Below are 454,792 nucleotides of genomic sequence, written 5' to 3'. Positions count from 1 at the left end.
TTACCCAGCCTGAACGGTCCGCATCGGGCATGTCGGCGCGATTGGTCGGCGTATCAATGATCGTCGGCAGCACAGCGTTGACCCTGATCGAGCGGGACTTGAGTTCGTCGGCGAAGCTTTCGGTGAACGCCTTGATCCCCGCCTTCGACGCTGCATAGGGCGCCATGCCCATAGCCGCATTTCCGGCCGCGGCAGCCCCGATGTTCACGATCGCGCCGCCCGCCTTCATATGGGCTGCTGCTGCCCGCGAAGAGATCACCGCCGTGCGCAGGTTCATGCGATACATGCGGTCCCAGCTGTCGAGGCTGCCATCGGTCACCGTTTCCCACAGGAAGCCGCCGGCGACGTTGACCAGCCCGTCGATCCCGCCCAGCTGCCCGGCGATATCGTCATAGGCCGCCTTCACCGCCACCTCGTCGCCCAGATCGACACCGCCGAGGACCAGCCGTCCTTGCAAGTCGCCGGAGGGGGTCGCCACGTCGACGACAGCAATGTCATGGCCGCGCCCCGCAAGCTCGGCCACCACGGCCCGACCCAGAGCCCCCAGTCCTCCCGTAACGATGATCTTCATGCGAACGCGGTCCTCTCCCATGCCATGCGCGCCGACGCTTCGGCCTGCCCGGTGCTATCATCCTGATGCCGCCGTGCAAGACGGCTATGGGCATCGACGGCCCGGCGCCACGGCATTGCTGGCCACGCGATGCCGGAGGGATCACCTGATGAACCCTGCCGCGCGGGCCATAAGCCATTCTCCGGTGCTTTTGTGGTCGGGCCGGGGGTACGGATCGTTCAGGCTCCGGACAGGTTATCGCGAATCACCCACAGGCTTTTTGGGCGCCTGATCGCGTCCTATGGCGCCCCGTAAAGTTACGGTAGCGACCCGAATATCGCGGCGCAGCGCCGTTTTTCGGGCTTTTCCTGACAAGGTTGAAAGTGGCGCCGGCGGTTGAAGAACCTGCCACGGAACGGTAATAAACGAAGCATAAACACCGCGCCACTGGAGCACGGCCGGTGACGGATCGCGGTAGAACCGCCCGTAATGCTTGTGCGCCGCACAAATGCCATTTCGTGGCATCCAAAGGGGACATTTGGAATGCGTAATTTCTCGCTCGGCTGCGCGGTGGGCGCGCTTGCCATTGCCATGGTCGCGTCCGCGCCGGCCCATGCGCAGGAAACCACCTCCTCGATCTCGGGCACGGTGACGTCGAACGGAGCTCCCGTCGCGGGCGCGACGGTGACCATCCTGCACGTACCGTCGGGCACGAAGTCGACGTTGACCACCGATGCGTCGGGCAATTTCAACGCGAACGGCCTGCGCATCGGCGGTCCTTTCAGCGTGTCGGTGTCGGCCAGCGGCTTCACCAATGCGCAGGTTACCGACATCAACACCTTCATCGGCCAGCCCTACACGCTGCCGATCGAGCTGACTGAAGTCGGCGGGCAGGAAATCGTCGTCACCGCCAGCAGCATCAAGAATGCGCGCACCGTCTCGCAGGGCCCGGCAACCGTCCTGACCGCGACCGACGTCGCCAAAGTCGCGACGATCAACCGCGACATCCGGGACCTGATGCGCCGCGACCCGTTCGCCCGCCTCGACGATACTCCGTCGGGCGGCCGCGCGGTCTCCTTCGCTGGTCAGAATGCGCGCTTCAACCGCTTCACCGTCGACGGCGTGCCGATCACCGACAATTTCGGCCTGAACCCGGACGGCCTTCCCAGCCGCCGTTCGCCGATCCCGCTGGACGCCGTCGGCCAGTTCCAGACCAAGGTCGCGCCTTATGACGTGCGCGAAGGCAATTTCCAGGGCGGTGTGATCAACATCGTCCTGCGCTCGGGCACCAATGATTTCCAGGGCACCGCGTTCTACGCCCACTCCTCCGACGAGTTGAGCGGCAAGAAGACCAAGGCCGGCCCGGGCGTTCCGACTGGCCGCGTGACGCTGCCGAACTTCAAGTACAAGAACTACGGCGCCGAGCTTTCGGGTCCGATCATCAAGGACAAGCTGTTCTTCATGATCGCCGGCGAGCGCATCCGCGCACCGCGCCCGATTGCCGAAGGCTCGCTCGAGAACAACGCCGGCACCGCGATCCCCAACCTGACCCAGGCGCTGGTGGATCAGGTCGTTTCGACCGCGAAGAGCCGCTACAATTATGATGCGGGCGGTGTCGTCGACACCAATGGCGACAAGGACGATCGTCTCGTCGCCAAGATCGACGCCAACCTGTCCGAGACGCAGCGTCTGTCCTTCACCTACGCTTATGCGAAGGACGAGATCGTTCTCACCAACAACACCAACAGCGGCAACGTCCAGCCGGCGCTGGGTCTGTCGTCCAACGCCTATGTCCAGGGCAACAAGCTCCAGACCGGCGTAGTCCAGATCAACTCCGACTGGACGGACGACTTCTCGACCGAAGCGCGTGGCTTCTACAAGAAATATGTCCGCCTGCAGGATCCGCTGCTCGGTCGCGGCTTCGCCCAGTTCCGTGTCTGCACCGCGCCGACCTCGGATCGCGGCACCGGAACCGGAACCGGCACGACCGAAGCGACCAACTGCCCCAATGGCGTTCCGATCGTCTCAATCGGTCCGGACAATTCCCGCCAGTCCAACGCGCTCAACACGCGGACCTATGGTGGGTCGTTCCTCGCTCGTCTCAATCGCGGCGATCATGACATCCGCGCCTTCGTCGACTTCTCCGATGTGAAGGTGTTCAACCTGTTCCTGCAGAACACTGCCGGTAACTATTATTTCGACTCGCTCGCCGACTTCTCGGCCGGAAACGCGCAGCAGCTGATCTATCAGAACGCCATTCCGTCGCTCGACCCGAACGATGCAGCTGCACGGTTCCGTTATCAGTCCTACGCCTTCGGCCTGCAGGATACGTGGCGTCCGGATCCCACCTTCAGCCTGTCCTACGGCCTGCGCTACGACCTCTATGGCGGCAGCAGCCGTCCGACGGTCAACCCGAACTTCGTCGCGCGCTACGGCTTCAACAACGCGGCCTATCTGAGCGGCCGCGGCCTGCTCCAGCCGCGCCTCGGCTTCGACTGGAAGCCCAGCTCGCGCCTGTCAGTTCGTGGCGGCGGCGGCATCTTCGGCGGCGGCGCGCCGGACGTCTATTTCTCGAACAGCTTCTCCAACACCGGCGTGCTGTCGAACAACCAGACGATCCGCATGCTGAACAATGGCGGCTTCAGCGTCCCCGGCCTGACCGGTGCTGCGGCCACCGCAGTCGGCACGGCTGCGCTGATCAACGTAGCGGGCAATTCCATCCCCGGCGCGGTGAACCAGTATATCGCCAATGGCAGCATCGTCGCGAACTCGACCACCAATGCGGTCGATCCTTCGTTCAAGATCCCTTCTCAGTGGCGCGCGACGCTGTCGACCGACTATCGCGCTGACCTCGGCTTCCTGGGTGACGACTGGCAGTTCGGGGTGGACTTCCTCTACTCGAAGGTCCGCAATCAGGTGTTCTTCACCGACATCCGCTCGGTGCCGATCGTCGGATCGCTGACCCCGGACGGTCGCCAGCGCTACACCAGCATCACCTCGCTGGGTTTCGCCGACAACAATTCCGACCTCTTCCTGACCAACACCAAGAAGGGCCGCAGCTACGTCGCGGTCGCGCGTGTCGACAAGTCGTGGGACTTCGGCCTGTCGGCCGGCCTGCGTTTCACCTGGCAGGACATCAAGGATCAGGCGCCGGCCACCTCGTCGACCGCTTCGTCCAACTATGGCAATGGCGGCTTCTTCGATGCCAATGGCGCAGCCTATGGCATCTCGAACGACCAGGTGAAGTACAACATCAAGTATAATCTGGCGTTCGAGCGCGAGTTCTTCGGCGACAACAAGACCACCATCGCGCTGTTCGGCGAGACCCGCATCGGTCGCCCGTACAGCTACACGATGTTCGATCCGGCGTCGGGCCGCAGCCCGGTGTTCGGCACGACCGGCAGCGGTTCGCGCTACCTGCTCTATGTTCCGACGATCGGCGGCGACCCGCGCGTTTCCTATGACTCGGCAGCGACGCAGGCTGCGTTCGAGAACTTCATCCGCAACTCGGGCCTGAACAAATATCAGGGCAAGGTCGCACCGCGGAACGGCTTCAATTCGAAGTGGTTCACGCGCTTCGATCTTCACCTCTCGCAGGAGGTTCCGACCGGCCTGGGTGACTCGAAGGTCACCTTCTTCGCCGACATCGAGAACTTCACCAACCTGATCAACAAGAAGTGGGGCCAGATCCGGGAGTATATCTTCCCGTACAATGTCTCACCGGTTCGCGTCGCCTGTCTGACGACCCCGGGCAACGCCAACGGTCAGGGAACGAAGGCCACCAGCTCTTCGCAGCCCTGCGCTCAGTATCAGTACTCGCAGTTCACCAACCCGACCGACACGATCTATTCGAGCCAGTCGCTCTATGCGATCCGCGTCGGCGTCCGCTTCTCCTTCTGATCCGAAGGACAATCTGGCAATCGAAGGGCTCCGCGTTGCGGGGCCCTTCTTTTTTGTGCGCGGGCTGGTCCGAATCCCGTTTTTCCGCCACGGATAAGGGCATGATGTTCGTGCGCTTTTTCCGTACCGCCATTATGGCCTGCCTCGCCCTGTTCGGCGCGAGCATCGCACAGGCCACCGGGCCTATCACCCTGTGCGAGGGTGTCTGGGTCGATGCCAGCCGCGAGCGGCCGATCCCAGTTCGCATCCGCATGCCCGCCGGCATCGACAAGGTCGGGGTCATCCTTTTCAGCCACGGGCTCGGCGGCTCGCTCGACGCAGGGACGATCTGGGCCAATGCCTGGGCCGAGGCCGGCTATGCCGTCATCAACATCCAGCATCGCGGCAGCGACAGCGCAATCTTCGGCAAACCGGGATTCCGCGCCGCACTCGGCAGCCAGCAGCTGATCGTCCGGGCGCGCGACATGCGCTTCGTGATCCGCGAGCTGGGCATCAGGCGCGAAGAGGGCATCTGCGACCTCCGCCGGATCGACCAGCGCCGCATCGGCATCGCCGGGCACAGCTTCGGCGCGCAGACCGTGCAGGCGGTGTCGGGGCAGATATTCCCCTTCCCCATCCAGCCGCCGCTGGTCGACCTCAAGGTCCGCGCAGCGCTGGCGCTGAGTCCTTCGCCCCCGCTGGTCGGGTCGCCGCAGATCGCCTTTTCGCGCATTCACATCCCCTTCCTGTCGATCACGGGGACCGAGGATGCGGTGCCGATGGTCATCCCTATCACGGCCGAACAGCGCCAGGAACCGTTTCGGCTGATGCCGGCCGGAGACAAATTCCTGCTCGTCCTGAAAGGGGCCACGCACGAGATGTTCGCCGGCCAGACCTTCGCCTCGATGCTCAACGGCGAGCCGCCCGCCCATGTCCGCAACACGGTGATCGCCACCAGCATCGCCTTCTGGCGCGCCACGCTCGACGGCGACGTTCAGGCGATCGAGTGGCTCTACAGCGTGGACGGCCTGCGCGCCGGCCTCAGGGAAGGCGACTTCTTCGAGAGCCGCTGAGCCGGTTTCAGGCTCAGCGTGCTGCGCGTACGGGCCGTAGCGACACGATCGCCTCCGGCTCGAACCGGCGGTTCAGCATGACAGCACCCAGCGCCAGCAGCGCCAGCAGAAGCATGCTGCCGGCATAGGCGCGATTGTCATAGGGCGTCGCATGGGTCAGCCAGCGCATCGCGGCCAGCGACCAGACACCGGTGATCACGCCCAGCGACAATGTTAGCTGCTGGACGGTCGAATAGAAGCCGGTCGCCGCCGCCATACGCTCCGCCGGCACTTCGACATAGGCTGCCGGACCGATCACAAGCATCGCCAGTGCCAGACCGAAGCCCTGCCCGAAGATCAGCAGATAGAAGAGTGGCAGCGGCAGGTCCGCACGCAGAAAGGCGGTGCCGAACAGGGACAGAGCGAAGACGATCCCGCCGCCCACGGAGACGCTGCGCGGATGCGAGCGGGCGATGAGCGGACCGCCGACGAGCCGGCTGACCAGCACCCCGACCGTGCCCGCCGCGAGCATCACGCCCGTCTTTGCGGCCTCGAATCCCATGGCGAGCTGGAACCACAAAGGCAGCAGGAACGCATGCGCCCCGAACAGGCAACGGATCAGGGTGCCGGACAGCATCGAAAGGCGAAAACTGGGGATCGCCCAGAGGGTCAGGTCGATGATCGGGGCCTCGGTACGCCGATGATGGCGCAGATAGAGCAGCGCCGTTGCGAGCGCGACGAGGAGCGTCGCGATCGTGATCGCAGGCGCGACCTGGCCGGTGACGCCGCTCAGGCCGATGACGAGCGAGACGATCAGAATGGCGACGATCACCGTCCCGCGCGCATCGAAGACTTCGCCCTCCTCGTCGCGCCGGTCGGGTACGAGCCACAGGCTCATCACCACGCCGAGCAGCGCCATCGGCAGGTTGACGAGGAAGATCATGTGCCAGGAGGCATAGCTGACCAGGAAGCCGCCGAGCGCCGGGCCGATCAGCGGACCGACGATGCCGGGAATGACGAGCCAGTTCATCGCGCTGATCAGTTCGTGCCGTTCGGCCGAGCGCAGGACGAGCAGCCGCGACACGGGGATCATGATCGCGCCGCCCACGCCCTGCACCGCCCGCGCCGCGACGAGCGTCCCCAAGGACCAGGCCATGGCGCTGGCGACCGCGCCCAGCATGAACAGCAGCAGCGAAGCGATGAAGGCGTTGCGCGCACCGATACGGTTGGCGAGCACGCCGCCAAGCGGGATGAACACGACGAGGGCCAGCTGATAGGCCAGGATCGCGACGTTCAGGTCGATCGGGGCAACCCGGAGATCGGCGGCGATCGCCGGCAGCGCGGTGTTGATCGCGGTCGCGTCGAGATATTGCATGAACACAGGGATCGATGCGGTCAGTGCGATGGCCCGATAGCCGCTCATTCGTCCCCCTTTGCGGTCGCAGGGCGTCGCTCTGCCAAAGCAGCCCGACCTCGCAAAGTGGTAAGTGGCGCGGTCCGCCTGCCTTGCCGAAATGCGATGGATCAGTGGAAGTCGCGCGAGCGCGGCAGGATGCGGACGTCGCGTGGATGGCGGCCGCGCGGAACATTGTGGCGCGGCATCTGCGGATGCTCGAACACGTCGGCGCGCGACAGCTCGATCTCGGTGCGATGATCCTCGGACAGGCGATCGAGCTCGGCGCTGCGATCATGGACGATCGCGCCCATCAGGTGGACGACGCCTTCGGGACTGCGCTGGATCTCGCCCTCGACCAGCATCAGCCGCGATGCCATCACCTGCCGCCGCTGCACCTCGAAGGTCCGCGCCCAGAGCAGGACATTGGTGACGCCGGTCTCGTCCTCCAGCGTGACGAAGATCGCCTTGCCCTCGCCCGGCCGCTGGCGGACCAGCACGACGCCCGCGACCTTCGCCCGCGATCCGTTGCGCGCCGCCGATGCCTCCGCGCAGCTGAGCACCCCTTCGCGTCGGAACAGGTCGCGCAGGAACTGCATCGGGTGCCCCTTCAGCGACAGGCGGGTGAGCTGATAATCGGCCGCGACATGCTCGGACAGCGGCATGGCGGGCAATTGCGCATCGGGCTCCTCGCCCAGTTCGCGGGCGCGCGCCGCCGCAAACAGCGGCAGTTCGCCATCGGGGGTCCGGCGCGCCTCCCACAGCGCCGCGCGCCGGTCGAGTCCGATCGAGCGGAAGGCGTCGGCATCGGCCAGAAGGCGCAGCGCGCGGCGCGGCAGATCGGCCCGGCGCGCCAGATCCTCGATGCTGTCGAAGGGCCCCTGACCGCGCGCCGCGACGATCGCCTCGGCCCACGCCTCGCGAAAGCCATCGACCTGGCGCAGGCCGATGCGGAGCGCCAGCCGGTCGGGCGGCCCTTCGAGGCTGTTGTCCCAGAGGCTGCGATTGACGTCGATCGACCGGACCTCGACGCCATGCTCGCGCGCATCGCGGACGATCTGTGCGGGCGCGTAGAAACCCATCGGCTGCGAATTGAGCAAGGCACAGGCGAACACCGCCGGATAGCGGCATTTGAGATAGGAGGAAGCATAGACCAGCAGCGCGAAGGACTGGGCATGGCTTTCGGGAAAGCCATAGCTGCCGAAGCCCTTGATCTGTTCGAAGCAGCGTTCGGCGAAATCGCGCGGATAGCCGCGATCGACCATGCCCTCGACCATCTTGCGCTCGAAGGTCGGCATGGTGCCGACATTGCGGAAAGTCGCCATCGCCCGGCGCAGCCGGTTCGCCTCGGCATCGCTGAACCCGGCCGCGACGATCGCCAGCTTCATCGCCTGTTCCTGGAACAGCGGCACCCCCAGCGTCTTGCCGAGCACCTCGCGCAGTTCATCGGGATCATGGGGCGGTGCCGGCGAGGGGAAGACGACCGCCTCCAGCTTCTGCCGCCGCCGCAGATAGGGGTGGACCATGCCGCCCTGGATCGGCCCCGGCCGGACGATCGCGACCTGGATGACGAGGTCGTACAATTCACGCGGACGCAGGCGCGGCAGCATGTTGATCTGCGCGCGGCTCTCCACCTGGAAGACGCCGATGCTGTCGCCCGTGCAGAGCATGTCATAGACGTCGGGCTGGTCGGGCGGGATCGTCGCCAGCGTATATTGGCGCCCGATATGGGTCTCGATCAGCGCGAAGGCCTTGCGGATACAGGTCAGCATGCCAAGCGCGAGGATATCGACCTTCATCAGCTTCAGCGCGTCGATGTCGTCCTTGTCCCATTCGATGAAGGTGCGGTCGTCCATCGCCGCATTGTGGATCGGAACGGTCTCGTCGAGCCGGTCCTCGGTCAGGATGAAGCCGCCGACATGCTGCGACAGATGGCGCGGAAAGGTCAGCAGTTGCGCAACCAGCATGTTGAGCCGCCCGATCTCCACATTGGCCGGGTCGAAGCCGGTCTCGTGAAAGCGCTTCTCCTCCATGCTGGACGAAAAACTGCCCCAGATGGTCGAGGTCAGGCGGGCGGCGATATCCTCGCTGAGGCCCAGCACCTTGGCGATCTCGCGCACCGCGCTGCGCGGCCGGTAATGAATGACGGTCGCGGCGATGCCGGCGCGGTCGCGGCCATAGCGACCATAGATATATTGCATCACCTCCTCGCGCCGCTCATGCTCGAAGTCGACGTCGATGTCGGGAGGTTCCTTGCGGTCCTCGGAGATGAAGCGCGAGAAGAGGAGCTTGTTCGCGACCGGGTCGACCTCGGTGATGCCGAGCACGTAGCAGATCACCGAATTGGCCGCCGATCCGCGCCCCTGGCACAGGATCTTCCGCTCGCGCGCAAAGCGGACGATGTCGTGCACCGTCAGGAAATAATAGGCATATTGCTCCTTCCGGACGAGCTTCAGCTCGGTCTCGACGAGGTCGAGCACCTTGCGGTCGGGCGCCTCGCCATAGCGCCAGCGCACGCCGTCGGCGACGAGCTTCTCGAGCCATGCTTGCGGGGTCCAGCCCTCCGGCACCGGCTCGTGCGGATAGACATAGCTGAGCTGTTCGAGATCGAAGCCGACCCGATCGAGCAGGCGCGCGCCTTCGCCCACCGCCTGCGGATAGTCCGCAAAGAGCCGCGCCATCTCGTGTCCGGGTTTCAGATGGCGCTCGGCATTGGCCGCGAGCCGCGTCCCCGCCTCCTCGATCTTCACGCCCAGCCGGATGCAGGTGACGACGTCATGGAGCTGGCGCTGCGCCGGGGTGGCATAGAGCGCGTCGTTGGTCGCGAGCAGCGGAACCGACAGATCCTTGGCGAGCCGCGCCAGCTTCGCGATCCGGCGACGGTCGCGCCCCGCATAGCGCATGGTGACGCCCAGCCAGACGCGATCGGGAGCCGCCCGGTTCAGCAGGTCCAGAACGCGTCGCAGCATGTCCTGCGGCCCCTCCGGCGAAGGCGGCGGCGAAGCGGAGAGACGAACCCCGTCGACCGTCGCCAGCGACAAGGCAGGCCGCTCCTCGTCGCTCTCGCCCGAGGGGTGCCTGTTTACCCCAGGAGCGGGGGGCTGCCAGCTCGGATGCGGCCGGGCGCCCTCCTCTCCCAGCACCAGCCCCTCGCCATCGGGGATCACCACCAGCAGCAGATCGTCGAGATGATCGAGCAGATCGTCGAGGAACAGGATGCAGTCGCCCTTGATCGCGCGCCGGTTGCCGACCGTCAGCAGGCGGGTCAGCCGCCCCCAGCCATGGCGCGTCGCGGGATAGGCGACGATGTCGGGCGTCCCGTCGGCAAAGACGAGGCGTGCTCCGCTAGCGAGCTTGAACGGGAAATCGGGCAGCCCCTCCTCCGCCGCCTTCTCGCGCGCATCGCGCAGCGCCTTCCACGCGCGGACCACGCCGGCGACGCTGTTGCGGTCGGCGATGCCCAGTCCGACATGGCCGGCTGCAAGCGCGGCTGCGACCATCTCCTCGGCGGGCGAGGCCCCGCGCAGGAAGCTGTAATTGGTCGCCGCCACCATTTCGGCAAAGATCATGCGAACAGGCCGTGGATATACCAAGCCGGGCTGCTCGCCTCGCTGCCATAGAGTCCCAGCCGGAACAACCAGAAGCGCCGCCCCTTGCGGTCCTCCACGCGATAATAGTCGCGGCTGAGCCCGGCATTGTCGGCGCGCTTCCACCAGAGCGAACCGATCCGCTCGGGCCCTTCGGCCAGCGTCACCTCGTGCAGTTCGCGCCGCCAGCGAAAGCGCTGGGGCGGACCGTCGGGCACGCCCGCCACCACCTCGATCGGCTGGGGCGGGTCGAACAAATAAGTCGGACGCAGCGGCGGCTCGCCCCGCTCGGGCTCGGGCCAGGGGCCGGTGGGTCCGGCCTCGATCGCGGGAAAGGCGAAGGCCGCCTGCTCGGGAACATGGCTGTCGCGCGGGGCCAGCCGCCGGACCCGGTTGCGACCGAGCCGCGTGGACAGGCGGTCGAGCAGCTGCGCCAGTTCGCCCTCGGCCAGCGCGCCGCCCTCGAGCGGCAGCTGGACCGGCGCCATCGTCTCGAACAGCGGCACGGCCAGACGTACAAGGTCGAAGCCGAAGCCCGGATCGACCGGATCGGACAGCGCGGCGAGACGCTCGTCGAACAGGCGCATGACGGTTGCGGGATCGCGCACGGGCAGGCCGGTTTCGACACGCAGCCGCCGCACGAGGCCATCGGTTCGATAGAGCTGCGCCTCGAAGCGGCGCCCGCCACGATGCGCCTCCTCCATCCGCCGCGCGGCCCCCGCCATGAGCTCGCCGATCGCAGCGAGCGCCGCCTCAGTGCGGCCGATCGGCTCGGCGAAGCGGCGTTCGAGCAGCAGGGCCGGTTCAGGGCGTCGCGGGGTGATGCGCAGGTCGCGCCCCCCGGCGACGCGGGCCAGCCGGTCGGCGGCGGCCTCGCCGAAGCGTGCGGACAACAGTTGCGAGGGTCGCGCGCGCAGGTCGCCGATCCGCTTGAGCCCGGCGCGGCGCAGGGCGACTGACTCTTCTCCGCCCAGCTCGAGCGCTTCGACCGGGAGGCTGTCGAGCTGGGCATCCGCAGACCGCGCATGACGCGCCAGCGCATGGGCGGCATCGGGGGTGTCCGCTAGCGCGCTGCGCGTCGTCAGCCCCAGCCGCTCCAGCCGTGCGCGCATATCGGCTAGCAAAGCCTCCTCGCCGCCGAACAGATGGGCGCAGCCGCTGATGTCGAGCAGGATGCCGTCGGGCGGATCGATCGCTACCATCGGGGTGTAGCGGTCGCAGCCGTCGGCGATCGCCTCGATCAGGCGCGCATCCTCGGCCGGATCGGCATCGACGACGCCCAGATCGGGATGGCGCGCGCGCGCATCGGCGAGTGAGAGCCCGGGTACAAGCCCCAGCTCAAGCGCGGCCCGGCTCGACGCGGCGAGCCGGATCGCGCCTTTCTGCTTTTCGACGAGGACGAAGGGCGCCTCAGGCGGAAAGCCGGGCCGCGCCTGTCCGCTCCGGATCGCCCGCGCGACCCGCTCGCTCGCCAGCAACGGGAAGACCAGCGCCAGATAGCGGCGCTTCGCGGAAATGGTGTTCGTCACGATTCCACTCCAGCAACATGCGCATGCCTTCCAGCCCTCCGCGATGGCGCAACAATTCGATTTCGATGGCGGGATGACCGGGCGCCCCCGCCTCCAGCGGCGCCGAGGCCGAGGAGCGGACCCGCCAGCGGCTATAGGCCGCGCTCGGCACCGGCTCCCCTTCCGCCCGCAACAGCAGCACGGTAACTCCCGATTTCTCCGCCGCGACCGCCAGTCGCCGGGTGGCGGTCAGGTCGAGTCCCCGCGCCGCCTTCCAGGGCTCGATCAGCAGGACCGATAGCGGCGCGCAGCGGACCGCATCCCCCGCCGCCCGCAGCAAGGCCGCCTCGTCGGGCGCGACGATCTCGATCAGGCGCGCCGGATCGAAGCCCAGTTCCGCAAGGCCAGGCCCATAGAGACATCCCCCCGCCCGCACCGAACCGTCCTGCCGCAGCCATAGCAGCGGCCCTCTCCCCACGCGCATCGCGAGCATCAGCCCCGCCCCGGCCAGCGCCGCCCGATCATCCGGTTCGGCCGCGAACAGTTCGTGCAACCGACCCTTCGGCAAGCCACCGCCCAGCTGCGCGTCGAGCAAGGCGCTGCCCAGCGGGAAAAGCACGCTTTCGACAGGCTTCGGGCCCTCGATCGCGGCAATGCGCGCCCGAAGGTCGGCCAGGAAGGGGGACGACTCGTTCATGACATTTGTTCTTGTTATGTTCTTATCTTCCTTCTGCCTGCTCCGAGTCAAGCCGGTCCGAAGGATCAGGCGGCAGGCACGATCGCAAAGGCCAGCAACAGCGCATCCGCCAGCGCGAGAAGGCCGAGAATACTCCGGGCGGCGATCAGTTCGAGGGTCGGCATCGGACATACTCCTGAAGGGACACCCCCCCCTCCTGACACGCCAGTCGTTCCCCGCTTCGTCAGCCCCGAAATATTCTGAAACCGCGTGAAAAAATCCGCCGCTTCAATCCCCGAACGCCGCCAGTATCGGGCAAGGCCCCGCCTCTCCGGCCGCGCATTCGCCGGCCAGCCGGCGCAAGCCTGACCGTGCTTTCTCCAGCCGCGCGATTTCGACATCGATGGCGGCGGCGCGTTCCTCGGCCATCGCACGCGCCCGGTCCCGGTCACCCTCGGCATCGAGGGTCAGCAGTTCTGCGATCTGCGACAGGGTGAAGCCCGCGGCCTGCGCCGAGCGGATGAAGCGCAACCGGCGGACGTCGTCAGAGCCATAGCGACGGATGCCGCCTTCGATGCCACCGCCAGCGGGCCGGGGCGGCTCGGGCAACAGGCCGCGCCTCTGATAATAGCGGATCGTCTCCACCCCCACGCCACCGGCGCGCGCGAGGCCCGAAATGGTCAGCATCGATGACCCCTTGCAACCGTAGCATGGTACGGACCCCAGATGGGCGGCAGGCGTTGCAGAGACAAGAGGAAGCCCATGACGAAGACCGCCACCATCCACCGCATGGTCATGCCCGGCCATATCTGCCCCTATGGGCTGAAGGCGCTCCACCTACTGAAGGGCCGGGGCTTCGCGGTCGAGGACCGCTGGCTGCGCAGCCGCGAGGAAACCGACGCCTTCAAGGCCGCGCACGGCGTGAAGACGACGCCGCAAATCTTCATCGATGGCCAGAGGATCGGCGGACATGACGATCTGCGCCGCTATCTCGGTCTCCATGTCCCGGATCCCGATGTCACCAGCTATCGCCCTGTCGCCGCCCTGTTCGGGATGACCGCTGCGATGGCCCTAGCGCTGAGCGTAGCGATTCACGGCACGCCCTTCCACGGGGCGGTGATCCCCTGGTTCATCGCGCTCAGCATGTGCGTCCTGGCCCTACTCAAACTGCAAGATGTCGGCCGCTTCTCGACAATGTTCCTGAACTACGACCTGCTCGCCCGCCGCTGGGTTCCCTATGCGACCCTCTATCCCTTCGCCGAAGGTCTGGCGGGCGTGCTGATGTTGTCGGGCAGGCTCACCTGGCTTTCCGCGCCGCTGGCGCTGTTCATCGGATCGATCGGGGCGCTCTCGGTCTTCAAGGCGGTCTATGTCGAGAAACGCTCGCTCAAATGCGCTTGTGTCGGCGGCGCGAGCAATGTGCCGCTGGGCTTCGTCTCGCTCGTCGAAAATCTTATGATGGTCGCGATGGCCGTCTGGATGCTGGTCGCGGCCCATTAAAAAAGGGGGACGGTCGCCCGCCCCCCCTTCGTCATTCGAGCCTCAGGCGGCGACCTCGTCGCGCAGCGACTGCATGTCGATCACGAAGCGATATTTGACGTCGCTCCGGACCATGCGATCATAGGCCTTGTCGATCGCCTGCATCGGGATCGTCTCGATATCGGCGGTAATCCCGTGGTCGCGGCAGAAATCGAGCATCTCCTGCGTCTCGGCAATGCCGCCGATCAGCGAGCCCGCCAGCGCGCGGCGGCGGAAGATCAGGCCACCGACCGACGGCGAGGGATGCGCCTCCTCGGGCACGCCGACGAGCACCATCGTGCCGTCGCGCTTGAGCGCGTTCAGGAAGGGATCGAGATTGTGCGAGGCCGCGACCGTGTTGAGGATGAAGTCGAACCGGCCCGCCTGCGCCGCCATCGCCTCCGCATCGCGCGACACGACAACGTCCTTCGCGCCGAGCGCCAGCGCCGCCTCGCGCTTGTCGGGCGAGGTTGTGAAGACGGTCACCTCGGCCCCCATCGCCGCCGCGATCTTGACGCCCATATGGCCGAGGCCGCCGAGCCCGACCACGCCGACCTGCTGCCCCGGCCCCACCTTCCAGTGGCGCAGCGGCGAATAGGTGGTGATGCCGGCGCACAGCAGCGGGGCAACTGCGGCAAGGTCCTTCTCGTCATGATCGACGCGCAGGACGAAGCCCTGATCGACGACGATATGCGCCGAATAGCCCCCGAAGGTGTGTCCGCCGAGATGTTTGTCATGGCCGTTATAGGTGCCGATGAAACCTCCCTCGCCGGTGCAATATTGCTCCTCGCCGTCCTGACAGGACGGGCAATGGCCGCAGCTGTCGACCATGCAGCCGACACCGACGGTCTGGCCGACCGAGAAAAGGCTGACGTCCGAGCCGACGGCGGTCACGCGGCCGACGATCTCGTGACCGGGAACGCAGGGGTAGAGTGTCCCGCCCCACTCGCCGCGCGCGGTGTGCAGGTCCGAATGGCAGACGCCGCAAAAGAGGATGTCGATCGCGACGTCGGTCGGGCCGGGTTCGCGGCGATCGAAGCTGAAGGGCGCCAGAGGCGTGTCGGCGGAGTGCGCCGCATATCCATGGGTCTGCATGTCGTCTTCCTGAAAGATAGAAGGGGGCCGTCGGGCGGATACCCGTCGCATCAGACATATAGTGCAGCTGCATCTATTCTTTTAGGAGACGGATTCTGAATGGAGTCATGCTGGAGATTCATAAATGCAGCGCGAGGATCTGAGCGATCTCTTCGCCTTCCGGCAGGTCGCGCGCGAACGCAGCTTCACCCGCGCCGCGGCGGTGCTCGGCACGTCGCAATCGGCGCTGAGCCACCTGGTCCGCCGGCTGGAAAGCCGTCTTGGCGTGCGGCTGCTAACCCGCAGCACGCGGAGCGTCGCGCTGACCGAGGCGGGCGAGAAGCTGCTGGGCGTGATCGACCCGGCCATGGCCGACATCGACGCGGGCCTCAACGCGCTCAGCGAATGGCGAGACAAGCCGGCCGGCACGGTTCGTATCACCGCGAGCGAACTGCCCGCCGAGACGATATTGTGGCCGGCGCTGTCGCCGCTGCTCAAGGCCTATCCCGACATCCATGTCGAGATCGACGTCAACGACACGCTCAAGGACATCGTCGCGCATCGCTATGATGCGGGCGTGCGCTTCGGCGACCAGGTGGCGCAGGACATGGTCTCGGTCCGGATCGGGCCGGATTCGCGCTTCGTGGTGATCGGCGCGCCGACCTATTTCGCCGCGCACGGTATCCCCGAAGCGCCGCAGGACCTCGGCCGGCACCAGTGCATAAACCTGCGCCTGCCGACTTTCGGCAATCTCTATGCTTGGGAGATGGAGCGCGACGGACGGGCGATCAACATGCGGGTCGAGGGCCGCCTCGTGTTCAACAAACTGTCGCTGGCGATCGACGCCGCGCTGGACGGCTTTGGCCTCGCTTTCGTGCCGCTCGACCTGGTCGAAACCCATATCGCGGAGGGCCGGCTGGAGACGGCGCTCGACGCGTGGAACCCGCCCTTCACCGGCTATCATCTCTATTATCCAAGCCGGCGCCAGCAATCGCCAGCCTTCGCGCTGGTCGTGCAGGCGCTGCGCTATCCCAGGTCGGGGAAGGTACCGGAATGGCCGCTTTAGGGGGCGGCCTTACGCCGTAGAAGCATCGGCCACAGCATATTGATCGCCAGCCCCCCGATCACCAGCGCGGCGGCGCCGATCTTCCAGCCGGGCAGAGCCTCGCCCAGCACCAGCGCGGATGTGCCCATGCCGAAGATCGGAACGAGCAGCGCGGTCGGCGAGATGCTCGCCGCCGGGTGACGCGACAGCAGCCAGCCCCAGGCGGCATAGCCGAACAGCGTGTTGCCGACAGACTGCCACAGAACCGCAGCCCAGGCGCCGCTGCCGGCATGGGCGACCGCCTGCGTCATGGCGGGCCAGCCCTCCATCACCAGCGACGCAGCGAACAGCGGCGGGATCGAGAAGAGGCTCGCCCAGACGACGAAGCCGAGCATGTCGCTCGTCCCGCTCGCCTTGGCGATATGGTTGCCGCAGCCCCAGCTGAGCGAGGCGATGAGCGTCAGCAACAGGCCGAGCGGGGTCGCGCTGGCATCGCCATGGAGGATGATCAGCGCGATGCCGCTGGTCGCGATCAGCAGCGCGAGGCCCTGATAGGCGCGCATCCGCTCGCGGTTGACCAGCATCGCCAGACCGATGGTGAAGAAGACCTGGCTCTGCACGACGAGCGACGCCAGCCCCGGTGAGATATGTCCGCGCATCGCGATATAGAGCATACCGAACTGGCCGAAACCGATCAGCACGCCATAGGCCGCCAGCGACCGCCAGCGCACCGCCGGGCGGCGGATGAAGAAAGCCGCAGGCAGGAAGGCGAAGGTAAAGCGCAGCGTCGCGAACAGCAGCGGCGGCAGCTCGTCAAGCGCCAGCCGGATCACCACGAAATTGGTGCCCCAGACGGCGACGATCGCCAGCGCGAGCAGCAAATGCGAAGCGGGAAGATGGTGGCCGGTGCGATCCATGGGACCGTTGTCTAGGCCCCAGAATCGCGCCCGAACATCCAGACAATCCGACTATATTGTCACGGCAGCGATGCCGCCCGCCCCGTTCGGGCGGACGGCACGCCGATCGTCATTCGGGCAGGAAGTCGGGCACCGACAGATAGCGCTCACCGGTGTCGTAGTTGAAACCGAGCACGCGCTTGCCCGGAAACTCCTTCAGCTTCTGCGCGATCGCCGCGAGCGTCGCGCCCGAGCTGATGCCGACGAGCATGCCTTCCTCGCGCGCCGAGCGGCGCGCATAGTCCTTCGCATCGGCAGGATCGACCTGCACCACGCCGTCGAGCAGCTGGGTATGGAGGTTGGCCGGCACGAAACCCGCGCCGATCCCCTGGATCGGGTGCGGCCCGGGCTGACCGCCCGAGATCACCGGCGACAGGGTCGGTTCCACCGCGAACACCTTGAGGTCGGGCCACCGCGCCTTCAGCACCTGCGCCGCGCCGGTGATGTGGCCGCCTGTGCCCACGCCCGTGATCATGACGTCGATCGGCTCGTCCTTGAAATCGGCGTAGATTTCCTCGGCGGTGGTGCGGACGTGGACCTCGATATTGGCGGGGTTCTCGAACTGTTGCGGAATCCAGGCTCCGGGGGTCTGCGCCTGCAGCTCAAGTGCGCGCTCGATCGCGCCCTTCATGCCCTTCTCGCGCGGGGTCAGGTCGAAGCTGGCGCCATAGGCCAGCATCAGCCGGCGGCGTTCGAGCGACATGCTCTCCGGCATGACGAGGACGAGCTTATAGCCCTTCACCGCCGCGACGAGCGCGAGACCGATGCCGGTGTTGCCGCTCGTCGGCTCGATGATCGTGCCGCCGGGGGTCAGCTTGCCGCTGCGCTCGGCATCCTCGATCATCGCCAGCGCGATGCGGTCCTTGATCGAGCCGCCGGGGTTGCTCCGCTCGGACTTGATCCACACCTCGGCATCGCCGAACAGGCGGTTGATGCGGACGTGCGGGGTTCCGCCGATGGTTTCCAAGATCGATGCAAATCTGGTCATGCTGCCTTCTCCTGGCTTGGAACATCATCTAACGATGCGGGCGCATCGAGGGTCCTTGCCCGCAATATCTCGGGAAAGAGGCGCGCCCACAAGGCCGCCACCATGATCGTGCCGATCCCGCCCGCCACGACCGCGGCAACCGGCCCCACCAGCGCGGCGAGGAAGCCCGATTCCGCCTCGCCCAGCTCGTTCGAACCGGAAATGAACAGCGTCGAGACCGCGCCCACCCGCCCTCGCATCGCGTCGGGTGTGTAGAGCTGGATCAACGACTGGCGGACATAGACCGACACCATGTCGGCCGCGCCGAGCAGCGCGAGACAGGTGAGCGCGACGGCCATGGGATCGGCCGTGCGATAGGACAGGCCGAAGGCGATCGTACCTACGCCGAACACGGCCACCGCGATCAGCAGCTTGAGGCCGACATTGCTGCGCAGCGGGAAACGCCCGAGACAGAAAGCGGTGAGCGCGGCTCCCACCGCTGGCGCCGCGCGCAAATGGCCGAGGCCCGAGGAACCGACATGCAATATGTCGCGTGCGTAGATCGGCAGCATCGCGGTGGCGCCACCGAGCAGCACCGCGAACAGGTCGAGCGAGATCGCACCCAGCACCAGCCGGTTGCGCCGCAGATAGGAGAAGCCCTCGAGCATCTGCGCCCATGGCTTTGCCCCCCGATCGAGCACCGTCCGCGGAACCGGGCCGATCAGGAATAGCATCAGCGTAGCAAAGGCGAGCAGGCCGGCCGCCACCGCATAAGCGAGCGGCGGATCGATCGCGTAGAGATAGCCGCCCACCGGCGGACCTGCGATGGCGCCGACCTGCCAGGCAAAGGAGCTCATCGCGATCGCCTGGGGCAGCAGCGCCCTGGGCACCAGATTGGGCGACAGCGCCTGCAGCGCGGGGGCGGCAAAAGCCCTTGCGACGCCGAGCAGCGCCGCGATCGTGAACAGCGCGGGAAGACTGATCCGGTCGGTCCAGGTCAGATAGCCGAGCGCCAGCGCGCACCCCAGTTCGAGCGCGGTCGTCGCCCGCGCGATCCAGCGGCGATCGAAGCGGTCGGCAGCAAGCCCGGTAACCAGCGTCAGCAGCATCAGCGGCAGAAATTGCGCGATACCGATCAGACCGAGCTGGAGCGCCGCCTCGCGCGGCGCCATCGTCCGCCGGGCGACGTCATAGACCTGCCAGCCGATGATCACGACCATGCCGTTGAGCGCGATGGTCGATGTGAACCGGGCCAGCCAATAATGGCGATAGGCCGGTATGGAGAAGGGGGACTCGCGCGTGGCCATAGCTCTCTCTAGGCGCTGGGACGGATCGATCGCAACCGGCTGGGGCTGCGGCGCACTCAATTTCTACTGATACGCTAGAAATAATTTATCAGGCAGGGGAAACGAAGCTGTCCAGCACGCGCTTGCGCCCCGAATGTTCGAAATCGATCTCGAGCTTATTGCCCTCGATCTCGACCACGGCGCCATAGCCGAACTTGGTGTGGAACACGCGCTGGCCAAGCGCGATGTCCTTGCGCGCCGGCTGGGCGAAGCTGACCGCCGAGGCGCGCGCCTCGACCACGCGGGCGCCCGTTTGCGGCGCACCGAGCCCGCCAGCCGCCGTTGCCCTCTGCCAGCCCGGCCCCCGGCCCTGCCCCCGGCTGACATGGGCAAAGGGGTCGGCATGTTCGGACCATTGTGCGCGCCACAACGACTCTCCGCCGGACATCGTCGTTTCGGATTCGACATGCGCCTGCGGAAGCTCGGCAATGAAGCGCGAGGGGATGGATGAGGTCCACTGCCCATAGATACGCCGGTTGGCCGCATGGAGGATCGTACAGCGTCGGCGGGCCCGGGTGATCGCGACATAGCCGAGCCGCCGCTCCTCCTCGAGACTGGCCAGCCCCCCTTCGTCCAGCGAGCGCTGGGACGGGAATACGCCTTCCTCCCAGCCCGGCAGGAACACCGTGTCGAACTCCAGCCCCTTCGCGGCATGGATCGTCATCACGGTGACCTTGGCGCTGTCGGCATCGGCATCATTGTCCATGACGAGGCTGACATGCTCGAGGAAGTCACCGAGCGTCTCATAGTCCTCCATTGCGCGGGTGAGCTCGCTCAGATTTTCAAGGCGGCCCTCGGCTTCAGTCGACTTCTCGTTCTGCAGCATCGCCACATAGCCGGACTCTTCCAGCACCTGGCGGGTCAGCTCTGCATGGGGCAATTGCGACAGCAGGTCGCGCCAGCGCGCAATGTCGCCGACGAGATTGCCCAGCGCGCGCCGTGCCTGCGGCGTGAGCTCGTCCGTACCCAGGATGCGCGCAGCCGCCGACGTCATCGGGATGCCCTCGATCCGCGCCAGCTGGTGAATCTTGGTGACGGCCTTGTCGCCCAACCCGCGTTTCGGCGTGTTGACGATCCGCTCGAAGGCGAGATCGTCGGCCGGCTGGCTGATCACACGCAGATAGGCGAGCGCATCCCGGATTTCGGCGCGCTCGTAGAAGCGGAAGCCGCCGACGATGCGATAGGGCAGGCCGATCGCGATGAAGCGGTCCTCGAACTCGCGTGTCTGGAACTGGGCACGCACGAGAATGGCGACATCGTCGAGCCCCCTGCCCGACCGCTCATGCGCCTCGATCTCCTCGCCGACGCGGCGCGCCTCTTCGGGGCCGTCCCAGATGCCGACGACGCGGACTTTCTCGCCATCGGCCTCCTCCGTCCAAAGGGTTTTGCCAAGGCGCCCGCCATTATGGGCGATGAGGCCGCTGGCCGCCGCCAGGATATGCGGCGTCGATCGATAATTCTGCTCGAGGCGGATGACCGCCGCCCCCGGAAAATCCCGGTCGAAGCGCAGAATGTTCGCGACCTCGGCCCCGCGCCAGGAATAGATGGACTGGTCGTCGTCGCCAACGCAGCAGATATTCTTGCGCTCCTGCGCCAGCAGCCGGAGCCAGAGATATTGGGAGCTGTTGGTGTCCTGATATTCGTCCACCATCACATAGCGGAACCGGTCCTGATAGAAGGCCAGCACGTCGCGGTGGGTCTTCAATATGGTCAGCATGTGGAGCAGCAGATCGCCGAAGTCGCAGGCGTTCACCGCGCGCAACCGCTCCTGATATTGCTCGTACAGCTCGCCGCCACGCCCATTCGCGAACTGCTCGGCCTCGCCCGCGTCAATGTCGGCCGGCGTCAGACCGCGATTCTTCCAGCGGTCGATCAGGCCCGCAAGCTGTCGGGCGGGCCAGCGCTTCTCTTCGAGATCCGCCGCGACGAGAAGCTGCTTGAGCAGGCGCAACTGGTCATCGGTGTCGAGAATGGTGAAGCTGGAGGTCAGGCCCACAAGTTCCGCATGGCGGCGCAGCATCCGCGCCGCGACCGCATGGAAGGTTCCGAGCCAGGGCATACCCTCGACCGCCTCGCCCAGCATGCGCCCGACGCGTTCGCGCATCTCCCGCGCGGCCTTGTTGGTGAAGGTGACCGCCAGGATTTCGGACGGGAAAGCGCGCCGCGTGGCGACGAGATGCGCAAGGCGGGCGGTCAGCGCGGCCGTCTTGCCGGTGCCGGCTCCGGCCAGGACCAGAACGGGTCCCTCGGTGGTGAGTACCGCCTGCCGCTGCGGTTCGTTGAGACCGCGCAGATAGGGCGGCTCCAATGCGGGGGAATCCTGGGTCACTTGCGAACAGTTAGGGAACGAAAAGCGGAGGGGCAAGGCCCCTCCGCCTCCGGTCGTACCGCTGCCCCGGGTTTCCCCGGCCGGCAGATACGCACCGGCCGGGGCAGCGGAAGCTCAAAAATCAGAAAGGCTCAGGACGCCTTCATGTTGTTGCTGACATTGGTGAAGGTCGTGGTCAGCTGGTTGCCGAGCGCCGACATCGCGGTGATCGCCGCGACCGCGATGAGGGCCGCGATGAGACCATATTCGATAGCCGTGGCGCCCCGGCCGTCGCGAGCAAGCATAATCAACTTCCGCATCCGAAATCCCCTTTCAACCCGATCGTCGACAGGGATAGCGGCAAAGCGATTAAACCCGCGTAACGGCCTAGGGTTAAGCCGCCGAAAACCACAGTAAGCCGGAACGGGGGGAGACGGACAGGATCGGCTTCGAACCCTCGATATGTGCAAGGGCGGCCGAATTCGATTGCGGAAACCACGAAGGCACCGCCCGTCAGGGCGACGGGGGATGGGCTTCCTGGCGCCCGGCTGATGTCTGTGTGAGTGAGCGACCCGAGAGATAGGTGACAGACTGTACCGGAGACATGGGTGACACATCTCCCCTGCGATCGCAGGGGAGATGTGTCGATGCCGTGGAAGGAAGTCTCCGTGATGGACGAACGTCTGCGCTTCGTGGCCCGCATATTGGAGGGCGAGCCGATGACCGATGTGTGTCGGGAGTTCGGCATATCTCGCAAGACCGGCTACAAGATCGTCAGTCGGTACCGCGAGGATGGGCCGGTCGCGCTGTGTGACCGCTCCCGCCGTCCGGTTCGATACGCCAATCAGCTGCCCGACCAGATCGTACAACTGCTGATCGCGACCAAGAAGGATAAGCCGGGATGGGGTGCCCGCAAGATCCGGGAGTTGTTGGTGCGCAAGCTCGACGGGGATTATCGCGTACCGTCCGTCAGCACGGTTCACGCCGTGCTCGATCGCCATGGACTTGTTACCCGCGCCAGAAAGCGGCGAGGCAAGGCGTCCGGAACATCCTTGTCGCCCGGCCTCGCGCCGAACGAGCTCTGGTGCACCGACTTCAAGGGCGAGTTCAAACTCGGAAGCGGTCGATATTGCTACCCGCTCACGGTCACCGACCATGCGTCGCGCTTCCTGCTCGCCTGCGAGGCGCTGGAATCGACACGCGAAATGCCCGTCATCGAGAGCTTCGAGAGGCTGTTCAGGGAAAGAGGTCTCCCGGCCGCCATCCGCTCCGACAATGGCGTTCCCTTCGCCAGTCCCAACGGCCTCTACAACCTGTCCAAACTGTCCGTCTGGTGGCTCCGCCTGGGCATCGCCATCGAACGGATCAAGCCGGGCCGTCCCCAGCAGAACGGCCGGCACGAACGCATGCATCGTACGCTCAAAGCCGAGGCGACACGCCCGGCGCGCATGAACTTCCTACAGCAGCAGGACCGGTTCGACAGCTTCGTCACCGAGTTCAACCAAGAGCGCCCGCATGAAGCGCTCGGCATGAAATATCCCGCCGAACTCTACACGCCCTCGACGAAACCTTATCAGGGCCTGCCCCCGGTCGAGTACCCGTTCCACGACCGCGACGTGCTCGTCACCGCCTGCGGGCGAATCTGCATGCACCGGAAAAGGGTCAACATCTCGACCGTTCTCGCCGGCCAGAAACTCGGCATCAAGGAAGTCGACGACGGAATATGGCTCGTCTCATTCCTCGACTACGATCTCGGATATATCGACTTGGAACAGAAAACCCTGCAAACCATCGACAACCCGTTCGGCACGAGGTTGTTACCCATGTGACCGGAACAATCCGTCACCCATGTCTCGGGTATGTACAGAGAGATATCTGGTGGGTCCGCCGGGATTCGAACCCGGGACCTCTCGATTAAAAGTCGCTTGCTCTACCGACTGAGCTACGGACCCACCGATGGCGCCTCCCTATGAGCCGCGCGCGTCCGGGTCAACCCGAACGTCGGCGAAGGCGGTGGCGCGCATGGCGGACGCTGCGGGCGGAACGGCCGATGCGCCAAGATGGCGCCACCTGCTCCAGCGGCCGCAGCACGAAGTCCCGTCGCTCCATTTCGCGATGCGGCACGTGCAGCGCCGGACCGCGCGTTCGGTGCCAGCATCCGCCCGACCACAGCAATATATCCAGGTCGAGCACCCGGCTTCCCCAGCGACGTCCGCGTCGGCGGCCGAAGCCGACTTCGATCCGTTTGAGCAGATCGAGCAGGGCCGACGGATCGAGCGCCGTGCGGACGACGATCGCGGCATTGGCAAAGCGGCGCGCCGAGGGTCCGAGCGGCGCGGTCGCGATGATCGCGGAATGGGCCTCTATCGCCAGTCCGGCCGCAGCGAGTTCGGCGACCGCCCCGCGCAGGACAGCTGCCGGCGAGCCGAACCGTCCGTGCCGCCGGTTCGAGCCGAGCCCGATCGCGTAGAGATGTGACGCCATGACCGCTGCTATAGCTGCGGCGCACGCGCCATTCCATCGGCGGCCTCGGGGTGGGGCTATCGCCTGCGAAACGAAACCGCCGGATGCGCACCGACGACCAAAAACACCACCTGTCGTAGCAAAGGCGGTGGAGCGCATAAAAACCCACCATATGTTGTAGGTCGCATCCGAAATGATGCAGCGGAGGCGGTGGCTCGCACAACATATCGCGGCGAAATTCGCTATGGAATCAGGGCGAAACGACACGAAAAGGGCTTGATCCGCAGACTCATAGGTGATTCTGTCTTCGGATGAATCGCGCCCCTCTCTTCCAGGCTGCACGCAGCGCCGCATTGCCGGCGGTGGCGATTCTCATCATCGGCTATTTCGCCGGTTCGGCTCTGGTCGGCCCGAACGGGCTGCTGGCCCTGGGCGGCTATCGGTCGGAACTCGCGCGCAAGTCGCAGGAGCTGCACAGGATGGAGGCCGTCCGCGCACGGCTGAGCCACCATGCCCGGCTCCTCGATCCGTCCCGGGTCGATCCCGATTTCGGCGAGGAACTGGTGCGCAAATCGACTGGCCAGGTTCGCCCCGACGAGATCATCATACCCCGCAATTAAGCGCGGGAATGGACCCGGACGGGCGGGCTCGCCGGGTAATTTGATTGCGTGTCCTGATATTATTTTAATGTGGCTGGCGTTCGATTGCGTTGAAATCGTCGCGCGCGCGGGCCTATATGCTTGCTGCCACCCCTCCCCGGGACACCAAGGAGCCATAAGCTTGGCGAAACCAGCACAGCCCCGCGCCGCCGCGAAGAAGACGACGGCGCGCGCCCCCGCATCCTCCACCGCGAAGGCCGCAGCCGCCGTGCCGCCGGTGCCCAATCGCGAACGGCCCGCCGAGCCGCAGCGCTATGAGGCGACCAAGGAAGAGATGCTCGAATTCTACCGGCAGATGCTTCTCATCCGCCGCTTCGAGGAGAAGGCCGGCCAGCTCTATGGCCTCGGACTGATCGGCGGTTTCTGCCACCTCTATATCGGCCAGGAAGCGGTCGCCGTCGGGCTCCAGTCCGCGCTCGAGGTCGGCAAGGATTCGGTGATCACCGGTTATCGCGATCATGGCCATATGCTGGCCTATGGCATCGATCCGAAGGTTATCATGGCGGAGCTCACCGGTCGCGCCGCCGGCATCAGCCGCGGCAAGGGCGGCTCGATGCATATGTTTTCGGTCGAGCACCGTTTCTACGGCGGCCATGGCATCGTCGGCGCGCAGGTCAGCCTCGGCGCGGGCCTCGCCTTCAAGCATAAATATTCGGGCGATGGCGGCGTCGCCATGGCCTATTTCGGGGACGGTGCCGCCAACCAGGGGCAGGTCTACGAAAGCTTCAACATGGCCGAGCTGTGGAAGCTCCCGATCATCTTCGTGATCGAGAACAACCAATATGCCATGGGCACCAGCGTCAACCGCGCCTCTTCGGAAGACCAGCTCTACCGCCGTGGCGAGAGCTTCCGCATTCCCGGCATCCAGGTCGACGGCATGGATGTGCTCGCCGTGCGCGGCGCCGCCGAGGAAGCGGTGAAGTGGGTCCGCGAGGGCAAGGGTCCGATCCTGCTCGAGCTCAAGACCTATCGCTATCGCGGCCATTCGATGTCCGACCCGGCGAAATATCGCTCACGCGAGGAAGTCCAGTCCGTGCGCGACAAGTCCGACCCGATCGACCATCTCAAGAAGGAGCTGGAGGCGCTGGGGGTCAGCGAGGACGATCTGCGCAAGCTGGAGAAGGATATCCGGGCGATCGTAACCGAGGCGGCGGACTTCGCCGAACAGTCGCCCGAACCCGAGCTCGACGAGCTCCATACCGACGTGCTGGTGGGACAATATTGATGGTCGACCTTAAGATGCCCGCGCTTTCCCCGACGATGGAGGAAGGCACCCTCGCCAAATGGATGGTGAAGGAGGGCGATGTCGTCAAATCGGGCGACATCCTGGCCGAAATCGAGACCGACAAGGCGACGATGGAGTTCGAGGCAGTCGACGAAGGCACCGTTGCCGAGATCGTCGTTCCTGCGGGGACCGAAGGCGTCAAGGTCGGCACCGTGATCGCGCGGATCGCTGGCGAGGACGAGGAGGCCGCACCGCCGGCCAAGACCGCCGACACCTCCGCTCCCAAACCCACCGAAGCTCCTGCCGCCGAGCCCAAGGCCGAGAAGCCGAAGACCGAAACCGGTACAGCCCAGCTCGTGACCGCGGCCGCCCCCGCAGTCGCCGACCCCGATGTGCCGGAAGGCACCGAGATGGTGAAGACCACGGTCCGCGAAGCGCTCCGCGATGCCATGGCCGAGGAAATGCGCGCCGACGGCGACGTCTTCGTGATGGGCGAGGAAGTCGCGCAATATCAGGGCGCCTATAAGGTCACCCAGGGTCTGCTCGACGAGTTCGGCGACAAGCGCGTGATCGATACGCCGATCACCGAATATGGCTTCGCCGGTATCGGCACGGGCGCGGCGATGGGCGGGTTGAAGCCGATCGTGGAGTTCATGACGTTCAACTTCGCGATGCAGGCGATCGACCACATCATCAACTCGGCCGCCAAGACCAACTATATGTCCGGCGGCCAGATGCGCTGTCCGGTCGTGTTCCGTGGCCCGAATGGCGCCGCCGCCCGCGTGGCCGCCCAGCACAGCCAGAATTTCGCGCCCTGGTATGCGTCGGTCCCCGGCCTGATCGTCATCTCGCCTTATTCGGCGGCGGACGCCAAGGGCCTGCTCAAGGCCGCCATCCGCAGCCCGGACCCGGTCGTTTTCCTGGAGAATGAGCTTCTCTACGGGCAGAGCTTCGACGTGCCCAAGCTGGACGACTATGTCCTCCCGATCGGCAAGGCGCGCATTGCTCGCCCCGGCAAGGATGTGACGATCGTCAGCTACTCGATCGGCGTCGGCGTCGCGCTCGAAGCGGCAGCGAAGCTGGAAGCCGAAGGGATCGATGCCGAAGTCATCGACCTGCGCACGCTCCGCCCGCTCGACAAGGCGACGGTGCTCGAAAGCCTGAAGAAGACCAATCGGATGGTCGTGGTCGAGGAAGGCTGGCCGACATGCTCGATCGCCTCGGAGATCTGCACGATCGCCATGGAGGAAGCCTTTGACGATCTCGACGCGCCCGTGCGCCGGGTGACCAATGTCGATGTGCCGATGCCCTATGCCGCCAGCCTTGAAAAAGCGGCGCTGCTGAAAGCATCCGACGTCGTGGATGCCGTCAAGGCCGTGACCTATCGCGCCTGACTGCCCCAAAAGGCATGACGCTCCGTCATATTGCGGAGCGGACCTCAGCAAGCATGTGTTACACTGCTCCCGAGTCGCGTGCTCGGGAGCGGTCACATGTCCGATGGCCACAAGTACAAGGCAGAGGATCTACCCCTGATCTTGCGGGACGGCACTCACTCGCCGCGCCTTCTCTATGTCGAGGACATGGTGGAGATCGCCGAGGTAACCTGTCTGATGCTCGAAGACCTCGGGCTCGACATCACGGTGGTCAATTCCGCCGAGGAAGCGCTGGCGCTTGCCGAACCGGAATCGGCGCATTTCGACATCGTCCTCACCGACGTCGTGCTGCCGGGGCTGAGCGGCATTCATCTGGCGCGGCGGCTCAATCGGCGCTGGCCCAATCTCCCGATCATCCTCGTCAGCGGCTATAGCGAGGAACTGGCGCTCGGCTATGCCAAGCAATATGAGCTCATCCGCAAGCCGTTCAGCCGGGGTACCTTGATCGATGCGCTCCAGCGCCATCTCGACGGCAGCGTCCACCACCACGTCTGAACCGCCCTTGCTCGCCGATCCCGAAAGAATGCTGGCGCTCAGCTATGCCGCCGCCGCGCGGAAGCCCGCACTCGCTGCCCTATGGCAGCTGGATGAGCGCATGGGCGCGATCGTGGCAGCCGCACGCGATCCGCTGATCGGGTCGATGCGTCTTGTCTGGTGGCGCGACGCGCTCGCCGATCTCGACGACCGGTCGGCGCGCGTGCCGGCCGAACCCTTGCTGCAGGCACTTTCGGCCGCGACGCTGACCGCCGGCGTGACCGGGAGCGACTTGGCCGCGCTCGAAGAGGGATGGTCGGTCCTGCTCGACGAAGACACGCCCAATGTTGCGCAGATCGAAACCCATGGCACCGGGCGTGGCGCCCCCCTGTTCCGCATGGCGGCGACGCTGCTCGGGCAGGTCCCAGACGACATCGAAGCTGCCGGCGCCGGCTGGGCACTTGCCGATCTCGGCCATCGCCTCCAGTCGCCCGAGGCGCGCCGGACAGCGCGGGCCGCGGCCAGCCGACATCTCGCCCAGGTCGACCTCCGCGCTTGGCCCCGCAGCCTGCGCCCGCTCGGCCTGCTCACGCTGCTGGCGCGCGCGGACGCGGCCCTGCCGGCGGACCGGCTCAGACGGCAGGGTTCTCCAAAACGGTTGTTTCGCAGTCTCGCCTACGGGCTGCTCGGACGATAGACTGGTCCCGGGCAAAGGTACCGGGGAGACCGACCGATGTGGCGCTATTTGGCAATTGCGGCAGCAGGCTTGATGTTGGCGGGAGGCGGACTCCTGCTCTGGCAAAGCGACGCCGCCGGCCCCTCCCTGCCCTCGCCGGCGCTGGCTGCGGATGCGCAGGACGCCCCCCTCGGTGCGCCGCCCGCCGCCAGCGAGAAGACCCGCGAGGAAAAACGCTTCGGCCGCTACGACAAGGACAAGGACGGCAAGATCAGCCGCGAGGAATATCTGGCGAGCCGCAGGAAGGCCTATGCAAAGCTCGACGCCAACGGCGATGGCCGGCTCAGCTTCGAGGAATGGTCGGCCAAGACCAGCGAGCGTTTCGCCAAGGCCGACGCCGACAACAGCACCGTCCTCACCCCCGAAGAATTCGCGACGACGAAGGTTCAGCGCAAGACCGTCCGCCCCGCCCCCTGCGTGCCCGAGACCGAAGGGTGATGGGGAGACATCGCCGCGTCATGCTGTAAGGCAAGCGGATGCCACGGGCGATCGAGGAACCATGACCACAGCTGCCGAACTTGCCATCCGGGTGCGCCGCGCCGCGTTCAACCGCGCTATCGCAGAGGGCGACCTTGCCGCCATCCAGCCGCTGCTTGCGCCCGACGTCGTCATGGTGACAGGCAGCGACAGCGCGGTAATCGCCGGCCGGAAAGCGCAACTCTCGATTTGGAAGCGCGAATTCGCCCGGCAGGGGCGCGAGATCTATGTCCGCACGCCGGACAGCATCGTCATATCCGCCGTCGAACCGCTCGCGCTGGAGACAGGCCAATGGGAGTCGGTCGCTGCCGGCGGCGGAACGCCGTCCTGTGGCGGAAGCTACAGCGCAAAATGGCGAGAAATGGGCGAACATTGGGTGCTCGAAGCGGAGATCTTCGTCACCCTCCGCTAATTTGGGAATAGCCGGCGCCACGCCGAATGGCCGGGTTTCGGGGTGAAGGCTGCGGTTGAAAGGAAATCTGCCGTCGTCCTTTGTGGCGGTGGCGATAGACAAAGGTCGTACCCACGGCCCAGAAAAAATTTCCCTCTGAAATTCAATATTTTATTTCACATCAGAAATTGCCTTCACGCAGTTTCCGCAGCTGATGAGCCCCTCCGGGTAACGCGATTTTCACCCCCTTCTGATGGAATGGCCGTCGCTGCCAACCGACCGGAAAGGGTGAAGCATGAAAGCCGATCAGGGCCCTTCGACCTGGCCTCAACGGACAGACTGTCCGTCCTCCGATCCAGCGAATTGCTCGGGGGCGATCTTCGCCTAACCGGCGCCGACAGATCCAGCGCGTCCGGTGGACGCCATCACAACAGGGTGAACCTCATGCTGCTTCGAAGGTCTTCGAAGAGCGGCATCGACTGCCGTCATTCAAGATCCGCGCTGTGCTCGTTTCTGGTCGCTGCGATCGCCTGGTCCGCACCTTCGGCGGCCGTGCTGCTGGCGGGCGGATCACAGTCAGGCCGGTTCAACTGGTCGAACGAACTCGCAACACGGTTCGACACGGTCGGTGAGATTCAATGCCATGATCCAGCCAACCCCAGCGTCGCCAAGACGGCGACGGGCTGGATCGTAGGCAGTACCGACACCGTCGTGACCGCCGCTCACCTGTTTTTCCAGCGATCACGGGCCGGCGCGAGGGATAAGACCACCTTGTCGCCCACCCAATGCACCTTCCGCCTTTATGATGGCCAGGGCGCGTTGCGCGACGTCATCGGCTTTCGGTACGGACTGTCGGAATGGGCGGATATACGCCGCCGCTATGACAGCTCCTATGATGTGGCGGTTCTGAAACTCGACCGGCGGGCTGCAGTCAGATCGGTACCGGCCGTCAAAATTCTGAGCCACCTCTCCACCCCGACGGTCAAACTGGCCGCGTTCCATGGCGGCAGCCTGAGGAGCAGCCACCCTTGGCTCACAAGCGGCCAGACGAAGCTGTTCCCCAGCAATGTCGTCGTCGATCATTTCGACGACATGCGGATCAGCGACACCCGCCGGATGTTGGCAGCGTCGGCGGATTCAACGCCGGGTTCGTCTGGCGGCATGTATTTCGATCCAGCAAGGAATGCAGCAATCGGCATTCATGTCGGATCTCTCTGCGCTGAGAGCCAAGCCGGTTATGATGGCGCGAACTGCTTCAATTATGGCCTTCGCTTTGACGCGAAGCTGCTCGGAATGATCGACAGCGTCGTGTCCGACAGACCGTTGCTCGCGCAACTGATCCGAACGCGCTGAGATCCTACGGCATCGACTGGTTCATACGCCTGTAAAGCCCGCAGCGGGTGGCCAGGACGGAGACACCAGCGCGATTGCGCGGAACAGAGTGCCCATCTCTTCGTCCGCCGTCAGCCGGTGCAGCGCGATCCCGATCTCGTCGGTCCGCTCCGGATGAGCGCGGGCAAGCGTCGCCGCGCGGGCGGTAATGCCCAGCGTATTCAGGAAGAAGCTCTGCGAGACGGGCCCCTGCACCCGCGCTCCGCCCAGCTTGCCGACGCGCGCCATGGCGGTGAAGTCGACATGGGCCGTCAGATCGTTGGCCCCGGGATTGCTGAACACGTCGGCATAGGCATGAGCGTTGAGCGCCTGAAGCGTGTCGCCGGCATTGTAATTCTCATGACCATAATCGATAGCCAGCACCGCCCCGCCCTGGCGCGCCACCTGCCCCGCGAGCGCCCGTGCCACTGCCAGTCCGTCGGGCGACGTCTCATAGATGCTGCCGGCAACGGCATCGTGCAGATGCTCGGGCACCTTCTTCTCCGCGGGCTTGTCGCCGGGAACCGCGCGAAAGCCGTCATCGTCGAGCGTGACCATGCGTTCGCGCCAGCCAGAATAGGTCTTGATATATTGCCGATAGGGCAGCGCGTCGAAGAACTCGTTGGCGATCACCAGCATCGGGGCGTCGGTGGGCAGCGTTTCTATCGCGCTGTGCCAGATCGCGTTCGGAACGCGCTGCCGCTGCTGTTCCCGCAGCACCGGGCTGGTCTCGACGAAATGCACATGCGGGTGACGACGCTGCGAGGCCAAGGCGCGAAGCGCATCGGCCGCGAGCGTCCCCCGCCCCGGCCCCAGCTCGACATAATGAACGATCTCGGCCCCCGAACGGGCCCAGAGGTCGGCGCACCACAGGCCGATCATCTCGCCGAACATCTGGCTGACCTCGGGCGAAGTGATGAAATCGCCCTGCGCGCCGAGCGGATCGTGCGAGGCATAATAATGCGCGTTGCACGCCCCCATATAGTCGGCGACGCTGATCTTGCCCCGCTCCCTGATCCGCTGACTCAGCGCGTGGGCGAAGTCCTCGTTACTCTCCATCAGCCTGCTTCTGCGCTGTTCAAATCGCAGCACCATAATATATCATGGTTAGCAAATGCTTACCCACGGGCGTCGATCGACCGGCGACGCGATGCGGTGGCGATCAGATAGACTCCGCCGACGATCATCGGCAAAGTCAGCGTCTGGCCCATGGTCAGCCCCCAGCTCAGCGTGCCGAGCTGGATGTCCGGCTCGCGGAAATACTCGACGAAGAAGCGGCTCAGGCCATAGCCGAGCAGGAAGATGCCCACGAGCTTGCCCGGCTGGTTACGCGCGTTGGTCCGCCAGAAGAAAAAGGCGAGAACCAGCCCCAGCAGCAGCCCCTCGAGACCAGCCTCGTAAAGCTGGCTGGGATGGCGGGGCAGGCCGTCAGGTGCGGCCGGGAAGATGACGGCCCAGGGAACATCGGTCGGCCGTCCCCACAGCTCTCCGTTCACGAAATTGGCGAGCCTGCCGAAGAACAGTCCGAACGGCGTGCAGCAGGCGATATAGTCGTGGATACGCAGCCAGCTGAGCCCGTCGCGCCGCGCCATATAGAATATGCCCACCGAAACGCCCAGCGCGCCCCCGTGGAAGGACATGCCGCCCTCCCACAGCTTGAATATGTCGAGCGGGTGCATGAGGATTTCGGGCTGGTAGAAGAAGACATAGGCGAGGCGCCCGCCGATCAATATGCCCAGGGTCGCGTAGAAGACGAAGTCGTCGGCATGCCGCCGCTCCATCGGCGGATTGGGCTGCGCGATCAGCCGCGTAAGATAATACCAGCCGAGCAGGATGCCGGTGATGTAGGCCAGCGAATACCAGTGAATCTGAAGGATACCGAGATCGAGAGCGATCGGATCCAGGCCCAGATCGCTGAAATGTATGGCCGCGGCGGCGGCGGTAGCGGACAGTTGCAACGTCATTTCCCCGTCAGCGGATAAGCGCCTGCCATAGCCCCTGACCCCGGGCAGCGAAAGGCCCGCCGCAAGAGCGTCGTAACATAACGGCGCGTCGGACCGACCGTCACGCCGCGCGCAGGCGCAGGCGCAGTTCGTTCCATCCGTCCGCCCGCCGATAGTCGACGATCTCCGCCCAGTTTCGGACGAGCTCCAGGCCAGCGCCACCGCCGCGCTCGGGATTGGGGCCACCCGTGGCTTGCAGCCGGGGATCGAACGGACGGCCGGGATCGCGCAAGGTCAGACAGGGCGCCCCCTGCTCCACACCCAGAGCGAGTTCTATCCGGTCGGCATCGGACACACCGCCATGTTCGCGTGCGTTCGTCACCAGTTCCTCGACGAGGATCGCCAGCCGGGCGGCGGTCGGCGGCGCGAGGCCCACATCGCCGGCGAAAGATCTTGCCGCGGCGGTGAGCACCGCAACGGCCGTGGCGCCATTGCAACCTATGGTTACCTGCGCCGATTTCGAGTCCCGGTCAGCCATTAATGCGCTATGTCACGAGTTGCTGGTCATGGGGATGGCGAGAATCATGAAACGGGCTTTGCTTATCCTTTCGGGCGTGCTGCTGGCGGCCCAACCTGCCTGGGCCGAGATCGCCCGCATCAAGCGCGCGACCGGCGTCACGTCCATCGAACGTGGCGCCGGGCGACTGACCCCCTCGCCGGGGTTTCAGCTGCAGCCCGGCGATGTTCTGGTGACCGGCAAGGACGGGCAGCTCAGCCTGACCTTCATCGACGACACCCGCTTCTCGGTAGGACCGAACAGCCGCATCGCGGTCGACCAGTTCGATTATAACCGCACCACCCAGGCCGGCGCCTTCGTGACGCGGGTCGATCGAGGATCGCTTGCGGTCGTCTCGGGCCAGATCGCCAAGTCGAAGCGCGATGCGATGAAAGTACGGACCCCGACGTCGCTTCTGGGCGTTCGGGGTACCCGCTTCATCGTGGAGGTACCCAAATGATCCGCCGGACCATCGCGTCCCTCCTGCTGGTCTCCTGTCTGAGCGCCTGCGCGACCGGACCGACCCTGACCCTTCTTCCCAGCGAAGAGGGGAAGCAGGGCGCGGTCGCCGTGCTCGAGGAAAATGGCAAGCCGGTCGACTATGTCGTGACAGAGCTCAACAGCAGCACCAATCTTTCGGGCCGGCCGAAGACCCGTGCGATCAACCCGGACAAGCTCAATGCGCGACGCCTGGCGCTTCTTCAGGCGCTGCCGCCACCGCCGGTCCGGTTGCGGCTCTATTTCCAGCAGGGAACGACCAGACTGACCCCGGAATCGCAGCCCGGCCTCGACTTCCTGAAGAAGGAGGTTGCGGAGCGGCCCGGTGCGGAAGTGCAGGTCACCGGTCACACCGACACGGTCGGCAAGGTGGAAGACAATGACGTGCTGTCGGAGCGGCGCGCGGAGGAAGTGGTCAAGGCCCTGGCCGACCTGGGCATCGAACCGGCCCTGCTGACGGCAGTCGGGCGCGGCGAGCGCGAGCCGCTTGAGGACAAGGGCGATAATTATGCTTCGCCGGCCAACCGACGCGTCGAGGTCATCGTTCGATAGCGCCCGCGCTTCCAGCCTGCGGGCCGAGATAGCGCAGGGCGAGAATGGTAAGGTCGTCGCTCGGGTCGCAGCCCCTCTCGAACAGCCTCACCGCGTCGCGCAGTCCGTCGACCATAGCCGTCGCGCCGGAGAGGCCGCCGAGGACCCCCGTCAGCCGATCGTGGCCAAACAGGGTGCCGGCCTGATCCTGCGCTTCGCTCACCCCGTCGGAGATCAGCACCAGCGCTTCACCCGGCCGAAGCACGAGCCGTTCCTCGGGATAGGGAAAGTCGACGATGCAGAAAGGCGGCCCCCCGTCGAGCCGGTGTACCGCCACCTGTCCGGCGAGGTCGACGTGGAGCGGGTCTTCATGACCGGCATTCACCAGCCGGACCTCCCCGTTCGTCAGGTCGATCACGCCGATGACCATCGTGACGTTCATCGCCTCGCCATTGTCGCGCATCAGTTCTTCATTGAGCACGAACGCCACCTCGGCGAGGTCGGGCAGCCCGCGCAAAGCGACGCTTTTGGCGAGCGCCTTGGACAACGCCATGAACAAGGCGGCGGGAACCCCCTTGCCGGTCACATCGCCCAGAATGAAGGCGACCCGGTCCGCGTCGAGCCGGATGACGTCGTAGAGATCGCCACCGATCGACCTGGCCGGCTCGAGCACAGCATCGACGTCGAGCCTCGGATCGGTCCGTGCCAGCTCCGCGCGCGGCGGCAGCATGCCGATCTGGATCGATCGCGCAGCCTGCAACTCGCCCTCGGTGGCGGCGGCGGCCAGTCGTTCCTGGAGCAGCGTCTCGCGCAGCCGCTCCCGCTCGCGCCGTGCCTCGACGAACAGCCCGGTCGCGCTCCCCAACGCCGCGCCAGCTGCGAGCATGACCGGGCGGATCGGATCGAGCAGCAGAGAAAACTGGTCGAACGACACCCAGCACGCTGCGGCAACCGCGACGCAGCCGAGCAGCGGGGCCCAGCGCCAGCGGGATCGGACCGGCAACAGGCCGATGCACAACAAGGCGAGCACCAGTCCTGCTCCCCACTCGACCGCTGCCGCCCCGGCCGGTCGGCCGAGCCATCCCTTCCGCAATATCGCATCGACCGCCTGCGCCTGGACGAGCGTGCCGAAACCTTCAGCCGCCATCGGCGTGGCGACGATGTCGGCGGTCCCTTCCGCCGAAAGCCCGACCAGAACGATGCGCCCCGCAAAGGCATCGGCCGGGAAGCCCTGCCGCAGGACGTCCGCCGCCGAGACGATGTGAGAGTGAGGGATATGGCCGAAGCGCAGCGCCATTGCGCCGCGCATGTCGACGGGGATGCGGCGATCGCCCAGCGCCACCTGTCCGGGCGCCACGGCGAACCCGTCTTCTCCAGCGGCGACGCGGGCGACCTCGACAGCGAAGCCGGGCATGGGCCGTGCGCCGACGCGCATCAGCAGGGGAACGGAGCGGACGGTGCCGTCCCGATCGGGCGGGCCGTTGAGAAGGCCATGGCCGAGCGCCGCCTGCTCCAGCGGCCCAATGTTCGCGACCGCGCGCGGCTGCGCCGCGAGATCGGCGGGGGGGTCGCCCTTGATGACCGGGTCCACCACCAGGCCGGCCGGATCGCTGCCGGCGGCAGGCGTCGCTGCCCGGCCGAGTATGACCGGCGCGTGGGCGACCACCTGACCGAACAGGCCATCCATCGACGGGAGAGCAAGGACCTCGGCGCGGGCAGGCCCGCCGAGTTCGGGGTAGAAGGCCGCGAAGATGTCGGGCCGGATGCGGTCCGGCTCAGGAAAGAGCATGTCGAGACCGATCGCAGCCGGCTTGCGAGCCGCGATCTCCTCGACAAGCCGGGCGATGTGATAGCGGGGCCACGGCCAGGGACCGATCGCCTCAAGGCTTTCCGAATCGATCATCACGACCCGCACCGGCGAGGCGGAAAGGTCGCGCGGAGACAGGCGCTGCCACAGGTCGAACAGCGAAGTGCGCAGTTCCGGGCCCGCGAGGGCGGTTGTGAAGACCGCGAAGATCAGTCCGGCAAGACCCGCCAGCCAGACCCGACGGCGGGGTGAGGCGGTCAGAGCTTCACCTCGAGCCCGTCATAGGCGCACAGCACCTCGAGCGGCTGGTCGCGGCGGGTCAATTCCTCATAGCGGATGCTCTCTTTGTGCATCCGCTCGATGTCCGCATCGCTGTAGACGGGCTCGTGGTGGAAGAGCGCAAGGCGTCGCGCGGCTGCCTGATGGCAGATGTCGATCGCAACGATATTGGAGCTGTGGCCCCAGTCCTCTTTCATCGAGACCGCATCGGCCAGCGAGTACATCGTGTCGCAGATCACGAGATCGGCCTCGCGGAAGAAGCGGGCGACCTCTTCCTCATCCTCCATGGCCTCGATCTTGTGCTCGCTGTCGGTGGAGAAGATGGCCGTCTTTCCAGCGGCGTCGGTGAAGCGATAACCGAAGCTCCTGTGGCTGTGATTCTGCTCCATCATCTCGACCTGTACGCCGCCGATCGCATAGGTCTCGCCCGGCACCAGCGTACGGAACTCGATCTTCGCGCGCAGCCAGTCGAAGGCGACCGGAAAGCTGATCTCCTCCTGCTGCCGGCGGAAGGCCTGCTCGGCATCGGGATGGCCCGAGTGAATCACGATGCGCGAAGCGGGGTCGAAGGCTGGTCCGAAGAAGGGAAAGCCGCCGATATGGTCCCAATGGAGATGGGACATGAAGATGTTGAACTCGCGCTTGTGGCCCGCAGCCATGCGCCCGAACGCGTTTATCCCGAACTCCCGCGCGCCGGTCCCGAAGTCGCACAGGAGAAAGGAACCGTCGCCGGCATCGGTCTCGATCTCGATGCAGGTGGTGGCGCCGCCATAGGTCGCGCCCGCCGCGAAATCGAGTTCGCCCTCCACGAAGGCCAGCGCTTCCGCCTTGTCGGCAAAGCGCCTGCCCTGCGCGGCGACGAGCGCGCCGGCAATCTTGTCGCGGATCGAGGTCGCGGTCTGCGCGACCGCCAGAGAGCCTCGTGTCCCCCAGAAACGAACCAGCATCGCATCCCCCCGGATGACAGGTCAGGCGGTCAGCGCGGCCTCGACCGTGTCGGTGACTCCGAATAACTTATCGTAGCGGCTGATCGCCAATATCTCGCGCACGATCTCGTTCGGCCGTGCCAGCAGGATGCGGACCCCTGCCCCGTCCGCCTTGCGCTTGGCGAGGGTGAGCGCACGCAAGCCGCGCGACGACATATAGTCGATACCATGGCAGTCGAGCACCAGCCTGGCGCTGCTGCCGGCGCAGCGCTCGACCGCCTGTTCCAGCTGCGCACCGAACAGCGCAGCAGTCGACTCGTCCACCTTGCCGGCAGGGACGGCAATGATCGCACCGTCCTGCACTTCTTCGGACCATTCCATCTGCACACTCCCCCGGAAGACCATCAATCTATCCGTGAAGCCGCGCAGTGGGAAGTTAGGCAAATGTTACATATCTATACGCGCCAGCCAGTCCGCGATCATGCGACGGCCGGCCTCTACCGCCCGGCTTCCATGCCGGCCATGATCATCCCGCAGCGCCTCGACGCTGGTCCCCGCCGCATGGATATAGGGCTCGTCTTCCAGCCATGCGTCGAAGCGGGGATCCTCGCCCATCTCCGGATGGCATTGCAGGGCAAGGATGTTCTGCCCCCGGCGGAAGGCCTGGTGTGCATATTTGTCCGACGAGGCAAGCAACTCCGCCCCCTCTGGAAGGTCGAACGTGTCGCCATGCCAGTGCAGTACGGGCACATCCGCGATATGCCGCAGCGGAGAGGAAAGCCCCGTATCGGTTATCGCGACCGGGGCGAAGCCCACTTCCTTGACCGGCCCCGCATAGACGCGGGCGCCCATGGCGGCGGCGATCATCTGGCTGCCCAGGCAGACGCCCAGTGTCGGCCGGTCGAGCATGATGCGCCGCGCCAGACGCGCGATTTCGCAGCCGATCCAGGGATGGCGGTCGGTCTCATACACGCCCATCGGTCCACCCATCATCACGACCAGATCCGGACTGTCGAAATCGACATTCGGGAATTCCGGATCGGTGACGTCGATGCGGTCGATCACGAAGCCCGCCGCTTCGACGGGCGCACGAAAGCCGGCTATGCCTTCATAGGGAACATGGCGGATGACGAGGGCTGTCTTCATGCCGCGACCTTATCCGGATCGCCGACGATTCGAAGCCCAGCCATTCTTAGGCGGCGGAAAGTTTATCTCTACCCACCAGGTCGAGTAATCGCCGGGTGACCGCGCCTGCGCCCACCCGGCAGCAGCCTCAGTCGCCGGTCAGGATGCGGTCGACCAGCTGCTTCACGGTCGGCACGAAACCGTTCGAGTAGAAGGGGTCCTGTTTGAACTTATAGGCGGCATGACCTGCGAACATCAGATTCTGATCGACAGGGCCGCCATGGGCGATGTCCTGAAGCGTTTTCTGGATGCAGAAGCTGCGCGGATCGGCGAGGCGGCCGGTCGAATTATTCTCATTATCCGCCCAGGACGAGAAAGCGCACTGGCTGAGGCAGCCCATGCAGTCGGCCTGATCCTTGCGGATCGTCTTCATCTCCTCGGTGGTAACGAAGACGAGCGTGTTGTCCGGTGTCTTCAGCGCATTGGTGAAGCCAAGGCCATACCATTCGCGCGCGCGTTGGAGATCGCCGAGCGTCACCCAGAAGCTCTTGCCCTTCACGCCCACGTCGAGCTGATATTGATGGTCACCGGCAGCTTCCATGGAGAAGGCGATCTGCCGCTCGGAGCGGGCCTCGAGATTGCGCAGGAAGGGATTGCGCACCGCCGAAGAATAGAAACCCGTCGGCGAGAAGCGATGGAGCAGCACGTCGCCCGGCTCCAGCTTGGTGAGCTCGTCCTTCCACCCCTGGGGAATGGGGCTTTCCTTGGTCAGCAACGGGCGCGTCCCGAACTGGAAGGCGATCTGGCCGAGTTCGGGATTGTCGATCCAGTCGTTCCAGTCGCGCAGATACCAGACGCCGCCGGCCATCACGATCGGCACATCGTCGGAAATGCCGCCCTGCCGCATCGTGTCGCGCAGTGCCTTCACCCGCGGATAGGGGTCCTGCGGCTGGCGCGGATCTTCCGCATTGGACAGGCCGTTATGGCCGCCGGCGAGCCAGGGATCCTCATAGACAACCGCGGCGAGCCATTCGGCCGCCTTGGAATAAGCGCGCTTCCACAGCGCGCTGAAGGCGCGCCCCGAGGAGACGATCGGCAGATAATGCACGCCGTAGGAGGCCGCGATCTCGCTGAGCTTGTACGGCATGCCCGCACCGCAGGTTACGCCGGCCACCATGCCCCGGGTGCGTTCGAGCACGCCGTGCAGCACGCGCTGGGCGCCACCCATTTCCCACAGGACGTTGATGTTGATGGCACCCTTGCCGCCGGAAATCTCGAATGCTCGCTTGACCTGCTCGACCGCGCCGTCGATCGCATAGGAGACCAGTTCTTCGTGCCGGTCACGCCGGGTGAGCGCGCGGTAGACCTGCGGAATGATCTTGCCTTCGGCATCATAGCTGTCCGCATTGACGGCAGACACCGTCCCGACACCGCCCGCTGCGGCCCACGCTCCCGAACTCGCATGATTGGTCGCCGCGACACCCTTGCCACCTTCGATAAGGGGCCAGACTTCGCGCCCACCATAGACGATCGGCCGCAGACCTTTGAACAACGAGACCTCCAAAAAACCACGAACAGGACGATTGGGAATTCGCGCCCTATAGTGCGAACGCCAAAAAAATGCGCGCAAAATCTGGGGAGAGGTAATTGCCGCGCCCTATGCGACCGGCTCCCGCCCCATCGCTCCCCAATAGAGGGCACGATAGCGCCCGATCATTACCTGCTCCTCGAAAGCGGCCAGTGCGACGTTGCGATTGGCCATGCCGACATCGCGGCGCAGCTGGGCATTTCCCAAAAGCGTTCGCAACGCGGCTGCAAGCGCGCCTTCGTCTGCGCAAGGGGTGACGAAAGCCCGATTCTCCGGCGCGACCATATGGGCGATATCGCCGACATCCGTCGTCACCGCCGGGAGGGCGCAGGCCATCGCCTCGATCAGCGAGATCGGGAATTGCTCGCTGTCGGACGATAGCGCGAACACATCGAAAGCCGACATGTAGCGCACGGGATCGCGCACGAAACCCGGCAGAATAACGCGATCGGAAACCGAAAGTCGCGCCACCTCCTTGAGGATAGTATCCCGTTCGGGCCCATCTCCCAGGATCACGAGGCGGGCATTAGCGGGCGCGCCCGCGGCAAAGGCCCTGACCAGCCGGGGCAGATTCTTGACCGGGCGCAGGCCCGCCACCGTGCCGACGATCGGCCCCTCCACGGGCGGACAGCCCGGCAAGGACAGCGGCGCGGCCAGATCGGCTTCGGACGGCAGACCTATGCCATTGGGTATCCGCACGACACGGTCGGCGGGCTGCCACCATATGGCGCGCGCGATGCTCTCCAGGCGATGCGATGGCACGACCAGGCGATGCGCGGCATGCAGCATCAGGCGCCGGAACCAGATGCGGGCGGGCTTCTGTCCTGCTGCCTCGTCTTCGTTGAACCCATCCTCATGATGGATCAACGGCGGCAGGCCCCGGCCCGCAAAGAGGCGGCGGGCGCCGACGATGTCCATCGCACCCCAATTATAGCTCAGCACGAGATCGAAATCCGCCATGTAGCGCGCCAGTGCCGCATAACGACCGACGCCCGGCAAGCCCTGCAAGGACGGCGCATCGTCTCCGGGAAAGGCGACGCTGATCGCGGGATCGAGCGCCTCGCGTGCCGCCAGAGCGCCTGGGACCGCCGTCAACACGACATGCTCAGCCTTGTCACCGAACGCGTTCATCAGGCGAACGGCCCGCGCCTCCTTGCCCCCCAGCATGAAGGTCGAATGGCAATGAAGGATGCGTGCGGGGCGGGGCACCGGATCAGGCCGTCGCGGCTTCCGCCGCCTCTATGCGCGCAAGCAGACGATCGATCGCCGCGACGCAGTCCGGTTCGAACAGCGTCGGCGCATGGCCCACACGCGGGATGTCGAGCCGCTCGAGCTGTGGCAGCTGGGCCGCCATCCGGGCCGCCGTCTCCGCCGACAAAATGTCCGAAATCTCGCCGCGCACCAGCAGCGCGGGGATCGGCTTCATGGCATCCGCGAGTGGCCAGAGGTCGCCCGGCGCCTCATTGCCCGGGACGCGAAAGGGTTCGGCAATTCCGGCATCATAGTCGGCCACGATCCGCCCGGCGCTGGTCAGCCGGAACAGCCTTTTCGCCATGCCGATCCAGTCGTCGAGGCCATAATCCGGATATGCCTGCTGATGCACCTCGGCCAGCCCGCGCGCCGCATGCAACCAGGTCGGATAGCTGCTGCCCTTGCCGACATAGCCGCGAATCCGCACGAGGCCTGCCGGATCGATTGCAGGACCGATGTCGTTGAGCAGGAGACCTGCCACCTTGCCGGGTTGCGTCGCGGTGATCAGCATCGACAATATTCCGCCCAGCGAGGTGCCGAACAGGACGAAGCGTTCGAGCCCCGCCTGTTCGATCAGCGCTGTCAGATCCTCGAGATAGGTGGCCGGAACATAGGTCATCGGGTCCTTGGCCCGCTCGCTCTCTCCCCGTCCGCGGAGCTCGACGCAGATCAGCCGCCAGCGATCGGCAAGCCGTTCCGCGACGGGTGCGAAGTCACGGGCGTTGCGCGTCAGGCCCGGGATGCAGAGGATCGGAGGGCGTTTCACCCCGTCCGACGGGCGCCCCTCCGCCGGTCCATAGTCACGATAGTGGAGCCGCAGGCCATCTTTCGACACCCAGTGACCGTCCGTCCAATCCGCCATGCTTGCACCTCACCCTATCGAGCCCCCATATTGCCGTATGACCATTGCCCCGCAAGCCGCAGCCTATCGGCCCGATCCGCAAATCGCGAAGATCGCCGACAGACTGGCCGTTCCCGTCAGCGCAGCCGACTTCCCGAATACCATCCTGCGCTTCCGGAACCGGCGCTGGGACGGCGCCGTCGGACTGGACGGGCTGAGCGACGAACAATGGGTACGGCATTTCGGACGTTTCGAGCCGCTGCCCGACAATCTGCCGCAGCCGCTGGCGCTGCGCTATCACGGGCACCAGTTTCGCCATTATAATCCCGACATCGGCGACGGTCGCGGCTTCCTGTTCGCCCAGTTGCGCGACGGATCGACCGAGTATCCCGGCGGGCGCCTGCTCGACCTCGGCACCAAGGGATCGGGACAGACCCCCTATAGCCGGTTCGGCGACGGCCGGCTGACCCTCAAGGGCGGTGTGCGGGAAATCCTGGCGACGGAGATGCTCGAGGCGCTGGGTGTCGAAACCTCGAAGACCTTCTCGCTGATCGAGACCGGCGAGGCGCTGCAACGCAATGACGAGCCCTCCCCCACCCGGTCGGCGGTTCTGGTCCGTATGAGCCACGGCCATATCCGCATCGGTACCTTCCAGCGGCTGGCGACGCTCGACGAGCCGGAGACGATGCGCGACCTGATCGACTATACGCTGGTCAACCTGTTCGGCCAACAGCCGGGGAATGCGGCCGCCGGACAGCTTCTGGACCTGGCCTGCCGCAGGACCGCGCGTCTGGCCGCCAGCTACATGGCGGCGGGTTTCGTCCATGGCGTCCTCAACAGCGATAATATCAACGTCACCGGCGAAAGCTTCGACTATGGACCCTGGCGGTTCAACCCGAACTGGAACCCGGCCTTCACCGCAGCCTATTTCGACCAACAGGGCCTGTACGCCTTCGGACGGCAGGCGCACGCGATCCACTGGGACGTCGTGCAACTCGCCAAGTCGCTGCGGCTGGTCGCCGAGGCCGAGGAATTGGCGCCCGCGCTGGACATGTGGCCGCAGCTGTACGAGGGCGAGGTGGCCGCCGCGCTCTGCCGCCGGCTCGGCATCGCACCACGTGGCGAACAGCCCGACCTCGCGTTGATCCAGTCGATGGACGTCGCCCTGCAGAAGAGCGAAGTCTCGATCGACCGCTTCTTCTTCGACTGGCGCGGCGGAAAGCGGCGCGCGGCCTCTCCCGCCGATCCGCTCTACGATGGCGACGATTTCGCGCCGTTCCGCGAGGCGATCGGCGCCTATGAGGGCGTGGTCTCGCTCGATCATCCCTATTGGTCGGATGCAGAACCCTGCGCGATGCTGATCGACGAGGTGGAGGCGATCTGGTCGGAAATCGACCGCGACGACGATTGGTCGCGCCTTCACGCCAAGGTCGAGGCGATCCGTCGCATGGGTGAGGCGTTACGCAGTTAGAGCCTGTCGCATCGAGGAAAGAAGGGCCTTGAGCGGCTCCTGGGAGACCTGGATTGTTCCGCTGACCGACCGCTCCAGATCGAAGATCATGGTCAGGGCCAGAGCGAGCAGCAGAAGCAGCAGCAACGCCGCCGGCCGGTGGCGCGTGCCCGATGCCCCGCCCGATGCCGCGATAGAGTAGCCGAGCATCAGCGCCGCAAGAACGGCGCTGAGGCACAATATCTCCAGCACGGCACCGGGAATATGCGCGCCGCGCGCCGCCGCCCGGCTGGCTGCCAGATCGAAGCTCTCGTTGACCGCATCCATGAGCCCGCGAGTGAGCTGCGGCGAGGGGTCGGTCCTGATCGCCCGGCCGACCTCGGACCAGATTTGCGACTGCAGCGACGCCATCCGGGGGTCGTCCTGCCCCGCCTCGGCCCGTTCGGACCAGTCGACCCGCAGCTGGGCATAGCGATATAAAGAGCTTTCCAAGGCTTTGCTTGACACCGGTTCAAGCAGTTGCGCACGCAGGAAGGCGGTGCCCAGCGCATTGGCTTCGGCCACGACCAGCGCGCGCCGGTCCTCATATCGGTTGAGCGCCAGCGAGAAGGTAAACCCCAGCAAGAGCGCGAGCAGACCCAGCATAGCCGTGAACAGATGGTCCGGAACGGGGGCAAGCTTTGTCGGCTTCGCTCCGCCCCTCGCCCCGAGACGCTGCCACCGCAGACCGATTTCCATGGCGATCACGAGCAGGAAAAATATACCCAGCCCGATCGCAATCAGTGGCACGACAGCCATTCGCTCCCCCAAGCGCCCGGCAAAGGTCGATCGACCCATAGCGATCACAGTGCCTGCCGAACACACCGCGCAGATTAACAGTAAATGAACGACTATCCAGAGACTAGTTGCTCTCTATGGAAAGTTATTGCTGGAAACTATCAACAGTCAACTGACCGATCAATTGTTTCGTTTCATCGCCATCAGCGAACCCGATACCGTTGCGGACACGTTTATTCGTTCATGAGGTACGCAATCACCCCCCACCGCCCCGGCCTCGCCGCGATTGCCGCTGTGCTGGCCCTGTCCGCAACCCCGTCATTTGCGCAGGAGACTGTCGAGGCCGCGCCTCCAACGCCCCCTGCTGCAGCCACCCCGGTAGCGCCCGTGGCGCCGCCCGCGCTCGACTCCGGCGCGGCGACCACGCCAACCGAGTCCACCACGTCCGCGTCGACGGTGCCCCCTGTCACGACCGATACAGGCATGACCTCGCAGGCGCCCACAATTGCTCGCAGCACGCCTGTGCTCGCAATCCCCGCTCCCGCCGTGCTTGTCGACACGCCTCCCGCTCCCACTGCGCCGACCCCGCGCAGCCCGACGCAGGCCAGTTCCAGGACCGCCTCGCGGGCGCTGCCTGCGCCTGCCGCTCCCGCGCTGAGTGAGCCGGCTGCGGCCCCCATCCCGGCGCCGGTTTCGGCCGATCGCACCGTCGCCGCGCCTTCCACGCTTGGCGCCTCTGCCGAAGCGCGTCCTGCCGCAGTACCGCCCGCGGGCGAGTCTGCGACGGATAGCGACATGCTTCCCATCGCAGGGGCTGCGGGCGCCGCCCTGCTGCTCTTGGGAGGCGGGCTATTCGCCGCGACACGGCGCCGTCGCCCGGACGAGGCGCGCGAGGATGTGGCCTTTGTCGCAGCGGCACCGCGCGCCGCGGTCGATCCGGAGCCTGTACGTCCGCTGACCCCGGCCATTCCCACACCGGCCGCGATGGCGGCATCGCCCGCAGCGGCCGCCGCACTGCCCTCTGGGTTCAACCTGTCGAGGTTCGGCCGGCACACCCAGGCCGCCTATCGCGGGCCGACCCCGGATAACCCGTTCCTGTCGCTGCGCCGCAGGCTGAAGCGGGCTAGCTTCCTGGATGCGCGCGAGCGAATGGCGTCGTCTTCGCCCCCCGCCGCGCCACGCGAAGCCGCGGCGGCTCCGGTCGCGGCTGCGCCTGCGGCCCGGCCTGCCGGCCTCGTGACGACAAAGGTTCGGGCTCCGTCCCGACCCGGCTTCCGGCCCGCCTTCCAGGGCTGATCGCCTGCTCGCCGATAGACGAATCCCGCCGCAGCCTTCCCCGTTGCGGCGGGACTATCCTTTTATCTGTCGAAGGATGGCAGCGGACAGGGCCTCTAGATGATCAGGGAAAAGGCATTCCCGAAATTGTGGAGCAGGACCGGAAGCACCAGACTTCCCGTACGCAGGCGAAGCCAGACCGCGAGGAAGGATGGAATCGCCGTCAGCGCAAAGGTCGCAGGATCGAAGCCGAAACCGCCATGCGAAAAACCGAAGGCATGGGCCATTCCAAAGAGAAGGCAGGAGAGAACGGCACCCCAGCCCCAATCTACGCCGAAAAATCGAGTCCGACCGGCAAAGGCCCGATCAAGCGCACATAACAGCAGGCCCCGATAGAAGAGCTCTTCCTCCAGGCCCGGCATCGTTAACTGAAAGGCAACATCCTCGCCGTTCGACGGATCGGCCGGAAAGATCATGGCGATGATCACGAAGAAGGCGCAGTAAAATGCGGCCACCGGCAGCGCGGCCCTGAGGCTGCCGGGCTCCTGCGATAGGGTGAAACCCGCGCGGCGCCAGCCGAACGCCGGCGTCGTAACGATCGCCGATGTAACGATCGCCGCCATCAGCTTGCCTTGCCAATTCCACGCTCCGCCGATCAGGTCGGGCAGTAGACCATAAAGGTTGGTGAGCAGCGCGTCGTTGACGGCCACCAGTAGGGCCGCGACCAGCAACCACCGCAGCGAGAAAGCCCGATGGTCCGCCGATCCTGCCAACATTCCCAAAGCGAGGAAGATCGCAAGCGTCCCTCCAAGGCCAATCAGTCCGTTCATGCGCCCTCCTTTCCATGTGCAGGGAGCGCATGCTAGCTCGGCCCCGGCCATCGGCCTCCTCAGAAGGCGCCTTTTCCTTCCTCAAAAGCCGGCATCGTCCTGATTCTGTCGGACGATGGCTCCCGCCGGATCGCGATGCGGTACTCGCTGGGGGTACGTCCCTCGACCATGCGGAAGACACGATTGAAGCTGGCCAGCGACGCGAATCCGCTGTCCAGCGCAATAGCGATCAGTTTGTCACCATCGCCTCGCTCAGCCAGCAATCGACGTGCTTCCTCGACGCGATACTGGTTGAGGAAACCGCGGAAATGGTCGTGACCCAGTTCTTGATGGATGAACCGCCGCACCACGCGTTCCGGCGCGCCCATACGCTCGGCGAAGCTGGCAAATGTCAGTTCGGGATCAAGGAAAATGCGCTCACTCTTCATCAGACGAGAAAGGTGTCGGTGCAGCATTTCGTCTCGTGCCGTCCGATACTCCGCCGGCTCTCCCGGTGCGGGGGGATCGCCCGCGACGATGCCGAACCGCAGCACATCGGCACGCACAGTCAACAGCCTGCCGGCCAGCCATAATCCAAATGCCAGGATCATTGCGTTCTGGGTCATGGCAAACCAGAGCGGTCGCCACGTGAAGCCGAGCAGTCCGTCGGCCGCGAGATCGATGAACAGCATCCCGCCGAGCAGGATCGTGACCAGTATCCGGGCATCGTGGCGCCGTTCGATCAGATCGTCCCGACGCTCCGCGAGCAACCGCCAGACCAGGTGGCCGACAATGGCAAGCCCGAGAAATACGAGCAGGCGCGACAGCCCCGCGTCGGCCAATGCCGCACCGCCCAACCCACGGTCGAGTGCGGCCAGCGCGGCCCAGACCAGACCAACGCCCAGAACGCCTCCCCGCAGCCTGAAACGGCTGTCGAAGCAGGACAGGCAGAACCACCAGAGGAAGATCACCGTGAATCCGCTGAGCATGTGGGCAAGGGCGCCAGCAGGTCCGCCCGGGACCATCGCCCTCGTCGGCGTATTGCCGATCACGAAACCGGCAACGCAAAGAGACAGCGGAAGGAAGAGGGCGGCGGGCAATCCGATTGCCCGGCGCTGGACCAGCAGACGCCAGGCCAGCATCAGCATTGTCGCCACGGCTCCCGCCCGGATCGCGACGTCACATTGATCGACGAACATATAGCCGGGATAGCGGAGGGTGCGGCTTCAGGCCACTTGATCCCGCCTAGCCGCCCCCCATCAATGCCGATCAGACGTGGCAACGCCGTTCCCGCCTCAATCGGTCAGGTCTTCCCACATTCCCTTGATCCGCGAAAAGAACCCGCTCGATTGCGGCGACTCCTCACCGGTCTCGGTCGCCCGGAACTCCTCGAGCAATTCCTTCTGGCGGGCGGTCAGCTTGGTCGGCGTCTCGACATCGATCTGGATCACCAGATCGCCATGGCCGCGCCCGTTGAGGACGGGCATGCCCGCGCCGCGCTGGCGAATCTGCTTGCCGGACTGGATGCCCGCAGGAATGCGGATCTCATGCCTTTGCTTGTCGAGGCCGGGAACTTCGATGCTGCCGCCCAGCGCTGCGGTCGTGAAGCTGATCGGCGCGCGAGCGAAAAGCGTCGTCCCGTCGCGCTGGAATATCCGATGCTCGGCCAGATGGATGAAGATGTAGAGGTCGCCCGCCGGGCCTCCGCGCGCTCCGGCCTCGCCTTCGCCCGTCAGCCGGATTCGGGTACCTTCGTCGACGCCCGCCGGTATGCCCACGTCGAGGGTCTTGGTCTTCTCGATCCGACCCTCGCCATGGCAATCGGGACAGGGGTCCGAGATGACCTCGCCCGCGCCGTGACAGGCTGGGCAGGTCCGTTCGACCACGAAGAAGCCCTGCTGCGCGCGCACCTTGCCGTGACCGCCACAGGTCTTGCAATGCTGCGTTCCGGTGCCCGGCTTGGCGCCCCGGCCGTCGCAGGTGTCGCACTGCGCCGCCACATCGACCGTGATGCTGGCCTGCTTTCCGGCATAGGCATCCTCGAGCGTTATCTCGAGATCATAACGCAGGTCGGCCCCGCGCCGGACGCTCGATCGCTGTCCGCCGCCCCGGCCACCGCCCATGAACTCGCCGAAGATATTGTCGAAGATATCCGAGAAGCCCTCGAAACCACCGCCGCCACCAAAGCCGCCGCCGGGTCCGCCATTTTGGAAGGCCGCCTTGCCGAACCGGTCATAGGCAGCCCGCTTCTGCGGGTCCTTCAGGCAATCATAGGCTTCGTTAATGGCCCGGAACTTGGCTTCCGCCTCGTTGTCGCCGGGATTACGATCAGGGTGATACTGCATGGCAAGGCGACGAAAGGCCGTCTTGATGACCTTGTCGTCGGCAGTACGCTCGACCTGCAGAAGTTCGTAATAGTCCGTTTCCGTGCTCATCGCACCCCGCAACCCAGCTTGCTGTCCGCCGCCTGCTACGGCTCCCGGCGAGAAATATCGGCCAATCCATGGCAGACATTACACGGCCCCGCCAGCATGGACGGGGCCGGTAACGTCTCGCTTCCGTGGAAGCTTACTTCTTACTGTCGTCGACTTCCGAAAACTCGGCGTCGACCACATCGTCATTCTTCGGCGCCTCGTCGGAAGTCGCACCGGTCGAAGCCTGCTCCTTCTCGTAGATCGCCTGTCCCAGCTTCATCGCCACCTGGGCGAGGGCCTGGGCCTTTTCGGTCATCGCCTCGGGCTCGCCGCCCTCGACTGCGGTCTTCGCCTCGGCGATCGCCGCCTCGATCTCGGACTTGAGCGCGCCGTCGACCTTGTCGCCATGCTCCTGCAGCTGACGCTCGGTCGTATGGATCAGGCTTTCGGCGTTGTTCTTCGCCTCGGCCGCCGCACGACGCTTCTTATCCTCGTCGGCGAACTTCTCGGCATCCCTCACCATGGCGTCGATGTCGGAGTCGGACAGACCGCCCGATGCCTGGATCTTGATCTGCTGCTCCTTGCCGGTGCCCTTGTCCTTGGCCGACACGTTGACGATGCCGTTAGCGTCGATGTCGAAGGTGACCTCGATCTGCGGCACGCCCCGCGGCGCCGGCGGGATGCCGATCAGATCGAACTGACCGAGCAGCTTGTTATCCGCCGCCATCTCGCGCTCACCCTGGAAAACCCGGATGGTGACCGCATTCTGGTTGTCATCCGCGGTCGAATAGACCTGCGACTTACGCGTCGGAATGGTCGTGTTGCGGTCGATCATGCGGGTGAAAACGCCACCCAGCGTCTCGATGCCCAGCGACAGCGGCGTGACGTCGAGCAGCAGGACGTCCTTGACGTCGCCCTGAAGCACGCCCGCCTGGATGGCAGCGCCCATCGCGACGACCTCGTCGGGGTTCACGCCCGTGTGCGGTTCCTTGCCGAAGTAGCTTTTGACCACTTCGCGGACCTTGGGCATCCGGGTCATACCGCCGACCAGCACGACCTCGTCGATGTCGGAGGCCTTCATGCCGGCATCCGCCAGCGCCTTCTTGACCGGATCGATCGAGCGCTGGATCAGGGGCTCGACGAGGCGCTCGAGATCAGCGCGGGTGATCGACTTGACCAGATGCTTCGGGCCGGTCGCATCGGCCGTAATGAACGGCAGGTTGACTTCCGTCGTCTGTGCCGAGGACAGCTCGATCTTCGCCTTCTCAGCGGCTTCCTTCAAACGCTGCAGCGCAAGGCGATCCTTGGTCAGGTCGATCCCTTCGGCCTTCTGGAAATCGCTTGCGAGATATTCGACGAGCTTGGCGTCGAAATCTTCGCCGCCCAGGAAGGTGTCGCCGTTGGTCGACTTCACTTCGAACACGCCGTCGCCGATCTCGAGGATCGAGATGTCGAAGGTGCCGCCGCCGAGGTCATAGACCGCGATCGTCTTGCCGTCGTTCTTCTCGAGACCATAGGCCAGCGCCGCCGCCGTCGGCTCGTTGATGATGCGAAGCACCTCGAGCCCGGCGATCTTGCCGGCGTCCTTGGTCGCCTGGCGCTGAGCGTCGTTGAAATAGGCCGGGACGGTGATCACCGCCTGCGTGACGCTCTCGCCCAGATAGCTCTCGGCGGTTTCCTTCATCTTCTGCAGGGTGAAAGCCGAAATCTGCGACGGCGAATAATCCTCGCCGCCCGCCTTGACCCAGGCGTCGCCGTTCGGGCCCTTGACGATATGATAAGGCACCAGCTCGGTGTCCTTGCGCGTCACGGGATCGTCGAAGCGGCGGCCGATCAGGCGCTTGACCGCGAAGATCGTATTCTCGGGATTCGTGACGGCCTGGCGCTTGGCCGGCTGCCCGATAAGACGCTCGCCATCCTTGGAGAAGGCGACGATCGAAGGCGTGGTGCGTGCGCCTTCCGCATTTTCGATGACCTTGGGCTTGCCGCCTTCCATTACTGCAACGCAGCTGTTGGTCGTGCCGAGGTCGATACCGATTACCTTTGCCATTCCAGTCCTTTCAAACCCCCACAGCGCGATCCCGGCAGGCCCCCAGAAAACGAGGCGAGCATGCGGCCGATCGCAGTGAACGGGGGCGATATAGGTGGGGATTTGATTGCTGCAAGTCGCGAGACCGCCTAATTGCCGAGGATGTTGGAGGAGTATCGGATGCGTCGCCTGTCTATCGCCCTTCTCGCCTGCGCCGCCCTGGCCGCCTGCAGCCCCGGCGGCGGCGACCGCCCCTTGGTCGAGGATGCGCGGGTCCGGCTGTCCGCTGTCTCGGACGCGCCGTCGGCCGGCTATTTCACGCTGAAGGGCGGAAAGTCCGACGATCGCCTGCTGCGCATCGACAGCGCCGTGGTCGAGAAGATAGAGATGCACGAGTCGGCCATGGACGGGGGCATGATGACGATGCGGCCATTGAAGGAACTGGCGGTTCCCGCAGGCGCCACGGTCACGTTCGCTCCGGCCGGGAGCCATGCGATGCTGTTCGGAATCGACAATCGCATTACCCCCGGCACCGGGATCCCCATGCTGTTCACCTTCGCGAGCGGCGCCAAGATACAGGTCGAAGCCAAGACGATGGCGCCCGGCACACATGACATGGGCAGCATGGAGCACTGATGGCCACCGCGCCACTTCCACCGCCGACCCTGCTTGTCGCGTCGCCACATTCGGGCACGCGCGCCTTGCGCTCCGTCCTCTCGCAACATCCCGGAATAAACATCGCGCCCGAGTTCGACTTTCTCGTCGACGCGATCACGCCCGATGGCCGCCTGATGAAACGCGACGCCTTCCTGCGCTCGGTCGAGTATAATGCGCGGTTCAAGCGGCTCGGGCTGTCCGTGCCCGCGGGCGAGCCCTTCGCGGGAATCGCGCGAGCCTTTTACGAGCAGGTCGTCGCCGCACGCCCCGCCGCGACGGTCCACGGCTTCACGCTGCAGCAGGATTTCGACCGTATCCTGTGGCTCTGGCCGGACGCCCGCTTCATCCATCTGGTTCGCGACGGGCGCGACGCCGCGGTCGGACAGATGCGCGCAGGGCAGGCCAGCAATTTGTGGCACGGCATCGAGGACTGGGCGACGGCCGAGGCGCTGTGGGACCGCATGTCGCACAAGCTGCCGCCCGACCGCCAGTTCAGCCTGCGCTTCGAGATGCTCGTCAACGAACCCGATTTCGAACTGCAACGGCTGTGCGAATTTCTGCAGCTGCCCCTGGTTCCCGCGATGCTGCAGCAATCCGGCGTCTTCGCGCAGGAACCGCAGGGCCTATGGCGCAGGGCCGAAGCGAAGGAGGTCTCTGCCGCCGAGCATCGCGCTGCCCGATGGCTGCTTCAGAACAGCTATTTCCTGAGTGGCACGGTCCGGGGGCCATCGATCATCCGCCGGATCCGGTTCAATCTCGGCAACCGCCTCGCGCTGATCAACCGGGAGCGACGGATGTTGGGCACCGGGCTCTGGCTCAAGAGCTTTTTCATCGGCAAGCTCGGGTCGAGAAAGGCCAAAGCTCGCATCAAGCGCCGGCGTTTCGACATAGAGAGCCGGCAGGAGATGTGACGACCGCCGCGCCGCAACGACGCGGCACGGCGGATCATCCGATCAGGCGTCGGGCGCCTTGGCCACGCCAACCAGCGCCGGCCGCAGCAGGCGATCCTTGATCATGTAGCCGCCCTGCATCTCCTGCACGACCGTACCGGGCTCCGCGTCGGCGGAGGGAATTTCCAGCATCGCCTGGTGGCGGTTCGGATCCAGCCTGGCGCCGATTGCCTCGATCTTGGTGATGCCGTTCCGCTGGAACACATTGTCCAGTTCCTTGGCGGTCATGTCGATCCCGGTCAGCAGCGACTTGATCCGCTCGTCCTCGCGAAGATCCGCAGGGATCGCCGCCAGGGCTCGCGCCAGATTGTCCGCCACCGACAGCATGTCGCGGGCGAAGCCGGTCGCCGCATAGGCCGACGCATCGGCCTTTTCCTTCTCGAGGCGACGACGGACGTTCTGGGTCTCGGCCTGGGCGTACAACACCTCGTTGCGCAGCTTTTCGATCTCACCCTGCAATTGCGCGGCCTGGCTTTCGGCCTCGGCCTCCGGCTGCTCCGCCGGGAAGGGAGTCTCCACCTCGTTCGCGTCGATCTTTTCTTCGCTCATGCCTACTTCCGGTTATTTGACGCGGGCGCCGCCCGCTCTCGTTCCGAGCGCTGATATAGTGGAACGATGGGGCACGACCAGTGCCATGCTCGATTTTCATGCCCAAAGGTTCAGGATTGTCGTGCGACGGCGGCGGCGGGAACGAAGGTCGGGCGCCGTACAATCGCGTTTTTCGGCGCTGTACGCGCATCCGGTCGAGGCGCGTGCCCACGACCGCCCGGGAAGCGATGCGACACCGGGCGTGAGCAAAGCGCTTCCACCGTCGAGGATCAGGCTATAGGGGCGCTGACATGTCCATCCTCGATTCCCATCGGGAGGCACTGACCCTCTTGGCGCGGCGGTCCCGCACGCGCCGCCTGCTGCCGCGGGCCGGTCTCGATTTTGCGTCCAACGACTATCTGGGCCTCTCCGCATCGGCCGAATTGCGGGCGGCGGTTGCAGACGCGCTCGCTCGCGGCGTCTCGATCGGCGCTGGCGGATCGCGTCTATTGCGGGGCAACGACCCCGAGCATGAGGCGCTGGAGTCCGAGGCCGCACAGTTCTTCGGCAGCGAGGCCAGCCTCTTCTTCTCGTCGGGCTTTGCCGCCAACAGTGCGATTTTCTCGACGCTTCCCGCCGGCCGCGACCTGATCGTCCACGATGCGCTGATCCACGCAAGCGCGCACGAAGGCATGCGTCTCGGGCGTGCGGCGGTCGTGGCGGCCGAGCATAACGACCCGAACGCCATCGCCGACCGGATCAAGGCCTGGCGCGCCGCGGGCAACAGCGGGCGCGTCTGGATCGCAGTGGAAAGCGTCTACAGCATGGACGGGGATGTCGCCCCGCTTGCCGATCTGGCGGATCTGGCCGACCGCGAGGACGCGTTTCTGGTCATCGACGAGGCGCATGGCACCGGGGTGTTCGGCCGGGACGGGCGCGGCCTGGCCGATGGCCTCGACGGGCGCGACAATGTGATCAGCCTGCGCACCTGCGGCAAGGCGCTGGGCTGTGAGGGCGCGCTCGTCTGCGCGCCCCGCACGCTGATCGACCTGCTCGTCAACAAGGCGCGCGGCTTCATCTATTCCACGGCTCCCTCGCCATTGGCGGCGGCCTCCGTCAGGGCGAGCCTCGGCCTGCTGCGCGCGCAACCGCACCGGCGCGAGGCGCTTCACGCCTTGATCGCCTCGGCACGATCACGCCTGCCCGTGCAGGGGTCGCAGATCGTACCCTACATCATCGGCCCGGACGAACGCACCATGGCGGTCGCCGAAGCGCTTCAGCAGATGGGGTTCGACGTGCGTGGCATTCGTCCACCGACCGTGCCGAGGGGCACGTCGCGCCTGCGGATTTCCCTGACCCTTAACGTCGACGAGACCGCGGTGCAGGCGCTCGCCGACGCCATCGAGGAGTTGATGCAATGAGCGATGCCATCGTCGTCACCGCGACCGACACCGACGTCGGCAAGACGATCTTCTCGTCCGCGCTCGTCGGAGCGCTCGACGGTATCTACTGGAAGCCGGTCCAGGCCGGAATCGAGGGTGGGACCGACAGCGAGACCGTGCGGCGGCTGTCGGGCCTGCCCGCGGACCGCGTATTGCCGGAGGCCTACCGGCTGAACACGCCCGCCTCGCCCCATTTGGCGGCGGCGATCGACGGGGTCAGGGTCGACCCCGATCGACTGACGCCGCCTGCCGTGAACCGCACGCTGGTGATCGAGGGCGCCGGGGGCCTGCTCGTGCCGCTGACGCCCGACTATCTGATCGCCGATCTGTTCGCGCGCTGGAAATTGCCGACCGTCGTCGTGTGCCGCACCGCGCTCGGCACGATCAACCACAGCCTGCTCACCCTCGAAGCGCTGCGCGCCCGCGGCATTCCGATCCTGGGCGTCGCCTTCGTCGGCGACGCGCATGACGAGAATGAACGCATCATTCCCGCGCTGGGCAAGGTCCGCCGGCTCGGTCGCCTGCCCCGCCTCGATCCGCTCGACGCACCGACCCTCGCGCAGGCCTTCGCAGAAGCGTTCGATCTCGGAGATTTTCGCGGATGAGTTCGCCCGTCTGGCATCCGTTCACGCAGCACGGCCTCAACGAGCCCATCCCCGAGGTCGTCCGCATGGAGGGGGCGAGCATCCACACGGCCGATGGCCGGCGCTATGTCGATGCGATTTCCTCCTGGTGGGTGACCACGCACGGCCATTGCCACCCGCGCATCATGGCCGCGATCCGCGCACAGACAGAGACGCTGGACCAGCTGATCTTCGCGGGCTGGACGCATGATCCCGCCGAGCGGCTGGCGCGGGGGTTGATCGAGATCGCCCCGGCCCCGCTCGCCCATGTCTTCTTCTCGGATAGCGGATCGACCAGTGTCGAGGTCGCGCTGAAGATGGCGCTGGGCTATTGGCTCAACCGCGGCGAGCCGCGCCATCGCATCATCGTGATGGAGCACAGCTATCATGGCGACACGATCGGAGCGATGTCGGTGGGCGAGCGGGGCGTCTATAACCGCGCCTATCAGCCGCTGCTGTTCGACGTAGATACCCTGCCCTTCCCGACCGACGACGGCGCGAAGACGCTCGAAGCGCTGGAGACTTTGTGCCGGCAGGGCCCGCCCCCCGCCGCGCTGATCGTCGAGCCGCTGATCCTGGGCGCCGGCGGCATGCTGATCTACCCCGCCCATGTCCTCGCCGCGATGCGCGAGATCTGCCGCGCCCACGGCGTGCTCTTCATCGCCGACGAGGTGATGACGGGCTGGGGCCGCACCGGCATGCTGTTCGCCTGCCAGCATGCGGGCGTCGCGCCGGATATCATGTGCCTGTCCAAGGGCCTCACCGGCGGGGCGGTGCCGCTGGCGGTCACGCTTGCCACGGCTGAGATATTCGATGCCCATCTGTCGGAGGACAGGGGCCGGATGTTCTTCCATTCGTCGAGCTACACCGCCAACCCGATCGCCTGCGCCGCCGCAAACGCGAATCTCGACATCTGGCGCGAGGAGCCGGTGATGGACCGGATCACGGGCCTCGCCCGGCGCCAGGCGGAACGGCTGGACCGGCTGGATAGCCCCCAGATCGTCCAGCGGCGCCAGCTCGGCACGATCACGGCGATGGAGTTCGTCGACCCCTATGGCGATTATCTGTCGGCGCTCGGCCCGCTGCTGAACCGCTTCTTCCGTTCACGCGACCTGCTGCTGCGCCCGATGGGCAACACCGTCTATGTCATGCCGCCTTATTGCATCGACGATCAGGATCTCGACCGCATCTATGATGCGATTGCCGAAGCTGCGGCGGAGATTGCCCGGTGAAGCGGGAGATCATCGCCCTTCTCCTGCTGTCGCTTCTGCTGCTGCCGATGTTCGCGGGCGTACGCCGGCTCAAATCCTTGCCTAAGCAGCGCGATGACAGGGGCGAGAATGCACCGCCGCTATCGGCAGGCACGGACGAAAGCGATGTGGAGGAAGAGCGTCGATAGCAGGGCGCCCACAATCGCCGACCACCCCATCCCGATCGCACCGAAGCGCGGCACAAGCAGCAGGATGACGCAGAGATAGCAGCCGGTCGCCAGCGCCCTTGCACCGAGCGCGGCCCCGGGGCGGCCGGCCGCGACGAGAGTCGGCTCCATGCCGAATCCGGCGAGTGTAACGACCGATGCTGCGGTCAGCAGGACAAGCACGGGATAGGCCGCCGCATAGGCGGGACCTCCGACCAGTTCGAGCGCACGTCTTCCGGCCAGCACTACGACGATCAGCGCGAACAGCCCGAAGCCAGCCGTGCCGCCGACGATCTGCGCAAGCATCGGACGGAGCGCCGCCGGCGAGCCGCCTTTCACCGCAATGACGAGTTCCGGAAACACGGCTCGCGCCAGGGCGGTCACAGGCTTGGTGAGCGCCAGGCCAAGCTGCGACGCCAGCCGATAGATGCCCGCTCCCGCAGGTCCGCTGAAGAGGCCGACGGCCAGCGTCGGCAATTGCTGCCAAGCCAGACCCAGCGACGAGGCCGCGCTGGTCGCCAGCAGAAAGCGGCAGATGCCTGGATTTTCCCGCAGGACTCCCGCTTCGCTCGGTTGAGCCGTCGACGCCGCCGGCAACCAGCGAAAGGCGTACAGCGCGGCGCCCCAGAGCATGAGGCTGCAACCCAGCTCCGCTACCGCCCAGGCGAGCAGAAAGGCGCCTATGCCGCCGCCTGCGAGATAAGCGACGGCCGCCCCAACAAGCCGGAACAGCGGCAGCGATGCTTCGGCCAGCGCCGCATGGTCGAACCGCCCCGCCAGTCTCAGCATGCCGAGCGCAGATCCGCGTTGAGAGATCAGGAGCGACAGGAGGAACAGGCCCGCCAGCCGGCATTCTGCATCTTGCCATCCCAGCGCCGGACCGACCAGCGCAAGTCCACCAAGTGCGGCGATCGCGCCCGCGATAGCGGCCAGCATATCGACCATGGCGGTGAACCGCAGCAGCCGCTCGAAGCTGGCATAACGATGCGCGGAGAGATGCTCCACGCCATAGCGCACAACCGCCTGCCATGACTGGAAGCTCGCGAGATTGGCGAAGGCCTGCCCATAAGCGAGGATGGTCGCGAAGGTCCCGAACCCGACCAGGCCCAGGCCTCGCGCGGCCAGCGCGAGATAACCGAGACTGAGCAACCCTCCGGCGCCCTTGCCGCCCAGCAACCAGCCGGCATTTTTGAGGGCGCGGGCAACCGACGGCGTCTCGTCGATCGTAAAGCTGGGATGAGCGGGCATGTTCCAGCAATGAAGCCGCCATGTCGCGGGCGTGTTTCAACCGCTGAAACAATGGCGCTACGCGACGAAATGCGCGGGTTACGAGGCGGTTTCAGCATGGGCTCTCCGCCTCGGGAGACGCTCAAATGCTGCACGACAGTTCCCCATTCGCCGACAGGTCGAAACCGCTGGGTTCCGGCGGCGGGCTCAAGATCTGCTTCCTGCTCAACGCTCAGTTGCATCAGGCGCTGCACGCGCTTCCGATCGCCATGGAACTGGCGCGCTATCCCGATCTCGCGGTCGACGTAGTCGCGGCCAGCAAGGCGCATCTCCAGCTCGCCAGTCGCCTTTCGGCGGCGGCGGCGACAGGCCCGATCGGCCATCGTCTTTCGGCGGGGCCGTTTCTGTCGGCACTGGCGCGCGCGGGCGGGTCGACCATCCCGCCCAAGCTGCTGACGCTGTGCGCACAGGCACGCTTTCTCGATCGCTACGACGCGATCGTCATGCCCGAGAGGACATCCCTGCTGCTGCGGCGCCTCGGCGTCAGACGTCCGCTGTTCATCCATAGCGCCCATGGCGCCGGTGATCGTGCGGTCGGCTATGACCCACGCATCGCCCGCTTCGACTTTGCCCTCGTCGCCGGCGTCAAGCAGCGCGAACGGCTCCGGGCAGCTGGCCTCATCCGGCCCGGCGCCCATGAGGTCGTCGGCTATCCGAAGTTCGACGCGGTACGCTGGCTATCGCCCGAAGCCCCCCACATCTTCCCCGAGCGCCGCCCCGTCGTTCTGTACAATCCACACTGCGATCGAGGGCTTTCGTCCTGGGACCATTTCGGCGAGCCGCTGCTGAGGCGCTTTGCGGCGGACAAGCGGTACAACCTGATCGTCGCCCCGCACATCAAGCTGTTCGACCGCCGCCAGCGGAAACGGGTCGAGGAGAAACTCGCCCCCTTCGCCGACCTGCCGCATATCCATGTCGATCTCGGCAGCATGCAGTCCTGCGACATGAGTTACACGCGGATTGCGGACCTCTACATCGGCGACGTCAGCAGCCAGATCTACGAATATATTGCACGCCCCCGGCCCTGCCTGCTTCTGGACAGCCACGGCCCCGCCTGGCGCGACGATCCGTCCTATCGATGCTGGCATTATGGTCCGGTCGAACGCAGCCCCGAAAGGCTGATGGACGCGGTCGATGCCGCATTTGCGAGCCATGGCCGCTATCTGCCGGCACAATTGGCCGGCCTGCGCGACACCTTTGCGGAGCATGGCGAGCCAGCATCCGTCCGCGCCGCACGGGTGATCCGCACCTTCGCGCGGGAAAGGGCCCGTCATGGCTGAAGGCGGCATGATCTGGGTGGTATCGAGGGTGTTCTCCCCGGACGAGGGCGGCGTGCAGACCTATGCCGAACGGATCGCCGAAGCCTATCGCGCAAATGGACATTGCGTCCGCGCCTTCGTGAAATCCTCTGCGGGTCCGCGTCGCATGACCCAGGGTCCGCTCCAGATCGTCGATGTCGGCCCGGGGCCGCGGTTGATGGTCTATTTCCGGCTCCTGCGGGCGATGCGCCAGGCCTGGCGCGAAGGACACAGGCCGGTGGCGATACATGCCTGCACATGGCGGGCGGCCCTGGCAGCCCTTCCTTTCCGGGTTCCGCTGATCGTGACGGTGCATGGGCGCGAGATCGGCAGGCCGCGCGCGGCTGCGCTCCGCCTCATGACATGGGTTCTGTCGCGCGCGCAGCGGATTGTGGCCGTCAGCGAGACGTCACGAAACATCCTGCTTCAGCGGCTGCCGCAGCTCGCGGAACGATGCGTGACCGCCTGGAACGGGACGACGATGCGGAGCGACCAGCCACAGGGCTGCCGCCCGGAAGATATAGCCGGACACCCGCGCATTCTGACTGTCTGCCGCCTGGTTCCGCGGAAGAACGTCGCCGGCGCGATTGCCGCTGCGGCGTCGCTCCTGAAGCTCGGCTACCGCTTCGAATATCGGATTGCCGGCCGGGGCGAAGACCTGCTGGAGCTTCAGGCGTTGATCGACGGCTTCGGCGTAGGACGCTCGATCCGGCTGCTCGGCTATGTGCCCGAGCGGGAGCTGCGGCAGCTCTACGGATCGTCAGATATCTTTCTCCACCCCCAGATCTCGCTCGAAGACGGGGCCGAGTTCGAAGGCTTCGGAATAAGCGTGGCAGATGCCATGGCGCATGGTCTCGCCTGCATCGTCGGCCGGGAAGGAGGTCCGGCGGAACTGGTGCGCGACAACGACACCGGCCTGATCGTCGACGGCCGCTCGATCGATGATGTTGCGGCCGCTCTCGAAACGCTGCTGCGGGATGTCGAGCTGCGCCTCTCGATCGGCCTGCGGGCAATGGACTGGGCGGCGAAAGCGCTCGACTGGCAGCGCCACTGCCGGCTTGCCCTTGGCGCCCCTCTCCAGGGCGGAGGCTCAACCGAAAGGATCATATCCGAACCCTTGGTGCAGCGATGAACGCTCCGCTTTTTCACATCGGCTACCACAAGACGGCCACCAGCTGGTTTCAGCAGGTCTTCTATCCCCGGGTCCGAAACCGCCGCTATGTTCCGCAGGTAAAGGTCCGCAGCGCATTTCTTGCACCACACGCGCTGCACTTCGACCCCGCCCAGGCCCGCCATGTCATCGGCGAACGATATGAAGGCCTGATCTGCTGCGAGGAGAATCTGACGGGCGGGCTCCACAGCGGCGGGCTCGCAGGTTGCCAGTCGAAGGACATGGCTCTCCGGATCCGGGCCGCCTATCCGGACGCGCATATCGTCATCTTCATTCGCGATCAGCTCGAGGCCATTGCTTCGGCCTATGTTCAATATGTGAAGGGCGGCGGAACGCACGCCATCGATCGCTATCTCTTCGGCGGCGAGAGGCTCGGCCCCCGGGCGCCCGAGCGCGACGAGATTCCCCGGTTTCGCTTCGAGCATTTCGCCTATGACCGGCTGATCGCGCATTACGACACGCTGTTCGGGGAAGAGAGGGTGCACGTCTATCGTTATGAGGACTTTCGCGCCGACAGGCGCGCCTTCCTGACGCGCTATGCGCGCCGGCACGGGCTTGACGTCGCCATCGACGAAATCGAGCTGAACATCGTCAATCCGGGCCTCGGTCTTGCCGCGCTTCTGGCGATGCGAATGGCCAATTTCCTGACCCGAAGAGCGGTTGCCGACAAGAGCTGCCTGCTGCACGTGCCGGGATGGTACAAGATCAGCAGACGGGCCATGCGCCGCCTCGCTGCCTCGGGTTGGTCCGGCCGCCCGGCGCGCGCGGACGAGATCATGCCCGCCACGCTCATTCAGGCAATTGGGCACCGCTTCCGCGAGAGCAATCTGCGGCTGGAGGAGCGCTTGCGCCGACAGCAAAGTCGGTGTCGCGAAGCGGCCGAGCCCGCGACCATCCCGACGCCTGCCTTATCGACCTATGTCTTAGAGGCGCGATAAGCTTTCGTTAACCATCCTGGGCGACAATTAAGGGATGTTAACGGGACGCCGTCCATGACCTGGCCGACCATCGGCAGCCGCACGACGCGTGACGTCAACGCCGTGCGCGACGCGATCGGACGCGCGGCCCAGCGCGTGGGCGTCGACTTCACCTATCTGCTCAACCAGGCGAAATCGGAAAGCGGCCTGAACCCCCAGGCCAAGGCACAATCGAGTTCGGCCGGCGGCCTGTTTCAGTTCATCGACCAGAGCTGGCTCGGCGCGGTCAAGACATACGGCGCGAAACACGGCCTGGGCTGGGCGGCGGAGGCGATCCGCCGACGGTCCGACGGTAGCTGGACAGTCGATGCCGACATACGCCAGCAGGTCATGGGCCTGAGGAACGATCCCGACGCATCGTCGCTGATGGCGGCCGAGTTCGCGAGCGACAATGCGCAGGGCCTAGAGAACGCCCTCGGCCGCCAACCGCGCTCTGCCGATCTCTATTTCGCCCATTTCCTCGGCCTCGAAGGCGCGACGCGCTTTCTAAAGGCGGCCGATGCCCAACCCGGCACCTCTGCCGCCGCTCTGTTTCCGCGCGAAGCGCGCGCCAATCACTCGATCTTCTACGACGGCGGCGGGCAGGCCCGCTCGCTCTCGGAAGTCTATGCGCTGATGGCACGCAAGATCGACGACCGGGGGGCGCCGCTGACGACCAGCCCTGCCGGTCCGGGCTCGGCGGAATCGCTGCGCCTGGCTTATGCCAGCGAAGTCTTCGAAGGCGACGGCATGGCGGTTCCCGCCACCGACACGGCCGAGATGCTCGCCATGATGGAGCAGGGCCAGCGCATGAACCTGCTCAAGCCCAATCCGTCGAACGCCCGGCTCGCCTATCTCATGCTCGCCTCGGGCGGCGACGCGACCATCTACGACAGCAGCCGCGACGCCTGACGCTCGGACTGACCGAACGGGCCTGTCGTCAGCGCGGAGCCTTCGCCGCCAGTTGCGCCTTTGCGGCGGCGGGCATCGCCGTGGGGTCGCTTGGGCCGCTGCCCGCCATCAGATCAACCGGCGTTTCCACGGCGGGGGCGTCCCCGAAGCCGGGCTGCATATCCGACCATGCCAGCGTGATCGACATGCGGCGATTGCGCGGATCATAGGGATCTTCGGCAGTATAGGGCTCGCGGTCGGCAACGCCCTCGATCCGCAGGAAGCGGCTATCCGCCACGCCGAAACCGGACAGGGCCTTGCGCGTGGACTCCGCCCGTGCGGCAGACAATGTCCAGTTGTTGACGGTGCGCCCCTTGGAATAGGGCATCGCGTCGGTATGGCCACGGACGATGACGGAATTGTCCGCGAAGTTGGTAACCTCTGCGACCTGCTTCATCAGTTCGAGCGCTTTGGCCGACAACTGATCGGTGCCCGACTTGAACATCGCGAAATCGGCCTGATCGACGAGATCGATCCGGAGCCCCTCGCGCGTCTCGACCATCCGCACGGCCTTGGCGAGCCCGCCCATGCCGGGCGTCTTCGCCATTTTCTCCTCGAGCATCTGCTTGAGCTTCTGGAAGGCCGCGCGGTCGCGCGAACGCATCGATCCGCTGCCCTCCGAATCGCCACCGGTGGCGTCCTTCGGGATCGTGATGGACTTGGACCCCGTCTGCGCCGCGCGGTGCGGGTAATTGTCGCGGTCGACTATCGACTCGCCACCGAAGAGGCCGTTGGCGCCCGCGCTCTTTTCCTTGAGCTGGACCAGCGTCGGCGTGAAATAGTCGGCGATGCCCTTGCGCTGCTTCTCGGTCGTCGCGCCGAGGATCCACATCAGCAGGAAGAAGGCCATCATCGCCGTCACGAAGTCGGCATAGGCCACCTTCCAGGCGCCGCCATGATGGCCGCCATGCCCGTCCGCGATGATCTTCTTGATGATGATCGGTCTGGGTTCGGGCTCGTTCTTGCCCCGCTTGGAAGGCGACTGCGCCATGGATCAGGATATCCTTAGAGAGGCGAGGCTCAACGCCCGCGCATGCCGTCGAAGACGTCGGCGAAGGCGGGCTGGTTCTCATGCGAGATGCCCGACCGGGCGGCCTCGATCACCAGCGGCAGCGGATGACCGTGCAGCGAGGCGATGATGATCTGCTTGACCACGCCGTAGATGGCGGCGTCGGCCTCGATCACCTGGCGGCAGCGGCCTGCGAAGGGCGCGACGATGCCGTAGGCGAGAAGAATGCCGAGAAAGGTACCGACAAGTGCCGAGCCGATCATCGCGCCGAGGATCGCCGGCGGCTTGTCGATCGATCCCATCGTCTTCACGACGCCCAGAACCGCCGCGACGATGCCCAGTGCCGGCAGCGAGTCCGCCAGGTTCTGCATCATGTCGGCGGGCTTGATCGCGTCGTGGTGGTGTGTCTTCAGCGCATTGTCCATCACGTCCTCGACCGCCATCGGGTCGAGCGTTCCGGACGAGATCACCACCAGGCGCAACGTGTCGGTGATCATGTGGATCAGGGTGCTGTCCTTCAACAGCTTCGGATATTCGGCGAACAGGGTCGACGCCTTGGGGTCCTCGATGTGGGGCTCGAGTGCGACCGGCCCCTCGGTGCGCAGCTTCTTCATCAGCGTCGAGACGAGGAAGATGACGTCGAGATAGTCCTTCTTGTTGTAGGTCGGGCCCTTGAAGACCTTGCCGAAGCCGCCGCCGAAGGCCTTGAGCTCCTTCATCGAATTGCCGGCGATGATCGCGCCGACGGCGGCGCCGCCGATGATCAGCATTTCGTGCGGGATCGCGTGCATCACGGGCCCCAGGTCACCCCCGGTGATGGCGAAACCACCAAACACCATGGCCATGAGGACGACGAGACCAATAGCTGCGAACATGCGCGTTCACTCCCACGCGAAATCTTCTGATGCGGCGCCCGCCGGCGCCTGCTTCCCGAATATCGTTAACGGCCGGCTAAGCCTGTTCTTTACCGGCCGTGATTTCGAATTTAGCGGAGATAGTCGAACAAAGTGTTACTGTTGACCTTGGCAAAGGCCATTTGCGCGGCCTGCAGGCTGAGAGTTCGGGCATTCAGCTTCATGACCGTCGCCGCCACGTCGGTATCCTCGAGCGAGCTGCGTTCCTCGGACAACTGCGTTGCCGCCGCCTCTACGGTATCGGCCGCCGTGTCCAACTGCGCCATGCGAACGCCCTGCGCGGCGCGCTGATTGGTGACATGGTTGATGGCAGTGTCGATGTCGGTCAGGCTGGCATTGGCCAGCGTACGTCGGGTGGCGACATCGTCGGTGGAAATCGCATCGATCGCGGACCCGATCGCCCAGTCGAGCGAGGCGACACCGTGCGTGTAGCTGAGCCCATCGAACATGGTCGATCGTTGTGTCGTCGCGGGAAGGCGCTGGGTGGCCGATGTCGACACCAGCAGCGGCGCGTCGACCGGGAACAGATCCTGTCCGGTTGGGGTCGTCTCGATCTGGAGATTGGAAAGCTGGGTGCGCAGCGAACTCAACTCCTGCACCATCGCCTGCCGATCGATCGAGGAAACCGATTCACTGGCGCCCGCCAGCGTCAGCTCCTTGACCCGATTGAAGATATCATAGGCGGTACCCATCGCCGTATCGACCTGCGCGGCAACCGATTTGGCGGTCTGGATATTGCGCGACCAGACGGTCTGGTCCGCCTGTGCACGCCGGATCTCCGCGACGCGAGCGGCCGCGATGGGATCGTCCGACGGCTTGTCGATGCGTTTGCCGGTAGAGATGGCCGCCTGCGCCTTGGCGATCTCCTCGCCCAGCTGCGACTGCCGGTTGATCTCGACCTGAGCGCGGTAGCGTGTTGCGGTGATCACCGATGTCTTCCCTTAGAACAGACCCAGAATGTCCTGCAGCATTTCCTTCGCGACCTGGATGATCCGCGCGGAGCCGCTATAAGCTTGTTGGTATCGCAGCAGCTGGGCCGCCTCGACGTCGAGGTCGATGCCGGTGACCTCGTCGAGCGCCTGCATCGCTCCGTCCCTGTAAGTGGCCGCAGCTGTCTTCTCGGCATTGGCGGAAGACACAGCCTGCGAGTGGATCGACACCAGCAGCGACCATTTCGCCTCTGGCCCGTTCGAATTGCGCGTTGTCTTGAGATCGAGGGCGTTGCCATTGGCCACGCCGGAGGTCGAGGCCGCGGCGATCTTCGACAGGTCGCTCGTGGCGACACTCAGATCGGCGGCGTTCGTGCCACTTAAGAGCGCCGCGCCGGCAGCGCCGTTCCGGTCGATGCCCGCCTGGTTCCAGCTGTTGAGCGTGCTCGCGAAACTGACCGCGATGGCGTCGACCGCCTCGCGTCGGGACGCGATCGCCGACGCCGCCTCGACGAGCCCGCTCAGGGAACCCGATTGCGCGGTGATGCTGACCTGGGTCTGGAGACCCGAAGCGACCAGTGACAAGCGCCCGTCGCTGGCCCGCACGACGCCGACCAGGCCCGGATAGGGTTCGCTGGAATCGACCAGCTTGATCACGCTGTTGCCGAGCAGCCTGACGTCGGCCCGGCCGTCGTCTTCGAAACGGACCTCGACGCCGATGGCATCCGAGATGCTCTTGAGCGTCGCGTCGCGCTGGTCGAGAAGCAACGCCTGCCCCGCCGATCCCGGTGAAGCGCGCAGCAGGCCGACGTTGATCTTGACCAGATTGGCCATGTCGGAATTGAGCTTCTGGACGGAGGAGTCGGCCACCGAGCCAAGGCCGTCGGAGACGGACTTGAGCGAGCTCGCCGTATTATTGAACTGGTTCGTCACTTCGGTGAGCGCCGTCAGCATGGTGCGACGGTTGGTGTCGCTCGACACGTCGGTGCTGAGTTCCTCTGCGGCAGTGAAGACCGAGGCCATCTTGACGCCAAGACCGACATCCGAATCGTCGAGCGCGCCTTCCGCCGTGTTCAGCCAGGTGGCTTTCGCTTCCGCCTTGGCGGCTTCCGAATTGGCGAGACGCGCATAGGAGCTGCGATAATTGTCGTAGACGCGCTGCACGGCCGCGACGCTCACGCCGCCGAAAACCGCCGACGAGCGATACTGATAGTTGTTCGACGTCGCGACGGCGGATTCGCCCAGCCGGACGGTGCGGCGGGTATAGCCCTCGGTCTCCGCATTGGAGACGTTTTCGCCGACAGTCGACAGCGCCGCCCGATAGGCGACGATACCGGACCGGCCAATGGCGAGAAGGTCGCTCACTCACCCCCTCCCGGCGATGTGGTCGAGGGGGCAATCTTGGTGGCAGTCGTCATGGTCACGGCGCCATCGGCGGCCGGTGCCTTCTTCGACACACGGGCCTCGAACTGCTTCACGAGCATCTCCGCGATACCGAGCGCGCCCTTGTCGGCGAGGTCGGTCGCAAAGTTCGAATCCTGCATCTCGCGAAACTGGTCGGTCGCCTCGCTCCCGAAGAGATCGTCCTCGTTGAGCTTCGCCTCGCGCATCGACTTGAGCATCTGACGCGTAAAGATCGCCTCGAACTGCTTCGACGCGGCCTTGAGCTTGTCGAGCTCGCTCGCCTTGGCGTCGCCGAGCGCGCCCGAGCGGATGGAAACGCCGTCGATCATAGGACCACCAGCTCCGCCTTCATCGCGCCAGCCTGCTTGAGGGCCTCCAATATGGCGACCAGATCGGCCGGCGACGCGCCGATCGCATTGACCGCCTTGACGATCTCGGCGAGCGAGGCGCCCGGCTGGAACTCGAACATCGGCCGCGCCTCTTCCTGCACGTTGATCGCGCTCGACTGCTGGACGGCAGTCTCGCCCTTGGAGAAGGGTGCCGGCTGGATCACCTGCGGCTTCTCGTCGACCTGGACCGTCATCTTTCCATGCGTCACCGCGACCGGCGCGATCCGGACGGCGCCGTTGATGACGACGGTTCCGGTGCGGGCGTTGACGACGACACGGGCGGGCGCGTCGGCGGTATCGACTTCGAGATTCTCGATGCGGCTCATAAGAGCGGTGCGCAGTTCGGCGCCCGGCGCGGCCTCGATGGTGATGGTCGTCGCGTCGATGGAGCGCGCGACCGGCTGGCCGAGGGCAGCGTTGATACGGGCAGCGACGCGCTGCGATGTCGTCAGATCGCCTTCCGCCAGATCGAAGCGCAGCTGTGGCGACGTCGCAAAGCCGGCATCGACGCTGCGTTCCACCGTCGCCCCGCCGGGAATCCGGCCGGCCGTCGGTACGTTGATCGTCAGCTTCGATCCATCGGCCGCATCGATGCCGAGACCGCCGACCGCGAGATTACCCTGCGCCATGGCATAGATCTGTCCGTCGGCGCCCATCAGAGGGGCCATGATCAGCGTACCGCCGCGCAGCGACTTGGCCTTGCCCAGCGCGGAGATCGTCACGTCGAGCCGCTGGCCGGGCTTGGCGAAGGCCGCCAGTTCGGCCGTCAGCATGACTGCCGCAGCATTTTTGAGCGCGGGGTTCACGCCCGCAGGCAGCTGCAGTCCGAAGCGGGAGGCCACGCCCTTCATGCCGAGCGTCGCATAGTCCAGGCTGTCGTCACCCGTCCCCGCCAGACCGACGACAATGCCGTAGCCGGTCAGCTGGTTGGCGCGGAGGCCGGCGAAGGCGCCGATGTCCTTGATCCGCTCCGCCTGCGCGGGAAGCGCCGGTGCGAGGCCGGCGATGCAGAGCAGGGCGATGAGCAGCGAGCGGAACATTAACGGCAGATCCTCAGAATTCTTGAATCAGAATGGACTCAAGATGGAAAAGAAACGGTTAAGCCATCCCTGCCGCGAGCCCCGCGCGATCTCGCCCTTGCCCGAATAGACGATCTTGGCATCGGCCACGCGCGTCGAGGGCACCCGGTTGTCCGGACCGATGTCCGCCGCGCGAATGAAGCCGACGATGCCGATGTTCTCGTCACCCCGGTTGAGGGTGAGGAACTTCTCGCCGCGCACCATCATCGTCCCATTGGGATAGACGCGGGCGATGGTCACGCTGATCTCGCCGTTCAGCTGGTTCGACTGCGCAGCATTGCCTTTGCCCGCGAATGTGCCGCCACCACTTATGGCGGCGTCGGTCGCACCGAACAGCGACAGCGGACCGGTGGTCGGCGGCGTAAGACCCACATTGCCCGACCGATCGGTCGATGCACTGTTCGATTTCACGGCCTGTGTCCGCTCGACCAGCGTGATCGTGACGATGTCGCCGACCATAGCCGCGCGAGCGCCGTTGGTCAGCGCCGAATAGCCGTTGGCCGATTGGAAGATGGCACCATTGGCCTCGGGCGGTCGCGGCTCGACGGCGAAGCTCGGCATATAGTCCGGATCACGGAACTTCTGCTTCGCCTCTGCCCGATCGAACGCCGCGCTGCCCAGGAGCAGAGCGACCATGGCGAGGGCACCGATCCCCTTCATGTCGCTATCAGACGTTCTGGTTGACATATTGCAGCATCTGGTCGGTCGACTGGATCATCTTGCTGTTCACCTCATAGGCGCGCTGCGTCTCGATCATATCGACCAGTTCCTGGACGATGTTGACGTTGGAGGATTCCAGCGCTCCCTGACGGACGCTACCGCGGCCATCGATCGCGCCGGGCCCGACCTGCGGCTGGCCCGAGGCCGACGTCTCGGTCAGGACGTTGTTGCCTTCGGCCTGCAAGCCGGCGGGGTTGGTGAAGCGGGCGATCTCGATCGTGCCGACTTGGGAGGCTTCGGTCTGGCCCTGCAGCGTGACGCTGACCGCGCCATTGGCCGCGATGGTGATGTTGGCCGCCCCGTCGGGGATCTGGATCTGCGGCAGCACCTGATAGCCGTCGCTGTTGACCATGGTCCCCTCGGCCGACAGGTGGAAGCTGCCGTCGCGGGTGTACCCTATGCGGCCGTCAGGCAGCTGGATCTGGAAGAAACCCGAACCTTCGACCGCGAGGTCGAGCGCATTGTCGGTTGTCTGCAACGAACCCTGCGTGTCGACCTTGGCGGTGCCGTTGATCTGGACGCCCGAGCCGAGATTGGTGCCGGTGGCGAAGCGGGTCGATTCCGACGAGGCCGCGCCGGGGGCAGTCATCGCCTGATAGGCGAGCGTCTCGAAGCTGGCCCGGTCGCGCTTGAAGCCGGTGGTGTTCACGTTCGCCAAATTGTTGGCGATCACCTGCATGCGCATATTCTGCGCATCGAGGCCCGTCCGGGCGACGTGCAATGCTGCATTGGTCATCGTGACTTCTCCGTTCTATTTCAGTCGAAGCGCATCAGTTCGCTGGACGCCTTGTCGATGTCCTGCGCCGCGCTCATCATCTTCACCTGCATGTCCCAGCCGCGGCTGGCCTCGATCATGTCGATCAACGTGGAGGACACGTTGACGTTGGATCCTTCGAGGGCGCCCTGTCGAACCTTGGCGTCGGGATCAGTAGGCAGCGTTCCGCCATTCCTGGGCCTGAACAGGCCGTCCAATCCCTTTGCGATCTGCATCCCGCTGGTCCCGGCCAGCTTGAGCCGGTCGACCGTCTGCATCTGCGACGGATCGCCGCCCTGCGGCACGATCGAAATCGTACCGTCGGCCGCGATCGTAAGCTTGTCGAAGGGCGGCAGCGTGATCGGGCCGGCATCGCCGAGGACGGGCAGGCCGTCGCCGGTGGTCAGCAGTCCGCTGTCGCTCAGCTGCAGGTCGCCACGGCGAGTGTAGGCCTCGTCGCCCTCGCGGCTCTGCACGGCCAAGAGCGCATCCTTGGTATCGAGCGCTACGTCGAGCATCCGGCCAGTCTCGCTGATCGTCCCTGCCGTCATGTCGGCCGAAGCCACTTCGCCCGAATTGGCGACGCGGCTTTCAAAGCCCTCGCCCTTCAGCCAAAGCGCTGCGCTTGAGCTCATCTCGGCGCGGAACCCCGATGTGTTCGCGTTAGCGAGATCATTGGCGGTCATCGTCTGACGCGCCATCGCCGACCGCATTGCCGACAGCGAGCTATAGATCAGCTTGTCCATCGCGGGGCTCCGTCAACCGTCGTCAGGATCAGGCGCGCAGGTTCACGATGGTCTGGGTCATCGTGTTCGCCGCCTCGATCGCCTTGGCATTGGCCGAGAAGTTGCGCTGCGCCTGGATCAGCGCGACCAGCTCCTCGGTGATGTCGACATTGGCCTGCTCGAGCGCGCCCGACTGGATCAGGCCCGTACCGTTGGCGTTCGCCTCGCTGATCATCGGCTCGCCCGAAATACCGGTCGATCCCCATTTGCTGTCGCCGAGCTGACGCAGGCCTTCCGGGTTGGAGAAGGTCGCGAGGATGATCTTGCCCAGCGCCTGGCTGTCGCCGTTCGAGAAGGTGGCGACGACGAGGCCCTGCGCATCGACCGAGACGTTGTCCAGCTGGCCTGCAGCATAGCCGTCCTGAGTGAAGCTGGTCAGCGTGAATGGCGCCGAAGCCTGGCGGGTGTTGGAGCCATAAGTGAGCGCGAAGCCGATCGGACCGGTTGCACCCGAAGGGCTGACCTGATTGGTGGTCAGCGTCCCCGGCGAGGCGCCGTTGATCGTGCTCAGAGTGCCGAAGCTGTCGAAGACGAGCGTGACAGGCGTCGCCGGCGAGCTCACCGCAGGATCCATGCTGATCTCCTGGTCGCCGATGAAGGTCCGAGCGGTCCAGGTCGTCGTGGTCGTGGTCGCGTTGGGAACGTTTTCGCGGATATAATAGGTCGTCATCGGGAAGGAGGTTCCCGACGCATCATAGACCGTCGTCGTGGTCGATTGATTGTAGCTGTTCGCGTCGAACCGGTCGAAGGCGTACGGATTCTGGGTCGTGTAGACCGAACGGTTCGACGGCACGTCGGCGTCGGCGGGGAAGGTGATCGACAGATCGACCGTCTGGGTGGCGCTCGACGTACCCGAGGTCAGCGGCAGCTGCAGCGACCGGGTCGAGCTCAGGCCGGTTGCCGTCAGCGTACCGCGCGAGTCGGTCGGCAGCACCTGCAGATAGGCGCCCGAGCTGTCGACCACATAGCGCTGGGAGTCGACGCGGAACGAGCCGTTGCGGGTGTATGACACCTGCGAGTTGGAGGTGGTCGACCGCGTCACGAAGAAGCCCTGGCCCGAAACGGCGAGATCGAGCGACCGTTCGGAATTCTCGAAGCCGCCCTGGGTGAACTGCTGGGCGATCCCGCGCAGGCGGGTGCCCTGACCCGCCGTGGTCGAGCTTTGCAGCGGTGCTGAGGAAACGATGTCGCCGAATTCGGCCGCGCTCTTCTTGAAGCCGGTGGTGCCGACATTGGCGACGTTGTTGGAGATGACCGCGAGTTCGGTCTGCGAAGCCTTGAGGCCGGAAAGAGCGGTATAGAAGGACATGGTCTAGAGAACTCCGTTACCGAAAGTCAGGAAATCTGAAGGGCCGCAGCCGGATCGATCGACCCGAGCGGCGTTACGAGTTTGGTGGCCCCACTCGCCGGCGAGCGGACGCCGGACACGGTCGTCCAGCTGCTTGTGGTCGCGGCGAGTTGCTGGGCAGAGGTATCCTTGGCGTTGACCGAGATCGTCAGCGGGCCTTCGACGGCCTTGCCTTCGCTGTCCTTGCCATCCCAGTAGAAGGGGATGTCGCCCGCCTTCACGTCGGCGGCGCTGCCGGTATAGACGACCTTGCCGGTCGCATCGACAAGGTTGATGTCGACCCGCGACGCATCCTTCTCGATCGTCACATTACCCGCATAGGCGCCATCGGACAGCGCGGTCGCCGACTTGGATTCGACGAGTACCGCCTTGCCGATCCAGCTCGCAGCGTCGCCGACACGCGAAGAGGACAGCGTCTCGGCAATGCCCTTCAGCGACTGGTTCATCTCGGCGATACCAGTCGTCGAAGAGAACTGCGCCATCTGGGCGACCATCTGGGTGTTGTCGACGGGATTGAACGGGTCTTGGGTCTGCATCTGCGTGGTGAGCAGCTTGAGGAATGCCGCCTGATCGAGCGTGCCGTTCGACTTCTTCGTCGTGGTCGACGACGACGTGCTCGTGCCGCCCAGACTGTCGAGATAGCTATTGCCGGTGGATATCGTCATTTGCCGAGCCTCAGCGTGTCGAGGGTGAGTGTCTTCGCGGTCTGCATGACCTGGACATTGTTCTGATACTGACGGGCGGTCTCCATCATCTCGACCAGCTCCTGCGCCTGATCGACCCCCGCCTCCCAGACATTGCCGTCCTTGTCGGCTTTGGGGTGGTTGGGGTCATAGCGCTTGGTCGGCTCGATGTTGGACGCCACCACCTGATCGACCTTGACCGTCGCCACGCCGGGAGCGTCGGTTACCGACGAGAAGACGGGCTTGATCGCGCGGAAGGCCTCGGCCTTGCTGCTCGCGACCGAACCGGCATTGGCGAGGTTGGAAGCGGACGTATTGAGGCGCACCATCTGCGCCGACATCGCCCTGCCCGCTATGTCGAAAACGGAGAGATTGCCGGCCATCGTCATTCGCCCTTCAGCGCTTGCATGATGGTGCCGACGCGGCCTTCGAGGAAGGACAGCGTCGCCTTGTACTGCAGCGCGTTCTCGGCGAACTGGTTCTGCTCGGTCGAAAGCTCGACCGTGTTGCCGTCGAGCGAGGTTTCGAGAGGAACGCGGTAACCAAGATTGCGATCGGCCGCCTGCCCAGCGGAAAGTCCGCCGGTCGCGTCCGAAAGCGCCTTCTGGAAGTCGATGTCGCGCGCCTTGTAGTTCGGCGTGGCGGCGTTCGCGATGTTCGAGGCAAGCAGGGACAGGCGCTGCGATCGCAGTTCCAGCGCCTTGCCGTGGATCCCGAAGAGCGGATCAGCCATTTTTCGCTCTACCTTCTAAAAGTGCTGGCAATCCGGTCGTTAACCCTGATGGGACATGTTCGCGGACGCCTTCGGTACCGCCGATGCAACTGCCGTGCCAAACGTGGTTAATGGGCTCTTCAACCCGATAATCCCGGGCAAATGGCGGTGAAGCGGCAATATCCTGCCGGAGGCGGCAAAGTTTTGCCGGTCCCCCTTGCCGCGCGCGTTAGCCATCTTCGGCAACGCTCCGTTGACCGGTCGGGGAGATAAGGGGGACATGATGATCGCGCTCGAAAGCATTGCCCGATACATCGACCCACTGGCGCTGGTGATCGTCTTTGGCGGTACGCTCCTCGTCACCATCTTCCGTTCACCGGTTCGGGACATCGGTAATGCGATTAGGGCCCTGGGCCTGTTCGGAACGGCCGATCCTGCGGCCGATGCCGCTGCAGCGCGGGTCTGCGTCAGCCGCATTCGCGAACTGGCCGAGCTGCGCAGCCTGTCCTGCGTCGACCGGGTGGAGACGGCACAACGCTTTCTTCTGAGGGCGGCACGCACCTTGTCGGACGCGCGGAGCTCGGCCGACTTCGCACGCTGGGCCGAAGGCGAGATCGACGCCCGCCGGCAACGCCATCAGGCCGCCATCGCAGTCTGGCGGGGCATTGCGGAAGCCGCGCCCGCGATGGGCATGATCGGCACCATCATCGGACTGGTCCAGATGTTCGCGCGCATGGACGACCCATCCCAGCTCGGTCCCGCCATGGCTGTCGCGATGCTGACGACACTGTACGGCGTGCTCCTGTCCTCCGGGATCGCCGCGCCCATCGCGGCCAGGCTCGAAACTCTGTCCGATGCCGAGCTGGCCTGGCAATCGAGCGCCTGCCGCCAACTCGAACTCATCGCCCGCGAAGAACTCGACCGTGCGCCACCCCCGGCGCCCGTCGCTAGACCGCGGCTGCGGACCGTTCCGTGAGGCGCGACATTTCGCAGCGGTGGGTGCTGAGCTTCGCCGACCTGGCGCTGCTGCTGCTGTCCTTCTTCGTGCTCATGCAAGCGCAGGTTGCGGACCGGATGAGGCTGGCCGCAGGACTGCGCGAAGCGTTCGGGGGCGGCAACTCCGCGCGCGGCAGCGACGCCCGCGACATCGGCGCCACGCTTTCGGCCGGATCGCTGTTCGAGCCGGGGGAAGCCGTCTTCCGCCCGGGACAGTCGGACCGGCTCCGACGGATCGGCGCCGCTGCCGCCCGCGAAGGCAAGCGCGTGCTGGTCGCAAGCGAGGGGCGCGAGGGCGCCAGTGCGCGGCTGGATGCCTGGGAACTTTCGGCAGCCCGGACTACGGCGGTCGCCCGCGCCGTACGCGGCGGCGGCCTGCCCGACGCGATGATCGACATCGCCATTCCCCCAACGCGACGCAATGATCCGGCGACCGGCCAGAAGATCGCCGTTCGCCTTCTCCCCGGGCGGGTGTAAGGCGCGCGGCGGCGAAAAAAGGCAAAGACGGCGTTAACCAAATCTTTGCGATCGCCGCTCTATCGTTGCGTCATGAACCGGAAACCGACCGCTTCCCGATCGCTTCGCACGCTGGGCAACGCCATGGCCCTTGCCGTCGCGCCGGTTGCTGCCAGCGCGCAGACGGCGCTTCCGCCGGCCCAGAATCTCGACACGCTCGAGCGGATGGTGGTGGCAGCCCTGGGTGCGGATATCGGTCAGGTCGGTGGACCGCTGGCCCCGCTCGATCGGCGCATGCGGCTCGCCGATTGCGGCTCGGGCGTGCAGATCGACCCGCCGAGCATCGGCGCGGTCACGGTGCGCTGCCCGGCTACCGGCTGGCGGCTGCGCGTCCCGCTGGCACGCTCCGCGACAAGTTTCTCTCCCCGCCCCGGCACGCAGGCGCCACAGACCGCAGCCATGCCGGCCAGCGCGGTGCGCCGTGGCGATCCGGTCAAACTCCTTGCCGTGGGCGACCGCTATTCGATCAGTATCGACGCGACCGCGATGGAGGATGCCGATATAGGCGGCCGGGTCCGCGTCTCGACCACGGCCAAGGGGTCGACCTTGTTCGCCGAAGTGATCGATGTCGGCCGCGTCCGCTTGCTCGGATTTAAATAATTTGGAAACCTGTCGTTACCATGGACAGAGGTGAAATCGCGGGCCTCGCGCCCTGAGTGAAAGGACAAGTCATGATCAATGGGGTAGGACCGGCCAGCCCGACCCGCATCGGTCAGGTCAAGGACGACAAGGTCACATCGGTATCGCCGACCCAGCCGACAGCGCCCGTCGCCAGCACGCCCGATACGGCGCCATCGCTGGTAAAGGCGCTTGCGGAGGCCGGCCCGCCGGTCAACAGCGAGAAGATCGAAGCCATTCGTCAGGCCATTGCCGCCGGTCAATATCCGATCGACGCAAAGGCGATCGCTGCCAAGATGATTGCGCTCGACCTGCCCAAAGGCGTGGCGTGAGCCAGACCATCGTCGATGCTCTTGCCGCATCGAGCGCCGCACTGGTTGTGGCGCTCGATGCGCAGGATGTCGACGCCATCGAAAAAGCCCTGCCAGACCTCTCGGCCCGCGTGGCGCAGATGAAGGCCCAGGGCGTTTGGGCCCCTTCGCCCCGCCTGAAGGCGAGCCTGCTTGCAGCGATGGGATCGGTCGATGCCGCCCGGCTGCGGCTACGCTATCTCGCCGACCGCAACCAACAGCATATCGACATGCTGGCGGAAGCCGCCGGCCGCTTCGACTGCACCCCCGCCACCTACGGCCGCCAGCCGCGCTGAGCGCGCGATCGAGGATTCAGGCAGCGCGACCGGTCCCCGGATAGGTTCCGGCAAGAACCGTCTCGAAATGCCGCTCCACCAGACTGTTACACAGGCAGGCCATCCCTTCCAGCCTGGTGGGGTCGATCACCTTTATGACGCCACGCCGCACGGTGATCAGGCCCATCTCCTTGAACCGTCCGACGATCCTGCTGACATAGCTGCGGCCGACACCCATGATCGACGCCAGCTGCTCCTGCTTCATCGTGATCTCGTTGCGGCCAGTCCTCGCCACGGCCGCACACAGCCATTTCGCCGCGCGCTGCTCGATCGTATGGTTCGCGTTGCAGGCGACCGACTGAAATACCTGCGCGAGCAGGCAATCCGCATAGCGAGCGAACAGCCGCCCGATCGATGGCGAGCGCTCCTTGATCTGCTCCAGGTCGCTCGTCGCGATCGAGTAAAATGGCCCGCCATGCAGAATGCCCGTGCGCGCGAAGGCCGGCAATTGGCCGTTGCTAACGATGCCGCCCACCGCGCCCTCACGGCCGATCATCGCCGTTTCGACAGCATTGCCATTCTCCAGCATGACCATGAACGACGCGACCGATGGCCCGCAGGGGAAATAGCAGCGGTTTATGACATCGCCCGGTTCGTAGAGAATCTGTCCCGTCTGCAGGGTGCATTCATTCAAGCTGTCCGCGAGCATCTGCCGATCAGCATCCTGCAGGTTCATCAACAAGTTACTTGCGCCAAGCAGCATATCACCTCGTTACGCCACACTAATGTACTTTTCGCCGGAACCGCCGACCGTGGAGGAAAGTTCCTGCTATGTGCACTAGTGGGCAGACAGATTTGTGAGAGATGCTATGCTATCATCCGAGACATGCTGCCTTGGGCATCAACCTCGTAGTCTGCGCAGGGCGGCATCCGGATGTTCCGTAAAGTAATTTTGTGAAAAATTCTCCTGTCCGCGTTGGGCCGGACCAGGCCCAAGGGCTTCGTGATTATTTGCGGGATGGCACCCGGAATGCTCATGAAGCAGTCGATGCGACGTTCGGCACGTTGGACCTGTCCCTACGGAGCGATTACGAGCGGTTTCTCACGGCGCATTTCATGGCCGTGGCTCCTCTCCAGCCTCTGTTCGCCGGCTTCACGAAGCGGCATCTGGGCGTGAGTGTGCCGGATTATCCGGCTTTGCTGCGCGACGACCTTACTGCCATCGGCATTGCGCCGGACCTGCTCCCACAGCTCGACGTGGACGGGATCGACGAGCGTGCGGCCGGCTATGTCGTGGCCGGCTCCCGTCTGGGCATGTCGATGATCCGGCGGCGGGGCTATTGGCACGCCGAGCCGGCAGGGCGCTCGTCCTATATGGACGACGACCAAGGCATCGTTGTTTGGCGGCATCTTCTCAAATGGTTCGCAGAGCAACGTGCGGACCAGGCGGAAGCAGAAATCATATGCGAGGCGGCGCGACGCTGCTTCGATCTGTTCAAGAAAGCCTTCGCGATGAGCGAAGGCGCGAAGGGCTGACCTGATGGCGACGGCGATTTCTTCCCAGGACCTGGATCTTGCATATTGCGACCGTGAGCCGATCCACCATATCGGCCGAATTCAGAGCTTCGGCTGGCTTCTTGCCTTCTCCAGCGACTGGATCATCACCCATGCTTCGGCGAACTGCCGCATCCTGACGGGAGCGGAGGCGCTGGACATGATCGGGCGGCCTGCCAGCGAGTATATCGATGCGAACGCGCTTCACGATCTTCGGGGACGGCTGCAGATATTGGCCACCGCCGAATCGATCGACCGCTTGTTCGAAATCGATCTGGTGGGCGATGGACGGACATTCGATGTCGCGGTCTATCGCTCCGATCGGTCGTTCGTCCTGGAGGTGGAACCCAGCGAATCCGGAAGGCTGCGCGATCTTGTCAGCTATGTTCGACCGATGGTGGCGCGGATGCGCCAGTCACGCTCGCTCCAGGAGCTCTGCCAGTCGGGTGCGCGTCACCTGCGTGCGCTGACCGGCTTCGACCGGGTCAAGGTCTACCGCTTCGACCAGAACAAGAGTGGCCAGGTGGTGGCCGAGTGGCGCGCCCCGGGCGTCGACAGCTATATGGGGCTGCACTTTCCCGCGACCGACATCCCGGCGCAGGCACGGGCGCTCTACACGAAGAACATGCTGCGCATCATCGTCGACGTCGACGATCAGACGACCACGATCCTCCCTGCCACCGATCCCAACGGCCAGCCCCTGGACCTTACGATGAGCGGCATCAGGGCGGTCTCGCCGATCCATATCGAATATCTCAGAAACATGGGCGTGAAGGCGTCGATGTCGGTATCGATCATGAAGCGCGGAGAACTGTGGGGGCTGTTCGCGTGCCACCACCATAAGCCGCTGCGCCTACCCTATTCGGTGAGGACCGCAGCCGAGCTGTTCGGCGAGTTCTTCTCCTACATCCTCGAGCAGAGCGAAGGCGACGCCGCACTGGCCCGGCAGTCTCGCGCGCGCCTGCTGCATGACGAGATCATGGCCCGCGTCGCACGCGGCAACTCGCTCGGCGACACGCTGAATGATTTTGCCGCCACGATTGCCGAAGTCATCCCCTATGACGGCATGGCGGCCTGGATCGACGGCGAATATCGCACCGTCGGCATAGCCCCGACGCGCGAGGAGTTCGAGCCGCTCTCGCGCTTCCTGAACACGGCCGCGTCGAGTGCGATCTGGGCGACCGACAAGCTCTCGACCGCCTTCCCACCCGCAGCCGCCTATGTGGATCGCTGCTCCGGCCTGCTGGCTCTGCCTGTCTCGCGCGTACCGCGCGATTACATCGTCCTGTTCAGGCGCGAGCATGTCCATGAGGTCAACTGGGCGGGCAATCCCGATAAGCCGGCAGAGATCGTCGAGGGCGACAGCCGCATTCATCCGCGCAAAAGCTTCGAGCTTTGGAAGCAGGAGCGGCGCGGATACTCCCGGCCTTGGGAAGAGGACGAGATCGCGATTGCGCAGAGCCTTCGCGTAACCTTGCTGGAGGTCGTGCTCCAGCTTGCGGATGCTGCTCATCGCGACCGGGCACAGGCGCACAAGCGCCAGGAATTCCTGATCGCGGAGCTCAACCACCGTGTCAGGAACATCCTGAACCTGGTGCGCGGTCTGGTCAGCCAGAGCGCGTCGGGAAGCGAGTCGATCGAGGATTTCGCCGAGATCGTGGGCAAGCGTATCTATGCGCTCGCCCGCGCGCACGATCAGGTCACGCAGGCAAACTGGTCGCCGGCGTCGCTCTATACGCTCATCCGAACCGAATGTCGGGCCTATGCCGAGGGCGAGGAGGAGCGCGTCTTCATGCGTGGCCCTGACGCGATGCTGACACCCGCCGCCTTTACGTCGCTCGCTCTGGTCATTCACGAGTTGATGACCAACAGCTCCAAATATGGCGCGTTGAGCGATCCCCGCGGCCGCGTCGAGATAGCGATGTCGCGCGACGCCGAGGACGGGCTGAACATCAGCTGGACGGAAGTTGACGGCCCCCCCGTCGCCCCGCCCCGGCGGTCAGGTTTCGGGTCGACCATCATCGCCCATACCGTTCCGCACGAGCTCGGCGGGACGGCCAGCGTCGACTTCCGGCCGGAGGGTCTGGTGGCGCACTTCTCCCTCCCCGCATCCGCCATTGCAGGCTTCGCCCACCCGCAGATTGCTCCGCCAACCGCCAGCGTCACTCCGCTCCGGCCCAAGGGCACGGTCGATGGCCAGCCTCTGGGCCATGCAATGGTGGTCGAGGATAACGTTGTCATCGCACTGGAAGCAGAGCAGCTTCTGCTCGATCTGGGCTTTGCGGCGGTCCATGTGTGCGGGTCGACCGGAGACGCCCTGGCGGCGCTCGACCGCGGAGAGGTGGCCTTCGCCCTGCTCGATGTGCATCTCGGCGAAGGCGAGACCAGCGAGCCCATTGCCCGCGCTCTGTCGTCCCGCCGCATTCCTTACGCGATCGTCAGCGGCCTTGGCGAGCGGTCCGCGATCGCCGATGGGTTCGCGGGTGCACCGCTCGTGACCAAGCCCTATCTGCGATCGGATATCGAACGGCTGCTGGCAAGCTTGGGAATGCGCTGATCGAGCGGGATCAGGCCGCCCGCCTCACCGCAAAAGGCTGAGCAGCTGCGAAACCGGTCGCAGCGTCGCCGACGCGATAGCGCGCCACATTGTCGGCCAGTATCGCCGTGGATTCGCGAAGCCGCCGAACCGAAGCGTCGCACTCCTCGGCCATGCCGGCATTGCGCTGGGTGCCCGACGAAAGCTGTTCGACCGACGCCGTCATCGCCCGGAGGTCGCTCGACTGTTTGTCGGTCGCCTCGACGATCTCGCTCATCAGCGCTGAGACGCCCGCCGTCGCCCCCGCAAGATGATCGAGCAGCGCAGCGGATCCGCCGACATGCTCCATGCCGACTGCGAGGCGCCCCCGGGCAGCTTCGGTCAACGCGCGAACGTCGCGCGCGGCCGTTGCCGTGCGTTCCGACAGGGCGCGAACCTCGTGCGCCACGACCGCGAAACCATGGCCGGCGTCGCCCGCGCGCGCGGCTTCCACACCCGCGTTGAGCGCGAGCAGGTTGGTCTGGAAGGCGATCTGCTCGATCACGCCGACGATCGTTGCGATCTCGTCGGTCGATTCGACCACCTCGTGCATCGCGCTGCGCATCGAGCCGGCGATGTCGCGGCCGCGTGCGGCATCCTGTTCCATCCCGCCGATCTGCTGGGCGGACACGCGCGCGCGATCGACGATCGCACGAACGGCCGCACCCAGTCCTTCCAGCGCGTTCGTCACCTGCTCGACGGACATCGCCTGCCGCTCGGCGAGCGATGCCACCTCCGAGGAAGCTTCGGCGATTGATCCGGTCTCGGTCTCGACGTCGGTGGCGATCGCAACGACCGAGCCCAGCGTCTCGGCAAGGCTGGCCATGCTGCGGTTGAAATCCTCCTCGATCCGCCGATATTCGGCCGGCAGCCCCTGAAGGCGGCGCGAAACGTCCCCCTCGGCAATCGCTGCCAGCGCCTGCTGAAGCTGCGCAGCCATGCGCTGCTGCGATTCGATCGTCGCCATCTGCTCGGCGGCGCGTGCCTCTTCGGCGGCGCGTCGCGCGGCTTCCGCTTCGATCACCTGCCGGGTCTGCTCGGCAATCGCCTCGATCAGCGAAGCCAGCCGCAGCGAAAAGACCAGGAGGACGCCCGACTCCACCAGAAGGATGGCCGCATGCAGGATGACGCGGTCGAACCCGCTCGAACGGTCGAAGACGAAATGCGGGACAAGCACCGACAGGATCAGGTGATGGGCGGCGGTGACGAGCGTAGCGGCGAGAATCGGGCGCCAGTCGGTGAGCATCATCAGCGCGGCAAGCCCGGCGAAGAACAGCATGTGCATGTCCATCTGCCACGGCTGCCCGCGCATCACGAACAGCATCAGCGCCGGCAGGATTGGCATGGCCACGCCGAAGCTCGTCCGGGTGACGGCGTCGCTGCGCCCCTGGAGCGCCATTGCGACCGGAAACAGAACCGCAGCGGCGGCGCAAGCGAGCACGATCCAAAGATCGGCAGGCGACCAGATCGCTGCGCCGATGACCACCAGACAGGCGGCGACGGACAGGCCGATGGCCGAAATCCGCACTCCTATCAGGCGAAGGTGGTCGAGCGAGGTTGTGGACATGAGCTCTTCTTTCCGGACTATCTGCGTGACTCGCAAAGATCCGGCAGGGCAGGCAGCAGTATCGCGCCGTGGCGCAAGGCCACGGGCAGCAGCCTGTCCCGTTCCCCCAAGACCATGATCGATCCCGCGAACCGGCCAAGGCCGGCAATGCGGATATCGTCGCGATGGGCCAACCAGATCATGGGCGACGCACTGCCCAGTGGCACCACGAGCATCGGGCCACGCGCCGGGGGCGTCAGTGCCAGCACTGCCACCCCGGTCACGACCGCCATGCATTGCAGTATCAGAGCGACGACCGAAAGGTCGCTCCGTCTGATCGAGTCGGACATCGGGTCCTCGGATTTTGCCCGACCCGTATCGGCCTAAAGCTTTGTAATTGCGTTAACGGGCGGCTGAAAGGCCCGGCTATCGCCCGTTCGGCACCCTCACGCTTGCGGACAACACCTGCCTGCACCGGAAAGCGACCGGGCGAAAACGTCCCTAACGCTAAATTAACCACAATGGCCGCACTGATCGCCCTGCATTCACGCGAAGGCGAATGAGAGTCCGATGGCGAACAGATGGAATTCCGCCGATTATCACCCCACCGGGCGCAGTTTCTGCGCCGCGGGGTGCTGAGTCATGGCGGCCGCCACTCCCATGACCCGGAAGCTCTGGGCCATCACGGGTCGCAACGCGATTCTGCCTATGGCGACGCTCATGCTCGTCGGGCTGATGGTCATCCCGGTTCCCGCTTTCGTGCTCGACGTGGGCTTCATCGCCAACATCATGATCTCGCTCGCGGTTCTGATGGTCTCGCTGAACGCGGCGAAGCCCCTCGATTTCTCGGCCTTTCCGACCGTGCTGCTGTTCGCCACCCTGTTTCGCCTGTCGCTGAACGTGGCCTCCACCCGCGTGGTCCTCGTCGACGGGCATAATGGGCCGGCGGCAGCGGGCCATGTCATCGAAAGCTTCGGCAATTTCCTGATCGGCGGCGACTATGCCGTCGGCCTGTTCGTCTTCGGCATCCTGATGGTGATCAACCTGGTCGTCATCACCAAGGGCGCCGGGCGTGTGTCCGAAGTGTCGGCACGCTTCACCCTCGACGCGATGCCCGGCAAGCAGATGGCGATCGACGCCGATCTCAATGCCGGCCTCCTCACTCCCGAGGAAGCCAAGGCCCGTCGCCAGGAAGTCGCCACCGAGGCCGATTTCTACGGCTCGATGGACGGTGCCTCGAAGTTCGTGAAGGGCGACGCCGTCGCCGGCGTGCTGATCCTCGTCATCAATATCCTCGGCGGCCTGATCCTCGGCACGCTGAGCCACGGCCTGTCGCTGTCGGACGCTGCTTCGACCTATATCATCCTGGCGATCGGCGACGCGCTGGTGGCCCAGGTCCCGGCGCTGCTGCTCTCGATTGCCGCCGCCGCGATCGTGACGCGCGTGTCCTCGCCGCTCGACCTGTCGGGCCAGATCACCAGCCAGTTCGGCTCGGCACGCGCCTGGGCGCCGGTCGCGGCGATCCTGACCATTTTGGGTGTCGTCCCCGGCATGCCGCATTTCATGCTGCTCGCTGCGGCCGGCCTGGCAGGCTTCGTCGCCTGGAAGCTGTCCAAGGCGAAGAAGGTCCAGGAAGCCCGCGAGACTGCGGTTGCGGAAGCGGCGAAGGCCCCCGCCCCGCTTGCGCCCAACAGCATCGACTGGAGCGAGATTTCGGACGGCTCCGCGCTCGGTCTCGAAATGGGCTATGGCCTCGTCGGCCTGGTCGACGAGCGCAAGGGCGCGCCGCTGATGAGCCGGATCACCGGCATCCGCCGCCAGCTGTCGCGTGAACTCGGCTTCGTGGTGCCGCTGGTCCGCGTCCGCGACAATCTCAACCTGCCGCCGAACACCTACCGCATCACCGTCGCGGGCGTGATCGTCGGCGAGGACGAATGCTATCCGGACCAGCTGCTCGCGCTCGACAGCGGCGACCTCGACGGTCGCGTGGATGGCCGCGAATGCCGCGATCCGAGCTTTGGTCTCGAAGCGGTCTGGATCTCCCCGGACAAGCGCAGCGAGGCGATCGTCGCGGGTTACACCGTCGTCGATCCGGCCACCGTCATCGCCACCCATCTCAATCAGATGATCATGGCGACCTGTGCCGACCTCTTCGGCATGGACGAAGCGCAGCAGCTGCTCGACACGCTCAAGGATTCGGCGCCGCAGCTGGTCGCGGGTCTCACGCCGCAGCCGCTCTCCCTTTCCCAGATCGCTGCGGCCTGCCGCGCGCTGCTGGCGGAGGGCGTGCCGCTGCGCGACTTCCGCCGGATCGCAGAAGCCATGGTGGACGCCGCCGGCCAGTCGAACGACGGGATCGCGCTTGTCGAGAATATCCGCTCGCGGATCGGCGCCCTGATCGTCCAGACGCTCGTGCCGGTGAAGATGCCGCTGCCGGTGATCACGCTCGACGCCGGACTGGAATCGCTCCTCGCCCAAGCGGTGCGCACCTCGCCGGGCGCGACCCATCCGTTCGAACCGGCGCTCGCCAATCGCATCGTCGGTGCGGTGTCGGATGCCGCACAACCCCTCGTCAACGGCGCCATCCGCTTCGCCATCGTCACCTCACCTATCGCGCGGCGCGCGCTGGCGAGGCTTCTGAAACCCCATCTGCCGGAGACCCCCGTCATGTCCTTCCTGGAAATTCCGGACGGCAAAGCGGTGGAAGTCGCCGCGGTGGTCGGCGGCGGACCCGCCAATAACAGCAGCGCCGGCGCCCTCAGCGCGCGGCCCATGGAGACGGCAGAATGAGCTTCACCTGGCCCCGAGTGTCGGACCTTCCCGGTTCCGCCGCGCATGCGCGCAGCGCCCGGGTGATCAGCATCGCTTGCGGTCGCAGCGGTGTCGGCAAGACGACCATCGCCGCCAACCTCGCGTTGTCGCTGTCCAAGATGCACCGCCGCGCGATGCTGGTCGATTGCGACCCCGGCCCAACGGACGCCACCCGCACCATGGGCTTCAACCCGCGCGAATCGATCAACGACGTGATCGGCGGCCGGCTGACGATCGACGAGATCGTCGTCGATGGCCCCGAGGCGCTGTTCGTCGTGCCCGCCGGACCGACCGACCAGGCCGGCCGCGTCGACCTCGCGGCGCGCCTGAAGCTCGCCGACGCCTTCCGCCCGCACCGCCGCTCGCTCGACTTCGTGATCGTCGACACGCCCGGAAGCGCCGATCCCGACACGCTCGACATGATCGCCTCGGCCGACCTGCCGATCGTCGTCCTCGCGCCGGACTCCGACCGGTTCATGGACGCCTATGGCACAGTCAAGCTGCTGGCTCTCGACCATGACGTGCGCGACATCGCCATCGTCACCAACCGCATCGCCGACGAAGCGATGGGCCGCGAGCTCTTCCGCCGCTTCCGCGAGGTCGCGGGCCGCTTCCTCAAGCACACCACGCTCAGCTATCTCGGCGGGATTCCCACCGACGAGCGCGTGCTGACGGCCGCCGCACGTCGGCGCCTCGTCGTGGATCAATATCCACACGCCCGCGCGTCGCAGGCGATCGGTCACCTGTCGCGGACGATCGACACGCTCGACATTCCTGCCATGGCCGGCGGCGACAGCTTTTTCGGGATGGAGGCCGTTCTTCGTGGGGGCTGAACCTGCCAGCAGCGAGATGCACGTCTACGGACGCGCGCCGAAGAAGGCGAGCCAGGAGGACCTCGTCCGGTCCCACATGCAGCTCGTTCGCAAGATCGCCTGGCATGTCCATGGGCGGGTCTCCTCGGCGATCGACGTCGAGGATCTGATCCAGATCGGGATGATCGCCCTGGTCGAGGCCGCCAATGGCTATGAGGATCGCGGCCACGCCTTTTCGACCTATGCGTCGATGCGCGTACGCGGCGCGATGATCGACCATCTTCGTCGTCACGCGGCGATCAGCCGGTCGGCGATGGTCAAGCGGCGCGAGATGCTGAAGGCCAAGTCGGATTTCGAGAAGACCTACGGCCGCAGCCCGAGCGAATCCGAACTGGCGCAAGCCATGGGCCTTGACGGCGCATCCCTGCGGACGCTGATCGACGAAACCGCAGCGAATTATCACGAGACGATCGACGAGGTCTATTCGGACCAGTCGATGTGGTTCGCCGACGTCGAGGAACGGGTCGACCAGACGATCGAGCGGGAAGAACTGGCGAGCGCCCTGGCGGAGCACATCGCCTCGCTGCCCGAGCGCGAGGCGCGCGTCCTGCAGCTCTATTTCGTGGAGGAGATGAACCTCGAGGAAATCGGCCAGACGCTCGGCATCGGCGCGGCACGCGTCTGCCAGATCAAGAAGGCCGCGCTCGACAAGCTGCGAACCTCGCTGAAGGACTGGCGCTGACCGTCAACGCTGCGCGCTGAGCCCGGCTGCCTCGATTCCTGCCAGCGCGGCAATTTCGTCATTGTCCGAGCTGTCGCCGGTTACGCCCACCGCACCGATGGGGTGCCCAGTCTCGTCCACCACGATCACGCCCCCGGCTGCAGGAACGATCCCCTGCGGGGCCAGCGACGCCAGGCTCGCCACGAACGTCGGGCGTTCGGCCGCCATGGTCCCCACGACGCGGGACGAAACGCCCAGCGCCAGCGCGCCTCCGGCCTTCCCGATCGCGATCTGAGCCCGCATGTTCGAGGCGCCATCGGCACGGGCGAAGCTGATAAGGTGACCGCCGGCATCGAGCACGGCGATGCTCAGCGGCTTCAGGCCGAGCTCCCTGCCCTTCGCCATCGCGCCCGCAATGATCCGGCTGGCGCTTTCGAGAGGGATCCGGCTCATCAGGCAACTCCGTCAGGGTTTATTCCCGGGGCCGGATAGCCCTCCCTTTCATAGGCGTCCAGCCGCGGGTCAATGTTCCCGACGCCCGACCAGCGCTTCGAGGCGTTCGAGCTTCATGCCCACTTCCTGGAAGCGGCTGTTCGTCGCCGTCTGGCTGGCGCGCACCGCTTCGACGAAGTCGCGCACCGGATCGCGCTGGATCAGCCCGGCCTGCAGCGCCTCGATACGGTGCTGCAGTTCGTCGCTGGTGACGGGGGCACTGGCAAGTTGGGCCTGCTGCGCCTTCAACAGCTCGATCTGCTTGTCGCGGACAAGCTGAAGGTCGGCAATCAGCTTGTTCGCCTTCTCCAGTTGTTGCTGCCGTTCGCGGGCGTCCGCCACGACCAGCTGCGCGGACACCACCACGCGCTCGGCGATGATGAGGCCGGCGGCCGACACGACGCTCGAGAGGAGCCCGAGTCCGATCGCGACCTTGGTCCAGAGCCCCGCCCGCGCGCCCGACGTGGCGGGCCGCGCTGGCTCCGCCTCTGCGGATGCTGTGACGGCCGGCGGCGTCGGATCGGGGATCGGCGGAAGCTGCGTGACCAGCGCATCGATGTCCGGCAGAGCATCGACCGCCATTGCGGGCGCCCTGTCTTCCTCTTCGGAAATGGCGGACACGACCAGCGCGGGCGTGACGAAGCTAGGGAGCGGCTCAGCTTCAGGAGCGGGTGCCGCGACCGGCGCCGGACGCGGCGGGGTCGGCTCTGCAGCCGCCGCCGCAGAGGCCATGCTCTCCGCGACCAGCTGATCGAGATCGATTCCGCCGATATCCGCAGGCGCCGCCACGGCGCCGCCATCCTCCTGGTTCTGGCTGATGCTGGTTTCGAGATCCTCGAGCGCCTTGAGCGCAGCGTCGAAGCCGTTGTCGCCGGGAGAGGAAGTCGCATCCATCGTTCGATATCCTGTCGGAACTGCGGGTCGGGACAAGGAAAGAAGAAGGCCCCCGGCGCGGGGAAATATGCGCCGGGGGCCCGCTGAGACGGCCAGAGGTGTTTAGGCCGTCCCGAACTTAGCGCAGGAGGCTCAGAACGCTCTGGCCGCTCTGGTTCGCCTGGGCGAGCATCGCGGTCGATGCCTGCTGCAGGATCTGCGACTTGGCGAGTGCTGCCGATTCCGTCGAGAAGTCGGTGTCCTCGATCCGCGAACGGGCTTCGGACATGTTGTTGACGTTCGCGGTCAGCACATTGACTGCAGCGTCGAGACGGCTCTGGATCGCACCGATGCCGGCACGGACCGTGTTGACCTGGGTCAGCGCATCGTCGGCCTTCGTGATCGCCGCCGACGCATTCGTCGCAGTGTCGACCTTGACCGTGCTGACATAGGCAGCAGCCACCTTGTCGAGACCGCCGATCGAGATCGACGTGGTGTCGCCCGAGTTCACGCCGGTCTGGATCGAGAAGCTGGACGCCGTGGAAGTGGCCGAGAACAGCGTGTTGCCGTTGAACTTGGTCTTGGTGACGACATCGGTGATCTGCGACTGGAGTGCGGCGACTTCGGTCTGCAGATTGTCGCGGTCGCTCGACTGGTAGGTGCCGTTCGACGCCTGGACAGACAGTTCGCGGACGCGCTGCAGCATGTTGCTGACTTCGCCGAGAGCGCCTTCCGCAGTCTGCGCCAGCGAGATGCCGTCATTGGCGTTGCGGATCGCGACGGACATGCCGCGGATCGTCGAGGTCATCGACGAAGCGATTGCCATGCCGGCAGCATCGTCCCGGGCGGTGTTGATGCGCTTGCCGCTCGACAGGCGATCCATGGCGGTAGCCTGCTGCTGCTGCGCAAGGCGCCCGGCGTTCTGCGCCCGCAGAGACGAAGAGTTGGTGTTGATGACAGCCATTGAGTTAATCCTTCCGCTACTACTCGGCGTGCCGGTTTACTTCACCGTCCTCGCCACGACCGGAGTAACGACCCACCGAAACCATGCTTAAGGAACAAAGATGGTTAAGGCACATTAACCCTAATTTTTCTGATTAAGCTGCAGTTATTCAGACCTGCCGAGATCTCTATATTCGATAGATAGGATAAAACTTCGAAATCGTACCTAATTTTCTACATCTTCAATACCGAGATCCGCCACGGAACAGGATAATTAAGCCGGGATTAGCCGAGATGCGCGACAGATAGCGGGCGCGCGAACAGCAGCAGTGAATAGCTTGTCCGAGCGCTGTACGACGAGGCGAAGGCGGCGCGGGAAGAGACAGTTGCGGCCGCATCAGATCAGATTGTGCTGGGTAAGATAGCTACCCCGGCCGGCGGCGCTACCTTGGAGTTCAGGGCATTCCCCGATAGTCAGGCATTGCTCCCATGCACCGCTAGCCAGCTGGAGCCAATGGTCGGCCGCGTGCACAGGGTCTGCGAGAGCCCGATCCAGGAGCATATAATCCAGCACGAAGAAGTCCGGAGGGTCCGGTCAGGCATCGATTTCCGCCTTGCGAGAGCAAGCGCCTGGTCCAGACACTTGGCCTTTGAAAGAAGGGTGATGGCCTGCAACATCAGTTCATGGCGCCATATAGCCCTAGAGGGCGTGAGATGCAGCGCCTCTCAATATCCGTCGCAGGCGTGCATCGTATCGCCACGCTCTCGGCGTCACTACCAAGCTGGTACAGAATATCGGGATCGCTCGGTCGATCGGCCGCATCATGCAGCAATCGTTAGTGATTGAGGCCCCGCTTTCTATCGAGCTGCTGATCCGGATAACCGTCTTGGGCTAGCTGGACCTGGATCGGCTCACGGCGCAGATTTGAAACAACCGCCCTTCCTATCGCGTATCGCGGGGAAGCAGACGCGTGATCCAGCTGCGGGCTGACGCGGACTACCCAGCTCGAGGTCGATTGGACGAGCCGCAAAGCATTTCGATCACCTGAATGCCAAAGCGCCCCCCGCTGCTTTCGCAACGGGGGGCACCTCGGCCAGCAACTGATATGAAGCTGTTACTTGAGCAAGCTGAGGACGTTCTGCTGGCTCTGATTGGCCTGGGCAAGCATTGCCGTCGAAGCCTGCGAGAGGATCTGCGACTTCGCAAGGGCCGCGGATTCCACCGAGAAGTCCGTATCCTCGATCCGCGAGCGGGCTTCCGACAGGTTGTTCACGTTCGCAGTCAGCACGTTGACGCTCGCCTCCAGTCGGTTCTGGCTCGCACCCAGGCTTGCCCGGACCGTGTTGATCTGCGCCAGCGCATCATCGGCCTTCGTGATCGTCGTACCGGCATTCGCCGCAGTATCGACCTTGACCGTGCTGACATAGGCAGCAGCCACCTTGTCGAGGCCGCCGACCGAGATCGACGTGGTGTCGCCCGAGTTCACACCGGTCTGGATCGCGAAGCTGGTTGCCGTCGACGTCGCCGAGAACAGCGTGTTGCCGTTGAACTTGGTCTTGGTGACGACGTCGGTGATCTGCGACTGCAGTGCGGAGACCTCGGTCTGGATGTTGTCGCGGTCGCCCGACTGGTAGGTGCCGTTCGCGGCCTGCACCGCCAGTTCGCGGATACGCTGCAGCATGTTGTTGACCTCGCCGAGCGCACCTTCGGCGGTCTGCGCCAGAGAGATGCCATCGTTGGCGTTGCGGATGGCGACGCTCATGCCGCGGATCGAGGAGGTCATCGAGGAAGCAATGGCGAGACCGGCTGCGTCGTCCTTGGCCGAGTTGATGCGCTTGCCGCTCGACAGCCGCTCCATCGCGGTAGCCTGCATCTGAGCGGCCATACGGCCGGCGTTCTGAGCACGAAGCGAAGAGATGTTGGTGTTGATGACGGTCATTGGATCAGTCCTTATCCTGGTCAAAGGGGCGATGATCCGGTGCTGGCCGTTCTCGCCTCGATCCCATTAACGGCCGTGCTTACCCCCACTTTAACCAGGAAAGTTCACCACACTCCGTTTTTGCAGGAATTTTAACATATCCCGTTGATTTTTAACGATATATTTTTCATCATTTCTGGATAAATCCGTCGTCAGCTGCGGTTGCACGCGGCGGAGAGCCGCCGGCGCAGGGTAAACCGGGCGGCAGCGGGGCGGCAATTTTCTGCCGCACTAGACCAAAGGCTTATGCCGCCCCGGGCTCCAGTTTTTCTTTAATTTTTTCAGTCGCTTGAGAAGCTCCCTACGCATGTGCGCTTGCGGGTGCGGGCAACCGCGCGCCGGCCCGTACGCGGGTGCGCGCAGTCTATTAAGACTTTCGTAGTTAATTCAGCGGTAATCATCGTCCTCAAGGAACTGGTGTGGCTGGCACGCTAGATCCGACGAAGGACGGCGACGATGAACATCGGCATCTCCGACAAGGCCCAGGGCTCTCATCCGACGCTGACGGCGTGGCTTGCCGGCGCGGGCATCGACAGCATGCTGATCGACCCGGCCGACGCGACGATCCGCCAGACGCAGCGCATTCTGCACGTGACCGAGATCGGTCTCGCCCGCCAGCACGACATTCTCATCGACTTTGCGGACGGACCGCCGGTCCTCCGCCGCGCCAAGATCGGCCGCCCGACTACGCTGGTCTTCGGTTTCGAGGACATGGCCTTCGGTCACGCGCTGATCGCGGAACTGATCCGCCCTGCGGTGATGCCGGCCTGCGGCGAACCCGACAGCGCCAAATTCCTCCAGCTGGCCGCCCGCATCGCACGCAGCGAGGCCAGCGTCTTGCTGCTCGGCCAAACCGGCACCGGCAAGGAGGGCGTTGCCCGCTTCATCCATGCCGCATCGAGCCGCGCCGAACGGCCCTTCGTCGCCGTCAACTGCGCCGCGCTGCCGGAGACGATGCTCGAGGCGATGCTGTTCGGCCACCAGAAGGGCGCTTTCACCGGCGCCAACATGTCGAGCGAAGGCCTGTTCCGCGCTGCCGACGGCGGCACGCTTCTGCTCGACGAAGTGGCGGAACTGCCGCTCTCGCTTCAGCCGAAGCTGCTCCGCGCCCTTCAGGAGCGCGAAGTGCTCCCGGTCGGCGCGACCACGCCGGTTCCGGTCGACGTTCGCATCCTCGCCGCCGGCAATCGCGACCTCGCCGCCGAAGTCGAGGCCGGCCGCTTCCGTGCCGACCTTTACTGGCGCCTCAACGTCATGCCGCTCGCACTGAAGCCGCTCGCCGAGCGGCGCCAGGATATCCGCGCGATCTCCGCCGCCCTGCTGCTGCGGCACGCCGGCCTGAACGACGACCTTCCCTGGCCGACCGCAGCCGCGCTTGATCGCCTGATGGCACATGACTGGCCCGGCAATGTGCGCGAGCTCGAGAACGTCCTCCAGCGCGCAATGCTGATGCGCGAGGGCAGCCGGATCGACACGGGCGACCTCATCATCGATCGCGCGCCTGGGCTGCCGGTTGCGGAACGGACTGTCGCCGCGCCGCAGGACGACGCTGCGCTCAGCCTGGCCGAAGCCAAGCGCCTGAGCCAGGCCCGCGCGATCGAGGAAGCGCTTGCCGCGACCGGCGGCCATCGTCTTCGCGCCGCCCAGAGGCTGGGCATCTCCGAACGCACGCTTCGCTATCGGCTCGCCGATATGCGGGCAGCGGCCTGAGGAGGGTTGAATGACCACGATCAACACCAGCAACATCCTCGCGATGCGGCAGGCGATCCTGCAGCAGAACAGCGCTTTGCAGAAGGCTGCGGCCACCCCGGCGCAGAACCCGCTCGCGGGCGTTCAGCAGGTCGGCAATGCGACCAGCGCGCCGGAAGGCAGCTTCGCCTCGACGCTGCGCGGAGCGCTGACCGAGGTCAACGGCCTTCAGGCCAAGGCGAGCGCCGCGACCGAGAGCTACGAGCGCGGCGAAACCACCGACATCGCAGCCGTGATGCTTCAGCGCGAGCAAGCCAGCGTCGGCTTTCAGGCCACCTTGCAGGTCCGCAACAAACTCCTGTCCGCCTACAAGGACATCATGAGCATGCCGGTATAATCCATGGCTGACATCGTCCCCTCCACCGCGCCGGCCGCTTCGGCCCTGGCCACCACCTCGTCGGCATCGGTCGGCACGTCGGCGGTGCTCGAGCGCATACGCGATTTCGCGAGCCAGCCCGCCATCCAGCGCAGCCTGCCGATGATGGGCCTGATCGGCCTGCTCGGCGCAGCCGCGCTGCTGTGGGCGACCATGTCCGGCGCGCCGCAGCGCGACCTGTTCGCCGGCATGAGCGATGGCGACAAGGCCGCCGTGGCCGACGCGCTCAAGGCCGCCAACATTCCCTACGAGATCAGCCGCGACACCGGCGCCATCACGGTTCCGGAGACCGCCTTCTACCAAGCGAAGATGCTGCTTGCCCAGCAAGGCCTGCCCAAGGCCGCGCCAGACGGCGACGCGATGATCTCGTCGCTGCCGCTCGGCGCGAGCCGCGCGGTCGAAGGCGAGAAGCTCCGCTCGGCCCGCGAGATGGACCTCGCCCGCACGATCGAGGCGATCGACGCGGTCGACACCGCCAAGGTCCACATCGCTGTCGGCCAGCCGAGCGTATTCCTCCGTGACGAGAGCAAGCCGCAGGCGTCGGTCATGCTGCGCCTGCGCGCCGGCCGGACCCTGTCGGACTCGCAGGTTCAGGCGATCGTCCATCTCGTCGCCTCGTCGGTGCCCGACCTGTCTCCCGACGGCGTCTCGGTGGTCGATCAGGCGGGCCGGCTGCTGTCGAGCTCGGGCAGCGACCCGCTCAGCCAGGCCTCGACGCGCCAGGTCGACATCCAGACCAAGATGGAACAGCGCTATCTCGAGGCGTTGACCAAGATCCTGACGCCGATCGTGGGCGCCGGCAATTTCACGGCCGAAGTCCATGCCGACGTCGATTTCACCGAGACCCAGGCGACGCGCGAAAGCTATCCCAAGGATACTGCCGTCGTTCGCCAGGAGCAGGGCAGCTGGACCGGCGACAAGCCCGGCGAGGCCGGCGGCATCCCCGGCGCACTGTCGAACCAGCCGCCTGCGGCCAGCCAGGTCGCCGCTGCACCGAACCAGACACTGCCCGTTCCGCCCGCGGCCGGTACGACCGCCGCCGCCAATGCCGGCAAGACCTCGGAGAATTACAACCGCACCTATGAGCTGGGCCGCGAAGTTTCGGTCACCCGCGCTCCGATCGGCACCGTGAAGCGCCTCTCCGTGGCGGTGGCGCTGCGCGAAGGGGCCCGCAAGTTCAGCCGCGCCGAACTGGCCTCGATCGAGACCCTGATCCGCGGAGCCGTCGGGGCCGATGCCAATCGCGGCGACGTGGTCGCCCTCTCCGCCCGCAGCTTCGCCGTGGCCGAAGAGGCCGAGGTAAAGCCGAACTGGTGGGAGGCCGCCTGGGTTTCCACCCTCGCCCGCAACGTCTCGGCCCTGCTTGTGGTCGCGCTTCTGGTCTTCGGCGTCGCCAAGCCGCTGCTGAAGCGGCGCGCGACGCTGGCCGAAGAGAAGCAGGCCGTGTCGATGGCGATGGCCGATCCCGCCGCCCGCCTGCCCGACGGCACCAACCCGGCGATCCGCTCGGAGATCGCAACCGCGCTCGCCCAGCAAGCCCTTCAGGACCCGAGCAAACCCGTGACCCTGGACATGATCGAGGCCACCCCCGGCTATGCGAACCGGGCGGAACTGATCCGCAACTTCGTGCGGCAGGACCCGGACCGCGCCGCCCTGGTGGTCCGCGATCTCCTCCGCGCCGACATGCCGAAGGGCGAATGATCGATGGCTGACGAGACCCCTATCGACACCGACGACGCCAACCCGCTTCCGGATGGAAGCCAGGCAGCGGCCATCCTGATGATGCTGCTCGGCGAGGAAGAGGCGGCGACCGTGCTCAGCCGCCTCGATCCGGAGGAGGTCCAGCAGCTTGGCGGCGCGATGTTCAACGTCGCCAACATCTCCGAAAAGGAGATCGATGGGGTCTTCGACGTGTTCGTCGACCGCGCCAAGGCCCGCACCACTCTGGGCTTCGGCGTCGAGCGCCAGATCAAGGGGATCATGCACAAGGCGCTGGGCCAGGAAAAGGCCGACCAGGTCCTGCAGCGCATCACGCCGGTTCAGCACACCACCGCGCTCGAAAATCTTAAGTGGATGGACGCGCGCCAGATCGCCAATCTGATCGAGTTCGAACATCCGCAGATCGCAGCGATCGTCCTCGCCTTTCTCGAGGCACAGCGCGCCGCGGACGTCCTCGCGCTGCTGCCGGAAGAGATGCAGGCCGACCTCGTCTATCGCGTCGCTACCCTCGGTCCGGTGACGGAGGCTGCACTCGTCGAGCTGGACGATCTCCTGAACCGGCCGGTTGCCGGGCGCAGCAACGGAGCGATCACGCGCCGCGGCGGAGCCGGCGAAGCCGCCAAGATCGTCAACTCCTCGCGCAAAGCCGCCGAACAGCGCATCATCAAGGCGCTGCAGAAGCTCGACAAATCGGTCGCCCGCAACGTCGAGGAAGAGATGTTCATCTTCGACAATCTCATGGCGCTGTCCGAAAAGGACCTCGGCACCCTGTTGCGCGCGGTCGACAACGACATCCTCGTGGTCTCGCTCAAGGGCGCGGACGAGAAGCTCCGCGGCAAGATCTTCGGTTGCATGTCGAGCCGCGCCGCGCAGTCGGTGCAGGACGAAATCGCAGATCGCGGCCCGATGCGCCTCGCCGACGTGCAGGAAGCGCAGAAGGCGATGCTGGCGATCGCACGCAAGCTGGCTGCGGAAGGCACGATCAGCCTCGGCGGAAAGGGCGACGACTTTGTCTGAGCTCTGGACCAGCGAGATCGGCGGAACCGCGACCCGTGTCGATGCCTGGGCGCGTCCGGCCTCCAGCCCGCAATTCACGCCCTGGGGAGATGGCCAGCCGCGCCGGCGGGCTAGCGACTTCGCCCCGCGCCAGCAGACTCAGCCGCAGCAGACGGCAGAAGCCGCGCAGCTCGACGCCGAGGCGATCCGGAACGAGGCCTTCGCGGCCGGGTTCGAGCAGGGCCGCCAGAGCGCGATCCTAGAATTCGCCCGCGAGCGCGAGGCACTGGCGCGCCTCATCGCCTCCGCCGGCGCCCTTCAGCCCGAGCCGCATGGGCCGCTGGCGGCGGTGCTCGCCGAAGCGGTCACGCGCATGGTCCGGCAGATCGTCGGCGAAGTGCGGATCGACCCGGCCCTGCTCGAGGAACGCGCTACCGCCATCGCCGAACTCGTCACCGCCGAATGCGGCCCGGCGCGCCTGCGCATGCATCCCGACGACATCGCCATGCTCGAAGGCGTCGACTTCGCCCTTCCGCTCGCGCCCGACCACCACCTGGCCTCCGGCACGATCGTCCTGGAGACGGGCGAAGGCTGGATCGAGGACGGCCCTCAGGTCCGCCTTGCCCGCCTCCGGGCGCAACTCGACTCCATGGGGATGCCGCGATGAGCCTCGCAAACCTGGCCGGCACGATGCTCGACCGCGTCGAAGTCGATCATGGCGGCCCGCGCCGCATCGGCCGGCTCGCCTCCTATGACGGGCTGATGCTCGAAGCGACCGGCTTCCCTATGCCGGTCGGCTCCAACGCCCGCGTCATCGATGCGGACGGCCATGCCGCGCTGGCCGAAGTGGTCGGCTTTCGCGGCAACCGCACGCTGCTGATGGCGCTCGATGCCGATGCGCCGCACAGCGCCGGTGCCCGGGTCGAGCCCGACCGCCGCGGCGGATCTGTCGACGTCGGCGAAACGCTGCTCGGCCGCGTGATGGACGCGCTGGGCAATCCGATCGATGGGCTCGGCCCGATCGCCACCGCCGAACGCTGGCCCCTCGCCGGCCGCCGCGGCAATCCGCTCGACCGGGCCCGCGTCACCGAACCCTTCGACATGGGCGTCCGCGCGATCAACGCGATGCTGACCGCAGGCGTCGGCCAGCGCATCGCGATCGCGGCAGGCTCGGGCGTGGGCAAGTCGGTGCTGATGGGCCAGATGATCGCGGGCGCCGATGCCGACGTGATCGTCGTCGGGCTGGTGGGAGAGCGGAGCCGCGAAGTCTCCGACTTCCTCGCCACGAAGCTGTCTGGCGCGGTGCGCCAGAAGAGCGTCGTCGTCGCCGTCCCAGCCGATCACCCGCCCGTCCTGCGGCTGCGCGCCGCGATGCGGGCGACCGCGATCGCCGAATATTTCCGTGCGCAGGGCAAGCGCGTCCTGCTGCTGATCGACAGCCTGACCCGCGTCGCCCATGCGCAGCGCGAGATCGGCCTTTCGCTCGGCGAGCCGCCGACCATGAAGGGCTATCCCCCGTCGGCGCTCGGCCTGATTCCCCGGCTGATCGAACGCGCGGGCGTCGACGCCCACTCGGGCGGCTCGATCACCGCGCTCTACACCGTGCTGGCGGATGGCGACGACACCGACGATCCCATCGTGGATACCGCGCGGGCGATCGTCGACGGCCATATCATCCTCTCGCGCAGCCTCGCCGAGCAGGGCGTCTTTCCCGCGATCGACATGGGCAAGTCGCTCAGCCGCGTCATGAGCGACATCGTCTCGCCCGAACATCTGCGCGCCTCGCAGATCTTCCGCCGCCTCTGGGCGGTCTATGAAGAGAATCGCGACCTCATCCTGATGGGTGCCTATCGCCAGGGCAGCGATCCGATCGTCGACATCGCGATCGCGCGGCATGACGACATTCTCGGCTTCATCAGCCAGGGCCAGAAAGAGCGCGTGGACTATGCACAGTCGGCCCAGGCCCTGATTGAGGCGTTCGGCGGATGAAGTCGCTCGTCGCAAAACGCGCCAGGATCACGCGGGTCAGGAGCGTGCAGCACCTGTTGGCGGCCTCGGCCGCCGCGCAGGCGGAGGCGCAGCTCGACACGCTCGAGAGCAACCAGGCGAAGCTCGCCATGCTGCGCGACAGCCTGTCCGTTCCGGCGGGAACGACGACCGGTGCCGTGCTCCAGAACCGCGGCCAGCTCGCCCAGCGCCTCGATTCCGCGCGCAGCGGCCTCGCCGATGCGATCGTAGCCGCAAAGGCGCAGGTCGAAGCAAAGGGCGCCGAGCGCCTGGAGGCCCGCCAGCGCCAGGAAAGCGCGGCAAAGCTCGACCAGCGGGCTGCCCAAGCCCTTGCCGAATGGACCGAAGCCCGCCTGTCGGCGTCTTTCCGTCCCCGTTTTACCCGATCATCCGAGCAGAAGGATAATTGACATGGCGGTAGCCGCGCTCTCGAATGCAGCGCTTGCCCTGACGGGAAATGTCTCGCCACAGCCGGCAAGCCCCCCGCCAGCCGCAGGGTCTTCTCCGGAATCGGCCCAGAATTTCGCGAAGCTCGTGTCACGTCAGTCCGAACAGAAAAATGCTTCGGACGGCGAGCAGGCGCAGCCGGACACCAAGCTTCCCGCCGATACCACGGTCGCGTCAACCGACGAACCGACGGCGTCGACCGATAGCGACCTGTCGGCCGATAGCGAAACGGGCGAAAAGCCCGACACGCTCCTCGCCGATATCGAAGCGATGGTTGCCGCAGCCGCGCAACTGGGCACCGGCCAGCCGATCATACCCGTCCTCGTGGCGCAGCCCGTCCCGACCACGCCGGTGACCGATGCGACCGCCACCTCGGCGGTGATCGATCAGGCCGCGATCATCGGGACCGGCACCGTGACCGAGAACCAAGGGACGGAGACGGGAACCCCGGGAACGACCAGGACGCAGACGGGCCTTCCTGGCTTCGGCGCGATCCTTCCCACATCGACCGGTCCGTCGGGGCCGGTCCAGACCAGCAGCCAGCGCGCGCCTGAGGCAGTGAGCACCGTCGAGACGGCCGAGCCCGTCGCCGTTCTGCCGGCGGCACCCGCTACCGCACCGACCGGGAGCTCCGCTGCGCAACAGCAGGCCACGCCGGAGCTCACCCATATCGCCAGCCTGATCGCATCGCTGCGCCAGGCCTTCGCCCCGGCTACCCAGACCCCGGCGGGCAGCACGCTCAAGAGCGACGCGGGCGCCGCCCCGATCGTCTCCATGCCCCAGGCGGTGCCGACGACGGTCGTCGAGGCCGCCGCCGCAACCGTGGCGCCGCTTGTCACCGCCCCCTCGCCCGTCGCCACCGAAGCCGAGGGCGAAGACGGCAAGAGCATCGACCCGACCATTACCGGCAGCAGCGAGCTCGTCGACGCCCCGGTCGTTCCCACCACCAGCGCGGCGAAGAAGGAGGTGGCAGAGGCCGTCCTGCCCACGCGGCTTGCCCCGCAGGTCGCGGGCGACGAACCGACGTCAGGCCTGTCGACCGATGATGGCGCCCCCGTCCTCGTCGACGATGCTCCGGCGTCTGCCACGACAGATACGACCGCGCAGTTGATCGAGCCGACGGCCGCCGACACCAGCGGTGCGTCGACGGTTTCTGTGCCGGTGCCCACGCCCGCCGCACCGACGAGCAGCACGGCCACAGATTCCGGCGCGGTTCAGGCCGACGCGGCCGTTGCCGACGCCAACGCATCGCAGCAGCAGACCATCGACCGCCATCTCGACCTTGCCCGCGATACCCAGTGGCTCGATCGCCTCGCCCGTGACATCAGCCGCGCCGCCGACCATCAGGGCCATCTCAAATTCCAGCTGAACCCCGAGCATCTGGGGGCCCTTACCGTCGAGATCGTCAACAGCGCGGCCGGCACCGCCATTCGCATGAGCGCCGACACGGACCAGGCGCGCCAGATCATCGCCGACGCGCAGCCTCGACTGATCGCGGAGGTGCGCGCCCAGGGCCTGCGCGTCGCGGAATCGCATGTCGACCTGAACAACCAGCAGGGCGGCAGCAGCGGGACGGGATCGACCGGTGCCCAGGCACAGCAAGGCCAGCAGGGGCAATCCCGGCAGCCGTCAGAAGATAATAAACCTTTTTCACCTAATCAGTCTGCCGTTCGCGACGATGCCGCCGATTCGGCGGACCGTGACGACCGCGACCTGTACGCATGATCGATGGGATTTGACCGATGAGCAGTGCCGCCGCCGCTCCTGCGCCTGACGCCCCCGCCCCCAAGAAGAAGGGGAAGATGAAGGGCATCCTCGTGATGCTCGTCGTCGCCCTGCTGTTCGCCGGCATCGGCGTCGGCGCGGGGCTCTACGCTGCCGGCTCCGGCTTGGTCGGCGGAAAGCACAAGGAAGAGGAGGTGCCGGAGGATCCGAACGCGCCCAAGCTCGTCAAGAAGGAAGGCGCGGAAGACGGCCATGGGGCCGAGAAGCAGACGCTTCCGGTCGGCCTGGAGACCGACAAGTCTCCCGATCCGACCAAGTACAAGGCATCCTATTACGCGTTCGAACAGCCGTTCACCGCCAATCTGCGCGATTCCGACGGCTTTGCCCAGATCGGTCTGGGCGTATCCACCTTCTACGACCAGAAGGTCCTCGACAACCTGAAGGACAATGACATGCCGATCCGGTCGGCAATCCTGATGGTGCTGTCGCAGCAGGACAGCTTCTCGATCGCCACCCCGGACGGCAAGCTGAAGCTGCAGAAGGAACTGAAAGACGCGGTCAACACCGTCCTCAAGCAGCGGACTGGCTTCGGCGGCATCGACAACGTCTACTTCACCAGCCTAGTCGTCCAGTAAAAGCCGGGGTGCCGGGGGCTGGGGCTCCCACTTCCCCGATGGCGGGGTTGGTCTTTCGGCGATCGTCGCTAAATGGTCGACATGACCGAGAAAAACCGCCGCCGTTTCTTGCGGGATGCTGCCCTCACCGGATCGGCCGCTGCGTTCGCGCAATGGTTCCCGGCCTGGGCTGCAGCGCCGTCCCCGCAGGGACAGGCCGTTCTGCACGGGCCTGATATCGCGCTGACCATCGATCACCTGACGATGACGGTCGATGGCCGGACCACCCACGCGGTCGGCGTCAACGGCACCGCCCCCGGCCCTTTGATCCGTCTTCGCGAAGGAGAGACCGCACGCATCTCGGTTACGAACAGGTTGCACGAGGATAGCTCGATCCACTGGCACGGCATCCTCCTGCCCTTCCAGATGGACGGCGTTCCGGGGATCAGCTTTCCAGGCATCCGGCCCGGCGAAACCTTCGTCTACGAATTCCCGGTGCTGCAGAACGGTACTTACTGGTATCACAGCCACAGCAACCTGCAGGAGCAGATGGGCCATTATGGTCCGCTGGTCGTCGACCCTGCCGATGGAGCGGCGCCCAGCCATGACCGCGACCATGTGATCCTGCTGTCCGACCACGCCCGACTGCACCCCCACGAGATATTCCGCCGCCTGAAGGTCGATCCCGGCGGGTTCAACCGGCAGCGCCAGACACTTGCCGGGCTGCTGTCGGGCAGGGACCAGCCGCAGAAGGACCGTCTCGAATGGGCGGCGATGCGGATGGATCCGACCGACGTCTCGGACGCTACCGGCAATATCTACACCTATCTGGTCAACGGCCATGGGCCAGCGGACAATTGGACCGCCCTGTTCCAGCCTGGCGAACGGGTGCGGCTCCGCGTCATCAACGCCTCGGCGATGACCAATTTCAACGTCCGCATTCCCGGCCTGTCGCTGGAGATCGTCGCGGCGGACGGGCTGCCCGTGCGTCCGGTGACGGTCGACGAGTTCCAGATCGCTGTCGCAGAGACCTACGACGTCATCGTCCGCCCCGGCGATGGTGCCTATTCTCTCGTCGGCGAAGCGATCGACCGGTCGGGCATGGCCCGGGCGACGCTGGCCCCGCGCATGGGCATGACCGCCCCCGTCCCTCCCCTGCGTCGCCGTCCGATCGTCACCATGCGCGATATGGGCATGGACATGGGCGGCATGGACCATGGCGCGCATGACATGGACATGAGCATGCGCAACGGCGCCAATGCCCCGCAGGTCAGGCTGGGGCCGGGCGTGCAGACCATCTCTCCCATGCCGGTCGACCGGACCGCCGAACCGCCCCAGGGGCTGGACGATGTCGGGCATCGCGTTCTCGTCTACCGCGACCTCGTCGCCGCCGAGCGCAACCCTGACACGCGCGCGCCGTCACGCAGCCTGGAACTCCACCTGACCGGCAATATGGAACGCTATATGTGGTCGTTCGACGGGGTGAAGATGAGCGACGTCAAGGCGCCGATCCCCTTCACCAAGGGCGAGCGCGTGCGCGTCACGCTCGTCAACGACACGATGATGAACCACCCGATCCACCTGCACGGCCATTACTTCGAGCTGGTGACGGGTCATGGCGACCACGCGCCGCGCAAGCATACGGTCAACGTCGCGCCGGGAGGCAAGGTGACCTTCGACCTCACTGCCGATGCCGAAGGCGACTGGGCCTTTCACTGCCACATGCTCTATCACATGCATGCGGGCATGTTCGAGATCGTCACGGTGCGACCGGCATGAAGCGCTTGATCCTCGCCGGCCTGCTTCTCGCCGGCTCCGCCCAGGCGCAGAACACGGCCCCGACCGATCCGCATGCGGGCCACAGCATGCCGGCGGCCGACCCTCATGCCGGCCATTCGATGCCAGCGGCCGATCCCCATTCAGGGCATGGCATGCCCATGGACGACCCCCACGCCGGGCACGGCGCGGCAATGGCCAATCCGCATGCGGGGCACGAAATGCCTGCGGCCGATCCGCACGCCGGGCATCAGATGCCTGCTGACCCCCATGCCGCACACAGCATGCCGGCATCCGATCTCCATGCGGACCACGGCACTCGGCCCGGCACGGTCGAGGTCGGCAACGCTCCAGCGCCGCCACCGCCTACCGACCGCGCGGCGGACCGTTTCTTCCCGCCCGCGACGATGGCCGCCGCGCGCGAGGCACTCGTCCGCGAACATGGCGGCATGACCGTCAGCCAGTTGATGATCGATATCGCCGAAGCCCGTCCCGGCAAGGGTGCCGATAGCTATGCCTGGAACGGCGAAGCCTGGATCGGCGGCGACATCGATCGACTGGCGATCAAGAGCGAGGGCGAAGGCAGCGAACGGCTCGGCCAGGCGGAGGTTCAGGCGCTGTGGAGCCACGCGCTCGATGCCTATTGGAACCTGCAGCTGGGCGTCCGGCAGGACATCCGCCCGCGCCCGGGGCGCAGCTATGCCGTTGTCGGCTTCGAAGGGCTCGCGCCCTATTGGTTCGAAGTCGACGCCAATCTCTTCCTGTCGAACAAGGGCGACCTGTCCGCGCGGATCGAGGCCTATTACGACCAGCGGCTGACCCAGCGGCTGATCCTGCAGCCGCGCATCGAGATCGAATATGCCTTCACCGCCGACCAGCGCATCGGGGTGGGCAGCGGGCTCGGGACGACCGAAGCCGGGCTTCGGTTGCGCTACGAGTTCAGCCGGCGTTTCGCCCCCTATGTCGGCATCGTCCACGAGCGGCGCTTCGGCGAGACCGGGCGGCTCGCGGTCGCCATGGGCGATTCCCGCCGCGAGACGCGGGCAGTCCTGGGGGTCAGGGCCTGGTTCTGACGACCGGCAGGACGCTCGCGAGCAAATGAAAAAGGCCACCCCGCACCGTTCGCGGGATGGCCTTTTTCCTGTCGCAAGGATGGGATCGATCAGATGTGGATCGGCTTGCCCGTCACCGCCATCGCGGCTTCCTTCAACGCTTCCGAATGGGTCGGATGCGCGTGGCAGGTATAGGCGATGTCCTCGCTCGTGGCGCCGAACTCCATCGCCTGCGCGGCCTGCGCGATCATCGTGCCGCCGACCGAAGCGATGATGTGGACGCCCAGCACCTTGTCGGTCTTGGCATCTGCGATCACCTTCACGAAGCCGTCCGGCTCATGATTGGTCTTGGCGCGCGAATTGGCGAGCATCGGGAATTTGCCGACCTTGATCTCGCCCCGCGCCTTCGCCTCTTCCTCGGTCAGGCCGACGCCGGCAAATTCGGGCATCGTGTAGACCACGCCCGGGATGACGTCGTGATTCACGATACCGGTCAGACCGGCGATGTTCTCGGCCACGGCGATACCCTCGTCCTCGGCCTTGTGGGCGAGCATCGGGCCAGGAACGACGTCGCCGATCGCCCAGATGCCGGGCACGCCGGTCCCGAACTCATGGTCGATCTCGATCTGCCCGCGCTTGTTGGTGGTCAGGCCGACACGCTCCAGCGCAAGGCCTTCGGTGTTCGGACGCCGCCCGATCGACACCAGCACGACATCGGCCTCGAGCGTCTCGGCTGCCCCGCCGGCTGCCGGCTCGACCGTCACGGTCGCCTTGTCGCCGCTCACGGCAACGCCGGTCACCTTGGTGGAAAGCTTGAACTCCATGCCCTGCTTCTTGAAGATCTTCGCGGCTTCCTTGCGGATATCGCCGTCCATGCCGGGCAGCAGCTGATCGAGATATTCGACCACGGTGACCTTCGCGCCCAAGCGCTTCCAGACCGACCCGAGTTCGAGCCCGATCACGCCGCCGCCGATCACGACCATATGGTCGGGAACCTTGGACAGCTCGAGTGCGCCGGTGGAGGACACCACGATCTTCTCGTCGATCTCCACGCCCGGCAGCGGCGTGACGCTGGAGCCGGTCGCGATCACGATATTCTTTGCACGATAGGTCTTGCCGGCGATCTCGACGCTGTCCTTGCTCGCAAAGGACGCCCGGCCCTTCAGCCATTCGACCTTGTTCTTCTTGAACAGATATTCGATGCCGCCGGTAAGGCTCTTCACGGCATCGCGGCGCTGGGCGTGCATCGTGTCGAGATCGAGTTCGACTTGGGTCTTGATGCCGAGCTTGGCCAGCTTGCCGCTCGCCGCTTCCTCATACAGCTCGGAGGCGTGCAGCATCGCCTTCGACGGGATGCACCCGACGTTGAGGCAGGTGCCGCCGAGCGTCTCGCGGCTTTCCGCGCAGGCCGTCTTGAGGCCGAGCTGGGCCGCACGGATCGCCGCCACATAGCCGCCGGGGCCGGCGCCAATGACGATCACGTCGAAATCATAATCGGACATGGTATCTTCCTTCTCCGTCGCGCACGCCCCGCTCCCGCCCACCGGACAGAACGAGGCCCCGGCCTTTCGGCCGGGGCGACGATGACGCTTAGAGGTCGATCAGCAGACGAGTCGGATCCTCGATCGCGTTCTTGAGCGCAACGAGGAAGGTGACCGCTTCGCGACCGTCGATCAGGCGATGGTCATAGCTGAGCGCGAGATACATCATCGGGCGCGCGACGATCTGGCCGTCGCGGACGACCGGGCGATCCTCGATCCGGTGCAGGCCGAGCACGCCCGACTGCGGCGGGTTGATGATCGGGGTCGACATCAGCGAACCGAAGACACCACCGTTCGAGATGGTGAAGGTACCACCCTTCATTTCCTCGAGCTTCAGCGTGCCAGCCTTGGCGCGGGTGCCGAAGTCGCCGATCGTCTTTTCGATCTCGGCCACCGACAGGGTCTGTGCGTCGCGGATCACCGGAACGACCAGGCCGTTCGGCGCCGACACGGCGACCGAGACGTCGACATAGTCGCGATAGACGATTTCGTCGCCCTCGATCGAAGCGTTGACCGCGGGAACGTCGCGCAGCGCCATACAGGCGGCCTTCACGAAAAAGCCCATGAAGCCCAGGCGGACGCCATGCTTCTTCTCGAACAGATCCTTATACTTGGCGCGCGCCTCGATCACCGCCGTCATGTCGACGTCGTTGAAGGTGGTCAGCATCGCCGCGGTGTTCTGCGCTTCCTTCAAGCGGCTCGCGACCGTCTGGCGGAGGCGCGTCATGCGGACGCGTTCTTCCTTGCGGCCACCGCCCGAAGCGGCCGGAACAGCCGCGACGGGTGCGGTTGCCGGAGCGACAGGCGCCGGCTTGGGCTGGGTCTTCGCGGCGGCGACGACGTCGTCCTTGGTCAGGCGACCGTCCTTACCGGTGCCTTTGATCTTGGTCGGGTCGACGCCATATTCGAGCACGGCGCGGCGGACGGATGGCGACAGCGTCACCGGATCGCCCGATTCCTCATCGGCGGGGGCAGCCGCAGGCTCGGCCGGGGCAGCAGCTTCGGCCTTGCCGACCGCCGTTTGATCCTCGACCGCCGGGGTCGCGGCGGTCGCGGCACTGGCGCCTTCCTCGATCCGCGCGATGACCGCACCCACATTGACCGTATCACCCTCGGCGACGACCAGCTCGCCCATCACGCCGGCAACCGGCGAAGGGACCTCGACCGCGACCTTGTCGGTCTCGAGGCTTGCAATCGGTTCGTCGGCCTTCACCGCCTCGCCCGGCTTCTTGAGCCACTGGCCCAGCGTCGCCTCGGTGATCGATTCACCGAGCGTCGGAACAACCACATCGGTAGCCATCTTACTTACCCTTCGATTCGTGGCCGAGCGCGTCGGCGATCAGTGCCGCCTGCTGGACGGCATGGTTGCGGGCGAGGCCGGTCGCCGTCGCAGCGGCAGCCTTGCGGCCCGCATAGACGGGACGCTTCGGTACGCCCCCATTTTCGATGAGAACCTTCTCGATATAATGCTCGACGAAGGTCCAGGCGCCCTGGTTCTTCGGCTCTTCCTGTGCCCACACCACGGTTTCGAGGTTGGGCATCCGGCTGAAGAAGCTGATCAGCGCATCCGCCGGGAACGGATAGAGCTGCTCGAGGCGCAGGATCATCGTATTCTTGTCGCCCGCTGCATCGCGCGCCTCGGCCAGCTCATAATAGAGCTTGCCCGACACCAGCACGACCCGACGCACGTCGGCATCCGCCGGCGGGTTGGTGTCGCGCAGGACGCGCTGGAAGCGGCTCTCGCCCATCATTTCCTCAGCCGTCGACACTGCCGACTTGTGGCGGAGCAGCGACTTGGGCGTCATGATGATCAGCGGCTTGCGGAACTTGCGGACCATCTGCCGGCGCAGGATGTGAAAATAATTGGCCGGCGTGGTGCAGTTGGCGACCTGCATATTGTCTTCAGCGCACAGCTGCAGATAGCGCTCGAGACGTGCGGAGCTGTGCTCCGGCCCCTGCCCTTCATAACCATGCGGCAGCAGCATCACGAGGCCGTTCACGCGCAGCCACTTCGCCTCGCCGGACGAGATGAACTGATCGATGATGACCTGTGCGCCATTGGCGAAGTCGCCGAACTGCGCTTCCCACATGACCAGCGTGTTCGGCGCCGCCGATGCATAACCATATTCGAAGCCCAGCACGCCGAACTCGGACAGCGGACTGTCGAGCACCTGGAAACGGCGGTCCATCGCCGAGAGCGGGATGTACTTGTGACCGTCCTTCTGGTCGACCCAGACCGCGTGGCGGTGGCTGAACGTACCGCGACCCGAATCCTGGCCCGACAGTCGCACGGCATAGCCATCTTGCAGAAGCGAACCGAAAGCCAGCGCCTCGGCGGTCGCCCAGTCGAAGCCCTTGCCGGACTCGAACATCTCCTTCTTGGCGTCGAGGATGCGCGAGAGCGTCTTGTGGATCGACAGGCCTTCGGGAACTGTGGTCAATTGCTTGCCGAGATCGCCGATCATGTCGGCGCTGATGCCGGTAACCGCAGCACGGCGCTCGGTGATCGCCTCGCGCGGTTCCGCGAAGCCGGTCCAGTCGCCTTCGAACCAGTCGGCCTTGTTAACCTTATAGGACTTGCCCGCTTCGAACTCGGCTTCGAGCTGCGCGACGAACTCGGCCTCGGTCTGCGGGGTCCAGTCCGCGTCGATCACGCCTTCCTCAACCAGGCGCGCGCTGTAGAGCGAGCTGACTGGCGGATGCTTGCGGATCTCTTCGTACATCAGCGGCTGGGTGAAGCCCGGCTCGTCGCCTTCATTGTGGCCGAAGCGGCGATAGCACCACATGTCGATGACGACGTCGCGCTTGAAGGTCTGGCGGAACTCGGTCGCGACCTTGCAGGCCCAGGTCACGGCTTCGGGATCGTCGCCATTGACGTGCAGGATCGGCGCCTGGACCATCTTGGCGATGTCCGAGGGATAGGGCGACGAGCGCGCGAACTGCGGCGAGGTGGTGAAGCCCACCTGGTTGTTGATCACGAAATGGATCGTGCCGCCGGTGTTGTAGCCGCGCAGGCCGGAGAAGCCGAAGCACTCCATGATGATGCCCTGTCCCGCAAAGGCTGCGTCGCCATGCAGCAGGATCGGCAGGACGCGCGAACGCTCCAGATCGTCGACCTTGGTCTGCTTGGCGCGCGCCTTGCCGAGCACGACCGGATTGACGCACTCGAGGTGCGACGGGTTCGGCGCCAGGCTCAGGTGAACCTTGTTGCCGTCGAACTCGCGGTCGGTGGAGGTGCCGAGGTGATATTTGACGTCGCCGGAGCCACCGACGTCCGCCGGGTTGGAGGAGCCACCGGCGAACTCGTTGAAGATCGCGCGATAAGGCTTCTCCATGACGTTGGAGAGCACGTTCAGGCGGCCGCGATGGGCCATGCCGATCACGACCTCGTTCACGCCATAGGCGCCGGCATATTTGATCACCGCTTCGAGCGCGGGGATCATCGATTCGCCGCCGTCGAGACCGAAGCGCTTCGTGCCGACATATTTGCGGCCGAGGAACTTCTCCCACTGTTCGGCGTGGATCACCTTGTTGAGGATCGCCTTCTTGCCTTCGGGCGTGAAGCTGATCTCGGCGTCCTTGCCCTCGATGCGGGCCTGCAGGAAGCGACGCTCTTCGACGTCGCTGATGTGCATATATTCGATGCCGACATTGCCGCAGTAATTCTTGCGGAGGGTCGCGAGGATCTCGCGGACGGTCGCGCGTTCGAGCCCCAGGAAGCCGGCGATGTAGACCTCACGGTCCATGTCGGCTTCGGTGAAGCCGTGCCAGGCCGGGCTCAGATCCTCGGTCTCCTCGCGTTGCGACAGGCCGAGCGGATCGAGATTGGCGAGCAGATGGCCGCGCACGCGATAGGTGCGGATCAGCATGATGGCGCGGATCGAATCGAGCGCACGCTGCTCGATCTCGGCCTGGCTGAGGCCCGACGACGCCGGCACGGCGACCGGAGCCGGCGCGCCCTTGGCGGGCTTCGGCGGCACGGTCATCTGGGTCGGATCGAGCGCGGCGGTCAGCGCGTCGGTCGTCGACGGCGGCCAGTTGGACCGGGCCCAGCTGGGGCCCGAAACATCGGCTTCCACAGTCGCGAAATAAGCCTGCCAGTCAGGCTGCACACTTGCCTTGTCGGCGCGATACTGCCGATAGAGCGATTCTACGAAGGAAGCACTGACTCCCTCCGGTCCGTCGAACCCGACGCCTTCGATACCCATCTCACCATCCTTGTCTGCACCCACCCCGGGACTTAGGCCCGAAGCACAGCAATGTGGGTTGATACTGTCGTTAAATGAACGAGGCGTGAAACGCCTCCCCCGCCCGAAGGCGGGGGCAGTCCTATATTAGCCCTTGAGCACTTCCGCCAGGGTCGTGCCCAGTTCGGACGGGCTGGCCGCGACCTTGATCCCGGCCGCTTCCATGGCCGCGATCTTGTCCTCGGCGCCGCCCTGGCCGCCCGAGACGATCGCACCGGCATGGCCCATGCGACGGCCCGGAGGCGCGGTACGGCCCGCGATGAAGCCGGCCATCGGCTTCTTACGGCCGCGCTTGGCCTCGTCGCGCAGGAACTGCGCGGCTTCTTCTTCGGCGGAACCGCCGATTTCGCCGATCATGATGATCGACTTGGTTTCGTCGTCGGCCAGGAAGAGCTCCAGGACGTCGATGAAATTGGTGCCGTTGACGGGGTCACCGCCGATGCCGACCGCGGTCGTCTGGCCAAGGCCGATCGCCGAGGTCTGGAACACCGCCTCATAAGTCAGCGTACCCGAGCGCGACACGACGCCGACGGAGCCCTTCTTGAAGATCGAGCCCGGCATGATGCCAATCTTGCACTCTTCCGGGGTCAGGACGCCGGGGCAGTTCGGGCCGATCAGACGCGACTTGGAACCCTGCAGGGCACGCTTCACCCGGATCATGTCGATCACGGGAATGCCCTCGGTGATGCAGACGATCAGCGGAACTTCCGCATCGATCGCTTCCAGGATCGAGTCGGCCGCGAAGGGCGGCGGCACGTAGATGACGCTGGCATCGGCGCCGGTCGCCGCGACCGCTTCATGCACGGTGTCGAAGTTCGGCAGGCCGATATGGGTGGTGCCGCCCTTGCCCGGCGTCACGCCGCCGACCATCTGCGTACCATAGGCCAGCGCCTGTTCGGTGTGGAACGTGCCGGTGTTGCCGGTCATGCCCTGCGTAATGACCTTGGTGTTCTTGTTGACCAGGATACTCATGTGCCTGTCGAACCTTCCTTATGCCTTGGGGAGGCGTGTCCCTGAAATCGATTAGGCGAGCGAGCTGTCGATGCCCTTGCAGGCGACCAGCAGTTCCTTCACCGCGTCGACCGAGACCTGCAGATTGGCCTTCGCCTCGTCCGACAGATCGATCTCGACGATCTTCTCGACGCCATTCGCGCCGATGATGACCGGCACGCCGACATAGAGATCGTCGACGCCATATTGGCCGGTGAGATAGGCGGCGCACGGCAGGACGCGCTTCTTGTCCTTCAGATAGCTCTCGGCCATCGCGATCGCCGAGGTGGCGGGCGCATAGAAAGCCGAACCGGTCTTCAGCAGGGCGACGATCTCACCACCGCCGCTGCGGGTGCGCTGGACGATCGCGTCGATGCGCTCCTTGGTCGACCAACCCATCTTGATGAGGTCGGGGATCGGGATGCCGGCGACGGTCGAATATTCGACGACCGGAACCATCGTGTCGCCATGGCCGCCGAGCACGAAGGTCGTGACGTCCTGGACCGAGACGTCGAACTCTTCGGCGAGGAAATGCGCGAAGCGCGCCGAGTCGAGCACGCCGGCCATGCCGACGACCTTGTTGTGCGGCAGGCCGGAGAATTCGCGCAGCGCCCACACCATCGCGTCGAGCGGGTTGGTGATGCAGATGACGAAAGCGTCGGGTGCGTTGGCCTTGATGCCTTCACCGACGGCCTTCATGACCTTCAGGTTGATGCCGAGCAGGTCGTCGCGGCTCATGCCCGGCTTGCGGGCGACACCGGCGGTGACGATGATGACGTCGGCGCCGGCGATGTCGGCATAGTCGTTGGTGCCCTTGAGCTTCGCATCGAAGCCTTCGACCGGGGCGCACTGCGACAGATCGAGTGCCTTGCCCTGGGGAACGCCTTCGACCACGTCGAACAGAACGACGTCGCCGAGTTCCTTGGAAGCGGCGAGGTGGGCCAGCGTACCGCCGATATTGCCAGCACCGATCAACGCAATTTTAGTACGAGCCATCCGACTCCTCCGACATGAAGATCGCTTAGGGAGGCGGCCACGCGCACGCGGACGCCCGAAGTGCGACGCCCGCTTAGCTCCGTGATCCCGAAGGGGCAACTATTGCATGGGCATGGCGGGCAAGTTTTTTGGGGAAGCGGCAAAGCTGAGTTTGGGCGCTCCGCTCCGCCCCTTGCCCGGGCGCCGCTTCCACGATCGCTGCCAGCCCCGCACTCGCCTTCGCGGCGCGGCTGTGAGGATGGCATAGCGGGGAGACTCATCCAGCGAATTGAAGTAGATATCCCTTGGGGAACGGGGGAGTGGACGATGCGCAAGCACGGGCTGCTGACGGCGGCTGCAACGATGTCGATTCTTTGTTTCGGGCAGGCTGGGAGACCGACCGAAGCCGCCGCGCCTGTCTTCGTCAGTCCGACCGTCGCGCAAAAGGCCAAGCTCGAGCGCATGAAGAAGGCGGCCGACGACCTCGACGAGGGGGCAAATCCGGCGGCTTATCGCAAGGCTTGGGAAGAGGTCCTGGCCTATGGAGCCACGCTCTACCCGCCCGGCCACCCCGAACTGGCCTGGATCGAGGGCGAACTGGTCACGGCCGATTATCTGCAGGGCGACATCAGGGGCGCCCTCGCCCGCACCGAGCGCCTGGGGCGGCTGCTGGACGCAGCGGGCCCGGCCTATCGCGACCGGCGGATGGAGATCGCCAATGGGCAGGTCGTCATCCTGATGACGCTCAGCGAGCATGACAAGGCGCGCAAGCTGGCCGCCGAAGTGCTGGAGTGGCGCATCGCGACGAGCGGTGGTGAGCCTAGCAGCAATGTCGCCGCCGCTTATTCCAACCTGGCCAATGCCGAGTTCGAATTCGGCAATTTCGACAAGGCGATCGACCTGGTCCGCAGGGCCAATGCCGAAGACCGGCGCCACGCGAAGATTCCCGTCAACGCGGCGCCGCGCTTCTCCAACCTGCCCACTTATCTTCTCCAGTCGGGGCGCCTCGAAGAGGCCGTCGAGCAGGCGCGCATCACCCAGGAGACGCTCGAAGCGATCCTCCCGGCAGGCCACCCCTTTCTCGCGATCAACCTCAATACGCTCGCCCGCATCCTGCTGACCCTAGGCCGGCCCGCCGAAGCCGAGGAGGTCGCGCGCAAGGCGGTGGACATTGCCGTTGCCCGCTTCGGGCAGAGCCAGCAGGCGGTCAGCTATATGGCGATGGTCTCGCAGGCACTGACGGCCCAGGGCAAGACACGGGAAGCGATCGAACTGGCCCGGCAGGCGAGCGGCATCCTGACCAAGGCGCTGGGCCCCGATGCCCAGCGGACCCTGGTCGCGCGTGAGGGCGAGGCCGATGCGGTCGCCGCGTCGGGCGACGTGCGGGCGGCGATCGGGATCCAGCAAGAGGTGGTCGCCGCGCGCGATGCCAAGTTGCCTCCCTTCCACCGCGACCGGATTACCGGCCGCGACCGGCTGGCGACCCTGTTCTTCCGGCAAGGAGAGATGGCAGCGGCAGCGAGCGTCCAGCGCGAGGCGCAACAGCTGCGCGGCGCGACCTTCCCTGCCGACGATATCGCGACGCTGACGGGAGAGGCGCGGCTCGCGACGATCGAGATACGCAGTGGCGACCGTGCGGGCGGGCTGCGCCGGGTCGAGGCGGCTGGGCAGATGCTCGACGAACGGCTAGCCCGCCTGCGCGCGACCGGCGCGCGGCGTTCGGGACTCGAGATCGAGATCCGTGCGGCCTATGGCTGGGCGCTCGACGCGGCAGTGGCGGCAGGCGACGAGGGGCTGGCTTTTCGCTTCGCCCAGCGGCTTCTCGACAGTTCGGCGGGGGGCGCGGTGCGCGACGAGATGGCCCGGTCGGCGGCGGGCGACCCGCGCATGGGCGAATTGCTGCGCCAGCGCCAGGATGCCGCGATCGAATTGGAGGCGCTGCTCGACCGTCAGCTCCGGCTCGCCGGGCGGGGCGCCGACAAGGCCCCGATCGAGGAGGTGGCGCTTCAGCGCAAGGTGGCTGCCGCAAGGCTGGCGCAGAGCAGCGCAGCGCTCGCGGCCCAGGCCCCGGAGCTCGCAACGTCCACCAGCGCGACAGCGCTTGCGCTTGAGCAGGCGCGCGGGGCTCTGCAACGGGACGAGGCGTTGCTGCTCGCAGCGGCGGGCGAACGCGGGCTGACCCTGCTCGCAATCAGCAGCGACGATGTGGCGATGACGACATCTCCCGCAACCTCGCAAGAGATCGCCGGCCTCGTGGCCCGCCTGCGCGCCGGATTGGGCGGCCCTGCTGCGGCGGTTCGATCCTCGTCTCCACAAGCGGCGCTGACCCGGGCGGCGCTGGCCGACAGTCGACCGAACACGAGCTTCGACTTCGACGCGTCCGCGCGTCTCCACGACTTGCTGCTTCCCCCGGCGATCCGGAAGGTCGTCGCCGGCAAGCCCCGCCTGCTGATCGCCAGCAACGCCAGCCTGACCACCCTGCCCTTCGCGCTGCTCGCGCCGCGCGAGGATGCCCCCTCGCCGAAGCGCACCCGCTGGCTGATCCGCGATCATGTGCTGGTCACGCTGCCCTCGGTGCAGAGCCTGGCGTCGTCGCGACCGGCCAGAGGCCCGCGCGAACTGCGCGGCTTCGTCGCGATCGGGGCGCCCGATCTGGCGCCCAGCGGGACCGCCTTGGCCTTCCGCTCGGCCGATATGGCGCGCCGGGTGCGCGACCTGCCCTCGCTGCCGGCGACCGAACCCGAATTGCGCCGGGTCGCGCAAGCGCTCGCCGCGCCGGAACAGGCGATCCTGACCGGGCCGCTCGCCACCGAGGCGGCGGTTCGCGGGGCCGACCTGACCCGCGCCAGCGTGCTCGCCTTCGCCACCCATGGACTGATGGCCGGCGATCTCGACGGGCTCGACGAACCCGCACTGGTGATGACACCAGCCGCGCCCGACGACGGGCTGCTGACCGCGAGCGAGATCATGCGCCTGCGCATCGCCGCCGACTGGGTGATCCTGTCGGCGTGCAACACGGCGGCGGGCGGCGGCAGCGACGACAGCGGCCTCGCCGGGATTGCGCGCGCCTTTCTCTATGCCGGCGGACGCAACCTGCTCGCCTCGCACTGGGCGGTCCGCGACGATGCGGCGGCCTATCTGTCGGTCGAGACCGTCAGGCGTTACGGACGGGGCGCCGACCCAGCCGCCGCGCTGCGCAAGGCGATGTTGCGGATGATAGACGGCAAGCCGTTCGAGGGCGCCGACCAGCCGGTCAACTGGGCACCCTTCGTCTTCGTCGGACGCTAAGCGCCGGCCTGCTCGTCGAGGCCGTGGCCGGCGGCGAGATAGTCCTCGCTCTGCATCTCCATCAGCCGCGAGACGGTCCGCTCGAACTCGAAGGCGCCGTCGCCGTCGGGATAGAGCGAGTCCGGCTCGGCCGCCGCAGTCGCGAGCAGCTTCACCTTATGCTCGTACAGCGCGTCGATCAGCACCTTGAAGCGCGCCGCCTCATTGCGGTTCTCCGGGGTCATCAGCGGGATGCCGACGATGATCACCGTATGATAATTGCGCGCGATCGCCAGATAGTCGGCGGCCCCGCGCGCTTCGGCGCAGAGCCGCTTGAACGAGAAGACGGCGACGCCCTTCAGGCTCTTCGGCACATGCAGCGTCCGCCCGCCATGGACGGCGATGTCGGCGGTCGGGACGTGCGCCTTGTCCTCGGGCGGATAGTCGGTCAGGCGGAAGAAGGCGTCGGACACCGCCCTGGTCGATTCCGGCCCGATCGGCGCATACCAGACCGGAAAGCCGCCCAGCCGTTCGAGCCGATAGTCGGTCGGCCCGTTGAGCGGCAATATGTCGAGCCGCTCCTGGATCAGGTCGATGAAGGGCAGGAACAGCTGCCGGTTGAGCCCGTCCTTGTAGAGGTCGACCGGGGGGCGGTTCGAGGTCGTGACCACGGTGACGCCCGCATCGACGATCAGACCGGTGAACAGCCGGCTGAGGATCGCCGCGTCGGCCATGTTGTTGACGACCATCTCGTCGAAGGCGAGCAGCTTCGCCTCGGCGGCGATCGCTTCGACCACCGGCGGGATCGGGTCGCCCTTCTCCTTCGCGCGCTCGACCCGCAGCCGATCATGCACCTCGAGCATGAACTCGTGGAAATGGACGCGGCGCTTGGAGTCGACCCGGACGCAGTCGAAAAACAGGTCCATCATCATAGACTTGCCGCGCCCGACCCCGCCCCACATGTAGAGGCCGCGCACCGGCGCCGGCGCCTTGCGCAGCATCCGCCAAAGCACGCTACCTTTGCTCGGCCGTTCCTCCAGCGCCTGGGCGAGCGCATCGAGCCGGACGATCGTCGCGCGCTGGTCGGGGTCGGCGCGCAGTTCGCCCGCCGCCAGCATCTCCTCATAGCGCGCAAGAACCGAGCTCATCGCGCCTTGCGCACCGTGGCGATGAAGCTGGCGATCATGTCATCGCCCTGTTCGACGACCCCGCGCAGAAACTTCATCCGGCCGGTCTCGCGCACCGTTTCGAGCAGCAGCTCGATCGGGCGGATCAGGTCTGCGCCGCCTGCGAACTGGGTCGACAGATCGATCGTTACCCCGCCCAGCGCCTTGTCGTCGCCGCAGGCGAGCGGCCCGACGAACAGGGCGACGTCAATGAAGGTCAGCAGCGCCCCGCCATGCAGCCCGCCGATCATGTTCGACAGCTGCTGCTGCGGCTGCATGCGCAGGCGGACCCGCCCTTCGCCTTCGCAGCGCACGGCGAGCTCGCCCAGCAATGTGTTAAAGCGGACAGCATCATGGCTGCGCCACAGATGCCACCCGTCCAGTTCGGGATGCGGCCGGACGCTGAAGGCGCTTGTTTCGTTCACCATCAGCGTGCGGCGATCCCGTCCGTCGTCGTCAGAGCTGGCGCTCGACGACCATCTTCTTGATCTCGCCGATCGCCTTGGCCGGGCTCAGGCCCTTGGGGCAGACATTGGCGCAGTTCATGATCGTGTGGCAGCGATAGAGACGGAACGGATCCTCGAGCTCGTCGAGGCGCTCGCCGGTCATCTCGTCGCGGCTGTCGGCCAGCCAGCGATAGGCCTGAAGCAGGATCGCCGGGCCCAGGAACTTGTCGCTGTTCCACCAGTAGCTGGGGCAGGACGTCGAGCAGCAGGCGCACAGGATGCACTCATAGAGGCCGTCGAGCTTCGCACGGTCTTCCGGCGACTGCAGCCGCTCCTTGCCCGACGGATTCGGCGTGACGGTCTTCAGCCAGGGCTGGATCGACGCGTACTGCGCATAGAAATGGGTGAAGTCGGGGACGAGATCCTTGATCACGTCCATGTGCGGCAGCGGGGTGATGCGGACCTCGCCCTTGCAATCCTCGATCGCGGTCGTGCAGGCCAGGCCGTTCTTGCCGTTGATGTTCATCGAGCAGGACCCGCAAATGCCTTCGCGGCACGAGCGGCGGAAGGTGAGCGAGGGATCCTGCTCGCTCTTCATCTTGATCAGCGCGTCGAGCACCATCGGGCCGCATTCGTCCAGATCGATCTCGAACGTGTCGTAGCGCGGATTTTCGCCGCTCTCCGGATCGTAGCGATAGACCTTGAACGCTTTGACGTCCTTGGCATCGGGGGCAGCCTTGTGGACGGTGCCGCTCTTCTTGATCTTGCTGTTCTTCGGGAGAGAGAACTCAGCCATGACTCGAAACCCCTGCCTTGATTGGGTTGCGCGATAGCGAATTGATCCGCGCGGCTCAACGCCCAAAGCTAAACAAATATGACCGAATACCGCCATCTTCCCCTTGGGGCGGGTGCGGCATGGGCCTGCCGCACGGCGGCAAAGCCCCGTTAACCCGGCCTTGAACGGGCTTGGCGAACCGCTACAAGCCCGCAATGTCCACCAGCGCCGCGCCCGACGATCTGCCCCCCGGCTCCCGCCAGGTCGCCAAGGGCGCCGGCACCGCCCTGCTCGCCCGCGCGGGCGGCGTGGTCGAGATCATTTCGCAGCCGCTCTATGTCTGGCTGTTCGGCCTGCCCACCTATGGCCTCTACATGGTGCTGTGGTCGGCGGTGAACCTGGTCGAGAATTTTGCCGACCTGGGCATGACCAGCGCATTGCAGCGCGTCGTGCCACAGGCGAAGGATGATGCCGAACGCGCGGGCCTGCTGCGCAAGGCGATGCTGCTGGGGCTGATCCCCTGCCTGCTGATCGCGTTGGGCGCCAGCCTGGGCGCGCATCACATCGCCGAGTTGATGAACGTCGCCGCCAAGGACCGCGACAAGCTGGCGACGGGCATCGCCCTGTTCGCCTGGGCGCTGCCGCTCTGGGCCTATCTGGAGATCGCCACCTCGGCCCTGCGCGCGCGGAAGGCCTTCGGGCCGGAAATCCGCCTGCGCGTGATGTGGGAACAGGTGATGCGGATGGTCGCCGCCGTTGCCTTCTGCCTGCTCGGCGCCGACACGCTGGGCCTGCTGATGGCGCATCTCTGCTCGCTGGCGCTGACCTGCATCTTCTCGACCCGGCTGCTCGCGCGCTATTACCGGCTCGACCTCGTCGTGAAGGGCAGCGGGCAACGCGACCCGGAAATGACGCTGCGGACCCTGCTCGCGGGTCTGGCCGTGCTGCCCAGCAATATCGTCAGCCGCCTGTTCGCCGATGCCCCGCCGCTGATCCTCAACGCGATCATCCCCGGCGCGGGCGGGGCGAGCGCCGCCGGCCTGTTCGCGATCGCGCGCAAACTGGCGAGCGGCGTCCAGCTGATCCGCCAGGCCTTTTCCTATGTGATGGCCCCGCTCGCCTCGGAGGCCGCCCGGCATGACCGCCGCCACATCCTCGAGATTTACGGCTTCGCCACCCGCCTGACGATTGCGGTGGCGACCCCGGTCGTCTGCACCATCGCCGGCGGCGGCCGCGCGCTGCTGGCGCTGTTCGGCTCGGCCGCCCAGCCCGCCTTCTTCGCGCTGGCCCTCCTCACCTTCACCCGCCTGATCGAGGCCGTCGCCGGACAGGCCGCCGCGATCCAGTCGGTGATCAGCCGCTACCACCATCCCCTGATCGGCAGCGCGATCGGCCTCGCCGCCGCCCTCGCCGTCGGCGCGCTGCTGCTGCCGCAGGGCGGGATGGACGGCATGGCGATCGCGGTGTCGACCGGCATCGCCATCTCGGTGCTGGCCCCCATGGCCCAGCTCTGGATCCACGACCGCCTCCACCCCTTCGCCCCCCCTTTCCTGCGGACGGCGGGCGTCTCGATCCTGGTCGGCACGGGGATATTGGCCCTCTCGCAGGCCCTGACGCCGTTCCACCATTTGGTGCGGATCGGGGTTGGCGTGCTGATGTTGGCCGGCGGGATATGGCTGTCGGGGAGGTTCGGGCTGGGCCGCGAGGACAAGCTGGCGCTGGGGAAGACGGCGGAGCGGTTGCGGTTGGTGTGATGGGAGGATGTTCATCTTGACGGTGAACTCATTGCTCAAAATGATTAGTGAATTCGCGCCGTAGCTGCCACGGTTCAGTGTCCGATCGTGGCTGTCGAAAGCTGGCATGGGTCGCACGGTCAAGCTAAGTGCAGGGCCCATCGGTGCGCGTACTGACCAAAAGGGCACTGGAAGAGGCAGGCCGTTAATTGGGGAGATTGATGCCAACCGCTAACCGGACCAAGTGGCTTGTCGCAATGTCAGGCGCTATAAGGCGGGTGTCGAGGACCGCGCTGGACGCCTACTTTGAAAGCCTGGCAACCGGAAATCACGCGGTCGAATCTGGCACCAAGGAAAAGCTGCTCCTTGAGTTGAACAACATCAAGGCGCTTCTGCCAGAGGATCTCCCACCGTCTGCGTTGGCGAACCTAGCAAGACATATCCGGAGTGGTCAGTCCGGTGACTTGCGTAACATCGCGATGCACGACGGTCCGACATTGCTCGAGAAAGTGGAGCAATTGGTGCTCGCGGCAGATGACGAGCACGCGGCAGAGTTCGATATCCGTAATCTCGTCGACGAGGTCTTTAGACGGAAGTTGATCTCGACGATCGATTCCGAAGAGCAGGATTATCATGCGCTCGTGCTGAACTGCTCAGTTCTGCTCGCCGACCGCTTCAAAGCGCGTACGGGGATGGCTGACGAAATGGGGGCTATTGGCAAAGCGTTCAGCCTCAAGGAGCCGACGCTGCTTTTGCCTCCTGACCTCGACAGCGAGACAAACAGGAATTGGCAACAAGGCGCTATGTTGCTCTTCCAAGGCTTCCGCGCATTCTTTAGAAACACTCATGCGCACGGCGTCACGGACACGGACCGGGATACGGCATTCCAAGCACTCATGCTGTTCTCGCTGCTGCTGAATATTCTGATGGATGCCAAGCTGACGGCGGAGCTCACAACGCGATAGATGTGACGCAGCTCACCCTGCCTCTCGATGGGGCCTGGCCGATGCCGCGCCGATGAATGACGCCACCGATTTCGCTCCAATATGGAGCCAGTTGCAATTTCTACGGCCGGTTACCGCAGATAGGACCGACACATCGCCCTATCGGAGGGCAAGCAGGGATCGGCCGCGTCCGTCGAGCGCGCCCGCAAGAGGTGTCGAATGGCGAATTTCACCGGAACGAACGGCGCGGACAGCTTCAGCGGGACCGACGGTTACGACAGCATCACGGGTGGCGGGGGCAATGACTCCCTCGCCGGCAATGGCGACATAGACGTGGTGATCGGCAATGCGGGAGCCGACACGCTGGATGGCGGAGACGGAAACGACCTTTTATTCTCCGCTGATACCACAGACTTCGCGACCTCCGGCGATCGGCCGATGCTCGAAACCGGTACAGACCGAGATGTCCTGCGGGGCGGAAACGGCGACGACCGGTTTTTCGCCGGGGTCGGCGACGACGTAGACGGCGGCGCTGGGGACGATGGGCTCTACATCAGCTTCCGTAGCGCTGCCGCGGGCGTGACTCTGGACTTCGCGCTGGCCAGCCAGACCGTAGCCGGGGGAACGATCAGCAGCATCGAACATGTCCACTGGGTTCAGGGCAGCAGCTTCGACGATGAGATAGTCCTGAACCCTGCCTTTCCACCGCGTGGCTCGGGGTTGGGTGTGCATGGGCACGTCTTTGGCGGCGCGGGGAATGACCGGCTCGTTGCCGGTTACTACACCAAGGCGATGTTCGGCGAGGACGGCAACGACATCCTCGATGGCCGGCCGGCCGCCTATGGCCCTGTGCTCGATGGCGGGGCCGGGAATGACACTCTTTACGCATTAACCGGGCCCGCAAATGGCGGCAGCGGCAACGACGTTATTTTCACCCAGGCCCAGGCCGATGGCGGCAGTGGAAACGACCGCATCGAGCTGGAAAGCAATGTTTATGCGCGCAGGGCTGACGGTGGCGACGGCGACGATCTGATTACCATGACCAACCCGTACAACCAGCCCGCGACGTTCAGCCACGTCGCGCTGGTCGGCGGGAATGGCGCCGATACGATTACCGGCGGCGACATGGGGGAATATCTTTTTTCCGGAGACGCCGACGATTACGGGATCGAAGCAGTACCCGATATGGGCTCCGAGCGCGACATATTGGCCGGTGGTGGCGGGCAGGATGTTGTGTCGGGCGGCTATGGCGACGATCTCGACGGGGGGGACGGCGAGGATCGGTTGAGGCTGTCGCTCGGCGGCATGACCTCCGGGGCCACGATCAATCTTGGCAGCATTGTCGGCGCTGGCCCCTTTATATTCGGCGGCGGCACCATCAGGAATTTCGAGCAACTCGAACTGCTCACCGGGACCGCCTTTTCCGATGTGATCACCGTCGGCACCCAACCAGCCACAACGACCATAGATGCCGGTAGTGGCGATGACCGGATTACCGCCGGCAGCAGCGCAGTCGCCCTGAACGGCCAGGCTGGCGCAGACACTCTCAATGGTGGCGCGGCAAACGATACGATCGACGGCGGCAACGGTGCTGACAGCATGGCCGGCGGCGGTGGAGACGACGTCTATTATGTCGATAACTCTGCCGATCGCGTCGTCGAAGCGAGCGGCGGGGGCAGTGATACGGTTTTCACCAGTGTCTCGTGGACACTCGCGGCCGGCATGGCGGTGGAGACGGTCGAGTGGAATGGCAATACTCAAGTCACCATCACCGGCAACGAACTGAACAACGCCCTTACGGGATTTGGCTCCCTTCTCGGGATGGCCGGGGCTGACACGCTGACCGGAAGTTATGGCGACGATACGCTCGATGGCGGGAGCGGCGTTGATCACCTGATCGGAGGAAGCGGCGACGACCTGTACATAATCGATAGCTCGTCGGACGTGATCGAAGAGCAATATAATGGTGGTTTTTCAGACACCGTAATGGCGAGCTTCAACTACACGCTGGGCAACGAGCTGGAGCATCTGATCCTGACGGGCAACGCCGTCAGCGGCACCGGCAATAGCGACAACAACAGGATCACGGGCAATACACAAAAGAATGAGCTTTTTGGAGGTCAAGGGGCCGACACGCTCGATGGCGGCGCAGGAGCCGACACCATGTCTGGCGGACAGGATAATGATTCCTATTACGTCGACGACATCGGTGATCGGATCGTCGAGGCAGCCGACGGGGGCGTGGACATGGTCATTGCGAGCCTGTCATGGTCGCTTGCCGACACCCCGGAGCTCGAAGGATTGACCGCTTCGGGGTCGGCCGCCATCGACCTGACGGGCAATGACAGCATCAACAATTTCATGTCAGGCAACGACGCGGCGAACATTCTTCGCGGCCTTGGCGGGCATGATCATCTTTATGGTTTCGGCGGCAACGACACGCTTGAGGGCGGCGTGGGGGCCGATGTGTTGTATGGAGGCGCTGGCCATGACAACGTCGTCGGTGGCGAAGGCAACGATGGGATTTCGGGCGGCGAAGGCAACGACCATCTGTTCGGTCAGTCTGCAAATGGCGGAAACGACGGCGCAGATCTGATCGATGGCGAGAGCGGGTCCGATTACATCCAGGGCAATGCCGGCAACGACACTCTCTATGGAGGAAGCGGGTCGGACCGGATCAATGGCGGCGCGGATGACGATCAGATTTACGGCGGCTTCGACGATGGCAACGATACGGTCAACGGCAACCGAGGCGCGGACAGCATCTTGGGCGAGGGAGGCAATGACTCTCTCAGGGGTGGCCAGGGTAATGACACCATCGACGGCGGCGATGGCGAAGACATCATCGCAGGCGATCTTGGCGTTGACCGCCTGACGGGAGGCGCGGGCGTCGACATCTTCCGGTTCGAAGGTAGCGCGGCCCTCTTCGCCGGTGCGTCCCCCGACGTGGTGACCGATTTCCAGGACGGCATCGACCGCATTCAGGTGGGATATGTCGTCCAGTCGGTCCTGACCGCAGGCGCGCAGACGACCTTCACAGATGCCGCCGCACAAGCACAACTCTTGTTCAACAGCCATGCGGGCACTGGAGAAGTTGCCACGGTTCAGGTCGGCAGCCACACCTACCTCTTCTATTCGAGCAGCAACGGACCTAATGCGGATTCCGCCATAGAGCTTCAGAACGTCAGCGCCGGGGCAATTTCGGTCGCAGATTTCGGCTGATGCTGACGGACTGAGCGCCCCCTCACCTCGCCCTTAAAATCCCCTCCGCCATCGCGTGGTCGGAGACCTTGTCCACATCGATGCACGCCTCCGCCTGCGGCAGCAGCACCGCCGTCGCGCGCAGCCCGAAACGCTTGCCGACGCGGGTGATCGCCTGGCCGAGCGTCAGAATGCGCAGCGCGATCAGGAGGGCGAGGCCGGGGCCGAAGGCGCCGAGGATCGCGCGGGCCTTCTTGCGTTGCTGTTCGACGTGGCGCCACACGGCGAGGAGCGACAGCGCCTTCGCGCTGCCCAGCCAGAACAGGTTCGTCCCCGAATAGGCGCCGCCGCGAAAGGGAAGCCAGGTGCGGCGGTTGCCGGGATAGGCGGCCTCCAAAGTGCGGCGCTCGACCAGACCCACCGCCATGTCGCTGCCCGCCGCGCCCACCAGAAAGCGGTCGAGGATCGCGTCGGTCAGCAGGACATTGTCGGCGGTGGTGACGAGGAAGGGATAGCCGCGCGGCATCGCCTCAATCGTCGCGGTGATCGCCTCGGCGATCGAGGCGCCGGCCTCGCGCGTCACCACTTTCGCCTCGTCGCGCAGCCAGCGCGTCGCCGGATGATCGAGCAGCGCGTCGGCCTGTTGCGCGACGACCACGACGCGGCCGATGTCGGCGCGCGCCACCAGCACACTCGCCACCCAGGCGAGCATCGGCTGGCCCGCAATATCGATCAACGCCTTGAACGGTTCGCCGAAATGCTCCGCCAGGGGGTCGACACCGGGCCGCTGCCCTGCGAGGAGAATTACGGTATATACCAATTTGGTCATGTTCCCGCCTTGCCAGCCATAAGGGCGATGGGCAAGGAACTGACCGCTCCAATCCGTTTTATGGAAGACATGATCAGCCACGCGCCGCTTAGCGTCCGTTCGATAGGAACGAATCCCACCCGGATCTGGGGAATGACCAGCGACGAGCGCCTGCGCCGCATCGCCCGGGCACAGAAACTCTCCACCCGTCCGCGCGACGGGGGCCCGGTGCTGCTGGTCGCGGCCAGCCATGTGTTCGAGCCGGCCTGGCTCAAGTTCATGGCCGACCGCCCCGGACAGGTGCTGACCCTGAACGGCGAGAAGGTGATCGCGCATGTACCCGGCGATGGGGCGGCCGCGGATGGCGACGCCTTCCCAGCAGGGCTGGAGGAGGTCCGCGCCGAGGATCACCGCGTCTTCTACAATGTCGTGTTGCGCAAGCGCGAGGAGCCGGTGATCGAGAAGCTGACGCGCGACAGCGTGAAGCGGATCGAGCGGGCGACCTATTTCGGCGCCTATAAGGGCGTTACCGACGTCCTCACCAAATATCTGTGGCCTGAATGGGCGCTGGTGCTGACGCGGATCGCGGCGCGGATCGGCATGTCGCCCAATATGGTCACGACGATCGGCGCGATCCTGTGCGTCGTGGCGACCTATTATTTCTGGCATGGCCAGTACTGGACCGGCATGGCGCTGGGCCTGGTCTTCATGGTGCTGGATACGGTCGACGGGAAGCTCGCCCGCTGCACGATCACATCGAGCAAATGGGGCGACATTTTCGACCATGGCATAGACCTGGTCCACCCGCCCTTCTGGTGGTGGGCCTGGGCCGTCGGGCTGGCGAGTTGGGGGCTGGCCTTCACCCATCTCGAATTCGCGCTGGTGATGATCGCGATCGTCGCGGGCTATGTCGTCCAGCGGCTGATCGAGGGCGCCTTCATCCAGCGCTTCAACGGCATGCACATCCATGTGTGGGAAAAGATCGACAGCGATTTCCGCCTGATCACCGCGCGGCGCAACCCGAACATGGTGATCCTGTTCGCGGCGACGATCTTCAACCGCCCCGATATCGGCCTGATCGCTGTCGCGGTGTGGACCGTGCTCAGCTGCGTCTTCCACGCGGTGCGGCTGGTGCAGGCGTTGCGCCGCCGCAAGAAGGGGATCAAGATCCGCAGCTGGCTGCAGGTCTGAGACAGGCACGGGGACAACGAACCGAATGACGGACGCCACCAACGCGACGATCGAGAAGTTCGGCTTTCCCGCGACCCTGGTCCATGACTATCGCCACTGGGTGGTGCTGCTGCGCCCCGCCCAGCCGACGCTGGGATCGCTGGTGGTTGCAGCGAAGTCCGACGCGACCGCCTTCGGCGACCTGCCGGCCAGGGCCCATGCCGAACTGGCGGCGGTGACCCGCGACCTCGAACATGCGCTGCGCGCCGCGGTCGCGTTCGAGAAGGTCAACTATCTGATGTTGATGATGGTCGACCCCCACGTCCATTTCCACGTCATCCCCCGCTATGAAGGCGAGCGCGAATGGGCCGGCGTCTCGGTCACCGACGCGGGCTGGCCGGGACAGCCGGTGCTCGGCCAGGCCGTGACGCTGACGGCGGAGCAGGTCGAGGCGCTGAGCGGCTGGATGAAGGCGCTCTGGCCGGTGTGAGGGGAACTCGGTCCCAATGACGGCGGTCGATCTTCAGCCAGTGCTGTCCGATGGCGATATCCGCTTGCGCCCGTTGCAGGCGGAGGACTGGCCGGCGGTCTATGCGGTCGCGTCGGACCCACTGATCTGGGCCGTCCATCCGGCGCACGATCGCTGGCAGGAGCCCGTCTTCCGGGCCTTCTTCGACGACGCGATGCGGAGCGGCGGCGCGCTGGCCATAACGCGGACGGCGACAGGCGAGATCATCGGCTCCTCCCGCTTCGACCGGGCCCGGGCCGGTGACGGCGAAGTCGAGATCGGCTGGACCTTTCTGACGCGCTCGGAATGGGGCGGCACCACCAACTTCACGATCAAGCGGCTGATGGTAGGCCACGCGCTCCGCTTCTTCGAGCGGGTGATCTTCGTCATCGGAAAGGACAATGTCCGTTCGCGCAGGGCGGTGGAGAAGATCGGCGCCCGGCTGACCGAGCGCACGCTGGACGTGCCGATGGCCGGCGCCATGGCGTCGCATGTGCTCTATGCCATCGATCGGGACGATTTCGCTTCAGGCCCGCTCAGCGCCTGAAGCGGATGCAGCCGGAGCCTAGCCGCTAGGCGGCCCACCCCTCGGTCAACGCCCGCGCAATCGGCAGGTCTTCGGGGAAATCGACCTCGGCCCAGCGCAGGCCCTCGATCGATACCGTGCCGACGACACCCGACGGCGCCAGCGCGTGGATCGCCTTCAGATACCAGTTGAGCACGCCTTCGGGCGTCCGCATCATCGCCTCGACCTGGCGGCGGAAGATCGCCGGGCCCTCCCCCCTGAAGGCGAGCATCCCGATCGATTCCGCGTTGGTTTCGGCCGGCTCGAGCCGCTTGCCGATCTGCAGCAGGCGATCGCCGTCGCGCTGCACCTTCATATCGTCGAGGTCGTAACTGTCCTTGACGTCGATCGTCACCGTGATCGGCGCAGTGGCGCCCGCGATCAGCCGGCCGACGATCTCGGGCGAAACCAGCGTGTCACCGTTGAGGATGATGAAATCCCGGTCCATCTCCTCGCGCGCGATCCAGCAGGAGCCGAGATTGTCGGCCACCTTGTAGAAGGGGTTGAAGCGCGTGCGGATCGTGACCCCGGGCAGCGCCAGCGCGGCGAGCGCAGCCTCCAGTTTGTCGTCGCGGAAGCCAGTGACGACGACGATTTCCTCGATCCCGTTCGCGGCGAGCGCCGAAATCTGCCAGGCGATCAGGCTGCGGCCCGAAAAGTCGATCAGGCATTTGGGCTGGTCGGCGGTCAGCGGCAGCAGGCGCGATCCCTGACCAGCGGAAAGAATGATGGCTTTCTTCATGGGGGCGCGTGCCTAAGCGGCAAATGCGGCAGGATGATGAAGCGGTCGGGGCAGGGTCACCCTGCCCCGTCGCCTTCGGCTTACCGATCCTCGACCAGCAGATCGCGGAAGCGGCGGGGCTGGCTGCGCAGATATTGCGGCGGCACCTTCACCTGCGCGCCGAAATGGGCGGCGGCGTGCCAGGGCCAGCGCGGATCATAGAGCATGGTGCGCGCGAGCCCGATCAGGTCGGCATCGCCGGTCGCCAGGATCGCCTCGGCTTGTTCGAACTCAATGATCAGGCCGACCGCGACGACCGGGATCGACACCGCCTGACGGACGGCGCGCGCGAGCGGCACCTGGTAATTGGGGCCGACCGGGATCGCCTGACGCGGGTCGAGCCCGCCGCTCGACACATGGATCGCAGCAGCACCGCGCGCCTCTAGCGCCTTGGCGAAGGCGATCGTCTGCCCGATGTCCCAGCCGCCATCGACCCAGTCGGTGCCCGAGACACGGACACTGACCGGACGATCGGCCGGAAAGGCGGCGCGGACGGCATCGAAGACCTCGAGCGGGAAGCGCATCCGGTTCTCCAGGCTGCCGCCATACTCATCCTCGCGGCGGTTGGAGAGCGGCGAGAGGAATTCGTGGAGCAGATAGCCATGCGCGCCATGGATCTGGATCGCGTCGAGGCCGAGCCGGGCGGAACGGCGCGCCGCATCGGCGAAGGCGTCGCGGATACGATCGAGCCCGACCTTGTCGAGCGCGGTGGGGGCGTTTTCGGACGCCTCGAACGGCAGCGCCGAGGGGGCGACGGTCTGCCAGCCATTCTGGTGGTCCGGCGCCAGTTGCGCCCCGCCCCGCCAGGGCAGGTCGGTCGACGCCTTACGGCCGGCATGGGCCAGCTGGATCGCGATCGGCATCGTCGAATGGCGGCGCACCGCCTCCAGCACGCGGGCCATGGCGGCTTCGGTGCGGTCGTCCCACAGGCCGACATCGGCGAAGCTGATCCGCCCCTCGGGCTCGACGGCGGTCGCCTCGATCGTCAGCAGCCCGGCGCCGGACGCCGCCAGCTGGCCGAGATGCTGGATATGCCAGTCGGTCATGGCGCCGTCCTCGGCCGAATATTGGCACATGGGGGCAATGACGATGCGGTTGTCGAGGGTCAGGCCGCCGACGGTGAGCGGCTGGAAAAGCTTGGCAGCGGGCACGAATATCTCCTGATCGTCTTGATCGGTACGGAGCCGAGATAGGCATTGCGCCGCATAAACGCCTCAAAGCATCTCGCGGGTCATCCATAAATTATGTTATGTATAGACAATGCAGTTGCAGCAGCTCCGCACCTTCGTAGAGGTCTATCGTCGCCGCTCGATCAGCGAGGCCGCGCGGGTTCTGGGCCTGACCCAGCCGGCGGTGTCGCAGCATGTCGCCTCGCTCGAAAGCCAGCTCGGCCGGCCCCTGTTCGAACGCCATGCGCGCGGGGTGCGCCCGACCGCGATCGCCGACGATCTGGCCGCCAGCCTCGGCACCTCGCTCGACAGCGCCGAAGCCGCGCTGGCCTCGATGCGCGCACGCTCGTCCCAGCTGGGCGGCGTCGTCCACATCGCCGGCCCGTCCGACTATATGGCGGAAAGCGTCGCGCCCCGGCTCGATCCGTTGTTGCAGGCGGGGCTGGAGCTTCGCCTCCACGTCGGCGGGCGCGATCAGCTGTTCGAAATGCTGCTCAACGGCCGCACCGATCTCGCCTTCATCGTCTCGCGCCCGGACGACGCCCGGCTCGCCTTCGAGGCGCTGGGCACCGAAAAACTCCACGCCTGCGCCTCGCCGGCCGTGGCGGAAGCGATCATGGGTAGCGCCGATCTCGCGGCCGCCCTCGCCGATACGCCGCACCTGGCCTATGACCTCGACCGACCGGTCGTACGGACATGGTTGCAGGCCAATCAGCTCCCGCTGCCCTCGAAGATGCCGGTGGTGACCGCGCCCGACCTGCGCGTCCTGCGGATGATGCTGTGCAATGGGACGGGATGGACGGTGTTGCCCGACTATCTCTGCGCCGCCTCGGTGTCGCGCGGCACGCTGGCGATCATTCCGCCGCCGGTGACCACGCCCGAGAACCGCTTTCACCTCGCCTGGACGCCCAGCGCGCTGCGACAGCCGCGCGTCGCCTTCGCGCGCAACCTTCTGATCGAGGCGTTGAGGCGCGCCGAACCGGCCGACGGTCTCCGCCGTTAGCCTTGCCTTAACCATATAAGTCTACGCCGGACGCCGACATTTCCAGCATCGGATGCCCAGCATGATCCCAGCGCGCTTCATCGAACCCGACCTGAGCCTCGCCGAACTGGCGGAGCCCAACGAGAAGCTGGGCTGCCCGGTCTTCTCCGGCGGACGCGCGATCCAGGCGGGCGAGAGCCTGCTCGGTCGAAACCGGATCTTCGACGAGATCTGGCAGCGCTGGAACGAGACCCCGCTCGCCTGCGAGGACCAATGCTCGGCGCGCTATTATTTCGACCTCGTCCAGACGCTGCGCGATTTCAACGGCGAGTTCGACCATGTCGTCGAGGTGGGCTGCTATATGGGCGGCGCGACCTCAATCCTCGCCGGTTGCATGGACCGGTTCGACTTCACCCTCGACATCGTCGACCTGAGCGCCAGCTATCTGCGCTATGCCTACGAGCGGGCCCGGCGCATGTATCCCGAGGCGGCGGGCCGCATCCGCCTGTTCCATGGCGACCTCCCCGCCTATGTCCGCCACGTCATGCTGACCGAGGCGCCGCGCCGCACGGTCGTCCACCATGACGGCGCCCATCATTTCGAAATCGTGGTCAAGGACCTCGCCGCGCTGTCCTTCGCGCGCGAACAATTGCACGCGATCATCGCGCAGGACACCCATCTGCGCGGCACCGCCAAATATATGAACTTCGTCGACATGGCGCTCTACGCCGTCTTCGGTACCGATCTCAGCTATGCGCCGATAGGGTCGGTCTATGACGAATATGATCCGGTGACGCAGCCCAACATGTATCAGGGCAATTATTTCACGCCCGGCGCCGCCGAAGGCTTCGTCCTGCCGATGAACTGCAACGAGTTCCGCTACCCGCACCCGTTGCTGTCGATCGACGAATTCCTGCCCGCCCCCCACGAGGACGCATCCCCGCTCGACCAGGCAGCCTGACCCTCGCCGTCGCGACACGGGGACAAAAAAGGGGGCCGCGAGGCCCCCTTTCCTGTTCAGAAACAGTCGGCTGCGCTCAGTAAACGCGTGCCTTCGGCTTGATATACTCGACCTCGTCGGTGAGCGTGTAATCGTGCACCGGACGGTAATCGATGCTCACCTTGCCCTGGTCGAACCAGGAAATGGTGTGCTTCATGAAATTCTCGTCGTCGCGGTTCGGGAAATCCTCGTGCATGTGCGCGCCGCGGCTTTCCTTGCGATTTTCCGCCGAGTGCATCGTGACGACGGCCTGCGGGAGCATGTTGTCCAGCTCCAGCGTCTCGATCAGGTCGGTGTTGAAGATCAGCGACCGGTCGGTGATGCCGACATCGGCGATCGTCTTGTAGACGTCGTCGATCAGCGTCAGGCCTTCGCTCAGCAACTCGCTGTCGCGGAACACCGCACAATGCTTCTGCATCGTACGCTGCATCTTCAGGCGGATCTGCGCCGTCGGCGTGCCGCCCTTGGCGTTGCGATAATGATCGAGGCGGCCGAGCGCCTTGTCGTCGGCCTCCTTGTTGATCGTGCCGTGCTTGCTGTTCGGCTTGATCAGCTCCGCCAGGCGGAAGCCGGTCGCGCGACCGAACACGACAAGGTCGATCAGCGAGTTGGAGCCGAGGCGGTTCGCGCCATGGACCGACACGCAGGCCGCTTCGCCGACCGCGAACAGGCCGGGGACGACCGCATCCGGGTTGCCGTCCTTCAGCGTGACGACCTCGCCATGATAATTACAGGGGATGCCGCCCATATTGTAGTGGACGGTCGGCGTCACCGGCAGCGGCTGGCGCGTCAGGTCGACACCGGCGAAAATCTTGCCGGTCTCGGTAATGCCGGGCAGGCGCTCCGCCAGCACCTTCGGATCGATATGATCGAGGTGCAGGTAGATATAGTCGCCATTCTTGCCGACGCCGCGTCCCTCGCGGATCTCCATCGCCATCGAGCGCGACACGACATCGCGGCTGGCGAGATCCTTGGCCGACGGTGCGTAGCGCTCCATGAAGCGCTCGCCCTGCGAGTTGGTCAGATAGCCGCCCTCACCGCGCGCGCCTTCGGTGATCAGCACGCCCGCGCCATAAATGCCGGTCGGGTGGAACTGCACGAACTCCATGTCCTGCAGCGGCAGACCGGCGCGCAGCACCATGCCGCCGCCGTCACCCGTGCAGGTGTGCGCCGAGGTGGCCGAGAAATAGGTGCGGCCCGATCCGCCCGTCGCCAGCACGACCGCATGGCTGCGGAAACGGTGGATGGAGCCGTCTTCCATGCAGAGCGCGATGACGCCCTTGCACTCGCCATTCTCCATGATCAGGTCGAGCGCGAAATATTCGATGTAGAAGTCGGCGTCGTACTTCAGGCTCTGCTGATACAGCGCGTGCAGCATCGCGTGACCGGTACGGTCGGCCGCGGCGCAGGTGCGCTGCACGGGCGGACCAGCACCCATATTCTGCATGTGGCCGCCGAACGGGCGCTGGTAGATCTTGCCCTCTTCGGTACGGCTGAACGGGACGCCGGCATGCTCAAGCTCGATCACTGCGGCCGGCGCTTCGCGCACCATATATTCGATTGCGTCCTGGTCGCCCAGCCAGTCCGACCCCTTGACGGTGTCGTACATATGCCACGTCCAGTGATCCGGGCCCATATTGCCGAGCGAGGCGGCGATGCCGCCCTGCGCCGCGACGGTATGGCTGCGGGTCGGGAAGACCTTGGTGATGCAGGCCGTCTTCAGACCGGCACCGGCCGCGCCCATGGTGGCGCGCAGACCGGAGCCGCCGGCACCGACGACGACCGCGTCGTACAGATGGTCGACGATCTTATAGGCCTCGGACATCAGGCAGACACTCCCGCGAAGGCGATCTTGAGGATCGAGAAGATCGCGAGAGCCGCGCCCCCGACCGCATAGAAGTTGAGAAGCAGCACGAAGAAGACCTTGCCGGCTTCCTCATGCACATAGTCTTCGACCACGACCTGGAGGCCCAGGCGCAAATGGTAGAAGACCGAAATGGTCAGCAGCACCAGCGGCACCGCGACGAGCGGCGAACCGATCCACTGCACAACAGCCTCATGCGAAAGGCTGGGCAGACGGAACATCGAGACGACGAACCAGGTCGCGAGCAGAAGATTGCTGACCGCCGTGACGCGCTGGCGCCACCAGTGCATCGAGCCATGCTTGGCCGAGCCGAGACCGCGGACGCGGCCGATACCGGTTCCGCTACCCATTATTGTGCTCCCTTGCTGGCGGCGCGCAGAAGGATTGGCGCCCAGATCGCGAAGGTAACGAGCAGCGAACCTGCCATCGTCAGGAGCGAACCCGTGCGGTTGACCTTCAGCTCGTAACCGGCGCCGATATCGAGCACGAAATGGCGCAGGCCGGAAAACATGTGCTGGAAAAAAGCCCAGGTCAGCCCGATGGCGACCAGATAGCCGAACCACGAAGTGGCCACCGCCAGGAAGGTCGCATAAGCTTCAGGACCGGTCGCGGCGGCCACCAGCCACCAGACAAAGCCGATGCCGGCCGCCAAGGCCATGCCTACGCCAGTGGCACGATGCAGGATCGACACAAGCATGTGCGGTCCCCATCTCCAAATGGTCAGGTGCGGCGAAAGCGGACGCCCTGGATTTCGCGACATTAATGCCCTCCTGCTGTCGTGGCGCCGTTCTTAGACGAGTCGCCGCGCCGTGCAAGGTGCAAGGAAGGGAAGTCGCTGGGAAATCCGCCCTATCTAAAGGACCTGTTTACCATCTCCGCTTAGTTCTCCTCGCATCTCGGAATCAAACGATATGGTGCAGGAGCCCAAGATGAACGGTCTGAGCGTTGAGACGATCGGCCTCACGGATCAGGAAATCCGCCGCAAGCTGGCGATCTACGATCGTAGTGGCGACCTGAACGGTCGGTTGCGCGCGATCTGGGACCGCGCCGGGGAAGACCTGCTCGCAAAGCTGCGCGACGTTTATGTATCCGGTTTCGAGCGGCGCGCGGTCGAATATCCGGTGCACGGCGAATCGCGACCGGGCGAGTCTACGATGGACCAGGGGATCCGGCTGTGGCGCGAACTGCTTCGCGACGGAGCGCATGTCGGGGAAATCCGCGCATTTGCGGAAACGACCCTCGCCAATGTCGCGGCGGGAGGCGATCACAGCATGATCGCAGAGCAGACCGCCGCCGGCATCGCCGCGCTGAGCAGCCTCATCATCCGGATGTTTCCCGAGGATAGCGCCTTCGTCAGCGAGAGCTGCGAGGCGCTGATGACGATCAACGCGATCTATTTCGATGTCACCTTCACCATCGTCGGCGCGCAGCATCGCGCGGCCGAGCATCGCGGGTTAAGCGACAAGAGCCAGGCCTTCCGCACCAACATCTCCGAGGCGCTGACCCGCGCGCTCGACGACTCGCGTGGCCTGCGCGAGAAGACGGGCCAAACCTCGCATGCCGCGCGCGGCATGCTGGGCAAGACCTCCGAGGTCGCCGCCGCCGCCGAGCAATCCGCGCTGGCTATGCGCGAAGCGGCGCACACCGCAGCGGGCCTCATCCGCGCGATCGAGGAAAGCCGGGCCGAGGTCGAGGTCGCGGCGCAGATCGCCACCCGCGCCGCCGAGCGTTCGGGCCATGCCGTCGCCATTTCCGAAGTGCTGTCCGATCATGCGCAGGCGATCGAATCGATTCTCGGCCTGATCCGCGACATTGCCGGACAGACCAACCTCCTCGCGCTCAATGCGACGATCGAGGCGGCCCGGGCGGGCGATGCCGGGCGCGGTTTCGCGGTCGTCGCGCAGGAGGTGAAGAGCCTTGCCAGCCAGACCGCCCGCGCGACCGACGATATCGCGGCCAAGATCGCCGCGATCCAGGCCGCGACGCGCCAGACGGTCGACGCCAACGGATCGATCCGCGACATCGTCGGAGAGGTTCAGACCTCGGCGGAGCGAATCCGCTCGACCATGGAAGCACAAGCCCAGACCGTCACGATGATAACGGCCGCCGTGGACGAGACGGCGCTCGCCGCCGACTCCATGTCCACTACCATCTCCGCAATCCGCTCGGACACCGAGAATGTCGCCGGCGAGATCGATCACCTCGAGGCAGGCTTCCGCCGGGTCGACAGCGAATTGTCGCGGCTCGAGACGATCACCGGGGAATTCGTCAAGCGCATCGCCGCCTGAAGTCCCGCTAGCAACGACGGGCGGCGCTGCCTCCGGTTTCCGGGGTGGAAAGGAGACACGGCAGCGCTTGAGGCCGGGGCGCAAACCCCCTATCCCGCGCCGCATGGCCATTCACATATTCGCGACCGGCACCAGCCGGGGTATCGGCAAGGCTATCCTCGATCGCTTTTCGCGCGAGGATGTCAGGATCATCGGGCATCGATCGGCGGCGGTCGAAGGCGACGGCAGCGTCGTTGCCGACCTTTCGGACGGCGGCGCCCCAAGACGTGCCTGGGATGCCGCGCTGGAGGCATTGGACGGGCGCATCGACGTGCTCGTCAATAATGCCGGCATCTTCGAAGCCGTCTCGGTCGACGCACCCGACGCCGCGTGGAGCGACGCCTGGTCGCGCACGCTGCAGATCAACCTGCAGGCGTCCGCCGATCTGTGTCGCCTTGCCATATTGCACTTCCGCCGGAATGGCGGCGGGCGCATCGTCAACGTCGCAAGCCGCGCCGCCTATCGCGGCGACAGCCCGGCGCACTGGCATTATGCTGCGTCCAAGGCCGGTATGGTCGGCATGACCAAGTCGATCGCGCGTGGCTATGCCGCCGAGAATATCCTTGCCTTCGCAATCTGCCCGGGTTTCACGATGACGGGAATGGCGGACGATTATCTGGCCAGCCGGGGCGGCGACAAGCTGCTGGCGGACATCCCGCTCGGGCGCGTGGCCCAGCCTGAGGAAGTCGCCGAAACCGTCCGCTTCCTCGCCCTCCACGCGCCGCCCTCGATGACCGGGGCCGTGCTCGACGTCAACGGAGCCTCCTATGTCCGCTAAGCGTCGTGCAGAACCCAAGGGCGACGGCATCACCGGCTTTCCCTTCGACGCTCCACGGCAGGGCAGCTGGAAGATCACCCTCCCCTGTACCAAGGAGGAGGGGCAGATTCTCGACGAGGATCTCGGCGAACTGCTCATGCTCGATCCGCCGCCCACGGTGATGACGAGCGAGCCCGATCCCGCCCGGCCCGACGACTGGCAGCTCGACGTCTATGTCGAAGCCAAGCCCAGCAAGGCGCTGCTCGCCCAGATCGTGGCGCTGGTGCCGAGCGCCCGCAAGGTCAAGCCCGTCGTCACGCATATCCCCGAAGAGGATTGGGTGACCCTGTCGCAGTCGGGGCTTGAGCCGATCCGGGCTGGCCGCTTTTTCGTCCACACCCCCCATAATGCCGATCACGCCCCGGCCGGCATGACCGGGTTCGTCATCGACGCCGGGCGCGCCTTCGGTACGGGCCACCACGAGACGACGACGGGCTGCCTGCTGATGCTCGACCGGCTGCGGCGGTCGGGGCTGCGCTTCGACGATATTGCCGACATCGGCACCGGCACGGGCCTGCTCGCCTTCGCGGCACGCTCGCTCTGGCCGGCGGCGAAGGTGATCGCATCGGATATCGACCCCGTTTCGATCGAGGTAACCGCCGAGAATGCCGCGATCAACGCGATCCCCGTCGGGCGTGCCCGAGGACAGGTCGAACTGGTCGTCGCCCCCGGGCTGGCCCACCGCCGGCTGAAGGGCCGCCTGCCCTATGACCTGCTGATCGCCAACATCCTGGCCGGCCCGCTGATCGAGCTGGCGCCGGTGTTCGGCAACGCCGTTTTGCCGGGTGGATCGCTGATCCTGGCGGGACTGCTCGACACGCAGGCGGACGCAGTCGCCCAGGCCTATCGCCGGCAGGGCTTCTATCTTGCCGAAACGATCCAGCGGGGAGACTGGCCAACGCTGCGCCTGGTCAAGCGCAGACGCCATTTCTGATCGCTCGCCGGCAACAGCCATCCGATCGTTGCGCCGCCCGACCTGACGGATGCTTCTTCCCTGTCATCGGGGGGATATTCTGATAAGGTCACGAGCAGATTTATTTCGGGGCGGCAACAGCTTGAAGCGGATATCGGGGCGGCAATCCCTGGTTTGGCGAATCCTTCTGGCGGCTATGGCCGGGGCAGCCTTTGCTTCCCTCGCTACGGCAGCCGGACCCGAAGACGCGCGCTGGTCGCAGCTGGTCACGACGATCTTCCATAATTATGGGCGGGACAACGGCCTGCCCCATCCGGTGCCGACGGCACTGGCCCAGGACCAGGACGGTTTCATCTGGATCGGGACCCAGGGCGGGCTCGCGCGGTGGGACGGCTATCGTTTTCGCACCTACCGCGCCGATCCCGAACGCCCCGGCAGCCTGCACGACGACTGGATCGAGGCGCTGCACGTCGACGCGCGCGGCCGGCTATGGGTCGGAGGCGGTGCCGGCGGACTCGCTTATTATGATGCCATGCGCGACCGCTTCGTTCGCGTGCGCGTCGAACCGACGACCGGCCGGGTTCACATCGCCAAGATCGTCGATGACGGACGATCGGGCCTGTGGATCGCCACCGACACCGGCCTTCACCATATCAGCCCCTATGGCCGCGGCGCTTTTCGTTTCCCCCCGGCCCTGGTCGAAAGGCGCCCGGTCCGTGCCCTGCTGCGCCAGCGGGACGGAACGCTGTGGATCGGCACGACCGAAGGCCTGTTCCGTTCGTCCGCCAGTCTGACGACGCGCTCTGCGGTGCCCTTGCCCGGCGTGTCGGCATCGATCAGCGCGCTGTTCGAGGACGAGCGTGGCCAGGTCTGGATCGGCACAGCGCGAAACGGCCTGTTCGTGGTTGACGCGGGAACCACGGCTGCCCGGCGCGTCAACGACATGCCGGTACTGAGGACGAGTTGGGTGTCGTCGATCATTCCGGCAGGTCCCGACGAGATATGGGTCGCCCTGCGTGGCACGGGCATTGCGGCCATCGATGGCCGGACGCGAAAGGCGCGGATGATCACCCATGACCGCGCCGTTCCCGGCAGCCTGGCGCACAACGACGTCTGGGCGCTCCTGCGCGACAAGGCCGGCTCGCTGTGGGCCGGCAGCACGGGCGGTCTCAGTTACCGGCCACAGACCGCCGGGCTGATCTCGACGATCGTCAGTTCGCCCGAAAATCCCAAGGGGCTGAGCGCGCCCGATGCCTTCTCGATACTGGCGGCGCGAAACGGCCGCATCTGGATGGGCTATGTCGACGGCGGAGTGGACGTCATCGATCCGGTCGAAGGACGCGTCGCGGCAATCCGGCCCAGCCGTTCCGGCTCGCGCGAAATGCTCCCCCCCGACGTGGTATTCGGTCTTGCAGAAGCGGCAACGGGCCGGGTCTATGTGGGCACGCGACGAGGCCTCTATTTCATCGAGCCGGGCAGTTGGCGGGTTCGGCATGTCCAAGTGCCGGGCGAAAGCCCCGAACTGTCGATCAACGCGGTTCGCTTCGACGGCAAGCTTCTATGGATCGGCACCGACGAACGCGGCCTGATCGGCTTCGTCCCCGACCCGAGCGGTACCCAAGGTCGCGTCGTCTTCGGGGGCAGCGGTACTGCGCGACTGGCCGATGGCGGCATCAACGCCATATTGCGCGGCGCCGGCACCGCACTTTGGGTCGGCGCGCGCAACGGTCTCTATCGGATCGACGTCCGCAGCCATGCAATCGAGCATATCATGGCCGACCCCAATGATCCGAACGGCTTGCCCGCGCGCTTCGTCGTGACCCTGCTGACCGATCGCAAGGGGCGGTTGTGGGTCGGCACCTTCGGCGGCGGGCTGGCGATGGTCACCGGGCGCGATGCTGCCGGCAAGCTGCGTTTCAGGCGGATCGGCGTATCGCAGGGGCTGCCCCACGTTAACGTCGACACGTTGCAGATGGACGGCGACGGCACGATCTGGGCGGGCACCGACGACGGACTGGCCCGGATCGACGCCGCCAGCTTCACCGCACGCTCGTTGCGGCAGGCCGACGGATCGTCGCTGATCGACTATTTTGCCAGCGCAGGCGCCACCACGCCGCAGGGCGAAGCCCTGTTCGGGGCCAAGGGCGGGATGACCATCGTCCGTCCCGGCGATCTGCCGCCCTGGACGCTGCAGCCGGCCCTGGTTGTCACCGATCTCCGCGTCGGCGGGATTCCGCTCCCGATCGCACGCGTCAACGCACCGGGACAGAAGGACGCGATCACCATCGCACCCGACGCGAACAGCATCGCGGTCGAATTCGCAGCGCTCGATTTCTCCGCGCCCGAGCGCAACCGCTATGCCTATCGGCTCGAGGGTTTCGACCAGCGCTGGACCGAGACCGACGCGGAGCGCCGGCTCGCCATCTACACCAACTTGCCGCCGGGCAACTTCGTGCTGCGCATCAGAGGCACGAACCGCGCAGGCCTGTGGAGCGAGCATGAGCTAGCGCTGCCGATCCGCGTCCTGCCGACCTGGTATCAACGCTGGTGGGCCAGGCTGGGGGCCGCCCTGCTCCTCATCGGGCTGCTCGGCATGACGGTCCGCTGGCGCACGCGCTATCTGCAGAAGCGGCAGATTGCCCTCGAACGGCAGATTGCCGAACGCACCGCCGATCTCAGCGCGGCCAATGAGAGCCTGGCGCGTATGGCGATGACCGACCCGCTCACCGGCTGCGCCAATCGCCGGCACTTCATGGCAGTGGCAGAAGACTATGTCGACAGCGCCCGGCGGGAGGGCATGCCGCTCAGTCTTCTCGTCATCGACCTCGACGAGTTCAAGGCGCTGAACGACCGGCTCGGCCACCCCGGCGGCGACGCCGTCCTGGGCACCATCGGCGCATTGCTGCTGCGGCAGATGCAGCCGGGCGACGTGGCAGGCCGGATCGGCGGGGAGGAGTTCGCCATCCTGCTCCCCAACTGCCCCGCGGACGAGGCGGCCCGGCGGGCCGAGACGATCAGAACCGCGATCCGCGAGGCCGTGACGCCCTTCGGCACCTCCGAAATCCGGATCACCGCCAGCCTAGGGGTCAGCAGCTTCGGCGCTGGCGACGACTTCTCGTCGATGTACATGAAAGCCGACGCCGCGCTCTATGCCGCCAAGGGCGGCGGGCGCGACCGGGTGCGCCAGGACGAACGGATCGATTGAATCTCAGAGCTGATCCGCCAGCGCTTCAAGCTGGCTGAGGCAGGTGCCCCAGCCGTCGAAGAAGCCCATTTCTTCGTGCGAGCGGCAGTCCGCGTCGGATTTGTGCCGCACCAGCGCCCGGTAGCGGGTGCCGCCGTCGACTGCCTCCATCGTGATGTCGGCGGTCATGAAGCTCTGGGCATTCGGACGGAACTCCGGGCCGAGGGCATCGGTCCAGACCAGGCGCTTCTCGGGCTCGGCAAGGAGAATGCACCCTGGCGTTTCCTCCATTTCCACGCCTTCCGGCGAGGCCATGACGACGGAGAAGATACCGCCAGCGCGTGGGTCGATCGCGACGCGCGCGACGGTCCAGGGCTTCGGCGCGAACCATTGCTTGAGCAGCTCGGGCTCGGTCCAGGCGCGCCAGAGCTGGGCCGGGCTGGCCCGCACCACCCGTTCGAGCAGAAGATCGAGTTCGGGATCAGGCGTCATCAGTCTCTCCTATATCGTTGAGTGTCTCGAGAAAGCTGTCGAGGCGGTCGAGGCGCGCCTCCCACAGGGATCGTTGTCGGCCCAGCCAGTCCTCGGCAGCCTTCGCTGCCTCGGGCCGGAGGCGGCAGGTGCGGATGCGACCCGCCTTGCCGGATTCGATCCAGCCGCCCGCTTCGAGCACCTTGAGATGCTTGAGGAAGCTGGGCAGCGCCATCCGGTGCGGGGCGGCCAGTTCGGAAACGGCGGCCGGCCCCCGCGCCAGCTGCGCGATCACCGCGCGGCGGGTCGGATCGGCCAGTCCATGGAAGATCGAATCAAGATTAGCCATATAACTAACAATAGGGGTGATCCTGATTGCGTCAAGATACTTAGCCGGATGGCTTACTATAAATGCCTGCGACGGCGGACTCCACCGGCGAGGAAGCCGCCGCTCGACCGTAAGCGATCAGCCCTGCTGGTCGGCGAGGCGCAGGATCGTCGACCACTCTCCGTCGGTGACGGGGGAGACCGACAGGCGGCTCTGGCGGAGCATCGCCATGCCGGCCAAGGCAGGCTCGGCCTTCATCTCGGCAAGTGTCACGGGCCGCGCAAGCGCGCGCACGGGCTCGATCTCGACTGCGACGAACCGGCCGGCGGCGTCGCTGGGATCGGGATAGGCCTCGCGCGCAACCCGGGCGATGCCGACCACAGCCAGCCCTTCCTGGCTGTGATAGACGAACAACTTGTCGCCGACGCGCATTGCCTTGAGGTGCAGCGCCGCCGCATTGTTGCGGACCCCGTCCCAGATGGTATGTCCGTCGCGCTGAAGATCGGCGAAGGAATAGCTGTTCGGTTCCGACTTCACGAGCCAATGCGGCATGGCATCTATCCTGCGATCACGGCACTCCTGAGACCACACTCTATTCGACGCGATGCGGCAAGGAAAGAAGCGCGCCAGCCAGACGAGATCGGCGCACCGGCCGGCAAGCCCGCAGGCACCGCCGGGACGAGCGGCCTGGCGCCCGTCCCGGATTGTGGTCAGTCTCAAGCCGTCGGACCGATCGCCTCCGCGAGCATGTCGCGGTAAGACCGGGTCGGCCGACCCAGAATCCGGGACAGGTCGGCGCTTTGCGTGAACAACAGGCCTTGCGCGGCCCTGGCATCGGCATCGGCCAGAACCGCCGCGACCGGCGCAGGCAGGCCGGCCTGCACCATGCCGTCCGCCAGCGCCTCCTGCGGAATATTGACGAAGCGCACGGGTTTGCCACTCAGCGCCGACACGGTCTCAGCGAACTCGTCCATGGTAAAGGACTCGTCGCCCCCCAATTCGAGGGTTTGCCTGTCATGGCCGCCCTTGAGAATGACGGCAGCGGCAGCGGCATAGTCGGCACGCGCGGCCGGCGAAAAGCGGCCTTCGCCCGATGCGCCGAAGATCTGGCCGGTCGCCAGGGCCTGCGGAAGGCTGATCATCAGATTCTCGCTGTACCAGCCATTGCGGACCAGCGTGTGCGCAATGCCGCTATCCGCCAGCATGGTTTCGGTCGCCACATGCTCCTGTCCGATCAGCATCTCCCTGGCCGCTGCACCCAGCAGCGACGTATAGGCGATGAAGCCGACGCCGGTTGCCTTGGCCGCCTCGACGACATTGGCGTGCTGTGAGATGCGGCTGCCGATGGCCGACGAGGAGATGAACAGCAGGCGATCGACCCCGGCAAAGGCGGCGACCAGAGACGCGCGATCCTCATAATCGCCGCGCCGGGTGGCGATGCCCTGGGCCGCATAGTCCGCTTCCGCTGCCGCCGACCGCACGAGCGCGATGATCTGCGCGGGATCCACGATCGTTGCGAGATGGGCGACGGCCTGGCGGCCCAATTGGCCGGAGGCCCCGGTCACAAGATAGCTGGTCATGGAAATTCCTTGTCTTGGCGAGATAGCAGGTCTCAAATAGGAACCTTCCAATTCCGCTGTAAGGAGGCAGTTTATCGTGACAAGGTCACATCAGGGGAACCTTGGCACGGGCTCCCGCCCCGCCCGGCTTGCCGCCTGGCAGGCCGAGGGATTCGATCCGCACAATTGCCCGGTCCGGACCATATTGGATCAGGTGACCGCCAAGTGGACGGTCCTCATTCTGCTCGAGGTGCAGGAAGAGCCCAAGCGCTTCAACATGCTGCTGCGCGCCTTGCCCGATATTTCGCGGCGGATGCTGACCCAGGGACTGCGCGATCTCGAGCGGCACGGACTGCTGCAAAGGACCGTCTTCGACACCCGGCCGCCCGGCGTCGAATATGCGCTGACCGATCTGGGCCGCGCCCTGATGGAGCCCCTGCTGGCGCTCGTCGACTGGGTCGGCGCCCACAGCAAAACCATCTTCGCCGCGCGCGAGCGATTTGACGGGACGGCTTCAGGCTGACTCGCCGACAGCGAAAACGCTTCGGCGAGCTGAGCAACGGCGTTTCGGTCAGCCTTCGAATGCCAGACGCAAGTCGAAGGACGGCATGATCGAGGTGGTTGGTTCAGGCAGCATCTCATTATGGTACAGCCTCGCTTCGGCCGCCGCCGTGTCCCAGAAGATGCTGACACGTCCCAAGTGGTCGCCGTCGGCTTCGAGAACGACACCATAGTTCTGGGGGTAGGACGGGTCCGCTCCCCGCATCAGCACGACAGAGGCGCGGTGATCGGTGCAGGCGATCCGCGACCAGCCCACGCCGCCTTCCAGCACCGCGCGCAGGCGCTCGACCTCGAACGGCGATACGCCGGACAGCGGGGTCGTGCCGGCGACGGCCAATGTGCAATTCGTTCCGGCGAGCAAGGCTGTCGCTGGCCAATCCCCAACCGACACGGCTGCCAACCAGGCGTCCGCCAGATCAGCCATGACCTGTCTGCTGCTTGCGCCCGACAGTGCATCTCCGACACCGAAGGGTGTTCGAGGCTGCGTCCGAGCTATGCGCAGCCGATTGCCGGCCACGGCCTGCTCGAACATGACGGTGTCGAACAGTTCGACGATTTCCTGGATCAAGCCGTCGGCCATCCGAAAAATCTGGAGATAATATTGGTCGTAGCGTCCCCCGCTCCGGTTCGGCAGCCCGCCATGAAAGATCACCGCGACACGATCGCCTGCCTCGGCAACCACGCGGACAGCCTTCACATAGTCCTCCGCCTGCGTGTCGAGCGGCCCGAGAACATGATGCGTCATATGCGCGAACAGCTCGGTACGGCCCTGGAACCGGCCAGAGACGATGCTCTGGCCGGACATCCAGACGACCACTTCGGGCGCGTGCAGTGCGGTGACGACGTCATAATCACCGACTGCGATCGCACGGTGATAACGGTCGATTACCGCGCGACCCGCCATCGCTTCTGCCGACATCCTGCCTCCCCGATCAGAATTTGAATCCCAACTGCACCATTACCTCGCGCGGGCGATCAATATAGCCGATGATGTCAGCGGGGACGCCGTTAGCGGTGCCGCTGCCCGAGCCCGAGCCGGGGCGGTCGCTGCCACCGGTCACCACATATTTGTCGAAGATATTCTTGGCGATCAGAGCCAACGACCAGCGCTCGTCGTCGCGATAGAGGCGGACCGCTGCATTGAGTTTGAAGAAACCCTTCTGCAGCGTGCCAGGTCCCTCAGTCTCGCTGAAATAATATTTGGAGGTTCCGACGAGGTCGCTGCTGAGGCCGAGGCGCATCGCATTGCCCAGTTCATGGTCGTAGGTGACGCCGACGCTGCCGCTCCAGTCCGGCGCGCGCACGGTCGGCGCGCCGCTGAGATCCTGGCGGGTGAAGGCGCCGGTGGCATCGGGCTGGAGATTGCAGCCCTGGGCGACGGTCTGGCCACCATAGCAGGCCGACAGATAGTCGGTGTAACGCGTGTGGTTATAGCCGAGCGCCACCCGGACGGCGAGATCGCTGGTCACCGCATAGCGGGCGTCGACCTCCGCGCCGTACGACCGCGCAGCGCCGGCGTTGAAGATCTGGTAGGTGATCTTGGTGCCGTCGAAAATGTCGACCTGCAGTCCCTTGTAATCATAGAGATAGGCAGCGCTGTTCAGCGTCAGGCGCCCGCCGAGGAACTGCCCCTTGGCGCCGATCTCGCCGCCCTTCACCTTCTCGGGCTTGAACGAATAGTCGGACGGCTGGGTGCCGGCGCTGAGGATAGCGGGAACGCCGAAGCCACCCGCCTTGTAGCCGGTCTTGAACGCCGCATAGAGCGTCGTCTGGCTGGTCGGATGCCAGGTCAGCGTAGCCTCGGGCGACCAGTTGTTGCTCTTGTACCGGCCGGGAAAATTCACGCCGACCGGAAAGGCGGCCTGGAGCAGCGTCGCGACATAGATATTCTGCTGCTCGACGCTCTTCTCGTCCCGGCTCCAGCGAATACCAGCCGCCAGTTCGAGATCGGGCAGGATCTTGTAGGTTGCCTGCCCGAACGCCGAATAGGTTTTGCTGTCGATAGTACCGATCTTTCCGATGCTGTAATAAAAACCCGACACCGCGTCTGGCGGAAGATTGGCGATGCGGAACGCCTGTTCGTTGTCGAGCTTCGAATCCTCATAATAAGCGCCGAACATGAAGTTCAGCGGAGATTCGAAGGTCGTCAGCAAACGCAGTTCCTGAGTGAATTGCTTATAGGTTTCCCGCTGCGAGCCCATGTTCCCGCCATAGATGGTCTTGGCAAAGTTGCTCTGAAAATAGTCCAGCCGGTACCGATAATAGCCCGTGACGGAGGTCAGCTTGAACCGGTCCGCGGTCCAGTTGGTGGTCAGCGATGAGATGATGGGCTTGTAGCGAGAAAAAGACTTGCCGTCATTGCCGTTGAGCATACCGACGACAAGCTCCGGGGGCAGATTTGCGGCCGACACGGTCCGGTTCTTCTTGCAGTCGCTATAGGGGTCGGTCTGGCCCGAACTGCCGTCGACGACCTTTGTGCTGGCGCCGCAGAAGACGATCTCGCCGTTGGTGCCTTCGCCATTGTCCTTGGAAATGCCGGTGGCGAACTTGAAATTTGCGGAGAAGCTGCTGCTCGGATCCCAGGCCAGGGTCAGGCGGCCCATGATGTCGCGCTCCTTCGGCCCCCATGCGTCCGCCGCGCGCAGCGGCAGGCCCGACGCAGGCTCGACGTCGCCGTTCAGCTGCGCCGCCGAGTTCTTCATCCACCCGCGCGACCTGTCCCCGGTGACGGCGACGCGAATGCCCAGGGTCGGCGTGATCGGCCCGGAAACATAGGCTTCGCCCTGAACCCCGTTGGCGACGAAGTCATAGCCGATCCGCGCTCCCGCCGAGAATTCCCGCGTCGGGTTGGCCGAGGTGATCGCGATCACCCCCGCCGGGCTGTTCTTCCCGAAGAACAGCGCCTGCGGCCCCTTCAATATCTCGACCTGGCCGATGTCGAAGAAGCTCTGCTGGAGCGAGCGACCCCGGCTGTTCTGCACGCCGTCGACATTGATCGCCACCGACTGGTCGAACCCCGAGTCCAGCGTCGAGGAACCGATACCACGGATGACGAAGGACGAGCCGCTGCCCGACGCCTGCTTGGCGATGGTCACCTGCGGTGCCATTTGTGCGATGTCCTGCAGGGTGGTTGCATTGTACCGGCCGATGTCCTTGGCGCTGAGCGCCGTCACCGCGACGGGCACGTCGATCAACCGCTCACTGCGCTGCCGCGCGGTCACGACAATCTCGCCGAGATTGGCTTCAGTCCCGGCCCCCTCGGAGCCGGACGCCTGCTGCGCCCAGGCGGGCGAACAGATGATCAGTGCTGCGGCGGACAGAAAAAGGGCGCGATTCGACAGACGGCTCATGATGGACCTCCCCAGTGCATTGATTTTTGCCCCCTCGTGCTAGCCGGCCACGCAATGCGCAAAACTACCTATACGGGCGGGTGGGTAGCGGCCGCGCGGCGCCCACCTACCCGTACCGATCTGCGGACCCGAGCGGGCGCGAACGCGAACTGCATCGCCTCCCAAGCGAATGGTGAAGAGACGGGGCGAATGCCGATGCGCCGGACCACAGGCGTGGACCGGCGTGTCTAATGGAGGAGGAATGGCGGTCCGGGCCGCGAGGTCAGTAGGTCAGCGGCTTCGCCACCGGGCCACGGGGCTGCCGCAGCGGATTGTCGAACAGGGCTCGTTCGGCGAGCGCGGTATCGAAAAAGGCGTGCATCTCGATGATCTTGCCGTCCTCGAATCTGAAAATCTCGCAATAGGTCTGGTCATAGCGATCCCCGGCGCGGGTCGGGCCGCCGCCCTCCATGATCGCCACCACCCGCTCGTCATCGGCACACATCACCTTCCAGCGGCGTGCGAACTGCATCTCCTCGGGCACCATCGCGGCATGGACCTGCGCCGCGACCAGCTCGTCGGTCATGGCAGCCTTGCCCTCGATCCGTCCGGATGCAGGCGTGGTTCCCGCCATGTGGTTGACGATGTCGTCATGGTACATCGCCTCGACCGTGGCCCAGTCATTGTCGTGCATCGCCTGGAAATAGCGGTTCACGAGATCGATATTCTGCTGTCGGCTCATGCCACTCCCCTCACCATGTCGTCAGCGACCGCTCACGCCCGCGTCACCCAGTCGAGCGAGCGCCGCAACACCGCCCGAAATCCATCGGTTTCCCAGGGTCCGCGCGACGCCGGCCCTTCGTCCATCAGCGGCAGGAAGTCGTAGCGACCGCTGCTGTGGCCGAGGTTGAGATAGAGGACTTCTCCCCGGCCCTGTCCGCGCAGATACATCTGCGGATAGTCCGCCTCCGGCCAGTCCGAGAGGACATAGCCCGGATTTCTGCCGCCGAAACGCGCGGTGAGCAAAACCTCCGCCGGCCCGGTCAGTTCGACCACATAGGGCTCGTCGACGACGTCGAAGGCGGCCAAGCCGGAGAGCAGGCCACTACCCGTCTCCGTCACCTCGACATGCATCGGCCCCAGCAGAAGATGCGCGAGGAAGCGGCTGCCGAGAAGCCGGGTGAAGCGCGGGTTGGTGTCGGTCGTGTCGACCTGCCCCGGTATTTCGATGCCTTGGGCGATGATGGGTGGCCCGTCTGTGAAACGGATCAGCGCATTGGTCGCGTGCATCGCGAACAGGCGCCCGCCCCCTTCGACGAACTCTTCCAGCGCATCGAGCTGCGCATCGTCGGGCGAGACATTGCAGCTATAGACAACCAGCGCCTGCGCCGCCGCGATCTTGCCCACATCCGAAAAATCGTCGCCGATCGTGACGCAGACATGTGGGTTCTCATGCAGCGCCTTGAGCAGTTCCAGCCGCACATAGTTGGTGTCGTGCGTCGGCGCGCCGACGATCAGGTGGACCCGTATCGGTCCACCCTTCGAGCCCTCTCCGGACATCAGACGCCGCTATGCGCGTCGGGCTCGACCGCATAGCGCTTGATTAGGTCCGCTATGGATTGGCCCTGGATCAATTCGTCGATCATCCGGTGGAAATGGTCGATCCGCCGCTCGTCGAGACCGAGAATGCCTTCCTCGAAGCTTTGCGACCGCTGGCCGCGCTGGACGAACTCGACCAGCCCGACATCCTCGTCGAGCACCTGATTGACGATAGGATGGTTGCGCTTGCCCCATTGCAGCACGTCGGCGACCCGCTCGGTACCTCCGCGCACCACCCGGTGCTCATAGAGCGGCACGGTTTCGCCCTCCTCTAGCGCCGCGCACATGATGAAGTCGAAGAACATCTTCTCGGGATCGCCGCTGGGATGCGGGCGATAGCGCAAGGTGACATAGAATTCGGGGAAGAGATTGAAGTGGGTGCTGGGAAACAGCATGTAGTGATAGGCGTCGGTCAGCTGACTGTCGTTCAGCGTCGCATAGGGGTAGGTGGCGTCGCCCATCGCCTGCCGCGCGCGCTTGACATCCCGTATCGCCCCCCGCACATCGCCGGCTTTTCCTGGGAAGGTCGCGGGATCGATCCCATTGGCCTGCAGCAGCACCTGCAGCGACGGGTTCACGCTCTCCTGATCGGCATACATCCGCGACGGACGGCCATATTCGTTGACCATATAGCTGTGGATGCCGAGCAGGGTGATCGGGGCATCTTCATTGCCCCAGCTCAGGATGTCCGAGTGCAGCGTCTGAAAGTGGTAGCTCTCGTTGAAGGCGTCGAAGACGGTCTTCCAGTTGGCGGCGAATTCGAAGGTCTTGTAGTCGACGATATGGGCCTTCTCGAGCTGATAGGCTGCGAGCCGCGGCGCGATCGGGCCGAGATAGGAGGCAAGGTCGGGCGCCTGATCGTCGAGCGTGAACCAGTACCAGCCGGCGAATTGCTCGACGCGGAAACGGGCCAGGGCCGTCCGGGTCTCGTCGGCGAGAAGCGCAGGATCGAAGCGCTCGCGATAAGGAACGTCGCCGAGCTTGCCAGACAGGTCGAAGCACCACCCATGGAACGCACATTTGAACTGGGTCGCATAGGCCGGCCCGTCCTCGCTGAGCAGCAGGCGGTTGCCGCGATGGCGACAGACGTTGAACAGGCCGCGGACCTCACCGTCATCGTCATGGACGAACAACAGGCTCTCGCGACCGAAGCTGTGAACATAGACGTCGCCCGGCTCAGCGACCTCCTCGACCCGCGGCCCCATGTGCCAGAGCTTCGACCAGACATGCTCCCATTCCAGATCGGCCCGCTCCCTCGACCAGTACCAATCGGGGTCGATCCGAAAGCCATCACGCGCCTGGTTCATGCCTGTCTCGTTCCTCTCTGTCGCAGGCACTCACTCCCGTCCCGCAGGCAGAACGCTAGCCGGTCGGCGGCGGCGCGAAACCACCCGGTTGGCGGGTGGCCGCGCGGGTAGGGCTGCGGATGAGGTCGGCAGCGCCAGGCCCGCCAGCTCGGTTCGCTTCCTGACGCTGACCTTTTCGAACACATTTTTCAGATGCCATTTGATCGTGTTCTCGCTGACCTGCATCCGCTCGGCAATCTGGCGGTTCGTCAGGCCGGCCTTGACCAGCCGGATCAGCTCCAGCTCGCGCGTGGTGAGCGCGTCGCGACTGTCTGCGGGCTCGACCTCGGCCGCGTCAGTCTCGGCGAGGCTCGGATCGAAGGCCTCGCGGAGCCTCCGCAAATGGGTCTGCTTGCGGCGATCCATGACCGCCGACGCTTCCGCCAGCCGATCGAGCAGGCGGGCGGCGTCGGGGCCACCGTCGAGAAAGCTGCTCACGATGCCGGCACGCGCGGCATGGCCGACCAGCCGACCCATGAGCCGGACGGCATCGTCCTCCCTTCCGGATCGGGACAAGACGACCGCCAGCAGCACTGCCCAGGTGAAAGCACGCAGCTTCCATCCGCCGTTCAAGTCGAGCCGGATCGCCTGGCGGAGCATCGCCATTGCCTCGCTCCAGCCGCCCAGCGCGATGTGGAGGCGCGCCCGGGAACCAGCGAGAGACGCCTCGACGTAGCGCGCGATGACGGGGTCGTCGGCGCCGCGCAGCTGTTCGGCGAGTGCCGCAATATAGGTGTTGACCATGCGCAGATCGTGCTGGGCGAGCGCGATGTGTATCTTCTCTACCAGAACGTCGGCGTGGAGCCGCAGCAGCCGGACTGCAGGGCCGGAGTCGAGAACCTGCTCGAGCGTCGAGATCGCCGCGCGATATTGGTGGCGGCGCAGCTGGCCGCGGGCAATCGCCCGATAGGCCTGGAATCGCGCATCGGTGAACAGATGGCCGTGCATCCACCAGGCATAGCCGCCGAGCAGGCGCTGCGAGCCCGCCATGTCGTTGCGCTCATAGCGGACGCCGGCGAGAAGCCCCGCCGACATGACCGCCCCGGTCGAATTGCCGCCGGCATCCGTCTCCGCCGCCTTCAGCGCCCAGGCGAAATTCGCCTCGGCACGCCGCACCTGTCCGTCGCGCAGGTCGATCAGGCCGAGGATGCAGCGGCTGTAGATGGCGGCATAGGGCCCTCGCGCGTAGAAATTGGGAAGATAAGCGCGCTCCAGCACCAGCCGCGCTTCGTTGACCTGGCCCACATGGGCCAGCGCAAAGCTCAGCGAATTGTCGACGACATAGGTCGACCAGTCCTCGCGACGCCCGAACCGCGCGATCCAGACCCGCGCGGACTCGACCGATCCCGCCATGTCGTCGCGCATCGAGCGGTGCATGACCTTCAGCGCCGCGACACTCGCTTCCAGCGTCTCGTCATCGGCGACAGCGAGATCCTCCTCGACCGCCGCGATCAACGGCAGCGCATCGTCGAGGCGATAGAGAAGCGACAATGCCCATGCGACCGAGAGCAGAGCCCAAGGCCGCTTCCGCAGCCGCTCGATCGGCAGATGCGTCATCCACCCCTGCAACGCCGTGATATGACCCTCGGCGATCATCGCCATACCGCAGCGATCGATCAGTTGAACTGCCCGATCCAGATCGCCTGCGTCCACCGCATGGGCGGCGGCGGCCTGCGGCTCGCCGTGCAGCTCGAACCATGAAGAACAGTGACGATGCAGGCGAAGCGCTTCGTGCTCCCCGATCCGTCGGAGCTGCCGTACCACCAGCGGCAGCAGCGGCGCAGGATGATAGGTAGTGCCCCCCTGACCATGAACCGCTTCCAGCAGGCAATGGTCCTGCAATTCCCGCAGATGCGGCGTGAAATCGGCGTCGCCGGCCAGTTCGAAGATCAGGCTTTCCCTCATCAGGTGCGGCGTCAGGATCAGATCCAGTGCATTCCGCGCCCCTGAGGACAGGCCCGCCAGCACCTCCTCTCCGAAATAGTCGAGCATCGATGCGGTCAGGACGATACCGCGTCCTTTGCTCCGGCGGTCGGGATCGCGCCTTGTCAGCAATAACAATCCCCCTACCCAACCCGATGTCTGTTCGGACAGGGTGCGGAGTTCGGCGAGATCCGGGGTCGGGCGGCCGAGGCTCGCGAGGAGATCCGCGATCTGACCGGAGTCGAGCTGCAGGTCCCGCGTTTCCAGCTTCAGCAGCGTGCCGTCGTTGATCAGACGCGACAGCTTCAGCGGGACGGCACGGCGCGACGCCATCACGACCCGCAGATTGTCGGGGGCCTGCTCGATGAGCTGCTGCACCATCGCCCAGGCGCCCTCATCATCGAGCGTACCGAGATCGTCGAGGAAAAGGACCACTTCGCCGGCGAAGGTGGCCACCTCGTTGAGGCACATCGTGAGCAGCAAGGAGGCCGGCACACTGCCCGGCGCCATCAGCATCGCTGCCGTCGCACTGCGCTCCCCAAGCAGCGAACGCACCAGCGTGGTCGCGATTCCGGTGACGATATCCGCGCCGCTGCCGGACGTGCATCTCAACCAGGCCGTGATGTCGAGTGCGGCCTGCGCCTCGCTGGCCAATCGCGTCATGAAATGCGACTTGCCGCTGCCCGGCAGCGCGGTGATCAGCACCACCCGATGCGCTCGCAACATCGCCAGCCCCTGACGCAGGGCCGGGGGCTCGATCCACGGGTTACGAAATTTCGGTGCCGCCAGCCCCGTCACCGGCATGACGCGGCGCTCCGCCGTTCCATCGCTCATATATCCCCTCCACAGGGATAGTAGCATGAAGGAAACAGGCTTCTGCTATCGAATAGGATGGCGACCTCTACTGATGGTTTATCTCGATACGCCGGTGATCGTCGCGGCGCTTTCGAACGAGGCGATGACGCGGCGCGTTCAGGGCTGGCTGGCCGAACAGGATCCCAGCGACCTGATGATCAGCGACTGGACCATCACCGAAATGTCGTCCGCGATCGCAATCAAGCTCCGTACGGGGCACATGGATATCGAACAGCGCGCCACCATGCTCGCCCTGTTCAACAGGCTTGTAGCGGAGAGCTTCGTCGTCCTGCCTGTGACGAGTGCCCAGTTCCGGACGGCGGCAAGATATGCCGACCAGCATGGCTTGGGCCTCGGCGCCGGTGATGCTCTCCATCTCGCAATAGCGGGGGATCATGGAGCAGCGGTTCAGACGCTCGACCGGCAAATGGCCGAAGCTGGCCCCATGCTCGGAATTCCGACGCGGCTCTTCGCGTTAATGTCAGTGTTCCGAGGGCGAAACTGCTGATCCGCCTTGGGCTAGACCATCATTCCGATACTGCCACGATCCGCCCGCCCCGCCGCGCGTGGAGCTGCGGCGACAGCAGGTTGAAATCCTCTTCGATCGTGACCTCGATCAGGCGGCGCGCCCCGGTCGCATGTTTGGGATCGTCGGCGAAGAGGAAGAGCTGGTCTTTCCGGGGGAGCGCGATGAGCACGTCACCGGGGAAGCGGGCAGCGATCGATTCCCAGAATTCGTCGAGGAGCAGCAGGCTCGGCGACAACATGGGATTGTCGTCGACATAATAGAGCATTCCGAAGCCGAGGCCGTCGTCCTCGACCAGCTTCGGAAGCGATTTTCTCAGATTAGCCAGGGCCGTCTTCCGGACGTCCTCCAACGCCCTGCCCGGCAGATCCTTGACGCCGATCGGCGCCATGGAGTCGGGCCTGTCGGCCATATAGACGACAACCAGATCGGCACCGATCGGCTCATGGAGCAGTTCCTGCCCACGCCGGGCCGCGTCCTGCACATAGTCGCGGGTGCGAATGACCGGCACGATGATGTCGTCGCTGATCGCCCTGCTCAGGCTCTCGGCCATCGACCGCACGAAGCGCGCGATCGCCTCGTCGGCATTCTCGTCCGGGTTTGCCGACAGATAGCCGAACAGGTTGGTCACGTCCGAAGTGACCGTCTCTTCACCGATCGTGGAGGTGAACTGCGCCGCATTGTCCGGATCGGCTACGACCTTGGTGACGCCCGGCGCAGCCCGCGCCGCCGCCATCACGGACTCACGCAATTCGCCTATATCGCCGAAGGTTCTGGCCGTAGCGCGTGTCGAGGCGAACCACGCGGCTATGGAGCCAATGATCCCCGCTACGATAAGCTGCCGCCGGCCCAGGAATCGCATGCGCCCCTCTCCCAATTTAGCGGGAGGGAGCTTAGCTCACTCCCACTCGATCGTGCCAGGCGGTTTCGAGGTGTAGTCGTAGACCACCCGGTTGATGCCCTGGACCTCGTTCACGATCCGCGTCGCGACGCGGCTGAGGAAGGCGCTGTCGAACGGATAGACGTCGGCGGTCATGCCGTCGGTCGAGGTAACCGCGCGCAGGGCGCAGACCGAGTCATAGGTGCGGCCGTCGCCCATCACGCCGACGGTGCGGACCGGCAGCAGCACCGCGAAGGCCTGCCAGATCGCGTCGTAGAGGCCCGCACGGCGGATCTCGTCGAGATAGACGGCATCGGCCTTGCGCAGGATGTCGCACTTTTCCTTGGTCACCTCGCCGGGGATGCGGATCGCGAGGCCCGGTCCCGGGAAGGGGTGCCGGCCGACGAAGATCTCGGGCAGGCCCAGTTCGCGACCGAGCGCGCGGACCTCGTCCTTGAACAGTTCGCGCAGCGGTTCGACGAGCTTCATGTTCATGCGCTCGGGCAGACCGCCGACATTGTGGTGGCTCTTGATCGTCACCGAAGGGCCGCCGGTGAAGCTGACGCTTTCGATCACGTCGGGATAGAGCGTCCCCTGTGCGAGGAAGGCGGCGCCGCCGATCTTCTTCGCCTCGGCCTCGAACACGTCGATGAAGGTCTTGCCGATGAACTTGCGCTTCGCCTCGGGGTCGGAGACGCCCTTCAGGCCGTTGAGGAACAGCGTCTCGGCGTTCACATGGACGAGCGGGATGCCATAATGTTCGCGGAACAGGCTGACCACCTGATCGGCCTCGCCCATCCGCATCAGCCCGTGGTCGACGAACACGCAGGTCAGCTGGTCGCCGATCGCCTCGTGGATCAGGACGGCCGCCACCGCGCTGTCGACGCCGCCCGACAGGCCGCAGATGACTTTGCCGTCGCCCACCTGCGCGCGGATCTCGGCGATCTTGGTCGCGCGGAACTCGGCCATCGTCCAGTCGCCGGCAAGGCCGCAGACATGGCGCGCGAAATTGGCGATCAGCTTGCCGCCGTCGGGCGTGTGTACGACCTCGGGGTGGAATTGGACGCCGTAGAAGCGGCGCTTCTCGTCCGAGGTCACGGCGAAGGGTGCGCCTTCCGACACGGCCACCGGCGAGAAGCCGGGCGGGAGCGCGTCGACCTTGTCGCCATGGCTCATCCACACCTGATGCTGCTCGCCTTCCTTCCACAGGCCGTCGAACAGCGCAGAGCGGCTCTTTACCTCGATGAAGGCGCGGCCGAATTCGCGGCTGTCATGGCTGGGGGTGACCGACCCCCCGAGCTGCTGGCACATCGTCTGCTGCCCATAGCAGATGCCCAGGATGGGGATGCCGGCCTCGAAGAAGCGCTGCGGCGCCCGGGGGCTGCCCATGTCCGCGACCGAGGCGGGGCCGCCCGACAGGATGATGCCCTTCGGCTTCAGCCGGTCGAAGGCGGCGTCGGCGCTGCTGAAGGGAGCGATCTCGCTGTAGACGCCCGCCTCGCGCACGCGCCGCGCGATGAGCTGGGTCACCTGGCTGCCGAAGTCGACGATCAGGATCGACTCGGAAGGCTGCGAGCCGATGCCATGGGCGGATGCGGTGGGAAGCTGGGCTGTCATGGGGAGCCGATAATGGCAGGCGGCGCGGCTGTCCAGCCGGCTTGACCGCCCTGCCCCTTATCGGCCGTACGTCTGCCGCCTCAGCGCGCGGCCAGGCGCTCGCGCAGCTGGATATTCTCGACCATGCCGTCGCGCACGTCGCACAGGAACTCGCGGTCTCCGCGCTCGCCGCGCACCACACCATCGACGCGCCAGCCATCGGGGCCGTCACGGCCGACCGAGTCGACCGACGAGACGGGGCCGCGCGCCATGCTCTCGACGGCTTCGGTGCAGATCGACGAGACCTCGCGCGCATCGTCACCGTCGCGGCGCAGATCATCACGCTGGTCGTCGCCGCTGCGCGAAGGGACCGACTTGTTCTTCTTCGAGGCGGAAGAGGCGACCGCGAAGATTCCGCCGCCGATGATCGCACCGAGCAGGATGTTGCCGAAGGTGTCGCCGCCGCCACCGCGATGATGGCGCGGCCCCCAATAGGGCCGGGCCTGCGCGGCCGGGGCGATCACGCCCGCGAGGAGCGCCGCTGCGGCCGCCGATGCGATGAACTTCCTGATCATGAAAAGGCCCCGCCCAATCGAGTGACTATCGTTCACTGCGATTAGGCGGGGCGAGATTGCGGCAAGCTGAATGACCGGGCCCCAGCCAGATCATCCCGCGCCGATCACTTCGACGGCGCGAACACCATCAGCAGATTGCCGGGCATGTGCGCATACATGCCATAGCCCGAATTGATCACGACATGCCCGTCGACGACCAGCGCGCCGGGGCCGCTCATCGACCCGCCATGGCCTTCCGCTCCGGTAATGGTCTTGACCGTCTTCGTCGTATCGGTTTCCCAGAGCAGCTTGCCCGTTGGCCCGTCATAGGCGCGGAACATGCCGTCGAGATGGCCTGCGAAGACGACGCCCGGAATAGCGGTGACCGCCGCCGAAACGCCCGGATCGCAGAATTTACGGTCCTTGCAGTCGGTCGCTGCCTTGGCGTTCCACAGCAGCTTGCCCGTGGCCGCATCGATCGCGTGCAGCCCCGCGCCCCGGATCGACGCGTCATAGACGCGCGCGTCGCCGGTATCGGCCATGTCGTTGATCGGCACGTAGACGCGGGTGCCTTCGGCCGCCATGCCGAAATGGACCCCGCCCTGGGTACCGCCATGGCCGAGGCGTTCCTGCCAGACGATCTTGCCGCTGTCCGGATCGATGCCCCAGGCCTCGCCCGACTTCTGCCCGACGACCAGGATGTTGCGCCCCCCATCGATCGGGATCAGCAGCGGCGAGGCGGCGACGTCATGGTCGGGGCCGTCCTCCTTCGGGCAGCTGTCATTGCCCAGCATGCAGCCGACATTCCAGGCATCGCCCTTGGTCAGCTGGGTGTGCCACAGCCGCTTGCCGGTGACGGCATCGACCGCGAACACCGCATCGCTGTTGTCGTCGGCGGGCGACGAATAATTCTCGCCCGATCCGAAATAGATGCGCTTGTTGCGCGCATCATAGGTCGGGCTGTTCCACACCGGCGCGCCCGACGGGCCGATGACCGGAGTGCCGACCTTGGTCTTGCCATGCTCGACCGGCTCCTCGACCACGGTATAAGCACGCCACTGCGGCTTGCCCGTCGCCGGATCGAGCGCGACGACCGATCCGCGGAAGGTGCAGCACGGATATTTCGGATCGCCGGCCTGCGCGACCTCGAGCGAGGACACCGGCACATAGAGCATCCCACCGCCCAGCGTCGGCGTGCCGGTAATCGTCGCATCGGGATGATCGTCGAGCTTCTCCTGCCACAGGATCTTGCCCGTCTTCGCATCGAGCGCATAGGCGCGGCCGAGCAGGTCGCCGAAATAGAGGCGCTTGTTCGCTGCATCGGGCACGATCGCGGTGCGTACCTCGGCGGAGACGCGCTGGGTCCACTTGGTGCAGCCGCTGTCGAGATCGAAGGCATAGATGGTGCCGTCCTGGCTGCCGACGAACATCGTGCCCCAGGCATAGGCCGGCTGCGACCGGGCGCGCAGCGCGGCCGGAAAGGCGAAGGCCCATTTGAGCTTGAGATTTCCGACAGCCTCGGGCGACAGCTTCGCCATGTCGGCCGGGATGAAGCGGCGATTGTCCTGGCCCCAGCCCACCGGGCGCGGCGCGTCGTTCATGTCGAGCGCCAGCTTCGGCCCCTTGCAAACGGGCGGCGGCACCGGCTTCGCATCGGCGGTCAGCTTGCGCTTGGTGATATATTCGGCGACCTCGACGCGCTGCTGCGGGGTCAGTGCTGACCCTTGCGCCTTCATCACGCCGCTGGTCAACGCGGTGACGATCGCATCGCCGGGAAGCAGCGTCAGGAAGGTCGGCGACGGCGCGCGCGGCACCCCGCCCTCATGGCAGGCGGCGCAATTGTCGGCGTAGATCTTGCGGCCCGGCGCGGTCGCGGGGTCGATCGCGTTGCGGTCCTTGCTCTGCAGCTCGTCCTGCGAGCGGATCCGCTTCTTCTCCATCGCCTGGCTTTCACTGACCGGCTGCCCGGTCACGCTGGCGGCACCCGCCACCATCAGCGCCAACGCTGCCCCGACGGCAGCCACCTTCCGCTTGTTCACCCGCATTCCTCTCCCTCCGCACGCATCGCGACCGCCGAGTTCGACTCGTTCGCATCAGGCGCGCGCCGCTAGAAACAGCAGGAGGGGCGAGGCTGGCAAGAAAAAACAATCATGCCTGCATGTTTGTGTAGGGTGGCTGGTGTTGGCACGTGATGACCGATCAGCGGCAACTGCAGCTTGCGTGACAGAGGCTGTGAGCTGACGCCGCAGTTCGTCCCTGCCTGGCCGCTTAGCCGCGAGCCATAGAAGCCCTGCTGCATCGACATTCGGGTGAGCACTCTGCGCGGCCGCATGACTGAAATGGGGTGGTTAGCTGCCGCTCCCTAATCCTCGCACCACGCACCATCTGCGGTTACCTTGCCGCCTTCGATAGTTACGAAGCATCCGGGATTGTATCGCGCAGCGTCACAGGTGCCGGTCGCTGCTTGCCCCTGTTTCGGGAGGGGCGCATTCGGCCTACCATCCACGCTCAATAAGCACCGTCCCTGACAGTCGGCACGACCCGTGCAAGCCTTGCCCCCATCTGAATAATGTATTTGGCATATCGGATAGCCGAATGCGCTGCGGCTTTCATATCCAGCTTCGGCGGTACACTTAGCCCGCTCCACACTGCTAAGTTTCTTAGGCGGTGTAGCACAGCTTCCGACAAGCAAACCGGCGAGGATAGTAACTATTGGGAGTGCTCGGAACGTCGCCATCAGCTCACTTTGCTACGGTCTGGCACCGGCAACAATGGGGCGGGAGCAGGAATCCTGCTTTCGGCCAAAAAACTAGGATCGCAGCCAGTCAGCTGTTGGCGCTAGCGCCAGCAGACCGTGATGACCGAGATGGAGTGGTTAGCTGCCATCTCAGCTCACGTTGAACGGCTCGATAGAAACAGAAATATCCACCGCCGCGATCTCACCATCCACGCCATAGATCTCCGGCAGTTCAAGGACGTAACCACCATCCGTCTGGCCAGCCCAAAGCGAGGAAAGGACGTTTTGGTGGTTCCATCCTGCAAGCTTCAATGACCTGATGCCTTTAATGGTGAATGTCACAAGGGCATGGCGGTCGCACCGAAAATAGCCTTGGTCGGTCACGTCTCTATTTCTTCGCCAAGCGTGCACACGCACTTTGGACTCTTCGGGATCACGCCGGAGGTCGATCGATATGACCTCCGCGTCATGAAAGTTGGGGGAATAGCCGAACCAATCAATCACGGCCGCCCAGCCAGGAAGGTTGCTCGTCTCCGACATTTGAGACGGGTAAACCCGCACTCAGTTGCGAGCAAGGCGTGTCCGCTATCGGGCGAGAGCCGCCGCGCGATCCGATCTCATCTGGAAAGACGAGGATGGGATGGAAAGCTGACGCGAAACTGGGCATGCTCTCCGAATAGCGAGTTGGAGGTCATCGTGAGAGAGTTTCGGGCGTTTCTGCTCTCCCCAATCTCATCAGCAATTCTCGGCGCGTTCCTGCCTTGGATGCCCGAAGCAGTGAGGAACACCGTTGAGCGATAGTTTCATATGCTCGATTTGCGGAGAAGAGCACGAAGGTCTCATAACGGATTGGGCATACAAGCTGCCCGATGTTGTATGGGAGATTCCCGAGGAGGAGCGCACCGAGAAGGCAAGGTTCAATGACGATCTGTGCCAGCTTGGCGAACGCTATTTCATTCGGTGCGTCCTGTATGTCCCGATTGCTGGTGCGCCGGAGAGCTTCGGTTGGGGAGCTTGGGCCGAGGTCGATTTGCGGACTTTCGAGCGCTATTTGGAGATTTACGACGAGGACGGTTCCTACGAACCGAAGCGTCCCGGAACACTCGCTAACGAACTCCGCCCCTATCCGGGCTCGCTTGGCGCTCCGGTCGTTATCGAGTTTCGAGACCCCACGAAACGTCCCTCCCTCCATCTCAAGCCAGACAACGGGACTTTATTGGCAGGAGAACAGCGTTTCGGCATCGACGAAGGCCGCTTCCATGAAATCCTTCATGTCATCAGGCGATAGCGAGAGGTTTGGAAGCGGTTGGTGATTTCAGACGGATGATCGAATGACGCGGGGATCAGCACTTGTACTTTTTATTCGCGCGCTACGGCTTGGTCTCAATCGCGTAGACAACCATCTCATGACCGCCAACGTCAAAGGAGGTTCTCCACAAATGGGTGCGGTTCGATACCGCGCTCCACTGGCAAATATACGCCTCGCGAACCAAGTCGTTGCGCAAAGCTGGCGTAAGGCCCGGTAGCGCTCCGTCAGGCAGCTTTCCAAGCAGGCCGGGTGCAAATCCCGTGTAGTTACTAAAGCGACCTTGCTCGGCGTGGATCGCGCCACGATAGCTAGCGACATACGTGTATAGCGGCATTCAGGATTGATCGCGCATCGGCCGAACGTCCGCAAGGGCGTCGCTTTCTGATTGGCAGCTTTTGGCCAGAGCTCTAGCCGTAAAGCTCGGGCGATCTACCGACGCCTAGGAATCAAGGGAGAATCCCATCAAGTCGATACAGCGGATTGCCTGCGCAGCGCTGGCGAGCAGCGTTCTGTGCACTGCTGGCTTGCTGGGGTTGGTCACCGCCCGTGATATTGCACTTGTGGGACCTTCTTGCCCCAAACCGCTGCCTCACTGGGACACGCCCGCAGTCGGACGAACAGTGCGACCATGGGAATTCTGGGTCGAGGTCCGAGGGAAAAGCATTTTCTGGAATGGTAGCCCAATCTCCTACTACCAGCTTGGGCAATATGTCCGCATCTCAAGACACCTGCTCCCGGATCCATATATGATGCTAGACGTGTCAAAAGCGGCCAATTGCGGCGTAGCGGCCCGCGTACAGGCGGTCATAGCGGACAATTTTCCCTGCTCGGAGGCAAACTGCTGGCAAGGAAGCCGGGAAGAGTTTCGTACCGCGCCACTCAACGAAAAACCGGTTCTTCCTTGGTAGGAGCCGGGACTGGTTAGCCCGAACTCCCACGCTCATCACTCTGCCGACGATTTCTCCATAGAAGCGGCTTTCTTCCGTGTGGCGGTATTGGCAGCAACGAAGATACGGCCTTCATCTTTTGGAGTGAGGGGAACGATTGATCGCGCAATCTGAGCGTCCGCTTAGGCGTCGACAGGGGAAGTCCTGCTTTCGGCCGAAAGGGTGAGATGGCTGCCTGTCAGCTGTCGGCGCTATCGCTAGCAGCCCGCAATGACCGGAATGGGGTGGTTTCCAGACTTCAGGCAGCGCTGGCTTCGTCCAGACTTTTCCTGTGCAGATAAGTCTCGGTCGAAATGTCACCTGGCTTTAGCTTCCCATACTCCGCGGCGATCGCAGTAAGGATTGACCAACGAGCCGCTGGTCTGCCGCCGAACTCCTTAACCAGCTTTGAGTTAAGCGGGACTGCGCGATGAACGAGATCACCCAGTGTTTGGATTCCGTTTGGAAAGCAGCCTGGATCACGACACACCAGTATGAGACCGATGATCGCTCCGCAGGCCGAAGCGCCAGCAAACAGCCAATGCGCATTGAATGCGGCGACAACAGAAAGGACGATCCCAGCAAGCAAACTGACCGCACCAGTGTTACCGAGCCCGGTAAGTGTGTGCACAGGAAGGCGGAGCCCACTTCGCTTGGCAAGCCCATCCATTAGCTTGCTTGGGCTAGGTCCCAAATGAGCGAGAGGGGTGCTTGGAGTTATCGACCGTTTGTCCTTAAAGCGCAGCGCCCTTCGCAATCGATAGAACACCATCGATGATCCGCAGAGACCTTCCTGATCGTCCCATCCAGCGGTGTGTGCGCAAACCACGTCATAGACATCGCCCACGGTGCAGCAGCGTTCTGCCTCTTCATCTTTTATCTTGAACCCGAACGTGGCTTCGAGTTCTTCGATCAGGTCGATTGCACCCCATTCGGGGTCGAGGTCCAACGTGTCCGCCATGCTCGAAATATGCAGCGCATCAATTTGGCGCGCAACGCCCGCTATGGGGTCGCTTCAGGACGATCCGCTTCACAACAACCCTACTCCGGCAGCTTCAGCCCCGTCCAATGGCCGAGAAACGCCCACAGATCGGCATATTCGTCGATCACCTTGTCGGTCGGCTTGCCCGAGCCATGGCCGGCGCGGGTTTCGATGCGGATCAGGTGGGGGCGGGGGCCGATCGAGGCCGACTGCAGCGCGGCCGCATATTTGAAGCTGTGGCCGGGGACGACGCGATCATCGGTGTCGGCGGTCGTCACGAGGATGGCGGGATAGTCCACGCCGTCGCGGATATTGTGATAGGGCGAGTAGCCGCGCAGGACGTGGAAATCCTCTTCCTTGGCCGGATCGCCATAGTCGTCGATCCAGTAGCGGCCGGCGGTGAATTTGGTGAAGCGGAGCATGTCCATCACGCCCACCGCCGGATTGGCGGCGGCGAACAGGTCGGGGCGCTGGTTGACAACCGCGCCGACGAGCAGCCCGCCATTGGAGCGGCCCATCGCCGCCAGCTTGCCCTTGGCGCTGATCCCGCTGGCGATCAGATATTCGCCCGCCGCGATGAAGTCGTCGAACACATTCTGCTTGCGGTCGAGCCGCCCGGCATCGTGCCACGCCTTGCCATATTCGCCCCCGCCACGAAGATTGGCGACGGCATAAACCCCGCCCATCTCCATCCAGTCGAGCACAGCCGGTGAAAAGGTCGGCGTCATCGCCACGTTGAAGCCGCCATAGCCGTAAAGCAGCGCTGGAGCGCCCGGCGGGGTCGACTTCTTACGGGCGACGAACATCGGCACCTCGGTGCCGTCGCGCGAGCGGAAGAATTTCTGGTCGACGTCGAACTCGTCGGGATCGAAGCTGAGCCTCGGCTTGATGAACGGCTCCATCTTTCCGGTCGACGTGTCGAAGCGGTAGATGGTCGAGGGGGTGGCGAAGCTGGAGAAGCTGAAGAAGGTCTCCGGATCCCCTGCCCGCCCGCCAAAGCCCGCGCCGGTGCCGATGTCGGGGAGCTTGATCGGCCCGACCGGGCGGCCGTCGAGTTCGTACAGCACCGCCTCGGTCTTCGCATCACCGAGATAAGCGAGGATCAGCCGGCTGCCGACGAGCGACGCCCCGACCAGCGTGTCGGTGCCCTGCGGCACGACCTCGACCGGGCGCGGGCGCGTCTGTGAGACGTCGAGCATCACCAGGCGCTGGCGCGCCGCCTGAAAATTCGTCCGAAAATAGAGCCTGTCGCCGATGCTGCCCGCCAGCGCCCATTCATCGGTGAAGCCGCGCACGAGGCGGCGGGGCTTGAGCTCCGGGTCGGAGAGGTCGAACAGCGTCAGTGCGTAACGCTCGTCGGTCCCCTCGCTCGAGGTGATCAGCAGATAGCGGCCGTCCTGCGTCGTCTCGGCATGATGGTTCAGGCGCGGACGGCTGCGCGTGGCGTAGATCAGCCGGTCTTCGGACTGCGGCGTGCCGAGGCGATGATAATAGATTTGGTGGTGCAGGTTGAGCTGCTGGAAGGCGGCAGCCAGCTTCGGCTCGGGAAAGCGCGAATAGAAGAAGCCTTCGGCACGACCATCCCAGGCGAGCGTCGAGAATTTCACCCAGCGTATCTCGTCGGGCAGGACCCGCCCGCTCGTCGCATCGATCACGCGCAGCGTGCGCCAGTCGCTGCCGCCGTCCTGCACCGAATAGAGGACGAAGCGCCCGTCATTGGAAGGCCGCCATTCGTCGAGCGCGGTGGCGCCGTCCTTCGACCAGCCATTGGGATCGAGCAACAGCCTGGGGCTGGCCTTCAGATCGTCGCGCACCATCAGCACCGACTGGTTCTGCAGGCCGCTATTATAGGTGTGGAAATAGCGGCCGCCGCGCTTGCGGGGCACGCCGCTGCGTTCATAGTCCCACAGCTGCTTCAGCCGGGCGCGCAGCGCATCGCGCCCCTTCAGCGAGCCGAGATAGCGCTGCGTGGTCGCGTTCTGCGCCTCCACCCAGTCGGCCACTTCGGAATCGGTGCGGACGTCGCGCTCGAGCCAGCGATAGGGGTCGGCGATCCGTTCGCCGAACATCTCCTCGACGATCGGCTGGCTGCGCGTTTCGGGATAGGTCACGCTGGGCTCCGCAGCGGCGAGACGGGCTGGTCCGGACAGGCAGAGAAGGAGCCCCGCTGCACCCAGCGACGCCCGCACGATCCTCGACACCATCCGGAAACGCCCTCTCCGCACACAAAGAAAAAGAGCCGCGAGCGTAACGCCCGCGGCTCTCTTTTCAATGCGATATGTTCGGCTTCCCGGGGGAAACCGCCCAGGATCAGGCCGCGTCGGCCATGTCGTCGTCGCCGACAACCGGACCGGAGTCCTGGCCCTTGGCGGAAACGTCACGATCGACGAACTCGATGATCGCCATCGGGGCCGCGTCCGAAGCACGGATGCCGGCCTTGATGATGCGGGTATAGCCGCCGTTGCGCGACGCATAACGCTCGGCCAGAACGTCGAACAGCTTCTTCAGCTGCGCGTCGTCCTGAAGACGGGCATGGGCGAGACGACGGTTGGCGAGGCCACCCTTCTTCGCCAGCGTGACCAGCTTCTCGACATAGGGGCGAAGCTCCTTCGCCTTGGCGAGGGTGGTCATGATCTGCTCATGCTTGATCAGGGCCGCCGACTGGTTGCGGAACAGGGCGAGACGATGCGATCCGGTCCGCTGAAGCTTACGACCGCCTACGCGATGGCGCATGATATTTTCCTTCGTTTGTCAGGGGGCCGTTCAAGGTACCCCAAGCCAGGCGGCAATTTCCAAGGGCGCCGCCCCTCACCCCTTCATGACGAAATGGGGAGGTCTCCCTCCCCAAAGCGTCAGAATTCCTGTTCGAGCTTCTTGGCCATTTCCTCGATATTCTCAGGCGGCCAGCCCGGGATTTCCATGCCCAGGCGGAGCCCCATCGACGCGAGGACTTCCTTGATCTCGTTGAGCGACTTGCGGCCGAAATTCGGCGTGCGCAGCATCTCGGCCTCGGTCTTCTGGACCAGATCGCCGATGTAGATGATGTTGTCGTTCTTGAGGCAGTTGGCCGAACGGACGCTGAGCTCGAGCTCGTCCACCTTCTTGAGAAGGTAACGGTTGAGCTGGTTCGCGTCGCCCTCGGGCTCGCCCGCGGTGCTGCCGGCGGTGCTGCCGCCGGTTGCCGGAGCGGTGATCGCCATGCCGTCGTCGAAGTGGACGAACAGCTGCAGCTGGTCCTGGAGGATGCGTGCCGAATAGGCCAGCGCGTCTTCCGGGGTCACGGTGCCGTCGGTCTCGATGGTCAGCGTAAGCTTGTCATAGTCCAGCTCCTGCCCGACGCGGGTGTTCTCGACCTTGTACGCCACCTGGCGGACCGGCGAGTAGAGCGCGTCGACCGGGATCAGGCCAATCGGGGCGTCGACCGGACGGTTCGCCGCCGCAGTGACATAGCCCTTACCGATGTCGGCGGTCAGCTCCATGTTGAGCGTGGCGCCGTCGTCGAGATGGCAGATGACCAGCTCGGGGTTCATCACCTCGATGTCGCCCGGGGTCGCGATCATCCCCGCCGTCACTTCGGCCGGGCCGGTCGCGGAGAGCTGGAGGCGGCGGGCGCCGTCACCCTGCATCCGCAGCGCGATCTGCTTGACGTTGAGAACGATGTCGGTGACGTCCTCGCGAACGCCAGCCAGGCTCGAGAACTCGTGCAGCACGTTCTCGATCTTGATCGACGTAACCGCTGCGCCCTGGAGCGAAGACAGCAGCACGCGACGCAGCGAGTTGCCAAGCGTCAGGCCAAAGCCACGCTCCAGCGGCTCGGCAACGAAGGTCGCCTTACGCTTGCCGTCGCCGCCCGACTTCTTTTCGAGGCCGTTCGGCTTCTTGAGTTCCTGCCAGTTCTTTGCGTTGACAGCCACTGTGTTCCCCTCGGGGTATGGCAGGCGACGGAAGGCAGCCTGCCGGAAAAGACGGAGAGCGGAGGCCGAAGCCTCCGCGCCGGATCAGACGCGGCGGCGCTTCGACGGACGAACGCCGTTGTGCGGGATCGGCGTAACGTCGCGGATCGACGTGATGTGGAAACCCACCGCCTGAAGAGCGCGGAGCGCCGACTCACGGCCCGAACCCGGGCCCTTGACCTCAACCTCGAGCGTACGGACGCCGTGCTCGGCAGCCTTCTTGCCCGCGTCTTCCGCTGCGACCTGCGCGGCGTAAGGGGTCGACTTGCGGCTGCCCTTGAAGCCCATCATGCCCGCCGACGACCAGGCAATCGCATTGCCCTGTGCATCGGTGATGGTGATCATCGTGTTGTTGAAGCTGGCGTTCACATGCGCGACGCCGGCGGTGATGTTCTTGCGCTCGCGACGGCGAATGCGCTGAGGTTCACGTGCCATGTTATCCGTTTCCTACATGAAGGAGCGAGCGCCGTAGCCAGATGGCCCGGCACTCAAGCCCATTACTTCTTCTTGCCAGCGATCGGCTTGGCCTTGCCCTTGCGGGTGCGCGCATTGGTATGCGTGCGCTGGCCGCGGACCGGAAGACCCTTGCGGTGACGGAGGCCGCGATAGCAGGCCAGGTCCATCAGACGCTTGATGTTCATCGCCACCTGGCGACGAAGATCGCCTTCCACGGTGTAGCTGGCGTCGATCGCTTCACGGATCTGCAGCACTTCCTGATCGCTCAGGTCCTGCACGCGACGCTGCGGCTCGATGCCGAGCTTGGCGGTGATTTCCTTGGCTTTGGCCGGACCAATGCCGTGAATGTAGGTCAGCGCGATTTCGACGCGCTTGTTGGTCGGGATATTGACACCCGCAATACGTGCCACTGTGCTATTCTCCTGCTCCACGGGGCGGCTGGCAATCCGCCCCATCTCGACGCTCTCCCCGTCGGACCGGGGCCGCCTCCCACAACGCAGAACGCACGGCACACGCGCGAAGCGGTACCGGGCGGAACGGTCTGGGAGCGAGCGTCACTAAAGACGAGTCTTCGGCCTGTCAACCGGGCGATGCCGATTCTACAAGAGCAGTAGCTTGAGCCGTGCATCCCCTTACGATGCCCGGCAAGGGCAGGCGGCGGCTTACGCGGGGGACCGTTCGGAACGATGGACAAGATGTTGATACCATCGTCGGAAGATGCGCTCGACCGGAACAACTTCGACGCGATCCGCCTCGCCATGGCGTTTCTCGTCCTGTTCTCGCACAGCTACGCGCTACGCTTCGGCAGCGAAGATGGCGAGCCGCTGTCGCGCCTCACCAACGGCCATTACAATGCCGGCAACCTCGGGGTCTGGGCGTTCTTCGTCATCAGCGGCTTTCTGGTCGCGCGAAGCTTCGACAAGGCCTCTTCGCTTCGCCGCTTCGCGTCCCGGCGCATCCGGCGCATCTATCCGGCCTATCTCGTGGCGACCTCGATCTGCGCCTTTCTGGTCACCCCGATCTTCGCACCGGCAGGCTTTGCGCTGACGGCGGCGGACGTGTGGAACACACTCTGGGGCAATCTGCTGCTGGGCAACCATTTCCCGCTGCCGGAGCTGTTCCGGGACAATCCCGTCGCGCAGATCAACGGATCGCTGTGGAGCATCCGTTTCGAAGCGCTCTGCTATGTCGGCCTGGCGCTGCTCACCCTGTCGTTACGGCGATATCTGCGGCCGGCCCTGCCGCTGATCTACCTTGCGGTCGTGATCCTCTGGTGCTGGGCCGATCTCACGGGGCGCAAGCCCGGCGGCCCTCCGTCGATCGCCGCGCTCATCGGCTGGCCCTATCTCTGGCTGAAGGTGCTACCCAATTTCCTGGCCGGGATGATCGCCTATCATTTCCGCGACCGGCTGCTCCGGTCGGGCTTGCTGCTCTCGGGCCTGGCCGGCGCCAGCCTGCTGTGCTTCCATCTTGGTGGCCACGGCCCCTGGGGCATCGTCGGATCCCACCTGCTCGGAACCCCTACGCTGGCCTATGGCCTGTTCTGGCTGGCTTATCACCCGCATATTCGGCTTGGTGGCGCCGCCCGCTTCGGCGACTTCTCCTATGGCGTCTATCTCTATGCCTTCGTCATTCAGCAGATGCTGATCGCCAGGACCGCGCTCCCCTTCCCGCTCTTCATGCTGGCATCAGCGCTGCTCTCGCTCGCTGCGGGGGTTGCGAGCTGGTGGCTGGTCGAGCGCCATTTCGTGTGCCGTGGGCGGCGCGCCCGGATCCGGACCGCGAACGAAGAAGGGCGCCCGCTCGCCACCGAGCAGGCGCCCTCCCCGACCGAATGCGAAAGGACTCAGACGACGCCGTAGGCAAGCATCGCGTCGGCGACCTTCTTGAAGCCGGCGATATTGGCGCCCTTGACGTAGTCGATATGGTCGCTGCCTGCGGTACCGCCATATTCGACGCAGCGCGAATGGATGCCCTGCATGATGTCGAGCAGCAGCCGCTGCAGTTCGTCTTCCTTCCAGGAGATACGGGCCGAATTCTGGCTCATCTCGAGGCCGGACACCGCGACACCGCCGGCATTGGCTGCCTTGCCCGGCGCGAACAGCGTCTTCGCCTTCTTGAAGACATGCGTGCCTTCGAGCGTGGTCGGCATGTTGGCGCCTTCCGACACGGCGAAGCAGCCGTTGCGAACCAGCGTCTCGGCCTCCGTCTCGTTCAGCTCATTCTGCGTCGCGCAGGGAATGGCCACGTCGCAGGGAACGCTCCACGGCCGCGCGCCGTCGCCGAAGAACTGCGCGCCCTTGAACTCCTTCACATATTCGGAGATGCGACCGCGCCGCTTGTTCTTGAGCTCCTTGATCCAGTTGACCTTGTCCTGGGTGATGCCCTCGGGATCGTAGATATAGCCCTCGGAGTCTGACAGGGTCAGCACCTTGCCACCCAGCTGGTTGACCTTCTCGGCGGCATGGGTCGCGACATTGCCCGAGCCGGAGATCACCGCATTAAGCCCGACCAGATCCTTGCCCTTGGTCTTCAGCATCTCGTGCAGGAAATAGACCGCGCCATAGCCGGTGGCTTCGGTGCGGATCAGCGAACCGCCATATTCGAGCCCCTTGCCGGTCAGAACGCCGGTGAACTCGTTGGTCAGGCGCTTATACTGGCCGAACATGTAGCCGATCTCGCGCGCGCCGACACCGATGTCGCCGGCCGGAACGTCCACATCGGCGCCGATGTGACGATAGAGCTCGTTCATGAAGCTCTGGCAGAAGCGCATCACCTCATTCGCGCTCTTGCCCCGCGGATTGAAATTGGCGCCGCCCTTGCCGCCGCCCATGGGCAGGCCGGTCAGCGCATTCTTGAAGGTCTGCTCGAAGGCGAGAAACTTCAGAACGCTCTCGGTGACCGACGGGTGGAAGCGGATGCCGCCCTTGTACGGCCCGATCGAATTGTTGTTCTGGACGCGCCACCCACGCTGCACGCGGATATTGCCGTTGTCGTCCTCCCAGCACACGCGGAAGCTGATCACCCGATCCGGCTCGGCGATGCGGCGAAGGATCTGATATTTGTGATATTCTTCCTTGTCCTCGATGAACTCATAGATGTCCTGTGCCACCTCGGTCACCGCCTGGACAAACTCGGGTTGTCCGGGATTACGCTTCTTCACCCCCTCGATGAACGTCGAGAGATCGACATGGTCCGAAACCGCCATAAGATTTTCCCCTGCTCCCCGGGCCCGAGCAGCATCCCTCGTGACTCGGCGCCCGCAGCGCTAGGCATCCCGCGAATCCCGACGACGGGCAAGGACTTTCCGTTGCGGAAGGGAGCCGTGCAAAGTCTGCGCGGCCGGCGGGCTACCAGTGGCCCCAGACGCCCATGAGCTTCTCGAACGGCATGAAAGGCGCGCCGAGCCCGAGAATCAGGATGACCGAGATGACGAACAGCAGCAAGGCCCAGTGATAGGCGCGATTGAGCAGGCCGCCGAAATAGGTCAGCCATGCGACGAACTCGTTCCGCGCCCTCGTGGAGCGCCGTCGCCTTCTTCTGCGCCTGACGGGTTGCTGTTCCATCCGTTGAGAACATGCACCATTTGATCGGCCGGCCATAGTCGGGAATTGCCCCGCCGGGTCCGTAACGAAAAAAGCCGACCCGACTGTATCGGATCGGCCACGCCTTTAGCCCGTGAAGACGGGATGCGGGGGATCGCTCCCCCGCCTCCTCCAAAGGCTTACGCGTCCAAGATGGCCGCGATCTGCGCGGACACGGTGGACATGTCCGCCATGCCGTCGACCCGCCGGACCAGGCCGCGCGCTTCGTAGAGCGGCAGGATAGGTGCCGTCTTGGCCCGATATTCGGCCATGCGCGTCCGCACGGTTTCTTCATTGTCGTCCGGACGGCGCTTGAACTCGCTGCTGCCGCAGACGTCGCAGCTGTCCGCGACCTTCGGCTGCTTGAAGACGTCATGATAGCCTTCGCCGCATTGGGCGCAGGTGAAGCGACCGGTGATGCGTTCGACCAGTGCGTCCTCGTTCACCTCGAGCTCGATCACCCGATCAAGCTTGCGACCACGGCTCGCGAGGATCTCGTCCAGCGAATGGGCCTGCGCCTCGGTGCGGGGATAGCCGTCGAAGATGGCGCCTTCATCGGCACCCATCGAGTCCAGCTTCTCTCCGATCAGGCCGGAGACGATCTCATCGGAGACGAGCTCGCCGGCTTCCATGACGGCCTTCGCCTTCAGGCCGATCGGCGTACCCGCCTTGACCGCCGCCCGGAGCATGTCGCCGGTGGACAGCTGGACCATGCCGCGATCGGCGACCAGCTTGGACGCCTGCGTCCCCTTCCCCGCTCCCGGCGGTCCCAACAGGATGATGTTCAACGGCGGTATCCCCCCTTGAGTTTGGCTTTCTTGATCAGGTCGCCATATTGATGGGCGAGCAGATGGCTTTGGATCTGGGTGACGGTATCGATCGTCACGTTGACCACGATCAGCAGGCTGGTCCCGCCCAGCGCCACGCCCAGACCATATTGCGCGGTGACATATTCGGGCACCAGGCAGATGAAGGTCAGATAGGCGGCACCGATCACGGTGATGCGGGTCAGCACATAGTCGAGATAGTCGGCCGTGTTCTTGCCAGGACGGATGCCCGGGATGAAGCCGCCATGCCGCTTCAGATTGTCGGCCGTCTCTTCCGGATTGAACACGACTGCTGTGTAGAAGAAGCAGAAGAAGATGATGCCCAGCGCATAAAGCGCCATGTAGAGCGGCGTGCCGTGATGCAGATATTGGTTCAGGCCGATCACGAAATCGCCCCACATGCTCTCACCGGCGGTCTTCTGGCCCGCGAACTGGCTGATCGTCAGCGGCATGAGCAGCAGCGAGGAAGCGAAGATCGGCGGAATCACGTTCGCCGTGTTGATCTTCAGCGGCAGGTGGCTCTTGTCCGCCTGCATCACGCCGCGCTGGGTCTGACGCTTCGGATACTGGATCAGGACGCGGCGCTGCGCACGCTCCATGAAGACGATACCGGCGACCAGCAGGATCACCCCGCCGACGGCCGCCAGAATGAAGATCGGCGACACCGAGCCGGTGCGACCGCCCTCGAAGAGATTGGCGAGTGCGGTCGGCAGCTGCGACACGATACCTGCCATGATGATCAGCGAAATGCCGTTACCGATGCCGCGGCTCGTGATCTGCTCACCCAGCCACATCAGGAACATCGTCCCGCCGATCAGCGATACGACCGTCGTCACCCGGAAGAGATAGGGGTCGATCACCACCGCTTCGGAACCCGCACTGGCGCCCCAGCTCTCGAGACCGACCGCGATGAAATAGCCCTGGATCGCGGTCAGCAGGACCGTTCCGTAACGGGTGAACTGGTTGAGCTTCTTGCGTCCGCTTTCGCCTTCCTTCTTGAGCGCGCCGAGCGAAGGCGACAGCGAGGTTGCGAGCTGCACGACGATCGAGGCGGTGATGTACGGCATCACGCCGAGCGCGATCAGCGACATGCGGGTGAGCGCACCGCCCGAAAAGGCGTTGAAGAAATCAAGGACGCCGCCCCGGGTCGTGTCGAACAGCGTCTGCAGGGCGCGCGGATCGAGGCCGGGCAGCGGCACGTGGCTCAGCAACCGGAAAATGATCAACGCACCGAGGGTGAACCACAGGCGCTTCTTGAGCTCGGTGGCTTTGGCGAACTGGCCAAGATTGATGTTGGCGGCCATCTGTTCGGCTGCGGATGCCATGTGCTTTACGGACCCCGGAAATGGAAACGGCGGCAGACCGAATTGGTCCCGCCGCCGTCTCATATAATGTGTGCCTCGGACTTGTCAGCCCGAAAGCGTCAGGACGACGGGCTGAGCCGCGATCAGGCCTTCTTCTTGGCGGCCCGCGTGGTGCCCTTCTTCGCGGCAGCCTTCTCGGCAGCCGGGACGACCTCGATCACCTCGACCGAACCGCCGGCCTTCTCGATCGCCGCCTTGGCACCGGCAGAAACGCCAGCGACCTTGAGCGACAGCTTGGCCGAGAGCTCGCCCTTGCCGAGGATGCGAACGCCATCCTTGCCGCCACGAGCGACGCCGGCTGCCTTCAGCGCGGCATGGTCGATCAGGCTGCCCGCATCGAGCTGCTTGGCGTCGATCAGCTTCTGGATCGCGCCGATGTTCACCTCGGCATAATCCTTGGCGAAGATGTTGTTGAAGCCACGCTTCGGCAGACGCATGTGAAGCGGCATCTGACCGCCTTCGAAACCATGGATCGACACGCCCGAGCGGCTCTTCTGGCCCTTCTGGCCGCGGCCGCCGGTCTTGCCGACGCCCGAGCCGATACCACGGCCGACGCGGACGCGACCCTTGCGGGCGCCAGGATTGTCGCGGAGTTCGTTGAGCTTCATGATATGCACTCGCTTTCGCTATGTTCGCGCTGAAAATAGAGGAAGGGGGCCTTAGCCCCCTTCAACCCGTTTGACCAGCCCGAAAGCCGGTCATCGAAGATGTCGGACTCAGTCCTCGACCTTCACCATATGCTGCACCTTGCGGATCATGCCGCGAACTTCCGGAGTATCCTGAAGCTCACGCGACCGGTGCATTTTGTTCAGGCCCAGACCGATCAGCGTGGCACGCTGGTCGGCCGTGCGGCGGATCGGCGAACCGATCTGCGTAACCTTGAGGGTCTTGCCAGCCATGATCGATTACTCCGTGATCGCGGCCGCATCGGCTTCCGCGACCGGGGCCGAAATACCGCTGCGACCCAGGAGGTCCGCGATCTTCTTGCCACGACGCTGCGAAACCGACTTCGGCGACGTCTGATCCTTGAGCGCTTCGAAGGTCGCCCGGATCATGTTGTAGGGGTTCGAGGTGCCGACCGACTTGGTCACCACGTCGGCGACGCCGAGGCTCTCGAAGATCGCGCGCATCGGACCGCCGGCGATGATGCCGGTACCCGGAGGCGCCGTGCGGACCGTCACGCGGCCGGCGCCAAAGTGGCCCTTGCCGTCATGATGGAGGGTACGACCTTCGCGGAGCGGAACGCGGACCATCGCCTTCTTGGCAGCGGCAGTCGCCTTCGAGATGGCTTCCGGCACTTCGCGCGCCTTGCCATGACCAAAGCCTGCACGGCCCTTGCCATCACCGACCACGACCAGCGCCGCGAAGCCGAAGCGCTTACCGCCCTTCACCGTCTTCGAAACGCGGTTGATGTGGACGAGCTTCTCGATCAGCTCCTCGCCCTGCTCCTCGGAGCCCTTGCGGTCGTCGCGACGGCCACGGCCATCACGGCCACGGCCACCACCACGGTCATTTCCGCCGCGGCCACGGCCACCACGGCCGCGACGCTCGCCCTGGGCTGCTTCCGCCTCGGGGGCGACAGCCTGGATTTCGGTTTCGTCAGCCATTTAGAACTCCAATCCGCCTTCGCGGGCCGCATCGGCCAGCGCCTTGACGCGACCATGGAAGATGAAGCCTCCGCGATCGAACACCACCTTGGTGATGCCCGCCGCCTTGGCACGCTCGGCAACCGCCTTGCCGACCGACGCTGCTGCGTCGGTAGTCGCGCCGGTCTTGTCCTTCAGATCCTTGTCGAGGCTCGAAGCGGCCGCCAGCGTACGGCCGGCCTCGTCGTCGATGACCTGGGCATAGATGTGCCGGCCCGAACGATGCACCGACAGACGCGGACGCATGCCGCCACGCGCACGAAGCGCGGTACGGACGCGCCGACGACGGCGCTCGAAGAGAGAGAGACCCTTGCTCATTACTTCTTCTTCCCTTCCTTGCGGAAGATATACTCGCCGGCGTACTTGATGCCCTTGCCCTTATAGGGCTCCGGCTTACGCCAGCGGCGGATTTCAGCGGCGACCTGACCGACCTTCTGCTTGTCGATGCCCGAGATATGGACAGTCGTCTGATCCGGCGTCGCGATCGTGATGCCTTCCGGGATCGCGAAATCGACGTCGTGGCTGTAGCCGAGCTGCAGCTTCAGGTTCTGACCCTGGACGTTGGCACGATAGCCGACGCCCGTGATCTGCAGCGTCTTGGTGTAGCCTTCGGTCACACCGACGATCAGGTTCTGCACCATCGTCCGCTGCATGCCCCAGAAGGAGCGCGAGCGCTTCGAGTCGTTGACGGGCTGGACCGAGATATGCCCTTCCTCGACGGCGTAGGTGACCTCGTCGGCGAGCGACATGGTCAGCGTGCCCTTGGGGCCCTTGACCGAAAGCGTCTTGCCCTCGAGCGAGGCCGTAACGCCTGCCGGCACGGAGACCGGCCTTTTACCGATGCGGCTCATCAGAAGACCTCCGCGAGAACCTCGCCGCCGACATTCTGCTCGCGCGCTTCCGCGTCGGACAGAACACCCTTGGGCGTCGAGACGATGGTGATGCCCAGGCCGTTACGGACGCGCGGCAGTTCCTTCGAACCGGAATAGACGCGGCGGCCAGGCTTGGAGACGCGGGCGACGTGCTGGATCGCCGGCTGTCCTTCGAAATATTTCAGCTCGATGCGCAGGCCGTTGTGGCCGGCAACCTCTTCCTCGCTATAGCCACGGATGTAGCCTTCGCGCTGAAGAACGTCGAGAACACGGGCACGCAGCTTGGACGCGGGAGAAACCACGCTGTCCTTGCGGGCGCGCTGCCCATTGCGGATGCGGGTGAGCAGATCACCCAGGGGATCGGTCAGAGCCATCTTGTCGGTTCCTTACCAGCTCGACTTGGTGACGCCGGGGATCAGGCCCTTGTTGGCCAGCTCCCGGAGCTGCACGCGGCAAAGCCGGAACTTGCGATAATAAGCGCGGGGACGACCCGTCACTTCGCAGCGGTTGCGCACGCGGGTGGGGTTCGCGTTGCGCGGGATCTCGGCAAGCTTCAGACGCGCGATCAGGCGCTCCGTCTCTTCCTTGCTGTCATCGTTCGCGATCGCCTTCAAACGCGCATATTTGCCGGCATAAGCCTTCACCAGCTTCTTGCGACGCTCGTTCTTGTTGATCGAACTCAGTTTCGCCATGACTTAAGTTCTTCCTTATCCAGCAGGCCGCTCAGGCGGCCTGCTTCTGATCCTGATTTTCCGCCGGGAAGGGGAAACCGAAAAGGCGCAGCAGCTCGCGTGCTTCCTCGTCGGTGTTCGCCGTCGTCGCGACGATCACGTCCATGCCGCGGATCTTGTCGACCCGGTCATAGCTGATCTCCGGAAAGATCAGCTGTTCCTTGATGCCGGTGGCATAGTTGCCACGGCCATCGAACGACTTCGGGTTGAGGCCACGAAAGTCGCGGACGCGCGGCAGCGCGACAGTGACGAAGCGATCGAGGAACTCGTACATGCGCTCACGGCGAAGGGTGACCTTCGCGCCGATCGGCATGCCTTCGCGCAGCTTGAACTGCGCGATCGACTTCTTCGCCCGGGTGATCACGGCCTTCTGGCCGGCGATCAGGGTCATCTCGGCCGCAGCCTGCTCGACCTTCTTCTTGTCCTGAGTTGCTTCACCGACGCCCATGTTAAGGACGATCTTGGTGATCTTCGGGACCTGCATCGGATTGGTGTATCCGAACTTCTCGGTCATCGCCTGGACGATCTTCTCGTCGTACAGCTTCCGAAAGCGTGGGACGTAGCTATCAGCCATTGATGGTCTCCCCGGTCTTGACCGCGACGCGGACCTTCTTGCCGTCCTTTACCTCGAAGCGAACGCGGGTCGGCTTGCCGTCCGCAGTCGCGATCGCGACCTTGGAAACGTGCATCGGAGCCTCGACGCGCTCCAGGCCACCCTGCGGGTTGACCTGGCTCGGCTTGCGGTGACGGGTCGAGACGTTGACGCCCGACACGATGACCTTGCCGTCCTTCGGGAAGGTCTTGGTGACTTCACCGGTCTTGCCCTTGTCCTTGCCGGACAGGACCACGACGCGGTCACCCTTCTTGATCTTCAGCGCGGACATCACAGCACCTCAGGCGCGAGCGAGATGATCTTCATGTGGTTCTTGGCACGGAGCTCGCGAACCACCGGACCGAAGATACGGGTGCCGATCGGCTCGCCGCTGTTCTTGTTGATCAGAACGGCGGCGTTGCCGTCGAAACGGATCGTCGAACCGTCCGGACGATGAATGTCCTTCGCAGTGCGCACGATGACCGCACGATGCACGTCACCCTTCTTCACCTTGCCGCGCGGAGCCGCTTCCTTGATCGAGACGACGATGACGTCGCCAACGGTCGCGAAACGGCGCTTGGAACCGCCCAGCACCTTGATGCACTGCACCCTCTTGGCACCGCTGTTGTCAGCGACGTCGAGGTTCGTCTGCATCTGGATCATTGTTCAGACCCTTCCACTAATCAGGCGTGGTTCGGCGTCGCGTGGGTATCAACCCGCTCGATCACCTTCCACGTCTTGAGCTTCGAAATCGGTGCGGTCTCTTCGATACGCACCGTCTCACCCTCGCGATACTCATTCGTCTCGTCGTGGGCATGATACTTCTTAGACCGCTTGATGATCTTGCCGTACAGCGCGTGCTTCACGCGACGTTCGACTTTAACAACCACGGTCTTGTCGGTCTTGTCGGAGACCACCGTTCCGGTCAGCACGCGCTTCGGCATGGCTGGTCGCTCCTTACTTGGCAGCCGCAGCGGCGCGCTGCGTCTGCAGGGTCTTGATCTGCGCAATAGACCGACGGACTTCCTTCACCCGGCTCGGCTTTTCGAGCTGGTTGGTCGCCGCCTGGAAGCGCAGGTTGAACTGCTCGCGCTTCAGTTCGGTCAGCTGCTGTGCGAGCTGATCGTCGGTCTTGGCAGTGAGATCGGCAATCTTCGCCATCTTACTTGTCCTCGTAGATCGACTCGCCGAAGCGAGCGACAACCTTGGTCTTGATCGGCAGCTTTTCCATTGCGCGCTCGAAAGCGACGCGGGCCAGCGGGCCGGGAACGCCGTCGAGTTCGAACAGGATGCGACCGGGCTTGACGCGGGCCGCCCAGAATTCGGGCGAACCCTTACCGGAGCCCATGCGGACTTCGGCCGGCTTCGACGACACCGGAACGTCCGGGAAGATGCGGATCCACAAGCGCCCCTGGCGCTTGATGTGACGCGTGATCGCGCGGCGAGCCGCTTCGATCTGGCGCGCGGTGATCCGGTCCGGCTCGAGGGCCTTGAGGCCGAACGCGCCGAAGTTCAGCGACGCGCCACCCGGAGCGTTGCCATGGATGCGGCCCTTGTGGGCCTTGCGGAATTTGGTGCGCTTTGGTTGCAGCATTTTCTATCGCCTTCTGACACCGATTGTCCGGTCGATCAGGCGACGCTGATAAGGGAAACCCTTATCGCGCCGGCCGGACCCCCGACGTCTGAGCTTCCATCATAAGCCGGTCCTGGGCCATCGGATCATGGCCGAGGATCTCACCCTTGAAGATCCAGACCTTGATACCGCACACGCCATAGGCAGTGTGAGCTTCGGCTTCGGCATAATCGACATTCGCGCGGAGCGTGTGCAGCGGCACCCGGCCCTCGCGATACCATTCGGTGCGCGCGATCTCAGCGCCGCCCAGACGGCCGGCGCAGGTGATGCGGATGCCCTCGGCGCCAAGACGCAGAGCCGACTGAACCGCACGCTTCATCGCACGACGGAAGGCGATACGACGCTCGAGCTGATCGGCGACGCCCTGTGCGACGAGCTTGGAGTCGATCTCCGGCTTGCGGATCTCGACGATGTTCAGCGAGACGTCCGACGAGGTCATCTTGCCGAGCGCGCGGCGGAGCTTCTCGATGTCCGCGCCCTTCTTGCCGATGATGACGCCCGGACGGGCGGCATAAACGGAAATCCGGCACAGCTTGGCAGGGCGCTCGATGACGACCTTGGAGATCGCCGCCTGCGGGATGGTCTTCAGGATGTACTTCCGGATCTTCAGATCCTCGAGCAGCAGCCGACCATAGTCCTGGCCGTCGGCATACCAACGGCTGTCCCAGGTGCGGTTGATCTGCAACCGCATGCCGATCGGGTTCGACTTCTGACCCATATTATTCAGCCTCTTCCTGCTGCTCGCGCACGACGACCCGGAGGCGCGCGAACGGCTTGATGATGCGGGTCGACTTGCCGCGACCGCGCGTGGCGAAGCGCTTCATGACGATCGACTTGCCGACCGAGGCTTCCTTCACGACGAGCGCGTCGACGTCGAGGTTGTGGTTGTTCTCGGCGTTCGCAATGGCGCTCTGGAGCACCTTGCGGACGTCGACCGCCATGGCCTTCTTCGAGAAGGCCAGGATGTTCAGCGCGTCACCAGCCGACTTGCCGCGGATGAGACCGGCGACGAGATTGAGCTTGTACGGGCTGCCGCGAACGGTGGTGGCGACCGCAAGGGCCTCCTTCTCACCGACGCGACGCGGAGCGGCGGGCTTCGACATCAGCGCTTACCCTTCTTGTCAGCGTGGCCGGGGAAGTAGCGCGTCGGCGCGAATTCACCCAGCTTGTGACCAACCATTTCCTCGGAGACCGAGACCGGCACGAACTTGCGGCCGTTGTAGACGCTGAACGTCAGACCAACGAACTGCGGCAAGATGGTCGAGCGACGCGACCAGGTCTTGATCGGAGCGCGCGCGCCACCGTCCTGAGCGGCCTCCGCCTTCCGGAGAAGGTGAAGATCGACGAACGGACCTTTCCAGACGGAACGGGCCATGGATTACCTCTTCTTCTTCGCGTGGCGCGAACGGATGATGAACTTGTCGGTCGCCTTGTTGTGGCGGGTCCGCGCACCCTTGGTGGGCTTACCCCACGGGGTGACCGGGTGACGACCACCCGAAGTCCGGCCTTCACCACCACCATGCGGGTGGTCGACCGGGTTCTTCGCGACGCCGCGGGTCAGCGGGCGCTTGCCCAGCCAGCGGTTCCGACCAGCCTTCGCCAGGTTCTGGTTGGCGTTGTCCGGGTTCGACACGGCACCGACGGTGCACATGCAATCCGAGCGGATGTAGCGCTGCTCGCCCGAGTTGAGGCGAACCATCACCATGCCCTTATCGCGACCGACGATCTGCACATAGGTGCCTGCCGCACGGGCGATCTGACCACCCTTGCCCGGCTTCATCTCCACATTGTGGACGATGGTGCCGACCGGAGCCTGGCCGATTTCCATCGCGTTGCCCGGCTTGGTGTCGGTCTTCTTGGCAGCGACGATGACGTCACCCGCCGCGAGACGCTGCGGAGCGAGGATGTAGGCGAGCTCGCCGTCCTCATACTTGACGAGGGCGATGAACGCCGAGCGGTTGGGGTCATATTCCAGACGCTCGACGGTCGCGGGCTGGTCCCACTTCCGACGCTTGAAATCGACGATGCGATACTTCTGCTTGTGACCGCCCGCGATGCCGCGCGCCGTGGCGTGGCCCATGTTGTTGCGGCCACCCGACTTGCGCTTGCCTTCGGTCAGCGCCTTAACGGGCTTGCCCTTGTGCAGCGACGACTTGTCGACGAGGATCAGGCCGCGGCGGGCCGGGCTCGTCGGGTTGTAATGCTTCAGCGCCATGGCGTCAGATTCCCGTCGTCACGTCGATGGACTGGCCTTCGGCCAGCGTCACGATCGCCTTCTTCACGTCGGAGCGCTTGTAGGGAGCACCCTTCCAGCGCTTCGTCTTGCCCTTTGCGACGATCGTGTTCACGCCAGTGACCTTGACGTTGAACAGCGCCTCGACAGCAGCCTTGATCTCCGGCTTGGTCGCGTCATTGGCGACCTGGAAAACCACGGCATTGTGCTCGGAAAGCAGCGTCGTCTTTTCGGTGATGTGGGGCTTACGCACCACGTCATAGTGGCGGTTGTCCACCACGGTGTCGTTCTTAGCCATTGAAGCGCGCCTCCAGCTTCTCGACAGCCGCGCGCGTCAGCACCAGCGTCTCATGCTTCAGAATGTCATAGACGTTCGCGCCCATCGCCGGCAGCACGTTGACCGACCGGATGTTCGACGCGGCGAGCTGAAAGCCGTTGTCGACCGCATCGCCGTCGATCACCAGCGCGGTGGCACCGAAGCCCAGCTTGCCGATCTTCTCGATCAGCGCCTTGGTCTTCGCATCCTTGAGCTCGAGCGTATCGAGCACGAGGAGCTTGCCGTCCTTGGCCTTGCTCGACAGCGCCATCTTAAGGCCGAGCGCGCGAACCTTCTTATTGAGGCTGCTCTCGAACACACGAGCGCGGGGACCATGCGCCTTGCCGCCGCCGATGAAGATCGGAGCGCGGCGATCGCCGTGACGAGCCGTACCGCCGCCCTTCTGGCGACCGAACTTCTTGCCCGTGCGGGCCACGTCGCTGCGCTCACGGGCCGCACGAGCCGGAGCACGACGGTTGTGGAGCTGCCAGGTGACGACGCGATGCAGGATGTCGGCACGCGGCTCGACGGCGAAGATCTCGTCGTTGAGCTCGATGTCGCCCGACGCCGCGGCGTCGAGGGTCTGGACCTTGATCTTCATCTATCAGCCCTCCTGGCCATCGGTGGCCGCAGGAGCCGCGGTGTCTTCCGCAGGCGTCTCGGCAGGCGCGCCGTTGCTGTTGGCAGCGACCTTCAGGCCGGCCGGATAAGGCAGGTCCTTGTGGGCCGGAACCTTGACCGCATCCTTCACGAGGAGCCATCCACCCTTCGAGCCGGGCACCGAGCCCTTCACGAAGAGCAGGCCGCGCTCAGCGTCGGTCTGCACGATTTCGAGGTTCTGCTGGGTGCGCTGCTTGTCACCCATGTGACCGGCCATCTTCTTGTTCTTGAAGACCTTGCCGGGATCCTGGCGCTGACCGGTCGAGCCGAGCGAACGGTGCGAGACCGACACGCCGTGCGTCGCGCGCAGACCACCGAAGCCCCAGCGCTTCATACCGCCGGCGAAACCCTTACCCTGGGTCTTGCCGGAGATGTCGACGAGCTGACCGGGGACGAAATGGTCGGCCGAAATCTCGGCGCCGACGTCCAGCAGGCCGTCTTCCGACACGCGGAACTCGGCGAGGATCGCCTTCGGCTCCACTTCGGCCTTGCCGAAATGACCGCGCTCCGGCTTCGAGAGATTCTTCGGCTTCGCAGAGCCGGCACCGAGCTGCACCGCGACATAACCGTCACGATCCATCTCGCGGCGAGCGACAACCTGAACATTTTCCAGTGCCAGAACCGTAACCGGAACGTGCCGGCCGTCTTCCTGGAACAGGCGGGTCATACCCATCTTCTTAACGATCACGCCTGTGCGCATGATCCGTTCCTTCCACAACAGAGGCTCGCGTTAGCGGCGAGCGTGCCCACGAAAAAAGCCCCGGCGTCAACCGGAGCCTCCAGCCCAAATCAGACATAGCCCCCGCCAGGGCCAGAGTTCCGCATTGCTGCGAATGGCGGGGACCTGGGCACCGGATCCAGAAGGATCGCGGTCGGTATCCCTGTCAGTTCGTCATCCAGGCCGCCTGGCCAGAAAAACGAGAAGCGCGGGAGCGATTCGACTCCCGCGCGCTGCAGGCCCTTTAGGCCAGTTTGATCTCGACATCAACACCTGCCGCGAGGTCGAGCTTCATTAGTGCGTCGACGGTCTGCGGGGTCGGCTGGACGATGTCCAGGAGACGCTTGTAGGTGCGCACCTCGAACTGCTCACGCGACTTCTTGTCGATGTGAGGACCGCGGTTCACGGTGAACTTCTCGATGCGGGTGGGCAACGGGATCGGACCACGGATGAGCGCGCCGGTACGGCGGGCGGTGTCTGCGATGTCGCCAGTGGCCTGATCGAGCACACGATGATCGAAAGCCTTGAGGCGAATACGGATATTCTGCGTTTCCATGTCCTGCACCGATGCGAAAGAGCCGTGCGGCGAAAGTGCCGCCTTCTAACCTATGACAAAAGCGAACCGGCCGACCCCCGAGGGGGCCGGCCGGCCCGTTTCGACTGCGTCTATATTACTTCGAGATCGAGCTGACAACCCCGGCGCCGACGGTGCGGCCGCCTTCACGGATCGAGAAGCGAAGACCTTCTTCCATCGCGATCGGCGCGATGAGCTTGACGCCAAGCTTCACGTTGTCGCCGGGCATGACCATCTCGGTGCCCTCGGGCAGCTCGACGGTGCCGGTGACGTCCGTGGTGCGGAAGTAGAACTGCGGGCGATAGTTGGCGAAGAACGGCGTGTGACGGCCACCCTCTTCCTTCGACAGCACGTAGACTTCCGACGAGAACTCGGTGTGCGGGGTGATCGAGCCCGGCTTGGCCAGAACCTGGCCACGCTCGACTTCCTCACGGCCGACGCCGCGGAGCAGCGCGCCGATGTTGTCGCCGGCCTGGCCGCTGTCGAGCAGCTTGCGGAACATCTCGACGCCCGTGACGGTGGTCTTGCGGGTGTCCTTGATGCCGACGATCTCGACTTCCTCGCCGACCTTGACCATGCCGGTCTCGACGCGGCCGGTGACGACAGTGCCGCGACCCGAGATCGAGAACACGTCTTCGATCGGCATCAGGAACGGACGATCGAGCGGACGCTCCGGCTGCGGGATATACTCGTCGACGGCGCGCATCAGCTGGAGAACGGCGTCATGGCCGATCTCGGGCTTCTTGCCTTCGAGAGCGCAGAGAGCCGAACCCTTGATGACGGGGATGTCGTCGCCCGGGAACTCGTAGGACGACAGGAGCTCACGAACCTCGAGCTCGACGAGCTCCAGGATCTCTTCGTCGTCGACCATGTCGACCTTGTTCATGAACACGACGAGAGCCGGAACGCCGACCTGACGGGCGAGCAGGATGTGCTCGCGGGTCTGCGGCATCGGGCCGTCGGTGGCCGAGACGACGAGGATGCCGCCGTCCATCTGAGCGGCGCCGGTGATCATGTTCTTCACATAGTCGGCGTGGCCCGGGCAATCGACGTGCGCATAGTGGCGCGCCGCGGTCTCATACTCGACGTGCGCGGTCGAGATGGTGATGCCACGCTCGCGCTCTTCCGGAGCCTTGTCGATGTTGGCGTAGTCGACGAAGGTCGCGCCGCCGGTCTCGGCGAGGACCTTGGTGATGGCTGCCGTGAGCGACGTCTTGCCGTGGTCGACGTGGCCGATGGTGCCGATATTGCAGTGCGGCTTGTTCCGCTCAAACTTAGCCTTAGCCATTTTTTGCCTCTTCTCTTCGAATCAATTGCTGGACGCGCCGCCCGATGCGGACGCGCCCATAACCACAAATTTCGGATTATGCCAGCTTTGCCTTGACTTCCTCGGCAACGTTGGCGGGCACTTCGTCATAATGCGAGAACTGCATCGTGTACTGCGCGCGGCCCTGGGTGAACGAGCGCAGCTGGTTCACATAGCCGAACATGTTCGCGAGCGGCACCATCGCCTCGACGACCTGGGCGTTACCGCGGCTGTCGGTGCCCTGGATCTGGCCACGACGGCTGTTCATGTCGCCGATGACGTCACCCAGATAATCTTCCGGGGTCACGACTTCGACCTTCATGATCGGCTCGAGGATGGTGATGCCGGCCTTCTGGGCCGCCTCACGCATTGCACCACGACCGGCGATTTCGAAGGCCAGAGCCGACGAGTCGACATCGTGATACTTACCGTCGATCAGGTGGACCTCGACGTCGACGATCGGGAAGCCGATCAGCGAACCGCCCTCGGACGTCTCGCGCATGCCCTTCTCGACAGACGGGATATATTCGCGCGGGATGTTGCCGCCCTTGATCTCGTCCTTGAAGACGAAGCCCGTGCCGCGCTCGCCCGGCTTGACCTGGACCTTGACCTCACCGAACTGGCCCGAACCACCCGACTGCTTCTTGTGGGTGTAGATGAGCTCGACCGGCTTCTTCAGATATTCGCGATAAGCGACCTGCGGAGCACCGACATTCGCCTCGACCTTGAACTCGCGACGCATGCGGTCGACGAGGATTTCGAGGTGAAGTTCGCCCATGCCCTTGATGATCGTCTGGCCCGACTCATGGTCGGTCGAAACGCGGAACGAGGGGTCTTCGGCAGCCAGACGATTGAGGGCGATGCCCATCTTCTCCTGGTCGGCCTTGGTCTTGGGTTCGACCGACAGCTCGATGACGGGGTCCGGGAACTCCATACGCTCGAGGATGATCGGCGCGCTCGGCGAGCACAGCGTGTCGCCGGTGGTGGTCTCCTTGAGGCCGGCCAGAGCGACGATGTCGCCGGCATAGGCCTCGTCGATGTCCTCGCGGCTGTTCGCATGCATCAGCAGCATGCGACCGATCTTTTCCTTCTTGTCCTTCACGCTGTTCAGGAAGGTGCCCTTTTCGAGCTTGCCCGAATAGATGCGCGCGAAGGTGAGCGAGCCGACGAACGGATCGTTCATGATCTTGAAGGCCAGTGCCGACATCGGCGCGCTGTCGTCCGCCGGACGCGTATCCGGGGTCTCGCCGTCGAGCTTGACGCCCTGCACGTCGGGAATGTCGAGCGGGCTCGGCAGATAGTCGACGACTGCGTCGAGCAGCGGCTGAACGCCCTTGTTCTTGAACGCCGAGCCGCAGAGGACCGGGACGAACGAGAAGTTCAGCGTGCCCTTGCGGATCAGGCTCTTGAGCTTGGCCGCATCCGGCTCGGTGCCCTCGAGATAGGCTTCCATCGCCTCGTCGTCCTGCTCGACCGCGATCTCGATCAGCTCGGCGCGGGCGACGGCAGCAGCTTCCTGCATGTCCTCGGGGATCTCGACGACCTCGAACTTCGCGCCCAGGCTCTCCTCGAGCCAGATGATCGCGTTGTTGTTGACCAGGTCGACCAGGCCCTTGAACTGGCTCTCGAGACCGATCGGCAGGTACAGCACGGCAGCGCGCGCACCGAGGCGATCCTTGATCATGTCGACGCACATGTTGAAGTTGGCGCCCGTGCGGTCGAGCTTGTTGACGAAGCACATCCGCGGGACCTTGTACTTCTCGGCCTGCCGCCAGACGGTCTCCGACTGCGGCTCGACGCCGGCAACGCCGTCGAAGCAGGCGACCGCACCGTCGAGAACGCGCAGCGAACGCTCGACTTCGATGGTGAAGTCGACGTGGCCGGGCGTGTCGATGATGTTGATCCGGTGGTCGTTCCAGAAGCAGGTCGTCGCGGCGGACGTGATCGTGATCCCGCGCTCCTGCTCCTGCTCCATCCAGTCCATGGTGGCGGTGCCTTCATGGACTTCGCCGATCTTGTACGACTTGCCGGTGTAATAAAGGATACGCTCGGTCGTGGTCGTCTTGCCGGCATCGATGTGCGCCATGATGCCGATGTTACGATATTTGGCGAGCGGGTGGCTGCGGGCCATGATCTGAAAACTCCGATGTCGGGGTGGGGAGCCGTCTCCCCTACCCCGACGATATGGACAGGATTGTTACCAGCGGTAGTGGCTGAAGGCGCGGTTCGCTTCGGCCATGCGGTGCGTGTCTTCACGCTTCTTGACCGCATTGCCACGGTTGTTCGCGGCATCCATCAGTTCGCCCGACAGGCGGCCGGCCATGGTGTGCTCCGAGCGCGAACGCGCTGCGTTGATGAGCCAACGGATGGCGAGAGCCTGCGAACGCTCCGGACGGACCTCGACGGGAACCTGATAGGTCGCGCCACCGACGCGGCGGCTGCGGACCTCGATGCCCGGCTTCACATTGTTGAGGGCGTCATGGAACACGCCGAGCGGCTCGCGCTTGGCGCGGGTCTCGATGGTTTCCAAGGCACCATAGACGATGCCTTCTGCGACGGACTTCTTGCCGTCGAGCATGACGCTGTTCATGAACTTGCTGAGCACGACATCCCCGAACTTCGGATCGGGAAGGATTTCGCGCTTTTCTGGGCGGCGACGACGAGCCATTTCGATCTACCTCTTACTTAGGACGCTTGGCGCCGTACTTCGAACGGCTCTGCTTGCGATCCTTGACACCCTGCGTGTCGAGCACGCCGCGGAGAACGTGATAGCGCACACCCGGAAGGTCGCGCACACGGCCACCGCGGATCAGGACCACCGAGTGCTCCTGGAGGTTGTGGCCTTCGCCCGGAATGTAGCTGATCACTTCGCGGCTGTTGGTCAGGCGGACCTTGGCCACCTTGCGCAGCGCCGAGTTCGGCTTCTTCGGGGTCGTCGTGTAGACGCGCGTGCAAACGCCGCGCTTCTGCGGGTTCTTTTCCATCGCAGGGACCTTGGACTTGGCCTTCTGCGGTTCCCGACCCTTGCGGATCAGCTGATTGATCGTTGGCATGAAGCCCTTCACCTCTAAGAGTTACTTTACCGCTGCCCGAATAGCCTTTCCCGCACCGCCCGTGAGCGGTAACGCGGAAATGCACGAAGACCCCGGCGGTCAAACCAGACCCCCCGGGCCATCACACGCAACGGCAATGTTCAGCTCACCCGGAGTCGGCGGACCGTCTCCGAGCAAGGGCGCGCCTATAGAGAAGGAGTCGGATCGGGTCAACCGGCGCGACCGGATGTCGCGCAAGAGGGTTCCCGCGAACGAAGGGCCCGCCGATCCGGCGGGTGGCTCGTCGGCGAAGCGGGTCAGCGATGGTCGGATCCGGTTTCGGCTTCCACCCATGTAGCATAGGCGGTCGATGCGCTGTCAGCCCTCAGCACGACGAATTCGGGAAGGTCATAGCTGTGGAGGCTCGTTATGCGGTCGCGCACTGCATCGGCCAGGGCCTCGCTGGTCTTTATCTGCAGGGTCCACTCCCCGGCTCTCTCGATGCGGCCGGCCCAGCGATAGACGCTTTGCGCCGCCTGAATCTGGACGCAGGCCGCGAGCCGCTCCTCCACGAGCAGGCTGGCAATGCGATCCGCCTCTTCAGGCGTGGAGCAGGTCGTCATCACCAGAATCATTCGAATTTCCCGCTCCTGTGCCCGAAAGCCAATGCTGCTCGCATTGCGGCACGCTTTGGCGCCGCTCCGGTTCCACGGAGCGGCCATCCTATTTTCGAGAAAGTCAAGGGATCAATCAATGCGCCTGGACGTTTTTTCCGCATAACGTCCGGGAGGTCCGCCATGTCGATCATCGACACAACCAAACCCAATTTTTCCGCCGGAGGATCGATCGGCTTCACCCGTCGGCAGCAGCGGCGGTTCAAGCCGCTGCGCCTGCTGGCCGCCCTTCCCCTGGTTGCGGTAACCGCCCTGTGCTTCGACGGCACGGCACCGGCGGGAACGACAAGCGAAACGGCCAGCGCACCCATCGCCGCCTCTGCCGTGCCGGCTGCGCGCTGGTCCGTTTCCGACCTCCGCGAACTTCTGAACGCGGTCGATGCCAGCGCGGAAGAAGGGCTTGATCCGTCCGCCTATTCCACAGCCCCGCTTCGTGACGCCGTCGAAAACCGTCGGCCGGAACCCGGCCTCGACGCGCTCGCGCAGGGCATCGCCCTGGCACTAGCCAATGATTTTGCCAATGGCGCGATCGAGGACAAGACGCGGTTCGACTGGAAGATGCCCGCACCGATGACGTCCGCGCAGATATCCGCCGGACTCGACAGCGCTTTGGCAGAACATCGCGTTGGCCAGTGGTTGCGTGACCTGCTCCCGACGGATGAGCGCTACGCTGCCCTGAAGTTAGCCTATGCTAAATCCGGCGACACGGCAGAGAGGGCCGCGATCCGGGCCAATATGGAGCGGTGGCGGTGGATGCCGCGTGAGCTTGGCCAGCACTATCTCTACGTGAACATTCCGTCCTACAGGCTTAGCGTCATGTCCGATGGGATGGAGCGGGCCAGCTACAATGTGGTCGTGGGCTCCCCCCGCACACCGACGCCGCAGCTAGCCCTTCACGCCCAGTCGATCGTGGCCAACCCCGGCTGGACGGTACCCAAAAGCATCTCGAACAAAGGCATGCCAAAAGGCCGCGGCTTCCAATGGAAGAGCTACGGCGGCGACCGCATGCTCTGGCAGGCACCGGGGCCGACCAACGCCTTGGGCCGGATCAAGATCGACATGCCGAACCCCGATGCCATCTATCTGCACGACACGCCCAATCACAGCGTTTTCAACCGCGAAAACCGCGCGCTCAGCCATGGCTGCGTGCGAGTGGAGAATATCGAAGGTCTCGCCGCGCTGTTGCATGATCAAATGCAGCTTGACGACGCCTTGGCCGATCCGTCCAGGACGAAAGTGTTCCAGCTCCAGAAAAGCATTCCGGTCTATCTGACCTATTTCACCGTAGAGGCCAGCCCAGACGGACACATCAACAGGATCGGGGATCCGTATAAGCGCGATGGAGCCATGATAGCCCAGCTCGGGGAGGCGCCGGGGCGGGCAGCAGTGATGGCAGTGCGATAGACTCACGGCACAAGTCCTGACGATCCTTACCGCGATGCAGCGATGAATCGTGCAAGGAAAGGGATCGATATCCGACGGTGGCGGAACAATTGCGGTTTATGCCAATGTAAAAATTAACCTTGTCCGCTATGTATAACCCATCACGGTTTTCATAGCGGGTTGGGCATTTGCAACATGGTTCGATGACGCCGGTCACCCGGCGTGCACTGCTGGGCGCCGGATTGATCGCGGGGCTGGGCATGAGTGGAGCGGATCGGCTTCTGGCCGCTCCCCTATCTTCTACAGCGGGACTTCGCACCGAAGTGCGGCAGCGTGCACTGGCTGCCATGAGCCGCCATGTATCGCGCATACGATATCGCGACCTGATCGGAATCTGTGATTTCGATGCCGCATCCTCGTCGCCGCGCTTTCACATGCTCGACGTCGCCTCGGGCAAGGTGACCAGCCTGCTGGTTGCGCATGGCCGCGGTTCGGATCCTAGCCATACCGGTTGGCTGCAGCGTTTCTCCAACCAACCGGGCTCGGCGGCGTCTTCGAGCGGCGCCTTCGTCACGGCCGAGGAATATTATGGCAACCATGGCCGCTCGCGCCGCATCGATGGGCTCGACCCGACGAACAGCAATGCGCGCGCCCGCGCCGTGGTTATCCACGGCGCCTGGTACGCCGAAAAAAGCATGATCGCACAGCATGGCAAGCTCGGACGGTCCGAGGGCTGCTTCGCCTTCGGCGAATCCGATCTGGCCCAGGTCATGGAGCGGCTGGGGCCGGGGCGGCTGATCTATGCCGACAAGGTCGACCTCGCCTGAAATGAGTCGACCCGTGCAGAAAACGAGTCGAGCACCGCGCCCATGACAAACGGCTTGGCTGTCATCGCTCCAATTTCTCGTTTAGAATCAGCCTCGTCTGGTCGGTAACAGAGGGGGGCTGGATCGTGCTCAGGACCATTTTCGGCCAAGCGGCGGCGGCGATCGCGCTGATCGGCACGTCGACCGCCCTTCCCGTCGCCCCGATTGCAGCGGCGAGCCCGCTTGGCCTCCCGCGCTTCGCGACGGTGCTGATGGACGCCGGCACCAACGAGATACTCTACGCCGAACAGGCGACCGCGATCCGCCATCCCGCGTCCATCACGAAGGTCATGACCCTCTATCTGGTGTTCGATGCGCTGGAGTCCGGCAGACTGCGGCCCGACGATCGCGTGGTGATGACGCCGCACGCCGCCAGCCAGCGACCTTCGAAGCTGGGCCTCGCGCCGGGCCAGTCGCTGTCCGTCGAAGATGCGATCAAGGTGGTGGCAGTCAAGTCCGCCAATGATGTCGCCGTAGCACTGGCTGAGAAGATCGGCGGCACCGAGCAGAATTTCGCCCGGCTGATGACCGCCAAGGCGCGCCAGCTGGGCATGCGGCAAACGATGTACGCCAATGCCAGCGGCCTCCCCGATCCCGCGCATTTCAGCTCGGCGCAGGACATCGCCATTCTTTCGGCCGCGATGATCCGCAACCACCCGAACTATTATGGATGTTTCGCCGAGCAGAGCGTCAGCTATGGCCGCCTGCGCATGGCGAACCACAACAAGCTGCTCGGCGTGGTCCCGGGAGTCGACGGGATCAAGACCGGCTTCACGAACGACAGCGGCTTCACCCTGACAGCCTCTGCCGTTCGCAATGGACGCCGCCTGATCGCCGTCGTGCTGGGCTCACCCTCGGGCTGGCAGCGCGACCGCGACATCACATCGCTGCTCAACGCGGGCTTCACCGCCCTCGAAATCCGTCGCAACGGCGGCAACGGGGATATGACCGCCCTGCTCGCCAGCTCAGGCTTCGCGCTCAACCGAAGCCTGCGCCCGATGCCGCAGATCGCGGCGCTGAACGTCGAAGAAGGCGACAGCGAATAACGGCGCGGCGCGCCGAAGCGCGCCGCCGCCTATCTCCGACCAACCTCAGATGTGGATCGCGCGTCCATAGGCGGCGAGGACGCTTTCGTGCATCGCCTCGCTGATGGTCGGGTGCGGGAAGACCGTGTTGATCAGTTCGGCCTCGGTCGTCTCGAGCGTCTTGCCCACGACATAGCCCTGGATCATCTCGGTCACCTCGGCGCCGACCATATGCGCGCCGAGCAGCTCGCCCGTCTTCGCATCGAACACCGTCTTCACGAAGCCTTCCGCCTCGCCCAGCGCGATCGCTTTGCCGTTGCCGACGAAGGGGAAGGTTCCGACCTTCACCTCATGCCCCGCCTCGACCGCCTTCGCCTCGGTCAGCCCCACGCTCGCCACCTGCGGGTGGCAATAGGTGCAGCCCGGAATGTTCGCCTTGTCCATCGCATGCGGGTGGACGTCGGTGTTGCCCAGCGCCTGCGCGATCGCCTCGGCCGCGATCACGCCCTCATGGCTCGCCTTGTGGGCCAGCCACGGCCCCGGCGTCACGTCGCCGATCGCCCAGATGCCCGGCACGTTCGTCCGGCACAGCCCGTCGATCGCGATGATCCCGCGCTCCGCCTTCACGCCGACCGCCTCGAGGCCGATATTTTCGGTGTTCGGTACGATCCCGACCGCCACGATCACATGGCTGAACTCGGCTTCAGAGACCTTGCCGTCCTTCGCCTTGAGCTTCGCCTTCACGCCCGAGCCGGTCACGTCGAGCGCTTCGACCCCCGCCCCGGTCATGATCGTCATGCCCTGCTTCTTCAGCGCCTTCTCCAGGAAGGCCGACACGTCGGCATCCTCGACCGGAACGATCCGGTCCATCATCTCGACGACCGTCACCTCGGCGCCCATGTCGTTGTAGAAGCTGGCGAACTCGATCCCGATCGCGCCAGAGCCAATCACCAGCAGACGCGCGGGCATCTCGCTCGGCGTCATCGCGTGGCGATAGGTCCACACCCGCTTGCCGTCCGCCTTGGCGAAAGGCAGGTCGCGAGCCCGCGCACCCGTCGCGACGATGATGTGCTTGGCCGACAGCTCGGTCTCGCCCTTGTCTCCCTTCACCGCGAGCTTGCCCGGCGCCACCAGCCGGCCCTCGCCCATGTGCACGGTGATCTTGTTCTTCTTCATCAGGTGCGTGACGCCCTGGTTCAGCTGCTTGGCAACCCCGCGCGAGCGCGCCACCACCGCCGACAGGTCCGCCGAAACCCCGCTCGCCTCCAGCCCGAAGCTCTTGGCATGCTTCATATGGTGGAAGATCTCCGCCGAGCGCAGCAGCGCCTTCGTAGGAATGCAGCCCCAGTTCAGGCAGATCCCGCCCAGAAGCTCCCGCTCGACGATCGCAACCTTCAGCCCCAGCTGCGACGCACGGATCGCCGCCACATATCCTCCAGGACCAGATCCGAGAACGATGAGATCGTAGGTATCCGCCACTGTCCGCTCCTTGCAGCTCTATTCGTCGACGGCGCGCGGCCGCCCTTGTTCATCGATCGCGACGAAGGTGAACGTCGCATGTGTCACTTTCTGGACTTCCAGCCCGTCGCGCGAACGCCGCCAGGCCGTGATGTCGATCTTCATCGAGGTCCGCCCAACCGAGACCAGATCGGCATAGACCGATACGACGTCGCCGACCTTGACCGGGCGATGGAAGGTCATCCCGTCGATCGCGATCGTCGCCGTACGGCCCCGGCTCCGCTGGGACGCGATCGTCCCGGCGGCAAGATCCATCATGCTGACGAGCCAGCCGCCGAAGATATCGCCATTGGCGTTGGTGTCCGCCGGCATGGCGACGACCCGGATCGCCGGATCGCCCGCCGGCGGCTGCTCCGCCGCCTCGTCCATCAGGCGAGCAGGCCCAGCGGATTTTCGACCAGCCGCTTGAACGCCTGCATCAGCTGCGCGCCGACGGCGCCGTCGATCGCACGGTGGTCGAAGCTGCCGGTCGCCGACATGACCGTCGCCGTCGTCAGCTCGTCACCGACGACATAAGGCCGCTTCTCGCCCGCACCGACCGCCATGATCATCGCCTGAGGCGGGTTGATCACGGCCGTGAACTGCTTGATACCGAACATGCCCATGTTCGAGATCGAGGCGGTGCCGCCCTGATACTCCGCAGGCTGCAGCTTGCCGTCCTTTGCGCGCTGGGCGAGGTCCTTCGCCTCGGTCGCGATCGTCGCGATCGACTTGCTGTCGGCGCCCTTGATGATCGGCGTGATCAGGCCACCCGGAATGGCGACAGCCACCGAGATATCCGACCGCTTGTAGCGAATCAGCGTGTCGCCCGCGAAAGACACGTTGCAATCGGGCACCTCGACCAGTGCCACGGCAAGCGCCTTGATCAGCAGGTCGTTGACCGACAGCTTCACGCCGCGCGCCTCGAGCGACTTGTTGAGCTCTCCGCGCAGCTTCAGCAGCGGATCGAGCATGATATCGACCGTCAGGAAGATATGCGGGCTCTGCTGCATCGACTCGGTCAGGCGACGCGCGATCGTCTTGCGCATGTTCGACAGCTTGACGACCTCGTGCGGAATGTCGTCCGGCGCCACGACGGGCGCAGGGGCGGGCCTTGGCGCCTCGGCGGGAGCACTTGCTGTCGCAGGAGCCGGACCAGCCGAAACGGGCGCGCTCTTGCCACCCGAAAGATTTTCGAGATCGGCCTTGATGACCCGGCCGCCAGGGCCAGAACCTTCGACCTGGCCAAGATCGATGCCTTGCGCGGCGGCGAGGCGGCGGGCCAGCGGACTGGCCTTGACACGCTCTGCGCCATTGTCCGGGGCAGAAGCTGCCGCAGGCGCGGAAGCCGGAGCCGCAGGCTTTTCGTCGGCAGCCGGCTTGGCTTCCTTGGCGGCGGGAGCAGCCGGAGCGGCTTCCGTCTTCGCGGGCGCGGACGATGCGGCCGAGGCATCCTCGCCCTCCTCCGCGATCAGCGCGATGACGGTGCCGACCTTGACGCCTTCCGCGCCTTCCTCGACCAGAAGCTTGGCGATCGTGCCTTCGTCGACCGCCTCATATTCCATCGTCGCCTTGTCGGTCTCGATTTCCGCGAGCAGATCGCCGGGGCCGACCTTGTCGCCCTCCTTGACGAGCCATTTGGCGAGAGTACCCTCTTCCATCGTCGGAGAGAGGGCGGGCATCTTCAACTCTATCGGCATAAACTGTCCCCTGGGGAAGGAAATGGGGTCGATGCGGTCCACACTCATTCCCGCTCCCCGGTGGCAGGTCAAGGCCGGGAATGGCGACGAACCGGTAAAATCATGGGCCCTTTCACCTATTTGGTGAAAATTAGGCGGAGAGGCGGACGGTGCGTACCTATCTGGTTGTAATCGATGAAAATGACGCCTCGCGGGTCGCATTGCGCTTTGCCGCGCGCCGGGCGACCAAGACGGGGGGCGCGGTCGAAATCCTGGCCCTCGTTCCGCAACAGGAATTCGTCCAGTGGGGCGCAGTCCAGGCAACGATGGAGGAGGAGGCGCGACTGAGGGCCGAGGCGATGGTCGCACAGGCCGCCAGCGCGCTGATCGAGGATACCGGCGTGATGCCGTCGATCACCGTCCGCCAGGGGGACCCGGTTACGGTGGTCCGCGAGATATTGGCGCAACAGCCGCATGTCGCGGCGCTCGTGCTGGGCGCGGCGGCGAGCGGCAATCCGGGCAAGCTCGTCACCCACTTTGCCAGCGCCGATGCGGGACAGTTCCCCTGCCCCGTGATGATCATCCCAGGCTCGCTCAGCGACGAGGCCCTCGACCGCGTCAGTTGAGCTGGTTCAGCCCGCTATGCGCGGACCCAGTACGGCCATCAGCTCGGCGCAGCCCTTGACGTCCTGTTCGTCGAACCGGCCCTCGATGGGACTGTCGAGGTCGAGAACCCCGATCAGCCGCCCCTGATGGACGATCGGCATGACGAGCTCCGACGCCGAGGCCGAATCGCAGGCTATATGGCCTGGAAATTCATGGACGTCGGCGACGCATTGCGGCTCGTGGGTCGCGGCGGCGGTTCCACATACGCCCTTGCCGAACGGAATACGGATGCAGGCGGTCTTGCCCTGGAAGGGGCCGAGCACCAGCCCATCGTCGACCGCACGATAAAAGCCCGCCCAGTTGAGGTCCGGAAGATATTCCCAGATCAGCGCAGCCGCATTGGCCATGTTGGCGATCGCGTCGGGTTCGTCCGCCGTCAGAGCGGCGAGAGCGGCCGACAGGTCGTCGTAGAGGACGGCTTTGTCGCCATGCTTGTCGATATCGAATTTGTACATGACGACCGATCTGGCGGCACTTGGCTTGCGCTTCAAGCACCGAACGATATCGTCGGCAAAAATCCGGGGGAGCGGCGCCGATGGCCTTGTCCTATTATCGACTGACCGCTCTCCTGCCGCCGGCCTTCGTGCTGCACGTGGCCGAGGAATATTTTACCGGCTTCCCAGGTTATGCAGCACAGATCAGCGGCCACGCGATGGACCTCCCGCTGTTCCTGGGCAGCAATCTGGCTTTCCTCGCGATCCTCGTCCTGCTGCAGCGCCGTGTCGTCACCCTGCGCACCAGCACCGCCAATGCCTGGCTGATCGGCTGGAGCGCCGCGCATCAGTTCTGGAACTTCGTCTTCCATCTGGTGCTGACCCTGGCGTTCGACCGCTATTCGCCGGGCATGGCGACCGGCACGCTGATCTATCTTCCCCTGTCCCTGCTGCTCTGGCGCGCAGCGCTGAGCGAAGACGTGGTCCGCCCGGCTGCGATGGCCGGCGCGATTCTGACCGGCGGGATCTTCATGGGTGCGATAGCAGCCTTCGGCATCTTCCACGTCGCGGGCTTCTGACGCGCCGGAGGCCGCTCAATCGATCTTCGGCCGCCCCCGCGCCGCCTTTACCCCCGACCGCTTGGTCTTCCCGTCCAGCCGCCTGATCTTCGAGGCGAAGGTGGCCTTGGTCGGCTTGCGCTTCTTGGGGACGAAGGTCGCATCGCGGATCAGGTCTAGCAGACGCTGCAGCGCGGCCTCGCGGTTGCGCGGCTGGTCGCGATATTCCTGCGCCTGGATGACGATCACGCCTTCCTGCGTGAGCCGCGATCCAGCGAGACGTTCAAGCCGCTCGGCCACCGCCGCCGGCAGCGACGGCGAATGCCTCACGTCGAAGCGCAGCTCGACCGCGCTCGAAACCTTGTTGACGTTCTGCCCGCCCGGCCCGCTAGCACGCACGAAGCGCTCCTCGACCTCATCCTCGTCGATCGAGATATGCGGCGTCACCGGGATGCGCGGCACGGGTCAGGCGCCGTTCCCGAAACCCAGGGCGCGGAAGCGGTCGGGCATGGCGGCATTCGCCTCGATCGCGGGCTTACCCTCGCGCGGCAGCACCAGCCGCGCGGCGTGGAGCATCGTCCGACCGTCCTTGCCGCCACGGCCATAGACCGGATCGCCGAGAATCGGCACGCCGACGCCGGTCGCGGCGTGGACGCGAATCTGGTGGGTACGGCCGGTGGTGGGGCGGAACTCGACCAGCGCCTTGCCTGCGACGGTCTCGAGCACCCGCCAGGCGGTGGTTGCCGGCTTACCTTTCGGATCGCCAACCATGCGCCATCCGCTTTCACGGCTCGATTGCTTCGACAGGGGCAGGTCGACCATGCCCTCGGCAGCTGCGGGGACGCCATCGACTATGGCGAGATAGACTTTCTCGACCCGGCCATCTTCGAAGCTCTGTGAATAACGCCGATGCGCCTTCGGATTGCGTGCGAGCAACAGGCAACCCGAGGTGTCCCGGTCGAGGCGGTGGACCGCGCTCGGCCAGCGCTTGAACCCGAAGGTCAGCGACTGGAGATGGTTCTCCAGGCTCAGGCTGCCGTCGCGCGGCGGATCGACGGGCAGGCCCGCGGGCTTGTCGATGACAATAGCTTCGCCATCGATGAAAAGAATATGTTCGTCCAGCACCGCCCCCCCATGCACTGCCCGAGCGCGGCTGCAAAGTGGTTCCTTGCCTTTTCCCTGCTTCGCCGCTATGCGCCCCCATCCCGCTCTGGTCATCCCTGGAGGCAGTGCGGGCTTTTTTTAACACTAAGCGAACTGGAGACATGTCATGAGCGAAGTGCTCGACCTGTCGGCCGAGGTGCGCGAGCGGGCAGGCAAGGGAGCCTCCCGCGCGATCCGCCGCGAAGGCCGCGTCCCCGCCGTTGTATACGGCAACAAGCAGGAACCGACCTCGATTCACATCGAGGAGAAGATCCTTATGAAGATGCTTCACACCGGGCATTTCTTCAACAGCGTCGTCATGCTCGACGTTGGCGGAGAGAAGATCCGGACCCTGCCGAAGGACGTTCAGTTCCATCCGGTGACCGACCGCCCCCTCCATGCGGACTTCCTCCGCATCGGTGAGCATTCGACCGTGACCGTCGACGTTCCCGTCCGCTTCGTGGACGAAGACCTGTCGCCCGGCCTGAAGCGCGGTGGCGTCCTCAACATCGTCGTTCACGACCTCGGCCTGACCGTCGACGCCGCGATGATCCCCGACGAGATCGTCGTCTCGCTCAACGGCCTGGAAGTGGGTGACAACATCCACCTGTCTCAGATCAAGCTCCCCAAGGGTGCGACTGCAGTCGACCAGGACGACATCACCATCGCGACGATCGTCGCCCCCTCCGCTCTGAAGAGCGAAGAGGGTGAGGCCGCTGCCGAGGGCGAAGAGTCCGCCGAAGGCTGATCGCCTTCCGCCGATCGAGATAGAGGCTCTGCCGGTCCAGGTCCGGCAGGGCCTTTTTCTTTGCCCAACGCCCATCTGATTGTAGGAGGCCGCAATGCAGATCTGGGTAGGACTGGGAAATCCCGGCGCGCAATATGCGATGCACCGGCACAATATCGGCTTCATGGCGGTCGACACGATCGCCGAGATCCACCGCTTCGATCCTTGGAAAAAGCAGTTCCAGGGCTGGGCTGCGCTGGGCAGGATCGGCAGCGAGCGCATCCTGCTGCTCAAGCCGGCCACCTTCATGAACGAGAGTGGCCGCGCCGTGGGCGAGGCTATGCGCTTCTACAAATGCGACGTGGCCGACGTGACGGTCTTCCATGACGAGCTCGATCTTGCCCCCTTCCGGGTCAAGGTGAAGACGGGCGGCGGCACCGCCGGCCACAACGGCCTGCGCTCGACCGAAGCCCATATCGGCAACGCTTTCCGGCGGGTGCGGCTGGGCATCGGTCATCCGGGGCACAAGGACCGGGTCACCGGACATGTCCTCGGCAATTTCGCGAAGGCGGAGATCGATCCGCTCTCCGACATGCTCGGCGCCGTCGCCGCCGAAGCCCCCTGGCTCGCCGCAGGAGACGGCGTTCGCTTCATGAACGAGGTGGCTCTACGCCTGGCTGACTGATCCGCAGCCCGAGGGGTGACGTAACGGCAGGCCGGGACTAGGGTGGCTCCCGGTGGGTGTGGCGTTACGGGGGAAGTGGCGTGGGGAAGATCATCATGGGCACGGCCGTTCTGGCCGGGCTCCTGGCTTACGGTCCGGCGGCAGCGGCGAGCCCTTCGCTTTTGGCGCAGGCCGAAAGCATCGATATCGCAGCCGATCCGGGCGGCGCTGCTACAGCATGGCAGAAGCTAATCGCGACGACTCCGGTCGGCACGCGCGGACGGACCCGCGCGCTTCTCGGCCTCGGCGAAGCGCTGGTGACGGCCTCGCGGAGCGACGAGGCGCTTCCGGTGCTCGAAGAAGTGGAACGCGCCCGAGACGCGAAGCCCGACCAGCGCGCCCGCGCAATGACGCTGCTGGGGTCGGCCCTCGCCGACGCCAACCGCCTCGAGGACGCCAAGGCGAAGCTTGCGGATGCCATACGCGCATGGCGCACCATTTCTCCCCAAGGCGGCGCGCAGGAAGCGATCGCGCTAAACATCCTGTCGACGGTCCATTTCGCGGCGGGGGATCTCGCCGAAGCCGAACGGATCGGCGTCCGATCGATCGAACTCTATCGCAAGTCGGGCGCGCCCGAAGATGCCGAACTGGTCGGCTTCATCGGCAATATGTCGACGATCACCTTGCAGGCTCGGAAGCTGGAGGCGAGCGAAGCCTATGCCCGCGAGGCGATGACGCTGGCGGGGCGCATCCTGCCCGAGGATCATCCGACGGCTATCGTCGCGCTCACCAACTGGGTGGCCGTTCTCGCTGCACAGAACCGGCGTGAGGAATCGGTCGATATATTGAAGCGGATCGCCGCGCTCCGGGAGAACCGCTTCGGCCCGAACTATCCGCCGCTCGCGATCACCTATAATAATCTCGCCCGTAACCTGCTGTTCCTCGGACGGCCAGCGGAGGGCGAGCCCTATGCCCGGCGAGCGGTCGCGATCGGCGAGAAGACGCGCGATCCTGCGGATCAGGTACTGGCGGCCTTTCGCGACAATCTGGCCGACCAGCTGGTCGATCTCGGACGAGAAGCGGAATCGGTCGAGATCAGGCGCAGCGCGATCGCCGGGCTCGGAAACGGGAACCAGCAGCGGGCGATGCGCCTGCGCAGTTCGCTCGGCAAGACGCTGCTGAAGATGGGCGACGATGCCGGGGCCCGGGAGCAGTTCGACCTGGTCGACCAATGGCAGGCACGGACCTTGCCCGACACGCATCCCGACCGGATCGAGATCCGCAGCTATGTGGTTCTGCTATCGGCGAAACTGGGTAGGCCCGACGCGCGTGAGCGGCTTACCACCCTGTCGGCCGACGTCGAACGCGAGCTGTTCGCGAATGCCGATCCGGATCGCCGCGCCAGTTCGGTGCCAGACCTGCTCGCGCGTCTGCTGGACGCAAGTTGGTTGATGGGGGACCGGGAAACCGGCTTCCGTATCGCCCAACTGATGGCGCTCGATGAAGCCGGTCGCGCCATCTACGCGGTCTCGACCCGCGCCGCCGCACGTGTACCGGAGGCGGCCGCGCTCATCCGCCGGCGGCAGGACCTGCTGGCCGAACGCGACCGGGCGACCCAGGCCGCACTGCGCGCGTTCGGCAAGGGCGACGCCGATTATCGGGAAGCGACCGCAGCCGTGGCGAAAGTCGATGCAGCGCTGGCGGAAGCCGAGACGACGTTGCGCGCCCTCAGCCCGGCCGATGCTGCCCTGACCCGCTTCCGGTCGCTCGACGAAAAGGCGGTCGCCGCCCGGCTCGACCGTGGCGAGGCGCTGCTGATGCCGGTGCCGCTCGGCAAGGACGTGGTGACCTTCGTTGTGCGCCGCGACCGGGCCGACTGGGCGCGCTCGCAGGGGGCGACCGTGCTTGCGGACATTTCCACGCTGCGCGCTTCGCTGAACGTCGACCTGTCCGCACGCGGCGCCCTCGCCGACCCGTCTGCTCGCCATACCGCGTTCGACCGTGGCCTCGCCTACCGCATCTACAGGACGATCGTGCCCGACCGGCTGGAGAAGAGGCTCGTCGGCAGCCAGAGCTGGATCGTGGCGCCGGGCGGTCCGCTGGCCAGCCTGCCCTTTGCGGCACTGGTGACCCGTCCACCCCAAGGCAAGGACGGAGAGGTCGCGGCGCTCCGCAGGACGCCATGGCTGATCCGCCGCGCGGCGCTGACGCAGATTCCGGCGGTTTCCGGCCTTGGCGCCGAAGCGCTGTCGGCGAAGCCGGGCGAGCGCTTCGTCGGCATCGGCGCGCCTCTGCTCGACGGCAAGGCAGCACCCGGCGAGATCCGCAGCTTCTATCGCGGCGGCGCGATCAATCGCGAGGCACTGGCGGCGCTGGCGCCGCTGCCACAGGCCGAGCGCGAACTGAACCGTATGCGCGAAGCGCTCCGCCTCCAGCCTGCCCTGCTGATCGGTGCTGCGGCCACCGAAACCGCGGTGAAGCGAGAGGATTTGCGCAACATCCGCGTCCTCGCCTTTGCCACCCATGGGCTCGTCGCCGGAGCGGTGGACCGCAGTTCGGAGCCCGGGCTGGTGCTGACCCCACCGACGCGCCCCGATGGCACCGACGACGGCCTGCTGACCGCCTCCGAAATCGCCGCGCTCGACATCGACGCGGACTGGGTGGTGCTGTCCGCCTGCAACACCGCCGCTGGCTCGAGCAGCTCCGCCCCGGCGCTCTCCGGACTCGCACGCGCTTTCCTCTACGCTGGCGGGCGTTCGCTTCTGGTGAGCCACTGGGCAGTACGCGACGACGTCGCAGCCCGACTGACCGTAGAGACGGCGCAGCTGGCCAGCCGGGGACAGAGCCGGGCACAGGCCTTACGCCGCGCGATGCTCGACCTGATCGCCGATCGATCGCAGGCGGACGGCGCCGATCCCTCCGTATGGGCACCGTTCATCCTGGTCTCCAGCCGCTGAGGCCAGTTACCGGAAGGGAAAAGCGGCGCCGGACTGCCAGGCCCGGCGCCGCTTCCCGAAGGAGCAGGTGGTGGGAGTGCCTGCCCCAGCGAGCCTATTTGCCGAAGGCGGCGGCGCCGGTGACCGTGGTGCTTGTTCCCGGTGCGTAGACCTGGAAGCTCAGGCCCAAATGGCTGGCACCAGGACCGGCGAGAAAGCCTGTGATATTCGCTTCGCAGCTACCGCCCGTGCACACCGGCCCGCCCGGTGCGACGGACAGGCCGTAGGCGGAGAAGTTCATGCCGCTGCCGACGCTCATCTGGCTGCGCGTCGGATCGGTCACGCCGCCTGTGGTCGCCACCGCATAGCTGTGTCCGCCGATACCAACCTGAAGATCGACCCCAACTTTGGGCGTAGAACCGAAGGCGACCGCAGCGCTGCCGCTCAGCGTTCCGGGTTCCAGCGAGCCGTCGTTGATCGTCGGCCGCGTCGCTCCAACCAGGGCGTAGTTGGCCGTGCCACTCGTGGGCAGGTCCGTCGCGGGCGTACCATGGACGAGGTGCAGCCCCTGCCGTTCGGTGCGGGTCACCGGCGGATTACCGAAATATGTCCCGGCCGTCGTTCCTCCAGCCCAGCGGGTCCAGCCGATAACGCCGGCGACGCTGCCCGTCTCGAAGGCTTTGTTCGTGCCGATCTCGGGCGACTCTCCGGTCGGATTGACGGTCCAAACATATTTCAGGAGTTGCCCGTTATCGCCGAGCGTAGTGCGGCTTTCGTCGCGCGCGTCGATCCCGATCACGTCCCCCGCATAAGCGACCATCTGGCCCGACAGCTCGTTGCCCGTGACCGGGGTGGTCGGCGTCACCGGCCCAGTCGGAGCCCCAGGCGTCGTCGGTATCGTCGGCAGGGTCAGCGTCAACCCCGCCAGAATCGAAGCCACCGCATCCAGTGTCCCCGTCTGCGCCAGCAGATCTAAGGCGTTGCGGATCAGCTGGACGGTCGCCTGCGGCACGCCGGCGAACAGGCCATTGTCGATCGCCTGGTTCAGATATTGGCGGATCAGGTCAGCCGAGATGCCCGCATAAGCATTGGGATTTCCGCCTCCGCGCAGAAACTCGATATAGGCCTGCAGGATCGAAGCATATTCGGGCAGCACGACCGTACCACCGCCGGTACCGCCACCATTTCCGCCACTTCCTCCGCCATTGCCACCCGTCGTCGGCGGCACGAACACGCCAGTGCCGCCATTGGCGAGAAACTGCGCATAGGCGTCGAAGATCGCACGGTTGGACTGGCCGATCAGATCGACCAGACCACTCGACTGGAGGAAGGTGAAGTAGGCGTTGATCACCTCCTGGCTGGCGCCGGTGAACTCGGCCGGCGCCCCTCCGGCGCGGATGAAGTCGATATAGGCGTTGACCAGATCGGTGTAGCTGTCGACGAAGCCGTCCGCGCCGCCGCCCGTCGACAGGAAGTTCAGATAGGCGCTCGCAAGCGCGGCATTCTGCTCCGACAGGCCCTGCAGCGCGCCGGTCGTCGACAGATAGTTGAGATAGGCGTTCACCGCCTGCTGGTTCGCTCCCTCGAAGCTCGATGGCGATGCGCCGCTGCGGATCAGGTCGATATATTGGTTGATCAACGCAGCGTAGGTCGCCTTGAACTGGTCCGCCGCGCCGCCATCGGCGAGGAAGCCAAGATAGGCCTGGATGATACCGGGCTCGGCCCCGACGAAGGCGCGGGCGCCATACGCCTCCTGCAGTTGCGCAGCGAAGCCGACCAAAGTCGCCACATCGCCTGCCGGGAAGGCGGGGACCGCCGGATTGGCGGCGGCCGCCTCGACATTTCGGGCCGCCTGGACGACGTCGCCCGACGCTCCGACGGCTGCCAGCGCCTCACCCAGATTGACCGGGATACCGGCTGCGGCGGCCTTTGCGGTATCGCCGGCCGGCTCTGCATCAGCCGATGCCGAAGCCGGCGCTGCCGGTACCGCATCGGCCCTGTTGGCGAAGACGCGATCCGCACCCCGGCCAGCCTCTGCCTGCCACGCCGAACCGACGCTGTATATCTGCCGCTGCCCACCGCTGGTGATGGCGACGCTGCCGCCGAGCGTATGGCCTGTGAAGCTGTTGCCCTGAACGGTGAAGGAGCCCGAAGGGTTGCTGCCAGCGAGCCGCGCCGTCGCGCCGCCCGGCAGCATGATCGTCGTGTCGATCGCACCGCGCGGCGCCGCCACGGTAACATTGCCCGACAGGATCGAGACGGCATTGCCGTCGACCTTCACCGAAGCTGCGCCGACCAGCGACACGATCGCGCCGCTGTCGGTCATGATCTGGGTCGTGCCGCCCGAGGTGCGGATTTCCTGGCCATTGCCGGCTTCCGTGCCGACCAGAGCCGGATCATCGGCGAAGAGGATCTTGCCGGCCGTTGCGGGTGCAGACACCGCTAGAGCCGAAACGGAGGCCAGCAGGACCAGCGGCAGACGCGAAATGCTATGGATGTTCGTCATGGTCAGTTCCCCCGGAACTCGACGCGGACGCCCATGCTGGCGGTCCAACGCTCGAAATCATACAGGCCGATGTTGCTGAAATTGCGGGAATAGGTGACCCGCGGACGCAGATAGACCGACTTGGCGACGAGATATTTCAACCCCACGGAGGCATCGATCTGCTCGTCCCGCCGCTTGCGCAGGAACAGCGGATCGGGATCGTCATAGCGGCGCAGTTCGCCGGAAATGCCGCCGACCAGATTCAGGCTGGGCGCGATCGAATATTCGAAGCCCAGATTGGCGTTGACGAACCCGTTGGAAAAATTGTCCCCGCCCGCGCGCCGGGCCTCTTCTTTGCCGCCCGCGATGCTGGCGACGATCGTGCGGTCCGCATAGGAAGCCGCCAGCGCATAGCGATCGACGTCGCGGAGCCGGTCGTTGACATAATCGAACCGGAACAGTTGCGCGCCCAGACTTAGCGCCGCGCCATTGCCCAGCAGATGGGTATATTGACCGATGGCGCCATAGGCATTGCGAAAGCCGTCGCTGCCCAGCCAGAATTTCTGCACCTGCCCCGACAGTGACACCACGTCGCGGCTGGCGAAGCTGTATGACCCGCCAAGCGTGCCCGTCAGGCTGGCCTGATCGAAACGGCTGTCCCCGACATTGTCGCGCCAGGTGCCCAGCACGCTGCCGAAAACCCGCATTTGCCGGCTGGCCGGCGTCGCGATGCTGAGGCCGCCCTGCGTTTCATAGAAGGGCTTGTCGATCCGCCGTGCCGCACCGCCCAGCTGCCCCGGGCCCAGGCCCGCGAACAGGGGAATGGTGATGTTGGTCAGGCTGGTGGCGCTGTTGATGTTGCTGTCATAGCCTCCGGACAGGTCGAGAAAGCCGGAGACGTCGGTGCCGCCTCCCGCCACTTCCCGGTCGTAGCGGCGGACGATGCTGTCGAAGCGCTGCCGCACCGGATCAGGCAGGGTCGGATCCTGCACCACAGTGCTGAACTGGGCACGCGCCGTATCGACGTCACCCGACAGTGCATAGGACCGCGCAAGCTCCGCGCGCGCCTGGCTATTGCCTGGCTGCACCGCCAGGACGCGCTGGAAAGCGAGGATCGCCTCGCCCGTCCTGCCGCTGTCGGCCGCTGCCAGTCCGAGCGCATAATTATAGTCGGCATCCTGCGCCCGGCTGGCAAGCAGGGGCGCGAGCAGGTCGTAGGCCTCAGCGGCCCTGCCCTGCTTCTGCAAGGCCACGGCCCGCGTCAGCACCTCGTCCATCGCGGCCCAGGCCGGTGCGGAAGCCAGCACGACGGCCAAGGCCGCGCCCGCTTTGAAACATATGCTACGTATCACGGTAACTCCCCTGATTTCCCCTACGGCGATGTGCCACGGAGCAGAGGCATTCCCGACTGACGTTTCCTGACATGAACTGGCGGCAACCGGCGCCGCACGGTAGATGATGCGGGAGATGGTCACGATCTTCCGCCTCGCGCTTCTGCTCGCCCTGCCCGTGGCGATGACCCAGCCGATCGAACGGGCGGATGCCCGCGTGCGGGCCGTGCTGGTGGGCGCGTCGGACTTCGCCGAACCGGAACTGCGACGCTTCTCCCTGCCCGGAGCCGCACGCGACGCGGAGCGAATGGCAGACGCGCTCCGCCCATTCGAAATTTCGGCTGGCGACATGACGGTTCTGACCGGACGGGCAGCCACAGCCGATGCTATCCGAGCGGCACTCGACGCTTTGGCTCGACGCTCGACACGTGGCGATCGTGCGATCATTTTCCTGTCCGGCCACGGCACGCAGGCTCCGGTTTCAACGGACGACGGACTCGAACCCGACGGGCTGGATGAGTGGTTCCTTGCGTCGGACGCAGGTCGTTGGGACACCCGGTCGCAGTCGCTGCCCGGAGGACTGAAAGATGACGAGATCGGCCTCCGCGTGCGTGCGATGCGGGCAGACGGAGTCGACGTCTGGATAATGATCGACAGCTGCACCGGCGGCGGCCTGTTCCGTGGCTCCCGGGCTACCCCGAAAAGCATCGACGCCAGCATATTGGGAATCGTCCTGCCACCACCCAACCGAGGTGCGATCGACACGAGCGGTTTCGTCGATGCGGGGCTCGCGGGGGGCGGCAGACTGGTGGCCTTTGCGGCAGCGGCACCGGGACAGATCGCCTGGGACTATGGTGACGGCGGGCGGTTCACCACCGCGCTCGCCGCGGCGCTCACCGACCGCCCCTCGAGCTTTGCCGCTCTTGCCGCGCGCAGCGGGCCGGTCGCGATTCCCTGGACAGCGGGCGATCTTTCCGCCCCCTTTCTGTTCGATGGTCAATCACCCGATCTGCTCGGGCTGATCCGCGGCCTCCCTCCCCTGCCATTCGCGACCCGTCTCTCGATCGACGATGCCGGCGCCTGCAAAAAGCGGAGCAGTGGCAGCGATCGAAGGTCGCCCGATGCGAGCACGACGATCACGCTGGGCCATTGCGACCATGTTCGGGTCGACTTCGGCGAGCCGGTAACCCCCTTGCGCCTGGAAGCCTGGTACCGGGATGCGAGCGGAAGCTATGCAAGCCTCTCCCCACCGGCGGGGCTGCTGGTGGTCCCCGGCCGCTGGGCCAATGTGGGCTTCACCTTCGTTACCCACGACCCCGTAAGCGGCAGTCCCTTGCCCCGCGGCGAAGAGGTCCTGATCCTCCTTGTGCGCGACGGGTCGGGGGCAGCGATAGCAGGCGACCTCATGCGCTTTCAGGCGAAGTGAGGTATGATCTAGCGGCAATTCTGTCACATCTAGCCACCAGGTGATCGTTTCGTCGCTGAAATTGGTTGCGCCGGCGTGCATGTCCGGCGATGGACAGTGAACGAGTGCGGGGGCATTCCTGATCGTGTACAGATGGGGCGACGGCAGTAGTCGGCGGGAGGCAATCGGTGCGCTTCTTGGCGCTGCTGGCTATTTCCTGCTGGCTTGGGGATCGACCGCCCTGACCAGCGGTGCATATGCCTTCGCTGTCCTGTGGCCGGCAAACGCACTGCTGCTGGCCTTGCTTATCCCGGTTTCGCCGAATCGCTGGCCGATCTTTCTAGCGCCTGCTTTCTTGGCGAACATGCTGGCGAACCAGTTCGCCTTCGGTACCGTCGTCGGCGCCTCGCTCTATGCCATGGCAAATCTGATCGAAGTGGCAATCGCCGCGCTGATCCTACGCCGGTCGAACACCGGGGCCGATCCCTTCACCGACGTGCGGACGATGCTGATTTTCATACTGCTCGGCGGCATCGGGCCCGTCTTTGGCGCGCTGGTCGGAGCGCTGACCGCCAACGCCTTATATGGGACAGGCTTCTGGATCGCCTTGCGCAACTGGTATCTTGCCGATGCCACCGGGCTGATCCTGTTCACGCCGCTGTTCGTCGGCATCGGCTCCGGCGCCCTCTGGCGCTGGTATGACGCACTGGGACGCCGCGGCCGCATGGAGGCGGTCCTCATCTTGCTGATCGTTGGATTCGTGGCGCTGGTCGTTTTCCGACACGCACGCAATCCCATGCTGTTCGTAATGGGCGCACCGCTGCTCCTCGCCACCTTCCGTCTCGGCCCATTTGGAACGAAAATCTCGTTCCTCCTGTTTGCGGTCCTGGCAATCGATCTGACGATGTCGGGCGAAGGGCCTATCGCGAAGGCGTATCGCGACCCTCTGGAGCGCGCGACCTACCTGCAAATCTACCTTGCCCTGATGCTCCTCATGACACTTCCGGTCGCGGCCGATCTCAACGCAAGGCGCCTCTTGGCGCGGCGGCTCCAGGAAAGCGAGGCCAGCCTGCGCCTCCTGGCGTCCAGTTCGGCGGACATGCTCGTGCGCCTGGATCATCGCGGCCGTTGCGTTCAGGCGTCGGGCAACTCGGCGCTTCTGCCCGTTCGGCACGGCACCGATCTGCTCGGCAACAGGCTTGCCGATCTGGCAGAGCATGCAGACGCACCGCATGTCGAGGCCAGTTTTTCCGCTGCCTTCGTGAATCCGGGAGAAGTCTCCCGCTGCGAATTCCGTCCCCTCGGCCGGCCGACCGAATATCTCGAATGCACGATGCGTGCACTGATCGATGGCGAAGGGCACTCCTATGGAGTGGTCGGAGCAATCCGCGACGTCTCCCTGCGCAAAGCACGTGAGCAGAGCCTGGCTCTGGCCGCCTCGACCGACAGCCTGACGGGCGCGCTCAATCACGCGGCTTTCATGTGTCATCTCGACCGGCTTCTCGCGGCGCTGTCGTCGCCCAACCTTGCCCTGCTGATGATCGACGTCGACCGGTTCAAGAAGGTGAACGACAGCTTCGGGCATCTCGCGGGCGACCGGGTCCTCGTCGAACTTCACGACCGGCTGAGGACGCTGCTGCGCGATCATGACGTGATCGGCCGCCTGGGCGGGGACGAACTGGCGATCATCCTCGACGGGACCTCCCCGGAATTGGCAATGTCCATCGCGGATGCGCTGCGAATAGCGGTCTCGCGCAATCCAGTGGTGCTTCCGGATGGCGACACACTCATCATGTCGCTGAGTTGTGGCATTGCGCAGGCGCGGCCGGGAATGACGCGCCATGAGCTGATCAAGCGCGCGGACGAGGCCCTCTACATAGCCAAGAACAACGGCCGCGACTGTGTCGCGACGCACGCGCCATGAGGCGATGCTGCCTGTTTGGTCAGTTGCTCAGCACCACTACGCGCGTCGGAACGCGCCCCGCATTGGCGAGCGAAACACGATAGCGACCCGCCGTCGGCGGCGACCACCGGCAAAGGGGATAATGGCTGTCCCCCTTCTGGTCGCAGATCGGCCGTCCCCGGCCGTCGACGACACGCAGGTGAAGTCCGGCATCGCCGTCGCCGATAGCCGAGACCAGTGCCGTCTCGGCGCCGCGCGCCTCGACCGTCCAGCGGATCGTCCCACCCGGCGCCAGCATCTCGCGGAACTGCAAGGGCCCACTGCCCCAGCTTCCGCCGATGATCCCCTTCGGACGCGCGCGACGAAGTCGGTCCGCCTCTTCTGCTATGCGCGTGTCCATGGGCGCCATGAGACGCGCCTCCTCGCTAAGCGCCGCCACCTCGGGCGAGGCATCGGGCAAAGCCTCGCTCACTGCCAAGCTGCCGTTGTGCAGCACCGCGTTGCGCACGCCACTCGCCGCGATCAGCCGCGCTGCCGCAAGCATCAGGTCCGCATCATGACTCCGCCGTGCGACCTCGGCGAGACGGAAGCCGAGGGTGGCATCCTCGATCGACGAGGGCCCGGCAGCGGCGGCCGAAAGCAGGCAGACAAGGGCAGCGAGAGCCTTCATGGTTCCGGTCTATCCGTCCGATGGAAATGGTGCCAGCATGGACGTCTGAATTTATCTGACGCTGCGGCTTCTAGCGCTTTCCTTTCTCGTGTCGGTGCGCATGATGAGGCCATGGGGCAGGAAGACGAAAAGGGCATCGAGCAGACATTCCGTCGTCTGTTCCTCGGACGAAACGCGCTGATCCTCGAGGATGAGGAGGAAGTGGCCGAACTTCTGGCGACGGCCTTGCGCAAGGCGGGCTTCGAAAGCGTCGAGGTGACCGGCAACGGCCTTGAGGCAATCGAACTGGCAAAAGGACGAAGCTTCGACATCTTGATTCTCGATCGCCAGACACCCGGGCTGGACGGCCTGGGCGCGCTCGAGAAGATCCGAGAGGGTACGGGCCAGTCGATGCGCGCACCTGCGCTGTTTCTGACAGCGCTGGGATCCGAGCGCCACCGGGTCGAGGGTCTGGCCGGCGGGGGCGACGACTATGCCGTCAAGCCGCTGTCCGAGATTGAATTGCTCGCCCGTCTTGCAGCACTGCTCCGCCGCAGAGCATGGGACGCAGGTCCGGCAGCAGAGCAGGAAGCACTTTCGTGCGGTCCGCTTCACATCGACCCCGGCAGCATGACGGCTTCGCTGTGCTGCACGCAACTCGACCTGACAGCTCGCGAATTCGCAATTCTTACCCTGCTCGCCCGTAATGTGGGGCTGCCCGTGACTCGCTCGATGCTGTGGTCGACCTGTTGGTCCACCTATAATTTCGTGCCCGCCAACTTCGCCAATACGATCGACGTCCACGTCTCGCGGTTGCGGCGTAAGCTGGACGCCGCAGCCAGCTGCGTGCCAGCGCATCTCAATCCGTTGATCGTCGCGGTTCGCAGTCAGGGATTGATGCTGCGGCGTCTGGACGAAGTCGCTTGAGAACGTTGCTGCTACCGGCCAAGACCGCGCTGCTTCTCGCTGTATTTTCCGGGCTGGCGCTCGCACTCAGCGTCGCCGCCTTGTTCATGGTCGATCGCGATGCACGCCGGGTCGCCGCCGCCGAGGCCGCGCGCTACGATTTCGAGGCGCTGGCGGAGAAGCTGCCCGGCGTGTTGGACGATCCAGCCGCAGCGCCTTTGCTCGCAGCCGCCGTTCGGGAGGTCGGGCGCTACGCCGCGCGGACCGGTCAGCCCCGCATCCTCCTCTACCGCGACCCCCATGGCCGGGTGAGCGGCAGCAGCACGGCCTGGCCCAGGTTGCGCGCGTGGCGGGACGGATATGCAATAGGCAGCTCAGGCCCGGAAACCGACATCGTCGCGCTCGTCCGGCCGCTCCCCCAGGGTGCGAGCCTTCTCTTCGCAAGACCCGTAGATTCCGCCAGCGCCTTGCGCCGGTCGCTCGGCCTGTGGGGCGGCGGTATCGTGCTGCTGCTCACCGGACTTTCCGTGGTCACCGCGCTCGTCGTGGGCGGGCAGACCGCCGCCCGGATCCGCCGGCTGAACGAGGTCTGCGACCGCGTCGCCGAAGGAGATGTCGGGCAAAGGATAGCGGAGCTGGGCCCCGCCGACGAAATCGGAATTCTCGCGCGCCACATGAACGGCATGCTCGCGGAACTGGAGCGCCGTATCCACGGCCTGCGGGCAGCATCGGACCATATCGCCCACGATCTGCGCACGCCCCTGGCCAGGGTTCGGGCACGCCTCTCGACGATGGAGAATTCGGCTGACGAGGAGGTCTCCCTGCAGGCCAGCCGGGCGGCGGAGGAACTCGAACGGCTGATGGCGGCGTTCAACGCGCTGCTTGAGCTGCGGGAGATAGAAGCCGATGTCGGCACCCCGGCGACGGCATTCGACGTGGCCGAGGCCATCGAAACGGCGGTCGATCTCTACGAGGCTGTGGCCGAGGACGAAAAGAATGTCCGGATCGAACGCGACATACGGGTGGCGACATTTGTTGGGGACCGCGAATTGCTCGTCAGGGCGCTGGCCAATCTCGTCGACAACGCGCTCAAGGTTTCGCCGCCCCAGGGCGTCATTCATATCGCTGCGCGCTCTCACATAATGGAAGGAGAAGCCGCACTGGAACTGTCGGTCTCCGACGATGGTCCAGGCTTCACGACTCTGCCCGCCGAAGCGGACGGAGCGAGATCGACCCTCGGCGGACATGGGCTGGGCCTGGTGATCGTGCGGGCGATCGCCGAACGTCACCGGGGTACCGTCACGGTCGGCGCCGGCGAGACGGGTGCTCGCGTCACGCTCATGCTCAGGGCCCCGCGCCTCCTGATCGCGAACGTCTGAGCCGCCACATTCGCACCCGGCCCCGCCGGGACATGCTCGCCGACACTGGCCTTTGCGGGCAGCACCCGCTATCGGGCGCCCAACCGAACAAGTCTGGAATCGATATGGGTTTTCGCTGTGGCATCGTTGGCCTGCCGAACGTCGGCAAGTCCACCCTCTTCAACGCTCTGACCGAGACCGCGGCAGCGCAGGCGGCCAATTATCCCTTCTGTACGATCGAGCCCAATATCGGGCAGGTCGCTGTGCCCGATCCGCGTCTGTACGAAATCGCGAAGATCGGTGGATCCGCCAAGATCATCGAGACCCAGCTCGCCTTCGTCGACATCGCCGGCCTCGTCCGCGGCGCGTCGAAGGGCGAAGGCCTCGGCAACCAGTTCCTCGCCAACATCCGTGAAGTCGACGCCATCGTCCACGTCCTGCGCTGTTTCGAGGATGGCGACGTGACCCATGTCGAGGGCAAGGTCGACCCGATCGCCGACGCGGAGACGGTCGAGACCGAATTGATGCTCTCCGATCTCGAAAGCCTCGAAAAGCGCGTCCCCAATCTCGCCAAGAAGGCGGCGCAGGGCGACAAGGAGTCGAAGGCGGCCGCATCCGTGCTCGGGCAGGCGCTCGAGCTGCTTCGCGAGGGCAAGCCCGCCCGCCTGACCGAGCCGAAGGACGAGGACGAAGCCCGCCTCTTCGCCCAGGCGCAGCTGCTGACCGCCAAGCCGGTGCTCTATGTGTGCAACGTCGACGAAGGTGCTGCCGCCGACGGCAATGCGCTGTCCGCCCGGGTATTCGAAAAGGCCAAGGCCGAAGGCGCCAAGGCCGTGATCGTCTCGGCCGCGATAGAATCCGAGATCGTGACGCTCGATCCTGCCGACCGGGCGGACTTTCTCTCCGATCTCGGCCTCGCCGAAACCGGCCTCGCCCGCGTCATTCGCGCGGGATATGAACTGCTCGACCTGATCACCTTCTTCACCGTGGGTCCGAAGGAAGCACGCGCCTGGACGGTCGAGAAGGGGTCCAAGGCACCGCAGGCAGCCGGCGCCATTCACAGCGACTTCGAGCGCGGCTTCATCCGCGCCGAAACCATGGCATTCAAGGACTATGTCGCCCTGGGCGGCGAAGCTGCGGCCCGCGAGGCCGGCAAGCTCCGCTCCGAAGGCAAGGACTATGTCGTGCAGGACGGCGACATCATGCTGTTCCGCTTCAACGTCTGAGCCACGCGGTAGCTGGAACGAAATCAACAGGGCGGCGCGCCACGCAGCGGCCGATCTTCGGGGACAGGGCATGCGATATTTCGAGGATTTCGAGATCGGACGGGTCGACCGCTTCGGCGCCTATCCGGTGCAGCGCGAAGAGGTGATCGACTTTGCCTCCAAGTTCGATCCGCAGCCCTTCCACCTGGATGACGAGGCCGCCGCCGCCTCTCCGATCTTCGGCCGCCTCGCTGCCAGCGGCTGGCACACCTGTTCGATGGTCATGCGGATGCTGACCGACGAATGGATGGAAGACGGGCATTTCTCGCTGGGCGGCACCGGTGTGGACGAGTTGCGCTGGACCCGCCCGGTCTATCCGGGCGACATATTGACGGTGGAGAGCGAGGTGTTGTCCAAGTCGATTCCGCGCTCACGTCCATCCATGGGCTTCATCAACTTCCGGCTGACGATCTTCAATCAGAAGGACGAGATCGTGATGACGATGAAGGTCACCAACATCCAGCCGCTGCGCCCGGCGGCCTGACGTAGCTCAGCCGAACAAGCGGGGCGCCAGAGTCGCCAGCCTTGCTCGGCTGAGCGCCGGCCAGCTCTCCCTGGCGGTGATGACCGCGCCGTCGAGGGCGTGGTCGCAACCCTGTGGGCAGCCCCGGCCGCCATGGGTTCGCGCAGCGACCGCCTCCACCAGCGCCTGGGCGCGCGCGACATTTGCGTTCATGGTGGACAGCACGCTCGCGACATCGACCTCGCTGTCCGACCAGGCGTCGAAGTCGGTCACCATCGCGACGCTCGCGTAGCAGAGCTCCGCCTCCCGCGCGAGGCGCGCCTCCGGCAGGCCGGTCATCCCGACGACATCGCAGCCCCATTGGCGGTGCAGCAAGGATTCCGCGCGGGTCGAGAATTGAGGTCCCTCGATCACGAGCATCGTGCCTCCGATCCGATGCGCGCCCTGCTGTGCTGTCAGCACTTCCTCCACGGTGGCGCCGAGCCGGCCGCAGGTCGGTCGCGCAAAAGCCACATGGGCGACGATGCCATCGCCGAAAAAGCTGCGCCCGCCCCGCACGGTGCGGTCGACATATTGGTCGACGAGCACGAAGGTGCCGGGCGGCACCGCTTCGTGAAAGCCGCCAACGGCGGATACCGCCAGAATCTCCGAGCAGCCGACCGCTTTCAGCGCCCCAATATTGGCCCGATAGTTGACCTCGCCCGGCGCGAGGCGGTGGCCGCGCCCATGTCGCGGCAGGAAGGCAACCTCGCGCCCGCCCAGTTCACCCATCAGCAGCGCATCGGAAGCCGCGCCCCAAGGGGTCTCAACCTCGATCCACTCGCCGTCGTAAAGCCCTGGCATGCGGTAGAGCCCGCTGCCCCCGATCAATCCCAACCGCCCCTGCTTGCGCATCATGCTCTCCACATATGAAAAGGGGCCGCCCGGTACTCCGGACGACCCCCTGTCATCTCGTCAGGTCAGGCTCAGTGCTTGATGCCGGCCCAGACGTTCCGATAGGCCATGAAGGCGAGGGCCGTGGCAATCAGCAGGAAGCCGATCACGGTCCAACCGAGCGCATGGCGATTTTCCAGCTTCGGTTCCGCCGTCCAGATCAGGAAGGCCGAAACGTCCTTCGACATCTGGTCGATCGTCGCCGGGGTGCCATCGGCATAGGTTACCTGACCATCAGCCGCGAGCGGCGCGGGCATGGCGATGTTCAGATTGGCGAAATAGGGGTTGAAGTGAAGACCTTCCGGGGTCTTCGCTTCGGGGAACTCCTTGAGCAGTTCCACGCCCTTCTCGTTCTTGAACGTCGCCTGATCGGTGTAGCCGGTCAGCAGCGAGTAAACATAGGCACCGCCGTCATGGCGAGCCTTCGTCATCAGCGACAGATCCGGCGGCAACGCATTGTTGTTGGCGGCGCGCGCGGCGACTTCGTTCGCGTAGGGCGACGGGAACTTGTCGGCCGGGGTGGCCTTGCGAGTCGCGGGTTCACCGGTCTCCGGGTTGATCGAGGGAACCTCGGTCGCCCAGTTCTTGGCGATGGCCTTCACCTCGGCCGCGGTGAAGCCAATGTGCTCGAGGTCACGGAACGCCACCTGGTTGAGCGAGTGACAAGCCGAGCAGACTTCCTTGTAGACCTGGAAGCCGCGCTGCAGCTGCTGACGGTCGAACTTGCCGAGCGGCCCGTCCGAAGCAAAGGAAACATGCTTCGGATGCAGATGGAACTCATGCTCGACGGTTTTGGCCGGCGGCTCGCTGATGAAGGCGATTGCACCCATCACCAGCGAGAAGAGCAGGACGAAGACGAAGCCAGCGCCTGCGAAGAATGCAATGGGACGAACCATGGTTTCTATATCCCCTTAGGCCTGGGTGCTCGTCGCGAGGGTAGCCCCGCTCTTGCCCTCGAGAACCGCCTCCGTGATCGAGTTCGGCAGCGGGAGCGGACGCTCCATCTTCGAAACGATCGGCAGGATGATCAGGAAGTGCGCGAAGTAATAGGCCGACGCGAGCTGACTGATCATGACGTAGGGCTCCTCAGCCGGCGAACCGCCGCAATAGCCGAGGACCAGCACGTCGATCACCAGCAGCCAGAAGAACTTCTTGAACGCCGGGCGGTAGTTGCCCGAGCGGACCGGCGACTTGTCGAGCCACGGCAGGAAGAACAGCAGGATGATCGCGCCGAACATGGCGACGACGCCCCACAGCTTGGCCGGAAGGATGAAATCGACGGTGAAGGCGCGCAGGATCGCGTAGAACGGCCAGAAATACCATTCCGGAACGATGTGCGCCGGCGTCGAGAGCGGGTTGGCCGGGATGTAGTTATCCGGGTGACCGAGGAAGTTCGGCGCGAAAAACAGCACCGAGCAATAGACGATCAGGAACACGCCCAGGCCGAAACCGTCCTTGGCCGTGTAATATGGATGGAACGGAACCGTGTCCTGCGGACCCTTAACATCGATGCCGGTCGGGTTGTTGGAACCCGGGATGTGCAGCGCCCAGATGTGCAGGATGATGACACCTGCGATCACGAACGGCAGCAGATAATGCAGCGAGAAGAAGCGGTTCAGCGCGGCGTTGTCCGGGGCGAAGCCGCCCAGCAGCCAGGTCTGGATCGGCGTGCCGACGACCGGGATGGCCGAGAACAGACCGGTGATCACCTTCGCGCCCCAGAAGCTCATCTGGCCCCAGGGAAGGACATAGCCCATGAAGGCCGTGGCCATCATCAGCAGGAAGATCACGAGGCCGAGGAGCCACACCATCTCGCGCGGGGCCTTGTACGACCCGTAATAGAGGCCGCGGAAGATGTGGAGATAGACCACGATGAAGAAGAAGCTCGCGCCGTTGGCGTGCGCGTAGCGCAGCATCCAGCCCGAGTTCACGTCACGCATGATATGTTCGACCGAGTCGAACGCGACGAGGCCGTTGGCCGCATAGTGCATCGCCAAAACGATGCCCGTGACCAGCTGGATCGTCAGCGCGACGCCCGCGAGGACGCCGAAATTCCAGAAGTAGTTCAGGTTCCGGGGAACCGGATATCCACCACCGACGGCGTTGTACACGAAGCGCGGGAGCGGAAGGCGGCTGTCCAGCCACTTCATCACCGGATTCTTCGGCTCGTAATGATTTGCCCAGGGAAAGCTCATATCTCTCTTCCTCAGCCGACTTGGACGACGGTGTCGGATTTGAAGGCGTATTTCGGCACTTCGAGATTCTTCGGTGCCGGGCCTTTGCGAATGCGCGCAGCGGTGTCGTAATGCGACCCGTGACAGGGGCAGAAATAGCCGCCGAACTCACCCTTGACCTCGCCCTCGCCGGCACCCAGCGGAACGCAGCCGAGATGGGTGCAGACACCCATCGTGATCAGCCACTGCTTCTTGCCATCGACGGTGCGCTGCTCGAGCGTCTGCGGATCGCGCAGCGAGCTCGGGTCGACCTTGTCGGCCTGCGCGATCTCGGCGGCCGTCAGATGACGGACGAACAGCGGCTGCTTGCGGAAGATGGTCTTGATCGCCTGACCTTCCTGGATCGCCGACAGATCGACCTCGATCGACGCCAGCGCCAGAACGTCGGCGGAAGGATTCATCTGGTTGATGAGCGGGATCAGTACTGTCGCGGCGCCCACGCCCGCAAAACTGACCGCTGCCACGTTGATGAAGTCGCGGCGACGGACGCCGTCCCCTGCCTCTTCACCGGGCTTTTCAATAGTTTCGAGCGTCGCCATTCCGGAACCCTTGCGCTGCCACGATATCAGACACATGCGTCCCAGGGTTCGAGCCGACAGCTTTTTGCCCCCTGCGCATGCGCAACCGCCCGCGAAAATCCCCGGCGGCTGCGCGCTGATAGCGCCGGTTCGGCGGCTTTGCCAATCCCATTTTCCGTTTATTGGCGCATCGGCAAGCATTCGTTACTCTGCAAAGTCATGCGCATAGCCCTCTACCAGCCCGATATTGCGGGAAATGTCGGTACGATTCTGCGACTTGCGGCCTGTGTCGGCGTGCCGGTCGACATCATCGAGCCCTGCGGATTCGCCTTTTCCGAGAGGGGGTTGCGACGCGCTGGCATGGACTATGCCGACGGCGTCGAAACGGCGCGTCATGCCGACTGGCCAGATTTCGAGGCGCAGCTTCCGGGACGGCTCGTGCTGCTGTCGACCAAGGCGGCAGTTCCCCTTTGGGAAGCAGTCTTCTCCGCCGACGATACACTCTTGTTCGGCTCGGAAGGCGCAGGCGTGCCTGAAGACATCCACGACCGCGCCGATCTGCGGATCCGGATTCCCATGCGACCGGGATTCCGATCCTTGAATGTCGCGGTTTCGGCTGGCATCGCGCTGGCTGAAGCTTTGAGACAGACCGGAGGATGGCCCCAATGACGCTGCAACTCGATCCGCAGCAGAGCGCTGCGCGCAGCTGGTTCGAATCGTTGCGCGACCGCATCTGCGCCACCTTCGAGGCGATCGAGGCCGAAGCCGGAAGCGACGCGCGGTTCGGCTACACGCCGTGGAACCGCGACAATGATCCGGAAGGCCGGGGCGGTGGCGGCGTGCGCGGGCTGATGAAGGGCAAGGTCTTCGAGAAAGTCGGGGTCAATGTCTCTACCGTCGGGGGCTCCTTCGCGCCCGACTTCGCCAGCACGATCCACGGCGCCGGGGAAGAGAATCCGGACTTCTTTGCGACCGGCATCAGCCTGGTCGCGCATATGGCCAATCCGCATGTTCCGGCCGTCCACATGAACACGCGCTTCCTTGCGACCACCAAGCGCTGGTTCGGGGGCGGTGCAGACCTCAATCCGCCCATTCCCTATGACGAGGACACGGTGGCCTTTCACGCCAGACTGAAGGCTGCCTGCGACCTCCATGGCGCCGACTATTATGATCGCTTCAAGGCGTGGGCGGACGAGTATTTCTGGATCCCGCACCGGCAGGTCCATCGCGGCGTGGGCGGCATCTTCTACGATCATCTCGAATGCGCCGACGACGCGGGGTTCGAGGCGAGCTTTGCCTTCACCCGCGATGTGGGCGAAGCGTTTCTCGACATCTTCCCCCGAATCGTGCGCAGCCGGATGACGATGACAGCCGACGCCGAGGACGTTCGGCGGATGATGAACTTCCGCGGGCGCTATGCCGAGTTCAATCTCGTCTATGACCGGGGCACGCTGTTCGGGCTGAAGACGGGCGGGAACATCGATGCGATATTGATGAGTCTGCCGCCGGTCGCGACCTGGGAGTAACTCTGTGCCGTTGACGCCCGTGCCGTCCGATCAGGTGGCGACGATCGTCACCTCGCTGGAAATGCTGGACCGGCCGAAGCCACGTCCGATGCCGCCCGCCCCCTTCAGATTGAATCGCTGGAAGCAGCCCGCCGCCGAGAAATATCGGGCGTTGTTCCGCCGCGTCGGTGAACCCTGGATGTGGTTCTCGCGCCTCGTCATGGCCGAGGACGAGCTGCTTGCCATCATTCAGGACGAGGCGGTGGAGATCTACGCGGTCGAGGACCGGCGCGGCATCGAGATCGGCATGCTGGAACTCGACTTCCGCGTCACGGGCGAAGCGGAGATCGCCTTTTTCGGCCTGGTGCCAGAGCTTGCGGGCAAGGGCCATGGCGGGTGGCTGATGGCGCAGGCATTGGCGCTGGGCTGGCGCAAGGATGTCCGGCGCATGTGGGTGCACACCTGCACGCTCGACCATCCGGGTGCGCTGGCCTTCTACCGAAAGCACGGCTTCAGGCCCTATGCCCGGGCGGTCGAGACCTTCGCCGATCCGCGTCTGGCCGGCGTGCTTCCGATGGAATCGGCGCCGCATGTACCGCTGTTCGGCGGAGACCCCGCCGCTGGCGATCAGGCGCCAGCCGCGAGCCGTCGGTAGACGAGCGCCACATAGACCGAGAAGCCGAGCGAGAGCGTCGCCTCGAGGATCAGGCTGATGACCATCCGCAGCGCGTCGGGCACGGCCTCGACACCCGTCCCCAGCTTGACCAGTTCGAACAGCGACCCGATCACCATCCGGTCGATCACCGCCAGCAGCGTGCTGAGCAGGATCATCACCAGCCATATGGCGACGAGCCGCATGACATTGTCGCGGCTCAGGGCCCAGGCGCGGCGCAGGACCATCGCGGCCCCCTGCCCCTCGCATGCGGCTACGGCGGGAAGCATCAGCAACCGGATCCAGACGACCGCGAAGGGAATGACGAACAGCGTCGCGATCTGGGCGGCCAGACCGGCCGAGGGCGCGCCCGACTGAAAGATCATCACCCCCAGCGTGGCTGCCACCATCACCGCGAGCGCAGCGGCAAAGGCCACCGACATCCCCACGAAGATGGCCAGCAGAGCAGTACCGAAGCGTCGCGCGGCGCGCTCGAACGCCTCACCGACGCTGATGCCCGGGACGGTCGCCAGCAGCGCAAGCACCATATGTCCGAACAAGGTGAGCAGCAGGGCTGGCGCCAGCAGAAGGACCTGGGCAGGCATGGCTGGCGCCGCGGCGGCCCCCGCCTCCGCGATGGCCGGCATGGCCTGCCCAACCAGGAGCTGCGCAGGCGCGAACAGGGCGAGCGCGACCGGGAACAGCAGCGTCCATTCACGCCGCAGGAAGGCGATCGTCTCCTCCCAAGTCGAACCCAGCGAGAAGGATGTCATGCGCAAGCTGCTCCGATCGTCATGGGGCCCGCCTATTCCCGCTTCGTCGGCAGCGCAATCCATGCCACTTGATCGATCGAAAAAAGCGGCAATATGCGGGGCGATGAAAGACGATCTCGACGGCATCGAATGGCGCATCAGCCCCGGCCTCTCGCCTTACGCCGAAACGCTTGCGGCGATGGAGGCGCGCGCCGCCGCGATCCGCGCCGGCGAGGCACCCGAACTGGTCTGGCTGCTCGAACATCCGCCGCTTTACACTGCGGGCACCAGCGCGGCGGAGGATGAACTCCTCGTACCCGATCGCTTTCCGGTGTTCCGGGCCGGTCGCGGTGGCCGCTATACCTATCATGGGCCGGGCCAGAGAGTGGGCTACGTCCTGCTCGACCTCGAAAAAAGGGGACGCGATGTTCGCTGCTTCGTGTCCGGACTGGAAAGCTGGCTGATCCGTACGCTCGCCGATTTCGGCATTGCAGCGCGCAGCGAGAGCGGCCGGGTCGGCATCTGGGTCGGCCATGGCGCGGAGGAGGCCAAGATCGGTGCGATCGGCGTCCGCGTCCGGCGGTGGGTCAGCTTTCATGGGTTTTCTCTTAATGTAGCGCCCGACTTGTCCCATTTTTCGGGCATCGTGCCGTGCGGGCTGGGGGAATATCCGGTGACCAGCATGGCCCGTTTGGGGGTAGAGGCCGACTCCGACACGGTCGATACCGCGCTGCGGCGCCACTTTCCGGAAATGCTGGACCTTTTGCGCTGCAGGAACTGATCGCCACGCGGACTCTTGAGCCGCGGAGTCCGAAGCTATATCCTTGCGACGAAGCAGCTTTCCGGGGGACCATCAATGAACCGTTCGACGGGTGTTCTTGTCGCGGCCGGCATGATGCTCGTTGCGACCGGCCTGGCCGGGTGCGGCAGCAAGGATGCTGGCGATACGACCAATGTGGTCGAGATGAACGCCAGCGACGGGACCATGAACGACATGACGATCGTCGAGAGCTCGATGCTCGACCGAGCCGGAAGCGAGGTCGCCAATGGGATCGAGATGGGGAACGCCAGCAACGCGATGTGACGAGAAGCGGACCGGGCCGTGGGGCCGGCCGGGTACGAACAAATCGGAGGACGGGAATATGGTACGCGTTTTGGCCTCGACTCTGGCCCTTGTGGCGATGACGGTGCAGACTGCACCGGCTTCGGCCTATCTTTTCTGGTCGGGCCCTAATTTCAAGGCGGCGCCCGTGCAGGGCGACGAACCGGGCCTGGGCATCGACATGCCGAAGGCAACGCCCGCCGAGCTCAAGGCTCACCTGCTCTGGAACATGCGCGCCGGGCTGAACGTCGCCGCGCTGCAGTGCCAGTTCTCGCCGATCCTCCTCACTGTCCCCAATTATAACGATCTGCTGTCGAAGAACGCCGACGAACTCAATGGCGCGTACAAAACGCTCGGCAATTATTTCAAGCGGGTCAAGGGCAAGGCCTGGCAGAAGGCCTTCGACGACTACACGACGAGGACCTATAACGGTTTCTCGACCATGCATGCCCAGCTCGGCTTCTGTGAGACCGCTTCGGGCATCGGGCGCGATGCGCGCCGGCTGGGTCGTGGCAATCTGACGCAGCTCGCGGTCGACAGGATGCGAGAGTTCCGCAACAGCCTGGTCCCCGCAGGCGACATGATCCATGCGCGCCGCTATATCCAGGTTTCGGTGCAGACGCCGTCGATGGATCAGGCGTGCTGGACCAAGAAGGATCAGCTGAAGGCCGTCTGCGCGCCGCGCGTGGTACAGCAGGCCAGCAACGACGTTCGCAAGACCGGCGGCTGATCTTCCGGCGCAGGGCGACTATCGAATGCCGACGACCTTGTGAGTCTGCGTCGATAGCCGCCAGCGCGGATGATCGAGAATATAGGCGATCGCCGCTTCACGCGCGGCTGCCAGGTCGGGCCCGTCCATCGGCTGCAGCAGGAAATGCTGGAAGTCCCAGCTTTCCAGGGTAGCGGGATCCAGTCCCTGCTGCGGCCATACCAGCTTGAGTTCCTGTCCCGATCGCTGGACGATCTCGCTGCCGGCCTTGGGGCTGACGCAGATCCAGTCGATCCCCTCGGGCGCCGCCTGGGTGCCGTTGGTTTCGACCGCGGTCTCGACCCCGCGCGCCCGAAGGGCAGTGAGCAATTCGGAATCGACCTGCAACAGCGGCTCGCCACCCGTCATCACGACCAGCGGGTGGGGCAACGCTCCCCACAGGGCTACCACCTTGTCGGCGAGCGACGCCGCATCATAGCGCCCGCCATTGTCGCCATCGAGCCCGACGAAATCGGTGTCGCAGAAACGACAGACCGCAGTCGCGCGGTCCTCCTCGCGTCCGCTCCACAGATTGCAGCCGGCGAAGCGCAGGAACACCGCCCGGCGGCCCACCTGCATGCCTTCCCCCTGCAGGGTGAGGAACATCTCCTTGACCGCATAGCTGCCCATCTCAGGCGTACACCGTGGGGTCGGCCAACCCGGCTTCCTCGAAGCCCTTGGCGCGCAGGCGGCAGCTGTCGCACAGTCCGCAATGACGGCCGTCGGGCGTCGGATCGTAACAGGACCAGCTCATCCCTGCATCGAGCCCAAGGCGCGCCGCCTCGCGGGCGATGTCGGCCTTGGTCATATGCTGCAGCGGCGCGTGGATGGTGAAGCCCTGCCCCTCCACGCCCATGCGGGTGGCGAGGTCGGCCAGATGCTGGAACGCGGAAATGAACTCGGGCCGGCAATCAGGATAGCCCGAGTAATCGAGCGCATTGACGCCCAGGAAGATGTGCCGCGCGCCCGTCGCCTCGGCGAAGCCCAGCGCCAGCGACAGGAAGATGGTGTTGCGCGCCGGCACATAGGTCGAGGGGATGCCCGGCTGTACGCCGTCCTTGGGAACGTCGATATCGTCGGTCAGCGAGGATCCGCCGAAAGCCCTCAGGTTCAGGGGCAAGGTGACATGCCGATCGACCTGCAGCGCCGCCGCGACGCGCTTTGCCGCCTCGAGCTCGACCCGGTGCCGCTGATTATAATCGATGGTCAGGGCCGCCAGCTCGAAGCCCTGCTCCCGGGCGATACCGCCCGAGACCATCGAGTCGAGACCACCCGACAGCAGCACGATCGCGCGCCGGCTTTCAATATTCGCTATGTCAGCCATGGGCCGCATCTATGCGATTTGGGCCGCCGAATCCACAGCTAGCGGGGGAACCGCGCCACCTCGATCCGTCCTGAAATCCGGCACTGACAAATGCCGCATATCGGTTATCCTGCACCGCGGAGAGACAAGGCGAGCGGGAGCACATGACCTATTGTCTGGGAATCATGCTGCGCGATGGGCTGATCATGATCGGCGACACGCGGACCAATGCCGGCATCGACAACATCTCCACCTATCGAAAGCTCCACATCCTGGCCGATGCCCCGGACACGTTCGTGGTGCTCGCAAGTGCCGGCAATCTATCGGTGACCCAGCTCGTGCTGGGCATGCTCGCCGAGGGCCTTCCCGCACGAAATCCCGAAGAAGAACCGCGGCGCATCGAGCATATGCCGAGCATGTTCCAGGCCGCCCAACTGGTCGGCGAGGCGGTGATGTCGGCCGGCGCGCAGCTGAAGCCTGCTCTCTACGCCGCCAACGTGCCGTCAGGCATCTCTCTGCTGCTGGGCGGGCGGATCGCCGGCGGGCCGCTCAAGCTGTTCCTGATCTACGATGCGGGGAACTTCATCGAATGCCAGCAGGACAGCCCCTTCTTCCAGATCGGTGCCACCCAATATGGCAAGCCGATCCTCGACCGGGCCATGGATCATCACAGTTCGCTCGAGGAAGCCGTCAAGGTAGGATTGCTGTCGTTCGACTCGACCATAAGATCCGACCTGTCGGTCGGTCTTCCCTTCGACTTGATTGTCGTCCGGCAGGATTCGAGTGCTCCCATCGTCAGGCGCAGGATCGAAGTCGACGATCCTTATTTCCGAAATCTTTCGGCGCGCTGGTCGATGCTGCTCAACGAATCCCGCGCATCCATCCCTGATCCGCCCTTTCTGCGCGGAGAGGATCCCGTCAGCGATATCGAAGACCGGCTTCGCGCCAAGGGCTGACGTCACCCGCAGCGGAAAAAGAAGGGACTCCCGAAGGCGGGACACAAAAGAAAGGGCCGCCCGAAGGCGGCCCAGGGAGGCTGAAAGCCTGCTAAGGGAGGAAAATGTGCCCAAGGGGAAGGCACGCATCCCTTCTAATATGCCTCGCCTAAACAAAGGATTAACCAGACGACGTCATGGCTGCGCTGGGCGATTCGACTTTGGTATGATCGGCGACCGGCAACCGCGTCTTGCCGCCAGTGACGCTACGGCTCAGCGATGCGAAGCGGAGCCCGCCGGAGAGCATGCGCCGACCTTTCGAGCGCTCACCACATAGTCGAAGGGTGCATTGCGCGCGATGCCCTGAGTCGAAATCGACACCTGGCGCGGAGTCACCACGCGCACCGTGCTGCGCCCCCAACCGGCTCCCTGGCACGTATATTGTACGGTGGCGCTGCGCGCTTCGTTGGCGACGACCAGGCGCGAGCACCCCGTCTGCTCATGTTCTATCTGCACGAGGGCCGCCGGATCAGACAGGCAGACCTGCCGGCTGGGACGTCCAGCGACATCCAGTTGCCACGTTCCGGGTTCAAGCGATTTGAGCGCATCGAGCGCGGGCGGTGCGGCAGGAGCTTGCGCCGGAGCAGGCGTAGCCACTGCAGCAGGGGCCGCGACCAGCCGGGCGGCGACCACTGCAATCAGGATCAGCGGAACGCCCGCACGTACCACCAGGCCCATCATCCACCCCGTTCACTCGAAGACAATATCGCGTTTCCCGGCGCCGCCCGCTCATGCCAGCATCGTTCGACCAACGACCGATAGCCGGAGACGGACGCCACCCAACCTGAAGAATGCTGTTTTGTACCGAAGTCGTTACGATTTCGGGAAGAGGCTATTGCGATCAGATCGATTCGAGCGCGAGGGAAAAGCGCTTGGCGCAGAACTCGCAATCGACATGGATCTCGCCCGCCGCATCGGCCATCTCGGCGCGTTCCTCCAGCGGGAAGCGGGCGATGACCGAGCGGATATGCCCCGGGTCGCAACGACAGCCGCGCTGCAGGTCCACGGCCGCGAAGGTCCGGACCTCGTCCTCGTTGAACAGGCGCCATAGAATGTCGGTCGGCGTCAGCTTCGGATCGGCGAGTTCGGCGGTCGTGACGGTCTGCGCCAGCGCCCGGACATGCTCCCATTCGGGATGATCGAGGCGCGTGTGCAGCCGTTCCCTGCCCTCCTCCCCTTCGGGAAGATGCTGGATCAATATGCCGCCCGCGACATGGCTTCCATCGTCGAGCCGCTTGCTGTGAAGCCGCACGAGACTCGGCAGCTGTTCCGACTGGGTGAAATAGGCCTCAGCCGCCTCGGCCAGCGACGCGCCCTCGAGCGGCACGATCCCCTGATAGCGCTCGCCCGTGACCGCTTGGTCGAAGGTGATCGCGAGATAGCCCTTGCCGAACAGGGCGAAGAGCGAGGGATCGGCCGGGATCTCGGCGACGCGCTCGGGATCGTGACGGATATAACCGCGCATTTCGCCGCCCTTATAGTCGGCGACCAGCAGCTCGACCGCACCGCCATCGGCCTGCGCCTGGAGGGTCAGCTGCCCCTGTTCATGCTTCAGCGTCGATCCGAGCAGAGCCGCCAGGACCAGCGCATCTGCCAGCAGCCGTTCGATCGCGGGGGGATAGCCATGGGCGCCGAGAATGCGGTCGAGCGTCGGGCCCAGCCGCACGACGCGGCCGCGCACATGCCGTTCGGGAATGGTGAAGCCGAGAGCGGTGTCGAGGGTGGGATGGATGGTCAATGCGAGTTCCTGTGCGCCATCAGGTCGGTATGGACGGGCTCGATTTCAAGCATCCGGGCGGACGGTGTCGACCGACAGGCCGCATCCGTCCGCCCATATTTGTTCAACCGATCTTGCCGAGGCACCAGAGGAGAACCGCCTTCTGCGCATGCAGCCGGTTTTCGGCCTCGTCCCAGATCAGCGACTGCGGCCCGTCGATGACCGCGTCCACCACTTCCTCGCCGCGATGGGCGGGCAGGCAGTGCAGAAACATAGCCTCCGGTGCGGCGCGCGCCATCAGCGCCTCGTCGACCTGATAGGGCATCATCGCCTTCAGCTTCTCTTCGGCATGCGCCTGGCCCATCGAGATCCAGGTGTCGGTAACGATCACGTCCGCGCCGGAGGCGATGTCGACCGCGTCCCGCGACAGGCGGATGTCGCCACCCCGTTCGCGCGCGGCCGCGATCACGGCCGGATCGGGCTCATAGCCTTCGGGGCAGGCGATGCCGACGGGGAAGCCGAGCAGGCTGCCCGCCTCGACGATCGAGTGGAGCACATTGTTGCCGTCGCCGAACCAGGCCCAGCGCGAGCCGGCAAGCGAACCGCGATGCTCGATCACGGTCTGCATGTCGGCCATGATCTGGCACGGATGCGACTGGTCGGTCAGCCCGTTGATCACGGGAACATCGGCATAGCGCGCAAGATCGAGCGCTTTCTGATGGTCGTCGGTGCGGATCATGATCGCGTCGACATAGCGGCTCAGCACGCGCGCCGTGTCGGCGATGGTCTCGCCGCGTCCGAGCTGCATGCCGCCCGAATCCATCACGATCGTCGTTCCGCCGAGCTGGCGTATCGCCATGTCGAACGAAACCCGCGTGCGGGTCGAGTTCTTCTCGAAGATCATCGCCAGCGTCTGCCCCGCCAATGGCGCGTCAGCGTCGATCCGTCCCTTGGGCAGCCCCTTCCGGGCCTGCTTGCGGGCGATCGCCTCGTCGAGCATCAGCGTGAGGCCGGCCGTGCCGGCGTCGGCGAGATCGATGAAGGACCGGCTCATTGTGCGGCCTCATAGGTCCGGGCGCCCGCCGACAGCTTTTCGACGCACTCGGCGACATGGCTGTCGTCGATCACGAGCGGCGGCAGGATGCGGACGACATTCTCGCCGGCCGCGACCGTCAGCAGGCCATGATTGTCGCGCAGATGCGCCACGAAGGCGCGCGCCTCGACGGCGTCCTTCAGCTTGATGCCGATCATGAGGCCCAGGCCGCGGGTGCTGTCGAACACCGAATCATGATTCGGCATCATCTGCTCGATCGCCTGCCGCAGCCGTGCCGCCATCGTCTGGACGTTGGAGAGGAACTCGTCGTTCACGGCAACGCGGAACACCGCCTCGGCGGCAGCCATGGCGAGCGGGTTGCCGCCATAGGTCGAGCCATGGGTGCCCGCGACCATGCCCTTGGCAGCCTCTTCGGTCGCGAGGCAGGCGCCGAGCGGGAAGCCGCCGCCGATACCCTTGGCGACCGCCATGATGTCCGGCGTGATGCCATATTGCTCGTGCGCGAAGAAGGTGCCGGTCCGGCAATAGCCGCACTGGACCTCGTCGAGGATCAGCAGCAGACCCTGCTCGTCGCAGATCTGGCGCAGGCCCTGAAGGAACTCGGGCTTGGCCGGCGTCATGCCGCCTTCACCCTGCACCGGCTCGACAAGGAATCCCGCTGTGTTGGCATCGACCGCGGCACGCGCCGCCTCCAGGTCGTTGAAGGCGACCACCTCGAAACCGGGCAGCAGCGGCTCGAAGCCGTCGCGCATCTTCGGCTGGTTGGTGGCCGAGATCGTGCCCAGCGTCCGCCCGTGGAAGGCGTTGGTGAAGCTGATGATCTTGGTCCGGTTCGGATTGCCGTTCACATGGTGATAACGGCGCGCAGCCTTGATCGCGCACTCGACCGCTTCGGCACCCGAATTGGTAAAAAAGACGGTGTCGGCGAAGGTGCGATCGACCAGCTTCTGGGCGAAGGCCTCACCCTGCGGGCTGCCATAGAGGTTCGACACGTGCATCAGCGTCGCCGCCTGGTCGGCGATCGCCTTGACCAGTTCGGGGTGGCCGTGTCCGAGCAGATTGACCGCGATGCCGCTCGCGAAGTCGAGATAGCGCTCACCGCGCTCGCCGATCAGGTAGCAGCCTTCGCCTCGCACCGGACGCACGCCGCACCGCGGATAAACCGGCATGAGCGGGGTGATGGTCATGGCAAAAACTCCCTTTCCTTTCGATCGGCTCTAAAATCGCTCCGAAAATGCAAAAAGGCGGCCACCGGCCGCCTGACGGAGCGCGCATATAGTGACGCAGCCCCATGCTCGTCAAACGCTTCGTCGCATGAAACCGGGGGTATTCAGTGTGAAATCGGCGATTCCGATGCTATGCGATGTTGATGACCGTGCACCGCCCCGATCCGCGCCGGAACGGCCGTACGACTCTCCTCGCGGCTGGCGCCTGTCTGGTCGCTCTGATCGCCGTGCCGGGCGGGACGGCGGCGGTGGATGCGCCATCGTCCGAAAAGACTCCCCTGCCGCAGCCCGTCGTGCTCGACTGGTCGGGATCCTTCCGGTTGAGCGACCCGCCGCGCAACCTACCTGCGGGCGCGAAAGTCGCCCCGTTACGCGATCCGTCCGCCGTGGCCCGCGCCGAGAGCGAGGCCAAGCGCGCAGCGCGAGCGTTGACGGTCGAGGACCGCTCGACCACACGAACCGGCTACCGGCGCATGGCGAGCGAAGGCCAGTCGATCACGGTGCAGCCCCCCGAGCCCGAAGGCCCCATCAATGTGGGGGCGCGGATCGGCAATTACCGCGCCGTCCCGGATACCGGGCAGATTTCGGCGCGAGACGTCCGGCTCTCGGTCGGCGTGGATTTCTAGCGTCCTCTCCATTTTGGAGGCATTCGCTATTCTCATCAATGATGCTTTGCGCCAGCTCTGCCGCTCCGGTTGAGGAACATTATCTGTGACTGACATCCAATGATCGATGGCCGCCTCGTGGCGATGGCGCTGATGTCGATGCTGGCTATGGCGTCTGTCGCGGAAGCGGGAGAGGCGTCTCGACGCTTACATATTGCCCGCATCCTGACCAATGGAGACGGACAATCGCCCGATAGCGCCTTCCGGATAACATCGGCAGCGGACGAGAGGGACGTGTTGGCGGCACTGAAGGTCGAGCCCCGGTCCCGTTCGCTCGTTCTTCACGAAACGAAAGCGCTGGCGAAGGTGTCGGCGATCGACGAGCATGGCGGAGACGTCGTGATCTGGTTCGACGTGGACGCCATGGCCTTCGAGCCGCGATAACGTCCGAACGGGGCCTGTCCGAAGAAGCATGTCGACGCGACTGTGGCGGCTCGGCATCCTCCCCGCTTCGAGGCGATGGAGCGAACCCTTCATGTTCATGGATTTCCGCGACCAGCCGCCTCCCCCGCCCTGGCGCCCGAGACTTCCGGAGCAGCGTCCACCCCTTAGCCTGCGCCAACAAAAAGCACTGACGCTTGTGGTCGCACTCAACCTCCTGCTCCTGTTGATCGCGCCCATCGGCGGGGCGACGATGGTCTCGGCTGTGATCGCCTGGCTCTTCTGACCGCAGGGACCGGCACGGCCGCGACGATGCCGATCCGCCACAGCGACGATGTTTCGGACGTAGAGCCTCCCAATTCCTTGCCGCAGCGGCGCGCGCTCGCTAAGGGCCGCCGGTCATGCAGTATGTCAGCACCAGGGGTTCAGCCCCCCGCCTTGGATTCGAAGACGTCACGCTCGCGGGCCTCGCCTCCGACGGCGGGCTTTATGTCCCCGATCAGTGGCCGAGCTTTACGACCGCCGAGATCGCGGCGATGCGCGGCCTGTCCTATGTCGATACGGCGGTCGCGGTCATGCGGCCCTTCGTGGCTGGCGCGCTCGACGACGCCGAACTGAAGGCCCTGTGCGAGACCGCTTATGGCCGCTTCGCCCATGCCGCCGTCGTGCCGCTCAAGCAGCTCGATCATCGCCAGTGGCTGCTCGAGCTGTTCCACGGCCCGACCCTCGCCTTCAAAGACGTCGCGCTCCAGCTGCTCGGCCTGCTGTTCGAGCGCTTTCTGGCCAAGCGCGACACCCACCTGACCGTGATCGGCGCGACCAGCGGCGACACGGGGTCTGCAGCGATCGACGCGCTTGCGGGCCGCGCCAAGGTCGACATCTTCATGCTTCACCCCAAGGGCCGCGTGTCCGAGGTGCAGCGCCGCCAGATGACGACGGTACTGGCGCCCAACGTCCACAATATCGCGATCGAAGGCAGCTTCGACGACGCTCAGGCGCTGGTGAAGGCGATGTTCGCCGATGCCGGCTTCGCCAGCCGGTTCAACCTGTCGGCCGTCAATTCGATCAACTGGGCGCGGCTGATGGCCCAGATCGTCTATTATTTCTACACGGCCGTACAGCTCGGCGCACCCGACCGGCCGGTCGCCTTCTCGGTGCCGACGGGCAATTTCGGCGACGTCTTCGCCGGCTATGTGGCGGCCCGCATGGGCCTGCCCGTCGCCAAGCTGATCGTTGCAACCAACGTCAACGACATCCTCCACCGTGCCCTGTCGGCCGGGGATTATTCGGTTGGCACGGTCACCGCCACGGCGGCGCCCTCGATGGACATCCAAGTCAGCTCGAATTTCGAGCGCCTGCTGTTCGACCTGCACGGCCGCGATGGCGGTGCGCTCGCCGCGACGATGAAGGGCTTCGAGTCCAGCCGGCGCCTCGACATTCCCGCCGCGATGCGCAGCGAAGCCGCCGCGCTCTTCTCCAGCGCCCGCGTCGATGCCGACCGGATGCAGATGGCGATGCGCTGGGCACATGACCGCGCCGGCGAGATCATCGATCCGCACAGCGCGATCGGCCTCGCCGCCGCGCAGGACGCCGATCTCGACCCGGCGATCCCGATCGTCACGCTGGCGACCGCCCATCCCGCCAAATTCGGCGACGCGGTCGAGCGGGCGACGGGCGTCCGCCCGACGCTGCCTGCCCGGATCGGCGAGTTGTTCGAACGGCAGGAACGCTATGTCGTTCTTCCGGCAGAGATCGGGGCGATCGAGCAATTCGTCGCCGACCAGTCGGTGGCAGCGGTCTGACCGATATGTCCGGCCCGCATCTCCACCGGCTGGCCAACGGCTTCACCATCGCCGCCGAGCCGATGATCGGCGTCGAGACGGTCGCGCTCGGCCTTCATGTCGACTGCGGCGCGCGCCATGAGGACGCGCGGACCAACGGGCTTGCGCATCTGTTCGAGCATATGGTGTTCAAGGGCGCGGGCGGCCGCAACGCCCGGCAGATATCCGAGGCGGTCGAGAATGTCGGCGGCTATCTGAACGCCTATACCTCGCGTGACCAGACCGCCTTTCAGGCGCGGCTGCTGGCCGAGAATCTCGACCTGGGCGTCGAACTGGTCGCCGATCTCGTCCGGAAACCCCATTTCGAACCGTCCGACCTCGTGCGCGAGAAGGACGTGGTGCTCCAGGAACTGGGCGAAGCACGCGACCTGCCCGACGACATCATCAACGACCATTTCCATTCGACCGCATGGCCCGACCAGGCTTTCGGGCGGCCCGTCCTCGGCGAGGAGCAGAGCATCGAAGCCATTGGCGTCGACGACCTGCATGGCTGGACCCGGTGCCATTATCGCCCGCAGGGCATGGTTCTCGCGGCCGCCGGAAAGATCGACGTCGAGCAGCTGGTCGACCTCGCCGAAGAGCGCTTCGGCGACATGGAGCCCGCGCCCCGCCCGGTCGCGGAGGGCGCTGCCTATCAGGGCGGGCTGTTCGTCGAGCGACGCCGTCTCGAATCGGCGCACATATTATTCGGATGGGAAGGCGTCAGCTATTTCGATCCGGCCTATTATCCGCTGCTGTTGTTCAGCCAGGCCGCAGGCGAAGGCAGTTCGTCGCGGCTGTTCCAGGCGATTCGCGAGGAACGCGGCCTTGCCTATTCGGTCGGCACGTCGGTCGCCGCCTGGCGCGATACCGGCATGATGACGGTCTATCTGGCGACGGCGCGCCGCGAGGCCCAGCATGCGACCGACCTCGCCCGCGACCTGCTGCGCGAGACGGCCGTCTCGCTGGCTCCGGTCGAGCTCGACCGGGCGAAGGCCCAGATTCGTGCCACCATATTGATGGCGCTCGAATCGGTGCAGAGCCGGGCCGATCGCCTGGGGTTCCAGACGCTCGTTCACGGCACGCCAATCGATCCGGCGACGATCGTCGCCCGCATCGATGCCTGCACCCTCGACGACGTCCGCGCCGCCGGTGCGCGGATGCTCGCAGGGACCGAAACGCTGGCGACGGTGGGACCGGCGCTGAAGGCTGCGGCCTGACCCTGGTACGGCCGGCACGACTGGCGGCGGGATATTTCGAGACGGATATGCGATGCAGCTGACCACGATCGTCACCGAACCCTGGACCGATTACGGGCTGGTCGATTCAGGCCATGGCCGCAAGCTCGAGCGCTATGGCCGCTTCAGCTTCATCCGGCCCGAACCGCAGGCGATGTGGGCGCCCGCCTCGGCCAACTGGGAAGCAGATGGCGACTTCATCGGCGCCTCGGACGAGGATGGCGGCGGAAAATGGCATCTGTCTCGCGACGTGCCGCGCGGCGGCTGGCACATGCGCTGGGAAGAGGTGCGCTTCACCGCACAGAACACCCCCTTCCGCCACCTCGCCTTCTTCCCCGACATGGCGCCGCAATGGAGCTGGATGCGCGATCGGACGGTCGAGGGCGACGAGGTGATGAACCTGTTCGGCTACACCGGCGTGGGCACGCTGGCGCTCGCCGCCAAGGGTGCCCGCCTGACGCATGTCGATGCATCGAAGAAGTCAGTGGAGGCGGCCAAGGCCAATGCCTTCCTGTCGGACATGGCCGACCGCCCGATCCGCTGGATGGTCGACGACGCCGCGAAGTTCGCCGCGCGCGAGGTCCGGCGCGGGCGCCGGTATGACGGCATCTTCCTCGACCCGCCGAAGTTCGGGCGCGGTCCCAATGGCGAGACCTGGCGGCTGGAAGAACATCTTCCCGCGCTGATCGCCGACTGCCGCGCGCTGCTCGACGACAAGTCCAAATTCCTCGTGCTGACCGTCTACGCGATCCGCATGTCGGCGTTGGCGATCGGAGAATTGCTGCGCCAGGCGACCGCCGATCTCGGCGGCACCGTCGAAATCGGCGAGATGGCGGTGCGCGAGGAAGCGCGCGGTCTGCTGCTGCCGACCGCGATCTTCGCCCGCTGGCACCGGGACTGAATCGTCCGCCTTATCGGCGGCCTCGCTCCTATTCGAGCAGGGCCTCGATCGCCTCGGCCATGGCGATATCGCGGTGGGACAGGCCGCCCGCGTCATGCGTGGTCAGCAATATGTCGACCCGGTTCCAGACGTTCGACCATTCGGGGTGATGGTCGTTCTTCTCGGCATAGAGCGCGACCCGCGTCATGAAGGCGAAAGCGGCGGAGAAGTCCGGAAAAGTGAAACGGCGGGTGATCGCATCACGTGCCTCGTCATAGTCCCAGTCGGGCAGCGCATCGAGCGCATCGGCACGTTCGGCTTCGTTCAGGGCTTCGATCGACAAGTCATCCTCCGCTGGCGTGTTCGGTTTCTCGGCTCTATGTCGGCGCAAGATGAGTGAAGGTCAAACCCTGCCGCCCACCGCCGAGCGGATCGAAGCAATCGCCCGCGCCACCATCGCCCGGCTGCCTGCCGAATTCGCCCGCCATCTGGGCGATGTGGTGCTCAAGGTGGAGGAATTCGCCGACGACGCGACGCTCGACGAAATGGGTATCGAAAACCCGTTCGAGCTGACCGGCCTCTATACCGGCCTGCCACTGGGTTCGAAGTCGGTCGACCATTCGGGCACCATGCCCGACATGATCCATCTCTACCGCCGCGCGATCCTCGACGAATGGGTCGAGACCGATGTGGCGCTAGAAGCGCTGGTCGCGCATGTCGTGATCCACGAAATCGGCCATCATTTCGGCCTGTCCGACGCGGACATGCACGCACTGGAGGCGATGGCCGGCTGATGACGGCGCGGCTCGCCTTCGACCGGGTCGCCTGCCTGCGCGGCGATCGGCTGCTGTTCGAAGGGCTGAGCTTCGCACTGGGCGCGGGTAACGCCGCGCTGCTGACCGGTCCGAACGGCGCGGGCAAGTCCAGCCTGATGCGCCTCGCCGCCGGCCTGCTGGTGCCATCGGCAGGAAAGATCGACCTGCATGGCCGGATTGCCCATGCCGGCGAAGCCCCCGCGCTCGACATGCGCCTGCCGCTGGGCCGCGCGCTGGGATTCTGGGCCGGCATAGACGGGAGCGAAGAAGGCGCCGTGCGCGGCGCGCTCGAGCGGATGGGCATCGCCAACCTCGTCGAAGTCCCGGTCCATATGCTCTCGACCGGCCAGCGCAAGCGCGCGACGCTGGCACGCATCCTCGCCTCGCGCGCCGAAATCTGGCTGCTCGACGAGCCGGGCAATGGCCTCGACACCGCCTCGCTCGGCCGGTTGACCGAAGCGATGGCCGTGCACCGCGCGGGCGGCGGCATCGTGCTGCTGGCGACCCACCAGCCGCTCGACCTGCCCGATGCCCTGCCGATCGTCCTGGGCAGGACCACGCCATGAAGGGCTGGCTCGCCATCGTCCTGCGCGACGTGCGGACCGCCTATCAGGGCGGCGGCGCGCTGCTGCCGCTGGTCTTCTTCCTGCTTGTCGCGACGCTCTTTCCCTTCGCGGTCGGCCCCGACGGGGCGCTCCTCGCCAAGGTCGGCGGCGGCGCACTGTGGATGGCGGCGCTGCTCGCGGCGCTCCTCCCCGTGGACCGGTTGATCGCCCCCGATGCCGAACAGGGCGTGCTCGACCAGTTCGCGGTGCGCGGTTTTTCGGACGAGGCGATCGCCGCCGCCAAGATCCTCGCCCATTGGCTGGGCTTCGGGCCGCCGCTGCTGCTCGCTGCCCTGCCCGCTGCGGCATTGCTCCGCCTCGACGGCGCGACGTTGCTCCGGCTCGAGCTCGGCCTCGCCATCGGCACACCAGCGCTCGCCGCGCTCGGCGTCATGACCAGCGCACTGATCCTGGGCCTGCGCGGCGCGGGCGCACTCGCGGGGCTGCTGATGCTGCCCTTGGCGGTGCCGCTGCTGATCTTCGGCGCCGGCGCGCTCGGCCCTGACGGGATGGGCGCGCTGAAGCTGCTCGGCGCCGCTGCCCTGCTGCTGACCGCCCTGGCTCCCTTTGCCGCGGGCGCCGCGCTGCGCGCCGCACGCGAATAGGCGCCAGGCTTACTCCGGAACGCTCGCGCTGCGGTTCGAGGCGCTCTCAGGCTGCGAGCGCGACCGATTGCCGGGAAAGCAGCGCCAGAAGGGATATGCGGTTGAAGAACCACATGCGTTCGACCGTCAGATCGCTGTACTTCTGGATCGTGTTCGAGAAGGTGTAGGGCGTGTACCAGACATTGTGATCGGGATGGACGACCTCGACGAATGTCTGTGACTCGCTGACGAAGTCGAAATGCCGCGCCTGGCACTGATAGGCGTCGGGCACCGAAATCAGAAAGCATTCGGCGTCGACGGCCTGAAGCTGCTGCATGAACTCCGCCACATTCGGCACATGTTCGAGGACTTCGGGAACGAGGACCATGTCATAGCGATCCTCGACCTGCTCGAAGCTCGAAAAGAGCCTTCCCTTGGCGAAGGGCGCGAGCTGTTCGAGCGCCTCGACATGGACGTCGAGACCGTCGAGTACGGCGCAATAGGGCTCCAGCGCCAGATGGAGCGAGGTCGCCGGATCGGTGATCGGCCAATCCGCGCAACCGACATGCAGGACGCGCTTGCCCTCGCACAGGTAGCGAAACACCTCGAGCCGGCCGAGTTGGGAGATCTCCTCGCTGACGGTCACGCGCTGCACGAAATAGGGCGAATGCTGCGCCTCCAGCGGGGACCCGCAGGCCGGCACAGTTGCAACCGCGCGCCGCACCGGCGCGAGGCGTGCTTCCGGCGCCGGCTTCGCGACGGGCTTCGGTGGCACAGGCTTCGACACCACCGCATCCGCTACGGCGGTCACGTCCTGACGGTGCAGGTCGTCATAAGCATCGAGCGTCGAACCCCAGAGCTGGTGGGCGTAGACCGGATCGCTGCCGTCATAGCTCACGCCGGAAAAGTGGCGCGGGATGAAATAATGGCTGGGGTAGATCCTCAGCGCCGAATATTGATATTTGCGATAGGCATCCGTCAGTCGCTGTGGACCGACCGTCTTCCAGGCCATATCGTTGATGACCGAAGGCTCCGCGGCGATGTCCGCGATGATCCGGCCCAGAAAGATGTTGCCGGCCTCGCTCCCGAAATAGCCGGCGGCGATCATTCCTGGCCGCGCGATCTCATTCTCCCAACAGGCGAAAGCTTCGCAATCGAGCAGGTGGTCGTCCAGCGGGCGAACGCAGACGCTATCCGCGTCGAGGACAATGCCCCCATGCTGATGCAGGATTTCCCAGCGCATGAGATCGGCGACGCCGTTGAGCTCGCGCTCGAACATTTCGACCATGTGGCGCTGGTTCACCCACTCGGTATCCTGCAGCTCGCGATTGCCCCAGATCCGCACCTGCCAGTCGGGATGCCGTGCGCGCCAGCTGTCGATGCAATTATCGGGACGCTTCGTTTCATCGCCGACCCAAATGAAATGCATGATCTTAGGAATCATCGCGTCACCCTGTCTGTCGCCGCGCATCCGGCCCGGCTGCCTGTGAAGACGAGAGCACTCGGATCGCTCAGGCCACGCCCGTGGCTACGCAAAACAGGGTTAACAAACCGATAAGCACCCGCCGAAATGCCCGGCGGAGCGCAGCGGAGAATGGTTAATCGTTTTTTAAGCCGCACAGGATAGCCACAGGCTGTCGGAAAAGACTCCCAGAGCGAACGAGCGCGCTGCGAGCGGAAGTGCGAGAGATGCGATGAAATTCAATGTCGAGCAGAATCTGCGCAAGGCGCTCTCCTCCGCGCGCTCCGGCGACAACGCCGGAGCCGAGAAGATCTATCGGCAAATCCTGGCAGCCTTCCCCGCCAACAAACGTGCGCTGGCGGGATTGCGTGAGCTGTCGAATCCCTTTGCCGGCCGCTCCTACGAGCAGGGTGTCGAAGCCGTTCTGTCGCTCTACGATCAGGGGCGGATGCCCGAAGCGCTGGAAGCCATCCAGTCGATGCTCGATCTGTTCCCCAAGCGCGCCGACCTTCATAATCTGGCAGGAGCCATCCAGAGTGGGCTGGGCCGGTGGGACGATGCGCTGGCGAGCTATGGCGAAGCGATACGCCTCAATCCGGCGGATGGAGATGCGCATACCAACCGCAGCATTGCCCTGCTGCGTCTCCACCGCCTGGAAGAGGCCGCGGACGCCGGCGACAGGGCCATAAAGGTTGCGCCGTATTCGGCCGGCGCCCATTCCAACCGCGCCATGGTGCTGCGGATGCTGGGGCGATCGTCGGAAGCTGCGGCCGGTTATGATCGCGCCATAGAACTCGACCCGCGATCGGCCGAGCTTCACTATAATCGCGGAAATCTGCTTCAGGATCTCGGGAAGCTAAAAGACGCGATCGCCAGCTATGATGCCGCGATCGCACTCAAGCCTGGCTATGCGGCCGCCTATTGCAATCGCGGCAACGCACAAAGGATATTGGGCCTGCATTTCGAGGCTCTGGCGAGCTACGATGCGGCCATCGGGATCGATGCCGACTTCGCCGAAGCCCACTCCAACCGCGGCATCGTTCTTCGCGAACTGAAGCGGCGCGACGAGGCACTGGAAAGCTGTGCGCTGGCGGCAAGCCTCCATCCGGACTCTGCCGCGATCCTCTATAATCACGCGACGATATTGCAGGATCTCAATCGCCTCGAGGAGGCCGTATCGGCCTATGATCGGGCCATCCAGCTCGAACCGGACCATGTCGAAGCGCATATCAACCGGGGCGGTGTGCTGATCACCCTGCACCGCTTCGAGGAGGCCCTGGCAAGCTTCCTCAAAGTGGCCGACCTGCGTCCCGACGAGGCGGCGAACCATTATAATCTGGCCAATGCCCTCCATCTGCTCCACCGCGTGGACGAAGCCGTGGCGAGCTATCGCCGGGCGGTCGCGCTGAAGCCGGACCATGTCGAGGCGCAAGCCCATCTGCTCTACCAGCGGGCCCGCATGTGTGCGTGGGACGCGGCCGACGACAGGGCCGCGCTCTCAGCGATCCACGGCACCGACGATGCAATCCCGCCCTTCTCGATGCTGGCGATCGAGGACGATGCCGAGCGGCATCTGCTGCGGTCGAAGACCTGGGTCAGGAAGAAGATCAAGGGCCCCGGCCTCAGCTTCCCGCGCAAGCGCAACGACGATCCCCGCATCCGCATCGGCTATTTTTCGGCCGACTTCCATAACCATGCCACGATGCACCTGATGGCGAAGCTCCTGGAACGGCACGATCGGTCCCGCTTCGAGATCCACGCCTTTTCCTATGGCCTGATCAAGGACGCTTTCACCGATCGCGCCGCAAAGGCCGTCGACATGTTCCACGACGTCAGCGGCCTCGATGACCGCGCCATTTCCCAACTCGCAAAGGATCAGCAGATCGACATCGCCGTCGACCTGAAGGGCCACACATATGAAGCCCGGCTGGGAATTTTCTCCCACCGCCCGGCACCGGTCCAGATCGCCTATCTGGGCTATCCGGGATCGACCGGCGCCAGCTTCATGGATTACCTCATCGCCGACGAGGTCGTGGTCCCGGAAACGCATAGCCAGTTCTATTCGGAGCAGATCATCCGCCTGCCCGGGTGCTATCAGGTCAACGACGACAGTCGCGCCGTGCCCGAATCCCTTCACACGCGCGCGGAACTGGGCCTCCCGACGGAGGGCGTCGTCTTCTGCAGCTTCAACAGCAATTACAAGATCAGGCCGCCGGAGTTCGGCATCTGGATGGACATCCTCCGCCAGGTCGACGGCAGCGTGCTGTGGCTGCTGAGGGACAATCCATGGGTCGAGGCCAATCTGAAGCGCGAGGCCGCGGCGCGCGGCATCGCTCCGGACCGCCTGATCTTCTCCGACAAGGCGGCGGTGGCGGAGCATCTGGCGCGGCACCACGGCGCCGACATCTTCCTCGACAGCTTCAACTGCAACGCCCATACGACCGCCAGCGATGCCTTGTGGGCGGGCCTGCCGATCGTCACCAAGCTGGGCCAGAGCTTCGCCGCCCGCGTCGCCGGCAGCCTGCTTCACGGGCTCGGCCTGCCCGAACTCGTCACCGAGACCGAGGCGGATTACGCCCGACTGGCCATCGATCTTGCACGGCAGCCCGATCGCCTCGCCGCCATCAAGCAGAAGATCGCCGCAAATCGGCGAACGGCGCCCCTGTTCGACACGGAAGCCTTCACCCGAAATATCGAGCGAGCCTATGAGATGGCTCACCAGCGCCACCTCGACGGGTTGCGCCCTGCCCCTCTGACGATCGGCCTTGCAAGCGACGAACGCCGCAAACGCGCGGCATGACCCGCCGAGGGGCGGACCGACCTGATCCGCGCCCCGGACCCGCTCTCCCGCGCTAGGCCCCGCCGACCTGGGTCAGGACGAAGGCATAGGCCTCTGCGTCCTCGCGTAGCGAGTCATAGCGGCCCGACTTGCCGCCATGGCCCGCGCCCATGTTGATCTTGAGCAGCAGCAGATTGTCGTCGGTCTTGGTCGCGCGCAGCCGGGCGGCCCATTTGGCCGGCTCCCAATAGGTCACGCGCGGGTCGTTTAGACCGCCCGTGATCAGCATCGGCGGATAGGCTTTGGCCTCGACATTGTCATAGGGGCTGTAGCTGCGGATCAGATCGAACGCCGCCGGATCGGTTATCGGATTGCCCCATTCGGGCCATTCCCCGGGCGTCAGCGGCAGGCTTTCGTCCTGCATCGTGTTGAGCACGTCGACGAACGGCACGTCGGCCACGACAGCACCCCATAGATCGGGATCGGTGTTGGCGACCACGCCCATCAGCTCGCCGCCCGCCGATCCGCCGTTGATCGCGATCCGTCCGGCCTGGGTCAGGCCCGCCGCGATCAGGCCGCGTGCAGCATCGGAAAAGTCGCGGAAGGTGTTCCAGCGCTGCTCCGCCTTGCCCTGCAGATACCAGTCATAGCCGAGGTCGTCGCCGCCCCGGATATGCGCGATCGCATAGGCCCAGCCGCGGTCGACCAGCGACAACCGGACGGTGGAGAAGCCCGGCGGGATCGCATGGCCATAGGCGCCATAGGCGTAGAGGAACAGCTTGCCCGATCCGTCGCGCGGGAAGCCCTTGCGGTAGAGCACCGAGACAGGGATCGACCGCCCGTCACGCGCGGGCACCATCAGCCGCTCGGTCTCGTAAAGCGACGGATCGTAACCCGACGGAATGTCCTGCACCTTCAGCGTCGTCAGCTGGCGCGCGACCGGATCATAATCATAGACCGTCTGCGGGGTGACCATCGACGCATAGCCAAGCCGATAGGCGGGCGGATCATATTCGGGGTTGCTGCCGGGCGAGACGGTATAGCTCGCCTCCGGAAAGGCGATCCGATGCTCGCTGCCGTCATAGGCGCGCAGGCGGATCTGATCGAGGCCCTCGACCCGTTCGACCAGCATCAGGTGCCGGGCAAAGGCGGTGATGCCCCGGATATAGACCGCGTCCGATCCCGCGACGACGGTCTCCCAGTCGCCGGGCGCGGCCGGGTCCGCCTTCGCGACGCGGAAGTTCACATGCTCGTCATTGGTCAGGATCCACAGCGCCCCATGGGCGCTGTCGACCGAATATTCGCGCTTCAACTTGCGGGGGCTGACCAGAAGCGGCGCGGCACCCGGATCGTCGGCGGGGACAAGGCGCACCTCGCTCGTCTGGTTGTCGCCGGTCGCGACGACGATCCAGCGATCGTCCTGGGTCTTGCCCACGCCCACATTGAAGCCGAGCTCCTCGGTCTCCTCATAGACGGTGACGTCTTCGGCCGGGTCGCTGCCCAGCCGGTGGAGCCGCGCGCGATAGGTGCGCCAGTTGTCGTTGACCTCGGTGTAGACGAGGCTGCGCGAGTCATTGCCCCACGCCACCGCGCCGTTCGCCACGGTCGTGACCGTCTCGACATCGGCGCCCGTCGCCAGGTCGCGGATGCGGAGCTCGAAGCGCTCGGCCCCGCTGCGATCGGCCGACCAGGCGGCGAGCCGCCCGTCCGGGCTGACGCTCAGCACCTGCAGGCGGAAATAGTCATGCCCTTCCGCCTCGGCCGGCTCGTCGAGGAGCACCTGCTCCTCGCCGCCCGCCGCCGGCTTGCGGTACCAGACGCGATATTGCCCGCCGGGCCGGAACGCCCACCAGTAGAGCCAGTCGCCGTCCTTCTGCGGAACGCTGGCGTCATCCTCTTTCAGGCGCGCCTTCATCTCGGCGAACAGCGTCTCGACGAGCGCCTCGTGCGGCTTCATCGCCGCCTCGAAATAAGCATTCTCCTCGCCGAGATAGGCGAGCACGTCGGGATCGTCGATCACCGGATATTTCTGGTCCTTCAGCCAGAACCAGGGGTCCTCGATCGTCTGTCCATGACGCGTATAGGCGTGCGGCCGCTGCGCGGCGATGGGGGGCTGTGGTAGCATGGCGTTCAGGATCCGCTGAGCATCAGGGCGTCGAGCGCGGCGCGCTCGGCATCATAGGTCGCCTGCAGGCGCACGGCGGCCTCGGTGATCGCGTCGGCAGCGGCGACATTGCCGGCGGTCACAGCCGCCTCGCGCCGCCGGTCGAGCTCGGCCAGCGCGTCGGCGACCGCCGCGCGTGACGAATCGAGGCTGCTGTAACTCTGCTGCGCTGCGATCCAGGCATCGCTGCCCGCCTCCTGGCGCAGCCCCGCCGCTATGCCGGCGCCATCCTTCGCCAGTGCCGCGCGGAACGCCGCATCGGCCTCCTCCGCTTGCGCCACGACCGCCGAGACATCGGCCGAAGCCGGCAGCGGCGCGGGCGTCGAATCGGGCGCGGGCGGCACCGGATCCGCCTTCAACACCTCCCGCTCGACCGGACGGGGGGCGAGCGATGGGTAGCCGCTGCGCTCATCGGCGCAGGCGGTCAGCGCCAGAGCGGCAAGAAGGGCCGACGCGCAAGGCGCGGAGAAAGGGCGAAAAGCGGGGCTGGACATGGCGCCGGGTCTAGGCCGCGCAGAAAATCTGCGCAACGGGGTTGCGCCCGACGATTTACCCCACTAGATGCCCCTCCCACAGCGCGCCCGTAGCTCAGCTGGATAGAGCATCAGACTACGAATCTGAGGGTCGGACGTTCGAATCGTTCCGGGCGCGCCAATTTTCCTACATCGACGTTGCGTCAGCTTCGCCTGAGGGCGAGGTAGTCCGTACCTCACGCTCGGGACAGAGCGGCACGCCCTGCGCCCGACCGGCAAGGGCGTAGCTGAGCTTTCGACAAACACCCTCCACCTCTCCGGCGTGAGCGGACTGCCTGTCTTTCCGGCTAATTGGCCGAGGGCCCCATGCGGTGGGAGAGAAAGAAGCGCACCATGGCCCGCGACGCGTCGGGTCCCTTGGGATCCACATAAGAGCCGGCGCTGTCGCCGCCCGCCCATCCGTGGCCTGCCCCCTCGACCGTGCATTTCTCGATGACGATGTCGTCGGCGCTATTGCTGTGTATCTCCCGCGTAAACCGGCGGCCACCCGGCTCCTCGCCCGTAAGCCTGGACCGCTTCAGGGCGCTGCCCCCGGCATCCAAGGCCTCCTCGACGATCCTGTCGCTGTTCGCGGCGCTGACCGTGTCGTCGCGATCTCCATGAAAGGTGATGACAGGTACGGCGCGTCCGCTTCGCGGCGGCCGATCTCGCCGATCGCCCCCGTTCCGCATCGCTGCGAAAGCCCCCGGAATCGACGTCGCCGCGCCACAGGGCAGGCCGGAATGGACACCGACAGCCGCAAAAAGATCCGGATAGACCTCGGCAAGCACGGCTGCCGCGGCTCCGCCGGCCGACATACCCGCAACATAGACACGTGTCGCATCGACCTGTTCTTCGGCGATCAATTGCCCGACGATGCCGGCCATCATCGCGGGTTCGCCGGCGTCTCGCCTCTGGTCCTCCGGTCGAAACCAGTTCCAGCATTTTTGCGCGTTCGCGCTGTGCGATTGAGCGGGATAGCCGACCAGAAATCCATATTCGTCCGCGAGCAAGTTCATGCGCGTGCCGCGTGCGAAATCCTCGGGCGATTGGGTGCAACCGTGCAGCATCAGGATAAGCGGCCTCCCGGACGTGCTGCCCGCAGGCTTATACAGGAAATAGTCCAGGCGACCGGCCGGGCCATCATATAGGCGGCGTTCGAAACGCCCCTCCGAAGGGCTTTCTTCCCCATGAGCCGCCGTCCTTTTGGAACGCGCGGCCCTTGGCTGTTTCCGGATCGCGACGCCGGGCTTGCGCCGCTTTGACGCCGAGGCTGGGGTCTCTTGGGCGAGATTCGCGAGAATCTGAAAGGTCGCTCCCACGACATTGCCGCTTTGCGTCAGCCGAAGAATTTCGGCCATCGCCGAGCGAGATAGAAATTTCATGGAAGGTCCTCAAAGGAGTTATCGCCGCAATCCGCTCGGCTGCCTGCAAGCGCTGCCCGGCAGGCAGGACGCGCTGGCTCAGCCAGCTCGCCGCTTGAGCGGACCAAGCGCGAGCACGGCTTCCTCGATCTCGTCCTCGCTTAGCGTTTCGCCTGTCTTCAAATTGGTGACCGACGTCCGAGCCTTGGGAACGCGCTCGCGGATCAACGCTGCGGCGACATGCATCGCATCGCCATATTTTTCCTCCGTGAACAGGTCCGCGCGACCGGGCCCCTTACGCTTGATCTGAAATGCCATGTCGGCCTCGCTGGATTGGAAGGAAAGACGACCAGCGAAACGGAGCGCGCCGCCGGCCAAGGAAAAGTGCCACAGTGTTCAAAGGATGCTGGTCAGGCTTGCGGCCGCCGTATCGCGCTCGCGGCCCGGACGAAGCAGGGAGGGGACGCGCATGCCGATTTCTTTCATGGATTTCCTATAGGAACGCCCGGCCGACGCCATAGTGCCGCGAACTGCGCCAATGCCGGCGATCATCTGATGCAATTCTCTATATTTAATTCCGGGCGGGGCGCCCGCCATATCGGGCGCGCGGTATGTTGGACGGGGGCCAACTGCGTCGCCCGTCGCACGGAATCGATATCTCGTCGATCTCCGATGCGACTTTCGGCGCGGTCGGGGCGTTATCTCCTGCAGTCTGCACTGCCGCAGCCTTCCCCCTTTATCGACAGGAACGCCCCATGTCCGACACCAGCAATGATATCTCGACCTTGAACAGCCTGATCGCGACGACGATCGACAGCGTCGATGGCTACACGGAAGCTGCAAAGGCGAGCGAGGGCCGGTTCAGCGCGCTGTTTACCAGCCGTGCGACCGAACGGCGCAAGGTTGCGACCCAGCTGCAGCAGCAGGTCACCAGCCTCGGCGGCGAGCCCGAAGATGACGGCACGGTGCTGGCCGGCGCGCACCGCGTCTTTCTCAACCTGAAGTCCATGGTGACCCGCCATGACGACAAGGCGATCATCAACGAGGTCGAAGCCGGCGAGGACCACATCAAGGCAAAGTATGAGGACGCCATCCGCGACACCGACCTGTCGCCGTCGGTTCGCGCGATCATCGAAAAGGCCTATGTCTCGGTCAAGGAAGGCCATGACCAGATGCGCGACCTCAAGCATTCGATGGAACGCGGTTAACCCGAAGGCAGCGGGAGCTTCTGCTCCCGCTGCCCTCCCATCAGGGGGTCGATATGACCGAAATTGCCAGCGCCGCGCGCGGTGCCATTCTGACGCTCGCATGCCTGGCAAGCCTTACGGCCTGTGACGGCCCCAACGAGAAAGCCGGACGCGACGCCGATCGCGCCGAAGCCGCTGCGATGGGAGAGAACGTCACGGGCGAGGGGCCGCGAGAGCGGCTCGGCGAGGCACAGGACCGTGTCGAGAAGGCTGATGCGCGGGCGAGCGACGCTGCGGCCGAAGCGCTTGAGAAGCAGGGCGACCAGTTGCGCACACAGGCGGACTTCGAAGCCGACCAACTCGACGAACAGGCCCGCGGCTTGCGCGATCGCAAGACACAAGCGACACAATAGCTCAATCGAAATAGCGGGAAACGCACTCCCCGAGACGCTGGCGCCACAGCTGAGCGGCTGCATCGATCATCTAAAAACAGCATCGGCGAAACGGCCGCTAATTTCCCCCAGGAGGATGAGGATGCCCGAGTTCACGACCGACCGGCTCGATCCCGACGCCAAGCAGACCGAGGCACTGCAGCGCCGTGATCCGGCCGGCGACGCCCGGCCCAACGCGCAGGACCCGGATCCGCGCACGCGTGGCGGCAAACCGCAGGAAGCCGCCGAAGACCGGCCGACGGTGGGCACTGTGACGCCCGAAGATTATCCGCTGGCAGACCGAAAGGCGAGCCGACCCGAACCGGAATGACCGCCTTGAACGATACAAGGGGAATAAATTCCTGATTCGAGTAAGAAACGGTCTAACTCCAGAACAGCCGTCGACGCATATTCGGCAGTAAAACTGCACGCGATCTATCAACAGAGATCGATGATCTCAGATGCTTCTCACGACGGCATACGAACATCCCCGTCGTCGGATCGCCTCGCGAAACAAAAGGAACGTGACGCTCCGCAGGTGGTTTTGAAGAGTCCTACGCCACGGAGATTCCAAGATGAGTGATTCCGCTACGGGCCTGGAGATGGCCCGGGACGACGCCCCATTGTCCACTTCCAAGAATGGCGATGCCATTGGCCGCGCGACGAATGAACTCACTGAGGCCAAGGGCGGCACGTTGATCGGATGCACGGTCACGATCAATCGCCCGCGCGCGGAGCTCTTCTCTTACTGGCGCGACTTCGCCAATTTGCCGAGCTTCATGGATAATGTCGTGTCGGTCGACGTGCGCGGCGACGTCTCGCATTGGGTCGTAAAGGCACCCGGCGGGAAGACGGTCGAATGGGATGCCGTCATCACCGAGGAAATCGAGGGCGAGACGATAGGCTGGGCATCGATGGACGGCGCCGATGTGCCGAACAGCGGACGGATCGATTTTCGCGATGCGCAGGGCGATCGCGGTACGATCGTCAGAGCGACGATCGTTTATGATCCGCCGGCTGGTGTGGTGGGCAAGTTGATCGCCAAGATGTTTCAACGCGAGCCTGCCATTCAGGCCCGGCGCGATCTGCGGCGCTTCAAACAACTCATGGAAACGGGCGAAGTCGCGACAGCCTCGCGCACCGCCAAGCAATTCGCCGAAGAGAAGGAATAAGCATGCGCGCCCTCACTTGGCACGGGAAGCACGACGTTCGCGTCGATACGGTCGACGATCCGGAAATCCTCAACCCGCGCGATGCGATCATCAAGGTCACGTCGACCGCGATCTGCGGCTCGGACCTGCATCTCTATGACGGCTACATCCCGACGATGCAGGCCGGCGACATTCTCGGCCATGAGTTCATGGGCGAAGTGGTCGAAACCGGCCCCAAGTCGACGCTCAAAAAGGGTCAGCGGGTCGTTGTGCCGTTCACGATCGCCTGCGGCAGCTGCTACCATTGCGGTAAGCATCAATATTCCGCCTGCGACAATGGCAACCCTGCCGACAATCAGGATATCGGCATGGAGCTCTATGGGCAGCCGATGTCAGGCCTGTTCGGATACAGCCACCTTACCGGCGGCTATGCGGGCGGGCAGGCCGAATATGTCCGCATCCCCTTCTCGGATGTCGGCCCGTTGGTGATCCCCGACGGTATTGACGACGACAAAGTGCTGTTCCTTTCGGACATTTTGCCCACAGGATGGCAGGCAGCGGAGAATGCCGACATCGAACCGGGCGACACCGTTGCGGTCTGGGGGTGCGGGCCCGTGGGTCTCTTTGCGATCCAGTCCGCGATGCTCATGGGGGCCGAGCGCGTAATTGCGATCGACCATTTCCCACACCGCCTGGAACTGGCGAAGACCTTCGGCGCCGAGACGATCAATTTCGAGGAAAGCAAGACCTATGAGGCGCTGATGGAGATGACGGGGGGCATCGGCCCCGACGCCGTCATCGACGCCGTGGGCCTCGAGGCGCACGGCTTCTTTGTCGATAACGTCATAGATCAGATCAAGAAGTCGACCTTTCTCGGCACCGACCGGATTCACTCAATCCGTCAGGCGATCATCGCCTGCCGCAAGGGCGGGCGTGTCTCGATGCCCGCGGTGTATGGCGGCATAGTCGACAAATTTCCGCTCGGTGCCTTCATGGAGAAGGGCCTCACCCTCAAAACAGGCCAGACCAGCGTGCAGCACTATATGCCCGCGCTGCTCAACGCGATCATCGAAGGCAAGATCGATACGACCTTCCTGATCAGCCATCGTCTCCCGCTCGAACAGGCGGCCGAAGGCTACAAGATGTTCCACGACAACCAGAACGAAGTGACCAAGGTCGTGCTGAAGCCCGGCATGGCGATCGCTGCCGAGTAGGAGATCCGACATGGCCAACAAATTTGCGATCATCACGGGTGCATCGACCGGCATCGGCTTCGAGCTGGCCGGACTTGCGGCAAAGAGCGGATATGATCTTCTAATCGCGGCTGACGAAGCGCTTATCCTCGCCGCTGCCGACGATCTCCGGGCCAGGGGCGCGACGGTCGAGGCGGTGGAAACGGACCTCGCCACCATTGGGGGTGTCGATAAGCTGCTCGGTGCCGCCGGTCGCCGGAAGGTGGACCTGCTCTGCGCCAACGCCGGGCGGGGTCTCGGTCACGCTTTTCTCGATCAGGATGTCGCCGACTGGCGTCGGGTGATCGATACCAACGTTACCGGCACGGTGTATCTGCTCCAGAAGGTCCTGAAGGAGATGGTCGCGCGCAATGATGGCAAGGTGCTCGTTACCGGCTCGATCGCCGGTTTCATCCCGGGCAGCTTCAATGCGGTCTATAATGGCACCAAGGCCTTCATCGATAACTTCACCGAAGCTGTCCGCAACGAGATCAAGGATGTGAAGGGCGTGACGCTCACCACCCTGATGCCGGGCCCGGTGGAGACGGAGTTCTTCGATCGTGCCGACATGCTTGATACGTCGGTCGGCGCCGATCCCGGGAAGAGCGACCCGGCCGATGTCGCCAGGGATGGCTGGGACGCGCTGATGGCCGGCAAGGCGAGCGTCGTTTCCGGCTGGAAGAACAAAATTCAGAAGGCTGTGGCGAATGTCACGCCCGCCGCCCTCCTCGCCGAACAGCACCGCAAGATGGCCGAGCCCGGCGGTGCCTAGCCGCCCGGTCGGCCCGCTCCCCCGTTCAGCCCCGCATTAACCCGATATTGGCATACGACGTGCCATAGCCCAGCCATGCACTGGGTGAGGATGATTGAAGAGCGCCTGGCGGGCTGGACATCCGTGCGATGGGCTCGGAACAGCAGCGCCATGCTCGGCGGGCTCGTCGCTGTCAGCCTGTTGGGTGGGGCGATCGTGGTCGCAGCACTTGTCGCGCGGCTCGACGCCGATGCCTCGCTGCGCAGCGTCGCCACGGCGCGTGGGGTCATATCCTCGCTGCTCCACGCGCAGGCGAGCAGCGCCTATAATACCGGCCGGTGGGATGATGCGACCCAGCATCTCTATGGCGATCTCGACCGCGCCTGGGCGAGGAGCAACATCAGCGGCGAATATGTCGCCTATGTGATCGATGCGCGCGGTCGGACGCTGTTCGCGCAACGCAGCGACGGCACCATCGATCCGCCGCTTGGGGAGGTCGCTCCTGCCGCGCTCCGCTCCATGCTGGACCGCCTGCCCCGCAGCTTCGCCGACGCGGACCGGATGAAGGAGGGCATCGCCTTCTTCGACCAGTATCGCGGTAGAACCGCGATTTTCGGTGTGATGCCGGTTATCCCGCTCAGCAAAAAGGTTGCGCCACCGCGCGGAGAATTGCGCCATCTCATCTATATCGACATGCTTACCCCAGCGCGGGTCACGTCACTTGCTACGCGCTATGGTCTGACCGGCCTGCGCGTCGATGCGCGGGGCACACCCTCCTCGGTCGCGCTTGCCAACCTCCGGGGCGACGGAGTTGCGGCGCTGGCCTGGACGCCCGAACACCCGGGCAGCGCAGGGCTGAAGGCGATATTGCCGATATTGCTCGTTATCGCCGGCGCCGTCCTCGCCCTCACTTGGGCGCTGGACCGGGTCATGCGGCGGCAGCAGGCAGAGCTCGCATCGAGCAACGAACAGTTTCAGGCCATGGCACGCGAGGCCGAACGCGCCGCCGAGCGCGCCGAGGCGGCCCGTCGCGAGGCTGACCTGCTGCGCGACCGCGCCGAGGCTGCCGCCAAGGCGGAGGCGCGCGAACGCGAGAGGTCCGCAGCCGCGCTCAAACAGGCCGCGCGCTCGACCGGCATGGACCTCCAGGCGCATCTGGTGGCGCTGGTCGAAGACCTCGCCCGGCTGGCGGGCCAGCTCGACGAGACCGCCGACGCCGCCTGGGCCGCGACGCAGGCGCAGGAGACCCACGCCAACTGGGTCGGCGCGAAGAGCGCCAACGCCGCTGCTTCGCTCGACGACGTGCTCAGCGGAGCGGCAGGCATGGCGAATGCGGTGCAATCGATCCGGCAGGAAGTGGCGAGTACGCGCGACGCAGTCGCCTCGGCGGCGCGCCACTCCTCGGAAACGGCCGTGGGCAACGAAGCGCTGTTGTCGCATGTGGACGGGATCGGCTCGGCGTCCGAGGCTATCCTGACGGTAACCAAGAAAACACGGCAGCTGGCGGTGAATGCGGCGATCGTCGCCGCGCACGGCCAGAGCGCCCATGACGGATTTTCGGTCATCGCCCGCGAGATCAAGACGCTCTCGGAAAATAGCCGCCTGTCCGCCGGGCAGATCGCGGATCGGCTGAAAGCGGTGACCGAATCGGTCCATCGCAGCGTGGACGCCAGCCTGAGCATCGATTCCGATCTGCAGAATATCCTCGAATCGATCAGCGCAGCCGACGCCGCAGTGCGGGCGCATGAGGCGGCAGGCGCGGCGATCGTCGAACGGGTGCATCATGCACGCCATGAATCGCATGCGGTGGGCGGCCTGGTCCGCGAAATGAATGCATCGATCGCCCATGTCCGGGATAGCGTACAACTCACCCGCGAGGTTAGCGCGCGCGTCCGCGAGCGGGTCGAACTGCTGGAACGGGCTCTCGGCAAGGCCGTCTCGGACCTGATGGCCGCCTGACTGAGGCCGCCTGCGGCGTTCCTCCTTTCCGCGCGCGAAGCGCTTCATCCGGCAAAAAGAAGCCCGCCGGGCGAAACCCGGCGGGCAGAAGGGGAAAACCGGAAGGGGGAATAAACCGGTTGGCAAGCAAATGCCCGAGATCGAAAGAAGTTCCGGCCCGGCATGATTTTTTTTCAAAGCGCTGGATCGTCTCTTTCCTGTCCGCTGCCCTCGTCGCCGTCGATGCCGATGAAGCTGATCTTCCCGTTGGTTTCGAGGATCGCCCAGGCAACATCCTTCATCCGCGCATAGCCGGCCAGCCGCATCTCGCTCTCGATCTCGGCCCGCGTTAGCCGGTCCCGGCGCAGATTGTCGGTCAGCAGTTCGCCATGGCGGATGATGACGCGCGGCTCGCCCTCCAGCAGCTTTTCCATCCGCGGAGACAGATAGCTCGCCCAACTCAACACGATCCCCCAGAAAGCGAAGGTGGTGATGGCCAGCGTGGCGCCCGTCAGGCTGAAATCGTTATGCGTCACCCCCTGCTGGATGAGGTCGCCCAGCACGATCAGCGTGACCAGCTCGAACGGCGTCATCTGGCTGAGTTCGCGTTTCCCCAGCAGGCGGAGCAGCCCATAGAGGATGAAGAACATCGCGGTGGCGCGCAGGACGATATCCATCAGGGCAGGACCTTCGTACGGAGCGAAAGGCCGGCGACCTGCGCCTCGCCGTCGAACAGCGCCATCCGCCCGGCATTGCCGCCGAACAGCGGCGGATTGATCTGCCCGTCGAATTTCAGCTCGATCGGCTCGCCCGCTGGAGCCGGGCCGAACGACATCCGGAACATGCCCTTGCCAAAGCTCTCCTTTTCCGCCCCCGGAATTGTCGAATTGACGGTCATGTCCTTCCAAAGCGACGGTTCGATCCCCAGCACGAGGTCGGCGAACGGGCGGTGGGGCGTGATCCGCACGCGCGTCTCATAGAACAGCCCGCTGCGCAGAACCGCGGCAGTGGTAACTTCGAAGCGCACGGCCGATGTCTCGACGACGTGGGTCGGGCTGGGCCCGCCGCCCGCCAGGCCCAGTAAAGCGCAACCGAGAATCGCGGTCGTCACGATCAGCGACGCCAGCTTCGGCCGGCGCAGCGGCGCAGGAAGGCGATGATGCCTGTGCTCTATTCCGTCGGGTGCTGCCCTTTCCTGTCCCATGGGGCAGTGAACCTGCGGCCCAGGGCTTCGTTCCGATGGCATGCAGGCGACCGGAGGGCGTTTGGTCAATCTTTCGAAATGGACCCTGCTCGCGCCTTCTTCGTTGCTCTGGGCAAAGGAGAGTCCGCATGTCCCTCACCACCGTCCGTCGCGATGTGGTCACCCGCCCGCTGTTCGACCTTGCCGCAAAAGCCATGCCGCAATTGTCCGCGACCGAAAGCGAAGCGATCGATGCGGGCGACGCGTGGCTCGACGCGTCGATCTTCACGGGCAGTCCCGACTGGACTGCGCTGCTCGAGGTTCCAGCCGCGCGGTTGAGCGATGAAGAACGTGCCTTTCTGGACGGCCCGGTCGAGACGCTGTGCGCGATGATCGACGACTGGCGCGTCACCTGGGAAGACCGCGACCTGTCGCCTGAGACATGGGATTATCTGAAGCGCGAGCGCTTCTTCGGCATGATCATCCCGAAGGAGCATGGCGGGCTGGGCTTCAGCGCCTTCGGCCATAGCGAGGTGGTGCGCAAGATCGCCTCGCGGTCGATCACCGCGGCGGTCACAGTAATGGTGCCCAATTCGCTCGGTCCCGGAGAATTGCTGGTCGCCTTCGGCACCGACGAGCAGCGCCGGCACTGGCTGCCGCGCCTCGCCGACGGTCGCGACATTCCCTGCTTCGGACTGACCAGCGCAGAAGCCGGCTCAGACGCCGCTGCGATGATTGATGAGGGTATTGTCTGCCACGGCGAGTGGCAGGGCAATCAGGTGCTGGGCATCCGCCTGAACTGGCGCAAGCGCTACATCACCCTTGCACCCGTGGCGACCGTGCTGGGCCTCGCCTTCAAGCTGCGCGATCCGGACGGTCTGCTCGGCGGGCAGGAGGATATCGGCATCACCGTCGCGCTGGTCCCCACCGATCTGCCCGGGGTCGAGACCGGCCGCCGCCATCTGCCGTCGATGCAACCCTTTCAGAATGGTCCGACGAGCGGGACCGACGTATTCATCCCGCTCGATCATGTCATCGGCGGGCGGGAGCGCGTGGGCCAGGGCTGGAAGATGCTGATGAGCGCGCTCGCCGCCGGGCGTGGCGTATCGCTGCCCTCGTTGTCGGCGGCGGCGGCCTCCTTCGCAGCACACACGACCGGCGCCTATGCGCGCATCCGCGCGCAGTTCGGCATGGCCGTCGGCAAATTCGAAGGCGTGCAGGAGCGGCTCGCCCGCATCGCCGGCAACGCCTATCTGCTCGACGGCGCGCGGCGATTGACCTGCGCAGGCCTCGACCTCGGCCATCATCCCGCGGTGATAGCCTCGATCATGAAGCTGCACGCGACCGAGCGGATGCGTATCGTCGTGAACGACGCGATGGACGTCCATGGCGGCAAGGCGATCATCGAGGGTCCGAACAACTATCTTGCCAGTCATTATCGCGCGATCCCGGTCGGCATCACCGTCGAGGGCGCCAATATCCTGACGCGCAGCCTGATGGTGTTCGGCCAGGGGGCGATCCGCGCCCATCCCTATCTGCTCGACGAGATCCGTGCGCTCGGCGACTCCAATCCGTCACGCGCCCTCGCCCGCTTCGACGACCGCTTGTGGCGCCATGTAGGCCACTTCATCCGCAACGCGCTAAGGACACTACTGCGCAGTTGGTCGGGTGGCTTCTTTGCCCCCGCCCCTGCTCGCACCGGCCGGGCACGGCGCTTCTATCGGCAGCTGTCGCGCTATTCCGCAGCCTTTGCGATGACATCGGATATCGCCTTCCTCACGCTCGGTGGCGAACTCAAACGCCGCGAGCTGCTGTCGGCGCGGCTGGGCGACATCCTCTCGGAAATCTATCTCGCGAGCGCCGCGCTCAAGCGCTGGCACGACGAGGGCCAGCAGAAGGCGGACTGGCCGCTGCTCCATTATTGCATGGAGACGAGCTTCGCGGAGATCGAACGCCGCTTCGACGAGATTTTCGCGAACATGCCTCTTGCGCCGGTGCGCGGCATCCTCCGCTTTTTCATCATGCCCTTCGGTCGGCGCCGGCGTGGGCCGTCGGATCGCCTGGTTCGCCAGGTCGCCGACCTGCTGCTGGTGCCATCGGCGACGCGGAGCCGCCTGACCGAGGGGCTTTATATGGGAAAGCCCGAGGACGCCGTGGCGCGGCTCGGGGCGGCCTTTCGCCTGGTCGATGAGGTCCAGCCGATCAAGGACCGGCTCCGCAAGGCCGGGATCAAGGACTGGCACAGGGCAGCGCCGGGCGCTTTGTCGGAAACCGAGAGCCGCCGCCTTGCCGCCGCGGAGCAAGCTGTCGCCGACATCGTCGCCGTCGACGATTTCGCGCCCGGCGAGTTGACGGCAGGAGCCGATCGCCCCGGATATCGCCACGCCGCCGAATGAGATGATCGATCAGCCTGGGCGGGAGGCTGCCTGTCTCCAATGGGGGGGCAAAGCCGCGGGTGTCCCCGCGGCGGCTAGGCAGCAGTGTCCTGTATCCCCGAAGCACCAGCCGCAAGTGAACGACCTCTCACTACAGCGAAAGGATACTATCGATCGCCCCCCCTATGATCTGCGATATTTTCATTAAATCTGATCAATCATTACAATATAAATCGATTCTTCTGGAAATATCATTCCGATTCCATAACGAAAAACAGTAGGATTTTGGCGTGATACAGGCCATCCATTTCCAGCGATGGCTGTGTTGCACTTTTGCAACGCGAATTTTCTTCTCTTCCCGAGTGCGAAACCTTTCTTCCGTGCGACGGGTTAGAAGCGCGTCCCGGCCGTCGTCGGGGATGCCCAGCGTTTAGGGCCGTCGATTGGAGATAATTTGATGAAGTTCGCAGTCATCGCCGCCGCCCTGGCGGCAACCCTCAGCACCGCAGCCATCGCTCAGGACCGCTCGCCCGACGGCAGCGAACCGGCCTTCAGCGTCGAGCCCTATGTCGGCATCCTCGGGGGCTATCATAATTTCGATCGCGACAGCGAGTTCGGCACCGTCGGCACCCGCGGCAAGATGGACGGCGCGCTCGTCGAGGGCATCGCCGGCGTCAACATCCCCTTCGGTCCGGTCTTCGTCGGCGTCGAGGGTAATGCGGCCAAGGGCTTCAAGGACATCGACTGGGAATATGGCGTAAAGGGCCGCGTGGGCATGCGCGCCGGCCAGAGCGGCCTGATCTACGTGTCGGCTGGCTATCAGTGGGTCAACGGCCGTCGCGGCTTCTCCGACCAGAAGGACTGGACTTATGGTCTGGGCGTCGAGGTCGGTCCGAAGGAGATCGGTCTGGGTGGCGTGCTCGGCGAGGCCGGCCCGCGCATCCGTCTGCAGGCGGATACCTACGATTTCGACAGCATCCGTCCGATGGCGGGTCTCGTCTTCGCTTTCTGATCCCCATCAACGGCGACAAAGAAGGGCTTCGGCATCGCTGCCGGAGCCCTTTGTCCTGCCTGGCTATTTCACCGCCGCGCTCGGTGGCGCGCGCACCGGCAGCGTCACCTCCTCGCCCGGCGCATCGCGCAGGCGGAGCGCCAGCCTGTCCCCGGCAGGCCGCGATACCCGGATCGTGTCACCGGTGAAGCCTTCGGCAATGGTCAGCGGCTTGCCCTTCCCCGATCCGATCGTCTCTATCAGGAACAGCCTCTCCCCCTTCACCACGCATTCGCCCGCAGGCGCGCAGTCGACAGAGGTGATGCGGGGCAGCCGGGCAAGCGTCGCGAGCGGCTGCCAGTCGCTGGCGCCGGTTTCACGCACCAGACGAAACTGGAGCGGGCCGAACGCCGCCGGCCCCAGCTTCCCGGGATCGAGCACAGCCACGACGATATCATTGCCCTGAATCTGAAGGTCGGGTCCGACCGGCAGGTCGACATGCACATCCTCGTCTGCGGTCGCGATCTCGATCCGATCCTTCGCGGTCAGGCGCGGGCCATCGTTCACCCGCGCGGAAAACACCATCTGTCCCGTGTCCGGAAGCAGCTGCTCGCCCCTGATCGCAAGGGCAACGCCGCTCCCCGAACGTCCGGGCTTCAGCGTCCGCTGAAGCAGCGAGACGCCGGGTCGGGGGGCCTCGAAGCTGACCGAAACCGACAGCGATCGGCCATCCTTGAGCCGCACGCGTGCCCGCGAGGCCACATCTTCCAGCGCGGCACCGTCCTCGGCAGCCATCGTCAGCCGGTCGATATCGCCCTCGCGCCGCAGAGTCAGCGGGCGCAATTCGCGCTCTCCGAAGGACGCGCCTGCGACCTGATCGAGCCTCTGGCCGGACAGCGTGCCGAAGCGGTCGCCGGCATGGACCAGCAGGCCGTCCAGCCGGCTGGCCTGCGCATAAGCCCGCACGGCCAGGCTGGCCGGGTCGATCCCGCCGAGCTGCCTGAACTCCAGCGTGAGCGGACCGGGGCGGACATCCTTGAGTGGCAGCGTCAGTGCCAGCCGACCCGCATCGGTGACGGTCGCCCCGACCGCCAAGGGCTGGTCATTACCGCGCCGGACGGTCACGCTGGCGACACAGGCAGGCGACGGCCCCTCGAGTTCCAGCGGATTGTCGCGCCCGGATACCAGGCTCGCCGGTTCTCCGGCGATCCGCCATTCGCCCGCTGTCGGGAATTCCAGCCGGAAGGCAGGCCCCTCGAAGGGATCGAATCCCCACAGCCCGTGCAGGCGCGCCGTCAGCTTGCCGCTCAGTCCGGCGGGAACCGGGCCGTCGATCATATAGCCACCCTTGTCGGCGCGCGCGCGGACGGGAATGTCGACGGTCCCTCCGGGCGCCTCGATCCGCAGCTTCATCTCGCGCAGATAGTCGGTCGCGTAGATCAGCGGCGCCCCGTCGACCGGCAGCAGAAGGTCCGGCCGCGCACCGCACAGCGGTCGATCCACCGCAGCGCGCAGACGCGGCGGGCTGTTCGCCTCGATGGCCGGCATGCCTGCGACCAGCACCGATCTTGGCTTGGCAAAGGACGGCGCGGCATTGAGCAGCAGCGCGACCCCGGCGCCCTGGCGCTGGGTCAGGCTGGGCAGATAGTCGAGCTGCGGATTGCTGAACGCGCCGAATACGCGCGCTATGTCGCGGATTACCCCGATATAGGGGCTGTAATAGCCCATGCCGGCCTCGCGCGTGGAACTCAGCTGTAGCGCGAGGTCGACGGGCGCGCCGGCAAGCGTCTCGGTCAGCGACGAGGTGTGGACGTCCGCCAGCACCAGCGCCTCGCGATGCTCGAGCAGGCAGGCGGCCTGCGATTCGATCACCTTGCCCAGGCAATCCTCGTTGAGCTTCATCGAAAGGCTGCGCGCGAGCACGGGAGCCACGCTGCGCAGATATTCCGGGTGGCTGTTCTCCTGCGTCCGGATCGCGGTCATGAACGCATCGAGCCGCGCACGATCGAGCGACGCCTGATTTAGGTCTTGGGTTGCGCGGACGAATTCGCCGGGACGTCCCCGTACAGCATCGGAAATCGCGCCGAGAGCGCCCCCGCTTTCCGGAACGAGGAAGAGCACGAGCTGGCGGGCCCCCTTGGGCACCTCAAGATCGAGCTGGCGATCCTTGTCCTTCTTCTTCCACGGCTCCGCCGACCTCACCCAGTCCTTGGCGGGCGGATTGGTGGCGCCTTGCAGAAAGGCGGAGACCAGCAGGAACCGCGCGCGCTGATCGGTCGGGAAATCGGCAACGACCCTGATCCGGTCGCCTTCCGCCAGGCTGGGCACCTGGGCGATGGGAAGCGTCATCCCCCCTCGCGTGACGGTGATCCGCAGCCCCGGGCCGCTCAGGTCGAAAGGCGCAGGGTCGGCGGCGCGGGCGGCGCCGGCCAGCAGGAGGGCACCAGCCGCGCACAGCAGACCATGGCGTGCGGAGACAGAATGCAGGGACCGTATCTGGGGCATCCCTGCTGTAATGGGCCATGGTGTAGCATGGTCAAGCCGAACCACCGGCGCTTCGCCCCCATCTCCACGGCAGGGCGTTCCGAACGGCAGACGATCCCCCGTGGGCGACGACCGTCATCGTTCGACCTTTCGAGCATGAACTGCGCTGGGCCGCGCCCGGCCACGGACCCTTGGCAAGGCTGCCGGACGAGGATAGGCCGTTCGCAACAGGAAATACCTTCCGTGGAATGCCAGGGATTTGCGATGCGGAAGCTGATGTCCACCTTGCTGCGGGTCGAAACGGCGCTGGCCCTGCATCTCGCCTGGGTCCTCGTCTTTCTGGTCCCGCTGCGCATCACCCGCCGGTTGTTCGGCGAAGTCGAGGCCCCGGAAAATGGTGGCGACCGGATCCTGGCGGCAGTTCCGGAGAGGACGATGGCTCGCGCCGCCGACATGGCACGTCGGCTACGCCACGTCGCCGGCCGTCTCCCTTGGCACAGCACCTGCCTCGTGCGGGCCATCGCGGGGCAGATGCTACTCGCGCGCAGGGGCATAGCCGGTGGCACGATCCGGTTCGGCGTGCGCAAGCAGGACGGCAAGCTGGAGGCCCATGCCTGGCTGCTGCTGGACGGCGTCGCCCTGATCGGTGGGGAAGAGGCCGAGGGATATCGCCCGCTTGCCGATCTGGGTCGTGGAGCACCGGCATCGAACGGACAGTAGCGAAGGGATGATCGGCTCGCGGACAAGATGGCTTGCTGCCGCCTGTATCGCACTGATCATGATCAGCCTCGTCGCCAGTTGGACGGTCGGTTCGCACCTGTCCCGAGGAGAGCGGTGGGATGTTCCCGCTGCCCGCTCGCCCGCGCAGGACATTCGCCTTCGGGCCGGCGACGGACTGTCGATCGCGGCGACCTATCGGCCGGGGCGCGATCCCGCCGCGCCGGCGGTGCTTCTCCTGCACGCAAAGGGCCAGTCCCGGCAGTCGATGGCAAACAGGGCCGAGTGGCTTGCCAGCCTCGGCTATGCCTCGCTCGCGATCGACTTTCGCGGGCATGGCGAGTCCGATCTCGCGCCCCGGACCAATGGCTATACCGAAGCCCGCGATGCCAGGGCGGCCTTTACATGGCTGAAGGCGCGACAGCATGGGGCTCCGGTCGCCATAGTCGGCATCTCGCTTGGTGGCGCGGCGAGCCTGATCGGCGAACAGGGCCCGCTGCCGGCCGATGCGCTGATCCTGCAGGCGGTCTATCCGGATCTGCGCCGGGCGATCCATAACCGCATCGCCCAACGCGCGCCCGACGAAGTGGCGAGCCTGCTGGAACCGCTGCTGAGCCTGCAAACGCTGCCCCGCATCGGCGTCTGGCCGTCGCGCATCTCACCCCGGCACGCTCTTGCCGCCTATAAGGGCCCTGTGCTGGTGATGGGCAGTACGGGCGACGAGTCCACGCCGCCCCGGGAGACGCACGCGCTTTTCGCCGCCGTTTCCGGAAATCGCAGCCTGTGGCTTGCCGATGCTGGCGATCACGCCGCGATGTGCGACCTCGACGGCCCGCCCTATCGGTCCATCCTCGCGTCCTTTCTCCTCCGCACGATCGGTGAGCCCGGCCAGCGTCGGACAGAAAAGGGAGCCATTTCGGATAATGACTGAAAGTACATGTCCCAATGGTCGTATCGACTTTGGAGTGGTCTGAGCCGATAGCGGGACCGTGGCCATCCCCCTCGTGCCACAACTTTCTGGTGCTCCGCCCGCCTAACCTTCCAGCATCCTCCTAGGGCGGAGCACCTCTTTTTTCCTCTTCTCCGGTGAACAGAGTGATGACGTAGCGTCACTTGTTCGCTCGCCGCTGCCGCGCGATGCCGGGATCGACCGAGGAGAGGATGATCCCACCGATGAACCGCCGATTTCTGCTAGTTCGCAGGCCCCTTGGCATTCCCGTTCCAGACGATTTCGCACTTGTGGAGACGGCCATGCCTGTACTGCCGCCCGGCGGACTGATCGTCCGGAACCATTATGCGTCGCTCGATCCCGCCCAGCGCGGCTGGATGGACGATGCCCCCAGCTACATGCCGCCGATCCCGCTCGGCGATGCGGTTCGCGCCGCAACCCTGGGCGTCGTCCACGCCTCCGACAATCCGGCCTTCGCACCCGGCGACTGGGTCCGTGGCGCCCATGCGCTCGAAGACTATAGCGCAGTGCCCGCCGGGAGCTTTACGCGGTCGATCGACATCGATGCCGTCGATCGACCGACGCTTTATTTGTCGGCACTCGGCGGCAACGCGATGACCGCCTATTTCGGCCTACTCGACATAGCAAAGCCCCAGCCTGGCGAGACACTGCTCGTCACCGGAGCCGCGGGCGGCGTCGGCTCCATCGTCGGGCAGATCGCGAAGATCGTCGGCTGCCGCACGATCGGGATCGCCGGCGGCGCGGAGAAATGCGATCGCCTCCTGCGGGATTTCGGCTTCGATGCAGCGATCGACTATAAAGGGAAGGCCGTCGCCGAGCTCGCCGAGGAGATTCGCAAGGTGGCCCCGCGCGGGCTCGACATGCTGTTCGAAAATGTCGGCGGCACGGTCATGGATGCGGCGCTGCTGAACCTGGCACAAGGCGCGCGGGTCGTCCTGTGCGGGTTGATCAGCGAGTATAACGCCCCGGAAAGGATCGGCATCCGCAACCTGTGGCAGGTGCTCGTCCAGCGCGCGACCATCCACGGCATGATCGTCGCCGACTATATTCCCCGCTTCGCCGAGGCGACGGACGATATCCGTCGCTGGCTCGCCGAAGGGAAACTGCATGTCGAGGAGGATGTGCAGGACGGACTGGAAACCGCCTACCCTGCCTTCATGCGCCTGTTCAGCGGCGCCAATCGCGGTAAGCAGATCCTCAGGATCGCCTGAGCCCCACCACACCCCCAGCACAGGACAGCAGAGCGTTGCGGCGCGATGGCGGAGCCGCACCGCACTGCTGCACGTTGACGAAGCGAGGTCGTCCTGCATAGAGACGATAATGCGAATCACTCGCATTATCGTTAAAGGGGATAAATGTTGAGGAAGGACAGTCTTCCACATGCTCGTCACAGCGCCGGGCAACGTCGCCGGATGCAGTTGGCACCGCTCGCCAAAATCATCGCCAGCCTTCCCATGCTCTGCGCTTCACCCGTCCAGGCGCAGGACAATGACGGGCAGTTCTGGCTGGACCGCATGAGCCAGATCGTCGTGACCGCGACCCGCACGCCGGTGAAGATCGAGGACCTGGCGGTGACCGTATCGATCCGAACCGACGAGCAGATCGCCGACGAGATGGCGACCGACATAAAGGATCTCGTCCGGTTCGAACCGGGCATATCGGTGCAGCGACAGCCGGCCCGGTTCAACGCCGCGCTTTCGGCCACGGGACGCGCGGGCAACGAAGGATTCAACATCCGCGGCATCGGCGGAAACCGCGTTCTGATCCAAGTCGACGGGGTGCGGGTGCCCGATGGCTTCAACTTCGGCGCCCAGAGCGCCGGTCGGGGCGATTATGTGGACATCGGCCTCATCAAATCGGTCGAGATCCTGCGCGGCCCTTCGTCCGCGCTCTATGGCAGCGACGGGCTTGCCGGTGCGGTCAGCTTCGTCACCGCCGATCCTGCGGATTTCCTACCGGGCGGCAAGAGCATCGGCGGGCTCGTACGAGGCGCCTATTCGAGCGCGGACAGCGAGTTCACCGAAACCGCCATCCTCGCCGGCCGCAGCGGCGACTGGTCGGCGATGGCCGCCTATACAAGGCGCGACTGGAAGGAACTCGACAATAAGGGAACAGTCGGGGGAAGTGGCGCCACGCGCACCAAGCCCAACCCGCAGGACGGCCGGTCGGATGCCATCCTCGCACGCATCGTTTACGCCCCCGCCGGTGGCCATAAGCTGCGGCTGACCGGCGAATATCTGGACACGCATCTCTTCACGGAAGGGCTGACCGGGCTCAGCCCGGCCGTCGAACTGCTGCAGGGCGTCGACACCGGGCAGCGCAAGCGCATCAGCCTGGACTGGAGCTGGGAAGGCGCCGGCCTGATCGATTTCGCACGGGCCGCGGTCTATTGGCAGGACGGCGACGACCGCCAGTTCACCGATGAGGACCGGACCCCACTCGCCGACCGCGAACGTCTCAACAGTTTCGAGAACCGGGTCTTCGGTTTCGCTGCGGACGCCCGGTCCGATTTCGCCACTGGGCCGCTCTCGCATCGCCTCGTTTTCGGCGGAGACATCAACAAGACCCGGCAGCGCGGGCTGCGCGACGGGGTCGTCCCGCCGGCGGGTGAAGTCTTCCCCACGCGCGCCTTCCCGACGACCGACTTCACCAGGGCCGGCCTCTTCATCGGCGACCAGATCGGAATCGGGCCGCTCACACTCTATCCGGCGCTGCGCTTCGACTGGTATGATCTGTCGCCGCGCAAGGACGCACTGCTTCCGGCTTTCACGGGCGCAGGTCAGGACGGTTCGCGCCTCTCGCCCAAATTCGGCGCCGTTCTGAAGCTCACCGAAAATATCCGGCTGTTCGGCAACTATGCCACGGGGTTCAAGGCTCCCGAGCCGGGACAGGTCAACCAGTTCTTCGAGAACCTCGCCTTCGGCTATACGTCCGCGCCCAATCCCGATCTCGGCCCCGAGCGCAGCGAGAGCTTCGAGGGCGGCGTGCGACTCTCGGGCACCAATGTCAGCCTCGATCTCACCGCCTTCAGCTCACGCTACAAGGACTTCATCAGCCAGGAGGTGGTCGGCGGGGCCTTCACCCCGTCCAACCCTGCGATATATCAGTTCGTCAATCTCGATCGCGTGAAGGTGAAGGGCGCCGAGGCTCGCTTCGAGGGCCGCGCGGACAATGGGGTGCACGCGACGGTCGCGCTGTCCTATGCCAAGGGGGACGTCATCGAGCCTGGCGGAGTTCGCACCCCGCTCTCGACGATCGACCCGCTCAAGCTGGTCGTCGGGGTCGGCTATCGCGACCCGCAAGGCCGGTTCAGCACACAGATCATCGCCACGCACAGCGCGCAGAAGGAACTCGACCGCACGACCGGCCTGTGCACCCCCACATGCTATCGGCCGGGTGCGTTCACCATCCTCGACCTGACGGCAAGCGCGCCTCTGGCCGAAGGACTGACGCTGCGCGCCGGGATCTTCAATCTGCTGGACGAGAAATATGCCTGGTGGAGCGATGTCCGCGGACTCGCTTCCAGCTCGACGATAACCGATGCCTATACCCAGCCAGGTCGCAACGCGAGCGTCTCGCTCAGCTATCGCTTCTGATCGAAAAGGGACAATGACGATGCACCACCTCAAGCGCGCCCTCTGTGCCGGCCTGATTGCCGCCGCATGGGCACTGAGCCCCGCCCTCGCGCATCCCCCGATTGCCGCCACAACGGCAGCAGCGAGCTTCGAACGCGATCGGGCGGACATCCTGGCCATGGCCGGCAATTACAAGGTCCGCTTCGACATGCAGGAATCGACGCGATGGGACCCCACCTACACACCGCTCGATCGGAAGATCTCCGGCGGCTACGAATCGGTCCGCGTGATCGAGGACAGCGGCCGCAAGATCGTGCTCCAGCATCTCCTAGTGGTCAGCCACGAAGGCAAGGACATGGTGATCAAGCATTGGCGACAGGATTGGGAATATGAGCCCGCCCGCGTGCTGGTCTATTCCGATCGCAACCGCTGGACCTGGGAGGACGTCCCGGCCGCAATGCGAACCGGGCGCTGGTCACAGACGGTGTGGCAGGTCGACGACAGCCCGCGTTACGGCGGCTGGGGCCAGTTCGAGACCCAGGGCGGCATCCGCCGCTGGCGGTCGAACTGGACGTGGCGCCCGCTCGCTCGACGCGATGCCGTGCGCAAACCCGTCTATGACCGCTATCTTTCGATCAACCGCCACCAGAACGGGCCGGAGGGGTGGATCCACTGGCAGGACAATATCAAGATGGGGACGAAGAACGGCGAACTGGCGCCGATCGTCCAGGAATATGTGCTGAACAGCTATGTCCGCTCCAGCGACTACAACGTCAAGGCGGCCGACGATTACTGGAAGGCCACTGCTGCCTATTGGGCCGGCGTCCGCTCCATATGGGCGAGAATAGCGGAGCAGAAGAACGGCATCGCCATTCAGGAGGAAGCCGAAACGGGCACGGTGATCAGCGGTCGGCTGATGCAGCTCGCCAACGATATCCACATGGGCGGCACCAGCACGGACAAGGCGCTCGGCGAGGCCCGGAAACTGATCGCGGAGAATACCCAGCCACTCTGACGATCCGACACGCCGTCGGAAGGCACCGGTCCGCTTCCTCCGCGAGGAGAGGCGCGGCCGGTGCCCGGCTGTCGATCGGCCGCGATCTGGATTGCCCCGGCCTGTTAGGCCGTGGGGAGTGCTGGAGCCCCTGGGGGAGGCTTTCGTTCCAGCTTTTAAGTGGTCGGGGCGACAGGATTCGAACCTGCGACCCCCAGACCCCCAGTCTGATGCGCTACCAGGCTGCGCTACGCCCCGACCAAGGCTGCGCGCTTTAGGAGGGTCGAAGCGTCTTGGCAAGCGCCCGGTTGCCACTTCCATGCGGAACGTGATAGGCGCGCGCCACTTCGAGGCCATTTTTCGGCCAATTCTCTTTCCGGGATGCCAGACACATGTTCGCTTCTCCCGCCTATGCCCAGGCCGCCGGTGCGGCACCTGCCGGTGGCGTCGCTTCCTTCCTCAGCTTCGCGCCGCTGATCTTCATCTTCGTGATCTTCTATTTCCTCCTGATCCGCCCGCAGCAGAAGCGGATGAAGGAGCATCGCGCGATGATCGACGCGGTGAAGAAGAACGACATGATTGTCACGGGCGGTGGTATTGTCGGCAAGGTCACCCGGGTCGACGAGGGCGAGGTCGAGGCCGAAATCGCCCCGAACGTCCGCATCAAGCTGATCAAGGGCACCATCGCCGAAGTCCGTCCGGCCGGTGCCGGCAAGCCCGCCAACGATTGATCCCATCATGCTCGATTTCCCGCGCTGGAAAATCTGGTCGATCTGCCTCGCCCTCGCGATCGGCGTATTGATCTCCATCCCGACGTTCATTCCCGAATCGGTCGCACAGCGCTGGGGCATCGGCAGCATGCCGCGCGTGAACCTTGGTCTCGACCTGTCGGGTGGCAGCCACCTGATGCTCGAGGCCGACACCACCGATCTCGCGAAGCAGAACCTGATCCGCATGGAAGAGATGGTTCGCACCGAGATGCGACGGGCCGACCCGCCCATCGCGATCGGCGACATTTCCACCACAGGCGGACGCCTGTCCTTCTTCGTGCGCGACGGATCGCGCGTCGACGCGGCAGTCGAGCGCCTGCGGACGCTGACCCAGCCTTCGGGCATGACCGGCCAGCGCGACTGGAATGTCCAGGTGGTCGATTCGACCCGCGTGGTATTGACCCCGACCGAAGCCGGTCTGGCCCAGGCGACCGACGCGGCGATGCAGGTCGCGACCGAGGTCGTGCGCAAGCGTATCGACGAAATGGGCACGCGCGAACCGACCATCATCCGCCAGGGCGCCGAACGCATCGTCGTTCAGGTCCCCGGCCTGCAGGATCCCGCGGCGCTCAAGGCGCTGCTCGGCAAGACCGCCAAGCTCGAGTTCAAGCTGGTCGACCTGACCGCCAATCCGCAGGATGTCGCCCAGGGCCGCGCGCCGGTGGGCAGCGAAATCATTCCCTACCCCGACAATCCCTCGGGCGTGCCGCTCATCGCGGTCAAGCGCCGCGCGATGCTGACCGGCGACGAACTGATCAACGCGCAGCTCAGCTACAATCAGCAGACCAACGAACCGGTCGTCTCGATCACCTTCAACAGCGAGGGCGGTCGCAAATTCGCGCGCGTCACGCAGGAGAATGTGAACAAGCCCTTCGCGATGGTCCTCGACGGCAAGGTCTTGTCGGCGCCGAACATCAACGAGCCGATCCTGGGTGGTCAGGCGCAGATTTCGGGTCGCTTCACGACCGACAGCGCCAACCAGCTCGCCATCGCCCTGCGCTCGGGCAAGCTGCCCGTCGCGCTGAAGGTGGTCGAGGAACGCACCGTCGGCCCGGACCTCGGCGCCGATTCGATTCGTGCAGGCACCCTCGCCAGCGCGATCGCCGCCATCGCGGTCGTCATCTTCATGTTCGTGAGCTATGGCCGCTTCGGCCTCTATGCCGACCTTGCCGTGGTCATAAACATCTTCGTGATTCTCGGCGTGATGGCGCTGCTCAATGCGACGCTCACCCTGCCGGGCATCGCAGGCTTCGTCCTGACCATCGGCACGGCGGTGGACGCCAACGTGCTGATCAACGAACGCGTGCGTGAGGAAATCCGCCGCGGCCGGTCACCGACCCAGGCGGTTGAACATGGCTATAAGGAAGCCAGCCGGACGATCTTCGAGGCGAACGTCACCCACGCCATTGCCGGCATCATCATGTTCATTCTCGGGTCCGGCCAGGTGAAGGGCTTCGCGGTCGTGCTGCTGATCGGCATCGCCACCTCGGTCTTCACCGCCGTCGTCTTCACCCGTATGCTGGTGTCGCAATGGCTGCGTCGCACGCGCCCCGCGTCCCTCCATATCTGATCGGAACAGTGCCATGCGCCTGCTGAAACTGGTTCCCGACAATACCAATATCGGATTTGTCCGGCTCCGCGTCGTCGCCTTCATCATCACCGCCCTGCTTACCGTCGCCGCCATCGGCGCGACGGCAACGCGCGGCCTCAACATGGGCGTCGATTTCGTCGGCGGCCTGATGATCGAAGCCAAATTCGCCACCCCGCCGTCGCTCGACGCCGTCCGCAGCAACATCGACGCCCTTGGCGTCGGCACGAGCTCGCTGCAGCAGTTCGGCGATCCGGGCACGATCTCGATCCGCCTGCCGGTGCCCGACAGCAACGACCCCGGCGCGACCAACGCGGTCGTCAACAAGGTCGATGCCTCGCTCAAGAAGCAGTTTCCGGGCGTCGTCTTCACCCGCACGGACACCGTGTCGGGCAAGGTCTCGGGCGAACTGATCCAGAACGGCGTGCTCGCCGTCGTGCTCGCCGTGCTCGGCATCGCCGTCTTTTCCTGGCTGCGCTACGAATGGCAGTTCGGCGTCTCGACCTTCGTCGCGATCGTCCACGACGTGCTGATGACGCTGGGCTTCTTCGCGGTGACCCAGCTCGAGTTCGACCTCAACATCGTCGCGGCGGTGCTCACGATCGTCGGCTATTCGATCAACGACAAGATGGTCATCGACGACCGTATCCGCGAAAATATGCGCAAGTTCCGGCAGATGGACATGAAGGCGCTGATCGACCTGTCGGTCAACGAGACGCTGCCGCGCACCGTGATGACCTCAGTCACCGTTTTCCTCGCGCTCGGCGCGCTGCTGCTGTTCGGCGGCCATGTGCTGCGTGGCTTCGCGGCCGCGATGCTGCTGGGCGTCGTCGTCGGCACCTATTCGTCGATCTACGTCTCCTCCTCGCTGCTGATCAGCCTCGGCCTCCAGCCGCTGCGCATCGCCAAGCCGGAGGCCGGCCGCCCCGAAGCCGAGCGCGTCGGCCCCTGAGGCGCGGGCGATGGTGACCTTCGATCGCGAGGAAGCGCCGGGAGGGCCGACGATACGCGGCTTTTCCGGCACCGCCTTCCGCGTGCAGGACCGGATCGTGCCCGGCGGACTGTGGCTGACACCGGACAATGCGCTCGACTGGTCGCCGCCGGCCATCGCCGACCTGCGAGCTTCGCATGTCGCGGAACTGATCGATACCAACCCGCCCCCGGAATTCCTGCTGCTCGGAACGGGACCGTCGATCGTCCGCCCGAGCCCAGCCTTCGTCGCCGAGATCGAGGCTCGCGGTTTCGGGATCGAGGTCATGGACAGCCGCACGGCCGCGCGCGCCTGGAACGTGCTGCGCGGCGAGGATCGCTGGATCGTCGCGGCGCTGATGCCACTCTGAACGCTTAGCGGCGCGTGGAAGCCAGCGCCGAGAGATGATCGAACAGCGCCGCGCTGTTCCTTTCCCATGTGAACCCCACCGCCGTCGCCCTGACCACGGCCTGATCGGGCTTCTGCGCCAGCACCTCGGCAATGCCGGCGGCAAAGGCCTCGGGCGACCGATCGACGATCCGTCCCGCTTCCGGCCGGCCCACCACGTCCCGCGCCCCGCCGACATCGGTGATGACGATTGGCGTCCCGCAGGAGAGCGCCTCGACCCAGACATTGGCGAGGCCCTCCGATGCCGACGGGAGCGCCATGACGTCCGCCGCGGCCAGCAGTGCTGGCAGATCCGCATGCGGCACGGCACCCAGCAGCCTGACGCGTCCCCGTAGCCCGGCGTCGCCGATCTGGCGCTCCAGCGCGTCGGACTCCGGCCCCCAGCCCGCGATCAGCAAGCTGGCCTCGGGCAGCGATCGCATCGCCTCGATCAGGATTCGGTGCCCCTTCAACGGAATCAGGTTGCCGACGCTCACCACCAGCGGTCCCTCGACGCCCAGGGAAGCCTTCGCGACTTCGCGGGGCATCGGTGCGAAGACGCTCTGGTCGACTCCCGTGTGGTGAACGCGAATCCGCTCGCCCGGCAGGCCGAGCGCGATCATGTCGTCGCGCAGCGCGGCCGAGACGGCGAGCATGCCATCTGCCGTCTGCCCGGCGCGGACGATCTGGGCACGACAGCCCTTCTGCCGGCTCCAGAAATGGATGTCGCTGCCCCGCGCCTTGATCGACACGGGAACACCGAATCGCCGCCCGAGCGCCACTGCGGCAGGGCCGTCGGGGTAGAAAAACTCGGCATCGATCACATCGAAGGCGAAGTCGCGCCGGATCCGGGCGAGCAGCGGGGCGACCGTCCGGCCCATGCTCCAGGGATTGATGCGCCCGCCCACGCCCGGAATGGTGGGAAAACGGGGTCGATGAACTTCGATCCCCCCGCGGATCTCGCGCGCGGGCAAGTCGAGCAGCGGGCGATAGGCGGACATCCGGCGTCCGAGCCCTAAAGGTGGCACCGCGAATGGCGCAACGACCTTCACCTCGACATCCGCCCGCGACGCCAGCGCCAGCGTCTGGCGTTCGACGAAGCCGCCGAAGCCCGGACGCGCGTCGCTGGGGTACAGGCTGGACAGGGTGAGGACACGCAACATCGCCCCTTCTTAGCGTCTCGGCGCGACGTTGCAGCCCTCCTTTGTCGCGGCCATTGCGGCGGCTGCGATTGCCCCCTAAAGAAGCCAGCCTATGCTGCGTAAAGTCCTCCGTCCGATCGCGCTGCTGGCAGCCGCCGCCTCCCTCATTCCGTTGGCCGGCTGCGCCACCGGCAAGAATAAAGGCGACACCAAATATGTCGCCCGCGATGTGGACACGCTCTACAACGCGGCGAAGGAAAGGCTCGACCGGCACCAGTACAAGCTGGCCGCGGCCCTGTTCGACGAAGTCGAGCGCCAGCATCCTTATTCGGTCTGGGCGCGCCGTGCGCAACTGATGAGCGCCTTCTCCTATTATCTGGCGAAGCAGTACACGCCGGCGATCGCCTCGGCGCAGCGCTTCATTTCGATCCATCCCGGCAATCGCGATGCGCCTTATGCGCTCTACCTGATCTCGATGGCCTATTATGAGCAGATCCAGGACGTCACGCGCGACCAGAAGCTGACCCAGCAGGCCCTCGACGCTCTGAACGAACTCATCCGCCGCTATCCCGACTCGCGCTATGCCGCCGACGCCCGGGTGAAGGTCGACCTCGTGAAGGATCACCTGGCCGGCAAGGAAATGGAAATCGGCCGCTTCTACCAGCGGCGCGGTGACTGGCTCGCTTCTGTCATCCGCTTCCGCAGTGTCGTCGATCAATATGACACGACCAGCCATGCGCCCGAGGCGCTGATGCGGCTCACCGAAAGCTATATGCAGCTTGGCGTGCCGGCAGAGGCGGAGCGGACGGCTGCCGTGCTCGGCGCCAATTATCCGGGCAGCAAATGGTACGAGCATGCCTATAAGCTCGTCCGGAAGACCGCCAGTCAGGGCTGACGACGCCCTTTTGCCGAGGGTTTGGTGCCCTCGGCGGACACCCGTAGTCGCTGCATCATCATTTCGTTAACCACCTCTCCCGTATGACGAATCCGCCGGATTTCTCCGGTTTCGAACGTTCGGGATTTCGCTGATTCGATGACTCGCGCAGCATCCAGTCTTTCCGGTGACGAGGTCGCCGCGCTGATGGACGAGCTCAGCGACATCTCCTTCGACCAGAAGGATGGCGCCCCCGCGCCCAAGGTCAGCCAGATGCGCGAGATCGAGCCGTACAAGCTCGGCCAGCGCAAGGACCGGCCGGCGGCCCATCTCCTGCATCTCGAACGGATGAACGAGCGGATCGCACGCCGCCTGCGCGACGTGATCGAGCCGATCGCGCAGACGCGCAGCCGCGTCGAAGCCAATGCCCTGGAAACGCGTCGCTTCGACGAATGGCAACGCAACCAGGCCGACTATATGAGCCTGACCCTGTTCCGCATCCGCCCCGGAAAGGGGATGATGATGATGGTGATGGAGCCCGGCTTCGTAACCAACATGGTCGACGCCTTCTATGGCGGCACCGGCAGCGGGCTCGCCACCAAGTCGGTCGAGTTCACCCCCTCCGAGCAGCGCCTGCTCAAGCGGATCGTCTCAGGCATCGTCGATGTGCTGACGAAGAGCTGGAGCGAGACCTATCCGCTCGAGTTCGAGCATTCGACTCACGAGACCAACGCCGCCTTCGTCAACATGGTGCGCTCGGACGAGGCGGTCGTGGTGCAGAGCTTCACGATCAAGACCGGACTGGCGAAATCGACCCGGGTGGAAATCCTCTACCCGTTGTCGATGCTGCAACCGATCGAAGACGAGATCGCCGCCCGCGCCCAGGCCGGCCCTGCAGCCGACGACGGAGAGTGGCAGGGCAAGCTGTTCTCCGCGCTGGAGAATGTGTCTCTGCCGGTTCGCTCGGTCCTTGCCCGCCCCGAAATCACGGTCGCCCAGCTGCTCGCGCTGAAGCCCGGCGACGTCATTCCCATCAACCTGTCGCAGACGGTCCCTCTGCTGGTCGGCAACCGGCGATTCGCCGAAGGCACGATCGGCGAGCAGGATGGCCGCGCCGCGATGATGATCGAGACCATCAACAAGGAATCCCTGAGATGAGCGATATGTCCGATGTTCCCGTCGTTCCGGGGAGCGCCGAGCTGTCGATGCCGGCCAATCTGCGCCTGTTGTCGGACATTCCCCTGCGCCTGTCGGTCGAGGTCGGCAGCACCTCGCTGCGTCTGGCCGAACTGATGGAGCTCAACGCGGGCAGCGTCGTCGAACTCGACCGCCAGGCGAACGAGCTTCTCGACATCATGGTCAACGGCACCCTCGTCGCGAAGGGCGAGGTAGTGACAGTGAACGGAAAGTTCGGGATAAGGGTCGTCGATGTTGTCGCCGCCGACGCGCGGCTCACGGGAATCGAACGCCGACAATGATGACGGATTACCTGTTGCGGTTGCTGCTGCTCGTTCCCTTGGTGGGCGGGCTGGCTTATGGTTCGCTGTGGCTGTGGAGGAAGCTCCAGCCCGGCATGGCGATCGGCAACAGGGAGCGGATCCTCAAGGTCGTCGACGCGATCCCGATGGGCGCGACCGGTCGGCTTGCGGTGGTCGAATTCGGCAACCGCCACATTCTCGTCGCGGTATCGCGCGGCCGCATCGAGAAGATCGCCGAAGCGCCGGCCGATGGGGCCTTCGTTCTTCCGGACGATATTTAGACGGTGGGCTGATGAATGGCTGCTTTAGGCAGATGGCTTAAGCAGCGGACTTGGGATGGGAAGCTTTCTTAGCCGTCGACGCAGTAGAGCGCCCCGGTCCCGTCGTGATCTTCTATTCCGACGGTAACGCCCATAACCCCTTCATCTCTATATTCGCTATCCGTAAGCGGGATGCGGAAGCCGGCCCTGTTGGCGGCATTACGCACGGCCTCAACGGGAGCATCGAAGAGAAGAAACAAGCCTCCCTCACTCTCAACCCATTGGACAACAAGCAGAGACCTTAGAGGGAGCCCTTGCCAAGTTCCTTTGAGCGGCACTGTTACAAGATACCTATTCCCCTCGACCGCAAGGCTTGGGTTCTGCACCTGCTTCCGAAAGGCACGGGGGACTGGCGGGATCGTCAGCGTTCCTTTGTAGCTTTCGCCATCGGCCTCCCATCGCAATAGGCCGCGTAGGAGTGCATCGAGATCTTTGCCGGGATTGCAGTAGTAGGGATCGTCGAAGCTTATGAACTTATCAAGTGGCTCATTCGCCAATGAACCAGCGGAAGCAACGAGAACGGAAAGCGTCACGATAGTCCGAAGGAAATAAACCACCAGATTACCACATGAAGCGAAAGCGGCATTCGATAACGCTCGCCAAAAAACCGGAAGATGGCATGCGCCACGAACCTCAGGATTACGGCAACGCCAATCATTAAAGGCGCCTTCCGATAGTGACTGCACTTCCCAGCCCCATCCCAAAACCAACCGATGGTCTAACATCGCAACCAGTCACATCAGTTAACGCACGAGGCAGAATATTCCGGCAATTGCGTCGAAGCTCTGCTTCTTCTCCTCTACAAACGCTCTCGTGTTCATCCCGTCAAGGCGGACAACTGATCGTCGATGAGCAATGTCTAGCAGCGGATTTTAACCGACAGTCCGCTCTCCCTGCTAAGACGCTTACCGCCCGCCCCCAATCAGGCGCTTTCTTCCAGCCCCTTGGCGTTGCGATGGAGCGCCGCCAACACCGTCGCGACGATCGAATCCGCATCCAACCCCGCTTCGGCATATTGCCGCTCGGGCTTGTCATGGTCCTGGAAGATGTCGGGCAGGCGCATGGTGCGCAGCTTCAGTCCGGCATCGATCAGGCCCATGTCCGAGGCCAGCGTCAGGATATGGGCACCGAAGCCGCCGATCGCGCCTTCCTCGATCGTGATCGCCACCTCATGGGTGGTGAGCAGCCGCTGGACGAGTGCTTCATCGAGCGGCTTGGCGAAGCGCAGGTCGGCGACCGTCGTCGACAGGCCGAGAGCTTCGAGCTGGTCGGCGGCGGTGATCGCATCCGCCAGGCGCGTGCCGAGCGACAGGATCGCCACCTTCTTGCCCTCGCGGACGATCCGGCCCTTGCCGATCTCCAGCCGCTCGGGAACGGCCGGCATGTCGACACCGGTGCCGTTGCCACGCGGATAGCGCAGCGCGATCGGGCCGCTGTCGTGCAGCGCGGCGGTGTGGACCATGTGGACCAATTCGGCTTCGTCGGCCGCCGCCATCACCACCATGTTCGGAAGGGTCGCCAGATAGGTGATGTCGAAGCTGCCGGCATGAGTCGCGCCATCGGCGCCGACGAGGCCCGCCCGGTCGATCGCGAAGCGCACCGGCAGATTCTGGATCGCGACGTCATGGACGATCTGATCATAGGCACGCTGCAGGAAGGTCGAATAGATCGCGCAAAAGGGCCGGAAGCCCTGCGCGGCGAGGCCGGCGGCGAAGGTCACCGCATGCTGCTCGGCGATCCCGACGTCGAAGATGCGGTCGGGGAAGGCCTTGGCGAACTTGTCGAGTCCGGTGCCCGAAGGCATTGCCGCCGTGATCGCGCAGATCCGGTCGTCGCGTTTGGCCTCCGCGACCAGCGCATCGGCGAAGACGCCCGTATAGCTGGGCGGACCCGGGGGCGCCTTGTCCTGCACGCCAGACACCACGTCGAACTTCTGCACGCCGTGATATTTGTCGGCCGCCGCCTCGGCGGGCCCATAGCCCTTGCCCTTCTTGGTCACGACATGGATCAGAATCGGACCGTGATCGCTGTCGCGGACATTTTCCAGGATCGGCAGCAGATGGTCGAGATTGTGGCCGTCGACCGGCCCGACATAATAAAAGCCGAGTTCCTCGAACAGCGTACCGCCGGTCGCCATGCCGCGCGCATATTCCTCGGACCGCTTGGCGAACTCGTGGATCGGGCGCGGCAGGCGCTGCGCCAGCCGCTTGGCGAACTCGCGCATCGACAGGAAGGGGCGCGAGGACACGATCTTGGCGAGATAGGCCGACAGCGCACCGACCGGGGGCGCGATCGACATGTCGTTGTCGTTGAGGATGACGATCAGCCGGTTGCCCGCCTGCCGGGCGTTGTTCATCGCCTCATAGGCCATGCCGGCGGACATGGCGCCGTCGCCGATCACCGCGATCGCTCGGCCCGGCTTACCCGCCAGCTTGTTCGCGACGGCGAAACCGAGTGCGGCGGAGATCGACGTGGAGCTATGTGCAGCGCCGAACGGATCATATTCGCTCTCGCTGCGCTTGGTGAAGCCGGAGAGGCCCCCGCCCTGGCGCAACGTCCGGATCCGGTCGCGCCGGCCGGTCAGAATCTTGTGCGGATAGGCCTGATGGCCGACGTCCCAGATCAGGACATCATTGGGCGTGTCGAAGACATAGTGGAGCGCCACGGTGAGCTCGACCACGCCGAGCCCCGCACCAAGATGACCTCCGGTCACCGAAACGGCGGAGATCATCTCTTCGCGCAATTCGTCGGCGACCTGCCGCAGATCGGCATGCTTGAGCCGGCGAAGGTCGGAGGGCGACGAGACGGTGTCGAGAAGCGGTGTTACAGGCCGATCGTTCATCCGCCTTGCCTTAGACCGATTATGCCGGGGTGCCTAGCCATAGTGTCCAAAGGGACGGACAGTTGGGAGGCAGAAGTTTAGGCGACGTCGCCTTCGGAACAGGTCGCACAGCTGCCGCGCACCTCGATAACCGGGCGAAGCCGCGTGAAACCGGCTTTCTCTGCAGCCTGCCGCACAGCGCCGGTCAGTCCGTCATCGTCGACATGACTTGCCTGCCCGCAGCTGTCGCAAACGAGAAAGATGCAGTCATGTTCGCAATCGGGATGGGTGTTGGCGATATAGGCGTTGGCGCTCTCGACTCGACGGGCGAGGTTCGCCGCCACGAACACGTCGAGGATCCGGTAAACGCTGTTGGCGGCAACCCGGCGGCCTGTCACCTTGGACACCGCTTCGGCGAGATCATAGGCGGACGCCGGCTTGGCTGAGCTGCTCAGCGCCGCGAAGATTTGCGCGCGCATCGGGGTCCACTGCTCGCCTGCGCGCTCGAAAGCCCGCTGCGCCGCCTCGGCCAGCGATTCGCCTTCATGATGCTCGTGATGATGCGCCGCTCCCATGCGACGGCATGTAAGCCGCGACGCCCGTCGCTACAAGTCTCGGGGTGCGGCCTTGCGGTTCAGGAGATGCGCGATCGCCACGCAGCTGACGCCGGCCATGGTGAAGCCGGCCTCCCACAGGCCGTGGGGCACACTGAGCGCCGCTGCCATCTGCGCGATGCCGAGCGTGCCCAGCAGCATCGGGCCACGCCGACGATGCTGCATGAAACCCCGCCCCAAACCGATGATCGCCAGGACCATGGCCAGGACCAGGCCCACCTCGTGAATGGCGGGGTGAAGCAAAGCTCCGCCCGCAGCCGCGAGCATCGTCACCAGGATGACGCTGGCCGCGCAGTGCACGAAACAGATCGCCGACAGGCCGATGGCCAGCCGGTCGAACAGGTCGCGGCTCGGATTGGCGTGATTCAACAGCATACCTCTGCGGCGGCCATGCCATGTCTGACCGCTCGTTACAACATATCATGTCCTAAAGGGTTGCTTTCAATCCCCCGTGCCGAGCTTTCCTTCGGCGAAGAGGCGCCGCAAGGCGACCTTGTCGAGCTTGCCCGTGGCGGTGTGGGGCAGAGATTCGACGAAGATGATCCGCTCGGGGAGCCACCATTTCGCGACGCGGCTCTCCAGAAAGGCGCGCAGATCTGCGGCATCGAGGCTGCTGCCCGATTTCCGAACGGCGGCCACGAGCGGCCGTTCGCCCCATTTTTCGTCGGCGATGCCGATCGCCGCAGCCTCGACCACCTCCTCATGGCCCGACGCCTGATTCTCCAGCTCGACCGAGGAAATCCATTCGCCGCCGGACTTGATCACGTCCTTGGTCCGGTCGGTAATCTGCATATAGCCATAGCCGTCGATCGTCGCGAGATCGCCGGTGTCGAACCAGCCCTCGGCATCGAGCACGTCGCCCCCCGCCCGCTTGAAATAATCGCGCACGACCGAGCAGCCCCGGACCATCAGCCGCCCGGCGGAGCGGCCGTCGCGCGGCAGTTCGCGGCCCTCCTCATCGACGGTACGCATCGCGACGCCGTAGAAGCCGGCGCCCTGCTTGAGCTTCATCGCGCGCCGTTCCTCGACGCTCAGCCTCTCCATACCAGGCTTGGTCATGCCGAACGATCCGATCGGGCTCATCTCGGTCATGCCCCAGGCATGCACCACCTCGATCCCGAACTCCGCCTCGAACGCCTCGATCATCCAGGCCGGGCAGGCCGCTCCGCCGACGACGACCCGCTCTAGCGCCGAAGGCTTCCGCCCCCGTTTCCGCAGCTCGTCGATCAGCCCGATCCATACCGTCGGCACGCCGGCGGTGCAGGTCACGCCCTCCTCCTCGAGCAGGTCGCACAGGCTGGCACCGTCGAGCCTCGGCCCCGGCATGACCAGCTTCGCCCCCGTCATCGGCGCGGAAAAGGCGATCGACCAGGCATTGGCGTGGAACATCGGCACGACCGGCAGGACGCAGCTCGTCGCACGAAAGCCGAGAACGTCCGCTCCATGCGCCGTAAGCGAATGAAGCACGTTAGACCGGTGCGTGTAGATGACCCCCTTTGGCGCACCCGTCGTGCCCGACGTGTAGCAAAGCCCCACCGGCGTCGTCTCCGGCACCTCGACCCAGCGAAAGGCCGGATCCTCGCCCGCGATGAGATCCTCGTAACACAGGGCATCGAGCGACGTTTCGGGCATGTGCGCCGCGTCGGTCATCAGGACCACCGCGCGGCCCCGAAGGCAGCGGTCGCGCAGGCGTTCGAGCTGCGGCACGAAGCTGAGATCGGCGAACAGCATCCGGTCGTCGGCGTCGTTCACGATCCAGGCGATCTGGTCGTCCGACAGACGCGGGTTGATCGTGTGGTATATCGCACCGACGCCTGCGATACCGTACCACAGCTCAAGATGCCGATGCGTGTTCCAGGCGAACGTCGCCACGCGGTCGCCCAGATCGACGCCGAATCGCGCAAGGGCGGCTGCCACCCGCCGCGCCCTTTGCGCGATAGAGGCATAGTCGGTGCGATGGATCGGCCCTTCGACCAGCCGGCTGACGACCTCGCGGCTGCCATGCTCGCGTTCGGCATGGTCGATGATCGACGAAACCAGCAGGGGCCAGTACTGCATGCCACCTTCCACCAACTCTGCTCATCCTCTCGCTGCGGGCGATCCGCGTCGCCCTGGGCATAGGTTCGACAATCATGGAGAAGGTCGCAAGTTACAAAAGGTGGATGACGTCAGGCCTCACCGGCCCCGAGCGCCTGCAGGTCGGCCGGGCGGTTGACGTTGGGCAGTTCATCCCAGGCCAGGGGTCGAGCCCCCACGCCGTCCGCCCATAGGCGCACCGCATGTTTGCGATCCTCGGCCAGAAAATGATCGAGTTCCGCCGACAGCGAGACCGGCCAGCGACCGATGACGGGCAGCGCCTCCAGATAGGCCGCCCCCTCTGCGGCAATAAGGGTTGCGACAAGGCGGTCGGGCAGCACGGGCGTGTCGCATCCCACGCTGATCACCGCATCATATCCCTGCTCGCGGGCGTGGTGCAGCGCCGCACAGAGCCCACCCAACGGCCCCATATGCGGACCCGGTCGGTCCGCGAGGTGGACGTCGCCGATGCCCCCGCCTGCCCGACCGCAGATTGCCACCGCGTCGACCCAGGGGCGCAGGGCCTCCACAACATGGTCGATCAGGGGCCTGCCACGCCAGAGCGCGACGGCCTTGTCCGTCCCGAAGCGCCGGGAGAGGCCACCGGCAAGGATCGCGCCGAGCAGCCGGCTCATCGGGCGAGGAGCAGCGCGTCGCTGCGCGCAAGGACGACCAGCCGCAGCCCTGCCTCCCGCGCCCGATCGACAGCGAGGCCGGTCGGCGCGGACAGGGTGACCAGGGTCGGGCACCCCGCCAGAACCGCCTTCTCCACCATCTCGAACGAGCAGCGCGACGTCACCAGCGCGAAGCCGCCATTCCAGGCCAGCGCGCTCCGCGCCATCGCCCCGACGAGCTTGTCCAGCGCATTATGCCGGCCCACATCCTCCCGCACGAGCCGGATTGCTCCGCCGGCATCGCAGAGTGCCGCCGCGTGGACGCCGCCCGTGGCCCGATTCAACGGCTGGTGATCGGCGAGCGCAGCCAGCGCCGCGAAGATCGATGCGTTCGCCGGTGCCGGTGCCTCGTCGACCCGAGGCAGCGGTCGCAGCGCCTGTTCGAGATTCTCGATCCCGCACAGGCCGCAGGACGATTCGGCCACGCGGTGGCGCACCCGATCGGCGACGCGCGGCACGCATTCGTCTGCCAGGACGACGCGCAGGATGATGCCGCGGTCGACGACGTGGCACCCGGTCTCGACGATCTGCTCCGGTCGGTCCACCAGCCGCTCGGCGAGACTGAACCCGACCGCGAGATCGTCGAGGTCGGCCGGAGTCGCCATCAGCACGGCATAGCCCAGCCCCTGATATTCGATCGCGATGGGCGTTTCCTGCGCGATCGGGCGCTCGACATCCTCGGCATCGCCCATGCAGGCAATACGCGTGAAGCCCTGCTGGGCGATCGGAGAGATGCTGGTCATGCTCGGCGCCTCGTCCGGCAGGATGGCCGACGGGCGTCGCTGCCTTCCGCCTGCGTTGGCAGCGAAAGGAGGATTTGGGAAGAGGCCGGCCGATAGCCGATGAGCCGGTGTCGCGGCGCTTTGCGGGCTCCGCCCCAGCTCAGCGGTGCAAAGCAGGTCCGGCGGCGACGGCCCGGGCGGCGGGGGCGCTACCGAACGCCACCGGCTGAACGCCAATTACGCGGTCGAGCTTCACGACCGAATAGTCGGCTTCCTCGTCGTCGCGCTGGCCGCCCCGCCAGGGGGCATGGATGCGGCGGATGCGGGCGAGGTCGCGGACGCTGCCATCGGCATTCTCGCGCTGGAAGAAGCAGCTGCGCGGATCGAGCCCCGACTCCCCGGCCAGCGCCAGGCTGCCTTCGGTGACGACGGTGTCGGACCCGCCGACCACCCAGCCGATCATGTCGACGATCACATCGGTGGAGCCCGGCGCCACGCACAGAAGACGCCCTGCCCCGTCCGCCTCGGCCGCAACCGGACGGATCGGTCGCTCCGCCGTGATCACCGGCCGGTAAACGGGGACCATCGCCTGGGCGCCGACGGCAAACAGGCCGGTCGCCAGGACGAAAGCGGCGGCAGATCCCCATGTCGGGCGCTGGAGCTGAGACGTGCGAGCCATGGCGTTCCCATCCTCATTGCGGTGACCCCGTCGATCGACCGGGCCGGCAGTGATTTTCTCCGCAAGCTTTACGCGCCAAGGCTGGACGATCGCCTAAGAAACAGGGTTTACGAAAGATTGACGACGCCCGGCGCGCCGCTGCCAGCCTCCGGCGAGCAGCGCGAAAGACATGTGTCGCCCGTCACTGCGTCACCGTCCATTCGCGCAGATTATGCATTGGCGGGTCGGCCGAATGCAGACTTTTCTGGACAAGTGCCGGAACTGGGCTGCAAACCGCAGCGGAAAGCGCGGTCCGCTTCGGGCATGGCGTCGACAGGCGGGAGATTGGCAGGGGATGTTGAGGCGCGGAGCCGCATCGTCATCATGACCGAGATGAAGCCCATCGCTCAGGTCGACGGCGCGGCACCCTCGCGACCTTCGGCGCGCGCGCTGTTCTGGCGGCTCGTGTGGCTTTACCAGGGTGGCTGCGCCGCGGCGATCGTCATCACGCTCGCCCTGGTCCTGTTCGGGCTCGAGTTCAGCCTCGACCAATGGCTGATCATGATCGCGATGATGCCCATCGTCGTCGCGATCTACAATCTGTCCGACGTCTATCTGATCGTGCGCCATTACCGGCCGATCGACGCAGCACTGAAGTATCTCGACCAGGGCAGGGCCCCGCCCCGCGACGTGACCGCAGCGGCGGTCGTCCGGGCGCTCAACCTGCCCTTCTACTCTTTCATGCGGGTGACCTTTCTCCATGGCCCGCTGGTGACCGTGATGGTCTGCATTGTCCTGCCGGCCGCCAATCTGATCGTCGATGCGGGCTATGAGACGTGGCAGATCACGGTCTTCGCGGCGACCACGCTGTTCTTCGCCTCGCCGACCCACGCGATCTTCGAATATTTCGGCGTCAGCCGGGCCGTTGTCCCGACCATCGTGCGCCTGTCCGAGGTTCTCGAAGGCGGTTTGCCGCCAGAGCATCAGAGCCGCCTTATTTCGATCCGCCTCAAGAGCAAGCTCCTCTACCTGACGGTCTTCGTCGCCGCGCTGCCGCTGGTGTTCTTCGCGGCTTCGATCATCTTCAAGGTTCAGCGGATGTTCGTGCTCGAGGGCATCGACCCCACGCCTGCGATGATGATGCCGCTCTACATCTGGATCGTCGGCGTGGTGTGCATCTGCATGCTCGGCGGGGTGATGATGGCGCTGCTGACGGCGCGCGAGGTGTCCCGTTCGGCCAGCCGGCTGATCGACGAGATGCGCATGGTCGAACGTGGCGACCTCGAACGGGTCCGGCTGCAGGTGGTCTCGACCGACGAATATGCCGACATCTTTCGCGGCTTCCAGCACATGGTCGAGGCGCTGCGCGAAGAGCAGCTCATCCTTGAGGTCAGCAACGACCTCGCTGGCGAATTGAAGCTCGAAATCCTCATCGCCCGCATCATGCGGACGACCGCCGAGCTTCTCAACGCGGAGCGCTCGACCCTGTTCGTCTACGACAAGAAAACCGACGAGCTTTTTTCGCTGTTCGCCGAGGGCGACCATGTGCGCGAGATCCGTATCCCGGCAAACCGGGGCATAGCAGGCGCGGTGTTCAGCAGCGGCATGGCCGAGAATATCGCCAACCCCTATGCCGACCCCCGGTTCAACCCGGATGTCGACAAGGCCACCGGCTTCGTCACCCGCTCGATCCTGTGCCAGCCGATCTTCGACAAGCATGGCGGGCGGATCGGGGTCACCCAGATATTGAACAAGCGCGATGCGGCGGCCTTCACCGCCAAGGACGAAGCGCGCCTGCGGGCCTTTTCGGCCCAGATCGCCGTGTGCCTGGAGAATGCGCGGCTGTTCGACGACGTGCTCTATATGAAGAACTACAATGAGAGCATCCTCAAGAGCACGTCGAACGCGGTCATCACCTTCGACGACGAGGGGCGGATCGTCACCAGCAACGAGGCGGCCCGCCAGTTGCTCGGAGCCCCCGACGGGCTGATCGGCGTGCCGGCACGCACCGCCTTCGCGGGAAGCAACGCCTGGATCGCCGAGCGGCTGGAGCGAACCGACCGCGATCGCGAAGCCTATCTGGCGGTCGATGCGGAGCTCGTCGGCGCAGATGGCCGCTCCTCGTCGATAAACCTTACCGCCGCGCCGCTGGTCGACGCCAATGAAGCGGTGATCGGCTCGATGCTCGTCATGGAGGACATTACCACCGAGAAGCGCGTCCGCTCGACGATGGCGCGCTATATGTCGAAGGAGGTCGCGGACCAGCTGCTCGAAGCCGGCGAGAGCGAATTGTCGGGCAAGGACCAGACCGTCTCGATCCTCTTTTCGGACGTGCGCGGCTTTACCACCATCGCCGAGCGGATTGGGGCGCGCGAGACGGTGACGATGCTCAACAGCTATTTCACCGAGATGGTCGACGTGATTTTCGCCCATAAGGGCATACTCGACAAATATATCGGCGACGCGATCATGGCGCTGTTCGGCGCGCCCTTCGCCGGTGCCAACGATGCGGACAATGCCGTCGCCGCCGCCAACCAGATGCTCGTCGAGCTTGCCGCGCTGAATCATCGCCGGACGGCCATGGGCGAGCCGCCGATCGACATCGGCCTGGGCATCAGCACGGGCGACGTGATCGTCGGGAATATCGGCTCGATCAAGCGTATGGAATATACCGTGATCGGCGACAGCGTGAACCTCGCGTCCCGTCTGGAGGGCGCGAACAAGGCTTATGGATCGAAGATCCTCTTTTCCGAGTTCACCCATGCGCGGCTCGCCGATCCGCAGCTGGTGCGCGAGATCGACCTGATCCGCGTGAAGGGCAAGGACTTCCCCGTCGGGGTCCATGAATCGCTGGGTTATCGCGCGGGGGAGTTGGATCGCGGCCTCGGGTCCATGCTCGAACATTATGCCGTGGGTCTTGCCGCCTACCGCGCGATGGCCTGGGGCGACGCCGAGCAGGCGTTTCTCAAGGCCCTCGAAGCTCTGCCCGGAGACGGGCCATCGGCGATGTATGTCGAGCGCTGCCGAGCCTTTCTACGGACGCCGCCCAAGGCTGACTGGGACGGCGTGTGGACGCTCACCTCCAAATAGGCCGAGCAGCCATCATGCCGCCGTCGGCAGCACCTCCTCCCGCCGGGCGTCCGCGACCCTGACGCAGTTCCTGCCATCGGCCTTGGCGGCATAAAGGGCGCGATCGGCATCAAGCATGATGCTACCCGCCCGCTGACCGGCAAGGCGTGCCGCGACGCCGCAGCTGATCGAGGGGCTGACCGCCGCCTCTTCCCCGATGTCGACCAGTGCGACCCGCAGCCGCTGCGCGACGCGCCCGCACGCCACCGCCGCCTGTGTCGCCGACTGGCCGGGAAAGAGCAGAACGAACTCGTCCCCGCCGAGACGCGCGCCGATGCAGCCATGCGCGCCCTCCGCCGCGATCGCCCTGCCGAGCTCCCGCAGCACCCGGTCGCCCACGAGGTGGCCATGCGCGTCGTTGACGCCCTTGAAATGATCCACATCGACCAGCGCCAGAGCAAAGGGAGCATCTCCTCCGTTTGCCACCAGCTCGTCCAGTCGATCCATGAATCCGGTCCGGTTCAGCAGACCGGTCAGACCATCCGTTTCCGCGATCTTCGCCATCGCCTGCGCCCGATCTCGATGGAGACTGATGTCGTGAAGCGCCACGACGGTCCCTGCAAAAGCCCCCTCCTCGTCACGTGTCGGACTGATGGTCGCCTCGATCCACATCGCCGGATGGCGACCGGAAAATTCGAGAATGCAGGCCCGCTCGGACGTCTCGGCCTGGTCGATTGCCGATTGCAGCAGCGTACCGCCGCCCGGATGGATGCATCGGGCCGGGCGACCGATCAACGCCGCAGCCGGGGTATCCAGCAGAGCTTCGGCCGCGCCGATGGCATTGCGGCACACCCCCTCGCGATCGAAATGGAGAAGGAGCACCGCAGCCTGCGCGGCTAGCAGGCGGACCGATCTCTCGCTCATGGTCAGCCGCGCGGTGAGGTGCCGCCGTGCCTGGAGTGCAGCGGCAACCGGCATGCCGGTCAGCATGATGACGGCCAGCAAGGATTGGAGAACCGCCGCGCGGACCGCCGGGTCCGGGCTCATCGCCACGATCGGACCGTGACCCGCTGTCGTGGCTGCCGTGCCGATCAGCGCGACCAGCAGCACGATCAGCTTCACGCCCGACATGCCGAGCCGAAATGTGGCGACCAGCACGGGCAGTTCGATCAGGAACAGCACGGGAATGGAGCCGCCCCAGAAGATCAGCGCCGTCAGCCCGGCGGTGGCGCCGAGCAGGAGCGCTGCTTCGACCCGTCGCGGGCCGGCAAGCGTCGCGGCATATCGCCTGAACTCGCCCGACAGCAGCGCGTGAAAGAAAGGCATGCAGATCAGCAGGCCCAGGGCGTCGGCGATAAACCAGGTGCGCCACGCCAGGACGAAGGGCTGCCCATAGATCAAGGCTGCCGTTCCGCCGCCGGTGACCGCACTCACGGCCGGGGCAATCAGGCCTGCCCAGAGCGCGAAGCGCAACACGATCTTCGGATCGTCGGTCGCGCGCAAGGCACCACCCGGGGTAAGCGCCAGCGCGACGATGACGACTTCCGCCAGGTTCGACAGACCGAACAGGATCGGGGCTTGAACATCGCCCCGGGTGACGAGATTGGCTGCCGCATTGGCGAGGAAACCGGCGCCGAGGATGATCGGCCAATTGCGCCGCGGACGCAGCAGCATAAGGGCGACGAGGAAGGCGTTGGCTGGCCAGACGAGCGCGACTTCCAAGCCATAACTGGCCAGATGGATCGTGGCGCCGGCGAGCAGGAAGTAGACGCCGGCTGCCAGCGCGCCATCCTTCCAGACCCTGCCGCTCCCCGTTCCACCATCCATGTCCCGCCCCTGTCTTCCCCTTGTTGAGGAAAGCGTAGGAGGGTGCCTCAGCCGGCAGTATAGGTGTTTTTCCGTAATCGACCCGAAACCACCCCGTTTTTCCGGCGCAGACAGGAGCCGGTCTCGGAGGCGAATGGCTTGCCTGCAGCGCATCCTGTCCTAGAAGGCGGTTATGCTGATCTACCGATTCCTGACCGGCGTCGACGACGCCAGCTTCTGCCACAAGGTGACCAAGGCGCTTTCCGAAGGCTGGTCGTTGCATGGCTCGCCCAGCTATGCCTATGATGCCGGGCGACAGAGCATGGTGTGCGGGCAGGCGGTCGTGCGCGAGGCGCCCGACCAGCCCTATGATCCCGACAAGAAGCTCGTCGACTACTGACCCGCGCGCTCAGTCGATCTGGACGCGCGCGATCCTCGCCAGCTCAGGGAACATCCGCGCCCGTTCCGCCGCCTTGGCCGAAGCCGCCGTGCCGCGGATGACGCGTCCCTTGATCCCGTGGAAGATCGCCGCCAGCCGGAAGAAGTTGAACGCCGTATAGAAGCGATAGTCGGCGATGCCCTCGCGCCCGGTGCGAGCGCAATAGGCCGCGATATACTCCGCCTCGCTCGGGATGTTGAGCGCGGCGAGATCGGCTCCGGCAAGCCCGGCCACGATATGCGGCGGCATGTGGTACATCATCGCGTGGTACGAGAAGTCGGCCAGCGGATGGCCCAGCGTCGACAATTCCCAGTCGAGCACCGCCAGGACGCGCGGCTCGGTCGGGTGGAAGATCATATTGTCGATGCGGAAGTCGCCATGGACGATCGCGATGTCGTCGCCGGCGGGGATATGCGCCGGCAGCCATTCGATCAGCCGATCCATGTCCGGGTCGCGCCCGGCATCGACATCCTCGACATATTGCTTCGACCAGCGGCCGATCTGCCGCTCGAAATAATTGCCCGGCTTGCCATAATCGGCCAGGCCGACGGCGGCGTAGTCGACATTGTGGAGCGCGGCCATCGTCGCGTTCATCGCGTCGAAATAGGCCGGCCGCTCGTCCCGCGACACTTCGGGAATGGTCGCGTCCCAGAAGATACGACCTTCCACCATGTCCATGACGTAGAACCAGGTGCCGATGACGTCGTCGTCGGTGCACAGCGCGTGGACATGGGCAACGGGGAAGCCCCCCTTCGCCAGCCCGCTGAGCACCTTCGCCTCGCGTTCCACGGCATGCGCGCCCTTGAGCAGCTGACCCGGTGGCTTGCGACGGAGCACATAGGACTTGCCCGGCGTCACCAGCTTGTACGTCGGGTTGGATTGCCCGCCCTTGAACTGCTCGACCGTCAGCGGCCCGGAATAGCCGGGCACATGCTCGGCCATCCAGCGCGCGAGGGCCGCTTCGTCGAAGCGGAAGCCTTCGCGGACCGGCGTGGTGCCGCTATTTTCGTCCTGCCCCGTCGCGCCCGTCATGCCTGGTTCGCCTTCGCATGGTCGCGCTTCAGCTTCTTGGCCAGCGACCATTTGTGAACTTCGGTCGGGCCGTCGTAGATGCGGAAGGCGCGAAGCTCGCGGAAGATCTGCTCGACGATGGTGTCGCCCGAAACGCCGGTGCCGCCCATCACCTGCACGCAGCGGTCGGCGATACGGTAGAGCGCCTCGGACACGGCGACCTTGGCCATCGAGCTTTCGGTCGTGCCGAGCGAGCCTTCGTCCAGAACGCTGGCGCACCAGTCGATAATCAGTTCGCACTGACGCAGCTCGATCATGTTCTCGGCGAGCATGAAGCCGACGCCCTCATGGTCGATCAGCTTCTTGCCGAAGGCTTCGCGGCGGCAGGCATAATCGACCGCGATTTCCTGCGCGCGAATGGTGCCGCCCAGCCAGCGCATGCAATGCGACAGGCGCGCCGGGCTGAGCCGGATCTGGGCATATTTGAAGCCCTCGCCGCTCGCGCCCAGCATCTGGTCGGCCGGCACCCGCAGATTGTCGATCGTCACGACGGCGTGGCCGCCCGGCATCGAATTGTCGATCGTGTCGAGGATGCGATCGAGCTTGATCGCGGGGTCGGGCAGATCGACCAGGAACATGCAGGCGCCGTCCTCGGACTTCGCCATGACGATGCCGACCTTCGCGCCTTCGGCCCCGGTGATGAACGCCTTGCGGCCGTTGATCACCCAATGGTTGCCGTCGAGATGGCAGGTCGTCCGCATCATCGAAGGATCCGACCCCGCGCCGCCCTCGGAGGCAGGCTCGGTCATGAAGAAGGCCGAGCGCGCGTCGCCGGACACCAGCTTTTCCAGGAAGCGTTTCTTGAGGTCGGGCGATCCGATCTTGCCGATCAGGTACATATTGCCTTCATCGGGGGCCATGGTGTTGAGCGCGACGGGACCCAGTGGCGACAGACCCGACTTGATCAGGACGATCGCCGTCTCGCGCTGGGTGAGATGCGATCCATCGGGCAGGATATGGGGCGTCATCAGCCCGGCGGCACGCGCCTTCTCGCGCATCTCGAGGACCAACTCCTCGGTGGGCCCATGAGCGGTCGAGCGCGGGTCCTTTTCATAGGGAATGATCTGCTCGCGAACGAAGGCCTCGACCTTCGCCGCGATCGCCTGTGCGCGTTCCGTCATCTTCAGATCTCCTTCAAAGGCCGCTGACTGTGTGACCGCCATCGGCCACGATGACCGAACCGGTCATGTAAGATGAGGCATCCGACGCGAGCAGCAGAAGCGGCCCGTCGAGATCGGACGCAAGGCCCAGTCGACGCTGGGGAACCCGCCGGATCATCGCTTGTCCGGCTTCGGTCGACCAGAGCGACCGGTTGATGTCGGTTTCGATATAGCCGGGACAGATGCAGTTCACCCGGATGCCGAAGCGCGCCAGTTCGAGCGCGGCCGACTTGGTCAGCTGCACGACGGCGGCCTTCGAGGCGGCGTAAGCCGACAGGTGCATGCCCTGCCGCAGCCCCAGGATCGAAGCGATATTGATGATCGAGCCGCCCACGCCACGGGCCCGCATCGCACGCGCCGCCGCCTGCGTCAGAAGAAACATGCCCTTGCTGTTCGTGTCGAGCGTGCGGTCCCAGTCCGCTTCGCTCTGTTCGAGGAAGGGCTTGTCGATCGCGATGCCAGCGTTGTTCACGAAGATGTCGACCTCGGCGAGCAGCGGATCGATGCTGGCAATGCTCGCCGCATCGGCGACGTCGAGCGCGACGGTGTCGCAGCGGCCGCCGGCGCCCCGGATCCGCGCGGCGACATCGGCCAGAGCCGATTCCCGGCGCGCGCCCAGAATCACTTTTGCTCCCGCCTCGGCCAGGGTTTCGGCGAAGTGCGCGCCGAGACCGCCAGAGGCGCCCGTGACGAAGGCCGTCTTGCCCTTCAGTTGCAACAGATCGCTCGCGCCCACCGTCCGACTCCTCTCGATTTCATTCGACTATGGAACAGGATTGTGGAACAATCAATGGTGATGGCTTATCTTTCTTCCAAGGCGCCCGCGCGGCACTGGTCCGGACCCGAACCCTCGGGCGCCGCCCGCAAGGTCTATCTGGGCATCATGCAGGAGCTCGAACGCGGGCGAATGGTGCCGGGCCAACGGCTCGTCGAGACCGATCTGGCGCAGCGCTACGAGGTCGGCCGCAATGCGGTGCGCGAGGCAATGCAACATCTTGCCGTGCGCGGAATCGTCGACCTGAGCCCCAATCGTTCGCCCGCGATCAGGCTGCTCGACCTGGCCGAATGCCTCGAGGTGCTCGAAGTCGCTTCCGCCATGACCCGCCTCGCCGCCCGCGCAGCCGCGCAGGCTTACGACACCACCGCCGCCGCCGGCCTGGAAGCCGCTGTGGAGGACGTGGCCGAAGCCGCAGCTTCTGGCGAAGCCGCCGCGTTCAGCCGGGCGCGCCGCGGCTTCTATCGCTGCCTGCTGGCGATCGGTGGCAACCGCGAACTGCAGCGGCTGTTTCCCGCCATCGCGATGCATATCATCCACGCGCAATATCCCTCGCCCCGCCTGCAGGGCATCCGCCTTGCCGACTATCGCGCGATCGCCGCCGCCGTCACGAGTGGAGACCCCGAGGCGGCGGACCGCGCTGCACTCGACCACGTCGAAATGGTCCGCGCAATCATCCTCGAACTTGCCGACCAGGGCTGATCGCGATAGCCGGGATTATGGCGCGCTGGGCTCGGCGGTTCCGTTGAAGTCGTAGCGCGTCGAGGCGCCCCAATAGCCGAACTCGATCCAGTCGACCGCGACCGGCAGCCTGTAGGCGTCGGGCGCCCCGAAGGCGCCGATCCATGCAGGGCGCCCATAGCCGGCAGGCGCCGTCGCATCGCTATGCCCGACAAGGGTATCATCAACGAACAGGTCGATCCCCCCGGTCCCCGCACTCAGCCGCGCGACATGCCATTGGCCGTCGCTGACCTTGCGCGCGGTCGCAAGCGGAGGCAGTTCGCCGCCGCTGCGCAATCGGCCGTCGGTTTCGACATAGAGATAGCCCCGCCCGGCAGCACCCACCAATATGCCCCGATCGGCTACAGCGCCCTTCCTGATCAGGAAGCGCAGGGTCCAAGACCATTCGCCGCCCGGCGGCTGGACGTCCGGCGAGACGAAGGCCGGGCCACCGGCCAGCGCCTGCGCCCCGGCAAGGGAGGCAAAGCCTGCTCCCTGCGCCAGCCCGACAGCCTCACCGTCGGCGTGCCCGGCGGCCCCGAGGCGCGCAGCATCGCCGCTTTCATCCGCTCCGGCGAAGGCGCGCGCGAAGTGCATCGCCAGCGTCCGCGCGCCCGCATTGGACGGGTGGACGCCATCGACCAGTTCGAGGTCATTGGGCTGCACATAATGCGCTCCCATCGCCCGCGCCGCTTCAAAGCCGGCACGACGTATCCGCTGCCAGTCCTCGGCTTTTCCCCAGATCGTGGCGGTGATGTTCGGCACGGTGGCGATGGCCAGGTCGAACCGGTCGCCGAACGCCGGATTGTGCCGCGCCATGATCGATCGCGCCGCGCGCAAGGACAAGGCGAAGCGTGCCCCCGACATGTGCGTCGCGGCGTCGGTATGACCGATGATGCCGACAGCCGCCTCGAACCCGCCTGTCTGATCGAGCGACGCGATCCAGCGGGAATATTCGCTTGCATCCGGGGCCAGGAAAACAGCGATCGACGTTGCCCCCGTCGCGTGACCGACAAGCGCGGTCGAGACGCCGAGACGCTGCGCCTGTTCCTCGAGGAAGGTGGCCGCGAACGCCGAACCATAGGGGCCGTCGTCCGACACGCGCGCCCAGCGCCCCGGGTGCTGCGCGAGAGCCCGGTCGTTGCTCGTTGCCCAGACGAAAAGGTCGGACGCCGGGCGGATGCCGAGATCTGCCAGCGTTTTGTCGCCCGGCGCGCGGCGGGTCATCAGCACGCCCAGCGACTGGGACGGTGCCTGGACGAAGATCGCGCCCATGTAGAAGGGGGTCTTTCCCTCGACCCACGGCCCCTCCGGCGCGGTCGCCAGATCGAGAAAGAAGCCGCCACGCCGGGCCGCGACCCCCGCGATGCGGACCGTCGAATGCCCGGCACCGGCCAGGGAAATCGCCTGCCAGCCGGGCTGCAAGATCGAGCGACCGTCCAGCGCCCGCGTACGGGCATAGAGCGGTCCGGCGGTAGACAGGTCGACCTCGACCGGGACCGTTCCCTCTCCCTTGCCAAAGGTCCCGCCGGAGGTGGACAGGCGCTGAAAGACGCGACTTTCGGCTGGCTGGGTCATGGCCAGAATAGCCCCGGCCGCTTGCGCAGCGGATAACGGGAGACAGGACGCGGCCAGCAGCGCAAGGCCATGACTCCAGCGCATCGTCCTCCCTTTCCGGCATCGATCCCTGTGCCGGCCTAGTTGACCGCTCCCGGCGTCCGGTGCAAGTCCGGGCCATGGGGCGATTGCAGACGATCGACGCGCTTCGTGGGGTCGCCGCACTGTTCGTCCTGCTCGGCCACGCGGCGACCTTTTTCGACCTGCAGTACATCCCGCGCTTCTGGCTCGCGGTGGACCTGTTCTTTCTGATCAGTGGCTATGTGCTTTCAGCCGTCTACGAGCCGCGCTTTCGCGAAGGATTGACCGTAGCGGCCTTCATGAAGGCCCGCTTCCTGCGACTCTACCCGCTCTATCTCATCGGGCTCGCGCTGGGTGTCGTCAGCGCGCTCGCGGCGCTGGTGCTGAAGCGCGGCGACCTGTCGGCAGGGCAATTCGCCGTTGCCGTCCTGACCGGGGCGCTGATGCTCCCCTCTCCGACCTGGACCGCCGACGACAGCCTCTTTCCGCTCAACTTCCCCGCCTGGTCGCTCTTCTTCGAACTGACCGCCAACCTGGCGCTCGCACTGCTCTGGCGTCGGCTGACCAAGCCAATGCTGGTCCTGATCGTTGTGAGCAGCGCGGCCGGGATGGTCGCCTATGGCGATCCCGGCGCCGGCGAATCCTGGTCGAGCATCGTCGGCGGCTTTCCCCGGGTCGGCTATTCCTTCTTCCTGGGGGTGCTGATCCAACGCCATCGACCGCCAAGTCACAGTCCGGGCTGGCTGCCCTGGCTCGCCGTCGCCGGTGCCGGGGCGGCCCTATGGTTGAGAAGCCTGCCCGGCGGGGCCCTTGCGGACTTAGCGACCGTCTTCCTGGTCTTCCCGACGATCCTGTGGCTGGTGGCGGAACGGCAGCCGAAGCTCGGCCGCTTCGCCCAGGCGCTGGGTGCGATGTCCTATCCGCTCTATGTCATTCACGCGCCGCTGATCTCGATCATCACGCGCGGAATTGTGTTCTTCGGGGCCAAACCCGAGCCCATGGCTCCCTGGCTGGGAATCGCGACCGTCCTGACATTATGTGGGGTCGCGCTGATGCTGGACCGGTTTTACGACCGGCGCGTACGGGCAAAGATACAACATCTGGTTGGATGACTCGGAACGTCGCGCTCAGCTGCGTCCCTGGAGTGCAGCCTCGATCGCCACAGCCTCACGCTCAAGCATCGCCGCCATATCGAGCAGCCGCGCGGCCTCGTCCCGCTCGTCCGCATTGTGAGCGAGCAGCCGGGCCTTCGCAGCCTCGCGCCGCAACCGTGCCGCAGATCCCTTGTCTTTTTCGGCCATTCGCTCAGGCCACTCCGCCATCTGTCGACGAGCCCATGACGGGAGCTCGGCGAAGCATTTGCGGAGAGGCACCGCCCGCACAACGGCAGGCGCGAGCGCGCGAGCGGATGACATCCCCCCTAGTGCGCTCGCTATTCGGTCCCCTCATGCGCATGCGTCTCCCCTGATCGCGCATCCCCTGACACATCTGTTAAGCATGTCCATCGTCCGACACAATCGGTGCTTTGGCCCGTTCTGGACCAAGGTGGTGCAAAAAATGACGGATGTTGTATCTCGACGCCGGTCTGCGGATAGATTGGTCAGCGGCGCATGAAGCCCATCATGCGTAATGCGACATAAGTCGCGCCGGCCGCTGCGAATGCCGTCACCGTGGCAAGCAGCGTGCCATGGCCGGACCCGGACCAGGGCAAGCCCCCCGTGTTCATGCCGAACAAGCCCGTCACGAATGTCGCCGGCAGCAGCAAGGCCGTCATGATCGATAAGATGTACAGATTCTGGTTGGTGCGCTGATCGACCTGCGTATCGATCTCCTCGCGCAGTTGACGCAGCTGGCGTTGAACGCCCAGTGCATCGGCATCGAGCGACTGCAGCCGCTGTGACAGCTTCTCGACAGTGGGCGCCATCTCTTCCGGCAATTCTTCGTCTTCCTCGAGCCGGCGGAAGACGCGTCCCATGCCCTCCACCGTCCGCTGCAGCCGCGCGAGACGACGCCGAATCGCGATGAGGCCGCGGGTATTGGGCGAATTGAGGTCGTCGAGAAAAGCGTCCTCGGCCCGCTGCACGTCGTGGCTCAGGTCGCGGACCTCGGCTGCGACGCCCTCCATGACCGTGGCCGTGAGCAGGTCCAGCGCGTCGGCCGGCTGATCGATCCGCCGCCCCTGCGCCAGCCGGTTGCGGACGATATCGGCGGACCGCATCGGATGGAGGCGCGCGGTTATCATCATCCGCCCGGTCAGCGCGAAGCGGATCGCACCGACCTGCCCGCTGTCGCGACCGTCGAAATCGCGCTCGACGTCATGGACGACGCAGCCCACCACCCCCTCGTCGATCAGCGCGCGCTGGTGATTGTCGCTGCCGATCAGCAACTCCTTCACCTCGTCGGGAAGCTCGGCCTGACGCGCGATCCATTTCGCACTGCCCTGATGCGCCAGGCTCAGATGCATCCAGCGGAAATGCTCGCTGCCCTCGTCGCAACTCTCCACAGCCCGGGCGCGTCCCGTTACCGGGTCGAACTCATACCCCCAGATCAATCCGGGGGTCCCCCCGATTGATAGCGGGGCCGGACCTGTATTTCTGTCAGACGTCATAGCATTTCCCGCGTCGGGCCTATTCCCTTCATATGACATTCTCGCATGATTTCGACCGCTGGCGTTACCGTGCCGTTGCGATAGAAGCAGGCATGCCGCGCCGCCTTCCGCAGCTCCTGCCATCGAACCCGCTTCCCCTGATCCTGCTGGGTTTCGGCTTGCTGGGCCTCGCCCTGCGCATCGCGGCGGCCGCAGGGGACTTTTGGCTCGACGAGGCTTGGTCGGTGCTGTTCGCCCGCGACGCCTCGACCGTGGGCGACGTGCTGTTCGCGATCAACCACGACAATAACCATCATCTGAACACACTCTGGCTGCGCACGGTGGGCTGGACAGCGTCTCCTTTCGCCGGCCGTGCCCTGTCGATCCTGTGCGGGACACTGGCGATCCCGGTGGCGGGACTGATTGCCGCGCGACGCGGCATGGCGGCTGCAGCCTGCGCGGCGGCGTTGTTCGCGCTTTCGCCGATTCTCGTCACCTATGGGTCGGAGGCACGCGGCTATGCGCCGATGCTGCTGGCGCTGCTCGTGTCGATCCTGATCGTCGACCGGCAAATCATGGGGAAGCCCTTCCGGCGGGGCGCCGAATGGTTCGGGCTCGCCGCCTTGGTCGGTATGCTCGCGCATGTCTCGATGCTGTTCGGCGTCGCCGCGCTGGTCGGCTGGATGGCGATCGCCGAAGCCCGAAATGCCCCCCGCCTGGCGGCGCTGCGCACCAGCCTGCTCTTCTCTGCCCGCGCGCTCGCAGCGGTTGCGGTAGTGCTTCTGATGATCTTCGCGGGCGCCTACGCCAGCCCCGAGGGATTGCGCATGGGCAGCGTAACGCCCTTTTCGCTTCTCGCCTTCGTCGACGCCGTCGCGCATATGCTCGCCTATACGCTCGGCTGGCCTTGGCTCGCGGGGTCGTGGATGCTTGCCGCCCTGTTGATTCCCCGCCTTGTGCGGCGCGAGGAGAGCCTGGCCGATCGCCTGCCCTTCTTCCTGCTCGCGATTCTCGGCCTGCCCCTGCTGGTCCTGCTGGTTCAGCCCGACAACAGCGCCTATCCCCGATACTATCTTCTCAGCGCCGTCGGCCTGCTGCTGCTGCTTCCCGAACTTCTCGTCCTGCGGCCGCGCTTCGGCACGATGCTGATGACCGTCGTGCTCGTCGGATCGATCAGCGCCGACATCGTGATCATCGGCAACCGCCGCGCCGACCCGGGGCCCGCGATCGAGGCGATGATCCGGCAGCAACCCGGCGGTGCCTTCGTGCTCCTCGAACATGGCCGCGACGCGGCGGTGCTGCAGACGGCGGCAGGCCGGCGGGGCTATCCGCTGATCCTGAGCGAAACATGCGCCCATGCCGACTTCTACTTCGTGCAGGAACCGCCGGGCGGCGAAGGGTTTCCACTCGCCGCCCTGCGCTGCGGCCGTGCCTTCCAGCCGCTGGCCGGGGGCGTGACCAAGGGTCTCTCCGGCATGGACTGGCAGCTGTACGAGCGCGTGCGATGACGGCGGAGGGCGTGGTGCCGCCATGGTGGACGCGCAGCGGAGTCCTTGTCTTCCTGCTTCTTCTCTCGCTGTTGCCGCTGCTCCAGCCCGGGCTTCCTCCCCTCACCGACCTGCCCGGCCATGTCGCCCGCTGGCATATCGCAACCGCCCCCGACGCGTCGCCCTTGCACCATTATTTCCGCGTGGAATGGGCCTGGGTCGGCAATCTCGGGACCGACCTGCTCGCCGTGCCACTGATCGGATTGTTCGGCCCGGTCGGCGCCGGCCACGCGATCGCGATCCTGATCGTCGCGCTGAACGTCGTCGGGATGATCGCCCTCTCGCGTGCCGTCCATGGGCGCATGGCGGAGGTCGGCCTTTTCGCCTTGCCGCTCGCCTTCGCCTGGCCCTTCCAGATGGGATTCGTCAATTTCGAGCTCGCCCAGGGCGCGGCGCTGCTCGCGCTCGCCGGCTGGATCGCACTGGGCAAGCGGGGCCACGGAACCATTCGCGCCGGGCTGTCGATACCGGTCTCGCTGATTCTGTGGACCTGCCATAGTGCGGGCTGGGGGCTGTTCGGCCTGATGGCATTCGGGGCCGAGATTGCCGCGCGCATCGATCGAGGCGACAGTCTGCCGATCGCCCTGCGCAAGGCCGTGCTCGCCTGCCTTCCTCTCGCCGCTCCGCTTCTGCCGATGCTGCTCGCTGCTCCGCCGGGGGCTGGCGCGAGCGCTTCCGCCGACTGGTTCAATCTGCCCAACAAACTTCTATGGGTCGCTTCCACCTTCCGCGATCGCTGGCAATGGGTCGACCTCGGCTCCCTCGGCGTCATCCTGTTCCTGCTTTACGTCGCCTGGCGCGAACCGCGCCTGCGCTTCTCCCGCCGCCTGCTGTTGCCGGCCCTGTTCGTCGCAATTGCCTTTCTGATCCTGCCGCGACTGATGATGGGGGGCGCCTATGTCGACATGCGGCTCGTGCCGGCGATCTGGATACTGCTGCTGCTATCGGTGGGTCCGGCGGTGGACTTACGGCTGGGCCGGACCCTTGCTCTGGCCGGGCTCGCCTTTCTCGCCGCGCGCACTGTCGCGGTCACGCTATCCTTTGCCGAGCGACTGTCCGAGCGCCGCACCGAACTTCGCCTTATCTCGCACATCCCGACGGGATCGGCGGTTCTGGCGCTCAACTACCGCCCCTGCCTGCGCGACTGGTCCGATGGGCGCGACGACCATCTTCCGGCTTTCGCGATCATCGACCGCGACGCTTTCGTGAACGAACAATGGGCGATAGCGGGCCAGCATTATCTGAAGGTCGCCTATCCCCAGGCCGGCCCCTTTCAGGCCGATCCGAGCCAGCATGTCTATCCTTCGGCCTGCGCCCAAGAGGGGCGAAGCCTGACGCGCGCGCTCTCGACATTTCCCCGCAATGCCTTCGGTCATGTCTGGCTGAACGGAATTCGTCTGAAGGACCCAAGGCGTTTCGGCCTCGAAACCGTCTGGAGAGAGGGGCGATCGACTCTCTACGAAGTCGTTGGCAGCGCAGCGCTGCCCCGTGTAGAGCGCGATCTCCCGGATGCGGGACGGAGAGGCGAGCGAGCGGGGACATGAGCAATACCGGCCTGGAGGCCGTCTTCCTGTCGAACCGGGATAGGCTGCTCGGTTTTCTTCGCGCGCACGGAGCAGGAGACGCTGCAGAGGACCTGCTGCAGGAATTGTGGCTCAAGATATTGGCGGCGCCGACCGGGCCCGTCGCGCAGCCGCTCTCCTATCTGTTCCGTGCGGCCAACAACCTCATGCTTGATCGCTACCGCTCGCAACAACAGGCGACGAAGCGCGACCATGACTGGACCGAGGCCGCCACCACCCTTCCCGGGACGTCCGACGAGCCGTCGAGCGAGAGGCGGCTGATCGCGCGCGAGCAACTCGCGGTCATGCAGCGCGCGATCGATGCGCTGGGCGAGCGTCCTGCCGCGATCTTCCGCCGGCACCGGATCGACGGCATCGGCCAGCGCGACATCGCCCGCGAATTCGGGGTGAGCGTGAGCACGGTGGAGAGTGATCTGCGCCGTGCCTATCGCACGGTGATCGAGACACGGAGGCGCTTCGATGAGGTATGAACCGAACGACTCCGTCCTGTCTGTCGGAGGGCTGCGAGTATATGGCTGAGGACAGGCACGATATGGAAGACGCGGCACTCGACTGGGTGATCCGCCTGCGCGATCCCGGCTTCGAGGACTGGGACGCGTTCGAGGCGTGGCTGTCGTCGGATCCGGCCCATGCCGAGCTCTACCAGCGGCTCGCCGTTGCCGACCAGGATCTCGACGGCGTCCTGCCGTCCGCAGGCGTGCTGCCGATCGAACAACCGGCCGCGCCGAATGTTGTGCCTTTTCCTGTGGAGCGCCCGCGCGACGTCGGTCGCCGCGCCTGGATCGGCGGGGCGATCGCCGCGTCGTTAGCAGTGATGGTCGGCGTCGGCATGGTGGAACGCCAGCCTGCCCTTTATCCGGTCGAGACCGCCCCCGGCACGCGCCGGGTGGTTACGCTCGAAGACGGCAGCAAGATAGCGCTCAATGGCGGCACGCGGATCATCCTCGACCGCAAGGACCAGCGCTACGCGACGCTCGAACGCGGCGAAGCGCTGTTCGACGTCGTCCATGACGACGACGCACCCTTCAAGGTCAAGGTCGGGGACGCGACGCTGGTCGACGTCGGCACGCGCTTCAACGTGCTGCGCGAGGGCGGCGCGACCGCGGTTCAGGTGGCCGAGGGCGCGGTCGTCTACAATCCGGAAACCGAAGCGGTCCGCCTCGACGCAGGCCGCGCGCTGCGCGCGGTCGATGGCGAGACGCAACTGGCGCTAACCGCCGTCACGCCCGATGCCGTGGCCGGATGGCGCGAGGGCCGGCTGATCTACGACGGCCAGACGATGGCCGAGGTCGCCGCCGATCTCGCCCGCTGGTCGGGGCAGACGGTGCGCGCCGATCCCCGTATCGCGGGCCAACGCTTCCGCGGCGTGCTCAGCCTCGCCGATGGCGAGGATATCGTCCGCCTGGCGCCGCTCCTCGAAGTCGATGTCCGCCGCAGCGGTCAGACATGGATATTGGCGCCGCGCACCCCGTGATCCGATCGCTGCCCCTCGCCGTCCTCGCCCTCGCCATCCCGGCCCAGCTCGCGGCTGCGGAGACGAGGGCGCTCGACCTGCCGGCAGGGCGGCTCGGCGAGGTGATCGGCGTACTGGCAAAGCAGACGGGTGCCTCGGTCAGTGTGTCCGACCGCACGATCTGGACGATGCGCGTGGCCGCGCTGCGCGGCCGGATGGATGCGGAACAGGCGCTGAAGACCCTCCTGCGCGGCAGCCGCGCACGCGTCGTTCCGATCGGCGGCAATGCCTTTCGGATCGTCCCCGCAGAGACCGGAAGAGGAGACGCCCGTCCCGGTGCCCCGATGCCCCCGATCGTCACCGAGGACGACCAGTCGATCGTCGTCACCGCATCGAAGCGCGATACGCGGTTGCGCGACTTCGCCGGATCGGTCAGCTTGCTCGACGGCGCCGACCTGACCTTCGGCGGCGAACAGGGGATGGAATCGGTCCTCGCCCGCGTCGCCAGCCTGTCGTCGACGCATCTCGGCGCCGGGCGCAACAAGCTGTTCATCCGGGGCATCGCCGATTCGAGCTTCACCGGCCCGACTCAGGCGACCGTCGGCCAATATCTGGGCGACATGCGTCTGACCTACAACGCGCCCGATCCCGACCTGCGCCTCTACGACATCCAGTCGGTGGAGATATTGGAAGGGCCGCAGGGCACGCTCTATGGCGCGGGGTCGCTCGGCGGGGTGATCCGCGTCATTCGCAACGCGCCGCGCATGGGCGAGACGGGCGCCGCGCTGTCCGCCGGGCTCGCCGCGACCCAGCATGGCGATCCCTCCGGCGATATCGGCGGGATGGTGAACATTCCCGTCGCGGACGACCGGATCGCCTTGCGGGCGGTCGGCTATGGCCTGACCGAAGGCGGCTATATCGACGATGTCTGGCGGCGGAAGCGCGACATCAACCGGACCCGCGTGGCGGGTGGACGGGCGACGCTGCGCTTCGACATGGGCGATGGCTGGACGGTCGACCTGGGCGGCGTCTACCAGGACAATGAGGGGCGTGACGGCCAATATGCCGATCGCGCGCTCGGCGGCCTCAACCGCGCCAGTCGCGTCGCAGGCGGTTTCGACGCCGATTATGGGCTCGGCGAACTGGTCATTTCCAAACAGTGGGACGGGCTCTCCTTCCTGTCCTCGACGGGATATGTCCGCCAGGACCTCCGCGAAAATTACGATGCGAGCGTGATCGGTCAGGACCGGCAGTTCCGCCAGACCAACCGCACCCGCATGTTCGCCTCGGAGAACCGGCTGTGGCGACCGACGCGCGATGGCTTCGGCTGGGTCATTGGCGCCAGCTATACGCACAACCGGACCGATCTCGATCGCGCGCTGGGGCCGGTCGGCCAACCGCTCCCCGTCACCGGCGTCACCAACCGGATCAGCGAATTCACCGCTTATGCCGAGGCGAGCGTCGAGCCGTTGCGCGGCATGACGGTCACCGGCGGCGCGCGCTACACCCGGTCGCGGCTCGGCGGCGGAGCCGAACAGGCGAGCCCGGTCTTCTCACCGACGCTGGAAGCCGCACGCGCCGCCATCGTCGCACGACGGACCGAGGAGCGCGTGCTTCCCTCGGCGTCGATCTCGGCAGCCCTGCTCCCCCGCCTGCTCGTCTTCGCGCGCTATCAGGAAGGCTTCCGCCCCGGCGGGCTCGCGGTCGAAGGCGGCTTCGTGCGGCGCTTTCTCAACGACCGGGTGTCGACGATGGAAACGGGCCTGCGCTACGGCCAGCGCGGGCGCGATCCAATCGACCTGTCGCTGAGCCTCAGCTACACACGCTGGCGCAACATCCAGGCCGATTTCATCGATGCCGGCGGGCTGCCGACCACCGACAATATCGGTGACGGGCGCATCTATTCGCTGAGCGGCGCAATCGGCTGGAGCCCTATCGACAATTTCGTCATCGATGCAGCGGCCACCTACAACAACAGCCGCGTCACCGATCCGTCGACCGCGCTGCTGACGTTGCTCGCAACGGCGCCGGTCAACAGCGCCACAGGCGCGCTGACCGGTGGCCAGGGGCGGATACCCAATGTCGCCCGCTTCACCACCCGGGTCGGCGCCGATTACAAGGTCGCGCTCGACGACCGGCTGGACCTGCGGATCAACGGCTGGATCCGCTATATCGGCAAGTCGCGGCTCGGCATCGGCCCGATTTTGGGCGACCTTCAGGGTGACTATGTCGATACAGCCCTGACGGTGCGGATCGGCCGGCCCGACTTCGGGGTAAGCCTCGGCATGACCAACCTGACGGACGCGATCGGCAACCGCTTCGCGCTGGGCACGCCCTTCGCGATGAACGGTGGCCGGCAGATCACCCCGCTGCGCCCGCGCACCATTCGCATCGGCCTCGATCGCAGCTTCTGAAGCGCCGTGCCGCCCCGTCGCGGCCCATCTTCCTCCCTCCTCACATTTTTCTCCAAGGCTGCGCGCGCGTGTCCCCGTCTTGGGAACATGCGGGACGAAGGACGCCGGTCGAGCGCCCCTTGCCCGAAAGCCAAGAGGGATCTCACTTCAGATGCGTCATTTGCTCGCTTCCACCTGCCTCGCCGCGCTCGTCACCATCCCGGCCCATGCCGAGACCACCGTCGCCGACAAGCGCACCGCGCCGATCCGCACCTCCACGATCAAGGCGGGCGCACGCGACGATATCCGCATCACCTCCGCCGGATCGGTCGTTCCGACCACGGGCGGCGCAGCGGTCTTCCTCGACAGCGCGAACAAGGTCGTCAACGAGGGCACGATCCAGATCACCAATGTCGACAACACGATCGGCATCCGCGCCGAAGCCGGCCTGACCGGTGCGATCACCAACGCCGCCAACGCCAAGATCATCATCGATGAGACCTATGTCCCCGCCGATGACGACAAGGATGGCGATGTCGACGGTCCGGTCGCCGCAGGAACCGGCCGCTATGGCATCCGCACGATGGGCGCCTTCACCGGTGACATCATCAACAACGGTCAGATCTCGGTCGAGGGCAAGGATTCGGCGGCCGTACAGACCGGCGGGCGGCTCGACGGCAGGTTCATCACCGACGGCACCATCACCGTCGTCGGCGACCGCTCGGTCGGCGTGCGCCTCGGCGACGTGACCGGCGGCGCGCAGACCGCCGTCGTGGGCCAGCCCACCACCGCCGTCCGCCTCGCCGGATCGATTGCGGTCGTCGGCAAGGACGCGGTCGGTGCGTCGCTCGAAGGCAATATCAACGGCTCGCTGGTCGTGCAGGGCACGATCACCGCGACCGGCTATCGCGCCACCACCCCGCCGACCGACACGTCGAAGCTCGACGCGGACGATCTGCAGCAGGGCGGCCCCGCCGTCCGGATCGCGGGCGATGTCGCCGGCGGCGTGGTGTTCGCGGTTGCGCCGAAGGACAACAGCACCACCGACAATGACGAGGACAAGGACGGCATCGAGGACGCCAAGGAAGGCAATGCCGCCATCACCTCCTTCGGCTCCGCCGCCGCCGTGCAGATTGGCGCTACCAACCGCTCGGTCACGATCGGCGCGCTGCCCGGCAATGGCGACGGCCATGGTCTGGTGATCGAAGGCACCATCTCCGGCCAGGGCACCTATGCCGGCTTCGACGGCAATGGCCTGGTCATCGGCGGGCAAGGTGCCCCGGTGACGATCGCCGGTGGTGCGACGATCAAGGGCACGGTCAATGCCAGCGGCGCCAGCGCGACCGCCATGCGCATCGGTTCCGGCGCTCAGGTGCCGACCATCAAGGTATCCGGTACCGTTCAGGCCGCCGGCACCAACGCCGCCAATGCGCGCAGCGTGGCGCTGCAGATCGACCAGGGCGGAAAGACCTTTGCGATCAGCAACAGCGGCACGATCCGCGCCGCCGCCGGCGGCACCGCGTCGAATAACGGCGCGACCGCCATCGCCATCCTCGACCTGTCGGGCGAGGTCGACAATGTCGACAACAGCGGCACGATCAGCGCGACAGGCGCCTCCGCAGGCCGCAACGTCGCGATCGATCTCTCGGCCAACAACCGCGGCGCGCGCGTCGCCCAGACCGTCGTCGCCAGTGGCGTCGCGGCCCCCTCGATCGTCGGCGACGTCCGCTTCGGCAGTGCCAACGACGTGTTCGACATCGCCGATGGCACCGTTACCGGCAACACCAGCTTCGGCGCGGGTGCGAACCAACTGCTCCTGTCGGGCGACGCCGCCTATGCTGGCAAGGCGAGCTTCGGCGCGGGTAACGATATCGTCTCGCTGTCGGGTACCTCGACCTATGCGGGCGATATCGACTTCGGCGGCGGCACCGACGTGATGACGGTCAACAGCGGCGCGAAGTTCGCCGGTGGACTTATGAACAGCCAGGGCCTGGCCATGAACGTGAGCGGTTCGGTCGACATCGGCCGCACGACCGCGTCGCTGCGCAGCCTGTCGGTCGGCGGCACGGGCACGCTGGGCGTCTCGATCGACGTCGCCAGCCGGTCGAGCACGCTCTATCAGGTCGCAGGCGATGCCAGCTTCGCCTCGGGATCCAAGGTCCTCGTCAAACTGTCCGGCGTGACCGGGGCGGAAGGGCGTTACACCTTCCTCAAGGCGGGCTCGGTGACCGGCGCCGGCAATCTCTCGGCCAATGGCACGCTCCTGCCCTTCATGTTCAAGGGCAATGTCGCCGCCGTCTCGAACACCGAACTGGCGATCGACATCAAGCGCAAGACCACGACCGAACTGGGGCTGAATCGTTCGCAGGCCACCGCCTATGACGCGATCTTCGCCGCGCTCGCCAAGGACGACAAGATCGCAGGCTCCTATCTCGCCACCACCGACGGCGACAGCTTCCGCCGCAAGGTCAAGCAGATGCTCCCCGATCATGCGGGCGGCGCCTTCGAGACGGTGACGATGGGTTCGCGCGCGACGGCCAGCTTCCTCGCCGATCCAAACGCGCCGTTCGCCGACATGGGCAATTGGGGCTTCTGGCTCCAGCAGGTCGGCTGGGGCACCTCGAAGAGCCTGGGCGACACCGCCTCCTACGACATCAGCGGCTGGGGCGCCTCCGGCGGCGCGGAGATCAAGACCGATCTCGGCAGCTTCGGCATCGGCCTCGCCTATCTCTACGGCAAGGACGCCGATGGCGGCACCGACAACAAGGTCGATGCCGGCCAATATGAGGTTTCGGGCTATTGGCGCGGCTATTGGGGTCCGTTCCAGGGCTGGACACGCGCCTCCTACGCCCATGTCGACTTCAAGGGCACCCGTCGCTTCGCGGCCGGAACCGGCACCGACACGGTCGAGCGCGTCGCCAAGGGCGCCTGGAACGGTCGCCTGCTCTCTGCCGCCGCGGGTGCTGCCTACACCCTGCACATGGGCTCGTTCAGCCTTCGTCCGAAAGCCGCGCTCGATTATTACAAGCTCAAGGAAAAGGCCTATTCTGAAACCGGCGGCGGCGACGGCTTCAACCTGATCGTCGATGGCCGCAGTTCGGACGAGCTGGCGGCGACCGCGAGCCTGGCCGCCGGCTTCGATTTCGGCGGGCAGAATGAGGATGCCGGCTGGTTCCGGATCGAGGCCGAGGGCGGCCGCCGCGAACTGGTCGGCGGATCGCTCGGCAGCACCACCGCGCGCTTCAAGGGCGGCACCGCCTTCACGCTGGTGCCCGAGGAGCGGACCAGCGGCTGGATCGGCAAGCTGCGCGCGGTCGGCGGCGGCAACGGCTTCCAGATCGGCGGCGAAGCCGGCGCCGAGGAACAGCAGGGCCGCGCCGCGATCTCGATCCGCGCAAGCCTCGTCGTCGGTCTCTGACGAACAGCATCCCTCCTTTCAGGAGGGTATTCCCCGGGACGGGCGCTCCCCCAAAGTAGGCGGTATCGAGCCCCCCAACCGCCGGCCCGTTCCACCCTGTACCCGCGTACCCACGCCCTCTCCCGCCAGCCGGGAGGGGGCGTGATGCCGTTGGGAGGAGCGAGACTGGCCAAGCTGACGAAGGGCTATTTTCCATCTGGCCGACCGGCAGCATCTCGTGCGATCCCCGGCCCGATCCGTGCCGCATGTACGATCGCTAGGAGCCACCCATGCCTCGATGGCTTGGTATCGCTTACCTCTTCCTTGCCTTTCCCGCCTGTGGCGTTTTCGCAGCCTCACTTATGGCTGGCCGGATGACCAGTCCGGAAGCGCTCATCGCACTTGGCATACTTGTCGTGATCGGCCTGCTCCATCTTTCCGCACGGCAGCGGCGGTCCAAGGGCGTTCGGTTCGACGCAGCGGTGCGGACCGGCGCAGACGGAGGAACGAACTGCAACGACGGCAGCGCGAGCGGCGACTGTGGTGATGGCGGCGGGGGTGACGGCGGCGGCGACTGAGCACCGCCAGGGCTAGCGCCGCATCGCGGGTCCACTCCCAAAGCACCAATGCTCCGCCGGAGCGGCCAAGAAATCCGCAGCACATTATTTCATCCACAGATTCTTTTGTTGCGCCTTCGTTCCGCCGGAGCGGGCAAATGGCTGATCCGACTCAGTATTCCATCGCGTCAAGGGGGCCGAGGTTCAGTTCGTCGAAGCGACGAAGCGAGTCTCGTTAATGTCATTTTGACTCTTGCGTCCGGACTCAGATGAGGCACTATAGGTTGTGTAAGACAACAGGGGCAGCGCTAGTGGTGGTGGACGCGTCCGGGAACCATGTTTCCGGCGGGAAGGGCCGCGCGGCGCTGTAAAAAGCGGGGATAAGGGGCGATTGCGCTGGTAACGGCGCGCAGATCCACTATCTTGAGCAGACAGCCTGAGTCGAACGCAAACGGAACAGGACCGGTACAAACTGGTCCATGGATAGTGTGGCGGAGACGGGCCGATGGACCTTTCTGGCAGCAGCAGCGAAGCGAGCACGAACGACGTGGCGACCCTGATGGATTCGATGTTTAAGGACGCAAAGACCGGACCGGCGGAGAGCGAGGCGAAAGCCCCGGCCGCAGAGGCCAAGGCTGCGTCGAAACCGTCGAGCGGCAGCATGGAGATCCGCCCGCAGCTTTATCCGATCGAGGTCGACCACAGCCGCGACGCGCTGCTCACCGACTTCGGCAAGGAAACGCTGACCGATCGTTATCTCCTGCCCGGCGAAAGCTATCAGGACCTGTTCGTTCGCGTCGCCTCGGCCTATGCCGACGACCAGCCCCACGCCCAGCGTCTTTACGACTATATCTCGAAGCTGTGGTTCATGCCGGCGACCCCGGTCCTGTCGAACGGCGGCACCGGACGCGGCCTCCCGATCAGCTGCTATCTCAATTCGGTCGACGACAGCCTCGAAGGCATCGTCAACACCTGGAACGAGAATGTCTGGCTGGCGGCGCGCGGCGGCGGCATCGGCACCTATTGGGGTTCGGTGCGCGGCATCGGTGAACCGGTCGGCCTCAACGGCAAGACCTCGGGCATCATTCCCTTCGTCCGCGTCATGGACTCGCTGACCCTCGCGATCAGCCAGGGCTCGCTGCGTCGCGGTTCGGCCGCCGTCTATCTCGACGTGTCGCACCCCGAAATCGAAGAGTTCCTCGAGATTCGCAAGCCGTCGGGCGACTTCAACCGCAAGGCGTTGAACCTGCACCACGGCGTGCTGCTGACCGACGCCTTCATGGAAGCGGTCCGCGCCGGCGCCGAGTGGGAGCTGGTGAGCCCGAAGGACGGCTCCAAGCGCGCTTCGGTCGATGCCCGCGCGCTGTTCCAGAAGCTGGTCGAAACCCGCCTGGCGACGGGCGAGCCCTATATCGTGTTCAGCGACACGGTGAACAGGAACATGCCGAAGCACCATCGCGATCTCGGCCTGAAGGTCTCGACCTCGAACCTGTGCTCGGAAATCACCCTGCCGACCGGCCGCGACCATCTCGGCCAGGACCGGACGGCGGTCTGCTGCCTCAGCTCGCTCAACCTCGAGACCTGGGACCAGTGGAACGGCGACAAGCGCTTCATCGAGGACGTCATGCGCTTCCTCGACAATGTGCTGCAGGACTATATCGACCGCGCCCCGCCGGAAATGGACCGCGCCCGCTACAGCGCGAGCCGCGAGCGCTCGGTCGGCCTCGGTGTCATGGGCTTCCATAGCTTCCTCCAGGCGCGCGGCATCCCGTTCGAAGGGGCGATGGCGAAAAGCTGGAACCTCAAGGTCTTCCGCCACATCGCCGCGGCCGCGCAGGAAGCGTCGATGCTGCTGGCAAGCGAGCGTGGCCCCTGCCCCGACGCCGCCGATCAGGGCGTGATGGAGCGGTTTAGTTGCAAGATGGCGATCGCGCCGACCGCATCGATCTCGATCATCTGCGGCGGCACCTCGGCCTGCATCGAGCCGATCCCGGCGAACATCTATACCCACAAGACGCTGTCGGGCAGCTTCTCGATCAAGAACCCCTATCTCCAGAAGCTGCTCGCCGAGAAGTCGAAGGACAGCGACGCGGTGTGGAACACGATCCTCGAGAAGGGCGGCTCGGTCCAGCATCTCGACTTCCTCACCCAGGAAGAGAAGGACGTGTACAAGACCAGCTTCGAGATCGACCAGCGCTGGCTGATCGAGCTCGCCGCCGATCGCACCCCCTATATCGACCAGGCACAGTCGCTGAACCTGTTCATCCCGGCCGACGTCGAGAAGTGGGATCTGCTCATGCTGCACTTCCGGGCATGGGAACTCGGCATCAAGTCGCTCTATTATCTCCGCTCGAAGTCGGTGCAGCGCGCCGGATTCGCAGGTGGCGTGGAGGCCGACAACACGCTTGATCTCAAGCAGATCGAGCTGGAGTCGAAGGATTATGACGAGTGCCTCGCCTGCCAGTAAGGCGGGCGGGACGCTCCGCCTGAGGCGGTCGCCGGCCGATGGCCGGGTCGGGCGGGGGTCCGACCTGGCTGCGCAGGGCTAAGGACGTTTGAGGAGCGTGTGGGGATGGTTGACGCTGCCGGATGGGTGGCCGGGGTTCAATGATGGCGGAACTGCCTGTGACCCTGATCATCGCCGTGGCAACGGCCCTCGTCGGGCTGCTGTGCCTCTGGCTTTTCGTGGTGGCGCTCGTGCGGCTGTCGAAGGTGAAGAAAGGCAAGGGCGCCTTCACCGACACACCCGCCGAGCTCAAGAGCTTCGCGATCAGGCAGGGCCTGAGCGCGGTCGTGATGTTCGCGCTCGCCGCGATCATATTTTTTTATAGTTGAGAAAGGGCAGCCAGATGTCGCTTCTTCAGGCCAGCCGCACCTACAAGCCGTTCGAATATCCCTGGGCCTTCGAATATTGGAAGCGCCAGCAGCAGCTCCACTGGCTTCCCGAGGAAGTGCCGCTGGGCGAGGATTGCCGTGACTGGGCGCAGAAGCTCACCGATCACGAGCGCAACCTGCTGACGCAGATCTTCCGCTTCTTCACCCAGGCCGACGTCGAGGTGCAGGATTGCTACCACGACAAATATGGCCGCGTGTTCAAGCCGACCGAGGTCAAGATGATGCTGACCGCCTTCTCCAACATGGAGACGGTCCACATCGCGGCCTATAGCCACCTGCTCGACACGATCGGCATGCCCGAGACCGAGTACAGCGCCTTCCTCCAGTATAAGGAGATGAAGGACAAGCACGACTATCTGGCGACCTTCGGCGTTGACAGCGACGAGGATATTGCCCGCACGCTGGCAATGTTCGGCGGCTTTACCGAGGGCCTTCAGCTGTTCGCCAGCTTCGCCATGCTGATGAACTTCCCGCGCTTCAACAAGATGAAGGGCATGGGGCAGATCGTCACCTGGTCGATCCGCGACGAGACGCTGCACTGCGAAGGCATCGTCCGCCTGTTCCACGCCTTCGTGAAGGAGCGCGACTGCCTGACCGCATCGGTCAAGGAAGACATTCTCGACATGTGCCAGAAGACGGTGCGGATCGAGGACGCCTTCATCGACCTCGTCTTCGAGATGGGCCCGGTCAACGGCATGACGCCCAAGGACATCAAGAAATATGTCCGCTACATCGCCGACTGGCGCCTCGGGCAGTTGGGCCTGAAGCCGATCTATATGATCGACGACCATCCCCTGCCCTGGCTGGCGCCGCTGCTCAACGGTGTCGAGCACGCCAATTTCTTCGAGACGCGCGCGACGGAATATTCGAAGGCGGCGACCCGCGGCCAGTGGAGCGACGTGTGGGATGCCTTCGATCGCCGGCGCGAGGCGAAGAACAGCACCGCCGCGAACGAGGACAGCAGCGAGGGCAATCTGTTCGGCCTGGCGGGCGTCGCCGCCGAATAAGCCCTGTTGGACAATCGGACATGAAAAGGCCCGCCATAGTGGATATGGCGGGCCTCTTTTCATTCCGGCGGATACCGATCAACCGATGCGGTTGTCGTCATCCTCGCGGTCGGCGCGGATCTGCCGGTTGAGCTGGTCGAGGCGCTGCTGGATCAGCGACTCCTCATTGGCCGTAAAGCGGCCACCCGAGGCGCGCAGGCGATCCTCCTCACGACGGATCGAGTTCAGCTGGGTGCGTGCCGCATCGGCCTCGCGCTTGCTGATCACCCCGCGATCGCGCTGGCGGTCGATCCGCGCCTCGATCCGGGCGGCCCGCTCGCGCGTGTCGAAGCGGCGATCGACGCCGTTGTTTCCGGCCACAGGGCCGAGCGAAACCCAGCGGCCCCGCGCGTCATAGTAACCGCGAACATTGCCGCGGACCCAGCGACCATTGGCGTCATAATAGCCTGGTGCGGTCGCCGGCTCCCAATAGCCGCCTGCGGTGGCCGACGGGCGGCTGCCGGGCACCCAGACGCCATTGGCATCGTAGCGGCCATAGGTCTCGCCCTCGATCCAGCGACCGCGACGGTCATAATAGCCGGGCATGCTGGCGGCGACCCACTGGCCGTCGGCGGCGTAATAGCCGGGGACGCCGATCGGCACCCAGCGCCCCTCACGGTCCCAATAGCCCGAATTGCGCCCGTCTCCCTCGAAGGAGACCCAGCGGTTGTTGCGGTCATAATAGCCGTTGGGCGGGCCTTCGACCCAGCGATTGTCGCGGTCATAATAACCGCGCGCATCGCGGCTGCTCAGCCGGTTGGCGTGCCAGCGGCCATTCTCGTCATAATAGCCATAGGCCTGGGCGCATTTGTTATCGCCCTTGGCCAGTTGATTGCCCGCAACACCGCCGGCGACGCCGCCGACGATCGTACCGACCTCCTTGTGGCGGCCGCCATCGATCACGCGGCCAAGAATCGCACCGATGCCTGCACCGGCGATGGTGGCGATCGTACGCCCGCTCTTGTCCTGCTTGCACACTGTTTCGGCTTGGGCGACCGAAGCCTGCCCGATTGCCAGTGCGGCGACACCCGCCGCGATCATCAACTTGCGCATATTATCCTCCGGGAACGGGATAGATCGTTCCGCTGCTGACAAAGCGATCCTGCCACCGCTTGGTTCCGTGTCGTCGGCATCGCCCGGACTGCGTCTCTCTGCCGACCGAAGCATATAGCATCTGCATGATTGACGACCTGCGGCCGGCGCGCGACGATGCGCGCACCGCTTCGAGGGCGATCGGAGGAAAGCCATGAATGCCCGCCTGATTGCGTCGTTGACCGTCCTGATGCTGATCGGTGCGCCCGCCGGCGCGATCGAGATCGCACCGACTGCGGACAAGCCGCTGACCAGCCTGCCCGACGACTGGCTCGACAAGGATCTGGACCCACCCTCACCGCATCTCTCAAACGGAAATGAGGAGGACCAGGCCGAGATGGCCGAGGCCACCGGCACCAGCGCGGGCACTGCGCCGGCTCCCGACTGCCGTAAATCCAGCGGCACGACCGGCCTGATCCTCGGCGCTGTCGCGGGCGGCCTGTTGGGCAGCGTCATCGACGGGGGCGACCACCGTACGCTCGGGACTCTGGTAGGCGCGGGCGGCGGCGCGCTGCTGGGTCGCGAAGTCGAACAGCGCGCTGCGAAATGCCCCTGAACCGGTCGCGCCTGCGGCTGTCCCGACAATGAACGGACTGTAGTTTTGCGTTCACGCAACTAGCCTCGGCACGGCCCGTTATCCATCCGACTCCCCCTTATGGAGACGGATATATGCGCAAGTTCATTCTGATGGCCGCTCTGACCGCCATGGTCGCCCCCGCCGCCGCCATGGCCGACCCGCCGCATCGCGGATACGACCGCGATGATCGCGGACGCCACGAGCGCAACGACCGTGGTCGTCATAACGGCGACTGGCGCGAGGGCCGACGTTACGACTGGAACCGCCCGGACTCGCGCTATGGCAATCGCTATGACGCCGCCCGCTATTATCGCGATGGCCGCGACTATCGCGAGCGCCGTCTGACCCGCAACGACCGCATCTATCGAGGCAATGACGGTCGCTATTATTGCCGCCGTCCGGACGGCACCACAGGCCTGATCATCGGCGGCGTGGCTGGCGGCCTGCTCGGCAACGCGCTCGACAATGGTCGTTCCTCGACCCTCGGCACGCTCATCGGCGCCGGTGCGGGTGCACTGCTGGGCCGGTCGGTCGAACGCGGCAATGTGAAGTGCCGCTGACCCCGTTAACCACCCTTTAGTAGCTGTTGCGTAAGGTTGCTTAGCGCTTGACCAAGCCCCTCTCGCGCGCCAATCGGGCCGCGAGAGGGGAAGTCCATGCTCGATCCCGACTATAAGCCGTCCGCGCGCCGCATATTGTTCGCGAGCCTCGTGGGGACGTCGGTCGAGTTCTACGATTTCTACATTTATGCCACGGCAGCCTCGCTGGTGTTCGGCCCGCTATTCTTTCCGGCGGAATCCCCCTCTGCCCAGCTGCTTTCGGCCTATGCGAGCCTTGGTCTCGCCTTTCTTGCTCGCCCCCTCGGCGCCTGGCTGTTCGGCCATTATGGCGACCGCATCGGCCGCAAATCTACGCTCGTGGCCTCGCTGCTGCTGATGGGCGGATCCACCACGCTGATCGCCTTCCTGCCGACCTATCAGATGATCGGGTGGATCGCTCCTCTGTTGCTGTGCATCCTGCGTTTCGGGCAGGGCATCGGCCTGGGCGGCGAATGGGGCGGTGCCGCGCTGCTCGCGGTCGAGAATGCGCCGCCGCATATGCGTGCGCGCTACGGCATGTTCCCGCAGCTCGGCGCGCCCGTCGGCTTCATCGCGGCGAATGGGCTTTTTCTGGTTCTGGGCCTGCTGCTCACGCAGGAGCAGTTCATGGACTGGGGCTGGCGTCTGCCTTTCCTCGGGTCAGCCATCCTCGTCCTGATGGGGCTCTGGGTGCGGCTCAAGCTGACCGAGACACCCGCCTTCCGCCAGGCGATGGAACAGTCCGAGCCGCCCAAAGTGCCGATCGCGGAGCTGTTCCGCGACCATATGGGGCCGACGCTCGCCGGCATCTTCGCCGCCGTCGCCTGCTTCGCGACCTATTATCTCGCGACCGCCTTTGCGCTCGGCTATGCGACCAAGACGCTCGGCGTACCCAAGGAAACCTTCCTGTCGATCCAGATCGGCGCGATCCTGTTCATGGCGCTGGGCATCGCACTGGCGGGCTGGTGGTCCGACCTCCGCACGCCGCGCTACGTGCTGATTGCCGGCTGCTTCGGCACGATCGCGACGGGCCTGCTGCTCGGCCCGATGTTCACCGGCGGCGCGCTCGTCCTGATCGCCGGCTGGCTGGCGCTGTCGCTGTTCATGATGGGCTTCGTCTATGGCCCGCTCGGCGCCTTCCTGCCGTCGCTGTTCCCGCCGCGCGTCCGCTATACGGGCGCATCGATGACCTTCAACATCGCGGGTATCCTCGGTGCCGCACCGGTACCGCTGGTCGCGCAGTGGCTGGCGGATCGCGGGGGCCTCGCCTTCGTCGGCTATTATCTGGCACTGTCGGCGGCGGTCAGCCTGATCGCACTCTGGTGGTCGCGCCACCATGACAAGCGCGCTATGATCGCCTGATGTTCCTGAACTTTCTCGACGAGCTGCGCTCCGCCGGCATCCCCGCCAGCCTGAAGGAGCATCTGACGCTGCTCGAGGCGATGGACCGCGACGTCATCGGCTGGAGCCCCGAGGAATTCTATTATCTCGCCCGCGCCACCTATGTGAAGGACGAGGGACTGCTCGATCGCTTCGACCGCGTCTTCAGCCGTGTCTTCCGGGGCATTCTCGACAGCGCAGGCGAAGGCCAGGAAATCCCCGAGGACTGGCTGCGCGCCGTCGCCGAGAAATTCCTGACGCCCGAACAGATGGCCGAGATCGAGTCCCTGGGATCGTGGGACGAGATCATGGAGACGCTCAAGAAGCGGCTCGAGGAGCAGAAGGGCGAGCATCACGGCGGCAACAAATGGGTCGGAACGGGGGGCACCTCCCCCTATGGCAATTCGGGCTATAATCCCGAAGGCATCCGCATCGGCGGGCAAAGCCTGCACAAGCGCGCGATCAAGGTGTGGGACAAGCGCGAGTTCAAGAATCTCGACAATGACGTCGAATTGGGCACGCGCAACATCAAGGTCGCGCTGCGCCGCCTGCGCCGCTTTGCCCGCGAAGGCGCGGCGGACGAACTGGACCTCGACGGGACGATCGACGGCACCGCGCGGCGCGGCTTCCTCGACATCCAGATGCGGCCCGAGCGGCGCAATGCGGTCAAGCTGCTCCTTTTCCTCGATATCGGCGGCTCGATGGACCCGCACATCAAGATCTGCGAGGAGCTGTTCTCCGCCGCGACCGCGGAGTTCAAGCATCTCGAATTCTTCTACTTCCACAACTGCATCTACGAAGGCGTGTGGAAGGACAATCGCCGCCGTTTCCAGGAGCGGACGCCGACCTGGGACGTGCTCCACAAATATGGGCACGACTATAAGCTGGTGCTGGTCGGCGACGCCTCGATGAGCCCCTATGAGATCAGCCAGCCGGGCGGCTCGGTCGAGCATTTCAACGAAGAGGCGGGCGCCGTCTGGATGCAGCGCATGCTGAACGTCTATTCATCGGCGGTGTGGCTGAACCCGGTGCCCGAGGCCTATTGGATGCACAGCCAGTCGACCCGGATGATGCGCGAGCTGATGGACAATCGCATGTTTCCGCTGACGCTGAGCGGCCTCGAGGACGCCATGCGGAGCCTGGCCAGGAAGAAGTAGGGCGACGAAGCGCGATTACGTCCCTTCGCGCGCATCCGCTTCTTTCGTCCGCAGATGCACCTCCCGTTGCGGCAGCGGAATGCTGATCTCATGCTCCCGCAACAGCCGCCACAACCGCCGGAGGATGTCCGACTGGACGTTGCCGACGCCCTGTTCGGGGTCGCGAATCCAGACGAGAATGTCGTAGTCGAAGCCGCGTTCTCCGAAGCTGCGGAGCCAGACATTGGGGCCGGGCACCGCCAGCACGCGTGGAGATTCGGTCGCAGCCTGGATCATCAGCTGCTCGGCGAGATCGAGATCGGTTGCATAGGGCAGCGTGAGCTGGATGCGGATGCGGACATCGCGGCTGGAGAAGGACCAGTTCTCGACCCGCTCGGTCATCAGCAGTTCGTTCGGGATCAGATGCTCCTTGCCGTCCCGGGTAATCACCGAGACGGCACGCACTCCGATCTTGTTGACCCATCCGAAACTGTCCCCGACCACGATCACGTCGCCCGGCTTGATAGACCGGTCCATCAGCAGGATCAGGCCCGAGAGCATGTTGCCGAAGGTCTTCTGCAGGCCGAAGCCCACGGCGAGACCGAAGGCGCCCGAGAACACCGCCAGCGCCGTCAGGTCGATGCCGAGCAGGTCGATTCCCATGAGAATGGCCACGACGACGAAGGCGGCGGCGACCAGCTTCTGGATCAGCACGCGCTGATAGCGATCGAGCCCCCCCGCCTGATCGATCGACCGCCCGATCAGGCGGATCGCCAGCCGCGTGCCGATGAACAGCAGCGCGACCACGAGCAGGCCGTTGAGCACGCCCAGCAGGGTGACGCGGCGTGAGCCGACACTGAAACCGGCCGCATTCAGCCCCTCCAGCAGAGGCGCAAAGCCACGCAGAACGCCCGCGATAGCGGCGACGAAGGCCGCGAGTCCGAGCAATGTCGCTATGGCGCGCCCGGTGCCGGCGCTGCGCGAAAAACGATGCACGAGGAGGCCTATGGCCACACCCATCGCGACCGCGAGGATGATTTGCGCCGACAGCTCGTCGAAGCCGATTGCCGTCGCAACCATCAGGATGAGGAGCGCGACCGACAACCGCAGAACGGTGCAGATCGGCCGTACCGGCAATTCGCTTTTGCCGGGGCCATGCGCCGTCCACCAGCGAACCAGCGCTGGCCCCAACTTGCGCGAGGCAGCCTGCCCCGCCGCGAAGGCGGCCGCCGCGATCAGCGTCGCGAACAGGGCTTGCTGGATCGACGGGTCGGCCAGGCTCGAGAAAAGCAGAAAATCCATGCTTGCCCAGCGCCACAGCCGCCCTTTGGTTGCATCGACCGATGCGGATCCGAAATTTTCCGTCGATCGTCAGCCCTGTCACGCCACCAACGTCACCATCGCGCGTTGCACCGCCATGAGATCAGAACATAAAGGGCAGGTCGGCACGCCGCTGCAGACGGCGCGGGCCTGGGACGGGAACGCAGAGTCCGGAGCGCGACGGGCATGACGTCACCACAGTGGCTATCGATCGGCACGCTCGCAGCGATGATGATCCTCTTCATCTGGGGACGCTTCCGTTACGACGTCACCGCGATCCTCGCCCTGCTGGCCGCACTCGCGGTCGGCATCGTCAAGCCCGAGGATGCGTTCAGCGGCTTTTCCGACGACATCGTCATCATCGTCGGATCGGCGCTGGTCCTGTCGGCGGCGATGCAGCGCTCCGGGCTGATCGAACGGGCGCTCGGCTTCGTCTCGCGCTATGTGAAGCGCGTCCGATCGCAACTGGTCGTGCTCACCGCGACGGTCGGCGTCGCATCGGCGCTGGTCAAGAATGTCGGCGCACTCGCCATGCTGATGCCCGCCGCCTTCCAGATGGCGAAGAAGAACGACACGAGCCCCTCGGTCTTCCTGATGCCCATGGCCTTCGCATCGCTCCTGGGCGGGCTGATGACGCTGGTCGGCACCTCGCCGAACATCATCGTTAGCCGGGTGCGCGAGGAGATGACCGGCAAGCCCTTCGGCATGTTCGACTATCTGCCGACCGGGCTGGGTCTCCTCGTGGTAGGACTGATCTTCCTGCGCTTCGGCTATGGCTTGCTTCCCCGCGAGCGGCGCGCCACCGCGACGCTGGGGGAAGCGCTCGACATCTCCGACTATGTGACCGAAGTGACGATCACCGAGGGCTCTCCTGCCATCGGCGAGACGGTGCGCGAGTTCGTCACCCGCCATGAACGCGAGATCAACGTGACGGGCCTCCTGCGCGCGGGAGTGAGGACGGTGCCTTCGCTCGGCCTCACTCTCTATGAGGACGACACGCTGATCCTCGCCGGCGAGCCGGATGCCCTCGAACGCGTCATCGCGCGCGACGACCTGACACTGGAAGGGCAACAGCGCCAGCCACCCGAAGGCAGCGAAGGCGACGAGATCGGCGTGATCGAAGGCGTGATTGGCGCGAGCTCGGTCCTCGAAGGGCAGACGGCCGGCCGGATGCGGCTGCAGCAGCGCTACGGCGTCAACCTGATCGCCCTGTCGCGATCGGGCGAGCGGCTGACGCGCGAACTGGGGCAGACGCGGCTCAACCCCGGCGACGTCGTCGTCCTGCAGGGCCCCCTCTCGCTTCTCCCGGACCGTCTTCGCGACCTGGGAATATTGCCATTGGCGGAGCGCACGATGCGCCTCGGCAACAAGGGCCGCAGCTGGCTGCCGCTGATCATCCTCGCCATTGCCATGGCGGCGACTGCGACCGGACTGGTGCCCGTGGCGGTTGCCTTCTTCGCGGCGGCAGGCCTGGTGATGGCAACCGGCGCCCTGCCCCCTCGGGAGGCCTATCAGGCCGTCGAGTGGCCCATATTGGTCATGCTCGGCGCGCTCATCCCGGTCAGCGATTCGCTGCGGACGACCGGCGCGTCGGACGTCATCGCGACAGGTCTCGCGCAGGTCGGGGCCGCCCTGCCCGCCTGGGGTGCGGTGGCGATGATCCTGGTCGTCGCGATGGCGGTCACGCCGTTTCTCAACAATGCTGCGACGGTGCTCGTCATGGCCCCGATCGCGGCGGTGTTCGCCCATGATCTCGGCTATCGACCCGAGGCATTCCTGATTGCGACGGCGGTCGGCGCAGGGTGCGACTTCCTCACGCCGATCGGCCATCAGTGCAACACGCTGGTTCTCGGGCCGGGCGGCTATAAGTTCAGCGACTATGCGCGGCTCGGGGCGCCGCTGTCGCTGCTGGTGATCCTCGTCGGAACGCCGCTGATCCTGTGGACCTGGCCGTTGTGACGAGCATCCGCATCGTCAGGGCAGGTGGAGCACTCCGCCGGTCATAGGCTGCGGGACACCGGTCGTTCCCGGAAAGCTGATCGGCTCGCCCCGCAGAGCGCGTACCGCCATGTAAGCGAAACCCTCGGCCTCGGTGGCATCGCCATTCCAGCCGAGCGCGTCGATCGGCTCGGGAACGATGCCCGTGGCGGTGCCGATCATCTGCATCAGCGTCGGATTGTGGCGTCCGCCACCCGCCACGATCAGGCGCAGCGGGCGCTGCGGCAGATGGCGCAGCGACAGGGCGACGGTCTCTGCGGTAAAGGCGGTGAGCGTCGCGGCGCCATCGGCGGCCGACAGCCCGCGCGCGGGCTGGATCGTGAAATCGGCCCGGTCGAGCGACTTGGGCGGCGGCGCATCGAACCAGCCATTGTCGAGCATCGTGTCGAGCACGGTCCGGTCGACCGTGCCCCGTGCCGCAAAGGCGCCATGCGCATCGAACGGCGATCCCGTCTCCGCCAGCATCCAGTCGTCGATCAGGCCGTTGGCCGGACCCGTATCGAACGCGATAAGATCGTCGGCCCCCTCGCCGAGCCAGGTGATGTTGCCCACCCCCCCGAGGTTTAGGACCGCAACCGGCCCGTCCATCCCACTGGTCAGCGCCCGATGATAGACCGGCAGCAGCGGCGCGCCCTGCCCGCCCGCTGCAACATCGGCGGAGCGCAGGTCGTTGACCACGCGAATGCCCAGCGACTGCGCCATGGCTGCGCCATCGCCGATCTGCCAGGTCCAGCCGCGATCGGGCCTGTGCGCGATCGTCTGGCCGTGAAAACCGATGACGTCGACATCTTCGGACGAGACCCCCGCAACGTCGAGCAGCTGACGCACCACATCGACATGGCGGCGCGTCAGCATCTCCTCTGCGGCTTCTATCGCAGCATTGGCACGCGGCGCGTCGAAACTCATCGCGAGCGCCGCCGCCTCGCGAAGTTGTTCCCGGATATACGGCGGATAAGGGAGCGCGTGGAAGGCGACAGGGCGGATATGGCCCACGCCATCGGTCTCGATCAGCGCGGCGTCGATACCGTCGAGCGAGGTGCCCGACATCAGCCCTATGGCCAGCATGGTCGTCATCCCGACTCTTTCGCTGCTATCCCGAGGCCGCGCAAGCCCGCAGGCTCATGCGCAGGAAGCACATGACGCTTGGCCGTCGCCATGCTAACGGCGCGGACGCCATGACCGAATATCGTTCCGACCTTCTGCGCCTGCTCGACGAGCGGGGATATATCCACCAGATCACGGACGCGCAGGGGCTCGACAGCCTCGCCGCCGGGGGGATCGTGCCCGGCTATATCGGCTTCGATCCGACAGCGCCGTCGCTCCACGTCGGCAGCCTGGTCCAGATCATGCTGCTCCGGCGGATGCAGCAGAGCGGGCACAAGCCGATCGTCCTGATGGGCGGCGGCACCGGCAAGATCGGCGATCCGAGCTTCAAGGACGAGGCGCGCAAGCTGCTGACGACCGATCTGATCGCGCAGAACGTCGCATCGATCAAACGCATCTTCGAGCGCTTCCTGACCTTCGGCGACGGCCCGACCGACGCTGTGATGGTCGACAATGCCGATTGGCTCGACAAGCTCGAGTACATCCCGTTCCTGCGCGACGTGGGTCAGCATTTCTCGATCAACCGGATGCTGAGCTTCGACTCGGTGAAACTGCGCCTCGACCGCGAGCAGTCGCTGAGCTTCCTCGAGTTCAATTACATGATCCTGCAGGCCTACGACTTCATGGAGCTGGCTCGCCGACGGAGCTGCCGGCTGCAGATGGGTGGATCGGACCAGTGGGGCAATATCGTCAACGGCATCGAGCTGTCGCGCCGCATGCTGGGCCAGGAAGTCTATGGCGTGACCACCCCGCTCATAACCACCGCCGATGGCGGCAAGATGGGCAAGACCATGTCGGGCGCGGTCTGGCTCAACGAGGACGCCCTGCCGGCTTATGATTACTGGCAGTTCTGGCGCAACACGCACGACAAGGATGTCGGCCGCTTCCTTCGCCTGTTCACCGATCTGCCGCTCGACGAGATCGCCCGGCTCGAAGCGCTCGAAGGGCAGGAGATCAACCAGGCGAAGATCGTCCTCGCCAATGAGGCGACGACGATGTGCCGTGGCGCGGAAGCCGCCGCGGCTGCTGCCGAGACCGCGCGCAAGACCTTTGAGGAGGGACAGGCCGGTGGCGATCTGCCGACGCTTTCGGTCCCGGACGGCAGCATCGCGATCGTCGATGCCCTCGTCGGCTTGGGGCTCGTCGCGTCGAAGGGTGAGGCGCGGCGCCTGATCAAGGGCGGCGGCGCGCGGGTCGACGGCGAGAAGGTGTCGGACGAGGCCGCTATGGTCACCATCGGTGAAGCGGGCGTGAAACTGTCCGCCGGCAAGAAGGCCCATGGCGTCCTGACGCGCTGACCGATCCGCCGACAAACGTGAAGGCCGGAAAGCCGGCCGACGAGAGGAGAGTGTAATATGCGGTTCCTGCTGCTCGCGGCTGCCATGCTGCTCGCTGTCGGTGCGAAGCGCGCACCCTCCCCGCTCGACGGCATCGCCGAAGCCTATGTCCATCTGTCGCTTGAGGCGGGCGAGCGCGAGCCCGGCTATGTCGACGCCTATTATGGACCGGACGACTGGGCGGCGGAGGCCAAGGCCAAGCCGCGCGCGGTCGCCGACCTGCGCACGGAGGCCGCACGTCTTTCCCGGGAGTTGACCGCAGTCGCTCCCGGTCGCCTGTCGGCGGAGGACCGTCAGCGTCGCCAGTTCCTGTTGGCACAGCTCAAGGCCGCCGAAACCCGGCTTGCAATGATGGCGGGGGTGAAGTTTGCCTTCGTGGACGAGGCGCAGGGCCTGTTCGGCATCCGCCCCACCCTCAATCCTCTGGCCGCCTACGACCCGATCGTGGCGAAGGTCGCCGCGTTGGTGCCCGGCGAAGGTCCGCTGTGGCAGCGCGTCGATGCCTGGCAGAACCGCTTCGTCATCCCCGCAGACCGGCTGGAGCCCGTCATGCGCGCGTCGATTGCCGAATGCCGCGCGCGCAGTGCGGCGCATATCGCAATGCCGCAGCAGGAACGGTTCGAGCTGGAACTCGTCAAGGGCAAGAGCTGGTCGGGTTATAACTGGTACAAGGGCGACGCGCACAGCCTGATCCAGGTCAACACCGACCTGCCCGTCCGCATCGACCGCGCCGTCGATCTCGGCTGCCACGAGGGCTATCCGGGGCACCACCTCCTCAATATGCTGCTCGAACGCAATCTGGCGCGCGCCAGAGGTTGGGTGGAGTTCACGGTCTATCCGCTGTTCAGCCCACAGAGCTTCATTGCGGAAGGCTCGGCCAATGCCGGTATCGAGCTCGCCTTTCCGGGGGCAGAGCGCGCGGCGTTCGAGGCGAAGACGCTCTATCCGATTGCCGGTCTCGATCCTGCCACAGCCAAGGATTACGACCAGCTGCTGACATTGCTGCATCAGCTCGCCGGCGCACGCATGACGATCGCGGCCGACTATCTCGACGGCAAGATCGACCGCAACAAGGCGCTGGACCTGATCCAGGCCTATCAGCTGGTGAGCCGCGAGCGCGCGGAGCAGTCGCTGCGTTTCACCGAACAATATCGCAGCTACGTCATCAACTACGGACTCGGCCAGGACATGGTGACCAGGGATCTCGACCGCAGCGGTGCCGACGCAGCCGCGCGCTGGAAGCGGATGGAGCAGATCATCTCCCAGCCCTTCCTGCCGACCGAACTCCGACGGTGACCTGACGCTGCGGCAAGCACGTCTTTAAGACTTTCGGCCTAGAAACGCCCGGTCCTATTCGCGCTTAACCAAGGACTAACCGTAAAATTTAAGGTCCTGGCAAAGGCGCGGGCCGATCCTCATGACACCAGAAAAGGGCATGAGAGCATGAACCACATCGCGCAGAAGCTTCCGACCGGCGTCGGCGAAGATGACGACGCCAAATATGCCGAGCAGCGTCGCGCGCCCCGCGACGAGGTCGCCTTGCCGACGCGCATGTTCACCCAGGACAACCGCGCAAGCGACGTGCTGCTCGTCAACATCTCGATGCTCGGCTTCATGGTTCGCGAATATGGACAGACCCCCAAGGACTCGATCGTGCGGCTGGCACTGCCACGACTGGGTCAGGTGTCGGCACGGGTGGTCTGGTCGCTGGGAGGACGCGTCGGCGCGGAGTTCATCCGTCCGATCGACGAATATGCCTATATGGCCATGCTCAATGCCGCGCGGGCGAAGCGGCAGCGCTGGCCGATGGGCTGATCCCGGCCGGGGCGGTGCGTCCTCCAGCGTGCCGCCCCTTGCCTGCCCTGCTCAACCGGCCCGCAGAAGCCCGACGGCCGCATCCCGTTCGAAAAGATAAAGCGCCGTTCGCGCCGCCTGCCCCCGCTCCCCGTCGAGCCCACCGTCGCGATCGACCAGCAGGCGCGCATCCTGCGTCGCCGTCTCGATCAGCGCCGCCGTCCGCTCGGGGCCCGCGAGGCGGAACGCAGCCTCACCGGACTGGCGCGTACCCAATATCTCACCCGCTCCGCGCAGCCGCAGATCTTCCTCGGCGATGCGGAAACCGTCATTGGTCTCGCGCATCAGCGCCAGGCGGGCGCGCGCGGTTTCCGACAGGGCATTGCCGCGAAGCAGCAGACAAATTGAATGCTGGTCGCCGCGTCCGACCCGCCCGCGCAACTGGTGCAGCTGGGCAAGGCCGAAGCGGTCCGCGCCTTCGATGATCATCAGCGTCGCATTGGGCACGTCGACGCCGACCTCGATAACCGTAGTGGCGACGAGTACCCCCAGCCGCCCAGCCGAAAAGTCGGCCATCACGGCGTCCTTTTCTGGCCCCTTCATGCGGCCATGGACCACGCCGACCCGATCGCCGAACAGCTGGCGCAGGCTTTCGGCACGGCTCTCGGCGGCGGCAAGATCGGACTGCTCGCTCTCCTCGACCAACGGACAGACCCAATAGGCCTGCCCGCCCTTGGCCATGTGCCGGCCCAGCGCCTGGACGATCTCGTCGAGCCGCTCGCCCGAGATGACCCGCGTCTCGATCGGCTGGCGGCCCGGCGGCATCTCGTCGAGCCTGCTGACGTCCATCTCGCCATAATGGCTGAGCGTCAGCGTGCGCGGGATCGGGGTTGCGGTCATCACCAGCAGGTGCGGTGGCCGCTCGGCCTTGGACTGCAGCATCATCCGCTGCGCGACGCCGAAGCGGTGCTGCTCGTCGACCACGGCGAGTCCGAGATTGCGATAGCCGACCTTCTCCTGAAAGATCGCATGCGTGCCGACGAGTATGTCGATCGAGCCATCGGCCAGACCCATAAGCGTCGCTTCGCGTGCCTTGCCCTTCTCGCGCCCGGTCAGGATCGCGACATTGACCGGCAGGCCGGCCAGCGTCCGGCGCAGCGTCTCATAATGCTGCCGTGCAAGGATTTCGGTCGGGGCGAGCATCGCGCCCTGCGCCCCGGCCTCGACCGCGACCAGCAGCGCCATCGTGGCAACCAGCGTCTTGCCCGCCCCGACGTCGCCCTGGAGCAGGCGCGTCATCGGCGTCGCCTGGACCAGATCGCCCTCGATCTCCGCGATGGATCGGCTCTGCGCGCCGGTAGGCGTGTAAGGCAGCTTGAGCATGTCGCGCAGGCGCCCGTCGCCGCGCAACGGCATGCCCCGCCGCCGCCGCGACGAGGCGCGCACGAGCATCAGCGCCAGCTGGTTCGCGAACAGTTCGTCATAGGCGAGCCGCTGTCGTGCCATCTCGTCCTGCGGATCGGCATGGACGCGCAGCAGCGCCTCGCGCCACGCAGGCCAGCCGCGCGCCGCAAGCAAGCCCGGCTCGATCCATTCGGACAGCGACGGCGCGCGCGCCAGCGCCTGATCGACCAGTTGGCCCAGTCGCCGCGATGTCAGCCCTTCGGACAGCGGATAGACCGGCTCCCTTAGGGGCAGGTCGACAGCCTCTTCGGGCGGCAGGACATGGTCGGGATGGATCATCTGCATGTCCTGCCCGTACAATTCGAGCTTGCCCGAGACCGTCCGCTTCTCGCCGATCGGCAGCAACTTCTTCGCCCAGCCGGGATTGCCCCCGAAATAGACGAGGTTGAGCACGTTCCCCACCGGATCGGTGACGCCTACACGAAAGGGCCCGCGCCCCGCCGAAGCCCTGTAGCTCGTCGGAACGACCTCGACCGTGATCACCCTGCCCGCATCCTGCGCGTCGAGCTCGTCGACCCGCTTCCGTTCGATCGCGCCCGTCGGCAGATGGAACAGCAGGTCGATGGCGCGGTCCAGCGCCAGCTTGCGCAGCGGCTTGGCAAGCGCCGGGCCGACGCCCTTGAGCGTTTCGACTTCTGCGAAGAGAGGGTTGAGGATTTCGGGTCGCATCGATTCTGTCGCTCTCGCATTTTCCGCCGCGCGGGTCGATTGCACCCCGGCGGAAAATGCTTATGTCCCTCCTATCCTTTCGCCGACGGGCTTGCCAACCGCCCGCCGCCGCCATGCCGCCAACAGACCATCGCCACGGGATGAACATGAACCAGGAAGACCGTCTGAAGCGCCTCCGTTTCCGTGCCTGGCACCGCGGCACGCGCGAGGCCGACTATATGATCGGTTGCTTCTTCGATCGCTTCCACGCCGAATGGTCGGGCGCCGAGCTCGACTGGTTCGAAGGGCTGCTCGGGCAGGAGGATGCCGACATCCTTGGCTGGATCATGCGCACGATCGACGTGCCCGACCAATGGCAAGGCCCGCTGATGGAGCGGATGCAGCGCGTCGACTATGTCGAAGTGCCGCACTGACCGCGATGTGCCATGTCCCTTGATGCGCCGAGGCGGCCCCGTTCGCCGCACCGTCCGCACGCCATTTCCTCGATGAAAGCCGCATGACCGATTTTCTCCGCATCGTGAAGGCCACCGAGCCGCTGACCCTCTCGCGCGCTCCGGCGGGTTTCCAGCCCTGGCTGGTCGCGGACCTGGCGCGTGCGGTCGCAGGGCGAAACGGACGCGCGGTGTTCGTGACATCCGACGACCAGGCGATGCAGTCGCTGGCCGATGCCGCCCGATATTTCGCGCCGGAGCTTTCGGTGCTGACCTTTCCGGGCTGGGACTGCCTGCCTTATGACCGGGCAAGCCCGACGCTGCGCGGCACGGCCGAGCGCCTCGCCACGCTGCACGCCCTTCAGTCGAAGCCGAAAGCTCCTTCGCTTGTCGTCACGACCGTGCAGGCGGCGACGCAGCGGGTCCTGACGCCGTTCCGCATTCGCCAGCTCGTCGCGAGGCTCGCGCCCGGCGAGCGGATCGATCTCGACCGCCTCACCACCTTGCTGCAGACGAACGGCTATGTCCGCACCGACACGGTGACCGACCCCGGCGAGTTCGCCGTACGCGGCGGCATCGTCGACCTCTTTCCGTCGGGCGAGCAGCATCCGCTCCGCCTCGACTTCTTCGGCGACGAGATCGAGAGCGTCCGCCAGTTCGACACCGCCGACCAGCGCACCATCGGCGCGATCGACGGCTTCACGCTGCTGCCCGCCGCCGAGGCCCTGCTGGACGAAGAGACGATCAAGCGCTTCCGTGGCCGCTACCGGGAGCGGTTCGGCGCCAACGCCACCGGCGATCCGCTCTACCAGGCCGTTTCCGACGGACGGCGGCTGGCGGGCATGGACCATTGGCTTCCTTTGTTCGAGGAGCGGCTGGCGACGCTCGCCGACCATCTGTCGGCCGAAGATCTCGTCCTGCGCGAGGCGGGCACCAACAAGGCCGCCGAAGCCCGCTTCGAGGCTATCGCCGACTATCATGCGAACCGCGTGCGGGCCCGCAGCGCGGACCCAGGCAGCTACAGGCCGCTCGAACCCGATGAACTTTATCTGGGCGCGGAGGAGTGGGCGACGCTGGTCGCCGACCGGCCCATCCATCTCGTCACACCCTTCGCCGAACCCGAATCCTCCCGCGTCATCGACCTGGAGGTCGAATCCGCGCGCGACTTCGCGCCGGAGCGGACACAGGGCGTCAACATCTACGACGCCGTCGTCGAGCATGTCGAAGCGCTCGCCAAGGCGGGCAAGCGTGTCATCCTCGCCAGCTATTCGAACGGCTCGCGCGAGCGTCTCGCCGGGCTGCTGAAGGAGCATGGTCTCGACACGGCGGAAGCCGTCGACGACTGGCAGGCCGCGCTCGGTGCGGTATCCGGCGGCAAGTCGCTCGGCGCTCGACGCCGCAGGGTCGCACTCGCCGTCCTTCCTCTCGATCATGGCTTTACCAGCGGCGACGTCGCCCTGCTCACCGAGCAGGACATGCTCGGCGACCGCCTCGTCCGCCGGCAGAAACGCAAGAAGTCGGCCGACGCCTTCCTTGCCGAACTGGCGACGCTCAGCCCGGGCGATCTGGTGGTCCACAGCGACCATGGCATCGGCCGCTACGAAGGGCTGACGTCGATCCCCGTCGCCAAGGCGCCACATGCCTGCGTTGCGCTGAGCTATTCGGGCGGAGACAAGCTCTACGTGCCGGTCGAGAATATCGACGTGCTCAGCCGCTACGGCGCGGAGAGCGAGGGCGTGACGCTCGACAAGCTGGGCGGCGCGGCCTGGCAGGCGCGCAAGGCCCGCATGAAGGAGCGCATCCGCGAGATCGCGGGCGAGCTCATCAAGACCGCCGCCGAACGCGCCCTGCGCCCGGGCGAGACGGTCGAGCCGGAAAGCGGCTATAACGAATTCGTCGACCGCTTCCCCTATCAGGAGACCGAGGACCAGGAACGCGCCATCGCCGACGTGATCGAGGATCTCGCGGCGGGCAAGCCGATGGACCGTCTCGTCTGCGGCGATGTCGGCTTCGGCAAGACCGAGGTGGCGCTGCGCGCCGCCTTCGTCGCGGCACTCGGCGGGTTGCAGGTCGCGCTGATCTGCCCGACCACGCTGCTCGCCCGCCAGCATTATCGCAATTTCGTCGATCGCTTCCACGGCCTGCCCGTCAACATCGGGCATCTTTCGCGCCTGGTCACCTCGGGCGAGGCGAAGCGGACCAAGGAGGGCCTTGCCAGCGGATCGATCGACATCGTCGTCGGCACCCATGCCCTGTTGTCCAAAGGGATCGAGTTCAAGCGGCTGGGCCTCGTCATCGTCGATGAAGAGCAGCGCTTCGGCGTCACCCACAAGGAACGGCTCAAGGCGCTCAAGACCGACGTCCACATGCTGACGCTCACGGCGACGCCGATCCCGCGCACCTTGCAGATGGCGATGTCGGGCCTGCGCGAGCTGAGCGTGATCCAGACGCCGCCGGTCGACCGCCTCGCCGTGCGGACCTATGTCGCGCCCTGGGACGAGGTCGTCGTCCGCGAGGCGCTGCTGCGCGAACATTATCGCGGCGGGCAGAGCTTCCTCGTGACGCCGCGCGTGAAGGACCTGCCCGATATCGAGGAGTATCTGCGCAAACAGGTGCCTGAGATCAGCTATGTCGTCGCCCATGGGCAGATGGCGCCGAGCGAAGTCGAGGAGCGCATGTCCGCCTTCTACGACAAGAAGTTCGACGTCCTCATATCGACCACGATCGTCGAAAGCGGCCTCGACATTCCCAGCGCGAACACGCTGATCGTCAATCGTGCCGACAGGTTCGGCCTGGCGCAGCTCTATCAGCTGCGCGGCCGCGTCGGCCGTTCGAAGACGCGTGCATATGCCTATCTGACGACTGGCGACGGCCGCCTGACCGAAACGGCCGAGAAGCGTCTGCACATCCTGCAGAATCTCGACACGCTGGGGGCGGGATTCCAGATCGCTAGCCACGATCTCGACATTCGCGGCGCGGGCAATCTGCTGGGCGACGAACAATCGGGCCACATCAAGGAAGTCGGCTTCGAACTCTATCAGTCGATGCTGGAGGAGGCGATCCTGGAGGCGAAGGCCGGCGGCCACGCCAAGGCACGGCCGACCGACTTCTCGCCGCAGATCAACGTCGACGCGGCGATCCTGATACCCGACGATTATGTCCCGGATCTGGATCTGCGGATGGGCCTCTATCGACGGATCAACGAGCTGGAGAACAAGGCGGAGATCGAGTCCTTCGCCGCCGAGCTGATCGATCGCTTCGGCAAGCTGCCCGCCCCCACCGAAAATCTGCTGACGGTCATGGAGATCAAGCTGAACTGCCGGAAGGCCTGCGTGGCGAAGATGGACACCGGGCCACGCGGGGCGCTGGTCGCCTTCCATGAGGACCAGTTCCCGGATCTCGCCGGCCTGCTGGCCTATGTCGAGCGGCTGAAGGACAGTGCGCGGCTGCGGCCCGACCACCGCCTGGTGATCACCCGCAACTGGCCCGAGCCGTCGATGCGGCTCAACGGCGCGTTGCAGCTTTCACGGGGTCTGGCGAAGATCCTCGCCTGATCGAGATCAGGCGGCAGTAACAGGATCGCGACGCTCGACGATCAGCGCCTCGAGCGAGCGGCTATCGACCGGCGGAGAGCAGAGATAGCCCTGATAGAGGTTGCAGCCCTCGCGGGCGAGCAGCGCCAGCTGCGCGGTCGTCTCGACCCCCTCGGTGATCACCTGAAGGCCGAGCGACCGCGCCATGTCGATCACGCCGCGCACGACGATGCGATCGCGGGTCGACCCGGTGATGTCGGCGGCCAGCGTCTTGTCGATCTTGAGATAGTCGAGCGGTAGCGCCTTCAGATAGGCGAGGCTGGAATAGCCGGTGCCGAAATCGTCGATCGCGACGCGCAGCCCGGCCCTGCGCAGCCGGGCGAGCAGTTCGGCGGCACCGCCAAGGTCGGAGATCAGGCCGCTCTCGGTCACCTCGACAGTCAGCCGGTCGCGCGGAAAGCCAGCCTCGTCGACACGGGCGAGGAAATCCTCGACGAAATTCGTGCGCGCGATGTCCGCAGCGGTAACATTTACCGACACGCGCAGGTCGCGCATATGCGCCGGCCAGGCCGCAGCGACGGACAGCGCCCTCTGCTGGACATAGGTCGACAACTGGACGACGAAATCCGAGCGCGCCGCGGTCGCGAACAGCGGCACGGCGCCAAGCTCGCCCAGCAGCGGATGCTTCCAACGCGCAAGCGCCTCCGCGCCGACGATCAGGCCCGAGCCGATATCGACCTGAGGCTGGAACAGGATGTCGATCTGATTCTGGTCGAGTGCCCGGCGGAGATCGATTTCCAGCTGGTTGCGCCGGTGCGTCTCCGCCTCGGCATCGGCATCGAGCGCGCGGACCATGCCGGTATCGCCATGTTTCGCGGCGGCGAGTGCGGCCGAGGCGCGCTGGAACAGCGTCCCGACGTCGCGGCGCCCTTCCCCATCGGTCGAGGCGATGCCGACCCGGCACGACAACGGGATCAGCGAATCGCCCGAGACGAACGGCCAGGCGACGCTTTCGACAAGACGGTTTGCGATCAGTTCGGCGCTGTCGGCGCTGACCGGCGGACCAAGCGCTATGGTGAACTCGGACCCGGCGGTCCGCGCGATCATCGCGTTGCTGATGCCGATCCGGTCGATCACCCGCTCGATACGGCGCGCGACGCCCTGCAGCACGGCGTCACCGGTGGGGCGTCCGAAGGCGGCGTTGACCAGGCCGAAGCGCATGATGCCCAGCATCAGCAGCGCGCAGCGGGGCCCCGTCGCGTCTTCGTCCGCCAGCCGCTCCTCGACCCAGTCGCGGACGCGCTCCACTGCCGGAAGGCCGGTCAGCGGATCGACCTCGTCGCGCATAGGCTCGACATCGGGCTTGGTCACCTCGACCCATGCGACGACGGCGCCGCGCGCCTCGTCGAACGAGATATGGTGGGCAAGCCTGTCCCCATGCAACCGGCTGTCATGCGCGAACGCGGTCGACTGGCGGGTCGCCAGAAGCCGGTCGATCGCCTGCCGCGCCATGCGCCGGCTGGAGCGGTCCATGATGCGAAACAGCATCGCCATCGGCACCGTCTCGCTGCCCGCGCCGATGCGGTTGGCAAGCGCGCTGCTCAGCGTGAGGAATCTGTCACCCGGCTTCCAGATCCAGGCCTCCGATTCGGACAGTCGCAACGAAGCGCGGGCCGAGGCGGCTCGGCCGCCGCCGGCAAGCCGCTCCACGAAGCGGTCGGCGAAATCGAGCGCGGTGCGCAGCGTATCGCCATCGACCTTCCCGACGAGATAATGGGTCGCCCCGGCATCGAGCATCGCGTCGAGCTGGCCAGGCTCATCGACGATGACCAGCAATGCCGCGCCGGTCGAACTCGTTCCGCCCGCCAGTGCACGGCACAGCGCGAAACCCTCGTCGACGGCGCCGCGCGCGTCGACGAGCGCGACCGAGGCACCCGAGGCGATGAAGCGACGCTCCGCCGAGTCGGCACGCCGTGCGGCAATGACCGAGCGACCGGCGCTTTCAGCCAGCGCCGCCAACTCATCACGGTTTCGAAACGACAACAGGAATAGCGGCAGCCGCGCCTGCGCGGCGCTGCGTTCGGCCGCTGCTGCTCCGCCTACACTCCTGTTCATTGATAGACTGTTATCGTATCGAACAGCCTAGGCCAATCGCAAAGCATGGGAAAAACAACTCGGTAGCGCATTAATTGAAGGCTTCCTTTGCTACCAAGGTCTAGGCTGTTACCATGGGTGCATGACGCCGACCGAAAAACAGGGCTCCGGGGCAGAAGGCACGCTGCTGGACGCATTCGGCCGACGCATCTCCTATCTGCGCCTGTCGGTCACCGACCGCTGCGATTTCCGCTGCCGCTACTGCATGTCGGAGAAGATGCAGTTCCTGCCGAAGCGGGAGATACTGACGCTGGAGGAACTGGCCGCACTCGCCGACGCCTTCATTGCGCGCGGCATCCGCAAGATCCGCCTGACGGGGGGCGAGCCGCTCGTCCGCCGCGACGTGGTCGATCTGGTTCGGATGATCGGGCGCCGGATCGGCGACGGCCTGGAAGAGCTGACGATCACCACAAATGGCAGCCAGCTTCGCCGCCATGCCGCTGCTCTCGCCGACGCCGGGGTTCGCCGGATCAACGTCAGCATCGACACGCTCGACCCCGAACGCTTTGCCTTCATCACGCGCGGCGGCGCGCTGGATGACGTGCTCGACGGGATCGAGGCGGCGCGCGACGAGGGTATAGCGATCAAGATCAACATGGTCGCGCTCAAGGATTTCAACGAGCAGGATATCGAGCCGATGCTGCGCTGGTGCGCCGCCGGCGGCCATGACCTGACCCTGATCGAGACGATGCCGCTGGGAGAAATCGACGAGGATCGCACCGATCGCTACCTGCCGCTCGATGGCGTCCGCGTCGCGCTGGAGAACCGCTACACGCTCAGCCCGCTCGACTATCGCACCGGCGGGCCGGCGCGCTATTTCCGCGTCGAGGAACTTGACGCCCGACTGGGGCTGATCACCCCGCTCACCAACAATTTTTGCGACGGCTGCAATCGTGTCAGAGTGACCGCGACCGGTCAGATCTACATGTGCCTGGGGCATGACAGCCGGCTCGACCTGCGCGGCGCCTTGCGCGCGGGGGATGCGCAGGAGCTCGACCGGCTGCTCGACCTTGCCATGCACCGCAAGCCGCAGCGTCACAATTTCGCTATAGACCAGCGGGGGGCGACACCCGCCGTCGACAGACATATGAGCGTTACCGGGGGATGACCGAAAAGAAGATGGCCCTTGTGGCCTCGCCGACTCCTGCCGCGCAGGAGGCAGCGACACAATTGCGCCGGATGTACGAATGGCATCCGGTCGAGCGTGCCGACCTGATCGTCGCTTTGGGCGGCGACGGCTATATGCTGCGCACGCTCCACGCGATGCTCGACCGCCATCGCATCCTGCCGGTGTTCGGCATGAACCTGGGCACCGTCGGTTTCCTGATGAACGACTGGAAGCCCGAATTGCTGGAGCTGCGGCTGATGCAGGCCAAGGCGATGACGGTGCTGCCACTGCGCATGGATGTCGAGACGGTCGAGGGGCAGCGCCTGTCGATCCCCGCGATCAACGAGGTGTCGCTGCTGCGCGAAACCCGCGAGACGGCGAAGATCGAGGTGCAGGTCGAGGGCCGCGTGGTCCTGCCCGAGCTGGTATGCGATGGCGTGCTCGTGTCCACGCCCGCAGGCTCCACCGCCTATAATCTGTCGGCGCAGGGCCCGATCCTTCCGCTGGAATCGTCGCTGCTCGCGCTGACCCCGATCAGCCCCTTCCGCCCGCGGCGCTGGCGCGGGGCGATCCTGCCGGACAAGAACTCGATCTCCTTCCGGGTCCTCGATGCCGTGAAACGCCCGGTGAGCGCCGTCGCCGACCAGCGCGAAGTGCGCGACGTGTCGCTCGTCCGGGTCGGCATCGACAAGACGAGCCCGCTGACGCTGTTGTTCGACCCCGAACATGCGCTCGACGACCGCATAACCATGGAACAGTTCGCGGTCTGAAAATCCCTCTTTTTCAGTGGTTTGGAAATTAATTTCCTGTCCCTCGGACGATCGGGGATTTGGGGCTTGCAAGCTCGAACGACCCGCTGCTATAGGCGCGCCTCGCTTGAAGCGGAAATGATCCCCGGTAGCTCAGCGGTAGAGCATCCGACTGTTAATCGGACGGCCGCCTGTTCGAATCAGGCCCGGGGAGCCATTTCAAATCCTTAAAATCCAAGGTGTAATTCTCCGACCAGGAGAATTGCGCCTTTTGTCGTTCCGACAGGTGTTCTGACAGTCATTGCGACAATATGATCGCTCAGCCGGCTACGATCATGTCGGCATGCTCGGGCCGCCGCAGCGCAATCTCGCTGCTCGCCCACCGACATTATGGAAATCATATTCGCGCACGCGCGAGTGCGTCTCGAAATCCTATGCGGGGCGCTTTAGCTGGACGGGCTGAGGTGCAGCATGATCCTTCAGCAAGAGTCCGTCCCGTCACAGAGCGAAGCGAAAGGCAACGCCCCTGGGCGGCCGGCGCCGCGCATCTGGCTTTCCCGATGCCCGCGCTGGGCGAAGGACATTGCCATTCGTGCCTTCGGCTGCCTGCTCCTGTCGCTGGCGGTCCACGCCATCCGCCTGCTTCACGCCATCCTCGTGACGGTGCCGCGGAGCGAGGGAACGCCCGGACATTATGCGATCGCGATGTTTGCCTTTCTGAGCGCCAGCCTGGGCATCGGCCTGCTGCTGCTCGGCTATTCCATCAACGATCCGGTCGAGATCGCCGATCGTTGGCGGCCTCGTCTCTGACGGATAGTCACCCCCTGCTCGGCTGCTGCCTACCCATCCGCTCCGAGCAGGCGATACCCCACGCCCAGTTCGTTGACGATGATGCGTGGCCGGCTCATGTCCGCCTCGATCTTCTGGCGCAGGTTGCGGATGACGACGCGCAGATATTCGACGTGCCGCTCATATTCGTTCGGCCAGACGCTCTTGAGGAGGTGGTCATGCGTGATGACGCGTCCCGGAAAGCGCGCGAGCTCCGCGAGAACGCCGAATTCCTTGGGTGTCAGATGCAGCTCCTCGCCGTCGCGGCGGATCACGCGGTTGAGCAGGTCGATCTCCAGCGTTCCCACGACGACCTTGAGCTGTGCGCCGCCCGCGCTCTTGCGATTGCGAAACGCGGCCCGCATGCGGGCAAGCAGCTCCTCGGTGTCGAAGGGCTTGGTCACATAATCGTCCGCGCCCAGGTCGAGCGCGGCGACCTTCTGGTCGGTCGCATCGCGCGCCGATATCACGAGCAGGGTCGCCGTCGACTGCCCCCGGATCAACGGAACCAGTTCCAGGCCGTCCCGATCGGGTAGTCCCAGGTCGAGGAGGACGAGATCCGGCTGCACCTTGCCCAGCCGGTCGAGCGCCTCGCGCGCATTGGCGGCTTCGCTCACATCGTAATCGGTGCGCTCCAATGTCGTCCGCAGCAGGCGACGAATATGGGGCTCGTCATCGACGACGAGCACTTTGACGCGGTTCACGTGACATTCTCCTGATCGATCTCGCGGACAAGCGCCTCTTCAGGGAAGAAGATGTCGAAGCGCGCGCCAGATACATCGGTGCGGTTCGCGGCCCTCACCTGCAGGCCCATCGCCTCTACGAAAGCCTTGACGATGGCCAGCCCCAATCCGCTGCCGCCCTTGGCACGATCGGACCCCTCGAAGCGGCGGAAAGTCTGGAAGACGTCCCCCTCCTGCCCGACCGGCAAGCCCGGTCCCCGGTCCATCACCGAGAGGAGGAGCTCACCCGGACGACGCTGGGCCGCGACCCGGATCGGACTGTCGGGATCGGCGTAGCGCCCGGCATTGTCGAACAGGTTGATCAGGACATGGTGAAAGAGCTGCGGGTCGACCCGCACCAGCGGCAGGCCCGGGGCGACGTCCAGGTCGATCTCGTGACCGAACAGCGCGGCACGCGTATCGTGAACCGCGCTGGCGATCGCATCGGTCAGGTCGACCGCCTCCAGATTGAGCCGCATCACCCCGGCCTCCACCCGCGCCATGTCGAGCAGATTGGTGACGAAGCGGTGGAGCCGCTGCGCCTCCGCCTCGACGCTGTCGACCAGAGGCGAGGATCGCTCCGCGCGCAGCATGTCGGCGGCGGCGAGGATCGCGGTCAGCGGCGTCTTCAGATCATGGCTGACCGACGACAGCAGCGCCGCACGGAGCCGATCGGTCTCCTTGAGCCGGGCGAGATCGCGCATGACATTCTCGAGCTGCATGCGCTCGATCACCAGCGCCGACTGGTCGGTCAGGCTGAGCAGCAAGGCGCTCATGTCAGGGGGCACCGGCATCGCCCCGTCGTCGCGCGTCAGCCCGACGACGCCCACCACGCCACGCGGCGTCTTGAGCGGATGAAACATCCAGTCGGATCCGGTCAGCGTGTCCGATCCGCGCCCGGTCGTGGTGCCCTTGCCCATCGCCCATTGCGCAGCAGCGCGCTCCATCGTGTCCAGCCGATCCTCGGGCGGCCAGGCGGCCCGCAACGCCGGGCCGTCGCTCGACGCGGTGAGGACGCAGACACGGGCGTCGAACAGCCGTGCAAGTTCGGCGCAGATCGCCTGCATCAGCTCCTCGTCATTGCCGATCGTCGTCAGCTGTCGCGAGAAACCGGCGAGGGCCGCGTTGAGTCGCGCGCTGGACGCGGCGAGGTCGGCCTGCGACTTTATCCGCGCGGCGAACTGGCTCGTCACCAGCGCGACCCCCAGGAAGACGACGATCGTCACCACATTTTCGGGGTTGCTGACGGTCAGCGTCCCGGTGGGGGGAAGGAAGAAGAAATTATAGGCCAGCGACGAGGCAAGGCCCGCGAAGACGCCCCCCCGCAACCCGTACAGGCTTGCGGCGACCATCACCGGAAGCAGGTAGAGCAGCGCGATGTTGGTGATGTCCAGCGTACTGCCCAGGGCCAGCCCCGCCGCCGTCACGAGCCCCACCACGGCCAGCGAAAGAAGATAGTCGCGCGGATGTCCCCACCGTCCCTTGGATGGGGCCCGCTCGCGCGGCGTCGCATCATGTGCGTCGCCTGGCAGGACGTGGATCGCTACGCCGGTCAGACCCCGGACGAGCCGGTCTACGACCGATCCATGGCGGATTTCGAACCACCAGGGACGGGCCGACTTGCCGATGACGATCTGGGTCGCACGCGCCTCGCGGGCATAGGATATGAGCCCGTCGACGACCCGCGCCGCCGGGATCGTGGCGGTCGCTCCGCCCAGCTGCGCGGCCAGCGCCATTGCCTGGTTCAGGCGTTTCCGATCCCCCTCGCCAAGCTGGGCCGATCGGGGCGTCTCGACATGCAGCGCGGTCCAAGGGGCGCTCAGCGCATCCGCCAGCCGCTTCGCCGCGCGCACCAGCAACAGCGCGCTCTGCTGCTCACTCACCGCAACGATCACCCGCTCTCCGGCCGCGAAGCTGCCGGCCAGCGCATGGGCCCGGACATAATCGAGCATCTGCGCGTCGACCGCCTGCGCCGCGCGGCGCAAAGCCAGCTCACGCAGGGCCGAAAGGTTGGACTTGGAGAAGAAATGGTTGAGCGCCCGGCTGGCTTCGTCGGGAATATAGACCTTCCCCTCCCGCAGCCGCTCGATCAGTTCGTCGGGCGGGATATCGACCACTTCGATCTCGGCGGTCTCTAGAATGCGGTCGGGCACGGTCTCGCGGACGCGCACCTTGGTAAAGGAGGCGACGACGTCGTTCAGGCTTTCGAGATGCTGGACATTGATGGTCGAATAGACGTCGATACCCGCAGCAAGCAGCTCTTCGACATCCTGATAGCGCTTGGGATGGCGCGAGCCGGACGCGTTGCTGTGCGCAAGCTCGTCGACGAGGACGAGCGAGGGGCGACGGGCGAGAATGCCGTCTATGTCCATCTCGGACAGGGTGCGCCCCTGATGCTCGACGTCGATGCGGGGCAGGATTTCATGTCCCCGCGTCAGCGCCTCGGTCTCGGTGCGGCCGTGCGTCTCGACGACGCCGACGACGACATCGACGCCCGCCTTTCGCCGCTGCATGCCTTCGCTGAGCATCTCATAGGTCTTGCCGACCCCCGGCGCGGCACCGAGGAAGACCTTAAGACGGCCGCGGCCCTCCTGCGCGGCGGCGCGCAGGAAGGCCTCGGGACTCGGTCGATCGTGGCGGTCGTTCACTGCGTCGAAGCTGGCGCAATTTGATCGAGCTGTCGATTGAGCGCGAGAATGTTCACGCGCGGCTCGCCGAGAAAGCCGAGGAGCGGCTGTTCAATCGACTGTTCGACCAGCGCCCTTACCCGTGCAAGCGGGAGGCCACGCTCGGTAGCGACGCGCGGCGCCTGCGCCAGGGCCGCTGCCGGTGAAAGGTCGGGATCGAGGCCCGAGCCCGAGGCTGTGACCAGATCCGCCGGGATCGCACCGCTGACTCCGGAGGCACGCGCCTTCTCGATATCCCCCTTCACGCGGTCGACGAGAGCCTGGCTGGTCGGGCCATAATTCGAGCCTGACGAGGCCAGGCCGTCATAGCCCTTGCCGGCCGCCGAAGGGCGCGACTGGAAATAGCGGTCGCTGGTGAAAGCCTGCCCGACGACGGTGGAGCCAAGCACCCGGCCCTTTTCCATGATCAGGCTGCCATTGGCCTGTGTGGGGAACAGCGCTTGGCCCAGGCCAAGCACGGCCAGCGGATAGGCGGCGCAGAGAAGGATCGCGAACAGGATCGTCAGGACGATCGCGGGACGCAGCGAGGACGAAAGATCATTGCCCATGGGAGGATGCTCCTAAGCGAGGCCGAGGCCGTTGACGGCGATGTCGATCAGCTTGATGCCGATGAACGGCGCGACCAGTCCGCCGAGGCCATAGATAGCCAGGTTGCGTGCCAGCAGGGGGCCAGCGCCCATCGGGCGGTAGGTCACGCCCCTGAGGGCCAGCGGGACCAGCAGCGGGATGATCAGCGCGTTGAAGATGATCGCCGACAGGATCGCAGACTGGGGGGTGGCCAGGCCCATGACGTTGAGCACGCCCAGACCGGGATAGAGCACCACGAACATCGCCGGGATGATGGCGAAATATTTGGCGACGTCATTGGCGACCGAAAAGGTCGTCAGTGCGCCCCGGGTCATCAGCAACTGCTTGCCCAGCCCTACCACCTCGATCAGCTTGGTCGGATCGCTGTCGAGATCGACCATGTTCCCGGCCTCGCGCGCGGCCTGCGTGCCCGTGTTCATCGCCACGCCGACATCGGCCTGCGCCAGCGCCGGCGCATCATTGGTGCCGTCACCGCACATCGCGACGAGCTTGCCGCCAGCCTGCTCCTTCCGGATCAGCTCGAGCTTGTCCTCCGGCGTCGCCTGGGCAAGGAAATCGTCGACACCGGCTTCCGCCGCGATCGCGGCAGCGGTCAGCGGGTTGTCGCCGGTGATCATGACCGTGCGGATGCCCATCTGGCGCAGTTCGCCGAAGCGCTCGCGTATGCCGGCCTTGACGATGTCCTTCAGGAAGATCGCGCCCAGCAGCCGGCCGTCGCGCGCCACGGCGAGCGGGGTGCCACCCGCGCGGGCGATCTCGTCCGTGGCGCGCCGAAGCTGCTGGGCCTCTGGCGTTTCGCCCGCACCGGGATTGGCCCTGAGTACCGAATCCACGGCACCCTTCTGGATCGTCGATCCGCCCGTCCTGATGCCCGAAATGCGCGTCTGAGCGGTGAACGGGATGACCTCGGCATCGGCCGGCAGTGCCGCCGTCTTCACGCCGAAGGCCTCGCGCGCCAGGACGACGATCGAGCGCCCTTCCGGGGTTTCGTCGGCAAGGCTCGCCAGCAGCGCCGCTTCGGCCAGTTCGCCGACGCTGACCCCGGTAACGGGCTTGAACTCGGTCGCCTGCCGGTCGCCGACGGTGATCGTACCGGTCTTGTCGAGCAGCAACGTGTCGACGTCGCCCGCTGCCTCGACCGCACGGCCCGATTTGGCAAGGACGTTGAAACGGACGAGCCGGTCCATGCCCGCAATGCCTATCGCGGAGAGCAGCGCGGCGATGGTCGTGGGAATGAGCGTGATCAGCAGGGCCGCGAGAATGGCGACGGGAATGCTGCCCCCGGCATAGCGCGCAAAGGCGGGGATGGTCGCGACGGCGATCAGGAAGATGATCGTGAGGCCGACCAGCAGGATCGTCAGCGCAATCTCGTTCGGCGTCTTCTGGCGCTCCGCGCCCTCGACGAGCGCGATCATGCGATCGAGAAAGCCCTGCCCCGGCTCGGCGGTGACGCGGACCCTGATCTCGTCCGAGATCACGCGCGTGCCGGCGGTGACGGCGGAACGGTCGCCGCCCGCCTCGCGGATCACCGGCGCGCTTTCACCGGTGATCGCCGCCTCGTTGACCGATGCCACGCCGGAAATCACCTCGCCATCGGCGGGGATCAGTTCGCCCGTGGTCACGAGAACGATGTCCCCGGCGCGAAGCTGGCTGGCCGCGACCCGACTGCCATCCTCCCGGATGGCCGTCAGCTCGGCCTTGGTGGCGCGCAGCGAGGCCGCCTGCGCCTTTCCCCGCCCCTCGGCCAGCGCCTCGGCAAAGGTGCCGAACAGCACCGTGAGCCATAGCCAGACGACCAGCTGGAGCTTGAAGCCCAGCGCCAGCCCGTCATCGCCGACCGCCAGCAGGACGGTGAGCAGCAGCGCCACGACCGCCGTCGTGAACATGACCGGATTGCGGATCAGCGCGCGCGGATCCAGCTTGCGAAAGGAATCGCCCACCGCCGGGCCGAGAAGTTCCGGCGTGAACATTGATTTGGTTGCGGATTTGCTCATCGGAGGTCCGATCAGAAAAGTTGGCCGTGGATCATCGCGAGATGATCGGCGATGGGCCCGAGCGCGAGGCTCGGCAGGAAGGTCAGGCCGCCGACGATCAGCACGATGCCGACGAGCAGCCCAATCCACAGCGGGCCCGTCGTCGGAAAGGAACCGGCGGTTTCAGGCGTGTATTTCTTGGCCGCCAGCGAACCGGCGATCGCCAGCATCGGGACGATCACGAAGAAGCGGCCGACCCACATGGCGATGCCCAGCATGGCATCGTAATAAGGCGTGTTGGCGGTCAGACCGGCAAAGGCCGAACCGTTGTTCCCGACTGCGCTGGTGAAGGCGTAGAGTATCTCGGAAAAGCCATGCGGTCCCTTGTTGAGCGGGCCTGCCAGACCCTGCGGAAGCACCGAGCTTATCGCCGTGAAGCCGAGGATGATCAGCGGCAACACCGCGATCGCCAGCACCGCCAGCTTGACCTCGCGGCCCTCGATCTTCTTGCCGACATATTCGGGCGTGCGGCCGACCATGAGCCCGGCGACGAACACGGCCAGGATCGCGAACAGCAGGAAGCCATAGATGCCCGCGCCGACGCCACCGATGACGACCTCGCCCAGCTGGATGTTGAGCAGAGGGATCAGCCCGCCCAGGGGGGTGAAGCTGTCATGCATCGCATTGACCGCACCGCAGGAGGCGGCGGTCGTCACGACCGAGAAGAGCGCCGAGGCGGCCGTGCCGAAACGGACCTCCTTGCCCTCCATATTGCCGCCCGGAACGCCCATCGCGTGCAGAATCGGATTGCCCGCCGCCTCCTGCCAGTAGACCACCGTCACTCCGGCAAGGAACAGCAGGATCATCGCGGTCAATATCGCCCAGCCCTGGCGCGTGTTGCCGACCGCCTTGGCGAAGGTCCAGGTCAGCCCGAAACCGATCAGGAAGATCGAGAGCATCTGCACCAGATTGGTCAGCGCGGTCGGGTTCTCGAAAGGATGCGCCGAGTTGGCGTTGAAGAAGCCGCCGCCATTGGTACCAAGCATCTTGATCGCTTCCTGCGAGGCGACCGGCCCGAGCGCGAGGGTCTGTTTGGCGCCTTCGAGCGTCACGATGTCGACCGAACCCGCGAGCGTCTGCGGCACGCCGCTGGCCACGAGGAAGAGCGCGTAGAAAAAGGAGATGGGCAGCAGCAGGTACAGCGTCACGCGGGTGACGTCGGCCCAGAAATTGCCTATGCTCTTCGCCTCCCGCCGGGCGAAGCCGCGAAAGAAGGCGAAGGCGAGCGCGATACCGGTCGCTGCCGAGAGGAAGTTGTGAATGGTCAGGCCGACCATCTGGCTGAAGTTCGACAGGGTGGATTCCCCGCCATAGCTTTGCCAGTTGGTGTTGGTGGTGAAGCTGACCGCCGTGTTGAAGGCGAGGTGACCGCTGAGCGCCGGATAGCCCAGCGGGTTCAGGGGCAGCACGCCCTGAAGGCGCAAAACCGCATAGGTGAAGACGAGCAGCGCCAGATTGAAGATCAGCATGTGGACCGCATAGCGGCGCCAGCTCTGCTCGACCGACGGATCGATTCCCGCCAGCGCATAGAAGCCGCGCTCGACGGGGCCAAGCACGGCGTGAAGGGGCGTGCGGCGGCCTTCATAGAGCGCGAACAGCCACAGTCCGATCGGCTTGGTCAGCGCGATCAGCACGGCGATGAAGAGAAAGATGAGGGTCCAGCCCTGGGGAGTCATGCTGCTCTCCGATCAGAAGCGTTCGGGCCGGACGAGCACGGCCACCAGATAGGCGAGAAGCCCGCCCGCAGTGATCGCGGCGAGCCAGAGGTCGATAGTCATGCCGCGCTCCTCATGCCTTGTCGCAAAGCCGGACATGCGCCAGCGTCGCCGCGAGCAAGGTGAGTAACAGGGCGATCCACGGCAGATCTTCCATCGCCGTCTCCTGAAAGGGTTGAAGCCAGGATCGACTCATTAGGCCCACGCGCCATAGGAATTCGAGACGCGGGCAGAGGCCCCGGCATATGATTTGCATATGTTTGAGGCCGCCGAGCCGGATCGAGCTTGCGCAGCCCTACCGGCAGCGCAGCGGCATATGATTTTTACTATACCGAAAGCAGCGCGGACCCGTGGAGTTCAAACGCGACGAGGCGGATAACAGCGGTCGTCCAACCACATCGAGATCGCCCGTGATCCATATGTCCAATTCCGATCGGAGACAGCGCCTCGTCATTTCCTGATCAAGCGAGACCCCTGCTCATCCGGCTGTCGGGGCAATAGCCCGACGCCGCCCCTCTCCTCGCAGCTGCCATTGTTCCTCCCAGCCTGCGGGTCCTGGGCGGGCGGGGATAATCCTCGCCCGCCCCTTTTCCCGTCACCGTGATCGGAGAGAAGCCTGACAGGACCGATGGAGCAACGACGTCATGCCCTGCGCTCCGCACATGGGGTCCGTTCGCCAGCGGCTCGATCGATCCGGCAACGGACTTCCTCGCGCTCGATGATATCGGCTGCGCGGGCAACGCCTCCGGCAGAACCGATCTCGCGCTGCACAACCGCCGCCGCCTGTCGATAGCGGTCTTCCGTGAGCAAGCCGCCAATCGCCATTGCAAGGCGCGCGGTCGAGGCGGTCGGCGGCAGCGTGATCCCCACGCCACGATAACGAATGCGCGCGGCGGTGGCGTGCTGCTCGAACGCCATGGGCAAAGCGAGCAGGGGCACGCCGAAACTGAGCGCGTCGAGCACTGTGTTGAAGCCACCATGGGTGATCGCCACGGCCGCCTGCTCGAGTATCCGGCGTTGCGGCACGAAGGCATGAACCTCGGCCATTCCGCTCAGCGCTTTTTCCGCCTCCTCCGACAGGAGGCCACCATGGGCGATCACCAGATGGGCTCCGTGCGTGCTGCACGCCTCGGCGATGCGGGCGAACAGGTCCGGTCGATTTCCCTGAAGGCTGCCGAAGGAACAGAAGATCAGCGGCGCCTGTCCCTCGTGGCGGGCGGGCGGCTCGGCGGGCACGTCCCTGCGCAGCGGGCCGACATGGTGCATCGTCGACGATGGGCGGCGACGAGGGAAGTCGATCGACGAGACCGCCTGGTAAAGCGTCGTGCATCGATCGCCGGCCGCATCGGCGACATCTATCCCATGGGCATCGGCGTGGCGGCGCAGAACTTCGGCCACGGGTCGCATCAGCCAGTCCACCACGCGATATCCGCCGCGATTGCGCCATGGGCCGAACGGCCCGGCATGATAATTCCATCCGAGATAGATTGGCGGGATACCCGGCTCCCGATCGGTCGGCAGGGCGGTCGCAACCACCACGCAGGGCAACCCCGCAATCTGCGCGACCAAGGGGCCGGCCACTTCCATCTGGTCGGCGATCACCATCGTGGCGCCGATCTGCCGCAGAAGGGCCGGTGCCTGCCGGCAAAGCTGTTCCGCCCACGCCGCGACGGCCGCTATCGTTCGTTGCGTCGCCAGTAACTGGTGTGGCCTTCCGAAGGACCGCAACAGCCGGTCATGATCACCCGGCGCAGCGTCCTTCAGTATCACCGGCGCGATACGCGCTTCACCGAGCAGGGATGCTGCGTCTTCCCGCAGCAGGAAACTGACCCGGTGGCCGCGATCGATCAGCGTCTCCCCCAGCGCAACCAGCGGATTGACATGCCCCGCCAGAGGAGGCGCCACGATCGCATAATGCCCCATCGCCTCAGCCCACCGCAGCCCTCAGCCCTTGTGCTCGGCTTTCCCCTTACGCGTGGTCGAGGCCATTTTCTCGAGTTCCTTTTCGCTCATCGACTCTTCCATCGATTTCGAGGCGCCCTTCAGCTTGGTCTTGGGCGTATCGCCCCGTTTCGCCGAAAGCGCGGCGCCCGCGGCCTTTTGTTGCGCGGCTGATTTTGCAGGCATGACATGGTCTCCACAAGCTGTGCCCGAACAGGCATTGGGAACAACGGACGGCCCTCGTCCAAGTTCACGGCGACGAGCGATCCCTCATGCTTTTCGCAGGGCGGGAATGATCGCCACCGAAGGCCGCAACATCTCTCTCGGCATGACGCGCTTCACGACCCTGCCGCATCTCATAGTCGCCAGCCGCGATAGCAGCTGACAGGATCGACCATCAGCCGAGGGAGGACCAGATGACGATCAGCCGACGTTACGCACAGTGCAGCGAGGGTCAGATCCACCTGCGCGAAAGCGGTACTGCCGATCAGCCGGTCGTGGCCTTCTATCATCAGACCGCCTCTTCGGGCGCGATGTTCGAACAGGTGATGGAAGGACTCGCCGACGGCTATCATTGCCTCTCGTTCGACTCCCCCGGCTTCGGAGGCTCCTATCAACCCGAGGCAATTCCCGACATTCGCTACATGGCCGATCGCCTGATCGAGGCGCTCGACGACCTCCGCGTCGATGCGCTCCACCTGTGCGGCCACCACACGGGCGGGTGCATCGCGCTGGAAATGGCCTCCGCCATTCCCGAACGGGTGCGGTCACTCACGATCATCGGGCCGGTCGTCGCGACCGAACAGGAAAAGATCGAATACCGAAAGACGTTCGTCCAGCCTTTCGCGGTGGAAGCCAGCGGTGGCTTTCTTCAAGGGGCCTGGGATTATCTCCGCTCGATCGGGGCCGGTGCGAACATGGACCTCCATCTGCGCGAATTGATCGACCATCTCGTCGCGCACCGCAGCATGCCAATGGCCTTCTCGGCGGCCTGGAACCAGGACGTGGCCGGGCTGCTGGCGACGGCGACGGTTCCGCTGCACGTGATGTGCTCACGGGACGACGTCTTGTGGCCCCTGTTCGAACGCGCCTGTGCGATCCGGCCGGACGCCGCCCAGACCATCGTCGAGGGCGCCGATTTCCAGCCCGATCTCGACGCCGCCGGCGTCACCCGCGCGCTGCGGGCCTTTCTCGACGGCTGAACGGTTCAGCGCCAGCCGAGGCCCAGCGCCTTCTGGAGCCCGGCATAATCGGCCGCGAGCGCTGCATCGGCCTGCGACAGTGACTGTTCTGCGGACAGGCGGGTCCGCTCGGACTGGAGCAACTGGATCTTCGTGCCGGTCCCGGCTTCGAAGCGCTGGCGCGACAGCGCTTCGACGCGCCGAGCCGACGCGAGCGAGCGCCGCACGCTCGCCGAAGCCCGCAACCGGGCGCCGTAGCGGGACAGCGCATCCTCGCTGTCCTGCAGAGCTTTCAGCACAACGCCACGATAGCGCGCCGCAGCCTCGTCCTGCCCGCCCTTCGCCTGTTCGACCCGCGCCGCGTTCCGGCCGAAATCGAGGATGTTCCAGGACAGGCGTGGCAAGGCGATGGTCGCGAGCTTGTCGATGTCGACCACGTCCCCGGGCTTGGTCCCGCCTATCCCGAGTACGCCAGCGAAGCTGACGCTGGGAAAGCGTGCGGCTTCGGCGACACCGATCTTCGCGGTTGCCGCCGCATATTGCCGTTCTGCGGCGCGGACGTCGGGCCGACGCCGCAGCAAGGAGGCCGGATCGCCGATCGACGTTCCAGCCGGCGGGAGAGGGATGGCGGCAGGCGTGGCAAGAAGCTGGTCGAGGCTGCCCGGCACCTCGCCGACGAGCACCGCCAGCGCGTTGAGATAGGCGTCGCGCTCGGCCTGCAATGGCAGCAACGCCGCTTCGAGCTGTTCGAGCTGGTCGGCCTGTTGCTCGACGTCGAGGTCCGATGCGGCGCCTCGCTCGCGCCGCTGACGCACCAGGGCCACGAGGTCGCCCTGCCGCGCCACCGCCTCCTGCGCCAGCCGGATACGCTGCTGGCGGTCGCGGAAATTGGCATAGGCCTGTCCGACTTCGGCCGTGAGGCTGACCTGCGCGTCGGCCACGCTCGCTTCTGCCGCCTCGAGTTGCGCGCGCGCAGCCTCGACGCTCCGCCGCCGGCCACCCCAGAGATCGACCTCCCAGCTGGCGTCGAAACCGAGATTGTAGAAGTTCAGTGCGTCGCTGCCCGATCCGCTGCCACCCTGGCCGCTGCCGCCGCTGCTCTCATCCGAGGTTCCGAGGTCCACACCCGGCAGGCTGGCATGCGCGTAGATCGCCTGAAGATTGGCATTTGGCGCCGAATTGGCTTTTTCCAGCCGGAGCGCGGAACGGGCCTGGCGCAGGCTCGCCTGGGCGATCGCGACATTGGGATTGGCCGCCAGCGCCCGTTGCTGCAGCCCGTCGAGAACCGGATCGCCGAACACCGTCCACCAGGCTGCCACCGCAGGCTCGTCGGAGCGCGCCTCCGGTGAGGCGCGCACGAAGCTCGCCGACGGCTGTGGCGCGCGCGCCGATGCGGGCCCGGCATAATCAGGCCCCATCGTGCAGGCCCCCAGCGAAGCGAGGGGGATGAGAAGCAGCAGGATACGCATCGCCATTACCTCAATGCATCACAACGGGCTGGCCCTGGGGCAGAGGGCGCAGGAAAAGGACGAGCGGGATGACGGCGATGATCCCGACCCCGAGCATCCAGAATATGTCGTTGAACGTCATCACCAGTGCCTCGCGCTGGATCGTGCCGGCGAGCGTCCGTAGCCCTGCCTCCTGCCCGCCAAAGGTCTGCGACAGGCTGGCGACATAATTCTGGACCGTGTCCGAATTGGCGCTCATCGATTCCTCGATGCGGCGGCTGTGGAGCCAGTTGCGCTGGTCCTGGATCGTCGCGATCCCGGCCAGCGCCAGCGACCCGCCGAGATTGCGGACGGCATTGAACAGACCGGCCGCATCCCCGGCATCGCGCGCCGGCACCGAGGCGATCGCGGCCTGATTCAGGAACAGGAAGCCCATGATCACGCCGACGCCGCGCAACAGCTGAGACTCAACGAAGTCGTGTCCGACCGATTGCGACGTGAGGACCGTGTCGACCATGCAGCTCGTCGCCATGATCGCGAGCCCCATTGCGACCGCGATCCGGATGTCGAGATAGCGCATCAGCAGCGGCGTGAAGGGCATCAGCAACATGCTGGGAATGCCGGACAGGAGGACGATCTTGCCCGACTGAAGCGCGTTATACCCGGCAATGGCGGACAGGAATTGCGGAATGACGTAGGAGGTCCCGTAAATCATCATCCCGATCACGAGGCCCATCAGCGCCACCGCGCCGAACTGCCGGTCGAGCAACAGCCGCAATTTGATGACGGGTCGCTTCGCAAAGATCTGGCCGGCCAGCAGCAGACCGAAGCCAATGGCGGTCACGATGCTCATCTGGACGATCGCGCTGCTCTGAAACCATTGCTCGCGCTGGCCCTCTTCGAGGACGATGGTCAGGCCGCCGAGGCCCAGCGCCATCCCCACGATGCCGCGCCAATCGGCGCCCCACAGCTCCTCCCAATCGGGCGGCCGGTGAGCCATGGTGGTAAGCAGGAGGACGACCAGCAATATGCCGACGGGTATGTTCAGGAAAAAGGCGTAGTGCCAGCTGACATTCTCGGTCAGCCAGCCACCGACCAGCGGTCCGAGCAGCGGGCCGATGATCGCGGTGACGCCGAACATCGCATTGCCGATCGGCTGCTGCGAGCGCGGCAGCCGCGTGGCGATGATCGTCATTGCGGTCGGCACCAGCGCGCCACCGGTGAACCCCTGCCCCACCCGGCCGATGATCATCATCGTCAGGTTGGTCGAGATCCCGCAGACAATCGAAAAGGCCGTGAACAGGGTGACGGCGATCAGCAGGAAGGTGCGCAAGCCGAACAGGCGTTCGAGCCACGCGGACAGCGGGATGATGATGATCTCGGCTACCAGATAGGCCGTAGCGATCCAGGTTCCTTCGGTGCCGGTCGCACCGATCTCGCCCTGGATGGTCGGCAGCGACGAGTTCACGATCGAGATGTCGAGCGTCGCCATCAGCGCACCCAGGCTGCCGGCCGCAACAGCCAGCCAGGCGCTCACATCGGCGCGCTCAGGCGGTGCCGCTGCACTCCCCGCCACGGCGGCGCTCATTGCCGGGCGCGCTCGTTCCGGCGCTCCTGCTCGTCACGGATGGCGTCGATCGCGGCTTTGGCCGACCGCGTGTCGACGGTCGCCTCGACCGACATGCCGGGGATGAGCAGCGCCCGCGTCTCAGGGCCCGCATTGATCGCGATGCGCACGGGGATGCGCTGGACGATCTTGGTGAAGTTGCCCGTCGCATTTTGCGGCGGCAGAACGGAGAATTGTGCGCCGGTTCCGGGCGCGATGCTCTCGATCACGCCGTGGAGCTCGACGCCATCGAGGGCATCGACTTCGACGGTCACCGGCTGCCCCGGCCGCATCAGGCCCAGCTGGGTTTCCTTGAAATTGGCCACCACATAGAGGCTCTTGGCCGGGACCAGCGACATGAGCCTGGTCGATGCCTGGACGAACTGGCCCTGGCGGACGCCCCTGTTGCCGATGCGGCCGTCGACCGGGGCCCGCAGGATCGTCGCCTCGACATCGGTCCGCGCCGCCGAGAGCTGGGCCCGGGCGGCCTCACCCTGCGCGCGGGCCTGCTGCCGCTGTGCGCGCAACGTCGCCACGCGCCGCTCGGATGCGGTCAGCGATGCCTGGGCCGCGTCGACCTTGGCCCGCGCCTGGATCGCCTGCGCTTCAAGCTGGGCGAGGCGCTCGCGCGTTTCGGCACCGCTCGCCGCGAGCGGGCGGTAGCGGACGACCTCCCGGGTCGCCAGTTCAGCCTCCGCGCGTGCGGATAGGAGCTGCGCCCGCGCCTGATCGACCGCAGCGAACTGCTCCTCGATCTGCGCGTCGACCCCTGCCGCGCTCGCCAGCGCGACATCGATCTGGGCGCGCGCCTGCGCCGCCTGCGCGCTATAATCGCGCGGGTCGATCTGGACGAGCGGCTGCCCTGCCTTCACATCCTGATTGTCGGTCACGAAGACGCGGTCCACATAGCCCGACACCTTGGGTGACACGGTGATAGCATCGGACTGGATGAAGGCGTCGTCGGTGGACTGCTGATAGCGGCCATAGATGAAGTGCCGCGCGCCCCAGATCACACCCACGAGCACGAACAGACCTCCCCCGACCAGCAGTACGCGGCGGAGGATCAGCTTGCGACGAGCGGCCTTCGCGGGGTCGGCGGACTCGGGCGAATCGGAGGGTGGCGCTTCGGTCGTTTCGCTCATCTTGGGACTCGGATGCTATCGATCGTCACGCCTATGCTCGCAGTTGCAAAACAGCGCAACACCATTTATTGAGGGCCCTCATGAAATCCGATGAGGAAGACCTCCTAACCGATCTCGGGCGGCTCTACGGCAGCCTCAAGCGCAGTTTCGACCGCTCGATGGTCGAACGCGGCGCTTCGCTCGCGCGGACCAAGATGTTGATCCTCATCCAGAAGGAAGGGGGCACCGTCCGCGCGACCGACATCGCGGAACGCTTCGGCATTGCCCCGCGCACCGTGACCGAAGCACTCGACGGGCTGGAACGGGAGGGCATGATCCTGCGGACGCCCGATCCGGCCGACCGCCGGGCGAAGCGGATCAGCATCACGGCGGAAGGAGAAGCCGCCGTCGCCGTTACCGAACCGATCCGCCAGGCGCTGTCGAAGCGAATATTGCTCGGCTTGGGGCCGGAAGAACAGGCCGTCTTTCACGCGACGATCCGCAAATTGCTGCGCTGCATCGACGAAGATTGAATATTTTTCGTTAAGCCCCGTCGTGCTATTGTAACTTCCTGTCTCCTGCACCGTTCGAGAAGAAAACGGGCGGGACCTCAAGGAGAGGTGCGATGGAGAGAATACATCACAGCTTCTGCCAATGCGGCTTCGGCCTGCTGTGCACGTGCAGTGCGCTTTCGCTCGTCGTGACGGGGAGCGTCTATCTGCTGCTGGGCTAGGCTGAGGGGGCGTATCGACCGCCGCGTGATATTCGAAACCAGATAGAAAAAGGGCCCGGCCGCTTGCGCGCCGGGCCCCTTTTGCGTCAGGCGCTGGCCTTACTTGCTCACGCAGTAGAAGCCGCCACCCGGGAACGGATTGCCATAGGCATCCAGCGCGCCCGCATGATAGCCGGTCGCCTTGAACTTGGCCTTGTCCGTGTCGAGGCTGCCGCAAACAGCTGCGCCACGCGCGGCTTCGGCTGCCGGCACCGGTCCGAACGCCGAGGGGTTGTCCCAGGCGAGCGTCTGGTCTGCCTTGGCGACGAGGCGCGGCGGGGTCTCGCTGGCCACCTTGCCGGGCTTCGGCACGGAGGCGCAGCCAGCCAGACCTGCGGCAGCTACGACGCAGGCAAAAGTTGCGACCTTCTTGATCGTACGGATGGTCATGAGGCTGTTCCCTTTCTTGATCCTCACCCCGACTAGAGGCGGCTGGTGAATAACATATTACCGTAGCGTTCCACCATCGCGTTTCGCGGCGTCCAACGCTGCTTCGACGTTCGACACTAGCGCGCGCCATCTCGCCCTGCCTCTCTGTAAAACCCCTATGCCAGCGGCCACGGCCGATGCTGTTGCCATCGCTGCAACGATCTTCGCCATGGCGGCGCTTGTGCCTTCGCCCATTGTCGGGTCACATCGGCGCGTTGGCCACAACAAGACATCGGGGCAAGATGCGCTATCGTATTGCCGTGGATATTGGCGGAACGTTCGTCGATTCCATTCTTTTCGACATGGAGACGGGCGGCATCAGGATCGCCAAGGCCTCCACCACCCCCGACGAACCGGCGCGCGGCGTGATGGAAGCGTTGCGCCGCCTGGGCGCCGATCTCTCAAACACCGACCTGTTCATTCACGGCACGACGCTCGGCCTCAATGCCGTGATCGAGCGGCGCGGTGTCGAGACGGGCATCATCACCAACGAGGGCTTTCGCGACATCTTCGAGATCGGACGCGGCGACGTTCCCGCGCACTCGATGTACGACTATGCCTATCAGCGCCCGGCGCCCCTGGTGCCCCGGCGGCATCGCCTCGGCGTCCCCGGGCGCCTCAATGCGCAGGGCGAAGAGGTCGTGGCGCTGGACGAGGCGGCCGTGGTGGAAGCAGCGGGCGCGCTCGCTGGGGACGGGGTGCGGTCGGTTGCCGTGTCTTTCCTCCACAGCTACCGCAACCCGGCGCACGAAGCGCGGGCGGCGGACGTCATCCGCAAGCACTTCCCCCACCTGGCTGTCTCCACATCGAGCGGGATAACGCGCGAATATCGGGAATATGAGCGGACCGCGACGGCCGTCGTCGATGCCTATATCAATCCGATCTTCGGCAATTATGTCGATCGGCTGGACTCGGCTCTGCGCGATGCCGGCTTTGGCGGCCGCTTTTTGATCATGCGCTCGGCCGGTGGCGCGATGTCCGCCGAAGCTGCAAAAGCCGCACCGATCTACACGGTGCTGTCCGGCCCCGCTGGAGGCGTGATCGGCGCCTCCTATCTCGCGCGGATGCTGGGCAAGACCCGCCTGCTGACGCTGGATTATGGGGGCACCAGCCTCGACACCTCGGTGATCGAGGATTTCGAGCCATTGGTGATGCACGAGGCGCGCCTCGAACAATTGCCGGCCCAGATCCCGATCTTCGACATACGCTGCATCGGCGCCGGTGGCGGCTCGATCGCCTGGGTGTCCGAAGGACTGCTTCAGGTCGGCCCGCACAGCGCGGGCGCCACGCCCGGGCCGATCGCCTATGGCCGGGGCGGCGTCGAGCCGACCACCACCGATGCCGCCCTGATCCTGGGCTTTCTCGATCCCGAGGCCTTTCTGGGCGGCGCTCTGCGCCTCGACGCCGACGCCGCACGCGCCGGAATGGAAGCCAAGGTGGCCTCGCTCATGGGTGCCGATGTGCTGGCGGCGGCGGCCGGGCTGTTCGACGTGCTGATCGCGCGGACGGCCGGTGCCATTCGCGAGATAACGGTCGAACGGGGGAAGGATCCGCGCGACTTCTCGATGCTCGCCTTCGGTGGTGCCGGGCCGATGATCGCACCGCTGATCGCCCGCGAGGTCGAGAATTTCGAATTGATCGTTCCCGCGACCCCGGCCGTCTTCTCGGCCTGGGGCATGCTGATGTCCGACCTCGTCACCGATGCTGCGCAAACCGACATCCGCCTGCTCGACGCCGAGGCGATGGATCTGGTCGGAACGCAGTTCGAGGGCCTCGTGGAGGAAGCCCGGTCGGCGCTGGTCGCACAGGGCGCGCCGCTCAAGTCGCAGGAGGTGATCCGCCTGCTCGAATGTCGCTATGTCGGACAGGAGCATGTCCTGGCTATCCCGCTTGCCGACGGCCCGATCGACGCAGAGGCGGTCCGCGCCATCTTCGCGCAGACCCACAAGGACCGCTACGGTCACGCACCGAAGGACCCCGTGCAGATCGTGACGCTGCGCGTGCGTGCCTATAGCCGCCTGCCCAAGCCCGAAATCGCCCAGCCCGAACCTGCGACCGGCCCGGTCGAGGCGGCGCTGCTCGGCCATCGCGACGCCTTCTGTTTCGCGCGGCGGGGCCTGTGCAGCTTCGACGTCTATGATCGCGCCCGGCTCGCCCCCGGCCATGGTTTTGCAGGGCCCGCGATCATCGAGGAAGGGACCTGCACGACGGTCGTCCATTCGGATCAGCGCGTCACGGTCGACGCCCATGGCAACCTCATCATCACGCGGAGCGCAGAATGAGTCTGGATGGTGCCACGCTGGAAGTGATCCGCAGCCACCTCGTGTCGGCGGCGGAGGAAATGCGGCGGACGCTGATCCGCACGGCCTTCAACCCCGTCATCTACGAAGTGCTGGACTTCGGCATTTCGCTCTATGATGCGGACCTCGAGCTGATCGCCGATGCCCCGGGCCTGGCCTTCTTCCTCGGTGCGAACGATCATGCGCTGGTCAAGGGCATGGATTATGTCGGCCGCGACAATGTCGCCCCCGGCGACATCTTCGTCATGAATTATCCCTATTGGAACTCGGCCCACGCGATGGATGCGACATTGTTCGCGCCCGTCTTCGCGCCGGGTGCCGACCGGCCCTTCGCCTTCACCTGCATCCGCGCCCACTGGATCGACCTCGGCGCGAAGGATCCGGGCTATGTGCTCGATTCCACCGACATGCACCAGGAAGGCATGATCTTCCCAGGCACGCGGGTCTATCGCGGTGGCGAGCCCGTGCGCGAGATCTTCGAACTCATCCGCTTCAATTCGCGCATGCCCGACATCGTCATCGGCGACCTCGAGGCGCAGATCGCCGCGACCCAGACCGGCATCAAGCGGCTCAACGCCATCTATGCGAAGTTCGGCGGCAATGCCTTCGCCGAAGCGGTCGCCCGCATCAAGGCGCATGGCGAGGCGGTCGCGCGCAAGGCCCTCGCAGCCCTGCCCCATGGCAGCTGGGAGGCCGAGGACCTGATCGACGACGACGGCATCAGTGACGATCCCGTGCCCATGCATGTCCGCGTCACCATCGACGACGAGGGCCTGACCTGCGACTTCTCGAAATCCTCGCCGGCCGTGCTCGGGCCGATCAACGTGCCGATCGGGCTCACCGAGACGATCTGCAAATTCGTGCTGAAATCGATCACCACGCCGAACAGCCACAACAATGCCGGCACCTTCCGTCCGCTCAAGGTCGTCGCCCCGGAAGGCAATCTGTTCCATGCCGTCTATCCCGTGGCGACCTTCACCCAATGGGTGTCGCACCTGGCGCTGGAGCTGGTCTATCGCGCGCTGGGTCAGGGCATGCCCGAGCGGATAGCCGCCTGCTCCGGAGGCGACATCATGGGCTTCATGATGATCGGCAAGGAACCGACGACCGGCAAGATCTATGCGGTTTCGAACAACGATCCCGTCGGCTGGGGCGGCACGGCCCAGCATGACGGCATCAACGCGACCAACCATATTTCGGGCAGCCTCGTCCGCAACACGCCGATCGAAGTGCTGGAAATGCGCACCGGCATGTTCATGGAAAGATGCGAGCTGCGTCCCGACAGCGGCGGCGCCGGACGCCATCGCGGTGGCCTCGGACTGGTGCGCGACATCCGCTTCGTCACCGATGGCGAGTTCCTGTCGGTCACCAAGCGCAGCAAGGAGAAGCCTTGGGCCATGCTCGGCGGCGAAAGGCCGGACGCCAATTGCGTGGAGCTGTTTCCCGAGACCGACAAAGCCAAACGGGTCGGCACCTATCGCACCAAGGTGAAGACCGGCGACCGTATCCGCGTGCTGAGCGCCGGAGGCGCCGGCTATGGACCGGTCGCCGAACGCGAGCCGGATAAGGTTCGGGAGGATGTCCGCGACGGCTATGTCACCGCGGAAGCCGCCGCCCGCATCTACGCCGTCGACCTGAACGACTGACGGCACGGATCGCAGGGAGACAGGGATGGCGATCCCCAGCCACAAGCTCCAATATCTGTACGAGACGTACAAGCGCGGCTCGATGCGCAGCGCGAGCGAGCATCTGGGCGTCGCCGTATCGTCGATCAGCCGGCAGATCTCGCAAGTGGAAGCGGAACTGGGCATCCCCCTGATCGAGCATGGTCGACGCTCGGTAAAGCTCACCGAGGCGGGCAAGCTGGCGATCGATTATTACCGCAACACCGCGGTTCATCAGTCGCAGTTCGTCGAGCAGTTGCGCGACCTGAAGGATTCGCGCACCGGCCGGATCGACCTCGCGGTGGGCGAAGGGTTCGTGACCCAGGCGCTGTCCGAAACACTGGCTCTGTTCAACGCCCGCTTTCCGACATTGACGCTGTCGGTCCAGGTCGGCGGCACCAACAGCATCGCCGAGCGGGTGGCCGATGACGAAGCGCATATCGGTCTCGTCTTCGACGGCAAGCCGCACGATCGCCTGACGGCGCGCATCACCTTGCCGCAGCCGCTCTATTGCGTGGTTTCCACCCGCCACAAGCTCGCCATGCGATCGAGCGTGGCGATGTCCGAAATGGCCGAACATTCGCTCTGCCTGCTCAACGACCGCTTCCGGATCCGGCAGCTTCTTTCCGAGGCGGAAGCCGAAGCCGGCCTGCTCCTGACGCCGGCCATGGTGACGGACTCGATCGGCTTGATGAAGGCCAGCGTCGCCACCGGCAAATTCGCGACACTGCTGCCCACGCTGCCGATCAGCGCCGAAGTCAGCGACGGCATTTTGGTCGCCATACCGGTCGAAAACCAGACCCTGACCCGCACGACCGTCAGCCTGGTCACGCGCAGCGGTCGTCAATTGCCGAAGTCCGTCCTCGCCCTGCTGACCATGATCGAGGGCGCGCTGAAGCGGTGGACGGCCCTCGACGCGGGAGCAATGGCGCAAGAGGGCGGCGACTGACGAAACAAGGGGAAAACCTATGAACGACGCGGGCGATGGCTTGCTCGAAGGCAATGCGACGCAGCGCGTTGGCAGCAGCGACTTCCGGCCCTGGACCTTCTTCGCCGCCATCCAGATCGGGACGGCCATCTGCGTGCCCATGTTCGCGCTGGGCGGCGATCTGGGCAGCCACAGCCGCTTCCTCGACCTCCCCCTGCCCGTCCTCGTCGCGTCCTCGATCGTCGCTCTGATGTCGATGGCGACGGGCTATGTCGGCATGACCGCCCGGCTGCCCACGTCCGTCTTCACGCGCACCACCTTCGGCGTGGCCGGCGCAAAGCTGCTGGCGGCGGTCCTCATCCTGACGCTGCTCGGCTGGTTCGGCATCCAGATCGAGATGCTGGCACGAGCCGTCGTCGGCCTGCTGGCAAGCCAGTTCGGCATATCCGTCCCGCTGACGGTGGTGATCGTCGCAAGCGGCCTGCTGGTCAGCACGACCGGGATCATCGGCGTCAAGGCGCTCGGCAAGCTGGCGACCATCACAGTGCCCTTCCTGCTGGCGGTGATCACCGTCCCGCTTTGGCTGGCCTTCGGACGCTTCGACGTGGCAGAGCGCCTCGCCGCCCCGCCGTCCCTTCCCGCTTATGATGCCGGGACCATCATCTCGATCATCGCGGGTGGCTACATGACCGGGATTGCGGTCACCCCCGACGTTTCGCGCTTCCTGGCCACCCGCCGCGACATGGTGCTGGGACCGGTGGTGGCGCTGGGCATCGTCCTGCCCTTCCTCATCCTGCTGTCGGCGTCGCTGGCGGTCATCTACGGCACCGGCGACCTGATCGGGATCATGACCCGGGCGGGGCTCGCGGCACCGGCGCTGGCGATCCTCATCCTCGCCACCTGGTCGAGCAACGACAAGAATCTCTATGAGTCCGCCCTGTCCCTTTCGGCGCTCGTGCCCGGCATCCCACGGTGGATTCTCGCGACCGGCGCGGCGACCGTCGGCATCGCCTTTGCCGCGATGGGCATCTTTGGGCATTTCATCGCCTTTCTCGTGATGCTCGGCATCGTGATCGCGCCCGTCGCCGGGCTCTACACCGTCGACTTCGTGCTGCGACCCGACCGCTATGCGCCTTCGGCGGAGCCCGAGACGCGCGCCGTCCGCCCGCTCCCCTTTGCCATCTGGGCGCTCGCCTCATTGATCGGCTGGTCGACCCTGCCGGCGTCCGGCGGCGGGCTCGGCCTGTTCGCTCTCACCGGAGTTTCGACGCTCGACGCGCTCGGCGCCGCGACCGGCTTCTACGCTCTTGCGACTTTCGGCCATCGCTCGCTGGCGCGAAGGACGGCCGCCGCCTGAAAGCAGGCTGCGGCTTCGGTCCGCCCATCTTTGCTTGCAGAGCAACGAAGCCGTCACAATCGGAAATTGATGCTTCCCGTGCCTGGGTCATGTTGCACCTGCTAAATATCGCCAAAAAGGGGTGGGACCATGAAGACGTTGACGACCGCTTTGAGTGCCAGCTTGCTTGCCACGACCATGTTGGTCACCTTCGCTCCGGCCCATGCGCAGGCCAAGCCTGCCGACACGAATGCGGGCGACGCGCTTCCCGGCGAAATCCTCGTGACGGCCCGCAAGCGGACCGAAGCGCTGCAGTCCGTCCCCGACGCGATCACGGTCGTGACCAGCACGACGATCGAACGGGCCGGGATCCAGAACCTTCAGGACATCGGCAAGCTCACCCCCAATCTGGTGATCATCGATCAGCTTCGCCCCGGCATCCAGACGGTGTCGATCCGCGGTTTCACCACGGTTCAGGGCGGCAAGGCGCCTTTCGCGACAATCGTCGACGGCGTGCAGCAGCCAGGCATGGAATATCTGGCCCAGAACCTGATCGACATCGATCGCGTCGAGGTGGTTCGCGGTCCGCAGGGTACGCTGTACGGCGGCGGCGCCATCGCAGGCGCGATCAACATCGTCACCAAGCGTCCGACCAACGAGTTCGAGGGCAGCGTATCAGGCGGCTATTTCGAAGGCCCGGGCTGGACGACGACGGCCACCCTTTCCGGCCCCATCGTCAAGGACAAGCTGTTCGCGCGCGCCTCGGTATTCCACGTCGACGATGACGGCCTGATCACCAACACCACCACCGGCAATTCGGTCGACCAGCGCAAGGACACCACCTTGCGCGGCCGGCTGCTGTTCCTGCCGTCGGAAGACGTCACGATCGACGTGAACGGCAGCTACACCCACGGGCGCGACGGCGCCCTGTGGCTGGTCGCGGTCGACAACAGCAATTTCGAGGATTTCTCGGCCAAGCCTGCCACCGACATCGACGGCATCGACAAGCGCGATCTCTATTCGCTGTCCGGCAAGATCGACGTCGACCTCGGCCCGGTGACGGCGACCTCTATCACCGCCTACAACAAGGCCGAGCAGTCGCTGTTCGCGGATGGCGATTTCAGCCCGACGCCGAGTTTCGCCCAGACCTGGGTCACCAACAGCCGCTCTTACAGCGAGGAGCTTCGCCTCGCGAGCAACGGCGCCGGCCCGCTGCAATATGTCGTCGGCTTCTTCTACCAGGACTATAAGGTCACCGACATCACACAGTTCGGGTCGATCCTGCCGGCCGGCGGCTTCGACTTCTTCTCGACCAACCCCAACCAATATTCGTCGAAGTCCTGGGCGGGCTTCGGCCAGGCATCCTATGACGTCACCGATGCGCTGCAACTCACGCTCGGCCTGCGCTATGACAGCGACAAGCAGACGGCGCGCAATCCGCTGGTCGCCAATCCCACCATCGATCGCAAGACGTTCAAGCGCTGGCAGCCGAAGGTCAACCTCAGCTACAAATTCACGCCCGACATACTCGGTTATCTGACCTATGCGACCGGCTTCCGTACCGGCGGCTTCAATCCGAATTCGCCGCTCGCGCTGCGAATTTACGACAACGAAGTGTCGGAAAATTACGAAGCGGGCGTCAAGGCCAGCTTCCTGGGCGGGCGGCTCGTGGCCAATGGCGCGGTGTTCCACACCTCGTTCGAAAACCAGCAATTCTTCTTCTCGCGGGCCACGAACCAGGGGATTTTCCGGGTCATCGTCAACATCCCCAAGACCCGCGTGAATGGCGTGGAACTCGAACTGGTCGGTCGCCCGACCGACGTGTTCACGCTGCGCGGATCGCTCGGCTACAACGACACCTCGATCCGCAACTTCGACGGTACCGCGCTGTACCGGGGCAACCGCACCCCACAGGTCTACGGCCTGACCCTCGGTGGCTCGGCCGAACTGAACCAGCCGATCGGCGATCGCACCAACCTGATCGCGCGCGTCGATGTCGAGCATCGCGGCGACGTCTATTGGGATATCGAGAACCAGGTCCGCTCGACCCCCAAGACCTTCATCAATGCGCGACTCGGGGTCGAGATCGGCAATTACAGCCTCGCCGCCTATGCCCGGAACCTGACCAACGAGCGTACGCCGGCGGCCGTCGGCGCCAACGCCCTCGGCGCGGGCCGGTCGCTTCGCAGCACCAACCAGCCGCGGCGGATCGGGGTCGAGGCCACGGTCAAGTTCTGATGTCGAACGGGATCGCCTGGCCGGAGGATGCGCGCGCGCCCCTGCCCCCCGTCCTTCCGTGGACCGGGGCCAGCGAGGGCCTCGTGCGACCGGCGGGCGATCCCTGGATAACTCCGGCCGAGGCAAGCGGGTTCGACACCACCCCTGGATATGCCGAGACGCTCCACTGGCTGGACCGTCTCGCCCAGGCGAGCCCGCTGGTCCGGCTGGAGAGCCTCGGCCGCTCGGTAGAAGGGCGCGATCTGCTGCTGGTGATCGCCAGCCGCGATCCGGATCGCGCGCTGACGCCGGGCGGCGGGCACCGCCCGCGCCTGCTCGTCCAGTGCGGTATCCATCCGGGCGAGATCGACGGCAAGGACGCGGGGCTCATGCTTCTGCGCGACATCGCGCTGGGCGATCGGACCGCATTGCTCGACGGCGCGGATTGGCTGTTCATCCCGATCCTCAACCCCGACGGCCACGAACGCACCTCAGCGTTCAACCGCCCGAACCAGCGGGGTCCATCGAACCAGGGCTGGCGCACCAACGCCCAGAACCTCAATCTCAACCGCGACTATGTGAAGGCCGATTCACCCGAGATGCAGGCCTTGCTCGGCCTGCTCGGACGGATCGATCCCGACCTCTACATCGACCTGCACGTCACCGACGGCCTCGACTATCACTATGACATCACCTTCGGCTTCCAGGACGCGCCCTACAGCCTGTCGCCGGCAACCAATGTCTGGCTCGAAACGGCATTCAGGCCCGCCGTCAATGCGGCTCTGGCCGATGCGGGTCACCATGGCGGGCCTCTGGTCCTGGCGGTCGACGATCGGGATCCGTCGCTGGGGTTGACGCTGCCAGCCTTTCCGCCGCGCTTTTCGCATGGCTATGGCGATGCACGGCATATCCCGACGGTTCTCGTCGAAAATCATTCGCTGAAGCCGGTTCGGCAACGGGTGCTGGGCACCTATGTCCTGATCGCGCAGAGCCTGGCATTGCTGGCGGGTGCCGCCCACGATCTCCGGCGCGCGCGTGACGAGGATCGCGCACGACGCCCACGCTGCGTGACCACCAATTGGGTGCCGCGCAAGGATCCGGTGCGCAGCATCGAATTCCACCCGATCGCAAGCGAGCATTATCTGTCGCCGGTTACGGAGGCCCGCGAGGTACGCTGGCTCGGTCGGGCGCTGCCGCCGGCCAAAGTCCCGCTGTTCGGTTCCCGGCCGTCCAGCACCGAGGCGCGGCCGCTTGCCTACTGGATTCCCGCCGGGGAGCGCGCCGCGATCGACTGCCTGACGCGCCATGGGATCCGCATGTCACGCCTTACGACCCCGCATCGGGTGGAGGTCGAAATGCTGCGCTTCGAACAATGCACCGTGGACCGCATGAGCGAGCGCCGCCCTCGTCTGGTCGCCGGTCCGATCAGCCGCGAGACGCACCAGGAGACGTTCGCGCCCGGATCGGTACGCATTCCGCTCGACCAGCCGCTCGGTACGCTCGCCATGCTGCTGCTCGAGCCCAGCTCGCCGGATTCGGTGTTCGCCATGGGCCATATCGCCGGGATGATCGATGCGACCGACTATTTGGAAGCCTATGTCGTCGCGCCGATGGGCGAGGCGATGCTGGCCAGATCTCCGGAGCTCAAGGCGCAGTTCGAGCGCCGGGTAGCCGCAGACCCGCGCTTTGCCGGCGATCCGACGGCACGGCTGCGCTGGTTCTACGAGCGCTCTCCTTATGCGGACGCTCGACATCTGCTCTATCCGGTCGGGATCGAGCGACGGGACAGCGGCTTTGTCGATGCGGCGGAGAACGATGATCCGCTGACCCGCATGTTTGCCTGGTGGAACGAAGCCTATCGCCTGCCGGATGCCTTCACCGAAGCTGCGTTCGCGCGCTACTTCACGGGCGACGCCGAACTGATCGTCAACGGCGAGATGCGGGCGCAGGGGCTGGCGGGGCTGGCATCGCGATTCCGCGACGTGCGGCGGCTGACCGACAGCGTCAGGATCGAACTGCCCTTCATCGACAGCTTCGCCTCGGCCGACGGCAGCCGGCTCTACACGCGCCATCGGGCCCATGCCGTGGTCCGGGGCAAGGCGGAGACGGAACTGATCAGCGGCTGGGCAGAGCTGCGCGGGGAACTGATCCGGCGTATCGATTTCGTGAGCGTCGTCCTTACCGACTGACGGCCAAGCCTTCCGCAAGACGCAACGATGTTATCGCGCCGCGCGATTGAAGCCGGGGATCGACCGGCGCATTTCGGAACGGCAGGGGGCAGAGACAAGGACGACCATGGACAAGCGTTCGAGAGTTGACTGGCGCGGCTATATTCCGGCGATGCTGACGCCCTTCGCAGACGACGGGGCCCTCGACCCCGCACGGCTCGGCTCCCATCTCGAGTGGCTCGCGGCAGAAGGCATGCACGGCCTCGTTATCGGCGGCACCACGGGCGAATGGACCAGCCTGTCTCCTGCCGAGCGCCGCGACCTGTTCCGGCTCGTCGGCGACCAGATGAAGGGCCGCCTGCCGCTGATCGCGGGTTGCACCAGCTATACGCCCGGCGAGAGCATCGACCTGGCCCGCCACGCCAAGGCCTGCGGTTTCGACGGCATCCTGCTGACCCCACCCCCCTATATCCGCCCATCCGACAGCGAGATCGTCGATTTCTACCGGATGGTGTCGGACGCCAACGTCCTGCCCATCTGCGTCTATAACTGGCCGCCCGGAACGGGCATCGACATGACGCCCGACCTGCTCGGGCGCCTCGCCGCGCTCGACGGTGTCGTCGCGATCAAGCAGTCGACCGGGCGCCTCGATCAGTTCGTGAAGACCTTCTTCGCGCTACGCGATACGGTGCGCGTGTTCGGCTTCTCGATGGATGAACATGGCCTGACGTTGCTCCACGCGCATGACGGCGACGGGACGATGGGGGCCGGCGGCATCCTCGGACGCGACCAGCCCGACTTCTACAACCATCTGTGGCGTGGCGATCTCGATGCCGCGCGCGCCTGTGGCGCCAAGGACCGGCTGATCCTCGACCAGTGGTACACGCCCGATCTGGTGGGCCGCTTCGGTTCCGGGCCGGCGGCGCTGAAGGCGGGTTTCCGGCTGCTCGGCCAGCCGCTCGGCGGCGTCCGCCTGCCGCTGCGCGACGTCGATGCCGACGGGCTCGCCGCCATTGCGGAAACGCTGCGCCAGGCGGGCAAGCTGTCCCGTCCGCTCGAACGGGTTGCCTGACCCGCGAAGCGCCTGCGCCTATCGCCGCTGCACGACCTCGGCAGCGGCGATGGCGGTGAGGTTCAAGATGCCCCGCGAGGTTACGCCTGGGGTCAGGACGTGGATCGGCTGGGCGAGCCCCATCAGCATCGGGCCCACCGTGGGCGAGCGCGATGACGCGGCGAGCGCCGTCAGCGTGATGTTGGCGGCATCGAGGTTCGGCATGACGAGCAGATTGGCCGATCCCTCGAAGCGTGAATCCGGAATCAGGCGTTCGCGCAGCGGCTGCGAGAGCGCCGCATCGGCATGCATCTCGCCATCGACCGCCATGTCGGGCGCCATCGCTTTGACCAGCTTGAACGCCTCACGCATCTTGCGCGCACTGGGGCTGTGCGACGCACCGAAATTGGAGTGCGACAGCATCGCCACCTTGGGCTCGATGCCGAAGCGCCGCACTGCGCGCTCCGCCAGGATCGTCATCTCGGCGACCTGCGCGGGCGTCGGATCCGGCACCATGTGCGTGTCGGTCAGGAACAGAACGCCGGCGTCGAGGATCAGACCCGACAGCGCATAGACGCGCTGGGCATCTGGCGAGCGATCGATCGTCCGCAGCACATGCTCGACCTGCCCCCAATATTCGGAATTGCCGCCGACGAGCGCGGCGTCGACCTGTCCGGTACGCAACAACATGGAAGCGGTAACGGTGGGGCGGCGGTGGACGTGGCGGACGATTTCCGCGGACGGCACGCCCCGCCGGGCCGCGAGCGCCCGATAGGCCTCGACCAGCGCGCCCAACCGGTCGTGATCGGTCTCCGGATCCACGACCTCGACATCCCGATCGAGCTCGAAGCGCAGACCGAGCTGCGGCAGCTTCTCGGCAAGAATACGGCGCCTGGCGACGATGACCGGCTGAACAAGTCCCTCGTCCAGCGCATCCTGGACCGCGCGCAGGACGCGCTCGTCCTCGCCCTCGCCATAGGCCATGCGCGCTCGGGTGCCGCGCGCTGCCTCGAAGACGGGCATCATCATCTGGCCCGACCGTGCGCTCTGCTGCTGGAGCGAGCGACGATAGGTCTCGATGTCGATTGGGCGGCGCGCCACGCCCGACGCGATCGCCGCCTGGGCGACGGCGGGTGCGATCTCACCGATCAGGCGCGGATCGAACGGCGTCGGGATGATATAGTCCGACCCGAAGCTCAGCTTGCTGCCGCCATAGGCTTGCGCCACGCTTTCATGCGCCGGCAACCGGGCGAGCGCCGCAATCGCTTCCGCGGCCGCGACCTTCATCTCCTCGTTGATCGTCGTCGCTCCGACGTCGAGCGCGCCTCGGAAGATATAGGGGAAACACAGGACGTTGTTGACCTGGTTCGGATAGTCCGACCGCCCCGTGGCGACGATGGCGTCGGGGCGCGCCGCGCGCGCGATTTCGGGCAGGATCTCCGGCTCCGGATTCGCCAGTGCGAAGATTAGCGGGCGTTCGGACAGGAGCGGAAGCCATTCGGGCTTCAAGACGCCCGGCGCCGACAGGCCGAGGAAGACGTTCGCACCAGGCAGCACTTCTGGCAGCGTCCGCGCATCCGTCCGGCGCGCATAGCGCGCCATATTCGGTCCCATGCCCTCGCGGCCCGCATGGACGACGCCGTCCTTGTCGGTCAGCGTGACATTCTCGACCGGCAGGCCCATCGACACCAGCAGGTCGACGCAGGCCAGTGCCGCGGCCCCGGCTCCCGACGTCACCAGCTTGGCTTCGGCCAGGCTGATATTCTGAAGGACGAGCGCATTGCGGACGGCCGCAGCGACGACGATCGCGGTGCCATGCTGGTCGTCGTGAAAGACCGGAATGTTCATCCGCTTCTTGAGCGCGGCTTCGATCTCGAAACATTCGGGCGCGCGAATGTCTTCGAGGTTGATACCGCCGAAGGTCGGCTCGAGCAGTGCCACCGCCTCGACGAACCGCTCGGGATCGGTGGTGTCGACCTCGATGTCGAACACATCGATGTCGGCAAATTTCTTGAAGAGGACCGCCTTGCCTTCCATCACTGGCTTCGAAGCGAGCGCGCCGATCGCCCCCAGGCCCAGCACGGCGGTGCCGTTGGAGATGACGGCGACCAGATTGCCGCGCGCGGTATAATCGAGCGCCTTGTCGGGATCGGCCGCGATTTCCTCGCAGGGCGCGGCGACGCCCGGCGAATAAGCGAGCGCGAGGTCCCTCTGGTTGACCATCCGCTTCGTCGGCTCGATCCGCATCTTCCCGGGCTGCGGGTAGCGGTGATAGTCGAGGGCTGCGCGGCGAAGCGTCTCTTCCACGGCGGGGCGACTCCAAGTCTGTGTGGGGGCTGGCGGATGGTGGCGGCTGTAGCAGCGGCGCCATTTTCTTCAACCGGCGAGGCCCGCGCTGCACCGCGAACGGCGCATTTTCCCCACTTTTCTTTGTCCGATGGCGCCGAACGGCCACCGCAATCGGCCGCCGCATTCCTCTTGCTTCAAGCTTAAATCAAACATACATATATGAAAACGAATATGAGTTTGATGGGAGCACGGCTCGACTATCCTGCAACGAAGGGGGTTGGAATGAACGGGAAGATCAGGATTTTTGTATCGACCGCGTCGCTGATCGCGATCGCGACCACTGCCGCACCGGCCTCGGCGCAGAGCGCGGCGGCAGCGGACACGCTCAGTTCCGACATCGTCGTGACGGCCCGCAAGCGCGGCGAGGAACGGCTGCAGGACATTCCCGCCTCGATCACCGCGATCGGATCGGCCGAGCTCGAACGCCGCGGCGTCACCAATTTCGAAAGCTTCGCCTATACCGTTCCGGGCCTGACCTTCACCGACCAGGGCCCCGGTCTGAAGCGCTACACGCTGCGCGGCATCCAGTCGGCCGGCCAGGAGCAGGTCGCGGTCTATTATGACGAAGTGCCCGTCCCCGGTATCCAGAGCTCGAGCGGCGACAGCGGCTCGCAGATCGGCGACCTGCAGGTCTATGACATGTCGCGGATCGAGGTGCTGAAGGGGCCGCAGAGCACGACCTTCGGCGCCAATTCGCAGACCGGTGCGGTCCGCTTCATCACCAACAAGCCGAAGCTGAACGCCGTCGAAGGCTCCGTCCGCGCGGGCGCGAACATGGTGTCGGGCGGAGACGAGGGCGCCAACATCTACGGCATGGTCAACATGCCGATCGTCGAGAACACGCTCGGCATCCGGGTGGTCGGCTATTATGATCGCACGCCCGGCTATGTCGACAATGTCCGGCTCGGGCTCAAGAACATCAATTCCGATGCGACCTCGGGCGTTCGCGGCATCCTGCGCTGGGAACCGGCGCCCGGCATCGAGATCGATGCCATGGCCTGGTACCAGCGGCGCAACACCAAGGGCGCCAGCGAATATAGCCCGTTCGACAGCTTCCGGGAGCGCGGCAACAGCAGCGATCCCGGCTGGAACGACCTTGTCCCGCGCTTCGCCTATTTCCAGACCGGCCAGTATAATTCGGGCAGCTACGTCAAGTCGCCGCGCCCCGACCGCCAGCAGATCTACTCGCTCAGCGGCACCGGCGATCTCGGCTTCGCCTCGCTGACCGTCACCGGCTCGATCTACAAGCGCAAGCTGCAATTCTACCGCGACAATTTCGTCTGGTCGCTGGGCGTCGGTCCGGCCGGCGAGACCTGCCCCAATGGCCGCCCCTGCACGCGCCCCGACCTGATCCCGCAGCTGACCGACCAGACGCAGGATCTCAACCAGAAGACTTTCGAGGCCCGCCTGAACTCGACCGGCGACGGCCCGTTCCAGTGGGTCGCCGGCGTCTTCTATCGCGACCGCCAGTCGAACTTCCGCAGTTTCTCGCCGCTGGTCGACGCCAATGGCGACATCATCGTCGCGAGCACGCCCCCGACGGGCTTCTCGACTGCGGTCGGTGCCGGCATCGCCGGCTGCAACCCCTGCGCCTTTGCCCGCGTGAACACGCGCGGCATCAAGGAAAAGGCGGTGTTCGGCGAGGCGACCTTCGACATCACCGAAAGCCTTGAGCTGATGGGCGGGCTTCGCTGGTTCGAAGCCAAGCAGACCGACTTCGGCTCGACGCTCTTCCAGTTCCCGACCTTCGGCAGCACCCTGCCCGCGCCCTATAATCGGCGCTTCACCGAGGATCAGTATATCCCCAAGGCGCAGATCTCGTTCAAGCCTGCCGAGGACGTGTCGGTCTATGCACTGGCCTCGAAGGGCTTCCGGCTCGGCGGCACCAACCAGTCGGCAGCGGTGGTCATCCCCGATGGCTATGAGTCCGACTCGCTGTGGAATTACGAGCTCGGCTTCAAGTCGACCTGGTTCAACCGCCGTCTCGTGTTCAACGCGGCGGTCTATCAGATCGACTGGAACAACATCCAGGTCTCCGGGCGCGATCCGACCAACTCCTTCGCCTTCATCGGCAATGCGGGCGCCGCGCGTATCCAGGGTCTCGAGGTCGAGGTGCAGACACGACCCATGGACGGGCTCGAACTGCTGGCCGGCTTCAACTGGCTGCCCAAGCGCGAGCTGACCGAGGACCAGATCAGCGACAGCATCGCGGCGGCCGGCCGCAAGGGCGACAAGATCCCGCGCATCCCGGCGCTCACCGCGACCTTCTCGGGCCAGTACAACATGGACCTGCCGGTCGACGGCTGGAATGGCTGGCTGCGCGGCGAATATAGCTACAAGGGCAAGTCGGGCACCGAGCTTCGTCCGACGGCGAGCACCTATCGCCAGCAGGATGCGTTCAGCATCGTCAACCTGCGCGTCGGCGCCGACAATCGCGACGATGGGCTCGGCTTCGCGCTGTTCCTGAACAACGTCTTCGATGTGCAGGGCGACGTGTTCCTGGCGGCGGCGGCCTTCGTGCCCACCACGAAGATCACCAATCGCCCGCGCACGATCGGCTTCGAGATATCGAAGGCCTTCTGATAGAACCACGGGGAGGGGAGGCTCCTCCTCTCCCCCTTCGAGACACGACATGACCGAGCATGATTGCGCAACGACCTGCCCGCTGATCGCGAGCCGGAAGCCCTATTACAAGGAACTCACAGCCGGCCGGACCTATCTCTGGTGTTCCTGCGGCCGGTCGAAGCGACAGCCCTATTGCGATGGGCGCTCGCACGAAGGCACCGGGCTGGAGCCCGTGCGATACACCGCGCAGCGGGATGGCGAGGAAGTGTTGTTCTGCGGCTGCAAGCATACGGCCACGCCACCCTTTTGCGACGGTGCGCACAGCAACCTCCCCGGCGGCTATAAGGATGCCGGTGAGGATGCGGACGTCCCACGCCCCGACATCGTCGCGCCGGACGCCGACGGCATCGCCAAGGTCGACGGACGCTGCTTCGTCATCTCGCCCGGCGATGCCGGAGAAGAACGCTACCGCCTGCGCAAGCTGGTCGCCCCATCGACCGGCGCCGAGCATCAGTCGCAATTTCACCTGTCGCTGCGCGACGGAACCTCACCGGCACTTCAGGCGGCCGGGACCGACGCCATCCTGTGGTTCACGACAGGCCAGGGCACGGTCGAGATCGGCAACCGCTCCTTCGCCCTTCAATCGCCCTGCGGCATATATGTCCGCAGTGGGGAGGCTTTCCGACTGACAGCGGAGACGCAGGTCATCGGCTATATCTCCGCCTGCCCTGCGGTCGAAGAGCTCGACACGCCCTCAGACCTTCCGGCCCATTTCGACGATGCATGGCCCGACCGGATCGTCGCGATCGACGAAGCCAACCGGACAGCGATGGGCCCGCGCTGGTTCCAGATGCTGGTCGACAAGCGCATCGGCTCGACGACGGCCGCGCAGTTCATCGGGCATATTCCGCCCTCGCGCGCCGAAATGCACCGCCACCTCTATGAGGAGGCGCTGATCATCATGTCGGGCCACGGCATCATCTGGAACGAGACCCGTGCCGCGCGCGTAAAGGCCGGCGACGTGATCTTCTTTCCGCGCAAACATCTCCATTCGCTGGAATGCACCGCGCCCGAGGGCATGGACGTCGTCGGGATCATCCATCCGGGCGACAATCCGGGTGTGAACTACTGAAATCGCGAAAGGGGGATCGGCGATCCCCCTCCAGGCGCCGGCAGCGCCGCCGTCAGCCGAGCAGCGCGCGCCGCTTCGACAGCGCGGACACCAGCCGCTCGACGTCTTCCTCGTCATTGTAGAAGTGGAAGCCCGCGCGGATCTTGCCGTCGCGCGACGAGGTGATCACCTTGTCCTCGGCCAGCGCGGCGACCAGCGCCCCATCGTCACGCGACGGGATGGCCAGCAACGGGCCGCGTCGATCATCGTCCGCAGGCGTGAAGACTGCGATCTGCTCGGCCGCCAGACGGTTCATCGCGTGGCGCGTGATCGTACGCACATGTTCGCCTATCGCATCGAGCCCGATGTCGAGGACGATATCCAGTCCGGCCTGCGTGCCATAAAGGCTCGGTACCGGCGGCGTCCCCCCCTCGAAGCGACGCGCCGTCGGGCTGGGCCGGTTGGCGAAGATATCCATCGCCCCCGGGTCGACCTGAGCGAACCAGCCGCTGTTGCGCGGCGAGAGCGTCTCGATCAATTCGCGACGGACGTAGAGAAAGCCGATGCCGGCGGTTCCCAGCAGATATTTGAGCATGCCCCCGACCGCCAGATCGACGCCCAATGCGCGCACGTCGATCGGCTGCGACCCGACCGACTGATAACAGTCGAGCAGCACGATCGCGCCGACGGCATGGGCGATGCGACAGATTTCCCGGATATCCTCGTCGGGAAGACGCCCACCATGACGGTAGCAGACGTGCGAAAGAGCGACGATCGCTGTGCTTTCGTCGATGGCGGCGCGGAAACCCTCGATATCGACGATTCCCTGACCGGTTTCGGGTACATGCACCACCTCGGCGCCGGCCTGCTCCTGCGCGTGCCAGATCTGCGCGCCCGTCGGGAATTCGAAGTTCGACAGGACGATCCGGTTACGCCCGCCCGAGAAATCGAATGCGCTGGCGATGGCGTTGATCCCGGCCGAAGCCGACCCGGTAATCGCGATCTCGTCGGCATCGACCGCGAAGACGCGCGCCATCTGCGCGCGGACCAGTTCGAGCCGGTCGACCCAGCCGCCCCAGTCGGCACCCTTCGCCACCCGGTCGTCGAGATAGCGGTTGAAGGCCTCGCGCACGCTGTCGGCGAGCAGGCCGTAGGATCCGCTGCTGAAATAAGCGAGTTCGGGCAGAGAGGCGAACTGCGCCCGGACGGCTTTCAGGTCGGGGAGAAGAGACACGAGGGCAACTCCGAAGAAACGATGAGATCAGGCGAGAATATGGATCATCAGACCGATGATCGCAGCAGGCGAGACGAAGGCCAGCAGCATGTGCCACAGCCGGAAACCGCCCGATTTGAGATCGGTCACCTCCGGAGTCATCGTCCGGCGGATCGCCCAGCCGGCGAAGAGCGCGATCAGCAGGGCATTGAGCGGCAGCAGCAGATCGGCGATGCCGAAGTCGAGTATCTCGAAGAAGGTCTTGCCGGCGAAGGGCGGCAGGAAATCGAGTGGATGGACATCCTTGAGCAGGTTGAACGACAACAGCGACGGCAGGCCCACGGCGTATATCGCAAGCGCCGTGCCGAGCGACACGGGCGCCCGCTTCCAGCCGGTCTTTTCCATCAGCCACGCGACGACCGGCTCGAGCATGCCGACGGCGGTCGTGAACGCGCCGAGGGCGATCAGGCAGAAGAAAGCGATGCTAACGAGACGGCCGCCCGGCATGCCGCCGAAGGCAACGGGAAGCGTCACGAAGATGAGATTGGGGCCCTCGGTCGGCGCCAGTCCGTAGAACAGCACTGCAGGAAAAATTGCCAGCCCCGCCATCATTGCGATGAAGATCACCGAGCCCGAAACGATAATCGCCGACTGCGGCAGCGAGACGCCGCGCGGCAGATAGGCGGCATAGGTCATCAACACGCCGACGCCGATCGCGGTCGAGAACAGCGCCTGGCCCAGGGCGGTCAGCACGCCGGTTCCGGTCATCGCCGAGAAATCGGGATAGAAGAGGAAATGCAGGGCAGGCGTCAGCCCGATCGTAAGCGCGTTATACGTCACGAGGCCGATCAGGACGACGAAGAGCGCGACCATCTTCACCTTGGACACGACCTCGATGCCGCGCCTGACGCCAAGCGCCACCACGACGGCGACCGCCGCGATGAAGGCGAATTGGAGGAAGGCCTGTCGCCCCGGCGAACCGATCGCCGCTTCGAACACACCGCGCGATCCCGCCGCGTCGAGCCCGCCAAAACCCTGCACGATCGCGAGCCGGGCATAATCCACGCCCCAGCCGGCGACGACGCTATAATAGCTCAGTCCGAAAAAGGGGATGGCAAGGCTCAGCCAGCCGATCACGCGCCAGACCGGCGAGGCGCCTTCGGCCTTCACGAGCCTTTCCATCGTACCGATCACGCTGCCATGGCCCCGCCGCCCCATCGCCATCTCGGCAATCATCAGGGGGACACAGATCAGCAATACGAAGACGATATAGAGGATCACGAAGGCGCCACCGCCATTTGCCCCGGCGACATAGGGGAACCGCCAGAGACTGCCGAGGCCGATCGCGGCAGCTGCGGCGGCGAGCACGAAGGCCAGTTTGGAGGTCCACACCTCTCCGCCTGCGCGATCGCCTTCTGCCTCTGCCATGCCCCGTAAGTCCTCTTTTCGCGCTTCCGCAGTCTCTATATTCAAAAATATATCCTTTTGCATATAGATTTTGTTGCGTGCACGCGCCGCAGCCCCCTAGATGCGAAGAATGTTGGGGATCGATCGCATATGAGCAGCAACAAGCATCAGGAGAGCAAGCCCGCTGGCCCCGTGGATCTGGAAAAGGGGGACCGCTGGCTGGACGATTATCTGCCCTATCAGCTCTATCGGGTCACGAACCGGCTGAACGTCCGCCTGCAGGGCCGGATGCGCGCGCTGGGCATCAACCTGTCGCAGTGGCGCATCATGAGCGTGCTCCATTCGAGCGGTACGCTGAGCATCAGCGGAATCGTGGAGCAGACCTTGATGGAGCAGCCGACCGTCAGCCGAGTCGTCGTCCAGCTGGAAAAGGACGGAATGGTCGAGCGGCGCGTGTCGGCGGAAGACTCGCGGATGATCGACATCACGCTGACGGACAAGGGCGCCGAGACCTTCGCCTCGATCCGGCATTCCGCTTATGCCCATGAACGAATCGCGCTCGAGGGCATATCGGCGGAGACGCTCGATCTGTTTCGCGAAACACTTCGGCGCATCGAAAACAACATCGACCTCTATGATTGAGCGCGATCTTGCCGCTAGATGATCGCATGTCGAATGCCGGACACGCTCTGCCATCCATCCCCAAGGTCGATGGCGTCCTGACCATGTTCTACTATGCCGATCTCGCAGCGGCGACCGCCTGGTACGAAGAGGTGATCGGGTTCGAGAAGGTCATGACGCTCGATGGCCTGGCCCTGTTTCGCATCCACGCCAGCAGCCATCTCGCGCTGGTCGGCGATGGCGCCGGCAGCCAGCAGCCGATTGCCGGCACGAACAAAGGCGCGATCCTGTCGATCCAGACGAGCGCCTTGCAGGAATGGCATCAGCGGCTCTTCGCCCATCAGCTGCCCGGCACCGGGCGCGGACTGCACATCGGCTGCGACGGCCGGACGATCGAGTTCAAGGTTCGCGACCCCGAGGGCTACACGGTCGAATTCTTCGAATGGATCGACTGACCGGGCTCGAAAGGCAGAGTCTTCCACGCCATTTTAATATGCATTTTCATATTTCATTATCGGGAATATCGCGTTAGCCTCCTTGCTGTCGCCGAACAGGGGGATGGAATGAAGATATTTATCGGCTGTGCAGCCGCTCTGGCCCTGGCGCTCGCCGCGCCGGGCTTCGCCGAGACGACCCCCGTTCCTGGTACCCCGCCGCATCCTACCGCTCCCGCCGCGCTGCCGACGATACTCCATGCCGGAAAGCTGCTTGCCGTGCCGGGCGAGAAAGTCGTGGAACAGGCGACCATCGTCACGCGCGACGGCAAGATCCTTGCGGTCCGCAGCGGCTATCTCGATGCTGCCGCACTGGGCCTGCCGGCCGATACGCGCGTGATCGACCTGAAGAACCGCTTCGTGCTGCCGGGCTTCATGGACATGCACGTCCATCTCAGCTCGGGCGGATCGGCGCGCAACCCGATGACGCGGCTGAAGGAAGGCCCAGAATATTTCGCGATCAACGCCTATGCCAATGGCTATCGCACGCTGATGGCCGGCTTCACCACGGTCCGCGACCTGGGATCGCCGGGCGACTCGCTGTTCGCCCTTCGCGACGCCATCCGTGACGGAATCGTCCCCGGGCCCAAGATCATCGCCGCCGGCGAAGGAATCAGCCCGACCAACGGCCATGCGGACGCCCATGGCCTCCGCCGCGACCTGATGGAGGCGCAGATCCGGCCGGGCGTGTGCGACGGCGCCGACGACTGTCGCCGCGCGGTCCGCAACGCGATCAAATATGGCGCCGACGTCATCAAGGTCCACGTCACGGGCGGCGTGCTGGACGAGTCCGACGCGGGCACCGGGCAGCAGTTCACCGACGAGGAACTGCGCGCGATCGTCGATGCGGGCCATGCGATGGGCCGCAAGGTCACCACCCACGCCCATGGCAAGAGCGGCATCGATGCCGCGGTGCGCGCCGGCTATGACTCCATCGAGCATGCGATGTGGGCCGACGAGGAAAGCCTGAAGCTGATGAAGCAGCACGGCACCTGGCTGATCCCGACGGTCTGGCCGATCACCTGGGTCGGCGATACGCCGGAGAAGGTTCGTCAGGGGCCGTTCAAGAACCTTGCCTCCAATTCGCTGGCCAAACTCTACCAGTTGGGCGACCAGCCCAAGAAGATGGTCCGCGCGGCGATCCGCCTGGGCGTTCCGATCGCTCTGGGCACCGATAACGGCATCGCGCCCCACGGCACCAATGGCTACGAGATGCTCGAATATGTCGAGGCGGGCATGACGCCGATGGAGGCGCTGAAGACGGGGACGGTCAACGCGGCCAAGGCCGGCGGCGTGGCCGACCGGGGCAGCATCGCCCCGGGCCTGGCGGCGGACATCGTCGCGCTGGAGGGCGACCCGCTGGCCGATATCCGCGCGGTTCTGACGGTCGATTTCGTCATGCGCGACGGCATCATTTTCAAGAAGGACGGCAAGGCCGGGGAGACGGGGCTGTGAAAATGAAAACGCTTATCCGGGGCTTTCTGCTCGCAGGCTCGATGCTGGTCGCCGGCGCGGTCGCGCACGCCGAGGCGATCATCTTCGACCATGTCACGCTCGTCGACGGCACGGGCGGGGCGGCCCAGCCCGACATGAGCGTGGCCATCGACGACGGCAGGTTCGTCGCAGTCACGCCGACCGTCGCGGCATCGCAGTTGAAAGGTCGCCGCATCGATGCGACCGGCCGCTGGATGATCCCGGGCCTGATGGACGTCCACATCCATCTCGGCGGTCCCTATAACCCCGAGAAGAAGCACGACCAGGGCGTCCAGGCGCTCGCGAGCTTCCTCTATTCGGGCGTCACCACCATCTATGATGCGGGCAATGATGCGCGCTTCATCCTGACCCTGCGTGACGAGGAGCGCGCCGGCAAGATCCTCTCCCCGCGCATTCTCGCCACGGGCAATCTCGTCACCTATCCGGGCAGCCACGGCTCTGCGATGGGCGTTGAGGTCGACAGCTGGCCGCAGGCGAAGCCGGCGCTCGACAAGCATATCGCCGAGCAGAAGCCCGACATCGTCAAGCTCACGCTGGAGGAACATGGCTGGGGCTCGCGGCCGATGATCTCGCTGCTGCCCCTCGACCTGATGCAGAACATCATCCAATATTATAACGAGCGCGGCATCCGCACGACCGCGCACACCTCAAGCGAACTGCGCGCGATCGAGGCGATCTATGCCGGCGTCGACAGTCTGGCCCACCCGGTCATCCAGGGCCCGGTCAGCGACGGCTTCGTCAAGCTGATGGGGGCCAAGAAGACGCCGATGGCGACCACGCTCACGATCGGGGAGGGCTATAGCCGGCTTGTCGAGCATCCCGAATATCTCGACCAGCCGCTTTATGCCGCCTCCTACAGCAAGCAGCAGATCGCCGAGCTCAAGTCCAAGACACGCGCCGAATGGAAGGAGCGCAGCTGGACCTGGTGGATGAAGCTGATGACCCCGATCGCGCAGGAGAATTTGCGCAAGATCGACGCGGCAGGCGGGGTGATCGCGATCGGCACGGACCAGTCGGTCGGCCCTGCAGTGCACCGGGAGATGGAGCTTATGCAGGCAGCCGGTGTGAAGCCGGGCGAGATCATCCGCATGGCGACCCTCAACAGCGCGCGCCATCTGGGCCGCGAGGACGAACTCGGCTCGATCGCTCCGGGAAAGGTTGCCGATGCCGTTCTACTGAGCGCCGATCCTACCGCCGACATTAACAACGCCAAGGCGATCGTCGTGGTGATCAAGGCCGGTGCGCTGATCGACGAGGACAGGCTGCCCATGGCCGGCGGTCCGCAAAAGCGGCGTCGAGATTTCTGAGCCGCCAGAGTGCGGGCCCGCGGTTCAGGCCGCCACCCGCCCTCGCCCATGCGCCTTAGCACGGTACAGCGAAATGTCGGCGCGGTGGAGCGCTGCGTCGAAATCGCTCTCACCCGGCTGAACTGCCGCAAGGCCCATGCTGACGCTCCAGTCGTGAACGATCGCCGTCTTGCGCGCCAGCCGTGCGCGCAGCCCTTCGGCAAAGCCCAGCGCATCCTCGCAGCTTGCGGGCAGCAGGATCGCGAATTCGTCTCCGCCCAGCCGACCGAGCTCTCCGCCGTCCTCCAACGCGAAAAGCGCGGCTTCGCGGCCGATCAGGGCCAGGATGGCGTCTCCTGCGGCATGACCATGCCGGTCGTTGATCGTCTTGAAATGGTCGATGTCGATCACGAGCACCGATGCGCCCGGCTCGATCAGCCGCCCCATCTGTTCATGCAACCCGGCCCTGTTCCAGGCGCCGGTGAGCGTGTCACGCAGGGCCGCCTGTCGAAGATCGCGCTGCGCGCGCTCGATCGGGATCGAAAGCAACCCCATGTTCAAAATGCCCAGCAGCAATTGATCGGACAGCATGCCAAGCAGCGCGAGCAGTTCGACGTCGCGCAATGTCCCGAACTCTCCCGCCACTGAGAGCGCATAGGCGGGAACATAGGCTAGCTGGGCGCAACCGACGATCCGGTGCCCCGCGGTGCGATAGGCTGTCCGGCCGAACAGGAAGGCACAACCGACGAGGATCATCGACAGGGACAGGCCGATAGCGTCGCCGATCTGGGGCAACACGCTGTCCAGGGGCAGATGCCCGGTCGCGATCGCGAGGCGCGGCAGGCCATGGAGGCTTGGCGCGGCCACGATCGGCAGGAGCATCCACCACTGGAACGGGCTGCGCCCTTCGAGGCTGCGCATGCCGCTGACGCCCAGGATGTTGGACGAAGCGAGGCCACCGAACAGCAGGCTGGTCAACCCGAAGGCATCTCGCCCCACGATGCCGAACCCGATGATGGTGAGTGCATAGAGAAAGGAGCTTGCTGCCCAGCAGAGCATATGAAGTGCGCTGCGCTCGCGCCACCAGAGCATGGTAAAGACCAGCCCGAACGCTGCGGAAGCGAGCATGCTGCACAGGCGCAGCGTTTCGACGTCTGGAAGCGTGGACATGATCATGCGAACCCGCGCCGGCCATCGCACAGGGCCATTAACAAGCTGTATCCATGCGCGAATTCCGCGCCCGGCGATAGACCCCCAATGCGCGCCGCCGGTCGTAATTCAGGGGTTGCAGGACGGACAGTGCACGGGATCGGCCATCCGGCCGGGATCGATCGGCTCGACGCGTTCGAGCCCACAGCTCCGGCACCGGTAGAATCGATCCGCGCTGTCCTGCGTTTCCGTGCCGCACCAGCCACAGCGTCGACCGGCGCGGAGGACCCCGCGCCAGTCCGGAAACCCGCAATCGGGGCAGCGCTGGTCGAGACGAAGCGCGAGGTCGGTCACGGCGCGCGCGATCGAGGCCCTGCGGGTCGGGTTTCGATGCGCTCGCATGTCGGTGCGAAGATGGACGCCGCCATGCCCGGCCAGCAACGCAGCAATCGTCGAATCGAACGCTGCGCCATCGCGAACATTCTTGAGGAAGGGCCCGCCTCCCCCCGGTGGGGCCAGCAGCAGTCCATGGTCTGGAAAACCGATGCGCTGTGCGAAATCCTGCGCCTCGCTCAAGGAGCGTGCGTCGCAGCTGGCGAAATTGGTGTCTAGCGTCAGATCCTCGCCGATAACGTGCCGACCGCTCGACCGGTCGAGAAGAACGACCAGTTCCCGACCGCCCGGCACGAAGCCATGAACGGGGTGCGGGCCGAAGGCGCCCTCGCTGGCAAGCGCAAAGTCTGCGGCCGCCACCGCGTCCAATCCGGCACCGGCCTTGGCCAGCAGCGCGTCACGCTGCGATCCGGTCCTCGGGATTTCGCCGCTGAACGTGCCGAAGCCGTCGGTGTCGATCTTAGGCGGCGGAAGGAAGCGCAGACCCAAGCCGGCAAGCCCCGCTTCGATGACGGATTCCTTGTCGTGCATCGTGACGATGACAGCCGTCCGGCCCGCAATATCCATGGATCCCTCCACCCTGCCCGCTAGCCACGAAGCAGACCATGACAAAATGAATTGATCTCATGGCAAACATCGGAAATCCGAATGGTTGAGAGTAAAAGCCCTCTTCAGGCGCCTCGCTCGAGCGCTTCCACGATATGCTGACTCAGTTTGTGCGCCGTATCTGAGATGCCTGCAGCCTCCAGCAAGGCTATTTCGGTGTCCGCCAGCGCGGGCAGGCCCGCCTCCGGCCCCACCGGCAGGAGGGTTTCCGGCACCATCTCGCGCGGCAACACCGTCACGCCCAGTCCGGCCCGGACCGCCGCCTGGGCGCCGGCAAGGCTGGTGGACGTATAGGCTATTCGCCAGGGGCGCCCGAGCGCTTCCAAGGCGTCGATCGCGCGCTTGCGATACACGCAGGGTTGCGGGGACACGATCAAGGGCAGCGTCTCCTTGCCGTCCGCCGCACTCCGGTCGCGCGCAACCCAGACGAGGGGCTCGCGCCATACGCGCATACCCCCCACCGTCGTAGCGAGTGTCGGCTCGCGCTTGACCAGCACCAGGTCGAACGCCCCGCTGTGAAAGCGTTCGAGCAGGTTGAGCGTCAGATCGCAGGTCACTTCCAGTTCGACCAGCGGATGCGCTTCGGTGAACTGTGCCAACACTGTCGGCAGGTGCGCCGTGGCGAAATCCTCGGGGACTCCCAGCCGGACGGCGCCCGCGATGTCGGGCTCGAAAATTTCCGCGACCGCCTTGTCGTTGAGGAGCAGCAGCTTGCGCGCCGTGCCCAGTAGCCGCTGGCCCTCCGACGTCAATTGCAGCGAACGCGACGTGCGGTGAATCAGGCTGCGCCCCAACATGTCCTCCAGCCGCTTCACTTGCAGGCTGATGGTCGATTGCGTCCGCCCTAGCCGCTCCCCAGCGCGGGTGAAGCTGCCTGCATCGGCGATTGTGACGAAGCAGCGAAGCAGGTCGAGATCGAGATTCCTCAGCATCGGCACCCATTCATGCATTTAATCAATGAATAGGATTTCAATAACTCGTTTTACCAATGCAGGTCCAGAACTCATATCGGCCGCGAAAGGAGCATCATCCCATGCATTCCACACCTGCTTCGGCCCAGGTCGAAAAACAGTCGCCCGCTCAGCCTCTCCTGATTGTCGCTGCGGCATTCTTCTTTGCCGTCATGACGGTGGTCGACCATGCTGTCCCGCTGTTTGCGCTCGACGGCCTGACGGCAGCGATGGTGGGCCTGGTGCTGCTCGTAGCGGCGTCGATCGTTACCTATTCGCGTCGCCACATGCGAGCGTCCGGAGCGCCGCGCTATTTTGGTAACATGCTCGGCCTGCTCACGGCGACGGCCTCCTTTCTGACCACCAATCATGTTCTGGTCTTCGCGGCAGGATGGGTCGCCAGCGGCTTCTTCCTCGCCCGGCTGATCGGCCATGTGCAGGGCTGGTCCTCGGCCCGGCAGTCGGCGCGCCTTGCCGCCAACAGCTTCATGACGACCGATGCCGCGCTGGTCCTGGGCCTCGGCCTGCTGAGCTGGCGGTTCGGTACCGCATCGATCGCCGACATCGTTGCTCGGGTTTCACAGATGCCCAGCTTCTCCGCCGAACTCGCTGCGGCCCTGCTCGCCATTGCCGCCCTGGCCCGCTGCGCCATCCCGCCGCTCTCGCGCTGGCTGCTGGCTTCGATGACCGCTCCCACCCCCGTTTCGGCGCTGATGCACGCGGGGATGGTCAACGCCGGCGGCTTCCTGCTGCTGCGCTTCGCCCCGCTCCTTGAAGCGGCCCCGGTGGTCCGCCTGACGCTGGTCGGCATAGGTGCGATCGGCGCGCTCTACGGGATTGGGGTCATGATCGTGCGCCCCGACGTGAAGCGGGCTCTGGCTGGCTCGACCGTTTCGCAGATGAGCTTCATGATCCTGACCTGCGGCCTCGGCGCCTATGCCGCCGCGCTCTGGCACATCGTTGCTCATGGCCTGTTCAAGGCCTGGCTTTTCCTCGGCACCGGCATGACGATCCGGGCACCGCAGATCGAGCGGGTCCGCCCGCCGGTCCTCGCTGCCCTCGGGGTCAGCGTCCTCGTGCTGGGCGCCGGGTTCGCCGCCGGGATCGTCGATCCGCAGGCGCCGGCCTTCCTACCGATGGCCTTCGCCCTGATGACCGCGATCCTCACCTTCCTGACGCTTCCGCAGAGCAGCGGCCGCACAGCGCAGATGGTCGGCAGCGGGTTGATGGTGGCGACCCTGATCGGGGTCCACATGCTCGGCCTGTTCGCGGCCGAAAGCCTCTACCAGCGCAGTGCACCGCCGATCCTGCCCGCCGGCGCCCAGCTTGCCCTGGCCCTGCTCTTCTCGCTGGCGCTGCTGTGGCAGTTCAAGCCTTCGGCTGCCGCCCGGCAACTGCCCCGCTGGCTCTACGTCCGCCTGCTCAACGCTGGCGCTGTCCGCGCCTGAACCCCCTCCTCTCTTCAAGGAAACCGCCATGTCGCTTCTCCTGAAAGAACGCCCCAAGCAGCAAACCCTCTCCGCCGGGGATGTACAGGACCTCGTCCAGATCGCCTCCCAGGTCGTGGCGCCGCTGTGGCCGCTCGAAAGCCCGATCGCGGTCAATCCGCTCGCCGGCTTCGAGGACCTTCCCTTCGCGGACGCCATCAGCCGGGCGGGAGAATTGTTCGGCGCGCGCGCAGGGATGGCGCTCGCCAAGTGGCGCCGCCTGCTTGAGCAAGGCAAGGTCGATCGCGTCCTGCTTATGCAGATCGCGGTCGAGCATCTCGGCGGCCCCGACATGGCGTTCCGCAAGGTCCTGCCCGGCATCACCGCGCTGGACCTTCTGTCGGCACGGCTGCTGGAAATCGAGGAGCGTGCCGAGCCGGATGCAGAGGCTCCGCGCAGCTCAGGCCCTGGCGAAGCGTTTCTCGCCAAATGGTGTGCCGTCTTCTTCGACCAGGGCGTCGCAGCGATGCCGATGCCGGGGCGCGAACGCGGCCTGTACGCCGCGATCCTCGACATGGCCCTCGACGATCCCGACTTCGCGGCACTGGCAGGCAATGAAGCCGAGACGCTGGTTGACGCTATGCCGTCCAATCCGCTCGAAGCGATCCGCCTGACCCTGCTCGACAAGCCCGACCAGCCCGAGGTGCGCCTGCACTGGCTCCGCACCATGCTGACCCGCCTGCCGGGCTGGGCCGGCCACATCCGCTGGCGCAGCGAGAAGGCAGACCCGGACGTGTCGCGTGGCGCTCCGGCGACGCTGACCGACCTGCTCGGCCTGTGGACCCTGATCGACCGGCTGGATCCGCTGCCGAAGGCGCCGCCGTCTTTCGCGAACGACGCGCGCGACGACCTCGCGCGCCACTTCTCGCTCGATTTCCTGACGCTCGACCGTCTGGAGGGCGAGGCCAAGGCGATCGTGCGGCATATTGCCGGGCTATCCTACGCCGATCTGGCCTATCTCTTCATGACCGCTGCCGAGCGGCAGTTGGAGAGCCAGGTCGTTTCCGGCCTGCGCAAGCACGTCCGTGGCCATGATGGCGGCAAGGCCCGTCCGGCAGCGCAGATGATCTTCTGCATCGACGTTCGCTCGGAACCGCTGCGGCGCGCGATCGAGCAGCGCGGCGATTATGAGACGCTGGGCTATGCCGGCTTCTTCGGCCTGCCGATCGCGCTGCGTTCGCCGCTCGACAGCAGGCGCAAGCGGCAGCTGCCGGTCCTCCTCGAACCGCAGCATGACCTCGAGACCCGCCCGGTTGCCGGTGCAGAAGAGGAAGCGCATCGCATGATCGAGCGGATCCGCGGGGCGACGAGCCTCAACAGCCTTGCAGGATCGGCGAAGCAGGGCATCGTCACCAGCTTCGCGACCGCCGAGGCCGCCGGACCGCTGGCCGCAGCGATGCTGGCAATCCGCAATTGGGCGCCCAGGCTGGCGCAGAAGCTGGTGCCGCCGGGCCGCGATGCGCTCGATCCGCTGATGGGGGCATGCACCGCGAGCCACGACCACGATCATGATCACGCGGCCACCGATGGCATGACGCTGGTGAACAAGGCCGATTATGCGCGCAACCTGTTCGCTCTCACCGGCCTCAAGGCGGAGGCGCTCGGGCGCATCGTGCTCCTGGTCGGGCACGGCGCCAGCGCGGTCAACAATGCGTTCGTCGGCTCGCTCGACTGCGGCGCCTGTGGGGGCCGCTCAGGTGGCCCCAACGCCCGCGCGCTGGCGGCGATCCTGAACGACGATCGGGTGCGGAGTCACCTGCGCGCCGATGGGGTAATGATCCCCGAGGACAGTTATTTTCTTGCCGCCCAGCACAACACCAGCACCGACGAAATCCTGTTCTACGAAAGCTGGAACATCCCGGCTTCGCACCAGGAGGATTTCGAGTTGCTGCGCATGGACGTCGAGGATGCGGCCAACGAAACCTGCGGCTGGCGCGCGGCGCGCCTCGGCCGGACGGTCGAGGGCCAACGCACCGCTGCGCTGCACTGGGGCGAGGTGCGCCCCGAATGGGGCCTGTCGCGCAACGCCGCCTTCATCGTCGGCCCACGCTCGATCAGCCGCGATATCGACCTCGACGGGCGCGCCTTCCTGCACAGCTATGACTGGCGACAGGACAATGACGGCTCGGCGCTTAAGACGATCCTGACCGCGCCGATGATCGTCGCACAGTGGATCAACTGCCAATATCTCTTCTCGACGATCGACAATGCAGCCTACGGGGCCGGAGACAAGTCGACCCATAACATCATCGGCGGCTTCGGGGTGCTGCAGGGCAATGACGGCGACCTCTGCGTCGGCCTTCCGCGCCAGTCGCTCTTCAACGACGACGGCACGCCCTATCATGTGCCGCAGCGGCTGTTGACGGTCGTCCATGCCCCGCTCGACCGGGTCGACCGTATCGTGATGGAGACGCCGATCCTGAGCCGGCTGTTCGGCAATGGCTGGGTCAAGCTGATCGTGATCGACCCGCTCGACAAGGCAGCGCATCGCTGGGTGTCGAGCGACGGCATCATGCCGCTATCGTCGGCCACCAATGGCTGGGCGCAGGGGCACTATAGCGTCTGACAAACGGACCGGGCGGCACGCCAGCGCCGCCCGGTATCCGCTTCAGATCGTGCGGCGCCAGCCGAACTGGTCGTTGGTCTCGCCGCGCTGGATGGCGACCAGCCGGTCGCGCAGGTCCTGCGTCATCGGCCCGGCGTCGCCGGAGCCGATCAGGAACTCGCCGCCACTGTGCAGGATCCGGCCGACGCTGACGATCGTCGCCGCGGTGCCGCACACGAACACCTCGCGCAGGCGGCCGCTCTGCGCATCGGCCTGCCACTGGTCGAAACCATAGCGAGCCTCTTCGACCGATATGCCTTTGTCGCGGGCGAGTGCGATCACCGAGGCGCGGGTGATGCCGGGCAGGATCGTGCCGAGCGGCGGCGTCTTCACCGTGCCGTCGTCGAACACGAAGAAGATGTTCATGCCGCCCAGTTCCTCGACCCAGCGATGCTCGGCGGCGTCGAGGAAGACGACTTGGTCGCAGCCATGTTCGATCGCCTCGGCCTGCGCGATCAGGCTACCGGCATAGTTGCCGCCGCACTTGGCCGCTCCCGTGCCGCCGGCAGCAGCGCGGCTGTAATTGTCCGATACCCAGACGCTGATCGGCTTGGCGCCGCCCTTGAAATAGGCGCCGACCGGCGAGGCGATCACGCAGAAGACGTAGCGTTTGGCCGGGCGCACGCCGAGGAACACGTCGTTGGCGAACATGAAGGGGCGCAGATAGAGGCTGCCCTCGCCCGCCGGAATCCACTCGGCGTCGATCGCGACCAGCCTCTCGATCGCCTCGAGGAACAACTCCGCGGGCAGCTCGGGCATCGCCATGCGGTGCGCCGACTGGTTGAAGCGGCGCGCATTTTCTTCCGGGCGGAACAGGGTGATCGCGCCGTCGCTCCCGCGATAGGCCTTCATCCCCTCGAAGATCTCCTGCGCATAATGCAGCACGGCGCTGGCCGGATCGATCGAGAAAGGCTCGCGGGCACGGACGCGGGCGTCGTGCCAGCCGGCTTCCTCGGTCCATTCGATGGTGACCATATGATCGGTGAAGACCTTGCCGAAGCCCGGCTCCGCGATCAGCTGCGCCCGCGCCTCGGCGGAAAGCTGGTTGGGGTTGGGGATCGTCTGGAACTGCACAGAATCTGCCATGGTTCACCTGAAGATGGATTTGGGCGAAGCCCTTAAAGCCTGATCGGGCGCGGTGGAAGCGCTTTGCGCAGTGCGTCCGCCGGATTGCCCGTCAGGCGGCGACCCGCTCGGATGGCCGCTCATCGAGCCGTGCGATGAGTGCCGCCCGAGCCTCGGCATAGCGCGCCATGGCTTCCTCCTTCACCGGGCCATAGCCGCGCACCATGTCGGGCAATGCGGCGAGCGCCAGCGCGGTGTCGGGCGCTGTGCGGTCGAGCCGGTCGCAGAGCATCTCGACCGTCGCGAGATATTCGTCGCGCAGCGCCCGCTCGGCACGACGCTCCGCCGTGCGTCCGAACGGATCGGCCCAGCTGCCGCGCAGGCGCTTGCCCTTGGCGAGCAGCGCCATGGCCTTGAAGATCCAAGGCCCGAACTTGCGCTTGGCGGGTCGGCCCGTCGCAGGGTCTGTCCGCGACAGCATCGGCGGAGCGAGATACACCGACAGCCGCCGCGTCGAGGCAAACTGCGCCGACAATGCCTCGCGGAAGGCCGGCTCCGAATAGAGCCGGGCGACTTCATATTCGTCCTTATAGGCCATCAGCTTATAGGCATTGGCTGCCACCGCGCGCAGCAGCGCCTCATCCGGATTCCCGCTCTGTGCCACGGTCGCGCGCACGCGATCGACGAGCTCCGCATAGCGGGCGGCATAGGCCTCGTCCTGATAGGAGACGAGATCGGCGCTGTGACGGGCGATAAGGGTGTCGATATCCTCGACCGGAGCCGGCTCCGCAGCGAGGCCGGCCATGCGCTCCACCGCCGCCAAGTCGACCGCCGCGAGGCGGCCCCAGGCGAAGGCGCGCTTGTTGAGACCGACCGCAGCACCATTGGACTCGATCGCCGCCGCGAAAGCCTCGGCCGAGATCGGCAGTAACCCCTTCTGCCAGGCATAGCCCACCATCAGCGTGTTCGCCGCGACATTGTTGCCGAACAGCCCCTCGGCGATACGCGTCGCGTTGAGCAGGAATCCGCGATCGCCCGCCCGCTTCATCAGCAGGTCGAGCATGCCAGCGGTGGGGAGCGTGGCATCGCGGTCCATCACCACGTCGGCGGTCGGGGTCTCGTCGGCATTGAGGACGATCGCGCCGCGTCCAACCGCGAATTTGCGGAGCGCGTCGGGGCTGCTCGCCACGACGGCATCGGTACCGAGCACGAGGTCGGCATCGCCCTGCCCGATCCGGACCGCATGGATATCGCCGCGCGCGATGCGCACCTGACTGACCACCGCGCCATTCTTCTGGGCGAGACCGGTGAAGTCGAGCACGGTCGAGGACAGCCCATCGAGATGCGCCGACATGCCGAGCAGCGCGCCGACGGTGAGAACGCCCAGCCCGCCGATTCCGGCGACATAGACGTTGAACACGCCGTCGAGCGCGGGGATTGCAGGCGCGGGAAGTGCCGGAAAACGCTCCTTCTCCATCGCCTCGATCCTTGCCGCCTCGGGGCGGCGCAGCACCGGCCCGTCGATCTCGACGAAGCTGGGGCAGAAGCCCTTCACGCAGGAGAAATCCTTGTTGCAGGCCGACTGGTCGATCCGGCGCTTCGTCCCCTGCGGCGTCTGCACCGGCTGCACCGCGATGCAGTTCGACTGAACCGAGCAGTCACCGCAGCCCTCGCAGACGCGCGGGTTGATGAACAGGCGGCGATCGGGATCGGGGAAGCCACCGCGCTTGCGGCGGCGGCGCTTCTCGGCCGCGCAGGTCTGTTCATAGACGATCGCCGTCACGCCCGGCATGTCGCGCAGCTCGCGCTGGATCGCATCCATCTCGTCGCGGTGGCCGACGATCACGTCCCCCAACCCGCGCCACTTGGCAGGATCGTCGCTGACGAGGCGAACATGCGAGACGCCCTCGGCTTTCAGCTGGGCGACGATCCGCGCGGGCTCGATGACGCCCTCGGCCGGCTGCCCGCCGGTCATCGCAACCGCGTCGTTGTAGAGTATCTTGAAGGTGATGTTCGCCTTAGACGCAACCGCGCCGCGGATCGCGAGCAGGCCGCTATGCTGATAGGTGCCATCGCCAAGATTCTGGAAGATGTGCTTCGTCTCGGAAAAGGGCGCGGCGCCCACCCATTGCATCCCCTCGCCGCCCATCTGGCTGAAGGTCGAGGTCTTCAGCTTGGGCACCGACAAGGCCATGACATGGCAGCCGATCCCGCCGCCCGAAATCGACCCCTCGGGCGTGGGGGTCGAGCTGTTGTGGGGGCAACCCGAGCAGAAGAAGGGCTTGCGCGCCGGAAAGGGCACGACCTCGCCGCCAGCCTTGCGGCTCTGCAGCGTCTCGAGGCGGGCGGCGAGCCCGAGCGGATCCTGCGCGATCCGCGACACCAGCGCGCGCGCGACCATCATCGGATCGAACTCCATCACGACCGGAAGCAGCGGCTTGCCCTCGGCATCGGTCTTGCCCGTCACGCGGGCGCGCGGACCTGCCCGGTTGAACAGCGCGGCCTTGATCTGGTTCTCGACGGTCGGGCCCTTTTCCTCGACGACGAAAATCTCCTCCGCCTTCCCGGCCAGATCGAGCAGCGGCGCGGTGGCGAGCGGCCAGCTCATCGCCACCTTGTGGATCGACAGGCCCAGCGCATCCGCCTCGTCCTCGCCGATGCCCAGGTTGCTGAGCGCCTGCATGAAGTCCTGATGCGCCTTGCCGACCGTGACGACGCACAGGCGCGCCTTGCTGCTGGCGAAGATCGTCCGGTCGATCCGGTTCGCGGTCGCCCAGGCGACGGCGGCCGGCAGGCGCTCCTCGATCATGCGCCGCTCATATTCGGCGCGCTGGGCGGGCCATTGGATCGTCGGGTCCCAGTTGAGCCCATGGGCCGGCACGACGTCGGTCGGCGCGTGAAAGAGCGGATGGGCGTCGGGCAGCTCGAAGCTCGCAGCGCTCTCGACCACCTCGGCGATCGTCTTCATCGCCACCCACAGGCCGGAGAAGCGCGACAGGGCGAAGCCGGCGAGGCCCAGCGTAAGGATTTCGGAGACGTTGGCCGGCTGGATGACCGGCATCATCACCGACTGGAATATGCCGTCGGTCTGGTGCGGGAACATCGAGGATTGCGCCGCATGATCGTCGCCGCCGATCGCCAGCACGCCGCCCAGCGGCGAGGTGCCGAGCATGTTCGCGTTGCGGAACACGTCGCCGGTCCGATCGACGCCATTGCCCTTGCCATACCAGATGCCGAAGACGCCATCGGCCTTCGTCTGGCCGAACGCCTTGTGCATCTGCGCCCCCCACAGCGCCGTCGCCGCGAGATCCTCGTTCAGCCCCGGCTGGAAAACGACATCATGCGCATCGAGATAGCTCTGCGCCTTCCACAGCTGCTGGTCGTAAGCGCCGACCGGCGACCCGCGATAGCCCGAGACGAGCCCGGCGGTGTTGAGGCCCCGTGCGCGGTCGAGCCGGCGCTGCATCAGCGGCAGCCGCACGAGCGCTTGGATGCCGGTCATGAAGGTCGGACCGCTCTCGGCGGTATAGATGGCGTCCAGGCTAACGATACGGTTGTGATTCATCGCGGGTCTCCTGCCCGCGAAGATAGCTGAAGGCCCTTGGGAAGGGTTTCCAAATTTTCCGCTATATCGGCCCATCTTGGTATCTTGAACCACGATCGATGAGATATATGGTGATATCCTCTAAATCATGAGGAGATGACCGCGATGGCGGACCTCGACGGCTATGACATTCGAATCCTGCAGACGCTAAGCCAGGACGGCCGGATCACCTGGCGTGACCTGGCCGACGATATCGGTCTGTCGCTGACGCCGACGATCCGGCGCGTCCGGCAGCTGGAAGAGGCCGGCTACATCACCGGCTATTTCGCGCGGCTCGACGAAAAGCAGCTGGCCGGGGCGATGAGCGTGTTCGTATCGATCACGCTGGAAAAGCAGGTGCGCGCCTCGCTCGACGCCTTCGAGGCCGAGGTCGCCTCGCTGGCGGAGGTGATGAGCGGCTTCCTGATGTCGGGCGGGTCGGACTATCTGCTGCGCTGCGTGGTGCGCGACCTCGACCATTATCGCGACTTCCTGGACGTGCTGACCAACATCCCCGGCGTCGCGCATATCCAGAGCAGCTTCGCGCTCAAATCCTTCATCAACCGCCCCGCTCCGCTCATCAAGGGGGCGGTGCGCTAGGCATATATGGGGCCGGGGCCTCCCCTTCCGCTTTGGGTCGGAGGCTCCTAGAGAAGAGGTAGATGAAAGCTTCGGACGCAAAGACCGCTGGGGCGACCGCAGCGAAGGGACCGGCCCGCCGCGCGCGCCAGGCTCCCGACATCCGCCGCCAGGACCTGCTCGCCGTCACGATCCGCTGCCTCGCAACCCTCGGACCGCGTGGCGCCACAGGGCGGGAAATCTGCCGCCAGGCCGGCGTCTCGCACGGCCTGCTCCGCCATTATTTCAGCAATCCCGAGAACCTGCTGCTCGAGACCTATCAGGAGCTGTGCGACAATTTCATCGGCCGCTTCGCCGAGGAGGTGGAGGCCGAACACCCCGACCCCTGGACGACGATCGACCGGCTGTTCGAGGTGCATTTCAGCGAGGAATGGTCGAACCCCGACATATTGGGCGCCTGGATCGCCTTTTGGACGCTGGTCCGCAGCAATGCCGACTTCGCCGAGGTCAGCCGCCACTATAACGAACGTCTCCAGACCCTCCTCGACCGCGCCGTCGCCCGCCTGCCGCAGGGGCCGGTCCCGCCCCGCGACATGGCGACGCTGATCTCCGCGACGATGGACGGGCTGTGGCTCGACTACAGCCTGTCGCAGGAACGCCTGACGCGCGAGCGCGCCCTCACCCTCGCCCGCACCATGCTCCGCCGGCTGGCGCCGGTGGAAGATGGGCAGGGAACGGCCTCAGCATAAGCACTCAATCGACGCGCCTCACCCGGCGCCATGCAACGAAACCCAGAACCCCATGCGCCGCCAGCACCAGCAGTTGAGCGACCAGGAACGGCGGCTCGGTGCCGGTGGGCGCAAGCGCGTTGAGGGCCGGGATCTTCTGGAACATCTGCACCACGAGAACGAAGATGTTGAGATAGAGCGCCGCCGTCGCGCTGACCGCATAGGCAGTCTCGGCGCGGCCGCTTCCCGTCGCGACGTAGCGGGCGGCGAACGCCACTGCCAGCACCAGGGTCGAGACCAGCCCCGTGATGACGGCCGGGGTCAGGCCGGCAAATGGAAAGAGGAAGCCGGTGATCGTGGTGGCTGCCGTGGTTACCAGAAAAAAGCCGCCGCTGACCGGGAGGAAGCCCCTGCCCCGGGCATAGGCGATCATCGCCCATAGCCCGGTGCCGATCCCGATCAGGCTGATCGCCACGTGCAGAATGATGAACTGAGCGAGTGAGAGGCCGAACATCATGGCAGGTCTCCCTTATGCGCGGGCGGGCACGCCGTAGCGGGCGGCCGGCGTGGACAGGGAAAGCTCGGGATGCAGCGCGTCGCGCGCGGTGATGTAGGCTCGATAGGCCTCGCTGTCGGGCAGCGAAGGAATGGTAACGCCCTCGTCCATGTCGAGCCCTGCGAGCGCGGCATCGACCATGTCGTCGGCTTCCATCACCATTGAGGCCGGCAGGCCTGCCATGGCTTCCTCGCTCCAGATCTGTGTACGGGTCACGCCCGGCAGGACCGCCTGGACCCGTACACCCTGCGGCGCCAGCTCGGCGCGCAGCGCCTCGGTGAAGGTCAGGACGAACGCTTTGGTTGCCGGATAGACCGATGTAAAGGCCTCGGGCATCAGCGCGGTAACCGACGTCATATTGATGATCGTTCCCATGCCCGCCGCCGCCAGTCGGGGCGCGATCGCTGCGGAGAGCCGGGTCACGGCCCGCACATTCAGATCGATCATCGTCGAGAGGTAGTCGGCCTTTGCATCGACGATCGTGCCTTCATTGGCCATCCCGGCATTGTTGATGAGGCCAGTGATCGCTGCGTCGTCGCGCAGGCGCTCCTCGATGCGCAGGAGATCGGCCGGATCAGCGAGATCCGCGGCAAGCGGCTCGACCCGGACTCCGGTCTCGGCCTCCAGCCTGCGAGCCAGTTCGATCAACCGGTCGGCGCGGCGCGCGACAAGGATGAGATCGTGCCCACGCCGCGCGAGGCGGTCGGCATAGATGGCGCCGATGCCGTCCGAGGCACCGGTGATGAGGAAGGTCTGCTTGGTCATCGTCATGCTCCTTGAGGCAGCGTGAGAGGGCGGCCGGGCCGGCACGATGACCGGCAATTCGGCACGTCAGGCTTGGAAGAATTCGAGAAGGTCGGCGTTGACGCGCTCGCTCTCTATCTGGGCGAGGCCATGGCCGGAGCCCTCGTAGACCTTGAGCACAGCCCCCTCGACCAGCTTCACCGTTTCCGGCGCCGAATTGGCGAAAGGCACGATCTGGTCGTCATCCCCGTGCAGGACGAGCGTGGGCACATCGAAGCGGGCAAGATCGGCGTGGAAGGCGCTTTCGGAGAAGGCCCGGATCGAGTCGAGCTGCCCCTTGAGGCCCCCCATCATGCCCTGGCGCCAGAACTCCCGGCGAACACCTTCGGACTCGGTCGCGCCGGGCCGGTTGTACCCATAGAAGGGGACCGTCAGATCGTAGAAGAACTGGCTGCGATCGGCGCGGGTGCCGCGACGGATGTCGTCGAACGCGTCGATCGGAAGCCCGCCGGGGTTTGCCTCGGTCTTCAGCATCAGCGGTGTGACCGCGCTCAGCAACGCGACCTTGGCGACGCGCGCCGTGCCATGCCGGCCAATATAGCGCGTGACTTCGCCGCCACCCGTCGAATGACCGACCAGGATGACATTGGTGAGGTCGAGCTGTTCGATCAGCTCTGCAAGATCGTCGGCATATTGGTCCATCGTGTTGTTGGCCCAGGGCTGATCCGACCGACCATGGCTGCGGCGATCATGGGCGATGGTGCGAAAGCCCTGTTCCGCAAAGAAAACCATCTGCGCATCCCATGCGTCGGCGCTGAGCGGCCAGCCATGCGCAAAGATCATGGGCTGAGCGGCCTTGTCACCCCAGTCCTTGTAGAAGATACGGGTGCCATCGCGGGTGGTGATCGTGCTCATGGTGGTAACTCCCTTCGCTTCGAGAGGCCGTCTTTCGGCCTGATGGGAAAGGATGTACGCTTGCTCGTCGGCGGACGGGCTCGGCAGTTCCGTCAAATGCCGAGCCGAAACCGACAAAGCGACGCTACGGAAGGCTGATCCCGGGGAAAGGAAAGCGCCAATGCATGGTGACGCCAGCACCGGGCCCGAAATCGGCCTCGTGCTTTATCCGGGGTGCCAGATGGCAATGGTCCACGGCATCACAGACATGTTCGAGGTCGCGTCCTTTTATGCCCGGGCCCAGGCGCGCGCGCCCTTGCGGACGAGCCATTGGCACATGGGCGATGACGGCACCTTCACGCGAGCGCATGACAGCGCTCCGGGAATGTCGGGCGACCCCGATGTCCTGATCGTTCCCGGCCGGCTCGGCCCGCTCGCCGATGCGGACGAAGCCGCGCCCTATGCCCGCTGGCTGCTCGACCGCCACGCCCGGGGAACGGTGCTCGCCTCGACGTGCGGAGGCGCCTTCATCCTCGCCGCCACCGGGCTGCTCGCCGGGCGAGAGGCGACGACCCACTGGTTCTTCGCCCAGGAAATGCAGGGCCGCTTTCCCGACATCCGCGTCGAGCCGGGTCGCATCGTGATCGACGATGGCGATCTGATCACGGCGGGCGGGCTGATGGCGTGGACCGACCTCGGCCTTCGCCTGGTCGATCGGCTGCTCGGCCCATCGATCATGCTCGAGACCGCCAAGTTCATGCTCATCAATCCCGGCGGACGCGAGCAACGCAACTATTCGGTATTCTCGCCGCAGCTGACGCATGGCGACGAGGCAATCCTCAAGGTGCAGCATTGGCTTCAGTCGCGCGCGGGACGGCTCGTCAGCGTGCCCGATATGATGCGGCAGGCGGGGCTGGAAGAACGCACCTTCCTGCGCCGGTTCAAGAGCGCAACGGGGATGAAGCCCATAGAATATGTCCAGCACCTGCGCGTGGGCAAGGCGCGCGAGCTGCTGGAATTCACCCGCCGACCGGTCGACCAGATCGCGTGGAGCGTCGGCTATGAAGACCCCGCCGCCTTCCGCCGCGTCTTCGCCCGCGTCGTCGGCCTCTCGCCGGGCGACTACCGGACCCGCTTCGCGAGTCGAACCGAGCTCGATGCGGTGGCATGAGCGGATAGGCTCGTTCGAATTTGCAATGCCGAACGCGCCCTGCTCCTGACCAATTCGCGCTGGACCCTACGCCGCTCCCGTAACACTATTCGCGGACCAAGCGGGAGCGTGCCCATGCCGCCAGTTTTGAAGATCGTCGACGAGTGCTTCGGCGCCGCAACGGGGGAGCGCAGGCCCGCGCTCGAGCTGCGCCTCGCGACGGAGCGCATTACCGCGCGCGAACTGATCCGCAGGCGCGTGGCCGACGAGGTAAGCGTCGCCAATCGCAAGCGCATCAAGGTCGCCGCCGATCATGCACGCGCGCGATCCTTCCTGATCCCGCTGCGCGACGACACGCCCGAAGGCGGGCTTGCCTCCTTTCACGCCGGCTCCTTCCGTGCCCACCGCTTCGATGAGGCGATCGAATATAAGCGCGCGATCGATGCGTTCGGACGAAACCAGTTCGTCCTGCTGGTCGACGAGCGCCAGGTCTGCGACCTCGACGAGGCGATCGTCGTCACGCCGGAGAGCGAGGCGGTGTTCCTTTATCTGACCCCGCTGATCGGCGGATGACCGGACTGATCGGTCGCATTGCGGAGCTGTTCAAAATCCGCGAAAGAGCAACGGACACTAATATCGCAGAGCACGCGTCGGGGCCGATCCCCCCCTCAGCGCCCGAAGTGCACCGCGTGATCACGGCGATCTGTGCTGAGGTGGCCAGGGATCAGCGCTACAGGGGCGGGGCGGTAAGGCTCGGCGGCATCGGGCCTTGGGAGCGGCTGAAGAATGGCCCCGAGGCCATGCAGGTCGCCGTTGCGCTGAACGCCGTCATACACAAACGCCATAGCGGCCTCGACGGCGGAACAATCGAGGAAACGCGAAGAACGATCGCGTCGCAGCTCTTCCGGAAGAAGCTGCCCTTCACCGGCGATCAGCTCGCCGGTCCGATCAGGGCCTGGGCCGAGCAACCCCATCTTCAATATGGCATGGCCGGACTCTCCATGATCGGTGCGGCAGAGCGGTTGCTGGACGGACAAGCCCCCGAGGGCGCCCTGCGAGGCGCGCTCGAAAAGCTCCGGCGGCGGCTGACGCCCCTCCTCGCCAACCAGCCCAGCGGCGAATTCGACAAGAAGCTCCTCGCGCGCGTGAAGGCGCTGCTCGAGCCCGATCTGGGCAATCGGCGCGCACTTCCGCCAGGTCCCTTCGCACAATCGCTCGCGCCCTGGCTTGCGACGCTCGACGCGACCGATCGCGACGCATGGCGGGCGCTGCTCGCTTATGCCGCCGGCGCGGGCGACAAGAGCAGGCCCGCCTCGAAATGGGTGGCGGGGGGACAGCAACTGGTCGACGCCATCGGCGAAGCCGTGGTCGCCGCGCAGCTGGTCGCATGGATGGAAGCCACAACCCCCGATCCAGCCAAAGTCGACCTCAGCCTCGATATCCTCAAGGGACTTGTCTGGCTGGCCTCGGCATGGGTCCAGCCCGGTCTCACCGGCGCCGTAGGGCGCTTTGCCGAGCGTTGCTTCCGCAAGGTCCCAGACGTCGGTGCACGTTCGGTCAAGCTCGGCAATGCGGCGCTCTGGGCGCTATCGGCAAGCGCGGACGTCGACGCAGCGGCGGCCGAACTGTTTCGCCTGCGGACCCGGCTCAAGCTCCCTTCGACTAGCAAGCTGCTCGACGAACTCCTTACGACCATGGCCGGACGGCTCGGTCGCAGCCTGGCCGATCTCGAAGAGGGCGCGCTGCCTACGTTCGGGCTGGCGCGCGATGGAATGTCGACCCACAGGCTGGGCGAGTTCACAGCGAGCATCGTCGTCGACGCAGCAGACGTCGAGATCCGCTGGCAGACCGAGGACAAGCGCTCCCTGAAAACAGTGCCCGCTGCCGTCCAGCGCGACCATAAGGCAGAACTGACATCGATCCGGCAGGCCGCGAAGGACATCGAAGCGGCCCGCGCCGCCCAGGCATTGCGGCTGGAACAGTCCTGGCTGGAGGATCGGCACTGGGATGCCTCGACGTGGCGCCGGATCTTTCTCGATCACCCGCTGCGGCGACAGGTGGCGCATGCACTGATCTGGCGTTTCGAAGGGCCGGATGGCGCGTTCGACGCCATGCCGCAAGGCGATTGCCTGCTGACGCTCAGTGGCGTCACTCCGATCCCTGCAGCCGGGACGGTGCGGCTCTGGCACCCGCTCGACAGCGATCCCGAAGACGTGCTGGCCTGGCGCGATCGCATCGTCGCGCTCGACCTGACGCAGCCGATCAAGCAGGCGCATCGCGAAATCTACGTCCTGACCGATGCCGAGCGCAGCACCGACACCTATTCCAACCGCTTCGCGGCGCATATATTGCGCCAGCATCAGTTCCGCGCGCTGTGCCACGCCCGCGGGTGGTCGTTCGATTTTCTTGGCGGCTGGGACAGCGACAGCATCCCCACCCGCCCCGTGCCGCATCATCGGATTCATATCGAATATTATGTCGACCCCGTTCACGACGGGCAGAGGAGCGCGGCCTATGTGCCGCTGCATCTCACGACCGACCGGATCCGTTTCCTCGACAATGAAGGCCGGGCGGTTTCGCTGGAGACGGTGCCGCCGATCATCTTTTCGGAGATGCTGCGCGATGTCGACCTGTTCGTCTCCGTCACCAGCGTGGCCAATGATCCGGCCTGGACCGACGGCGGACCGGATGGCCGGTTCGGCGACTATTGGCGCAGCTGGGCCTTTGGCGAGCTCGGTCAGAGCGCCGAGACCCGACGGACGCTGATCGCCGCCATCGTGCCGAAGCTGGCGATCGCCGACCGGCTGGAGGTGACCGACAAGGCTCTGATCGTGCAGGGACAGCGGCACAGCTACGCGGTCCACTTCGGATCGGCCAACATCCAGATCCTGCCGAGCAAACGCTATCTCTGCATCGTTCCGGGCCGTCCGGGGAAGCACAGCGAGACGATCAAACTCCCCTTCACCGGCGACAGCCTCGTGTCCATCATCCTCAGCAAGGCCTTCCTGCTGGTCGACGAGAGCAAGATTACGGATCGGACGATCCTGGCGCAGTTGTGAGCACCCAATCCTTACCGTCTGGCTGACGGGTAATGTACACCAACATCGATCAGAACATGGCACTTTCATCCGGGGCAGAGCCGAAATAATCTCGTGCGTCAGTGGGAGAGACACGGGAAGGCCGGCAATTGGCTGACGGTTTCGAGGCGATCTATGCAGGGCTGCGCGCGATCATGCTCGATGCCGCGCCGTCTATGACGGTGACGAAGGACGAACCAGGATCGCTGGAACTGCGGACACCGGATATCGACCCCAAGACGAAAGGACCTGGCTGGTTCGGTACGGTCACGATCAAGAAGAGTTACGTGGCCTTTCACCTGATGCCACTCTATGCGCACCCTGAGATCGCTGCAGATATCTCGCCGGGGCTTTCCAAGCGCAAACAAGGCAAGACCTGCTTCAATTTCAGCAAGATGGACGAAGACCTGTTCAGCGAGCTTGACCGTCTGACACAAGCATGCGCCCGTCTCTGACGTTGGCACGAGCCCCCATTTCCAGAGTGGCGATCACAAACGCCGCCTACCTTACAACCCTCCCCCCCTTCATCACATGGTCCACCCGCTCTAGCGCAGCAATGTCCGCCAGCGGGTCGGCGGCGACCGCGATCAGGTCGGCGTAATGGCCGGGCGCAACCTCGCCGACATCGGCGGATTTGCCCATCAGCGCGGCGGCGCTGGTCGTGGCGGACTGGATCGCCTGCATCGGGGTCATGCCGTAGCGGACCATGTAGCGGAACTGGCGGGCGTTGAGTCCGTGCGGATAGACGCCGGCGTCGGTGCCGAAGGCGATTTTCACCCCCGCCTTGACCGCCTTGGCGAAGCCCTGGCGCTGCGCCTCGGTCGTGTCGTCATTCTTGCGGAGGATGTCGGCGGGCCAGCCGTCGCGGCGGCCGACTTCCGAAATATAGTCGCCATTATAGATGTCCATGACCAGCCAGGCGCCTTTCTGTTTGGCAAGCGCAATGCCCTCATCGTCGATCAGCGACGCATGCTCGATCGAGCGAACCCCGGCGCGCAGGGCGATCTTGATCCCCTCCGCGCCATGGGCGTGGGCGGTGACATAGCTGCGGTTGCGCGCGGCCTCGTCGACGGCGGCGCGGATCTCCTCCTCGCTCATCTCGGGCGCGCCGGGCTCGGTCCCGGCGGCGAGCACCGCTCCGGTCGCGATCAGCTTGATGAAGTCGGCGCCGCGCTGGAACAGCATCCGCGTCTTCGCCTTCACCTCCTCCGGACCACTGGCGACGCCCATCCGCATTGACGGCGGCACGCCCACGTCGGGCGCGGTGCCGGTCACTTCGCCACCGCCGCCGGGTACGGTGATATAGGCCCCAGCCACCGCCATGCGCGGCCCCTCGACCGATCCCGCGTCGATCGCATTGCGCAGCGCCACGTCGGTGAAGGCGCGGAAGGTGCCCACGTCGCGTACCGTGGTGAAGCCCGCCATCAGCGTATCGCGCGCATGGCGGGCGCCGAGCAACGCGATGTCCGCCTCCGAATGGAGCAAGGGCTCGGCGACGTTGGCGCTCTGTTCGACGTCGGCAAGATGGGTGTGCATGTCGATCAGGCCGGGCAGCACGGTATAGGCCGACCAGTCGACCAGCGCTGCCCCGGCGGGCGGCGGCGCATAGGGGGCGACCGAAGTCACCTTGCCGTCGTCGATGCGGATCAGGCGGTCGGTCAGCAGCTTGCCCGCCCCGGTGTCGATCAGTCGCCCGGCGCGGACATAGCTGGTCTCAGCCCAGGCCTGCCCGGCCATTGCGAGGCTGGCGGCCAGCCCGATGATCGCCATCCTCACGCCCCGCATGCCCGCCATGATGCCCCCCTTCGGTACGGCCCAACCTGTCAGCCTGACGCGATCCTGCACCACTGTTTGACAGTCGTCAAACAAGCCCATCTTGCGACTTCCTGCCGCTTATTATACAGATGTCAAACAAGCAGGAGTTGCCATGGCCACGCAGCCTCGTTCCGACATGATGTCCGATCCCGATGCGGGCTGGAGCCTGCCGGCCTGGACCTATTCCGATCCGGACTTTTTCCAGGCAGAGGTCGATCGCGTCTTCCGCCCGTCCTGGCAGATCGTCTGCCACGAAAGCGACATTCCGCAGGTCGGCGACTATCACACGCTCGACTATATCGGCGAGAGCGTCATCGTCGTGCGCGGCGACGACCGGGTGGTCCGTGCCTTCACCAATGTCTGTCGCCATCGCGGCGCGCGGCTGGTCGACGGCCCCTCGGGCTGCGCAAGCCGGCTGACCTGCCCCTATCATGCGTGGAGTTACGATCTCAGAGGCGCGCTGACCGGCCTGCCGCTGTCGCAGACCTATGGCGGCATGGACCGCGCGGCGCACGGCCTGGTGCCGGTTCAGGTCGAGATCTGGCAGAGCTTCATCTTCGTGCGACTGGAGGATGATGGCGGCCCTGCGGTGGCCGAGATGATGCAGCCTTATGCGGCCGAGGTGGAGCCCTATCGCTTCGCCGACATGCGCGCCTTCGGCCGGGTGACGCTGCGCCCGCGCGACGTGAACTGGAAGAATGTCGGCGACAATTATTCGGACGGACTGCACATCGTCGTCGCCCATCCGGGGCTCACCCGGCTGATGAGCAATGGCTATACGGTCGAGGCGATGGAGCATGTCGACAAGATGGCAGCACCCATCCGCGACCGCCTGTCGAACAACCCCTCGGAGCGCGCCTATCAGGCGATCCTGCCCGACGTTCCGCACCTGCCCGAAGACCGCAAGCGGCTGTGGACCTATTTCAAGCTGTGGCCGAACTTCGCCTTCGACATTTATCCGGACCAGGTCGACTTCATGCAGTGGCTGCCGGTCTCCCCGACCGAGACGCTGATCCGCGAGATCGCCTATGCGGTGCCCGACGACCGGCGCGAGATGAAGGCCGCCCGCTATCTCAACTGGCGCATCAACCGGCAGGTGAACAGCGAAGACACCTGGCTGATCAAGCGGGTGCAGGACGGGATGGCGTCGAAGAGCTTCACCGTCGGGCCGCTGTCGGAGACCGAGGTGGCGCTGCGCAATTTCTGCCGGAAGATGCGGGGCCTGATCCCCGAAGCCCGCCTGCACCATGCACCGGCACCCGGCTGGAGCCGGCGCCCGCACGCGCAGGGCTAGAAATCAGAGATCGAGGACAAGGGGGAAAGCGATGTCGACCCATTATGATGCCGTGATCATCGGCGGCGGCCATAACGGCCTCGTCTGCGCCTTCTACCTCGCCCGCGCCGGCCACAAGGTGCGCGTGCTCGAACGGCGCGACGTCGTCGGCGGCGCGGCGGTGACCGAGGAGTTCCACCCCGGCTTCCGCAATTCGGTGGCGAGCTACACGGTCAGCCTGCTCAACCCCAAGGTGATCGCCGACATGCGCCTCGCCGATCATGGCTATCGCGTGATCGAGCGGCCGGTGTCCAACTTCCTGCCGCAGCCCGATGGCGGCTATCTGCTGCTGGGCGGCGGGCTGGAGCGCACCCAAGCCGAGTTCCGCAAGTTCAGCGCCCATGATGCCGAGGTGCTGCCGGCCTATTATGACGCGCTCGAAGGCGTCGCCGACGTGTTGCGCGATCTCGCTATGCACGCGCCGCCCAATGTCGGCGACGGCATCGACGCGCTGATGGCCGGCGCGCGTCAGGGCCTTCCGCTCGCGCGCCTGCCGCTCGAACGCCAGCGCGACGTCCTGGACCTGTTCACGAAAAGCGCGCGCACCGTCCTCGACGGCTGGTTCGAGAGCGAGGCGGTCAAGGCTGCCTTCGGCTTCGACGCGGTCGTCGGGAACTATGCCAGCCCCGACACGCCGGGCTCGGCCTATGTCCTGCTTCACCACGTCTTCGGCGAGGTGAACGGCAAGAAGGGCGCCTGGGGCCACAGCGTCGGGGGGATGGGCAAGATCACCTCGATCATGGCGAAGGTCTGCCGTGATCTCGGCGTCGAGATCAGCCTGGAGGCGCCGGTCGCGCAGGTGCTGGTCGACGGCGACCGTGCGGTCGGCGTGCGCCTTGAAAGCGGCGAGGAAGTCTTCGGCCGGCGCGTGATCGGTAATGTCGGCCCGAAGCTGCTCTACGAGCGGCTGATCGACCCGACCGACCTGCCCGACGATTTCCTGCGCCGCATCCGCTCGTTCAAGGCGGGATCGGGAACCTTCCGCATGAACGTCGCCCTGTCGGAACTGCCGAACTTTACCTGCCTGCCGGGACCGGGCCAGCATCTGGAATCGGGCATCATCATCGCGCCGACGCTCGACTATATGGACCGCGCCTTCCTCGACGCGAAGCTGCACGGCATGTCGAAGCAGCCGATCGTCGAGATGCTGATTCCCTCGATCGTCGACGACAGCCTCGCCCCGCCCGGACAGCATGTCGCGAGCCTGTTCTGCCAGCAATTCGCCCCCGTGCTGCCAGACGGGCGCAGCTGGGACGACGAGCGGGAGGCCGCTGCCGACCTGATCATCGACACGGTCGAGGCCTATGCGCCAGGCTTCAAGGCCTCGGTCGTCGGCCGGCAGATCCACTCGCCGCTCGACCTCGAACGTAAGTTCGGGCTCATCGGCGGGGACATCATGCACGGCAATATGTCGCTCGACCAGCTGTGGGCGGCGCGCCCGGTGCTGGGCCATGGCGGCTATCGCGGGCCGTTGAAGGGGCTCTACATGTGCGGCGCGGGCACCCATCCGGGCGGCGGCGTGACGGGTGCCCCCGGTCACAATGCGGCGCAGGTGATCCTGTCCGACGCGGGTCTCTACGGGAAGCTGCGCGGCCGGGCCTGAGGATCAGCCGATGGAGGAGGTTGCGGCCTCCTCCAATATCCACTGGCGGACGTGGCGCAGCGCCCGGCTCTCGGTCGCATCGGCCGGGGTCACGAGATAATAGGCCTCCTCCCCCGCGAGCGGGATGTCGAGCGGCGAGACCAGCACGCCCGACGCCAGCTCGGGCTCGATCAGGAAGCGGGGGATGAGCGCCGCCCCCGCCCCGGCCGCCGCCGCCTGCGCGAGCATCAGGAACTGTTCGAACGACCCGCTCGGTGCCGGCGGCTCCGCCGACACCCCCGCCGCACGCAGCCACCGCGACCAGGCCGAGGCGCGAGACGACTGGATCAGCAACGGCCAGCGCAGCACGTCCTCGGGCGCGGCGATCGGGCTTCGGGCGAGTTGGGCCGGCGAGCAGACGAGGATCGCCTCCTCGCGAAACAGCAGATCATGGCGCGCGCCTGGCCAGTCGGGCAGGCCGAAATGGATCGCGGCGTCGAACGGCTCATCGGCAAAGCTGAACGGGAAGGAGCGCGCTGCGAAATTGACGATGATGTCGGGGTGCCGCGCGGTGAGGCCCGCCAGTCGGGGGGCCAGCCAGCGCATCCCGAAGCTGGGCAGCGTGGCGATCGCTACCTCTCGATCCGACCGCCGGTTGAGCGCCGCCTCGGTCGCGCCGCGGATGCGGTCGAGCGCGGGGCCGACGCTGTCCGCATAGGCCCGCCCTTCCGGCGTGAGTTCGACGCGACGCCCCTTGCGTCGGAACAGCGGCAGCTGCAGCCAGTCCTCAAGCTGCGCGATCTGCCGGCTGACCGCGCTCTGCGTCAGACCGACCTCCGCTCCCGCACGCGAGAAGCTCTCATGCCGAGCCGCCGCGACGAAGGCCGCGAGCGCGCCGGTCGGGGGAAGCAGCCTTCGGCGGTTGTCGTACATTCCAAATCCTCATCTATAGATGAAGCTATGCCATTTTGAGATAAGCGCTCAAGGCGGTAAATAGGCGCATCGTCAGTTCACTTCATGATGGAACCGGATATGAGCGCCGTCGAACGCCTGATCGAAGCCCAGCTTGGCACGGACGCCACACGTCGACTGCTCGAAGTCGTCGAGATCGACGCGACGATCGGCAGCGGTGATGGCGAGGAAGTGACCCGCGGAGAGGTGGCGATGGCGCTCGGCGCCTGCCTGTTCGACGGCCTGCTGCACGCGGTGCCGAGCGGGGCGGCCTATGTCGAGGATCGGCGCGCCGAAGGCGGCAAGGTCTGCTTCGACCATGGCGCAATCCGGACGATACTGTTCGCCGATGGCCCCACCGGTGCGCTGCCGGCCGGGCAGCTGGCTTTCTCGCGCATCCTGGAGCCGCTCGGCTACGCCGTCGCGGGGCTCTATCCGCTCCCGCGCCTCAACATGACCGGCCGCGCCTATTGCCACCTCGACCATGCCGAGACGGTTCCGCAATATTTCGTGAGCGAGCTGCACGTCGATCGCTTTGACGAAGACTTCGGCACCGTCGCCGCGCGCGTGTTCGGCCAGTCGCGCGATCCGCTTGGAAGCGCCGCCCGGACGCTGCTCGACACGCTGTCGGCCACGCAGAAGGCACCTTTCGCCGTGGCGGCGGCGGGTCTCCCCGAACTGCTCGCCGCCTTCGGCCGCCATCACGACATTCCCACGCTCGACGACTATCACGCCCTGCGCGCCGCCTCGCCAGAGGCCGCCTGGATCGCGACCGAGGGCAACGCCTTCAACCATGCGACCGACCGTGTCGCCGACGTCGAAGCGCTCGCCGACCGGCAGCGTGCGCTGGGCCGGCCGATCAAGGACCGCGTCGAAGTCTCCGCCAATGGCCGCGTCCGCCAGACTGCCTATCGCGCCGATCCCGTCATCCGCAGTTTCCGGACCGATGACGGCCAGATTGAGCAGCAGGTGCCGGGCTCCTTCTACGAATTCATTACCCGCGACAGCGATCCGGAGACGGGCCGGCTGGACCTCAGCTTCGACAGCGGCAATGCGACCGGCATCTTCCAGATGACCAAGGTCGCATGACCCTCGACGGCCTGGCCGCGATCGTCGGCGAGCGCAACCTGCTCGACGCGCCCGAGGATCTGGCCCGTTATGACATTGACGGACGGCAGGGCGGCGGCGCCGCGCTCGCCGTCGTGCGGCCCTCTTCGACCGAGGAGGTCTCGGCGCTCGTCCGCGCGGCCCATGCATCCGGCCACCGGCTGGTGCCGCAGGGCGCCCGGTCGGGCCTCGTCGGCGCAGGCCTCGCCGACCGCCAGATCGTGCTCAGCCTTGAGCGTCTCAACGCAGCGCCCGTAATCGACGCGGTCAACCGCACCGCCGAGGTCGAGGCGGGCGTGCTGCTGTCGAGCCTCAACGCGGCAGCGGGCGAGCACGGTCTTTATTTCCCGATCGATCTCGGCGCGGATCCTTCGATAGGAGGGATGGTCTCGGCGAACACCGGCGGCGCGCGGCTGCTGCGCCATGGCGACGTGCGCCGCAATCTGCTGGGGCTGGAGGTCGTGCTGTCGGACCCGGAGGGCACGATCCTCCGTTTCGGGCGCGGGCTGTGGAAGGACAATAGCGGGCTCGATCTCAAGCAGCTGTGGATCGGCGGTGCCGGATCGCTCGGTATCGTCACCCGCGCGACCGTCGCTTTGCAGCCGAAGCCCGCCAACCGCATCACCGCGCTGATCGCGCTCGACCGGCCCGAGGTCGCCGTCGAGCTGATCGCGCCGCTCGAAGCCGGGCTCGGCACGCTGCTCACCGCCTTCGAGGGCATGTCGCACCCCGCGATGGAAGCCGCCCTCGCCCATGTTCCGCGCCTGCGCCTGCCCTTCGCCGGCGGCGTGCCGCCCTATGCCGTCCTGGTCGAGCTGTCCGGCGGCGCGGCGCTGTCCGAGGCGATGCTCGCGGATGCGCTGGCATCGACGCTCGAGCCCTGGATGGATGGAGCAAAGGACGGTCTGATCGACATCGCGATTGCCCATGACGACGGCCTCTGGGCGATCCGCCACGCGATCCCCGAAGGCCTGCGCGCCTCGGGCAAGGTGATCGGCTGCGACGTCTCGCTGCGCCGCGGCGACGTGATGCGCTTTCGCGCCGACCTGATCGAGCGGCTGGCCGCCACCGCTCCGCAGCTGCGGCTGTGCGACTTCGGCCATATCGGCGACGGGGGCATGCACTTCAATCTCGTCTGGCCGCCCGAGGCCGGACCCTATGTGCCCGCCGAGGGCGAGGCGGCACGCGCGATGATCTTCGATGCCGTCGTAAACGACTATGGCGGCAGTTTCAGTGCGGAGCACGGGCTCGGCCCCGTCAACGCACCCTATTATGCGCGTCTGGTGCCGGCGACCGAACGCCGGCTGGCCGGCCGCATCCAGCAGCTTGTCGCGCCCCAGCCGATCGGGCGCGTGGATTTCGACATGGAGGACCGGGGATGACCGACGATCGCATCATGGGGCTGTACAACCGCGCGCCGATCGCGGTGGCCAGTGGCAAGGGCGTGTGGCTGACCGACGAGGACGGCCGCACCTATCTCGACTGCGTCGCCGGCATCGCGACCAACGGGCTGGGCCATTGCCACCCGGCGCTGGTCGCCGCGCTGGAGGCGCAGGCGCACAAGCTGTGGCACGTCTCCAACATCTTCCGCATCCCGGGGCAGGAGGCGCTCGCCCGCCGGCTGACAGACGCCAGCTTCGCCGACGTCGTCTATTTCGCCAATTCGGGCACGGAAGCCGTCGAATGCGCGATCAAGACCGCGCGCCGTTTCCACGCTGCCGCCGGCCAGCCTGAGCGGATCGACATCATAGGCTTTGCCGGCTCCTTTCACGGCCGGACCTATGCGGCAATCAATGCCTCGGGCAACGCCACCTATCTCGAAGGCTTTGGTCCGCGTCTGCCCGGCTATGTCCAGCTGTCGCTCGACGACCAGGCCGCGATCGAGGAGGCCGTCGCGCGGCCGACCACGGCCGCCGTCATCGTCGAACCGGTCCAGGGCGAAGGCGGCGCGCGGGCGCTGTCGGGCGAATGGCTGACACGGCTGCGCGCGCTGACGCGCCAGCATGGCGTGCTGCTGATCTATGACGAGGTGCAGTGCGGCATGGGCCGGACCGGCAAGCTGTTCGCGCATCAGTGGTTCGAGGATGCCGCGCCCGACATCATGGCGGTTGCCAAGGCGCTCGGCGGCGGCTTCCCGGTCGGCGCCTGCCTCGCGACAGATCACGCCGCGAGCGGGATGATCGTCGGCGTCCACGGCTCCACCTTCGGCGGCAACCCGCTGGCGATGGCCGTCGCGACTGCCGCCTTCGACGAGATCGCCCGACCCGATATGCTCGCCCATGTCGAGGCCGTCTCCGCCGAGTTCCGCGAGCGCCTGACCGAACTGGCCGGCCGCCATCCCGACCTGATCGCCGAAGTGCGCGGCAAGGGCCTGCTGATCGGCCTCAAGATGATCCCCAACAACCGCGAGTTCATGGCCATCGCGCGTGACCATGACCTGCTGGTCGCGGGCGGCGGCGAGAATTGCGTGCGGCTGCTGCCGCCGCTGATCATCACCTCCGAGGAGATCGTGGAAGCGGTCAAGCGGCTCGACGCGGCCTGCGACGACGCGCGGGCGCGTCTGGCGAAAGCGGCCGCCTGATGCTGGTGGTCCGGCCCGCCGGGCCGGCGGACCTGCCCGCGCTGATGGAGCTCGCGGTCCTCTCGGGCCGGGGCTTTACCAGCCTGCCCGAGGATCGCGACGTCCTGGCGCAGCGGCTGCAACTGTCCGCCGACAGCTTCGCCGGCAGCGTGGCGCCGGCCGAGGCCTGGTACACGCTGATGCTGGAGGATTCCGCGACGGGTCGGATCGAGGGAGTCGCCGGGGTTCGGGCGGCTGTCGGCATGCGCCGCCCACATTTCTCCTTCCGGGTGATGACGCTCGCCCAGTACAGCGCCGCGATCGACATGCGCTTCGACCATCAGGCGCTGGTGCTGGTCAACGAATGCGGCGGCTGGACCGAGGTCGGCTCGCTGTTCCTCCGCCCCGAGAGGCGCAGTGGCGGCGCCGGACGCCTGCTCGCGCGCAGCCGCTACATGCTGATCGGATCGGCGCCACTGCGCTTTTCCGAGACGGTGATGGCCGAGCTGCGCGGCTGGTTCGACGAGCGCGATCATTCGCCCTTCTGGGACGGGGTCGCCTCCAAATTCTTTCGCCTGCCGTTCGAGGAAGCCGACCGCATGGTCACCTCGACCGACGGGCAATTCATCCTCGACCTCGCCCCGCGCCACCCGATCTATGTCGAGCTGATCGACGGCGAAGCCTGTCGCGCGATCGGGCGTGTCCACCGCGATGGCGAGGCGGCGAAGCGGCTGCTGGAGCGCGAGGGGTTCGAGGCATCGGGGCTGATCGACATTTTCGACGGCGGGCCGACCATGACCTGCGGCCGCGACAATCTGCTGACCTTGCGCGCCAGTCGCGTCGCGCGCGTCAGCGTCGGTACGCCCGACATCGACGCGGTGCCGCACCTTCTCTCGACCGTCGACATCGAGGCGTTCCGCGCCGTGCAGGCGCATGCAACGGTGCACGAAGACGTCGCGACGATCGACGCCGATACGGCCCGCGCGCTCGGCGTCGGCGACAATGACCGGATCAGGATCAGCAACGGATGACGATGATGGAAGAACTGGTTTCGACCGACCCCGCGAGCGGTGGCGTTGTCTGGCGCGGCGCGGTCTCCGGCCCGGCCGATGTCGCGCGGGCAGTCGCTGCGGCGCGTGCGGCGCTTGGTCCCTGGCGCGCAGCCCCGGCCGAAGAGCGCATCGCGGTCGCGAAACGCTATGCCACCATCCTTGGAGAACGCCGGGAGGCGCTCGCCGAATTGCTGTCGCGCGAGACCGGCAAGCTGCTGTGCGAAACGCGGGCCGAAGTCGGTTCCATGATCGGCAAGGTCGACATCTCGATCGCGGCGATGGCCGAGCGCGCCGGCGAACGCGCGGCGGACATGCCCTTCGGACGCGCCGTCCTGCGCCACCGCGGCCATGGGATCATGGCGGTGCTCGGCCCCTATAATTTCCCCGGCCATCTGCCAAACGGCCATATCGTACCGGCATTGCTGGCCGGCAATGCGGTGGTGTTCAAGCCGTCCGAGCTGACCCCCGCGATCGGCGAGGCGATGGTCGCCGCCTGGCGCGACGCGGGCCTGCCCGGGGGGCTGCTCGGCCTCGTCCAGGGCGGCCCCGACACTGGCCGCGCGCTGGTTTCTTCGGACATCGACGGGCTGCTGTTCACCGGATCGCCGCAGGGCGGCGCGGCGCTGCGCCGCGCGCTGGTCGACCGCCCGCACGTCATCATGGCGCTCGAACTGGGCGGCAACAACCCGCTGATCGTGTGGGACTCGCCGGAGGAAGCCGCCTCGATCATCGTCAATTCGGCCTTCGTCACGACCGGCCAGCGATGCTCCTGCGCACGGCGGATCATCGTGCCAGAGGGACGCATGGGCGACGCCATCGTCGATGCGCTGGAAGCCCTGACGGCGCGCCTGCCGATCGCCTCTTGGGACGCGCCGGGTGAGGCCTTCATGGGCCCACTGATCTCCGCGCCCGCCGCCGACCGCGCCCGCCAGGGCGTCGCGGCAATGGTCGCCGCCGGCGCCCGCACGATCCGCGCCTTCGATCGCCTCCCCGGCCGCTCGGACGCGTTCGTCGCGCCCGCCATCCTCGACACGACCGGCATCGCCTTGCCCGACGAGGAGATCTTCGCGCCTGTCGCACAGATCATCCGGGTGCCCGATTTCGACGCAGCGATCCGCACCGCCAACGATACCGTCTATGGCCTGTCCGCCGGCCTCGTCAGCGCCGACGCGGCGCTGTGGGCGCGCTTCGTCGAGGAAAGCCGCGCCGGGGTGGTCAACCGCAACCGGCCGACCACCGGGGCAGCGGGCAATATGCCGTTCGGCGGTCTGGGCGCTTCGGGCAATCACCGGCCCAGCGCTTATTATGCGGCCGATTACTGCGCCTATCCGATCGCCAGCTTCGAGTCGGAAGGCGTCACGGCGGTGCCGGTCAACGGCCTATAGGCCTAACGCAGCTGGCGCTTCTCCAGCTTCCGGGCCAGCGTCCGGCGGTGCATGCCCAGCCGGCGGGCGGTTTCGGAGATGTTGAAGTCGGTCTCGACCAGCGTCTGGTGGATATGCTCCCACTCCACGGTCTTGATCGACGACTGGCGCCCCTCGACCACGGCATCGGGGTCGCCCTCGACCCGTGCGAAGGCAGCCTCGATGTCGTCGGTGTTGGAAGGCTTGGCGAGATAGTAAGACGCACCCAGCTTGATCGCCTCAACGGCGGTGGCGATGCTGGCAAAGCCGGTCAGCACGACGATCTTCATCGCCTCGTCCTGCGCGCGCAGGGTGTGGACGCAGACCAGCCCCGACGCGCCGCCGAGCTTGAGATCGACCACCGCGAAGCCCGGGCGGTAGGTCTGCAGCAGCTCGACCAGCTCTTCATGGCTGTGCGCGACGATCACGGCATAGCCACGCCGTTCGAAGCTTCGCTTCAGCGTGCGAGCGAAGCCGATATCGTCCTCGACGATCGCGAGCAGTTTCTGGTCGGTCACGTCCGCACTTCCTTCTTGTATGCGAGCGATGCGATCGGCAGCCGGACGCGGACATAGGCCCCGCCCCCGTCGCGGTTGCCAGCCTCCGCATCGCCGCCCAGCTTGCGCACGACATTGACGAGCAGGAACAGGCCCAGGCCGCCGCCGGGCTTGCCCTTCGTCGATCGATAGGGCTGCCCGAAGGACGACAATATGTCTGGCGAAAAGCCCGGCCCCCGGTCGGCGATTTCCAGGATCAGCGCATCCTGCTCGCGCGTCGCGCTGATGCCGACCCAGTCCGGCGAGAAATCGGCTGCATTGTCGATGATGTTGCCGAGCACCTGCTTGAGCGCCGGATCGGAGACGATCGGTACATCCTCGCCGAAACGGTCGACATAGTCGATCGCACCAGCGCGGCGGATGGTGCGCCATTCCTCGACGATTCCGTCGAGGAAGCTTCGCATCGTCGTTACCCTGGGAGCGACGCCGCGCGCCTCACCCGCCGACATCAATATGCCGCTGACGATCGCCTTGCAGCGCTGTACGGCGGCATCCATGTCGGCGAGGTCCTCGCGCAGGTCGGGATCGTCCGCCAGCTTGGGCATCCGCTTGAGGTCGCCGATAAGCACCGACAGCGAGGACAGCGGGGTTCCCAGTTCATGCGCCGCCCCGGAGGCCAGCAGGCCCATGCGGACGATATGGTCCTCCTCCGCTGCGCGCTGGCGAACCTTGGCGAGCGACGAGTCGCGCTCCCGCAGGTTGCGGCTGATCCGCGCGACGAAGGCGACCAGCAGTACCGCGATCAGCGCGAAGCAGACAATGCTGCCCTGCAGATAGAGGTGCATCGGATCCTCGGCGTATCGCCCCGGAAGAACCAGCGGCTGCGGATCGAGCGAGAGCATGGCGAGCGCGACAAAGGTCGCTGCGACGATGCCCCAGGAGGACCGTGGCTCGAGCAGGATCGCTCCGATCACCACCTGCAACAGGAAGAGCGACGTAAACGGGTTGTCGAGCCCGCCGCTATGATGGAGTTGCCAGGCCAGCGCCGCCACGTCGATCAGCAGCGCGATCGTCAGTTCGGCGTTCGACACCGCGCCGCGCCGCTGGATCAGCGGCCAGCTCAGCAGGTTGATGACCGCCAGCAGCGCGGGCACCACCAACAGCGGAACGAGCGGGATTTCGACGCCCAGGACGCCCCGCACGACGGCTATCGTGAACAGCTGCCCGCCGACCGCGATCCAGCGCAGCTGGAGGAGAAGCTCCATGTTGCGGCGGCCGGTATCGTCGCCGCCGCTGGGCCAGCCCTGCCGGACTTCCTCTGCCATCCGTCAGTCCGCCAATGAGCGGACGGGGCGCAAAAGCCGCCAGGCGCCGAAGGCGGACATCAGGGCCATGACGAACCAAGTGAGCGCATAGACGGCATGATTATCCGAAAAGCGGATCACCGTCAGCCCGCCCACTGGGCCATCCCCGCCAGGCAATCGATCCGCGTCGACGAAATAGGGCGCGACCGGCCCCAGCTTCACCGCGCGGGCGATCGCAGCGACGTCGCGCGAATACCAGCGGCCGGCGGCCGGATCATTGGCGCGCAGGAAACCGCCCCCCGGTTCGGATGGGCGCAGCAGGCCGGTCAGGACTACCGAGCCCGCCGGCCTCCAACCCGCGCGCGGCTTCGCGTCCTGTGCGACGAAGCCGCGGTTGACGAGGATCGTGTAGCCTGTGTCGGTGTCGAACGGCGTCATCACCCAATATCCGGCCCCCAGATCGCTGACCGCGCGGGCCAGGATGTCGGGGCCAGAGCGGTAGCGCCCCCGCACCGAAATGCGGAGATAGGCGAGGTCCGCCACCGCTGCCGGCGCGAGGTTGTCCGGCGCGGGCGGTGCTACGGGCGCGGCATGCACACGCCCTTCGACGGTCGCGATCAGGGCATGTTTCCACGCCCGACGCTGGACCTGCCACACGCCCAGCGCCACGAAGACCAGCACGAGCGCCAGCAGGACGAGCGCAGCGCCCGTCCGTGCCGGACGGCGCATCGTCACGGCATCTGGCTCATGTCGTGCGGCATCGGCATCATATTGGCGTTGAGGTGGTACATCACCCAGAGCGACCCGGTCAGCATGATCACGACGAGGATCAGCGTGAAGACGAGCGCGGTCATCGTCCAGCCGCCTTCCGATTTGCCGTTCATGTGCAGGAAGTAGACCATGTGGACGACCATCTGCACGACCGCGAAGGCGACGATCAGCGCCGCCGTGACGCCCGCCGGAAAGGGCCTGGCCATGACCAGCCAGAAAGGGATGGCGGTCAGCACGACCGACAGCAGGAAGCCGATCACATAATCGCGCATCGTGCCATGGCCGCTTCCGCCATGATCGGCATGGTGGTGATCGGCGTGCCCGTGGACCGGGCTGTGGTCGGCGCTCATCGCAGCATTCCCATGAGATAGACGAAGGTGAAGACGCCGATCCAGATGACGTCGAGGAAGTGCCAGAACAGGCTGAGGCACATCAGCCGGCGCTGATTCGCCTGGATCAGCCCATGGCGCGACACCTGCACCATCAGCGTGATCAGCCAGATCGTGCCGAAAGTCACGTGCAGCCCGTGGGTACCGACCAGCGTGAAGAAGGCCGACAGGAAGGCGCTGCGCTGCGGCGTCGCGCCGATGTGGACCAGGTGGTGGAATTCGTACAACTCGATGCCGAGGAACACCGCCCCGAACAGCCCGGTCACCGCGAGCCAGCCAAGCACCGCGCCCTTGGCGCCGCGCTGCATCGCCAGCATCGCGAAACCATAGGTGATCGACGAGAAGAGCAGCATAGCGGTGTTCACCGCGACCAGCGGCAGATCGAACAGGTCCTTCGGGCCGGGGCCTGCGGCGAGATTGGCGCCGAGCACCGCATAGCAGGCGAACAGGATCGCGAAGATGAGGCAGTCGCTCATCAGGTAGATCCAGAAGCCCAGCATGGTGCTGTGCCCCTCGGGATGCGCATGCTCGTCGAGGTCGTAGAAGGATACCGGTCCGGCGGAGGTCATGGCCTGGTCCTGCATCGTCATGCTCCCTGCGCGGCGAGCTGGCGCGTCCGCACCGCTTCGGCCGCCTCGACGGTTTCCACCGGGATGTAGAAGTCGCGCCGATAGTTGAAGGTGTGGACGATCGCGACGGTGAGCAGCGCGAGGAAGCTCAGGCCGGCAAGCCACCACATGTACCAGATCAGGGCAAAACCGCAGACCGCGCTGAGCCCGGCCAGGATGATGCCGGTCCCCGTGTTGCTGGGCATGTGGATCGCCCTGAAGCCGGTCACCGGACGCTCCGCGCCTCGCGCCTTCATGTCGTACCAGGCGTCGAGCGAATGGATGACCGGGGTGAAGGCGAAGTTATAGTCCGGCGGCGGCGAGCTGGTCGCCCATTCGAGCGTCCGCGCATTCCAGGGATCGCCGGTCTCGTCGCGCAGTTCCTCGCGCTTCCAGATGCTGACCGCGAACTGGACGAGCATGGCGCCGATACCGGCCGCGATGATCACCGCGCCGATCGCCGCGACGACGAACCAGATCTGGAGCGAAGGATCGTCGAACACGCGCATCCGGCGGGTGACGCCCATCAGGCCGAGGACATAGAGCGGCATGAAGGCGAGCCAGAAACCGACCACCCAGCACCAGAAGCTGATCTTGCCCCAGAAGACGTCGAGCTTGAAGCCGAAGGCCTTGGGCCACCAGAAGTTGATCGCCGCGAACAGCCCGAACAGCACGCCGCCGATAATCACATTGTGGAAGTGCGCGATCAGGAAAAGCGAGTTGTGCAGCACGAAGTCGGCCGGTGGCACGGCGAGCAAAACGCCGGTCATGCCGCCCACGGTGAAGGTCACCATGAAGGCGATCGTCCACATCATCGGCAGCTCGAAGCGGATCCGGCCGCGATACATCGTGAACAGCCAGTTGAAGAGCTTGGCGCCCGTGGGGATCGAGATCACCATCGTGGTGATGCCGAAGAAGCTGTTGACGCTGGCGCCCGACCCCATGGTGAAGAAGTGGTGCAGCCAGACGAGGTAGGACAGGATCGTGATGACGATCGTCGCATAGACCATCGAGGTATAGCCGAAGAGCTTCTTGCCCGAGAAGGTCGAGGTGACCTCGGAGAACACGCCGAACAGCGGCAGGATCAGGATGTAGACCTCCGGGTGGCCCCAGATCCAGATCAGGTTCACGTACATCATCGGGCTGCCGCCGAAGTCGTTCGTGAAGAAGTTGGTGCCGACATAGCGGTCGAGGCTGAGCAGCGCGAGGACGGCGGTGAGCACCGGGAAGGACGCGACGATCAGCACGTTGGTGCAGAGCGAGGTCCAGGTGAACACCGGCATCTTCATCATCGTCATGCCCGGCGCGCGCATCTTCAGGATCGTCACGACCAGGTTGATGCCCGACAATGTCGTGCCGACGCCCGCTATCTGGAGCGCCCAGATATAATAGTCGACGCCGCTCGCAGGGCTGTAGGCGATGCCGGACAGCGGCGGATAGGCGAGCCATCCGGTCTGCGCGAACTCGCCCACGAACAGCGAGCACATGACCAGGCCAGCACCCGCCGCCGTCATCCAGAAGCTGAAATTGTTCAGGAAGGGAAAGGACACGTCGCGCGCGCCGATCTGCAGCGGCACGACGTAGTTCATCAGGCCGGTGACGAAGGGCATCGCCACGAAGAAGATCATGATCACGCCATGGGCGGTGAATATCTGATCATAATGGTGAGCGTTGAGATAGCCCTCGGACCCGCCGAAGGCCATCGCCTGCTGAAGGCGCATCATGATAGCGTCGGCGAAGCCACGCAGGAACATGATCAGGCCGAGCACCATGTACATGATACCGATCTTCTTGTGGTCGACGCTGGTGAACCAGTCGCGCCACAGCCAGCCCCAGAGCCGGTAGCGGGTGATCAGGCCGAGAACGGCCGCGCCGCCGATCACCACCGCGATGAAGGTGGCGACGACGATCGGCTCGTGCAGCGGCAGGACGTCGAGCGACAGTCGCCCGAAGATCGGATCGATCGGAGTGGGAGCGGACGTCATATTCTCTTTCCCGGTGATCAGGACGCGCGGCGCGGCGCGGCGGAGGTGGTGTTGGCGGCCAGCGTGAGCAGCGGCGAGGAAACGCCGGGTCGGCTGAGGCCGAAGCCTTTCAGCGGCGCCAGGCTGGTCAGCTTGACGGCTTCTTCCGCCTGCTCGCGCGGTTTCATCGGCACGCAGGTGGCGGCCACCATCATCGGCTGCGACGTGGTCGCAAAGGGGACGGTGCCACGGCCGGCGAACTTGTCATATTCGAGCGCACGCACATTATGGATGCCCGCCAGGCCCATGCCGCCGCGCGCATCGATCGCCATCATATCGCGCATGCACATCTTGCCCGGCTCGACGCAGAGATTGACGACGGCGTCGAACAGCCCCTGTTCGACTGCGGCATAATGGCGCACCGGCTCGCGCTCGCTGGGCCGCTCGAGCTTCAGATAGGTCGCACGGTCGAGCCGCGCAGGCGCGCGCCGTGCCTCATCGGCCCAGGCTGCGAAGCCCTGCTCGCTAAGACCCTTCACCCGGAAGCGCATCGTCGAGAAACCGGCACCGCTGTAATTGCCCGAAAAGCCTTCATAGCTGCCGACTTTGTTGAGCACCGCGTGGAGCTTCGTCTCCATCGCCGGCATTGCATAGATCTGCCCCGCGAGCGCAGGCACATAGAAGCTGTTCATCACCGAAGAGGCGGAGATGCGGAAACGCACGGGTCGGTCGACCGGCAGCGCCAGCTCGTTGACCGTCGCGATGCCCTGCTCGGGATAGATGAACAGCCATTTCCAGTCGAGCGCGACGACCTGCACGTCGAGCGGACGCACCTCGGCGGCGACAGGCTTTCCCGGTGCAGTGCGCGAGATGGGCCGCCATGGGTCCAGAAGGTGCGTCCCCACCCAGGTCAGCGCGCCCAGACAAATGATGATCAGCAGCGGCGCCGACCAGATGACGAGCTCAAGATGGGTCGAGTGATCCCAGTCCGGCTCGTAGCGCGCCTCTTTGTTGGCCGCGCGATACTTCCACGCGAAGAGCAGCGTCAGCGCGATGACGGGCACGATGATCAACAGCATCAACAGCGTCGACATCACCACAAGGCGCCCCTGCTGCATCGCAACATCACCGGCCGGATTGAGCACCACCATGTTGCACCCCGACAGGAGTGCCGCAGCGGAAACCAGCGGCAGACGCTTGGAAACCTGCCAAAGAGATGTGAGTCGGCGCGATCTTTGGGTCATGGCGCGCAGGTAGAACGGCGCTGCTGCGGCGCACATAGGACATTTTGTCCAATCCCTTTGAGCAGGATCAATGACCGATAAGCGGCCGTCCGGCGGAGCGATTCGCCGGAGCATGGACCATGGCCTGATCGTGCCCTCCGGAGGCACACCGAGGAGTCGAAGGATGAGTGCGCAGTCGATCAACGGCACGACCGCGGAGCAAGATGCCCGCAGTCTGCACGCGGGCCACCACAAGGTGGCGCCGGGTGAGATCGCGGTCGGCGTCGTTATTGGCCGCACCTCCGAATTTTTCGACTTCTTCGTCTATGCAATCGCTTCGGTGCTGGTCTTCCCCAGCCTCGTCTTCCCCTATGTCGATGCGCTGACGGGCACGCTCTACTCCTTCGGCATCTTCGCGCTTGCGTTTGTCGCGCGGCCCGTGGGAACGCTGATCTTCACCCAGGTCGACCGCATCTACGGCCGTGGCGCCAAGCTGACGATCGCACTCTTCCTGCTAGGTGGCTCGACCGCGGCCATCGCCTTCCTGCCCGGCTATGAGACGATCGGTCACGGATCGGCGATGCTGCTGGCGCTGTTCCGCATGGGCCAGGGCGTCGCCCTGGGCGGTTCCTGGGACGGTCTGGCGTCGCTGCTCGCTATCAACGCGCCGGAGAAGCGGCGTGGCTGGTATGCGATGATCCCGCAGCTGGGCGCCCCGATCGGCCTTGTCGTGGCGAGCCTGCTCTTCACCTTCCTGATCGCCGCCCTGCCTGCGGAGGACTTTCTGGGCTGGGGCTGGCGCTACCCCTTCTTCGTCGCCTTCGCGATCAACGTCGTGGCGCTGTTCGCCCGTCTGCGCATCGTGGTGACGCCCGAATATGACACGCTGTTCGAGCGCCGCGAACTGCAGCCCGCGCCCCTGCTCGAAACCGCGCGCACCGAATGGCGGACGATCACGCTCGGCGCCTTCGCTCCGCTCGCAAGCTTCGCCATGTTCCATATGGTCACGGTCTTTCCGCTGTCCTGGGTGTTCCTGTTCACCGACGACAGCCCGACCCGCTTTCTTGTAATCGAGGCGGTCGCTGCCTGCTTCGGCATCGCCGCAATCGTCGCCTCGGGCTATCTCGCCGATCGCTTCGGCCGCCGCACGGTCCTCGCGGCATCGGCCGCCGCGATCGCCGTCTTCAGCGGCTTCGCGCCGCAGCTGCTCGATGCCGGCGAAACCGGCGAGGCGATCTTCATGCTGCTCGGCTTCGTGCTGCTCGGCCTGTCCTTCGGCCAGTCTTCGGGCGCACTGTCGTCGCGCTTCTCGCAGCGGCATCGCTATACCGGATCGGCGCTGACGTCGGACCTCGCCTGGCTGTTCGGCGCAGGCTTCGCCCCGCTCGCGGCGCTCGTCCTCGCGACCGAGTTCGGCCTGCTGTCCGCCGGCACCTATCTGCTGTCCGGCGCCGCCGCGACGCTCGTGGCCCTGTGGCTCAATCGCGAGCTCGCCGAAACGATCGAATGAGCCACATTCGCTATCGTCACGTCGTGGCGATACCGGCGCCGTTCACCTGATGATCCCGCGCTACCGGCGGTTCTGGCCGCCGGTTGACAAGCCTTCCCCCGCTCCCCCAGCACTGTGCGAAGTCCCGTAATGCCGCCAAAAAAGGCGGCCGGGACACCGGTAGAAAAGTACGGGCGAGGATGTGAGGACGAGCACGGAAGGCGACCTGACTGCGGCCGAATGGGATGCCCGGCTAGGCGCGCTGTCACTGCGAGAGACGATCGACGGGGCCGAAGCGATCACGCTCGACGCCCATGGCCCGATCGTCACCTATTCGCGCAAGGTCTTCATCCCGCTGACCCGGCTTTGCCGCGACGTCTGCCATTATTGCACCTTCGCGACGACCCCCGCCAGGGCGGGTAAAGCCTATCTCTCACCAGAGGAGATACGGGACATCGCCCGCGCCGGGGTGGCGGCCGGCTGTCGCGAGGCGCTGTTCACCCTCGGCGACCGGCCCGAGGACCGTTACCCGGCCGCCCGCGCTGCGCTCACGCAGAGCGGCCATGAATCGACGCTTGGCTATCTGCGCGACATGGCGGCGATGGTGCTCGCGGAAACGGGGCTGCTGCCCCATCTCAATCCGGGCCTGATGGACGCCGTCGACTATGCGGCTCTTCGCCCGGTCGCCGCATCGATGGGACTGATGCTGGAGAGCAGCGCCGAGCGGCTGTGCGAGCGCGGCGGCCCGCACTATGGCTCGCCGGACAAGCGCCCGGCCGCGCGCCTCGCCGCAATCGAGGAGGCGGGACGAGCGGCGGTGCCGTTCACCACGGGCCTGCTGATCGGTATCGGCGAAACCCGGCGCGAGCGGATCGAGACGCTGGTCGCGATCCGCGACCTCCACGCCCGTTTCGGCCATATCCAGGAGGTGATCGTCCAGAATTTCCGGGCGAAACCGGGAACGCGGATGGCCGATCGACCGGAGCCGTCGCTCGACGACCATCTCTGGACGATCGCCGCGGCGCGACTCATCCTGGGCGGGGCGATGACGATCCAGGCGCCGCCCAACCTGCACGACGAAGCCGCGCTCGGCGCACTGCTCCGCGCCGGCGTAAACGACTGGGGCGGGGTATCGCCGGTGACGCCGGACCATGTGAATCCGGAAAAGCCCTGGCCCCATCTCGACGCTCTGGAGAGCGCCACCGCGCGGGCCGGACGCAGCCTGCGCGAACGGCTCGCGATCGGCCCGCGCCATGCGCTCGACGCCGATCGCTGGCTCGATCCCGCCCTCGCTCCCGTCGTCCGGCGCACAATCGACGGACGCGGCCTGCCGCGTACTGATGGATGGTCGCCGGGCACCGGCGACGCCCTTCCCGCTTCACGCTTGGCGAAGCGGGGCCCAAGCGCGACGTTCGACGGGATCCTGGAGCGAGCCCTGTCCGCCAGCGAAGTCGGCGAGGCGGATATTGCGCGGCTGTTCGGAGCAGAGGATGGCGATCTGGAAGCGGTCCTCGCCGCCGCAGACGCGCTTCGCCGGGAGGCGGTCGGCGACACGGTCACCTATGTCGTCAACCGCAACATCAACTACACCAACATTTGTCTATACAAATGCGGCTTCTGCGCCTTTTCCAAGGGATCGACCCGCTCCGAGCGCGGGCCCGCCTATCGTCTCGACCTCGCCGAGGTCAGCCGCCGCGCCGCCGAGGCCTGGGAACGGGGCGCGACCGAGGTCTGTCTGCAGGGCGGCATCCATCCCGCCTATGACGGGCGCACCTATGTCGACATCGTCCGTGCGGTTCGCGCCGCCGCAACGGGCATCCACATCCACGCCTTCTCCCCGCTCGAGATCAGCCATGGGGCGGAAACGCTAGGCCTCCCCGTACAGGATTATCTCGCCCGGCTCCGCGACGAGGGGCTTTCGACGCTGCCCGGCACCGCCGCGGAGGTCCTCGATCCCGAGGTGCGGGCAATCTTGTGTCCCGACAAGCTGAGCGCCGATGCCTGGCTCGAGGTGATGCGCGCCGCCCATGGCGTCGGCCTGCGCAGCACGGCGACGATCATGTTCGGCCATGTCGATCGCTACGAGCATTGGGCCCGCCACCTGATCCGGCTGCGCACACTGCAGACCGAGACAGGCGGCTTCACCGAGTTCGTCCCCCTGCCCTTCGTCCACATGGAGGCGCCGATCTGGCGCAAGGGCCTCGCCCGCTCGGGGCCGACTTGGCGCGAAACGCTGCTGATGCACGCGATCGCACGGATCGTCCTCCATCCCGTCATCCCGAACATCCAGGCCTCCTGGGTGAAGCTCGGCGCCGAGGGCGTCCGCCAGTTGCTCGATTGCGGGGTGAACGATCTGGGCGGGATCCTGATGGACGAATCGATCACCCGTGCCGCGGGCGGTGCGCACGGCCAGTGCCTCGATCGCGATGCGATGATCGATCTCGCCCGGGCGGCGGGCCGACCGATCGCGCAGCGCACGACCAATTACCACCGCGTCGAAGACAGGCGCCTTGCCCTTCTGGAGTATCAGCAATGACCTCGATCCCATCGATCGCCATCATCGGCGGCACCGGCAAGCTTGGCGCCGCGATCGCCTATCGGCTCGGAAAGGCCGGATATGCCGTGATCCTGGGCTCGCGCGACCCGGCCAAGGCGCAGGCGACCGCCGGGGATCTCGGCGTGACCGCCGCCGACAGCAATGCTGCGGCTGCGGCGCAGGGCGACATCGTGATCGTCACCGTTCCCTTCGCCGCCCAGACCGAAACGCTGGCCGAGATCGCGCCGCATGTGTCGGGCAAGATCGTCGTCGACACGACGGTGCCGCTCGTACCGCCCAAGGTCATGCGCGTTCAGATGCCGCCAGAAGGCAGCGCGGCCGTTCGCGCCGCAGCTTTGCTGGGGGAAGGACCACGCGTCGTATCGGCCTTCCACAATGTAGCCGCGCACAAGCTCGCTTCGGACGCGGACATCGGCTGCGACGTGCTCGTTTTCGGCGACGACAAGGACGCGCGAGCGGAGGTCGTCGCCCTTGCCGACGCCATGGGCCTGCGCGGCCTGCACGCCGGAGCCCTGGTCAACTCGGCAGCCGCCGAGGCGATGACCTCGATCCTGATCTTCCTCAACAAGACCTATCAGGTCGACGGGGCGGGAATCAGGATCACCGGCACGCTCACCCCGCCTGCCGGTTGACGCCCTGTCGCGCGGGCTCAGGTGAATTGAGAGACCGTATTGCGCGATTTTGGACGTCTTTTTTCGTAAAACTACGTAGTTCAGCAAGAAAGCCTTTACGACTTTCGGATTAGGCCTGCCCTGCCGTGTGACGGGGTGCGTTGTACGGCGTTCACAAATTGATCGCCGGAGTTTGCTCATGATCCGCTGGTTCGCAAAGAACGCGCCTATCCGCCAGAAATTCGACATCCTAAGCTGCGCCTTCCTGCTTTGCACCGCCCTGACCGGCGCGTCGGTGATGATCTTAGGTCCGGTCCATCCCTGGGCGGCGATCTCGATACTCGGGCTGGGCGCGGTGACGACGCTCGCCATAGCCTTGTTCTCCAAGGCGCTCATCTGCGACCCCTATGTTGCCACCGTCGTCCGCATGGAAGGCCTTGCCGCCGGGGATCTGGCGACCCCGATCGCGTTCCGCGATCATGAAGACTGCATCGGACGGATGGCGGCAGCCCTGGAAATCTTCCGGAAGAATGCCGATAATCTGCGCATCTCCGAAGAGCATCGACAGGCGGCTGCGGAATCGCAGCGCATGGTCGTCAAGTCCGTCGGCGACGCGCTGCACCGACTGGCGGAAGGCGATCTTCGCTGCCGTATCGGCCACAGTTTTCCGCAGGAATTCGAGGCGCTACGGGCCGATCTCAACCGCACGATCGACAGCCTTGCCGAAACGCTCGAGGCGCTGTCGTCCGCAAGCGAAGGCGTGCGGACCGGTTCCCGGGAGATCCGGCGCGCTTCCGACGACCTCTCCGGCCGGACGGAGCGCCAGGCCGCCAGCCTCGAAGAGACCAGCGCGGCGTTGACCGAGCTGTCGACGTCGGTGGCGTCCTCTGCGGAGGAAGCCCGCAAGGCGGCAGCGCTGGTCGGCGACATCCAGAGCCAGGCCACTGAGAGCGAGGGCATCGTCCATGCCGCCACCGCGTCGATGAACGGGATCGAACGCTCTTCGCGAGAGATTTCCGAGATCATCAGCGTCATCGAAGGCATCGCCTTCCAGACCAATTTGCTGGCATTGAACGCCGGGGTCGAGGCGGCGCGCGCCGGCGAAACCGGCAAGGGCTTCGCAGTCGTCGCATCGGAGGTCCGCGCGCTGGCCCAGCGGTCCGCCGATGCGGCACAGGACATCGCCACAAAGATCGAGGCGAGTTGTCGCGAGGTCAATGAGGGCGCTCGACTGGTCGCCCAGGCCGGCGAGGCACAACAGAAGATCATCGCCAAGATCGGCGACATAACCGCCGTGGTCCGCGCGATCGCGGCCACGTCGGACGCCCAGGCGACCGGCCTGTCGGAGATCAACGCGACGATGAACGAACTCGACCAGGTGACCCAGCAAAATGCGGCCATGGTCGAGGAAGCGACGGCCGCGGCCTATAGCCTTGGCCAGGAAGCGGATCAGTTGGCCCAGCAGATGGGACGGTTCACCATCGACAACCGCGCCGCGCGGCAGGACTTCAAACTGAGACGGGCTGCCTGAAGCGGCCACAGCGGCTCCTCTGGCGAACGAAGAAGGGGCGGAGCCGCAGTCGGCTTCGCCCCCTTTTCTTTGGTGCACTCACCCGTTCAGGCTGCGCCACGAACGCGGGCAAAGCTTCGCAAGGTCGCCTTGATATTCGGATCCTCGATCGCGTCGGTCAGCTGGTCCACCTGCTCGACCATGGAGCCGGAGCCCATGACCGGCCCGACGAGTTGGCTCGCCATCGCCCATTGGCCGAACTGCCGCTCGCTCACTTCTGCCCGATTCAGCTGCACCACCGCGCGATGCCGGGGGTCGGCCTGGATCCGCTCATAGGTCTTCGCGACCTGCGCCTCGGGCCCTTCGAGCGCCTGCAGAAACCGCTTGCCGTCGAAGATCAGGAGCCCCGTCACGCCGTCAGCGCCATTGCGCCGCCGTGACGTCTGCAGGATGGATTCGACATCCGACAGTTCGAGCGTCGGCCGCGCCGTGCTGATATAGACCAACTGCAGAAACATCCGGCACCTCTCGCGACACATCGCGTCCAACTGCAGCCAATGCGGTCTGGTTCCTTACCTTTTTCTAAACTCGGACGCGCAAAGTGGCGCCGCCCCTTATCGCTCCACTGGCCACCGCCTCGCAAGGCTCCTCCACCAATGATGGGATCGGCCTTCCCTCCGAGGCACGCGGTCCCTATCTTCTTCAGCGATGCCTCCTGACCATTTCTCCGCCTCCACCGCCGTTCCCGAACAGGGATGGGCGACGCTGAAACGCTTCCTGCCCTATCTCTGGCCGAAGGACGCCCCGACGCTCCGTGCGCGGGTCGTGATCGCAATGCTGCTCGTGCTGGCGGCGAAGGGCGCGGTCCTGCTGATGCCCTTCGCCTATAAGGCGGTGATCGACCGGATGGCGCCTGGCTTCGAACCTGGCGTGACGATCGCGCTGGCGCTTGTCCTTGCCTATGCGGCAGCCCGCTTCGGCGGCGTGCTGTTCGACAATCTGCGCAATGCGATCTTCGAACTGGTCGGCCAGGACGCGGCACGGCGGCTTTCGGTCGAAGTGTTCGGCCAGTTGCACCGCCTGTCGCTCCGCTACCATCTCGAACGCCGGACCGGTGCCCTCACCAAGATCGTCGAGCGTGGCACCAAGAGCATCGACACGATGCTCTACTTCCTGCTGTTCAACATCGGACCGACCATTTTCGAGCTGACCGCCGTCTGCCTGATCTTCTTCTTCAAATTCGGCATCGAGCTGGTCGTGGCCACGCTGCTCGCAATCGCCGCGTACACGGTCTTCACCCAGAAGGTGACCGAATGGCGTGCGAAGATGCGCCGCGAGATGGTCGAGTCCGATACGCGCGCTTCGGCGCGCGCGGTCGATTCGCTGCTCAACTATGAGACCGTCAAATATTTCAGCGCCGAGCGGCGCGAGACCGAAAATTACGGCCGGGCAGTGGCGGCCTATGCCCGCGCCGCCACGCGCAACGAAACCTCGCTGGCATGGCTCAATGTCGGCCAGGCCCTGATCACCAACCTGATGATGGCCGGCGCCATGGGCTACAGCGTCTATGGCTGGAGCCGGGGCTGGTTCTCGCCCGGCGACGTCGTATTCGTGAACACGATCCTCATGCAGCTGTTCCGCCCGCTCGACCTGCTGGGCATGGTCTATCGCGAGATCCGGCAGGGGCTGATCGATATGGAGGCCATGTTTCGGCTGATCGATACCCCGGCCGAGGTCGTGGACAAACCCGGCGCGCCTGCGCTGGTCGTACGGGGTGGCATGGTGCGGTTCGACGACGTCCATTTCGCCTATGATCCCGAGCGGTCGATCCTGAAAGGCATCGACCTGACCATCCCGGCGGGCGGGACTCTGGCGGTCGTCGGGCCGTCGGGAGCGGGCAAGTCCACCCTCGCGCGCATTCTCTATCGCTTCTACGACATCACGGGCGGCCGCGTCCTGATCGACGATCAGGACATTGCGGAGGTGACACAGGACTCTCTTCGGAGGTCGATCGGCATCGTCCCGCAGGACACCGTCCTGTTCAACGACACGATCGGCTATAATATCGGCTACGGTCGCGAGGGTGCGACACAGGCGGAGATCGAGGCGGCCGCGCGCGGCGCATCGATCCACGACTTCATCCTCTCGCTGCCGCTGGGCTATGACACCAAGGTCGGCGAACGCGGCCTGAAACTGTCGGGCGGCGAGAAGCAGCGCGTCGCCATCGCACGGACCCTGCTCAAAAATCCTCCCATCCTGATCCTCGACGAGGCAACCAGCGCGCTGGACAGCCGGACCGAAGCCGACATCCAGTCGACGCTGCGCAACGTCGAGGAGGGGCGCACGACGATCGTCATCGCCCATCGCCTGTCGACGATCGTCCATGCCGACGAGATCGTCGTGCTGGAGGCGGGCCAGATCGTCGAGCGCGGCACCCATGCCGAGCTGATGGGGCGCGACGGCCTCTATGCCGAGATGTGGATGCGCCAGGCGAGCGAGTCCGAGGAACGCGAGGCGGCCTGACGGGCAGCATCGCGCCAGCGGAGAGACCTCGCAAGATAAGCGCATGGCTTGACCGCGATTTCGCGATCGCGCCTTTGACCTCAGCTGCCAGCCCTCTAGAAGGCCGCCATGCCCACCCCCCTGGAAGCCCTGCAACAGACCTTCGGCTATGCGCAGTTCCGGGGCCGCCAGACCGATGTGATCGAACGGGTCATGGCCGGGCTGGGCACGCTGGCCGTGATGCCCACCGGCGCCGGCAAGTCGCTGACATACCAGATTCCCGCGCTATGCCGCCCGGGCACGGGCCTCGTCATCTCGCCGCTGATCGCCCTGATGCACGATCAGGTGCGATCGGCCGAAGCCGCCGGTATCCGCGCCGCCGCGCTCACCTCGGCCGATGACAATCGCGACGAGACGATCGACCGGCTGCGGTCGGGATCGCTCGACCTGCTCTATGTCGCACCCGAGCGCGTCTCTTCCGACAGCTTCCGCCGCCTGATCGCACAGATCCCGCTGGCGCTGATCGCGATCGACGAGGCGCATTGCGTGTCCGAATGGGGGCATGATTTCCGGCCCGATTACCGCCTGCTGCGCGGGCTGCTCGACGCGCGCCCGGACGTGCCCCGGCTGGCGCTGACCGCGACCGCCGACCGGCACACCCGCGACGACATATTGGCGCAACTCGGCATCGAACCCGATGGGCTGATCCTCGCCGGCTTCGACCGGCCCAATATCCGCTATGGAATCACCCCGCGCGATGGCGTGTCGCGGCAGATCGCCGGCTTCATCGACGACAATCCCGGCCCCGGCATCGTCTATGCCCCGACCCGCGACGCCACCGAACGGCTCGCCGCGCAGCTTTCGGCGGCGGGGCGATCGGCCCGCGCCTATCATGCCGGGCTCGACCCGGCGATCCGGGCCGCCAACCAGAAGGCATTCGTCGCGTCCGAGGATATGGTGATGGTCGCGACGGTCGCCTTCGGCATGGGAATCGACAAGCCCGATGTCCGCTTCGTCGCCCATGCCGGCCTGCCCAAGTCGATCGAGGCCTATTATCAGGAAACCGGCCGCGCCGGCCGCGATGGCGAACCCGCCGCTACCCAGCTGTTCTGGGGCGCCGAGGACTTCGCCCGGGCGCGGCGCCGGATCGAGACCGACGTCGAGGAGAGCCGTCGCGCGGGCGAGCGCCAGCGGCTCAACGCAATGGCGATGCTGGTCGAGGCGCCGACCTGCCGGCGCGCCATATTGCTCGGTCATTTCGGCGAGGACCCGCCCGAGCGCTGCGGCAATTGCGACAATTGCCTGTCGCCGCCGACCGGGATCGACGCCACGTTGGTCGCGCAGAAACTGCTCTCCGCCGCCTTCCGGACCGAGATGCGCTACGGCGTCACGCATCTCACCGACGTGCTCAGTGGACGCGAGACCGAGAAGATCCTGATGGCCGGGCACAACCGGCTGTCGGTGTTCGGCATAGCGGACGAAGGCGAGCTCAAGCTCATCAAACCGGTGGCCCGCGCCCTGCTGGCGCGCGATGCGCTGCGCGCCGACGAATATGGCGGCCTGTCCTTCGGCCCGGCCGCGCGGGGCATATTGAAGGGCGAAGACAAGGTGCCGCTCGTCCTGCCCCCCGAACGCAGCCGCAAGCGGCGCCAGCGTGGCGCCGAGGATCATCCGCACGATCCGCTGTTCGAGAAGCTGCGCGAGCTGCGCCGCGACCTTGCCCGGGCGCAGGGTGTGCCGCCCTATGTCGTGTTCAATGACGCGACGCTGCGCGAAATGGCGGCTTTCCGGCCAGAGACTCTGTCTGGCCTCGGGCAGATATCCGGCGTAGGGGCGAAGAAGCTTGAAACCTATGGCGAGGATTTCCTCGCCGTCATTCGCACGCACGGGGATTAGGAGACGTCCATGTTCCGCAAGATCGACGACAGCATTTCGGTCGCAGCACAGATCAGCGTCGAGGACGTCGAGGCAGCGGCGGCACAGGGCTTCCGCATGGTGATCAACAATCGGCCCGAGCAGGAAGAACCCGGCCAGCCTTCGGGCGACGAAATCCGCGAAGCCGCCCGCGCCGCCGGGCTCGCCTATGTCGCGATCCCGATCACCCATGGCGGCTTTTCGCTGAACCAGGTCGAGGCGATGCGCGACGCGCTGGCCAAGGCCGGTGGTCCGGTGCTCGCCTATTGCCGCTCGGGCACGCGCTCGACCTTCGTCTGGGCCCTCGCCCGTGGGCTGGAAGGCGATGATGCCGAGGCGCTCGCTGCCAAGGCCGCTGCGGCGGGCTATGACATCTCGCCGATCAAGCCGCTGATCGGTCCGCGCTGAGCCTGCGATCCCGGACGGCGTTCAGTCCGTCCAGTTGACCTTCGCCCAGACAGGCAGGTGATCCGACGCCAGCCGGGCGCGCTCACTGCTGTGCACGCCGCTGGCCACGAGATGCAGGTCGGGCGTCAGGATGATACGGTCGAGGCAGCCGACCGGCCGGCGGCTGTGATAGCTGCGGCCGAGCGGCACGACATGATGGCCATCGTCGAACTCGCGCATGCAGCCGCCGTTGAGCGACCATTCGTTGAGGTCGCCCATCAGGACGGTGGGCATGGGCGCACGACTGCGGACCTGATCGATGACTGCGCGCACCTGCCGCCGGCGCCACAGGCCCGACAGATCGAGATGCATGCCGACGATGCGCAGCGCCTTCCCCCCGATCGACAGTTCGGCAAGGACCGCGCCGCGCGGCTCCAGACGAGGCAGGTCGAGCGGCACATAGTCGAGGATGTCGACCGAATGGCGGACCAGAATGGCATTGCCATGCCAGCCGATCCCGCCCGGTCGGATGTCGAAGGGCACCGCCTTATACTCGCCGCGCGCGATCAGGTCCGAAGGTAGCGCGCTCTGCCGCGCACCGAAACGGCGATCCGCTTCCTGCAGCGCAACCACGTCCGCGCTCACTTCGTGCAGCACGTCTAGGATGCGGTCCGGCCGGCGGCGGCGATCGGTGCCCAGGCCCTTGCGGATATTGTAGCTCGCGACTGTGATCATCTCTGGTCCGACATATAGGCCATGGAAACGACGCCCGCACCGCGTGGTTGCCCGGATAGGCGCAAAAAAAGGGCCGGAGGGTTTCCCCACCGGCCCAGTGCGTTCGCAGGAGGAACGTCCGGAGGGGCCACCGCTGCGGGGCGGCCCCAATTCTTGAAATCAGTAGTTGTAGGCCCGCTCGCCATGTTCGGAGATGTCGAGACCTTCGACCTCGGCTTCGGGCGTCGGACGCAGACCGATGGTCTTGTCGATGGCGAAGAAGAGGATCGCGGAGACGATGCCCGAAAAAGCGAGGGTCAGCCCGACCGCCTTGGTCTGCGTGATGACCTGGGCCATCATGTCGTAGCTGCCGACCGCCGCAGGGAAGACGGTGTAGTCGAAGAAGCCCTGACCACCGAGCGCCGGGTCGGCGACGATGCCGGTACCGATCGCGCCGACGATGCCGCCGATGCAGTGGATGCCGAACACATCGAGCGTGTCGTCATAGCCGAGCTTGTTCTTCACCGTGGTGACGAAGAAGAAGCAGACGGCCGAAGCGAAGGCGCCCAGGATGATCGAGGTGACCGGAGCCGCGAAGCCCGCAGCCGGGGTGATGGCGACCAGACCGGCCACCGCACCCGAGGCAGCACCCAGAAGCGAAGGCTTGCCGTGCACGAGCTGCTCGACCAGCGCCCAAGCCAGGGCCGCAGCGGCCGTAGCGACGAAGGTGTTGATGAAGGCGACCGCGGTGACGCCATTGGCTTCCAGGTTGGAGCCGGCGTTGAAACCGAACCAGCCGATCCACAGCAGCGACGCGCCGATCATGGTCATGGTCAGCGAGTGCGGGGGCATCGGTTCCTTCTTGTAACCGATACGCTTGCCGAGGACGAGGCAGCCGGCGAGGCCTGCGATGCCAGCGTTGATGTGGACGACGGTGCCACCGGCGAAGTCGAGCGCACCCCAGCCCCAGATCAGGCCGTAATCGCTCGGAGCATCCGGCAGGAAGTCGGGGCCCGCCCAGTACCAAACCATGTGCGCCATCGGGAAATAGACGATGGTCAGCCACAGCACGGTGAACAGCATCAGCGGCCAGAACTTCACGCGCTCGGCGAAGGCGCCGACGATGAGAGCCGGCGTGATGCAGGCGAAGGTCATCTGGAAGATGACGAACACATATTCGGGCAGATAGAGGTTGTTGGAGAAGGTCGCTGCCATCGTGGTGCCGTCGACACCCTTGAGGAAGGCCTTCGAGAAGCCGCCGAAGAAGTGGTTGTCACCGCCGGAGGTGAACGCCATCGAATAGCCCCAGCCGACCCAGACGAGCGCGGCGACCGAGACGATCGCGAGGACCTGCATCAGCACGGACAGCATGTTCTTGGTGCGGACCAGACCGCCGTAGAACAGCGCGAGAGCCGGTACCGACATCATCAGCACCAGGGCCGAGGACACGAGCATCCAGGAGACGTCGCCCTTGTTGACCATCGTCGCCATCTGCTCGGCGGTCGGGGCCTTGATCGGGCCTTCCTGGGCCCATGCGGGCATCGCGGTCAGCGCGGAGACGGCGAGAGCGCCGAAACCTGTCGCAAGCTTGTGGTGAAGCTTCATGTTTCCCCCTTTTCTCAGAGCGCGACGTCGTCGGTCTCGCCGGTGCGGATGCGCACGGCCTGAGCGACGTCGAGGACGAAGATCTTGCCGTCGCCGATGGCGCCGGTGTTGGCCGACTGCTGGATCGCCTCGACGACCCGGCCGGACAGGTCATCGGTCGTGGCGACCTCGACCTTGATCTTCGGAACCATGTTGGTGCTGTACTCGGCCCCCCGGTAGATTTCGGTCTGACCCTTTTGCCGTCCGAAGCCCTTTACTTCGGTGACGGTCATCCCCTGCACGCCAAGGCCCGAAAGCGCTTCACGCACCTCGTCCAGCTTGAACGGCTTTATGATGGCAATGACGAGTTTCATTACGCCTCCCTCTTTTCAGCCCGACATCTGCTTCGCAAAAGCCGTGCCAATTTGAGGAAGCGCTGGATTCCTTGGATAATCCTATCCGCGCACCGGACAGGGAACCGAAGGCGCCGCAAAGAGTTTGATCAATTGTTAAGCCCTGCCCGTTTTTTGGGCAGAACAAGGCTACCAGTCGCTGCTCATTTCAATGGCACTTTCCTCGCCGGGGCGGTTTGTCCGGCCAAGCGCGGCGTTGCGCGCGGGGAAACGGCCGAAGCGCTCGATGATGTCATGATGTTTATGGGCAAAATCGAGCGAATTGGCGTTGCCCAGGGCGGTGAACAGCGCAACCGACCGGCGCTGATCCGCGATCGCCTCGCTGTGCATGAAGGGCATGTACAAAAAGCTGCGTTCGTCGGGCGTCAGCTGGTCGTCCAGTCCGGCATCGACGGCTGCCTTGGCGATCGCAAGCGCGAGCGGGTCCGTCGAGAAGGCATCCGCATGGCCACGAAACATGTTGCGGGAAAACTGGTCGAACAGGACGATGGCCGCCAGGGCCTCGCGCGGCGAGCCGAGAAAGCTGTCGGGCGTCCGGCTGCGCCATGCTTCCCAGACGTCGCGGAACCGCTCGACGATGACCGCGTCGGTATCGGCCGAGCGCTCCCACCACTTGTCCGGGCCGATCTCACCGAACCAGAAGTCCAGAATCTCCGAAGTCAGGGCGGCATCGTCGCGATTGACGGCTTGGTTCACGGTCTACTCTCCCTCCACGCCGAACGGTCGACCAGCGCGCGGATCGCATCCAGCTCCGCCTCGACCGTGCGCCGGCCGATCGCGATCAGTTCGTCGGCACGGGTGAAGTCGTGGATCTCGACATGCCCCACCGGCAGGGTGAGCGCATGGTCGGGCGGATCGAGGGCCAGCGAGTGGCGGGCAAGTTCGGCCATCAGCAACATCGTCGATGCACGAACGACCGCCATGGACGGATGGTTGCGTGCAGGCCGCGCCCGGATCGCCGTCGCGACCCGGCGTCCATGATAATCGCCCTGCAGATTGACCGACACGATCGGAAGATTCGGCGCAATCTTGCGCGCCGCCGCGACGGGCACGGGCATGACCACCCCGCCATCGACGAGGAACTTGCCCTCATATTGGACAGGCCGGAACAGGCCGGGAATGGCGATCGATGCCATGATGGCCGGGGTCACCGGCCCACGGTCGATGATCAGCGGCTCGCCCGCCACCAGGTCACAGGCGACCACCGCCGAGGGAATCAGCAGCTCCTGGAACTGCAGCCGCCCGAGATGCATTTCGAGCTCGCGCAAAATGCCGCGCCCGCCGAGCATCGCACCCGGTCGGAAATGAATGTCGAGATAGGACAGGACCCGCAGCCAGTTGGTCGAACGCGCGATCCGCTCCAGCGGATCGAGGCGGCCCGCCGCATAGCAGACCGCCGCCAGCGCCCCGATCGAGGTGCCCGTAATCGCCCTGATGGGGATGCGGTGCTCCTGCAACGCGCGCAGCACGCCGATATGCGCCCAGCCGAGCGCGGCGCCTCCGCCCAGTGCCAGCGCGATGCCCATGGCCGCGCCTTTCAGTCCGTCAGGCCGCCGTGCCGCCGACGGTAAGCCCCGAGATCATGACCGTCGGCTGACCCACGCCTGCGGGGACCGACTGACCGCCCTTGCCGCAGATGCCGACTCCTTCATCGAGCGCCATGTCGTTGCCGATCGCGGTCACCTTGGTCAGCACCGAAGGGCCATCGCCGATCAGCGTCGCACCCTTGATCGGCACGGTCAGCTTGCCATTCTCGATCTTGTACGCCTCGGTGCAGGAGAAGACGAACTTGCCGCTGGTGATGTCGACCTGCCCGCCGCCGAAGCTCTTGGCGTAGATGCCGTTGCCGGCCCGCGCGATGATCTCCTGCGGGTCGGCCTGCCCGCCATACATGAACGTATTGGTCATGCGCGGCATCGGCGCATGGGCATAGCTTTCGCGCCGGCCATTGCCGGTCGGCGCGACGCCCATCAGGCGCGCGTTGAGACGGTCGTGGATATAGCCCTTGAGGATGCCGTCCTCGATCAGGACGTTGCACTGGGTCGGCGTGCCTTCGTCGTCGATCGTCAGCGAACCCCGGCGATCGGCGATCGAGCCATCGTCGACCACGGTGACGCCCGGCGCCGCAACCCGCTCGCCGATCCGGCCGGAGAAAGCTGAGGTGCCCTTGCGGTTGAAATCGCCTTCGAGGCCATGGCCGATCGCTTCGTGCAACAGCACGCCCGGCCAGCCGGGGCCGCACACGACGGTCATTTCGCCCGCAGGTGCGGCGACAGCGTCGAGATTGACGATCGCCTGCGACAGCGCCTCGTCGATCGCGCGGTTCCAGGTCGCCGGCTCGAACAGGCGATCATAGAGATAGCGCCCACCGAGACCGAAGAAGCCATTTTCGCGGCGGCCATTCTGCTCGACCACGATCGAGACATTGAGGCGAACGAGCGGACGGACGTCGAAGGCGGTGAATCCGTCCGGACGCACGATCTCGACCACGCTCCACGAGCCAGACAGCCCGACCGACACCTGCTGCACACGCGGATCGCGGGCGCGCGCGGCGGCGTCGATCTGCTGGCACAGCTCGACCTTGCGCGCGAAGGAGATCAGGCCCAGCGGATCGTCGGCGGTGTAGAGGCCGGTGTTGGTGCGCCGCGGCGGCGGGGCGGGCACGGCGGTCGACGGATCGAGCAAGGTCATCGTCTCGCCAGCGCGCAGGATTGCGGCCTCGCTCAATTCGTTGGCGTGCGCGAAGGCGGTGGTCTCGCCCGATACTCCCCGCAGGCCGAACCCCGCCTGGGTGTTGTAGTCCGCCGTCTTCAGCCGGCCATCGTCGAAGCCGAAGCTCTCCGACGTCAGATATTGAAGATAGAGTTCCCCGTCGTCGCAGCCCTTCAGCGTCTGCGCGGTGAGCCGCAGCGCAGCATCGGGATCGAGCGCGTCGCGATAGAGGAAATGGCGGGGGTCTGCGGAAAGGATCGTCATGCGCCCGATATAGGCGCTCCGGCGCGAAGCCCAATAGCGATTATTGGCGGCGCGCTATCAACGCCCGGCCGGCAATCAATGATGACCGGTGCCGGCGCCTTCGAGGACGAAGCGGCGATCACAATAGCCGCAATCGGCATATCCGATCTCGGGATCGATCTCGATGAACACGCGCGGATGGCCGAGTGACGCTCCACCCGGAATGTCGCTCGCGCCGTCGCAGGCGACGCGCGTCTTGGTGACGGTGACGATTTCGGGATTCGGCGCCGGGATGCTCATGGGCGCCGATTAGCAAGCGTCGCGGCAGCGTGCAACGCGAAGAAATGCGTGAGTCGACCGATCAGTACCGAAAGCGGCTATTCTCGAACGATACTGCGATCTGGCCGGTTTCGCCGACCGGGGCGACCGCCGTGCCGAAAACGCCGCGTGCTCCTCCGGTGCCGACAAACATGCCGACCTGGCCATGGACCTTGCCGATGACACCGTTCACCGGAAGTTCGCCAACGGGCCGAGGCTTCTGCGCCGCCGCGTCGAGCAGCTTTTCCTTCTCGGCCGGGCTGAGCGCAATCACCGTTTCCTCCGCTTGCGCGGCAGCACTCGCCAGCAGCAGGGCAGCCAGCGCGAAGGCATGGCGGAGGGAGGCGCGATGTGCTGTCATGCTGTCGCCTTGAACCCTGCCATGTGAAGCCCGCGTGAACAAGCCGACCACCCTTTATTTCGACGGCGGCTGCCGCCCCAACCCCGGTGTGATGGAGACCGCAACAATGCTGCGCGGCGTGGCCGAGATTCGCACCGGCCTGGGCCAGGGCGACAACGAAGACGCCGAATGGTCCGCAGCACTCCATGCGCTGGAGCGCGCCAAAGCGGCCGGGCTGTCAGATATCGTCCTGCTGGGGGACTCGCTCTCGGTCATTCGGCAGGCGACCGACAGGCAGCCGACCCGCCGCCCCTGGCTCGCCCGCTTCCGCGCCGAGGCAGCGACATTCGACCGCGTTCGCCTACGCCATGTCGGCCGCAAGCGGAATTTGGCCGGGATCGCGCTGGAGGCGATGCGGCGCGGCTATTGAGGAACTCGGTCCGACCCGCGCCGGACTCGCACCGGCGCAAGGCCGCCTGACATCGCCCTGCCCCACGCGCAAGGTCCCCCCGAACGAGGTCGGGATGGAAACAGGATGGCGATCGAGGGGCGTTCAGGGCTTGCCCTGCTGGCGGCGACGGGAGCGGCGCTCTTGCTGGTCGGATGCGGACGAAAGCCGGTGAAGACGGCTCCCGCGCCGCCGCCACCGACGACGAGCCAGCCTCGCCCCCTGCCTCCTTCCGGCGCGCCCGAGGGCCTTCGCCTCCCCGAGAGCGACGGCCATGGCGGCTACCGCACGGTCAATTCGGACATCCCGGACATCGAGGCGCTGTGGCATCTTCGGTCGGCCCTGAACGTCGCCGCCCTGAGTTGCGACCGAACAGGCAAGACCGGCATCACCGCGAATTACAACGCCATGCTGAGTCGGCAGCGCAAGACTCTCGCCAAGGCCTATAAGGCAGAAACGGCTCGCCTCGGCAGTACGTCGGCCACCGATGCCCATGTTACCCAGGTGTATAATTTCTTCGCCCAGCCCCCCGCCCAGCCGGTCTTCTGCGCTTCCGCGAAAGAGGTCGCCGCCGAATTGGCCGCATTGGCGCCGGAGACGCTCGACTCCGCTGCCCCTGCGGCTCTCGCCCGGCTGGTCCAGCCCTTCACCGATTTCTATCGTGCCTATGCCGACTACCGTCTGGCCCTCGCCGACTGGGAGAAGATAGGCCGGAGCGGTACCGCCAAACCGGTGGCGCGCATGGCGTCGTTTTCTACCACCGTCACGTCATCAGCCGGCCCGCCCTGGCGCATCCAACTCGGCGCCTATTCGGGCGACCGCGCCGCCCGCGACGCCTGGTCGCGCATCCGCCAGCGCATGAGCGCAGCGAACGACTTCGAGCCCGTTTACGAGCCAGTCCCGGCCAGCGCACTCGTCCGCGTCCGCATCGGTCCGGTCACCGACCGGAACCAGGCGATCGCCCTCTGCGCCGCCGCAGCCGGCGCCGGGCTCGACTGCCTGCCGGTGGCACCGGGGAAGGGGTGAAGGCGCCCGCGCCCAACGATTCCGCATCGCGTTCCCACGTAGCACCCGTTGCATGCGCACGAAGATTTCGTTCTTTCTTTGTTCTTTACAAACAGGGTTTGGCGGGACAACTCTCCTGAGAAGGAGATAAGCGATGGCCGATAAAGTCGATCATAAATCTTTTTGGAGAAAACTGCTGGCAGAACAGGATGGTGTTTCGCCAGACGCTGCATCCGGCAGCTTCAGGCTACCCTACGACCTCGCCAGCCTGCCCGAGGCGGACGTCTATGAACATGATCCCCGCCTGAGCTATGACATAGAACCACTTTTCGACCTTGCGCCGACCTACAGAGCGCGAGGAGCGGTCGCAGCAGGTGGCTCCGATGCTCAAACGGCCGCTCGATCGCGTGGAGAGGTAAAGGCGCCCTCCGACGGAGTGATCATGCGCAGCATGACCGGCTGGCAGAATCCGAATGCCCACCATGGGAAAGGAAGCGGCATGGGCTGGCGCACATGGCTTCTTCTCAAGGATGGCAGCCGGGTGGGCTATGGCCACATGGAGCCCTCATCGACTCTTCCCGATGGCACGGAAGTGAGGGCTGGCGACATCATCGGCCGCTATGGAAATCCTACCAACGGGCGGTCCACCGGCCCGCATGTTCACGTACAGGCTTACGACAAATATGGCCGCCTTGTAGCGCCTCCCGCCGTTGACCCATTTGGAGGGGGAGGCAAGCGCGGACGGCAATTTCGTGAAAAGGATGCCATGCACCGCGGGTCCCAATACAAAGATGGCCACCAAGGCGATGATTGGGTTCAGGAATAACATTCTATTGGGGGCTAACGAGATGGTCCGACGCACAAAAGAAGGAAGCAAGAAGCCTCAGGTAGATCGCTCGCCGCCTGCCGTTCGGCAACGCAATGGCACCAAACTTCTATCCGGCACGGTGGGATGGGAAGGACGGTTCAGCATGAAAAGCCAGGTTTCCTATCTGGCTGCGCCGCTGCTCCTCCTGTCGTTGGCCGGTTGCCAGGACAATGCGCCGCGGAACATGAGCGTTACGCCGCAGAACCCCCGCACTGCGATGATCACCGCGCCTGCCGAAAAGCCCCGCCCCTCCCTCCCGCAGCCGATCGTGCTGGACGGGCTTCTCCATTTTTCGGACACCGCCCAGTGCGAACTCGACGGGGCAGGCGGCACGCTGGTCGAGGGGTTGTTGAAGATCAACGGCAAGGATCCGATCAGCCTGGGGGAGGTTATCGCGCCCGCCGAATTTCGGGCGGCATTCGGGCAACCGGCTCTGGAGACCGTCCGCCATCCCGACATGGCGGCGGATGAAGAGCCGACCATCAAGGCCAAGCTCCCCGTACAGGCACGCTGGTTCGGTTTGCCGCTGATCCGCATCGAAAGCGCTGCGGCCAATTTCAGCGACAGCTGGGCCTATGGCTTCCTCTTCGACGCGCCGTTCGAAAAGGTTCGATCGGCGCTCAACCGTAGGGGCTTCGCCTTCGACACCGAGGGCAAGCAGCCGCAGAGCAAGGCGGAAGCATCCCCCTTCGTGCAGCTGACTCGTGAAGGGACGCGGACGACGCTCGACTGCTGGTTCTGAACGCCGCCGGGCTGTCCTCCTAACGCGCAGAGTAAGGTCGGTTTGAGGAGTTGTCGGCCTAGGCGATCCGGCATTGAGGAGCGTCCCGCCCTCCCCTCCACCATGCTCCGCATGGTGCCCTCCCCGTACCGGGGAGGAACTGGGGTGCTGCAATACATCCTCCCCGGAACGGGGAGGGGAACCGTCCGCAGGACGGTGGAGGGGCTGCTCGGACCAATAACGCGCCTCGCCGCGAGGCTGATCGTCACCCGCCCCTTCGTCTCCCTTTGCACCATCGCCCCGCAGCCGCTATCTCCCCCGCCATGAGCGAAGCGGCGATCAGCATCCGGGGCCTGTCGAAAATCTACAAGGGCGGCAAGCAAGCCCTTTTCGACGTCGATCTCGACATTCCCCGTGGCCAGATCTTCGGTCTGCTCGGCCCTAATGGTGCCGGCAAGTCGACCACGATCAACATCCTTGCCGGGCTGGTCAACAAGAGCGCCGGGAAGGTATCGATCTGGGGGTTCGACATCGATGCGGACCCGCGCAACGCCAAGGCGTCGATCGGTATCGTGCCGCAGGAGATCGTGTTCGATCCCTTCTTCACCCCACGCGAGACACTGGAAAACACTGCCGGCTTCTATGGCATTCCAAAAGCGAAGCGGCATACTGACGCGCTGCTCCGCGCGGTGCATCTGCACGACAAGGCGGACGCCTATGCCCGTTCGCTGTCGGGCGGCATGAAGCGCCGGCTTCTCGTCGCCAAAGCGATGGTCCATTCGCCGCCGGTGCTGGTGCTCGACGAGCCGACCGCCGGCGTCGACGTCGAGCTGCGTCAGCAGCTTTGGGAATATGTGCGCGAGTTGAACGCGGGCGGCGTGACGGTCGTGCTGACGACGCACTACCTCGAGGAAGCCGAAGAGCTTTGCGACCGGATCGCGATCATCAATCACGGCAAGGTGATCGCCAACGAGCCGACCCGCGACCTCGTCGGCAAGGCGCAAGAAAAGGCCGTATCCGTCACCGTCGACCGTGATCTGGACGCACCTCCCGAGGCGATCTGCTTCGAAAAGGTCGAACTGAAGAACAGTCGCACGCTGGTGATCACCTATTCCAAGGACAAGGTGAACGCCGGGGAGGTGCTGGCAGCGGTCCAGCGCGACGGCCTCGGCATCGTCGACGTGTCGACGCAGGAGGCCGATCTGGAGGATGTGTTCCTCGCCCTGACGCGCGCGGCCAATGGCTGAGCATCGGTTCGACGTCATCGTCATCGGATCGGGTGCTGCAGGGCTGACCGCAGCGCTCAACCTGGCCGATCATTACCGCGTCGGCGTGCTCGCCAAGGCGGGAATCTCCGACGGCTCGACCGCCTGGGCGCAGGGCGGCATCGCGGCCGTGCTGGAGCAGGGCGACACGTTCGAGTCGCATGTCGAGGACACGATCGTCGCCGGCGCTGGGCTCAACAACCGCGAAACGGTCGAGTTTGTCGTCGAACATGCGCCGCTCGCGATCGAGAAGCTCGCCGCGCTGGGCGTCCCCTTCAACCCGGCCGAGCAGGGCCAGGAGGATCGCTGGCACCTGACCCGCGAAGGCGGGCACAGCCATCGCCGCATCGTCCACGTCAACGACGCCACCGGCCATGCGGTGCAGGTAGCGCTCGAAAAGGCCGCTGCCGCGCACCCCAACATCACGCTGTTCCCCGATCGCGCGGCGATCGACCTGATCACCAGCCGCCATGGCGAACGCTATTCGGGCGACGGCCATGTGTGGGGGGTTTATGCGCTCGACCGCAAGACCGGCGCGATCGAGAGCTTCACCGGGCGCGCCACCGTGCTCGCCTCGGGCGGCGCCAGCCGCGCCTATCTTTTCTCGACCTCACCGCGCGGCGCGACCGGGGACGGCATCGCCATGGCGTGGCGCGCCGGCTGCCGCGTGTCGAACATGGAGTTCATGCAGTTTCATCCGACCTGCCTGTACAATCTCGAGGTCAAGAATTTCCTGATCACCGAAGCGATGCGTGGCGAAGGCGGACAGCTGAAACTGCCGACCAACGGCCGCCGCTTCATGCCGCGCTTCGACCGCCGCGCCGAACTCGCCCCGCGGGATATCGTCGCCCGCGCGATCGACCATGAGATCAAGCGTCTCGGCCTCGACTATGTCCATCTCGACATCAGCCACAAGCCGGCCGAGTTCATCACCGGCCATTTCCCGACGATCCACGCCAAGCTGCTCGGCCTGGGCATCGACATCACCCGCGATCCGATTCCGATCGTGCCCGCCGCCCATTATACCTGCGGCGGCGTGCTGGTGGACCTCGACGGACGCACCGACCTGCCCGGCCTCTATGCCGCCGGCGAGGTGACCCAGTCGGGGCTGCACGGCGCCAACCGCCTCGCCTCCAACTCGCTGCTCGAATGCTTCGTGTTCGGCGATGCCGCAGCCGAGCATATCAAGGCGCATTTCGACGACATGCCCGCGCCCCCGGCCATCCGTCCCTGGGACGAAAGCCGCGTCACCGATTCGGACGAAGAGGTCATCGTCCAGCACAACTGGCGCGAGATCCGCCGCTTCATGTGGGACTATGTCGGCATCGTCCGCACGACCAAGCGGCTCGAACGCGCCCAGCATCGGGTCGCGCTGCTGCGGCAGGAAGTCGCCGAATATTATGGCAACTTCCGAGTCACGCCCGACCTGATCGAGCTGCGCAACCTGGTCGACGTCGCCGACCTGATCGTGCGCTCGGCGCTCCACCGCAAGGAGAGCCGGGGCCTGCACTACACGCTGGACTATCCCGACATGCTCGACGAGGCGAAGGACACGATCCTCGTTCCGTGAGGCGCGTTGCTCAGCCGAGCTTGTCCTTGAGCGCTTTCAGTGCAGCGAAGGGCCCGCTGACCACCTCGTCTTCCGAGAGAACGCCTGCCTCCCGCAGGACGGCGTCGGCGCCCGCGCTGCGCGGGAAAGGATCAAGGCTCAGCATCATCGTCTCGGCGACCGCCTCGCCCAGGTCGATGCTGCCGCCGGCATAGTCGACAACGTCGCAATCCTCGGCGTCGAGTTCGATCTCCTCCTCGCCGCCTTCACCTTCGGGCACGAAGCGCAGCGTGAAGGCCTCATCGACGGTGGAGGGCACCGGCTCGCCGGTGGCGACGCAAGGCTGTGCAACCACCGCCCTGATGCGTCCTTCGGCGAAGACCCGCTCGCCTTCGCGGCGCAGCGTCGCGGTGGCGGACAGCGCATCGAGCGAGAGCAGCCCGAAACGCACGACCAGCGCGGCCCGCTCCGCCGGCTCGGCTGCGATCTCGACCGCACGGTCGCCATCACCGAGCGTGTCGATCCGGAACGGTCGGCTGAACTCGACCGCGCTCATGCCGGGATGCCCCGGGCGATCAGATCGTCCCAGCCGGTCGCCTCCATCCGCGCATGGATCGCGCGCAGGGCATCGGCTGCCTCGGCCGGCTTCGCATCCGGCCCCGGCTCGCCACGCCACAGATTGCGGACGAGCGCCTCTGTCAGGGCCTCGCGGTCGGCCATGCCTTCCCGATAGGCGAGCAACCGGCCGCCCATGGCGGACACCATCTTGCCCAGATGCTTGCCAACGATGACGTCGCCGATGCCGAGTTGGCGGACCTGCCCCTCCATATCCTCGATGAACAGTTCGGTGAGCAGGGCCGAGATCTCCCCCGCCTTGTCGCCTTCGCGTTCGGCGCGAAGCAGCAGCAGCGCGAACGTCGCCGTGACCATGTCGAACCGGCCATCCAGCGTGTCGGGCACGCCATAGTCGGCATACCAGAGCGGGCGGCGCGCCTCGGCGACCGCCGAGCTGTACAGAGGGATCAGCGCCTCGCGCGGATCGGGTCCGATGCCGAAGAGGGATTTAAAAAAGCGCACGTCATGTCCTCGCGACCGTTCACCGGCCATAAAGCGGCGTCTCTATACCGCGTAACGCCATCTTGCCACTGGGCAGGTCCAGCGCATATTGAGGCGGCTGGTTCGCGCCGCAAGGGCGCTGCGCCGCGAATGTCGAGTATCGAGGAGAATCGAATGCCCCGGACCCTGTTGCGATCGGCGGCCATCGCCGGAACGATCGCCATACTGGGCCTGACGGCCGGCTGCTCGCGCATTCGCGACCACAAGGGCTATGTCGTCGATTCGACCCTGATCAACACCGTCGCCCCCGGCGTCGACAACCGCGAATCGGTCGAGCGCACGCTGGGCCGCCCGAGCTTCGCCGGACAGTTCGACAAGAACCGCACCTGGTATTATGTCGCCCGCGACACCAAGCAGGTTGGCTATCGCACGCCCAAGCCGGTCTCGCAGATGGTCCTCGCCGTGCATTTCGACGACAAGGGCAATGTCGTCTCGGTCGACCGCACCGGCCTGGAAAAGGTCACGCCCGTCTCGCTCTACGCCGACAAGACCCCGACGCTCGGCAGCAAGCGCGGCTTCTTCCGCGAACTGTTCGGCAATATCGGCCGCGTCGGCAGCGTCGGCCCGGCCGGCGGCACGGCGGACAATCCGAACTGAGTTTGGGCAGAGGGCATGGGACGGAGCGTTTTTCCGTAACCATCGTTTTGCCTGCCCCTCCACCGTCCTGCGGACGGTCCCCCTCCCCGTTCCGGGGAGGAAATCATGCCCGCACTTGACCAGATCCTCCCCGGCACGGGGAGGGGGACCATGCGGAGCATGGTGGAGGGGAAGGCCGTGCTCTCGGCCATAGAAAACGCACTTTATCAGCGCGTTCTTCCCGGTGATCAGCCTGCGATCACGTCGATCCTGTGTGCGGCCATTTCCGCCTCCAGAAACTCCAGCAGATCACCGGCCATCGCGCCAGCCGGGTCGTCATACAGCGAGGTGAGGTGGGCCAGAAGGTCCTGGACCGAACGGGGCTCTACAAGCGCGTCGTAGATCGCACTGCCGACGCTATCGAGGCCCACATAATTTCCCGAGGCTGCATCGATCAGCACGCGTTCGCCATGCACTTCCATGTCAAGCAGCCGTTTTGCACGCGACACAGTGCTGTCCAGGGTCAGGCGCGATTTCATCATCTTCATGATATCCAACAGCTTAGCGAGTCCCATCTACTATAAATGCGTTGCCTGACTTCTGCTGCATCGGCTAGTAGAGGCCCTTCTGACGGCAATTCGAGGATGCGCAAATGGTCGATCATGAAATCGTTGAGGAAGCACAGGCTCCGACGCCCAAGCTCGCATGGACGAAGCCGCAGGTGACCGAAGCGTCGATCAACGATCATACCGCTGCAGCCGCGGCCTCGACCGACGACGGAGCTTCCAATCTTTTGTCCTAAACGTGGCACAATCAGCCCGACGTCGCACTTCGCGCTGTGTGAGATCGCGGAGACGGCAAACCCGTGACGGCGTTCGCCGCATTCGTCGCTTTCGACAACTCGCCAGCGCCGGACGGCGTCGAAAAACGCCTAGGCGCGGCGCTCGAAGGCGTGGGCCTCGAACGCCTTCGCGTGGTACGACTGCCGGGCGCGGTATTCGTGTGTCGTCAACGACTATTGGCGCCTGAGGACCGCCACGAAGCGCAGCCTTGGCAGGGGAACAGCGGCATCGTGTCGCTGTTTGATGGCCGGCTCGACAACCGGCTCGAACTGATCGAACGGCTTGGATTGCGATCCGCCCAAGGGAGCGACATCGGCGACGGCCATCTGGCGATGCTGCTCTACGAGCGCTTAGGGCCAGATGCCGCCCAACATCTTTTGGGCGATTTCGCCTGGGCCGTCTGGGATCCCCGCGCGCGACGGCTCTCCCTCGCACGCGACCATAGCCAGCATCGTGCGCTGTTTCATGCGGGTGAAAGGGGATGGCGCGCATTTGCGACCGGCTATCGCCCTTTGCTCACGCTTCCGCAGGTTCCCACGGATGTCGACGAGCTTGCCGTAGCCGAGCTTCTGCTGACGTGCACGGACACGAGCGACCGTAGCTTCTACAAGGCGATCCGGCACGTTCGCCCGGCAACGCAAGTCCAGTTCGGGCCAGAGGGCGAGAGTAGCCGCATCCTCTGGCGGCCCGATTACGATCGTGAGGCTCCGGCGGAACGCACTGCCGGCGATCATGTGGAGCAGATGCGGTCGCTCTTCGAATCGGCTGTCGCCGCCCGGACCAGAGTGATCGGGCCGGTCGTATCTTCGGTCAGTGGCGGCCTGGACTCCAGCGCTATTGCCGCAACGGCCGCCCGACAGCGCGCGCCGGACACGGTCCATGCACTTTGCGTGGTGCCGGTCGATGGCGAAGGCCTGTCTAATGGCGATCGCTATCCGGACGAGCGGCCTTTCGTCACAACTCTCGCTTCGCTCTACCCCAATCTCCAGGTCGAATATCTGGCTTCGGCCGACATCGAGCCTCTGGAAACGGACCCCGAGGGGTTCTTTCTTCAGGCGGGGATGCCCATGCGGAGCCCTTCGAACGCCGCCTGGCTGCTGAGGATGTTCCGCCGGACACGCGAACTGGGCAATGCGACGCTGCTCGACGGCAGCTGGGGCAATTATACGATCAGCGCCGAGGGCACCGATCGCCTGGAAGCGCTACGCCGGGCAGGCGCCTGGGGCGGCTATGCGCGCGAGATGGCCGCGCTTTGGCAGACGCTTCCCAGCAGTCGGAGCAAGGGGCTTCTGCGGCACGGCATCAGGCAGACGCTGCCCGCTTCGTTGCGCGACAGGCTATCGCGGCTGCGGCATGGCGAGCGGAAGCCCCCCTGGCAGGGGCTTACCGCATTCTCGCACGACTATTTCCGAGACCATCGGCTCGACGATCATTATCGTGAACATGCGGTGATGCTACTCGACACGCTCGCGAAGGGTTCGCGGCAGTCGATCATGCGCTATGTGCTCGAGCGTTCGCGGATGCAGATGGAAACCACGACCGCGCTGCGAATTGTCATGGGGGTTACGCTGTCGGATCCCTTTTCCGACCGTCGGATCGTCGACCTGGCCATGGCGCTGCCCGACAACCAGTTTCTTGCCGGCGGCGTCACGCGAGCCCTCGCCCGGCGAGTCTTCGCCGATCGCCTGCCCTCCGCGATATTGCAGAATTTCCGGCGGGGCGCCCAGAACGGAGACTGGCACCACCGGCTGACACCCCATCGTGACCGCCTGTCAGAGGCATTGTCGCGTGCGGAGCGATCGACTTTGGCCGCAAAAATGCTCGACCTGCCGCGCTTGCGGCGTCTCATCGACGATTGGCCTCTCGACCGGGAGACTGCTAACGCGCAGCAGCGTAGCTATCGGGTGATGCTGCTACGCAGTTTGCACGTTGCGCAATTCCTGAGCTGGATCGAAGGCGGCAATCGCTAATAACCGAGACGCGCCATCATCGCGCCATGGGCGACCTCGATCCTTCGCACCTGGTCGGCCGTGAGTACCCCACGCCATCCGTCCGCCCGTCCGCTGCGAAAAAAGCGGGCAGCCGCCTGGGGGCGCTCGCCAAATCCCTGCGCCGCTTCGGCGGCCTGCAGCCGGTCGAAGCGGGTGGCTTGTGCGGCTCGCTCGGGTGCATCCGCCGTAATTCGCCAGCCGAGATGAGCCGCGACGCGGCGCAGGACGGCCGGCAGGTCCGCCACCATATCCTCGTAGCGCAATAGTAACGGCGCCGGCGTCGCATCGTCGAGCCAGCTGGCCGTATGGGACGACCAGCAGCCGAGCGGCTGCGGAAGCTGTGCGGAAGGCGCCCCGTGCGGGCGCGCGAGCATGGCATCGGGATCGCCCATGAACGTAATGATCTCGTCGACCGCTACGCCACGGTGCGCGGCAAAGGACAGCGCGACGTCGCGAGGATCCCGCACGACATGGATATACGCCGCCGTAGCGTCGGGAGGGATCAGCCATTCGCCGCCGGGCGTGCGGACATAGGCGTCGTGGGCCTTGAGCAGGCTGCAGGCAGGGAGAGTAGGGACGAAGCGGCGGGTCATTTCCGGCCGTGCCGTCAGGATTTCGTCGACGCCCAGATCGGCCGCGTCGAACGGCATCACCATATCGAACGTCTCGCGCAGACCCGCGATCACCTCGTTCCGCTCACGGAACCCGTTGATATCGATCCGATCGCTGTCCGCGCGCATCGCCGCCATCGCCAAGCGCAGCCAGGTGTTTCCCGATTTGGGATAGGAGGCCAGCCATATGGCCCCGGAAGCTGGCGCGCCCGTCATGACATCTGCCCCAGGCGATTGACCAGACGTCGCGCAAACTCGGGAAAATCCTTAAAGTCCGTAGGGCGCCGAAGCTGGAACTGCGGCACGGCTGCGGCCAGCTTCGCTGCGGACACCATCAGATGTTCGTCACCGCCGGCGATCTTCCGACCAGCAGCGAGGCGGTAGGTTGCCGCCCGCATGCGATTCACGGCCTCCAGACCACGGAGCGGCGTCAGCAGGTCGAGCGGCGTCCCGGTCCCGGCTTCAAGATGGCAGATTGCCGCTAGCGGTAGCGGATCGGTCGTAAAGCGTGAGGCGCAATGCTCGAACCTCTGGAACCCCTCAATACTGCGCACCGCCCGCCCCGGCTTCAGTTCCAGCGCCTGGATGGCGTCGGCCCATAGCGTCTGTCGGGGAAATGACGGAAGAACTGCCGGGCCGTCGCCTTGAAAGCGAACGACGGTCACCTCGTCGGCGACCAGCGGGTAACCAAGTTCCACGAGCTTGGCCGCCAGTGTCGACTTTCCTGCCCCCGACAGGCCCGCGAAGGCAACCGCCGCTCCATCCATGGCGACGCTACTGGCGCGAAGGGGAAGCCATGCGCGCTGATAACAGAGAAAGCCGAAAACGCTGCCGAGCAGAAACACTGCCAGATCGGGAGCATCGAGCGACAGGCGCGAGTCCACGATAACCTCGCGACCGCCTCGGACCAGGAAGCGCGCTAGGCCGGGCACATCGAGCCGGCAGGCGCCGTCAGGGTCCAGCGAAAAGTAGCGGTCACTTTCCGACCCGGCTTCTGCGACCGGCCCGGTGAGAATCAGAACATCAGGGGCGCTGCCATCGTCGGGCCACGGAACGAGGCCCGCCAGCGGCAGCAGCGAACGGACGCGCAGGCCGCAGATATGATAATCGCGATGCTCCATCGGCGGGCGTCGTTCAGATGCCTGATCGTTCATCCCCCAGCGTCCCACTCGGCACCTCTTTCGCGAGCCACCTTCGCCCAACCGGTACAGCCGCCCCGCCCCTACGCCCCTTCTTGCTTCAGCGGACGGGCGAGCAGTTCGCTCACCACCTCCGCCACGGTCGCCTTGCCGGCGAGCAGCGCGCAAACCGCGTCGACAATCGGCATGTCGACGCCCGCCTCGCGCGCGGCCTCTGCCAGGACCGGGGCGGTCGCGGCGCCCTCGGCGACCGTGCGGCGGTCGGACAGGAGGTCGTTCGCCGAACGGCCTTCGCCCAGGCCTTTGCCGAGGGAGAAATTGCGCGAGCTGGTCGAGGAACAGGTCAGCACCAGATCGCCAAGCCCCGACAGGCCCGCCAGCGTCTCTGCGCGGGCGCCGCGCGCGAGCCCGAAGCGGGTCATTTCGGCAAAGCCCCGGCTGATCAGCGCCGCGCGCGCATTCTGGCCCAGCCCCGCGCCCTCGACGACGCCGCAGGCGATGGCGAGGACGTTCTTGACCGCGCCGCCGATCTCCGCGCCGATCACGTCCTGCGACAGATAGGGACGGAAGCCTGGGCGACGCAGCCGCTCGGCCAGCGCGCGACCGACAGCCTCGTCCTCGCAGGCCAGCGTGATCGCGGTCGGCTTGCCGCCCGCCACCTCATGCGCGAAGGTCGGACCCGACAGCACCGCGATCGGCGAATGCGGCGCGACAGCAGCGGCAACCTCCGACATCAGTTGGCGCGAACCGGCTTCCATGCCCTTGGCGCACAGCACCAGCGGCTTGCCCGCGCAGGAAAGCTCGACGAGGACCGAGCGGACGAACTGCGCGGGCGCGACCACGACGAGCGCATCGCAGACGCCCAGATCGGCGAGCGCGGCAGTCGCACGGATCGAGGGGCTGAGCGGCAGGCCCGGCAGGAACAGCGGATTCGCATGATCGGCGTTCACCGCCTCCACCACCTCGGGCTCGCGCGCCCACAGCAGCACGTCGGAGCCGTCGCTGGCGATCACCTGCGCCATGGCGGTACCCCAGGCGCCGCCGCCGATCACGCCCAGCCTCTCCACTTTTGGCGGGTTCTCGCTCATCGTCATGCTTTCACTCCGGCGCCGCGCGCCTTTTCCGCCGTCGGATCGAGCGGCCACCGCGCCCGTGCGGGCACCTCCATGTCGTCGACCAGCCCAGCCGCAAAACGCTCCGCGCCGGCCCAGGCGATCATCGCGCCATTGTCGGTGCAAAGCCACAGCGGCGGCGCCACGAAGCGCAGGCCCGTGCGTTCCGCCAGGGCGGACAATGCCGCCCGGATCGTCTGGTTTGCCGCGACGCCGCCCGCCACGACCAGCGCCGTGGCACCATCGGACGCGTCGAGCGCGATCCGCGTCCGATCGATCAGGCAATCGACGACCGCCTGCTGAAAGGAGGCGGCGATATCTTCCGGCTTGTGGATGTCTGCATCGCGGGCCCGCAGCACCGCGCTCTTGAGCCCGGCGAAGGAGAAATGCGGTTCGCCGCTGCCGACCAGCGGGCGTGGCAAAGGGACCGCGCGCGGGTCGCCCGACAGCGCCGCGCGCTCGACGGCCGGACCACCCGGAAAGCCCAGGCCCAGCAGCTTGGCGGTCTTGTCGAAGGCCTCGCCGGCGGCATCGTCGATCGTGGTCGCGAGCCGGCGATAGCGGCCCACGCCCTCGACGAAGAGCAACTGGCAATGCCCGCCCGAGACCAGCAGCAGCAGATAGGGAAAGGCGAGCGACGGATCGGCAAGGCGCGGCGACAGGGCATGGCCCTCGAGATGGTTGACCGCGATCAGCGGCTTGCCGGCGGCATGGGCGAGCGCCTTGCCCGTCATCAACCCGACCATCACCCCGCCGATCAGGCCGGGACCGGCCGTCGCCGCGATCGCGTCGACATCCGCCAGCGTCAGCCCGGCATCGGCCAGCGCGCCCTCGACCAGCGGCACCGCCATCTCGACATGCGCGCGCGCGGCCAGTTCGGGCACGACCCCGCCAAAGGGGCGATGCGCCTCCTCCTGCCCGGCCAGCCGGTGCGAAAGCACGGTGCCGTCGCTGCGCACCAGTGCGGCGGCGGTCTCGTCGCAGCTCGATTCGATCCCGAGGATGATGGCCATGCGGGGCCTGTAGAGCGAATTGCATCCGGAAGGAAATATCGACTTGGCGCCGGAAGCGGGTCAGCCCGCTCCGCTCTGCCGAACGACGCAGCGAAAGCCGATATGGCTCGTCGAGCTGTCGACCGCCTGTGCGTGCCGCGCTGCGGGCCGATAGCGTTGGCAATAGCTGGCCGCGCAGAGATGCGACCCGCCCTTGAGCACCTTCCGGCCTATCCGCACGTCCGGCATCGACGGATCATAGCTTTCCCGCTCCTTCCCGCCGCGCGGATTGGCCGGCACGCAGCAGGCGCCCTTGAACGGCTTGCGATAGCGCTGCGGCATCGACCACCAGTCAGCGGTCCATTCCCACACATTCCCGATCATGTCGTATAACCCATAGGCGTTCGGCGGATAATGGCCCACCGGCGAGGTCCGCTCCCAGCCATCGAGCAGGTCGTTGGCGTAGGGGAAAGACCCTTGCCAGTAATTGGCGAGCATCGCGCCGTCGGGCGCCAGTTCGTCGCCCCAGGCATAATCGCAGCCATCCAATCCGCCCCGGGACGCAAATTCCCATTCGGCCTCGGTCGGGAGCATCTTGCCTGCCCAGCGCGCATAGGCCTCGGCGTCCGGATAGGCGACATGCACGACAGGATGGTCCCAAAGCGCCGACAGATCGCTGTCGGGGCCCTCGGGATGACGCCAATCCGCGCCGAACCGGAAAGACCACCAGCGGCTATAGTCCTGGAGATCGACCGGGCCAGCAGTCCTGGTGAAAACCAGCGAACCCGGCAGAGCCATTTCCGGCGACATGCCCGGATAATCGCGAGGATCGGGTGCGACCTCCGCGACGGTCACATAGCCTGTCGCCTCGACGAAGGCTGCGAAGTCGCGGTTCGTGACCGGCAGCACGTCGATCCAGAAGGGGTCGACGCGCACCTCGCGAACCGGCCGCTCCTCCGGATAGAAGCGCTCCGACCCCATGTGAAAGGTGCCACCCGCGACGAGGCGCATAGCGGCCGTATCGCCTATCGCTTGCTGATCGACCGGTTGAGGCAGCTGCAATCCTCTCAGAAAAGCGTGACCCTGATGCTTCGAAGCGTGCCGGAGAAGCGGCTTTGCGTCACGTCATAATCCTCGCTGACCGATGAGATGCTGTCCTGTCCGACGTCGAGACCCTCGGTATGCGACATCCAGCCCTGCACCGTCCGGCCGATGCGACCGCTTGCGACTTCGCGGCCGTCGACGGTGATGGTCAGCATTCCCCCGGAGCCGGGCTTGGCCTCATCGATGACGAACCGAGCGGCCAGCTTGTGCGCGCCGGGCTCCAGGGGGGCGTCTGCCCGGACCGTAAACTGGTCGGCACCCACGGCGTTGTAATGGAATACGGGGCGGCCGTCCTTGATGTAGAAGGCATAGCCGCCGAACCTGCCGCCCTGCGTGAGCAGTACGCCCTGATCCTTTCCGGCCACGGCGACGTCAGCTTCGATGGAGAAAGACTTGCCGATCGTGTGGGGCGCCGCATCCTCGGCGATCCTGGAGACAGGGGCGGTGTACAGGAACTCCCGACGGTCTGCAGCCACGCTCGGCCTGCCGGCGGTACCCTGGCTGTAGTCGTGGATCGGCAGGATGTGGTTTCGGGCCGCCTCCTTCCAGAACAGCGCCTGCATCTCCTTCAACTTCGCCGGATTGCGCGCAGCCAGATCGTTTGCCGTCGTGAAGTCCTTGTCGAGATCGAACAGGGTCCATCTGCGCTCGTCGGGCTCGAGATCGAGCTTCCGGTCAACGCCCGCGCCGACTTCCCAGGCGAGCCGCTTGGGCAAGGTGCCGGCCAGCCAGCCATCGTGATAAATGCCGAAATTCTCCATCATCTCGAAGACCTGGATGGTCCGACGAGACGGCGCTGTCGGCGCCTCGAAGCTGTAGGCCAGGCTGATGCCGTCGATCGGCTGCTGCGTCACGCCGTCGACCGTTGCTGGGGCTCTGATGCCCGTCGCCTCGAGAATGGTAGGTGCGATGTCGCTGACATAGGCGAACTGGTTGCGGATCGCTCCCCCGTCACGGATGCGGCGGGGCCAGGAGATCACCATGCCATTGCGCGTGCCGCCCGCCTGCGACGCGATCTGCTTCCACCAGGGGAAGGGGCTGTTCATCGCCCAGGCCCAGGCCGCCGGGAAGTGGTTGTAGACCTTCGGTCCACCGAAATCGTCGAAGTGGGACTTCAACTCCTCGAAACTCTCCTTCCGGCCCGTGATCGACGACTGCTCGAAGGCCAGACCGTTGAGCCCTCCCTCTGCACTGCTGCCATTGTCACCCTGGATGTACACGATCATCGTGTTGTCGAAGTCGCCGTTCCGACGGATTTCCTCAATGAGGCGCCCCGTCTGATGATCCGAAAAGGCAACCGACGCTGCGAACACCTCCATCAATCGCGCATAGACGCGCTTCTGGTCGGCACTGAGCGACGACCAGGCGGGCAGCGAATCCGGGCGCGGCGACAGCCGGGCGTCCTTCGGAATGATTCCGAGCTTCTTCTGACGCTCGAAGCTTTGCTCCCGCACCGCGTCCCAGCCGGCATCGAACTGCCCCTTGAAGCGGGCTATCCAGTCCTTGGGGACATGGTGCGGCGTGTGGGCGAGCCCCGGTGCATAATAGATGAAAAAGGGCTTGTCCGGCGCCGATGCCCGCTGGGTGCGCAGCCAGCTGATCGCGTGGTCCGCCATGTCCTTTTCGAAATGATAGCTGGGGTCGCCGTGCGGCGGTTCGACGGGGAGCGTGTTCTCCACTATCGATGGAGCCCACATCGATGTGTCGGCGGAAAGAAAACCATAGAAATATTCGAAGCCCAGACCGGTCGGCCAGCGATCATGGGGGCCGGCTGCGCTCATTTCCCAGTCGGGCGTCAGGTGGCTCTTGCCGAACATCGCGGTGTTGTAGCCGCCATGCTTTAGCAGCTTCGCAATGGTCGCCGCACTCTTAGGAATGACCGTCGTATAGCCATCATATCCGGTCGGCAGATTGGTGACGTTGCCCATGTTCACATTGTGCGGCTCGCGCCCTGTGAGGAGCGACGCCCTCGTGGGTGAACACAGTGCTGTCGTATTGAACCGATTGTACCGAAGCCCCTGCTTCGCCAACCCATCGAAGGCCGGCGTAGGTACGGGGCCGCCGAAGGCCTGGGTAACCCCGAAGCCTATATCATCGGTCAGGATCACCAGCACGTTCGGCGCCTTGTCGGGGGCCTTTACAGGCGCGGGCCACTCCGGCGCATGCGTGGTCTCGACGGTCTTGCCGATCACGCGCACACCCTGTTCGGCGGCTACCGGCACAGCCGCAGCGATCAGCGCGGTCGTCAGAAGGGCGCCGAGAAGCGCGCGCGGCTTGAACATCATCTCACCTCGTGGAAGCAAAGGGGCCGTCCCGCGAACGGGACGGCCAGTCTGGGAGTCAGTAACGCCAGCTCAGCTGGACCTGCACGGTACGCGGCAGGCTGGCATAGCCGGCCTGGTCGGCGATCACCCCTGTCGCAGTCCCTGTGCCGCCCCCCGTGTTGGGCGCATCGACACCGCCGACGGCATACCAGCGGTTGGTCAGGTTCTTGCCGATCAGGGCAAGCTCCCAGCGGTCGTCGTCTGTATGAAGGCGGATGCTGCCGTCGATGTTCACATAGCTGTTCTGCCGGGTGAACGGATTGCCGAACGCGGTTGCGATATAGTTGTCGCTATAGCGCGCATCTAAGGACAGGCCGAGGCGCAGCCGGTCGGTCAGCGCCGCATCGTAGGAAGCGCCCAGCGACGCGGTCCAGAGCGGGGCATTGGCGGTCGGCTTCCCGCGCAGATTCTGGCGGGGGCGCTGGCCGGGTGCGGGGATGGTGCATCCGTCCGCGATGGTCATGCCGCCATAGCAGGGTGCGTTGGGCACATCGCCATAGCGCGCCTTGTTGTAGTTGAGGCTGCCGCGCAGATTGAACCCTGGGAGGGTGCGCGGGCCATATTCGAACTCCAGTTCGACGCCCTTGGTCGTCGCCGATCCTGCGTTGATCGTGCTGAATGCGAACACGGGCGCGTTGAAGAAGTCGATCTGAAGATTGCTGATGCGGTAGCGATACAGAGCGATGTTCAGTCGCAGCTGGCGGTCAAGCAGCGTCGTTTTTACGCCACCCTCGAACCCGCGAGCCTTCTCCGCATCGAAGGTGAAATCATCGACCGAAGCGGTTGCGCTCAATATGCCGGAGTTCGAGAAACCCCCAGACTTGTATGCCGTCTTGTAACCGAAATACAGATTCACGTCGCGCGTCGCCTTGAACGAAATCGTCGCTTCCGGCGACCAGTCGTTGAACGTCTGGTCGGCGAAGATGCGCACATTCGGCAGGAAAATGCCCTGGGCCACGCGGATCGGGTGCGCATAGGGCTGCTCGAAATAGCTGTCCTTGGTCTCATGCGTGTAACGCACGCCGCCGCTGATCTCGACGCGCTCGACAGGCTTGTAGGTCACCTGCCCGAACAGGGCGATCGTTTCGCCGTTGGTCTCCGAGTCCTTGCTATTGGCGAGATAGCGACGGAAGTCGGGCACAGCGGCCGAGTTCTCCAACCCGCCGGACGCGGTCCAGGCGAGATAGTCACGCTTGGTCTTCTGGTAATAGCCACCCACCATCAGGTTGATCGGCCCCTCATAGGTGGTGAGGGCGCGCAACTCGCTCGAAAAGGCCCGGAAGGTGGACCATTCGGTCGCGAACACATTTTGCGGGCCGGACGAGGAGATGAGATCGCCGTCGAAGCGGAAGATGTTGCGGTTCCAATTATAATTGGTCGCCGACGTGATAGTGACGTCGTCCATCTCGTAGTTGAGATTGGCGGTCACCGCCCAGGAGCGATATTCGTTCCCCATCGAGCCGTCCGATCCATAGGGAATCGAAGCGGCTATCGCCGCCGGGATGCGGTTCGACGATGATACGAAGCGGCGGCCGCAACGCACGTTCGGGTTGAAGGCAGCCGTGCCCGTGGGGCAATAATAGAAGACGTTGTTGGCGCCTGGATTGTCGTTGTCGTTGGTTCCGAAATTGGCCTTGAGCGTCGCCGTGAGCCTATCGGTCGGCGTCCACTTCAACGTCGTCCGGATGTAGAACTCCTCGGCGCGTCCGTCGCCTGCAGGATCAGAGACGTGGTTGGTCGGATTGACGACCTGCGCCAGCGAACTGCGATCCCGCGTCGGGTAGGTCTGTGCGGTTCCGATATTCCTGAAATAGCCATCGTACATCTTGCTGGCCCGGACGGCGACGCGTGCACCCAGTGTTTCCGTCAGCGGACCGGACGCGACCGCCTCGCCCAGGATCTGCTGACCAGCGAATTCATAGCCGAGCTTCGCACTGAACTCTGGACGGTCACCCGGGTCGGCCGTGGTGATCGACACCACGCCTGCCGTCGCATTCTTGCCGAAGAACAGAGCCTGCGGGCCTTTCAGGATCTCGAGGCGTCCCAGATCGAAGAAGCCTTCGTTGATCGTGCGCCCCTGGCCATAATAAATGCCGTCGACCACGACCGCGACCGACTGCTCGAGGCCGATGGAGGTCGTGTTGGAGCCGATGCCGCGCAGGACGAGGGTCGCGCCCGATCCGCTCGGCGCGCGACCGATGACGAACTGCGGGGTCGAGGCGGCGACCCGCTCGAGACTGGACAGATCGTAGCGCGAAAGCTGTTCCCGCGTCAGCGCGGTGACCGCCACAGGCACATCCTGCGTCGTTTCGACCCGCTTGCGCGCGGTGACGACGATGTCCTGAATACCGCCCTCTTCGCCGGCACCCTGCGCTACGGCGGGGCCCGCCACGACGGCAATGAGCAGCGCCCCGGACAACAGCCTGGCGCGTGCGGAATATCTGCCCTTCATACACCCATCCCCTTTTTGCTGCGCCCTTCAATGAACGCACTTGCGTTATTTTTTATTGGCCGATTTCTGGCCAAGAGCAAGCCGAGTCGCACCTGACTAGCAAAAAAGCTAGCGTTTCCGGCATATGATCCTAAGTCACCTGCGTCACAATGGCGTTGAAGAGCTTGTTTTCGAACGCGATCGCGTTAAGCAGCGCTATGCACCTTTTCTTTCGCCAGGCCGTCGAGAGCCCGGAGTTCGCGGCAGAGCTTAATCCCGCGAAGCGACAGATCATCCTCGCCGGCGAAAAGCTGTTTGCACGTCAAGGTCTTGAAGGAACGTCGCTACGGGAGATCGCCGTCGCCGCAGGGCATGGCAACAACAACGCCGTCCGCTATCATTTCGGCAGCAAGGAAGGGCTAATGCAGGCGATATTCGAATATCGCGCCAACCTGCTTGAACCCGTGCGCTTCGAAATGCTCCGCGAGGCTGCCTCGGCGAACGCGCTACAGGATCTCCGGACGATCATCGCCATGATCTGCCTTCCCCACCTGGGGCTGCGCGACGACGAGGGCAACTATTCCTACGCTGCCTTCCTGATCCGGTATCTGCTGTATCAAAGGCCGCAAGGGATTATGCATCCCGCCGACCGAGAAGGCCTTCCTGCGCTTCAGAGAATCCAGGAACTGTTTTACGCCCGCCTGTCGTTCCTCAGCCCAGCTGCTGGTGAACGGCGGCTGTTCTTCGCAACCCTCTCCTTCCTCTCCACCCTGGTCAATCGCGAGAACAAGATTTCCCCGATCAGCGACAGCGAGTTTGCGCCAGTCATCGAAGATGTCCTCGGAATGATCACCAACGCCGTGGATTCTCCCGAGTTCGGCGCCCCACCGCTGTTCGGATTGCACGCGGGATAGGCTAGCGGGCTGACGGCGATCCTATCTTAACCATTCCGCTCTACCAGCGCCGGATGGCAAGTCTCGCCCCGCCCGCCGGACTATCGGCGACGACCATCAGGACGCCCCTGCTGCGACGCACCGTTCCGGCCATGCTGCTGTTCGGGGGGATCATTGCCTGGCTGAGCTATGACCTGCTCCTGCTCTGCCGTTTCCTCGGCATGGGCGGCCCATGGCTACACGCGGGCTGGGCGGTGCTGACGGTTGGGCTGTTCTGGCTGCTCACATTGCCCAGGCGAGCCGACCTGCGGGCCGGACCGACGGTCGCGACGCTGTTGGTCTGCATCGCTGTCGCCACCCTGTTGATGGTCCTCGGTGGCGAGGGACGGATCCTTTACGCCAATCTCGACTGGCAGGTGCGCGATGCGGTGCTGAGCGACATGGTCGCGAACCCCTGGCCCTTCGTCTATCCCGACGGCGCGTTGCTACGGGCCCCGATCGGTATGTATCTGGCGCCGGCGCTGGTCGGAAAGGCGTGGGGGCGCGACGCAGCCGACTTGGCGTTGCTTGCCCAGAACGCCGTCTTTCTCGGCGTCCTTCTCGGGATCGGCTCGACGCTGTTCGCCGGTCGACGGCGGCAGTTGGTCGCGCTTGCCCTGTTCCTGCTCTTCAGCGGGCTCGACATCCTTGGTCAGATCAAGGTCGGTCATGCTGCAGGCCTTACCCCGAGCGCGCATCTGGAAGGCTGGGGGCCGTCGCAATATTCCTCTACCCTCACCCTCGCCTTCTGGGTGCCGCAGCACGCGCTGGCCGGCTGGCTCGGAGCGCTCGCCATCCTGCTCTGGCGCGAGCGGCGCCTCGGCCTGGGCGCACTGCTGATGCTGCCGCCGCTGCTGGCGCTGTGGTCGCCCTTCGCGGCGATCGGAATGCTGCCTTTCCTCGGCGTCGCCTTGGCCAGCGAAGCGCGGTACCGACGGATTCGGCCGGCGGATCTCCTGCTGCCCGCCATCGCGAGCGCCATGGCCCTACCCGCGCTCCTCTATCTGGCGGCGGGGTCCGGGGCCGTCGGGCTGCGCCTCTTTCCGATCGCACCCGCCATCTATCTCAGCTTCCTCACGATCGAGATATTGCCCTTCCTGCTGATCAGCATGGCGGGGCTGAAAGCGCGCTTCGGCGGCGCGCTGTTCGTCACCGCCGCGCTGTTCCTGCTCGTCGCGCCGCTGATACAGATCGGCGGCTGGATAGACTTCGCCATGCGCGCGACCATCCCCGCGCTCGCGATCCTCATCGCCCATCTCGCAGACATGATGAGCGGGGGCTGGCCGGCGTCGACCCGCCGCAAGGGCGCGCTCGCGCTGCTGCTCGCGATCGGCGCGGCCACACCGCTGACCGAGACGGTCCGGGCGCTGACCTATCCGCCCAGCCCGCTCGGACGGTGCAGCGTCTCGCGCGCCTGGGACGAGACCTTCGCCGTCTTCCCGAAGAGCGGCTATTTCGCCAATCCGCTCGACCTGCCCGGGACGATCCGTCCGACCCGGCTCGCGCAGGCGCCCGATGACCAGGGCCGGGCCTGCTTCGATCGCCCCTGGCAGCGCCCCGAACTCTTCTAGTCGGGGCTCCAAGCAGGCCCTGCTTCCGGGCGATCGATCGATCACGACAATCGCGGCGTTTCCGTTCGCGCCACAACGCTCTATGGAGCGCGCCATGGACGAGAATCCGGAATCGCGCTCGCCCTGGCGAACGGAAGCCAGGGCGCTAATCGCGCTCAGCCTGCCGCTGGTCATCGCCAATCTCGGCTGGTCGGCGATCGCCGCCACCGATCTGCTGCTGCTCGGCCGCCTAGGGCCCGATGCGGTCGCGGCGGGCTCGCTCGCGCTCAATCTCTATCATGCCTTCCTGATCTCCGGGATCGGCCTCACCAGCGCCGCATCGCCGCTGATCGCCAGCGAACGCGGCCGTAAGCTGCATTCGGTGCGCGACATTAGGCGCTCGGTCCGGCAGACCGCCTGGGCCGCAGGCCTGCTGTGCCTGCCCGCCTGGCTGCTGCTGTGGCAGGCGGAGACGGTGCTGATCGCGATCGGGCAGGATCCCGAACTCGCGGCCAGCGCGGCCCAACTGGTCCACGGTCTGCAATGGGGGCTGTTCCCCTATTTCATTTTCCTGGTGCTGCGCAATTTCGTCGCAGCGCTCGAAAAGCCGATCTGGGGCGTGATCGTCACCCTGCTCACCGTTCCATTCAATGCGCTGGCGGGGTGGGTTCTGATCTTCGGCCATCTCGGCCTGCCCGCGCTCGGCCTGCGCGGCGCAGGGCTCGCCAGCCTGCTGACCTCCTGCTTCATGGCTGTGGGCATGGGGATGGTGGTGGTGCTCGACCGGCGCTTCCGCCGATACCGGCTGTTCGGGCGATTCTGGGTCGCCGACTGGCCGCGCTTCAAGACGGTCTGGAAGATCGGCCTGCCGATCGCCATCACCGTCGGCTTCGAAGCGACCGTGTTCAATGCGGCGGTGTTCCTGATGGGCCTTATCGGGCGCCCCGAACTCGCCGCGCATGCCATCGCGATCCAAATCGCGGCGCTCTGCTTCATGGTGCCGATGGGCATTGGGCAGGCCGCAACCGTCCGCGTCGGCTATGCGCATGGCCGCGGCGACCCGGCCGCCGTGAAGCGCGCCGGCTGGCTCGCCCTCGGCTTGGGCGGGGCCTTTTCCGCGGGTGCGTCGGCACTGTTGTTGATCGCTCCGCTCCCGCTGGTCGGCGCGTTCATCGATATCCATGCGCCAGGCAATGCCGTGGTCGTGGACTTCGCCATATCCTTCCTGGCGGTCGCCGCGCTGTTCCAGCTGGTCGACTGCACCCAGGCGATCGCCGCAGGTGTGTTGCGCGGGTTGCAGGATACCCGCGTGCCGATGCTGTTTGCCGCCTTCGGCTACTGGGTCGTCGGAATCGGGACGGGCGTCCTGCTGGCCTTTCGCCTGGACATGGGCGGCGTCGGAATCTGGCTGGGCCTGGCCGCCGGGCTGGGGGTGGTGTCGGTGCTGCTGCTGTGGCGCTGGGCGTGGCGCGAACGGCTCGGGCTGCTGCGCCAGCCCATCGAGCAGCGCGGCTGAGCATCCTGCCGTTGCGGCCCTTTTGCTCCGCCGCCTCCTTCTCTATGCAGGCGCGATGACCACTTCCTACCCTAGCCGCCCGCTGCGTCTGGGCACCCGCGGCTCGCCGCTGGCGCTGACCCAGGCCCGCATGACCATCGCCGCGCTGCGCCAGGCCCATGGCTGGGCGGAAGACGCGGTCGAGATCGTCACGATCAAGACCAGCGGGGACCGGATCCAGGACCGGCCCCTCGCCGAGGTCGGCGGCAAGGCGCTGTGGACCAAGGAACTCGACCGCGCACTCCAGGACGGCGAGATCGACTTCGCCGTCCACTCGATGAAGGATGTCGAGACGATCCGCCCGGCCGAAATAGCGATCGTCGCGATGCTGCCGCGGGCGGACGTGCGCGACCGGCTGATCGGCGCGACCAGCCTTGCCGCCATGCCGCCCTCGCCGCGCGTCGGCACCTCCTCGCCACGCCGCGCGGCCCAGGTGCGACGCGCCCGCCCCGATGCTCAGGTCGTGCTGTTCCGGGGCAATGTCGATACAAGGCTGGCGAAGCTCGCCGCCGGCGAAGCCGATGCGACTTTGCTCGCGGGCGCCGGCCTGGACCGCCTCGGCCGGCCCGACATCGGCCATCCCATCCCGATCGCCGACATGCTGCCCGCCCCCGCGCAGGGCGCGGTCGGGATCGAGACGCTGGCCGCCAATGCCGAGCTCCGCGCCATCCTCGGCGCGATCGACGATCCGCTCACCAACGCCTGCGTCTCGGCCGAACGGGCGCTGCTCGCGGCGCTGGGGGCCGATTGCCGCTCGCCCGTCGCCGCCCTCGCCGTCCGCTCGGGCACCGGCCTCCACATGCGCGCAGAAATCATGACCGGGGACGGCTCCATTTGCCGCTCGGGCGAGGCGATGCTGCTGCAGACGAGCGACGCGGCGACACTGGCCGCCCGGCTCCTGCACGATGCCCCGCCGGCCCTTGCCGAACTGTTCACCGGCGCATGAGCCGCCGTCCACTCGTCATCCTGCGGCCCGAGCCCGGCGCCGGCATCACCGCCCGCAGCGCCCTGGACCAGGGCTGGCGGCCGATCGTCAGCCCGATCTTCCATATCGAACCGCTCGCCTGGGAAGCGCCGCCCGCCGCCGATTACGACGCGCTTTTCGTCACCAGCGCCAATGCAGTGCGGCAGGCCGGCAAAGCACTGGCGCGCTATCGCGATATGCCCGCCTATGCGGTCGGGGCGGCGACGGCGCGCGCGCTCAAATCCGCAGGCTTCGCCCAGATCCGCACCGGGCGCGGCGATGCGGCGGCGATGATGCAGACCGCCGCCGCCGAGGGCATTTCCTCCGCACTGCATCTGGCGGGCGAAGACCATCGCGACAGCGAGCATCCGGACATCCGGCTCGACCGTCGCCTGGTCTATCGCAGCGCTGCGGCCGGACGGTTGAGCGAGAAGGCCGAGGCGGCGCTGCGCGCGGGCGGGGCGGTCGTGCTTCTCCATTCGGGCAGGGCGGCGGAGCGTTTCGCACAGCTTGCGGACGAGGCCGGGCTGGACCGGTCGACGATCGGGATCGCGGCGCTCGCGCCGGCGGTGCTCGAGGCCACCGGCCAGGGCTGGGCCGTCTGCGCCGCCGCCGACAAGCCCGATGATGCCGCCCTTCTGGCGGCTGCGGCGCGGCTGTGCCAATAATGGCCACCAGTAGCGAACGAAACGAGCCGACGATGCAAGAAACAGCCGAACCCTATGGGCGCCGCCGCCGGCCGATCCTGCCGATCCTGCTGGCACTGATCTTCGCCGTCCTGATCGGCATGGCGACCATGGCATGGCTGTTCTATCGCTATGACGAGCTGTCGGACTTCGTCAAACCCACGGTTCCCGTCATTGTCCCGCCCGCCGCACCGCAGGTGCCACCGACGCTCGGCAATATCGCTCCGCCGCCGGCAGCGGCCGTGGTCGAGACGATCATCGATCAGCGGATCGGCCAGATCGAGGAAAAGGTCGAGGATATCGATGAACGCACCGCCGCCGCGAGCAGCGAGGCGATGCGCGCCGAACGCCTTCTGATCGCCTTCGCCGCACGCCGGGCGATCGACCGGGGAGCCCCCCTCGGCTATCTCGAAGGCATCCTGCGCGAGAAATTCGCCGGCGCCGATCCCCGCGCCGTGGCAACCGTGATCAGCGCCAGCCGCCAGCCGGTCACCGCCGACATGCTCCGCGACCAGCTCGAAGCCCTGCGCCCGCAGCTGGAGGCGGGGGCCGAGGACGAAAGCTGGCTCGATGCGGTCCGGCGCGAGATCGACGGACTGATCGTCATCCGCAAGGCCGGCGTCCCATCGGCCGCGCCGGTCGACCGCTTCGCCCGCGCGCAGGATGCGCTGGCTTCCGGCAATGTGGAAAAGGCGCTTGCGGAGATCGCGCGCCTGCCCGCTCGGGCCTCGGCGGCAGGCTGGATCGCGGAAGCGCGACGCTATGTCCAGGCGCGGGCTGCGCTCGATCGCATCGAGAGCGCCGCCCTGCTCGAGCCCGCCCTGCCGGCGAGCCCGGCACGGACGGCCGCTCCTGCCCTATCTGCTACGCAGGTTCCGCCGGCTCCGCTCTCGGCGCGCTGACGCGATCAGAAATCGACGGCGATACCCTTGAGCTCCCAGTCGCCATAGCGTGTGGGATCCGGACCGTCGCGACCACCCGACTCAGCCGCCGGCCGGACCTCCTCCGGCTCGGGAACGGGCGGGCTCGGCGACAGATGTGCGGGAGCCTTGACATGTGGTGGGCGATTTCCGGCCATCTCTACTTTCCCTTGCTGGCGTTGCCCCCGGATCGCTCGACCTGCGATTGAACCGGGGGGCCATGTCCCCCACATTGTCATCCCGAGGAGCGATGACAAGATGAACATGTTCAGGACCACGATGCTTCTGGCGGCGCTGACAGCGCTGTTCATGGCGCTGGGCTTCACGATCGGCGGATCGGGCGGTGCGATGGTCGCGCTCGTCATCGCTGCCGGGATGAACCTGTTCACCTATTGGAACGCCGACAAGATAGTCCTGAAAATGCATGGCGCCCGTGAAGTGGACGCCGGCAACTGCCCCGAACTCGTCGGCCTCGTTCACAGCCTCGCCCGCCGCGCGAACATGCCGATGCCCAAGGTCTATGTTATCGACAGCGAGCATCCCAACGCCTTTGCCACAGGCCGCGACCCGGCGCATGCGGCGGTGGCCGCGACCACCGGCCTGCTCGCGATTCTCGACCGCGACGAGATCGAGGGCGTGATGGCGCATGAGCTCGCCCATGTCCGCAACCGCGACACGCTGATCATGACGATGACCGCCACCATTGCGGGCGCGATCTCGATGCTCGCCAATTTCGGCCTGTTCTTCGGCGGTGGCCGCGATCGCGACGGCGGGCAGGTGCTCGCGACCATCCTTGCGGTGTTCGTCGCACCCTTCGCCGCGATGATCGTTCAGATGGCGATCAGCCGGGGCCGTGAATATGGCGCCGATCGTGGCGCCGCCGAGATATCGGGCAAGCCGCATGCTCTCGCCTCGGCCCTGGCGAAGCTCGCTCATGGCGCAGCGCAGATTCCCAACCCTGTCGCGGAGCGGAACCCGGCGGCGTCCGCCCTATATATCGTGCCCGGCCTGAGCCGGGGCGGCGACAGTCTCTTTTCCACCCACCCGGCGACCGAGAACCGCATCGCGCAGTTGCAGGACATCGCCCGCGCCATGGGCAGCCTTCCGACGCGAGCGATGCCGCCCCTCGATCGTCCGGCCCCGCCGCCGGCTCGGAACGGCGCCGTGCCCTCGGTACCGAAGGCGCGTCCCCGGGGCAGTGCGCTGGACCCCAATCGCCGCCGCTGACGGACGGGGCCAATGAAGGGAAGGCGGCACCGGCTTCCCCCTCTCCGTTCCAGCGACTAAGGGCTGGTCGGTGAACAACTCTCCTCCCGGCACCCCCACCCGCCTCGCGGCGTTGAAGCTCCTCGATGCCGTGCTGCGGCGCGGCGTCCCGCTCGAGGCGGCGATGGACGGCGCCTGCGCCGAACTCGACCGTGGCGACGATCGCGCCTTCGCCCATGCCATCGCCGCCGAGACGCTGCGGCGGCTCGACGATCTCGACCGGCTGATCGACAGTGCGACCGAGCGACCGCTACCGCCCGACTCGAAGGCGCGGATGCTGCTCAGGATCGCTCTCGTCCAGGCACTGGCGCTCAAGACCCCGGACCATGCGGCGATCACCACCGTTCTGCCCTTGGCGGATGGCGGCCCGCGCAAGCTGATCCACGCCGTGTTCAGCCGCACGATGCGCGAGGGAACCGCCCTGCCCGATCCGCCCCACCTGCCTGCGGCGGTGGCCGAGCGTTGGCGGCAGAGCTGGGGAAACGACGCCGTCGAGGCCGCCCGCCTGTCGCTTGGCGCCCCCCCGCCTATCGACCTCAGCCTGAAACCCGGCGAAGACAGCGCGCTCTGGGCGCAGCGTCTGGACGGCATCAGCCTGCAGCCGGGCCATGTCCGCATAGCCTCCGGGCGCCGGATCGTGGACCTGCCCGGCTATGACGACGGCGTGTGGTGGGTTCAGGACATCGCCGCGAGCCTCCCAGCGCGGCTGGCAGGAGCGGGCGAAGGGCGGACGGTTCTCGACCTCTGCGCAGCACCGGGCGGCAAGACGATGCAACTCGCGGCCGCCGGCTGGCGCGTCACGGCGGTGGACCAGTCCGAACCCCGGCTAGAACGGCTGCGGGAAAATCTGCAGCGAACCGGCCTTTCGGCTGCGATCCACGTGGCCGACGCGACCGACTTCGCAGCCGACACCCCGTTCGATGCGGTGCTGCTCGACGCGCCCTGTTCGGCCACGGGCATCTTTCGCCGACATCCCGACGTGCTGCACCGGGCAACGGCAGCGATCACCCGGGACGCGGCGGAGCTCCAGCATCGGCTGATCGCCCACGCCGCCTCGCTGGTCGCACCGGGCGGGCGCCTGATCTACGCGGTCTGTTCGCTGGAAGCGGACGAGGGCGAGCAAGTCGCCAAGGGTTTCCTGGCCGGGCGTCCGGAGTGGCGCATCGACCCGGTGCACATCGACGAGCTTCCGGAGGGAATCGCACCGGACAAGGTCGGCCGCGTACGCGTGCGGCCGGGGGCGCTTGCCGACAAGGGCGGCGGCGATGGCTTTTTCGTCGCGCGTTTCGTCCGGAGCGACTGACCAACACCAAAAAACTGTACTCAACAGTACGTAATGATTGACAGAGCGCCGGAAGCACGGCAGGGCGAAAACTGTACCTCATAGTACAGGATTCGACATGCAGCCCGCTTCCGGAGTCCGGTGATGGCACCCAATGATGTTCCGGCCGAAACGCTGAGGGGCGGCCGCCTGCTGGCTGCGGGAATCATCCTCGCGCTCGCCAATTTCATGGTCGTGCTCGACACCACGATCGCCAATGTCTCGGTGCCGCATATCGCCGGCTCGTTGGGTATATCCGCCTCTCAGGGCACGTGGATCATCACCTCCTATGCGGTAGCGGAGGCGATCTGCGTGCCGCTGACCGGGTGGCTGGCGATGCGCTTCGGGGCAGTCCGCACCTTCTCCGTCGCCATGCTGGGGTTCGGGCTCTTCTCCGTTCTCTGCGGTGTTTCGACCACCCTGACCATGCTCGTCGTCTGCCGCGTCGGCCAGGGCCTGTGCGGCGGTCCGCTGATGCCCCTGAGCCAGACCCTGCTCCTGCGCATCTTTCCGAAGGAGCAACATGGGCAGGCCATGGGAATCTGGGCGATGACAACGGTCGTGGCACCCGTCCTCGGGCCGATTCTCGGCGGCGTCATCAGCGACAACTGGTCGTGGAACTGGATCTTCTTCATCAACATTCCGGTCGCGCTCTTCTGCGCAGCCGGTGCGACGATCATGCTGACGAAGTCCGAAACGATCCGGGTCAAGCTGGGGGTCGACACGATCGGTCTCGTCCTCCTCATCTTGTGGATCGGTGCGCTGCAGCTGATGCTCGACCTCGGCCGTGAGCATGACTGGTTCGAAGACGGCTTCATCGTCGGCCTGGGGATCGTCGCGGTGATCGGCTTCGTGGTCTTCGTGATCTGGGAGGTCACGGAGAGGGAACCGATCGTCAATATCCGGGTATTCCGGCATCGGGGCTTTTCGGTAGCGGTGGCAAGCCTCGCTTTCGCCTTCGGAACCTTCTTCGCCTCGGCGGTGATCATCCCGCAATGGCTCCAGACGAGCATAGGCTATACCGCGACCTGGGCCGGCTACACGACCGCCTTCACCGGCGTGCTGGCCGTTTTCATGTCGCCCGTCGCGGCGAAGCTGACCGAGAAATATGATCCGCGCGCCATCGTCTGCTTCGGCATCCTCGCGATGGGGCTCTCCTGCATACCGCGAGCGATGTGGACCAGCGACGCCGACTTCTGGACGCTTGCCCTGCCCCAGCTGATGCAGGGATTCGGGCTGCCCTTCTTCATCGTGCCGGTGACGATCATCGCGCTCGGCGCCGTCGATCCGGAGGAAACCGCTTCGGCCGCCGGCGTGATGAACTTCCTGCGGACGATGGCAGGCGCCGTCGCGACCTCGATCTCCACCTCCTGGTGGGACGACAGTACCCGGGTCGCGCGCAACGACATCGTCGCCAAGCTGCAACCGGCGGACACCCAGTCGATCCTGTCATCGATGGGTATGACGCTGGACCAGGCGCTGGCGACGATCGAGCGGCTGGTCGATCAGGAGGCGGCCGCGCTGGCGACAACCCAGCTGTTCGTCGCCTCCACGGCGATCTTCGCCATGGCGGCATTGGTAATCTGGCTCTCCCCCCGGCCGCCCGCGGACGTCGACACCAGCGCGGCGCACTGAATCGGCTTTCGTGCCATCGTCCTTCTGCCGGAACGATCGCTGCGCTAAGGAGAGGGGATGAACCCGACCCTGAGGCAACTCCGCTACCTCGTCGCCCTGGCCGACCATGGCAGCTTCACGCGGGGGGCAGCGGCGGAAGGCGTGTCGCAGCCCAGCTTTTCGGAGCAGATTCATCAGGTCGAGCGGCTCCTGAACGGACGCCTGGTCGAACGCGGCCGACGGGCGATCCTGACGCCACTTGGGCGGGAAGCGGTGGCAGCCGCCCGGCGGGTCCTGCTGGAGGTCGACAATTTCCTCGCGACCGCGCGGCGGTCGGACGATCCGCTGGTCGGGACGATCCGGCTGGGCGTCAGCCCGACACTCGGGCCTTATGTGCTGCCGCAGGTCGTGGCGCGGCTGCATTTGGTCAGCCCTTCGCTAAGGGTGCATGTCCGCGAGGGCCTGCCCAACAAGCTGACCGAACATCTGCTGAGCGGGATCCACGACGTCATTCTGGTGCAATTGCCGGTGGACGGCGGAAATCTGCACATTGAATCGCTGTTCCGGGAGCCGCTGCTGATCGCCATGGCGGCGGACGATCCGCTGCGTGGTGCCGACAATATAGGGCTCGACGATCTGCGCGGACGCGGACTCCTCACGCTGCAGCCCGAATATCGGATGAGCGATCAGATCGTGGCGCTGGCAGCCGCCGCCGACGCGCAGGTCCTGCGCGATTATGAAGGAACCAGCCTGGACGCCATCCGGCAGATGGCCGGCATGGGCATGGGCCTCGCCCTGCTGCCCGAACGCTATGTTCGGCAGGAAGTCCGCGAGGATGACGACGTCGTCGTCCGTCCCTTTGCGCAAGGCCGCTATTATCGCGAGATCGGTCTGGTCTGGCGCGCCGGGTCGGGCCGCGCGCCAGCCTTTCTTGCACTCGCGGATATGTTGAGACAAACGATTGCGTGACAAAGAGTTGCTGCACTGCAACCAATAGGAAATACCTATCGAACATATAGCTGAGGTCGGGCTAGACATATCGATCGACAATACCACCTTTGGGCATCGAACGTGGAGGTCATGGTGGCGGGACAAAAATATGGCGTGAGGGCGCTCGGGGGCTGGATCAAGCTCGTCCTCGCGCCCGATGCTGGCTTTCTGAAGATCGCCGCCGTTTATGGCGTTGCGATCTCTCTGCTGTCGTTGGCTACACCGATCTCGGTCCAGCTGCTTATCAACTCGGTCGCGAACACGGCGCTTCCCGCGCCGCTGTTCACCCTGTCATTGATCCTGTTCCTGCTGCTCGCCCTGTCGGGCATATTGTCGGCGATCCGGATTCATGTGATGGCGCGGTTCGAGCGGCGATGGTTCGCGCGGATCGTGGCGGAAATCACGCTGCGCGCGGTGCATGCGCAGAACCCGTTCTTCACCGACACGCTGCGCGGCGACCTGTTCAATCGCTATTTCGACCTGA

419 protein-coding genes and 4 tRNA genes (2 of these 423 cut by a window edge) are annotated in these 454,792 nt (G+C 65.6%); 203 read left to right on the top strand and 220 right to left on the bottom strand.

Annotated elements, in window-relative coordinates; all coding sequences use genetic code 11:
- Positions 1-571 carry the 5' portion of an SDR family NAD(P)-dependent oxidoreductase gene (locus G6P88_RS19120; RefSeq protein WP_206335820.1) on the bottom strand. It extends 95 nt beyond the left edge of the window, so the window shows 571 of its 666 coding nt (coding positions 1-571); it begins with the start codon at positions 569-571; its stop codon lies beyond the left edge, outside the window.
- Positions 572-1,093: 522 nt separating this feature from the next.
- Here G6P88_RS19120 and G6P88_RS19115 point away from each other — a divergent pair.
- Positions 1,094-4,450 carry a TonB-dependent receptor gene (locus G6P88_RS19115; protein WP_165324616.1) on the top strand — a complete coding sequence of 1,119 codons (3,357 nt, stop codon included), beginning with the start codon at positions 1,094-1,096 and terminating at the stop codon, positions 4,448-4,450.
- 101 nt (positions 4,451-4,551) lie between these two features.
- Positions 4,552-5,502, top strand: a complete 951-nt coding sequence (locus G6P88_RS19110) for an alpha/beta hydrolase family protein (protein ID WP_226946643.1) — start codon at positions 4,552-4,554, stop codon at positions 5,500-5,502.
- Between the two features lie 13 nt (positions 5,503-5,515).
- Here the strand turns inward: G6P88_RS19110 and G6P88_RS19105 are convergent, their stop codons facing one another.
- From G6P88_RS19105 to G6P88_RS19085, 5 genes are all read right to left on the bottom strand, one after another.
- A complete protein-coding gene (locus G6P88_RS19105; RefSeq protein WP_165324615.1) occupies positions 5,516-6,904 on the bottom strand; it encodes an MFS transporter in 1,389 nt (462 codons plus the stop codon).
- A gap of 101 nt (positions 6,905-7,005) precedes the next feature.
- Positions 7,006-10,443 carry an error-prone DNA polymerase gene (locus G6P88_RS19100; RefSeq protein ID WP_165324614.1) on the bottom strand — a complete coding sequence of 1,146 codons (3,438 nt, stop codon included), beginning with the start codon at positions 10,441-10,443 and terminating at the stop codon, positions 7,006-7,008.
- Complete coding sequence (locus G6P88_RS19095; protein WP_165324613.1) at positions 10,440-11,990, bottom strand: Y-family DNA polymerase; 1,551 nt, start codon at positions 11,988-11,990, stop codon at positions 10,440-10,442. The genes G6P88_RS19100 and G6P88_RS19095 overlap by 4 nt, the downstream gene beginning before the upstream one ends.
- Positions 11,872-12,666, bottom strand: coding sequence for an ImuA family protein (locus G6P88_RS19090; RefSeq protein ID WP_165324612.1), 795 nt, complete (start codon positions 12,664-12,666; stop codon positions 11,872-11,874). The genes G6P88_RS19095 and G6P88_RS19090 overlap by 119 nt, the downstream gene beginning before the upstream one ends.
- Positions 12,667-12,933: 267 nt before the next feature.
- Positions 12,934-13,332 (bottom strand): MerR family transcriptional regulator, encoded by a 399-nt coding sequence (locus tag G6P88_RS19085; protein WP_165324611.1) that lies wholly within the window; start codon positions 13,330-13,332, stop codon positions 12,934-12,936.
- Between the two features lie 75 nt (positions 13,333-13,407).
- Here G6P88_RS19085 and G6P88_RS19080 point away from each other — a divergent pair, with 75 nt between their 5' ends.
- Positions 13,408-14,145, top strand: a complete 738-nt coding sequence (locus tag G6P88_RS19080; protein WP_165324610.1) for a MauE/DoxX family redox-associated membrane protein — start codon at positions 13,408-13,410, stop codon at positions 14,143-14,145.
- Between the two features lie 42 nt (positions 14,146-14,187).
- Here the strand turns inward: G6P88_RS19080 and G6P88_RS19075 are convergent, their stop codons facing one another.
- The gene (locus G6P88_RS19075) at positions 14,188-15,258 is read right to left on the bottom strand and encodes an NAD(P)-dependent alcohol dehydrogenase (RefSeq protein WP_165324609.1); all 1,071 of its coding nucleotides are present in this window, start codon (positions 15,256-15,258) and stop codon (positions 14,188-14,190) included.
- Positions 15,259-15,382: 124 nt separating this feature from the next.
- On the opposite strand from G6P88_RS19075, the gene G6P88_RS19070 reads away from it, so the two are divergent.
- On the top strand, positions 15,383-16,303 hold the full coding sequence (locus G6P88_RS19070) for a LysR family transcriptional regulator (protein ID WP_165324608.1): 921 nt from the start codon (positions 15,383-15,385) through the stop codon (positions 16,301-16,303).
- Here the strand turns inward: G6P88_RS19070 and G6P88_RS19065 are convergent.
- From G6P88_RS19065 to G6P88_RS19045, 5 genes are all read right to left on the bottom strand, one after another.
- Positions 16,300-17,199, bottom strand: coding sequence for an EamA family transporter (locus G6P88_RS19065; RefSeq protein ID WP_165324607.1), 900 nt, complete (start codon positions 17,197-17,199; stop codon positions 16,300-16,302). The genes G6P88_RS19070 and G6P88_RS19065 overlap by 4 nt on opposite strands.
- A 109-nt stretch (positions 17,200-17,308) precedes the next feature.
- Positions 17,309-18,226, bottom strand: coding sequence for a cysteine synthase A (gene cysK / locus G6P88_RS19060; RefSeq protein WP_165324606.1), 918 nt, complete (start codon positions 18,224-18,226; stop codon positions 17,309-17,311).
- Positions 18,223-19,512, bottom strand: coding sequence for an MFS transporter (locus G6P88_RS19055; protein ID WP_165324605.1), 1,290 nt, complete (start codon positions 19,510-19,512; stop codon positions 18,223-18,225). The genes cysK and G6P88_RS19055 overlap by 4 nt, the downstream gene beginning before the upstream one ends.
- 88 nt (positions 19,513-19,600) lie before the next feature.
- Positions 19,601-21,880 carry an ATP-dependent helicase gene (locus G6P88_RS19050; RefSeq protein WP_165324604.1) on the bottom strand — a complete coding sequence of 760 codons (2,280 nt, stop codon included), beginning with the start codon at positions 21,878-21,880 and terminating at the stop codon, positions 19,601-19,603.
- Positions 21,881-22,011: 131 nt separating this feature from the next.
- Entirely contained in the window at positions 22,012-22,179 is a 168-nt protein-coding gene (locus G6P88_RS19045; protein WP_165324603.1) for a Flp family type IVb pilin, read from the bottom strand.
- 351 nt (positions 22,180-22,530) lie between these two features.
- Here G6P88_RS19045 and G6P88_RS19040 point away from each other — a divergent pair, with 351 nt between their 5' ends.
- A complete protein-coding gene (locus tag G6P88_RS19040) occupies positions 22,531-23,688 on the top strand; it encodes an integrase core domain-containing protein (protein ID WP_226946856.1) in 1,158 nt (385 codons plus the stop codon).
- A 47-nt stretch (positions 23,689-23,735) separates the two neighbouring features.
- On the opposite strand, the gene G6P88_RS19035 is transcribed toward G6P88_RS19040, so the two are convergent.
- Positions 23,736-23,811: transfer RNA gene (locus G6P88_RS19035), tRNA-Lys, on the bottom strand.
- Positions 23,812-23,848: 37 nt separating this feature from the next.
- Positions 23,849-24,343 (bottom strand): 2-amino-4-hydroxy-6-hydroxymethyldihydropteridine diphosphokinase, encoded by a 495-nt coding sequence (gene folK, locus G6P88_RS19030; RefSeq protein WP_165324601.1) that lies wholly within the window; start codon positions 24,341-24,343, stop codon positions 23,849-23,851.
- A 290-nt stretch (positions 24,344-24,633) separates the two neighbouring features.
- Here folK and G6P88_RS19025 point away from each other — a divergent pair, with 290 nt between their 5' ends.
- The 8 genes from G6P88_RS19025 (at position 24,634) to G6P88_RS18990 (ending at position 31,070) form a co-directional block, all read left to right on the top strand.
- On the top strand, positions 24,634-24,942 hold the full coding sequence (locus G6P88_RS19025; protein WP_165324600.1) for an FtsB family cell division protein: 309 nt from the start codon (positions 24,634-24,636) through the stop codon (positions 24,940-24,942).
- Positions 24,943-25,102: 160 nt separating this feature from the next.
- Positions 25,103-26,206, top strand: coding sequence for a pyruvate dehydrogenase (acetyl-transferring) E1 component subunit alpha (gene pdhA, locus G6P88_RS19020; RefSeq protein ID WP_425594462.1), 1,104 nt, complete (start codon positions 25,103-25,105; stop codon positions 26,204-26,206).
- Positions 26,203-27,600, top strand: a complete 1,398-nt coding sequence (locus tag G6P88_RS19015) for a pyruvate dehydrogenase complex E1 component subunit beta (protein WP_165324599.1) — start codon at positions 26,203-26,205, stop codon at positions 27,598-27,600. Before pdhA ends, G6P88_RS19015 begins: the two co-directional genes overlap by 4 nt.
- A gap of 96 nt (positions 27,601-27,696) precedes the next feature.
- Entirely contained in the window at positions 27,697-28,134 is a 438-nt protein-coding gene (locus G6P88_RS19010; protein WP_165324598.1) for a response regulator, read from the top strand.
- Positions 28,088-28,810, top strand: a complete 723-nt coding sequence (locus tag G6P88_RS19005) for a squalene/phytoene synthase family protein (RefSeq protein WP_226946642.1) — start codon at positions 28,088-28,090, stop codon at positions 28,808-28,810. The genes G6P88_RS19010 and G6P88_RS19005 overlap by 47 nt, the downstream gene beginning before the upstream one ends.
- A 36-nt stretch (positions 28,811-28,846) precedes the next feature.
- Complete coding sequence (locus G6P88_RS19000; RefSeq protein ID WP_165324597.1) at positions 28,847-29,287, top strand: EF-hand domain-containing protein; 441 nt, start codon at positions 28,847-28,849, stop codon at positions 29,285-29,287.
- Between the two features lie 61 nt (positions 29,288-29,348).
- Positions 29,349-29,738: a nuclear transport factor 2 family protein gene (locus tag G6P88_RS18995; RefSeq protein ID WP_165324596.1), complete on the top strand. Its 390-nt coding sequence runs from the start codon at positions 29,349-29,351 to the stop codon at positions 29,736-29,738.
- 423 nt (positions 29,739-30,161) lie between these two features.
- Positions 30,162-31,070 (top strand): trypsin-like peptidase domain-containing protein, encoded by a 909-nt coding sequence (locus G6P88_RS18990; RefSeq protein WP_226946855.1) that lies wholly within the window; start codon positions 30,162-30,164, stop codon positions 31,068-31,070.
- A 21-nt stretch (positions 31,071-31,091) separates the two neighbouring features.
- Here the strand turns inward: G6P88_RS18990 and G6P88_RS18985 are convergent, their stop codons facing one another.
- The 3 genes from G6P88_RS18985 to G6P88_RS18975 form a co-directional block, all read right to left on the bottom strand.
- Entirely contained in the window at positions 31,092-32,147 is a 1,056-nt protein-coding gene (locus G6P88_RS18985) for a class I SAM-dependent methyltransferase (protein ID WP_165324594.1), read from the bottom strand.
- Between the two features lie 59 nt (positions 32,148-32,206).
- Positions 32,207-33,052, bottom strand: coding sequence for a prolipoprotein diacylglyceryl transferase (gene lgt / locus G6P88_RS18980; RefSeq protein ID WP_425594461.1), 846 nt, complete (start codon positions 33,050-33,052; stop codon positions 32,207-32,209).
- A 100-nt stretch (positions 33,053-33,152) separates the two neighbouring features.
- The gene (locus G6P88_RS18975; RefSeq protein ID WP_165324593.1) at positions 33,153-33,569 is read right to left on the bottom strand and encodes an ATP-binding protein; all 417 of its coding nucleotides are present in this window, start codon (positions 33,567-33,569) and stop codon (positions 33,153-33,155) included.
- Positions 33,570-33,615: 46 nt separating this feature from the next.
- On the opposite strand from G6P88_RS18975, the gene G6P88_RS18970 reads away from it, so the two are divergent.
- Entirely contained in the window at positions 33,616-34,047 is a 432-nt protein-coding gene (locus tag G6P88_RS18970; protein WP_165324592.1) for a FecR family protein, read from the top strand.
- A complete protein-coding gene (locus G6P88_RS18965; protein ID WP_165324591.1) occupies positions 34,044-34,637 on the top strand; it encodes an OmpA family protein in 594 nt (197 codons plus the stop codon). The genes G6P88_RS18970 and G6P88_RS18965 overlap by 4 nt, the downstream gene beginning before the upstream one ends.
- On the opposite strand, the gene G6P88_RS18960 is transcribed toward G6P88_RS18965, so the two are convergent.
- The 7 genes from G6P88_RS18960 to G6P88_RS18930 all read right to left on the bottom strand — a co-directional run bounded on the left by G6P88_RS18960 (position 34,624) and on the right by G6P88_RS18930 (position 42,454).
- A complete protein-coding gene (locus G6P88_RS18960; RefSeq protein ID WP_226946853.1) occupies positions 34,624-36,633 on the bottom strand; it encodes a CHASE2 domain-containing protein in 2,010 nt (669 codons plus the stop codon). The genes G6P88_RS18965 and G6P88_RS18960 overlap by 14 nt on opposite strands.
- A gap of 47 nt (positions 36,634-36,680) precedes the next feature.
- Complete coding sequence (locus G6P88_RS18955) at positions 36,681-37,649, bottom strand: MBL fold metallo-hydrolase (protein WP_165324589.1); 969 nt, start codon at positions 37,647-37,649, stop codon at positions 36,681-36,683.
- Positions 37,650-37,670: 21 nt separating this feature from the next.
- Complete coding sequence (locus tag G6P88_RS18950; protein ID WP_165324588.1) at positions 37,671-38,009, bottom strand: STAS domain-containing protein; 339 nt, start codon at positions 38,007-38,009, stop codon at positions 37,671-37,673.
- A 66-nt stretch (positions 38,010-38,075) separates the two neighbouring features.
- Positions 38,076-38,774, bottom strand: coding sequence for a glutamine amidotransferase (locus tag G6P88_RS18945; RefSeq protein WP_165324587.1), 699 nt, complete (start codon positions 38,772-38,774; stop codon positions 38,076-38,078).
- Positions 38,775-38,901: 127 nt separating this feature from the next.
- Complete coding sequence (locus G6P88_RS18940) at positions 38,902-40,305, bottom strand: NAD(P)H-dependent flavin oxidoreductase (protein WP_165324586.1); 1,404 nt, start codon at positions 40,303-40,305, stop codon at positions 38,902-38,904.
- Positions 40,306-40,410: 105 nt separating this feature from the next.
- Entirely contained in the window at positions 40,411-41,508 is a 1,098-nt protein-coding gene (locus G6P88_RS18935) for a glycosyltransferase (RefSeq protein WP_165324585.1), read from the bottom strand.
- Between the two features lie 46 nt (positions 41,509-41,554).
- Positions 41,555-42,454 (bottom strand): alpha/beta fold hydrolase, encoded by a 900-nt coding sequence (locus tag G6P88_RS18930; protein WP_165324584.1) that lies wholly within the window; start codon positions 42,452-42,454, stop codon positions 41,555-41,557.
- A 37-nt stretch (positions 42,455-42,491) separates the two neighbouring features.
- Between G6P88_RS18930 and G6P88_RS18925 the strand changes: the two genes are divergently transcribed.
- Positions 42,492-43,904 carry a protein adenylyltransferase SelO family protein gene (locus G6P88_RS18925; protein WP_165324583.1) on the top strand — a complete coding sequence of 471 codons (1,413 nt, stop codon included), beginning with the start codon at positions 42,492-42,494 and terminating at the stop codon, positions 43,902-43,904.
- Here the strand turns inward: G6P88_RS18925 and G6P88_RS18920 are convergent.
- On the bottom strand, positions 43,893-44,681 hold the full coding sequence (locus tag G6P88_RS18920) for a bestrophin-like domain (RefSeq protein ID WP_165324582.1): 789 nt from the start codon (positions 44,679-44,681) through the stop codon (positions 43,893-43,895). The genes G6P88_RS18925 and G6P88_RS18920 overlap by 12 nt on opposite strands.
- A 222-nt stretch (positions 44,682-44,903) precedes the next feature.
- Between G6P88_RS18920 and G6P88_RS18915 the strand changes: the two genes are divergently transcribed.
- On the top strand, positions 44,904-45,956 hold the full coding sequence (locus G6P88_RS18915) for a hypothetical protein (protein ID WP_165324581.1): 1,053 nt from the start codon (positions 44,904-44,906) through the stop codon (positions 45,954-45,956).
- Between the two features lie 95 nt (positions 45,957-46,051).
- Here the strand turns inward: G6P88_RS18915 and G6P88_RS18910 are convergent, their stop codons facing one another.
- From G6P88_RS18910 to dnaK, 4 genes are all read right to left on the bottom strand, one after another.
- Positions 46,052-46,765 carry a CPBP family intramembrane glutamic endopeptidase, BDIM_20840 family gene (locus tag G6P88_RS18910; RefSeq protein ID WP_165324580.1) on the bottom strand — a complete coding sequence of 238 codons (714 nt, stop codon included), beginning with the start codon at positions 46,763-46,765 and terminating at the stop codon, positions 46,052-46,054.
- A 59-nt stretch (positions 46,766-46,824) separates the two neighbouring features.
- Positions 46,825-47,943, bottom strand: a complete 1,119-nt coding sequence (locus G6P88_RS18905; RefSeq protein ID WP_165324579.1) for an AraC family transcriptional regulator — start codon at positions 47,941-47,943, stop codon at positions 46,825-46,827.
- A 96-nt stretch (positions 47,944-48,039) separates the two neighbouring features.
- Positions 48,040-49,179, bottom strand: a complete 1,140-nt coding sequence (dnaJ, locus tag G6P88_RS18900) for a molecular chaperone DnaJ (protein ID WP_165324578.1) — start codon at positions 49,177-49,179, stop codon at positions 48,040-48,042.
- 133 nt (positions 49,180-49,312) lie between these two features.
- The gene (dnaK, locus tag G6P88_RS18895; RefSeq protein WP_165324577.1) at positions 49,313-51,208 is read right to left on the bottom strand and encodes a molecular chaperone DnaK; all 1,896 of its coding nucleotides are present in this window, start codon (positions 51,206-51,208) and stop codon (positions 49,313-49,315) included.
- A 159-nt stretch (positions 51,209-51,367) separates the two neighbouring features.
- Here dnaK and G6P88_RS18890 point away from each other — a divergent pair, with 159 nt between their 5' ends.
- Together G6P88_RS18890 and G6P88_RS18885 are read left to right on the top strand one after the other, a co-directional pair.
- Positions 51,368-51,823 carry a copper chaperone PCu(A)C gene (locus G6P88_RS18890; protein ID WP_165324576.1) on the top strand — a complete coding sequence of 152 codons (456 nt, stop codon included), beginning with the start codon at positions 51,368-51,370 and terminating at the stop codon, positions 51,821-51,823.
- The gene (locus G6P88_RS18885; protein WP_165324575.1) at positions 51,823-52,755 is read left to right on the top strand and encodes a sulfotransferase family protein; all 933 of its coding nucleotides are present in this window, start codon (positions 51,823-51,825) and stop codon (positions 52,753-52,755) included. The genes G6P88_RS18890 and G6P88_RS18885 overlap by 1 nt, the downstream gene beginning before the upstream one ends.
- Positions 52,756-52,797: 42 nt before the next feature.
- On the opposite strand, the gene grpE is transcribed toward G6P88_RS18885, so the two are convergent.
- Complete coding sequence (gene grpE, locus G6P88_RS18880) at positions 52,798-53,343, bottom strand: nucleotide exchange factor GrpE (RefSeq protein ID WP_165324574.1); 546 nt, start codon at positions 53,341-53,343, stop codon at positions 52,798-52,800.
- Positions 53,344-53,633: 290 nt separating this feature from the next.
- On the opposite strand from grpE, the gene G6P88_RS18875 reads away from it, so the two are divergent.
- The 3 genes from G6P88_RS18875 to G6P88_RS18865 are packed head-to-tail and all read left to right on the top strand — an operon-like array spanning position 53,634 to position 56,619.
- Positions 53,634-54,743: an 8-amino-7-oxononanoate synthase gene (locus G6P88_RS18875; protein ID WP_165324573.1), complete on the top strand. Its 1,110-nt coding sequence runs from the start codon at positions 53,634-53,636 to the stop codon at positions 54,741-54,743.
- Positions 54,740-55,369, top strand: a complete 630-nt coding sequence (gene bioD, locus G6P88_RS18870; RefSeq protein ID WP_165324572.1) for a dethiobiotin synthase — start codon at positions 54,740-54,742, stop codon at positions 55,367-55,369. The genes G6P88_RS18875 and bioD overlap by 4 nt, the downstream gene beginning before the upstream one ends.
- On the top strand, positions 55,366-56,619 hold the full coding sequence (locus G6P88_RS18865; protein ID WP_165324571.1) for an adenosylmethionine--8-amino-7-oxononanoate transaminase: 1,254 nt from the start codon (positions 55,366-55,368) through the stop codon (positions 56,617-56,619). Before bioD ends, G6P88_RS18865 begins: the two co-directional genes overlap by 4 nt.
- Before the next feature lie 119 nt (positions 56,620-56,738).
- Here G6P88_RS18865 and G6P88_RS18860 read toward each other — a convergent pair whose 3' ends face one another.
- Positions 56,739-58,052 carry a lipopolysaccharide biosynthesis protein gene (locus G6P88_RS18860; RefSeq protein WP_165324570.1) on the bottom strand — a complete coding sequence of 438 codons (1,314 nt, stop codon included), beginning with the start codon at positions 58,050-58,052 and terminating at the stop codon, positions 56,739-56,741.
- A gap of 125 nt (positions 58,053-58,177) precedes the next feature.
- Here G6P88_RS18860 and G6P88_RS18855 point away from each other — a divergent pair, with 125 nt between their 5' ends.
- From G6P88_RS18855 to G6P88_RS18840, 4 genes are read left to right on the top strand one after another with little or no spacing between them, the layout of a single operon-like run.
- Entirely contained in the window at positions 58,178-59,371 is a 1,194-nt protein-coding gene (locus G6P88_RS18855; RefSeq protein ID WP_165324569.1) for a glycosyl transferase, read from the top strand.
- Positions 59,364-60,521 (top strand): glycosyltransferase family 4 protein, encoded by a 1,158-nt coding sequence (locus G6P88_RS18850; protein WP_165324568.1) that lies wholly within the window; start codon positions 59,364-59,366, stop codon positions 60,519-60,521. Before G6P88_RS18855 ends, G6P88_RS18850 begins: the two co-directional genes overlap by 8 nt.
- Positions 60,518-61,498, top strand: a complete 981-nt coding sequence (locus tag G6P88_RS18845) for a sulfotransferase (protein WP_165324567.1) — start codon at positions 60,518-60,520, stop codon at positions 61,496-61,498. Before G6P88_RS18850 ends, G6P88_RS18845 begins: the two co-directional genes overlap by 4 nt.
- A gap of 54 nt (positions 61,499-61,552) precedes the next feature.
- Positions 61,553-62,428, top strand: a complete 876-nt coding sequence (locus tag G6P88_RS18840) for a hypothetical protein (protein WP_165324566.1) — start codon at positions 61,553-61,555, stop codon at positions 62,426-62,428.
- A 28-nt stretch (positions 62,429-62,456) separates the two neighbouring features.
- On the opposite strand, the gene G6P88_RS18835 is transcribed toward G6P88_RS18840, so the two are convergent.
- The 13 genes from G6P88_RS18835 to flgB form a co-directional block, all read right to left on the bottom strand.
- The gene (locus tag G6P88_RS18835; protein WP_165324565.1) at positions 62,457-63,458 is read right to left on the bottom strand and encodes a flagellar motor protein MotB; all 1,002 of its coding nucleotides are present in this window, start codon (positions 63,456-63,458) and stop codon (positions 62,457-62,459) included.
- A gap of 29 nt (positions 63,459-63,487) precedes the next feature.
- Positions 63,488-64,351, bottom strand: a complete 864-nt coding sequence (gene motA, locus G6P88_RS18830; protein ID WP_165324564.1) for a flagellar motor stator protein MotA — start codon at positions 64,349-64,351, stop codon at positions 63,488-63,490.
- Between the two features lie 110 nt (positions 64,352-64,461).
- Entirely contained in the window at positions 64,462-65,319 is an 858-nt protein-coding gene (locus G6P88_RS18825; RefSeq protein ID WP_165324563.1) for a flagellin, read from the bottom strand.
- A 12-nt stretch (positions 65,320-65,331) separates the two neighbouring features.
- Positions 65,332-66,684: a flagellar hook-associated protein FlgK gene (gene flgK / locus G6P88_RS18820; protein ID WP_165324562.1), complete on the bottom strand. Its 1,353-nt coding sequence runs from the start codon at positions 66,682-66,684 to the stop codon at positions 65,332-65,334.
- A complete protein-coding gene (locus tag G6P88_RS18815) occupies positions 66,681-67,052 on the bottom strand; it encodes a rod-binding protein (protein ID WP_165324561.1) in 372 nt (123 codons plus the stop codon). The genes flgK and G6P88_RS18815 overlap by 4 nt, the downstream gene beginning before the upstream one ends.
- Positions 67,049-68,152 (bottom strand): flagellar basal body P-ring protein FlgI, encoded by a 1,104-nt coding sequence (locus G6P88_RS18810; RefSeq protein ID WP_165324560.1) that lies wholly within the window; start codon positions 68,150-68,152, stop codon positions 67,049-67,051. Before G6P88_RS18810 ends, G6P88_RS18815 begins: the two co-directional genes overlap by 4 nt.
- A gap of 27 nt (positions 68,153-68,179) precedes the next feature.
- Positions 68,180-68,878, bottom strand: coding sequence for a flagellar basal body L-ring protein FlgH (locus tag G6P88_RS18805; RefSeq protein ID WP_165324559.1), 699 nt, complete (start codon positions 68,876-68,878; stop codon positions 68,180-68,182).
- Positions 68,859-69,647: a flagellar basal-body rod protein FlgG gene (gene flgG / locus G6P88_RS18800; protein WP_165324558.1), complete on the bottom strand. Its 789-nt coding sequence runs from the start codon at positions 69,645-69,647 to the stop codon at positions 68,859-68,861. The genes G6P88_RS18805 and flgG overlap by 20 nt, the downstream gene beginning before the upstream one ends.
- A 20-nt stretch (positions 69,648-69,667) precedes the next feature.
- On the bottom strand, positions 69,668-70,411 hold the full coding sequence (locus G6P88_RS18795; protein ID WP_165324557.1) for a flagellar basal body rod protein FlgF: 744 nt from the start codon (positions 70,409-70,411) through the stop codon (positions 69,668-69,670).
- A 28-nt stretch (positions 70,412-70,439) separates the two neighbouring features.
- Positions 70,440-71,759, bottom strand: a complete 1,320-nt coding sequence (locus G6P88_RS18790; protein ID WP_165324556.1) for a flagellar hook protein FlgE — start codon at positions 71,757-71,759, stop codon at positions 70,440-70,442.
- A 26-nt stretch (positions 71,760-71,785) separates the two neighbouring features.
- Positions 71,786-72,463: a flagellar hook assembly protein FlgD gene (locus G6P88_RS18785; protein WP_165324555.1), complete on the bottom strand. Its 678-nt coding sequence runs from the start codon at positions 72,461-72,463 to the stop codon at positions 71,786-71,788.
- Positions 72,460-72,870, bottom strand: a complete 411-nt coding sequence (gene flgC / locus G6P88_RS18780) for a flagellar basal body rod protein FlgC (protein WP_425594460.1) — start codon at positions 72,868-72,870, stop codon at positions 72,460-72,462. The genes G6P88_RS18785 and flgC overlap by 4 nt, the downstream gene beginning before the upstream one ends.
- Entirely contained in the window at positions 72,867-73,214 is a 348-nt protein-coding gene (flgB, locus tag G6P88_RS18775; protein WP_165324554.1) for a flagellar basal body rod protein FlgB, read from the bottom strand. The genes flgC and flgB overlap by 4 nt, the downstream gene beginning before the upstream one ends.
- A 259-nt stretch (positions 73,215-73,473) precedes the next feature.
- On the opposite strand from flgB, the gene G6P88_RS18770 reads away from it, so the two are divergent.
- From G6P88_RS18770 to G6P88_RS18750, 5 genes are all read left to right on the top strand, one after another.
- Positions 73,474-74,169 carry a motility protein A gene (locus tag G6P88_RS18770; protein WP_345719176.1) on the top strand — a complete coding sequence of 232 codons (696 nt, stop codon included), beginning with the start codon at positions 73,474-73,476 and terminating at the stop codon, positions 74,167-74,169.
- On the top strand, positions 74,166-74,666 hold the full coding sequence (locus G6P88_RS18765) for a flagellar motor protein MotB (protein WP_165324553.1): 501 nt from the start codon (positions 74,166-74,168) through the stop codon (positions 74,664-74,666). Before G6P88_RS18770 ends, G6P88_RS18765 begins: the two co-directional genes overlap by 4 nt.
- Before the next feature lie 72 nt (positions 74,667-74,738).
- On the top strand, positions 74,739-75,305 hold the full coding sequence (locus G6P88_RS18760) for a flagella basal body P-ring formation protein FlgA (RefSeq protein ID WP_165324552.1): 567 nt from the start codon (positions 74,739-74,741) through the stop codon (positions 75,303-75,305).
- Between the two features lie 71 nt (positions 75,306-75,376).
- Positions 75,377-75,655, top strand: coding sequence for a flagellar biosynthesis anti-sigma factor FlgM (gene flgM, locus G6P88_RS18755; protein WP_165324551.1), 279 nt, complete (start codon positions 75,377-75,379; stop codon positions 75,653-75,655).
- Complete coding sequence (locus G6P88_RS18750) at positions 75,652-75,969, top strand: hypothetical protein (protein WP_165324550.1); 318 nt, start codon at positions 75,652-75,654, stop codon at positions 75,967-75,969. The genes flgM and G6P88_RS18750 overlap by 4 nt, the downstream gene beginning before the upstream one ends.
- 16 nt (positions 75,970-75,985) lie before the next feature.
- Here G6P88_RS18750 and G6P88_RS18745 read toward each other — a convergent pair whose 3' ends face one another.
- Positions 75,986-76,684: a Crp/Fnr family transcriptional regulator gene (locus G6P88_RS18745; protein ID WP_226946641.1), complete on the bottom strand. Its 699-nt coding sequence runs from the start codon at positions 76,682-76,684 to the stop codon at positions 75,986-75,988.
- Positions 76,685-77,064: 380 nt separating this feature from the next.
- Between G6P88_RS18745 and G6P88_RS18740 the strand changes: the two genes are divergently transcribed.
- Complete coding sequence (locus G6P88_RS18740) at positions 77,065-77,484, top strand: heme oxygenase-like domain-containing protein (RefSeq protein ID WP_165324548.1); 420 nt, start codon at positions 77,065-77,067, stop codon at positions 77,482-77,484.
- 4 nt (positions 77,485-77,488) lie between these two features.
- Positions 77,489-80,059 carry an HWE histidine kinase domain-containing protein gene (locus G6P88_RS18735; RefSeq protein ID WP_165324547.1) on the top strand — a complete coding sequence of 857 codons (2,571 nt, stop codon included), beginning with the start codon at positions 77,489-77,491 and terminating at the stop codon, positions 80,057-80,059.
- Positions 80,060-80,069: 10 nt separating this feature from the next.
- Here the strand turns inward: G6P88_RS18735 and G6P88_RS18730 are convergent, their stop codons facing one another.
- Both G6P88_RS18730 and G6P88_RS18725 read right to left on the bottom strand, forming a co-directional pair.
- Positions 80,070-81,644: a methyl-accepting chemotaxis protein gene (locus G6P88_RS18730; protein WP_165324546.1), complete on the bottom strand. Its 1,575-nt coding sequence runs from the start codon at positions 81,642-81,644 to the stop codon at positions 80,070-80,072.
- A gap of 17 nt (positions 81,645-81,661) precedes the next feature.
- Positions 81,662-81,973: a hypothetical protein gene (locus tag G6P88_RS18725; RefSeq protein WP_165324545.1), complete on the bottom strand. Its 312-nt coding sequence runs from the start codon at positions 81,971-81,973 to the stop codon at positions 81,662-81,664.
- Between the two features lie 292 nt (positions 81,974-82,265).
- Here G6P88_RS18725 and flhA point away from each other — a divergent pair, with 292 nt between their 5' ends.
- Genes flhA through G6P88_RS18710 form a run of 3 tightly spaced genes read left to right on the top strand, consistent with a single transcriptional unit; the run spans position 82,266 to position 85,988 of the window.
- Positions 82,266-84,413, top strand: a complete 2,148-nt coding sequence (gene flhA / locus G6P88_RS18720) for a flagellar biosynthesis protein FlhA (RefSeq protein WP_165324544.1) — start codon at positions 82,266-82,268, stop codon at positions 84,411-84,413.
- Positions 84,410-85,267 (top strand): MinD/ParA family ATP-binding protein, encoded by an 858-nt coding sequence (locus G6P88_RS18715; RefSeq protein ID WP_165324543.1) that lies wholly within the window; start codon positions 84,410-84,412, stop codon positions 85,265-85,267. The genes flhA and G6P88_RS18715 overlap by 4 nt, the downstream gene beginning before the upstream one ends.
- 16 nt (positions 85,268-85,283) lie before the next feature.
- Complete coding sequence (locus tag G6P88_RS18710; protein WP_165325292.1) at positions 85,284-85,988, top strand: sigma-70 family RNA polymerase sigma factor; 705 nt, start codon at positions 85,284-85,286, stop codon at positions 85,986-85,988.
- 3 nt (positions 85,989-85,991) lie between these two features.
- On the opposite strand, the gene G6P88_RS18705 is transcribed toward G6P88_RS18710, so the two are convergent.
- The 4 genes from G6P88_RS18705 to G6P88_RS18690 all read right to left on the bottom strand — a co-directional run bounded on the left by G6P88_RS18705 (position 85,992) and on the right by G6P88_RS18690 (position 90,214).
- Positions 85,992-86,420 (bottom strand): GlcG/HbpS family heme-binding protein, encoded by a 429-nt coding sequence (locus tag G6P88_RS18705; protein ID WP_165324542.1) that lies wholly within the window; start codon positions 86,418-86,420, stop codon positions 85,992-85,994.
- A 69-nt stretch (positions 86,421-86,489) separates the two neighbouring features.
- Positions 86,490-87,353 carry a hypothetical protein gene (locus G6P88_RS18700; RefSeq protein ID WP_165324541.1) on the bottom strand — a complete coding sequence of 288 codons (864 nt, stop codon included), beginning with the start codon at positions 87,351-87,353 and terminating at the stop codon, positions 86,490-86,492.
- A gap of 118 nt (positions 87,354-87,471) precedes the next feature.
- Positions 87,472-88,296, bottom strand: a complete 825-nt coding sequence (locus tag G6P88_RS18695; protein ID WP_165324540.1) for a flagellin N-terminal helical domain-containing protein — start codon at positions 88,294-88,296, stop codon at positions 87,472-87,474.
- A 1,093-nt stretch (positions 88,297-89,389) separates the two neighbouring features.
- Positions 89,390-90,214, bottom strand: coding sequence for a flagellin N-terminal helical domain-containing protein (locus G6P88_RS18690; RefSeq protein WP_165324539.1), 825 nt, complete (start codon positions 90,212-90,214; stop codon positions 89,390-89,392).
- Positions 90,215-90,709: 495 nt separating this feature from the next.
- Between G6P88_RS18690 and G6P88_RS18685 the strand changes: the two genes are divergently transcribed.
- The 11 genes from G6P88_RS18685 (at position 90,710) to G6P88_RS18635 (ending at position 102,735) form a co-directional block, all read left to right on the top strand.
- Positions 90,710-91,963 (top strand): sigma-54 interaction domain-containing protein, encoded by a 1,254-nt coding sequence (locus G6P88_RS18685; RefSeq protein ID WP_165324538.1) that lies wholly within the window; start codon positions 90,710-90,712, stop codon positions 91,961-91,963.
- Positions 91,964-91,973: 10 nt separating this feature from the next.
- Positions 91,974-92,339 carry a flagellar hook-basal body complex protein FliE gene (gene fliE, locus G6P88_RS18680; protein ID WP_165324537.1) on the top strand — a complete coding sequence of 122 codons (366 nt, stop codon included), beginning with the start codon at positions 91,974-91,976 and terminating at the stop codon, positions 92,337-92,339.
- A gap of 3 nt (positions 92,340-92,342) precedes the next feature.
- Positions 92,343-94,079: a flagellar basal-body MS-ring/collar protein FliF gene (gene fliF / locus G6P88_RS18675; protein ID WP_165324536.1), complete on the top strand. Its 1,737-nt coding sequence runs from the start codon at positions 92,343-92,345 to the stop codon at positions 94,077-94,079.
- A 3-nt stretch (positions 94,080-94,082) separates the two neighbouring features.
- A complete protein-coding gene (gene fliG / locus G6P88_RS18670) occupies positions 94,083-95,114 on the top strand; it encodes a flagellar motor switch protein FliG (RefSeq protein ID WP_165324535.1) in 1,032 nt (343 codons plus the stop codon).
- A complete protein-coding gene (locus G6P88_RS18665; protein ID WP_165324534.1) occupies positions 95,107-95,760 on the top strand; it encodes a FliH/SctL family protein in 654 nt (217 codons plus the stop codon). Before fliG ends, G6P88_RS18665 begins: the two co-directional genes overlap by 8 nt.
- Positions 95,757-97,082: a FliI/YscN family ATPase gene (locus G6P88_RS18660; protein ID WP_165324533.1), complete on the top strand. Its 1,326-nt coding sequence runs from the start codon at positions 95,757-95,759 to the stop codon at positions 97,080-97,082. The genes G6P88_RS18665 and G6P88_RS18660 overlap by 4 nt, the downstream gene beginning before the upstream one ends.
- Positions 97,079-97,510, top strand: coding sequence for a hypothetical protein (locus G6P88_RS18655; protein WP_165324532.1), 432 nt, complete (start codon positions 97,079-97,081; stop codon positions 97,508-97,510). The genes G6P88_RS18660 and G6P88_RS18655 overlap by 4 nt, the downstream gene beginning before the upstream one ends.
- Before the next feature lies 1 nt (position 97,511).
- The gene (locus G6P88_RS18650; protein WP_165324531.1) at positions 97,512-99,272 is read left to right on the top strand and encodes a flagellar hook-length control protein FliK; all 1,761 of its coding nucleotides are present in this window, start codon (positions 97,512-97,514) and stop codon (positions 99,270-99,272) included.
- Positions 99,273-99,289: 17 nt separating this feature from the next.
- A complete protein-coding gene (locus G6P88_RS18645; protein ID WP_165324530.1) occupies positions 99,290-99,907 on the top strand; it encodes a flagellar basal body-associated FliL family protein in 618 nt (205 codons plus the stop codon).
- A gap of 72 nt (positions 99,908-99,979) precedes the next feature.
- The gene (locus G6P88_RS18640) at positions 99,980-101,665 is read left to right on the top strand and encodes a copper resistance system multicopper oxidase (RefSeq protein WP_425594459.1); all 1,686 of its coding nucleotides are present in this window, start codon (positions 99,980-99,982) and stop codon (positions 101,663-101,665) included.
- Entirely contained in the window at positions 101,662-102,735 is a 1,074-nt protein-coding gene (locus G6P88_RS18635) for a copper resistance protein B (protein WP_165324528.1), read from the top strand. Before G6P88_RS18640 ends, G6P88_RS18635 begins: the two co-directional genes overlap by 4 nt.
- Positions 102,736-102,824: 89 nt before the next feature.
- On the opposite strand, the gene lpdA (G6P88_RS18630) is transcribed toward G6P88_RS18635, so the two are convergent.
- From lpdA (G6P88_RS18630) to mdh, 5 genes are all read right to left on the bottom strand, one after another.
- Entirely contained in the window at positions 102,825-104,216 is a 1,392-nt protein-coding gene (gene lpdA / locus G6P88_RS18630; RefSeq protein ID WP_165324527.1) for a dihydrolipoyl dehydrogenase, read from the bottom strand.
- An 88-nt stretch (positions 104,217-104,304) separates the two neighbouring features.
- Positions 104,305-105,555: a 2-oxoglutarate dehydrogenase complex dihydrolipoyllysine-residue succinyltransferase gene (gene odhB / locus G6P88_RS18625; protein WP_165324526.1), complete on the bottom strand. Its 1,251-nt coding sequence runs from the start codon at positions 105,553-105,555 to the stop codon at positions 104,305-104,307.
- Between the two features lies 1 nt (position 105,556).
- Positions 105,557-108,463 carry a 2-oxoglutarate dehydrogenase E1 component gene (locus G6P88_RS18620; RefSeq protein ID WP_165324525.1) on the bottom strand — a complete coding sequence of 969 codons (2,907 nt, stop codon included), beginning with the start codon at positions 108,461-108,463 and terminating at the stop codon, positions 105,557-105,559.
- A 126-nt stretch (positions 108,464-108,589) separates the two neighbouring features.
- Positions 108,590-109,474, bottom strand: coding sequence for a succinate--CoA ligase subunit alpha (gene sucD, locus G6P88_RS18615; RefSeq protein WP_165324524.1), 885 nt, complete (start codon positions 109,472-109,474; stop codon positions 108,590-108,592).
- A gap of 51 nt (positions 109,475-109,525) precedes the next feature.
- Positions 109,526-110,488, bottom strand: a complete 963-nt coding sequence (gene mdh / locus G6P88_RS18610) for a malate dehydrogenase (protein ID WP_165324523.1) — start codon at positions 110,486-110,488, stop codon at positions 109,526-109,528.
- Positions 110,489-110,794: 306 nt separating this feature from the next.
- On the opposite strand from mdh, the gene G6P88_RS18605 reads away from it, so the two are divergent.
- Complete coding sequence (locus G6P88_RS18605; RefSeq protein WP_165324522.1) at positions 110,795-113,755, top strand: CHAT domain-containing tetratricopeptide repeat protein; 2,961 nt, start codon at positions 110,795-110,797, stop codon at positions 113,753-113,755.
- Here G6P88_RS18605 and zapE read toward each other — a convergent pair.
- From zapE to G6P88_RS18590, 3 genes are read right to left on the bottom strand one after another with little or no spacing between them, the layout of a single operon-like run.
- A complete protein-coding gene (gene zapE, locus G6P88_RS18600; protein WP_165324521.1) occupies positions 113,752-114,882 on the bottom strand; it encodes a cell division protein ZapE in 1,131 nt (376 codons plus the stop codon). The two genes, G6P88_RS18605 and zapE, sit on opposite strands and share 4 nt — an antisense overlap.
- The gene (locus G6P88_RS18595) at positions 114,879-115,328 is read right to left on the bottom strand and encodes a PaaI family thioesterase (protein WP_226946639.1); all 450 of its coding nucleotides are present in this window, start codon (positions 115,326-115,328) and stop codon (positions 114,879-114,881) included. Before G6P88_RS18595 ends, zapE begins: the two co-directional genes overlap by 4 nt.
- Positions 115,329-115,356: 28 nt before the next feature.
- The gene (locus tag G6P88_RS18590) at positions 115,357-116,142 is read right to left on the bottom strand and encodes a succinate dehydrogenase iron-sulfur subunit (protein ID WP_165324520.1); all 786 of its coding nucleotides are present in this window, start codon (positions 116,140-116,142) and stop codon (positions 115,357-115,359) included.
- Between the two features lie 194 nt (positions 116,143-116,336).
- Between G6P88_RS18590 and G6P88_RS18585 the strand changes: the two genes are divergently transcribed.
- From G6P88_RS18585 to G6P88_RS18575, 3 genes are all read left to right on the top strand, one after another.
- Entirely contained in the window at positions 116,337-117,875 is a 1,539-nt protein-coding gene (locus G6P88_RS18585) for a lipopolysaccharide biosynthesis protein (protein ID WP_165324519.1), read from the top strand.
- Positions 117,876-118,132: 257 nt separating this feature from the next.
- Positions 118,133-118,819: a TIGR02391 family protein gene (locus tag G6P88_RS18580; RefSeq protein ID WP_165324518.1), complete on the top strand. Its 687-nt coding sequence runs from the start codon at positions 118,133-118,135 to the stop codon at positions 118,817-118,819.
- A 198-nt stretch (positions 118,820-119,017) separates the two neighbouring features.
- Positions 119,018-122,020 (top strand): calcium-binding protein, encoded by a 3,003-nt coding sequence (locus tag G6P88_RS18575; protein WP_165324517.1) that lies wholly within the window; start codon positions 119,018-119,020, stop codon positions 122,018-122,020.
- Between the two features lie 22 nt (positions 122,021-122,042).
- Here the strand turns inward: G6P88_RS18575 and G6P88_RS18570 are convergent, their stop codons facing one another.
- Positions 122,043-122,828 carry an NTP transferase domain-containing protein gene (locus G6P88_RS18570; RefSeq protein ID WP_165324516.1) on the bottom strand — a complete coding sequence of 262 codons (786 nt, stop codon included), beginning with the start codon at positions 122,826-122,828 and terminating at the stop codon, positions 122,043-122,045.
- 69 nt (positions 122,829-122,897) lie between these two features.
- Between G6P88_RS18570 and G6P88_RS18565 the strand changes: the two genes are divergently transcribed.
- The 3 genes from G6P88_RS18565 to G6P88_RS18555 are packed head-to-tail and all read left to right on the top strand — an operon-like array spanning position 122,898 to position 125,032.
- Positions 122,898-123,998 (top strand): CDP-alcohol phosphatidyltransferase family protein, encoded by a 1,101-nt coding sequence (locus tag G6P88_RS18565; protein WP_165324515.1) that lies wholly within the window; start codon positions 122,898-122,900, stop codon positions 123,996-123,998.
- A gap of 25 nt (positions 123,999-124,023) precedes the next feature.
- Positions 124,024-124,467, top strand: coding sequence for an HIT family protein (locus G6P88_RS18560; RefSeq protein ID WP_165324514.1), 444 nt, complete (start codon positions 124,024-124,026; stop codon positions 124,465-124,467).
- 16 nt (positions 124,468-124,483) lie between these two features.
- Positions 124,484-125,032 carry a GNAT family N-acetyltransferase gene (locus G6P88_RS18555; RefSeq protein WP_165324513.1) on the top strand — a complete coding sequence of 183 codons (549 nt, stop codon included), beginning with the start codon at positions 124,484-124,486 and terminating at the stop codon, positions 125,030-125,032.
- Positions 125,033-125,057: 25 nt separating this feature from the next.
- Here the strand turns inward: G6P88_RS18555 and G6P88_RS18550 are convergent, their stop codons facing one another.
- Both G6P88_RS18550 and G6P88_RS18545 read right to left on the bottom strand, forming a co-directional pair.
- A complete protein-coding gene (locus G6P88_RS18550) occupies positions 125,058-125,792 on the bottom strand; it encodes a phosphocholine cytidylyltransferase family protein (protein ID WP_165324512.1) in 735 nt (244 codons plus the stop codon).
- Between the two features lie 80 nt (positions 125,793-125,872).
- Positions 125,873-126,982, bottom strand: coding sequence for an NADH:flavin oxidoreductase/NADH oxidase (locus G6P88_RS18545; protein ID WP_165324511.1), 1,110 nt, complete (start codon positions 126,980-126,982; stop codon positions 125,873-125,875).
- 109 nt (positions 126,983-127,091) lie between these two features.
- Here G6P88_RS18545 and G6P88_RS18540 point away from each other — a divergent pair, with 109 nt between their 5' ends.
- Positions 127,092-128,003, top strand: a complete 912-nt coding sequence (locus tag G6P88_RS18540) for a LysR family transcriptional regulator (RefSeq protein WP_165324510.1) — start codon at positions 127,092-127,094, stop codon at positions 128,001-128,003.
- A gap of 52 nt (positions 128,004-128,055) precedes the next feature.
- Complete coding sequence (locus G6P88_RS18535) at positions 128,056-128,943, top strand: class I SAM-dependent methyltransferase (protein ID WP_206335818.1); 888 nt, start codon at positions 128,056-128,058, stop codon at positions 128,941-128,943.
- 76 nt (positions 128,944-129,019) lie between these two features.
- On the opposite strand, the gene sdhA is transcribed toward G6P88_RS18535, so the two are convergent.
- Genes sdhA through sdhC form a run of 3 tightly spaced genes read right to left on the bottom strand, consistent with a single transcriptional unit; the run spans position 129,020 to position 131,606 of the window.
- On the bottom strand, positions 129,020-130,807 hold the full coding sequence (gene sdhA / locus G6P88_RS18530; RefSeq protein ID WP_165324509.1) for a succinate dehydrogenase flavoprotein subunit: 1,788 nt from the start codon (positions 130,805-130,807) through the stop codon (positions 129,020-129,022).
- Positions 130,807-131,196, bottom strand: coding sequence for a succinate dehydrogenase, hydrophobic membrane anchor protein (sdhD, locus tag G6P88_RS18525; RefSeq protein WP_165324508.1), 390 nt, complete (start codon positions 131,194-131,196; stop codon positions 130,807-130,809). The genes sdhA and sdhD overlap by 1 nt, the downstream gene beginning before the upstream one ends.
- Positions 131,196-131,606, bottom strand: a complete 411-nt coding sequence (gene sdhC, locus G6P88_RS18520; RefSeq protein ID WP_165324507.1) for a succinate dehydrogenase, cytochrome b556 subunit — start codon at positions 131,604-131,606, stop codon at positions 131,196-131,198. Before sdhC ends, sdhD begins: the two co-directional genes overlap by 1 nt.
- 169 nt (positions 131,607-131,775) lie before the next feature.
- On the opposite strand from sdhC, the gene G6P88_RS18515 reads away from it, so the two are divergent.
- The 4 genes from G6P88_RS18515 (at position 131,776) to G6P88_RS18500 (ending at position 138,108) form a co-directional block, all read left to right on the top strand.
- The gene (locus tag G6P88_RS18515) at positions 131,776-133,134 is read left to right on the top strand and encodes a methyl-accepting chemotaxis protein (RefSeq protein ID WP_165324506.1); all 1,359 of its coding nucleotides are present in this window, start codon (positions 131,776-131,778) and stop codon (positions 133,132-133,134) included.
- A 103-nt stretch (positions 133,135-133,237) separates the two neighbouring features.
- Positions 133,238-133,951: an SDR family NAD(P)-dependent oxidoreductase gene (locus G6P88_RS18510; protein WP_165324505.1), complete on the top strand. Its 714-nt coding sequence runs from the start codon at positions 133,238-133,240 to the stop codon at positions 133,949-133,951.
- Entirely contained in the window at positions 133,941-134,924 is a 984-nt protein-coding gene (locus G6P88_RS18505; protein ID WP_165324504.1) for a 50S ribosomal protein L11 methyltransferase, read from the top strand. Before G6P88_RS18510 ends, G6P88_RS18505 begins: the two co-directional genes overlap by 11 nt.
- Positions 134,925-135,099: 175 nt before the next feature.
- The gene (locus G6P88_RS18500) at positions 135,100-138,108 is read left to right on the top strand and encodes a ligand-binding sensor domain-containing diguanylate cyclase (protein WP_165324503.1); all 3,009 of its coding nucleotides are present in this window, start codon (positions 135,100-135,102) and stop codon (positions 138,106-138,108) included.
- 3 nt (positions 138,109-138,111) lie between these two features.
- Here the strand turns inward: G6P88_RS18500 and G6P88_RS18495 are convergent, their stop codons facing one another.
- The 4 genes from G6P88_RS18495 to G6P88_RS18480 form a co-directional block, all read right to left on the bottom strand.
- Positions 138,112-138,579 carry an SRPBCC family protein gene (locus G6P88_RS18495; RefSeq protein ID WP_165324502.1) on the bottom strand — a complete coding sequence of 156 codons (468 nt, stop codon included), beginning with the start codon at positions 138,577-138,579 and terminating at the stop codon, positions 138,112-138,114.
- Positions 138,569-138,907, bottom strand: a complete 339-nt coding sequence (locus G6P88_RS18490; RefSeq protein ID WP_165324501.1) for an ArsR/SmtB family transcription factor — start codon at positions 138,905-138,907, stop codon at positions 138,569-138,571. Before G6P88_RS18490 ends, G6P88_RS18495 begins: the two co-directional genes overlap by 11 nt.
- 117 nt (positions 138,908-139,024) lie before the next feature.
- A complete protein-coding gene (locus G6P88_RS18485) occupies positions 139,025-139,438 on the bottom strand; it encodes an EVE domain-containing protein (RefSeq protein WP_165324500.1) in 414 nt (137 codons plus the stop codon).
- Positions 139,439-139,602: 164 nt separating this feature from the next.
- Entirely contained in the window at positions 139,603-140,466 is an 864-nt protein-coding gene (locus tag G6P88_RS18480) for an SDR family oxidoreductase (RefSeq protein ID WP_165324499.1), read from the bottom strand.
- A 76-nt stretch (positions 140,467-140,542) separates the two neighbouring features.
- On the opposite strand from G6P88_RS18480, the gene G6P88_RS18475 reads away from it, so the two are divergent.
- Complete coding sequence (locus G6P88_RS18475) at positions 140,543-140,968, top strand: winged helix-turn-helix transcriptional regulator (RefSeq protein ID WP_165324498.1); 426 nt, start codon at positions 140,543-140,545, stop codon at positions 140,966-140,968.
- Positions 140,969-141,016: 48 nt separating this feature from the next.
- Here G6P88_RS18475 and G6P88_RS18470 read toward each other — a convergent pair whose 3' ends face one another.
- From G6P88_RS18470 to G6P88_RS18445, 6 genes are all read right to left on the bottom strand, one after another.
- Positions 141,017-141,925, bottom strand: a complete 909-nt coding sequence (locus G6P88_RS18470) for a nuclear transport factor 2 family protein (RefSeq protein ID WP_165324497.1) — start codon at positions 141,923-141,925, stop codon at positions 141,017-141,019.
- 13 nt (positions 141,926-141,938) lie between these two features.
- On the bottom strand, positions 141,939-144,356 hold the full coding sequence (locus tag G6P88_RS18465; protein ID WP_165324496.1) for a TonB-dependent receptor: 2,418 nt from the start codon (positions 144,354-144,356) through the stop codon (positions 141,939-141,941).
- A 262-nt stretch (positions 144,357-144,618) separates the two neighbouring features.
- Positions 144,619-145,077 (bottom strand): nuclear transport factor 2 family protein, encoded by a 459-nt coding sequence (locus tag G6P88_RS18460; protein ID WP_165324495.1) that lies wholly within the window; start codon positions 145,075-145,077, stop codon positions 144,619-144,621.
- A gap of 32 nt (positions 145,078-145,109) precedes the next feature.
- A complete protein-coding gene (locus G6P88_RS18455; protein WP_165324494.1) occupies positions 145,110-145,895 on the bottom strand; it encodes a ThuA domain-containing protein in 786 nt (261 codons plus the stop codon).
- Entirely contained in the window at positions 145,895-147,241 is a 1,347-nt protein-coding gene (locus G6P88_RS18450) for an aromatic ring-hydroxylating oxygenase subunit alpha (RefSeq protein ID WP_165324493.1), read from the bottom strand. The genes G6P88_RS18455 and G6P88_RS18450 overlap by 1 nt, the downstream gene beginning before the upstream one ends.
- 30 nt (positions 147,242-147,271) lie before the next feature.
- Positions 147,272-150,037, bottom strand: a complete 2,766-nt coding sequence (locus tag G6P88_RS18445) for a LuxR C-terminal-related transcriptional regulator (protein WP_165324492.1) — start codon at positions 150,035-150,037, stop codon at positions 147,272-147,274.
- Positions 150,038-150,110: 73 nt separating this feature from the next.
- On the opposite strand from G6P88_RS18445, the gene G6P88_RS18440 reads away from it, so the two are divergent.
- A complete protein-coding gene (locus G6P88_RS18440) occupies positions 150,111-150,566 on the top strand; it encodes a type II toxin-antitoxin system VapC family toxin (RefSeq protein ID WP_165324491.1) in 456 nt (151 codons plus the stop codon).
- Positions 150,567-150,585: 19 nt separating this feature from the next.
- Here G6P88_RS18440 and G6P88_RS18435 read toward each other — a convergent pair whose 3' ends face one another.
- From G6P88_RS18435 to G6P88_RS18415, 5 genes are all read right to left on the bottom strand, one after another.
- Positions 150,586-151,335: a DUF1444 family protein gene (locus G6P88_RS18435; protein WP_165324490.1), complete on the bottom strand. Its 750-nt coding sequence runs from the start codon at positions 151,333-151,335 to the stop codon at positions 150,586-150,588.
- A 147-nt stretch (positions 151,336-151,482) separates the two neighbouring features.
- Positions 151,483-153,081 carry a glutamine-hydrolyzing GMP synthase gene (gene guaA / locus G6P88_RS18430; protein ID WP_165324489.1) on the bottom strand — a complete coding sequence of 533 codons (1,599 nt, stop codon included), beginning with the start codon at positions 153,079-153,081 and terminating at the stop codon, positions 151,483-151,485.
- Positions 153,082-153,161: 80 nt separating this feature from the next.
- The gene (locus tag G6P88_RS18425) at positions 153,162-153,635 is read right to left on the bottom strand and encodes a hypothetical protein (RefSeq protein WP_165324488.1); all 474 of its coding nucleotides are present in this window, start codon (positions 153,633-153,635) and stop codon (positions 153,162-153,164) included.
- A gap of 104 nt (positions 153,636-153,739) precedes the next feature.
- Positions 153,740-155,653, bottom strand: coding sequence for an outer membrane protein assembly factor BamB family protein (locus tag G6P88_RS18420; RefSeq protein ID WP_425594458.1), 1,914 nt, complete (start codon positions 155,651-155,653; stop codon positions 153,740-153,742).
- A gap of 848 nt (positions 155,654-156,501) precedes the next feature.
- Positions 156,502-156,891 carry an Imm50 family immunity protein gene (locus G6P88_RS18415; RefSeq protein WP_165324486.1) on the bottom strand — a complete coding sequence of 130 codons (390 nt, stop codon included), beginning with the start codon at positions 156,889-156,891 and terminating at the stop codon, positions 156,502-156,504.
- 250 nt (positions 156,892-157,141) lie between these two features.
- Between G6P88_RS18415 and G6P88_RS18410 the strand changes: the two genes are divergently transcribed.
- Positions 157,142-157,639: a DUF2199 domain-containing protein gene (locus G6P88_RS18410; protein WP_165324485.1), complete on the top strand. Its 498-nt coding sequence runs from the start codon at positions 157,142-157,144 to the stop codon at positions 157,637-157,639.
- A 1,206-nt stretch (positions 157,640-158,845) separates the two neighbouring features.
- Here G6P88_RS18410 and G6P88_RS18405 read toward each other — a convergent pair.
- The 6 genes from G6P88_RS18405 to rpsM all read right to left on the bottom strand — a co-directional run bounded on the left by G6P88_RS18405 (position 158,846) and on the right by rpsM (position 164,387).
- Entirely contained in the window at positions 158,846-159,547 is a 702-nt protein-coding gene (locus tag G6P88_RS18405; RefSeq protein ID WP_165324484.1) for an acyl carrier protein, read from the bottom strand.
- 80 nt (positions 159,548-159,627) lie between these two features.
- Positions 159,628-161,772: a prolyl oligopeptidase family serine peptidase gene (locus G6P88_RS18400; RefSeq protein WP_165324483.1), complete on the bottom strand. Its 2,145-nt coding sequence runs from the start codon at positions 161,770-161,772 to the stop codon at positions 159,628-159,630.
- Between the two features lie 106 nt (positions 161,773-161,878).
- A complete protein-coding gene (gene rplQ / locus G6P88_RS18395; protein WP_165324482.1) occupies positions 161,879-162,301 on the bottom strand; it encodes a 50S ribosomal protein L17 in 423 nt (140 codons plus the stop codon).
- Positions 162,302-162,420: 119 nt separating this feature from the next.
- A complete protein-coding gene (locus tag G6P88_RS18390; RefSeq protein ID WP_165324481.1) occupies positions 162,421-163,482 on the bottom strand; it encodes a DNA-directed RNA polymerase subunit alpha in 1,062 nt (353 codons plus the stop codon).
- 84 nt (positions 163,483-163,566) lie between these two features.
- The gene (gene rpsK / locus G6P88_RS18385) at positions 163,567-163,956 is read right to left on the bottom strand and encodes a 30S ribosomal protein S11 (RefSeq protein WP_011952170.1); all 390 of its coding nucleotides are present in this window, start codon (positions 163,954-163,956) and stop codon (positions 163,567-163,569) included.
- Positions 163,957-164,018: 62 nt separating this feature from the next.
- Entirely contained in the window at positions 164,019-164,387 is a 369-nt protein-coding gene (rpsM, locus tag G6P88_RS18380) for a 30S ribosomal protein S13 (protein WP_165325289.1), read from the bottom strand.
- A gap of 285 nt (positions 164,388-164,672) precedes the next feature.
- Between rpsM and G6P88_RS18375 the strand changes: the two genes are divergently transcribed.
- Positions 164,673-165,839 (top strand): acyltransferase family protein, encoded by a 1,167-nt coding sequence (locus G6P88_RS18375; RefSeq protein ID WP_226946638.1) that lies wholly within the window; start codon positions 164,673-164,675, stop codon positions 165,837-165,839.
- Here G6P88_RS18375 and gdhA read toward each other — a convergent pair.
- From gdhA to cutA, 30 genes are all read right to left on the bottom strand, one after another.
- Positions 165,824-167,185, bottom strand: a complete 1,362-nt coding sequence (gene gdhA / locus G6P88_RS18370) for an NADP-specific glutamate dehydrogenase (protein ID WP_165324479.1) — start codon at positions 167,183-167,185, stop codon at positions 165,824-165,826. The genes G6P88_RS18375 and gdhA overlap by 16 nt on opposite strands.
- Positions 167,186-167,327: 142 nt before the next feature.
- Positions 167,328-167,543 (bottom strand): hypothetical protein, encoded by a 216-nt coding sequence (locus G6P88_RS18365; RefSeq protein WP_165324478.1) that lies wholly within the window; start codon positions 167,541-167,543, stop codon positions 167,328-167,330.
- Between the two features lie 158 nt (positions 167,544-167,701).
- Positions 167,702-168,349, bottom strand: coding sequence for an adenylate kinase (locus G6P88_RS18360; protein ID WP_165324477.1), 648 nt, complete (start codon positions 168,347-168,349; stop codon positions 167,702-167,704).
- Positions 168,346-169,713 carry a preprotein translocase subunit SecY gene (gene secY, locus G6P88_RS18355; RefSeq protein ID WP_165324476.1) on the bottom strand — a complete coding sequence of 456 codons (1,368 nt, stop codon included), beginning with the start codon at positions 169,711-169,713 and terminating at the stop codon, positions 168,346-168,348. Before secY ends, G6P88_RS18360 begins: the two co-directional genes overlap by 4 nt.
- 122 nt (positions 169,714-169,835) lie before the next feature.
- Entirely contained in the window at positions 169,836-170,360 is a 525-nt protein-coding gene (rplO, locus tag G6P88_RS18350; protein ID WP_165324475.1) for a 50S ribosomal protein L15, read from the bottom strand.
- A gap of 108 nt (positions 170,361-170,468) precedes the next feature.
- Complete coding sequence (gene rpmD / locus G6P88_RS18345) at positions 170,469-170,651, bottom strand: 50S ribosomal protein L30 (protein ID WP_165324474.1); 183 nt, start codon at positions 170,649-170,651, stop codon at positions 170,469-170,471.
- A 6-nt stretch (positions 170,652-170,657) separates the two neighbouring features.
- The gene (rpsE, locus tag G6P88_RS18340) at positions 170,658-171,359 is read right to left on the bottom strand and encodes a 30S ribosomal protein S5 (protein ID WP_165324473.1); all 702 of its coding nucleotides are present in this window, start codon (positions 171,357-171,359) and stop codon (positions 170,658-170,660) included.
- Positions 171,360-171,716 carry a 50S ribosomal protein L18 gene (gene rplR / locus G6P88_RS18335; protein WP_165324472.1) on the bottom strand — a complete coding sequence of 119 codons (357 nt, stop codon included), beginning with the start codon at positions 171,714-171,716 and terminating at the stop codon, positions 171,360-171,362.
- Positions 171,716-172,249, bottom strand: a complete 534-nt coding sequence (rplF, locus tag G6P88_RS18330) for a 50S ribosomal protein L6 (protein WP_165324471.1) — start codon at positions 172,247-172,249, stop codon at positions 171,716-171,718. The genes rplR and rplF overlap by 1 nt, the downstream gene beginning before the upstream one ends.
- The gene (gene rpsH / locus G6P88_RS18325) at positions 172,249-172,644 is read right to left on the bottom strand and encodes a 30S ribosomal protein S8 (protein WP_165324470.1); all 396 of its coding nucleotides are present in this window, start codon (positions 172,642-172,644) and stop codon (positions 172,249-172,251) included. The genes rplF and rpsH overlap by 1 nt, the downstream gene beginning before the upstream one ends.
- A gap of 12 nt (positions 172,645-172,656) precedes the next feature.
- Positions 172,657-172,962 carry a 30S ribosomal protein S14 gene (gene rpsN / locus G6P88_RS18320; protein ID WP_165324469.1) on the bottom strand — a complete coding sequence of 102 codons (306 nt, stop codon included), beginning with the start codon at positions 172,960-172,962 and terminating at the stop codon, positions 172,657-172,659.
- 31 nt (positions 172,963-172,993) lie between these two features.
- Complete coding sequence (rplE, locus tag G6P88_RS18315; protein ID WP_165324468.1) at positions 172,994-173,575, bottom strand: 50S ribosomal protein L5; 582 nt, start codon at positions 173,573-173,575, stop codon at positions 172,994-172,996.
- Complete coding sequence (gene rplX / locus G6P88_RS18310; RefSeq protein WP_165324467.1) at positions 173,568-173,885, bottom strand: 50S ribosomal protein L24; 318 nt, start codon at positions 173,883-173,885, stop codon at positions 173,568-173,570. Before rplX ends, rplE begins: the two co-directional genes overlap by 8 nt.
- A complete protein-coding gene (gene rplN, locus G6P88_RS18305) occupies positions 173,885-174,256 on the bottom strand; it encodes a 50S ribosomal protein L14 (protein ID WP_011952186.1) in 372 nt (123 codons plus the stop codon). Before rplN ends, rplX begins: the two co-directional genes overlap by 1 nt.
- Before the next feature lie 20 nt (positions 174,257-174,276).
- Complete coding sequence (gene rpsQ / locus G6P88_RS18300; RefSeq protein WP_047166114.1) at positions 174,277-174,537, bottom strand: 30S ribosomal protein S17; 261 nt, start codon at positions 174,535-174,537, stop codon at positions 174,277-174,279.
- A 13-nt stretch (positions 174,538-174,550) separates the two neighbouring features.
- Entirely contained in the window at positions 174,551-174,754 is a 204-nt protein-coding gene (gene rpmC, locus G6P88_RS18295) for a 50S ribosomal protein L29 (RefSeq protein WP_165324466.1), read from the bottom strand.
- Between the two features lies 1 nt (position 174,755).
- Entirely contained in the window at positions 174,756-175,187 is a 432-nt protein-coding gene (gene rplP, locus G6P88_RS18290; protein ID WP_011952189.1) for a 50S ribosomal protein L16, read from the bottom strand.
- Positions 175,188-175,248: 61 nt separating this feature from the next.
- Positions 175,249-175,944: a 30S ribosomal protein S3 gene (gene rpsC / locus G6P88_RS18285; protein ID WP_165324465.1), complete on the bottom strand. Its 696-nt coding sequence runs from the start codon at positions 175,942-175,944 to the stop codon at positions 175,249-175,251.
- 1 nt (position 175,945) lies between these two features.
- Positions 175,946-176,329, bottom strand: coding sequence for a 50S ribosomal protein L22 (rplV, locus tag G6P88_RS18280; RefSeq protein WP_165324464.1), 384 nt, complete (start codon positions 176,327-176,329; stop codon positions 175,946-175,948).
- Entirely contained in the window at positions 176,329-176,601 is a 273-nt protein-coding gene (gene rpsS, locus G6P88_RS18275) for a 30S ribosomal protein S19 (protein WP_165324463.1), read from the bottom strand. The genes rplV and rpsS overlap by 1 nt, the downstream gene beginning before the upstream one ends.
- Positions 176,602-176,604: 3 nt before the next feature.
- A complete protein-coding gene (rplB, locus tag G6P88_RS18270; protein WP_165324462.1) occupies positions 176,605-177,441 on the bottom strand; it encodes a 50S ribosomal protein L2 in 837 nt (278 codons plus the stop codon).
- 4 nt (positions 177,442-177,445) lie between these two features.
- Positions 177,446-177,757 carry a 50S ribosomal protein L23 gene (locus tag G6P88_RS18265; protein WP_165324461.1) on the bottom strand — a complete coding sequence of 104 codons (312 nt, stop codon included), beginning with the start codon at positions 177,755-177,757 and terminating at the stop codon, positions 177,446-177,448.
- Positions 177,750-178,376 (bottom strand): 50S ribosomal protein L4, encoded by a 627-nt coding sequence (rplD, locus tag G6P88_RS18260; protein WP_165324460.1) that lies wholly within the window; start codon positions 178,374-178,376, stop codon positions 177,750-177,752. The genes G6P88_RS18265 and rplD overlap by 8 nt, the downstream gene beginning before the upstream one ends.
- A 3-nt stretch (positions 178,377-178,379) precedes the next feature.
- The gene (gene rplC / locus G6P88_RS18255; RefSeq protein WP_165324459.1) at positions 178,380-179,135 is read right to left on the bottom strand and encodes a 50S ribosomal protein L3; all 756 of its coding nucleotides are present in this window, start codon (positions 179,133-179,135) and stop codon (positions 178,380-178,382) included.
- A gap of 262 nt (positions 179,136-179,397) precedes the next feature.
- Complete coding sequence (gene rpsJ / locus G6P88_RS18250; protein ID WP_011952197.1) at positions 179,398-179,709, bottom strand: 30S ribosomal protein S10; 312 nt, start codon at positions 179,707-179,709, stop codon at positions 179,398-179,400.
- A gap of 115 nt (positions 179,710-179,824) precedes the next feature.
- The gene (tuf, locus tag G6P88_RS18245) at positions 179,825-181,015 is read right to left on the bottom strand and encodes an elongation factor Tu (RefSeq protein ID WP_165324458.1); all 1,191 of its coding nucleotides are present in this window, start codon (positions 181,013-181,015) and stop codon (positions 179,825-179,827) included.
- Between the two features lie 76 nt (positions 181,016-181,091).
- Positions 181,092-183,164, bottom strand: a complete 2,073-nt coding sequence (fusA, locus tag G6P88_RS18240; RefSeq protein WP_165324457.1) for an elongation factor G — start codon at positions 183,162-183,164, stop codon at positions 181,092-181,094.
- Between the two features lie 66 nt (positions 183,165-183,230).
- Positions 183,231-183,701, bottom strand: coding sequence for a 30S ribosomal protein S7 (gene rpsG / locus G6P88_RS18235; protein ID WP_165324456.1), 471 nt, complete (start codon positions 183,699-183,701; stop codon positions 183,231-183,233).
- A 13-nt stretch (positions 183,702-183,714) separates the two neighbouring features.
- Positions 183,715-184,086 carry a 30S ribosomal protein S12 gene (gene rpsL / locus G6P88_RS18230; protein WP_011952201.1) on the bottom strand — a complete coding sequence of 124 codons (372 nt, stop codon included), beginning with the start codon at positions 184,084-184,086 and terminating at the stop codon, positions 183,715-183,717.
- A 296-nt stretch (positions 184,087-184,382) separates the two neighbouring features.
- Entirely contained in the window at positions 184,383-184,700 is a 318-nt protein-coding gene (cutA, locus tag G6P88_RS18225; protein ID WP_165324455.1) for a divalent-cation tolerance protein CutA, read from the bottom strand.
- A gap of 162 nt (positions 184,701-184,862) precedes the next feature.
- On the opposite strand from cutA, the gene G6P88_RS18220 reads away from it, so the two are divergent.
- From G6P88_RS18220 to G6P88_RS18210, 3 genes are all read left to right on the top strand, one after another.
- Positions 184,863-186,143, top strand: a complete 1,281-nt coding sequence (locus tag G6P88_RS18220; protein WP_165324454.1) for a L,D-transpeptidase family protein — start codon at positions 184,863-184,865, stop codon at positions 186,141-186,143.
- Positions 186,144-186,325: 182 nt separating this feature from the next.
- Positions 186,326-186,949, top strand: coding sequence for a murein L,D-transpeptidase catalytic domain family protein (locus G6P88_RS18215; protein WP_226946637.1), 624 nt, complete (start codon positions 186,326-186,328; stop codon positions 186,947-186,949).
- Positions 186,950-187,074: 125 nt separating this feature from the next.
- On the top strand, positions 187,075-188,034 hold the full coding sequence (locus G6P88_RS18210; RefSeq protein WP_226946636.1) for a D-alanyl-D-alanine carboxypeptidase family protein: 960 nt from the start codon (positions 187,075-187,077) through the stop codon (positions 188,032-188,034).
- 45 nt (positions 188,035-188,079) lie between these two features.
- Here G6P88_RS18210 and lpdA (G6P88_RS18205) read toward each other — a convergent pair whose 3' ends face one another.
- The 3 genes from lpdA (G6P88_RS18205) to G6P88_RS18195 are packed head-to-tail and all read right to left on the bottom strand — an operon-like array spanning position 188,080 to position 191,210.
- Positions 188,080-189,492 carry a dihydrolipoyl dehydrogenase gene (gene lpdA / locus G6P88_RS18205; protein WP_165324452.1) on the bottom strand — a complete coding sequence of 471 codons (1,413 nt, stop codon included), beginning with the start codon at positions 189,490-189,492 and terminating at the stop codon, positions 188,080-188,082.
- An 18-nt stretch (positions 189,493-189,510) separates the two neighbouring features.
- Positions 189,511-189,900 carry an acyl-CoA thioesterase gene (locus G6P88_RS18200; protein ID WP_165324451.1) on the bottom strand — a complete coding sequence of 130 codons (390 nt, stop codon included), beginning with the start codon at positions 189,898-189,900 and terminating at the stop codon, positions 189,511-189,513.
- Positions 189,900-191,210 carry a pyruvate dehydrogenase complex dihydrolipoamide acetyltransferase gene (locus G6P88_RS18195; RefSeq protein ID WP_165324450.1) on the bottom strand — a complete coding sequence of 437 codons (1,311 nt, stop codon included), beginning with the start codon at positions 191,208-191,210 and terminating at the stop codon, positions 189,900-189,902. The genes G6P88_RS18200 and G6P88_RS18195 overlap by 1 nt, the downstream gene beginning before the upstream one ends.
- 149 nt (positions 191,211-191,359) lie before the next feature.
- On the opposite strand from G6P88_RS18195, the gene G6P88_RS18190 reads away from it, so the two are divergent.
- Complete coding sequence (locus G6P88_RS18190) at positions 191,360-191,815, top strand: universal stress protein (RefSeq protein ID WP_165324449.1); 456 nt, start codon at positions 191,360-191,362, stop codon at positions 191,813-191,815.
- A 6-nt stretch (positions 191,816-191,821) separates the two neighbouring features.
- Here G6P88_RS18190 and G6P88_RS18185 read toward each other — a convergent pair whose 3' ends face one another.
- Positions 191,822-192,310, bottom strand: coding sequence for a GAF domain-containing protein (locus G6P88_RS18185; RefSeq protein ID WP_165324448.1), 489 nt, complete (start codon positions 192,308-192,310; stop codon positions 191,822-191,824).
- An 80-nt stretch (positions 192,311-192,390) separates the two neighbouring features.
- On the opposite strand from G6P88_RS18185, the gene G6P88_RS18180 reads away from it, so the two are divergent.
- The gene (locus G6P88_RS18180; protein WP_165324447.1) at positions 192,391-192,867 is read left to right on the top strand and encodes an HXXEE domain-containing protein; all 477 of its coding nucleotides are present in this window, start codon (positions 192,391-192,393) and stop codon (positions 192,865-192,867) included.
- Between the two features lie 15 nt (positions 192,868-192,882).
- On the opposite strand, the gene arfB is transcribed toward G6P88_RS18180, so the two are convergent.
- Both arfB and G6P88_RS18170 read right to left on the bottom strand, forming a co-directional pair.
- Complete coding sequence (arfB, locus tag G6P88_RS18175) at positions 192,883-193,308, bottom strand: alternative ribosome rescue aminoacyl-tRNA hydrolase ArfB (RefSeq protein WP_165324446.1); 426 nt, start codon at positions 193,306-193,308, stop codon at positions 192,883-192,885.
- A gap of 3 nt (positions 193,309-193,311) precedes the next feature.
- Entirely contained in the window at positions 193,312-193,971 is a 660-nt protein-coding gene (locus tag G6P88_RS18170) for an RluA family pseudouridine synthase (RefSeq protein ID WP_226946635.1), read from the bottom strand.
- A gap of 145 nt (positions 193,972-194,116) precedes the next feature.
- Here G6P88_RS18170 and G6P88_RS18165 point away from each other — a divergent pair, with 145 nt between their 5' ends.
- The 3 genes from G6P88_RS18165 (at position 194,117) to G6P88_RS18155 (ending at position 198,337) form a co-directional block, all read left to right on the top strand.
- Positions 194,117-194,737 (top strand): 50S ribosomal protein L25/general stress protein Ctc, encoded by a 621-nt coding sequence (locus tag G6P88_RS18165; RefSeq protein WP_165324444.1) that lies wholly within the window; start codon positions 194,117-194,119, stop codon positions 194,735-194,737.
- A gap of 94 nt (positions 194,738-194,831) precedes the next feature.
- Complete coding sequence (gene pth, locus G6P88_RS18160) at positions 194,832-195,401, top strand: aminoacyl-tRNA hydrolase (protein WP_165324443.1); 570 nt, start codon at positions 194,832-194,834, stop codon at positions 195,399-195,401.
- Between the two features lie 80 nt (positions 195,402-195,481).
- Entirely contained in the window at positions 195,482-198,337 is a 2,856-nt protein-coding gene (locus G6P88_RS18155) for a CHAT domain-containing tetratricopeptide repeat protein (RefSeq protein ID WP_226946634.1), read from the top strand.
- 94 nt (positions 198,338-198,431) lie between these two features.
- Here the strand turns inward: G6P88_RS18155 and G6P88_RS18150 are convergent, their stop codons facing one another.
- Positions 198,432-200,822 (bottom strand): hypothetical protein, encoded by a 2,391-nt coding sequence (locus tag G6P88_RS18150; RefSeq protein ID WP_165324442.1) that lies wholly within the window; start codon positions 200,820-200,822, stop codon positions 198,432-198,434.
- A gap of 2 nt (positions 200,823-200,824) precedes the next feature.
- A complete protein-coding gene (locus G6P88_RS18145; protein WP_226946633.1) occupies positions 200,825-202,153 on the bottom strand; it encodes a tetratricopeptide repeat protein in 1,329 nt (442 codons plus the stop codon).
- 103 nt (positions 202,154-202,256) lie between these two features.
- On the opposite strand from G6P88_RS18145, the gene G6P88_RS18140 reads away from it, so the two are divergent.
- Positions 202,257-203,558 (top strand): caspase family protein, encoded by a 1,302-nt coding sequence (locus tag G6P88_RS18140; RefSeq protein ID WP_165324441.1) that lies wholly within the window; start codon positions 202,257-202,259, stop codon positions 203,556-203,558.
- A gap of 124 nt (positions 203,559-203,682) precedes the next feature.
- On the top strand, positions 203,683-205,461 hold the full coding sequence (locus tag G6P88_RS18135) for a sensor domain-containing diguanylate cyclase (RefSeq protein WP_165324440.1): 1,779 nt from the start codon (positions 203,683-203,685) through the stop codon (positions 205,459-205,461).
- 19 nt (positions 205,462-205,480) lie between these two features.
- Here G6P88_RS18135 and G6P88_RS18130 read toward each other — a convergent pair whose 3' ends face one another.
- Positions 205,481-206,110, bottom strand: a complete 630-nt coding sequence (locus tag G6P88_RS18130; RefSeq protein WP_165324439.1) for a hypothetical protein — start codon at positions 206,108-206,110, stop codon at positions 205,481-205,483.
- Positions 206,111-206,221: 111 nt separating this feature from the next.
- Here G6P88_RS18130 and G6P88_RS18125 point away from each other — a divergent pair, with 111 nt between their 5' ends.
- From G6P88_RS18125 to G6P88_RS18110, 4 genes are all read left to right on the top strand, one after another.
- Complete coding sequence (locus G6P88_RS18125) at positions 206,222-207,016, top strand: response regulator transcription factor (RefSeq protein WP_165324438.1); 795 nt, start codon at positions 206,222-206,224, stop codon at positions 207,014-207,016.
- Positions 207,013-208,374: a sensor histidine kinase gene (locus G6P88_RS18120; RefSeq protein WP_165324437.1), complete on the top strand. Its 1,362-nt coding sequence runs from the start codon at positions 207,013-207,015 to the stop codon at positions 208,372-208,374. Before G6P88_RS18125 ends, G6P88_RS18120 begins: the two co-directional genes overlap by 4 nt.
- 104 nt (positions 208,375-208,478) lie before the next feature.
- A complete protein-coding gene (gene ychF, locus G6P88_RS18115) occupies positions 208,479-209,579 on the top strand; it encodes a redox-regulated ATPase YchF (protein ID WP_165324436.1) in 1,101 nt (366 codons plus the stop codon).
- Positions 209,580-209,649: 70 nt separating this feature from the next.
- Positions 209,650-210,102: a MaoC family dehydratase gene (locus G6P88_RS18110; RefSeq protein ID WP_165324435.1), complete on the top strand. Its 453-nt coding sequence runs from the start codon at positions 209,650-209,652 to the stop codon at positions 210,100-210,102.
- 6 nt (positions 210,103-210,108) lie between these two features.
- Here G6P88_RS18110 and mtnP read toward each other — a convergent pair whose 3' ends face one another.
- The 4 genes from mtnP to petA all read right to left on the bottom strand — a co-directional run bounded on the left by mtnP (position 210,109) and on the right by petA (position 213,787).
- Positions 210,109-210,975 (bottom strand): S-methyl-5'-thioadenosine phosphorylase, encoded by an 867-nt coding sequence (gene mtnP, locus G6P88_RS18105; protein WP_165325285.1) that lies wholly within the window; start codon positions 210,973-210,975, stop codon positions 210,109-210,111.
- A 71-nt stretch (positions 210,976-211,046) separates the two neighbouring features.
- Positions 211,047-211,910, bottom strand: a complete 864-nt coding sequence (locus G6P88_RS18100; RefSeq protein ID WP_165324434.1) for a cytochrome c1 — start codon at positions 211,908-211,910, stop codon at positions 211,047-211,049.
- Between the two features lie 15 nt (positions 211,911-211,925).
- Entirely contained in the window at positions 211,926-213,209 is a 1,284-nt protein-coding gene (locus tag G6P88_RS18095) for a cytochrome b (RefSeq protein WP_165324433.1), read from the bottom strand.
- Positions 213,210-213,220: 11 nt separating this feature from the next.
- Positions 213,221-213,787: a ubiquinol-cytochrome c reductase iron-sulfur subunit gene (petA, locus tag G6P88_RS18090; protein WP_165325284.1), complete on the bottom strand. Its 567-nt coding sequence runs from the start codon at positions 213,785-213,787 to the stop codon at positions 213,221-213,223.
- 198 nt (positions 213,788-213,985) lie between these two features.
- On the opposite strand from petA, the gene G6P88_RS18085 reads away from it, so the two are divergent.
- The 3 genes from G6P88_RS18085 to G6P88_RS18075 are packed head-to-tail and all read left to right on the top strand — an operon-like array spanning position 213,986 to position 215,926.
- Positions 213,986-214,435: a tRNA (cytidine(34)-2'-O)-methyltransferase gene (locus tag G6P88_RS18085; RefSeq protein WP_165324432.1), complete on the top strand. Its 450-nt coding sequence runs from the start codon at positions 213,986-213,988 to the stop codon at positions 214,433-214,435.
- Complete coding sequence (gene hemF / locus G6P88_RS18080; protein ID WP_165324431.1) at positions 214,432-215,292, top strand: oxygen-dependent coproporphyrinogen oxidase; 861 nt, start codon at positions 214,432-214,434, stop codon at positions 215,290-215,292. Before G6P88_RS18085 ends, hemF begins: the two co-directional genes overlap by 4 nt.
- Before the next feature lie 4 nt (positions 215,293-215,296).
- On the top strand, positions 215,297-215,926 hold the full coding sequence (locus G6P88_RS18075; protein WP_165324430.1) for a GNAT family N-acetyltransferase: 630 nt from the start codon (positions 215,297-215,299) through the stop codon (positions 215,924-215,926).
- On the opposite strand, the gene G6P88_RS18070 is transcribed toward G6P88_RS18075, so the two are convergent.
- Positions 215,899-216,696 (bottom strand): DUF7847 domain-containing protein, encoded by a 798-nt coding sequence (locus G6P88_RS18070; RefSeq protein ID WP_165324429.1) that lies wholly within the window; start codon positions 216,694-216,696, stop codon positions 215,899-215,901. The two genes, G6P88_RS18075 and G6P88_RS18070, sit on opposite strands and share 28 nt — an antisense overlap.
- A 103-nt stretch (positions 216,697-216,799) precedes the next feature.
- Here G6P88_RS18070 and lipB point away from each other — a divergent pair, with 103 nt between their 5' ends.
- The 3 genes from lipB to G6P88_RS18055 all read left to right on the top strand — a co-directional run bounded on the left by lipB (position 216,800) and on the right by G6P88_RS18055 (position 218,507).
- On the top strand, positions 216,800-217,456 hold the full coding sequence (gene lipB / locus G6P88_RS18065) for a lipoyl(octanoyl) transferase LipB (RefSeq protein ID WP_165324428.1): 657 nt from the start codon (positions 216,800-216,802) through the stop codon (positions 217,454-217,456).
- Between the two features lie 75 nt (positions 217,457-217,531).
- Positions 217,532-217,759, top strand: a complete 228-nt coding sequence (locus G6P88_RS18060; RefSeq protein WP_165324427.1) for a hypothetical protein — start codon at positions 217,532-217,534, stop codon at positions 217,757-217,759.
- A gap of 58 nt (positions 217,760-217,817) precedes the next feature.
- Positions 217,818-218,507 carry a hypothetical protein gene (locus G6P88_RS18055; RefSeq protein WP_165324426.1) on the top strand — a complete coding sequence of 230 codons (690 nt, stop codon included), beginning with the start codon at positions 217,818-217,820 and terminating at the stop codon, positions 218,505-218,507.
- Between the two features lie 18 nt (positions 218,508-218,525).
- Here the strand turns inward: G6P88_RS18055 and queE are convergent, their stop codons facing one another.
- Together queE and queC are read right to left on the bottom strand one after the other, a co-directional pair.
- Positions 218,526-219,155 carry a 7-carboxy-7-deazaguanine synthase gene (gene queE, locus G6P88_RS18050; protein WP_165324425.1) on the bottom strand — a complete coding sequence of 210 codons (630 nt, stop codon included), beginning with the start codon at positions 219,153-219,155 and terminating at the stop codon, positions 218,526-218,528.
- A gap of 1 nt (position 219,156) precedes the next feature.
- Positions 219,157-219,849, bottom strand: coding sequence for a 7-cyano-7-deazaguanine synthase QueC (gene queC, locus G6P88_RS18045; RefSeq protein WP_165324424.1), 693 nt, complete (start codon positions 219,847-219,849; stop codon positions 219,157-219,159).
- Between the two features lie 143 nt (positions 219,850-219,992).
- Here queC and G6P88_RS18040 point away from each other — a divergent pair, with 143 nt between their 5' ends.
- Positions 219,993-220,784, top strand: coding sequence for a proteasome-type protease (locus G6P88_RS18040; protein WP_165324423.1), 792 nt, complete (start codon positions 219,993-219,995; stop codon positions 220,782-220,784).
- 252 nt (positions 220,785-221,036) lie between these two features.
- On the opposite strand, the gene G6P88_RS18035 is transcribed toward G6P88_RS18040, so the two are convergent.
- From G6P88_RS18035 to G6P88_RS18020, 4 genes are all read right to left on the bottom strand, one after another.
- Positions 221,037-221,504 (bottom strand): DUF3617 domain-containing protein, encoded by a 468-nt coding sequence (locus G6P88_RS18035; RefSeq protein WP_226946631.1) that lies wholly within the window; start codon positions 221,502-221,504, stop codon positions 221,037-221,039.
- Between the two features lie 160 nt (positions 221,505-221,664).
- A complete protein-coding gene (gene hslO / locus G6P88_RS18030; RefSeq protein WP_165324422.1) occupies positions 221,665-222,561 on the bottom strand; it encodes an Hsp33 family molecular chaperone HslO in 897 nt (298 codons plus the stop codon).
- A gap of 103 nt (positions 222,562-222,664) precedes the next feature.
- Entirely contained in the window at positions 222,665-223,594 is a 930-nt protein-coding gene (gene argF, locus G6P88_RS18025) for an ornithine carbamoyltransferase (RefSeq protein WP_165324421.1), read from the bottom strand.
- Entirely contained in the window at positions 223,591-224,781 is a 1,191-nt protein-coding gene (locus tag G6P88_RS18020; protein ID WP_165324420.1) for an aspartate aminotransferase family protein, read from the bottom strand. Before G6P88_RS18020 ends, argF begins: the two co-directional genes overlap by 4 nt.
- Positions 224,782-224,963: 182 nt before the next feature.
- On the opposite strand from G6P88_RS18020, the gene G6P88_RS18015 reads away from it, so the two are divergent.
- From G6P88_RS18015 to G6P88_RS17990, 6 genes are all read left to right on the top strand, one after another.
- Complete coding sequence (locus tag G6P88_RS18015; protein WP_206335817.1) at positions 224,964-225,446, top strand: hypothetical protein; 483 nt, start codon at positions 224,964-224,966, stop codon at positions 225,444-225,446.
- Positions 225,447-225,545: 99 nt separating this feature from the next.
- The gene (locus tag G6P88_RS18010; protein ID WP_165324418.1) at positions 225,546-225,869 is read left to right on the top strand and encodes a DUF4919 domain-containing protein; all 324 of its coding nucleotides are present in this window, start codon (positions 225,546-225,548) and stop codon (positions 225,867-225,869) included.
- 91 nt (positions 225,870-225,960) lie between these two features.
- Entirely contained in the window at positions 225,961-226,152 is a 192-nt protein-coding gene (locus tag G6P88_RS18005) for a hypothetical protein (RefSeq protein ID WP_165324417.1), read from the top strand.
- Between the two features lie 115 nt (positions 226,153-226,267).
- Positions 226,268-227,668 (top strand): threonine synthase, encoded by a 1,401-nt coding sequence (gene thrC, locus G6P88_RS18000; protein ID WP_165324416.1) that lies wholly within the window; start codon positions 226,268-226,270, stop codon positions 227,666-227,668.
- 5 nt (positions 227,669-227,673) lie between these two features.
- Positions 227,674-228,906 (top strand): M16 family metallopeptidase, encoded by a 1,233-nt coding sequence (locus G6P88_RS17995; RefSeq protein WP_165324415.1) that lies wholly within the window; start codon positions 227,674-227,676, stop codon positions 228,904-228,906.
- 52 nt (positions 228,907-228,958) lie between these two features.
- Positions 228,959-229,825: an RsmD family RNA methyltransferase gene (locus tag G6P88_RS17990; protein ID WP_165324414.1), complete on the top strand. Its 867-nt coding sequence runs from the start codon at positions 228,959-228,961 to the stop codon at positions 229,823-229,825.
- 28 nt (positions 229,826-229,853) lie between these two features.
- Here G6P88_RS17990 and G6P88_RS17985 read toward each other — a convergent pair whose 3' ends face one another.
- Positions 229,854-230,147, bottom strand: coding sequence for a 4a-hydroxytetrahydrobiopterin dehydratase (locus G6P88_RS17985; RefSeq protein ID WP_165324413.1), 294 nt, complete (start codon positions 230,145-230,147; stop codon positions 229,854-229,856).
- Between the two features lie 49 nt (positions 230,148-230,196).
- On the opposite strand from G6P88_RS17985, the gene G6P88_RS17980 reads away from it, so the two are divergent.
- Genes G6P88_RS17980 through G6P88_RS17970 form a run of 3 tightly spaced genes read left to right on the top strand, consistent with a single transcriptional unit; the run spans position 230,197 to position 231,829 of the window.
- Positions 230,197-230,598: a metallopeptidase family protein gene (locus G6P88_RS17980; protein ID WP_165324412.1), complete on the top strand. Its 402-nt coding sequence runs from the start codon at positions 230,197-230,199 to the stop codon at positions 230,596-230,598.
- On the top strand, positions 230,598-231,185 hold the full coding sequence (gene ccmA / locus G6P88_RS17975) for a heme ABC exporter ATP-binding protein CcmA (RefSeq protein WP_165324411.1): 588 nt from the start codon (positions 230,598-230,600) through the stop codon (positions 231,183-231,185). The genes G6P88_RS17980 and ccmA overlap by 1 nt, the downstream gene beginning before the upstream one ends.
- On the top strand, positions 231,182-231,829 hold the full coding sequence (locus G6P88_RS17970; RefSeq protein WP_165324410.1) for a heme exporter protein CcmB: 648 nt from the start codon (positions 231,182-231,184) through the stop codon (positions 231,827-231,829). Before ccmA ends, G6P88_RS17970 begins: the two co-directional genes overlap by 4 nt.
- A 46-nt stretch (positions 231,830-231,875) precedes the next feature.
- Here the strand turns inward: G6P88_RS17970 and G6P88_RS17965 are convergent, their stop codons facing one another.
- Positions 231,876-233,237, bottom strand: coding sequence for a glycosyltransferase (locus G6P88_RS17965; RefSeq protein ID WP_226946630.1), 1,362 nt, complete (start codon positions 233,235-233,237; stop codon positions 231,876-231,878).
- 265 nt (positions 233,238-233,502) lie between these two features.
- Between G6P88_RS17965 and G6P88_RS17960 the strand changes: the two genes are divergently transcribed.
- On the top strand, positions 233,503-236,070 hold the full coding sequence (locus G6P88_RS17960; RefSeq protein ID WP_165324408.1) for a tetratricopeptide repeat protein: 2,568 nt from the start codon (positions 233,503-233,505) through the stop codon (positions 236,068-236,070).
- 52 nt (positions 236,071-236,122) lie between these two features.
- On the opposite strand, the gene G6P88_RS17955 is transcribed toward G6P88_RS17960, so the two are convergent.
- A complete protein-coding gene (locus tag G6P88_RS17955; RefSeq protein WP_165324407.1) occupies positions 236,123-238,174 on the bottom strand; it encodes a S9 family peptidase in 2,052 nt (683 codons plus the stop codon).
- Positions 238,175-238,179: 5 nt separating this feature from the next.
- A complete protein-coding gene (locus G6P88_RS17950) occupies positions 238,180-238,707 on the bottom strand; it encodes a hypothetical protein (protein WP_165324406.1) in 528 nt (175 codons plus the stop codon).
- Between the two features lie 83 nt (positions 238,708-238,790).
- Here G6P88_RS17950 and G6P88_RS17945 point away from each other — a divergent pair.
- Positions 238,791-238,867 (top strand) — tRNA-Arg (locus tag G6P88_RS17945).
- A gap of 166 nt (positions 238,868-239,033) precedes the next feature.
- Here G6P88_RS17945 and G6P88_RS17940 read toward each other — a convergent pair.
- A complete protein-coding gene (locus tag G6P88_RS17940; protein WP_206335816.1) occupies positions 239,034-240,086 on the bottom strand; it encodes an extracellular catalytic domain type 1 short-chain-length polyhydroxyalkanoate depolymerase in 1,053 nt (350 codons plus the stop codon).
- Between the two features lie 102 nt (positions 240,087-240,188).
- The gene (locus tag G6P88_RS17935; RefSeq protein ID WP_165324404.1) at positions 240,189-240,407 is read right to left on the bottom strand and encodes a hypothetical protein; all 219 of its coding nucleotides are present in this window, start codon (positions 240,405-240,407) and stop codon (positions 240,189-240,191) included.
- Positions 240,408-240,844: 437 nt separating this feature from the next.
- On the opposite strand from G6P88_RS17935, the gene G6P88_RS17930 reads away from it, so the two are divergent.
- The 7 genes from G6P88_RS17930 (at position 240,845) to G6P88_RS17900 (ending at position 246,800) form a co-directional block, all read left to right on the top strand.
- Complete coding sequence (locus tag G6P88_RS17930) at positions 240,845-241,297, top strand: PA2169 family four-helix-bundle protein (protein ID WP_165324403.1); 453 nt, start codon at positions 240,845-240,847, stop codon at positions 241,295-241,297.
- A 53-nt stretch (positions 241,298-241,350) separates the two neighbouring features.
- Positions 241,351-241,689 carry a hypothetical protein gene (locus G6P88_RS17925; RefSeq protein ID WP_165324402.1) on the top strand — a complete coding sequence of 113 codons (339 nt, stop codon included), beginning with the start codon at positions 241,351-241,353 and terminating at the stop codon, positions 241,687-241,689.
- A gap of 121 nt (positions 241,690-241,810) precedes the next feature.
- Positions 241,811-242,038 (top strand): hypothetical protein, encoded by a 228-nt coding sequence (locus tag G6P88_RS17920; protein WP_165321244.1) that lies wholly within the window; start codon positions 241,811-241,813, stop codon positions 242,036-242,038.
- 244 nt (positions 242,039-242,282) lie between these two features.
- Entirely contained in the window at positions 242,283-242,879 is a 597-nt protein-coding gene (locus tag G6P88_RS17915; RefSeq protein WP_206335815.1) for an SRPBCC family protein, read from the top strand.
- Between the two features lie 2 nt (positions 242,880-242,881).
- Positions 242,882-244,072: a zinc-dependent alcohol dehydrogenase gene (locus tag G6P88_RS17910; protein ID WP_165324401.1), complete on the top strand. Its 1,191-nt coding sequence runs from the start codon at positions 242,882-242,884 to the stop codon at positions 244,070-244,072.
- Between the two features lie 10 nt (positions 244,073-244,082).
- Positions 244,083-244,862, top strand: a complete 780-nt coding sequence (locus G6P88_RS17905) for an SDR family NAD(P)-dependent oxidoreductase (RefSeq protein WP_165324400.1) — start codon at positions 244,083-244,085, stop codon at positions 244,860-244,862.
- 150 nt (positions 244,863-245,012) lie between these two features.
- Complete coding sequence (locus tag G6P88_RS17900) at positions 245,013-246,800, top strand: hypothetical protein (protein ID WP_206335814.1); 1,788 nt, start codon at positions 245,013-245,015, stop codon at positions 246,798-246,800.
- Positions 246,801-246,973: 173 nt separating this feature from the next.
- On the opposite strand, the gene G6P88_RS17895 is transcribed toward G6P88_RS17900, so the two are convergent.
- Together G6P88_RS17895 and G6P88_RS17890 are read right to left on the bottom strand one after the other, a co-directional pair.
- Positions 246,974-247,456 (bottom strand): DUF421 domain-containing protein, encoded by a 483-nt coding sequence (locus tag G6P88_RS17895; protein WP_165324398.1) that lies wholly within the window; start codon positions 247,454-247,456, stop codon positions 246,974-246,976.
- Positions 247,456-247,983, bottom strand: a complete 528-nt coding sequence (locus G6P88_RS17890; RefSeq protein ID WP_165324397.1) for a hypothetical protein — start codon at positions 247,981-247,983, stop codon at positions 247,456-247,458. The genes G6P88_RS17895 and G6P88_RS17890 overlap by 1 nt, the downstream gene beginning before the upstream one ends.
- A 128-nt stretch (positions 247,984-248,111) precedes the next feature.
- Here G6P88_RS17890 and G6P88_RS17885 point away from each other — a divergent pair, with 128 nt between their 5' ends.
- Both G6P88_RS17885 and G6P88_RS17880 read left to right on the top strand, forming a co-directional pair.
- Entirely contained in the window at positions 248,112-250,358 is a 2,247-nt protein-coding gene (locus G6P88_RS17885; protein ID WP_165324396.1) for an acyl-CoA dehydrogenase, read from the top strand.
- 436 nt (positions 250,359-250,794) lie between these two features.
- Positions 250,795-251,349, top strand: a complete 555-nt coding sequence (locus tag G6P88_RS17880) for an opacity protein (protein ID WP_165324395.1) — start codon at positions 250,795-250,797, stop codon at positions 251,347-251,349.
- A 63-nt stretch (positions 251,350-251,412) separates the two neighbouring features.
- Here G6P88_RS17880 and G6P88_RS17875 read toward each other — a convergent pair whose 3' ends face one another.
- Entirely contained in the window at positions 251,413-253,833 is a 2,421-nt protein-coding gene (locus G6P88_RS17875) for a hypothetical protein (RefSeq protein WP_165324394.1), read from the bottom strand.
- A gap of 243 nt (positions 253,834-254,076) precedes the next feature.
- On the opposite strand from G6P88_RS17875, the gene G6P88_RS17870 reads away from it, so the two are divergent.
- From G6P88_RS17870 to G6P88_RS17850, 5 genes are all read left to right on the top strand, one after another.
- Positions 254,077-254,532 carry a lasso peptide biosynthesis B2 protein gene (locus G6P88_RS17870; protein WP_165324393.1) on the top strand — a complete coding sequence of 152 codons (456 nt, stop codon included), beginning with the start codon at positions 254,077-254,079 and terminating at the stop codon, positions 254,530-254,532.
- Positions 254,533-254,590: 58 nt separating this feature from the next.
- Positions 254,591-255,460 (top strand): alpha/beta hydrolase, encoded by an 870-nt coding sequence (locus tag G6P88_RS17865; protein WP_165324392.1) that lies wholly within the window; start codon positions 254,591-254,593, stop codon positions 255,458-255,460.
- Positions 255,461-255,690: 230 nt separating this feature from the next.
- A complete protein-coding gene (locus G6P88_RS17860) occupies positions 255,691-256,710 on the top strand; it encodes an NADP-dependent oxidoreductase (RefSeq protein ID WP_165324391.1) in 1,020 nt (339 codons plus the stop codon).
- Positions 256,711-256,911: 201 nt separating this feature from the next.
- Complete coding sequence (locus G6P88_RS17855) at positions 256,912-259,095, top strand: TonB-dependent hemoglobin/transferrin/lactoferrin family receptor (protein ID WP_165324390.1); 2,184 nt, start codon at positions 256,912-256,914, stop codon at positions 259,093-259,095.
- Between the two features lie 19 nt (positions 259,096-259,114).
- Positions 259,115-260,089: a DUF6607 family protein gene (locus G6P88_RS17850; RefSeq protein WP_165325281.1), complete on the top strand. Its 975-nt coding sequence runs from the start codon at positions 259,115-259,117 to the stop codon at positions 260,087-260,089.
- A gap of 160 nt (positions 260,090-260,249) precedes the next feature.
- Here the strand turns inward: G6P88_RS17850 and G6P88_RS17845 are convergent.
- Positions 260,250-260,326 (bottom strand) — tRNA-Pro (locus G6P88_RS17845).
- Positions 260,327-260,460: 134 nt separating this feature from the next.
- Here G6P88_RS17845 and yajC point away from each other — a divergent pair.
- The 4 genes from yajC to G6P88_RS17825 are packed head-to-tail and all read left to right on the top strand — an operon-like array spanning position 260,461 to position 263,766.
- A complete protein-coding gene (gene yajC / locus G6P88_RS17840) occupies positions 260,461-260,799 on the top strand; it encodes a preprotein translocase subunit YajC (RefSeq protein ID WP_165324389.1) in 339 nt (112 codons plus the stop codon).
- 7 nt (positions 260,800-260,806) lie between these two features.
- Positions 260,807-262,408 carry a protein translocase subunit SecD gene (gene secD / locus G6P88_RS17835; RefSeq protein ID WP_165324388.1) on the top strand — a complete coding sequence of 534 codons (1,602 nt, stop codon included), beginning with the start codon at positions 260,807-260,809 and terminating at the stop codon, positions 262,406-262,408.
- Between the two features lie 13 nt (positions 262,409-262,421).
- Complete coding sequence (gene secF, locus G6P88_RS17830) at positions 262,422-263,378, top strand: protein translocase subunit SecF (RefSeq protein WP_165324387.1); 957 nt, start codon at positions 262,422-262,424, stop codon at positions 263,376-263,378.
- Between the two features lie 10 nt (positions 263,379-263,388).
- Positions 263,389-263,766, top strand: a complete 378-nt coding sequence (locus G6P88_RS17825; protein WP_165324386.1) for an MTH938/NDUFAF3 family protein — start codon at positions 263,389-263,391, stop codon at positions 263,764-263,766.
- A gap of 4 nt (positions 263,767-263,770) precedes the next feature.
- On the opposite strand, the gene G6P88_RS17820 is transcribed toward G6P88_RS17825, so the two are convergent.
- Positions 263,771-264,946 carry a glycosyltransferase gene (locus G6P88_RS17820; RefSeq protein WP_165324385.1) on the bottom strand — a complete coding sequence of 392 codons (1,176 nt, stop codon included), beginning with the start codon at positions 264,944-264,946 and terminating at the stop codon, positions 263,771-263,773.
- A gap of 91 nt (positions 264,947-265,037) precedes the next feature.
- On the opposite strand from G6P88_RS17820, the gene G6P88_RS17815 reads away from it, so the two are divergent.
- The 4 genes from G6P88_RS17815 to G6P88_RS17800 all read left to right on the top strand — a co-directional run bounded on the left by G6P88_RS17815 (position 265,038) and on the right by G6P88_RS17800 (position 267,558).
- A complete protein-coding gene (locus tag G6P88_RS17815) occupies positions 265,038-265,820 on the top strand; it encodes an outer membrane protein assembly factor BamD (protein WP_165324384.1) in 783 nt (260 codons plus the stop codon).
- 138 nt (positions 265,821-265,958) lie between these two features.
- Positions 265,959-266,957, top strand: a complete 999-nt coding sequence (fliM, locus tag G6P88_RS17810) for a flagellar motor switch protein FliM (RefSeq protein ID WP_165324383.1) — start codon at positions 265,959-265,961, stop codon at positions 266,955-266,957.
- Entirely contained in the window at positions 266,954-267,277 is a 324-nt protein-coding gene (gene fliN / locus G6P88_RS17805) for a flagellar motor switch protein FliN (protein ID WP_165324382.1), read from the top strand. The genes fliM and fliN overlap by 4 nt, the downstream gene beginning before the upstream one ends.
- Positions 267,274-267,558: a flagellar biosynthetic protein FliO gene (locus tag G6P88_RS17800; protein WP_165324381.1), complete on the top strand. Its 285-nt coding sequence runs from the start codon at positions 267,274-267,276 to the stop codon at positions 267,556-267,558. The genes fliN and G6P88_RS17800 overlap by 4 nt, the downstream gene beginning before the upstream one ends.
- Before the next feature lie 68 nt (positions 267,559-267,626).
- Here the strand turns inward: G6P88_RS17800 and G6P88_RS17795 are convergent, their stop codons facing one another.
- The 8 genes from G6P88_RS17795 to G6P88_RS17760 form a co-directional block, all read right to left on the bottom strand.
- Positions 267,627-268,283, bottom strand: a complete 657-nt coding sequence (locus tag G6P88_RS17795) for a hypothetical protein (protein ID WP_206335813.1) — start codon at positions 268,281-268,283, stop codon at positions 267,627-267,629.
- 236 nt (positions 268,284-268,519) lie between these two features.
- On the bottom strand, positions 268,520-270,439 hold the full coding sequence (gene dxs, locus G6P88_RS17790; RefSeq protein WP_165324379.1) for a 1-deoxy-D-xylulose-5-phosphate synthase: 1,920 nt from the start codon (positions 270,437-270,439) through the stop codon (positions 268,520-268,522).
- A gap of 77 nt (positions 270,440-270,516) precedes the next feature.
- Positions 270,517-270,993: a Fur family transcriptional regulator gene (locus tag G6P88_RS17785; protein ID WP_165324378.1), complete on the bottom strand. Its 477-nt coding sequence runs from the start codon at positions 270,991-270,993 to the stop codon at positions 270,517-270,519.
- Between the two features lie 30 nt (positions 270,994-271,023).
- Complete coding sequence (locus G6P88_RS17780; protein ID WP_165324377.1) at positions 271,024-271,407, bottom strand: MerC domain-containing protein; 384 nt, start codon at positions 271,405-271,407, stop codon at positions 271,024-271,026.
- A gap of 66 nt (positions 271,408-271,473) precedes the next feature.
- Positions 271,474-273,090: a long-chain-fatty-acid--CoA ligase gene (locus G6P88_RS17775; RefSeq protein WP_206335812.1), complete on the bottom strand. Its 1,617-nt coding sequence runs from the start codon at positions 273,088-273,090 to the stop codon at positions 271,474-271,476.
- Positions 273,091-273,200: 110 nt separating this feature from the next.
- Complete coding sequence (gene mobA / locus G6P88_RS17770; RefSeq protein WP_165324376.1) at positions 273,201-273,743, bottom strand: molybdenum cofactor guanylyltransferase; 543 nt, start codon at positions 273,741-273,743, stop codon at positions 273,201-273,203.
- Positions 273,740-274,525, bottom strand: a complete 786-nt coding sequence (fdhD, locus tag G6P88_RS17765; RefSeq protein ID WP_165324375.1) for a formate dehydrogenase accessory sulfurtransferase FdhD — start codon at positions 274,523-274,525, stop codon at positions 273,740-273,742. The genes mobA and fdhD overlap by 4 nt, the downstream gene beginning before the upstream one ends.
- A 139-nt stretch (positions 274,526-274,664) precedes the next feature.
- Positions 274,665-275,183, bottom strand: a complete 519-nt coding sequence (locus G6P88_RS17760; RefSeq protein ID WP_165324374.1) for a hypothetical protein — start codon at positions 275,181-275,183, stop codon at positions 274,665-274,667.
- A 363-nt stretch (positions 275,184-275,546) separates the two neighbouring features.
- On the opposite strand from G6P88_RS17760, the gene G6P88_RS17755 reads away from it, so the two are divergent.
- Positions 275,547-278,252, top strand: coding sequence for an adenylate/guanylate cyclase domain-containing protein (locus G6P88_RS17755; protein ID WP_165324373.1), 2,706 nt, complete (start codon positions 275,547-275,549; stop codon positions 278,250-278,252).
- Between the two features lie 12 nt (positions 278,253-278,264).
- Here the strand turns inward: G6P88_RS17755 and G6P88_RS17750 are convergent, their stop codons facing one another.
- Positions 278,265-280,058, bottom strand: coding sequence for a sensor domain-containing diguanylate cyclase (locus G6P88_RS17750; protein WP_165324372.1), 1,794 nt, complete (start codon positions 280,056-280,058; stop codon positions 278,265-278,267).
- 172 nt (positions 280,059-280,230) lie between these two features.
- On the opposite strand from G6P88_RS17750, the gene G6P88_RS17745 reads away from it, so the two are divergent.
- Complete coding sequence (locus G6P88_RS17745; RefSeq protein WP_165324371.1) at positions 280,231-280,437, top strand: DUF1737 domain-containing protein; 207 nt, start codon at positions 280,231-280,233, stop codon at positions 280,435-280,437.
- A 9-nt stretch (positions 280,438-280,446) separates the two neighbouring features.
- Here G6P88_RS17745 and G6P88_RS17740 read toward each other — a convergent pair whose 3' ends face one another.
- Genes G6P88_RS17740 through G6P88_RS17730 form a run of 3 tightly spaced genes read right to left on the bottom strand, consistent with a single transcriptional unit; the run spans position 280,447 to position 283,443 of the window.
- Positions 280,447-281,508: a phosphotransferase gene (locus G6P88_RS17740; protein WP_165324370.1), complete on the bottom strand. Its 1,062-nt coding sequence runs from the start codon at positions 281,506-281,508 to the stop codon at positions 280,447-280,449.
- Entirely contained in the window at positions 281,505-282,668 is a 1,164-nt protein-coding gene (locus tag G6P88_RS17735; RefSeq protein ID WP_165324369.1) for an acyl-CoA dehydrogenase family protein, read from the bottom strand. The genes G6P88_RS17740 and G6P88_RS17735 overlap by 4 nt, the downstream gene beginning before the upstream one ends.
- Before the next feature lie 13 nt (positions 282,669-282,681).
- Entirely contained in the window at positions 282,682-283,443 is a 762-nt protein-coding gene (locus G6P88_RS17730; protein WP_226946629.1) for an SDR family NAD(P)-dependent oxidoreductase, read from the bottom strand.
- 60 nt (positions 283,444-283,503) lie between these two features.
- Between G6P88_RS17730 and G6P88_RS17725 the strand changes: the two genes are divergently transcribed.
- A complete protein-coding gene (locus G6P88_RS17725; RefSeq protein ID WP_165325278.1) occupies positions 283,504-284,184 on the top strand; it encodes a GntR family transcriptional regulator in 681 nt (226 codons plus the stop codon).
- A 15-nt stretch (positions 284,185-284,199) separates the two neighbouring features.
- On the opposite strand, the gene G6P88_RS17720 is transcribed toward G6P88_RS17725, so the two are convergent.
- Positions 284,200-285,780, bottom strand: a complete 1,581-nt coding sequence (locus G6P88_RS17720) for a LamG domain-containing protein (protein WP_165324368.1) — start codon at positions 285,778-285,780, stop codon at positions 284,200-284,202.
- Positions 285,781-285,938: 158 nt separating this feature from the next.
- Here G6P88_RS17720 and G6P88_RS17715 point away from each other — a divergent pair, with 158 nt between their 5' ends.
- On the top strand, positions 285,939-286,952 hold the full coding sequence (locus G6P88_RS17715) for an acyltransferase family protein (RefSeq protein ID WP_165324367.1): 1,014 nt from the start codon (positions 285,939-285,941) through the stop codon (positions 286,950-286,952).
- Positions 286,953-286,967: 15 nt separating this feature from the next.
- Here the strand turns inward: G6P88_RS17715 and G6P88_RS17710 are convergent, their stop codons facing one another.
- Together G6P88_RS17710 and G6P88_RS17705 are read right to left on the bottom strand one after the other, a co-directional pair.
- Complete coding sequence (locus G6P88_RS17710; protein ID WP_165324366.1) at positions 286,968-287,141, bottom strand: hypothetical protein; 174 nt, start codon at positions 287,139-287,141, stop codon at positions 286,968-286,970.
- A gap of 299 nt (positions 287,142-287,440) precedes the next feature.
- Entirely contained in the window at positions 287,441-288,391 is a 951-nt protein-coding gene (locus G6P88_RS17705) for a CorA family divalent cation transporter (protein ID WP_226946628.1), read from the bottom strand.
- Positions 288,392-288,480: 89 nt separating this feature from the next.
- Here G6P88_RS17705 and G6P88_RS17700 point away from each other — a divergent pair, with 89 nt between their 5' ends.
- The 10 genes from G6P88_RS17700 to G6P88_RS17655 all read left to right on the top strand — a co-directional run bounded on the left by G6P88_RS17700 (position 288,481) and on the right by G6P88_RS17655 (position 303,259).
- Complete coding sequence (locus G6P88_RS17700; RefSeq protein WP_165324364.1) at positions 288,481-289,935, top strand: hypothetical protein; 1,455 nt, start codon at positions 288,481-288,483, stop codon at positions 289,933-289,935.
- Positions 289,932-291,518 carry a hypothetical protein gene (locus G6P88_RS17695; protein ID WP_165324363.1) on the top strand — a complete coding sequence of 529 codons (1,587 nt, stop codon included), beginning with the start codon at positions 289,932-289,934 and terminating at the stop codon, positions 291,516-291,518. The genes G6P88_RS17700 and G6P88_RS17695 overlap by 4 nt, the downstream gene beginning before the upstream one ends.
- Complete coding sequence (locus G6P88_RS17690; RefSeq protein WP_165324362.1) at positions 291,515-292,027, top strand: RNA polymerase sigma factor; 513 nt, start codon at positions 291,515-291,517, stop codon at positions 292,025-292,027. The genes G6P88_RS17695 and G6P88_RS17690 overlap by 4 nt, the downstream gene beginning before the upstream one ends.
- A 41-nt stretch (positions 292,028-292,068) precedes the next feature.
- Complete coding sequence (locus G6P88_RS17685) at positions 292,069-293,031, top strand: FecR family protein (RefSeq protein WP_165324361.1); 963 nt, start codon at positions 292,069-292,071, stop codon at positions 293,029-293,031.
- Positions 293,004-295,424, top strand: a complete 2,421-nt coding sequence (locus G6P88_RS17680) for a TonB-dependent receptor (RefSeq protein WP_165324360.1) — start codon at positions 293,004-293,006, stop codon at positions 295,422-295,424. Before G6P88_RS17685 ends, G6P88_RS17680 begins: the two co-directional genes overlap by 28 nt.
- A gap of 151 nt (positions 295,425-295,575) precedes the next feature.
- Positions 295,576-298,821, top strand: a complete 3,246-nt coding sequence (locus tag G6P88_RS17675; protein WP_165324359.1) for an autotransporter outer membrane beta-barrel domain-containing protein — start codon at positions 295,576-295,578, stop codon at positions 298,819-298,821.
- Positions 298,822-299,174: 353 nt separating this feature from the next.
- Entirely contained in the window at positions 299,175-299,378 is a 204-nt protein-coding gene (locus tag G6P88_RS17670) for a hypothetical protein (protein WP_165324358.1), read from the top strand.
- 484 nt (positions 299,379-299,862) lie between these two features.
- Entirely contained in the window at positions 299,863-301,824 is a 1,962-nt protein-coding gene (locus G6P88_RS17665) for a ribonucleoside-diphosphate reductase subunit alpha (protein WP_165324357.1), read from the top strand.
- 158 nt (positions 301,825-301,982) lie between these two features.
- Positions 301,983-302,192 carry a hypothetical protein gene (locus tag G6P88_RS17660; RefSeq protein WP_226946627.1) on the top strand — a complete coding sequence of 70 codons (210 nt, stop codon included), beginning with the start codon at positions 301,983-301,985 and terminating at the stop codon, positions 302,190-302,192.
- A gap of 14 nt (positions 302,193-302,206) precedes the next feature.
- Positions 302,207-303,259: a ribonucleotide-diphosphate reductase subunit beta gene (locus G6P88_RS17655; RefSeq protein ID WP_165324356.1), complete on the top strand. Its 1,053-nt coding sequence runs from the start codon at positions 302,207-302,209 to the stop codon at positions 303,257-303,259.
- Between the two features lie 78 nt (positions 303,260-303,337).
- Here the strand turns inward: G6P88_RS17655 and G6P88_RS17650 are convergent, their stop codons facing one another.
- Positions 303,338-304,351 carry a glycine zipper 2TM domain-containing protein gene (locus G6P88_RS17650; RefSeq protein ID WP_226946626.1) on the bottom strand — a complete coding sequence of 338 codons (1,014 nt, stop codon included), beginning with the start codon at positions 304,349-304,351 and terminating at the stop codon, positions 303,338-303,340.
- 193 nt (positions 304,352-304,544) lie between these two features.
- On the opposite strand from G6P88_RS17650, the gene G6P88_RS20360 reads away from it, so the two are divergent.
- From G6P88_RS20360 to G6P88_RS17630, 4 genes are all read left to right on the top strand, one after another.
- The gene (locus tag G6P88_RS20360) at positions 304,545-304,946 is read left to right on the top strand and encodes a glycine zipper 2TM domain-containing protein (RefSeq protein ID WP_226946625.1); all 402 of its coding nucleotides are present in this window, start codon (positions 304,545-304,547) and stop codon (positions 304,944-304,946) included.
- A 113-nt stretch (positions 304,947-305,059) separates the two neighbouring features.
- Complete coding sequence (locus G6P88_RS17640; protein ID WP_165324355.1) at positions 305,060-305,527, top strand: glycine zipper 2TM domain-containing protein; 468 nt, start codon at positions 305,060-305,062, stop codon at positions 305,525-305,527.
- A gap of 96 nt (positions 305,528-305,623) precedes the next feature.
- Positions 305,624-306,907 (top strand): MFS transporter, encoded by a 1,284-nt coding sequence (locus G6P88_RS17635; RefSeq protein ID WP_165324354.1) that lies wholly within the window; start codon positions 305,624-305,626, stop codon positions 306,905-306,907.
- Entirely contained in the window at positions 306,907-308,082 is a 1,176-nt protein-coding gene (locus G6P88_RS17630; RefSeq protein ID WP_165324353.1) for a vWA domain-containing protein, read from the top strand. Before G6P88_RS17635 ends, G6P88_RS17630 begins: the two co-directional genes overlap by 1 nt.
- 15 nt (positions 308,083-308,097) lie before the next feature.
- Here G6P88_RS17630 and G6P88_RS17625 read toward each other — a convergent pair whose 3' ends face one another.
- The gene (locus G6P88_RS17625; RefSeq protein ID WP_165324352.1) at positions 308,098-309,363 is read right to left on the bottom strand and encodes a mechanosensitive ion channel family protein; all 1,266 of its coding nucleotides are present in this window, start codon (positions 309,361-309,363) and stop codon (positions 308,098-308,100) included.
- A gap of 204 nt (positions 309,364-309,567) precedes the next feature.
- On the opposite strand from G6P88_RS17625, the gene G6P88_RS17620 reads away from it, so the two are divergent.
- Entirely contained in the window at positions 309,568-311,340 is a 1,773-nt protein-coding gene (locus G6P88_RS17620; RefSeq protein ID WP_165324351.1) for an SLC13 family permease, read from the top strand.
- Positions 311,341-311,355: 15 nt separating this feature from the next.
- Here G6P88_RS17620 and G6P88_RS17615 read toward each other — a convergent pair whose 3' ends face one another.
- Entirely contained in the window at positions 311,356-312,444 is a 1,089-nt protein-coding gene (locus tag G6P88_RS17615; protein WP_165325274.1) for an anhydro-N-acetylmuramic acid kinase, read from the bottom strand.
- A 110-nt stretch (positions 312,445-312,554) separates the two neighbouring features.
- Between G6P88_RS17615 and tyrS the strand changes: the two genes are divergently transcribed.
- From tyrS to G6P88_RS17600, 3 genes are all read left to right on the top strand, one after another.
- Positions 312,555-313,781 carry a tyrosine--tRNA ligase gene (tyrS, locus tag G6P88_RS17610; protein WP_165325273.1) on the top strand — a complete coding sequence of 409 codons (1,227 nt, stop codon included), beginning with the start codon at positions 312,555-312,557 and terminating at the stop codon, positions 313,779-313,781.
- 57 nt (positions 313,782-313,838) lie between these two features.
- Positions 313,839-315,116: a hypothetical protein gene (locus G6P88_RS17605; protein ID WP_165324350.1), complete on the top strand. Its 1,278-nt coding sequence runs from the start codon at positions 313,839-313,841 to the stop codon at positions 315,114-315,116.
- Positions 315,117-315,263: 147 nt separating this feature from the next.
- Positions 315,264-315,635: a PilZ domain-containing protein gene (locus G6P88_RS17600; protein ID WP_165324349.1), complete on the top strand. Its 372-nt coding sequence runs from the start codon at positions 315,264-315,266 to the stop codon at positions 315,633-315,635.
- Between the two features lie 51 nt (positions 315,636-315,686).
- Here the strand turns inward: G6P88_RS17600 and recG are convergent, their stop codons facing one another.
- The gene (gene recG / locus G6P88_RS17595) at positions 315,687-317,747 is read right to left on the bottom strand and encodes an ATP-dependent DNA helicase RecG (protein ID WP_165324348.1); all 2,061 of its coding nucleotides are present in this window, start codon (positions 317,745-317,747) and stop codon (positions 315,687-315,689) included.
- A 146-nt stretch (positions 317,748-317,893) separates the two neighbouring features.
- Between recG and G6P88_RS17590 the strand changes: the two genes are divergently transcribed.
- Together G6P88_RS17590 and mfd are read left to right on the top strand one after the other, a co-directional pair.
- Positions 317,894-318,160: an FAD assembly factor SdhE gene (locus G6P88_RS17590; RefSeq protein WP_165325272.1), complete on the top strand. Its 267-nt coding sequence runs from the start codon at positions 317,894-317,896 to the stop codon at positions 318,158-318,160.
- Between the two features lie 83 nt (positions 318,161-318,243).
- Complete coding sequence (gene mfd, locus G6P88_RS17585; protein WP_165324347.1) at positions 318,244-321,732, top strand: transcription-repair coupling factor; 3,489 nt, start codon at positions 318,244-318,246, stop codon at positions 321,730-321,732.
- Between the two features lie 6 nt (positions 321,733-321,738).
- Here the strand turns inward: mfd and G6P88_RS17580 are convergent, their stop codons facing one another.
- Complete coding sequence (locus tag G6P88_RS17580; RefSeq protein WP_226946624.1) at positions 321,739-323,826, bottom strand: putative bifunctional diguanylate cyclase/phosphodiesterase; 2,088 nt, start codon at positions 323,824-323,826, stop codon at positions 321,739-321,741.
- A 121-nt stretch (positions 323,827-323,947) separates the two neighbouring features.
- On the opposite strand from G6P88_RS17580, the gene moaA reads away from it, so the two are divergent.
- The 4 genes from moaA to G6P88_RS17560 all read left to right on the top strand — a co-directional run bounded on the left by moaA (position 323,948) and on the right by G6P88_RS17560 (position 326,532).
- Entirely contained in the window at positions 323,948-324,973 is a 1,026-nt protein-coding gene (gene moaA, locus G6P88_RS17575; RefSeq protein WP_165324346.1) for a GTP 3',8-cyclase MoaA, read from the top strand.
- Positions 324,970-325,743, top strand: a complete 774-nt coding sequence (locus G6P88_RS17570; protein WP_165324345.1) for an NAD kinase — start codon at positions 324,970-324,972, stop codon at positions 325,741-325,743. The genes moaA and G6P88_RS17570 overlap by 4 nt, the downstream gene beginning before the upstream one ends.
- A gap of 121 nt (positions 325,744-325,864) precedes the next feature.
- Positions 325,865-325,939 (top strand) — tRNA-Asn (locus G6P88_RS17565).
- A 254-nt stretch (positions 325,940-326,193) separates the two neighbouring features.
- Positions 326,194-326,532 (top strand): hypothetical protein, encoded by a 339-nt coding sequence (locus G6P88_RS17560; protein ID WP_165324344.1) that lies wholly within the window; start codon positions 326,194-326,196, stop codon positions 326,530-326,532.
- Between the two features lie 29 nt (positions 326,533-326,561).
- On the opposite strand, the gene G6P88_RS17555 is transcribed toward G6P88_RS17560, so the two are convergent.
- From G6P88_RS17555 to G6P88_RS17520, 9 genes are all read right to left on the bottom strand, one after another.
- Positions 326,562-327,254 carry a response regulator gene (locus tag G6P88_RS17555; protein WP_165324343.1) on the bottom strand — a complete coding sequence of 231 codons (693 nt, stop codon included), beginning with the start codon at positions 327,252-327,254 and terminating at the stop codon, positions 326,562-326,564.
- A complete protein-coding gene (locus G6P88_RS17550; protein ID WP_165324342.1) occupies positions 327,251-329,920 on the bottom strand; it encodes a sensor histidine kinase in 2,670 nt (889 codons plus the stop codon). The genes G6P88_RS17555 and G6P88_RS17550 overlap by 4 nt, the downstream gene beginning before the upstream one ends.
- A complete protein-coding gene (kdpC, locus tag G6P88_RS17545) occupies positions 329,917-330,507 on the bottom strand; it encodes a potassium-transporting ATPase subunit KdpC (RefSeq protein WP_165324341.1) in 591 nt (196 codons plus the stop codon). Before kdpC ends, G6P88_RS17550 begins: the two co-directional genes overlap by 4 nt.
- Positions 330,508-330,519: 12 nt before the next feature.
- Positions 330,520-332,541, bottom strand: a complete 2,022-nt coding sequence (gene kdpB, locus G6P88_RS17540) for a potassium-transporting ATPase subunit KdpB (RefSeq protein WP_165324340.1) — start codon at positions 332,539-332,541, stop codon at positions 330,520-330,522.
- A gap of 11 nt (positions 332,542-332,552) precedes the next feature.
- Positions 332,553-334,256 carry a potassium-transporting ATPase subunit KdpA gene (gene kdpA, locus G6P88_RS17535; RefSeq protein ID WP_165324339.1) on the bottom strand — a complete coding sequence of 568 codons (1,704 nt, stop codon included), beginning with the start codon at positions 334,254-334,256 and terminating at the stop codon, positions 332,553-332,555.
- Positions 334,257-334,268: 12 nt separating this feature from the next.
- Positions 334,269-334,358: a potassium-transporting ATPase subunit F gene (locus G6P88_RS17530; protein WP_165324338.1), complete on the bottom strand. Its 90-nt coding sequence runs from the start codon at positions 334,356-334,358 to the stop codon at positions 334,269-334,271.
- A 10-nt stretch (positions 334,359-334,368) separates the two neighbouring features.
- Positions 334,369-334,491 carry a hypothetical protein gene (locus G6P88_RS20465; RefSeq protein WP_282097765.1) on the bottom strand — a complete coding sequence of 41 codons (123 nt, stop codon included), beginning with the start codon at positions 334,489-334,491 and terminating at the stop codon, positions 334,369-334,371.
- Between the two features lie 446 nt (positions 334,492-334,937).
- Positions 334,938-336,218, bottom strand: a complete 1,281-nt coding sequence (locus G6P88_RS17525) for a glycosyltransferase (protein ID WP_165324337.1) — start codon at positions 336,216-336,218, stop codon at positions 334,938-334,940.
- A 21-nt stretch (positions 336,219-336,239) separates the two neighbouring features.
- On the bottom strand, positions 336,240-336,422 hold the full coding sequence (locus G6P88_RS17520; protein ID WP_165324336.1) for a DUF3008 family protein: 183 nt from the start codon (positions 336,420-336,422) through the stop codon (positions 336,240-336,242).
- A gap of 230 nt (positions 336,423-336,652) precedes the next feature.
- Here G6P88_RS17520 and G6P88_RS17515 point away from each other — a divergent pair, with 230 nt between their 5' ends.
- Positions 336,653-337,438, top strand: a complete 786-nt coding sequence (locus tag G6P88_RS17515; RefSeq protein ID WP_165324335.1) for an alpha/beta fold hydrolase — start codon at positions 336,653-336,655, stop codon at positions 337,436-337,438.
- 5 nt (positions 337,439-337,443) lie between these two features.
- Here the strand turns inward: G6P88_RS17515 and G6P88_RS17510 are convergent, their stop codons facing one another.
- From G6P88_RS17510 to G6P88_RS17500, 3 genes are read right to left on the bottom strand one after another with little or no spacing between them, the layout of a single operon-like run.
- Complete coding sequence (locus G6P88_RS17510; protein ID WP_165325270.1) at positions 337,444-338,886, bottom strand: efflux transporter outer membrane subunit; 1,443 nt, start codon at positions 338,884-338,886, stop codon at positions 337,444-337,446.
- Between the two features lie 10 nt (positions 338,887-338,896).
- Positions 338,897-340,453, bottom strand: coding sequence for an MDR family MFS transporter (locus G6P88_RS17505; protein WP_165324334.1), 1,557 nt, complete (start codon positions 340,451-340,453; stop codon positions 338,897-338,899).
- On the bottom strand, positions 340,450-341,613 hold the full coding sequence (locus tag G6P88_RS17500; RefSeq protein ID WP_165324333.1) for an HlyD family secretion protein: 1,164 nt from the start codon (positions 341,611-341,613) through the stop codon (positions 340,450-340,452). The genes G6P88_RS17505 and G6P88_RS17500 overlap by 4 nt, the downstream gene beginning before the upstream one ends.
- 80 nt (positions 341,614-341,693) lie before the next feature.
- Between G6P88_RS17500 and G6P88_RS17495 the strand changes: the two genes are divergently transcribed.
- On the top strand, positions 341,694-342,125 hold the full coding sequence (locus G6P88_RS17495; protein ID WP_165324332.1) for a MarR family winged helix-turn-helix transcriptional regulator: 432 nt from the start codon (positions 341,694-341,696) through the stop codon (positions 342,123-342,125).
- A gap of 299 nt (positions 342,126-342,424) precedes the next feature.
- Here G6P88_RS17495 and G6P88_RS17490 read toward each other — a convergent pair whose 3' ends face one another.
- The gene (locus G6P88_RS17490; RefSeq protein ID WP_165324331.1) at positions 342,425-342,754 is read right to left on the bottom strand and encodes a hypothetical protein; all 330 of its coding nucleotides are present in this window, start codon (positions 342,752-342,754) and stop codon (positions 342,425-342,427) included.
- Between the two features lie 281 nt (positions 342,755-343,035).
- Between G6P88_RS17490 and G6P88_RS17485 the strand changes: the two genes are divergently transcribed.
- The 7 genes from G6P88_RS17485 to G6P88_RS17455 all read left to right on the top strand — a co-directional run bounded on the left by G6P88_RS17485 (position 343,036) and on the right by G6P88_RS17455 (position 354,478).
- Complete coding sequence (locus G6P88_RS17485; RefSeq protein WP_165324330.1) at positions 343,036-345,075, top strand: hydantoinase/oxoprolinase family protein; 2,040 nt, start codon at positions 343,036-343,038, stop codon at positions 345,073-345,075.
- Positions 345,072-346,739, top strand: a complete 1,668-nt coding sequence (locus tag G6P88_RS17480) for a hydantoinase B/oxoprolinase family protein (RefSeq protein WP_165324329.1) — start codon at positions 345,072-345,074, stop codon at positions 346,737-346,739. Before G6P88_RS17485 ends, G6P88_RS17480 begins: the two co-directional genes overlap by 4 nt.
- Positions 346,740-346,764: 25 nt before the next feature.
- Positions 346,765-347,706: a LysR family transcriptional regulator gene (locus tag G6P88_RS17475; protein ID WP_165324328.1), complete on the top strand. Its 942-nt coding sequence runs from the start codon at positions 346,765-346,767 to the stop codon at positions 347,704-347,706.
- Between the two features lie 19 nt (positions 347,707-347,725).
- Positions 347,726-349,042: a cytosine permease gene (locus G6P88_RS17470; protein ID WP_165324327.1), complete on the top strand. Its 1,317-nt coding sequence runs from the start codon at positions 347,726-347,728 to the stop codon at positions 349,040-349,042.
- 129 nt (positions 349,043-349,171) lie between these two features.
- Positions 349,172-351,259: a TonB-dependent receptor gene (locus G6P88_RS17465; RefSeq protein WP_165324326.1), complete on the top strand. Its 2,088-nt coding sequence runs from the start codon at positions 349,172-349,174 to the stop codon at positions 351,257-351,259.
- A complete protein-coding gene (locus tag G6P88_RS17460) occupies positions 351,259-353,427 on the top strand; it encodes a M14 family metallopeptidase (protein WP_165324325.1) in 2,169 nt (722 codons plus the stop codon). Before G6P88_RS17465 ends, G6P88_RS17460 begins: the two co-directional genes overlap by 1 nt.
- A 106-nt stretch (positions 353,428-353,533) precedes the next feature.
- A complete protein-coding gene (locus G6P88_RS17455; protein ID WP_165324324.1) occupies positions 353,534-354,478 on the top strand; it encodes a dihydrodipicolinate synthase family protein in 945 nt (314 codons plus the stop codon).
- A gap of 18 nt (positions 354,479-354,496) precedes the next feature.
- Here the strand turns inward: G6P88_RS17455 and G6P88_RS17450 are convergent, their stop codons facing one another.
- Entirely contained in the window at positions 354,497-356,764 is a 2,268-nt protein-coding gene (locus G6P88_RS17450) for an NADP-dependent malic enzyme (protein ID WP_165324323.1), read from the bottom strand.
- A 264-nt stretch (positions 356,765-357,028) separates the two neighbouring features.
- Between G6P88_RS17450 and G6P88_RS17445 the strand changes: the two genes are divergently transcribed.
- Both G6P88_RS17445 and G6P88_RS17440 read left to right on the top strand, forming a co-directional pair.
- The gene (locus G6P88_RS17445; protein ID WP_165324322.1) at positions 357,029-359,389 is read left to right on the top strand and encodes a TonB-dependent receptor; all 2,361 of its coding nucleotides are present in this window, start codon (positions 357,029-357,031) and stop codon (positions 359,387-359,389) included.
- Between the two features lie 49 nt (positions 359,390-359,438).
- Positions 359,439-360,503 (top strand): cupin domain-containing protein, encoded by a 1,065-nt coding sequence (locus G6P88_RS17440; protein ID WP_165324321.1) that lies wholly within the window; start codon positions 359,439-359,441, stop codon positions 360,501-360,503.
- A 52-nt stretch (positions 360,504-360,555) separates the two neighbouring features.
- On the opposite strand, the gene G6P88_RS17435 is transcribed toward G6P88_RS17440, so the two are convergent.
- Entirely contained in the window at positions 360,556-361,716 is a 1,161-nt protein-coding gene (locus G6P88_RS17435; protein WP_165324320.1) for an aminotransferase class V-fold PLP-dependent enzyme, read from the bottom strand.
- A gap of 27 nt (positions 361,717-361,743) precedes the next feature.
- On the bottom strand, positions 361,744-363,123 hold the full coding sequence (locus tag G6P88_RS17430; RefSeq protein WP_165324319.1) for a sodium-dependent transporter: 1,380 nt from the start codon (positions 363,121-363,123) through the stop codon (positions 361,744-361,746).
- 129 nt (positions 363,124-363,252) lie between these two features.
- On the opposite strand from G6P88_RS17430, the gene G6P88_RS17425 reads away from it, so the two are divergent.
- The 4 genes from G6P88_RS17425 (at position 363,253) to G6P88_RS17410 (ending at position 367,018) form a co-directional block, all read left to right on the top strand.
- Positions 363,253-363,744 (top strand): MarR family winged helix-turn-helix transcriptional regulator, encoded by a 492-nt coding sequence (locus G6P88_RS17425; protein WP_165324318.1) that lies wholly within the window; start codon positions 363,253-363,255, stop codon positions 363,742-363,744.
- Positions 363,745-363,770: 26 nt separating this feature from the next.
- Positions 363,771-364,178, top strand: a complete 408-nt coding sequence (locus G6P88_RS17420; protein WP_165324317.1) for a VOC family protein — start codon at positions 363,771-363,773, stop codon at positions 364,176-364,178.
- A gap of 108 nt (positions 364,179-364,286) precedes the next feature.
- A complete protein-coding gene (locus G6P88_RS17415; protein ID WP_165324316.1) occupies positions 364,287-365,672 on the top strand; it encodes a metal-dependent hydrolase family protein in 1,386 nt (461 codons plus the stop codon).
- Between the two features lie 2 nt (positions 365,673-365,674).
- The gene (locus tag G6P88_RS17410) at positions 365,675-367,018 is read left to right on the top strand and encodes an amidohydrolase family protein (RefSeq protein ID WP_165324315.1); all 1,344 of its coding nucleotides are present in this window, start codon (positions 365,675-365,677) and stop codon (positions 367,016-367,018) included.
- 24 nt (positions 367,019-367,042) lie between these two features.
- On the opposite strand, the gene G6P88_RS17405 is transcribed toward G6P88_RS17410, so the two are convergent.
- From G6P88_RS17405 to G6P88_RS17395, 3 genes are all read right to left on the bottom strand, one after another.
- Positions 367,043-368,167, bottom strand: coding sequence for a GGDEF domain-containing protein (locus G6P88_RS17405; protein WP_165324314.1), 1,125 nt, complete (start codon positions 368,165-368,167; stop codon positions 367,043-367,045).
- 108 nt (positions 368,168-368,275) lie between these two features.
- On the bottom strand, positions 368,276-369,106 hold the full coding sequence (locus G6P88_RS17400) for a DUF6671 family protein (protein ID WP_165324313.1): 831 nt from the start codon (positions 369,104-369,106) through the stop codon (positions 368,276-368,278).
- Between the two features lie 104 nt (positions 369,107-369,210).
- Positions 369,211-370,077, bottom strand: a complete 867-nt coding sequence (locus tag G6P88_RS17395) for a LysR substrate-binding domain-containing protein (RefSeq protein WP_206335811.1) — start codon at positions 370,075-370,077, stop codon at positions 369,211-369,213.
- A gap of 101 nt (positions 370,078-370,178) precedes the next feature.
- On the opposite strand from G6P88_RS17395, the gene G6P88_RS17390 reads away from it, so the two are divergent.
- Together G6P88_RS17390 and G6P88_RS17385 are read left to right on the top strand one after the other, a co-directional pair.
- Positions 370,179-371,543 (top strand): proton-conducting transporter transmembrane domain-containing protein, encoded by a 1,365-nt coding sequence (locus G6P88_RS17390; protein WP_165324311.1) that lies wholly within the window; start codon positions 370,179-370,181, stop codon positions 371,541-371,543.
- A gap of 28 nt (positions 371,544-371,571) precedes the next feature.
- Positions 371,572-374,148 (top strand): DUF2309 domain-containing protein, encoded by a 2,577-nt coding sequence (locus tag G6P88_RS17385; RefSeq protein ID WP_165324310.1) that lies wholly within the window; start codon positions 371,572-371,574, stop codon positions 374,146-374,148.
- A gap of 42 nt (positions 374,149-374,190) precedes the next feature.
- Here G6P88_RS17385 and G6P88_RS17380 read toward each other — a convergent pair whose 3' ends face one another.
- Together G6P88_RS17380 and G6P88_RS17375 are read right to left on the bottom strand one after the other, a co-directional pair.
- Positions 374,191-375,273 carry a branched-chain amino acid aminotransferase gene (locus G6P88_RS17380; protein ID WP_165324309.1) on the bottom strand — a complete coding sequence of 361 codons (1,083 nt, stop codon included), beginning with the start codon at positions 375,271-375,273 and terminating at the stop codon, positions 374,191-374,193.
- 91 nt (positions 375,274-375,364) lie between these two features.
- Complete coding sequence (locus G6P88_RS17375) at positions 375,365-378,817, bottom strand: indolepyruvate ferredoxin oxidoreductase family protein (protein WP_165324308.1); 3,453 nt, start codon at positions 378,815-378,817, stop codon at positions 375,365-375,367.
- 135 nt (positions 378,818-378,952) lie between these two features.
- Between G6P88_RS17375 and G6P88_RS17370 the strand changes: the two genes are divergently transcribed.
- Both G6P88_RS17370 and G6P88_RS17365 read left to right on the top strand, forming a co-directional pair.
- Positions 378,953-379,435 carry an Lrp/AsnC family transcriptional regulator gene (locus G6P88_RS17370; RefSeq protein ID WP_206335810.1) on the top strand — a complete coding sequence of 161 codons (483 nt, stop codon included), beginning with the start codon at positions 378,953-378,955 and terminating at the stop codon, positions 379,433-379,435.
- Positions 379,436-379,497: 62 nt separating this feature from the next.
- A complete protein-coding gene (locus G6P88_RS17365; protein ID WP_165324306.1) occupies positions 379,498-380,163 on the top strand; it encodes a TetR/AcrR family transcriptional regulator in 666 nt (221 codons plus the stop codon).
- Positions 380,164-380,167: 4 nt separating this feature from the next.
- Here the strand turns inward: G6P88_RS17365 and G6P88_RS17360 are convergent, their stop codons facing one another.
- From G6P88_RS17360 to G6P88_RS17350, 3 genes are all read right to left on the bottom strand, one after another.
- Positions 380,168-380,659 carry a hypothetical protein gene (locus tag G6P88_RS17360; RefSeq protein ID WP_165324305.1) on the bottom strand — a complete coding sequence of 164 codons (492 nt, stop codon included), beginning with the start codon at positions 380,657-380,659 and terminating at the stop codon, positions 380,168-380,170.
- A 12-nt stretch (positions 380,660-380,671) separates the two neighbouring features.
- Positions 380,672-381,463 (bottom strand): SDR family NAD(P)-dependent oxidoreductase, encoded by a 792-nt coding sequence (locus tag G6P88_RS17355; protein ID WP_165324304.1) that lies wholly within the window; start codon positions 381,461-381,463, stop codon positions 380,672-380,674.
- 66 nt (positions 381,464-381,529) lie between these two features.
- Positions 381,530-382,357, bottom strand: coding sequence for an alpha/beta fold hydrolase (locus tag G6P88_RS17350; RefSeq protein ID WP_165324303.1), 828 nt, complete (start codon positions 382,355-382,357; stop codon positions 381,530-381,532).
- A gap of 160 nt (positions 382,358-382,517) precedes the next feature.
- On the opposite strand from G6P88_RS17350, the gene G6P88_RS17345 reads away from it, so the two are divergent.
- The 4 genes from G6P88_RS17345 (at position 382,518) to G6P88_RS17330 (ending at position 387,018) form a co-directional block, all read left to right on the top strand.
- Positions 382,518-383,507, top strand: coding sequence for a GlxA family transcriptional regulator (locus tag G6P88_RS17345; RefSeq protein ID WP_165324302.1), 990 nt, complete (start codon positions 382,518-382,520; stop codon positions 383,505-383,507).
- A 114-nt stretch (positions 383,508-383,621) separates the two neighbouring features.
- The gene (locus tag G6P88_RS17340; RefSeq protein ID WP_165324301.1) at positions 383,622-384,059 is read left to right on the top strand and encodes a hypothetical protein; all 438 of its coding nucleotides are present in this window, start codon (positions 383,622-383,624) and stop codon (positions 384,057-384,059) included.
- 140 nt (positions 384,060-384,199) lie between these two features.
- Positions 384,200-386,545 (top strand): DUF4132 domain-containing protein, encoded by a 2,346-nt coding sequence (locus tag G6P88_RS17335; RefSeq protein WP_165324300.1) that lies wholly within the window; start codon positions 384,200-384,202, stop codon positions 386,543-386,545.
- Between the two features lie 128 nt (positions 386,546-386,673).
- Complete coding sequence (locus G6P88_RS17330) at positions 386,674-387,018, top strand: hypothetical protein (protein ID WP_165324299.1); 345 nt, start codon at positions 386,674-386,676, stop codon at positions 387,016-387,018.
- A gap of 46 nt (positions 387,019-387,064) precedes the next feature.
- Here the strand turns inward: G6P88_RS17330 and G6P88_RS17325 are convergent, their stop codons facing one another.
- Complete coding sequence (locus G6P88_RS17325; RefSeq protein WP_165325269.1) at positions 387,065-388,348, bottom strand: Xaa-Pro dipeptidase; 1,284 nt, start codon at positions 388,346-388,348, stop codon at positions 387,065-387,067.
- A 142-nt stretch (positions 388,349-388,490) separates the two neighbouring features.
- Here G6P88_RS17325 and G6P88_RS17320 point away from each other — a divergent pair, with 142 nt between their 5' ends.
- Both G6P88_RS17320 and G6P88_RS17315 read left to right on the top strand, forming a co-directional pair.
- A complete protein-coding gene (locus G6P88_RS17320) occupies positions 388,491-389,672 on the top strand; it encodes an aromatic ring-hydroxylating oxygenase subunit alpha (RefSeq protein ID WP_165324298.1) in 1,182 nt (393 codons plus the stop codon).
- A 31-nt stretch (positions 389,673-389,703) separates the two neighbouring features.
- Positions 389,704-391,314, top strand: a complete 1,611-nt coding sequence (locus tag G6P88_RS17315; RefSeq protein ID WP_165324297.1) for a phytoene desaturase family protein — start codon at positions 389,704-389,706, stop codon at positions 391,312-391,314.
- 3 nt (positions 391,315-391,317) lie between these two features.
- On the opposite strand, the gene G6P88_RS17310 is transcribed toward G6P88_RS17315, so the two are convergent.
- Positions 391,318-392,226 (bottom strand): LysR substrate-binding domain-containing protein, encoded by a 909-nt coding sequence (locus G6P88_RS17310; protein ID WP_165324296.1) that lies wholly within the window; start codon positions 392,224-392,226, stop codon positions 391,318-391,320.
- An 84-nt stretch (positions 392,227-392,310) separates the two neighbouring features.
- Between G6P88_RS17310 and G6P88_RS17305 the strand changes: the two genes are divergently transcribed.
- From G6P88_RS17305 to astD, 5 genes are read left to right on the top strand one after another with little or no spacing between them, the layout of a single operon-like run.
- Entirely contained in the window at positions 392,311-393,333 is a 1,023-nt protein-coding gene (locus tag G6P88_RS17305) for a DUF1338 domain-containing protein (RefSeq protein WP_206335809.1), read from the top strand.
- A complete protein-coding gene (locus G6P88_RS17300) occupies positions 393,330-394,733 on the top strand; it encodes an FAD-binding oxidoreductase (protein ID WP_165324294.1) in 1,404 nt (467 codons plus the stop codon). The genes G6P88_RS17305 and G6P88_RS17300 overlap by 4 nt, the downstream gene beginning before the upstream one ends.
- Positions 394,730-395,932 carry an aspartate aminotransferase family protein gene (locus G6P88_RS17295; RefSeq protein ID WP_165324293.1) on the top strand — a complete coding sequence of 401 codons (1,203 nt, stop codon included), beginning with the start codon at positions 394,730-394,732 and terminating at the stop codon, positions 395,930-395,932. The genes G6P88_RS17300 and G6P88_RS17295 overlap by 4 nt, the downstream gene beginning before the upstream one ends.
- The gene (locus G6P88_RS17290; protein WP_165324292.1) at positions 395,932-396,942 is read left to right on the top strand and encodes an arginine N-succinyltransferase; all 1,011 of its coding nucleotides are present in this window, start codon (positions 395,932-395,934) and stop codon (positions 396,940-396,942) included. The genes G6P88_RS17295 and G6P88_RS17290 overlap by 1 nt, the downstream gene beginning before the upstream one ends.
- 5 nt (positions 396,943-396,947) lie before the next feature.
- A complete protein-coding gene (gene astD / locus G6P88_RS17285) occupies positions 396,948-398,348 on the top strand; it encodes a succinylglutamate-semialdehyde dehydrogenase (protein ID WP_425594499.1) in 1,401 nt (466 codons plus the stop codon).
- A gap of 2 nt (positions 398,349-398,350) precedes the next feature.
- Here astD and G6P88_RS17280 read toward each other — a convergent pair whose 3' ends face one another.
- The 7 genes from G6P88_RS17280 to cyoA are packed head-to-tail and all read right to left on the bottom strand — an operon-like array spanning position 398,351 to position 405,143.
- Positions 398,351-398,884 (bottom strand): response regulator transcription factor, encoded by a 534-nt coding sequence (locus G6P88_RS17280; protein ID WP_165324291.1) that lies wholly within the window; start codon positions 398,882-398,884, stop codon positions 398,351-398,353.
- Positions 398,881-400,188 carry an ATP-binding protein gene (locus G6P88_RS17275; protein ID WP_165324290.1) on the bottom strand — a complete coding sequence of 436 codons (1,308 nt, stop codon included), beginning with the start codon at positions 400,186-400,188 and terminating at the stop codon, positions 398,881-398,883. Before G6P88_RS17275 ends, G6P88_RS17280 begins: the two co-directional genes overlap by 4 nt.
- Positions 400,189-400,191: 3 nt before the next feature.
- On the bottom strand, positions 400,192-400,896 hold the full coding sequence (locus G6P88_RS17270; RefSeq protein ID WP_165325267.1) for an SURF1 family protein: 705 nt from the start codon (positions 400,894-400,896) through the stop codon (positions 400,192-400,194).
- Positions 400,897-400,898: 2 nt separating this feature from the next.
- The gene (cyoD, locus tag G6P88_RS17265) at positions 400,899-401,288 is read right to left on the bottom strand and encodes a cytochrome o ubiquinol oxidase subunit IV (protein WP_165324289.1); all 390 of its coding nucleotides are present in this window, start codon (positions 401,286-401,288) and stop codon (positions 400,899-400,901) included.
- The gene (cyoC, locus tag G6P88_RS17260) at positions 401,285-401,911 is read right to left on the bottom strand and encodes a cytochrome o ubiquinol oxidase subunit III (RefSeq protein ID WP_165324288.1); all 627 of its coding nucleotides are present in this window, start codon (positions 401,909-401,911) and stop codon (positions 401,285-401,287) included. The genes cyoD and cyoC overlap by 4 nt, the downstream gene beginning before the upstream one ends.
- A gap of 2 nt (positions 401,912-401,913) precedes the next feature.
- Positions 401,914-403,920, bottom strand: coding sequence for a cytochrome o ubiquinol oxidase subunit I (gene cyoB / locus G6P88_RS17255; RefSeq protein ID WP_165324287.1), 2,007 nt, complete (start codon positions 403,918-403,920; stop codon positions 401,914-401,916).
- A gap of 17 nt (positions 403,921-403,937) precedes the next feature.
- Positions 403,938-405,143, bottom strand: coding sequence for a ubiquinol oxidase subunit II (cyoA, locus tag G6P88_RS17250; RefSeq protein ID WP_165324286.1), 1,206 nt, complete (start codon positions 405,141-405,143; stop codon positions 403,938-403,940).
- A 163-nt stretch (positions 405,144-405,306) separates the two neighbouring features.
- Between cyoA and G6P88_RS17245 the strand changes: the two genes are divergently transcribed.
- From G6P88_RS17245 to G6P88_RS17230, 4 genes are all read left to right on the top strand, one after another.
- On the top strand, positions 405,307-406,632 hold the full coding sequence (locus tag G6P88_RS17245) for an MFS transporter (protein WP_165324285.1): 1,326 nt from the start codon (positions 405,307-405,309) through the stop codon (positions 406,630-406,632).
- A 181-nt stretch (positions 406,633-406,813) separates the two neighbouring features.
- Positions 406,814-409,147, top strand: coding sequence for a 5-amino-6-(D-ribitylamino)uracil--L-tyrosine 4-hydroxyphenyl transferase CofH (gene cofH / locus G6P88_RS17240; protein ID WP_165324284.1), 2,334 nt, complete (start codon positions 406,814-406,816; stop codon positions 409,145-409,147).
- Entirely contained in the window at positions 409,144-409,800 is a 657-nt protein-coding gene (gene npdG, locus G6P88_RS17235) for an NADPH-dependent F420 reductase (protein ID WP_165324283.1), read from the top strand. The genes cofH and npdG overlap by 4 nt, the downstream gene beginning before the upstream one ends.
- Positions 409,801-409,978: 178 nt before the next feature.
- The gene (locus G6P88_RS17230; protein ID WP_165324282.1) at positions 409,979-411,310 is read left to right on the top strand and encodes a methyl-accepting chemotaxis protein; all 1,332 of its coding nucleotides are present in this window, start codon (positions 409,979-409,981) and stop codon (positions 411,308-411,310) included.
- A gap of 86 nt (positions 411,311-411,396) precedes the next feature.
- On the opposite strand, the gene G6P88_RS17225 is transcribed toward G6P88_RS17230, so the two are convergent.
- Positions 411,397-411,807: a BLUF domain-containing protein gene (locus G6P88_RS17225; protein WP_165324281.1), complete on the bottom strand. Its 411-nt coding sequence runs from the start codon at positions 411,805-411,807 to the stop codon at positions 411,397-411,399.
- Positions 411,808-411,997: 190 nt separating this feature from the next.
- Here G6P88_RS17225 and G6P88_RS17220 point away from each other — a divergent pair, with 190 nt between their 5' ends.
- The 3 genes from G6P88_RS17220 to G6P88_RS17210 all read left to right on the top strand — a co-directional run bounded on the left by G6P88_RS17220 (position 411,998) and on the right by G6P88_RS17210 (position 416,113).
- Positions 411,998-413,812, top strand: coding sequence for an ABCB family ABC transporter ATP-binding protein/permease (locus G6P88_RS17220; RefSeq protein WP_165324280.1), 1,815 nt, complete (start codon positions 411,998-412,000; stop codon positions 413,810-413,812).
- A gap of 108 nt (positions 413,813-413,920) precedes the next feature.
- Complete coding sequence (gene recQ / locus G6P88_RS17215; RefSeq protein ID WP_165324279.1) at positions 413,921-415,687, top strand: DNA helicase RecQ; 1,767 nt, start codon at positions 413,921-413,923, stop codon at positions 415,685-415,687.
- A 9-nt stretch (positions 415,688-415,696) separates the two neighbouring features.
- Positions 415,697-416,113: a protein tyrosine phosphatase family protein gene (locus tag G6P88_RS17210; RefSeq protein ID WP_165324278.1), complete on the top strand. Its 417-nt coding sequence runs from the start codon at positions 415,697-415,699 to the stop codon at positions 416,111-416,113.
- Between the two features lie 21 nt (positions 416,114-416,134).
- On the opposite strand, the gene G6P88_RS17205 is transcribed toward G6P88_RS17210, so the two are convergent.
- From G6P88_RS17205 to G6P88_RS17170, 8 genes are all read right to left on the bottom strand, one after another.
- On the bottom strand, positions 416,135-416,827 hold the full coding sequence (locus G6P88_RS17205; protein WP_165324277.1) for an endonuclease/exonuclease/phosphatase family protein: 693 nt from the start codon (positions 416,825-416,827) through the stop codon (positions 416,135-416,137).
- 159 nt (positions 416,828-416,986) lie between these two features.
- The gene (locus G6P88_RS17200) at positions 416,987-418,411 is read right to left on the bottom strand and encodes an ammonium transporter (RefSeq protein ID WP_165324276.1); all 1,425 of its coding nucleotides are present in this window, start codon (positions 418,409-418,411) and stop codon (positions 416,987-416,989) included.
- A gap of 14 nt (positions 418,412-418,425) precedes the next feature.
- Complete coding sequence (locus tag G6P88_RS17195) at positions 418,426-418,764, bottom strand: P-II family nitrogen regulator (protein ID WP_165324275.1); 339 nt, start codon at positions 418,762-418,764, stop codon at positions 418,426-418,428.
- A gap of 168 nt (positions 418,765-418,932) precedes the next feature.
- Complete coding sequence (locus G6P88_RS17190; RefSeq protein WP_226946623.1) at positions 418,933-419,499, bottom strand: DUF924 family protein; 567 nt, start codon at positions 419,497-419,499, stop codon at positions 418,933-418,935.
- Positions 419,496-420,329, bottom strand: a complete 834-nt coding sequence (locus G6P88_RS17185) for a patatin-like phospholipase family protein (RefSeq protein ID WP_165324274.1) — start codon at positions 420,327-420,329, stop codon at positions 419,496-419,498. Before G6P88_RS17185 ends, G6P88_RS17190 begins: the two co-directional genes overlap by 4 nt.
- Before the next feature lie 19 nt (positions 420,330-420,348).
- Positions 420,349-421,779: a metalloprotease TldD gene (gene tldD / locus G6P88_RS17180; RefSeq protein WP_165324273.1), complete on the bottom strand. Its 1,431-nt coding sequence runs from the start codon at positions 421,777-421,779 to the stop codon at positions 420,349-420,351.
- 75 nt (positions 421,780-421,854) lie between these two features.
- Positions 421,855-422,052: a zinc-finger domain-containing protein gene (locus tag G6P88_RS17175; protein WP_165325265.1), complete on the bottom strand. Its 198-nt coding sequence runs from the start codon at positions 422,050-422,052 to the stop codon at positions 421,855-421,857.
- Between the two features lie 67 nt (positions 422,053-422,119).
- Positions 422,120-422,437 (bottom strand): hypothetical protein, encoded by a 318-nt coding sequence (locus G6P88_RS17170; RefSeq protein WP_165324272.1) that lies wholly within the window; start codon positions 422,435-422,437, stop codon positions 422,120-422,122.
- Between the two features lie 34 nt (positions 422,438-422,471).
- Between G6P88_RS17170 and G6P88_RS17165 the strand changes: the two genes are divergently transcribed.
- From G6P88_RS17165 to nadB, 6 genes are all read left to right on the top strand, one after another.
- Positions 422,472-422,846 (top strand): reverse transcriptase-like protein, encoded by a 375-nt coding sequence (locus G6P88_RS17165; protein ID WP_165324271.1) that lies wholly within the window; start codon positions 422,472-422,474, stop codon positions 422,844-422,846.
- Positions 422,847-422,951: 105 nt separating this feature from the next.
- On the top strand, positions 422,952-423,890 hold the full coding sequence (locus G6P88_RS17160; RefSeq protein WP_165324270.1) for an SPOR domain-containing protein: 939 nt from the start codon (positions 422,952-422,954) through the stop codon (positions 423,888-423,890).
- 133 nt (positions 423,891-424,023) lie between these two features.
- On the top strand, positions 424,024-424,695 hold the full coding sequence (locus G6P88_RS17155; protein WP_165324269.1) for a M23 family metallopeptidase: 672 nt from the start codon (positions 424,024-424,026) through the stop codon (positions 424,693-424,695).
- A gap of 145 nt (positions 424,696-424,840) precedes the next feature.
- A complete protein-coding gene (locus tag G6P88_RS17150; protein WP_165324268.1) occupies positions 424,841-425,479 on the top strand; it encodes a hypothetical protein in 639 nt (212 codons plus the stop codon).
- Between the two features lie 302 nt (positions 425,480-425,781).
- Positions 425,782-426,705: an ABC transporter ATP-binding protein gene (locus G6P88_RS17145; protein WP_165324267.1), complete on the top strand. Its 924-nt coding sequence runs from the start codon at positions 425,782-425,784 to the stop codon at positions 426,703-426,705.
- Complete coding sequence (gene nadB, locus G6P88_RS17140; RefSeq protein WP_165324266.1) at positions 426,698-428,293, top strand: L-aspartate oxidase; 1,596 nt, start codon at positions 426,698-426,700, stop codon at positions 428,291-428,293. Before G6P88_RS17145 ends, nadB begins: the two co-directional genes overlap by 8 nt.
- Positions 428,294-428,303: 10 nt before the next feature.
- Here the strand turns inward: nadB and G6P88_RS17135 are convergent, their stop codons facing one another.
- Positions 428,304-428,828 carry a YceD family protein gene (locus G6P88_RS17135; protein WP_165324265.1) on the bottom strand — a complete coding sequence of 175 codons (525 nt, stop codon included), beginning with the start codon at positions 428,826-428,828 and terminating at the stop codon, positions 428,304-428,306.
- Entirely contained in the window at positions 428,825-429,349 is a 525-nt protein-coding gene (locus tag G6P88_RS17130) for a ubiquinol-cytochrome C chaperone family protein (RefSeq protein ID WP_165324264.1), read from the bottom strand. Before G6P88_RS17130 ends, G6P88_RS17135 begins: the two co-directional genes overlap by 4 nt.
- Positions 429,350-429,502: 153 nt before the next feature.
- Here G6P88_RS17130 and G6P88_RS17125 point away from each other — a divergent pair, with 153 nt between their 5' ends.
- Positions 429,503-429,985 (top strand): outer membrane protein assembly factor BamE, encoded by a 483-nt coding sequence (locus G6P88_RS17125; RefSeq protein ID WP_165324263.1) that lies wholly within the window; start codon positions 429,503-429,505, stop codon positions 429,983-429,985.
- A 227-nt stretch (positions 429,986-430,212) separates the two neighbouring features.
- Here G6P88_RS17125 and G6P88_RS17120 read toward each other — a convergent pair whose 3' ends face one another.
- Entirely contained in the window at positions 430,213-430,512 is a 300-nt protein-coding gene (locus G6P88_RS17120) for a PqqD family protein (protein ID WP_165324262.1), read from the bottom strand.
- Between the two features lie 104 nt (positions 430,513-430,616).
- Between G6P88_RS17120 and G6P88_RS17115 the strand changes: the two genes are divergently transcribed.
- The gene (locus tag G6P88_RS17115; protein ID WP_165324261.1) at positions 430,617-430,766 is read left to right on the top strand and encodes a hypothetical protein; all 150 of its coding nucleotides are present in this window, start codon (positions 430,617-430,619) and stop codon (positions 430,764-430,766) included.
- Positions 430,767-430,829: 63 nt separating this feature from the next.
- Positions 430,830-432,776, top strand: a complete 1,947-nt coding sequence (locus G6P88_RS17110; protein ID WP_165324260.1) for an asparagine synthase-related protein — start codon at positions 430,830-430,832, stop codon at positions 432,774-432,776.
- On the opposite strand, the gene G6P88_RS17105 is transcribed toward G6P88_RS17110, so the two are convergent.
- From G6P88_RS17105 to G6P88_RS17075, 7 genes are all read right to left on the bottom strand, one after another.
- Positions 432,773-433,624 carry a sulfotransferase domain-containing protein gene (locus G6P88_RS17105; protein WP_165324259.1) on the bottom strand — a complete coding sequence of 284 codons (852 nt, stop codon included), beginning with the start codon at positions 433,622-433,624 and terminating at the stop codon, positions 432,773-432,775. The genes G6P88_RS17110 and G6P88_RS17105 overlap by 4 nt on opposite strands.
- Complete coding sequence (locus tag G6P88_RS17100) at positions 433,621-434,529, bottom strand: HPr kinase (protein ID WP_165324258.1); 909 nt, start codon at positions 434,527-434,529, stop codon at positions 433,621-433,623. Before G6P88_RS17100 ends, G6P88_RS17105 begins: the two co-directional genes overlap by 4 nt.
- A gap of 101 nt (positions 434,530-434,630) precedes the next feature.
- Complete coding sequence (locus G6P88_RS17095; RefSeq protein WP_165324257.1) at positions 434,631-435,641, bottom strand: NAD(P)H-dependent glycerol-3-phosphate dehydrogenase; 1,011 nt, start codon at positions 435,639-435,641, stop codon at positions 434,631-434,633.
- Complete coding sequence (tsaD, locus tag G6P88_RS17090) at positions 435,638-436,672, bottom strand: tRNA (adenosine(37)-N6)-threonylcarbamoyltransferase complex transferase subunit TsaD (RefSeq protein ID WP_165324256.1); 1,035 nt, start codon at positions 436,670-436,672, stop codon at positions 435,638-435,640. The genes G6P88_RS17095 and tsaD overlap by 4 nt, the downstream gene beginning before the upstream one ends.
- A gap of 60 nt (positions 436,673-436,732) precedes the next feature.
- Entirely contained in the window at positions 436,733-437,662 is a 930-nt protein-coding gene (locus G6P88_RS17085; RefSeq protein ID WP_165324255.1) for a formylglycine-generating enzyme family protein, read from the bottom strand.
- A 56-nt stretch (positions 437,663-437,718) separates the two neighbouring features.
- Positions 437,719-440,037, bottom strand: a complete 2,319-nt coding sequence (locus tag G6P88_RS17080; RefSeq protein ID WP_165325264.1) for a sulfatase-like hydrolase/transferase — start codon at positions 440,035-440,037, stop codon at positions 437,719-437,721.
- Between the two features lie 58 nt (positions 440,038-440,095).
- Positions 440,096-442,531, bottom strand: a complete 2,436-nt coding sequence (locus G6P88_RS17075; protein ID WP_165324254.1) for a TonB-dependent receptor — start codon at positions 442,529-442,531, stop codon at positions 440,096-440,098.
- 149 nt (positions 442,532-442,680) lie between these two features.
- On the opposite strand from G6P88_RS17075, the gene G6P88_RS17070 reads away from it, so the two are divergent.
- The 6 genes from G6P88_RS17070 (at position 442,681) to G6P88_RS17045 (ending at position 449,099) form a co-directional block, all read left to right on the top strand.
- Positions 442,681-443,424: a TetR/AcrR family transcriptional regulator gene (locus tag G6P88_RS17070; protein ID WP_206335807.1), complete on the top strand. Its 744-nt coding sequence runs from the start codon at positions 442,681-442,683 to the stop codon at positions 443,422-443,424.
- 53 nt (positions 443,425-443,477) lie between these two features.
- Positions 443,478-445,013 (top strand): hypothetical protein, encoded by a 1,536-nt coding sequence (locus tag G6P88_RS17065; RefSeq protein ID WP_165324253.1) that lies wholly within the window; start codon positions 443,478-443,480, stop codon positions 445,011-445,013.
- A 94-nt stretch (positions 445,014-445,107) separates the two neighbouring features.
- A complete protein-coding gene (locus G6P88_RS17060) occupies positions 445,108-446,508 on the top strand; it encodes an MATE family efflux transporter (protein WP_165324252.1) in 1,401 nt (466 codons plus the stop codon).
- Between the two features lie 55 nt (positions 446,509-446,563).
- Positions 446,564-447,493, top strand: coding sequence for a hydroxymethylbilane synthase (gene hemC, locus G6P88_RS17055; RefSeq protein ID WP_165324251.1), 930 nt, complete (start codon positions 446,564-446,566; stop codon positions 447,491-447,493).
- A complete protein-coding gene (locus G6P88_RS17050; protein WP_165324250.1) occupies positions 447,490-448,179 on the top strand; it encodes a uroporphyrinogen-III synthase in 690 nt (229 codons plus the stop codon). The genes hemC and G6P88_RS17050 overlap by 4 nt, the downstream gene beginning before the upstream one ends.
- A gap of 32 nt (positions 448,180-448,211) precedes the next feature.
- Entirely contained in the window at positions 448,212-449,099 is an 888-nt protein-coding gene (locus tag G6P88_RS17045; RefSeq protein ID WP_226946621.1) for a hypothetical protein, read from the top strand.
- 5 nt (positions 449,100-449,104) lie between these two features.
- On the opposite strand, the gene G6P88_RS17040 is transcribed toward G6P88_RS17045, so the two are convergent.
- A complete protein-coding gene (locus G6P88_RS17040; protein ID WP_165324249.1) occupies positions 449,105-449,275 on the bottom strand; it encodes a DUF1674 domain-containing protein in 171 nt (56 codons plus the stop codon).
- Positions 449,276-449,375: 100 nt separating this feature from the next.
- Here G6P88_RS17040 and htpX point away from each other — a divergent pair, with 100 nt between their 5' ends.
- The 5 genes from htpX to G6P88_RS17015 form a co-directional block, all read left to right on the top strand.
- Positions 449,376-450,344: a zinc metalloprotease HtpX gene (htpX, locus tag G6P88_RS17035; protein WP_165324248.1), complete on the top strand. Its 969-nt coding sequence runs from the start codon at positions 449,376-449,378 to the stop codon at positions 450,342-450,344.
- Between the two features lie 70 nt (positions 450,345-450,414).
- Entirely contained in the window at positions 450,415-451,686 is a 1,272-nt protein-coding gene (locus G6P88_RS17030) for an RsmB/NOP family class I SAM-dependent RNA methyltransferase (protein ID WP_165324247.1), read from the top strand.
- Positions 451,687-451,809: 123 nt separating this feature from the next.
- Complete coding sequence (locus G6P88_RS17025; protein ID WP_165324246.1) at positions 451,810-453,339, top strand: DHA2 family efflux MFS transporter permease subunit; 1,530 nt, start codon at positions 451,810-451,812, stop codon at positions 453,337-453,339.
- Positions 453,340-453,396: 57 nt separating this feature from the next.
- On the top strand, positions 453,397-454,287 hold the full coding sequence (locus G6P88_RS17020; protein ID WP_165324245.1) for a hydrogen peroxide-inducible genes activator: 891 nt from the start codon (positions 453,397-453,399) through the stop codon (positions 454,285-454,287).
- Positions 454,288-454,398: 111 nt separating this feature from the next.
- Positions 454,399-454,792 carry the 5' end (the start) of an ABC transporter ATP-binding protein gene (locus tag G6P88_RS17015; RefSeq protein WP_165324244.1) on the top strand. The gene runs 1,298 nt beyond the window's last position, so the window shows 394 of its 1,692 coding nt (coding positions 1-394); it begins with the start codon at positions 454,399-454,401; its stop codon lies beyond the right edge, outside the window.

The sequence above is a fragment of the Rhizorhabdus phycosphaerae genome (assembly GCF_011044255.1).
Taxonomy (GTDB): domain Bacteria; phylum Pseudomonadota; class Alphaproteobacteria; order Sphingomonadales; family Sphingomonadaceae; genus Rhizorhabdus; species Rhizorhabdus phycosphaerae.
Note: the sequence above shows the minus strand (reverse complement) of the source record. Positions and strands in the feature narration are given on the sequence as shown.

What these genes read in the sequence shown, in the direction of transcription:
- kdpC (WP_165324341.1), bottom strand. Translation starts at nt 330,507, where the DNA reads ATGGGCAATGATCTTTCGTCCTCGCTGCGTCCCGCGATCGTCCTGACG.
- flgM (WP_165324551.1), top strand. Translation starts at nt 75,377, where the DNA reads ATGATCAATGGGGTAGGACCGGCCAGCCCGACCCGCATCGGTCAGGTC.
- G6P88_RS17085 (WP_165324255.1), bottom strand. Translation starts at nt 437,662, where the DNA reads ATGCGCCTCGTCGCGGGTGGCACCTTTCACATGGGGTCGGAGCGCTTC.
- G6P88_RS17800 (WP_165324381.1), top strand. Translation starts at nt 267,274, where the DNA reads ATGATGACGGATTACCTGTTGCGGTTGCTGCTGCTCGTTCCCTTGGTG.
- petA (WP_165325284.1), bottom strand. Translation starts at nt 213,787, where the DNA reads ATGGCGACGCTCGAAACTATTGAAAAGCCCGGTGAAGAGGCAGGGGAC.
- folK (WP_165324601.1), bottom strand. Translation starts at nt 24,343, where the DNA reads ATGGCGTCACATCTCTACGCGATCGGGCTCGGCTCGAACCGGCGGCAC.
- G6P88_RS19115 (WP_165324616.1), top strand. Translation starts at nt 1,094, where the DNA reads ATGCGTAATTTCTCGCTCGGCTGCGCGGTGGGCGCGCTTGCCATTGCC.
- G6P88_RS18165 (WP_165324444.1), top strand. Translation starts at nt 194,117, where the DNA reads ATGAGCGAAGTGCTCGACCTGTCGGCCGAGGTGCGCGAGCGGGCAGGC.
- G6P88_RS18220 (WP_165324454.1), top strand. Translation starts at nt 184,863, where the DNA reads ATGTCGATCATCGACACAACCAAACCCAATTTTTCCGCCGGAGGATCG.
- G6P88_RS17360 (WP_165324305.1), bottom strand. Translation starts at nt 380,659, where the DNA reads ATGATGTTCGGCCTCTCACTCGCTCAGTTCATCATTCTGCACGTGGCG.
- gdhA (WP_165324479.1), bottom strand. Translation starts at nt 167,185, where the DNA reads ATGGCGGTTTCGGACCATGTCGATCTCTCGACGTTCATCGAGGGGGTG.
- G6P88_RS18805 (WP_165324559.1), bottom strand. Translation starts at nt 68,878, where the DNA reads ATGTCAACCAGAACGTCTGATAGCGACATGAAGGGGATCGGTGCCCTC.
- G6P88_RS18550 (WP_165324512.1), bottom strand. Translation starts at nt 125,792, where the DNA reads ATGAAGAAAGCCATCATTCTTTCCGCTGGTCAGGGATCGCGCCTGCTG.
- G6P88_RS19070 (WP_165324608.1), top strand. Translation starts at nt 15,383, where the DNA reads ATGCAGCGCGAGGATCTGAGCGATCTCTTCGCCTTCCGGCAGGTCGCG.
- G6P88_RS18185 (WP_165324448.1), bottom strand. Translation starts at nt 192,310, where the DNA reads ATGTACAAATTCGATATCGACAAGCATGGCGACAAAGCCGTCCTCTAC.
- G6P88_RS17515 (WP_165324335.1), top strand. Translation starts at nt 336,653, where the DNA reads ATGACGATCAGCCGACGTTACGCACAGTGCAGCGAGGGTCAGATCCAC.
- G6P88_RS17040 (WP_165324249.1), bottom strand. Translation starts at nt 449,275, where the DNA reads ATGGCCGGAAATCGCCCACCACATGTCAAGGCTCCCGCACATCTGTCG.
- tsaD (WP_165324256.1), bottom strand. Translation starts at nt 436,672, where the DNA reads ATGGCCATCATCCTCGGGATCGAATCGAGCTGCGACGAGACCGCCGCC.
- G6P88_RS17505 (WP_165324334.1), bottom strand. Translation starts at nt 340,453, where the DNA reads ATGAGCGCCGCCGTGGCGGGGAGTGCAGCGGCACCGCCTGAGCGCGCC.
- hemF (WP_165324431.1), top strand. Translation starts at nt 214,432, where the DNA reads ATGACGCTGCAACTCGATCCGCAGCAGAGCGCTGCGCGCAGCTGGTTC.
- G6P88_RS17230 (WP_165324282.1), top strand. Translation starts at nt 409,979, where the DNA reads ATGATCCGCTGGTTCGCAAAGAACGCGCCTATCCGCCAGAAATTCGAC.
- rpsE (WP_165324473.1), bottom strand. Translation starts at nt 171,359, where the DNA reads ATGGCTGACGAAACCGAAATCCAGGCTGTCGCCCCCGAGGCGGAAGCA.
- G6P88_RS18035 (WP_226946631.1), bottom strand. Translation starts at nt 221,504, where the DNA reads ATGATGGGCCTGGTGGTACGTGCGGGCGTTCCGCTGATCCTGATTGCA.
- G6P88_RS17365 (WP_165324306.1), top strand. Translation starts at nt 379,498, where the DNA reads ATGAAAGCTTCGGACGCAAAGACCGCTGGGGCGACCGCAGCGAAGGGA.
- G6P88_RS17675 (WP_165324359.1), top strand. Translation starts at nt 295,576, where the DNA reads ATGCGTCATTTGCTCGCTTCCACCTGCCTCGCCGCGCTCGTCACCATC.
- G6P88_RS17050 (WP_165324250.1), top strand. Translation starts at nt 447,490, where the DNA reads ATGAGCCGCCGTCCACTCGTCATCCTGCGGCCCGAGCCCGGCGCCGGC.
- G6P88_RS17990 (WP_165324414.1), top strand. Translation starts at nt 228,959, where the DNA reads ATGCAGCTGACCACGATCGTCACCGAACCCTGGACCGATTACGGGCTG.
- G6P88_RS17930 (WP_165324403.1), top strand. Translation starts at nt 240,845, where the DNA reads ATGTCCGACACCAGCAATGATATCTCGACCTTGAACAGCCTGATCGCG.
- G6P88_RS17495 (WP_165324332.1), top strand. Translation starts at nt 341,694, where the DNA reads ATGAAATCCGATGAGGAAGACCTCCTAACCGATCTCGGGCGGCTCTAC.
- G6P88_RS17950 (WP_165324406.1), bottom strand. Translation starts at nt 238,707, where the DNA reads ATGTCCAGCCCCGCTTTTCGCCCTTTCTCCGCGCCTTGCGCGTCGGCC.
- G6P88_RS19040 (WP_226946856.1), top strand. Translation starts at nt 22,531, where the DNA reads ATGGACGAACGTCTGCGCTTCGTGGCCCGCATATTGGAGGGCGAGCCG.
- G6P88_RS18905 (WP_165324579.1), bottom strand. Translation starts at nt 47,943, where the DNA reads ATGTTCGTCGATCAATGTGACGTCGCGATCCGGGCGGGAGCCGTGGCG.
- G6P88_RS17245 (WP_165324285.1), top strand. Translation starts at nt 405,307, where the DNA reads ATGAGTGCGCAGTCGATCAACGGCACGACCGCGGAGCAAGATGCCCGC.
- rpsG (WP_165324456.1), bottom strand. Translation starts at nt 183,701, where the DNA reads ATGGCTCGTCGTCGCCGCCCAGAAAAGCGCGAAATCCTTCCCGATCCG.
- G6P88_RS18695 (WP_165324540.1), bottom strand. Translation starts at nt 88,296, where the DNA reads ATGGCTGTCATCAACACCAACTCTTCGTCTCTGCGGGCGCAGAACGCC.
- secF (WP_165324387.1), top strand. Translation starts at nt 262,422, where the DNA reads ATGCGCCTGCTGAAACTGGTTCCCGACAATACCAATATCGGATTTGTC.
- odhB (WP_165324526.1), bottom strand. Translation starts at nt 105,555, where the DNA reads ATGGCTACCGATGTGGTTGTTCCGACGCTCGGTGAATCGATCACCGAG.
- G6P88_RS17370 (WP_206335810.1), top strand. Translation starts at nt 378,953, where the DNA reads ATGACCGCGATGGCGGACCTCGACGGCTATGACATTCGAATCCTGCAG.
- G6P88_RS18070 (WP_165324429.1), bottom strand. Translation starts at nt 216,696, where the DNA reads ATGACATCCTTCTCGCTGGGTTCGACTTGGGAGGAGACGATCGCCTTC.
- mtnP (WP_165325285.1), bottom strand. Translation starts at nt 210,975, where the DNA reads ATGCGCAAGCAGGGGCGGTTGGGATTGATCGGGGGCAGCGGGCTCTAC.
- G6P88_RS17570 (WP_165324345.1), top strand. Translation starts at nt 324,970, where the DNA reads ATGACCGAAAAGAAGATGGCCCTTGTGGCCTCGCCGACTCCTGCCGCG.
- G6P88_RS18860 (WP_165324570.1), bottom strand. Translation starts at nt 58,052, where the DNA reads ATGCCCGCTCATCCCAGCTTTACGATCGACGAGACGCCGTCGGTTGCC.
- G6P88_RS19065 (WP_165324607.1), bottom strand. Translation starts at nt 17,199, where the DNA reads ATGGATCGCACCGGCCACCATCTTCCCGCTTCGCATTTGCTGCTCGCG.
- G6P88_RS17115 (WP_165324261.1), top strand. Translation starts at nt 430,617, where the DNA reads ATGGTCGATCATGAAATCGTTGAGGAAGCACAGGCTCCGACGCCCAAG.
- argF (WP_165324421.1), bottom strand. Translation starts at nt 223,594, where the DNA reads ATGAGCCGGTCCTTCATCGATCTCGCCGACGCCGGCACGGCCGGCCTC.
- G6P88_RS17060 (WP_165324252.1), top strand. Translation starts at nt 445,108, where the DNA reads ATGGACGAGAATCCGGAATCGCGCTCGCCCTGGCGAACGGAAGCCAGG.
- G6P88_RS18985 (WP_165324594.1), bottom strand. Translation starts at nt 32,147, where the DNA reads ATGGAGAGTAACGAGGACTTCGCCCACGCGCTGAGTCAGCGGATCAGG.
- G6P88_RS18425 (WP_165324488.1), bottom strand. Translation starts at nt 153,635, where the DNA reads ATGATCAGGAAGTTCATCGCATCGGCGGCCGCAGCGGCGCTCCTCGCG.
- rplQ (WP_165324482.1), bottom strand. Translation starts at nt 162,301, where the DNA reads ATGCGCCATCGCGTAGGCGGTCGTAAGCTTCAGCGGACCGGATCGCAT.
- G6P88_RS18140 (WP_165324441.1), top strand. Translation starts at nt 202,257, where the DNA reads ATGATGCGGGAGATGGTCACGATCTTCCGCCTCGCGCTTCTGCTCGCC.
- G6P88_RS17670 (WP_165324358.1), top strand. Translation starts at nt 299,175, where the DNA reads ATGACCAGTCCGGAAGCGCTCATCGCACTTGGCATACTTGTCGTGATC.
- G6P88_RS18865 (WP_165324571.1), top strand. Translation starts at nt 55,366, where the DNA reads ATGAGTTCGCCCGTCTGGCATCCGTTCACGCAGCACGGCCTCAACGAG.
- thrC (WP_165324416.1), top strand. Translation starts at nt 226,268, where the DNA reads ATGCAGTATGTCAGCACCAGGGGTTCAGCCCCCCGCCTTGGATTCGAA.
- G6P88_RS18635 (WP_165324528.1), top strand. Translation starts at nt 101,662, where the DNA reads ATGAAGCGCTTGATCCTCGCCGGCCTGCTTCTCGCCGGCTCCGCCCAG.
- dnaJ (WP_165324578.1), bottom strand. Translation starts at nt 49,179, where the DNA reads ATGAGCACGGAAACGGACTATTACGAACTTCTGCAGGTCGAGCGTACT.
- sdhC (WP_165324507.1), bottom strand. Translation starts at nt 131,606, where the DNA reads ATGTCGCGAAATCCAGGGCGTCCGCTTTCGCCGCACCTGACCATTTGG.
- G6P88_RS17640 (WP_165324355.1), top strand. Translation starts at nt 305,060, where the DNA reads ATGCGCAAGTTCATTCTGATGGCCGCTCTGACCGCCATGGTCGCCCCC.
- bioD (WP_165324572.1), top strand. Translation starts at nt 54,740, where the DNA reads ATGAGCGATGCCATCGTCGTCACCGCGACCGACACCGACGTCGGCAAG.
- grpE (WP_165324574.1), bottom strand. Translation starts at nt 53,343, where the DNA reads ATGAGCGAAGAAAAGATCGACGCGAACGAGGTGGAGACTCCCTTCCCG.
- G6P88_RS17275 (WP_165324290.1), bottom strand. Translation starts at nt 400,188, where the DNA reads ATGGCAGAGGAAGTCCGGCAGGGCTGGCCCAGCGGCGGCGACGATACC.
- G6P88_RS18060 (WP_165324427.1), top strand. Translation starts at nt 217,532, where the DNA reads ATGAACCGTTCGACGGGTGTTCTTGTCGCGGCCGGCATGATGCTCGTT.
- G6P88_RS17045 (WP_226946621.1), top strand. Translation starts at nt 448,212, where the DNA reads ATGCAAGAAACAGCCGAACCCTATGGGCGCCGCCGCCGGCCGATCCTG.
- G6P88_RS18930 (WP_165324584.1), bottom strand. Translation starts at nt 42,454, where the DNA reads ATGGCGGATTGGACGGACGGTCACTGGGTGTCGAAAGATGGCCTGCGG.
- cutA (WP_165324455.1), bottom strand. Translation starts at nt 184,700, where the DNA reads ATGATTCTGGTGATGACGACCTGCTCCACGCCTGAAGAGGCGGATCGC.
- mfd (WP_165324347.1), top strand. Translation starts at nt 318,244, where the DNA reads ATGACCGATTTTCTCCGCATCGTGAAGGCCACCGAGCCGCTGACCCTC.
- G6P88_RS17905 (WP_165324400.1), top strand. Translation starts at nt 244,083, where the DNA reads ATGGCCAACAAATTTGCGATCATCACGGGTGCATCGACCGGCATCGGC.
- G6P88_RS18595 (WP_226946639.1), bottom strand. Translation starts at nt 115,328, where the DNA reads ATGGTGAACGAAACAAGCGCCTTCAGCGTCCGGCCGCATCCCGAACTG.
- G6P88_RS17355 (WP_165324304.1), bottom strand. Translation starts at nt 381,463, where the DNA reads ATGACCAAGCAGACCTTCCTCATCACCGGTGCCTCGGACGGCATCGGC.
- G6P88_RS18400 (WP_165324483.1), bottom strand. Translation starts at nt 161,772, where the DNA reads ATGGTGTCGAGGATCGTGCGGGCGTCGCTGGGTGCAGCGGGGCTCCTT.
- G6P88_RS18990 (WP_226946855.1), top strand. Translation starts at nt 30,162, where the DNA reads ATGCTGCTTCGAAGGTCTTCGAAGAGCGGCATCGACTGCCGTCATTCA.
- G6P88_RS17455 (WP_165324324.1), top strand. Translation starts at nt 353,534, where the DNA reads ATGGACAAGCGTTCGAGAGTTGACTGGCGCGGCTATATTCCGGCGATG.
- G6P88_RS18375 (WP_226946638.1), top strand. Translation starts at nt 164,673, where the DNA reads ATGTTGATACCATCGTCGGAAGATGCGCTCGACCGGAACAACTTCGAC.
- G6P88_RS18570 (WP_165324516.1), bottom strand. Translation starts at nt 122,828, where the DNA reads ATGACCAAATTGGTATATACCGTAATTCTCCTCGCAGGGCAGCGGCCC.
- G6P88_RS17300 (WP_165324294.1), top strand. Translation starts at nt 393,330, where the DNA reads ATGACCCTCGACGGCCTGGCCGCGATCGTCGGCGAGCGCAACCTGCTC.
- G6P88_RS18405 (WP_165324484.1), bottom strand. Translation starts at nt 159,547, where the DNA reads ATGGCGGACACGTTGGACCTCGACCCCGAATGGGGTGCAATCGACCTG.
- flgC (WP_425594460.1), bottom strand. Translation starts at nt 72,870, where the DNA reads ATGACGATGGCCGGCAATCTCTCCGTTTTCGACATAGCGGGCAGGGCG.
- G6P88_RS18605 (WP_165324522.1), top strand. Translation starts at nt 110,795, where the DNA reads ATGCGCAAGCACGGGCTGCTGACGGCGGCTGCAACGATGTCGATTCTT.
- rpmD (WP_165324474.1), bottom strand. Translation starts at nt 170,651, where the DNA reads ATGGCTGGCAAGACCCTCAAGGTTACGCAGATCGGTTCGCCGATCCGC.
- G6P88_RS17940 (WP_206335816.1), bottom strand. Translation starts at nt 240,086, where the DNA reads ATGGCCGAAATTCTTCGGCTGACGCAAAGCGGCAATGTCGTGGGAGCG.
- G6P88_RS17995 (WP_165324415.1), top strand. Translation starts at nt 227,674, where the DNA reads ATGTCCGGCCCGCATCTCCACCGGCTGGCCAACGGCTTCACCATCGCC.
- tyrS (WP_165325273.1), top strand. Translation starts at nt 312,555, where the DNA reads ATGACCGAATATCGTTCCGACCTTCTGCGCCTGCTCGACGAGCGGGGA.
- G6P88_RS18650 (WP_165324531.1), top strand. Translation starts at nt 97,512, where the DNA reads ATGGCGGTAGCCGCGCTCTCGAATGCAGCGCTTGCCCTGACGGGAAAT.
- recQ (WP_165324279.1), top strand. Translation starts at nt 413,921, where the DNA reads ATGCCCACCCCCCTGGAAGCCCTGCAACAGACCTTCGGCTATGCGCAG.
- G6P88_RS17485 (WP_165324330.1), top strand. Translation starts at nt 343,036, where the DNA reads ATGCGCTATCGTATTGCCGTGGATATTGGCGGAACGTTCGTCGATTCC.
- G6P88_RS17620 (WP_165324351.1), top strand. Translation starts at nt 309,568, where the DNA reads ATGACGTCACCACAGTGGCTATCGATCGGCACGCTCGCAGCGATGATG.
- mobA (WP_165324376.1), bottom strand. Translation starts at nt 273,743, where the DNA reads ATGAGCCGGCTGCTCGGCGCGATCCTTGCCGGTGGCCTCTCCCGGCGC.
- ychF (WP_165324436.1), top strand. Translation starts at nt 208,479, where the DNA reads ATGGGTTTTCGCTGTGGCATCGTTGGCCTGCCGAACGTCGGCAAGTCC.
- G6P88_RS18970 (WP_165324592.1), top strand. Translation starts at nt 33,616, where the DNA reads ATGAAACGGGCTTTGCTTATCCTTTCGGGCGTGCTGCTGGCGGCCCAA.
- moaA (WP_165324346.1), top strand. Translation starts at nt 323,948, where the DNA reads ATGACGCCGACCGAAAAACAGGGCTCCGGGGCAGAAGGCACGCTGCTG.
- G6P88_RS18935 (WP_165324585.1), bottom strand. Translation starts at nt 41,508, where the DNA reads ATGCTGGGGGGCAAGGAGGCGCGGGCCGTTCGCCTGATGAACGCGTTC.
- cysK (WP_165324606.1), bottom strand. Translation starts at nt 18,226, where the DNA reads ATGACCAGATTTGCATCGATCTTGGAAACCATCGGCGGAACCCCGCAC.
- G6P88_RS18125 (WP_165324438.1), top strand. Translation starts at nt 206,222, where the DNA reads ATGGGGCAGGAAGACGAAAAGGGCATCGAGCAGACATTCCGTCGTCTG.
- G6P88_RS18745 (WP_226946641.1), bottom strand. Translation starts at nt 76,684, where the DNA reads ATGAACCTGCAGGATGCTGATCGGCAGATGCTCGCGGACAGCTTGAAT.
- G6P88_RS17760 (WP_165324374.1), bottom strand. Translation starts at nt 275,183, where the DNA reads ATGGCTCGCACGTCTCAGCTCCAGCGCCCGACATGGGGATCTGCCGCC.
- G6P88_RS18850 (WP_165324568.1), top strand. Translation starts at nt 59,364, where the DNA reads ATGGCTGAAGGCGGCATGATCTGGGTGGTATCGAGGGTGTTCTCCCCG.
- G6P88_RS18465 (WP_165324496.1), bottom strand. Translation starts at nt 144,356, where the DNA reads ATGAGCCGTCTGTCGAATCGCGCCCTTTTTCTGTCCGCCGCAGCACTG.
- tldD (WP_165324273.1), bottom strand. Translation starts at nt 421,779, where the DNA reads ATGACGATCCTTTCCGCAGACCCCCGCCATTTCCTCTATCGCGACGCG.
- G6P88_RS18955 (WP_165324589.1), bottom strand. Translation starts at nt 37,649, where the DNA reads ATGCTGGTTCGTTTCTGGGGGACACGAGGCTCTCTGGCGGTCGCGCAG.
- G6P88_RS18965 (WP_165324591.1), top strand. Translation starts at nt 34,044, where the DNA reads ATGATCCGCCGGACCATCGCGTCCCTCCTGCTGGTCTCCTGTCTGAGC.
- G6P88_RS17445 (WP_165324322.1), top strand. Translation starts at nt 357,029, where the DNA reads ATGAACGGGAAGATCAGGATTTTTGTATCGACCGCGTCGCTGATCGCG.
- secD (WP_165324388.1), top strand. Translation starts at nt 260,807, where the DNA reads ATGCTCGATTTCCCGCGCTGGAAAATCTGGTCGATCTGCCTCGCCCTC.
- sdhD (WP_165324508.1), bottom strand. Translation starts at nt 131,196, where the DNA reads ATGGGTAGCGGAACCGGTATCGGCCGCGTCCGCGGTCTCGGCTCGGCC.
- cyoD (WP_165324289.1), bottom strand. Translation starts at nt 401,288, where the DNA reads ATGAGCGCCGACCACAGCCCGGTCCACGGGCACGCCGATCACCACCAT.
- lpdA (WP_165324527.1), bottom strand. Translation starts at nt 104,216, where the DNA reads ATGTCCGATTATGATTTCGACGTGATCGTCATTGGCGCCGGCCCCGGC.
- G6P88_RS17695 (WP_165324363.1), top strand. Translation starts at nt 289,932, where the DNA reads ATGACGGCGGAGGGCGTGGTGCCGCCATGGTGGACGCGCAGCGGAGTC.
- G6P88_RS18915 (WP_165324581.1), top strand. Translation starts at nt 44,904, where the DNA reads ATGAGGTACGCAATCACCCCCCACCGCCCCGGCCTCGCCGCGATTGCC.
- G6P88_RS18730 (WP_165324546.1), bottom strand. Translation starts at nt 81,644, where the DNA reads ATGTCCACAACCTCGCTCGACCACCTTCGCCTGATAGGAGTGCGGATT.
- G6P88_RS17390 (WP_165324311.1), top strand. Translation starts at nt 370,179, where the DNA reads ATGCATTCCACACCTGCTTCGGCCCAGGTCGAAAAACAGTCGCCCGCT.
- G6P88_RS17885 (WP_165324396.1), top strand. Translation starts at nt 248,112, where the DNA reads ATGTCCCTCACCACCGTCCGTCGCGATGTGGTCACCCGCCCGCTGTTC.
- G6P88_RS17775 (WP_206335812.1), bottom strand. Translation starts at nt 273,090, where the DNA reads ATGCAGTACTGGCCCCTGCTGGTTTCGTCGATCATCGACCATGCCGAA.
- lgt (WP_425594461.1), bottom strand. Translation starts at nt 33,052, where the DNA reads ATGACGTTGCAACTGTCCGCTACCGCCGCCGCCGCGGCCATACATTTC.
- rplR (WP_165324472.1), bottom strand. Translation starts at nt 171,716, where the DNA reads ATGAGCAAGGGTCTCTCTCTCTTCGAGCGCCGTCGTCGGCGCGTCCGT.
- G6P88_RS17295 (WP_165324293.1), top strand. Translation starts at nt 394,730, where the DNA reads ATGACCGACGATCGCATCATGGGGCTGTACAACCGCGCGCCGATCGCG.
- G6P88_RS18950 (WP_165324588.1), bottom strand. Translation starts at nt 38,009, where the DNA reads ATGGAATGGTCCGAAGAAGTGCAGGACGGTGCGATCATTGCCGTCCCT.
- G6P88_RS17960 (WP_165324408.1), top strand. Translation starts at nt 233,503, where the DNA reads ATGAAATTCAATGTCGAGCAGAATCTGCGCAAGGCGCTCTCCTCCGCG.
- G6P88_RS18040 (WP_165324423.1), top strand. Translation starts at nt 219,993, where the DNA reads ATGACCTATTGTCTGGGAATCATGCTGCGCGATGGGCTGATCATGATC.
- G6P88_RS17880 (WP_165324395.1), top strand. Translation starts at nt 250,795, where the DNA reads ATGAAGTTCGCAGTCATCGCCGCCGCCCTGGCGGCAACCCTCAGCACC.
- G6P88_RS18590 (WP_165324520.1), bottom strand. Translation starts at nt 116,142, where the DNA reads ATGGCTGAGTTCTCTCTCCCGAAGAACAGCAAGATCAAGAAGAGCGGC.
- G6P88_RS17400 (WP_165324313.1), bottom strand. Translation starts at nt 369,106, where the DNA reads ATGGATATTGCGGGCCGGACGGCTGTCATCGTCACGATGCACGACAAG.
- G6P88_RS17470 (WP_165324327.1), top strand. Translation starts at nt 347,726, where the DNA reads ATGAACGACGCGGGCGATGGCTTGCTCGAAGGCAATGCGACGCAGCGC.
- G6P88_RS19080 (WP_165324610.1), top strand. Translation starts at nt 13,408, where the DNA reads ATGACGAAGACCGCCACCATCCACCGCATGGTCATGCCCGGCCATATC.
- G6P88_RS18505 (WP_165324504.1), top strand. Translation starts at nt 133,941, where the DNA reads ATGTCCGCTAAGCGTCGTGCAGAACCCAAGGGCGACGGCATCACCGGC.
- G6P88_RS17630 (WP_165324353.1), top strand. Translation starts at nt 306,907, where the DNA reads ATGTTCCTGAACTTTCTCGACGAGCTGCGCTCCGCCGGCATCCCCGCC.
- G6P88_RS17900 (WP_206335814.1), top strand. Translation starts at nt 245,013, where the DNA reads ATGCTCGGCGGGCTCGTCGCTGTCAGCCTGTTGGGTGGGGCGATCGTG.
- G6P88_RS17340 (WP_165324301.1), top strand. Translation starts at nt 383,622, where the DNA reads ATGCCGCCAGTTTTGAAGATCGTCGACGAGTGCTTCGGCGCCGCAACG.
- pth (WP_165324443.1), top strand. Translation starts at nt 194,832, where the DNA reads ATGCAGATCTGGGTAGGACTGGGAAATCCCGGCGCGCAATATGCGATG.
- G6P88_RS17185 (WP_165324274.1), bottom strand. Translation starts at nt 420,329, where the DNA reads ATGGGCATCGCGCTGGCACTGGGCGGAGGCGCCGCGCTCGGCTGGGCG.
- G6P88_RS17735 (WP_165324369.1), bottom strand. Translation starts at nt 282,668, where the DNA reads ATGACGGAACGCGCACAGGCGATCGCGGCGAAGGTCGAGGCCTTCGTT.
- G6P88_RS18455 (WP_165324494.1), bottom strand. Translation starts at nt 145,895, where the DNA reads ATGTCCGGAGAGGGCTCGAAGGGTGGACCGATACGGGTCCACCTGATC.
- G6P88_RS17070 (WP_206335807.1), top strand. Translation starts at nt 442,681, where the DNA reads ATGGCGTTGAAGAGCTTGTTTTCGAACGCGATCGCGTTAAGCAGCGCT.
- G6P88_RS18200 (WP_165324451.1), bottom strand. Translation starts at nt 189,900, where the DNA reads ATGGACGAGGCGGCGGAGCAGCCGCCGGCGGGCGATCCGGCGATCCGG.
- G6P88_RS17100 (WP_165324258.1), bottom strand. Translation starts at nt 434,529, where the DNA reads ATGGAGCATCGCGATTATCATATCTGCGGCCTGCGCGTCCGTTCGCTG.
- G6P88_RS18540 (WP_165324510.1), top strand. Translation starts at nt 127,092, where the DNA reads ATGCAGTTGCAGCAGCTCCGCACCTTCGTAGAGGTCTATCGTCGCCGC.
- rpsQ (WP_047166114.1), bottom strand. Translation starts at nt 174,537, where the DNA reads ATGCCGAAGCGCGTGCTGACCGGAACGGTGGTCTCCGACAAGACCGAC.
- rpsH (WP_165324470.1), bottom strand. Translation starts at nt 172,644, where the DNA reads ATGGCTCTGACCGATCCCCTGGGTGATCTGCTCACCCGCATCCGCAAT.
- G6P88_RS17920 (WP_165321244.1), top strand. Translation starts at nt 241,811, where the DNA reads ATGCCCGAGTTCACGACCGACCGGCTCGATCCCGACGCCAAGCAGACC.
- rpsK (WP_011952170.1), bottom strand. Translation starts at nt 163,956, where the DNA reads ATGGCACGTGAACCTCAGCGCATTCGCCGTCGCGAGCGCAAGAACATC.
- G6P88_RS17210 (WP_165324278.1), top strand. Translation starts at nt 415,697, where the DNA reads ATGTTCCGCAAGATCGACGACAGCATTTCGGTCGCAGCACAGATCAGC.
- G6P88_RS18510 (WP_165324505.1), top strand. Translation starts at nt 133,238, where the DNA reads ATGGCCATTCACATATTCGCGACCGGCACCAGCCGGGGTATCGGCAAG.
- fliM (WP_165324383.1), top strand. Translation starts at nt 265,959, where the DNA reads ATGACTCGCGCAGCATCCAGTCTTTCCGGTGACGAGGTCGCCGCGCTG.
- G6P88_RS18265 (WP_165324461.1), bottom strand. Translation starts at nt 177,757, where the DNA reads ATGGCTAAGAACGACACCGTGGTGGACAACCGCCACTATGACGTGGTG.
- G6P88_RS17725 (WP_165325278.1), top strand. Translation starts at nt 283,504, where the DNA reads ATGGCTTATCTTTCTTCCAAGGCGCCCGCGCGGCACTGGTCCGGACCC.
- G6P88_RS17475 (WP_165324328.1), top strand. Translation starts at nt 346,765, where the DNA reads ATGGCGATCCCCAGCCACAAGCTCCAATATCTGTACGAGACGTACAAG.
- G6P88_RS18640 (WP_425594459.1), top strand. Translation starts at nt 99,980, where the DNA reads ATGGTCGACATGACCGAGAAAAACCGCCGCCGTTTCTTGCGGGATGCT.
- G6P88_RS17410 (WP_165324315.1), top strand. Translation starts at nt 365,675, where the DNA reads ATGAAAACGCTTATCCGGGGCTTTCTGCTCGCAGGCTCGATGCTGGTC.
- G6P88_RS17895 (WP_165324398.1), bottom strand. Translation starts at nt 247,456, where the DNA reads ATGGATATCGTCCTGCGCGCCACCGCGATGTTCTTCATCCTCTATGGG.
- G6P88_RS17205 (WP_165324277.1), bottom strand. Translation starts at nt 416,827, where the DNA reads ATGATCACAGTCGCGAGCTACAATATCCGCAAGGGCCTGGGCACCGAT.
- G6P88_RS18885 (WP_165324575.1), top strand. Translation starts at nt 51,823, where the DNA reads ATGGCCACCGCGCCACTTCCACCGCCGACCCTGCTTGTCGCGTCGCCA.
- rplD (WP_165324460.1), bottom strand. Translation starts at nt 178,376, where the DNA reads ATGAAGATCAAGGTCCAGACCCTCGACGCCGCGGCGTCGGGCGACATC.
- G6P88_RS18795 (WP_165324557.1), bottom strand. Translation starts at nt 70,411, where the DNA reads ATGGACAAGCTGATCTATAGCTCGCTGTCGGCAATGCGGTCGGCGATG.
- fliF (WP_165324536.1), top strand. Translation starts at nt 92,343, where the DNA reads ATGGCTGACATCGTCCCCTCCACCGCGCCGGCCGCTTCGGCCCTGGCC.
- G6P88_RS17075 (WP_165324254.1), bottom strand. Translation starts at nt 442,531, where the DNA reads ATGAAGGGCAGATATTCCGCACGCGCCAGGCTGTTGTCCGGGGCGCTG.
- G6P88_RS18715 (WP_165324543.1), top strand. Translation starts at nt 84,410, where the DNA reads ATGAGCTTCACCTGGCCCCGAGTGTCGGACCTTCCCGGTTCCGCCGCG.
- G6P88_RS17025 (WP_165324246.1), top strand. Translation starts at nt 451,810, where the DNA reads ATGGCACCCAATGATGTTCCGGCCGAAACGCTGAGGGGCGGCCGCCTG.
- G6P88_RS17150 (WP_165324268.1), top strand. Translation starts at nt 424,841, where the DNA reads ATGAAAAGCCAGGTTTCCTATCTGGCTGCGCCGCTGCTCCTCCTGTCG.
- sdhA (WP_165324509.1), bottom strand. Translation starts at nt 130,807, where the DNA reads ATGTCCGAGGCCTATAAGATCGTCGACCATCTGTACGACGCGGTCGTC.
- G6P88_RS17380 (WP_165324309.1), bottom strand. Translation starts at nt 375,273, where the DNA reads ATGGCAGATTCTGTGCAGTTCCAGACGATCCCCAACCCCAACCAGCTT.
- G6P88_RS17195 (WP_165324275.1), bottom strand. Translation starts at nt 418,764, where the DNA reads ATGAAACTCGTCATTGCCATCATAAAGCCGTTCAAGCTGGACGAGGTG.
- fliE (WP_165324537.1), top strand. Translation starts at nt 91,974, where the DNA reads ATGACCACGATCAACACCAGCAACATCCTCGCGATGCGGCAGGCGATC.
- G6P88_RS18840 (WP_165324566.1), top strand. Translation starts at nt 61,553, where the DNA reads ATGACCTGGCCGACCATCGGCAGCCGCACGACGCGTGACGTCAACGCC.
- G6P88_RS19105 (WP_165324615.1), bottom strand. Translation starts at nt 6,904, where the DNA reads ATGAGCGGCTATCGGGCCATCGCACTGACCGCATCGATCCCTGTGTTC.
- rpsN (WP_165324469.1), bottom strand. Translation starts at nt 172,962, where the DNA reads ATGGCGAAACTGAGTTCGATCAACAAGAACGAGCGTCGCAAGAAGCTG.
- G6P88_RS17780 (WP_165324377.1), bottom strand. Translation starts at nt 271,407, where the DNA reads ATGCTGTTGAATCACGCCAATCCGAGCCGCGACCTGTTCGACCGGCTG.
- G6P88_RS18015 (WP_206335817.1), top strand. Translation starts at nt 224,964, where the DNA reads ATGACCGTGCACCGCCCCGATCCGCGCCGGAACGGCCGTACGACTCTC.
- G6P88_RS17820 (WP_165324385.1), bottom strand. Translation starts at nt 264,946, where the DNA reads ATGTTGCGTGTCCTCACCCTGTCCAGCCTGTACCCCAGCGACGCGCGT.
- G6P88_RS18760 (WP_165324552.1), top strand. Translation starts at nt 74,739, where the DNA reads ATGAACCGGAAACCGACCGCTTCCCGATCGCTTCGCACGCTGGGCAAC.
- G6P88_RS18485 (WP_165324500.1), bottom strand. Translation starts at nt 139,438, where the DNA reads ATGCCGCATTGGCTCGTGAAGTCGGAACCGAACAGCTATTCCTTCGCC.
- G6P88_RS17220 (WP_165324280.1), top strand. Translation starts at nt 411,998, where the DNA reads ATGCCTCCTGACCATTTCTCCGCCTCCACCGCCGTTCCCGAACAGGGA.
- G6P88_RS18215 (WP_226946637.1), top strand. Translation starts at nt 186,326, where the DNA reads ATGACGCCGGTCACCCGGCGTGCACTGCTGGGCGCCGGATTGATCGCG.
- G6P88_RS17600 (WP_165324349.1), top strand. Translation starts at nt 315,264, where the DNA reads ATGAACCACATCGCGCAGAAGCTTCCGACCGGCGTCGGCGAAGATGAC.
- G6P88_RS17145 (WP_165324267.1), top strand. Translation starts at nt 425,782, where the DNA reads ATGAGCGAAGCGGCGATCAGCATCCGGGGCCTGTCGAAAATCTACAAG.
- G6P88_RS17415 (WP_165324316.1), top strand. Translation starts at nt 364,287, where the DNA reads ATGAAGATATTTATCGGCTGTGCAGCCGCTCTGGCCCTGGCGCTCGCC.
- rplX (WP_165324467.1), bottom strand. Translation starts at nt 173,885, where the DNA reads ATGTCCGCGCTGAAGATCAAGAAGGGTGACCGCGTCGTGGTCCTGTCC.
- G6P88_RS18855 (WP_165324569.1), top strand. Translation starts at nt 58,178, where the DNA reads ATGCTGCACGACAGTTCCCCATTCGCCGACAGGTCGAAACCGCTGGGT.
- G6P88_RS17690 (WP_165324362.1), top strand. Translation starts at nt 291,515, where the DNA reads ATGAGCAATACCGGCCTGGAGGCCGTCTTCCTGTCGAACCGGGATAGG.
- G6P88_RS18920 (WP_165324582.1), bottom strand. Translation starts at nt 44,681, where the DNA reads ATGGCTGTCGTGCCACTGATTGCGATCGGGCTGGGTATATTTTTCCTG.
- G6P88_RS17965 (WP_226946630.1), bottom strand. Translation starts at nt 233,237, where the DNA reads ATGCATTTCATTTGGGTCGGCGATGAAACGAAGCGTCCCGATAATTGC.
- G6P88_RS18130 (WP_165324439.1), bottom strand. Translation starts at nt 206,110, where the DNA reads ATGAAGGCTCTCGCTGCCCTTGTCTGCCTGCTTTCGGCCGCCGCTGCC.
- G6P88_RS17715 (WP_165324367.1), top strand. Translation starts at nt 285,939, where the DNA reads ATGGGGCGATTGCAGACGATCGACGCGCTTCGTGGGGTCGCCGCACTG.
- G6P88_RS18180 (WP_165324447.1), top strand. Translation starts at nt 192,391, where the DNA reads ATGGCCTTGTCCTATTATCGACTGACCGCTCTCCTGCCGCCGGCCTTC.
- G6P88_RS17720 (WP_165324368.1), bottom strand. Translation starts at nt 285,780, where the DNA reads ATGACCCAGCCAGCCGAAAGTCGCGTCTTTCAGCGCCTGTCCACCTCC.
- G6P88_RS18005 (WP_165324417.1), top strand. Translation starts at nt 225,961, where the DNA reads ATGTTCATGGATTTCCGCGACCAGCCGCCTCCCCCGCCCTGGCGCCCG.
- G6P88_RS17650 (WP_226946626.1), bottom strand. Translation starts at nt 304,351, where the DNA reads ATGCGCAAGTTGATGATCGCGGCGGGTGTCGCCGCACTGGCAATCGGG.
- hemC (WP_165324251.1), top strand. Translation starts at nt 446,564, where the DNA reads ATGACCACTTCCTACCCTAGCCGCCCGCTGCGTCTGGGCACCCGCGGC.
- zapE (WP_165324521.1), bottom strand. Translation starts at nt 114,882, where the DNA reads ATGAGCTCGGTTCTTGCGCGCTATGAGGAGATGCTGGCGGCGGGCGAA.
- G6P88_RS17345 (WP_165324302.1), top strand. Translation starts at nt 382,518, where the DNA reads ATGCATGGTGACGCCAGCACCGGGCCCGAAATCGGCCTCGTGCTTTAT.
- astD (WP_425594499.1), top strand. Translation starts at nt 396,948, where the DNA reads ATGGAAGAACTGGTTTCGACCGACCCCGCGAGCGGTGGCGTTGTCTGG.
- G6P88_RS18500 (WP_165324503.1), top strand. Translation starts at nt 135,100, where the DNA reads ATGGCCGGGGCAGCCTTTGCTTCCCTCGCTACGGCAGCCGGACCCGAA.
- rplN (WP_011952186.1), bottom strand. Translation starts at nt 174,256, where the DNA reads ATGATCCAGATGCAGACGAACCTCGACGTCGCTGACAACAGCGGTGCC.
- G6P88_RS18845 (WP_165324567.1), top strand. Translation starts at nt 60,518, where the DNA reads ATGAACGCTCCGCTTTTTCACATCGGCTACCACAAGACGGCCACCAGC.
- guaA (WP_165324489.1), bottom strand. Translation starts at nt 153,081, where the DNA reads ATGACAGCCCAGCTTCCCACCGCATCCGCCCATGGCATCGGCTCGCAG.
- G6P88_RS18700 (WP_165324541.1), bottom strand. Translation starts at nt 87,353, where the DNA reads ATGGATGCGACTTCCTCTCCCGGCGACAACGGCTTCGACGCTGCGCTC.
- fusA (WP_165324457.1), bottom strand. Translation starts at nt 183,164, where the DNA reads ATGGCCCGCAGCCACCCGCTCGCCAAATATCGTAACATCGGCATCATG.
- G6P88_RS18655 (WP_165324532.1), top strand. Translation starts at nt 97,079, where the DNA reads ATGAAGTCGCTCGTCGCAAAACGCGCCAGGATCACGCGGGTCAGGAGC.
- rpsJ (WP_011952197.1), bottom strand. Translation starts at nt 179,709, where the DNA reads ATGGAAACGCAGAATATCCGTATTCGCCTCAAGGCTTTCGATCATCGT.
- G6P88_RS18620 (WP_165324525.1), bottom strand. Translation starts at nt 108,463, where the DNA reads ATGGGTATCGAAGGCGTCGGGTTCGACGGACCGGAGGGAGTCAGTGCT.
- G6P88_RS17910 (WP_165324401.1), top strand. Translation starts at nt 242,882, where the DNA reads ATGCGCGCCCTCACTTGGCACGGGAAGCACGACGTTCGCGTCGATACG.
- G6P88_RS17385 (WP_165324310.1), top strand. Translation starts at nt 371,572, where the DNA reads ATGTCGCTTCTCCTGAAAGAACGCCCCAAGCAGCAAACCCTCTCCGCC.
- dnaK (WP_165324577.1), bottom strand. Translation starts at nt 51,208, where the DNA reads ATGGCAAAGGTAATCGGTATCGACCTCGGCACGACCAACAGCTGCGTT.
- G6P88_RS18365 (WP_165324478.1), bottom strand. Translation starts at nt 167,543, where the DNA reads ATGGAACAGCAACCCGTCAGGCGCAGAAGAAGGCGACGGCGCTCCACG.
- kdpA (WP_165324339.1), bottom strand. Translation starts at nt 334,256, where the DNA reads ATGACTCCCCAGGGCTGGACCCTCATCTTTCTCTTCATCGCCGTGCTG.
- G6P88_RS18735 (WP_165324547.1), top strand. Translation starts at nt 77,489, where the DNA reads ATGGCGACGGCGATTTCTTCCCAGGACCTGGATCTTGCATATTGCGAC.
- G6P88_RS17430 (WP_165324319.1), bottom strand. Translation starts at nt 363,123, where the DNA reads ATGGCAGAGGCAGAAGGCGATCGCGCAGGCGGAGAGGTGTGGACCTCC.
- motA (WP_165324564.1), bottom strand. Translation starts at nt 64,351, where the DNA reads ATGTTCGCAGCTATTGGTCTCGTCGTCCTCATGGCCATGGTGTTTGGT.
- G6P88_RS17315 (WP_165324297.1), top strand. Translation starts at nt 389,704, where the DNA reads ATGTCGACCCATTATGATGCCGTGATCATCGGCGGCGGCCATAACGGC.
- G6P88_RS17615 (WP_165325274.1), bottom strand. Translation starts at nt 312,444, where the DNA reads ATGCTGGCCATAGGGCTGATGTCGGGCACCTCGCTCGACGGTATCGAC.
- G6P88_RS17740 (WP_165324370.1), bottom strand. Translation starts at nt 281,508, where the DNA reads ATGACGGGCGCGACGGGGCAGGACGAAAATAGCGGCACCACGCCGGTC.
- rpmC (WP_165324466.1), bottom strand. Translation starts at nt 174,754, where the DNA reads ATGGCGAAGATTGCCGATCTCACTGCCAAGACCGACGATCAGCTCGCA.
- G6P88_RS17680 (WP_165324360.1), top strand. Translation starts at nt 293,004, where the DNA reads ATGGATATTGGCGCCGCGCACCCCGTGATCCGATCGCTGCCCCTCGCC.
- rplC (WP_165324459.1), bottom strand. Translation starts at nt 179,135, where the DNA reads ATGCGCACAGGCGTGATCGTTAAGAAGATGGGTATGACCCGCCTGTTC.
- cyoC (WP_165324288.1), bottom strand. Translation starts at nt 401,911, where the DNA reads ATGCAGGACCAGGCCATGACCTCCGCCGGACCGGTATCCTTCTACGAC.
- G6P88_RS17125 (WP_165324263.1), top strand. Translation starts at nt 429,503, where the DNA reads ATGCCCCGGACCCTGTTGCGATCGGCGGCCATCGCCGGAACGATCGCC.
- G6P88_RS18565 (WP_165324515.1), top strand. Translation starts at nt 122,898, where the DNA reads ATGATCAGCCACGCGCCGCTTAGCGTCCGTTCGATAGGAACGAATCCC.
- G6P88_RS18095 (WP_165324433.1), bottom strand. Translation starts at nt 213,209, where the DNA reads ATGAGCTTTCCCTGGGCAAATCATTACGAGCCGAAGAATCCGGTGATG.
- G6P88_RS18690 (WP_165324539.1), bottom strand. Translation starts at nt 90,214, where the DNA reads ATGACCGTCATCAACACCAACATCTCTTCGCTTCGTGCTCAGAACGCC.
- secY (WP_165324476.1), bottom strand. Translation starts at nt 169,713, where the DNA reads ATGGCATCCGCAGCCGAACAGATGGCCGCCAACATCAATCTTGGCCAG.
- G6P88_RS17160 (WP_165324270.1), top strand. Translation starts at nt 422,952, where the DNA reads ATGGCGATCGAGGGGCGTTCAGGGCTTGCCCTGCTGGCGGCGACGGGA.
- G6P88_RS18770 (WP_345719176.1), top strand. Translation starts at nt 73,474, where the DNA reads ATGATGATCGCGCTCGAAAGCATTGCCCGATACATCGACCCACTGGCG.
- rplB (WP_165324462.1), bottom strand. Translation starts at nt 177,441, where the DNA reads ATGGCGCTGAAGCATTACAACCCGACGAGCCCGGCCCGCCGCGGCCTG.
- recG (WP_165324348.1), bottom strand. Translation starts at nt 317,747, where the DNA reads ATGCGACCCGAAATCCTCAACCCTCTCTTCGCAGAAGTCGAAACGCTC.
- G6P88_RS18790 (WP_165324556.1), bottom strand. Translation starts at nt 71,759, where the DNA reads ATGTCCTTCTATACCGCTCTTTCCGGCCTCAAGGCTTCGCAGACCGAA.
- G6P88_RS18810 (WP_165324560.1), bottom strand. Translation starts at nt 68,152, where the DNA reads ATGTTCCGCTCGCTGCTCATCGCCCTGCTCTGCATCGCCGGCCTCGCA.
- G6P88_RS19075 (WP_165324609.1), bottom strand. Translation starts at nt 15,258, where the DNA reads ATGCAGACCCATGGATATGCGGCGCACTCCGCCGACACGCCTCTGGCG.
- rpsS (WP_165324463.1), bottom strand. Translation starts at nt 176,601, where the DNA reads ATGGCCCGTTCCGTCTGGAAAGGTCCGTTCGTCGATCTTCACCTTCTC.
- G6P88_RS17870 (WP_165324393.1), top strand. Translation starts at nt 254,077, where the DNA reads ATGCGGAAGCTGATGTCCACCTTGCTGCGGGTCGAAACGGCGCTGGCC.
- G6P88_RS17665 (WP_165324357.1), top strand. Translation starts at nt 299,863, where the DNA reads ATGGACCTTTCTGGCAGCAGCAGCGAAGCGAGCACGAACGACGTGGCG.
- mdh (WP_165324523.1), bottom strand. Translation starts at nt 110,488, where the DNA reads ATGGCTCGTACTAAAATTGCGTTGATCGGTGCTGGCAATATCGGCGGT.
- G6P88_RS17065 (WP_165324253.1), top strand. Translation starts at nt 443,478, where the DNA reads ATGGCAAGTCTCGCCCCGCCCGCCGGACTATCGGCGACGACCATCAGG.
- G6P88_RS18445 (WP_165324492.1), bottom strand. Translation starts at nt 150,037, where the DNA reads ATGAGCGATGGAACGGCGGAGCGCCGCGTCATGCCGGTGACGGGGCTG.
- fdhD (WP_165324375.1), bottom strand. Translation starts at nt 274,525, where the DNA reads ATGACCAGCATCTCTCCGATCGCCCAGCAGGGCTTCACGCGTATTGCC.
- G6P88_RS20465 (WP_282097765.1), bottom strand. Translation starts at nt 334,491, where the DNA reads ATGAGTCGATCCTGGCTTCAACCCTTTCAGGAGACGGCGATGGAAGAT.
- dxs (WP_165324379.1), bottom strand. Translation starts at nt 270,439, where the DNA reads ATGAACGATCGGCCTGTAACACCGCTTCTCGACACCGTCTCGTCGCCC.
- G6P88_RS18055 (WP_165324426.1), top strand. Translation starts at nt 217,818, where the DNA reads ATGGTACGCGTTTTGGCCTCGACTCTGGCCCTTGTGGCGATGACGGTG.
- fliN (WP_165324382.1), top strand. Translation starts at nt 266,954, where the DNA reads ATGAGCGATATGTCCGATGTTCCCGTCGTTCCGGGGAGCGCCGAGCTG.
- htpX (WP_165324248.1), top strand. Translation starts at nt 449,376, where the DNA reads ATGAACATGTTCAGGACCACGATGCTTCTGGCGGCGCTGACAGCGCTG.
- G6P88_RS17170 (WP_165324272.1), bottom strand. Translation starts at nt 422,437, where the DNA reads ATGACAGCACATCGCGCCTCCCTCCGCCATGCCTTCGCGCTGGCTGCC.
- G6P88_RS17135 (WP_165324265.1), bottom strand. Translation starts at nt 428,828, where the DNA reads ATGAGCGCGGTCGAGTTCAGCCGACCGTTCCGGATCGACACGCTCGGT.
- G6P88_RS18150 (WP_165324442.1), bottom strand. Translation starts at nt 200,822, where the DNA reads ATGACGAACATCCATAGCATTTCGCGTCTGCCGCTGGTCCTGCTGGCC.
- G6P88_RS18480 (WP_165324499.1), bottom strand. Translation starts at nt 140,466, where the DNA reads ATGACCAGCTATCTTGTGACCGGGGCCTCCGGCCAATTGGGCCGCCAG.
- G6P88_RS17745 (WP_165324371.1), top strand. Translation starts at nt 280,231, where the DNA reads ATGCTGATCTACCGATTCCTGACCGGCGTCGACGACGCCAGCTTCTGC.
- G6P88_RS17970 (WP_165324410.1), top strand. Translation starts at nt 231,182, where the DNA reads ATGAAGGGCTGGCTCGCCATCGTCCTGCGCGACGTGCGGACCGCCTAT.
- G6P88_RS18725 (WP_165324545.1), bottom strand. Translation starts at nt 81,973, where the DNA reads ATGTCCGACTCGATCAGACGGAGCGACCTTTCGGTCGTCGCTCTGATA.
- G6P88_RS18470 (WP_165324497.1), bottom strand. Translation starts at nt 141,925, where the DNA reads ATGTCGGCAGAAGCGATGGCGGGTCGCGCGGTAATCGACCGTTATCAC.
- yajC (WP_165324389.1), top strand. Translation starts at nt 260,461, where the DNA reads ATGTTCGCTTCTCCCGCCTATGCCCAGGCCGCCGGTGCGGCACCTGCC.
- G6P88_RS18495 (WP_165324502.1), bottom strand. Translation starts at nt 138,579, where the DNA reads ATGACGCCTGATCCCGAACTCGATCTTCTGCTCGAACGGGTGGTGCGG.
- G6P88_RS17305 (WP_206335809.1), top strand. Translation starts at nt 392,311, where the DNA reads ATGATGGAACCGGATATGAGCGCCGTCGAACGCCTGATCGAAGCCCAG.
- G6P88_RS19100 (WP_165324614.1), bottom strand. Translation starts at nt 10,443, where the DNA reads ATGATCTTTGCCGAAATGGTGGCGGCGACCAATTACAGCTTCCTGCGC.
- G6P88_RS18975 (WP_165324593.1), bottom strand. Translation starts at nt 33,569, where the DNA reads ATGGCTGACCGGGACTCGAAATCGGCGCAGGTAACCATAGGTTGCAAT.
- G6P88_RS18740 (WP_165324548.1), top strand. Translation starts at nt 77,065, where the DNA reads ATGGCCGTGGCTCCTCTCCAGCCTCTGTTCGCCGGCTTCACGAAGCGG.
- G6P88_RS17465 (WP_165324326.1), top strand. Translation starts at nt 349,172, where the DNA reads ATGAAGACGTTGACGACCGCTTTGAGTGCCAGCTTGCTTGCCACGACC.
- G6P88_RS17225 (WP_165324281.1), bottom strand. Translation starts at nt 411,807, where the DNA reads ATGTTTCTGCAGTTGGTCTATATCAGCACGGCGCGGCCGACGCTCGAA.
- G6P88_RS17375 (WP_165324308.1), bottom strand. Translation starts at nt 378,817, where the DNA reads ATGAATCACAACCGTATCGTTAGCCTGGACGCCATCTATACCGCCGAG.
- G6P88_RS17635 (WP_165324354.1), top strand. Translation starts at nt 305,624, where the DNA reads ATGCTCGATCCCGACTATAAGCCGTCCGCGCGCCGCATATTGTTCGCG.
- cyoB (WP_165324287.1), bottom strand. Translation starts at nt 403,920, where the DNA reads ATGACGTCCGCTCCCACTCCGATCGATCCGATCTTCGGGCGACTGTCG.
- G6P88_RS17875 (WP_165324394.1), bottom strand. Translation starts at nt 253,833, where the DNA reads ATGCCCCAGATACGGTCCCTGCATTCTGTCTCCGCACGCCATGGTCTG.
- G6P88_RS18460 (WP_165324495.1), bottom strand. Translation starts at nt 145,077, where the DNA reads ATGAGCCGACAGCAGAATATCGATCTCGTGAACCGCTATTTCCAGGCG.
- G6P88_RS18560 (WP_165324514.1), top strand. Translation starts at nt 124,024, where the DNA reads ATGACGGACGCCACCAACGCGACGATCGAGAAGTTCGGCTTTCCCGCG.
- G6P88_RS17120 (WP_165324262.1), bottom strand. Translation starts at nt 430,512, where the DNA reads ATGAAGATGATGAAATCGCGCCTGACCCTGGACAGCACTGTGTCGCGT.
- G6P88_RS17325 (WP_165325269.1), bottom strand. Translation starts at nt 388,348, where the DNA reads ATGCGGGGCGTGAGGATGGCGATCATCGGGCTGGCCGCCAGCCTCGCA.
- G6P88_RS18010 (WP_165324418.1), top strand. Translation starts at nt 225,546, where the DNA reads ATGATCGATGGCCGCCTCGTGGCGATGGCGCTGATGTCGATGCTGGCT.
- sucD (WP_165324524.1), bottom strand. Translation starts at nt 109,474, where the DNA reads ATGAGTATCCTGGTCAACAAGAACACCAAGGTCATTACGCAGGGCATG.
- G6P88_RS17710 (WP_165324366.1), bottom strand. Translation starts at nt 287,141, where the DNA reads ATGGCCGAAAAAGACAAGGGATCTGCGGCACGGTTGCGGCGCGAGGCT.
- rplP (WP_011952189.1), bottom strand. Translation starts at nt 175,187, where the DNA reads ATGCTGCAACCAAAGCGCACCAAATTCCGCAAGGCCCACAAGGGCCGC.
- G6P88_RS17490 (WP_165324331.1), bottom strand. Translation starts at nt 342,754, where the DNA reads ATGACCATCCGTACGATCAAGAAGGTCGCAACTTTTGCCTGCGTCGTA.
- G6P88_RS19090 (WP_165324612.1), bottom strand. Translation starts at nt 12,666, where the DNA reads ATGAACGAGTCGTCCCCCTTCCTGGCCGACCTTCGGGCGCGCATTGCC.
- G6P88_RS19045 (WP_165324603.1), bottom strand. Translation starts at nt 22,179, where the DNA reads ATGCGGAAGTTGATTATGCTTGCTCGCGACGGCCGGGGCGCCACGGCT.
- G6P88_RS18100 (WP_165324434.1), bottom strand. Translation starts at nt 211,910, where the DNA reads ATGGTTCGTCCCATTGCATTCTTCGCAGGCGCTGGCTTCGTCTTCGTC.
- G6P88_RS17290 (WP_165324292.1), top strand. Translation starts at nt 395,932, where the DNA reads ATGCTGGTGGTCCGGCCCGCCGGGCCGGCGGACCTGCCCGCGCTGATG.
- G6P88_RS17865 (WP_165324392.1), top strand. Translation starts at nt 254,591, where the DNA reads ATGATCAGCCTCGTCGCCAGTTGGACGGTCGGTTCGCACCTGTCCCGA.
- G6P88_RS18195 (WP_165324450.1), bottom strand. Translation starts at nt 191,210, where the DNA reads ATGCCGATAGAGTTGAAGATGCCCGCCCTCTCTCCGACGATGGAAGAG.
- G6P88_RS17655 (WP_165324356.1), top strand. Translation starts at nt 302,207, where the DNA reads ATGTCGCTTCTTCAGGCCAGCCGCACCTACAAGCCGTTCGAATATCCC.
- G6P88_RS18575 (WP_165324517.1), top strand. Translation starts at nt 119,018, where the DNA reads ATGGCGAATTTCACCGGAACGAACGGCGCGGACAGCTTCAGCGGGACC.
- G6P88_RS18020 (WP_165324420.1), bottom strand. Translation starts at nt 224,781, where the DNA reads ATGACCATCACCCCGCTCATGCCGGTTTATCCGCGGTGCGGCGTGCGT.
- G6P88_RS18110 (WP_165324435.1), top strand. Translation starts at nt 209,650, where the DNA reads ATGCGATATTTCGAGGATTTCGAGATCGGACGGGTCGACCGCTTCGGC.
- G6P88_RS18945 (WP_165324587.1), bottom strand. Translation starts at nt 38,774, where the DNA reads ATGAAGACAGCCCTCGTCATCCGCCATGTTCCCTATGAAGGCATAGCC.
- flgG (WP_165324558.1), bottom strand. Translation starts at nt 69,647, where the DNA reads ATGACCAATGCAGCATTGCACGTCGCCCGGACGGGCCTCGATGCGCAG.
- G6P88_RS18835 (WP_165324565.1), bottom strand. Translation starts at nt 63,458, where the DNA reads ATGGCGCAGTCGCCTTCCAAGCGGGGCAAGAACGAGCCCGAACCCAGA.
- G6P88_RS18785 (WP_165324555.1), bottom strand. Translation starts at nt 72,463, where the DNA reads ATGACGATATCCACCGGCAATAGCTATCTCGACAGTCTGGGCGGCACG.
- G6P88_RS19010 (WP_165324598.1), top strand. Translation starts at nt 27,697, where the DNA reads ATGTCCGATGGCCACAAGTACAAGGCAGAGGATCTACCCCTGATCTTG.
- G6P88_RS17405 (WP_165324314.1), bottom strand. Translation starts at nt 368,167, where the DNA reads ATGTCCACGCTTCCAGACGTCGAAACGCTGCGCCTGTGCAGCATGCTC.
- G6P88_RS17825 (WP_165324386.1), top strand. Translation starts at nt 263,389, where the DNA reads ATGGTGACCTTCGATCGCGAGGAAGCGCCGGGAGGGCCGACGATACGC.
- G6P88_RS18925 (WP_165324583.1), top strand. Translation starts at nt 42,492, where the DNA reads ATGACCATTGCCCCGCAAGCCGCAGCCTATCGGCCCGATCCGCAAATC.
- rplF (WP_165324471.1), bottom strand. Translation starts at nt 172,249, where the DNA reads ATGAGCCGCATCGGTAAAAGGCCGGTCTCCGTGCCGGCAGGCGTTACG.
- flgB (WP_165324554.1), bottom strand. Translation starts at nt 73,214, where the DNA reads ATGGCTGATCCGCTCTTCGGGATCCACGGCAAGGCGCTGGAACTGCGA.
- G6P88_RS17925 (WP_165324402.1), top strand. Translation starts at nt 241,351, where the DNA reads ATGACCGAAATTGCCAGCGCCGCGCGCGGTGCCATTCTGACGCTCGCA.
- G6P88_RS19025 (WP_165324600.1), top strand. Translation starts at nt 24,634, where the DNA reads ATGAATCGCGCCCCTCTCTTCCAGGCTGCACGCAGCGCCGCATTGCCG.
- G6P88_RS18585 (WP_165324519.1), top strand. Translation starts at nt 116,337, where the DNA reads ATGTCCACCAGCGCCGCGCCCGACGATCTGCCCCCCGGCTCCCGCCAG.
- G6P88_RS17890 (WP_165324397.1), bottom strand. Translation starts at nt 247,983, where the DNA reads ATGGGACAGGAAAGGGCAGCACCCGACGGAATAGAGCACAGGCATCAT.
- G6P88_RS17200 (WP_165324276.1), bottom strand. Translation starts at nt 418,411, where the DNA reads ATGAAGCTTCACCACAAGCTTGCGACAGGTTTCGGCGCTCTCGCCGTC.
- G6P88_RS17395 (WP_206335811.1), bottom strand. Translation starts at nt 370,077, where the DNA reads ATGCTGAGGAATCTCGATCTCGACCTGCTTCGCTGCTTCGTCACAATC.
- G6P88_RS17605 (WP_165324350.1), top strand. Translation starts at nt 313,839, where the DNA reads ATGCGGTTCCTGCTGCTCGCGGCTGCCATGCTGCTCGCTGTCGGTGCG.
- G6P88_RS18685 (WP_165324538.1), top strand. Translation starts at nt 90,710, where the DNA reads ATGAACATCGGCATCTCCGACAAGGCCCAGGGCTCTCATCCGACGCTG.
- G6P88_RS18450 (WP_165324493.1), bottom strand. Translation starts at nt 147,241, where the DNA reads ATGAACCAGGCGCGTGATGGCTTTCGGATCGACCCCGATTGGTACTGG.
- G6P88_RS17560 (WP_165324344.1), top strand. Translation starts at nt 326,194, where the DNA reads ATGATCCTTCAGCAAGAGTCCGTCCCGTCACAGAGCGAAGCGAAAGGC.
- G6P88_RS17510 (WP_165325270.1), bottom strand. Translation starts at nt 338,886, where the DNA reads ATGCGTATCCTGCTGCTTCTCATCCCCCTCGCTTCGCTGGGGGCCTGC.
- G6P88_RS19055 (WP_165324605.1), bottom strand. Translation starts at nt 19,512, where the DNA reads ATGGCCACGCGCGAGTCCCCCTTCTCCATACCGGCCTATCGCCATTAT.
- G6P88_RS17915 (WP_206335815.1), top strand. Translation starts at nt 242,283, where the DNA reads ATGAGTGATTCCGCTACGGGCCTGGAGATGGCCCGGGACGACGCCCCA.
- G6P88_RS17625 (WP_165324352.1), bottom strand. Translation starts at nt 309,363, where the DNA reads ATGGATTTTCTGCTTTTCTCGAGCCTGGCCGACCCGTCGATCCAGCAA.
- G6P88_RS17155 (WP_165324269.1), top strand. Translation starts at nt 424,024, where the DNA reads ATGGCCGATAAAGTCGATCATAAATCTTTTTGGAGAAAACTGCTGGCA.
- G6P88_RS18815 (WP_165324561.1), bottom strand. Translation starts at nt 67,052, where the DNA reads ATGATCGACGGCGTTTCCATCCGCTCGGGCGCGCTCGGCGACGCCAAG.
- G6P88_RS18995 (WP_165324596.1), top strand. Translation starts at nt 29,349, where the DNA reads ATGACCACAGCTGCCGAACTTGCCATCCGGGTGCGCCGCGCCGCGTTC.
- G6P88_RS17700 (WP_165324364.1), top strand. Translation starts at nt 288,481, where the DNA reads ATGACATTCTCGCATGATTTCGACCGCTGGCGTTACCGTGCCGTTGCG.
- G6P88_RS18535 (WP_206335818.1), top strand. Translation starts at nt 128,056, where the DNA reads ATGCCCAGCATGATCCCAGCGCGCTTCATCGAACCCGACCTGAGCCTC.
- flhA (WP_165324544.1), top strand. Translation starts at nt 82,266, where the DNA reads ATGGCGGCCGCCACTCCCATGACCCGGAAGCTCTGGGCCATCACGGGT.
- queE (WP_165324425.1), bottom strand. Translation starts at nt 219,155, where the DNA reads ATGGGCAGCTATGCGGTCAAGGAGATGTTCCTCACCCTGCAGGGGGAA.
- rpsC (WP_165324465.1), bottom strand. Translation starts at nt 175,944, where the DNA reads ATGGGTCAGAAGTCGAACCCGATCGGCATGCGGTTGCAGATCAACCGC.
- G6P88_RS18890 (WP_165324576.1), top strand. Translation starts at nt 51,368, where the DNA reads ATGCGTCGCCTGTCTATCGCCCTTCTCGCCTGCGCCGCCCTGGCCGCC.
- kdpB (WP_165324340.1), bottom strand. Translation starts at nt 332,541, where the DNA reads ATGAGCAAATCCGCAACCAAATCAATGTTCACGCCGGAACTTCTCGGC.
- rplO (WP_165324475.1), bottom strand. Translation starts at nt 170,360, where the DNA reads ATGAAGCTCAACGAACTCCGCGACAATCCTGGCGCCCGCAAGGGTCGC.
- G6P88_RS17955 (WP_165324407.1), bottom strand. Translation starts at nt 238,174, where the DNA reads ATGCTACCACAGCCCCCCATCGCCGCGCAGCGGCCGCACGCCTATACG.
- fliG (WP_165324535.1), top strand. Translation starts at nt 94,083, where the DNA reads ATGGCTGACGAGACCCCTATCGACACCGACGACGCCAACCCGCTTCCG.
- G6P88_RS18910 (WP_165324580.1), bottom strand. Translation starts at nt 46,765, where the DNA reads ATGAACGGACTGATTGGCCTTGGAGGGACGCTTGCGATCTTCCTCGCT.
- G6P88_RS17785 (WP_165324378.1), bottom strand. Translation starts at nt 270,993, where the DNA reads ATGGGAGCGGCGCATCATCACGAGCATCATGAAGGCGAATCGCTGGCC.
- G6P88_RS17020 (WP_165324245.1), top strand. Translation starts at nt 453,397, where the DNA reads ATGAACCCGACCCTGAGGCAACTCCGCTACCTCGTCGCCCTGGCCGAC.
- G6P88_RS17520 (WP_165324336.1), bottom strand. Translation starts at nt 336,422, where the DNA reads ATGCCTGCAAAATCAGCCGCGCAACAAAAGGCCGCGGGCGCCGCGCTT.
- G6P88_RS18710 (WP_165325292.1), top strand. Translation starts at nt 85,284, where the DNA reads ATGCACGTCTACGGACGCGCGCCGAAGAAGGCGAGCCAGGAGGACCTC.
- G6P88_RS18440 (WP_165324491.1), top strand. Translation starts at nt 150,111, where the DNA reads ATGGTTTATCTCGATACGCCGGTGATCGTCGCGGCGCTTTCGAACGAG.
- nadB (WP_165324266.1), top strand. Translation starts at nt 426,698, where the DNA reads ATGGCTGAGCATCGGTTCGACGTCATCGTCATCGGATCGGGTGCTGCA.
- G6P88_RS18705 (WP_165324542.1), bottom strand. Translation starts at nt 86,420, where the DNA reads ATGAGCCGGATCCCTCTCGAAAGCGCCAGCCGGATCATTGCGGGCGCG.
- G6P88_RS17270 (WP_165325267.1), bottom strand. Translation starts at nt 400,896, where the DNA reads ATGCGCCGTCCGGCACGGACGGGCGCTGCGCTCGTCCTGCTGGCGCTC.
- G6P88_RS17525 (WP_165324337.1), bottom strand. Translation starts at nt 336,218, where the DNA reads ATGGGGCATTATGCGATCGTGGCGCCTCCTCTGGCGGGGCATGTCAAT.
- tuf (WP_165324458.1), bottom strand. Translation starts at nt 181,015, where the DNA reads ATGGCTAAGGCTAAGTTTGAGCGGAACAAGCCGCACTGCAATATCGGC.
- G6P88_RS17320 (WP_165324298.1), top strand. Translation starts at nt 388,491, where the DNA reads ATGGCCACGCAGCCTCGTTCCGACATGATGTCCGATCCCGATGCGGGC.
- rpsL (WP_011952201.1), bottom strand. Translation starts at nt 184,086, where the DNA reads ATGCCAACGATCAATCAGCTGATCCGCAAGGGTCGGGAACCGCAGAAG.
- G6P88_RS17855 (WP_165324390.1), top strand. Translation starts at nt 256,912, where the DNA reads ATGCAGTTGGCACCGCTCGCCAAAATCATCGCCAGCCTTCCCATGCTC.
- G6P88_RS18555 (WP_165324513.1), top strand. Translation starts at nt 124,484, where the DNA reads ATGACGGCGGTCGATCTTCAGCCAGTGCTGTCCGATGGCGATATCCGC.
- G6P88_RS17350 (WP_165324303.1), bottom strand. Translation starts at nt 382,357, where the DNA reads ATGAGCACGATCACCACCCGCGATGGCACCCGTATCTTCTACAAGGAC.
- npdG (WP_165324283.1), top strand. Translation starts at nt 409,144, where the DNA reads ATGACCTCGATCCCATCGATCGCCATCATCGGCGGCACCGGCAAGCTT.
- G6P88_RS17685 (WP_165324361.1), top strand. Translation starts at nt 292,069, where the DNA reads ATGGCTGAGGACAGGCACGATATGGAAGACGCGGCACTCGACTGGGTG.
- G6P88_RS18660 (WP_165324533.1), top strand. Translation starts at nt 95,757, where the DNA reads ATGAGCCTCGCAAACCTGGCCGGCACGATGCTCGACCGCGTCGAAGTC.
- rplV (WP_165324464.1), bottom strand. Translation starts at nt 176,329, where the DNA reads ATGTCGAAGCCCGCCGCTCCGCGTCGCGTCGGTGAGAAGGAGGCCCTT.
- G6P88_RS17425 (WP_165324318.1), top strand. Translation starts at nt 363,253, where the DNA reads ATGAGCAGCAACAAGCATCAGGAGAGCAAGCCCGCTGGCCCCGTGGAT.
- G6P88_RS18515 (WP_165324506.1), top strand. Translation starts at nt 131,776, where the DNA reads ATGAACGGTCTGAGCGTTGAGACGATCGGCCTCACGGATCAGGAAATC.
- G6P88_RS17755 (WP_165324373.1), top strand. Translation starts at nt 275,547, where the DNA reads ATGACCGAGATGAAGCCCATCGCTCAGGTCGACGGCGCGGCACCCTCG.
- G6P88_RS18645 (WP_165324530.1), top strand. Translation starts at nt 99,290, where the DNA reads ATGAGCAGTGCCGCCGCCGCTCCTGCGCCTGACGCCCCCGCCCCCAAG.
- G6P88_RS17440 (WP_165324321.1), top strand. Translation starts at nt 359,439, where the DNA reads ATGACCGAGCATGATTGCGCAACGACCTGCCCGCTGATCGCGAGCCGG.
- G6P88_RS17815 (WP_165324384.1), top strand. Translation starts at nt 265,038, where the DNA reads ATGCTGCGTAAAGTCCTCCGTCCGATCGCGCTGCTGGCAGCCGCCGCC.
- G6P88_RS17530 (WP_165324338.1), bottom strand. Translation starts at nt 334,358, where the DNA reads ATGACTATCGACCTCTGGCTCGCCGCGATCACTGCGGGCGGGCTTCTC.
- G6P88_RS17310 (WP_165324296.1), bottom strand. Translation starts at nt 392,226, where the DNA reads ATGTACGACAACCGCCGAAGGCTGCTTCCCCCGACCGGCGCGCTCGCG.
- G6P88_RS17850 (WP_165325281.1), top strand. Translation starts at nt 259,115, where the DNA reads ATGCACCACCTCAAGCGCGCCCTCTGTGCCGGCCTGATTGCCGCCGCA.
- cyoA (WP_165324286.1), bottom strand. Translation starts at nt 405,143, where the DNA reads ATGACCCAAAGATCGCGCCGACTCACATCTCTTTGGCAGGTTTCCAAG.
- ccmA (WP_165324411.1), top strand. Translation starts at nt 230,598, where the DNA reads ATGACGGCGCGGCTCGCCTTCGACCGGGTCGCCTGCCTGCGCGGCGAT.
- queC (WP_165324424.1), bottom strand. Translation starts at nt 219,849, where the DNA reads ATGGCTGACATAGCGAATATTGAAAGCCGGCGCGCGATCGTGCTGCTG.
- G6P88_RS19085 (WP_165324611.1), bottom strand. Translation starts at nt 13,332, where the DNA reads ATGCTGACCATTTCGGGCCTCGCGCGCGCCGGTGGCGTGGGGGTGGAG.
- G6P88_RS17590 (WP_165325272.1), top strand. Translation starts at nt 317,894, where the DNA reads ATGAACCAGGAAGACCGTCTGAAGCGCCTCCGTTTCCGTGCCTGGCAC.
- G6P88_RS17460 (WP_165324325.1), top strand. Translation starts at nt 351,259, where the DNA reads ATGTCGAACGGGATCGCCTGGCCGGAGGATGCGCGCGCGCCCCTGCCC.
- rplE (WP_165324468.1), bottom strand. Translation starts at nt 173,575, where the DNA reads ATGGCTGATAGCTACGTCCCACGCTTTCGGAAGCTGTACGACGAGAAG.
- G6P88_RS17935 (WP_165324404.1), bottom strand. Translation starts at nt 240,407, where the DNA reads ATGGCATTTCAGATCAAGCGTAAGGGGCCCGGTCGCGCGGACCTGTTC.
- G6P88_RS20360 (WP_226946625.1), top strand. Translation starts at nt 304,545, where the DNA reads ATGAATGCCCGCCTGATTGCGTCGTTGACCGTCCTGATGCTGATCGGT.
- G6P88_RS18875 (WP_165324573.1), top strand. Translation starts at nt 53,634, where the DNA reads ATGTCCATCCTCGATTCCCATCGGGAGGCACTGACCCTCTTGGCGCGG.
- G6P88_RS17860 (WP_165324391.1), top strand. Translation starts at nt 255,691, where the DNA reads ATGATCCCACCGATGAACCGCCGATTTCTGCTAGTTCGCAGGCCCCTT.
- G6P88_RS17080 (WP_165325264.1), bottom strand. Translation starts at nt 440,037, where the DNA reads ATGTTCAAGCCGCGCGCGCTTCTCGGCGCCCTTCTGACGACCGCGCTG.
- G6P88_RS17750 (WP_165324372.1), bottom strand. Translation starts at nt 280,058, where the DNA reads ATGGATGGTGGAACGGGGAGCGGCAGGGTCTGGAAGGATGGCGCGCTG.
- G6P88_RS17105 (WP_165324259.1), bottom strand. Translation starts at nt 433,624, where the DNA reads ATGACGGGCGCGCCAGCTTCCGGGGCCATATGGCTGGCCTCCTATCCC.
- G6P88_RS19110 (WP_226946643.1), top strand. Translation starts at nt 4,552, where the DNA reads ATGATGTTCGTGCGCTTTTTCCGTACCGCCATTATGGCCTGCCTCGCC.
- G6P88_RS17980 (WP_165324412.1), top strand. Translation starts at nt 230,197, where the DNA reads ATGAGTGAAGGTCAAACCCTGCCGCCCACCGCCGAGCGGATCGAAGCA.
- G6P88_RS17095 (WP_165324257.1), bottom strand. Translation starts at nt 435,641, where the DNA reads ATGACGATGAGCGAGAACCCGCCAAAAGTGGAGAGGCTGGGCGTGATC.
- G6P88_RS18415 (WP_165324486.1), bottom strand. Translation starts at nt 156,891, where the DNA reads ATGTCGGAGACGAGCAACCTTCCTGGCTGGGCGGCCGTGATTGATTGG.
- G6P88_RS18490 (WP_165324501.1), bottom strand. Translation starts at nt 138,907, where the DNA reads ATGGCTAATCTTGATTCGATCTTCCATGGACTGGCCGATCCGACCCGC.
- G6P88_RS18085 (WP_165324432.1), top strand. Translation starts at nt 213,986, where the DNA reads ATGCGCATAGCCCTCTACCAGCCCGATATTGCGGGAAATGTCGGTACG.
- G6P88_RS17500 (WP_165324333.1), bottom strand. Translation starts at nt 341,613, where the DNA reads ATGAGCGAAACGACCGAAGCGCCACCCTCCGATTCGCCCGAGTCCGCC.
- G6P88_RS19000 (WP_165324597.1), top strand. Translation starts at nt 28,847, where the DNA reads ATGTGGCGCTATTTGGCAATTGCGGCAGCAGGCTTGATGTTGGCGGGA.
- G6P88_RS17480 (WP_165324329.1), top strand. Translation starts at nt 345,072, where the DNA reads ATGAGTCTGGATGGTGCCACGCTGGAAGTGATCCGCAGCCACCTCGTG.
- G6P88_RS17580 (WP_226946624.1), bottom strand. Translation starts at nt 323,826, where the DNA reads ATGAACAGGAGTGTAGGCGGAGCAGCAGCGGCCGAACGCAGCGCCGCG.
- lipB (WP_165324428.1), top strand. Translation starts at nt 216,800, where the DNA reads ATGAAAGACGATCTCGACGGCATCGAATGGCGCATCAGCCCCGGCCTC.
- G6P88_RS17420 (WP_165324317.1), top strand. Translation starts at nt 363,771, where the DNA reads ATGTCGAATGCCGGACACGCTCTGCCATCCATCCCCAAGGTCGATGGC.
- G6P88_RS19005 (WP_226946642.1), top strand. Translation starts at nt 28,088, where the DNA reads ATGCGCTCCAGCGCCATCTCGACGGCAGCGTCCACCACCACGTCTGAA.